The organism is Saccharothrix espanaensis DSM 44229 (assembly GCF_000328705.1).
Lineage (GTDB): Bacteria > Actinomycetota > Actinomycetes > Mycobacteriales > Pseudonocardiaceae > Actinosynnema > Actinosynnema espanaense.
Genome location: NC_019673.1, coordinates 2,448,388 through 2,909,760 on the forward strand (window position 1 = coordinate 2,448,388; position 461,373 = coordinate 2,909,760).

420 protein-coding genes, 12 pseudogenes and 1 riboswitch (1 of these 433 only partly in view) are annotated in these 461,373 nt (G+C 72.1%); of the genes and pseudogenes, 245 read left to right on the forward strand and 187 right to left on the reverse strand.

The annotated features are described in order from the left end of the window. The 3 genes from BN6_RS11265 to BN6_RS11275 all read left to right on the forward strand — a co-directional run. A protein-coding gene (locus BN6_RS11265) for an alpha/beta fold hydrolase (protein WP_015099748.1) crosses the window boundary here: on the forward strand, positions 1-394 show its 3' portion. 485 nt of this gene lie to the left of the window's left edge; only the last 394 of its 879 coding nucleotides appear in the window; its start codon lies beyond the left edge, outside the window; it ends in the stop codon at positions 392-394. A gap of 116 nt (positions 395-510) precedes the next feature. Next, complete coding sequence (locus tag BN6_RS11270; protein ID WP_015099749.1) at positions 511-1,770, forward strand: cation:proton antiporter domain-containing protein; 1,260 nt, start codon at positions 511-513, stop codon at positions 1,768-1,770. Positions 1,771-1,892: 122 nt separating this feature from the next. After that, entirely contained in the window at positions 1,893-2,447 is a 555-nt protein-coding gene (locus BN6_RS11275; protein WP_015099750.1) for a hypothetical protein, read from the forward strand. Between the two features lie 128 nt (positions 2,448-2,575). On the opposite strand, the gene BN6_RS11280 is transcribed toward BN6_RS11275, so the two are convergent. From BN6_RS11280 to BN6_RS11310, 7 genes are all read right to left on the reverse strand, one after another. Next, the gene (locus BN6_RS11280; RefSeq protein WP_015099751.1) at positions 2,576-3,619 is read right to left on the reverse strand and encodes an alpha/beta fold hydrolase; all 1,044 of its coding nucleotides are present in this window, start codon (positions 3,617-3,619) and stop codon (positions 2,576-2,578) included. Between the two features lie 253 nt (positions 3,620-3,872). Then, a complete protein-coding gene (locus BN6_RS11285; RefSeq protein WP_015099752.1) occupies positions 3,873-5,153 on the reverse strand; it encodes an ABC transporter permease in 1,281 nt (426 codons plus the stop codon). Beyond that, positions 5,150-5,824, reverse strand: coding sequence for an ABC transporter ATP-binding protein (locus BN6_RS11290; RefSeq protein ID WP_015099753.1), 675 nt, complete (start codon positions 5,822-5,824; stop codon positions 5,150-5,152). Before BN6_RS11290 ends, BN6_RS11285 begins: the two co-directional genes overlap by 4 nt. Then, positions 5,821-6,759, reverse strand: a complete 939-nt coding sequence (locus tag BN6_RS11295) for an efflux RND transporter periplasmic adaptor subunit (RefSeq protein WP_041312585.1) — start codon at positions 6,757-6,759, stop codon at positions 5,821-5,823. Before BN6_RS11295 ends, BN6_RS11290 begins: the two co-directional genes overlap by 4 nt. A gap of 34 nt (positions 6,760-6,793) precedes the next feature. Continuing rightward, positions 6,794-7,579 (reverse strand): FtsX-like permease family protein, encoded by a 786-nt coding sequence (locus BN6_RS43530; protein ID WP_015099754.1) that lies wholly within the window; start codon positions 7,577-7,579, stop codon positions 6,794-6,796. Beyond that, positions 7,576-8,994, reverse strand: a complete 1,419-nt coding sequence (locus BN6_RS43535) for an FtsX-like permease family protein (protein WP_015099755.1) — start codon at positions 8,992-8,994, stop codon at positions 7,576-7,578. The genes BN6_RS43530 and BN6_RS43535 overlap by 4 nt, the downstream gene beginning before the upstream one ends. Continuing rightward, positions 8,991-9,701, reverse strand: a complete 711-nt coding sequence (locus BN6_RS11310) for an ABC transporter ATP-binding protein (RefSeq protein WP_051075517.1) — start codon at positions 9,699-9,701, stop codon at positions 8,991-8,993. Before BN6_RS11310 ends, BN6_RS43535 begins: the two co-directional genes overlap by 4 nt. Before the next feature lie 109 nt (positions 9,702-9,810). Between BN6_RS11310 and BN6_RS11315 the strand changes: the two genes are divergently transcribed. The 6 genes from BN6_RS11315 to BN6_RS11340 all read left to right on the forward strand — a co-directional run bounded on the left by BN6_RS11315 (position 9,811) and on the right by BN6_RS11340 (position 15,674). Further along, positions 9,811-10,935, forward strand: coding sequence for a sensor histidine kinase (locus BN6_RS11315; protein ID WP_148302832.1), 1,125 nt, complete (start codon positions 9,811-9,813; stop codon positions 10,933-10,935). Continuing rightward, on the forward strand, positions 10,932-11,564 hold the full coding sequence (locus BN6_RS11320) for a response regulator (protein WP_041316517.1): 633 nt from the start codon (positions 10,932-10,934) through the stop codon (positions 11,562-11,564). Before BN6_RS11315 ends, BN6_RS11320 begins: the two co-directional genes overlap by 4 nt. A gap of 56 nt (positions 11,565-11,620) precedes the next feature. Beyond that, a complete protein-coding gene (locus BN6_RS11325) occupies positions 11,621-12,700 on the forward strand; it encodes an ABC transporter ATP-binding protein (protein WP_231905208.1) in 1,080 nt (359 codons plus the stop codon). Next, positions 12,697-13,947 (forward strand): DUF7224 domain-containing protein, encoded by a 1,251-nt coding sequence (locus BN6_RS11330; protein WP_015099760.1) that lies wholly within the window; start codon positions 12,697-12,699, stop codon positions 13,945-13,947. Before BN6_RS11325 ends, BN6_RS11330 begins: the two co-directional genes overlap by 4 nt. Before the next feature lie 290 nt (positions 13,948-14,237). Then, positions 14,238-14,765 carry a hypothetical protein gene (locus BN6_RS11335; RefSeq protein WP_015099761.1) on the forward strand — a complete coding sequence of 176 codons (528 nt, stop codon included), beginning with the start codon at positions 14,238-14,240 and terminating at the stop codon, positions 14,763-14,765. 36 nt (positions 14,766-14,801) lie between these two features. Next, on the forward strand, positions 14,802-15,674 hold the full coding sequence (locus BN6_RS11340) for a DUF3592 domain-containing protein (RefSeq protein ID WP_015099762.1): 873 nt from the start codon (positions 14,802-14,804) through the stop codon (positions 15,672-15,674). Between the two features lie 25 nt (positions 15,675-15,699). Here BN6_RS11340 and BN6_RS11345 read toward each other — a convergent pair whose 3' ends face one another. From BN6_RS11345 to BN6_RS11355, 3 genes are read right to left on the reverse strand one after another with little or no spacing between them, the layout of a single operon-like run. Beyond that, positions 15,700-16,335 carry a response regulator gene (locus tag BN6_RS11345; protein WP_015099763.1) on the reverse strand — a complete coding sequence of 212 codons (636 nt, stop codon included), beginning with the start codon at positions 16,333-16,335 and terminating at the stop codon, positions 15,700-15,702. Next, entirely contained in the window at positions 16,332-17,531 is a 1,200-nt protein-coding gene (locus BN6_RS11350) for a sensor histidine kinase (protein WP_015099764.1), read from the reverse strand. Before BN6_RS11350 ends, BN6_RS11345 begins: the two co-directional genes overlap by 4 nt. Then, the gene (locus BN6_RS11355; RefSeq protein WP_015099765.1) at positions 17,528-18,724 is read right to left on the reverse strand and encodes a DUF418 domain-containing protein; all 1,197 of its coding nucleotides are present in this window, start codon (positions 18,722-18,724) and stop codon (positions 17,528-17,530) included. The genes BN6_RS11350 and BN6_RS11355 overlap by 4 nt, the downstream gene beginning before the upstream one ends. Before the next feature lie 173 nt (positions 18,725-18,897). Between BN6_RS11355 and BN6_RS11360 the strand changes: the two genes are divergently transcribed. Further along, positions 18,898-19,260, forward strand: a complete 363-nt coding sequence (locus BN6_RS11360; RefSeq protein WP_015099766.1) for a PLD nuclease N-terminal domain-containing protein — start codon at positions 18,898-18,900, stop codon at positions 19,258-19,260. A 260-nt stretch (positions 19,261-19,520) separates the two neighbouring features. Next, positions 19,521-19,652 (forward strand): annotated as a pseudogene (locus BN6_RS50155) (hypothetical protein); the annotation flags it as partial. A gap of 48 nt (positions 19,653-19,700) precedes the next feature. On the opposite strand, the gene BN6_RS11365 reads toward BN6_RS50155, so the two are convergent. Then, a complete protein-coding gene (locus tag BN6_RS11365; protein ID WP_015099767.1) occupies positions 19,701-20,471 on the reverse strand; it encodes a TetR/AcrR family transcriptional regulator in 771 nt (256 codons plus the stop codon). 60 nt (positions 20,472-20,531) lie between these two features. On the opposite strand from BN6_RS11365, the gene BN6_RS11370 reads away from it, so the two are divergent. From BN6_RS11370 to fxsT, 6 genes are all read left to right on the forward strand, one after another. Continuing rightward, on the forward strand, positions 20,532-21,344 hold the full coding sequence (locus BN6_RS11370; RefSeq protein ID WP_015099768.1) for an ABC transporter ATP-binding protein: 813 nt from the start codon (positions 20,532-20,534) through the stop codon (positions 21,342-21,344). Positions 21,345-21,352: 8 nt separating this feature from the next. Further along, a complete protein-coding gene (locus tag BN6_RS11375) occupies positions 21,353-22,120 on the forward strand; it encodes an ABC transporter permease (protein WP_408005334.1) in 768 nt (255 codons plus the stop codon). 49 nt (positions 22,121-22,169) lie between these two features. Then, entirely contained in the window at positions 22,170-23,558 is a 1,389-nt protein-coding gene (locus BN6_RS11380) for a pyridoxal phosphate-dependent decarboxylase family protein (protein WP_015099770.1), read from the forward strand. Between the two features lie 526 nt (positions 23,559-24,084). Beyond that, the gene (locus BN6_RS11385; protein WP_015099772.1) at positions 24,085-25,608 is read left to right on the forward strand and encodes a VMAP-C domain-containing protein; all 1,524 of its coding nucleotides are present in this window, start codon (positions 24,085-24,087) and stop codon (positions 25,606-25,608) included. A 56-nt stretch (positions 25,609-25,664) separates the two neighbouring features. Continuing rightward, the gene (locus tag BN6_RS11390) at positions 25,665-26,627 is read left to right on the forward strand and encodes an AAA family ATPase (RefSeq protein ID WP_051075518.1); all 963 of its coding nucleotides are present in this window, start codon (positions 25,665-25,667) and stop codon (positions 26,625-26,627) included. Next, a complete protein-coding gene (gene fxsT / locus BN6_RS11395; protein ID WP_085983492.1) occupies positions 26,600-30,610 on the forward strand; it encodes an FxSxx-COOH system tetratricopeptide repeat protein in 4,011 nt (1,336 codons plus the stop codon). The genes BN6_RS11390 and fxsT overlap by 28 nt, the downstream gene beginning before the upstream one ends. 248 nt (positions 30,611-30,858) lie before the next feature. Here the strand turns inward: fxsT and BN6_RS11400 are convergent, their stop codons facing one another. The 4 genes from BN6_RS11400 to BN6_RS11415 all read right to left on the reverse strand — a co-directional run bounded on the left by BN6_RS11400 (position 30,859) and on the right by BN6_RS11415 (position 35,487). Then, a complete protein-coding gene (locus BN6_RS11400; protein ID WP_041312591.1) occupies positions 30,859-32,607 on the reverse strand; it encodes an HEXXH motif domain-containing protein in 1,749 nt (582 codons plus the stop codon). A 104-nt stretch (positions 32,608-32,711) separates the two neighbouring features. Further along, positions 32,712-32,876, reverse strand: coding sequence for a hypothetical protein (locus BN6_RS46590; RefSeq protein WP_158509376.1), 165 nt, complete (start codon positions 32,874-32,876; stop codon positions 32,712-32,714). A gap of 136 nt (positions 32,877-33,012) precedes the next feature. After that, entirely contained in the window at positions 33,013-33,918 is a 906-nt protein-coding gene (locus tag BN6_RS41800) for an effector-associated domain 2-containing protein (RefSeq protein WP_015099777.1), read from the reverse strand. A gap of 168 nt (positions 33,919-34,086) precedes the next feature. After that, positions 34,087-35,487 (reverse strand): lamin tail domain-containing protein, encoded by a 1,401-nt coding sequence (locus BN6_RS11415; RefSeq protein ID WP_015099778.1) that lies wholly within the window; start codon positions 35,485-35,487, stop codon positions 34,087-34,089. A 220-nt stretch (positions 35,488-35,707) separates the two neighbouring features. On the opposite strand from BN6_RS11415, the gene BN6_RS11420 reads away from it, so the two are divergent. Then, entirely contained in the window at positions 35,708-35,917 is a 210-nt protein-coding gene (locus tag BN6_RS11420) for a hypothetical protein (protein ID WP_041312592.1), read from the forward strand. A gap of 27 nt (positions 35,918-35,944) precedes the next feature. Here the strand turns inward: BN6_RS11420 and BN6_RS11425 are convergent, their stop codons facing one another. Continuing rightward, entirely contained in the window at positions 35,945-38,683 is a 2,739-nt protein-coding gene (locus tag BN6_RS11425) for an AfsR/SARP family transcriptional regulator (RefSeq protein WP_015099780.1), read from the reverse strand. Between the two features lie 139 nt (positions 38,684-38,822). On the opposite strand from BN6_RS11425, the gene BN6_RS41805 reads away from it, so the two are divergent. Together BN6_RS41805 and BN6_RS11435 are read left to right on the forward strand one after the other, a co-directional pair. Beyond that, positions 38,823-42,281: a S8 family serine peptidase gene (locus BN6_RS41805; protein ID WP_015099781.1), complete on the forward strand. Its 3,459-nt coding sequence runs from the start codon at positions 38,823-38,825 to the stop codon at positions 42,279-42,281. A gap of 99 nt (positions 42,282-42,380) precedes the next feature. Then, a complete protein-coding gene (locus tag BN6_RS11435) occupies positions 42,381-42,809 on the forward strand; it encodes a hypothetical protein (protein WP_148302834.1) in 429 nt (142 codons plus the stop codon). Between the two features lie 27 nt (positions 42,810-42,836). Here BN6_RS11435 and BN6_RS11440 read toward each other — a convergent pair whose 3' ends face one another. Beyond that, on the reverse strand, positions 42,837-43,898 hold the full coding sequence (locus tag BN6_RS11440) for a hypothetical protein (protein ID WP_015099783.1): 1,062 nt from the start codon (positions 43,896-43,898) through the stop codon (positions 42,837-42,839). A gap of 234 nt (positions 43,899-44,132) precedes the next feature. On the opposite strand from BN6_RS11440, the gene BN6_RS11445 reads away from it, so the two are divergent. Further along, positions 44,133-44,666 carry a hypothetical protein gene (locus BN6_RS11445; RefSeq protein ID WP_015099784.1) on the forward strand — a complete coding sequence of 178 codons (534 nt, stop codon included), beginning with the start codon at positions 44,133-44,135 and terminating at the stop codon, positions 44,664-44,666. A 283-nt stretch (positions 44,667-44,949) separates the two neighbouring features. Here BN6_RS11445 and BN6_RS11450 read toward each other — a convergent pair whose 3' ends face one another. Both BN6_RS11450 and BN6_RS11455 read right to left on the reverse strand, forming a co-directional pair. Beyond that, on the reverse strand, positions 44,950-46,851 hold the full coding sequence (locus BN6_RS11450) for a S8 family serine peptidase (RefSeq protein WP_015099785.1): 1,902 nt from the start codon (positions 46,849-46,851) through the stop codon (positions 44,950-44,952). Between the two features lie 177 nt (positions 46,852-47,028). Then, entirely contained in the window at positions 47,029-47,922 is an 894-nt protein-coding gene (locus BN6_RS11455; RefSeq protein WP_015099786.1) for a helix-turn-helix domain-containing protein, read from the reverse strand. 276 nt (positions 47,923-48,198) lie between these two features. On the opposite strand from BN6_RS11455, the gene BN6_RS11460 reads away from it, so the two are divergent. From BN6_RS11460 to BN6_RS11485, 6 genes are all read left to right on the forward strand, one after another. Next, complete coding sequence (locus BN6_RS11460) at positions 48,199-51,135, forward strand: M36 family metallopeptidase (RefSeq protein WP_015099787.1); 2,937 nt, start codon at positions 48,199-48,201, stop codon at positions 51,133-51,135. Positions 51,136-51,259: 124 nt separating this feature from the next. Continuing rightward, positions 51,260-52,645, forward strand: a complete 1,386-nt coding sequence (locus BN6_RS11465) for an MFS transporter (protein WP_015099788.1) — start codon at positions 51,260-51,262, stop codon at positions 52,643-52,645. A gap of 163 nt (positions 52,646-52,808) precedes the next feature. Beyond that, positions 52,809-53,441: a phosphatase PAP2 family protein gene (locus BN6_RS11470; protein WP_015099789.1), complete on the forward strand. Its 633-nt coding sequence runs from the start codon at positions 52,809-52,811 to the stop codon at positions 53,439-53,441. Between the two features lie 8 nt (positions 53,442-53,449). After that, on the forward strand, positions 53,450-55,039 hold the full coding sequence (locus tag BN6_RS11475) for a histidine kinase (protein ID WP_158509377.1): 1,590 nt from the start codon (positions 53,450-53,452) through the stop codon (positions 55,037-55,039). A 21-nt stretch (positions 55,040-55,060) separates the two neighbouring features. Next, complete coding sequence (locus BN6_RS11480) at positions 55,061-55,714, forward strand: response regulator (protein ID WP_041312596.1); 654 nt, start codon at positions 55,061-55,063, stop codon at positions 55,712-55,714. A 58-nt stretch (positions 55,715-55,772) separates the two neighbouring features. Next, positions 55,773-56,354, forward strand: coding sequence for a hypothetical protein (locus BN6_RS11485; RefSeq protein ID WP_041312598.1), 582 nt, complete (start codon positions 55,773-55,775; stop codon positions 56,352-56,354). Here the strand turns inward: BN6_RS11485 and BN6_RS11490 are convergent. Both BN6_RS11490 and BN6_RS11495 read right to left on the reverse strand, forming a co-directional pair. Further along, the gene (locus tag BN6_RS11490) at positions 56,351-57,016 is read right to left on the reverse strand and encodes a hypothetical protein (RefSeq protein ID WP_015099793.1); all 666 of its coding nucleotides are present in this window, start codon (positions 57,014-57,016) and stop codon (positions 56,351-56,353) included. The two genes, BN6_RS11485 and BN6_RS11490, sit on opposite strands and share 4 nt — an antisense overlap. 136 nt (positions 57,017-57,152) lie before the next feature. Continuing rightward, positions 57,153-57,821 carry a FadR/GntR family transcriptional regulator gene (locus BN6_RS11495; protein WP_015099794.1) on the reverse strand — a complete coding sequence of 223 codons (669 nt, stop codon included), beginning with the start codon at positions 57,819-57,821 and terminating at the stop codon, positions 57,153-57,155. 181 nt (positions 57,822-58,002) lie between these two features. On the opposite strand from BN6_RS11495, the gene leuA reads away from it, so the two are divergent. The 3 genes from leuA to BN6_RS45530 all read left to right on the forward strand — a co-directional run bounded on the left by leuA (position 58,003) and on the right by BN6_RS45530 (position 61,255). Then, positions 58,003-59,724: a 2-isopropylmalate synthase gene (leuA, locus tag BN6_RS11500; protein ID WP_041312600.1), complete on the forward strand. Its 1,722-nt coding sequence runs from the start codon at positions 58,003-58,005 to the stop codon at positions 59,722-59,724. Positions 59,725-60,027: 303 nt separating this feature from the next. Then, positions 60,028-60,957: a hypothetical protein gene (locus BN6_RS11505; RefSeq protein WP_231905211.1), complete on the forward strand. Its 930-nt coding sequence runs from the start codon at positions 60,028-60,030 to the stop codon at positions 60,955-60,957. Between the two features lie 13 nt (positions 60,958-60,970). Continuing rightward, positions 60,971-61,255, forward strand: coding sequence for a hypothetical protein (locus BN6_RS45530; protein WP_015099797.1), 285 nt, complete (start codon positions 60,971-60,973; stop codon positions 61,253-61,255). Between the two features lie 56 nt (positions 61,256-61,311). Here the strand turns inward: BN6_RS45530 and BN6_RS11510 are convergent, their stop codons facing one another. Continuing rightward, positions 61,312-62,202 carry a hypothetical protein gene (locus BN6_RS11510; RefSeq protein WP_015099798.1) on the reverse strand — a complete coding sequence of 297 codons (891 nt, stop codon included), beginning with the start codon at positions 62,200-62,202 and terminating at the stop codon, positions 61,312-61,314. Between the two features lie 291 nt (positions 62,203-62,493). On the opposite strand from BN6_RS11510, the gene BN6_RS11515 reads away from it, so the two are divergent. After that, entirely contained in the window at positions 62,494-63,057 is a 564-nt protein-coding gene (locus tag BN6_RS11515; protein WP_015099799.1) for a snapalysin family zinc-dependent metalloprotease, read from the forward strand. Positions 63,058-63,173: 116 nt separating this feature from the next. Here BN6_RS11515 and BN6_RS11520 read toward each other — a convergent pair whose 3' ends face one another. After that, positions 63,174-64,580, reverse strand: coding sequence for an aminopeptidase P family protein (locus tag BN6_RS11520; RefSeq protein ID WP_015099800.1), 1,407 nt, complete (start codon positions 64,578-64,580; stop codon positions 63,174-63,176). 132 nt (positions 64,581-64,712) lie between these two features. Between BN6_RS11520 and BN6_RS11525 the strand changes: the two genes are divergently transcribed. Beyond that, complete coding sequence (locus BN6_RS11525) at positions 64,713-65,666, forward strand: LysR family transcriptional regulator (RefSeq protein WP_015099801.1); 954 nt, start codon at positions 64,713-64,715, stop codon at positions 65,664-65,666. Between the two features lie 16 nt (positions 65,667-65,682). Here the strand turns inward: BN6_RS11525 and BN6_RS11530 are convergent, their stop codons facing one another. The 8 genes from BN6_RS11530 to BN6_RS11565 form a co-directional block, all read right to left on the reverse strand. Continuing rightward, positions 65,683-68,169 (reverse strand): collagenase, encoded by a 2,487-nt coding sequence (locus tag BN6_RS11530; protein WP_015099802.1) that lies wholly within the window; start codon positions 68,167-68,169, stop codon positions 65,683-65,685. 156 nt (positions 68,170-68,325) lie between these two features. Next, positions 68,326-68,541, reverse strand: coding sequence for a hypothetical protein (locus tag BN6_RS11535; RefSeq protein WP_015099803.1), 216 nt, complete (start codon positions 68,539-68,541; stop codon positions 68,326-68,328). A 123-nt stretch (positions 68,542-68,664) separates the two neighbouring features. Beyond that, positions 68,665-70,029 (reverse strand): DEAD/DEAH box helicase family protein, encoded by a 1,365-nt coding sequence (locus tag BN6_RS11540; protein WP_015099804.1) that lies wholly within the window; start codon positions 70,027-70,029, stop codon positions 68,665-68,667. Positions 70,030-70,031: 2 nt separating this feature from the next. After that, entirely contained in the window at positions 70,032-70,829 is a 798-nt protein-coding gene (locus tag BN6_RS11545; RefSeq protein WP_015099805.1) for an IclR family transcriptional regulator, read from the reverse strand. A gap of 242 nt (positions 70,830-71,071) precedes the next feature. Beyond that, positions 71,072-72,220: an MFS transporter gene (locus BN6_RS11550; RefSeq protein ID WP_015099806.1), complete on the reverse strand. Its 1,149-nt coding sequence runs from the start codon at positions 72,218-72,220 to the stop codon at positions 71,072-71,074. 76 nt (positions 72,221-72,296) lie between these two features. Next, positions 72,297-72,752 carry a thioredoxin family protein gene (locus BN6_RS11555; RefSeq protein WP_015099807.1) on the reverse strand — a complete coding sequence of 152 codons (456 nt, stop codon included), beginning with the start codon at positions 72,750-72,752 and terminating at the stop codon, positions 72,297-72,299. Positions 72,753-72,799: 47 nt separating this feature from the next. Then, positions 72,800-73,150, reverse strand: a complete 351-nt coding sequence (locus BN6_RS11560; RefSeq protein ID WP_015099808.1) for a rhodanese-like domain-containing protein — start codon at positions 73,148-73,150, stop codon at positions 72,800-72,802. An 80-nt stretch (positions 73,151-73,230) separates the two neighbouring features. Next, the gene (locus BN6_RS11565) at positions 73,231-74,160 is read right to left on the reverse strand and encodes a LysR family transcriptional regulator (protein WP_015099809.1); all 930 of its coding nucleotides are present in this window, start codon (positions 74,158-74,160) and stop codon (positions 73,231-73,233) included. A gap of 259 nt (positions 74,161-74,419) precedes the next feature. Here BN6_RS11565 and BN6_RS11570 point away from each other — a divergent pair, with 259 nt between their 5' ends. The 3 genes from BN6_RS11570 to BN6_RS11580 are packed head-to-tail and all read left to right on the forward strand — an operon-like array spanning position 74,420 to position 77,352. Further along, the gene (locus tag BN6_RS11570; protein ID WP_015099810.1) at positions 74,420-75,100 is read left to right on the forward strand and encodes a tRNA-dependent cyclodipeptide synthase; all 681 of its coding nucleotides are present in this window, start codon (positions 74,420-74,422) and stop codon (positions 75,098-75,100) included. A 2-nt stretch (positions 75,101-75,102) separates the two neighbouring features. Then, positions 75,103-76,404, forward strand: coding sequence for a purine-cytosine permease family protein (locus BN6_RS11575; protein ID WP_015099811.1), 1,302 nt, complete (start codon positions 75,103-75,105; stop codon positions 76,402-76,404). A gap of 15 nt (positions 76,405-76,419) precedes the next feature. Further along, the gene (locus tag BN6_RS11580) at positions 76,420-77,352 is read left to right on the forward strand and encodes a LysR family transcriptional regulator (protein WP_015099812.1); all 933 of its coding nucleotides are present in this window, start codon (positions 76,420-76,422) and stop codon (positions 77,350-77,352) included. A 120-nt stretch (positions 77,353-77,472) separates the two neighbouring features. Here BN6_RS11580 and BN6_RS11585 read toward each other — a convergent pair whose 3' ends face one another. The 5 genes from BN6_RS11585 to BN6_RS11605 form a co-directional block, all read right to left on the reverse strand. Continuing rightward, positions 77,473-78,864 carry a M1 family metallopeptidase gene (locus BN6_RS11585; RefSeq protein ID WP_015099813.1) on the reverse strand — a complete coding sequence of 464 codons (1,392 nt, stop codon included), beginning with the start codon at positions 78,862-78,864 and terminating at the stop codon, positions 77,473-77,475. A 78-nt stretch (positions 78,865-78,942) separates the two neighbouring features. Beyond that, the gene (locus tag BN6_RS11590; protein ID WP_015099814.1) at positions 78,943-80,046 is read right to left on the reverse strand and encodes an ABC transporter permease; all 1,104 of its coding nucleotides are present in this window, start codon (positions 80,044-80,046) and stop codon (positions 78,943-78,945) included. After that, complete coding sequence (locus tag BN6_RS11595) at positions 80,047-80,928, reverse strand: ABC transporter ATP-binding protein (RefSeq protein ID WP_015099815.1); 882 nt, start codon at positions 80,926-80,928, stop codon at positions 80,047-80,049. 121 nt (positions 80,929-81,049) lie between these two features. Continuing rightward, positions 81,050-81,721 carry a response regulator gene (locus BN6_RS11600; protein ID WP_041312603.1) on the reverse strand — a complete coding sequence of 224 codons (672 nt, stop codon included), beginning with the start codon at positions 81,719-81,721 and terminating at the stop codon, positions 81,050-81,052. Next, on the reverse strand, positions 81,718-83,016 hold the full coding sequence (locus BN6_RS11605) for a sensor histidine kinase (RefSeq protein ID WP_015099817.1): 1,299 nt from the start codon (positions 83,014-83,016) through the stop codon (positions 81,718-81,720). The genes BN6_RS11600 and BN6_RS11605 overlap by 4 nt, the downstream gene beginning before the upstream one ends. A 94-nt stretch (positions 83,017-83,110) precedes the next feature. Here BN6_RS11605 and BN6_RS11610 point away from each other — a divergent pair, with 94 nt between their 5' ends. Next, positions 83,111-83,617, forward strand: a complete 507-nt coding sequence (locus tag BN6_RS11610) for a helix-turn-helix domain-containing protein (RefSeq protein ID WP_015099818.1) — start codon at positions 83,111-83,113, stop codon at positions 83,615-83,617. Further along, positions 83,614-84,129 carry a peptide deformylase gene (def, locus tag BN6_RS11615; RefSeq protein WP_015099819.1) on the forward strand — a complete coding sequence of 172 codons (516 nt, stop codon included), beginning with the start codon at positions 83,614-83,616 and terminating at the stop codon, positions 84,127-84,129. Before BN6_RS11610 ends, def begins: the two co-directional genes overlap by 4 nt. Positions 84,130-84,134: 5 nt before the next feature. Here the strand turns inward: def and BN6_RS49950 are convergent. Beyond that, a pseudogene (locus BN6_RS49950) lies at positions 84,135-84,356 on the reverse strand (IS630 family transposase); the annotation flags it as partial. A 234-nt stretch (positions 84,357-84,590) separates the two neighbouring features. Here BN6_RS49950 and BN6_RS11625 point away from each other — a divergent pair. The 3 genes and pseudogenes from BN6_RS11625 to BN6_RS50165 all read left to right on the forward strand — a co-directional run bounded on the left by BN6_RS11625 (position 84,591) and on the right by BN6_RS50165 (position 87,001). Further along, a complete protein-coding gene (locus BN6_RS11625) occupies positions 84,591-85,553 on the forward strand; it encodes an acetylxylan esterase (RefSeq protein WP_015099820.1) in 963 nt (320 codons plus the stop codon). 97 nt (positions 85,554-85,650) lie between these two features. Continuing rightward, positions 85,651-86,427: pseudogene (locus BN6_RS50160) on the forward strand (acyltransferase family protein); the annotation flags it as partial. A gap of 148 nt (positions 86,428-86,575) precedes the next feature. Beyond that, complete coding sequence (locus BN6_RS50165) at positions 86,576-87,001, forward strand: SRPBCC domain-containing protein (RefSeq protein WP_041316543.1); 426 nt, start codon at positions 86,576-86,578, stop codon at positions 86,999-87,001. Between the two features lie 49 nt (positions 87,002-87,050). Here the strand turns inward: BN6_RS50165 and BN6_RS11635 are convergent, their stop codons facing one another. Further along, complete coding sequence (locus BN6_RS11635; protein WP_015099822.1) at positions 87,051-87,620, reverse strand: snapalysin family zinc-dependent metalloprotease; 570 nt, start codon at positions 87,618-87,620, stop codon at positions 87,051-87,053. Positions 87,621-87,834: 214 nt separating this feature from the next. Here BN6_RS11635 and BN6_RS11640 point away from each other — a divergent pair, with 214 nt between their 5' ends. The 3 genes from BN6_RS11640 (at position 87,835) to BN6_RS11650 (ending at position 93,867) form a co-directional block, all read left to right on the forward strand. Beyond that, positions 87,835-89,541 (forward strand): glycoside hydrolase family 13 protein, encoded by a 1,707-nt coding sequence (locus BN6_RS11640; RefSeq protein WP_015099823.1) that lies wholly within the window; start codon positions 87,835-87,837, stop codon positions 89,539-89,541. Positions 89,542-90,028: 487 nt separating this feature from the next. Then, positions 90,029-91,381 carry a 3' terminal RNA ribose 2'-O-methyltransferase Hen1 gene (locus BN6_RS11645; RefSeq protein ID WP_015099824.1) on the forward strand — a complete coding sequence of 451 codons (1,353 nt, stop codon included), beginning with the start codon at positions 90,029-90,031 and terminating at the stop codon, positions 91,379-91,381. Then, positions 91,381-93,867 carry a polynucleotide kinase-phosphatase gene (locus BN6_RS11650; protein ID WP_015099825.1) on the forward strand — a complete coding sequence of 829 codons (2,487 nt, stop codon included), beginning with the start codon at positions 91,381-91,383 and terminating at the stop codon, positions 93,865-93,867. The genes BN6_RS11645 and BN6_RS11650 overlap by 1 nt, the downstream gene beginning before the upstream one ends. Positions 93,868-93,979: 112 nt before the next feature. On the opposite strand, the gene BN6_RS11655 is transcribed toward BN6_RS11650, so the two are convergent. After that, a complete protein-coding gene (locus tag BN6_RS11655) occupies positions 93,980-94,426 on the reverse strand; it encodes a helix-turn-helix domain-containing protein (protein ID WP_051075525.1) in 447 nt (148 codons plus the stop codon). An 81-nt stretch (positions 94,427-94,507) separates the two neighbouring features. Between BN6_RS11655 and BN6_RS50170 the strand changes: the two are divergent. Further along, a pseudogene (locus tag BN6_RS50170) lies at positions 94,508-94,957 on the forward strand (NmrA family NAD(P)-binding protein); the annotation flags it as partial. A gap of 13 nt (positions 94,958-94,970) precedes the next feature. Beyond that, positions 94,971-95,189 (forward strand): hypothetical protein, encoded by a 219-nt coding sequence (locus BN6_RS47260; protein ID WP_041312607.1) that lies wholly within the window; start codon positions 94,971-94,973, stop codon positions 95,187-95,189. Here the strand turns inward: BN6_RS47260 and BN6_RS11665 are convergent. Together BN6_RS11665 and BN6_RS11670 are read right to left on the reverse strand one after the other, a co-directional pair. Continuing rightward, on the reverse strand, positions 95,134-96,654 hold the full coding sequence (locus BN6_RS11665) for an amino acid adenylation domain-containing protein (protein WP_015099827.1): 1,521 nt from the start codon (positions 96,652-96,654) through the stop codon (positions 95,134-95,136). The two genes, BN6_RS47260 and BN6_RS11665, sit on opposite strands and share 56 nt — an antisense overlap. After that, on the reverse strand, positions 96,651-97,775 hold the full coding sequence (locus BN6_RS11670) for an acyl-CoA dehydrogenase family protein (RefSeq protein WP_051075527.1): 1,125 nt from the start codon (positions 97,773-97,775) through the stop codon (positions 96,651-96,653). The genes BN6_RS11665 and BN6_RS11670 overlap by 4 nt, the downstream gene beginning before the upstream one ends. Positions 97,776-97,967: 192 nt before the next feature. On the opposite strand from BN6_RS11670, the gene BN6_RS11675 reads away from it, so the two are divergent. From BN6_RS11675 to BN6_RS11700, 6 genes are read left to right on the forward strand one after another with little or no spacing between them, the layout of a single operon-like run. Beyond that, positions 97,968-98,249, forward strand: a complete 282-nt coding sequence (locus tag BN6_RS11675) for a phosphopantetheine-binding protein (protein ID WP_015099829.1) — start codon at positions 97,968-97,970, stop codon at positions 98,247-98,249. Further along, positions 98,246-99,592 (forward strand): NAD(P)/FAD-dependent oxidoreductase, encoded by a 1,347-nt coding sequence (locus BN6_RS11680; RefSeq protein ID WP_015099830.1) that lies wholly within the window; start codon positions 98,246-98,248, stop codon positions 99,590-99,592. The genes BN6_RS11675 and BN6_RS11680 overlap by 4 nt, the downstream gene beginning before the upstream one ends. 13 nt (positions 99,593-99,605) lie before the next feature. Further along, a complete protein-coding gene (locus tag BN6_RS11685) occupies positions 99,606-100,973 on the forward strand; it encodes a TrpB-like pyridoxal phosphate-dependent enzyme (protein ID WP_015099831.1) in 1,368 nt (455 codons plus the stop codon). After that, positions 100,974-101,927, forward strand: a complete 954-nt coding sequence (locus BN6_RS11690; protein WP_015099832.1) for an amidohydrolase family protein — start codon at positions 100,974-100,976, stop codon at positions 101,925-101,927. A gap of 1 nt (position 101,928) precedes the next feature. Next, positions 101,929-102,399 (forward strand): hotdog family protein, encoded by a 471-nt coding sequence (locus BN6_RS11695; RefSeq protein ID WP_015099833.1) that lies wholly within the window; start codon positions 101,929-101,931, stop codon positions 102,397-102,399. Continuing rightward, positions 102,396-102,857, forward strand: coding sequence for an aminoacyl-tRNA deacylase (locus BN6_RS11700; protein WP_015099834.1), 462 nt, complete (start codon positions 102,396-102,398; stop codon positions 102,855-102,857). The genes BN6_RS11695 and BN6_RS11700 overlap by 4 nt, the downstream gene beginning before the upstream one ends. Before the next feature lie 10 nt (positions 102,858-102,867). Here BN6_RS11700 and BN6_RS11705 read toward each other — a convergent pair whose 3' ends face one another. The 4 genes from BN6_RS11705 to BN6_RS49545 form a co-directional block, all read right to left on the reverse strand. After that, complete coding sequence (locus tag BN6_RS11705) at positions 102,868-104,058, reverse strand: cation:proton antiporter domain-containing protein (protein ID WP_015099835.1); 1,191 nt, start codon at positions 104,056-104,058, stop codon at positions 102,868-102,870. After that, the gene (locus BN6_RS11710) at positions 104,055-104,951 is read right to left on the reverse strand and encodes a DMT family transporter (protein ID WP_015099836.1); all 897 of its coding nucleotides are present in this window, start codon (positions 104,949-104,951) and stop codon (positions 104,055-104,057) included. Before BN6_RS11710 ends, BN6_RS11705 begins: the two co-directional genes overlap by 4 nt. 3 nt (positions 104,952-104,954) lie before the next feature. Continuing rightward, a complete protein-coding gene (locus BN6_RS41815; protein WP_015099837.1) occupies positions 104,955-105,605 on the reverse strand; it encodes a response regulator transcription factor in 651 nt (216 codons plus the stop codon). An 855-nt stretch (positions 105,606-106,460) separates the two neighbouring features. Continuing rightward, positions 106,461-107,297: a LysR family transcriptional regulator gene (locus tag BN6_RS49545; RefSeq protein WP_015099838.1), complete on the reverse strand. Its 837-nt coding sequence runs from the start codon at positions 107,295-107,297 to the stop codon at positions 106,461-106,463. Between the two features lie 108 nt (positions 107,298-107,405). On the opposite strand from BN6_RS49545, the gene BN6_RS11725 reads away from it, so the two are divergent. Continuing rightward, a complete protein-coding gene (locus tag BN6_RS11725) occupies positions 107,406-107,861 on the forward strand; it encodes a cupin domain-containing protein (RefSeq protein WP_015099839.1) in 456 nt (151 codons plus the stop codon). 24 nt (positions 107,862-107,885) lie between these two features. On the opposite strand, the gene BN6_RS11730 is transcribed toward BN6_RS11725, so the two are convergent. Further along, complete coding sequence (locus BN6_RS11730) at positions 107,886-108,788, reverse strand: NAD-dependent epimerase/dehydratase family protein (protein WP_041316549.1); 903 nt, start codon at positions 108,786-108,788, stop codon at positions 107,886-107,888. Positions 108,789-108,942: 154 nt separating this feature from the next. On the opposite strand from BN6_RS11730, the gene BN6_RS11735 reads away from it, so the two are divergent. Then, positions 108,943-109,734, forward strand: coding sequence for an ATP-grasp domain-containing protein (locus BN6_RS11735; RefSeq protein ID WP_041312609.1), 792 nt, complete (start codon positions 108,943-108,945; stop codon positions 109,732-109,734). A 153-nt stretch (positions 109,735-109,887) separates the two neighbouring features. Here BN6_RS11735 and BN6_RS11740 read toward each other — a convergent pair. Continuing rightward, a pseudogene (locus BN6_RS11740) lies at positions 109,888-110,241 on the reverse strand (hypothetical protein); the annotation flags it as partial. Between the two features lie 421 nt (positions 110,242-110,662). Between BN6_RS11740 and BN6_RS11745 the strand changes: the two are divergent. The 5 genes from BN6_RS11745 (at position 110,663) to BN6_RS11765 (ending at position 115,836) form a co-directional block, all read left to right on the forward strand. Further along, positions 110,663-111,451, forward strand: coding sequence for a GIY-YIG nuclease family protein (locus BN6_RS11745; RefSeq protein WP_015099843.1), 789 nt, complete (start codon positions 110,663-110,665; stop codon positions 111,449-111,451). Positions 111,452-111,588: 137 nt separating this feature from the next. Beyond that, positions 111,589-112,002, forward strand: coding sequence for a VOC family protein (locus BN6_RS11750; protein ID WP_015099844.1), 414 nt, complete (start codon positions 111,589-111,591; stop codon positions 112,000-112,002). A gap of 953 nt (positions 112,003-112,955) precedes the next feature. Further along, positions 112,956-113,837 (forward strand): efflux RND transporter periplasmic adaptor subunit, encoded by an 882-nt coding sequence (locus BN6_RS11755; protein ID WP_197540260.1) that lies wholly within the window; start codon positions 112,956-112,958, stop codon positions 113,835-113,837. After that, positions 113,834-114,532, forward strand: a complete 699-nt coding sequence (locus tag BN6_RS11760) for an ABC transporter ATP-binding protein (protein WP_015099846.1) — start codon at positions 113,834-113,836, stop codon at positions 114,530-114,532. Before BN6_RS11755 ends, BN6_RS11760 begins: the two co-directional genes overlap by 4 nt. Then, complete coding sequence (locus BN6_RS11765; RefSeq protein WP_015099847.1) at positions 114,532-115,836, forward strand: ABC transporter permease; 1,305 nt, start codon at positions 114,532-114,534, stop codon at positions 115,834-115,836. Before BN6_RS11760 ends, BN6_RS11765 begins: the two co-directional genes overlap by 1 nt. 169 nt (positions 115,837-116,005) lie before the next feature. Here BN6_RS11765 and BN6_RS11770 read toward each other — a convergent pair whose 3' ends face one another. Continuing rightward, positions 116,006-117,676: an FAD-dependent oxidoreductase gene (locus tag BN6_RS11770; RefSeq protein ID WP_015099848.1), complete on the reverse strand. Its 1,671-nt coding sequence runs from the start codon at positions 117,674-117,676 to the stop codon at positions 116,006-116,008. Positions 117,677-117,846: 170 nt separating this feature from the next. Between BN6_RS11770 and BN6_RS11775 the strand changes: the two genes are divergently transcribed. Then, positions 117,847-118,356 carry an EF-hand domain-containing protein gene (locus BN6_RS11775; RefSeq protein WP_015099849.1) on the forward strand — a complete coding sequence of 170 codons (510 nt, stop codon included), beginning with the start codon at positions 117,847-117,849 and terminating at the stop codon, positions 118,354-118,356. Between the two features lie 90 nt (positions 118,357-118,446). Here the strand turns inward: BN6_RS11775 and BN6_RS11780 are convergent, their stop codons facing one another. The 3 genes from BN6_RS11780 to BN6_RS11790 are packed head-to-tail and all read right to left on the reverse strand — an operon-like array spanning position 118,447 to position 120,769. Further along, positions 118,447-119,061: a pentapeptide repeat-containing protein gene (locus BN6_RS11780; RefSeq protein WP_015099850.1), complete on the reverse strand. Its 615-nt coding sequence runs from the start codon at positions 119,059-119,061 to the stop codon at positions 118,447-118,449. Positions 119,062-119,097: 36 nt separating this feature from the next. Then, positions 119,098-119,847 carry an ABC transporter permease gene (locus BN6_RS11785; RefSeq protein WP_015099851.1) on the reverse strand — a complete coding sequence of 250 codons (750 nt, stop codon included), beginning with the start codon at positions 119,845-119,847 and terminating at the stop codon, positions 119,098-119,100. Next, positions 119,837-120,769 (reverse strand): daunorubicin resistance protein DrrA family ABC transporter ATP-binding protein, encoded by a 933-nt coding sequence (locus BN6_RS11790; RefSeq protein WP_015099852.1) that lies wholly within the window; start codon positions 120,767-120,769, stop codon positions 119,837-119,839. The genes BN6_RS11785 and BN6_RS11790 overlap by 11 nt, the downstream gene beginning before the upstream one ends. 65 nt (positions 120,770-120,834) lie before the next feature. Here BN6_RS11790 and BN6_RS11795 point away from each other — a divergent pair, with 65 nt between their 5' ends. Further along, on the forward strand, positions 120,835-121,509 hold the full coding sequence (locus BN6_RS11795) for a TetR/AcrR family transcriptional regulator (protein WP_041312613.1): 675 nt from the start codon (positions 120,835-120,837) through the stop codon (positions 121,507-121,509). Positions 121,510-121,511: 2 nt separating this feature from the next. Here the strand turns inward: BN6_RS11795 and BN6_RS11800 are convergent, their stop codons facing one another. The 9 genes from BN6_RS11800 to BN6_RS47745 form a co-directional block, all read right to left on the reverse strand. Beyond that, the gene (locus BN6_RS11800; RefSeq protein ID WP_015099854.1) at positions 121,512-122,267 is read right to left on the reverse strand and encodes a phosphotransferase; all 756 of its coding nucleotides are present in this window, start codon (positions 122,265-122,267) and stop codon (positions 121,512-121,514) included. Positions 122,268-122,308: 41 nt separating this feature from the next. Continuing rightward, positions 122,309-122,593, reverse strand: a complete 285-nt coding sequence (locus tag BN6_RS11805) for a glycosyltransferase 87 family protein (RefSeq protein ID WP_015099855.1) — start codon at positions 122,591-122,593, stop codon at positions 122,309-122,311. 87 nt (positions 122,594-122,680) lie between these two features. Continuing rightward, positions 122,681-123,658: a hypothetical protein gene (locus BN6_RS11810; protein ID WP_015099856.1), complete on the reverse strand. Its 978-nt coding sequence runs from the start codon at positions 123,656-123,658 to the stop codon at positions 122,681-122,683. Beyond that, positions 123,655-124,479 carry an ABC transporter ATP-binding protein gene (locus BN6_RS11815; protein WP_015099857.1) on the reverse strand — a complete coding sequence of 275 codons (825 nt, stop codon included), beginning with the start codon at positions 124,477-124,479 and terminating at the stop codon, positions 123,655-123,657. Before BN6_RS11815 ends, BN6_RS11810 begins: the two co-directional genes overlap by 4 nt. Before the next feature lie 18 nt (positions 124,480-124,497). Next, the gene (locus tag BN6_RS11820; protein WP_015099858.1) at positions 124,498-124,875 is read right to left on the reverse strand and encodes a GntR family transcriptional regulator; all 378 of its coding nucleotides are present in this window, start codon (positions 124,873-124,875) and stop codon (positions 124,498-124,500) included. A 120-nt stretch (positions 124,876-124,995) separates the two neighbouring features. Further along, positions 124,996-126,243 (reverse strand): DUF1501 domain-containing protein, encoded by a 1,248-nt coding sequence (locus tag BN6_RS11825; RefSeq protein WP_015099859.1) that lies wholly within the window; start codon positions 126,241-126,243, stop codon positions 124,996-124,998. Continuing rightward, on the reverse strand, positions 126,243-127,499 hold the full coding sequence (locus BN6_RS11830) for a DUF1800 domain-containing protein (RefSeq protein ID WP_041312615.1): 1,257 nt from the start codon (positions 127,497-127,499) through the stop codon (positions 126,243-126,245). The genes BN6_RS11825 and BN6_RS11830 overlap by 1 nt, the downstream gene beginning before the upstream one ends. A gap of 289 nt (positions 127,500-127,788) precedes the next feature. Beyond that, entirely contained in the window at positions 127,789-128,367 is a 579-nt protein-coding gene (locus BN6_RS11835) for a TetR/AcrR family transcriptional regulator (protein WP_015099861.1), read from the reverse strand. A gap of 62 nt (positions 128,368-128,429) precedes the next feature. Then, positions 128,430-128,603: a hypothetical protein gene (locus tag BN6_RS47745; protein WP_158509378.1), complete on the reverse strand. Its 174-nt coding sequence runs from the start codon at positions 128,601-128,603 to the stop codon at positions 128,430-128,432. Here BN6_RS47745 and BN6_RS11840 point away from each other — a divergent pair. The 3 genes and pseudogenes from BN6_RS11840 to BN6_RS48620 all read left to right on the forward strand — a co-directional run bounded on the left by BN6_RS11840 (position 128,584) and on the right by BN6_RS48620 (position 130,948). Further along, positions 128,584-129,606: a hypothetical protein gene (locus tag BN6_RS11840; RefSeq protein WP_084672633.1), complete on the forward strand. Its 1,023-nt coding sequence runs from the start codon at positions 128,584-128,586 to the stop codon at positions 129,604-129,606. The two genes, BN6_RS47745 and BN6_RS11840, sit on opposite strands and share 20 nt — an antisense overlap. Before the next feature lie 172 nt (positions 129,607-129,778). Further along, a pseudogene (locus BN6_RS47750) lies at positions 129,779-130,582 on the forward strand (S1 family peptidase); the annotation flags it as partial. A 132-nt stretch (positions 130,583-130,714) separates the two neighbouring features. Then, entirely contained in the window at positions 130,715-130,948 is a 234-nt protein-coding gene (locus BN6_RS48620; protein WP_269454357.1) for a proprotein convertase P-domain-containing protein, read from the forward strand. A gap of 221 nt (positions 130,949-131,169) precedes the next feature. Here BN6_RS48620 and BN6_RS11850 read toward each other — a convergent pair whose 3' ends face one another. After that, positions 131,170-131,724 carry a hypothetical protein gene (locus BN6_RS11850; protein WP_015099864.1) on the reverse strand — a complete coding sequence of 185 codons (555 nt, stop codon included), beginning with the start codon at positions 131,722-131,724 and terminating at the stop codon, positions 131,170-131,172. Between the two features lie 137 nt (positions 131,725-131,861). Here BN6_RS11850 and BN6_RS11855 point away from each other — a divergent pair, with 137 nt between their 5' ends. Continuing rightward, positions 131,862-132,536 carry a TetR/AcrR family transcriptional regulator gene (locus BN6_RS11855; protein ID WP_041316553.1) on the forward strand — a complete coding sequence of 225 codons (675 nt, stop codon included), beginning with the start codon at positions 131,862-131,864 and terminating at the stop codon, positions 132,534-132,536. Between the two features lie 69 nt (positions 132,537-132,605). Here BN6_RS11855 and BN6_RS11860 read toward each other — a convergent pair whose 3' ends face one another. Continuing rightward, a complete protein-coding gene (locus BN6_RS11860) occupies positions 132,606-133,541 on the reverse strand; it encodes an AraC-like ligand-binding domain-containing protein (RefSeq protein ID WP_015099866.1) in 936 nt (311 codons plus the stop codon). Positions 133,542-133,711: 170 nt separating this feature from the next. On the opposite strand from BN6_RS11860, the gene BN6_RS11865 reads away from it, so the two are divergent. The 8 genes from BN6_RS11865 to BN6_RS47755 all read left to right on the forward strand — a co-directional run bounded on the left by BN6_RS11865 (position 133,712) and on the right by BN6_RS47755 (position 141,483). Continuing rightward, complete coding sequence (locus BN6_RS11865) at positions 133,712-135,250, forward strand: sensor histidine kinase (RefSeq protein WP_015099867.1); 1,539 nt, start codon at positions 133,712-133,714, stop codon at positions 135,248-135,250. Next, complete coding sequence (locus BN6_RS11870) at positions 135,238-135,870, forward strand: response regulator transcription factor (RefSeq protein ID WP_015099868.1); 633 nt, start codon at positions 135,238-135,240, stop codon at positions 135,868-135,870. The genes BN6_RS11865 and BN6_RS11870 overlap by 13 nt, the downstream gene beginning before the upstream one ends. A 231-nt stretch (positions 135,871-136,101) precedes the next feature. Then, complete coding sequence (locus BN6_RS11875; protein ID WP_015099869.1) at positions 136,102-137,124, forward strand: hypothetical protein; 1,023 nt, start codon at positions 136,102-136,104, stop codon at positions 137,122-137,124. Further along, entirely contained in the window at positions 137,121-137,897 is a 777-nt protein-coding gene (locus BN6_RS11880; protein ID WP_015099870.1) for a hypothetical protein, read from the forward strand. Before BN6_RS11875 ends, BN6_RS11880 begins: the two co-directional genes overlap by 4 nt. After that, entirely contained in the window at positions 137,894-138,214 is a 321-nt protein-coding gene (locus BN6_RS11885; protein ID WP_015099871.1) for a hypothetical protein, read from the forward strand. Before BN6_RS11880 ends, BN6_RS11885 begins: the two co-directional genes overlap by 4 nt. Continuing rightward, positions 138,211-139,305, forward strand: a complete 1,095-nt coding sequence (locus BN6_RS11890) for a hypothetical protein (RefSeq protein WP_015099872.1) — start codon at positions 138,211-138,213, stop codon at positions 139,303-139,305. Before BN6_RS11885 ends, BN6_RS11890 begins: the two co-directional genes overlap by 4 nt. Before the next feature lie 331 nt (positions 139,306-139,636). Next, positions 139,637-140,395: a bestrophin-like domain gene (locus tag BN6_RS11895; protein ID WP_015099873.1), complete on the forward strand. Its 759-nt coding sequence runs from the start codon at positions 139,637-139,639 to the stop codon at positions 140,393-140,395. Then, positions 140,392-141,483, forward strand: a complete 1,092-nt coding sequence (locus BN6_RS47755) for a hypothetical protein (protein WP_015099874.1) — start codon at positions 140,392-140,394, stop codon at positions 141,481-141,483. Before BN6_RS11895 ends, BN6_RS47755 begins: the two co-directional genes overlap by 4 nt. A gap of 74 nt (positions 141,484-141,557) precedes the next feature. Here BN6_RS47755 and BN6_RS11905 read toward each other — a convergent pair whose 3' ends face one another. Then, the gene (locus tag BN6_RS11905) at positions 141,558-141,893 is read right to left on the reverse strand and encodes an ArsR/SmtB family transcription factor (RefSeq protein WP_015099875.1); all 336 of its coding nucleotides are present in this window, start codon (positions 141,891-141,893) and stop codon (positions 141,558-141,560) included. An 86-nt stretch (positions 141,894-141,979) separates the two neighbouring features. Between BN6_RS11905 and BN6_RS11910 the strand changes: the two genes are divergently transcribed. From BN6_RS11910 to BN6_RS11935, 5 genes are all read left to right on the forward strand, one after another. Next, a complete protein-coding gene (locus BN6_RS11910; protein WP_015099876.1) occupies positions 141,980-143,389 on the forward strand; it encodes an MFS transporter in 1,410 nt (469 codons plus the stop codon). Between the two features lie 132 nt (positions 143,390-143,521). Continuing rightward, positions 143,522-144,640, forward strand: coding sequence for a DUF418 domain-containing protein (locus tag BN6_RS11915; RefSeq protein ID WP_015099877.1), 1,119 nt, complete (start codon positions 143,522-143,524; stop codon positions 144,638-144,640). Between the two features lie 358 nt (positions 144,641-144,998). Beyond that, positions 144,999-145,748 (forward strand): DUF427 domain-containing protein, encoded by a 750-nt coding sequence (locus tag BN6_RS11925; protein WP_015099879.1) that lies wholly within the window; start codon positions 144,999-145,001, stop codon positions 145,746-145,748. A gap of 95 nt (positions 145,749-145,843) precedes the next feature. Continuing rightward, positions 145,844-146,122 (forward strand): hypothetical protein, encoded by a 279-nt coding sequence (locus BN6_RS11930; RefSeq protein WP_041312622.1) that lies wholly within the window; start codon positions 145,844-145,846, stop codon positions 146,120-146,122. Positions 146,123-146,235: 113 nt separating this feature from the next. Further along, positions 146,236-146,856, forward strand: a complete 621-nt coding sequence (locus tag BN6_RS11935; protein WP_051075528.1) for a uracil-DNA glycosylase — start codon at positions 146,236-146,238, stop codon at positions 146,854-146,856. A 322-nt stretch (positions 146,857-147,178) separates the two neighbouring features. On the opposite strand, the gene BN6_RS11940 is transcribed toward BN6_RS11935, so the two are convergent. The 4 genes and pseudogenes from BN6_RS11940 to BN6_RS11955 form a co-directional block, all read right to left on the reverse strand. Beyond that, complete coding sequence (locus BN6_RS11940; protein WP_015099881.1) at positions 147,179-148,153, reverse strand: helix-turn-helix transcriptional regulator; 975 nt, start codon at positions 148,151-148,153, stop codon at positions 147,179-147,181. A gap of 116 nt (positions 148,154-148,269) precedes the next feature. Beyond that, on the reverse strand, positions 148,270-149,031 hold the full coding sequence (locus tag BN6_RS11945; protein WP_015099882.1) for an NAD(P)H-binding protein: 762 nt from the start codon (positions 149,029-149,031) through the stop codon (positions 148,270-148,272). 49 nt (positions 149,032-149,080) lie between these two features. Beyond that, positions 149,081-150,048 (reverse strand): annotated as a pseudogene (gene ligD / locus BN6_RS11950) (non-homologous end-joining DNA ligase). A 67-nt stretch (positions 150,049-150,115) separates the two neighbouring features. Then, a complete protein-coding gene (locus BN6_RS11955) occupies positions 150,116-151,168 on the reverse strand; it encodes an ATP-dependent DNA ligase (protein ID WP_197540262.1) in 1,053 nt (350 codons plus the stop codon). 112 nt (positions 151,169-151,280) lie between these two features. Here BN6_RS11955 and BN6_RS11960 point away from each other — a divergent pair, with 112 nt between their 5' ends. Beyond that, positions 151,281-151,787 (forward strand): DinB family protein, encoded by a 507-nt coding sequence (locus BN6_RS11960; protein WP_041312624.1) that lies wholly within the window; start codon positions 151,281-151,283, stop codon positions 151,785-151,787. A 134-nt stretch (positions 151,788-151,921) separates the two neighbouring features. After that, a complete protein-coding gene (gene fgd, locus BN6_RS11965) occupies positions 151,922-152,926 on the forward strand; it encodes a glucose-6-phosphate dehydrogenase (coenzyme-F420) (protein ID WP_015099886.1) in 1,005 nt (334 codons plus the stop codon). Between the two features lie 250 nt (positions 152,927-153,176). On the opposite strand, the gene BN6_RS11970 is transcribed toward fgd, so the two are convergent. Together BN6_RS11970 and BN6_RS11975 are read right to left on the reverse strand one after the other, a co-directional pair. Further along, entirely contained in the window at positions 153,177-153,623 is a 447-nt protein-coding gene (locus BN6_RS11970) for a cupin domain-containing protein (protein WP_015099887.1), read from the reverse strand. Next, the gene (locus tag BN6_RS11975) at positions 153,620-155,143 is read right to left on the reverse strand and encodes a GGDEF domain-containing protein (RefSeq protein WP_015099888.1); all 1,524 of its coding nucleotides are present in this window, start codon (positions 155,141-155,143) and stop codon (positions 153,620-153,622) included. Before BN6_RS11975 ends, BN6_RS11970 begins: the two co-directional genes overlap by 4 nt. Positions 155,144-155,324: 181 nt before the next feature. Here BN6_RS11975 and ruvC point away from each other — a divergent pair, with 181 nt between their 5' ends. From ruvC to BN6_RS12020, 9 genes are all read left to right on the forward strand, one after another. Next, positions 155,325-155,930 (forward strand): crossover junction endodeoxyribonuclease RuvC, encoded by a 606-nt coding sequence (gene ruvC, locus BN6_RS11980; protein WP_015099889.1) that lies wholly within the window; start codon positions 155,325-155,327, stop codon positions 155,928-155,930. After that, positions 155,927-156,517 (forward strand): Holliday junction branch migration protein RuvA, encoded by a 591-nt coding sequence (gene ruvA / locus BN6_RS11985; protein WP_015099890.1) that lies wholly within the window; start codon positions 155,927-155,929, stop codon positions 156,515-156,517. Before ruvC ends, ruvA begins: the two co-directional genes overlap by 4 nt. Then, positions 156,514-157,578, forward strand: a complete 1,065-nt coding sequence (ruvB, locus tag BN6_RS11990; RefSeq protein WP_015099891.1) for a Holliday junction branch migration DNA helicase RuvB — start codon at positions 156,514-156,516, stop codon at positions 157,576-157,578. The genes ruvA and ruvB overlap by 4 nt, the downstream gene beginning before the upstream one ends. Positions 157,579-157,694: 116 nt before the next feature. Beyond that, positions 157,695-158,093: a preprotein translocase subunit YajC gene (gene yajC / locus BN6_RS11995; RefSeq protein WP_197540324.1), complete on the forward strand. Its 399-nt coding sequence runs from the start codon at positions 157,695-157,697 to the stop codon at positions 158,091-158,093. Between the two features lie 332 nt (positions 158,094-158,425). Beyond that, complete coding sequence (gene secD / locus BN6_RS12000) at positions 158,426-160,258, forward strand: protein translocase subunit SecD (protein WP_015099893.1); 1,833 nt, start codon at positions 158,426-158,428, stop codon at positions 160,256-160,258. Between the two features lie 3 nt (positions 160,259-160,261). After that, positions 160,262-161,440: a protein translocase subunit SecF gene (secF, locus tag BN6_RS12005; protein WP_015099894.1), complete on the forward strand. Its 1,179-nt coding sequence runs from the start codon at positions 160,262-160,264 to the stop codon at positions 161,438-161,440. Continuing rightward, on the forward strand, positions 161,437-161,955 hold the full coding sequence (locus BN6_RS12010) for an adenine phosphoribosyltransferase (RefSeq protein ID WP_041312627.1): 519 nt from the start codon (positions 161,437-161,439) through the stop codon (positions 161,953-161,955). The genes secF and BN6_RS12010 overlap by 4 nt, the downstream gene beginning before the upstream one ends. A 167-nt stretch (positions 161,956-162,122) precedes the next feature. Next, positions 162,123-164,423: a RelA/SpoT family protein gene (locus BN6_RS12015; RefSeq protein ID WP_015099896.1), complete on the forward strand. Its 2,301-nt coding sequence runs from the start codon at positions 162,123-162,125 to the stop codon at positions 164,421-164,423. A gap of 23 nt (positions 164,424-164,446) precedes the next feature. Then, on the forward strand, positions 164,447-165,220 hold the full coding sequence (locus tag BN6_RS12020) for a class I SAM-dependent methyltransferase (RefSeq protein ID WP_015099897.1): 774 nt from the start codon (positions 164,447-164,449) through the stop codon (positions 165,218-165,220). A gap of 220 nt (positions 165,221-165,440) precedes the next feature. Here the strand turns inward: BN6_RS12020 and BN6_RS12025 are convergent, their stop codons facing one another. Then, complete coding sequence (locus tag BN6_RS12025; RefSeq protein WP_041312629.1) at positions 165,441-166,304, reverse strand: peptidylprolyl isomerase; 864 nt, start codon at positions 166,302-166,304, stop codon at positions 165,441-165,443. 145 nt (positions 166,305-166,449) lie between these two features. On the opposite strand from BN6_RS12025, the gene BN6_RS12030 reads away from it, so the two are divergent. Genes BN6_RS12030 through BN6_RS12040 form a run of 3 tightly spaced genes read left to right on the forward strand, consistent with a single transcriptional unit; the run spans position 166,450 to position 169,039 of the window. Continuing rightward, positions 166,450-167,148, forward strand: a complete 699-nt coding sequence (locus BN6_RS12030; RefSeq protein WP_015099899.1) for an MBL fold metallo-hydrolase — start codon at positions 166,450-166,452, stop codon at positions 167,146-167,148. Between the two features lie 5 nt (positions 167,149-167,153). Continuing rightward, positions 167,154-168,416, forward strand: a complete 1,263-nt coding sequence (hisS, locus tag BN6_RS12035; RefSeq protein WP_041316565.1) for a histidine--tRNA ligase — start codon at positions 167,154-167,156, stop codon at positions 168,414-168,416. Next, on the forward strand, positions 168,413-169,039 hold the full coding sequence (locus BN6_RS12040; protein ID WP_015099901.1) for a hypothetical protein: 627 nt from the start codon (positions 168,413-168,415) through the stop codon (positions 169,037-169,039). Before hisS ends, BN6_RS12040 begins: the two co-directional genes overlap by 4 nt. A 248-nt stretch (positions 169,040-169,287) precedes the next feature. Here the strand turns inward: BN6_RS12040 and BN6_RS12045 are convergent, their stop codons facing one another. Further along, complete coding sequence (locus tag BN6_RS12045) at positions 169,288-170,151, reverse strand: spermidine synthase (protein ID WP_015099903.1); 864 nt, start codon at positions 170,149-170,151, stop codon at positions 169,288-169,290. 113 nt (positions 170,152-170,264) lie between these two features. On the opposite strand from BN6_RS12045, the gene BN6_RS12050 reads away from it, so the two are divergent. Beyond that, entirely contained in the window at positions 170,265-170,627 is a 363-nt protein-coding gene (locus BN6_RS12050) for a DUF1304 domain-containing protein (RefSeq protein ID WP_015099905.1), read from the forward strand. Between the two features lie 18 nt (positions 170,628-170,645). On the opposite strand, the gene BN6_RS12055 is transcribed toward BN6_RS12050, so the two are convergent. Next, positions 170,646-172,067, reverse strand: coding sequence for a YibE/F family protein (locus BN6_RS12055; RefSeq protein WP_015099906.1), 1,422 nt, complete (start codon positions 172,065-172,067; stop codon positions 170,646-170,648). 67 nt (positions 172,068-172,134) lie between these two features. Then, the gene (locus BN6_RS12060; protein WP_148302836.1) at positions 172,135-172,704 is read right to left on the reverse strand and encodes a hypothetical protein; all 570 of its coding nucleotides are present in this window, start codon (positions 172,702-172,704) and stop codon (positions 172,135-172,137) included. 324 nt (positions 172,705-173,028) lie between these two features. Here BN6_RS12060 and BN6_RS12065 point away from each other — a divergent pair, with 324 nt between their 5' ends. Continuing rightward, complete coding sequence (locus tag BN6_RS12065) at positions 173,029-173,655, forward strand: nitroreductase family protein (protein ID WP_085983594.1); 627 nt, start codon at positions 173,029-173,031, stop codon at positions 173,653-173,655. Positions 173,656-173,673: 18 nt separating this feature from the next. Here BN6_RS12065 and BN6_RS12070 read toward each other — a convergent pair whose 3' ends face one another. Together BN6_RS12070 and pnuC are read right to left on the reverse strand one after the other, a co-directional pair. Next, on the reverse strand, positions 173,674-174,753 hold the full coding sequence (locus tag BN6_RS12070) for an AAA family ATPase (protein ID WP_015099909.1): 1,080 nt from the start codon (positions 174,751-174,753) through the stop codon (positions 173,674-173,676). Continuing rightward, positions 174,750-175,388 carry a nicotinamide riboside transporter PnuC gene (gene pnuC / locus BN6_RS12075; protein WP_015099910.1) on the reverse strand — a complete coding sequence of 213 codons (639 nt, stop codon included), beginning with the start codon at positions 175,386-175,388 and terminating at the stop codon, positions 174,750-174,752. Before pnuC ends, BN6_RS12070 begins: the two co-directional genes overlap by 4 nt. Before the next feature lie 46 nt (positions 175,389-175,434). Between pnuC and BN6_RS12080 the strand changes: the two genes are divergently transcribed. The 13 genes and pseudogenes from BN6_RS12080 (at position 175,435) to BN6_RS12140 (ending at position 190,433) form a co-directional block, all read left to right on the forward strand. Continuing rightward, positions 175,435-177,342: an intein-containing Rv2578c family radical SAM protein gene (locus BN6_RS12080; RefSeq protein ID WP_148302837.1), complete on the forward strand. Its 1,908-nt coding sequence runs from the start codon at positions 175,435-175,437 to the stop codon at positions 177,340-177,342. 27 nt (positions 177,343-177,369) lie between these two features. Then, positions 177,370-178,020 (forward strand): NAD(P)H-binding protein, encoded by a 651-nt coding sequence (locus BN6_RS12085; RefSeq protein ID WP_041312632.1) that lies wholly within the window; start codon positions 177,370-177,372, stop codon positions 178,018-178,020. Between the two features lie 169 nt (positions 178,021-178,189). Beyond that, on the forward strand, positions 178,190-178,588 hold the full coding sequence (locus BN6_RS12090; protein WP_015099913.1) for a hypothetical protein: 399 nt from the start codon (positions 178,190-178,192) through the stop codon (positions 178,586-178,588). Continuing rightward, a complete protein-coding gene (locus BN6_RS12095; RefSeq protein WP_015099914.1) occupies positions 178,585-178,959 on the forward strand; it encodes a thiol-disulfide oxidoreductase DCC family protein in 375 nt (124 codons plus the stop codon). The genes BN6_RS12090 and BN6_RS12095 overlap by 4 nt, the downstream gene beginning before the upstream one ends. Next, entirely contained in the window at positions 178,937-179,638 is a 702-nt protein-coding gene (locus tag BN6_RS12100) for a TetR/AcrR family transcriptional regulator (RefSeq protein WP_015099915.1), read from the forward strand. Before BN6_RS12095 ends, BN6_RS12100 begins: the two co-directional genes overlap by 23 nt. An 872-nt stretch (positions 179,639-180,510) precedes the next feature. Further along, a complete protein-coding gene (locus BN6_RS12105) occupies positions 180,511-180,912 on the forward strand; it encodes a hypothetical protein (RefSeq protein WP_041316572.1) in 402 nt (133 codons plus the stop codon). Between the two features lie 589 nt (positions 180,913-181,501). Further along, entirely contained in the window at positions 181,502-182,104 is a 603-nt protein-coding gene (locus tag BN6_RS12110) for a TetR/AcrR family transcriptional regulator (RefSeq protein ID WP_041312634.1), read from the forward strand. Beyond that, positions 182,101-182,850 (forward strand): TIGR03084 family metal-binding protein, encoded by a 750-nt coding sequence (locus BN6_RS12115; RefSeq protein WP_015099918.1) that lies wholly within the window; start codon positions 182,101-182,103, stop codon positions 182,848-182,850. The genes BN6_RS12110 and BN6_RS12115 overlap by 4 nt, the downstream gene beginning before the upstream one ends. Before the next feature lie 56 nt (positions 182,851-182,906). After that, a pseudogene (locus BN6_RS12120) lies at positions 182,907-184,459 on the forward strand (acyclic terpene utilization AtuA family protein). Beyond that, positions 184,456-185,598 (forward strand): acyl-CoA dehydrogenase family protein, encoded by a 1,143-nt coding sequence (locus BN6_RS12125; protein ID WP_015099921.1) that lies wholly within the window; start codon positions 184,456-184,458, stop codon positions 185,596-185,598. The pseudogene BN6_RS12120 and the gene BN6_RS12125 overlap by 4 nt, the downstream one beginning before the upstream one ends. Then, complete coding sequence (locus BN6_RS12130) at positions 185,595-187,190, forward strand: acyl-CoA carboxylase subunit beta (RefSeq protein ID WP_015099922.1); 1,596 nt, start codon at positions 185,595-185,597, stop codon at positions 187,188-187,190. Before BN6_RS12125 ends, BN6_RS12130 begins: the two co-directional genes overlap by 4 nt. A gap of 7 nt (positions 187,191-187,197) precedes the next feature. After that, positions 187,198-189,195, forward strand: coding sequence for an acetyl/propionyl/methylcrotonyl-CoA carboxylase subunit alpha (locus tag BN6_RS12135; protein ID WP_015099923.1), 1,998 nt, complete (start codon positions 187,198-187,200; stop codon positions 189,193-189,195). Between the two features lie 80 nt (positions 189,196-189,275). Continuing rightward, positions 189,276-190,433 (forward strand): acyl-CoA dehydrogenase family protein, encoded by a 1,158-nt coding sequence (locus BN6_RS12140; protein ID WP_015099924.1) that lies wholly within the window; start codon positions 189,276-189,278, stop codon positions 190,431-190,433. Positions 190,434-190,477: 44 nt separating this feature from the next. On the opposite strand, the gene BN6_RS12145 is transcribed toward BN6_RS12140, so the two are convergent. Further along, the gene (locus tag BN6_RS12145) at positions 190,478-191,356 is read right to left on the reverse strand and encodes a hypothetical protein (protein WP_231905215.1); all 879 of its coding nucleotides are present in this window, start codon (positions 191,354-191,356) and stop codon (positions 190,478-190,480) included. Between the two features lie 425 nt (positions 191,357-191,781). Here BN6_RS12145 and BN6_RS12150 point away from each other — a divergent pair, with 425 nt between their 5' ends. The 3 genes from BN6_RS12150 (at position 191,782) to BN6_RS12160 (ending at position 195,406) form a co-directional block, all read left to right on the forward strand. Beyond that, positions 191,782-192,948 carry a S8 family peptidase gene (locus BN6_RS12150; protein ID WP_041312636.1) on the forward strand — a complete coding sequence of 389 codons (1,167 nt, stop codon included), beginning with the start codon at positions 191,782-191,784 and terminating at the stop codon, positions 192,946-192,948. A gap of 74 nt (positions 192,949-193,022) precedes the next feature. After that, positions 193,023-194,210, forward strand: coding sequence for a S8 family peptidase (locus tag BN6_RS12155; protein ID WP_015099927.1), 1,188 nt, complete (start codon positions 193,023-193,025; stop codon positions 194,208-194,210). A gap of 65 nt (positions 194,211-194,275) precedes the next feature. Then, a complete protein-coding gene (locus BN6_RS12160) occupies positions 194,276-195,406 on the forward strand; it encodes a S8 family peptidase (protein WP_041312638.1) in 1,131 nt (376 codons plus the stop codon). Positions 195,407-195,510: 104 nt separating this feature from the next. Here BN6_RS12160 and BN6_RS12165 read toward each other — a convergent pair whose 3' ends face one another. After that, positions 195,511-195,951, reverse strand: a complete 441-nt coding sequence (locus BN6_RS12165; RefSeq protein WP_015099929.1) for a GNAT family N-acetyltransferase — start codon at positions 195,949-195,951, stop codon at positions 195,511-195,513. A 240-nt stretch (positions 195,952-196,191) separates the two neighbouring features. On the opposite strand from BN6_RS12165, the gene BN6_RS12170 reads away from it, so the two are divergent. Next, positions 196,192-197,379 carry a S8 family peptidase gene (locus tag BN6_RS12170; RefSeq protein WP_015099930.1) on the forward strand — a complete coding sequence of 396 codons (1,188 nt, stop codon included), beginning with the start codon at positions 196,192-196,194 and terminating at the stop codon, positions 197,377-197,379. 76 nt (positions 197,380-197,455) lie between these two features. On the opposite strand, the gene BN6_RS12175 is transcribed toward BN6_RS12170, so the two are convergent. Then, positions 197,456-197,887 carry a DUF5959 family protein gene (locus BN6_RS12175; RefSeq protein WP_015099931.1) on the reverse strand — a complete coding sequence of 144 codons (432 nt, stop codon included), beginning with the start codon at positions 197,885-197,887 and terminating at the stop codon, positions 197,456-197,458. A gap of 318 nt (positions 197,888-198,205) precedes the next feature. Beyond that, positions 198,206-198,877 (reverse strand): peptidylprolyl isomerase, encoded by a 672-nt coding sequence (locus BN6_RS12180; RefSeq protein WP_051075531.1) that lies wholly within the window; start codon positions 198,875-198,877, stop codon positions 198,206-198,208. 138 nt (positions 198,878-199,015) lie between these two features. On the opposite strand from BN6_RS12180, the gene aspS reads away from it, so the two are divergent. The 4 genes from aspS (at position 199,016) to BN6_RS12200 (ending at position 204,074) form a co-directional block, all read left to right on the forward strand. Continuing rightward, the gene (aspS, locus tag BN6_RS12185; protein WP_015099933.1) at positions 199,016-200,788 is read left to right on the forward strand and encodes an aspartate--tRNA ligase; all 1,773 of its coding nucleotides are present in this window, start codon (positions 199,016-199,018) and stop codon (positions 200,786-200,788) included. Between the two features lie 129 nt (positions 200,789-200,917). Beyond that, positions 200,918-201,859 (forward strand): DUF389 domain-containing protein, encoded by a 942-nt coding sequence (locus tag BN6_RS12190; protein WP_041312641.1) that lies wholly within the window; start codon positions 200,918-200,920, stop codon positions 201,857-201,859. Positions 201,860-202,007: 148 nt separating this feature from the next. Continuing rightward, positions 202,008-203,207 (forward strand): hypothetical protein, encoded by a 1,200-nt coding sequence (locus BN6_RS12195; protein ID WP_041312643.1) that lies wholly within the window; start codon positions 202,008-202,010, stop codon positions 203,205-203,207. Positions 203,208-203,258: 51 nt separating this feature from the next. Beyond that, on the forward strand, positions 203,259-204,074 hold the full coding sequence (locus BN6_RS12200; protein ID WP_197540263.1) for an SGNH/GDSL hydrolase family protein: 816 nt from the start codon (positions 203,259-203,261) through the stop codon (positions 204,072-204,074). On the opposite strand, the gene BN6_RS12205 is transcribed toward BN6_RS12200, so the two are convergent. From BN6_RS12205 to BN6_RS12225, 5 genes are all read right to left on the reverse strand, one after another. Continuing rightward, positions 204,067-205,860, reverse strand: a complete 1,794-nt coding sequence (locus BN6_RS12205) for a glycosyltransferase family 39 protein (RefSeq protein WP_015099937.1) — start codon at positions 205,858-205,860, stop codon at positions 204,067-204,069. The genes BN6_RS12200 and BN6_RS12205 overlap by 8 nt on opposite strands. Then, positions 205,857-207,104, reverse strand: coding sequence for a bifunctional glycosyltransferase family 2/GtrA family protein (locus tag BN6_RS12210; RefSeq protein WP_015099938.1), 1,248 nt, complete (start codon positions 207,102-207,104; stop codon positions 205,857-205,859). The genes BN6_RS12205 and BN6_RS12210 overlap by 4 nt, the downstream gene beginning before the upstream one ends. Further along, positions 207,101-208,879 (reverse strand): glycosyltransferase family 39 protein, encoded by a 1,779-nt coding sequence (locus tag BN6_RS12215; protein WP_015099939.1) that lies wholly within the window; start codon positions 208,877-208,879, stop codon positions 207,101-207,103. Before BN6_RS12215 ends, BN6_RS12210 begins: the two co-directional genes overlap by 4 nt. A 65-nt stretch (positions 208,880-208,944) precedes the next feature. After that, complete coding sequence (locus tag BN6_RS12220) at positions 208,945-210,420, reverse strand: sensor histidine kinase (protein ID WP_015099940.1); 1,476 nt, start codon at positions 210,418-210,420, stop codon at positions 208,945-208,947. Continuing rightward, positions 210,398-211,150, reverse strand: a complete 753-nt coding sequence (locus BN6_RS12225) for a response regulator transcription factor (protein ID WP_015099941.1) — start codon at positions 211,148-211,150, stop codon at positions 210,398-210,400. Before BN6_RS12225 ends, BN6_RS12220 begins: the two co-directional genes overlap by 23 nt. Before the next feature lie 488 nt (positions 211,151-211,638). Here BN6_RS12225 and BN6_RS41825 point away from each other — a divergent pair, with 488 nt between their 5' ends. The 4 genes from BN6_RS41825 to mug are packed head-to-tail and all read left to right on the forward strand — an operon-like array spanning position 211,639 to position 215,156. After that, complete coding sequence (locus BN6_RS41825; RefSeq protein ID WP_051075532.1) at positions 211,639-212,217, forward strand: hypothetical protein; 579 nt, start codon at positions 211,639-211,641, stop codon at positions 212,215-212,217. A gap of 20 nt (positions 212,218-212,237) precedes the next feature. Further along, on the forward strand, positions 212,238-212,912 hold the full coding sequence (locus BN6_RS41830; RefSeq protein WP_015099943.1) for a copper resistance CopC family protein: 675 nt from the start codon (positions 212,238-212,240) through the stop codon (positions 212,910-212,912). 10 nt (positions 212,913-212,922) lie between these two features. Next, the gene (locus BN6_RS12235; protein WP_015099945.1) at positions 212,923-214,644 is read left to right on the forward strand and encodes a bifunctional metallophosphatase/5'-nucleotidase; all 1,722 of its coding nucleotides are present in this window, start codon (positions 212,923-212,925) and stop codon (positions 214,642-214,644) included. Continuing rightward, entirely contained in the window at positions 214,641-215,156 is a 516-nt protein-coding gene (mug, locus tag BN6_RS12240; RefSeq protein ID WP_015099946.1) for a G/U mismatch-specific DNA glycosylase, read from the forward strand. The genes BN6_RS12235 and mug overlap by 4 nt, the downstream gene beginning before the upstream one ends. Positions 215,157-215,227: 71 nt before the next feature. Here mug and BN6_RS46605 read toward each other — a convergent pair whose 3' ends face one another. Continuing rightward, on the reverse strand, positions 215,228-215,611 hold the full coding sequence (locus tag BN6_RS46605; protein WP_041312646.1) for a DUF742 domain-containing protein: 384 nt from the start codon (positions 215,609-215,611) through the stop codon (positions 215,228-215,230). A 317-nt stretch (positions 215,612-215,928) separates the two neighbouring features. Here BN6_RS46605 and BN6_RS12250 point away from each other — a divergent pair, with 317 nt between their 5' ends. Further along, positions 215,929-216,150 carry an RNA-binding S4 domain-containing protein gene (locus tag BN6_RS12250; protein ID WP_015099948.1) on the forward strand — a complete coding sequence of 74 codons (222 nt, stop codon included), beginning with the start codon at positions 215,929-215,931 and terminating at the stop codon, positions 216,148-216,150. 89 nt (positions 216,151-216,239) lie between these two features. Here BN6_RS12250 and BN6_RS12255 read toward each other — a convergent pair whose 3' ends face one another. Next, the gene (locus BN6_RS12255; protein WP_015099949.1) at positions 216,240-216,779 is read right to left on the reverse strand and encodes a hypothetical protein; all 540 of its coding nucleotides are present in this window, start codon (positions 216,777-216,779) and stop codon (positions 216,240-216,242) included. Between the two features lie 576 nt (positions 216,780-217,355). On the opposite strand from BN6_RS12255, the gene BN6_RS12260 reads away from it, so the two are divergent. The 9 genes from BN6_RS12260 to BN6_RS12300 all read left to right on the forward strand — a co-directional run bounded on the left by BN6_RS12260 (position 217,356) and on the right by BN6_RS12300 (position 230,338). Beyond that, the gene (locus BN6_RS12260; RefSeq protein ID WP_084672637.1) at positions 217,356-218,912 is read left to right on the forward strand and encodes a sugar transferase; all 1,557 of its coding nucleotides are present in this window, start codon (positions 217,356-217,358) and stop codon (positions 218,910-218,912) included. Positions 218,913-219,045: 133 nt separating this feature from the next. Next, positions 219,046-220,107 (forward strand): Gfo/Idh/MocA family protein, encoded by a 1,062-nt coding sequence (locus BN6_RS12265; protein ID WP_041312648.1) that lies wholly within the window; start codon positions 219,046-219,048, stop codon positions 220,105-220,107. Further along, positions 220,104-220,706, forward strand: a complete 603-nt coding sequence (gene rfbC, locus BN6_RS12270) for a dTDP-4-dehydrorhamnose 3,5-epimerase (RefSeq protein ID WP_015099952.1) — start codon at positions 220,104-220,106, stop codon at positions 220,704-220,706. Before BN6_RS12265 ends, rfbC begins: the two co-directional genes overlap by 4 nt. Beyond that, on the forward strand, positions 220,703-221,704 hold the full coding sequence (locus tag BN6_RS12275; RefSeq protein ID WP_015099953.1) for an NAD-dependent epimerase/dehydratase family protein: 1,002 nt from the start codon (positions 220,703-220,705) through the stop codon (positions 221,702-221,704). Before rfbC ends, BN6_RS12275 begins: the two co-directional genes overlap by 4 nt. Next, positions 221,701-222,816 (forward strand): DegT/DnrJ/EryC1/StrS family aminotransferase, encoded by a 1,116-nt coding sequence (locus BN6_RS12280; protein WP_015099954.1) that lies wholly within the window; start codon positions 221,701-221,703, stop codon positions 222,814-222,816. Before BN6_RS12275 ends, BN6_RS12280 begins: the two co-directional genes overlap by 4 nt. 254 nt (positions 222,817-223,070) lie before the next feature. Beyond that, positions 223,071-227,897, forward strand: a complete 4,827-nt coding sequence (locus tag BN6_RS12285; protein ID WP_015099955.1) for a DUF4082 domain-containing protein — start codon at positions 223,071-223,073, stop codon at positions 227,895-227,897. A 142-nt stretch (positions 227,898-228,039) separates the two neighbouring features. Next, entirely contained in the window at positions 228,040-228,693 is a 654-nt protein-coding gene (locus tag BN6_RS12290) for a NeuD/PglB/VioB family sugar acetyltransferase (protein ID WP_015099956.1), read from the forward strand. Beyond that, positions 228,690-229,784, forward strand: coding sequence for a DegT/DnrJ/EryC1/StrS family aminotransferase (locus BN6_RS12295; RefSeq protein ID WP_015099957.1), 1,095 nt, complete (start codon positions 228,690-228,692; stop codon positions 229,782-229,784). The genes BN6_RS12290 and BN6_RS12295 overlap by 4 nt, the downstream gene beginning before the upstream one ends. Next, positions 229,781-230,338, forward strand: a complete 558-nt coding sequence (locus BN6_RS12300; protein ID WP_015099958.1) for an acyltransferase — start codon at positions 229,781-229,783, stop codon at positions 230,336-230,338. Before BN6_RS12295 ends, BN6_RS12300 begins: the two co-directional genes overlap by 4 nt. A gap of 147 nt (positions 230,339-230,485) precedes the next feature. Here BN6_RS12300 and BN6_RS12305 read toward each other — a convergent pair whose 3' ends face one another. Together BN6_RS12305 and BN6_RS12310 are read right to left on the reverse strand one after the other, a co-directional pair. After that, the gene (locus BN6_RS12305) at positions 230,486-231,832 is read right to left on the reverse strand and encodes an O-antigen ligase family protein (RefSeq protein ID WP_051075533.1); all 1,347 of its coding nucleotides are present in this window, start codon (positions 231,830-231,832) and stop codon (positions 230,486-230,488) included. A 53-nt stretch (positions 231,833-231,885) separates the two neighbouring features. Continuing rightward, positions 231,886-233,064, reverse strand: coding sequence for a hypothetical protein (locus BN6_RS12310; protein ID WP_015099960.1), 1,179 nt, complete (start codon positions 233,062-233,064; stop codon positions 231,886-231,888). A gap of 171 nt (positions 233,065-233,235) precedes the next feature. On the opposite strand from BN6_RS12310, the gene BN6_RS12315 reads away from it, so the two are divergent. After that, positions 233,236-234,114: a hypothetical protein gene (locus tag BN6_RS12315; protein WP_231905221.1), complete on the forward strand. Its 879-nt coding sequence runs from the start codon at positions 233,236-233,238 to the stop codon at positions 234,112-234,114. Positions 234,115-234,528: 414 nt separating this feature from the next. Beyond that, positions 234,529-235,806 (forward strand): hypothetical protein, encoded by a 1,278-nt coding sequence (locus BN6_RS12320; protein WP_015099962.1) that lies wholly within the window; start codon positions 234,529-234,531, stop codon positions 235,804-235,806. 209 nt (positions 235,807-236,015) lie between these two features. Here the strand turns inward: BN6_RS12320 and BN6_RS12325 are convergent, their stop codons facing one another. The 3 genes from BN6_RS12325 to BN6_RS12335 are packed head-to-tail and all read right to left on the reverse strand — an operon-like array spanning position 236,016 to position 239,703. Further along, a complete protein-coding gene (locus tag BN6_RS12325; protein ID WP_041312649.1) occupies positions 236,016-237,233 on the reverse strand; it encodes a rhamnosyltransferase WsaF family glycosyltransferase in 1,218 nt (405 codons plus the stop codon). Continuing rightward, a complete protein-coding gene (locus BN6_RS12330) occupies positions 237,230-238,669 on the reverse strand; it encodes a lipopolysaccharide biosynthesis protein (RefSeq protein WP_231905223.1) in 1,440 nt (479 codons plus the stop codon). Before BN6_RS12330 ends, BN6_RS12325 begins: the two co-directional genes overlap by 4 nt. Then, positions 238,654-239,703 (reverse strand): glycosyltransferase, encoded by a 1,050-nt coding sequence (locus tag BN6_RS12335; RefSeq protein ID WP_015099965.1) that lies wholly within the window; start codon positions 239,701-239,703, stop codon positions 238,654-238,656. The genes BN6_RS12330 and BN6_RS12335 overlap by 16 nt, the downstream gene beginning before the upstream one ends. 119 nt (positions 239,704-239,822) lie before the next feature. Between BN6_RS12335 and BN6_RS12340 the strand changes: the two genes are divergently transcribed. From BN6_RS12340 to BN6_RS12350, 3 genes are all read left to right on the forward strand, one after another. Then, the gene (locus tag BN6_RS12340; protein WP_015099966.1) at positions 239,823-240,683 is read left to right on the forward strand and encodes a glycosyltransferase; all 861 of its coding nucleotides are present in this window, start codon (positions 239,823-239,825) and stop codon (positions 240,681-240,683) included. 42 nt (positions 240,684-240,725) lie between these two features. Continuing rightward, positions 240,726-241,952 (forward strand): hypothetical protein, encoded by a 1,227-nt coding sequence (locus BN6_RS12345; protein ID WP_231905227.1) that lies wholly within the window; start codon positions 240,726-240,728, stop codon positions 241,950-241,952. Positions 241,953-242,136: 184 nt separating this feature from the next. Continuing rightward, positions 242,137-243,465, forward strand: coding sequence for a YVTN family beta-propeller repeat protein (locus BN6_RS12350; RefSeq protein ID WP_015099968.1), 1,329 nt, complete (start codon positions 242,137-242,139; stop codon positions 243,463-243,465). Between the two features lie 254 nt (positions 243,466-243,719). On the opposite strand, the gene BN6_RS12355 is transcribed toward BN6_RS12350, so the two are convergent. From BN6_RS12355 to BN6_RS12365, 3 genes are all read right to left on the reverse strand, one after another. Next, positions 243,720-244,562 carry a transporter substrate-binding domain-containing protein gene (locus tag BN6_RS12355; protein WP_015099969.1) on the reverse strand — a complete coding sequence of 281 codons (843 nt, stop codon included), beginning with the start codon at positions 244,560-244,562 and terminating at the stop codon, positions 243,720-243,722. Positions 244,563-244,573: 11 nt separating this feature from the next. Continuing rightward, positions 244,574-245,227, reverse strand: a complete 654-nt coding sequence (locus BN6_RS12360) for a hypothetical protein (protein ID WP_015099970.1) — start codon at positions 245,225-245,227, stop codon at positions 244,574-244,576. Between the two features lie 61 nt (positions 245,228-245,288). After that, positions 245,289-246,488, reverse strand: a complete 1,200-nt coding sequence (locus tag BN6_RS12365) for an MFS transporter (protein ID WP_015099971.1) — start codon at positions 246,486-246,488, stop codon at positions 245,289-245,291. 108 nt (positions 246,489-246,596) lie between these two features. On the opposite strand from BN6_RS12365, the gene BN6_RS12370 reads away from it, so the two are divergent. Genes BN6_RS12370 through BN6_RS46615 form a run of 5 tightly spaced genes read left to right on the forward strand, consistent with a single transcriptional unit; the run spans position 246,597 to position 251,374 of the window. Then, positions 246,597-247,376 carry a WecB/TagA/CpsF family glycosyltransferase gene (locus BN6_RS12370; protein WP_015099972.1) on the forward strand — a complete coding sequence of 260 codons (780 nt, stop codon included), beginning with the start codon at positions 246,597-246,599 and terminating at the stop codon, positions 247,374-247,376. Positions 247,377-247,378: 2 nt separating this feature from the next. Further along, the gene (locus BN6_RS12375; RefSeq protein WP_015099973.1) at positions 247,379-249,415 is read left to right on the forward strand and encodes a glycosyltransferase; all 2,037 of its coding nucleotides are present in this window, start codon (positions 247,379-247,381) and stop codon (positions 249,413-249,415) included. Between the two features lie 59 nt (positions 249,416-249,474). After that, a complete protein-coding gene (locus BN6_RS12380) occupies positions 249,475-251,052 on the forward strand; it encodes a serine/threonine-protein kinase (RefSeq protein WP_041316592.1) in 1,578 nt (525 codons plus the stop codon). A 27-nt stretch (positions 251,053-251,079) separates the two neighbouring features. After that, a complete protein-coding gene (locus tag BN6_RS46610) occupies positions 251,080-251,244 on the forward strand; it encodes a hypothetical protein (protein ID WP_015099975.1) in 165 nt (54 codons plus the stop codon). Beyond that, positions 251,210-251,374 (forward strand): hypothetical protein, encoded by a 165-nt coding sequence (locus BN6_RS46615; RefSeq protein WP_015099976.1) that lies wholly within the window; start codon positions 251,210-251,212, stop codon positions 251,372-251,374. Before BN6_RS46610 ends, BN6_RS46615 begins: the two co-directional genes overlap by 35 nt. Here the strand turns inward: BN6_RS46615 and BN6_RS12385 are convergent. Further along, the gene (locus BN6_RS12385; RefSeq protein WP_015099977.1) at positions 251,361-252,146 is read right to left on the reverse strand and encodes an enoyl-CoA hydratase/isomerase family protein; all 786 of its coding nucleotides are present in this window, start codon (positions 252,144-252,146) and stop codon (positions 251,361-251,363) included. The genes BN6_RS46615 and BN6_RS12385 overlap by 14 nt on opposite strands. 76 nt (positions 252,147-252,222) lie before the next feature. Here BN6_RS12385 and BN6_RS12390 point away from each other — a divergent pair, with 76 nt between their 5' ends. Beyond that, positions 252,223-252,690 carry a GNAT family N-acetyltransferase gene (locus tag BN6_RS12390; protein ID WP_041316593.1) on the forward strand — a complete coding sequence of 156 codons (468 nt, stop codon included), beginning with the start codon at positions 252,223-252,225 and terminating at the stop codon, positions 252,688-252,690. 99 nt (positions 252,691-252,789) lie between these two features. Next, on the forward strand, positions 252,790-253,338 hold the full coding sequence (locus tag BN6_RS12395) for a LuxR C-terminal-related transcriptional regulator (protein WP_041312653.1): 549 nt from the start codon (positions 252,790-252,792) through the stop codon (positions 253,336-253,338). Positions 253,339-253,434: 96 nt separating this feature from the next. Here BN6_RS12395 and BN6_RS12400 read toward each other — a convergent pair whose 3' ends face one another. From BN6_RS12400 to BN6_RS12410, 3 genes are all read right to left on the reverse strand, one after another. Further along, positions 253,435-256,251: an ATP-binding protein gene (locus tag BN6_RS12400; RefSeq protein ID WP_015099980.1), complete on the reverse strand. Its 2,817-nt coding sequence runs from the start codon at positions 256,249-256,251 to the stop codon at positions 253,435-253,437. Positions 256,252-256,735: 484 nt separating this feature from the next. After that, complete coding sequence (locus BN6_RS12405; protein ID WP_015099981.1) at positions 256,736-258,316, reverse strand: phytoene desaturase family protein; 1,581 nt, start codon at positions 258,314-258,316, stop codon at positions 256,736-256,738. Positions 258,317-258,519: 203 nt separating this feature from the next. Beyond that, the gene (locus BN6_RS12410) at positions 258,520-260,850 is read right to left on the reverse strand and encodes a Tex family protein (protein ID WP_015099982.1); all 2,331 of its coding nucleotides are present in this window, start codon (positions 260,848-260,850) and stop codon (positions 258,520-258,522) included. A 153-nt stretch (positions 260,851-261,003) separates the two neighbouring features. Here BN6_RS12410 and BN6_RS12415 point away from each other — a divergent pair, with 153 nt between their 5' ends. Further along, a complete protein-coding gene (locus tag BN6_RS12415) occupies positions 261,004-263,187 on the forward strand; it encodes a hypothetical protein (protein WP_015099983.1) in 2,184 nt (727 codons plus the stop codon). 190 nt (positions 263,188-263,377) lie between these two features. After that, positions 263,378-264,178 carry an LLM class flavin-dependent oxidoreductase gene (locus BN6_RS12420; protein ID WP_015099984.1) on the forward strand — a complete coding sequence of 267 codons (801 nt, stop codon included), beginning with the start codon at positions 263,378-263,380 and terminating at the stop codon, positions 264,176-264,178. Between the two features lie 213 nt (positions 264,179-264,391). On the opposite strand, the gene BN6_RS12425 is transcribed toward BN6_RS12420, so the two are convergent. After that, positions 264,392-265,180: a helix-turn-helix domain-containing protein gene (locus BN6_RS12425; protein WP_015099985.1), complete on the reverse strand. Its 789-nt coding sequence runs from the start codon at positions 265,178-265,180 to the stop codon at positions 264,392-264,394. A gap of 58 nt (positions 265,181-265,238) precedes the next feature. Between BN6_RS12425 and BN6_RS12430 the strand changes: the two genes are divergently transcribed. Together BN6_RS12430 and BN6_RS12435 are read left to right on the forward strand one after the other, a co-directional pair. Continuing rightward, positions 265,239-266,054, forward strand: coding sequence for an alpha/beta fold hydrolase (locus BN6_RS12430; RefSeq protein WP_063641799.1), 816 nt, complete (start codon positions 265,239-265,241; stop codon positions 266,052-266,054). Beyond that, a complete protein-coding gene (locus BN6_RS12435) occupies positions 266,051-266,911 on the forward strand; it encodes a patatin-like phospholipase family protein (protein WP_041312659.1) in 861 nt (286 codons plus the stop codon). The genes BN6_RS12430 and BN6_RS12435 overlap by 4 nt, the downstream gene beginning before the upstream one ends. Positions 266,912-266,915: 4 nt before the next feature. Here the strand turns inward: BN6_RS12435 and BN6_RS42925 are convergent, their stop codons facing one another. Together BN6_RS42925 and BN6_RS12440 are read right to left on the reverse strand one after the other, a co-directional pair. After that, positions 266,916-267,092: a DUF397 domain-containing protein gene (locus BN6_RS42925; RefSeq protein ID WP_015099988.1), complete on the reverse strand. Its 177-nt coding sequence runs from the start codon at positions 267,090-267,092 to the stop codon at positions 266,916-266,918. Continuing rightward, positions 267,089-267,952, reverse strand: a complete 864-nt coding sequence (locus tag BN6_RS12440; RefSeq protein WP_015099989.1) for a helix-turn-helix domain-containing protein — start codon at positions 267,950-267,952, stop codon at positions 267,089-267,091. The genes BN6_RS42925 and BN6_RS12440 overlap by 4 nt, the downstream gene beginning before the upstream one ends. Positions 267,953-268,056: 104 nt before the next feature. Here BN6_RS12440 and BN6_RS12445 point away from each other — a divergent pair, with 104 nt between their 5' ends. Then, positions 268,057-268,281 carry a hypothetical protein gene (locus tag BN6_RS12445; RefSeq protein WP_015099990.1) on the forward strand — a complete coding sequence of 75 codons (225 nt, stop codon included), beginning with the start codon at positions 268,057-268,059 and terminating at the stop codon, positions 268,279-268,281. 3 nt (positions 268,282-268,284) lie between these two features. Here the strand turns inward: BN6_RS12445 and BN6_RS12450 are convergent, their stop codons facing one another. Then, a complete protein-coding gene (locus tag BN6_RS12450; protein ID WP_015099991.1) occupies positions 268,285-269,673 on the reverse strand; it encodes a WS/DGAT/MGAT family O-acyltransferase in 1,389 nt (462 codons plus the stop codon). A gap of 118 nt (positions 269,674-269,791) precedes the next feature. On the opposite strand from BN6_RS12450, the gene BN6_RS12455 reads away from it, so the two are divergent. The 4 genes from BN6_RS12455 (at position 269,792) to BN6_RS12470 (ending at position 273,295) form a co-directional block, all read left to right on the forward strand. Beyond that, positions 269,792-270,607: an esterase/lipase family protein gene (locus tag BN6_RS12455; protein ID WP_015099992.1), complete on the forward strand. Its 816-nt coding sequence runs from the start codon at positions 269,792-269,794 to the stop codon at positions 270,605-270,607. A gap of 132 nt (positions 270,608-270,739) precedes the next feature. Beyond that, positions 270,740-271,690, forward strand: coding sequence for a hypothetical protein (locus tag BN6_RS12460; RefSeq protein WP_015099993.1), 951 nt, complete (start codon positions 270,740-270,742; stop codon positions 271,688-271,690). A 188-nt stretch (positions 271,691-271,878) separates the two neighbouring features. After that, a complete protein-coding gene (locus BN6_RS12465) occupies positions 271,879-272,493 on the forward strand; it encodes a phosphatase PAP2 family protein (RefSeq protein WP_041316598.1) in 615 nt (204 codons plus the stop codon). A gap of 46 nt (positions 272,494-272,539) precedes the next feature. Further along, positions 272,540-273,295, forward strand: a complete 756-nt coding sequence (locus tag BN6_RS12470; protein WP_015099995.1) for an enoyl-CoA hydratase/isomerase family protein — start codon at positions 272,540-272,542, stop codon at positions 273,293-273,295. Between the two features lie 425 nt (positions 273,296-273,720). Here BN6_RS12470 and BN6_RS12475 read toward each other — a convergent pair whose 3' ends face one another. Beyond that, a complete protein-coding gene (locus BN6_RS12475) occupies positions 273,721-274,536 on the reverse strand; it encodes an alpha/beta fold hydrolase (protein ID WP_015099997.1) in 816 nt (271 codons plus the stop codon). A gap of 72 nt (positions 274,537-274,608) precedes the next feature. Here BN6_RS12475 and BN6_RS12480 point away from each other — a divergent pair, with 72 nt between their 5' ends. Then, entirely contained in the window at positions 274,609-275,616 is a 1,008-nt protein-coding gene (locus BN6_RS12480) for a sigma-70 family RNA polymerase sigma factor (protein WP_015099998.1), read from the forward strand. A gap of 79 nt (positions 275,617-275,695) precedes the next feature. Here BN6_RS12480 and trxA read toward each other — a convergent pair whose 3' ends face one another. Continuing rightward, positions 275,696-276,058, reverse strand: coding sequence for a thioredoxin (gene trxA / locus BN6_RS12485; RefSeq protein WP_015099999.1), 363 nt, complete (start codon positions 276,056-276,058; stop codon positions 275,696-275,698). Positions 276,059-276,189: 131 nt separating this feature from the next. Between trxA and BN6_RS12490 the strand changes: the two genes are divergently transcribed. Both BN6_RS12490 and BN6_RS12495 read left to right on the forward strand, forming a co-directional pair. After that, positions 276,190-277,863 (forward strand): aminotransferase class V-fold PLP-dependent enzyme, encoded by a 1,674-nt coding sequence (locus tag BN6_RS12490; protein ID WP_015100000.1) that lies wholly within the window; start codon positions 276,190-276,192, stop codon positions 277,861-277,863. A gap of 56 nt (positions 277,864-277,919) precedes the next feature. Further along, positions 277,920-278,348 carry a TIGR03667 family PPOX class F420-dependent oxidoreductase gene (locus tag BN6_RS12495; protein WP_015100001.1) on the forward strand — a complete coding sequence of 143 codons (429 nt, stop codon included), beginning with the start codon at positions 277,920-277,922 and terminating at the stop codon, positions 278,346-278,348. Here the strand turns inward: BN6_RS12495 and srmL are convergent. Beyond that, positions 278,342-279,370, reverse strand: a complete 1,029-nt coding sequence (gene srmL, locus BN6_RS12500) for a PheS-related mystery ligase SrmL (protein WP_015100002.1) — start codon at positions 279,368-279,370, stop codon at positions 278,342-278,344. The two genes, BN6_RS12495 and srmL, sit on opposite strands and share 7 nt — an antisense overlap. 174 nt (positions 279,371-279,544) lie before the next feature. Here srmL and BN6_RS12505 point away from each other — a divergent pair, with 174 nt between their 5' ends. The 4 genes from BN6_RS12505 to BN6_RS12520 all read left to right on the forward strand — a co-directional run bounded on the left by BN6_RS12505 (position 279,545) and on the right by BN6_RS12520 (position 282,825). Further along, positions 279,545-279,937 (forward strand): pyridoxamine 5'-phosphate oxidase family protein, encoded by a 393-nt coding sequence (locus tag BN6_RS12505; RefSeq protein ID WP_015100003.1) that lies wholly within the window; start codon positions 279,545-279,547, stop codon positions 279,935-279,937. Then, the gene (locus BN6_RS12510) at positions 279,934-281,238 is read left to right on the forward strand and encodes a bifunctional cobalt-precorrin-7 (C(5))-methyltransferase/cobalt-precorrin-6B (C(15))-methyltransferase (RefSeq protein ID WP_015100004.1); all 1,305 of its coding nucleotides are present in this window, start codon (positions 279,934-279,936) and stop codon (positions 281,236-281,238) included. Before BN6_RS12505 ends, BN6_RS12510 begins: the two co-directional genes overlap by 4 nt. Further along, entirely contained in the window at positions 281,235-281,978 is a 744-nt protein-coding gene (gene cobM, locus BN6_RS12515) for a precorrin-4 C(11)-methyltransferase (RefSeq protein ID WP_015100005.1), read from the forward strand. Before BN6_RS12510 ends, cobM begins: the two co-directional genes overlap by 4 nt. 133 nt (positions 281,979-282,111) lie before the next feature. Then, positions 282,112-282,825 (forward strand): cobalt-precorrin-6A reductase, encoded by a 714-nt coding sequence (locus tag BN6_RS12520; RefSeq protein ID WP_041312661.1) that lies wholly within the window; start codon positions 282,112-282,114, stop codon positions 282,823-282,825. On the opposite strand, the gene BN6_RS12525 is transcribed toward BN6_RS12520, so the two are convergent. The 3 genes from BN6_RS12525 to BN6_RS12535 are packed head-to-tail and all read right to left on the reverse strand — an operon-like array spanning position 282,800 to position 286,046. Beyond that, on the reverse strand, positions 282,800-284,326 hold the full coding sequence (locus BN6_RS12525; protein ID WP_015100007.1) for a precorrin-2 C(20)-methyltransferase: 1,527 nt from the start codon (positions 284,324-284,326) through the stop codon (positions 282,800-282,802). The genes BN6_RS12520 and BN6_RS12525 overlap by 26 nt on opposite strands. After that, on the reverse strand, positions 284,323-284,943 hold the full coding sequence (locus tag BN6_RS12530) for a precorrin-8X methylmutase (RefSeq protein ID WP_015100008.1): 621 nt from the start codon (positions 284,941-284,943) through the stop codon (positions 284,323-284,325). Before BN6_RS12530 ends, BN6_RS12525 begins: the two co-directional genes overlap by 4 nt. Further along, positions 284,940-286,046 carry a hypothetical protein gene (locus BN6_RS12535; RefSeq protein ID WP_015100009.1) on the reverse strand — a complete coding sequence of 369 codons (1,107 nt, stop codon included), beginning with the start codon at positions 286,044-286,046 and terminating at the stop codon, positions 284,940-284,942. The genes BN6_RS12530 and BN6_RS12535 overlap by 4 nt, the downstream gene beginning before the upstream one ends. Before the next feature lie 7 nt (positions 286,047-286,053). Further along, positions 286,054-286,187: riboswitch (cobalamin riboswitch) on the forward strand. Between the two features lie 36 nt (positions 286,188-286,223). Between BN6_RS12535 and cobN the strand changes: the two genes are divergently transcribed. From cobN to BN6_RS12565, 6 genes are all read left to right on the forward strand, one after another. Beyond that, the gene (gene cobN / locus BN6_RS12540) at positions 286,224-289,841 is read left to right on the forward strand and encodes a cobaltochelatase subunit CobN (RefSeq protein WP_015100010.1); all 3,618 of its coding nucleotides are present in this window, start codon (positions 286,224-286,226) and stop codon (positions 289,839-289,841) included. Positions 289,842-290,162: 321 nt separating this feature from the next. Then, positions 290,163-291,431, forward strand: coding sequence for an ABC transporter substrate-binding protein (locus BN6_RS12545; protein WP_015100011.1), 1,269 nt, complete (start codon positions 290,163-290,165; stop codon positions 291,429-291,431). 8 nt (positions 291,432-291,439) lie between these two features. Further along, positions 291,440-292,372: a carbohydrate ABC transporter permease gene (locus BN6_RS12550; RefSeq protein WP_051075535.1), complete on the forward strand. Its 933-nt coding sequence runs from the start codon at positions 291,440-291,442 to the stop codon at positions 292,370-292,372. Continuing rightward, the gene (locus tag BN6_RS12555; protein WP_051075536.1) at positions 292,369-293,172 is read left to right on the forward strand and encodes a carbohydrate ABC transporter permease; all 804 of its coding nucleotides are present in this window, start codon (positions 292,369-292,371) and stop codon (positions 293,170-293,172) included. The genes BN6_RS12550 and BN6_RS12555 overlap by 4 nt, the downstream gene beginning before the upstream one ends. Positions 293,173-293,273: 101 nt before the next feature. Beyond that, complete coding sequence (locus BN6_RS12560; RefSeq protein WP_015100014.1) at positions 293,274-294,647, forward strand: GH1 family beta-glucosidase; 1,374 nt, start codon at positions 293,274-293,276, stop codon at positions 294,645-294,647. Beyond that, entirely contained in the window at positions 294,644-295,675 is a 1,032-nt protein-coding gene (locus BN6_RS12565) for a LacI family DNA-binding transcriptional regulator (protein ID WP_015100015.1), read from the forward strand. The genes BN6_RS12560 and BN6_RS12565 overlap by 4 nt, the downstream gene beginning before the upstream one ends. Positions 295,676-295,723: 48 nt before the next feature. Here the strand turns inward: BN6_RS12565 and BN6_RS12570 are convergent, their stop codons facing one another. Next, positions 295,724-296,098, reverse strand: coding sequence for a LapA family protein (locus BN6_RS12570; protein ID WP_041312664.1), 375 nt, complete (start codon positions 296,096-296,098; stop codon positions 295,724-295,726). Between the two features lie 310 nt (positions 296,099-296,408). Here BN6_RS12570 and BN6_RS12575 point away from each other — a divergent pair, with 310 nt between their 5' ends. Next, positions 296,409-297,413 (forward strand): IS30 family transposase, encoded by a 1,005-nt coding sequence (locus BN6_RS12575; RefSeq protein WP_015100254.1) that lies wholly within the window; start codon positions 296,409-296,411, stop codon positions 297,411-297,413. Between the two features lie 109 nt (positions 297,414-297,522). Beyond that, complete coding sequence (locus BN6_RS12580) at positions 297,523-299,130, forward strand: recombinase family protein (protein WP_015100017.1); 1,608 nt, start codon at positions 297,523-297,525, stop codon at positions 299,128-299,130. A 337-nt stretch (positions 299,131-299,467) separates the two neighbouring features. Here the strand turns inward: BN6_RS12580 and BN6_RS12585 are convergent, their stop codons facing one another. The 5 genes from BN6_RS12585 to BN6_RS45570 all read right to left on the reverse strand — a co-directional run bounded on the left by BN6_RS12585 (position 299,468) and on the right by BN6_RS45570 (position 303,987). Continuing rightward, on the reverse strand, positions 299,468-299,683 hold the full coding sequence (locus BN6_RS12585; RefSeq protein ID WP_015100018.1) for a hypothetical protein: 216 nt from the start codon (positions 299,681-299,683) through the stop codon (positions 299,468-299,470). Positions 299,684-299,687: 4 nt separating this feature from the next. Then, complete coding sequence (locus tag BN6_RS12590; protein ID WP_148302844.1) at positions 299,688-301,283, reverse strand: hypothetical protein; 1,596 nt, start codon at positions 301,281-301,283, stop codon at positions 299,688-299,690. A gap of 500 nt (positions 301,284-301,783) precedes the next feature. Continuing rightward, positions 301,784-302,047 carry a hypothetical protein gene (locus BN6_RS12595; RefSeq protein WP_041312666.1) on the reverse strand — a complete coding sequence of 88 codons (264 nt, stop codon included), beginning with the start codon at positions 302,045-302,047 and terminating at the stop codon, positions 301,784-301,786. Between the two features lie 248 nt (positions 302,048-302,295). Next, on the reverse strand, positions 302,296-302,823 hold the full coding sequence (locus BN6_RS43565; RefSeq protein ID WP_084672639.1) for an NUDIX hydrolase: 528 nt from the start codon (positions 302,821-302,823) through the stop codon (positions 302,296-302,298). 42 nt (positions 302,824-302,865) lie between these two features. Next, positions 302,866-303,987 carry a hypothetical protein gene (locus BN6_RS45570; RefSeq protein ID WP_148302845.1) on the reverse strand — a complete coding sequence of 374 codons (1,122 nt, stop codon included), beginning with the start codon at positions 303,985-303,987 and terminating at the stop codon, positions 302,866-302,868. Positions 303,988-304,589: 602 nt separating this feature from the next. Between BN6_RS45570 and BN6_RS43570 the strand changes: the two genes are divergently transcribed. From BN6_RS43570 to BN6_RS41835, 4 genes are all read left to right on the forward strand, one after another. Next, positions 304,590-305,033, forward strand: coding sequence for an Imm1 family immunity protein (locus BN6_RS43570; RefSeq protein ID WP_015100022.1), 444 nt, complete (start codon positions 304,590-304,592; stop codon positions 305,031-305,033). A 129-nt stretch (positions 305,034-305,162) separates the two neighbouring features. Beyond that, positions 305,163-305,438 carry a hypothetical protein gene (locus BN6_RS12600; protein ID WP_085983493.1) on the forward strand — a complete coding sequence of 92 codons (276 nt, stop codon included), beginning with the start codon at positions 305,163-305,165 and terminating at the stop codon, positions 305,436-305,438. Further along, positions 305,435-305,953, forward strand: coding sequence for a bifunctional DNA primase/polymerase (locus tag BN6_RS12605; RefSeq protein ID WP_015100023.1), 519 nt, complete (start codon positions 305,435-305,437; stop codon positions 305,951-305,953). Before BN6_RS12600 ends, BN6_RS12605 begins: the two co-directional genes overlap by 4 nt. Before the next feature lie 519 nt (positions 305,954-306,472). After that, on the forward strand, positions 306,473-306,931 hold the full coding sequence (locus BN6_RS41835; protein ID WP_015100024.1) for an Imm1 family immunity protein: 459 nt from the start codon (positions 306,473-306,475) through the stop codon (positions 306,929-306,931). A 156-nt stretch (positions 306,932-307,087) separates the two neighbouring features. Here the strand turns inward: BN6_RS41835 and BN6_RS12615 are convergent, their stop codons facing one another. Both BN6_RS12615 and BN6_RS12620 read right to left on the reverse strand, forming a co-directional pair. Next, positions 307,088-309,808, reverse strand: coding sequence for an nSTAND1 domain-containing NTPase (locus BN6_RS12615; protein ID WP_015100025.1), 2,721 nt, complete (start codon positions 309,806-309,808; stop codon positions 307,088-307,090). 149 nt (positions 309,809-309,957) lie between these two features. After that, positions 309,958-311,124, reverse strand: coding sequence for an ROK family transcriptional regulator (locus BN6_RS12620; protein WP_015100026.1), 1,167 nt, complete (start codon positions 311,122-311,124; stop codon positions 309,958-309,960). A 121-nt stretch (positions 311,125-311,245) separates the two neighbouring features. Here BN6_RS12620 and xylA point away from each other — a divergent pair, with 121 nt between their 5' ends. Further along, positions 311,246-312,142: a xylose isomerase gene (xylA, locus tag BN6_RS12625; protein ID WP_408005335.1), complete on the forward strand. Its 897-nt coding sequence runs from the start codon at positions 311,246-311,248 to the stop codon at positions 312,140-312,142. Beyond that, the gene (locus tag BN6_RS12630; RefSeq protein WP_015100028.1) at positions 312,139-313,515 is read left to right on the forward strand and encodes a xylulokinase; all 1,377 of its coding nucleotides are present in this window, start codon (positions 312,139-312,141) and stop codon (positions 313,513-313,515) included. Before xylA ends, BN6_RS12630 begins: the two co-directional genes overlap by 4 nt. Before the next feature lie 81 nt (positions 313,516-313,596). On the opposite strand, the gene BN6_RS12635 is transcribed toward BN6_RS12630, so the two are convergent. Next, entirely contained in the window at positions 313,597-314,064 is a 468-nt protein-coding gene (locus tag BN6_RS12635) for an SRPBCC family protein (RefSeq protein ID WP_015100029.1), read from the reverse strand. Between the two features lie 104 nt (positions 314,065-314,168). On the opposite strand from BN6_RS12635, the gene BN6_RS50175 reads away from it, so the two are divergent. After that, a complete protein-coding gene (locus BN6_RS50175; RefSeq protein WP_408005298.1) occupies positions 314,169-314,477 on the forward strand; it encodes a DUF6328 family protein in 309 nt (102 codons plus the stop codon). Here BN6_RS50175 and BN6_RS12645 read toward each other — a convergent pair. Genes BN6_RS12645 through BN6_RS12655 form a run of 3 tightly spaced genes read right to left on the reverse strand, consistent with a single transcriptional unit; the run spans position 314,459 to position 316,493 of the window. Beyond that, positions 314,459-314,746, reverse strand: coding sequence for a Rho termination factor N-terminal domain-containing protein (locus tag BN6_RS12645; protein ID WP_015100031.1), 288 nt, complete (start codon positions 314,744-314,746; stop codon positions 314,459-314,461). The genes BN6_RS50175 and BN6_RS12645 overlap by 19 nt on opposite strands. Before the next feature lie 35 nt (positions 314,747-314,781). Then, positions 314,782-315,384, reverse strand: a complete 603-nt coding sequence (locus BN6_RS12650; protein WP_015100032.1) for a response regulator transcription factor — start codon at positions 315,382-315,384, stop codon at positions 314,782-314,784. Continuing rightward, the gene (locus BN6_RS12655) at positions 315,381-316,493 is read right to left on the reverse strand and encodes a sensor histidine kinase (protein WP_015100033.1); all 1,113 of its coding nucleotides are present in this window, start codon (positions 316,491-316,493) and stop codon (positions 315,381-315,383) included. The genes BN6_RS12650 and BN6_RS12655 overlap by 4 nt, the downstream gene beginning before the upstream one ends. A 116-nt stretch (positions 316,494-316,609) precedes the next feature. Between BN6_RS12655 and BN6_RS12660 the strand changes: the two genes are divergently transcribed. The 4 genes from BN6_RS12660 to BN6_RS48635 all read left to right on the forward strand — a co-directional run bounded on the left by BN6_RS12660 (position 316,610) and on the right by BN6_RS48635 (position 318,923). Beyond that, entirely contained in the window at positions 316,610-317,503 is an 894-nt protein-coding gene (locus BN6_RS12660; protein WP_015100034.1) for an ABC transporter ATP-binding protein, read from the forward strand. Beyond that, on the forward strand, positions 317,500-318,192 hold the full coding sequence (locus tag BN6_RS12665) for an ABC transporter permease (protein ID WP_015100035.1): 693 nt from the start codon (positions 317,500-317,502) through the stop codon (positions 318,190-318,192). Before BN6_RS12660 ends, BN6_RS12665 begins: the two co-directional genes overlap by 4 nt. Before the next feature lie 106 nt (positions 318,193-318,298). Then, positions 318,299-318,463 carry a transposase gene (locus BN6_RS48630; RefSeq protein ID WP_015100036.1) on the forward strand — a complete coding sequence of 55 codons (165 nt, stop codon included), beginning with the start codon at positions 318,299-318,301 and terminating at the stop codon, positions 318,461-318,463. Positions 318,464-318,494: 31 nt separating this feature from the next. After that, positions 318,495-318,923, forward strand: a complete 429-nt coding sequence (locus BN6_RS48635; RefSeq protein WP_231905238.1) for a transposase — start codon at positions 318,495-318,497, stop codon at positions 318,921-318,923. A 194-nt stretch (positions 318,924-319,117) separates the two neighbouring features. On the opposite strand, the gene BN6_RS49550 is transcribed toward BN6_RS48635, so the two are convergent. Then, a complete protein-coding gene (locus BN6_RS49550) occupies positions 319,118-319,603 on the reverse strand; it encodes a winged helix-turn-helix domain-containing protein (protein ID WP_269454332.1) in 486 nt (161 codons plus the stop codon). Between the two features lie 92 nt (positions 319,604-319,695). Between BN6_RS49550 and BN6_RS12680 the strand changes: the two genes are divergently transcribed. Continuing rightward, a complete protein-coding gene (locus BN6_RS12680) occupies positions 319,696-320,514 on the forward strand; it encodes an aldo/keto reductase (protein ID WP_015100039.1) in 819 nt (272 codons plus the stop codon). Between the two features lie 24 nt (positions 320,515-320,538). Here the strand turns inward: BN6_RS12680 and BN6_RS12685 are convergent, their stop codons facing one another. Then, on the reverse strand, positions 320,539-320,994 hold the full coding sequence (locus tag BN6_RS12685; RefSeq protein WP_015100040.1) for a DUF2087 domain-containing protein: 456 nt from the start codon (positions 320,992-320,994) through the stop codon (positions 320,539-320,541). Between the two features lie 117 nt (positions 320,995-321,111). Here BN6_RS12685 and BN6_RS12690 point away from each other — a divergent pair, with 117 nt between their 5' ends. Next, positions 321,112-321,870: a hypothetical protein gene (locus BN6_RS12690; RefSeq protein WP_231905240.1), complete on the forward strand. Its 759-nt coding sequence runs from the start codon at positions 321,112-321,114 to the stop codon at positions 321,868-321,870. Here BN6_RS12690 and BN6_RS12695 read toward each other — a convergent pair. From BN6_RS12695 to BN6_RS12710, 5 genes are all read right to left on the reverse strand, one after another. Then, positions 321,780-322,157 (reverse strand): hypothetical protein, encoded by a 378-nt coding sequence (locus BN6_RS12695; RefSeq protein WP_041312674.1) that lies wholly within the window; start codon positions 322,155-322,157, stop codon positions 321,780-321,782. The two genes, BN6_RS12690 and BN6_RS12695, sit on opposite strands and share 91 nt — an antisense overlap. Positions 322,158-322,513: 356 nt before the next feature. After that, positions 322,514-323,779, reverse strand: a complete 1,266-nt coding sequence (locus BN6_RS12700) for an ABC transporter substrate-binding protein (protein ID WP_015100043.1) — start codon at positions 323,777-323,779, stop codon at positions 322,514-322,516. Positions 323,780-323,860: 81 nt separating this feature from the next. Next, a complete protein-coding gene (locus BN6_RS46620; protein ID WP_015100044.1) occupies positions 323,861-324,022 on the reverse strand; it encodes a hypothetical protein in 162 nt (53 codons plus the stop codon). 564 nt (positions 324,023-324,586) lie between these two features. Continuing rightward, positions 324,587-326,923 (reverse strand): glycoside hydrolase family 65 protein, encoded by a 2,337-nt coding sequence (locus BN6_RS12705; protein WP_015100045.1) that lies wholly within the window; start codon positions 326,921-326,923, stop codon positions 324,587-324,589. Further along, positions 326,920-327,633, reverse strand: a complete 714-nt coding sequence (locus BN6_RS12710) for a beta-phosphoglucomutase family hydrolase (RefSeq protein WP_015100046.1) — start codon at positions 327,631-327,633, stop codon at positions 326,920-326,922. The genes BN6_RS12705 and BN6_RS12710 overlap by 4 nt, the downstream gene beginning before the upstream one ends. Before the next feature lie 59 nt (positions 327,634-327,692). On the opposite strand from BN6_RS12710, the gene BN6_RS12715 reads away from it, so the two are divergent. Beyond that, positions 327,693-329,003 (forward strand): NAD(P)/FAD-dependent oxidoreductase, encoded by a 1,311-nt coding sequence (locus BN6_RS12715; protein ID WP_015100047.1) that lies wholly within the window; start codon positions 327,693-327,695, stop codon positions 329,001-329,003. 133 nt (positions 329,004-329,136) lie between these two features. Here the strand turns inward: BN6_RS12715 and BN6_RS12720 are convergent, their stop codons facing one another. The 3 genes from BN6_RS12720 to BN6_RS12730 all read right to left on the reverse strand — a co-directional run bounded on the left by BN6_RS12720 (position 329,137) and on the right by BN6_RS12730 (position 330,571). After that, the gene (locus BN6_RS12720) at positions 329,137-329,457 is read right to left on the reverse strand and encodes a DUF3140 domain-containing protein (RefSeq protein WP_041312675.1); all 321 of its coding nucleotides are present in this window, start codon (positions 329,455-329,457) and stop codon (positions 329,137-329,139) included. A gap of 170 nt (positions 329,458-329,627) precedes the next feature. Continuing rightward, a complete protein-coding gene (locus tag BN6_RS12725) occupies positions 329,628-330,230 on the reverse strand; it encodes an SRPBCC family protein (protein ID WP_015100049.1) in 603 nt (200 codons plus the stop codon). Continuing rightward, the gene (locus BN6_RS12730; protein ID WP_041316605.1) at positions 330,227-330,571 is read right to left on the reverse strand and encodes an ArsR/SmtB family transcription factor; all 345 of its coding nucleotides are present in this window, start codon (positions 330,569-330,571) and stop codon (positions 330,227-330,229) included. Before BN6_RS12730 ends, BN6_RS12725 begins: the two co-directional genes overlap by 4 nt. 118 nt (positions 330,572-330,689) lie before the next feature. On the opposite strand from BN6_RS12730, the gene BN6_RS12735 reads away from it, so the two are divergent. The 3 genes from BN6_RS12735 to BN6_RS12745 all read left to right on the forward strand — a co-directional run bounded on the left by BN6_RS12735 (position 330,690) and on the right by BN6_RS12745 (position 333,336). Beyond that, positions 330,690-331,340, forward strand: a complete 651-nt coding sequence (locus tag BN6_RS12735) for a hypothetical protein (RefSeq protein ID WP_015100051.1) — start codon at positions 330,690-330,692, stop codon at positions 331,338-331,340. Positions 331,341-331,789: 449 nt separating this feature from the next. Further along, entirely contained in the window at positions 331,790-332,605 is an 816-nt protein-coding gene (locus tag BN6_RS12740; protein ID WP_015100052.1) for an OmpA family protein, read from the forward strand. Between the two features lie 8 nt (positions 332,606-332,613). Continuing rightward, entirely contained in the window at positions 332,614-333,336 is a 723-nt protein-coding gene (locus BN6_RS12745) for a sunset domain-containing protein (RefSeq protein ID WP_015100053.1), read from the forward strand. Positions 333,337-333,456: 120 nt separating this feature from the next. Here BN6_RS12745 and BN6_RS12750 read toward each other — a convergent pair whose 3' ends face one another. The 5 genes from BN6_RS12750 to BN6_RS12770 form a co-directional block, all read right to left on the reverse strand. Beyond that, the gene (locus BN6_RS12750) at positions 333,457-333,744 is read right to left on the reverse strand and encodes a WhiB family transcriptional regulator (protein ID WP_015100054.1); all 288 of its coding nucleotides are present in this window, start codon (positions 333,742-333,744) and stop codon (positions 333,457-333,459) included. 50 nt (positions 333,745-333,794) lie between these two features. Then, positions 333,795-334,904: a MerR family transcriptional regulator gene (locus BN6_RS12755; RefSeq protein WP_148302847.1), complete on the reverse strand. Its 1,110-nt coding sequence runs from the start codon at positions 334,902-334,904 to the stop codon at positions 333,795-333,797. Between the two features lie 68 nt (positions 334,905-334,972). Then, on the reverse strand, positions 334,973-336,022 hold the full coding sequence (locus tag BN6_RS12760) for a C40 family peptidase (protein ID WP_231905250.1): 1,050 nt from the start codon (positions 336,020-336,022) through the stop codon (positions 334,973-334,975). 64 nt (positions 336,023-336,086) lie between these two features. After that, positions 336,087-336,605, reverse strand: a complete 519-nt coding sequence (locus BN6_RS12765) for a DUF305 domain-containing protein (protein ID WP_015100057.1) — start codon at positions 336,603-336,605, stop codon at positions 336,087-336,089. A gap of 46 nt (positions 336,606-336,651) precedes the next feature. Beyond that, positions 336,652-336,981 carry a hypothetical protein gene (locus BN6_RS12770; RefSeq protein ID WP_015100058.1) on the reverse strand — a complete coding sequence of 110 codons (330 nt, stop codon included), beginning with the start codon at positions 336,979-336,981 and terminating at the stop codon, positions 336,652-336,654. Between the two features lie 170 nt (positions 336,982-337,151). Between BN6_RS12770 and BN6_RS47760 the strand changes: the two genes are divergently transcribed. Genes BN6_RS47760 through BN6_RS12790 form a run of 4 tightly spaced genes read left to right on the forward strand, consistent with a single transcriptional unit; the run spans position 337,152 to position 340,061 of the window. Next, positions 337,152-337,556 carry a YciI family protein gene (locus BN6_RS47760; protein WP_015100059.1) on the forward strand — a complete coding sequence of 135 codons (405 nt, stop codon included), beginning with the start codon at positions 337,152-337,154 and terminating at the stop codon, positions 337,554-337,556. Beyond that, a complete protein-coding gene (locus tag BN6_RS12780) occupies positions 337,553-338,755 on the forward strand; it encodes an RNA polymerase sigma factor (RefSeq protein WP_015100060.1) in 1,203 nt (400 codons plus the stop codon). The genes BN6_RS47760 and BN6_RS12780 overlap by 4 nt, the downstream gene beginning before the upstream one ends. A gap of 22 nt (positions 338,756-338,777) precedes the next feature. Then, the gene (locus BN6_RS12785) at positions 338,778-339,638 is read left to right on the forward strand and encodes a hypothetical protein (protein WP_015100061.1); all 861 of its coding nucleotides are present in this window, start codon (positions 338,778-338,780) and stop codon (positions 339,636-339,638) included. A gap of 21 nt (positions 339,639-339,659) precedes the next feature. Next, a complete protein-coding gene (locus tag BN6_RS12790; RefSeq protein WP_041312678.1) occupies positions 339,660-340,061 on the forward strand; it encodes a DnaJ family domain-containing protein in 402 nt (133 codons plus the stop codon). 75 nt (positions 340,062-340,136) lie between these two features. Here BN6_RS12790 and BN6_RS49955 read toward each other — a convergent pair. The 3 genes and pseudogenes from BN6_RS49955 to BN6_RS12800 form a co-directional block, all read right to left on the reverse strand. Beyond that, a pseudogene (locus BN6_RS49955) lies at positions 340,137-340,342 on the reverse strand (IS630 family transposase); the annotation flags it as partial. A 109-nt stretch (positions 340,343-340,451) separates the two neighbouring features. Beyond that, a complete protein-coding gene (locus BN6_RS12795; RefSeq protein ID WP_015100063.1) occupies positions 340,452-340,637 on the reverse strand; it encodes a DUF397 domain-containing protein in 186 nt (61 codons plus the stop codon). 23 nt (positions 340,638-340,660) lie between these two features. Next, positions 340,661-341,509 (reverse strand): helix-turn-helix domain-containing protein, encoded by an 849-nt coding sequence (locus BN6_RS12800; protein ID WP_041316609.1) that lies wholly within the window; start codon positions 341,507-341,509, stop codon positions 340,661-340,663. Between the two features lie 148 nt (positions 341,510-341,657). Here BN6_RS12800 and BN6_RS12805 point away from each other — a divergent pair, with 148 nt between their 5' ends. After that, the gene (locus BN6_RS12805) at positions 341,658-341,900 is read left to right on the forward strand and encodes a zinc finger protein (RefSeq protein WP_015100065.1); all 243 of its coding nucleotides are present in this window, start codon (positions 341,658-341,660) and stop codon (positions 341,898-341,900) included. Then, the gene (locus tag BN6_RS12810; RefSeq protein ID WP_051075540.1) at positions 341,897-342,802 is read left to right on the forward strand and encodes a Scr1 family TA system antitoxin-like transcriptional regulator; all 906 of its coding nucleotides are present in this window, start codon (positions 341,897-341,899) and stop codon (positions 342,800-342,802) included. Before BN6_RS12805 ends, BN6_RS12810 begins: the two co-directional genes overlap by 4 nt. A 428-nt stretch (positions 342,803-343,230) precedes the next feature. On the opposite strand, the gene BN6_RS12815 is transcribed toward BN6_RS12810, so the two are convergent. Then, positions 343,231-343,887, reverse strand: a complete 657-nt coding sequence (locus BN6_RS12815; RefSeq protein WP_015100068.1) for a TetR/AcrR family transcriptional regulator — start codon at positions 343,885-343,887, stop codon at positions 343,231-343,233. 140 nt (positions 343,888-344,027) lie between these two features. Between BN6_RS12815 and BN6_RS12820 the strand changes: the two genes are divergently transcribed. Continuing rightward, positions 344,028-344,648 carry a hypothetical protein gene (locus BN6_RS12820; protein WP_015100069.1) on the forward strand — a complete coding sequence of 207 codons (621 nt, stop codon included), beginning with the start codon at positions 344,028-344,030 and terminating at the stop codon, positions 344,646-344,648. A gap of 1 nt (position 344,649) precedes the next feature. Here BN6_RS12820 and BN6_RS46625 read toward each other — a convergent pair whose 3' ends face one another. Then, the gene (locus BN6_RS46625; protein ID WP_015100070.1) at positions 344,650-345,246 is read right to left on the reverse strand and encodes a TetR/AcrR family transcriptional regulator; all 597 of its coding nucleotides are present in this window, start codon (positions 345,244-345,246) and stop codon (positions 344,650-344,652) included. A gap of 60 nt (positions 345,247-345,306) precedes the next feature. On the opposite strand from BN6_RS46625, the gene BN6_RS46630 reads away from it, so the two are divergent. Then, complete coding sequence (locus BN6_RS46630; RefSeq protein WP_015100071.1) at positions 345,307-346,065, forward strand: GAF and ANTAR domain-containing protein; 759 nt, start codon at positions 345,307-345,309, stop codon at positions 346,063-346,065. A 118-nt stretch (positions 346,066-346,183) separates the two neighbouring features. On the opposite strand, the gene BN6_RS12835 is transcribed toward BN6_RS46630, so the two are convergent. From BN6_RS12835 to BN6_RS46635, 3 genes are read right to left on the reverse strand one after another with little or no spacing between them, the layout of a single operon-like run. Further along, complete coding sequence (locus BN6_RS12835; RefSeq protein ID WP_015100072.1) at positions 346,184-346,522, reverse strand: helix-turn-helix transcriptional regulator; 339 nt, start codon at positions 346,520-346,522, stop codon at positions 346,184-346,186. After that, complete coding sequence (locus BN6_RS41840; protein WP_051075541.1) at positions 346,519-346,947, reverse strand: nuclear transport factor 2 family protein; 429 nt, start codon at positions 346,945-346,947, stop codon at positions 346,519-346,521. Before BN6_RS41840 ends, BN6_RS12835 begins: the two co-directional genes overlap by 4 nt. Then, positions 346,944-347,087: a hypothetical protein gene (locus BN6_RS46635; RefSeq protein ID WP_158509380.1), complete on the reverse strand. Its 144-nt coding sequence runs from the start codon at positions 347,085-347,087 to the stop codon at positions 346,944-346,946. Before BN6_RS46635 ends, BN6_RS41840 begins: the two co-directional genes overlap by 4 nt. Before the next feature lie 220 nt (positions 347,088-347,307). Here BN6_RS46635 and BN6_RS12845 point away from each other — a divergent pair, with 220 nt between their 5' ends. Then, positions 347,308-348,255, forward strand: coding sequence for a hypothetical protein (locus tag BN6_RS12845; protein ID WP_015100074.1), 948 nt, complete (start codon positions 347,308-347,310; stop codon positions 348,253-348,255). Between the two features lie 3 nt (positions 348,256-348,258). On the opposite strand, the gene BN6_RS12850 is transcribed toward BN6_RS12845, so the two are convergent. From BN6_RS12850 to BN6_RS44845, 3 genes are read right to left on the reverse strand one after another with little or no spacing between them, the layout of a single operon-like run. Then, positions 348,259-349,002 carry a sulfite exporter TauE/SafE family protein gene (locus BN6_RS12850; protein WP_015100075.1) on the reverse strand — a complete coding sequence of 248 codons (744 nt, stop codon included), beginning with the start codon at positions 349,000-349,002 and terminating at the stop codon, positions 348,259-348,261. A gap of 5 nt (positions 349,003-349,007) precedes the next feature. Continuing rightward, the gene (locus BN6_RS12855; RefSeq protein WP_015100076.1) at positions 349,008-350,321 is read right to left on the reverse strand and encodes an MBL fold metallo-hydrolase; all 1,314 of its coding nucleotides are present in this window, start codon (positions 350,319-350,321) and stop codon (positions 349,008-349,010) included. Between the two features lie 50 nt (positions 350,322-350,371). Next, positions 350,372-351,136, reverse strand: coding sequence for a GntR family transcriptional regulator (locus tag BN6_RS44845; RefSeq protein WP_015100077.1), 765 nt, complete (start codon positions 351,134-351,136; stop codon positions 350,372-350,374). Between the two features lie 78 nt (positions 351,137-351,214). Between BN6_RS44845 and BN6_RS44850 the strand changes: the two genes are divergently transcribed. The 6 genes from BN6_RS44850 (at position 351,215) to BN6_RS12890 (ending at position 355,900) form a co-directional block, all read left to right on the forward strand. Further along, positions 351,215-352,384 (forward strand): NAD(P)/FAD-dependent oxidoreductase, encoded by a 1,170-nt coding sequence (locus tag BN6_RS44850; protein ID WP_231905258.1) that lies wholly within the window; start codon positions 351,215-351,217, stop codon positions 352,382-352,384. A gap of 43 nt (positions 352,385-352,427) precedes the next feature. Further along, on the forward strand, positions 352,428-352,757 hold the full coding sequence (locus tag BN6_RS12870; RefSeq protein ID WP_015100079.1) for a PadR family transcriptional regulator: 330 nt from the start codon (positions 352,428-352,430) through the stop codon (positions 352,755-352,757). After that, the gene (locus tag BN6_RS12875; protein WP_015100080.1) at positions 352,754-353,548 is read left to right on the forward strand and encodes a hypothetical protein; all 795 of its coding nucleotides are present in this window, start codon (positions 352,754-352,756) and stop codon (positions 353,546-353,548) included. The genes BN6_RS12870 and BN6_RS12875 overlap by 4 nt, the downstream gene beginning before the upstream one ends. Before the next feature lie 433 nt (positions 353,549-353,981). Next, positions 353,982-354,767 carry a DeoR/GlpR family DNA-binding transcription regulator gene (locus tag BN6_RS12880; RefSeq protein ID WP_015100082.1) on the forward strand — a complete coding sequence of 262 codons (786 nt, stop codon included), beginning with the start codon at positions 353,982-353,984 and terminating at the stop codon, positions 354,765-354,767. 192 nt (positions 354,768-354,959) lie between these two features. Continuing rightward, positions 354,960-355,499, forward strand: a complete 540-nt coding sequence (locus BN6_RS12885; RefSeq protein WP_231905266.1) for an RNA polymerase sigma factor — start codon at positions 354,960-354,962, stop codon at positions 355,497-355,499. Further along, entirely contained in the window at positions 355,499-355,900 is a 402-nt protein-coding gene (locus BN6_RS12890; protein WP_015100085.1) for a hypothetical protein, read from the forward strand. Before BN6_RS12885 ends, BN6_RS12890 begins: the two co-directional genes overlap by 1 nt. A gap of 17 nt (positions 355,901-355,917) precedes the next feature. Here BN6_RS12890 and BN6_RS12895 read toward each other — a convergent pair whose 3' ends face one another. From BN6_RS12895 to BN6_RS12905, 3 genes are all read right to left on the reverse strand, one after another. Beyond that, positions 355,918-356,880, reverse strand: coding sequence for a TolB-like translocation protein (locus BN6_RS12895; RefSeq protein ID WP_015100086.1), 963 nt, complete (start codon positions 356,878-356,880; stop codon positions 355,918-355,920). Then, positions 356,877-358,088 carry an MFS transporter gene (locus tag BN6_RS12900; protein ID WP_015100087.1) on the reverse strand — a complete coding sequence of 404 codons (1,212 nt, stop codon included), beginning with the start codon at positions 358,086-358,088 and terminating at the stop codon, positions 356,877-356,879. The genes BN6_RS12895 and BN6_RS12900 overlap by 4 nt, the downstream gene beginning before the upstream one ends. Positions 358,089-358,157: 69 nt before the next feature. Beyond that, positions 358,158-359,555 (reverse strand): CBM96 family carbohydrate-binding protein, encoded by a 1,398-nt coding sequence (locus BN6_RS12905; RefSeq protein WP_015100088.1) that lies wholly within the window; start codon positions 359,553-359,555, stop codon positions 358,158-358,160. Between the two features lie 184 nt (positions 359,556-359,739). Here BN6_RS12905 and BN6_RS12910 point away from each other — a divergent pair, with 184 nt between their 5' ends. After that, positions 359,740-360,894 (forward strand): saccharopine dehydrogenase family protein, encoded by a 1,155-nt coding sequence (locus BN6_RS12910; protein ID WP_015100089.1) that lies wholly within the window; start codon positions 359,740-359,742, stop codon positions 360,892-360,894. Positions 360,895-360,994: 100 nt separating this feature from the next. Here BN6_RS12910 and BN6_RS12915 read toward each other — a convergent pair whose 3' ends face one another. Next, the gene (locus BN6_RS12915; protein WP_015100090.1) at positions 360,995-361,849 is read right to left on the reverse strand and encodes a LysR family transcriptional regulator ArgP; all 855 of its coding nucleotides are present in this window, start codon (positions 361,847-361,849) and stop codon (positions 360,995-360,997) included. Positions 361,850-361,917: 68 nt separating this feature from the next. Here BN6_RS12915 and BN6_RS12920 point away from each other — a divergent pair, with 68 nt between their 5' ends. Next, a complete protein-coding gene (locus BN6_RS12920) occupies positions 361,918-362,505 on the forward strand; it encodes a LysE/ArgO family amino acid transporter (protein ID WP_015100091.1) in 588 nt (195 codons plus the stop codon). 85 nt (positions 362,506-362,590) lie between these two features. On the opposite strand, the gene BN6_RS12925 is transcribed toward BN6_RS12920, so the two are convergent. Together BN6_RS12925 and BN6_RS41845 are read right to left on the reverse strand one after the other, a co-directional pair. After that, complete coding sequence (locus BN6_RS12925) at positions 362,591-363,658, reverse strand: epoxide hydrolase family protein (RefSeq protein ID WP_015100092.1); 1,068 nt, start codon at positions 363,656-363,658, stop codon at positions 362,591-362,593. Positions 363,659-363,837: 179 nt separating this feature from the next. Next, positions 363,838-364,884 carry a LuxR C-terminal-related transcriptional regulator gene (locus tag BN6_RS41845; protein WP_148302849.1) on the reverse strand — a complete coding sequence of 349 codons (1,047 nt, stop codon included), beginning with the start codon at positions 364,882-364,884 and terminating at the stop codon, positions 363,838-363,840. 91 nt (positions 364,885-364,975) lie between these two features. On the opposite strand from BN6_RS41845, the gene BN6_RS12935 reads away from it, so the two are divergent. After that, on the forward strand, positions 364,976-365,371 hold the full coding sequence (locus BN6_RS12935) for an MmcQ/YjbR family DNA-binding protein (RefSeq protein ID WP_015100094.1): 396 nt from the start codon (positions 364,976-364,978) through the stop codon (positions 365,369-365,371). Then, positions 365,371-367,935, forward strand: a complete 2,565-nt coding sequence (locus tag BN6_RS12940) for an NACHT domain-containing protein (protein ID WP_015100095.1) — start codon at positions 365,371-365,373, stop codon at positions 367,933-367,935. The genes BN6_RS12935 and BN6_RS12940 overlap by 1 nt, the downstream gene beginning before the upstream one ends. A 37-nt stretch (positions 367,936-367,972) precedes the next feature. Here the strand turns inward: BN6_RS12940 and BN6_RS12945 are convergent, their stop codons facing one another. From BN6_RS12945 to BN6_RS46645, 4 genes are all read right to left on the reverse strand, one after another. Continuing rightward, positions 367,973-369,166 (reverse strand): hypothetical protein, encoded by a 1,194-nt coding sequence (locus tag BN6_RS12945; RefSeq protein ID WP_015100096.1) that lies wholly within the window; start codon positions 369,164-369,166, stop codon positions 367,973-367,975. Continuing rightward, entirely contained in the window at positions 369,163-370,674 is a 1,512-nt protein-coding gene (locus BN6_RS12950; protein WP_015100097.1) for an alkaline phosphatase D family protein, read from the reverse strand. Before BN6_RS12950 ends, BN6_RS12945 begins: the two co-directional genes overlap by 4 nt. Before the next feature lie 43 nt (positions 370,675-370,717). Beyond that, positions 370,718-370,888 carry a hypothetical protein gene (locus BN6_RS46640; RefSeq protein WP_158509381.1) on the reverse strand — a complete coding sequence of 57 codons (171 nt, stop codon included), beginning with the start codon at positions 370,886-370,888 and terminating at the stop codon, positions 370,718-370,720. 533 nt (positions 370,889-371,421) lie between these two features. Then, on the reverse strand, positions 371,422-371,784 hold the full coding sequence (locus BN6_RS46645) for a type 1 periplasmic-binding domain-containing protein (RefSeq protein WP_015100099.1): 363 nt from the start codon (positions 371,782-371,784) through the stop codon (positions 371,422-371,424). Positions 371,785-371,960: 176 nt separating this feature from the next. Here BN6_RS46645 and BN6_RS12965 point away from each other — a divergent pair, with 176 nt between their 5' ends. Next, entirely contained in the window at positions 371,961-372,272 is a 312-nt protein-coding gene (locus tag BN6_RS12965) for a hypothetical protein (RefSeq protein WP_015100100.1), read from the forward strand. A gap of 33 nt (positions 372,273-372,305) precedes the next feature. Beyond that, positions 372,306-372,665 (forward strand): annotated as a pseudogene (locus BN6_RS50180) (hypothetical protein); the annotation flags it as partial. Between the two features lie 20 nt (positions 372,666-372,685). On the opposite strand, the gene BN6_RS50185 reads toward BN6_RS50180, so the two are convergent. Then, positions 372,686-373,297, reverse strand: coding sequence for a hypothetical protein (locus BN6_RS50185; RefSeq protein ID WP_015100102.1), 612 nt, complete (start codon positions 373,295-373,297; stop codon positions 372,686-372,688). Positions 373,298-373,421: 124 nt separating this feature from the next. On the opposite strand from BN6_RS50185, the gene BN6_RS49555 reads away from it, so the two are divergent. Next, positions 373,422-374,492: a sensor histidine kinase gene (locus tag BN6_RS49555; protein ID WP_015100103.1), complete on the forward strand. Its 1,071-nt coding sequence runs from the start codon at positions 373,422-373,424 to the stop codon at positions 374,490-374,492. Further along, positions 374,489-375,127, forward strand: a complete 639-nt coding sequence (locus BN6_RS12980) for a response regulator (protein WP_015100104.1) — start codon at positions 374,489-374,491, stop codon at positions 375,125-375,127. Before BN6_RS49555 ends, BN6_RS12980 begins: the two co-directional genes overlap by 4 nt. Here BN6_RS12980 and BN6_RS45580 read toward each other — a convergent pair. Next, positions 375,124-375,348, reverse strand: coding sequence for a hypothetical protein (locus BN6_RS45580; protein ID WP_148302852.1), 225 nt, complete (start codon positions 375,346-375,348; stop codon positions 375,124-375,126). The two genes, BN6_RS12980 and BN6_RS45580, sit on opposite strands and share 4 nt — an antisense overlap. A gap of 115 nt (positions 375,349-375,463) precedes the next feature. On the opposite strand from BN6_RS45580, the gene BN6_RS12990 reads away from it, so the two are divergent. Both BN6_RS12990 and BN6_RS12995 read left to right on the forward strand, forming a co-directional pair. Next, positions 375,464-376,381, forward strand: a complete 918-nt coding sequence (locus BN6_RS12990; protein WP_015100105.1) for a hypothetical protein — start codon at positions 375,464-375,466, stop codon at positions 376,379-376,381. Between the two features lie 202 nt (positions 376,382-376,583). After that, positions 376,584-378,413 (forward strand): DNA/RNA non-specific endonuclease, encoded by a 1,830-nt coding sequence (locus BN6_RS12995; RefSeq protein WP_015100106.1) that lies wholly within the window; start codon positions 376,584-376,586, stop codon positions 378,411-378,413. Between the two features lie 81 nt (positions 378,414-378,494). Here BN6_RS12995 and BN6_RS13000 read toward each other — a convergent pair whose 3' ends face one another. Then, positions 378,495-379,739: an FAD-dependent monooxygenase gene (locus tag BN6_RS13000; protein WP_015100107.1), complete on the reverse strand. Its 1,245-nt coding sequence runs from the start codon at positions 379,737-379,739 to the stop codon at positions 378,495-378,497. An 89-nt stretch (positions 379,740-379,828) separates the two neighbouring features. Here BN6_RS13000 and BN6_RS13005 point away from each other — a divergent pair, with 89 nt between their 5' ends. The 3 genes from BN6_RS13005 (at position 379,829) to BN6_RS13015 (ending at position 381,750) form a co-directional block, all read left to right on the forward strand. Continuing rightward, on the forward strand, positions 379,829-380,362 hold the full coding sequence (locus BN6_RS13005; RefSeq protein ID WP_015100108.1) for a TetR/AcrR family transcriptional regulator: 534 nt from the start codon (positions 379,829-379,831) through the stop codon (positions 380,360-380,362). An 87-nt stretch (positions 380,363-380,449) separates the two neighbouring features. Next, entirely contained in the window at positions 380,450-380,941 is a 492-nt protein-coding gene (locus BN6_RS13010) for a SigE family RNA polymerase sigma factor (protein ID WP_015100109.1), read from the forward strand. Next, a complete protein-coding gene (locus tag BN6_RS13015) occupies positions 380,938-381,750 on the forward strand; it encodes a hypothetical protein (protein ID WP_015100110.1) in 813 nt (270 codons plus the stop codon). The genes BN6_RS13010 and BN6_RS13015 overlap by 4 nt, the downstream gene beginning before the upstream one ends. A 53-nt stretch (positions 381,751-381,803) precedes the next feature. Here the strand turns inward: BN6_RS13015 and BN6_RS13020 are convergent, their stop codons facing one another. Further along, a complete protein-coding gene (locus tag BN6_RS13020; RefSeq protein ID WP_015100111.1) occupies positions 381,804-382,718 on the reverse strand; it encodes an alpha/beta hydrolase family protein in 915 nt (304 codons plus the stop codon). A gap of 130 nt (positions 382,719-382,848) precedes the next feature. Here BN6_RS13020 and BN6_RS13025 point away from each other — a divergent pair, with 130 nt between their 5' ends. From BN6_RS13025 to BN6_RS13040, 4 genes are all read left to right on the forward strand, one after another. Then, positions 382,849-383,436 carry a TetR/AcrR family transcriptional regulator gene (locus BN6_RS13025; RefSeq protein ID WP_015100112.1) on the forward strand — a complete coding sequence of 196 codons (588 nt, stop codon included), beginning with the start codon at positions 382,849-382,851 and terminating at the stop codon, positions 383,434-383,436. 316 nt (positions 383,437-383,752) lie between these two features. Next, positions 383,753-383,959 (forward strand): MbtH family protein, encoded by a 207-nt coding sequence (locus BN6_RS13030; protein ID WP_015100113.1) that lies wholly within the window; start codon positions 383,753-383,755, stop codon positions 383,957-383,959. Beyond that, positions 383,956-384,771, forward strand: a complete 816-nt coding sequence (locus BN6_RS13035) for a siderophore-interacting protein (RefSeq protein ID WP_015100114.1) — start codon at positions 383,956-383,958, stop codon at positions 384,769-384,771. The genes BN6_RS13030 and BN6_RS13035 overlap by 4 nt, the downstream gene beginning before the upstream one ends. Positions 384,772-384,911: 140 nt before the next feature. Continuing rightward, entirely contained in the window at positions 384,912-385,517 is a 606-nt protein-coding gene (locus BN6_RS13040; RefSeq protein ID WP_015100115.1) for a hypothetical protein, read from the forward strand. 11 nt (positions 385,518-385,528) lie between these two features. Here BN6_RS13040 and entS read toward each other — a convergent pair whose 3' ends face one another. After that, positions 385,529-386,800, reverse strand: a complete 1,272-nt coding sequence (gene entS, locus BN6_RS13045) for an enterobactin transporter EntS (RefSeq protein ID WP_015100116.1) — start codon at positions 386,798-386,800, stop codon at positions 385,529-385,531. 118 nt (positions 386,801-386,918) lie between these two features. On the opposite strand from entS, the gene BN6_RS13050 reads away from it, so the two are divergent. The 11 genes from BN6_RS13050 (at position 386,919) to BN6_RS47765 (ending at position 417,536) form a co-directional block, all read left to right on the forward strand. Next, entirely contained in the window at positions 386,919-407,069 is a 20,151-nt protein-coding gene (locus BN6_RS13050) for a non-ribosomal peptide synthetase (protein WP_015100117.1), read from the forward strand. Further along, the gene (locus BN6_RS13060; protein WP_015100118.1) at positions 407,066-409,228 is read left to right on the forward strand and encodes a condensation domain-containing protein; all 2,163 of its coding nucleotides are present in this window, start codon (positions 407,066-407,068) and stop codon (positions 409,226-409,228) included. Before BN6_RS13050 ends, BN6_RS13060 begins: the two co-directional genes overlap by 4 nt. A gap of 96 nt (positions 409,229-409,324) precedes the next feature. Next, complete coding sequence (locus tag BN6_RS13065; protein WP_015100119.1) at positions 409,325-410,293, forward strand: ABC transporter substrate-binding protein; 969 nt, start codon at positions 409,325-409,327, stop codon at positions 410,291-410,293. A 19-nt stretch (positions 410,294-410,312) separates the two neighbouring features. Continuing rightward, positions 410,313-411,077, forward strand: a complete 765-nt coding sequence (locus BN6_RS13070; RefSeq protein WP_015100120.1) for a hypothetical protein — start codon at positions 410,313-410,315, stop codon at positions 411,075-411,077. Beyond that, positions 411,071-412,060: a FecCD family ABC transporter permease gene (locus tag BN6_RS13075; protein ID WP_015100121.1), complete on the forward strand. Its 990-nt coding sequence runs from the start codon at positions 411,071-411,073 to the stop codon at positions 412,058-412,060. Before BN6_RS13070 ends, BN6_RS13075 begins: the two co-directional genes overlap by 7 nt. Further along, positions 412,057-413,097: a FecCD family ABC transporter permease gene (locus BN6_RS13080; RefSeq protein WP_015100122.1), complete on the forward strand. Its 1,041-nt coding sequence runs from the start codon at positions 412,057-412,059 to the stop codon at positions 413,095-413,097. The genes BN6_RS13075 and BN6_RS13080 overlap by 4 nt, the downstream gene beginning before the upstream one ends. Positions 413,098-413,209: 112 nt before the next feature. Beyond that, the gene (locus BN6_RS13085; protein WP_015100123.1) at positions 413,210-413,944 is read left to right on the forward strand and encodes a 2,3-dihydro-2,3-dihydroxybenzoate dehydrogenase; all 735 of its coding nucleotides are present in this window, start codon (positions 413,210-413,212) and stop codon (positions 413,942-413,944) included. A gap of 26 nt (positions 413,945-413,970) precedes the next feature. Continuing rightward, positions 413,971-415,068, forward strand: coding sequence for an isochorismate synthase (locus tag BN6_RS13090; protein ID WP_015100124.1), 1,098 nt, complete (start codon positions 413,971-413,973; stop codon positions 415,066-415,068). Next, positions 415,065-416,672, forward strand: coding sequence for a (2,3-dihydroxybenzoyl)adenylate synthase (locus BN6_RS13095; protein WP_015100125.1), 1,608 nt, complete (start codon positions 415,065-415,067; stop codon positions 416,670-416,672). Before BN6_RS13090 ends, BN6_RS13095 begins: the two co-directional genes overlap by 4 nt. A 1-nt stretch (position 416,673) precedes the next feature. Continuing rightward, entirely contained in the window at positions 416,674-417,318 is a 645-nt protein-coding gene (locus BN6_RS13100) for an isochorismatase family protein (RefSeq protein ID WP_015100126.1), read from the forward strand. Next, positions 417,315-417,536 carry a phosphopantetheine-binding protein gene (locus tag BN6_RS47765; protein WP_015100127.1) on the forward strand — a complete coding sequence of 74 codons (222 nt, stop codon included), beginning with the start codon at positions 417,315-417,317 and terminating at the stop codon, positions 417,534-417,536. Before BN6_RS13100 ends, BN6_RS47765 begins: the two co-directional genes overlap by 4 nt. A 36-nt stretch (positions 417,537-417,572) precedes the next feature. Here BN6_RS47765 and BN6_RS13110 read toward each other — a convergent pair whose 3' ends face one another. From BN6_RS13110 to BN6_RS13130, 5 genes are read right to left on the reverse strand one after another with little or no spacing between them, the layout of a single operon-like run. Then, the gene (locus BN6_RS13110) at positions 417,573-418,526 is read right to left on the reverse strand and encodes an HNH endonuclease signature motif containing protein (RefSeq protein WP_148302854.1); all 954 of its coding nucleotides are present in this window, start codon (positions 418,524-418,526) and stop codon (positions 417,573-417,575) included. A 45-nt stretch (positions 418,527-418,571) separates the two neighbouring features. Beyond that, a complete protein-coding gene (locus BN6_RS13115) occupies positions 418,572-419,453 on the reverse strand; it encodes a carbohydrate ABC transporter permease (protein WP_015100129.1) in 882 nt (293 codons plus the stop codon). After that, positions 419,450-420,784, reverse strand: coding sequence for an ABC transporter permease (locus tag BN6_RS13120; RefSeq protein WP_015100130.1), 1,335 nt, complete (start codon positions 420,782-420,784; stop codon positions 419,450-419,452). Before BN6_RS13120 ends, BN6_RS13115 begins: the two co-directional genes overlap by 4 nt. Then, a complete protein-coding gene (locus BN6_RS13125; protein WP_015100131.1) occupies positions 420,781-422,085 on the reverse strand; it encodes an ABC transporter substrate-binding protein in 1,305 nt (434 codons plus the stop codon). Before BN6_RS13125 ends, BN6_RS13120 begins: the two co-directional genes overlap by 4 nt. Next, the gene (locus tag BN6_RS13130; protein ID WP_041316635.1) at positions 422,082-423,293 is read right to left on the reverse strand and encodes an ABC transporter ATP-binding protein; all 1,212 of its coding nucleotides are present in this window, start codon (positions 423,291-423,293) and stop codon (positions 422,082-422,084) included. Before BN6_RS13130 ends, BN6_RS13125 begins: the two co-directional genes overlap by 4 nt. 214 nt (positions 423,294-423,507) lie before the next feature. On the opposite strand from BN6_RS13130, the gene BN6_RS13135 reads away from it, so the two are divergent. Both BN6_RS13135 and BN6_RS13140 read left to right on the forward strand, forming a co-directional pair. Continuing rightward, positions 423,508-424,194, forward strand: a complete 687-nt coding sequence (locus BN6_RS13135; protein WP_015100133.1) for a response regulator transcription factor — start codon at positions 423,508-423,510, stop codon at positions 424,192-424,194. Next, a complete protein-coding gene (locus BN6_RS13140) occupies positions 424,191-425,453 on the forward strand; it encodes a sensor histidine kinase (RefSeq protein WP_015100134.1) in 1,263 nt (420 codons plus the stop codon). The genes BN6_RS13135 and BN6_RS13140 overlap by 4 nt, the downstream gene beginning before the upstream one ends. Here BN6_RS13140 and BN6_RS13145 read toward each other — a convergent pair. The 4 genes and pseudogenes from BN6_RS13145 to BN6_RS13155 form a co-directional block, all read right to left on the reverse strand. After that, complete coding sequence (locus tag BN6_RS13145; protein ID WP_015100135.1) at positions 425,371-425,802, reverse strand: hypothetical protein; 432 nt, start codon at positions 425,800-425,802, stop codon at positions 425,371-425,373. The two genes, BN6_RS13140 and BN6_RS13145, sit on opposite strands and share 83 nt — an antisense overlap. A 101-nt stretch (positions 425,803-425,903) precedes the next feature. After that, positions 425,904-426,293, reverse strand: a complete 390-nt coding sequence (locus BN6_RS13150; protein ID WP_041316638.1) for a VOC family protein — start codon at positions 426,291-426,293, stop codon at positions 425,904-425,906. Further along, positions 426,294-426,587, reverse strand: a pseudogene (locus BN6_RS43600) (ArsR/SmtB family transcription factor); the annotation flags it as partial. A gap of 67 nt (positions 426,588-426,654) precedes the next feature. Further along, a complete protein-coding gene (locus BN6_RS13155; protein WP_015100137.1) occupies positions 426,655-426,912 on the reverse strand; it encodes a hypothetical protein in 258 nt (85 codons plus the stop codon). 108 nt (positions 426,913-427,020) lie between these two features. Between BN6_RS13155 and BN6_RS13160 the strand changes: the two genes are divergently transcribed. From BN6_RS13160 to BN6_RS13170, 3 genes are all read left to right on the forward strand, one after another. After that, positions 427,021-427,869, forward strand: coding sequence for a helix-turn-helix domain-containing protein (locus BN6_RS13160; protein ID WP_015100138.1), 849 nt, complete (start codon positions 427,021-427,023; stop codon positions 427,867-427,869). Beyond that, positions 427,866-428,057 (forward strand): DUF397 domain-containing protein, encoded by a 192-nt coding sequence (locus BN6_RS13165; RefSeq protein ID WP_015100139.1) that lies wholly within the window; start codon positions 427,866-427,868, stop codon positions 428,055-428,057. The genes BN6_RS13160 and BN6_RS13165 overlap by 4 nt, the downstream gene beginning before the upstream one ends. 250 nt (positions 428,058-428,307) lie before the next feature. Continuing rightward, positions 428,308-428,499 (forward strand): DUF397 domain-containing protein, encoded by a 192-nt coding sequence (locus BN6_RS13170; RefSeq protein ID WP_015100140.1) that lies wholly within the window; start codon positions 428,308-428,310, stop codon positions 428,497-428,499. An 18-nt stretch (positions 428,500-428,517) separates the two neighbouring features. Here the strand turns inward: BN6_RS13170 and BN6_RS13175 are convergent, their stop codons facing one another. The 5 genes from BN6_RS13175 to BN6_RS13195 all read right to left on the reverse strand — a co-directional run bounded on the left by BN6_RS13175 (position 428,518) and on the right by BN6_RS13195 (position 432,443). Continuing rightward, positions 428,518-428,877: a hypothetical protein gene (locus BN6_RS13175; protein WP_015100141.1), complete on the reverse strand. Its 360-nt coding sequence runs from the start codon at positions 428,875-428,877 to the stop codon at positions 428,518-428,520. Between the two features lie 12 nt (positions 428,878-428,889). After that, positions 428,890-429,390: a TetR/AcrR family transcriptional regulator gene (locus BN6_RS13180; protein ID WP_041312699.1), complete on the reverse strand. Its 501-nt coding sequence runs from the start codon at positions 429,388-429,390 to the stop codon at positions 428,890-428,892. Positions 429,391-429,470: 80 nt separating this feature from the next. Then, on the reverse strand, positions 429,471-430,193 hold the full coding sequence (locus BN6_RS13185) for an MgtC/SapB family protein (RefSeq protein ID WP_041316641.1): 723 nt from the start codon (positions 430,191-430,193) through the stop codon (positions 429,471-429,473). A 146-nt stretch (positions 430,194-430,339) separates the two neighbouring features. Beyond that, complete coding sequence (glmS, locus tag BN6_RS13190) at positions 430,340-432,148, reverse strand: glutamine--fructose-6-phosphate transaminase (isomerizing) (RefSeq protein ID WP_015100144.1); 1,809 nt, start codon at positions 432,146-432,148, stop codon at positions 430,340-430,342. A gap of 13 nt (positions 432,149-432,161) precedes the next feature. After that, positions 432,162-432,443: a hypothetical protein gene (locus tag BN6_RS13195; protein WP_041316643.1), complete on the reverse strand. Its 282-nt coding sequence runs from the start codon at positions 432,441-432,443 to the stop codon at positions 432,162-432,164. Between the two features lie 157 nt (positions 432,444-432,600). Between BN6_RS13195 and BN6_RS13200 the strand changes: the two genes are divergently transcribed. Beyond that, the gene (locus tag BN6_RS13200) at positions 432,601-434,634 is read left to right on the forward strand and encodes an MDR family MFS transporter (RefSeq protein WP_015100146.1); all 2,034 of its coding nucleotides are present in this window, start codon (positions 432,601-432,603) and stop codon (positions 434,632-434,634) included. A 35-nt stretch (positions 434,635-434,669) separates the two neighbouring features. Here the strand turns inward: BN6_RS13200 and BN6_RS49960 are convergent. After that, a pseudogene (locus BN6_RS49960) lies at positions 434,670-435,629 on the reverse strand (effector-associated domain 2-containing protein); the annotation flags it as partial. Between the two features lie 269 nt (positions 435,630-435,898). Between BN6_RS49960 and BN6_RS13210 the strand changes: the two are divergent. Beyond that, entirely contained in the window at positions 435,899-436,351 is a 453-nt protein-coding gene (locus tag BN6_RS13210) for a GNAT family N-acetyltransferase (protein WP_015100148.1), read from the forward strand. Positions 436,352-436,383: 32 nt separating this feature from the next. Here BN6_RS13210 and BN6_RS13215 read toward each other — a convergent pair whose 3' ends face one another. The 5 genes from BN6_RS13215 to BN6_RS13235 form a co-directional block, all read right to left on the reverse strand. Next, on the reverse strand, positions 436,384-436,860 hold the full coding sequence (locus BN6_RS13215) for a DoxX family protein (RefSeq protein WP_015100149.1): 477 nt from the start codon (positions 436,858-436,860) through the stop codon (positions 436,384-436,386). A gap of 1 nt (position 436,861) precedes the next feature. Continuing rightward, positions 436,862-438,478: a peroxidase family protein gene (locus BN6_RS13220; RefSeq protein WP_231905269.1), complete on the reverse strand. Its 1,617-nt coding sequence runs from the start codon at positions 438,476-438,478 to the stop codon at positions 436,862-436,864. A gap of 181 nt (positions 438,479-438,659) precedes the next feature. After that, positions 438,660-439,358, reverse strand: coding sequence for a hypothetical protein (locus tag BN6_RS13225; RefSeq protein WP_015100151.1), 699 nt, complete (start codon positions 439,356-439,358; stop codon positions 438,660-438,662). A gap of 18 nt (positions 439,359-439,376) precedes the next feature. After that, positions 439,377-441,155, reverse strand: a complete 1,779-nt coding sequence (locus BN6_RS13230; RefSeq protein WP_015100152.1) for a S9 family peptidase — start codon at positions 441,153-441,155, stop codon at positions 439,377-439,379. Further along, positions 441,152-442,498 carry a M20/M25/M40 family metallo-hydrolase gene (locus BN6_RS13235; RefSeq protein ID WP_015100153.1) on the reverse strand — a complete coding sequence of 449 codons (1,347 nt, stop codon included), beginning with the start codon at positions 442,496-442,498 and terminating at the stop codon, positions 441,152-441,154. The genes BN6_RS13230 and BN6_RS13235 overlap by 4 nt, the downstream gene beginning before the upstream one ends. Positions 442,499-442,594: 96 nt before the next feature. Between BN6_RS13235 and BN6_RS13240 the strand changes: the two genes are divergently transcribed. The 4 genes from BN6_RS13240 to BN6_RS46650 all read left to right on the forward strand — a co-directional run bounded on the left by BN6_RS13240 (position 442,595) and on the right by BN6_RS46650 (position 445,260). Continuing rightward, positions 442,595-443,125, forward strand: a complete 531-nt coding sequence (locus tag BN6_RS13240; RefSeq protein WP_015100154.1) for an ArsR/SmtB family transcription factor — start codon at positions 442,595-442,597, stop codon at positions 443,123-443,125. A 79-nt stretch (positions 443,126-443,204) separates the two neighbouring features. Continuing rightward, complete coding sequence (locus tag BN6_RS13245) at positions 443,205-443,819, forward strand: cysteine hydrolase family protein (RefSeq protein WP_015100155.1); 615 nt, start codon at positions 443,205-443,207, stop codon at positions 443,817-443,819. Between the two features lie 129 nt (positions 443,820-443,948). Next, on the forward strand, positions 443,949-444,971 hold the full coding sequence (locus BN6_RS13250) for a GDSL-type esterase/lipase family protein (RefSeq protein ID WP_015100156.1): 1,023 nt from the start codon (positions 443,949-443,951) through the stop codon (positions 444,969-444,971). Positions 444,972-445,101: 130 nt separating this feature from the next. Further along, positions 445,102-445,260, forward strand: a complete 159-nt coding sequence (locus tag BN6_RS46650) for a hypothetical protein (protein ID WP_015100157.1) — start codon at positions 445,102-445,104, stop codon at positions 445,258-445,260. Positions 445,261-446,011: 751 nt separating this feature from the next. On the opposite strand, the gene BN6_RS13255 is transcribed toward BN6_RS46650, so the two are convergent. Both BN6_RS13255 and BN6_RS13260 read right to left on the reverse strand, forming a co-directional pair. Further along, positions 446,012-446,587: a hypothetical protein gene (locus BN6_RS13255; protein WP_015100158.1), complete on the reverse strand. Its 576-nt coding sequence runs from the start codon at positions 446,585-446,587 to the stop codon at positions 446,012-446,014. A gap of 119 nt (positions 446,588-446,706) precedes the next feature. Continuing rightward, positions 446,707-449,064: an immune inhibitor A domain-containing protein gene (locus tag BN6_RS13260; RefSeq protein ID WP_015100159.1), complete on the reverse strand. Its 2,358-nt coding sequence runs from the start codon at positions 449,062-449,064 to the stop codon at positions 446,707-446,709. Between the two features lie 396 nt (positions 449,065-449,460). Between BN6_RS13260 and BN6_RS13265 the strand changes: the two genes are divergently transcribed. The 8 genes from BN6_RS13265 to BN6_RS47390 all read left to right on the forward strand — a co-directional run bounded on the left by BN6_RS13265 (position 449,461) and on the right by BN6_RS47390 (position 455,802). Beyond that, the gene (locus BN6_RS13265) at positions 449,461-449,859 is read left to right on the forward strand and encodes a TOBE domain-containing protein (RefSeq protein ID WP_015100160.1); all 399 of its coding nucleotides are present in this window, start codon (positions 449,461-449,463) and stop codon (positions 449,857-449,859) included. 5 nt (positions 449,860-449,864) lie between these two features. Next, on the forward strand, positions 449,865-450,641 hold the full coding sequence (gene modA, locus BN6_RS13270; RefSeq protein WP_015100161.1) for a molybdate ABC transporter substrate-binding protein: 777 nt from the start codon (positions 449,865-449,867) through the stop codon (positions 450,639-450,641). Continuing rightward, complete coding sequence (modB, locus tag BN6_RS13275) at positions 450,638-451,438, forward strand: molybdate ABC transporter permease subunit (protein WP_015100162.1); 801 nt, start codon at positions 450,638-450,640, stop codon at positions 451,436-451,438. Before modA ends, modB begins: the two co-directional genes overlap by 4 nt. Then, positions 451,435-452,484, forward strand: coding sequence for an ABC transporter ATP-binding protein (locus BN6_RS13280; protein ID WP_015100163.1), 1,050 nt, complete (start codon positions 451,435-451,437; stop codon positions 452,482-452,484). Before modB ends, BN6_RS13280 begins: the two co-directional genes overlap by 4 nt. Beyond that, positions 452,481-453,047, forward strand: a complete 567-nt coding sequence (locus tag BN6_RS41850; protein ID WP_051075544.1) for a dienelactone hydrolase family protein — start codon at positions 452,481-452,483, stop codon at positions 453,045-453,047. The genes BN6_RS13280 and BN6_RS41850 overlap by 4 nt, the downstream gene beginning before the upstream one ends. A 225-nt stretch (positions 453,048-453,272) precedes the next feature. Then, a complete protein-coding gene (locus tag BN6_RS13290; protein WP_015100165.1) occupies positions 453,273-453,857 on the forward strand; it encodes a hypothetical protein in 585 nt (194 codons plus the stop codon). A gap of 619 nt (positions 453,858-454,476) precedes the next feature. Next, entirely contained in the window at positions 454,477-455,364 is an 888-nt protein-coding gene (locus tag BN6_RS13295) for an NAD-dependent protein deacetylase (RefSeq protein ID WP_041316650.1), read from the forward strand. A 261-nt stretch (positions 455,365-455,625) separates the two neighbouring features. Then, on the forward strand, positions 455,626-455,802 hold the full coding sequence (locus BN6_RS47390) for a hypothetical protein (RefSeq protein WP_015100167.1): 177 nt from the start codon (positions 455,626-455,628) through the stop codon (positions 455,800-455,802). Between the two features lie 32 nt (positions 455,803-455,834). On the opposite strand, the gene BN6_RS13300 is transcribed toward BN6_RS47390, so the two are convergent. Next, complete coding sequence (locus BN6_RS13300; protein ID WP_041312705.1) at positions 455,835-456,410, reverse strand: TetR/AcrR family transcriptional regulator; 576 nt, start codon at positions 456,408-456,410, stop codon at positions 455,835-455,837. Positions 456,411-456,512: 102 nt separating this feature from the next. Between BN6_RS13300 and BN6_RS13305 the strand changes: the two genes are divergently transcribed. Next, a complete protein-coding gene (locus BN6_RS13305; RefSeq protein ID WP_015100169.1) occupies positions 456,513-457,523 on the forward strand; it encodes a hypothetical protein in 1,011 nt (336 codons plus the stop codon). Positions 457,524-457,665: 142 nt separating this feature from the next. Here the strand turns inward: BN6_RS13305 and BN6_RS13310 are convergent, their stop codons facing one another. Continuing rightward, entirely contained in the window at positions 457,666-458,031 is a 366-nt protein-coding gene (locus tag BN6_RS13310; RefSeq protein WP_015100170.1) for a MerR family transcriptional regulator, read from the reverse strand. A gap of 64 nt (positions 458,032-458,095) precedes the next feature. Here BN6_RS13310 and BN6_RS13315 point away from each other — a divergent pair, with 64 nt between their 5' ends. After that, the gene (locus BN6_RS13315; RefSeq protein WP_015100171.1) at positions 458,096-459,265 is read left to right on the forward strand and encodes an MFS transporter; all 1,170 of its coding nucleotides are present in this window, start codon (positions 458,096-458,098) and stop codon (positions 459,263-459,265) included. Here BN6_RS13315 and BN6_RS13320 read toward each other — a convergent pair. Together BN6_RS13320 and BN6_RS13325 are read right to left on the reverse strand one after the other, a co-directional pair. Continuing rightward, positions 459,258-459,923 carry a hypothetical protein gene (locus BN6_RS13320; protein WP_148302855.1) on the reverse strand — a complete coding sequence of 222 codons (666 nt, stop codon included), beginning with the start codon at positions 459,921-459,923 and terminating at the stop codon, positions 459,258-459,260. The genes BN6_RS13315 and BN6_RS13320 overlap by 8 nt on opposite strands. Before the next feature lie 56 nt (positions 459,924-459,979). Next, complete coding sequence (locus BN6_RS13325) at positions 459,980-461,191, reverse strand: M23 family metallopeptidase (protein ID WP_015100173.1); 1,212 nt, start codon at positions 461,189-461,191, stop codon at positions 459,980-459,982. Positions 461,192-461,373: the final 182 nt, after the last annotated feature.

Sequence of the window (461,373 nt, forward strand, 5' to 3'; positions counted from 1 at the left end):
GGCGGCCATCGACCACATCACGAACGTCTACACCGTCATCGGCTCCCGCACGCACGCCGAGGCCGAGCACCCGCGCCGCCGGCAGTTCGCCGCGGACTCCTTCGACCGCGGCCTGCACCCGCGCGGGGCGCAGCGCCAGTTCGCCGCGATCCTCTCCGCCGTGGACCGCACGCCGCGCCTGCGCGAACTCGACCTGCCCACCGCCGTCGTCCACGGTGCCGAGGACGCCCTGATCGACGTCAGCGGCGGCCGGACCACGCACGAGCTCGTCTCCGGGTCCACCTACCGGGAGTTCCCCGACATGGGCCACGACCTGCCCGCCGTGCTGCTGCCGGAACTGGTCGACATCATCGACGCGAACGCCCGCACCCGCAGCGCGTTGAGTACACAATAGAGTGAACTAAGGCACATTTCTGGGCACATTTCTGGCGTGCCCCAGGGGAGGCGTCCGGCGGCGGCCCGCCCGCCGCCGACCGCCGGCCCCGCGCGGACGTGCGAAACTGGCCGGCGATGACTGTGATCCTCGGGCTGACCGCCATCGTCCTCTGGTCGCTGACCGCCCACCGGATGGCCCGGTGGCACATCGGCGCACCCATGGTGATGGTGGTGGCCGGGGTCCTGCTCGGGTTCGTCGTCGGCGACGAGTTCGCGCTGGCGCTCAACACCTCGACCGCGGAGTTCGTCGCCGAGATCATCCTGGCCGTCCTGCTGTTCGTCGACGCGACCGAGGTGCGCGGCGGACGCCTGTGGGGCAACCACCCCGGCACGGCCGCCCGCCTGCTGCTGGTCGCGCTGCCGCTGAGCCTGGCGCTGGCGGCGCTGCTGGGCTCCGCCCTGCTGCCGGACGTGCCGTGGCCGGTGCTGCTGGTGCTCGGGTGCGTCGTGGTGCCCATCGACTTCGCGCCGGCCGAGCAGGTCGTCCGGCACCGGGGGCTGTCCGCGCGGGTGCGCAACGTGCTCAACATCGAGGGCGGCTACAACGACGGCATCGTGACGCCGATCTTCCTGTTCGCCATGATCCTGGCCGGCGACCTGTACCAGGAGCGCACACCGCTGGAAGCGCTGGCCACCGTGATCCCGTTCGCGATCAAGGCGATCGTGGTGGGGTTCCTGGTCGGAGCCGTGCTCGGCTGGCTGATGGACGTGTGCGCGACCGCCGGGTGGATGACCGAGCAGTCCCGCCGGATCCTCGTGCTCGTCGTGCCGCTGCTGACCTTCTTCACCACCGTCGCGGTCGGCGGCAACGGGTTCGTCGCCTCGTTCGTCAGCGGTATCGCGTTCCGCTTCGCGCACCGGGTGTTCATCGCCCGCAAGGCCCGGCAGCGGGGCACCGCCGAGGCGCTGGCCCGGTCCCGCCACGACTTCCACCTGCTGGAGGACGTCAGCGCCCAGTTGGGCATGACGATGTGGCTGGTGGTCGGCATGTGCGCGGTGCTGATCATGTCGTGGGGCTTCTCGTGGCAGGCCCTGCTGTTCGCGCTGGCCGCCCTCACCCTGGTCCGCGCGGTCCCGGTGCTCCTGGTGCTGATCGGCACCCGATTCACCGGCCGGGAGCGGCTGCTCGTCGCCGCACTCGGCCCGCGCGGCACGACGTCGATCGTGTTCGGCCTGCTCGCGTTCAACGGCCTGCCCGACGGACCGGCGGCCGACACGATCCTGGTGGTCACGGTGATGTGCGTGCTGAGCAGCGTCGTGCTGCACGGCCTGGGCTTCCCCCTGCTGGCGCGCTGGTCCGCGCGTGGCGCGGCACCTGCTCCGGACGCGCGGTAGCCGAGCGGACGCCGTCGGTGATCGGGTGTGGCCCGACGGACACTCCACAGTGGCCGAAACGGCTCCCTCGGCCGGAGCCGGCGACATATCGTCGGGGCCGGGTACTAGGAGAGGTCACGACGATGAGCACCGACGAGCCGGGCAGCCGCCCGCGCCCCCTGAAACTCGTGCGTTCGCAGGCGTCCGAGGCGGTGGGCAGGGGAGCGGCCGAACGCATCCAGGCGTTCACCGACGGGACCCTCTACGTCGAGGCGACCTGGGGCGCGGTCATCCTGGCGTGGCTGGTCGACTTCCTGCTCGTGACGGCCATCGCCATCGGTGCCGCCGCCGCGTACTACACCGCCGCGCCCGCGTACGCCGACCCGGCCGTCGGCGCGGCCGTGATCGGCGCGGCGGGACTTGTGGTGGTGCCGCTGCTGTACGGCTGGTTCTACGGTGGCGGACGCGGCCTGGGCGCGCTGCTGGCGGGCACCCGCCTGGTCCGGATCAAGGACGGCAGCCGGGTCGGCCTGGCCAAGGCGGGGTGGGCGATGCTGCTGCGCACGCTGGGCTTCGTGATCATCGCACTCGGCGCGCTGGGCGGTGACTCGACGGACGCGAACCAGGTCCGGGTGAGCATCGACGTCCGCGCCACGCAGCGCTTGCGGGCGGCCGGGTACCACCGCCTGCCCGCCTAGGGGTCGTCTGGGGGAGTTTCCGGGCTGACGTGTCACGTGTGGTTCGAGTTGGACAGTCCAGTGAGGACGGATGCCGACGACCGGGTCGTGCGCGGTCCCGGTCCGGTCGTCGGCGTGTCGCCGTCCGGTCAGCCCAGGCCGCCGGGGCGGGCGAGGAGTTCGCGCAGGGCGGTGTCGATGAACCGGGTGTCGACGTCGTTGCTGCCGTAGCCGGCGAAGTGGCCCCACGTTCCCGGGATGACGCGCAGTTCGGCGTCGGCCAGGTGGCTCACCGCCCACGCCTCGTCCTCCGGCGGGAAGTACAGGTCCTTCTCGGCGGGCATGACGATCCCGGTCGCCCGGATCGAGCGCAGCGCCGCCTCGGTGTCGCCGCCGAAACCGGGGGTCAGGCCGACGTCGCCGGTCTGCCACGTGCGCAGCATGGCGAGCAGGTCGTTGGGGTCGCGGCCGTCGAGGAAGAAGCCCTCCCAGAACTCGACCAGGAAGTCCTCCAGCGACGAGTAGCCGAGCTTCTCGTACTCCCGGTCCCAGTAGAACGCCTGCGAGAACCCCCACCCCGCGTACACCCTCGCGGCGGCCCGCAGGCCGACGACGGGCAGGGTGTCGCCGTACCAGCCGTTGGCGAACGCCGAGTCGGCGGTCAGCGCGGCCTTCACGCCCTCCAGGAACACCTGGTTGTGCACGCTGGTCCGGGACGAGCCGCAGAACGGGGCCATCCGCTCGACCACGTCCGGGTGGCTCACCGCCCACTGGTAGGTCTGACCCGCGCCCATCGACCAGCCGGTGACCAGCGCCAGGCGGCGGATGCCGAAGTGCCGCGTGACCAGGTCGTGCTGCGCCTGGACCTGGTCGTGGAAGGTCACGTGCGGGAAGCGCGGCCCGGCGTAGCCGCCGGTGGTGTTGCTGGGCGAGGTGGACAGGCCGTTGCCGAGCATGTTCGGCACGATGACGAAGTACCGGTCCGGGTCGAGCGCCATGCCGGGGCCGATCAGCCACTCGTTGTCCCAGTGCCGGCCGGAGTACCAGGTGGGGTAGACCACGGCGTTGGACTTGTCGGCGTTCAGGGTTCCGTAGGTCGTGTAGGCCAGGCGCGCGCCGCGCAGGGTCGCGCCGTGCTGCAACGTGAAGTCACCGAGTTCGTGGTACTGGGTTTCGGTCACGGGTGGTCCCATTTCTCTCCGGCGGCGGAACGTGAGACCTGCTCGCAGTCTCCGGGTCCAATCTGCCTCACCGGGCGTCGGCCCGCCAGGCGCGCGGCCCATCGCGCGTTCCACCTCGCGCCGGTGGCGGCTCGGCCTGGCGCAGTGCGGGGCGCAGTGCGAGGCGCACGAACGGGAACTGGTCACCGCGCCGCCGATCCCGGTGCCGGGCATCACGATCGGCGGCGACCGACGGCCGTGGTGTCCGCACGGCGCCGGGCTCCGCTCACGCGCGCATGACCGCCGCGATCGGGATGCGCGCGGCGCGGATCGCCGGCACCAGGCCGCCGAGCACGCCGGCGACCAGGCCCGCCACCACCCCGGCCACGCCCGCCTGCCACGGGAACGCGACCCCGTCCAGCGCGGGGTGCCCGATCACCGCCGCGCTCGCGCGCAGGCCCACCACGCCCACCCCGATCGCCGCGCCGGCCGTGCACAGGCCGGTCAGCAGGGTCTCGGCGAGCACGATCGCGGCCAGCAGCAGGCGGGGCGTGCCGACCGCGCGGCGCAGCGCGAACTCCTCGACCCGCTCGCCGACCGTGGCCAGGCCGACGTTGAGGATCCCGGCGACGCCGATCAGCAGCACCAGCGCCGCCATGCCCAGGAAGATCCACCGCACCAGCGCGAGCTGGGTCTCCATGTCCTCGCGCGCGTCGATCCTGGTGACGCGCACCTGCTCGGCGTCCACGCCCGCGGCGACCAGGCGGGCGCTCAACGTCCGCGCCAGCTCGCCGGCGTCGGGGCTGAACAGGACCTCGATCGACGAGCCGCCCCGGGCCGGGTCGACCTCCGGGGTCCGGGGCAGCCAGGCGCGCAGCTCGTCGGTCCGCAGGTACGCGGTGGGCTCGGCCTGGCCGTCCGCGACGACGCCGAGCACCCTCGGCGTGAGGTGGGCGGACGCGCCGGGCACCGACAGCTCGGCCGGGATCCGGTACTGGCGCAGGCCCTTCGCCGCCTCCTCGTTGAGCACGATGCCCGGTGCGAGCGAGGGTGCCGCGGTGAAGTCCAGCCACTGCCCGGAGACCGTGCGAAACGGCCGGAACACCCGGACGTCACCGGTCACCGCCCGCAGGGTCACCTCGATCGCCTGGCCGTCGGCCTCGCGGTCGGCCCCGGTGCACCCCGGCTCGGGGCACCGGTTCCCGCCGCGCGGCCGGTCGAACGGCCCACCGCCGTCGTTGATCGGCCGCACGCCGGGTTCGCCGACGACCGCGCGCAGGCCCGAGGTCGCGACCCCGTCGGAGCGCCCGGTCAGGGTCCGCTCGACGATCTCCGGCGCGGACCCCCGTTCCGGCACGCGCATCAGCAGCGTGCCGTCCCGGCCCCGGGTCAGCTCGACGCCGCCGACCACGGCCCGTTCCGCGATCTCCGCGCCGGCCTGCACGGTCAGCACCGCCAGCACGCCCAGGAACAGGCTGAGCACGGACAGGAACGTGCGCAGCTTGTGGGCGCGGATCCCCTGCCCGGCGATCACCAGCGCGGAGCGGACACCGCCGGAGAGCGTCACGTGAGCCGTCCTTCGACCAGTTCCAGCACCGTGTCCATCTTGTCGGCGTGCTCGCGGTCGTGGGTGACCAGGACCAGGCCACAACCGCGCCGCGCGGCCCCGCGCAGCACCTCCACGACCAGGTTGCCGGTCTCGGTGTCCAGCGCGCCGGTCGGCTCGTCGGCCAGCAGCACCTCCGGTTCGCGCACCAGCGCGCGGGCGATCGCGACGCGCTGCTGCTCACCGCCGGACAGCCGGGGCGGCCGGTGCCCGGCGAGGTGCGCCACGCCGACGAGGTCGAGCGCCGCGAGGACCTTCGCCCTGCGCTGCCGCCGGGTCAGCCAACCCTGGCCGTTGACCAGCGCCATGGCCACGTTCTGCGCGGCGGTGAGGTGGTTGAGCAGCAGGAAGCGCTGGAAGACGAAGCCGAAGCCCGCGCTGCGCAGCGCGGCGGCCCGGCGTTCCGGCAGGTGGGTGATGTCCTTGCCGCGCAACAGGTACGTGCCGCCGTCCGGGCGGTCGAACAGGCCCAGCAGGCTGAGCAGGGTGCTCTTGCCCGAGCCCGAGCGGCCCACCACGGCCACGCTCTGCCCACCGCGGATCGTCAGGTCGATGCCCGACAGCACCGCGCGGGGTTCGCCCTGACCGGTCAACGTCCGGCTGACGCCGCGCATCCGGATCAACTCGGTCACCGGCCGGCACCCGTGGTCGGGTCGGCCAGGTCCGGGCCCGGCACGGCCAGTTCCTCGTCGCCGGCCAGCCCGGACACCACCTCGACCACCTTGCCGTCGGTGAGCCCGAGGGCCACGTCGGTGGTGCGCCGCGAGCCGTCCGGGGCGAGCACGTCCACCTTGCCCCGCTCCCGGTTGCCCGCGACCGCCTCGACCGGGACGACCAGCGCGTTCGCCGACCGCCCGGTGACCAGTTCCAGCTTCGCCGCGGCCCCGTTGATCAGCGTCACGCCGGCGGGCGCGGTGCACGTCACGCGCAGCCCGGTCGGCCCGCTCGTCGACTCCTCGCGCCCGGCCGGTTCGTCCCGCTGCCGGGTGGGTTGGTCCGGTGGTGTGGTGGCGGGCGGCGGGGGAGCGGTGCCCGCCGGCAGCGCGGCGATCGACCCGAGCACCGCGCAGGGGAACGGGCCGGGACCGTTCACGACCTGCGCCCGCACGTCGGTGAGCGCGCCCGAGACCTGGTAGGCCTGTGCCGCGTCGAGGTCCGCCACGATCCCGTAGCCGTTGTGCTTGGCCGACGCGATCGGCATCCCGGCGGTCACGGTGGTCTTGTCGTCCACCAGCCGCCCGGCGAACACCGCGCCCGCAGGCAGGTCGACGTTGTGCGCCTTGCCGCCCGCCCACACGGCGGCGGCCCGGAGCTGCTCGCCGGACTTGACCTCCTCGGCGAACCGGACCTGCCCCTCGACCGGGGCGACCAGGCCGTAGGTCGGGTTGGCGGTCACCGTCCCGGCCAGGCTCACCGTCGTGGCGAGGTCCTGGCGGGTCGGGGTGACCTTGGTCAGCTGCGTGCCGCGCGGCACTAGTTCCGGGTTCTGGGCGTCGCCGTCGGACCGGCCGCACCCGCACAGCACGACGGCAGCCGCGCACAGCGGAACGATTTTGTTGAAGAGCATGGTTTTCCCATCACTGTCTACAGAGGATTGTCGGCTATTCGCCGTGCTGCTCGACCGGGTCGACGCGGCGCAGCGCCGCCCCGCCGGCCAGTGCCGCTGCCAGCGCGACGGCCGGCCCGGCCAGGGCCGGAGCGGCGAGCCAGGGCGTCGGCGGCGGGTGGGCGTCGGACGGGACCCCCGGCGTCACGGACAGCAGCCCGAGGCCCACGGCGTACCCCGCACCGCACGCCACCAGCGTCACCGCGCACACCGGCAGCAGCACCTCGCCCCACAACGCCCGCCGCAGCAGCCCGGTCGGCGTCCCGGTCGCGACCAGCGCGGCGAACGCCCGGCCCCGGTCGAGCACCGACCCCACCGCCGACACCGCCGCGCCGAACCCGCCCAGCAGCGCCGCGACCACCAGCCCGAGCACGACCGCGCGCCGCAGGTCACCGAGCAGGGTGGTGCCGACCGCGTCGGTGCTCACCCGGTCGGTCAGCTCCACGCCGGGCAGCGTCCGGGCCAGCGCGGTCCGCAGCACGTCCCGGTCGTCCGGGGTGGTCGCGACCGCCACGGTGTCCGGTCGCGCGGCGGCCGTCGGGGCGAGTCCCGGGTCCACCACGACCAACGAGCCGTCGTACCTGCGGACGGGCGCGTCCAGCGTGACGGTCGACCGGTCCCGCCGGTCCTTGACCTTGAGCGGCCCGTCCAGCGGGCCCGGCGCGTACACGGCCGGTCCGGGCGCGCAGACCAGCCCGGCGAGCACCGTCGCGACCTCCTCGCACCGGCCGACGACCGCGCTGTGCGACCGGCCGGCCGACTCGACGAGCACGGTCGTCATCGGCACCACCGCGGCCCGACGACCTCCCGCGCCACGTCCACCCGCCACGGCCCGTCGACGCCGTGCGCCACGACGGCACCCGGCCGCCACTGGCCGTCGTCGAACCGCACCTCGGCCTCCAGCACCGGCAGCATGGTCAACGCCAGCGACCCGGTGAACACCGCGACCAGCACCCCGGCCGACGCCCGGAACGCCGCCACCGGCCGGGTCGCCAGCCGTCGGCCGACCAGCAGCGCCCACGCCCCGCGCCGGCCGCGCAGCACGACCCGCCCGACCAGCGCCGTCACCACCGGCCCGGCGACCACCAAGGCCAGGACGACGCCGGCCAGCCCGACCAGCACCGCGACGTGGTGGTGGCGCGGCCCGAGCACCTCGGCGGCGACCACGCCCGCGCCGAACACCCCGGCCGCCACCAACGCGAACAGCAGCCGCCCGGCGACGCCCCACCGACCCGTGCCCCGCCGGCCCAGGCCCCACCGACCCGGGCCCAGCGGAGCCGCGTCCCGCCTAACCGTCCGTTGCCGCACGTGCCCGAGCACCGCCGCCCCGACCAGCAGCGCGGACGCGAGCACCGCCACCGCGCCGGCCGTGAGCGGGCTCGGGGCGAAGTCCGCCGGGAACCACGTCCCGCCGCCCCACGGCACCTCCGCCGCCCACCGGCTCGCGGGCCCGGCCGCCACCGCGCCGAGCACGCTGCCCGGGACCGCGCCGACCGCCGCCTCCACCGCCGTGAGCCGCAGCGCCTGCCCCGGCGTCGCCCCGGCGACCCGCAGCGCGGCGAGCCGCCGGGCGCGCCGGGCCGCGGTCAGCCGGCCCGCCGAGGCCACCAGCACCAGGCACGGGACCACCAGCACGACCAGTCCGACCTTGCTGAGCAGGGACAGCATCCCGACGTCGGCGGCGTCCGGTCGGTGCGCGCCGACCAGGTCGCGCCGGGGCGTGCCGGCCACCGTGCCGTGCGGGTGGCCGACGATCGCGACCAGCTCGTCCGGGAAGCGCAGCGCCGCGCCGCCCACCTCCCCGACCACCGCACCGGGGAACCGCCGGCCGAGCCGCTCGGCGGGCACCTCCCGCACCAGGGCCGCCAGCGCGGGCGACAGCAGGACCTCGCCGGGGCCGGGCAGGCGCGGGATCCCGGCCGGCACCGGCACCGCGCCGCCGGCCGACGTGACGTCGAACCGCTCGATCCACCGGCCCCCGAACTCGTCCCGGGTGGTCGCGACGGTCAGCGCCCCCTGACCCTCGCCCGCCGTCGCCGACCGCCACGCGGCCCGGGACTCCCGCGCGTCGAGCGCGGCGGGCGCACCCACCAGCCACAGCACCAGCAGCACCCCGACAGCGGTCGTGGCCCCGCCCAGCAGAGCCGCGACCCGGCCGCGCGGGTCACCGCGCAGCACCGCGAACGCCACCCTCACCGCCCGACCCCCGCCACGGCCCCGGGTGCGATCCCCACCTCGTCCGCCGCCACCACCCGGCCGTCGCGGAACCCGATCACCCGGTCGGCCCGGCGGGCGACCTGGTGGTCGTGGGTGACCAGCACCACGGCCGCGTCGGTCGCCCGGGCGGCGTCGAGCAGGGCGGTCACCACGTCGTGGCCCGTCCGGCTGTCCAGCGCGGCGGTCGGCTCGTCGGCGAGGACCACGTCCGGCCGGTGCACGAGGGCGCGGGCGATCGCCACCCGCTGCGCCTGGCCGCCGGACAGCGCGTCCGGCCGGCGGGTCTCCAGCCCGGCCGGCCCGAGCACCCCGAGCCACTCCCGGGCCACCCGCAGCGCCCGCGCCCAGCCGACCCCGCCGAGCAGCAGCGGCAGCGCCGCGTTCTCCTCGGCGGTCAGCTCCGCGACCAGCATCCCGGACTGGAACACCAGCCCCAGCTCGGTGCGCCGCAGCACACCGCGCTCCGCCTCGGTGAGCCGGCCGACCGACCGGCCGGACAGCAGCACCTGACCGTCGTCGGCGGTCGTCACCCCCGCCAGCACGCGCAGCAGGCTGGTCTTGCCGGAACCGGACGGGCCGACGACGGCGAGCACCTCGCCGCGGTGGACGTCGAGGTCCACGCCGTCGAGCGCACGCACGTCGCCGTAGCGCCGCACCACCCCGCGGGCGGTCAGAATCGGACTCATGGCGACGATGGTCGCCGCCGCGGCAGGGCTCCCACCTCGGCCGGAACGCCATTTCGGGTCGGCCGGATGACCGATGCGGGTCCCACCGGGGGTCAGTACGGTGTCCATCGTGGACGGACTTCGCCGGCAGTGGCCGGTAGCGCTCGGGCTCACCGCGCTGCTGGTGGTGCAGTTCGCCTGGCTGCTCCCGTTCACCGGCTTGGAGTTCGTCACGTGGCTGGCGACCGTGCCGACGTGCGCGGCGGCGCTCGTCGCCTTCCGGTGGCCCGTGGTGGCGACCGCCGTGGCGGCCGGGTCGGTGCTGACGACGACCGTGGTCGGCGCTTCGGGCGGGGTGCGACTGGACGCGGTGCTCAGCCCGTTGTCGGTCGTGGAGACCGTCGCCTGCTGCGCGCTGGTCGTGGCCGTCGTGCGGTTCGCGACGCCCCGGGCGGCGGCGGGGTGCGTGGCCGTGCTGATGGCGGTCGCCGCCATCGCCGCCGTGGCGCGCGATGGCTACTCCTTCGTCGACACCAACATCGTCGGCTCGCTGCTGATCGGTTCGCTCGCGGTCGGCGCGGGCTGGTTCCTGCGCACGCGGGACGCGGAACGGGCGGTGCGGATGGCGTCGGCCGTCGCGGACGCCCAGCGCGAGGAGCGGATGGCGCTGGCCCGCGAGCTGCACGACGTCGTCGCGCACCACCTCACCGGGATGCTCGTGCAGGCGCAGGCCGCCTGGGAGGTGTCCGACGACGACCCGCGCGCGGCGCACCGCCTGCTGCCGGGGATCGTGACCGGCGGCACCGAGGCCATGGGAGCCATGCGCACGCTCGTCGGCACGCTGCGGCAGGGTGACGCGGAGACGGCCACGACGGACCTGGAGGCGGACGTGCTGGCGGCTGTGGACCGGGTGCGGCAGACCGGCACGCCGGTCCGGCTGCGCTACGACCTGCCCGCCGACCTGCCGCCCGAGGTCGGGCGCTCGCTGCTGCGGCTGGTGCAGGAGGCGCTCACCAACGCCCGCCGGCACGCCGTCGCGGCGACCGGCGTCGACGTGGAGCTGACCCTCGGACCGGACGTGGTCCGGCTGGTGGTCAGCGACGACGGCGAGGGCGGCGCGGCGCGCCGGGAAGGCGGGTACGGGCTGGTCGGGATGCGGGAGCGGGTCGGCCTGCTGGGCGGCCGGTTCACCGCCGGGCCGGTGGCCGGGGGCTGGCGCGTGTCCGCCGAACTGCCGTGGGCGGGCCGCCGGTGATCACCGTGCTGATCGCCGACGACCAGGAGATGGTCCGGGTCGGGTTCCGGATGATCCTGGAGAAGCAGCCGGACATCACCGTGGTGGCCGACGTGCCCGACGGCGTCGCCGCCGTGCGCACGGCGCGCGAGCTGGAGCCGGACGTGTGCCTGCTCGACATCCGGATGCCGGGCCTGGACGGGTTGGAGGTGACCAGGAGGCTCGCCCCGACGTCGAAGATCGTCGTGGTGACGACGTTCGACCTCGACGAGTACGTGCACACGGCGTTGGAGAACGGCGCGAGCGGGTTCCTCACCAAGGACGCCGGGCCCGCGCTGCTGGTGGAGTCGGTGCGCGCGGCGGCGCGGGGTGACGCCCTGATCTCGCCCGGCGTGACCGTGCGGCTGCTGGCGCACTTCGCGCGGCGCGGCTCGGGCACCGGCCCGGACGCGCTCACCGCGCGCGAGCGGGACGTGGTGCGCGAGGCCGCGCGCGGCCTCACCAACCAGGAGATCGCCGCCCGGCTGCACCTGTCGCTCTCGACGGTGAAGACGCACCTCGCGTCGGTCCAGACCAAGCTCGGCACCCGCAACCGGGTCGAGGTGGCGTCGTGGGCGTGGCGGTCCGGACTGGTCGGCCGCGACGACTGAACCCCGCCGAGGCCCCGGCTGCGCCCCCGCCGGTCATCCTGGCCGTGGTCCGGCGGGTGAGCGTCCGGTCGGGCGCGGAAGCGGAAACTTCCCCCGGCGGGACGATCCGGAGCGCGACCCGGCCGACCATGATGGGTCGTCCGGGCAAGATCGTCGGAGGCGGGCGGCGCGGCCCGGTTCGGCCCGCTCGCGGTGTCGGCGGCCGGGATCGACACCCCCTGGGGCTGCTGCCGTGGGCCGCGCTCAGCCAGTTCTCGGCCGCCTCGGGCCTGCTGCCCCTCGGCGTCATGGGCGGCAGGCCGGTCAAGTACCCGGTGGCCGACATCCCGAACTTCCCGCTGTCCCTCCCGCCGCTCCCGGTTGGGCGGGTTAGGGTCGGTTCCCAGTCGTCGTGCGGAGGACGGAACCTGTTGCGGGTCATGGGGGTGTCGCACCACTTCGGTGGCGTGGCCGCGTTGCGCGAGGTCGACGTCGAGTTCCCGACCGGCGTCACCGCCGTGCTCGGGCCCGCCGGCGCGGGGAAGAGCACGCTGCTCGGGCTGCTGTCGACGGCGATCGACGTGCAGTCCGGGTCCATCGCCCACGACGGCGTCGACAGCGCCCGCGACCGCAGGCGGTACCGCCGCGCGCTCGGGTTCCTGCCGCAGGGCTTCGGCCTGCCCGGCACCCTGACGGTGACCGAGTGCCTGACCCTCGCCGCCTGGCAGCGGCTCGTCCCGCGCCGGGCCCGGCCGGCCGCCGTCGACGCGGCGTTGCGCGCCGCCGACCTGGTCGGCAAGAGGGACGCGAAGGTCGCCGAACTCCCTCGCGGGCTGCGCGCCCGGGTCGGCCTCGCCCAGGCGATCGTGCACGACCCGGCCGTGCTGCTGCTCGACGAACCCTCGGCCGACCTGGACACCCGGCACGGCCGGCTCCTGCGCGAACTGGTGTGGCTGGCCGGGCACGGCCGGACGGTCGTCGTGGGCACGCGCTCCCCGGAGGTCGTGTCCGAGACCGCGGGCCGGGTGCTGGTGCTGGCCGGCGGAGTGGTGCGGTTCCACGGCACGACGGCCGAGTTGACGTCCGGCCGTGGCGTGCGCGGGCCGGACATCGACGCCGCGTACGACGACCTGCTCGCGACCGGTGACGCCCAGTGACGCCGCTGCTGATCGCGCTGCGCCGAGGCAGCGCGCGCGTCGGGGTCCCGATGATGGTCCTGCTCGGGCTCTACGCCGCGACGCGCGGTGACGCGTGGCCCGTGGACCCGGGGTGGACGTCCGGCCGGATGCCGCGGCACGGCGAGCTTCTTCTCCCACTGGTCGCGGCCTTCGCCGCCTGGGACGTGTCACGCGACCGGCGCGCCGGCTCGGACCTGGAGGCGCGCACCTACCCGCGCTCGCCCGTGCCGTGGCTGCTGCTGAACTGCCTCGGGGCGGTCCTGGCCGGGCTCGCGGGATGGGTCGTCGCGGTCGCGGTCGGGGAGTGGAACGCCCCGGACACGCGTGCGCCGTACTGGTCGGTGGTGCTGCTGGAACCGCTGTGGGTGGTGGCCGCCGCGCTCGTCGGTGCCGCCGCCGGCCGTCGACTGCACCGCCGCTTGGCGGCTCCGATCGTCGCCGTGGTCGGGTGGCTCGGCCTGGCGTTCGGGCCCGCCGCCGATCCGCTGGTCGCCAGGCTCGGCCCGCTGGGCCACGAGTGCTGCGACGTGGCGTCCCAACCGGTCGCGGCGACCGTGGCCGGGCAGTGGCTGTGGGTCGTCGCGCTGGCGTTCGGGGCGGTCGCCGTGTCGGCGCTGCCCGAGGTCGGGCAGAGCGTGGCGATCGCCGCCGTCACCCTGGTCGTCGGGTTCCTCGCGGTGACGGTGGTTCGCGGCACCGGCGGGCAGTCGACCGAAGCGCGGCGGGCGACGGAGGTGTGCGGCAGCCGGGACGGCGTGACGGTGTGCATGTGGCCGGAGCACGCGACGAGCGTGGCCGCCTGGCTCGGCGCGATCGGCCGCTACCGGACCCTGTTCGCCGACCTCGGACCGCCGCCGGACCTCTACCTGGCCAACGGCCTGCGCCCGCAGGACCGGGCCGAACGCGTCGGCCCGGTCCGTCCGGGCACCGACGAGGTCTACCTGGTGACGGACCTCGCCCAGCGCCTGGTGCCGTCGCCGCCGGCGTGCGCGGCTCACGGCGACGAACCGGTCCCGTACCCGGCGGCGCAGGCGGACGTGCTGCTCAGGGCGTGGCTCGCGCACCGCGTCCGACCGGACGTGCCGACCACCGTCCTGGTGCCGCCGGAGCACGCCGAGCCGCTCGCCCGGCTCGTCGGCAGCGACGTCGACCGGCAGCGCGCGTGGTACGCCGACGTGGTCCGGGCGCACGGCGACTGCACCACCCCCGCGCCCCCGGTGCCGTGACCCCGACCCGCCGGCGTCGTTGCGTCCACTCGACTTCAAGGGCGAGGAGCTGACCGCCGAGGAGTTCGAGAAGGCGTCGAAGAGCCGGGACTGACCGGCCCTCCCGCTGAGCCGCGACCAGCTGGGTTCCGGACACCGTCCAGCCAGTTGGACGATCGCCGACCGACCACGACCACCCACCCCTTGGGGTCGATCATCTCGCACGCCCGCGCTCGAAACCTGTGATCGGTAGCGGCGCGGCCCGCCGCACGATGGGTGCACGACATCAGCGGTTCGAGAGGTGGGGCACGATGTTCAAGAAGCTTCGCGACCAGATCGACAACGCCACCCGGCAGGCGACCGAGCGGGCCGGGCAGGACTTCCGGTGGCACGCGGCGCAGTTCCAGCAGGAGGCCGCCCGCCAGGGCCACGACATCCGGCCGCAGATGCCGACGCAGGGCATGGCCGCGCAGGGCTTCCAGCTGATGAACCAGGACCCCGCGATGGTCGAGTTCATGAGCCTGCCCGGCGAGGAGCAGATCCGCCAGCAGGGCCTGGCCAACCAGTACGGGCAGAACCTGCGCCGGCTGCACGAGTTCGGCGAGCCCGCCACCGCCGTCGTGCGCACCCTGGACCGGACCGGCGTCACGGTCGCCGCCCAGCCGCAGTACACCTCGGTCCTCGACGTCACCCGCGCCGACGGCACGACCTACCGCACCACCGTCACGCACCTCGTGCCGGACATGACCTTCGCCCAGTACGCTCCCGGCACCAGGCACCACGTCCGGATCGACCGCAACGACCCGAACAACGTCGGGGTGTTCGAACTCCTGCCCTGACCCGAACACGCACCGCGCCGGCCGGAGGTGGACGTCGTGAACACAGTGGACCCCGCACAGGCCCGGCGTGATCGCCTCGACGCGCGGCGCGGCAGCACGGGGATGCTCGTCGCGGTGGTGGCGGCCTCGGTCGTCACCGTGGTCGCGGCCTTCGTCGCCGGGCTGGGGTTCGGCCAGCTGGTCGAGATGTTCCGGAGCATGGCCGTCGACAGCGTCTTCGACGACCGCGGCGACGAACGGCCGCCGTTCCTGCTGATGTGGGGCATGTTCGGCTTCGTCGGCGCGCTGTTCGCGGGCGGCACGGCGGCCACCGCGGCGCGGAACTACCTGGGGCGGCCGACCAGGCCGCTGTTCCCGCTGGTGCTCGCGCTCGCCGCGCACACAGCCGGGACCTGGGTGTCGTCCCGGGACTGGCTGCCGCCGCTGGCCGTCGGCACCGCCGTCGACCCGGTCTTCCACAAGGACGAGGCGTGGGGCCCGTTCGGGTGGCTGATGTACTACGCGGACTGGTGGCTGCCGGTGGGCATGCTGCTGCTGACCGCGACCGCCCTCCTGCTCACCGTCCGGCACGCCCGGACGCAGGCCGCGCTGGTCGCCGAACGCGACCGGCTGCTCCGGCACGGCTACCGGGTCTCGGCCGACGTCGTGGAGGTCAAGGCCCGCGTCTCGTCCGACGAGGGCGGCACCCGGACGGTCGGCTCCACCGTCACGGTGGCGTTCGTGGACCGCGCGGGCGTGCGGCACTGGGCGACCAGGTACACCTCCGACGTGGGCGTGCCGACCGGGCCGAACCTCGCGCAGGTGCTCTACGACCCGGAGCACCCCACCCGGGACCAATCGATCTTCGTGTCGGTCCGCCGGCTGCCTGCCCTGAGCGACTGGCTGCCGGCCGCTGACTCAGGGCGCTGACTCAGGCTGCCGACTCCGGCCGACCTCAGCTCAGGATGCCCCGCTGGAACGCGGCGGCCACGGCGGAGGCCCGGTCCGGCACCTCCAGCTTGGCGTAGATGTGCAGCAGGTGGGTCTTCACCGTGGCCTCGCTGATGTGCAGGTCGGCCGCCGCCTCCCGGTTGGTCCGGCCGCGCGCGATCAGCGCCAGCACCTCGCGCTCCCGGGCGCTGAGCCGGGCCTCGCCCAGCGGGCGGCTCGGCCGGATCCGGCTGAGCAGCAGGGTCGCCACGGACGGCGACAGCACCGTCTCGCCGCGCGCGGCGGCCCGCACCGCCCGGAACAGCTCCTCGCGCGGCGCGTCCTTGAGCAGGTAGCCGATCGCGCCCGCCTCGACCGCCGGCAGCACGTCGGAATCGGTGTCGTGGGTGGTCAGCACCAGCACCTGGACCGACGGGACGCGCTCGCGCAGCAGCCGGATCAGCGTGCCGCCGCTGGGGTCGGGCAGCCGCAGGTCGGTCAGCACCACGTCCGGCCGGACGGCGGCCACCACGGTCAGCGCCTCGGTGCCGCTCGCCGCCTCGCCGACGATCTCGAAGTCCGGCTGGGTGCCGAGCATCCCGCGCAACCCGTCGCGCACCACCGGGTGGTCGTCGACCACCACGAGCCGCAGCGGCGTCACCGCTCCACCTCGATCACCGGCACGCTGACGCTGATCGCGGTCCCCGCGCCGGGCGCGGACTCGAAGTCGACCGACCCCGCCAGCGCCCGCACCCGCTGGCGCAGCGCGGTGAGCCCGAACCCGTCCGACGTCGACGGGTCGAAACCCGCGCCGTCGTCCCGGACGTCCAGGACGATGACATCCTCCATATAGGACAGTGTGACATCGACCCGTCGCGCCTCGGCGTGCCGGCCGACGTTCGACAGGGCCTCCTGCGCCGCCCGCAGCACGGTCACCTCGACCTCCGAGTGCACCGGCAGCGGCGTTCCGGTCACCGTGAACGTCGCCTCGACGCCGTACTGCTCGCGCCACGTCGTCACGGTCTGGCGCACGGCGTCGCCGAGCCGGGCGTCCTGCAACGGGCCGGGCCGCAGCGCCTCGATCGACCGGCGCACCTCGACCAGGCTGGTGCGCGCCAGGCGCCGCGCGGTGTCCAGCCGGTCGCGCACCGGGCCGGCCAAGGGTGCCGGTTCCTCGACCGCCTCCAGTTGCGTGACGATCCCGGTCAGGCCCTGCGCGACGGTGTCGTGGATCTCGCGGGCCATCCGCGCGCGTTCCTCCGCGATCCCGGTCTCCCGGGCCTGCTCCACCAGCATCGCGTGCAGCCGGGCGTTCTCGGCGGCCATGGCGACCAGTTCGCTGTTGGTCTCCCGGCGGCGGATCGCCTCCCGCTCCATGGCCCGGATCATCCCGCCGATCAGCGCGGCCAGCGGTGTCACCACCGCGAGGTTGAGCAGGGTCGTGCGCACGTCGGTGCCCGGCAGCACCAGCCACGGGAGGTTCGCGGCCACCACCCCGAGGTAGGCCGCCCAGCCGGGCAGCGTGACGAACGCGAGCACGTAGCACGCCGGGACGAACAGCAGGAACGCGTCGTTGCGCAGCACCAGGACGACGGTGAACGCGAGCAGCCCGACGTAGTACAGCGCCATCGCCCACGCGTTGCGCCCGCACCACTGCGGGTGCGCCACCACGAACCACCAGTGCCACACCGCGAGCCCGACCGCGATGCCCGAGGTGACCAGGCGGTGCTCCACCGGGGCCGGGTCGAACACCATCGAGACCGCGCACGTCAGCAGCAGCAGGCCGAACGGAGCGAGCGCCCAGGCGTGGTTCCACCGCCGCTCGTGCCGCAGGCCCAGCTGCTCCTCCGTCGTCACCGCTCCATCTTCCCCGGCCGGCCGGCGGGACGGGCCCGGCGGTAGGTGAGCCGGCGCAGCGCCACCTCGGCGGGCCCGCGCCGCCCGGCGCGCCGCAGCAGGTCGCAGACCAGCACCGACACCAGCCACGTGCCGAGCGCGACCAGCGCGACCTCGGCGGTGCCGAGCGTGCCGCCGAGCCCGAAGGTGTAGGGCGTCAGCAGCACCACGAACACCACCGACTGGAACAGGTAGGAGCTCAGCGAGCGCTCGCCGACCGCCGCGATCGCCAGCACCACCGGCCCGCGCCGGTCGCCGACCCGGATCGCCAGCAGCCCGATCAGCGCCGCGTACCCCAGGCCGCCCGCGACCCCGGTGACCGCGTGCAGCGCGGAGGTCCCCCACTGCGCCGCCAGTGACGTCGGCTCCCAGAACCGCCCGACCGCGAGCCCCACCGGCAGCCCGCCGGCGGCCGCGGCGGTCAGCCCGAGGACGGCCGTGCGGACCAGCAGCGGCCGGTGCGCGGCCGGGTCGGCGAGCACCCCGCGCCGGGCGGCCCACGTGCCGACCAGGATCGCGCTGCCCACCCCGAGCACGCCGACCGGCGCCACCAGCCACTCGATCGGGCGCAGGATCATCGCCTCGACCGGGTTCGCGGTCTCGAACGACCAGAAGAAGCTGCGACCGTCGGTCGACGGCGCCATGAAGACCGCGCCCTGCACCAGCGAGACGACGACCAGCCACGCCGTGGCGGCGATGAGCAGCGCGCGGTCCGAGACCCGGGTCATCGCCACCAGCAGGAAGCCCACGACCCCGTACAGGCCGAGGATGTCGCCGGGGAACAGGACCAGCGCGTGCAGGAACCCGAACAGGATCAGCCAGCGGCTCCGCCGCCGCAGCAAGCGCTTGGCGTCCTGCGGTTCGACGCCGGCGGCCTGCTGCCGCTGGAGGACCTGCACCACCCCGTACCCGAACAGGGCGGCGAACATCGGGTACGCGCGGGCGTCGACCAGGGTCACCTGCACGACGCTGACGATCCGGTCGACCATGCTGTGCTCGACGATGTGCTGCCGCACGCCGTAAGGGCGGCCGTAGAGGTAGGGCACGGCGTTGGCCAGCGCGATCATGGCGAGCATCAGGCCCCGCGCGAGGTCCGGCGCGAGCGACCGTTCCCGCGCGGCGACCGGGCCCGCGAGTGTCTGGGTGAGCGACATGGGTCGAGCGTCGCCGTCCGGGCGGGCACGGCGAATCGGCGCATCGACCGAGCGCGGGCCTCCACCCCGGATCGAAGGGCATCAACCGATCGACGGATGCGCCGGCGGTTTTCCCGGGTCGGCTGTCGTACCCCTGCGCTATCGTTCCGGCGACGACTTTGGGGGTTGTGGGGATGTTCTACTTCGGTGGTCTTTTCGGTGTGCTCACGCTGGGTCTGTGGCTGTTCTGCCTGATCGACGTGATCACCACGGCGGACGGCGACGCGCGGAACCTGCCGAAGGGCGGCTGGCTGCTGATCGTGCTGTTCTTCCCGCTGGTCGGCTCGATCGTGTGGCTGGTCGCGGGCCGCCCGGTGGGCGCCGCCCGCCGGCCCGGCGCGCTGGAGCGCTCCGCGCCGGCGTTCCCCGAGTACGACCGCCCCGGCCGCTTCGCCGCCACCGACTCCGAGTCGGACGCCGAGTTCCTGCGCCGCTGCCGGGAACGCGCCGAGGAACAGCGCCGCAAGGCCCGGGAAACCAGGGACGAAGCCCAGTAGGGCGTCGCGGAAGAAGTCGTGGGCCGGGTGAGCCGGGTCGCACGCCTCCGCTGCCAGCGTGGTGAACAGGCGCGCGGTGTGGGACGAGGCAAGGTTCTCCGCGATCGTGCGGCGCAGCGCGAGCAGTCCGCGCGTGCCGGACGCCCGTGTCGTGCCTGGCCCGCAGCACCGCGCTCAGGTGTCTACTTTGGACTTGACAGAGTCGTTGAGCGCCAAGGCGTTCACACCGGACGTTCGCGGATCGGTCGCGCCGCCGGGCCGCCGTCCTGGTGCCGGACTACCGGCTCGCCCCGGAGCGCCGGCACCCGGCGGCCGTGCGAGACTCGATCACCGCCCAGGGCCTCGGTCTGCCGCTACCCGCCGCCCCACCCCCGGCCGGCTGGAACCCCTGACCGGACGAACCCCGACCGGCGTCGCGCGTCCCGGACGTACGGTGCCGGTCAGGCCGGACCGCGTTCGTCGAGCAGCGCCGCCACACCTTGGAGCAGCCGGTCGAGCCCGAACGCGTAGGCGTGCTCCGGGTTGTGCGAGGACTGGTGCGCCTGACCGGCGGCCTGCCCGACGCGGGCCGCGATCGGGAACCGGGCCGGGTCGAAGACCTCCGCGACCAGTGGCTGGACCGTCCGCCACCACTGCTCGTCGCTGATGCCGGTGCGGCGGACCGCGCGATCGGCCTCGACCCGGCGTCGCGCGACGCCCTCGACGTGGGTCAGCACGAGGGTGATGACGGAGTCCATCTCGACGTCGGTCAGGCCGACGCCCTCGACCACGGCCAGCTCCCGCTCGTACTTCGCGATCGTGTGCGGCCCCAGCGGGGGGCGTCCGGTGAACACCTGGAGCACCCACGGGTGCCGCATGTAGAGGTTCCAGTTCACCTGCGCGACCCGGCGCAGGCCCTCCTGCCACGTCCCGTCGTGCGTGCCCAGGTGCGTGACGGCCTCCCCGTGCACGGTGTCGAGCATCGCCTCGACGAGTTCCTCCCGGGACGCGATGTAGGTGTAGAGCGACATCGTGCCCACGCCCAGCGATTCCGCGACCCGGCGCATGGACAGCGGGGCCAGGTCCTGGTCGCGGTCGGCGATCTCGATGGCGGCGGCGACCACCTGCGCGGTGGTCAGCGTGTGCTTGGGGCCCCGCCGGGGGAGTTGCCGGGTGCCCCACAGCGTGGCGATCGTGCGCGCCGGGTCGCCGCTGCCGCTGATCTCGGTCATGGGCCCAGTGTAGGAGCCTCTTTTCGTACGTCGTACGTAGTTGCTGCTACACTTCTCCGTATGCCATACGAAGAAGCTGCGCCGAGGGCTGTTCCCCCTGGCGAACCGGCCATCGAGGCGGTCGAGGTGCGCAAGTCCTACCGGGGCGTGCCCGCGCTGGACGGGTTCGACCTGACCGTCGCCCCGGGCTCGGTGTGCGGCCTGCTCGGGCCGAACGGAGCCGGCAAGACCACCGCCGTGCGGATCCTGGCCACCCTGCTGCGACCGGACTCCGGCCGGGTCCGGGTGGCCGGGTGCGACGCGCTCGCCGACCCGCGCGCGGTGCGCTACCGGATCGGCCTGGTCGGCCAGAACGCCTCGGTGGACGAGGTGCTCACCGGCCGGCAGAACCTCGTCCTGTTCGGCCGGCTCCACCACCTGCCCGGGGCCGGGGCCCGGCGGCGGGCCGACGAGCTGCTGGAGCGGTTCGAGCTGACCGGCGCGGCGGACCGACCGGTCGCCGGGTACTCCGGCGGGATGCGCCGCCGGCTCGACCTGGCCGCCGGCCTGGTGCTGTCCCCGCCGGTGCTGTTCCTCGACGAACCGACCACCGGGCTCGACCCCCGGGCCCGCCTCGACGTGTGGACCTCGGTCCGGTCGCTGGTCGGCTCCGGCACCACCGTCCTGCTCACCACCCAGTACCTGGAGGAGGCCGACCAGCTCGCCGACCGGATCGCCGTCATCGACGCCGGCCGGGTGGTCGCCGAGGGCACGCCCGACGAGCTCAAGGCGAGGGTCGGGCCCGACCGGGTCGAGACGATCACCCGCAAACCCACCCTGGACGAGGTCTTCCTGCACCTCACCGGGCAGCACGCCACCGGGAGGGCGTCCTGACCACCGCGCTGCGCGACACCACCGCGCTCACCGGCCGGATCCTGCGGCACTGGCGGCAGCGGCCGGTGTCGGTCCTGCTCGGACTGCTGTTCCCGGTCCTGATGGTGCTGATGTTCGGCTACCTGTTCGGCGGCGCGATGGCCGTGCCGGACGGGCGCTACCTGGACTTCCTGGTCCCCGGGATGCTCGCGATGGCCATGCTGTTCGGGCTGGAGGCGATGGCCGTCGCGGTCACCACCGACGCCGCCCGGGGCGTCACCGAGCGGATCCGCGCCATGCCGGTCAGCGCCGCCGCCGTGCTCGCCGGGCGGTGCGTGGCCGACCTGCTCAACGCCGTGCTCGGCATCGCCGTGGTGGTGGTGACCGGGCTCCTGGTCGGCTGGACGGCGAACCGGGGCTTCCCGGCGGCGCTGGCGGCCGTGGGGTTGCTGGTGTGGCTGCGGTTCGCGTTCACCTGGGTCGGCACCTACCTGGGGCTGCTGCTCAAGACCCCGGAGTCGGCGGTGGCCGTGCAGGTGCTGGTCTGGCCGGTCGGGTTCCTGTCCGGCGCGTTCGTCTCGCCGAGCACCATGCCGGGCTGGCTGGGCGCGCTCAGCACGGCGAACCCGTTGTCCGCCACCGCGTCGGCGATCCGGGAGCTGTTCGGCAACCCGGGCTGGAACGCCGACGGGTGGGCAGCCGGGCACGCGGTGCTGCTCGCGGTGCTCTGGCCGGCCGTGCTCACCGCGATCTTCCTGCCGCTGGCCGTTCGGCAGTACCGGGCGCTGGGGCGCTGAGGTCCGGAACCGGCCGGCGCCACCGGGTCCGACCGTCGAGACTGCGGGGATGACCACCGACGACCTGCTCCGCCGGACCGCCGCGCACGCCGCCGACTTCCTGGCCGGCCTGGACGCCCGGCCCCTCGCGCCCACCGCCGGCCTCGACGAGCTGCGGGCCGCGCTGGGCCGGGCGCTGCCCGAGGACGGCCTGGCCGACGCCGAGGTGATCGAGGACCTGGTCCGCGACACCGCACCCGGCCTGCTGGGCAGCACCGGCGGGCGGTTCTTCGGCTGGGTCGTCGGCGGCAGCCTGCCCGCCGCGCTCGCCGCCGACTGGCTCACCACCGCGTGGGACCAGAACGCGGCGCTGCACGCCTCCGGCCCGGCCGTCGCGGTGGTCGAGGAGGTGACCGGGGCCTGGCTCAAGGAGCTGCTCGGGCTGCCCGGCGAAGCGTCCTTCGGCTTCACGACCGGCGCGCAACTGGCGCACGTGACCGCGTTGGCGGCGGCCCGCCACCAGCTGCTGGCCGGCCGGGGGTGGGACGTCGAGCGGCGCGGCCTGGCCGGAGCGCCGGCCGTCCGGGTGCTGACGTCCGGGCGGCAGCACGCCTCGATCGAACGGGCCGTGCGGCTGCTCGGCCTGGGCACCGACCACCTGCGCGCCGTGGGGTCCGACGCCGACGGGCGGATCGACGTGGCCGGGCTGGCGCGCGACCTCACCGACGCGCCGACGGTCGTGTGCCTCCAGGCGGGCGAGATCAACACCGGTCTGTTCGACCCGTTCGCCGAGGCGTGCGCGCTGGCGGCGGCGCGGGGCGCGTGGGTGCACGTCGACGGCGCGTTCGGCCTGTGGGCGGCGGCGAGCGAGCGGCTGCGGCACCTGGTGGCGGGCGTCGAGCGGGCGGACTCGTGGACCGTGGACGGCCACAAGTGGCTCAACGTGCCGTTCGACTCCGGGTTCGTGTTCGTCCGCCACCCGGACGCGCACCGGGCCGCCGTGTCGACCCGCGCGAGCTACCTGGTGCACGCCGGCGACACCGCCGAGGCGACCGCCCGGGACCAGCTCGACTGGACCCCCGAGTGGTCCCGCCGGGCCCGCGCGGTGCCGGTCTACGCGGCCATCAGGGCATTGGGGCGCAACGGGATCGCCGAGCTGGTCGACGGTTGCGTGGAGCACACCCACCGGCTGGTCGACGGGATCGCCGGGCTGCCCGGCGTCGAGGTGCTCGCCCGGCCGGTGATCAACCAGGGGCTGGTGCGGTTCCTGGCCGAGGACGGCGACCACGACGCCCGCACCGACGCCGTCATCGAGCGGGTGCAACGCGGTGGTGCGGCGTGGTTCGGCGGCACCACGTGGAACGGCGCGCGCGCCATGCGGATCTCCGTCGTCAACTGGCGCACCGACGACCGTGCCGTGGACCGCGCCATCGCCGCCGTCCACGCGGCCCTGACCTGACTGTTCTGCCAGGACTGCCCGGCGTTTCCTGTCAGCGCTGGGACACGTCATTGTCGATGTAGTTGCCGTTGACGGCACCGGCCGCACCCTCGGCGACCACGCGCTTGACGGCCCCCACCGCAGCGACTCTGGTCGCCCGCTCCAATTGCCACGATCGCCAATAACCGTGCGTGCGCCGCGAAAGATGCCACACACGTACTTCGAACGATCATGTAGGCCGCTCGCAAATAGGCTGTCGCCGCAGTTCAAGGCGAGTTTTCTAGCTTCGGTGGAATCGTTCAATTACGCCGAACGCGGGATTGCACGCAGAGCCCGCGCTATCGGTGATCTGAATCGCAAGATTACTCGGCGGTATCACGGGACCCGTCCCCGGCGTGCCGGCGCGCGATCCACCGGACGGCGGGCTGCTGGTGAAACCTGGGATGACTCCGCCTACCGGCTGGTCCGTGACCCGATTAGTGCGCCTTGGCCGCCGGATAGGTGTGGAACAGTCGGCGCGGATCACGCGCCGACGGGAGGGGGTCGGATGGACACGGAGGTGGAGGCCGGTGCGACGAGACTTCGGATACAGGGCGAGTTGACCGACCTGTTGGAGAGCAGCGCCGCCCTGCGCACCGAGAGCGGCCGGCAGATGCTCACCGACATCCTCGGCGACCTGTTCGAAGGCCCCGTCCACTTGAACGGGTCGGCGACCCGGGCGCAGTTGCTCGACCTCGTGCGCCAGTGCTGCCACCACCACCCCGCCGGGCTCAAGTGGTTGGTGAGCGCCTTGCGCGTGCTCGACCCGTACACGCCTGCACTGGACCGACTGGGGGAGCTCAGCGACGAGTGGGTCGCGGCCAAGGCCCTGCCGACCCGGGACTGGGACCGGTTGCGCGAGGTGCTGCGGTCGATCCGCCTGGCCGAGGGAGAGTCGGCGGAACGACGCCTGCTGCGCGAACTGGTGCGCACGTCGACGGTGGGGAAGTGCGAGGAACTGCCTGCCGGGTGCCGGTCGACGTGGACGACGTTCCTCTACCTGGCCAACCGCAACACCAGCCCGAACCGGCTGTCCCCGGTCATGGTCTTCGTGGCCCAATTGGCCGACCGGGTCGCGGATCGGGCCGTCGCCGAGGAACTCCTGCGGTGGAACTGGCGCTGGGCCGAGAGGTTCGAGGTCACCGACCTGATGGCCGCCGACCGCCGGCGTCCGGAACTCGCCGGCCACCTGCGCACCGACGCGGTCTGCCTCGTCTTCGAGCTGGACCCGGACCCGGTCGAACCGGAGAAGGTCACCCTGTCGTACTGGCGGCACTGGGCGGGCTCGCGCTGGAACGGCCGACGCGAGGGTGACGTCGAGGTGGCGTTGCAGGACTTGGAGGCGGAGATCGACCGGGTGATCGCGGAACTGGAGGTCGACCTCGGATCGGCCCCGGAAGGGGTGCGGTCGGGCTCGATCATGGTGGAGTTCGTCGTGCCGTGGGAGATGGTCAACCTGCCCATCGAGCTCTGGCGCAAGGCCTCGCTCTCCGCGGACACCGTGCCGCTGGCGGTCGAGCACCCGGTGGTGATGCGCAGCTTGGAGCGCAAGAGGCACAGCAGATTCCTTCTGGCCTGGAAACAGCGGTGGCGGACGCTTGTCGAGCATTCCTCGCCTCTCCGGTCGTACTGGGCCCATGCGTACCAGGACAACGACTTCACGAAGATGGCGGTGGACCTCCAGGAAGACGACACCGTCGCCTCGCTCATCCTCAGCGAGCCGCCGGGCGATCGCCGGGGGCGGGCCTGGCGGGAGGCCGCCGCGGCCTTCCGGGCTGGAATCCCGGTGCTGATCTGGGATCGGGCCGACTGCGCGAACCCGCGTTTTCGGGAAGCGGTGAACACCGTGCTGGCCGATGGCGCGCTCGAAGATCTTCCCCATCGCGTCGCACAGCTCCGCAGAGCTGCGCTGAAAGCGGGTCCGGGGGAATTTCCCCATGCCGGGCACAGTTTTGCCGTACTGTGGGAGAACGCATCCCGACTTCCGGAGCCACGCGTGCGGTCGTGGGTCCCGCAGGAAGGATCCGAATGACGTTCGACGAGAGCACGACCGAGGCCGGCGACTTATCCGCCGGCCATTCACCAGGTATGTCCGATTCCTGGTGCTACGCGGGCACCGGCCGGGGGCCCGACGCGGGCCCCCGCGACTGGTCGCCGCCGCCGCACCGCCGCTTCACCGGCGGTCCCGACCTGGAGGTTGCGCCGCCCGGCGGACCGGAGGTCGCGCGCAGGCTGGGTGACGCGCGGTTCGGCTGGCCCGATCGACCTCATGTGCACGACCGGATCAACGCGGCGATCGTCGCCGGCAGCCCGCTGATCGTCACCGGCCCGCCGGGCGTGGGCAAGTCGACCCTCGCCTACGCGATCGCCGCGGAACTGGGTCTGGGGCGCGTCCTGCCGTGGACCCCCGGACCGGGCAGCACCGTGGCGGACGGCCTCTACACCTACCGTCCGACGTCCGGGTCCGAGCCGGTCGACAGCGCCGTGCGGCTGGGACCGCTGGGCACCGCGCTGCTGCCGAACCGGGTGCCGCGAGTGCTGCTGCTGGACGGGGTGGACCGGGTCGCGTTCGACTTCCCCCACGCGTTGCGAGCGGTGCTCCGCGAGGGCGGGTTCGACATCCCGGAGTTGGACCACGCTCCCCGTTCCCCGGTTGCGCTTCGCACCGCGGATCCGGGTCGGGACGCGTTCGTGACTCCCGGCGTCGCCGTGCGGTGCCACGCCCTGCCGCTCATCGTCTTGACGAGCGTCGGCGACCGCGATCTCCCCGCCGCCTTCCGGAACGACTGCGTCGAGGTCAGGTTGACCGAGCCGAGCGCGGACGAACTCCGGTCGGTGGTGAGCGCCCACTTCCCGGAGGTGCCGGTCCCGGTGATCACCGAACTCGTCGGTCGGTTCGAGAAGTCCAACGCCCGCGGTGGTTTCCAGGGCATCGGGAAATTGCTCGACGCGGTCCACGCGTTGCGGGTGCGGGGCCTGCTCGACGGCGCGACCGGGCAGTGGGGTCGAGTGCTGTCGAGCCTGTGGTCCGACGCGTCGGAGAGAGCCTGACCATGGCGGCGCTCCGGAGTGCGGACGGTCGTGCGGCTCAGGGGCTGGGCCTCCAGCGCGCATTTCAACCTCTCGGGCGATGTGTTCCGCCGCGTGCGACCGACCGCGCCCGCTTAGTGTCGGATGCATGGTGTCCTTCGATCGCCCAGGCGTGGTCTGCCGCTCGCGGTGGGTCGGATGAGCGGGGATTCGAGATCGTCCTCGTCGTCGACCACAGCCCGTCGATGTGGTTGTGGTCGTCGGCCGTACGCGAATTCGCCCGAGCATTGACCGCGGCGGGAGTGTTCCGCGATGTCACGGTGCGCAGGTGGGGAGTCGCCGCCGACGGGCGGATGGCGCTGTGGGGAGCGGAGCCCGGCTCGCCGTGCCGCGGGGTCGGCGAGTTGCTCGCCCCGTCGGCCGGACGTCTCGTCCTGGTCGTCACCGACGTGGTCGACGACGGGTGGCGGTCCGGCCGGATGGGCGCGGTGTTGCGGCAGTGGGCGGCGGTGCACCCGGTGGCCGTGGCCAGTCCGGTGCCTTGGGAGTCGGCCAACCGGTCGGGACTGGAGCTGCACCGGATCCGCTTGGCGGCCGACCGCCCGGCAGCCGCGAACGCCGACCTCTGGTGGCGTCCCCGGGTCGACGTCCCCGGCGTGCTGGACGATCTCGACGACCTGGTGCCGATCCCGTTCCTGCGCTGGACCGAAGCCGATCTGCGGCGGTGGAGCGAGCTGGTCGCCGGTGTCCCGGATCGGATCGACCTCGGCGCGATGCTGCTGTCCGGCATCCCGCCGCCGGTCGACGAGGTGCGGCCGGGCGCGGTCGACCCGGTCGAGTTGGTCGCCGACTACCGGGCGGAGGCGTCGCGAGAAGGCTTCGCGTTGGCCGTTTCCCTCGCCGCGGCACCGCTGGAGGTGGCGCTCGCGGAGCGGATCAGGCAGCGCATGTTCCCGGCGACCGGTCCCGGGCTGCTGTCCGAGTTCCTGGCGAGTCCGCTGGTCAGGCCCGTGCCGAGCGTTCCCGGTACGCCGGGAAGTCGAGCCCTGTTCGATTTCGTCGCGCCCGGGTTGCGTGCGGAACTGCTCGGTTTCGGTGGCCGATTGGAGACTGTGCTCGTGCGGGACGTGGTCGGTCGCTATCTGGCCGAAACCGGCGGCGCGGCTGCGGTCTTCGAGGCGACATTGGATGCGGAGGCGACCGTCGCCGATCATGACCTGATGATTGACGAGCACGTCTTTCGGGCTGAACTCGCTGGTCAGGGCGCTTTGGCACTCGCCCATCTGCGGAATTACCGTGTGCTGTCCAGTGGCTATCCGGGGGCGGGTTCGGGTACTTCGGCGTCGCCGTTACGCTCTGACGTCGATCACACATCCGTTGCTGCACAATCGGATGGCCCTTCTCGAACGCGCGTTCGAACGAAAACCGAGGATGTCACGGGAAATGCAGGAGGAGTCGAGGTGACCTCAGCAGTCGACCGCGAGAAGGGGGTTAGGGGGAAAGGCCTCACTGCGCCCGTCTTCGGCGGGGTTCCACCGCGGAACCCGAACTTCACCGGCCGAGCCGACCTTCTCCAGGAGTTGGAACGGCGGTTGGTCCGCGGTGCCACCGCCGCCGTGCTGCCGGAAGCGTTGCACGGCATGGGAGGCGTCGGCAAGTCCCAATTGGCGATCGAGTACGCCTATCGAAATCGGACCAAATTCGATCTCATCTGGTGGATCCCGGCCGAGCGCTCGGTCAAGATCGTCAATTCCCTGGTCGAGCTGGGCGAACGGCTCGAACTCAATGTGGGCACCGAGGCGAACGTCGCGGTCCGCCAAGTGCTCGACGTGTTGAAGAGCGGCCGGCACCCGAAAGTGCCGCAGAACTGGCTGCTGGTCTTCGACAACGCGGACAGCCCTTCGGGAGTGCAGCAGTACCTGCCGACCGGCGGTTCCGGCCGGATCCTGGTGACCTCGCGCAACTCGCAGTGGCTCAGCGTCGCACGTCCGCTCGAAGTCGACGTCTTCCGCAGGTCCGAGAGCACCCAGCTGTTGCGCAGGCGCGATCCCGACCTCACCGAGCAGGATGCCGGCCGGCTGGCCGAGGCGTTGGGCGACCTCCCGCTGGCGATCGCCCAGGCGGCGGCCTGGCGGGTGGAAACCGGCATGTCCGCGAACGAGTACCTCGAACTGCTGGAAGAGAAGCAGTTGGAACTGCTCGACGTGACGACCACGTTGGACTACCCGCGGTCGGTAGCGGCGATGTGGAACCTCTCCATCAACCAGTTGCGGCGCAAGAACCCGTCTGCGGTGCGCCTGCTCCAGGTCTGCGCTTTCCTGGCTCCCGAGTCGATTGCCCGCACCATGTTCACGAACAGTCGCAACATCGACGTGAACCCGGAACTGGCCCACGTGCTGCGTGACCGGTTGCGGTTGACCGAGGCGATTCGCGACATCAACCGGTTCGCCCTAGTGCGCATCGACCACCGCACGAATTCCATAGAAATGCACCGCCTGGTCCAGTCGGTGCTCATCAGCCAGATGACCGACGAAGAAGTAGTCGACCTGCGCCACGCCGCGCACCTCATGCTGGCGGCCAACGACCCGGACCTCCCGGGCGAGCCGACGGAATGGGGGAAGTACGCGGACCTGAGTGCGCACCTGTCGGCATCCGATGCTTTCGAGTGCGAGGACGCGGCGGTCCGCACACTGGTGTTCAACCAGGTCATGTTCCTCTACTTCTGGGGCGAGCACGACAAGGCCGCCGCGCAATCCCAGAAGATCTACGAGATCTGGCGGGACCGGCTCGGCGCGGAGCACGCGGACACGTTGAAGCTTGGTATCTGGTACGGGTTCATGCTGTGGAGCGTCGGCCGCTACGGGGAGTCCGCCTCGCTGAACCTGGAGCTCTTGGAAGCCCACCGGCTGAAATACGGCGAGGCGCACGAGGAGACCATCGAGGCGATCGGCAGCGTCGCGGGCGACTACCGGGCGAAGGGCGACTTCGCGGCGGCGCTCGAATTGTCCGTGCGGAACCACGACAACTGCGTGCGGTACTTCGGCGACGAAGACCCGGTGACCCTGAACGCCGCGCACAACCTGGGTGTGAGCTACCGACTCGCCGGCGACTTCCTGGCTGCCCGGGACCTCGACCGGGACACCTGGGGGCGCAAGGTCCAGATCTTCGGGCAGGACCACCTGCTGACCCTGCTCACCGAGATGGGTCTGACGATCGACCTCCGCGAGACCGGTGACTACCACGAGGCGCGCATCCAGCACGAGGGCGTCGTCCGGGCCTACGAGCGGCATGGCCGGCCGCTGCACCCGTCCTGGCTGCGGGCGGTGCGGCAGTTGGCGATCATGCGCCGCAAGGCGGGCGACCACGAGGGCGCCCTGCAAGCTGCGGACACCGCGCTGGAGGGTCTCACCACGCGCTACGGCTCCAACCACTCCGAGACGCTCGCGGCGGCGCTGTGCCGGTCGATCGAACTGCGCCACCTGGGGCGCTTCGGCAAGGCCTCGCAACTGGGCCAGGACACCCTGACCAGGTTCGCCAGGACCTTGGGGCCCGACCACCCGCACACCTTGGCGGCGGCGGTGAACGTCGCGATCCTGCGGCGCTCGGTGGGGGAGGCCGAAGGGGCCTGCGACCTGGACCAGGCCACCCTCGCCGGGTTCCGGGCGAGGCTCGGCGAGGACCACCCGTCGACGCTCATCACGGGGATCAACCTGGCCAGCGACCTGTTCGCGCTGGGCGAGGTGCAACGGGCGTTCGACCTCGACGACGACCTGCTGCGGCGCACCACCGCGGTGCTGGGCGAGGACCACCCGACGGTGCTGGCCTGCACGGCCAACCTGGCCCGGGACCACAAAGCGCTGGGCCGGACGGAGGAGGCCGAGCGCCTCCAGCGCCGAGCAGTCGACACGTGGCGGCACAACCTCGGCGTCGAGCACCCGGCTGTGGCGCAGTTGGAGGACATGTCCGTGCGGGCCAACTGCGACATCGATCCGTTGCCCCTGTAGGGCGTCCGGGACGTGGGGGAGCCGGCCGGAGGGTCGGCTCCGCCGGCGGGAGTGGCCTGACGGCTCCAACCCGATGGCGTCGTTGCATCTGCCGCCGGTGAGCAGCACCGCGAGCGGGATGCCGCCGCCCTTGGTCAGGACGTGGTGCTTGGAGCCCGGTCGACCGGGCTCGGCTGGATCGTCGGACACGATCCACGGCGGCGACTGCCCCCTCTTGCACGACCGAACATTCGGACCTCTGCACCAGCTCAGCGCGCCGCACCGGTAGGGCCGGCGAGCCACGCGGCGACCTCGCCGACGTCGGGGACCTCGTCGTCGGTGGCCTCCAGCGCGTCGCAGAAGGCGCGGACCAGTTCTGGGCGTTCCACGAGGAGCGCGGACGCCGGTCCCGGTGCGACCGCGTCCAGCGCGAGCGCGAAGCCCGACCACGCACCCGGACGTCGTGACCCGCCCGCGAGTTCCGTGCGGTACAGCTCCACGGCCGTCGCGGCGTCTCCCGCCACCAAGGCGAAGTCGGCGACCCCCGCGTCCGAGGCCACCTGAGCGTCGGTTCCGACCAGCGACCTCGCGGCGCTGAGTTCGCCGGGCCCCGACAGCCGGACGCGCCACAGCACCGCCTTCACGTCCAAGCGGCGCGGCGCCTTGTGCGGGGTGACCACCGACCTGCCGGTGACCAGAGGCGCTGCCCGCCCCGCTCGCCACCGGGCCAACGCACCCGCCACCGCTTGCTCGTCCGGGGTCTGGTGGCTGAACCGCCAGCCCACCTCGTGGTCCCGGGCCGCGGCCTCGGCCGCGCGCAGGATGTGCGGGGGGACCGGGGCGTCGGTGAGGACCTGCACGCGCTCGCCGAGCCGTTCGGCGAAGCGCCGCCCGATCCGGGTGAGCGCGGTCCGTCGTCGCAACGCCTTCGCGGCCGTCGTGATCTGACTGCGCACCAGGGCGAACTCGAAGTGCGCCAGTTCCTGGTCGGGCCCGCGCAGCCGGTGCCGTCGAACGGACCAGTATTCGGCGACCGCCACGAATGCGTAGACACCCTGGAACAGACTCGGGGTACTGCGCACATCGTCGCGCCAAGGCGCGTAGCAATCCAATTCGGTGTCATCCCCGGTGAGCGGTGCCAGGTGGTTGACCGCATTGAGTTTGCTGTGCTGCAACTCGTGCACGAGGGTCACTGCCAGTTGTGTCGCGTCGTGCGGTTCGGAGATGATCGCCGTGCCGAATCCCTCGCCGAGTGACGCGCTGTGCGGCCGGAAACGGTAGGTGGCCGGTACGGTCGCGACCACGGATATCACCGCCGCGATCTCCTCCGCCGGAGTCGGGTGGTCGCGGGCCAGCAGCGCCCAGGCCGCTGCCAGCAGGCCCTGCCACCGCTCGGCGGTCGAGTCGGACAACGGCGCGGGTGCCAGCGGCGTCGTCAGCCCGCGGTACGGACTCAGCTCTTCCAGTTGAATCTGCGGACCGCCCGGGGCGACCACGACGGTGCGGACGGGGCGCAGCTCGTCGGCACCGTCGGCGGTGGCGAGGGACTGGCCGTCGCAGACCAGCTCGACGTGGGACCAGCCGCTGCGCCCGTGCACCTGGACCGAGCCCACCCCGGGCAGCACGGCCAGCCCGTTCCACAGCGGGACCGCGATCCGGAACGTCGACCCGGCCGAGATCCCGGCGGCGGCTGCCAGCGCGTGCAGCTGGCCGAGGTGGAACCACAGCGGCGTGTCGTCCTCGGTGGCGTAGCGAAGTCGGCGCAGCACGTGGGCCGCCCACACGCCGACCTGGGGCAGCGCGAGCAGCCGGGCGACGGGTTCCGGGCGGGCCCGCTGAGAGGTCGCGAGCAGTCGCCACGCCTCGTGCGCCGGCGGCAACGGGGAATGGGCGTCGTGGCCGCCCGCCGCGGCGCGGCGGGTGATCTGGTCGAGCGCGAGGATGCGCCGGCTGCGCTCGACACCCGACAACGCGGCGATCGCGGTGCGGTCGGGTCGACCGGCGGCGAGGGCGTCCAACTGCCCCAGACTGATCCCATGACGCGGAAGGTCGTCGACGTGCCCACGGTGCGTGCCTGCCACTTCGCGGTCGCTCCGTTCGATAGCCGGTCGAAGGCTGCCTGTCAGGAGTTGTGGCTGCCCACGCTGTTGCTCGGGTGGTCCACCTGCCCGAGGAAACGGTCGACCGGGCCCGCCAGGGTCCGCTCGTCGAATGCGTGGAGCACATCCAGCGGGACGTTCGTGAGATCGATCAGACCGGAGTCGATCCGAATTGCGGATTCGTCCACGTGCCGGCCTCCCGGGTTGGCCAACTGGTCGCTCTTTCCTGCACGGGCGGAATTGCCATCGGCAGTATGACTCAGTGTAATGGTCCGGAAACGGAGAGGTAGAGGTGCGTATGGCGGTATTCGCGACCCGACCCCACTACTCCGCGTTGCGCCATTCGTGGACGAGCCGTTCCAGTTCGGCGAACGCCTCCGTGCCTTCGGCGTAGACCCGAAGGGCCGCCAAGAGGGTCTCCGGACCGTCCGGGTAGCGGCCGGCCGCGCGGGCGATGCTCACCACGTCCGCGCGGTCGTTGCCGTGCCGGTCGATCGTGGCGCTGAAGTACACATCCTCCAACGTGAGGTCCCGGGCCTGGCGCGTGCCGAAGCCCGCAGTGATCAGGAGGGTGTCGACCACCGGGAGCAGGCGGCTGAGCGGGAGGGGCGGCCTGGCGCCGTTGCGCCGCGCGGCGGGGGCGGTCGGGCGGCCGTCCACCAGCCTGACCCAGGCTTTGTCCCGGGTCTCCTTCACGTCCACCGCGATGCGGTGGTAGTCGGCCGGAGCCGCCGCCGGGTCCTGGCGGATGACGGACTGGTAGAACCAGTCAGACGCGATGACGACCAGGGTGCCGGTCGAGTCCCGGAGGAGTTGCCGGGCGTCCCGCGCGTCCAGGATCCGGCACGCGGTGATCAGTTCCCCGCCGGTCTTGCCGTTGGCGTCGTAGTGGATCTCGCCGGCGTGCAGCGCCATCCGCATCCGCAGTCGTGCGCCGTGGGCGTGGACCTCGTTGTGCCTGCGCAGTTCGGCGGCGACCCGGCCGGGCAGGTGGTCGGCCAGCAGTACCTTCTCGACCTGCGCCGGCAGGAGCAGGAGCAGGCTGTCGCCCGCGTCGTCCACGTCGGACCGCTCTTCGCTCCACGGCAACCCGGTGGCCGCGAACGCGTCCCGCACGACCTGGTACATGCCCGCCCTGGCGGCGAGGCGGTGCCGATCCGACCGCCTCCGGTCGCCGTAGCCCTCCACGTCCACGACCACGATGGAGCGGTGGACGGCAGTGGACTTCAACCAACACCTCCTTGGCCCCGGATCTGTTGTATGCCAGGTGGTTCCACCCAGGGGAAGGTGCTCGGCGCGATGGCACCCGAATTGAGCAACCCGATCGCCGCCGGGGCGGGTGGTCGCTCCCCGATCCCGAAGCGATCGGGGAGCGACCGGGCCGAGGCCAGGGTGTGGTTACTTCGCAGTGGTGCAGTTCAGGGTGCCGGCGCGCAGGGCGTGGCTGCTGGTGTTGCCGTCGTCGGCCCAGAGGACGGGTTTGCGGCCGGCGGCGCAGGTCGAGTGGGGGGCGATGGCGAAGCCCTCGTTGTTGTAGTTGGACATCCCGGTCGGGCGGTCGTAGGTGTGGGTGATGGCCAGCTTGCCCTGGGTGTTGATCTCCAGGGTGGCGGTGCGGCCCTGGCAGGTGTCGTCGCAGACCGCCCACAGCCGGCCGGTGCCCGGTTCGAACTCCAGTTCCATCACGGCCGGGAAGCCGCTCGGGATCGTGGCCACCCGGGTGTAGGAGGTGCCCGCCTGGTCGAGGGCGTAGGCGTAGATGGTGCCGTTGGCTTCCAGGCCGACGAAGTACAGGCCGGAGCCGTGGCCCGGGTAGGTGCTCGGGGTGTACGCGGCGTTGGTGCGTTCGTCGCGGAAGCCCCCGGCGGTCAGGACCGCGTCCGGGACCCAGGTGATGCCCTCCAGGCCGCTGTTGGCCGCCACCGCCGGCAGGTCGGCGGTCAGGTTCCACTCGGCGGCGGCGTTCAGGGTCGCGGCCGTGCCGGACGTGTTGTAGCGCAAAACCTTCGGCGCGCTGGCACTGCCGTTGTTGTCCCGCTCGGTCGCCACGAACAGGCCGTCCGGCGTGACCACGACGCCTTCCGCGTCCGGGTCGCCGCCGCCGTTGGCGAAGCGCAACGCCTTGCCGGAACCCCAGCCGTCGGTGGTGTCCGGGCGCCACGCCGTGCCGTTGGGCACCAGGCGGTACAGGGTTCCGGGACCGTTCTTCACCGCCCACAGCACGCCGGCGCTCTCGAAGGCCAGGCCGCTCAGGTTGCCGCCGAACGCGTTCGTCGCGTCGGCGTTGGCGACGGTCGATCCGCCGGGCCACGCGGTGCCGGGGTTGGTGCCGCCGGGGCACGCGTTCGCGGCACCCTTGGTGGCGGCGGTGGTCGTGGTGAACGAGCCGACGCCGTCGGCGCAGCGGCCGTAGGTCGTCGTGGCGTGCTTGGTCCAGCTGTACGAGTCGGCCAGCGTGCCGCCGCCCGGCCGGAACAGCCTCGCCGAGTCGGAGCTGCCCAGGCCGAACACCGGGTCGACGTCCAGTGCCAGGTGCCCGCCGGCGGCCACCGTCGTGCTGTTCGGGACGGTGAACACGTGGGAGTTGTCGTTGTCCTTCACCACCCAGCCGGACACGTCCACCGCCGTGGTCCCGGTGTTGACCAGCTCCACCCAGTCACCAGGGCTGCCGTCGCTGGACTCGACTTCGTTGATCCGCACGTCGGCCGCGGCGGGTGCCGCGAGCGCCGTCGTGGTCGAGAACCCGACCGCTGCCACGGCCAGCACCGCCATCGTGAGTCGCCCAAGTGGTGCGCGCAAAGTCCGCTCCTACTCGCAGGGGGCCAACAGACACCGGAGCTGACGCTCCTTGAGCAGCTTGCTGCACACCCTCGGCGTCGACCTGAACGCCCGGCCAACAGAAGCTGCACATGCACCCGCGCGTGGCGTCCGCACCAGGCCGTCGGGTAGTGCTGGGACCACCCCGATCCGGCTGTGCGAGGGATCGTCGGGGACGCCGCGCGTTCGTAGGTTCTCCCTCATGAGCAATCACAACCAGGTGCAACAGGTCCGGTCCGGCGGCGTGGTCGTCCAGGTGTTGCTGTGGCTGGCCCTCGCGGTCAGCGGTGCCTTCAACGCCGTCGGCTCGTTCCTCGGCGTGGACAACGAGTGGCGGATGGCGGCGGGCGGCGTGGCCGTCCTGTGCATCGTGCTGCTGATCGTCTTCCACCTCAAGAGGCGTTCCCGGTGACCGCCCGGTGGAGGTGAAGGCGGGGGATCAGTGGGTGGTGTCCAACTGGCGTTCGACCCGTTCGGCGTCGGCGGCGCGGTCCTGTGCGCGGAACAGTTCCAGCGCTTCCCGCCACACCGCGCGCGCCAGGTCGGGACGGCCCAGCGCCAGGTGCGGGTGGCCCAGGTCGTCGAGGGTGTTGGCGACGCTGAAGGTGTTGCCGTGGTCCCGGTACAGGGTCAGGGCGCGCTCGTAGTGGTGGACGGCCTCGGCGTGCGCGCCGGTGTGGTGGGCGATGTAGCCGAGGCTGTCCGACGCGGCGGCCTCGCCCGCCTGGTCGTCGTGCCGCCGGTAGAGGGCCAGGGCGGCCCGGCAGTGGTCGCGGGCCGTGTCGTACTCGCCCAGTTGGGCGGCGTACCAGCCGACGTCGTTGAGGGCGTCGGCTTCACCGACCGGTTCACCCAGCGCCCGGAACAGGTCCAGGGCGCGCACGGAGTGCTCCAGGGCGCTGCGGTTGTCGCCGGACAGGTCCCAGACGCCCGCCAGGACCCGGTGGTTCTCGGCCTGCTGCATGGTGTCGCCGTGCCGCTCGGCCAGCGCCAGGGCCTCGCGCAGGTGGCCGATCGCCTCGTCGTGGCGCAGCAGGTTGGAGTAGGCCAGGCCGACCAGCCGGTGGGCCAGGACGTGGTCGGCGGGGTCGGGCAGGTGCTCGGCGGCGGCCAGCCCCGTCCGCCACGTCGCGAGCTGGTCGTCGCGGTGCCCCCGGCGCTGCTGGAACGTCGTCAGCGTCCACGCCAGCAGCCACACCAGCCGGTGCCACCCGGCGGCCTCGGCGGTGCGCTGCGCGGCGAGCAGCGCCCGGTGTTCGGCGTCGAACCACGCCACGGCCGCCGGCACGTCCGGGACCGGCTGCGGGCGCACGCCCGGCGCGGGCGGCTCCCGGTGGATCGCGGGCCGGTCCGGGTGCAGCAGGACGGCGGCGGCGTGGGCGGTGTGCGCGTAGAAGTCCAGGACCCGCCGCAGGCCCGCCAGGCGGGTGCGCTCGTCGAGGTCGCGTTGGGCGATCCCGGCGGCGTAAGCGCGGATCAGGTCGTGCATGTGGTACCGGCCACCGGTGTCCTGGGTGAGCAGCGACGCCTGTTCCAGGCCGCGCAGCACGGCTTTGGTCCCGCGCGGTGACAGGCCGGTGAGCGAGGCGGTGGCGGGCAGGCCGATGTCGGGGCCCGGCGCGGTGCCCAGCAGCGCGAACGCGGCGGCCTGGTCGGCCGGCAGCGCGCGGTAGGACCAGGACAGGACGGCGGGCAGGCCGGCCGTCGGGTCGTCCTCGTCCAGCGCTCCCAGACCCAGGTCGCGCAGCTCGTCGGCGAGGGCCGCCAGCGGCTGGTCGAGCTGGGTGTGGGCGCGCGAGGCCACGATCCCCAGCGCCAGCGGGAAACCGCCGCACAGCCGGATCAGCTCGGCCACCGCCGCCGGTTCGGCCCCGACCCGACCCGAGCCCAGGCGGGCGGTCAGCAGCGCGCGGGACTCGTCGTCGGACAGCGCGTCCAGCGGCACGTGCCGCGCGCCGTGCCCGGCGATCAGGCTCGGCAATCGCCGCCTGCTGGTGACCAGGACCGTGCACGAGTCGCCGCCCGGCAGCAGCGGGGTGACCTGGGCGGCGTCGGCGGCGTTGTCCGCCACGATCAGCATCCGCTGGTCCACCACCAGGCTGCGGAACAGGGCGGCCTGGGCGTGCGGCTCGACCGGCAGCCGGGTCGGCTCCACGCCGAGCGCGGCGAGGAACCCGCGCAGCGCGGCGGCCGGCGCCATCGGCGTGCTGTCCGGGCTGAACCCGCGCAGGTCCACGAACAGCTGCCCGTCCGGGAACCGGTCGACGTGCCGGTGCGCCCAGTGCAGCGCCAGCCAGGTCTTGCCGATGCCGCCCGCGCCGGCGATCGCCGAGATCACCACGGTGCGGCCGGCGCTGCCCCGGTCCAGCGCGGCGGTGAGCGCGTCCAGCTCACGGCCCCGGCCGGTGAACGGGCGCGGTGCGGCGGGCAGTTGCCGGGGCACCGGGGCCCGGGTGGTGCCGGGCCGCTCGTCGTCGTCCACGATCCGCCGGTGCAGGTCGCGCAGCGGCGCGGACGGGTCGGTGCCCAGCTCGTCGGCCAGCCGCCGGCGCAGCCGCTCGTAGTGCTCCAGCGCGTCCGCCCGGCGGCCGGCGCGGTGCAGCGCCGTCAGGTACTGGCCGGCCACCCGCTCGTCCAACGGGTGCCGCGCCGCCCGTTCGGCCAGGTCGGCGACCAGTTCCCCGCCGCCGCCCGCGCGCAGCACCACGTCGACCAGGTCGTGCTCGGCGGTCAGCCGCTCCCGGCGCAGCCGGACCCGCTCGGCCGCCGCCCAGTCGCCGGTCAGCCCGTCCAGCGGCTCGCCGCGCCACAGCCCCAGCGCCTCGGTCAGCGACGCCGCGTCGGCCCGCCCGGCCAGCTCGCGGAAGCGGTGCAGGTCGACGTCCCGGTCGTCGCGCACCACGAGGGCGTAACCGCCCGAGCGGCGGACCAGGTCCACCTCGGCGGAACCGGCCAGCGCCTGGCGCAGCCGGGAGATGTAGCTGTGCAGGGCGGCCGGGCCGCGCCTCGGGGTCGCCGCGCCCCAGACCCGCTCGACCAGGGTGTCGAGCGGGACGACCCGGTTGGCGTCGACGGCCAGCGCCGCCAGCACGCAGCGCTGCCGGGCGGGCCCGAGGTCGACCGGCCGCCCGCCGACGTGCGCGGTCACCTCGCCCAGCAGGCCGAACCGCACCTCCATGCCGCGTTCGCCCCCTCGGCGAGACCGTGTCGGCGACCCGGACGGGTACCAGGTCCAACCTAGTCGCCGCGCCGGGGCAACGGCACGACCGCGTGACGAGTCTTCACGGTAGAAGCACATTCACCTCTGGGGAGGACACGTGCACCGAGCACGTTGGGTGGCGGCCGCCGTACTGGCCGCCGGATTACTGAGCCCGGTGGTCGCGCAAGCGGCCCCGGTGATCGCGCCGCAGGACGCGACCATCACACTGATCACCGGTGACAAGGTGGTCGTGGACGGGGAGGGGGCGCTCGTCCGGGTCGAAGGCCGGCCGGGCGCGCGGTTCGTCCGCTACGTGCGCGACGACCACCAGTACGTCGTGCCGGAGGACGCCCTCGACGCGGTGGCGCAGGACCGGCTCGACCGCCGGTTCTTCGACATCACGGCGTTGCGCGACTTCGGCTACGACGACGCCCGCACCGACCGGATCCCGTTGCTCACCAACGGACTGCGCGCGGCGAGCGCCATCCCGAAGGCGGAGGCGGCACGTCGGTGGGCCGAGCGCGCCACCGGTGCCCTCGGTGCCGACAAGCTCTGGCTCGACGGCAAGGCGCGGGTCGCGCTCGACCAGAGCGTGCCGATGGTGGGCGCGCCGGGCGCGTGGCAGGCCGGGTTCGACGGCGGCGGGGTGACCGTGGCGGTGCTGGACACCGGCTACGACCAGGAGCACCCGGAGCTGCGCGGCGTCGTCACCGCGGCCAAGGACTTCACCGGGGAGGGCATCCAGGACAACGACGGCCACGGCACGCACGTCGCGGCCACCGTCGCCGGGCGCGGCGGCCGGTACACCGGGGTCGCCAAGGGCGCGAACCTCGCCGTCGGGCGGGTCTGCGGGGCGTTCGACTGCCCGGAGAGCGCCGTGATCGCCGGGATGGAGTGGGCCGCGCGCGAGGTCGGCGCGAAGGTGGTGAACCTGAGCCTGGGCGGTGACCAGAGCGACGGCTCCGACCCGCTGTCGCAGGCGGTCGACCGGCTCACCGCCGAGACCGGCGCGCTGTTCGTCGTGGCGGCGGGCAACAGCTACACCTACCGCAAGGTGTCCGGTCCCGCCGCGGCCGACGAGGCGCTGGCCGTCGCCAACCTCACCAAGCAGGGCGCGCTCGCCGAATCGTCGTCGCGCGGCCCGAGGTACGGCGACTACGCGGTGAAGCCCGACATCGCCGCCCCCGGCACGGACATCGTCGCGGCGCGGGCCAAGGACACCCTGCCCGGACAGGCCGTGGACGAGCTGCACGCTCGCTTGACCGGCACGTCGATGGCCGCCCCGCACGTCGCCGGCGCGGCGGCGATCCTGGCGCAGCGCAACCCGACGTGGACCGCGCGGGAGCTCAAGGCCCAGCTCATGGCGTCGGCCCAGGGCGTCGCGGACTCGGCGGACCACGTCGGCACCGGGCTGCTCGACGTGCGGCGCGCCGTCGAGCAGGGGGTGCGCGCGGACGTCGGGAGCCTGTCGTTCGGGTTGCTGGAATGGCCGCACACCAACGTTTTCGAGAAGACCGTCACCTACCGCAACGACGGTGACCAGCCTGTCACGCTCGAACTGCGGCACGACCTCGGGGCCGATTTCACCGTGCCGTCCAACGTCGTGGTGCCCGCGCACGGCACCGCGCCGGTCGTCGTGCGGCTCGACCCGGCCAAGGGCAACGGCATGTTCTTCGGGCACGTCAAGGCTTCCGCGCCCGGCATCGCCCTCACCACCGCCGTCGGCGCGTACGTGCAGGAGGAGCGGCACGCGCTGACGGCCAAGGTCACCGGCCGCGACGGCAAGCCGCCGCTCAACGAGCACCTGCTCGTGGTGGACCTGAACAGCGGCCAGTCCAGCGTCCTGCTGTTGGACGCCGACGGCGTCGGCACTGTCCGGCTGCCGGTCTCCGACTACGCCGTTCTCGGCCGGGTGGAACAGTATTCGGCACTTCCCAGCTGGTACGCGCCGGTCTCGATCACCGACGTCGCGGGCAAGGTGTCGCTGGGCAGGGACGTCACGGTCGAGCTGAAGGCCGGCGACGCCAAGCCGATCGAGGTCGACCTCGCCGACGACCGGGTGCGACCGCTGCACCGCGACGTCGATCTGAGCGTGCCGATGACCCCGAGCAAGAACTCCGGCGTGGGCAGCTCGGTGGAGGGGTCGACCCCGGTGTACGGCCTGGCGTTCGGCGATCCGTTGCCGCAGTTGACCTACGCCACCACGGTCAAGGCCGCGCAGCCCCGGGTGTCGTTGCGGGAGTTCGGTTTCCCGGTGCGCTACGCCGACTCCAGCCCTTACCTCGCGCCCGGCGCGCACAAGCTGCGCACGGCCAAGCGCGACGGTGACGTCAAGGGCGCGCTCGTCGTCACGGACCTCGGTGCGGACGACATCTACACCGTCGCCCAGCAGTTGAAGGACGCCGGCGCGGCGGCCGTGCTGCTGCTCGGCCCGCTGCCGCTGCCGGGCGAGCCGCCGACCGCGCTGCCCGTGCTGTCCGCCGCCGACCACGCCGCGGCGGACCTGGTCCGCCAGATCGGCCGCCAGGTCACGATCGCCGCCGTCGACACCTCGCCGGTCAGCTACAACCTGTTCTACCCGGAGCAGGGCGCGCTGCCGGCCGGCCGGACGTACCGGGTCGAGCGCCGCGACCTGGCCGAGGTCCGGGCGGAGTACCGCTCCTCCGGCGCGGACGGCCTGGTCCGCCAGCGCCTCTACCCGATGCGGTCCGGGGTCGCCGCGCGCAACCTGGCCGCGGTGATGGACGAAGCGCTGGTCGCGCCCGCGTCCCGCACCGAGTACTACAGCGCCGGCGGCGGGATCGGGTGGTACCAGGAGGGGTTCGTCGGCCGCATGTTCGGCACGGACGCGCGTGACCCGCTGGTCGGCGTCTGGTCGGACGTCGAGCCGGCGACGTTCGCGCCCGGCAGGCGGTACCAGCGCACGTGGGGCGCGGCGGTCGGGGCACCCCGGTTCGACACGACGACGGTGGTCTCGTGGGCGACCGGCGGCGGTGTTTCGCGCGTGGGCAACAGGATCGAGGCCGCGGTGTCGCCGTTCGCGACCTCCCGCGCGGTGGAATCGTGGGTGCGCACCGGGTTCGGCACCATGGAGCTCAAGCGTGACGGCGTTTCGCTCGGTGTCGCCTGGGACCCGTGGCGGGGCCGGTGGGAGGTGCCCGCTGAGGCCGGCCGCTACGAACTCGCGCTCACCGCGTCCCGTGGCGCACCCCAACTGGAGTTGTCGACGAGCGTCCAGACGACGTGGGGCTTCACCAGCGACGGCGCGACCGCGCGACCGCCGCTGCTCCAGGTGGGCTACAACCTCCAGCTGGACGTCCGCAACAGCGCACGGGCGGGCACACCGCTGCCGGTCAAGTTCACCGTGACCCGGCAGGCCGGGGCGGGCAAGGCGACCGTGCGGGAGGTCGAAGCGTTCGCGTCGTTCGACGACGGGCAGAACTGGGTCCCGGTCCGGTCCGTCGTGCCGCGCGGCGGCAAGCCCGGTGACCACGTGTCGCTGCGGGTGGTCGCGTCCGACACGGACGGCAACACGGTCGACCAGACCGTGCTCAGGGCGTACCGGCTCCGGGCGTGACGCGCGCCGGTGGGGGCCGTGACAGGCCCCCACCGGCCACTTTCCTGGCGTCGCGCCGGCCGACTCTGACAGACTCGCGGCGTGAGAAGCATGCTCCGCGTGGGGACGGTAGTGCTGCTGCTCGGTGTGCTGTCGGCGTGCATCGTGCACGGCACCAAGGGACGGGCCGCCGCGTACACCAGGTGCATGCGCGACAACGGCATCCAGTTGACCGAGGCGATCGTCCGCTCCGACGGCACGGCCAAGATCGGCACCTTCCCGCCGGACACCGACGCGGAGCGGTTGAACGCGGCTCGCGGCGCGTGCCGCAAGCACGCGCCGAAGAGCTACACGAACCGCCAAGACCCCCGCGCCAAGGTCAACAACCGGAAGCAGGGCGTGTGCCTGCGCAAGCGCGGTGTGCCGGGCGGACTCCGCCGCGCGCTGGGTTCCGGCTACCGGTTCAACCCGGAGTGGCGGGAGGCGGTCATCCTCTGCGGCGACGCTTACACCTACCTCGAGCCAGGGCACGACGGCGTCGGCAACTGAGCCCCCGCGCCTCGGCCGGTGGCACGCTCAGCCGCACCGCCACAGCGTCGGGCTGGGGTAGGACGCCGAGCCGACCACGCTGCGCCCGCCGATGGTGCCGTTGTCGGCCGAGACCTCGACGCTCGGCTTGGCGGTCAGCCTCGCCGTCACGGTGTTGAGCTGCCACACCGCGTAGCTGCCCGCAGTGGACTCCGACCAGCCGACCGCCTGGCCCGAGCGGTTGATCGACGACAGGTCGGCGCTGGTCGCCGGACGGGACGGGGTGCCGTTCTGGTCCCACAGCACGCCTTTGCCGTCGTACCCGGACGCCGGGTAGGTCTCGCCGACCACGCGGCCGTTGGCCAACCCGTTGCCCCGCACGGTGGTCGTGTCCGGCGGGTTGACGAGCTTGCGGGCCGTGCCCGACTTCCACAGGTACAGGGCGGTGGCGCCGTAGGACTTCTCGCGCGTCGGGTAGTGCTCGACCAGGACCGTGCCGTCCTGGTCGATCGCGGTGGCCTTCGCCTGCCCGGCGGACGGCAGCCCGGTCAGCTTGACCGGCGCGGAACCGTTGGCGGGCCACAGGACCGGCGTGTAGACCGGGTGCGGCGCGGTGTCCGGCGGGACGCTCTGCGCGCTGCCGACGACGTCGCCGCTGTCGTTGATCCCCTCGGCCCGCGCGCCGGTCGCGCCGGCGGGCAGCGGCAACGCCTCCAGCCGGCCGTTGTTCGAGCGGAACGCCTTGGGCCCGGCCGCCCACCCGACCACCGTGCCGTGCCGGTTCACCCCGGTCACCACGACGTCGCTGCCCGCGCCCGCGAGCTGCCCGAGGTCGGTGACCTGGCCGTTGGACCAGCGCAGCGCGCGGGCGCTGTAGGACCAGCCGCTCTTCACGACGTAGCCGTAGCCCGCGTAGCCCCCGACGCTGTCGGCGGCCGTGACGGAGCCGCCGGGCAGCCCCGCCGGCAGGGGCAGGTAGCTCGCCGTGCACGTCGCCGCGGACCCGGACCCTGACGCGGACCCGGACGGCGCGGCGGACGTGGATGGGGTGGTGAACGCGGCGATCAGGACGGCCGCGAGAGCCGCGGCGGCGGTGCGCTGGAGGGTCATGGTGCTCCTCGGGAGGTGGTGAACTCAGACCGGATCACCGTCTGGCCGCTGCCTGACCGCCGGCTGACCGCCCGCTGATCGACCCCCGGTGACCAGCCCGTCGCGGGCCGTCGCCGGGGTTGGCGCACAGGTGAGGAACCCGCGGGTGCGCTGCCCGGCGTTGGCTAGGGTGGCCGGGTCGGCGTGAGCCTTTCGGGCCGGCAGCCGCAGACGTGCCCCGGGGGACGAGTACCGATGCTGACCGAGTTCCTGCGCGACCAGTGCTTCACCACGGCCTGGTTCGGGCTGATGGCCTTCGTGTGGTTCGGGTGGTCCCAAGAGGACCCGCCGCGCGCGTGGCGGGTCCGGCTCGGCGTCGGCTCGGGGCTCGGCGTCGCCTTCGCCGCCGGGTTCGGCGTCCTGACCGCGCTGAACTGGAGCCAGCCGACCGCGTTGCAGGGCAAGTACGTCTGGTTCGGCGTGCTGGTCGCGGCCGAGGTCGTGCTGGCCGGGCTCGGCTGCCTGCTGCTGGCGCGGCGCGGGCAGTCGCGGTGGATGGCCTGGTGGGTGGCGGTCGTCGTGGCGGTGCACTTCCTGCCGTTGGCACTGTTCCTGAGCGATTTCGGCGTGGCCGCCGTGGGCGTCGCGCAGCTGGCCGCGCTCGGGTGGGCCGTGCCCCGGCTGCGCGCGGTCACCACCACCAGCAGTCGCCTGGCCGGGCCGATCATGGGCGTGAGCCTGCTGATCAGCGCGGTGATCGGCGCGGCGCTCGCGCTGCCGAACCTCTGAACGGCTGTTCGGGAACCTTCGTCATCTGCCCGACCAGCCCTGGCTCACCGGACGGGGTGGACGTTCCGTTGGACACCGCCGCCGGCCGCGACAAACGCACCGCCCGCTCCCTGCTGCGCCGCGTCCGCGACCGCGTGGGCGGGCGACTCTCACCGGCGTAGTTCCTCAACAGCCACCGAAACGGCACGCCGTCGAAAACCCTGACTGTCGCAAACCCCAACGGCCGGTGGGAACACGAACGGCCCCGGGGAGACCGGGGCCGTTCGCGGCAGGGGCACAGGGGTCAGAGGGTCAGCGACCAGCTGTCGACCGTGCCGGTGTCCTTCGCCGCCGCGTCCTGCACCCGCAGCTTCCAGGTGCCCGCGCGGGACTCCGTCGACAGGTCCACCGCGACCGAGCCGGTCACGTTGTCGGCGCTGTCGTTCGCGTCGGCGTTCTTGATCCGGTACGCGCTGCCGTCCGGCGCGATCAGGTCGATGACCAGGTCGCCCCGGTAGGTGTGCAGGATCGACAACGCCACCGAGCCGGTGGCCGACGCGGTGCCGGTGCAGGTGCTCGCGATGGAGCTCTCCACCGTGCTGTTGTCGGCGATCGCCACGTCCGTGCCGTTGGACAGCGTCGCGCAGGTCGTGCCGCCGCCCAGGGTGGCGCCGGACTTCAGCGTCCACGTGTCGAGCCGGCCGGTGTCGTTGGTCTCGACGTCCTGCACGCGCAGCTTCCACGTGCCCGCCGCGGCCTTGCCGGCCAGGTTCACCGAGAACGTCTTCACCAGGTTGTCGGCGTCGCCGCCGGCCTTGTCGTGCAGCACGTACGCGGCACCGTCCGGCCCGATCAGCGAGACCACCAGGTCACCGATGTAGGTGTGCGGGATGGTCACGTCGACGGTCGCGCTCGCCGACGCCGTGCCGCACCGCGCGTCCAGGGTGATCGGGCTCTCCACGGTCGCGTTGTCGTTGACCGTGTAGTCCGTGTCGTTGCGCCCCTCGCAGCCGGTGGGCGGCGGCGTGGTGCCGTTCATGAACGCGGTGTACAGCAACCGGTTCGGGGAGCTGCCGATGCCGGTCAGCTTGCCCGGCGTGGAGTTGGTGACCAGCGCGTCGCGCACGGCCGCCGGGGTCGCCGACGGGTTCTGCCCCAGGTACAGCGCCGCCGCGCCCGCCACGTGCGGGGACGCCATCGACGTGCCGGTCATGGTCGCCGAGCCGGTGGTGCCGGTGTGCGACGCCGAGACGATGTTCTCGCCCGGCGCGAACAGGTCCAGGCACGTGCCGTGGTTGCTGGACGAGGACCGGGCGTCGTTCCGGTTCGAGTTGCCGACCGTGACGGCTTCGGGCACGGCCTGCGGGCTGTAGTAGCAAGCGTCGTCGGTCGAGTTCCCCGCCGCCTGCACGAACTGGACGCCACTGGCGATCAGCGCCTTCACCGCGTTGTCCACGGCGACGCCCGTGCACCGCTGCGAGCAGCCGATGCTGTAGTTGACGACGGCGGGCTTGACCCCGTTCGCCTTGACCCAGTCGATACCCGCGATGATGTCGTCGTTCGAGCCGGAGCCCCCGCAGTCGAGCACGCGGACCGCGTGCACGGTGGCCTTCTTCGCGATGCCGTAGGACGTGCCGGCGGCCGTGCCCGCGACGTGCGTGCCGTGGCCGTGGCAGTCCTGCGGGGTGGTGTCGTTGTCCACGATGTCCGCGCCCGCGCCGATCCGGCCGGAGAAGTCGACGTGGTTGGCGTTGATGCCGGTGTCCAGCACGTACACGTGCGCGCCCTGGCCCGGGTTGGCCGGGTAGCCGAACGAGCTGTTCAACGGCAGGTCGCGCTGGTCGATCCGGTCGTCGCCCCAGTTCGGCGGGTTGGTCTGGGTGTCCAGGGCGACCACCCGCTGGGCCTGTTCCACCGAGGCCACGTCCGGGTCGCCGGCGACGGCCTTCGCCTGGGCCGGGGTCATCTCGGCCGAGTAGCCGTTGATGATCTCCAGGTGGTGCCGGACCCGCCCGCCGTGCTTGCCGGTGACCGAGGCCGCCGACCGGGTGCCGCTCTTGAGCTTGACGATGTAACGATCCTTGATCGCGCCGGGCGCGTCCGCGCCCAGGATCGTCACGTCTGCGGACGCCGGGACCGCAGCGGTGGCCGTGGCGACCGCTGCGGCGGCCACCATCACCGCCGCCCGCAAGAGTGTGTTCTTCATTCTTGCCGGATTCCTCACTGTGCAGGGAAGGAGCGCGCACGACCGAACCGGCCGGCGGCCCGGCTCGACCTCTGAAAATTGTGCGCGCCGGAATACTGCCAGCCCGTTCGTGGTTTGCAAAGGGTCGCGCGGCTTATCCCTGTTAAAGCTTAAACCGGTTCCCGGCTAACAGTTGAATCACCACTCCCAGCGAATCCCGAACGCGCCCGCGCCCAGGTCGAGCCCAAGCGCGTGCACGGTGTAGGAGTCGTCCCAGGTCAGCGGGCGCACCAGGTGCCGGTCGCCGATCTCGGAGAACTGCTCGCAGCGGGCCGGCAGCGCCGCCGGGTCGAACCGCACCTCGATCAGCAGTTCCCGGGTGGGCATCCGCGTGCGCCGCTCGTGATTGGTCGCCGGAACCGTGCCGACTTGCTCGATCTCGTACTCCACGATGATCGTCTCGTGCCGTGCCAACGGGCGCGGGAATTGCAGTTCCGCGGCCGCCAGGCCGGAATCCTCGTCCCGGTTGAGGGCGACCACGGACAGGTTGCGGGTGGGCACCAGGATCGGCGGCGGCTGGGCGTCGGCCCAGAACAGCAGCACGATGCTGCTCACGCCGTCCTCCTCGGCCCGCAGGATGTGCCGGGTCCACTGCCGGCGCTCCGCGCGGTCCGGGCCGATCTCCACCCGGGAGACGATGCTCAGCCGGGTCAGCCGGGTCTCGTCGCGCGGCCCGAGGCCGTCCAGCGCGCGGTGCCGCGACCGGGCGTCCGGCCACATCTTCGACATCGGCTCGGCGGTGGGCGTGCGGTGCGCGAGCCGCCCGCGCGGCCGGGGCGCGTCCAGCAGGCCGGCCAGTTCGCCGCCGCGCAGCCCCAGGTACCGCTCGACGTTGCGCAGCGCCGCCAGCGACACCGCCCGCTCGGGCTGGCTGCGCCCGGACTGCCAGTAGCTCAGGGTGGCGAGGCTGACCGGGGTCCCCTGCCCGCGCAGGTGGTCGGCCAGCCGTTCCAGGGTCGCGCCGCGCTGCCGGATGGCCCGCCGCAGCAGTTCGGCGAACGGGCTCAGGCGGGTACCGGCCGACTCTGGCACCCACCGGACACTAGTCCGCCCGGTCCACGGATTCCAGCGTCGTCCGGCGCATCCGGCACCGCGCGCGGTGATCGTCCGGGGTGGTCCTGCGCGGTGATCGTCCGCAGTGGTCGTCGGCAGTGGTCGTCGGGGGCGGGCAAGGGTGCGGACGGCCGTGGTCGAGCCGTGCGAACGGGCCTATCCATCGCCTGCGCCCAACCGGAAGGCTCGGATCGTCACGGTTCGTCCGACTCGCTCGCCGGGACCTCCCGAGGGCTTGGAGAGAGGCGTTCACAGATGCGGAGACAGGCTCTCCGGAGGGTCACAGCGCTCGCCGCGACCGGCGTGCTGGTGATCAGTCCACTGGCGGTGGGAACGGCGTCGGGCGCACCCGCCACCCCGCCCGGCGCCGCGCCCGGCGTCATCGGTGCGTCGGCCGTCCAAGGCGACACCCACGGCGACGGCGACGTCGACAACCGTCCCGGCGCGACACCGCCGACCGACCGGCAGGTGGCGCTCGCGGGCGACCGGGGCACGACCGTCCGGTGGAACCGCTACGGCGCACCCGCCACCCTGGTCCCGCGCGCCGACGTGCAACGGCGCGACGCGGGGCAGGACCCGGTGGCGGTCGCGCGCGGCTACCTGGAAGACAACCGCGACCTGTTCGGACTGGCCGCCGGGGCGCCTGCCGCGATGCAGGTCGTGGTCAGCCGCCCGATGGGGCAGGGCTCGTACGTCATGCTCCGCCAGGATTTCGGCGGCACACCGGCGCTGCTGGACGGACTGGCCACCTTCGGCATCCGGGACGGCGTCGTGGTCTACCTCAGCTCCACGCTGAGCCCGACCCGCGCCGACCCCGAGCCCGCCACCCTCGCCCCGGACCGGGCGCTGGCCGCCGCGACCGCCGACGCCGGCCTCGCGAACGCCGCCACGTCCCGGGTCCGGCTGGGCGCGGTGCCCATGCCGGACGGCCCGGCGCGCGCGGCCTACCAGGTCGTCCTGGTCGGCGGCGACGAGTCGCACCCGGCCGGCTACACCAGCTACGTCGACGCCCGGACCGGCGCGCTGCTGGTCCGCGAGGACCTCGTGGACCACGACTCGGACAACCCGGAGTGGGACGTCTTCCCGGCCAACCCGCCGGCCGACTACTCCACCCGCGACAACCGCGTGACGTGGTGCCTGGTCAAGGTGCGCGGCTGTGAACGGGCGGTGCGCACGGCCGACCGCGGTGCCGCCTGGGACGCCGACGCGACGGGCTCGTCCAAGACCTCGGCGGGCAACTCCGGCCGTGCCACCGAGAAGTGGGACGACCTGGCCGGCGGCACGGTGGGCACCCGCACCGCCGCCGCCAGCCCGTCGCGCGAGTACACCTACCCGTGGACCAACCAGTGGCACGAGAAGCGCTGCGACCCGGCGGTGTTCGACACCCCGCAGCAGAACGACATCGACGCCGCGCTGACCAACCTGTTCGCCATGCACAACCGGATGCACGACTGGTCCTACCACCTCGGGTTCACCGAGGAGACCTGGAACATGCAGGCGGACAACGGAACCCACGGCGGGCTGGGCGGCGACGCCGAGCGCGGCAACGCGCAGGCCGGCGGTCGGGTCGGCGGCGCGCCGCCGGGCTTCCCGTCGCGCAACAACGCCAACCAGATCACCCCACCCGACGGCGTCGCGCCGACGACGAACATGTACCTGTGGCAGCCGGTGCCCGGCGCGTTCTACGGCCCGTGCGTCGACGGCGACTACGACATGTCGGTCATCGGGCACGAGTACGGCCACGCGATCAGCGGCCGGCTCATCGCCGGTCCGGACAGCGGCTGGTCCGGCGCGCAGGCGGGTGCGATGAACGAGTCGCATTCGGACCTGTTCGCGGTGGAGTACCTGTACGAGTACGGTTTCGTGCCGCGCGGTGACACCCGGTACGTCGTCGGCGGGTACGTCACCGGCGACGCGAAGTCCGGCATCCGCAACTACGACCTGAGCCGAAGCCCGCTCAACTACAGCAACGTGGCCTACGACCTGGTCGGCGCGCAGGTGCACGCGGACGGCGAGATCTGGAGCGCCACCAGCTTCGACGTGCGCAAGGCGATGATCGAGCGCTACGGCAACGGCACGCCCGCGCGGCAGCGGGCGTGCGCCGACGGCAGGCAGCCGGTGGAGGAGTGCCCCGGCAACCGGCGCTGGATCCAGCAGGTGTTCGACTCGTTGCTGCTCAACGCTTCCGGCGCGGTGAGCTACGTCGACATGCGCGACGCCACGATCGCCGCCAACGAGGTCCGCTTCGGCGGCGCGGACGTCCCGCTGCTGTGGAACGCCTTCGCCCGGCGCGGCCTGGGCCAGGGCGCGGCCAGCAACGGCCCCAACGACCAGGACCCGACGCCGAGCTTCGCCTCGCCGCACGCCCGCAACGCCACCCTGCGGCTGGCCCCGAACGACGCCAAGACCCCGGTCCGGCTGTACGTGGGCGACTACGAGGCCCGCTCGACCCCGGTGGCCGACACCGACCCGGCCACGCCGCTGCCCGACACCGTCCAACTCGCCCCCGGCTCCTACCGCTTCGTGGTCGCCGGTGTGGGTTACGGCAGCACCCGCCTGCGCCGCACGGTGGAACCCGGCGAACGCGACACGATCCGGCCGCCGAGCACGCGCAACCTGGCGTCCAAGGCGCTCGGCGCGACCGCGGCCGGCGACGGCGTGAACCTCGACAAGCTCATCGACGACACCGAGGCGTCCGGCTGGGCGGCGCTCGGCGCGCCGGTCGCGGGCCGGTCGGTCCGGGTCGACCTGGCCGGCACCGAACCGCAGCGGGTGGGACGCGTGCAGCTCAGCGCGTTGCTGCGCCCGGCGATCGACCCCGATGCCGACCCCGGCACGCAGAGCCGGTTCACCGCGGTGCGGCAGTTCGAGGTGTTGGCGTGCACCAGCGCGTCCGGCGCGAACTGCGACAGCGCGGCGTCCTACCGGAAGGTGTTCACCAGTCCCGCCAACGCCTTCCCGGCCAACGGCCCCCGGCCGACCGCCTCGGACCTGACCCTGCGGTCGTTCCACATCCCGCCCACCAAGGCCACCCACCTGATGGTCCGGGTGCTGACCAACCAGTGCACCGGCGCACCGGAGTACGCCGGCTCGCAGCACAACGACCCGCGCTCGACCAGCGACTGCGCCACCGGCAACCCGGCGGCGGCGCAGGCCGTGCGGATCGCCGAGTTCCAGGCGTTCCGGAACTGATCGACGCGCACGCCGTCCGGGTGCTCTCGACGCACGCGGACGGCGTGCGTCTCGCCGTGCTTGACGGTGTGTAGTCGATCGTTCTACGTTCGGTGGCGGCCGGCTGTCGAACTCCGGAGGCGTGATGTCCACCGAGACTCCGTCACGGCGAGGTTTCGCCAGGATCGTCGCGGCGAGCGTGGCCGGCACGACGATCGAGTTTTACGACTTCTTCCTCTACGGCACGGCCGCCGCGCTGGTGTTCGACAAGGTGTTCTTCCCGAGCAGCGACCCGTTGACGGGTGTGCTGCTGGCGCTGGTCACCTACGCCGTGGGGTTCCTGGCGCGGCCGCTGGGCGGCGTGGTGTTCGGCCACCTCGGCGACCGGTTCGGCCGCCGGCGCACGTTGTCGTTGAGCCTGATCGTGATGGGCTCGGCGACGGTCGCGATCGGGCTCATCCCGTCGTACGCCTCGATCGGCGTCGCCGCGCCGGTCCTGCTGACGGTCCTGCGCCTGGTGCAGGGGTTGGCGCTGGGCGGCGAGTGGGGCGGCGCGGTGCTCCTGGTGGCGGAGCACGGATCGGCGGCACGGCGCGGGTTCTGGAGCAGTTGGCCGCAGACCGGCGGGCCGCTGGGCAACATGATCGCGACCGGGGTGCTGGCGGTGCTCGGGCTCGGGGTCACCGACGAGCAGTTCCTCGGCTGGGGCTGGCGGATCCCGTTCCTGCTCTCGGCGGTGCTCGTGGTGATCGGGATCTGGCTGCGGCACGCGGTGGAGGAGTCCCCGCTGTTCCTGGCCGCCCGCGAGGCCGCCCAGGAGTCCGGCCGCGAGTCCGGCCGTGAGCCCGGTGGTGAGCCCGGCCGTGGAGTGGCACCGGACCGGGCGCCGATCCGGACGGTGCTGCGCGACCACCGCAAGCCGGTGCTCATCGCCGCGCTGGCGAACGTCGGGGAGAAGGCGACCTACTACACGTTCAGCATCTTCCTGATCTCGTACCTGACCCAGATCGTGCACCTGCCGAAGGGCACCGTGCTCTCCGCCGTCACGATCGCGTCGGTCTTCCAGGTGGTGGCGATCCCGACCGGCGGGCTGCTCGCCGACCGGTTCGGCCGCCGGCCCTGCTCGGTCGTGCTCGCCGTGCTCATCGCGGTGTGGGCGTTGGTGGGCCTGCCGCTGGTGGACGGCGGCGGGTTCGCCGGCGTGGTGCTGGTGATCGTCGTCGGGCTGACCCTGCACGGCCTGATCACCGGCGCGCAGTCGGCGTTCTTCGCCGAGCTGTTCCCCAGCGAGGTGCGCTACACCGGGGCGTCGCTGGGCTACCAGTCGGCGACCGTGGTCGGCGGTTCGCTCGCGCCGGTCGTCGGCGTGGCCCTGCTGCACCGCTTCCCGTCCACGGTCCCGGCCGCGTTGTTCCTGTGCGCGACGCTCGCGTGCACGGTCGTCGCGTTCCTGTGGGCCGGTGAAACCCGCCAACGCGACCTCCGGGACATCCCCGCGCCTTCCCGGGTCGAGTCCGAGGGCTCGCGTTAGCCAAGTGCGGTTGCGGACACGGTCGGGCCGATACCGTCGTCCACGACGTCGACGCGCCCGCCGGCAGCTCTGACCGGCAGGGTCGACACCCTGTCGAAAGGCAGGGCGAGCGCTTCACCTTCGGCAGCGGTGGCAGTCGATCATCGTCGCTAACTTCGTTCGCATGGAACAACTTCCGGCCGGGGCGGCGATCCCGGTGGACGACGTGCCCGACGTGAGCGCCGAGTGGTACCTCGACATCGCACGGCTCGGCGTGACCAGCCCGGAGCCCGTGCAGGTGTTCGGCGCGTTCTTCACCGACGCGGTGCTGGTCCTGTTCGCGCTCGGCTCCCTGCTGCTGTGGTGGCGGGCGCGGCGGGGCTCGGCGGCGGCGATGGCGCGCGCGGTGCTCGTGCCCGTCGTGACCGTGGTGGCGTACGTGATCAGCGAGACGGTGAAGGTGGGGTGGCAGGTGGACCGGCCGTGCCGGGCGTTGGGCGAGGTGGTGACGGTGGTGGCGTGCCCGGTGGTGGGCGACTGGTCGTTCCCCAGCAACCACGCCGCCATCGCCGGTGCGGCGGCCGTCGGGATCGCCTGGTGCAGCGGGCGACTGGGGGTGCTCGCCGGGGCGGTGGCGGTGGCGGCGGCGTTCTCGCGGGTGTTCGTCGGGGCGCACTACCCGCACGACGTGGCGGCCGGGCTCCTGTGCGGAGCCGTTGTGGCGCTGGGGTTGCCGGTGGGCGCACGGGCCGTGGCCCCGGTCGTCGCGCGGTTGCGCCAGCACACGGTGGGTGGCGTGCTGCTCGGTGGGAGATGATGCCTGGCGTGCTTGTGTGGCTGGTAGCGGCGGTGCCGGTGGTGTGGGCGGCGATCACGTCGCTGCCCGGCCGGTTGGCACCCTGGGAAGCGGTGGCGTACTTGGTGGTTCTCGCCGCGGTGGTGCCGGCGGCGCGCCGGTGGCCGGTGGGGGCGCTGCTGGCGGCCGGGGTGACGTGGCAGGTGTCGTTCTTCGCGGCGGTGTCGGTGGACAGCACCGTGGCCGTGGGGGCGTTGTCGGCGGGGCTGGCCTCGGTGGCGTTCCTGGCCGGGCGGCACGCGACGACCGGGGAACGCGGTGTCGTGGCGCTCGTCGTGCTCGGTGCGGGCGCGGTGACGGTGGCGGTCGTCGTGGGCGGTGCGGACACGGCGTTGGCGGCGTTGTCCGGGACGGCGGCGCTCGCGGCCGTGCCGTGGACGATCGGGCGCTACCGGCGGCAGTACCTGGCGATGGTCGAGGCCGGGTGGCAGCGTGCCGAACAGCTCGAACGCGACGTCGACCGGGCCCGTGCCCGGGAACGGGCCCGGCTGGCCGCCGAGATGCACGACCTGGTCGGGCACGAGCTGGCGCGGGCGGCGCTGCGGACCGGTGCGCTGGAACTGGCGCCGGACCTGGGCGTGGAGCACCGCGCGTCGGCTCGGGCGGCCCGCGAGGCGGTCACCGCCGCCGCCGAGCGGCTGGCCGACGTGGTGAGCCTGCTGCGCACCGGGGAACCGGAGCGCGTCGAGTCGCTGGACGAGGTGCTGGACCGGGCCCGACTCGCCGGCCTGGTGGTGGAGTCGACCGGCGACGGCCTGGGGGCGGTCGACCCGGTCATCGCGCACACCGTGCACCGCGTGGTCACCGAGGCGATCACCAACGCGATCAAACACGCCCCGGGCGCACCCGTCACCGTCGACCTGACCCGAACCGGCAACAACCCCACCCGATCCGGCGGTGACCCCACCCAGGCAGACGGTGACCTCGACCGGGCCGGTGGTGACCTCGGCCGGGGTGGTGGGGCGGACGGCGGTGGGGTCGAGCTCAGCGTGGTGTCCGGACCGGGGCGGCGCGGCCCGGCCGCCGGTGGTGGCCGGGGGTTGCTCGGGCTGGCCGAACGGGTCGCGCTCGTCGGCGGCACGTTCGCCGCGCGCGACCTCGGCGGTGCCGGCGAGCGCGGCGGGTTCGAGGTGCGCGCGAGCCTGCCCGCCTCGCCGGTCCTGCACGACGCCCCGGCCACCGGCACCCACCGCCGCCGCGCAGAGCTGCAAGTCCGGCGCAGTGCCCGGCGCACCGTGCTGCTGACCTGCGCCGTGGCGGGTGGGATCGTGCTCGCCGCGCTCGGCTACCTGGTGTTCGACGCGACGACCTCCGTGCTCGACCCCGCCGACTACCAGCGCCTGCGGGTCGGGCAGGCCGAGTCCGAGGTGGCGGCCGTGCTGCCGGCCCGCACGCGGGTGGACGACCCCGGCCGGGCCCCGCTGCCGCCCGCCGGCGCGACCTGCCACTACTACAGCACCCACCGCAACCCGTTCGACGCCCGCCGGCTGGACCTCTACCGGCTGTGCTTCCGGGACGGCCGGCTGGCCGACAAGGCCCTGCTCGCGCGCGACCCGTGACCGGGGGCGAAGATGCCGGGTGTGATCAGGGTGGTGCTGGCGGACGATGAAGCGGTCGTGCGCGTCGGGGTGCGGGCCGTGCTGGCGACCGCGCACGACGTGGAAGTGGTCGGCGAGGCGGGCACCGGGCGCGCGGCGGTCGACCTGGTGCTCGCGCACCGGCCGGACGTGGCCGTGCTGGACATCCGGATGCCCGAGCTGGACGGGCTCGACGCGGCGGCGGAGATCCGGCGGCTGGACACCGGCACCGCGTCGTTGATCCTGACCACGTTCGCCGACGACGGGTACATCTCCCGCGCGCTCGGCGAGGGGATCGGCGGGTTCGTGCTCAAGACCGGCGACCCGCACGAGATCGTCGCGGGGGTGCGCGCGGTCGCGTCCGGTGCCGCGTACCTCTCGCCCCTGGTCGCGAAACGGCTGGTCGACCACGTGTCCGGCCGGGGTCCCCGGCTGCGCGCCGGCGACCGCGTCGGCGACCTGACCGGACGCGAGCGCGAGGTGCTCGGCCTGGTCGGCGCGGGCCTGTCGAACGCCGAGATCGCCGAACGCCTCCACGTCGTGGAAGGAACCGTGAAGGTGTACGTAGGCAACGTCCTGCGGCACCTCGACGTGCGCAACCGGGTCCAAGCCGCGATCGTCGCCTACGAAGCCGGTCTGATCCCGCCGACGACCTGACGCGCAGCCGCTCGGCCGCCGGGCCCGAGCGGCGGCGGCGCGGGTTAGGCTCGCGCTCATGGCTCCGGTCGAGTTCGACGTGGCGGCTCAGGACAGCCGGGTGGGTTCGCGCGTCGGCGGCACGGCGCCGCGATGCCTCGCGCTGGAAGGCGATCTGCTCGACCGGTACGACTACCTGCTCACGCTCGGCGCGGACGCCGCACCCTGGTCGGGCGGGCGCGAGGTGTCGGTGTTGCTGCGGCGGGGGTTCACCATCGCCGCCGACGACGTGGAGTACCCCGGGATCGGCGCGAAGGCCGTGCTGCACCCGCCGTCGCCGCGCGGTGACGACGTGCGCGGCGTCCACCCCGGACTCGGCAGCGCGGCCCTGGTCGACGCGGGCGGGCGGACGGCGTTCGTGCGGATCGCCGACGAGCCCGCGCTGATCCAGAACGAGCCGTCGTACGCGGCGGCCGTCGAAGCCGACGGGTACCGCTTCCTGTTCCAGGTGGACGACGACGGCCTGCCGCACGGCGACCACCCGGCCGGCGAGTTCCTGTTCGGCGACTACCCGTTCGGCTACGGCGCGATCTACTTCTACGGCGCGCTGGACGAGCACGGCCACGCCACGGTCGTCGTCCCGGGCTTCCTGGACTTCTAGGCCAGGCCCCGCAGCGCGCCGTCGAACGCCGCCGCCAGCTCGTCCGCCCGCTGCGGCGCGCACCGCTCGGCCACCCGCCGGGCCAGCGCCGCGAAGTGCGGGCCGACGGCGTGCAGGACGGACGCCGCCGCGATCTCGTCGGCCGGGACGACGAGGTTGACCGTGATCCGCTTGCGCGCGGCCGAGTACCGCAGGTTGTGCACGCCGCCGTGCCCCTCGCCGGACGTGATCGAGCCGCCCAGGGTGAGGCGCACGTCGAGCACGTCCAGCCCGTCCACGGCGATCGGCGCGAGCGCGGGCACCAACGCCCGCCGCAGGAGCACGCCGTCGGCGGGGGAGTGCTCGGGGCCGCCGAACCGGCAGCTCATGGTCAGTTCCACCCTCGACACCCCGTCCACCCGGCACGTTCTCCGGGTCAGGGTAGCCAAGCCCTGGCTTGTCCCCGGACACCGCCGCATCCGCCCGAAGCCCCGGGCCGGGTCGGTGGCCACTGCCGCGACCAGCCCGTCCAGCATCGCCCCTGCCTCGCGGACCGTCCCAGGCGGACCCGGCCAGCGTGACCACGAAGTCGAAGCCGCCACGACCGCGAGCACGTGCGCCATCGCGGCCTGCCGCGCCGCCCGCCACCGGCGGCCCTCGGCCGGGTCGCCGAACACCGGCACGCCCTCGTCCCCGGCGCGGCCTCGATCTTCACCCGCCGCACGCGCGGTCCGGCCCCGGTCACGGCGGATCTCGAAGTCGCCGGATCAGGTGACGCAGCCCGACAGCCGGTGCCGGCCCGGCGTGCGAGGTTCCGCCTCACCGGTCGCGCAGGCGTCCCAGCGTCTGGTCGAGCTCGTCGCGCAGGACCCGCCGGGCGGTCTCCGGGTCGCCGGCGGCGATGGCGTCGACCAGCGCCGCGTGGGCCGCGTCGCCGGTGTCCGGGTCGGCCACCCGCAGCGCCAGGAGTTCTACCAGGTCGACCAGGGCGCGGTGCAGGACCGGCCGGAAGTCGGTGAACACGGCCGTCAGCACGGGGTTGTGCGCCGCCGCCACGACCGCCGCGTGCAGGTCGATGTCGGCCGCGACGAACTCCTCGTCACCGCCGGCCGCGCGGCGTGCGGCCAGCGCCGCCCGCAACGCCGTCAGGTCGGCGTCGGTCCGCCGTAGCGCGGCCAGGCCGGCGGCCTCCACCTCCACGGCCACCCGCACCTCGTAGACGTCGGTGACGGCCGCGCGGCGCAGGACAGCGGGCCAGTCGTCGGCGGTGGTGGCCAGGACGAAGACGCCCGCGCCCTGGCGGGCCTGGACGAGCCCGGCCCCGGCCAGCGCGCGCAGCGCCTCGCGGACCGTCGACCGGCCCACGCCCAGGGCGGTGGCCAGCGCCGTCTCGGCGGGCAGCTTGGTGCCGACCGGCCACTGGCCGGCCGCGATCCGGGCGCGCAGGTGGTTGGCGGCCTGGTCGACCAGGGGAGACGGCCGGAGCAACGTGACCCACCTCTCGTCACCCCTCAGGTTGTCTGAGGAGTTGGTTCGTGGCTAGGGTAGCGCCATGTCGGTGCGGGAGCTCCTCCTCGGTCGCCGCCGCGGGGCCTGACCGGACCGGCCGCCCCTCGGCGGGTGCCGTGCTGTGCCGGTCGTCCGCCGACCGAGAGCGACCTCCTCCGCCATGACCACGTCCGAGACCTGGAACCGGCAGCGCCCGAGCGCGATGCCGCACCACCGCTACCGGCCCGCCCACCACCGGGTCGAGGTGCCCCTCGTGGACCGCACCTGGCCGTCGCGCCGGATCGACCGGGCACCGCTCTGGGTGCCGGTCGACCTGCGGGACGGCAACCAGGCGCTGGCCGAACCGATGGACACCGCCCGCAAGCGCCGGTTCTTCGACCTGCTGATCACCGTGGGCTTCACCGAGATCGAGGTCGGCTACCCGTCGGCCAGCCGGACCGACTTCGAGTTCGTCCGGCACCTGGCCACGAGTGGCGCGGTGCCCGACGACGTGACCGTGGTCGTGTTCACCCCGGCCCGCCACGACCTGATCGACCGCACGGTCGACTCCGTCCGAGGGCTGCCGAACGTCGTCGTGCACCTCTACACGGCCACCGCGCCGACGTGGCGGGACGTCGTCCTCGGCCGGTCCCGCGCCGAGTTGCACGAGCTGATCCTCGACGCCGCCGGCCACCTCGCCCGACGGGTCGGCGACCGGCCGGGCGTGCGGTTCCAGTTCTCGCCCGAGGTCTTCAACCTCACCGAGCCCGACTACGTGCTGGAGGTGTGCGACAGCCTGACCGCGCTGTGGGACGCGGGCCCGGACCGGCCGGTGGTCCACAACCTGCCGGTGACCGTGGAGATCGCCACGCCCAACGTGTACGCCGACCAGATCGAGTACATGGACCGCCACCTGGCCCGGCGCGAGTCGGTGATCCTGTCCGTGCACCCGCACAACGACCGGGGCACGGGCGTGGCGTGCGCCGAACTCGCGCTGCTGGCGGGCGCGCAACGGGTCGAGGGCTGCCTGTTCGGCAACGGCGAGCGCACCGGGAACGTCGACCTGGTCACGTTGGCGCTCAACCTGTACACGCAAGGCGTGGACCCGATGCTCGACTTCTCCGACATCGACGCCGTGCGCGAGGTGGTGGAGCACTGCAACCGCCTGCCCGTCCACCAGCGGCACCCCTACGGCGGCGACCTGGTGCACACCGCGTTCTCCGGAACCCACCAGGACGCGATCGCGAAAGGCTTGGCGCACCACGCGAAACGGGCGGCCGAACTCGGTGTGCCGGCGGCGGGAGCGCCGTGGGACGTGCCCTACCTGCCGATCGACCCGGGCGACCTCGGCCGCACCTACGAGGAGGTGATCCGGATCAACTCCCAGTCCGGCAAGGGCGGCATCGCCCACCTGCTGCACCGGCACCACGGGCTGGACCTGCCCCAGGCGATGCGGCCGGACTTCTCGCGCATGGTGCAGGAGGTGACCGACGGCACCGGCCGGGAGTTGGCGCACGAAGAACTCCGAAAGTTGTTCCACACCAACTACATCACCCCCGCGCACGAGGGCGTGGTGACCTTGGGGTCGTGGTCCGCCGTGGAGACCGACGGCGAACACCGGTTCTCGTGCGCGTTGGCGGTCGACGGTCGTGAAGGCTCGTACGAAGGTGTCGGCAACGGCCCGCTCTCGGCGTTCACGGATGCGTTGCGCGCGGCGGGAATCGCCGTCGACATCCTCGCCTATTCGGAGCATGCAACGGATACCGGGCCGGACAGTCCCGCTGCGGCGTACGCCCGGTGCCGGGTGGACGGCGTGGAGCGGTGGGGATCCGGCTGGGACACCTCGATCCTGACCGCGTCCGTGCACGCCGTGCTGGCCGCGGTGAACCGGGCCCGCTCGTGACCGCCGTGTCCGAAGCCCGTGCCGTGGACGTCGTGCGTGGCGGCGACCGATCGGCGCTGAGGTGCCGCTGACCGCCCGATTCGGCTGAGCCGGATCAACGGGCGGTGGGCGTGCGTGTGGTCCGGCGCTGACCACCGTGCCGCCGTTCGGGGGTGTTTGGCCGCCGCCGAACGGCAGGCCCGGTGTTATGGGGATCTGGGAGTGGGGGAGCGCGACCGCGCGTCGGTACGGTCCGCCAAGACGACGGGCACGAACAGTGCGCGGCCCTGCACCCGCGCGCGTGCGCTCCGAAACGAGGTCCCTGTGAGTCGAAAACGCAGTCTGCGCCTGGTGGTCGTGCTGCTCGCCCTGACCTTGGGTCCGGGCACGGCGGCCGCCGCCACGCCCACCGCCACCGCCGAACCGTACTGCTACGACGAACCGTCGTCGCAGACGGCGAGCGTGAGCGACCTGAAAGCGTCGTTCACCTCCGCGAACTGGATGCAGACCCTCCAGGCCGTGTACAAGCGGCGCTGGCCCAGCGGGGAGGCGCTGGCCATCGCGCAGGCCAAGGACAAGTACTGGAACCAGTTCGTGAACAAGTCCAGCTTCGACGCCTTCGCCGAGTCGATGATGGTCGCGATCCACGAGGAGACCCACATGTGGGACCTCGACCCGGCGCGGACCCGGTGGAACGTGCACACCGCCGCGTGGATCAACGCCTCCCGCCAGGCGACCGTGGTGCCGCTGCACGACGGCTTCGCCCGCAAGGAGATCATCCCGCTGATCCGGGACAAGTACTCCGACTCGATGGACGGCATCTACCTGCGCGACCGGACCCAGGGCGACTACCACCTCCAGGGCGTGATGGCCGAGCTGAACGCGGGCCTGACCGGCCTGCCGGCCGCGACCGTGCTCCAGGAGTTCATCAAGGGCGTCGGGGCGAGCAACGCCCGGGACATCGCGGCGACCAACCTGCGCTACCTGCTGCTGTACCTGCGGGTGGCCAAGGACAAGCACCCGGCGTACTGGGCGAAGATCAAGAACGAGCCCAAGCTGCGCGACCTCGTGCTCACCCAGTTCCTGCGCACCGCCTACTGGCTGGAGAAGTCCGCGCCGTACGGCAGCAAGCTGGGCGGCCCGAACGCCGACCGGATCACCGCGACCAACTACGCGCCGGAGAACATCTCGATCCTGGAGGAGTTCACCGGCAGGCGGGTGCGCGTCGACACCCAGAAGCACTGCACGCTCTGACCCACTGTCCACTGTGGAGCTTGAGGCGTTCGGTGCCGGCCCCTCCGGCACCGAACGCCTCGGCGCGTCCCCGGCAGGTTCGTCGCCGGCAGGTTCGGTCCTGGTCGGGTCCGGTCACTGGCAGGTTCGTGCCGGCGGGCGTGCCGCAGGGCGCTCCCGGGGCGCTCCCGGGGCGACGACCGCCCCGGCGACGACTCCCGCGCCCGAGGGCCACACCCCGGCGCACGAGCCGCTGGTGTCGGCCGCCGTCGACCGGGTGTTCCAGGTGTACCTGAACGGCCTGGCCACTACGTCGTGACCGTTTCGCCAGACTGACCCACGGCTGGCTCGACCGCCAGGACCGCTGGCCCAGGTTCAGGTCCACTCCCAGCGCACGCCGTACATGCCGGACTTCACGTCCTGCGCGGCCACCAGCGCGCTGCGCCGGTCGACCAGGCTGATCTCCCGGTCGGCGCGGGGCTGCGACCAGGTCGGTGCCTCGAAGCGGTGGCAGCGAATGGGCAGCATGGTCTGGTCGAAGCTCACCTGGAGCACGTAGAGCGCCACCGGCGTGGTGAACGCCCGGAAGTACTCGCGGTCGAACACCGGCTGGCCCATGATCGACCGGTACTCCAGCGAGAACACCTCGCCGGACCGGTAGGAGCGTTCCAGCAGCAGTTCCGCGCCGACCACCCGGCGGGCGTGGTCGCGGCGCACCCGGCCGAGCCGGCAGCGGTCGACGGCCTCGGTGCGGACCAGGTCCAGGTCGTCCGCCGAGTCGGCGAAGTTCACCGAGAAGCAGCGGCTCACGCCGTCCCGCACGGCTTCCGCGACGGACCGGGTGCGGACTTCGCGCAACGTCCGGTCCGGATTGACCCGGACGTGTTCCTCGACGTAGAGCAGGCGTATTCCGTCGAACTTCTCCGGACTGATCTGGTCGACGAGTTCGGCCACCGCGGCGGATTGCGGCAGCACGTCGGAACGGGGGTGGCCGGCGGTGTGCCGGCCGCGCGGCCGGCGCGGTCCGAGCAGGGTGATCAGCGCACCGGACTCCAAGCCGAGCAGCACTTCCAATTCGGTGACCGCGCGCAACGAGCCGGGGCGTTCCGGCCGGTTCGTGCCGGATTGCCAACTGCTCAACGCGGCCACCGAAACCGGTGTGCCGCGCCGGGTAAGCCTGGCCTGCACGGCCTGCAACGTCAATCCGCTGGCCCGGATGGCGCAGCGCAACGCACCGCTGAACGTCGCACCGGCGTTCGTTCCCATGCCACACCTCCGACCGCGCCCGTGGCCCCGGGCCGCACCCGGAATTACAGGGATTTTCCAGGAAGTGGCCCGGCGTCGCCTGGAAATCCTATCCCACCAGCACTTCCCGGATCACCGGCCGACCGGCCGTACGGGGAGTCCACCAGGCGGTGCGCGGCGCACTTGTGAACGGGCACCCGCCCAGTACGGTGAAGCTGTCCTGCTTTCCGATCGGTGAAAGGCCCTTTCCCCGTGCCGATCGGTAATTCGCCCTGCGGGTCGACTTCTCCCCTGTCAGAACGGAGTTGACAATTGCTTCGCAGAATTCTCGCCGCAGCCGTCGGGGTCACCCTGTCGACGCTCGCGCTCGCCGCGCCGGCCGTCGCCGCCCCGGTGCAGATCCAAGCCCGCAACATCACCGTCAGCGGTGGCGGTGAGTACGCCTCGTACGTGCCGCAGGCGATCCAGATCTGGAACAGCCGGGTGCCCAACATCCGGATGTCGCAGGTTTCCAGCGGCGGCAACATCCAGATCTCGGTGACCAGCGGCGGCGGTTCGCGCGCCTCCATCGGCCACGGCTCGGGCTGGATCATCCTGGACCGCGTCCAGATCAACCAGGGCTACTCGCCGCTGCGGGTGGTCGCCCACGAGATGGGCCACTCACTCGGGTTGCGCGACAACTACAACCGCGACTGCAACATCCTGATGTCCGGCGGCAGCGCGGGCACGCAGTGCCGCAACCCCAACCCCAGCGCGGGTGAGGCGAACTGGGTCAACCAGAGCTTCGCGGGTGGCTTCCGGGCCGAGCGCTCCGGCCCGATCGAGTGGGCCGTGGACTCGTGGCCGGCACCGGCGGAGGCGCTCAGCGCCGCGTGACGCGACGTGCCCGGCACCGCAGGGACCGGGCGGGCTGAAGGGTCACGCACCCTCGCCGGTGTGCGGGTGGACGGTATCGCGGCCGTCCACCCGCACATCCCCGGCACGCCTGGGTGTCAGCCCTGTCCCGACACCCAGGCGCCGATGCCGTCCGCCGTGGTGGGGAGTCCGGCGGACAGCACCTCGGCCCCGGTGGCGGTCACCACCAGGTCGTCCTCGATCCGCACGCCGATGCCGCGCAACTCCGGCGGCAGCGTCAGGTCGCCGGGGTGGAAGTACAGGCCCGGCTCGACGGTCAACGCCATCCCCTGCTCCAGCACGCCTTCCTGGTACGCCTCCGGCCGTGACCGGGCGCAGTCGTGCACGTCCAGGCCGAGGAAGTGGCCGGTGCCGCAGACGATGTAGCGGCGGTGGTGCTGGCCGTCGCGGTCCAGCGCCTTGTCCACCGACACCGGCAGCAGGCCCCAGTCGTGCAGGCCCTCCGCCAGGACGCGCATCGCGGTGTCGTGGAACGCCCGGAAGTCGTTGCCCGGCCGCACTTGCGCCAGCGCGGCCACGTGCGCGTCGTGCACCAGGTCGTACACCCCCCGTTGCGCCTCGCTGAACTCGCCGGACACGGGGAAGGTGCGCGTCACGTCGGCGGTGTACAGCGTGGTCGCCTCCACGCCCGCGTCGAGCAGCAGCAGGTCGTCCTCGCGGACCGCGCCGTCGCACCGGGTCCAGTGCAGCACCGGGGAGTTCGCCCCGGCGGCCACGATCGAGGCGTAACCCGGACCGTTGCCGGCCGTGCGCGCCCGCCGGTCGAACGTCCCCTGCAGCCACCGCTCCCCGCCGCCGCGCACGGCCGTCCCCAGTTCCCGTGCCACATCGGCGAAACCGTCGACGGTCGCGGCGACGGCGGCCCGCAACTGGCCGACCTCCCAGTCGTCCTTGATCCGGCGCAGTTCCGCGAGCACCCGGCGCAGGTCGGCGCTCGGCCCGCCGGCCAGCGCGTCGAGCAGGGGGTCCCGGCCGCCGGACAACGTCGCCGGGTGCCGGCCGCGCAGCCCGCGCGGCAACTCCTCCAGCGGCCGGCAGGGCAGGCCCAGCGCCCGTTCCCACTCGGCCGGGCCGGGCACCGCGCCGACCCAGAACGGGCTGCGGTCGGCGTCGGCGAAGAAGTCGACCTCGTGCGCGTCGGCCGGTGTGGGCAGATAGAGCACCGTGTCGTGGCCGGCCGCCGAGGGCTGCATCACCAGCACCGCGCCCTCCGCGCGGAAACCGGTCAGCCACACGAAGTCGGTGTCCGCGCGGAAGTCGTGGAACGTGTCGTGGGACCGCACCGAGGGCCGTCCGGCGGCCAGCGCCAGGCGTCGTCCGGGGAACGCGGCGGAGAGCCGGTCCCGGTGCGCGGCGGCGGCCTCGGCGGCACCCGGCACGAGGTCGGCGCGGACGTCCGGATCGGCCCAGCCGTCCCGGACCCAGGTGCGGAACCCGTCCGCTTCGGCCGGCTTCGCCAGGTCCCGGCGGGTGCGGTTGTTCATCGGTTCCCTTGTCGCCGTGGTGATTGCGCGGAATTGCGCGGTTCATTTCCGCAAAAACGCTTCGCCTGTCCCGGTGATGGTGCCCGCGCAACGCCCTTGGCGGGTAATCCCGAACGGCTATAGGGTCGTGCTATGGACCTGGAGATCCGGCACCTGCGGGCCATGTGCGCCATCGCCGACGCGGGCAGCGTGTCCCGGGCGGCGGCCCGGCTCGGCATCTCCCAGCCGTCCCTGACGACCCTGCTCCAGCGGGTGGAACGGCTGGTCGGAGGCCAGTTGTTCGACCGCAGCCGGACCGGCGTGACTCCCACCGAACTGGGCGACCGGGTGCTGCGCCGGGCCCGTCTGCTGCTGGTCGAGCTCGATTCGTTCGGCGCCGACCTGACCGGCGGCGGCGACGGTCCGATCCGGTTCGGCACGGTGCACATGGAATGCGTGGCGACGCTCTACGAACGCCTCGACAGGGGTTTGCCGGAGGACGACATCTCGTTGCACGTCGACCCGTCCGCGACCGCGCTCGCGCAATCGCTCGCGCACGGCCACCTCGACGCGGCGGTGATCGGAATCTCCGAGGACCAGGACATCGCGCTGGACCGCGACCTCGCCCAGCGCATCCTGCTGCCGTGGGTGCCGGTGTTCGTGGCGCTGTCCGCGGGGCACCCGCTGGCCCGCGCCGCCGAGGTCGACCTGGCCGACCTGGCCGACGAGGCGTGGATCGGCCCGCCGGGCGCGGAGGACGGCTCGCTGGCCGCCCTGCGCGCGGCGTGCCGCAAGGCCGGTTTCAGCCCGCAGATCAGGTTCGAGGTGCCCAGCGGCGGCGGCCGGCAGCTCATCGCGGCGGGCAAGGCCGTGCAGCTGGTCGAGCCGACCTCGTCGGGCGGTCCCGGCCTGGTGGTCCGGCCGCTGGTGGGGGAACCGCTGCGGTTGCGGCTGGTGCTGGCCTGGCGGCGGCAGCGGGTGGACTGGGACCGGGCGAACCGGATGTACGCCGAGGTGGCCAGGGCGTACACCGAGCACGCCCTGGCCAGCCCGTCGTTCCGGCCGTGGTGGGAGGCGCACCGCGAGGTGCACCCGCCGATCGGCTGAGACCGGTACCGGGTTCCTAGTACCGGGTGGTGACGGTGACCCCCGAGCACGCGGCTTCGCCCTTGAGGCTGACGTAGGCGTACCCGGCGGCCGGATCGGCGACGGTGATCGACTCGGTGTTGCCGGCGGCCGTGGAGCGGTGCGTCGCGGTGGCCGCGGTCGCCCACGAACTGCCGCTGTAGAACAGGTCGCAGTTGCCGGTGCCGCCGGACGCGGTGATCCGCAACGACGTCGTGCCGGCCGGCAGCGGCAGGTACAGGTAGTCGTAGCCGGAGTCGGTCGCGGAACGGTTGGCGCGCCCGCAATCACGGCCCAGTTCCCGCGTGTCGGACCCGGTGCACGCGGTGGTGCCGCTGATCGTCACGGACTTGGTGGCGGTGGCCGTCGCGCCGCCGTTGTCGGTCACGGTGAGGCGGACGGTGTAGGTGCCATCGGCGGTGTAGGTGTGGCTGGGTGCGGCGGTCGTGGCCGCGGTGCCGTCACCGAAGTCCCAGCGCCGCGCGGAGATCGTGCCGTCCGGGTCGGTGGAGCGGTCGGCGAACGCCACCACGCGGCCGCTCGCGGTGGCGGTGAAGTCGGCGACCGGCGGGCTGTTGGTCGGCGTGCCGCCGCCGCACGAGCCCGCCGCGCACGCGGAAAGCCAGGCGTACCAGTCGTTGTCGTAGCGGGTGCCGATCGTGGACTTGAGGTAGGTGCGGGCGGCGGTCCAGTTCCCGGTCCGGTAGTAGCCGAGCACGCGCGCCACGTCGGCCGGGTGCGACTGGAGCAGGTACCGCACGGCGAGGTAGCCCCAGCGGTAGATCCGATTGGTGTCGTGCGAGTACGTGGTGTCGAACAACGTGCTCAGCGCGTACGTCCGGCGACCGGCCTCGGTGATCGCCGCGTCGTAGGAGACGTTGCGGTAGTGGTAGGAGATGTACTCGCCGAAGCCCTCGACCCACCAGATGGTCGGCGTGGTCATGCCGGCGTTGAAGTCGCCGTGCATGTCGAAGCGGCCGTCGAGGTAGTGCGTGTACTCGTGGTTGAGGTTCCAGATCTCGAACGCCGGCCGCAGCCACTCCGCCTCGTAGGCGATGAACCGCGCCTGGTTGCCCGCTGCCGACGGGTCGCCTTCCAGGTACATGCCGCCGTTGTTGGTGTCGATGCCCCACATCGCGCCGGCGTAGGTCTGGTAGTCGGTGCTGGAGTTGTAGGCGATCACCTCCAACGCGGTGTTGCCGTCACCGGCCACCGGCCCCGGATCGTCGACCACGCGGTGGAAGTAGGCGTCCTGGGAGAGCAGGCTCGCGCACGTGCGCGACAGCTCGTCGGCGGACATCTGCTGCGCGCGGATCCGCAACGTCGAGCTGCACGTGTGGTTGATCGGCAGGACCGCTGCCGCGAGCCGGTTGGGCAAGTCGCACGTGTCGTAGTACGCGCAGTTCGCCTTGTCGTACGAGTCGGTCATCTCCGCGACCCCGACCCACAGCGGGGCGGTCGCGCCGGTGACCGACGACCTGCCCAGCAGCGCTTTGGCCTGCGGGCGAACCTTCGCCTGCAAGGCCGTGTGCTGGAGGAACCGGCCGAGTTCGCGCCCGGCGTTGGAGGTGAGGTAGCTCCGGTCGCCGGAGAGCAGGTCGAGGTGGTTGGTCGCGAAGCCCTGGAGGGTGTCCACCACGCTCGGGTCGCGCTGCACGGCCGTCACGAACTCGGGCACCTGGTGGCCCCGGAACAACACCGTGTACACGTTGTTGACCGCGTTGAGCATCCACCACGAACCGTCGTAGGAAGCGTTGTAGCCGTTGAGGAGCCGCTTCACCACGTACAGGTAACGTGCGTTCTGCTGGGAGCTGTCGATCAGCGTGACCGCTTCGGACAACGTCTCGCCGTTGGCGTCGTTGACGTCGAACGCCCGCGGATTGGCGAAGAAACTGTCCAAACCGGACTGGACGGCCGCGCGGAGCGTCGGGCCGTACGAGCCGACCACGGACTCGTTGTACCACTGGACGTAGTAGCCGGCGCGCAGGTAAAGGGCGAGCTGCGCGGTACCCGTGGAGTTGTTGCCCGGGTAGGCGGAACCGTTGTCCCGCAGACCGTAGGCCACGCTGGTCATCTGCGCCTCGCGGAACGCGTTGTAGGCGTCCGTGCCGGTCAGGTTGAACAACGTGTTGACGCAGTCGGTGGTGGATGACCGGATCTGCGCGACCAACGCGGATCCCGTCTTGCCGGTGAAGTCGGCGGTGTTGCACGCGGCGGCTCGTGCCGAGGGGCGGGCAGGCTGCTCGGGTGCGCCGTAGTCGCGGCGCAGCTCGTCCTTCGAGGCCGACAGTGGGGCCCGCTCGTCGATCGGGAGCCGCTGCTGCCCAGTCTTGTTCTGGCCAGTCTTGTCTTGCCCGGTCTTGTTCTGTACCGCGTGGTTCTGTGTCGCGGGGTTGTCTGGTACGGCTTGCGCCGGGACGGCGGTGGTCAACGCGGTGACGGCCGCCAGCAGGGAGGCACATCGTCGGAAACGTGCGAACGCCATGGGTTTCGTCCTTCGCGGGTGGGCCGCGCACGGGATCTGCGCCGGCTGAGGGGCAGGGAACCGCTCTGGGCGCAGCGTCACACAGCCCGACAACCCGTGGTCATGCCAACCGTCGATAGCCCCGGCCTATGGCAGGCCCGGCGTCCCCTGGCGCGGTCAGCCGGCGAACAGCAGCGACGCGACGACCGGGGCCAGGTACACCAGCGGGAACGGGACGTGGCCGAACGAGCGGGCCCGCAGCACGGTGACCACGGCCCCGGTGAAGTACGCGATCAGCCTGACCACCCACGTCGCGCGGAAGAAGACCGAACCCGCCGAGAAGGTCGCCAGGAACGCGGCGACGGCGGTGACGACGACGTGGGTGGTGCTCATGGGAGGCGCTCCGTCAGGGCTGTCCCGCTCTGGCACAGCCCTGACGGAGCGCCTCCCGCGAATGTGACCGCCGACCGAAGGGCTTCCTGTTCTCCCAGCTCAGAACGCTGTCGGGGGCGGTATTCAGGCCGCCAGCGCCCGGTACGGCCGGACGATGTTCTCGATGAACCCGTCGATCTCGCTGTCGACCTTCGCGTAGGTCGGGTCGTCCAGCTCGTTGTCGATCGCGTGCACCCGGCCGGCGACGCTGCCGTGCGCCCGCAGCCTGCCGTAGTCGTCGGCCAGGTAGAGCGAGTTGGCGACGACGCTGGGCAGCCGGTGGTCGTCGGACACGGTGATGGTGATGTCCGGTTCGGTGATGTGGATGCGCGGTGGCTGGGCCCGCGCCCCGAGGCGGGCCGTGCGGACCCCGGTGGAGGCCTGCACGTGGATCAGGTGGCAGGAGGACAGGACCGACTCGCCGAACACGTTGAGCGCCTTGACCACGTCCGAGCGGGCGAACTCGACCAGCGTGATGGACGTGGTGGAGATGTTGCGCCACACCCGCTGCGCCAGCGCGTCCAGCGCCGGGCGCAGGTTCTCCTCGCTGGCCACCCGGAACGCGCCGCCCGCGTCGGCGGTGAAGCCGTCGCCGCGCTCGTCGTCGAGCAGCAGCAGGTTGTGCACGAAGTCGTGGAACGCGTAGACGTAGTCGCTCAGCTCGTCCACCTGGAACCGCAGCTCGGTCAGCTTCGCGGTCAACCTCTTGCGCACCAACGACTTCCCGGCGCCGGGCAGCCCGGTCACGAACACCACCGGCGCGGCGTCGCGGAACGCCAGGTGCCGCACCACGGCGTTCACCGCGACCGCGTCGAGCGCGTACTTCGAGCGCACGTAGCGCAGCTGCCGGGTCAGCTCGTCGCGGTCGCCCGGCCGGCGCAGCCCGCGCAGCACCTCGTTGGCCAGCACCGACTCCAGCGGCAGCGACTGGTCCCAGACCTGGTCGAAGTGGGTCTGGAAGACCTTCGCCGGGGACATCCCGTCCAGCCGGTTGGGGCGGTCGCGGGAGCCGTCGCGGTGGTTGAGCACGGTGTGGTGCACGACGCCGGTGAACACGTGGTAGGACAGCTCGTCGGTGTTCAGCGCGGTCGCCACCCGGATGTCGATGCCCCGGCTGAGCAGCTCGGCGGCCGAGGTCAGGCACTCGCGGCTCTCCCGCGTCACCAGCCGCACGCCGTGGTCGGCGTTGATCCGCTGCCACGCGGCCTGGATGTCGCGCAGCACCGGGTTGTCGCCGGCCGGGCGCAGGTTCGGCACGAACGCGTCCAGCCGGTGCACGTCGGCGTGCTGCGACGTGGCCAGCACCGCCGCCAGGTAGTGCCGGCGGGACACCCTGTGGGACAACGCGTTGGGCACCTTGCGCCGGCTCGTCGCGGCTCGCAGCAGGGCGAGGATCCCGGCCACCGCCACGCCGCTGAGGACCGGCAGCACCAAGTGGGACCAGATCATCGTCAGCCTCCTCGTGGCAGGTCGTGCACGAACCCGGGGTACGGGTCGCAGCGGTGCTCGACCATCACCTTGGCGATCTTCGCCGCCTCCGCCTTGAGGTCGGGCACGTACTTGGCCAGGTTCTCCCGCACGCTGTGCACGACCAGGCCCAGGCTCGCCGCGACCTGGTCGCGCGCGTCGAACACCGGCACCGCCACCGAGCACGAGCCGAGCGTCATCTCCTCGCTGGTCAGCGCGTAGCCCCGGTCGCGGGTCGCGGCCAGTTCGCGGCGCAGCCGGCCGGGTTCGACGATGGTGTGCCGCGTGCAGCGGACCAGCGGGCGCGCGCAGTAGGTGTCGATGAACTCCTGGCTGGCGTAGGCGAGCAGCGCCTTGCCGACGCCGGTCGAGTGCATCGGCAGCCGGTTGCCCTCGCGCGAGATTATCGGCACCGCCCGGTGCCCGGTGAGCTTGGCGACGTAGAGCGTGTCGTGGCCGTCGCGGACCGCGAAGTGGATGTTCTCCTTGCTCTTCTCGTACAGGTCCTGCATGAACGGCAGCGCGATCTCGCGCAGCCGGCGCGGCACCGGCGACAGCAGGCCGATCTCCCACAGCCGGGTGCCGATCTGGTACCGGTTGTCCGCGTTGCGCTCCAGCGCCCCCCACGCCTCCAGCTCCGCGACCAGCCGGTGCGCCGTGGCCAGCGGCATCGCGCAGCGCGCCGCCAGCTCGGTCAGCGTCAGCGTGGGGTGCCTGATGTCGAACGCCCCCAGCAGGTCCAGCGCACGTGATGTCGCCGACCGCCCGTTCCCCTGTGCCATCCGTCCTCCGCTCCCTCTGGCGGGTAGGAGGATCCTCGCGGGGCCGTGGAGCGGTAAAGGTCTCGCTTCCGTTAAACGGAAGTCCGTGCGCGAACAACACCGTATCGGGTGGTCAGGGCGGCGGGATCCGTTCGATCGGGGTAATGCTTCCGACTGTCGGAAGCGAGGGGGACCACATTTTTGCGGACGACCCGGCGTCGCCGCTCGCCCGACCTCCGGACAGGCGCTCGCCCGACCTCCGGTCAGGTGCCGGCCAGGGCGGTGTCCCTGCGCGCCAACGGGATCAGCGGCGACACCAGCAGCGGGACCAGCATCAGCGCGGCGGCCGTCCACGGCAGGGCGGGTGCGGCGTGGTCCAGCACGACCCCGCCCAGCGCCGCGCCGCCCGCCACCGCGCCGTTCCACGCGGCGATCGTGAGCGACTGCGCGTGGTCGGCGGTGCGGCCCGCCACCACCGCCGTGACCGCCTGGAACGCGGTGGGCGCGCCGCCGAAGGCCAAGCCCCACAACGCGACGGCCGCCAGCACCACCGGCGGCGAGCCGTCCGAGCACGCCAGCAGCACGATCCCCACCGCCGTCAGGGCCGGGCACCAGGCGAGCACCGCGCGCGGGAACCGGTCCAGCGCCGCGCCCACCGCGAGGATGCCGCCCACCGCCGCGCCGCCGAAGACCAGCAGTACCGCGCCGAGCAGCCCGGTCCGGCCGAACCCGGCCAGCACCGGCCCCAGGTAGGTGTAGAGCACGTTGTGCCCCAACGAGAACCCCGCCACCACCACGAACACCGGCCACATCCCCGGCACCCCCCGCCGGGTGCCGGACGCCGGCACCGCCGGGACCGGCGGCACCACGGCCGCGACCCACCCGAGCAGCGGCACGGCGATCAGGCCCATCACCACGAACGCCCACCGCCAGCCGACCAGCTCGCCGAGCAGCGTCCCGGCGGGCACGCCGACCGCGAAACCCAGCGGGGTCCCGGCCATCGCCACCGCGAGCGCGCGCCCGGCGCGGGCCGGCGGCGCGATGCTCATGGCGTACACCGCGACCAGCGACCACATCACGCCGGTGATCGCCCCCGACGCGATCCGCGCCACGAAGACCGCGCTGTACCAAGGAGAAGCCGCGATGACGAAGTTGGTCACCGCGAAGCCCAGCACCAGCGCGAGCAGCACCGGCTTGCGCGGCAGCCGGGAAACCAGCGCGGTCAACGGGATCGCGGTGAGCGCGGTGGTCAGCGCGTAGCCCGTGACCAGCTGCCCGGTGGCCGAGGGGGACACGCCGAAGTCGGCGGACATCCCGAGCAGCAGCCCGGCGGGCAGCACCTCGGTGAGGCAGCCGAGCAGCACCACCACGGCCAGCGGGAGCAGCGCTCGGAGCGGGAGTTCCTGCCGCACGACGTCGTCCTTTCCGAATGCGCGGCGGCCGGGACGCCCCGACGCAGTGGGCCACGTCGGGGCGTCCGGTGGTGGATCAGCCCTTGGCGAGCTGGGCGTCGATCCACGCCCGCAACGTGGCTTCGCCGCGGTAGCCGATGTTGCGGGAGTTCGACAGCTCGGCCGCGTTGCGCATCGGCACGAGCGTGGGCAGGTACTGGATCCGGTAGCGGGACGACAGGTCGCGGCTGACGTCGGTGTCGATCTCGCCGAGCACGAACCGGCCGCCGTACTCGGCGGCGAGCCGTTCGATCACCGGCTTCATCTGCTTGCACGGGCCGCACCAGGTCGCGCCGAAGTCGAGCACGACCAGCTTGGTCCTGGACATCTCCAGGACCTGCGCGTGGTTGGCCGACGTCACCTTGATGACGTTCTCCGCGCTGATCACGACGTCGGAGGCCGGTGCGGCCTGGGCCGGGGCGGCGACGGCCGCGGCCGCCACCACGGCGAGCGCCGTGATGCCGGCACGCAGCCAGGTTCGGAACTTGGGCATGGTGGATCTCCTCGTGTGCAGGGATCGTGCAGGGAGCGCGGCAGCGTTCAGGGAGCGGCGACCGTGGGAAGTCCGGCGGCCACCCAGTCCTCGATGCCCTCGCGGTACTTGCGGACGTTCGGGTAGCCCAGCTCGATCAGCCGGGCGCCGACGAACTCGCTGTTGCGGCAGGGCGCGTTGGCGCAGTAGACGACGATGTCGGCGGACCGGTCCGGCAGGACGACCGGCGCGTGCCGGTCGGTCGACCCGGCCGCCTGTTCGTACGGGAACCCGGGGATGTTCACCGCCCCCGGCAGGTGCTCTTTCTCGTAGTACGCCGTCGGCATCGTGTCGACCGCCACCAGCGTCCCCGTTTCGAGGCCATCGCGGAGTTCGTCACGGGTGATCAACGGCAACATGGCACATCCTTTCCGGCCGAGCCGCGGGGCGTGCCACCGAGTGTGTCGGCGGACCGGGCACCGCGCCCACTGCCGGTCGGCTATGCCGTGCGGTTATCCAGCCACCGGCGATATCCGGGGTGTTCGCCGGCGAGTGCGCGATAAGCCCGCACGGCGGCCTCGTGGACCTCGGCGAACCGCTCCGCGAACGGGTGGTCGGTGCGCCACAGCAGGATGTGCTGCACGGTCATCGGCGCGCCCGCCAGCGGCCGCACCGCCAGGCCCGGGAGCTCCGGCGTGGTCGGCTGGGTGAGGCTCACCCCGTGGCCGCCGACCACCAGCCGGTCGCGCATGGTGTCCACGTCGTGCGCGATCTTCGGCACGAACCCGTGCGCCAGGCACATCTCGCGGAACACGATCCGGCAGCCGTCGCCGCAGCTGGACACGATCCACGGCTCGTCGGCGAGGTCGGCGAGGTCCACCTCGGCGGCGCCGGCCAGCCGGTGCCACGCGGGCAGCGCGACGAACGCGGGCTCGGTCACCACCCGCTCGGCCCGCACCAGCCCCGGCACGGCCAGCGTGCGCGGCCCGCAGAGCAGCACCAGCGCCAGGTCCACGCACCCGTTCGCGACCTGCGCCACCAGCCTGGTGTTGGACAGGTCGGCCCGGGTGGTCAGCTCGCCGGGCACCAGTTCGCGCACGCACCGGAACACGTCGGAGGCCAGCGCGCTGTCGTTCCAGCCGACCCGCACGTCGCCCGCGGTCCGGGGCTGCCGGCGGAAGTCCCGGTCCAGCTCGTCGAACGCCGGGATGATCGCCTCCGCGCGGGCCAGCACCAGCTCGCCGATCCGGGTCGGCCGCACGCCCTTGGGGTCGCGGTCGAACAACCGGTCGCCGACGAGCTGCTCGATGCGGCGCAGCTGGTGGCTCAGCGCGGGCTGGGCCAACCGCAGCTCGGCGGCGGCCCGGTTGAGGCTGCCCGCGCGGGCGATGGCGCGCAGCACGCGCAGGTGTCGGACGTGGAGCTCCATTCACCCATGAGACTCGTCCGGTCTCAGCCTGTCATCGGCTTAGGCCGCACGGGTGTCGGTGGCTGGGCCTGGGAGTGCAACGGCCTAGGCCGGGCGGCCGTTCCGTCCACGGCTCGGAGCTGGTCCGTATAAGACGCCGGCATGACGGTTCGGCAGTACCTGTCGCCGATATTCCTGCTCATAGTGGAAGACGATTCCCTGAATCCTCCCTGCGTCATCCCTGCGTCATCCCTGCGAAAAAACAATCTCGGAGCCGTCGGTGTTGCTGCCAACTCCGCTGACCGAGCACTGTGCCGCGCCCCTGCGCAGCGGTCGGCACGTGTGCGTCGGAGTGAGTCCGTTCAACAGCTATTTCACGGTGGACCGCATCACCGCGCTGGCCCGGTGGGCAATGCGCGAATTCGAGCGGTTCCACTTCTTCGTGCCCGACCGGGCCGCCGTGCACACGCTCGAAGCGCTCGGCTACGACCCGGCCCGCGCCCGCCTCAAGGCCCGCCGCCAGGGCCAGTACGTGGTGAACAAGATCTGCCGGGCGCTGCGCGACCTCGACGTGCCGTGCCCGGCCGACCACGTGCTCGACGGCGAGGCGCTCGCCGCCAACCCCTGCTACCAGGCGCTGCTCGCGCAGGCGCACGGCCTGTTCGCGGCCGACGGCGAGTTCGCCGGCCAGTGCCTGGAGGCCACCCGCTGGGTGCTCGACCGCCGGCTGCCGGACGGGGCCGCGCCGACCGGAACCCAGCTGCGCCAAGCGGTCCGCTACTTCCTCGCCGAGCTGCCGATGTTCGTCGACACCCCGGCGGTGGTGGGCGCGGACAGCTCGGTGTTCGCCTACCACCAGCGGGTCGGGTTCCTGGAGCTGCTCTACGCCCGGGAACTGGCCTGGCGGCCCAGACCCGAACAGGGCTTCGTGGTCCTGCGGCCCAGCGACGAGGCGGAGTGACCATGGCCCACGACGACTACTCCCTGCGCCGCCTGCCCGACTCGGCCCGCTGCTCGTGGGTGTCGGTGGCGGTGCAGCGGTTCGGCCAGGTCTCCTCGTTCCACCAGTTCCTGCTCGGTGCCGTCCTCGGCTTCGGCATGACGTTCTGGGACGCGGTGCTGGCGATCACGCTCGGCGCGGTGATGCTGGAGGTGGTCACCGTCCTGATGGGCGTGGCCGGCATGCGCGAGGGGCTGTCCACCTCCGTGCTGGCCCGCTGGGCCGGGTTCGGCGGCCGCGGGTCCGCGCTGGTGGGCCTGCTGGTGACGCTCAGCCTCGCGGGCTGGTTCGGCGTGCAGAACGACGTGTTCGCGCACGGCCTGCACGCGCTGATGGGCGGCCCGCCGGTGTGGGCGTGGGCGGTGTTCGGCGGGATCGCGGTGACCGGGATCGTGGTCGCCGGGTTCCACACCATGGCGTGGACCGCCTACCTGACCGTGCCCGCGTTCCTGCTGCTGGCCGGGTACGCGATCACCCAGGAGCTGCGCCGCCACGACCTGGCCGACCTGGTCGCCATGCCGCCGCCCGGCCCGGCGCTGACCGTCGCGCAGGGCACCACGCTGGTCGCCGGCGCGTTCATCATGGGCGCGGTGATGACGCCGGACATGACCCGGTTCAACCGGCGGGTCGGCGACGTGGTCAAGCAGACCCTGATCAGCGTCACCCTGGGCGAGTACCTGATCGGGCTGACCGGTGTGCTGCTCGCGCACGCCGCGCGCAGCGCCGACGTGGTCGCCGCGATCACCTCGACCTCCGGCGTGCTGGGCACGCTCATCCTGGTCACCGCGATCATGAAGATCAACGACTGGAACCTGTACTCGGCCTCGCTCGGGCTGGTCAACACCGTGCACGTGCTGGCCGGGCGGCGGCTGTCGCGCTCGTCGGCCACGATCGCGCTCGGCGTGCTGGGCACCGTGCTGTCCGCGCTGGGCATCCTGGACCACTTCACCACGTTCCTGACCTGGATCGGCGTGATCACCCCGCCGGTGGCCGGGATCGTGATCGCGGAGTACTTCGTGGTGCGCACCTGGCGGGACGCGCTGGCCGCGTCCCGGGCCACCGGCGAACTCCCGGACGACCCGCCGGACTGGGTGCCCGCGTCGCTGGTGTGCTGGGTGGTCGGCGCGGCGGTGGGGATCTTCCTGCCGGTCGGCATCCCGACGATCAACTCCGTCGTGGTCTCGTTCGCGCTATACGCTCTGCTCGGAAGGACTGTTGGGGTCATGAGGCCGCCGCCCGGATCCCGCGTCGACACGCACCGCTAGACGGGATGTGACGACATGGAACTGGACGTCCACCACCTGCGCCTGGTGCAGGCCATCGGCGTGACCGGGAGCCTGTCCGAGGCCGCGGTGCTGCTGGGCATCAGCCAGCCCGCGGTCAGCGGCAAGCTCAAACGCCTGGAGAACACGCTGGGCCAGCGGTTGTTCGACCGCGGCCCGAACACCGCCGCCACGCCCACCCCGACCGGCGAGCTGCTGCTGGACCGGATCAGCGCGGTGCTGCCGCTGATGGAAGGACTGGTGCGCGACATCGAGGCCCGCACCACCCCGCCCGGCCGGCCCCGGGTCGGCGGGGTGTGCTCGCCGATCCTCGGCCACCTGCCCACCATCGTGGGCAACCGGCTGCCCGGTGGCGCGGGCGCGTCGCTGTTCGACAGCGGGTGCCGCGAGCTGGTCGTGGACCTGGTGGAGCAGCGCCGGCTGGAAGTGGGCGTGGTCAAGGACTACCCGGGGTTCGAGGTGGTCGCGCCCGCGTGCGTCGGCACGGCCGTGGTCGCGCACGACCCGACGCTGGTGCTGCTGCCCGAGGACCACCCGCTGGCGCGGCACAAGGTGATCGAGCTGGCGCAGCTCGCGGACGAGGACTGGGCGCTGCCCGCGCCGGACTCGACCCGGTTCCACGAGTACTTCCACCGCACGTGCCGGGAGTACGGGTTCACGCCGCGCGTGCGGTACACCTCGGGTTCCTACGGGATGACCGTGGCGGCGGTGCGAAACGGGGCGGTCGGGCTGTCGCAGGCGGCGTGCGAGGGGCACCAGAACGTGGCGGTGCGGCTGCTCGCGGACGACGTGCTGGCGCGCCGGTTCCTGCTGGTGTGGCACCGGGACCGGGTGCCGGCCGGGTGCTCCCGGCTGCTGGTCGCGGACGCGGCGGCGGCCTACCGGGAGGAGTGCCTGACCTCACCGGTCTACTCCCGCTACCTGGCTTGAGCACATGTCCGGCTCGCGCGCTCCCCGGCTCGTACCAGCGGATCGAGCGTCGTCCGGATCGGGGAAGGGTGTCCACCGGTCGGCCCTCCGACCGGCGGACACCTCCCACCCTGCGAGTGGTCAGCGGTGCTCGGCGGGCGGTGCGGTGGTGCCGTGCACCCACGCCTCGTAGAACGCCGTCAGGTCCAGGTCCGCGACCGCGGCGGTGTAGAGCTCCCAGTCGTGCCAGCCCTGGTTCCAGTTGTCGTTGATCTCCGGGAACTCCCGCAGCACGGCGAAGAACTTGTCGTCACCGATCTTCTTGCGCAGCGCGTGCACCATCAGCACGCCCTTGTCGGTGACGGCGAACTCCCTGCCCCGCCCCGGATCGGCGAGCTTGCGGGCCCAGAACGCGGTGTCCGCGCGGCCCAGCCCCTCCTGGTAGCGCTGCTCGACCGGCAGCCCGCCGCGCGACTCCTCCCACAGCCACACCAGGTACCAGGCGAACGACTCGACCAGCGGCTGGTCCTGCCACATCTTGATGGCCAACTTGTTCCCCCACCACTGCGCGGCCACCGCGCGCACCAGCGCCGCCTGGTCGGCGCTCGCGCCGTAGACCGGGCGGCCCTGCGCCGGGTGGGTGTAGGCGAGCCGGTCGGCGACGTACATGCCGCCGGCCGTCGAGTACGGGTAAGGCCCGAGCTTGCCGGCGAGGAACTCCACGACGGCGGGCAGCGACGCGGCGAGCGCGGTGCTCGTGCCGGGCGCGAACGCGTCGAGCACGGGCGTGCCGCCGGGCAGCGCGGACTCCCGCACGGTGAACCGGTCGACTCCGATCACCGTGGCCGACGGCGCGATCGGCGTCTCCTCGGACCACCGTCCTTTGTGGATCTTGTCGCGCACGCCGTTGGACACGACGGTCCAGCCGGGCGGGACCGCCGCGTCGAGGTGGAAGGTCGCCTTGTCGGCCGTGGTGTCGTTGACCGGGAACCAGGTCGACGCCGAGTGCGGCGCGCCGGCGGCGAACGCGCCCCCGGTGCGGGAGACCCGCCACCCGGTCACGCCGCGCGGCGTCGACTCGGCCACCGGCCGGCCGCAGTAGACGACCTCGACCTTGAACGAGGTGCCCGCCGCCAGGGCGGTGGCCGGCGTGATGACCAGCTCGTGCTCCTTGGCACGGCTGAACTTCGCGGGCACGCCGTCGACCTTCACCGATGTCACGGACAGCCCGCGCAGGTCGAGGTCGAACCGGCTCAGCCGCTGCGTGGTCGTCGCCGTCACGACCGTCCGGGCGGTCAGGAACCGCAGGTTCGGGTCGTAGGACAGCGAGACGGCGTAGTCGGCCACGTCGTACCCGCCGTTGCCGTCGGTGGGGTAGTAGGGGTCGACGCCGAGCACCGTGCCGTTCGGCGCGACGTGGACGTACCCGTCGGTGCCGATCGTGTCGTCCGCGTGCGCCGGTGGGGCACACAGGGACAGGCCGCACAGCAGCAGGGTGGCGGACGTGACCGTCCGCCGGATCCGCACAGCCATAGGGGAAACCTCTCGCGCGCAGGGTCAGGGCCGGGTCAGTCTCGATCGACCGCCCGGCCCCGGACCACTGCCAGTTGCCTATGCCTGGGCGTTATCCCGGCCGGCCCACGCCTTGGCCAGCCCCAGCTTGCCCCCGGTGTGCATCAGCGAGCCGGAGTACAGCCTGCTCGCCAGCAGCACGATCACCACCACGGTGGCGGCCAGCAGCCCCAGCGCGGCCACCGCCTCCCACGCCTGCGCCTGACCCGCGAACAGCCGCACCGGCATCGCGATCGCGGCGGAGAACGGCACGAACGACAGCACCGTCATCACGGTCGCGTTGTCGGAGAAGAACAGCACGCCGAAGTACGGCCCGAACACCAGCATCATCACCAACCCCATGCTGGAGCCCAGGTCCTCCTGCCGGCTGACCAGCGAGCCCGCCACCGCCCACATCGAGGCCAGCAGCACGAAACCCAGCAGCAGGAACGGCACGAACCAGCCCAGCGCGGGCGCGATCAGCGCCAGCAGCTGCGAGTGCCCGCCCAGGCCGAGCGCGATCGGCGTGACGGCCGCGATCACCGCCACCTGCCCGAGCGTGAGCAGCGCGTGGCCCACGATCTTGCCCGCCAGCAGGGCCCGCACCGGGATCGTGGACACCAGGATCTCCACGATCCGGGTCTGCTTCTCGGTGACCGTGCTCTGCGCGATCGCCGCGCCGCCCATCCCGAACAGCAGGAACACGAACGCGAACACCATGATCACCAGTTGCCGCAGGCCCTGGTCGACGTCGGACGGGTCCAGCAGGTCGACCGGGGGAGCGGTGCGCAGCGACCCAAGCACGTCCACCGGCGGGTCGTTCAACGCGATCACCCGCACGCCGGTCGCGGACGTCCCGCTCTCGTCGGGCACCACGGCCGCCTTGACCTCGTCGTCGCGGATCAACGCCCGCGCGGCCTCGACGTCGGCGACCTGCCGGACCTCCAACCCGCTGTCGGCCAGCACGGCCACGGCCTTGGGTCCCACCGCGGCGACCTTCGTCTGGCCACCGCCCAGCACCGTGGGCAGCACGGCCATCGCGAACAGGCCGGCCACGATCACCGCCAGGCCGATCCAGAAACCCTTGGTGCGCAGGAGGGTCCTGATCTCGCGTTCGGCGACCAGCCGGGTGGCGGCGGCGAAGCTCTGCGTCCCGGTCGACATCTAGATCGCCTCCATGAAGATCTCGTCCAGCGTCGGCACGACGGGGGTGAAACCGCGCACCGGGCCCCGGCGCAGCGCGGTGTCCAGCACGAGCTGGTCGGCGTCCGGCGTGAGCAGCTCGAACACCGCGCGCGGCCCGTCCACGTCCACGACCTGAACGCCCGGGACGTCCCGCACCCACCCCGCGTCGGAGGCCACGACCAGTTCGAAGCGCGGCGTTCCGTGCCGGGCGCGGAGCTCGTCCCGGGCGCCGCTCGCGGCGATCCGGCCGCCGGAGATGATGACGACGTCGTCGCACAGCCGTTCCACCACGGCAAGCTGGTGGCTGGAGAACAGCACCGGCACGCCGCCCGCCGCGCGCTCGCGCAGCACCCGCAGCACGGTCTCGACCGCGATCGGGTCCAGGCCGGAGAACGGCTCGTCCAGGATCAGCAGCACCGGGTCGTGCACCAGGGCGGCGGCGATCTGCGCACGCTGCTGGTTGCCCAGCGACAGCTCTTCGAGCTTGTCCTTGGCGCGGTGGCCGAGTTCCAGCTCGTCGAGCAGGCGGGCGGTGTTGCGCCGCGCGGTCTCCTTGTCCAGCCCGTGCAGCCGGCCCAGCCAGGCGATCTGCTCGGCGACCCCCATCTTCGGGTAGAGCCCGCGCTCCTCGGGCATGTACCCGAACCGCTGCCGCACCGCCCCGGTGACCGGCTCGCCGTTCCAGGTGACGCTGCCGCTCTGCGCGGCCAGCACGCCCAGCACGATCCGCATGGTGGTGGTCTTGCCGGACCCGTTCGCCCCCAGGAACCCGGTCATCCGACCGGGCCGCACCTCGAACGACACCCCGTCGAGGACCCGGTGATCGCCGAAGCTCCGGCCGATCGATGTCACTGTCAACATGCCCGAACGGTAGGCGCGCACCCCTTGCGGGCACGTCCGGCGCGGGACCGACCCCCGGCGTCCTCCGCGCGGAGGACGCCGTTCGGCCGCCGGTCCGGTCACCGGCCGACGGCGGGCCCGGTCAGCCGTGACCCGGTGCGACGACGCCGTTCTCGTAGGCGTAGACGACGGCGTGCGTGCGGTCGCGCAGGCGCAGCTTGACCAGGATGCGCGAGACGTGCGTCTTCACCGTCGTCTCGCCCAGGTACAGCGCCGACGCGATCTCGGCGTTGCTGGCCCCGCGCGCCAGGTGCACCAGCACCTCGAACTCGCGCTCGGTCAGCTCCGCCGGCCGCGCGGCGCGCGTCGGCGGGCCCGGCGTGGCGAAGCGGGCGATCACCCGGCGGGTCACCTCGGGGGCCAGCAGGGCGTCGCCGCGGGCCACCACGCGCACCGACTCGACCAGGTCCTCCGGCGACGAGTTCTTCAGCAGGAACCCGCTGGCGCCCGCCCGCAGCGCCTCGAACAGGTAGTCCTCCCGGTCGAACGTGGTCAGGATGACGACCTTGATCGGGTGCTCCGCGCCGGCCGGGCCGAGGATCCGGCGGGTCGCCTCCAGCCCGTCCACGCCGGGCATCTGCACGTCCATCAGCACCACGTCCGGCCGCAGCCGCTCGACCACCTCCACGGCGGCCAGGCCGTCCCGCGCCTCGCCGACCACCTCGATGTCGTCCTCGGTGCCGAGGATGACCCGGAAGCCCGCCCGGACCAGGTCCTGGTCGTCGGCGAGCACCACGCGCAGCGCGCCGCTCATACCGGGAACCACGCCCGCACCCGGTAGCCGCCGCCGCGCCGGGGCCCGGCCTCCAGCCGACCGCCGTGCACCGCCACCCGCTCCCGCATCCCGACCAGCCCGAACCCGCCCCGCTCGGGCGCGCCCGACCGGCCGCGGCCGTCGTCGGCCACCTCGACCTCCAGCGTCGTCTCCAGGAACCGCACCCGGACGTCCGCCCGGCGCGCGCCCGCGTGCTTCACCACGTTGGTCAACGACTCCTGCACGATCCGGTACGCCGAGAGCGCCACCGCCGCCGGCACCGGGCGCGGGTCGCCGAACACGCCGTGGTCGACGTCGAGCCCGGTGGAGCGCGCCATCGCGGCCAGCTCGGGCAGCTGCGCCAACCCCGGCGAGGACGTCTCGCCGCCCTCCTGCTCGGGCTCCTCGTCCGGCTCGGCCCGCAGCACGCCGAGCAGCCCGCGCAACTCGCCGATCGCCGTGCGGGCGGTCTCCTCGACCGTCTGCAACGCCGACCGGGCCAGGTCCGGGTCGCGGTCGAGCACCCGCCGGGCCGCGCCCGCCTGCACGCCCATCACCGACACGTGGTGCGCCACCACGTCGTGCAGGTCACGGGCGATGCGCACGCGTTCGGCGACGATCGCGCCGCGGGTGTTCTGCTCCTGCGACAGCCGCAACTGCTCGCCCCAGTGCGCGAGCTCGGCCCGCCGGCGCGCGGACAGCCACGCCATGCCGCCGAAGAAGTACGCGGACAGGAAGAACATCAGGTTGAACACGATCCCGTAGAGCACCGACGCCAGCACCGGGTCCAGCGGCCCGGCCGCGCGCTCGAACGCCGGCGAGGGCGTGATGGTGAACCGCACCAGCCCGAACCCCAGCCAGCCGAACATCACCACGATGACGCCGATCCGCACCCGCCGCGCGGCGGTCCGGTTCTCGGCCCACGCGCCGGCGCTGTAGAGGGCGATGAACAGCGCGATGGACGGGATCAGGTTGTCGCCGACGTGGCGGGCCTGCCCGGCGAGGAACACCACGCCGACCACGAGCGGCACGATCAGCGGGTACCGCCGCCGCAGCGCCAGCGGCGCGCTCACCGCGACGCCCCACGCGTACTGCTCGGCCAGCGCCGGGCCGCTGCCCGCGGGGTGCACGCCCATGCTGCTGACCAGGGCCGTCATCACCACCGACCCGGCGGCCACGGCGAGCGCGAGCCACCAGTCGTGGCGCTGCCGCGCGGGGGTGGGACGGGGTCGTCGCCACTGGCTCCAGTCGAGGTCCCCGGCCGGTCGCGGCGGGTCGTCGGGACGGGGAGTCATGCCCCAGAACGTAGCTTGCGGTCGAGGTCGGAGGCCCGCCGGGTGCGCAGCCCCGACTTTGCAGAGCAGAGTGTGCAAAGTAGACTTTGCGGTCATGGGCACCGATGAGGACGTCGCGCTGGACCGGGCGCGCGCCCGCAGCCACCCGTTGCGGCTGGCGCTGCTCGACCTGCTGGCGCGCGGACCGCTGACCGCGACCGGGGCGGCCGCCGAACTGGGCACCAACAGCGGGGCGACGTCGTTCCACCTGCGCCGGCTGGCGCTGTTCGGGCTGGTGGAGGAGGTGGCCGGGCACACCGGCCGGGAGAAGCCCTGGCGGCTGGCGTCGCAGCCCGCCGACGCGCTGGACGAGCGGGACGACCTGCGCTACGCCCGGTGGCGCGAACAGCGGCACCGCTACCCGCGGCGGTGGCGGCGGCAGTCGGCCGCCGGCTACACCCTGCACTTGACGCCGGACGAGGTGGACGCGCTGGGCGCCGCCATCCTCGACCTGGTCGCGCCCTACTTCGACCGCGACCAGGACCCGCCGGCGGGCTCCGCCCCGGTCGCGCTGACCACCCGGATGTTCCCGCTGGCCGCACCGGAGGAACTGGAGCCGTGAGCCGACTGCCGATCGTCCTGTTCGGCCGGCCGGTGCTGCACGCGCCGACCCGTCCGGTGGAGGTCTTCGACGACGACCTGCGGCGGCTGGTCGCGGACCTGGTCGAGACGATGGCCGCCGCGCCGGGCGCGGGCCTGGCGGCCAACCAGGTCGGCGTCGACCTGCGGCTGTTCGTCTACGACTGCGGGCCCGGCCGGCGGGGTTGCCTGGTCAACCCGGTGCTGGAACGCCTGCCCGGCGGTCTCCAGGACGGCGAGGAGGGCTGCCTGTCCGCGCCGGGCCTGGCCTACGCCACGCCTCGGGCGTTGAACGTGCGGTGCAGCGGGGTGGACGAGCACGGGGTGCCACAGGTGGTCGAGGCGACGGGGTACCTGGCGCGGTGCTTCCAGCACGAGGTCGACCACCTCGACGGGACGGTCTACCTGGAACGCTTGGGCGGCAAGGCCCGCAGGCAAGCGGAACGCGACGTGGCGAACGCGTCCTGGCACGGCCGGGACGTGCGGTACGTCTGAACACCGGGCCGGAAGTCCGGCTCGTGACCCTTGGGCAGCCAGGGTGAGGTCCGGGGTGCGGCGGTGGTGGGCATCTGCTCGGTGGTGTGGTTGCGGAAGCAGGCGTGGGTCTGTCGGACGCGGGCGGTACTTCACGCCCTCGATCGGCATGAGGTGGGGTGTCTGGCGAGCCCCCGCCGGGTGATGCCGCTGTGGTGGGTGCAGCCGTTGTCGCCGACGACCGCGACGGCGAGGGGCGGTGAGCGGCAGGTCGGTGTCGGCGGCCCGTCTCCGCTCGACCGCCCGCAAGACTCCGCTGTGGAGCGCCCACAACAGTCCACAGTGGACTAAAGGCGTGGTCCGCCGCCGTCGAGCATGAGAATCTCACGGTCTGGCGGGTGTGCCGCGCACTGGTCGGCGCACGACCGCGCCTCGGAGAACCAGCCGAACCCGCGGCCCGGCCCAGCGCAGGAGAAAACCCCATGCCACGGACGTTCGACATGCCCCGCGAGGAACTCGCGACCTACCAGGGCACGAACCCCCGCCCGGAGGACTTCGACGTCTACTGGGACGGCGCGCTCGCCGAGCTGGACACCCTCGACCCCGGCGTGACCACCGAACCCGCCGCGTTCCAGACCCCGTTCGCCGAGTGCTCGCACCTGTGGTTCACCGGCACCGGCGGGGCGCGGGTGCACGCCAAGCTGCTGCGCCCGCGTGCCGGGGCGGGTCCGCGCCCGGCGGTGCTGATGTTCCACGGCTACAACGCGGGCTCGCCGGACTGGTCGGAGATGCTCGGCCACGTCGCGCTCGGCCACACCGTCGCCGCACTGGACTGCCGGGGCCAGGGCGGTCGGTCGCAGGACGTCGGCGGCGTGACCGGCTGGACGTTCCAGGGGCACATCGTGCGCGGCTTGGAGGACGCGCCGGACAACCTCTACTTCCGCCACGTCTACCTGGACACCGCGCTGCCGGCCCGGATCGTGATGGGCCTCGACGGCGTGGACCCGGACCGGGTCGGCGCGACGGGCATCAGCCAAGGCGGCGGGCTCACCCTCGCCTGCGCCGCGCTGGAGCCCAGGATCAAGCCGGCCGCGCCGGTCTACCCGTTCCTCAGCGACTTCCAGCGGGTGTGGGACCTCGACCTCGCGGTGGACGCCTACGAGGAGCTCACCGAGTGGTTCCGCCGCTTCGACCCGTTGCACGAGCGGGAGAAGGACGTGTTCACCCGGCTCGGCTACGTCGACGTTCAGCACCTCGCGCCGCGCATCCGCGCCGAGGTGCTGCTGGGCACCGCGCTTGGCGACACCGAGTGCCCGCCGTCCACCCAGTTCGCCGCGTTCAACAAGATCCCGGGCCCGAAGCGGGTCATCGCCTACCCCGACCACAAGCACGAACTCCTGCCCCTGCACAGCGACACCATCTACACCTTCCTCTCCGCGCTCTGAGCGTGTCCGCCCGTCCCCTCGGTCGCCGGCACCGGTCCCGGACCGCGGCGGCGTCCCGCGACAGCCCCGACGGCGGGTTCGGCGACCCCGGGTCCCCGTGTCCCAGCAGCCCAGCAGATCCCGGTTACCGGGGCTCACCGGCGCGCGGTTCGCCGCCGCCGCGTCGGTGTTCGCCTTCCACGTCTCGCTGGAGGGCTTCCTCGCCGATCCCGGCATCGCCGCCGTGTACGCCCGCGCGGTGGCGATGGCGGGGTGGACCGGGGTCGGGTTCTTCTTCGTGCTCAGCGGTTTCGTGCTGACCTGGTCGGCGCGCGCGGACGATGGGCCCCGCGCGTTCTGGTGCCGCTGGCTGGCCAAGACCTACCCGAACCACGTCGTCACCTGGGTGGTGGCGCTGATCGCGTTGACGGCGGTCGGCGCGGTGTCGGACTTCTGGCACGCGGTCGGCAACCTGTTCCTGCTGCACGCCTGGCTCCCGGTGCACGACCTGATCGCGAGCATGAACGACGTGAGCTGGTCGCTGTCCTGCGAGCTGTTCTTCTACCTCTGCTTCCCGCTGCTGCTGCGCTGGATCAGGAAGATCCGGCCGGAACGGCTGTGGCACTGGGCGGGCGGCGTCGTGGCGGCGGTCGTGGCGGTCCCGTTCCCCACCCCGCTGCTGCCGACCACCGAAGTCCTGCCGTGGGCCCCGGTCCCGGTCGGCGAGTTCTGGTTCGTCTACCTCGCGCCGCCGGTGCGGCTGCTGGACTTCGTGCTGGGGATGCCGGCCGCGCGGATCGTGCTCAGCGGCCGGTGGATCGACCTGCCGGTGCCGTTCGCGGTGGCGTTGACCGGGATCGGCTACCTGACGGCGTTGAACCTGCCGTTCACGCACGGCCTGGTGTCGGCGACGGTCGTCCCGCTGGCGCTGCTGATCCCGGCGCCGGCCGCGGTCGCGGAGCGCCTCGTGATCCAGCGTGGTGCCCTCGCGCGCCGACCTGACCGTCTACCTGGAGCGGACGCTGCCGGCCCCGCCGGACGCGGTGGGGGCGGCGTGGACGGACCCGGCGGTGCTGTCGGCGTGGTTCGGGCCGGTGCTGTCGGGCAGGCCCCGTCCGGGCGGCACGCACGTGCTCCAGGCGCAGGCCGGCGGCACCGTCACGTGCCGCGTGCTGGTCTGGGACGAGCCGACCGCGCTGGAGATGACCTGGGCGTACCCCGGCGAGGCGGCCACCCGGGTCCGGATCGCGCTCGCGCCGCACCCCGAGGGCAGCCGGCTGCGGCTGGCGCACGCCGGGCACCGGGACGACAACGACCTGGTGAACTACTCGGCGGGCTGGCACATGTACACCGATGTGCTGGCCGCGCACCTGGCGCGGCGGCCGCCGCCCGACCACGACGCCCGGTTCGAGGAGCTGCGGCCGGGCTACGCGCGGGCTGCGGGCGTGACCACGCGGGACCACTCGTGAACGCCCGTGGGGCGGCCGACCGGCCGCCCCACGGGGCCGTGCGGGGAACTCAGTACACGTAGCACTCGGTGCTGGAGTAGCTCGCCGCCCGCAGGTCCGCCGCGGCCAGGGTGCCGCGGAACCGGCGGTCGACCTCCGCCTTCTCGGCGGCGTTCGGCAGGTCGTTCTTGCAGGTCGCCGGGGCGCTGGAACCCGACATCAGGTCCGTGCACAGGCCGGTCCGGCGGTCCGGCAGACCGAGGATGTGGCCGATCTCGTGGGTGGTGATGCGGGGCCGGTAGTGGCCCTGCTGGACCGCCTGGCGACCCATGTACACCGTGCCGTTGCCGAGCGAGGTCGGCATCGCCCGGGGCCAGCCGTTGTCGGCGTAGATCCGGATGTTGACCGGCGTGCCGGGGCCCTTCTTGGCCAGCTTGACGTTGACGACGGACTTGTTCCAGTTCTCCGCTGCCTTGTCCCAGTCGGCCACGAACTCCTGGGCCTGGGTGGTGTCGTAGTACAGGGTGCGCACGAGCGCCTGGGACTCCGCCGCCGTGGCACCGGGGGCGGTGACCGCCACCAGCGGCAGCAGCGCGCCCAACGCCAGTACGGCGGCACGCGCGATCTTTCGCACGAGCATGGTGATCTCCTTTGAGCAGGGAACAGCCGGGAGCCTTCGACAGGGGGTGGCTCCCGTTGCCCAAGTAACCAGGCGTAGCGGATTATGAACAGACCCGTACGTAGGGTTTGAGGGTCACCAGCCCGGGACCGGAGGTGCCGCTCGTCCGGTTGTCGTAACGTGTTGGGCTGTCGGCGGCAGTGAACTGTGCCAATACCATCCACAAAGGACGCGAATGACCTCCGATCCGGTGCCGTGGTGGACCTCGGCCGTCGTGTACCAGGTGTACCCGCGCAGCTTCGCGGACGCGGACGGTGACGGGATCGGCGACCTGCTCGGCGCGGCGTCCCGGCTGGACCACCTCAAGCGGCTCGGCGTCGACGTGCTGTGGCTCTCGCCGGTCTACCTCTCGCCGCAGGCGGACAACGGCTACGACATCGCCGACTACCAGGTGATCGACCCGGTGTTCGGCACGATGGACGACTTCGACCGGCTGCTGGCCGCGGCGCACGTGCGCGGCATGAAGCTCATCATGGACCTGGTGGTCAACCACACCTCCGACCAGCACCCGTGGTTCATCGAGTCGCGGTCGGCCGCGCGCAACCCGAAGCGCGACTGGTACTGGTGGCGGCCCCCGCGCGAGGGGTTCGCGCCGGGCGAGCCGGGCGCGGAGCCGACCAACTGGGAGTCGTTCTTCGGCGGCTCGACCTGGACCCTCGACGAGCCGTCCGGCGAGTACTACCTGCACCTGTTCGACCGCCGCCAGCCCGACCTGAACTGGGAGAACCCCGAGGTCCGGCACGCGGTCCACGAGATGATGCGGTGGTGGCTGGACCGGGGCGTCGACGGGTTCCGGATGGACGTGATCAACCTGATCGCCAAGGACCCGGCGCTGCCCGACGGCGCGCCCACCGGCACCGGCGGCCTGGGTGACGGCTACCCGCACTACGGCACCCGCCCGCGCGTGCACGACTACCTGCGGGAGATGCACCGCGAGGTGTTCGAGGGCCGGCCCCGGCGGCTGCTGACCGTCGGCGAGATGCCCGGCGTGACGTGGGAGCAGGCCAGGCTGTTCACCGACCCGGCGCGGCGCGAGGTGGACATGGTGTTCCAGTTCGAGCACGTGTCGCTGGACCACGGACCGGGCGGCAAGTTCGACCCGCGCCCGCTGGACCTGCGCGACCTCAAGGCGTGCCTGGGCCGCTGGCAGACCGCGCTCGGCGAGGTCGGCTGGAACAGCCTGTACTGGAACAACCACGACCAGCCCCGGGTGGTGTCCCGGTTCGGCGACGACGACCGCTGGTGGCGCGAGTCCGCGACCGCCCTGGGCACCGTGCTGCACCTGCACCGCGGCACGCCGTACGTCTACCAGGGCGAAGAGCTGGGCATGACGAACGCGCCGTTCGCCGGGCCCGAGGACCTGCGCGACGTCGAGTCGCTCAACCACTACCGGCAGGCCGTCGCGGCGGGCGCGGACCCGGAGGCGGTGCTGCGCGGGATCCGCGCGATGGGCCGGGACAACGCGCGCACCCCCGTGCAGTGGGACGCGAGCCCGCACGCCGGGTTCGGCGCGGGGCAGCCGTGGCTCCCGGTCAACCCGAACCACACGTGGCTCAACGCCGAGGCGCAGTACGACGATCCGGCGTCGGTGTTCAACCACTACCGGCGGCTGATCGCGTTGCGCCACGAGCTGCCTGTGGTGGCACAGGGCGATTTCACGATGCTGCTGGCCGACCACCCGCAGGTGTACGCCTACGAGCGGACGCTGGGCGACGTGCGACTGCTGGTGGTGGCGAACCTCGGCGGCACCGCGCAAACGGTCGAGATCGACTGGCCCGCAACCGACCCGATCCTCTCCAACGTCGACCCGGCCCGCCTCGACGGCACGGTGGACCTCACGCCGTGGGCGGCACACGTGTACACGGTGGACTCCACCGGCTAACCGACCCCCGGACCTCCCGCTTCCCCACCGCCTGGTCGAGCGCTGCCCGGCGGTGTGCCGCCTGCTTTCGCGCCGCTCGGTCGGACGACGGCCATGCGTGTGGGTCCGCGTCGCCCGGTCGCGTGTGGCTCGTCGTAGGGGTGCGCGCCGGCCGGTGGCTGCGGATCGGGCGGGAGGGGTCGCGGGTGGGTGTCGTGACCGCATCGAGTGGTGGAACCGGTCGGCCGGCGGGTGACCGCAGGCCGCATGGACGATGCCGCGTTACTGCTGGAACACGCCCCCGCACTGGAGGACGTGCACCGGTCGTGCGGACCTCCGCACGGCGGTCGGCCGACGCGGACGGGGCGACGTTCGTGCTGCTCGACGACAGTCCGCGCGCCCTGCCACCACCAGGCCGGTGACCACCACCGCGCGGATCTCCGCTGCCACGCGTGCCGTGGGAGGTTAATCACGAGCTTCCCGGCACCCGCTCGTCCACACTGGACAGGTGCTGTTGACGCTGACCACCACCCACCGCCCGGCTACCGACCTCGGCCACCTGCTGCACAAGCATCCCGACCGGGCGCAATCGTTCTCCACCTCCTCCGGTCGCGCGCACGTCTTCTACCCCCGCGCGGACGAGGAGGAGTGCACTGTCGCGCTCCTGCTGGAGGTCGACCCGGTGGGGCTGGTCCGAGGCCCCGGCAGCACCCTCACGCAGTACGTCAACGACCGGCCGTACGTGGCGGGCTCGTTGTTCACCGTCGCCCTGGGCACGGTGTTCCGCACCGCGATGAACGGCCGCAGCCAGAGCCGCGCCGACCTGGCCGCCACCCCGATCCCGCTCACCGTGCGCCTGCCGGTGCTGCCGCACCGCCTGGTCGAGGCGCTGTTCACGCCGCTGGGCTGGACGGCGCGGATCACCCCGATCCCGCTGGACGACGAGGAGGACTCGCGGTACGCCGACGTCACCCTCACCGGCACGCTCACGCTGTCCGACGCCCTCAAGCACCTGTACGTGCTGCTGCCCGTGCTCGACGGCAGCAAGCACTACTACGTTTCCGAGGACGAGGTGGACAAGCTGCTGCGGGCCGGCGAGGGCTGGCTGGGCACGCACCCCGAGCGGGAGCTGATCACCACCCGGTACCTGATGCGCCGCCGCCCGCTGGTGCAGTCCGCGCTGGCGCGGCTGGCCGACGTGGAGGGGGTGGAGCCCGAGGAGTTGGACAACGCGCTCACCGAGCCGCGCGTCTCGCTCGCCGTGCAGCGCCGGGAAACCCTGGTGGCGCAGCTGAAGGAGGCCGGCGCGCGGCGCGTGCTCGACCTCGGCTGCGGTGGCGGGGCGCTGCTGCGCGCGCTGCTCGCGGACCCGTCGTTCACAGAGGTCCACGGCGTGGACGTGTCGGCGCAGGCGTTGAAGGTCGCCGCGCGCAAGCTCGGCCTGGAGCGGATGGGCGACCGGCAGCGCGAGCGGCTGACGCTGCGCCAGTCCTCGCTCACCTACGCCGACCCGGACCTGGCCGGGTACGACGCGGCGGTGCTGATGGAGGTCGTGGAGCACCTCGACCCGTCGCGGCTGCCCGCGCTGGAGAACTCGGTGTTCGTGGTGGCCCGGCCGCGCACGGTCCTGGTCACCACGCCGAACGTCGAGTACAACGCGCTGTTCGAGACGTTGCCCGCCGGGCAGTTCCGGCACTCCGACCACCGCTTCGAGTGGACCCGCGCGCAGTTCCGCGCGTGGGGCGACGCGATCGCCGCCCGGCGCGGCTACACCGTGCGCTACCTGCCCGTAGGGCCGGTTGACGCCGAGCGCGGCGCGCCGACCCAGCTCGCGGTCTTCACCCTGGGGGACGACAACTGATGGAGCTCAAGATCCCGGACCTGTGCCTGGTGGTGCTGGTCGGCGCGTCCGGCTCGGGCAAGTCCACGTTCGCGCGCAAGCACTTCAAGCCGACCCAGGTGCTGTCCGGCGACTACTTCCGCGGTCTGGTCGCCGACGACGAGAACGACCAGTCGGCGTCCGGCGCGGCGTTCGACGTGCTGCACTACGTGGCGGGCAAACGGCTCGAAGCCGGGCGCACCACCGTGGTGGACGCGACGAACGTGCAACGCGCCGACCGCGCGCACCTGGTCGAACTGGCCCGCGAGCACAACGTGCTGCCGGTGGTGATCGTGCTGGACGTGCCCGAGGAGGTGTGCCTGGCGCGCAACGCCGCCCGGCCCGACCGCGACTTCGGCCCGCACGTCGTGCGCCGGCACCGCACCGCGCTGCGCAAGTCGGTGAAGTTCCTCGCCAAGGAGGGCTTCCGGAAGGTGCACGTGCTGCGCGGCCAGTCCGAAGTGGACAGTGCGGTGATCGTGCCGGAGCGCCTGCTCAACGACCTGCGCCACGAGACCGGCCCGTTCGACGTGATCGGCGACGTGCACGGCTGCCGGGTGGAGCTGGAGGAGCTGCTGGTCGAGCTGGGCTACGACCTGGTGCGCGACGAGAGCGGCCGGGCCGTCGACGCGGTGCCGCCGGCCGGTCGGCGCGCGGCGTTCGTCGGCGACCTGGTGGACCGGGGCCCGGACACGCCCGGCGTGCTGCGCCTGGTGATGGGCATGGTCGACGCCGGGCACGCGTTCGTCGTGTGCGGCAACCACGAGCAGAAGCTGGTGCGCGCCCTGCGTGGGCGCAACGTGCAGCTCAAGCACGGCCTCGCGGAGTCGCTGGCGCAGCTGGCGCGGGAGCCCGAGGAGTTCCGCGCGACCGTCGAGCGGTTCTGCGACGGCCTGGTCTCGCACTACGTGCTCGACGGCGGCGACCTCGTGCTGGCGCACGCCGGCCTGCCGGAGCGCTACCACGGCCGGGCGTCCGGTCGGGTGCGCGGCTTCGCGCTCTACGGCGACACCACCGGCGAGACCGACGAGTACGGCCTGCCGGTCCGCTACCCGTGGGCGGACGAGTACCGAGGCCGCGCGACCGTCCTCTACGGACACACGCCGACCCCGGAAGCGGAGTGGGTCAACAACACCATGTGCCTGGACACCGGTGTGGTGTTCGGCGGCAAGCTGACCGCGCTGCGCTACCCGGAGCGCGAGCTGGTCTCGGTGCCCGCCCACGAGGTCTGGTACGAGCCGGTCCGACCGTTGGTCGTGCCGGAGGTCGAGCGCGCGCCGGACGTGCTGGCGCTGTCGGACGTGACCGGCCGCCGCACGATCGAGACGACCCACCGGGGTCGGGTCACCGTGCGCCCCGAGCAGGCCGCGTCGGCGCTGGAGGTGATGAGCCGCTTCGCGATCGACCCGAACGACCTGCTGTACCTGCCGCCGACAATGGCCCCGACGGCGACCTCGCGGCGCCCGGACGTCCTGGAGCACCCGGAGGAGGCGTTCGCCGAGTACTGCGCCGCCGGCGTGCGCGAGGTGATCTGCGAGGAGAAGCACATGGGCTCGCGCGCGGTCGTCCTGGTGCGCCAGGACTCCGGCGCGATCCACACCCGCACGGGCCGCCCGTTCTTCGACGGCCCGATCGCCGACGAGTTCCTGGCCCGGGTGCGCGCGGCGGTGACCGAGGCGGACCTGTGGGGCCGGTTCGAGACCGACTGGCTGCTCTTCGACGCCGAGCTGCTCCCGTGGAACGCCAAGGCGACGGGTCTGATCAAGGACCAGTACGCGGCCGTCGGCGCGGCGGCGGTCGGTGCGCTCTCGGCCGCCTCGGACGTCCTGGCGGCGGCCGCGGCGCGCGGTGTGGACGTGGCGGACCTGGTGGCGCGCACCGGTTCCCGGCTCGCGAACGCCACCGGCTACCGCGCTGCCTACCAGCAGTACATCTGGCCCACGGAGGGGTTGGAGGGCGTCCGCCTGGCTCCGTTCCAGCTCTTGGCGGCGCGCGGGCGGACCTTCCACGACCGCGACCACCTGTGGCACCTGTCGACCTTGGACGAGCTGCGCGGCGAGGTGTTCACCCGCACCCGCCACCGGGTGGTCGACACGACCGACGACGCGCAGGTGGCCGACGCCGTGCGCTGGTGGGAGGACCTCACCGCGGCCGGCGGCGAGGGCATGGTGGTCAAGCCCCTGGCCAACCTGACCAAGGGCGAGCGGGGCCTGGTGCAGCCGGGCATCAAGGTGCGCGGCCGCGAGTACCTGCGGATCATCTACGGCCCGGACTACACCGAACCGGATAACCTCGCCCGCCTGCGGCAGCGCGCCCTGGGTGCCAAGCGGTCGCTGGCGCTCCGCGAGTACGCCGTGGGGTTGGAAGCCCTGGAGCGCGCCGCTCGCGGCGAACCGCTGTGGCGGGTGCACGAGTGCGTGTTCGCGGTCCTGGCCCTGGAGTCCGAACCGGTCGACCCGCGCCTGTAGCCGGCCACCCTCGCCAGGCGGCCCGGTCAGGTCCCCGCCGCAGACCGTGCGCGGTCAGGTCGCCGGCCGCAGACCGTGCACGGTCAGGTCGCCGGCCGCAGACCGTGCACGGTCAGGTCGCCGGCCGCAGACCGTGCACGGTCAGGTCGAGCAGGCGGTCCACCGGGATGGTGGTGCGCTCGCTGCCCCACGCCAGGCCGGAGGCCAGGATTTGCACCTCCTTCGCGGTCACGTCCGCCGCCACCGCGCCCGCCGCCTGGGCCCGGACCAGCAGGCCGGCGGCGGCGCGCATCGCGGCGCACGCGGTGTGCAGGTCCGAGCCCTCGTCCCGCAGCGCCGCCGGCACCGACTCGGGCAGGCCCCGGTAGGTCGTGGAGCGGGTCACGAACTCGGTCAGCCACTCGCGCAGCGCGTCGGCCGGCGGCGCGGCGGCCAGCGCCTCGGCCTGGTCGCGCAGCAGCTCGAAGCGCTGCCGCAGCAGGGCTTCGAGCAGGGCTTCCCGGGTCGGGAAGTGCCGGTAGAGGGTGCCGATCCCGGCGCGGCGGGCGATCTCCCTCAACGTCCGGGCGCTGGTCCGAGACGCGGCGCGCCCAGGGCGCGGGAGCCGGCGGCGGCCGGCGCGGAGCTGGTCGCCGGCGACATGCGGGACCGCGGCTCGCTGGACCGGGCGGTGGCCGGCGCGCACGGGGTGTTCAGCGTGCAGCCCGCGGCCACGCCGGACGTGCCGGAGGTCGCGATGGGCGTCGCGGTCGCCGACGCCGCCGCGGCGGCCGGGGTCGGGCGCCTGGTCCACACCTCGGTCGGCGGGGCCGACCGGGACGCCGGGATCTCGCACTGGAGCACCAAGTGGCGCATCGAGCAGCACCTGCGCGGGCTCGGTCTGCCCACGACGGTGCTGCGGCCGGTGATGTTCATGGAGAACCACGCCAGGCCGGGGATGGGCGTGCTCGGCGAGCGGGCGCTGGTCCGGCTGGTCCCGCCGCACGCCACCGTGCAGCTCATCGCGGTGCGTGACATCGGGGCGCTCGCCGGGTTGGCGTTCGCCGACCCGGACCGCTACGCCGGGCAGGCGCTGGAGATCGCGGGCGACGAGGTCACGAGGGGTGACCTCGTCGCCGCGCTCGTTGCGGCGCTGGGCCGGGAGATCGACACCGGCCCGCTGCCGATCGTTCGCCGGGTGGCGGGCGGACATCACGGCGCTGCGGGCGCTGCACCCCGACCTGTGGGACCTGCCGACGTGGCCGGCGAACGGGGGCGCGGCGCTGCTCAAGGAGCACCGGGGCCAGGAGGAGCGCCGGGGCCAGGAGGAGGGCCGGGAGTAGGAGCAGCGCCGGGACCGGGAGTAGCGGCGGTGCCGGTCAGGGCGCGCCGGTCCACCTTGCCGTTCGCGGTGCGCGGCAACGCTTCCACCACCCGCACCCGGTCCACGATCATGTGGCGCGGCAGCCGTTCCGCGCAGCGGCGCTTGGCGTCGAGCAGGCCGAACGCGCTGCCGGCCGCGGGCACCACGTACGCCGTCAGCAGGGCGTCCATCCCGCTCCCGACGACGGCCACCGCCACCTCGCTCACCTGCGGGTGGGACTGGAGCGCGGCCTCCACGTCACCCAGCTCGACCCGGTTGCCGCGAAGCTTCACCATGTTGTCCCGGCGGCCGAGGTAGTGGAAGTCGCCGTAGCGCAGCACCACCCGGTCCCCGGTGCGGTACGGGCCGCGGTGCGGTTCGGCGCCGTGGTAGCCGAGCATCACCGTCGGACCGTCGACCACCAACTCGCCCTCTTCCCCCGGTGCCGCAGGGCTCCCGTCGTCCCGCTCGGCCCACGCCCGGTCGCCCGAGCAGGCCCGGCCGATCGGGGCCGGGTGCGTCCAGTCGGCCGGCACGTCGGTCACCTCGTAGAACGTGCAGACGTTCGTCTCGGTCGGTCCGTACAGGTTGAGCAGCCGGATCGCGGGGAAGCGGGACCGCAGTGCGCGCAGGTGGTCGACGGGGTACGGCTCGCCGGCGAACAGCACGGCCCGCAGGTCCGGTAGGTCGGCGGCGAGCAGCCCGCCGTCGCGCGCCATCAGGATCAGCACCGACGGCACCGAGTACCACACGGTGATCCGTTGCGCGGAAAGGAGTTCGACCAGCAGGCGCGGCGCGTACGCGGTCTCCTGCGGCACCAGGTGGACCGACGCGCCCGCCAGGAACGCGACGTAGAGGTCCAGCACGGACAGGTCGAAGTGCAACGGCGCGTGGTTGGCGAACCGGTCCGCCGACTCGGCCTTCAGCTCGACCGCCGCCCACTCCACGAACGCCATCGCGTTGCGGTGCGAGATCCGGACGCCTTTCGGGACCCCGGTGGAACCCGAGGTGTAGAGGATGTACGCCAGGTCGTCGAGCGAGGACCGCACCGGCGGCAACGGTTCCACCGGACCGCCGCCGAGCGTCACGCACGCGGTCGTGAACTCGTCGCCCAACGCCCGCGCGCCCTCCGGCGTGGTGATCACGACCCTGGGCGCGCAGTCCCGGATCACCTGCGCGGCCCGGTCGACCGGGCTCAACGGGTCGACCGGCACGTACGCCGCGCCGAGTCGCAACGCCGCCTGCATCGCGACGACGGAGACCGTGGACTTGGGCAGCCACAAGGCGACCCGGTCACCGGTCAGTACGTCCATTGTGGACAGCAGGTGGCCGAGACGGTCGGCCTCGACGTCCAGCTCGGCGTAGGTCAGCGCGCCGTCGCCCGCCGTCACGGCGAGCGCCGTGCTCGACGCGTGCTCCCGGACCAGGTCGTGCAGGAGTTTCACAGCCCCAGCTCCTTGGCCATCTGCTCCAACTGCATCTCGGACGTGCCGGAGAACGTGGTGGCCGCCAAGGCGTCCAGGAGTTCGTGCGCCACCCCCGGCCCGATGCGCACCCCGGTCCCGCCGAGGACCCGCACCGCGAACGCGGCCACGTCCACCGCGACCTCGCTGACCGCGAGCTTCGCGCCGGCCACGTCCAGCGCCGCCCGCCCGCCCCGGTCCAGCCGCCAGCACGCCTGCCACAGCAGCAGCCGGGCCGCCTCCAGCCGGCCGTGCAGCCGGGCGATCGCGTGCGCCACGGCCTGGTTCTTGCCGATCGCCCGGCCGAACTGGCGGCGCTCCCGGGCGTGCGCCACGCACCGCTCCAGCAGCCGCCCCGCCTGCCCCAGGTAGGCGGCGAACAGGCAGGTCCGCTCCCACCGCATGGACGACTGGAAGATCGCCGCGCCCTGCCCCGGCACGCCGAGCACGTGGTCTGCGGGGACCCGGCACCCCTCGAACCGGACCTCGCCCACCGGGCAGGTGTGCAGCACCGCCTTCTCGAACGGCTCCACCGAGAGGCCGGGCGTGTCCCGCTCCACGACGAACCCGGTCACGCCCAGGTGGCCGAACTCCGGGTCGGTGGAGGCGTAGACCACGAACACGTCGGCCTCGGGCGCGTTGCTGACGAACGACTTCACGCCGTCGAGCACGTAGTGGTCGCCGTCCGCGCGGGCGGTCGCGCGCAGCGCCGTGACGTCGGACCCCGCGTCCTGCTCGGTGATCGCGTTCGCCCCGACCCACTCGCCCGACGCGAGCAGCGGCAGCACCCGTTCGCGCACCCGCTCGTCGCCGTGCTCGGCGATCGGCATCGCGCACGCGAACAGGTGGGCCAGCGCGGCGAACACCAGCCCCAGGTCCGGGCAGCCGAGCCCGAACGCCTCCATGGCGCGGGCGGTGTCGAGGAACCCGCGCCCGGAGCCGCCGTGCTCGGCGGGCACGCTGTAGCCCAGCAGCCCGGCCTCGCCGCACCGCCGCCACCGCTCCCCGGCCAGGCCGGCCGGCCGCTCGTCGGGCCAACCGGCGGTCGCCGCGCGGACGCGGTCGAAGTCGGCCTGCGCGGCCGGGTGCCATCCGAAGTCCACGCGACCGAACAGTAAGCAGCCCGCGCCGGGTTGTCCTCCCCTGGAATACCGGCCCCGACCTGGCCGCACGGACAGGTCCGGCCTCCGCCGAACGGCCGGCCGCACCCGCCATTCCGACGGAAGACAGCGGTTTTCCACCCCTCATAGCATCCCCACCACATCCGGTGGTGCGGCACGGATACGGAGATGTGCATGGAACACGCTGAGGTGCTCGGCACGCTGACGGAGTTCATCAGGGAGAAGGTGCTGGACTCCGCCGGGGTGGAGGTCCTCCCGGACACCCCGCTGCTGGAGTGGGGCATCCTTAACAGCCTGTCCACGACCGCCCTGGTCGTGTTCATCGGCGAGCGGCTCGGGGTCGACGTGCCCGCCGAACGCATGGTGGGCCGCAACTTCCGGGACCTGGACAGCATCACGCGGTTGGTGCTCGAACTGGAGAACGACGTCCGCGAGTCTGAGCTGGGGGCACTGTGACAGACGTTGACTTCGACATCGGCATCATCGGCGGCGGCCCCGCCGGTTCCACCATCGCCTCCTACCTGGCCAAGGCGGGCATGTCGGTCGTGCTGCTGGAGGGCGAGCTGTTCCCCCGGCCGCACGTGGGGGAGTCGCTGATCCCGGCGACCACCCCGGTGCTGGCCGACATCGGGGCACTGGCCAAGGTGGACGAAGGCGGGTTCCCGCGCAAGTACGGCGCGGCCTGGACCTCCGCCACCAGCAACGACATCTCCAACCTGGGTTTCAAGCTCTCGCACGGGTTCAAGGCCGCCGAGGTCGAGTTCCGCGAGCGCGACCAGAAGAACGTCGACCAGGACTACACCTACCACGTCGACCGCGGCCAGTTCGACCTGCTGCTGCTGCAGCACAGCGAATCCCTGGGCGCGAAGGTCTACGAGGGCGTGCGGGTCCAGCGGGTCGAGCTGGCGGAGGACGTCAAGAAGATCGTGTTCACCCTGGGGCGGCGGGAGATCGGCGTCCGGGTGCGGCTGGTGGTCGACGCCAGCGGGCGCAGCACCCTGCTCGGCCGCCAGCTCAAGCTCAAGGTGCCCGACCCGGTGTTCAACCAGTACGCCATCCACACCTGGTTCGACGGCCTGGACCGGTCGGCGCTCGCGGTGGACAAGAAGCAGGCCGACTTCATCTTCATCCACTTCCTGCCGATCACCGACACGTGGGTCTGGCAGATCCCCATCACCGACACCATCACCAGCGTCGGCGTGGTGACCCAGAAGAAGCACTTCACCGCCGCCAACCAGCAGTGGGGCGCGTTCTTCGAGGAGTCCATGGCGAGCCGGCCGGAGCTGGCCGAGGCGCTGCGCAAGGCCGAGCGGGTCCGCCCGTTCAAGCCGGAGGGCGACTACAGCTACGCCATGAGGCAGGTCTGCGGCGACGGCTGGCTGATGGTCGGCGACGCGGCCCGGTTCGTGGACCCGATCTTCTCCAGCGGCGTCAGCGTCGCCATGAACAGCGCGCGCATCGCCTCCTACGACATCCTCGAAGCCGCCGAGCGCGGGGACTTCGGCAAGCCCTCGTTCGACCGCTACGAGGCCAAGCTGCGCCGCGCGGTGAGCAACTGGTACGAGTTCATCTCGATCTACTACCGCCTCAACATCCTGTTCACCGCCTTCGTCGCGGACCCGCGCTACCGGCTGGACGTGCTGCGGATGCTCCAGGGCGACGTGTGGGACGGCGACGGCGAACCGGCGGCGCTGACCCGGATGCGGGACATCACCCGCGAGGTCGAGGAGAACCCGGACCACCTGTGGCACCCGCACCTGGGCACGCTGCGCGCGCCGAGCCAGGCACCGATGTTCTGAGGAGACGAGTGACGTGAAGAAGTACTTGCTGTCCGAGGACGACCTGCCCGCCCAGTGGTACAACATCCTGCCGGACCTGCCCAAGCCGCTGCTGCCGCCGCTGCACCCGGTGACCCACGAGCCGATCACCGCCGCCGACCTCCAGCCGCTGCTGCCCGACGAGGTGATCGCGCAGGAGTTCAGCCCGCAGCGGTGGATCGACATCCCCGAGGAGGTCCGCGACGTCCTCAAGATCTGGCGGCCCTCCCCGCTGTACCGGGCGGACCGGCTGGAGAAGGCGCTGGACACCCCGGCCAAGATCTACTTCAAGTACGAGGCGGTCTCGCCCGCCGGCTCGCACAAGCCGAACACCGCCATCCCGCAGGTGTTCTACAACGCCCGCCAGGGCGTGAAGCGGGTGACCACGGAGACCGGCGCGGGCCAGTGGGGCTCGGCGCTGTCCTTCGCGGGCAGCCTGTTCGGCGTCGAGGTCACCGTCTACATGGTCAAGGCGTCCTTCCAGCAGAAGCCGCACCGGCGCTCGCTGATGGAGACCTGGGGCGGCGAGGTGTTCGCCTCGCCCAGCACGCGCACCCAGGCGGGCCTGAAGATCCTGGCCGACGACCCGGACTCGCCGGGCAGCCTCGGCATCGCGATCAGCGAGGCCGTGGAGGACGCGCTGGCCCACGACGACACCAAGTTCGCGCTCGGCTCGGCGATGAACCACGTGGTGCTGCACCAGACCGTGATCGGCCTGGAGGCCAAGCGCCAGCTCGAGATCGCCGGCGACTACCCGGACGTCGTGGTCGGCTGCGTCGGCGGCGGGTCGAACTACTCCGGCCTGACCTTCCCGTTCCTGGCCGACACGCTGACCGGGCGGCGCACCGGGACCCGGTTCATCGCCGCCGAGCCCTCCGCGTGCCCGACGTTGACCAGGGGGCAGTACGCCTACGACTACCCGGACACCGCGGGCCTGGGGCCGTTGCTGCACATGAAGACCATGGGCCACGGCTTCATCCCGCCGCCCATCCACGCGGGCGGCCTGCGCTTCCACGGCGACGCGCCCACGTTGTGCCTGCTGCACGACGAGGGCTTCGTGGAAGCCCGCGCCTACAACCAGAACGAGGTCTTCACCGAGGCCGTGCGGTTCGCCCGCACCGAGGGCTTCGTGATGGCGCCCGAGTCGTCGCACGCGCTGCGCGGCGCGGTCGCCGAGGCGCTGGCCGCCAAGGAGGCCGGCGAGGCCCGCACGATCCTGTTCGGGTTCTCCGGTCACGGCCACTTCGACATGGGCGCGTTCGACTCGTTCCTGGCGGGCCGGTTGGAGGACTACGACCTGCCGCAGGAGCAGATCGACGCGGCGCTGGCCGACCTGCCGAACATCCCGGCCAGGACGGTCTGAGTGTCCGGAGTGGACTGGGTGGACGTGCACCACCACGCGTACCACGGGCGGCTGGCCGACGCGCTGGCCGCCCGCGGCGTGACCCACATGGCACCGGGCGTGCCGGTGCCGCGCTGGGACCCCGCCGACACGGTCGCGGTGATGGCCGAGCACGACCTGGCCGCCGTCGTGCTCTCGGTGCTGGTGCCCGACGCCGCGCTGGTGCTCCCGGACGCGGCGGCGCTGGTGCGGCAGACCAACGAGTGGACGGCGGAGGTGGTGCGCGAGCGCCCGGAGCGGTTCGGCCTGCTGGCCACCCTGCCGCTGCCGGACCTCGACGCCGCGTTGGCCGAGGTCGCGCACGCCTACGACGTGCTGGGCGCGGACGGCGTGGTGCTGCCCGCCTCCCTGGCCGACGGCGCGATCCTGGGCGACCCCGGCCTGGACCCCCTGCTGGCGGAGCTCGACCGGCGGGACGCCGTGGTGTTCCTGCACCCGAACCCCCACTACCGGTGTTCGTGCACGGGCGCGTCGGACTTCGCCGCCGCCGTGCCGCCGCCGCTGGTCGACTTCGTCATGGACACCACCCGCGCGGTGGCGAACCTGCTGTTCCGGGGCGCGCTGCGGCGGTTCCCCCGGATCCGGTTCGTGCTCGCGCACGGCGGCGGGACCATCCCGTTCCTGGTGGGCCGGCTGGAACTGGCCCGCACCTGGGTGCTGCCCGGCCAGGACGGGTCGGTGGGCGAGGAGCTGGGCCGGCTCTACTACGAGACCGCGCAGTCCTCCACGGCCGCCGCGCTGGCGTGCGTGGAGGCCGTCGCGCGGCCGGGGCACGTGCTGTTCGGCACGGACTTCCCGTTCATGGGCGCGGCGGTGGTCGGGCAGACCCGGCGCGAGGTGGCCGCGCACCGGCCGGACATCGGCGCGGCGGGGCTGGCGCTGTTCCCCCGGCTGCGCGCCGCCGCGAGGAGGTAGCGTGCGTTATTTCGAGGATTTCCGGGTCGGCGACGTGCACGAATTGGGCAGTCATCGGATTTCCGCGGTGGAGATCCGGTCATTCGCCCGGCAGTACGACCCGCAACCGGTGCACCTCGGCCGGTCGGCCGAACCGATGATCGCCAGCGGGTGGCACGTGGCGGCCGTGTTCATGCGGCTCTACGTCGATTCGGTGATCAGCGGTTCGGCCGCCGAGGTGTCGCCGGGGATCGACGAACTGCGCTGGTTGCGCCCGGTGCGGCCGGGTGACCTGCTGGTCGGCCGGTCGACCGTGCTGGGCGCGACCCCGTCGCTGTCCCGGGCGGACTGCGGGATCGTGCGCCAGCGCGGCGAGCTGGCCGACGATTCCGGGCGGCCGGTGCTGCGGTTCGTGTTCTACGGATTGATGCGAAAGCGCGAATACGACCCCGCCGCCGCCGGGGTGATCCACCCCGATACGCTCGGGGCATGAGCGGACCGACTCCGGCGCAAATCCTGGAAGCGGCGGGCGTGCCCTTTTCGTCTTTCCCGCACGCGCCCATCCGGACGTACGAGGACATCGAGCGCGAGTTGGCCCTGCCCGCCGAGCGGCTGCTCAAGACGCTGGCGTTCCGCGCCGAGGACCGGTTCGTCCTGGTGTCGATGCCGATGCTGCTGCCCGCCGGCTACGGCAAGATCGCCAAGGCCGCGGGCGTCTCGCGCTCGAAGCTGCGCCGCGCTGGGGAGGACGACCTGGCCGTGCTCGGCATGGCCCCCGGCGGCATCAGCCCGTTGACCGAGGTGGCCGACCGCACGGTGGTGTTCCACCCGTCGGTGCCGGAGATGGGCAAGGTCTACTGCGGCAGCGGCCGCGACGACGTGACCATCGAGGTCGACGCGGCCGCCCTGGTCGAGCTGGTCAAGCCGGTCATCACCGACGTGGCGAACTGACGCACGGCCTTCACACCCGCACGAGTTCCGGCTCGCGCTCCCGGTGCAGCAGCGTGACCAGCGGCCCGGTCATCATCGTGGTGAGCACGGCCATCAGCACCAGTTGCGAGTACAGGTCGCGGTCGAGCAGGCCGAGTTGCAGGCCGATGCTCAGGATGACCAGCTCGGTCAGGCCACGGGTGTTGAGCAGGGTGCCCAGCGTCGCCGACTCCCGCCAGCCCAGCCGGCAGAGCCGGGCGGCGAGCACCGCGCCGGCGAACTTGCCACCGACCGCGACCAGCAGGATCAGCCCGAAGTCGGCGAAGCCGGACCAGGTGATCCGGGACAGGTCGACGTTGAGCCCGGCGACCACGAAGTAGACCGGCAGCAGCAGCACCTTGCCGACCTGCTCGATGCGCAGCGTCACGCCCGCCCGCAGGTCCGTCCCGTGCGGCATGACCAACCCGAACAGGAACGCGCCGAAGATGAAGTGCAGCCCCATCCACTCGGTCAGCGCGCTCCAGCCCAGCAACCCGATCAGCACCACGGCGAACATGTCCCGCCGGGAGTCCGCGATCCGCGCCAGCAGCGGCCGCACCACCAGGAAGCCCACCAGGGCCAGCGGCAGCACCAGCAGCAGCCGCCACTGGTCGGACGTGCCCACGCCGAGCGTCGCGATGGCCACCGCCAGCATCGACCACGCCAGCAGGTCGCCCAGCGCGGCACTGCCCAGCGCGAGCACGCCGACCTTCGACCCGCTCAGGTTCCAGTCGCCGATCATCCGCGCCAGCACCGGGAACGCGGTCACCGCCATCGCCGTGCCCAGGTAGAGCACGAACGCCACGCGGTCGTCGTCGGGCCGCAGCGCGGTCGCCAGCAGCACGCCCAGCACGAACGGCGTCAGCATGGACCCCAGCGACAGCACGGTGATCGCGCCGAGCCGCTCGCGCAGCAGGTCCCGGTTGAACTCCAGGCCGACCAGGAACATGAAGAACACCAGCCCGACGTTGGCCAGCGAGCTGAGCATCGGCCGGATGTCGGCCGGGAACACCAGGTCCGCGACCGCCCCGCCGAACAGGGTCGGTCCGACCAGCACGCCCGCCAGGATCTCGCCGACCACGGCGGGCTGCGCGAGCCGGGTGGCCAGCCGGCCCATCACGTTGGCCAGGGCGACGATCGCGGCCAGCGCCACCAGCAGCGCGACCACCTGCTGGGAGCTCACACCGGCACCGGTTCACGCCTGCTGCGCGCGGGTCGCAGCCCGATCGCCAGGCCCACCAGCACCAGGCACGCGCCGACCAGGTCGGCGGTCCGGGGCTGGCCGGTGCCCAGCACAACCGTGGAGACCACCGCGCCGACCGGCAGGAAACCGGAGAACAGCCCGGCCTTGTCCGCGCCGAGCCGGGGCAGCGAGGAGTACCAGCACAGGAACGCGAACACCGTGACCACCACGGCCAGGTAGCCCAGGGCGAGCGCCTCGGCCGCGGTCGGCACCCGCACCAGGTCCGGCCCGTCGACGACCAGCCCGACCACGACCAGTTGCGGCACCGCCAGCGCCGCCGAGTACGCCGACACCCGGATCGCGCCGAGTCGGCCCAGCACCGGAAGCGCCAGCAGCGAGAACCCCGCCTCGCAGGCCAGCGCGCCGAACGCGAGCAGCAGCCCCAGCGCCGACCCGCCGCCGAACCCGCTGGTCACCGCGACCCCGACGACCACGACCACGGAGGCCAGCAGGACCCGGGGCGCGGGCTTGCGCCGCTCCATCACCGGGCCGAGCAGCGCCAGCACGATCGGCACCGCGGCCACCACCGTGCCCACGGTCGCCGGGTCGGCGGACCGGGTGCTCTCCACGATCAGCACGTTGAACGCCGTCAGCCCGGTCAGCGCGAGCGCCGCGAGGTAGAGGACCTCGCGCCGGGTGAGCCGGATCAGGCCCTTCCCGGACACCTGCGCCACCACGAGCAGCAGCAGCGCGCCGAACAGGTAGCGCACGGCCTGCCCGCCGTAGACGGGGTAGTCGTGCAGCGCGGGCGAGACGCCGGTCAGCGTGCCCACCAGGAACATCGCCGTCGCAGCGCCCAGCGCACCGCGTTGCACGTTGGTCAGGTTGAGCAAGGTTCACGGCCTCCGTGCGGTTTCGGACAGTTCACCCACGTTGATCAGCCCGGTCTCGTAGGCGTAGGCGACCGCGCTCGCGCGGTTGGGCAGCCGGAGTTTGCGCAGCAGGTTCTGCACGTGGAACTTGACGGTGCTCTCGGTCAGCGACAGGTGCCGCGCCATCTCGGAGTTCGTCCGGCCGCCGACCAGCAGCCGCAGCACGTCGGTCTCCCGGCGGGTGATGCGCTCCAGCGGCGGTTCGCCCCGTTCCGCGGCGCGCGGCGCGGGCCCGGCGTAGAAGGCGTAGCCCGCGGCCAGCATCCGGATGGCGCTGAGGAACTCGTCCGGGCCGGACGTCAGCGGCAGCACGCCCACCCGGGGCGTGTCCGGCAGGACCGCGTTGTCGTCCACCACGAGCACGCTCGCCGAGGGTCGTCGGTCGAGGAACCTGCGCGCGGCCAGCGGTGCCCTCGGCACGTCGGCCAGACACCCGATCACCACGACGTCGGGCAGCTCCCGGGTGTGCCGGGCGAGGCTTTCGAAGGTGTCGACCTGGTGCGTGACCTCGATCCCGGGAGCCTCGTCCAGGATTTTTCGCATCCCGATCCGGAAAAGCGTTCTCCGCTCCGCCAGGATGATCCGGATGAGATTGCCGATGAGTGCGTTCTTCACAGGACCGGCCCCCAAGCCTGGTGTGCGTGCGACGCAGCCGCCGGTGGCTCGGGCGGTCGTGGCGAAAGAATGCGCTCGACCGCCGTCACGAACGGCTTCGGCCCCCGGCCGCGCCCAGCCCCAGTGCTGCGCGGTCGTCCGGCGCACGATGTTCGATGTTTCGGTTGCCGTTCAGCGAGAACAGTTCTCCCGCGCCGTACCGGCCGGCGGTGACCCGCGGCCCGGCGTCGTCGGACGCGTCCGGCCTGCGACGGGTAATGCGGCGGGCTTACTTCCGTCGGCCATGCCTCCCCCAGTTCCCCCGTGATTGTCCACCGTGGACCGAATCCCCCATGCCCGATCAATAGTTCACGTTTCGCACGATCAACACAACCTACCCGGGGAGATTGCGCCGAACGGTCGACGTGAATGCGCCGCCGGACTGCGCCGCAATCTGTTTTCGGGCAGTCCGGCGAACCGGTCGGCGGAACCGACCGCCGCCGTCGTGGGGTACGCCCGACCTCGGTCGTCGCCGCGCCGGTCGCGGTGGTGCGGCCGGTCGCGACGGCGGGCCGCGCGGTGCCGGAGAGGCGGAGGTCCCACGTTTCGCGGTGGTGCCGACGGGTGCTCGGCTTCGACCGTACGCGTGGTTCGGACTGGTGTGGCCGATCCGCAGATCTGCGGTTACGTCGAGGTGGGATGGAATAGCCCGAAGGTGAGCCGGGATCGGCCGTCGGAGTGACGCCGGCGACGCACCGCGACAACGATCCGGGGCGACGGAGGGGAATCACCACAATGGGCCGGAAATAGGCGGGTGATTCACCGTCCCGACGCCTCGCCGGACGGCCCGGGGCGACTTCGGAATACCGCCGGGGGTCACCCGCCGAACGCGCGCAGCAGCGGGTTGTTCCGTGAACGGCGAAGTACGACCAGTGACGTGGTCACGGTCGGCCGGGACAGCCGGCGGTAGGCGATGTTCGGCGCGGCCGGCAGTTCCGAGACCCGGTAGAGGACCGTCCACGACGGCGCGGCGCGGCCCAGGTCGGCCAATGTCCGCTGCAACGTGGTGAATTCGGGACCGAGCGGCTGGTCGGCGGGCAGCGCCGCGGTGACCAGCCGGTGGAACGGCGGGTTGCGGTCCGGCGGGGCCAGCCGCAGCGGCAGCGCGGCGAAGTGCTCCGGGTCGGGCTCGGGCTCGGCGGCCAGCGGGTGGTCGGCGGGCAGCGCCGCGTACAGCGGGTCCGTCCACACCGGGATGGTCGCCAGGTCGCGGGTCGGCGTGGCGGCCCGCACCAGCGCCGCGTCCAGCCGCCCGGAGCCGACGGCGGCCAGCCGCTCGGCGGGCGGGACCTGGGTGAGCCGCACCTCGACGCCGGGCGCGGCCAGCGCGGCCAGCACGTCGTGGACGCGCGGGTCGTTGAGCGTGCCCAGGCGCAGCACACCGGTCGTCCCGGCGGCGATCTCGGCGGCCACCCGGCGGGTCCGCTCGGCGGCGGCCAGCACCGCGTGCGCCTCGGGGAGCAGGCGCTCGCCGGCGGCGGTGAGCCGGGTGGTCCGGGTGGTCCGGGTGAACAGCGGCACGCCCAGCCCGCGTTCCAGCCGGCGGACCTGCTGGCTGACCGCGCTCTGCACGATGCCCAGCCGGGCGGCGGCCTTCGCGAAACCCCGCTCCTCGGCGACCGTGACGAAGTAGCGCAACTGCCGAAGTTCCACCGGTACCCCGATTCATCACTTCCGGTGATCGCCGCCATCTGCAACTGCCGGTGGTCACCGGCTTGTTCCCGGGATTGACTCGGGTCACGTCGTCGAAGGGGGAGCGCGGTGTTCCGCAACGAGAGTGCCGAGGTGGTCCGGCTGGCCGGGGGCAGCAGGTTCGAACTGCTCGCCGACGGGCCGGACACCGGGGGTGTGGTGGGCGCGAACCGGCTGGTGCTCGACGTCGGCGCGGACGGCGCGAAACCCCACTTCCACGCCCGGTCGTCGGAGGTGTTCTACGTCCTGGGCGGCGTGCTGGAAGTCCTCGTGGGCGACCGGCGCACGACGGTGGCCGAGGGCGGTCTGCTCGTCGTGCCGCCGACCACGCCGCACGCGTTCGGCGCGGCGGCGGGGAGCCCGGCCGACGTGCTGGTGGTGATGACGCCGGGCGTGCGGCGGTTCGGCTACTTCCGGCACCTGGGCCGGATCGCCGCCGGCACCGACACGTTCGAGAACCTGGTGCCCAGGCAGGAGGAGTACGACGTGCACTTCGTGGACCTGCCGGACTGGCGCTCGATCTGAGGGCCGGTGCTCGACCGCCGGCGGTCAGCGCCGGAACGTCTCGCGGATCGCGTCGTCCAGCACGCCCGGCCGGCCGACGCCGATGAACAGCTCGCGCAGCAGCAACCGGTCCACGTGCGCGGGGTCCAGGCCGGACTCCTTGCCCGAGAACCGGTGCGCGACGCCGGTCAGCCGCAGCAGACCCTTGAGTACCGCCGGGTGCAGCCGCCGCACCCGGCGCGGGCGGCCCGCGGCGTCGGCGATGCGGGAGAACATCCCGTGCCACGTCATGTTCTCGTCGGCGACCGGGAGGTCCGCGCCGGACGCCTCCTCCAACGCCGTCACGGCCACCTCCGCCACCCGCTCGGCCGAGGTCGCGGCGCTCCCGCCGGGCGGCGCGACCAGCGGCCACCCGGACCGGGCCCACCGGTCCAGCGGGCCCGCCCAGTTCGGCAGCCGGTCCCCGGCGCGGCCGAACACGAACGGCAGTTCCAGCACGGCCACCGGGAACCCGGCGGCCTCCCGGGCGGCGCGGGCCTGCTCGACCCGGCTGCGCAGGTACGGGTGCAGCTCGGTGAGCCGCCAGTCCGGGTGCTCGCGGTGGAAGTGCGCGTAGTACGAGCCGAGCACGACGCCCCGGCTCAGCCCCTCCTCGCGGGCGGCGGTGAACAGCTCCCGCACCGGCGCCACGTTGCCCCGGTGGAACGCCGGGTAGGCGGGCCGGCGCGGGATGCTCCGGTCGTCCACGCCCGCCGCGAACACCACACCGTCGTGCCCGGCCACCAGCGGACGCAGGTCCGCGGCGTCGGCCGAGGTCACGTCCAGCACGTGGTCGAGCCCCGCGCGACGGGTGCGGGCGGCGGTGGTCGCCTCGTGCCCACGCGCGCGGAGCCGCTCCACGACGTGCTGACCGACCAAGCCACTCGCACCCACCACGAGGATCCGCATGTCGGTGATCATCCACTGTTCAGGGCCCTTGGCAATCCCCTCGGCCCACCACCCGTGGCGGCACCCCCGCACCGGTTCAGGCCCCGGCGAGCCGGCGCGGGCCGTCGTCCGGCCCCTGCGCGGGGTCGCCGGGCCTCGTGCTTGGCTGTGCCGCGTGGCGCGTTTTCAGGAGACGGGGCAGCGGCACTTCGTCGCTCAGATCGAGCAGGCGGGTGTGGAAGCCGGGGCCGAGGTGCGCTGGCACAGCGACCACTGGCTGGCCGAGCTGGTCACCGACGAGCGGCGGGCGTTGATCATCGGGCAGGTGTTCCCGCTGAACAACGCGGCGGCGGCGCAGATCGCGACGGACAAGGTGGCGACCTGCGCGCTGCTCGCCGCCGCGGGCCTGCCGGCCGTGCCGCACCACCTGCTGCGGTTCCGGAACCTGCCCGACCCGGTCGCGCTGACCCGCGAGCTGGTCGGGCTGCCCGCCGTCCTCAAACCGCACCGGGAGAGCAGCGGCGTGGACGTGCTGCGGGCCGTGGACGAGGCGCAGGCCCGCACGGCGCTGGCCCACCTGGCGAGCCGGTACCGGGCGATCGCGGTCTCGCCGTTCCTGCCGATCGAGGACGAGTTCCGGCTGGTCGTGCTCGACGGCGAGGTGCTGCTGGTCTACCGCAAGGTGACCGCGCCGGGGGAGTGGCGGCACAACCTGCACTTCGGCGCGCGGCCCGAACTCGACGTCGACCCGGCGGCGCTGCCCGCGCTGACCTCGTTGGCCCTGGCCGCCATGCGGGCGCTGGACCTGCGGTTCGCGAGCGTGGACGTGGCGGTGGTCGCCGGCCGGCCGAGCGTGCTGGAGGTCAACAGCGGCGTGATCCTGGAGCACTTCAGCCACGCCGGCGACCGCCACCGGGCGCTCGCGGCCGACGTCTACCGCGCCGCCGTGCGGGCCTGCCTGGCGTAGTCGCGTCCCGTCGACAGGGCGGCGGACACCGACCGGTCGGCGGACGCTGTCCGGCTGGCGGACACCGACCGGTCAGCAGACGCTGTCGGTCGGCTTCGGGTTGACGAGGCCGAACAGCGGGCGCAGCCGCAGGCCCAGCCACGTGCCGCAGTGGCCCGCGTAGACCGTGTCACCCTTGTGCCACACGTACTGCATGTGGTGCGGCTCGTTCTCCACCAGCGGCCCGACGGTGGCCGTGTTGACCACCTTGCCGTAGCTCGGCGACCCCTCGGTGGCGTCGATGACGGCCAGGAAGTCGGGGCCGGGCAAGGCGTTCACGATCTTGCCCAGCCCGTCCGACGCCGCCGCCGCGCCGCGGACGAGGTGGTTCTTCACCCAGTACTGCTTGCCGTCCGACGCGGTCTTCGAGTCGGTGGTCGTCTGGACGTCCGCGTACGCGGCGGTGCTCTCCCCGGTGTAGGTCACCGCACCGGCGGCGAGAACCGCCGCCAGGGCGCTGATCAGCATTTTTCGCCTTCGCGGCGAGCTGGACAACATGCAGACCCCTCGTTGACTGGAATAGGTCCGGTGCCCCGGAATGGATTCGTGAATGGGTGCGGCGAATGGTCGAAATGGTCTCGACGGCCCTGGGGTGTCAAACCGCGACCAGTGGGTGAGACGCCGACAGGCGGCGGGCAGATTCCCCCGAACGGTGCATTGCGTTGCTGCGCGATTGCGGCGGAAATCCGAACGGACAGTTAACTCCACAGTTCAGCAAGGGTGTACTTCGCTTACGCAGGGTCATCGGACGTCCGTGGTGCCGAACGTTCCCGAATGAACCCGCACGATCCGGGCCGGCCGTCCGGCGAACCCGTCGGGCACATTCGAATCTTTTCGCCCGGTCGACCAGTTGTCCGGGTGTACCGACCGACCTCGGAAAGGAAGCGGAGTGTCCGTCCACGAGTTCGCGAAGAGCCTGCGAACGCTGCACGTCGAATGCGGCAAACCCAGCTACCACCGGATCCGGGGGCTCGCCCCGGAGCACGCCCTGCCGCCCGCGACCGTCAGCGAGGTGCTCAACGGCAAGCGGCTGCCCAAGGCCGAGTTCATGCAGGCGTTCGTCCGCGCCCTGCTGCGCCACCGCGACGGCGGCGACACCCGCCGGCACGACGAGGAAGTGGCGCGGTGGCGGCGCAAGTGGCAGCACGCCGTGCTGAGCCCGCGCTCCACCCGTTCCCTGCTCGACCGCGGCCTGTCCGCGCGAGACGAGTCCGGCGGGCGGTGGGGCGACGCCGAAGGCGGGTGCTACGCGCTGTACGGCCCGGACGGCGAAGCCGTGTACATCGGACAGACCGATGCCAATCTGGGCACGGCCGTCCGAGCCCGCCTGGCCCTGCTGCTCGACCCGGTCGCCGAGGTCGAGCTGTGGCCAGCGCCGCGCGGTCGGTCACTGGACGTGCTCGAACGCGCCGTCTACCGGAAGGCCCTCGGAGAACGCGCGGACCTCCCCCCGTCCCACCGGTTCCCGCTCACCGGCGAGGACGGGGACGTGCGCATCGCCCGCCGTGCCGCCGAACTGGCCCGGCTCGCCGCGTCCGTGGTGGACGGCGACACCGGCGAGGCGACGCGACGGGCCCTGGCCGTGGAGGCGACCCGGTTGGCGCGCTTGGCCGTTGCCCGCTTCGCGCGGTCGACCGGGCGTTCGGCGGCGGAGGTGTCCGCAGACCTCACGGAGTGACGGTCTGCCTACTGTCCCGGAAGGAATGACCGAGGACGGCCTTCGGCGGAATGGCCATTGGCGGAACAACGGCGAGTGCGGTCGCGGCGCGCGCGGTGTCTTGCGAGGATGAGGGCCACTAGCCCAAGGAGGATCCGGTGGCCTCACGACTCAACCCGTACATCAGCTTCGCGGGCAACGCGCGCGAGGCGATGGAGTTCTACAAGAGCGTCTTCGGGGGCACCCTGAACCTGAGCACCTTCGGCGAGTTCGGCCCGCCCGACGCGCCCGAGGGCGACAAGATCATGCACGGCCAGCTGGACACGCCGAGCGGCTACACGCTGATGGGCGCCGACACGCCGCCCGGGATGTCGCACAACCCGGGCGACAACATCACCGTCAGCCTCAGCGGCGACGACGGTGACGAACTGCGCGGCTACTGGGAGCAGTTGGCCGACGGCGGGCAGGTCACCGTGCCGCTGGAGAAGCAGATGTGGGGCGACGAGTTCGGCGCGTGCGTAGACCGTTTCGGAATCGCGTGGATGGTCAACATCCAGGGCGAGCAGGCATAGCTTCCTCCCTTCATCCCTCCCTTCACCCCAGCCTTCACCCCCAGACGCTTCCTCCCGAACTCGCTCGGCAAACCGGGCCTGGCTACCTCACTGTCTGCTGTGGACATACCGGGTCTCTTCGTCGCGCCGGATGCCGACCGGCGAGACCTGGCGTGGACCGGGGTGCCGTCGCTGGACCTGACCCCTCGCCGGCACCGCCTGCCGGGATCGCCTGCCGGGACCGCCGGGACCGCCGGGACCGCCGGCACCGCCGGCACCGCCTGCCGGGACCGCTGGGATCGCCTGCCGGGGCCGCTCGCCGGCGCGGGCCGGCGAGTGCTCCCGTCGCGCGATTGCGCCGTCGACCTGCGGGCGCGCACGTCCCGCAGGTCGCCACTCTCCACGGTCCTGGCCGCACCCAGACCGCCCCTCCTGCCCGGTTCCGCCCGCTTGGCTGACCAGGCCCGCCCACCTGGCCCCGTGAGCCCGCACAGCCCGCACAGTGGGTCAGGTGGCACGTCGCTCGGCTGGTCGGTCGGATGGGCAGCGAGTCGGCTGGCTGGTCGGTCGGATGGGTAGGGGTCGGTTCGGTGGGGTCGGGGGTCGGGGGCCGCCGGGTGGCCGCGCCTTGTTTTCTCCGGCAACGAACGGTGGGGTGGAATCGTGCCTGGTCGGCGGGGTATTCAGCTCTTCTGATGAATCGTCGCGAGCATGACAACCGGATGGTGGTCCGGCGGCATTAAGGGGCCGGGTTCGGGTGATTTGCGTTGTCGCGTGCAACCCGGTGCGGGTGCGCGGCGTCTTGTCGGTAGGTTTGGCCGAACCGGCGTGTTGGCTTGGGTAGGGGGAAACCGGTGTCTGTAGCGGGGTTGGGGCGTGTTTTCGGCGCGGCCTTGGTGCTGTTGGTCGTCCAAGGGTGCTCTTCCGGCGGTGAGGAGGCCGCCAATCCCGGAATGGCGCCTCGGGGCACCACCATGACCACCGCGAAACCTTCGCGCCAGGACCTCAGCAACAAGGTCGCCCTCACCGGCAAGGTGACGATGAACCCGGTCTTCGGGCTGGTCGCGCCGGTCGGCGGGCAGGTCCGCTACTGGGAGGTCGCCGAGGCCAAGAGCACCCCGACCAAGCCGACCCGGGTGGCCACGGTCTGGGTGGACGGCACGCCCAACCACGTCGACGTGCCCGCCGGCTCGACGTTCGGCGGGCGGCTGGTCGACGACCGCTCCACGGTCACCGTCGGGATGCCGGTCGCCTCCGCCAAGTACGCCGGCTACGGCATCGTCGCCGACATCAGCGGCGAGCAGGCGTACCAGATCGCCGACTCCGCGACCGGCACCGTGCGCGCCCAGATCAAGAACGGCCCGGGGCCGTTCGACTGCTCGCTGCTCGGCACGATCGCCGCGCTGCCCGCCGGCACCGTGCCCGCCGCGCCGCCCCAGCAGGAGCAGCCGGCCAAGGACGACAAGCAGACGCCCGGCCGGGCCACGCCCCCGCAGCAGCCCGACCAGCCGAAGGACACCTCCGGCCCGACCGGGCTCCGGCTGGTGTGCACCGCACCCGACGACGTGAAGCTCATCAACGGCGCGACCGCGACCCTCGAAGTCGTCACGGCCAGCGCGCAGAACGCGCTCGTCGTCCCGGTCGAGGCCGTCGCCGGCGGGCAGGGCAAGGGCAAGGTCGACGTGCTCGCGGCGGACGGCTCGCGGCAGACCAAGGACGTCGTGCTCGGCCTGACCGACGGCAAGGTGGTGGAGGTCAAGGACGGGCTGACCGGCGAGGAGACGCTGGCCGTGCCCGGTCCCGACCTGCCGCGCGGTCCGGAGAACGCCGGGCAGCCCGAGGTCGGTTCCAGGTGACGCCGCTGATCCGGCTCACCGGCGTGCGCAAGACGTTGAAGGGCCAGGAAGAACCGCGCACCATCCTGGACGGCGTGCACCTCACCGTCCACAGTGGAGACTCGATCGCGATCCTGGGCCGCTCCGGCTCGGGCAAGAGCACGCTGCTCAGCGTCATCGGGCTGTTCGACCGGCCCGACTCCGGCGAGTACCTGTTGGGGGAGCGGGACATCACCCGCGTCCCGGAGCGCAAGGCCGCCGCGCTGCGCAGCGCCGAGTTCGGCTTCGTGTTCCAGCGCTTCTTCTTGCTCAAGCACCTCAGCGCCGCGCAGAACGTGGCGATGGCGCTGGTCAACGGCCAGGGCTGGCTGCCGCGCCGCAAGCGCCGGGCGCAGGTGCTGGCGGCGCTGGACCGGGTCGGCATCGCCCACTTGGCCAAGCACAAGCCGCCCCGGCTCTCCGGTGGCGAGCAGCAGCGGGTGGCGATCGCGCGGGCGCTGGTGCGCGAGCCGCGGATCCTGCTGGCCGACGAGCCGACCGGCGCGCTGGACACCGAGACCGGCAACCTCGTGGTCGAGGTGCTGCGCTCCACCACCGACCAGGGCTGCGGGCTGGTGCTGGTCACCCACGACCGGGACCACGCGGCGAAGATGGGCCGGGTGCTCACCCTGTCCGACGGCCTGCTGCACCCGACCGCCGGGCGGGTGGTCGTGTGATGCGGCTGTCGGGACGGCTGCGGTCGTCGCTGATCATCGGCGGGCAGGGCATCCGGGCCCGCAAGCTGCGCACGTTCCTGTCCATGATCAGCCTGTTCATGGGCGTCCTGGCGGTGGTGGCGGTGCAGGCGGGATCGGAGATCGCGAACCGCGCGATGCTCGCCGACGTCGAGCTGTTCCAGGGCAAGGACGGCACCCGGCAGATGTACGTCGGCGGGGAGAACAACAGCGTCGCGATCGCGCTGGACACCGTCGCCGGCCGGTCCGACGCGGTCGCCGTGACCACCGTGCAGGCGATCATCGGCGAACCGGGCGTCAAGCCGATCAACGAGGGCGGCGGCCCGATCGACCAGCCGGGGCGCGGCGGGCCGAACATGACGTGCGACGAGACCGGCTGCCACGAGCTGCCGGACCCGAACCGGGGCGCGCCGCCGGGCCAGGCGATCGAGTTGCAGCTGACCGGGCTGTCCGGCGACATCCGGGTGTTCCGGCCGTTCCGCCAGGTCTCGGGGCAGTGGCTGGACTTCGCGGGCGACCCGTCGCTCGCGCCGCGCCTGGTGCTGAACAAGAAGGCGGCCGAGGCGTTCGACCGCTTCCAGGTGCCGGCCGAGATGCGGGTGACCGGGGCGGTGGCCAACGCCACCCCGCGCTTCATCGGGGTGGTGGACGACGGCGGCTACGGGCCGGCTGCCTACGTGCGCTCCGACGAGCTGGGCAACTGGTTGGCGGCGGCCGACATGAGCGACGGGCAGCGCGGCCCCGGCCTCCAGGTCATGCTGTCCCCGCAGGCGTCCGACGTGGAGCACACGCTGCGCGCGCGGCTGGTCGCGGACGGCATGAAGCCCGAGCAGATCAACGTGAACACGATCAACACGCTGGAGCGGATGTCCGACCAGCTCACCCTGATGCGGTGGATCTTCCTGGGGATGGCGGCGCTGGTGCTGCTGATCGGCATCGCGGGCATCCTCAACGTCGGCCTGGCCACGGTGGGCGAGCGGATCGAGGAGTTCGCGCTGCGCCGCGCGGTGGGCACACCCCGGTTGCTGCTGGCGGGCATCGTGCTCGCCGAGACCCTGCTGACCGGTCTGCTCACGGCCGCGGCGGCGATCGGCGTGGGCGTGGTGGGGTTGCAGGTGGCGGGCGGCATGTTCGGCTCGCGGTACCCGTCGCTCCAGGGGGTCGCGTTCCCCTGGCAGGCCGGGGTGGCGGGCATCCTGGCGGGCCTGATCGCCGGGGTGCTGGGTGGTCTGGTGCCGGCGATCCGGGCGGCCCGGATCCCGATCGCGACCGTGATGCGCGCCTGACCGACTCCCGCGCCTGACCGACGCCTGCGCGGGAGCGCCGGCAGGGCGGGAGCGCCGGGCCGGAAGGCGAAGCGCCGCAACGAGAAGTGCGCAACGAGAAGTGCGCGATGCGAAGTGCCGGGACGGAGCCCGCGGTGTCCGACGCCGCGGGCTCCGGTCGTGGGTGGGGTCAGGCCCGGCCGAGGAGGGTGCTGCCGGACGCGAGGCGGGCGGTGTCCAGGTGGCCGGTCCGGTCGTGGTCGAGCTGGTCGAACGTGGCCGCCGCCGTGTCGGCCGGGGTGCCCAGCGCGCCGAGCAGGCGCTGGAACTCGCGCAGGGTCAGCGCTCCGTCCGCGTCGGTGTCGGACAGGCCGAGCACGGCGTCGGCCAGCGGCGCGAACGCGTCCAGCGCGGAGAGCTCGTCCAGCGCGCCGGTGAACGCCGCCCGGTCCACGCCGGTCGTGCCGAAGCGGGCCAGCACGGCCCAGAACTCGTCGCACGCGTCGGCCACCCGGCGGGCGCGCTCGGTGTCGGCCGGTTCGTCGAACGCGGCCACCAGACCCCGGCCGAACGCCGCCAGGTCGGCCGGGCCGATCAACCCGTCGCGGTCGGCGTCGAGCAGGTCGAACGAGGAGACCCCGCCCTGCTCGGGGATCCGCTGCACGGCCTTGTCCCGCAGGTACTCCAGCACGGCCTGGCTGGCGACCGCGCCCTGGCCGATCGCGGAGCCGATCCGCTTGACCGTCCCGGACCGCACGTCACCGGCCGCGAACACGCCGGGCAGCGACGTCTCGGTGAGCAGCGGGTCGCGGTCGGCCGACCACGCCCCTTCGACGCGCAGCAGGTCCGTCCCCGTCACCAGGTACCCGCGAGTGTCCAGAGTAGACCGACCGGCGAGCCACTCGGTGCACGGCGTCATCCCGATCAGCACGTACAGCGAGGTCGCCGGCACCGAGGAGATCTCGCCGGTGCCGTTGTCCCGCACCACGATCCCGCTCATCTTCCCGGTGCCGGTCACGGCCGCCACCTCGGCGTGCGCGCGCACGCCGACCAGGTCCGACTCCTCGATCCGCCGCACCAGGTAGCGCGACATCGGGCTGCCCTCCAGCGACGGCCCGCGCACCAGCAGCGTCACCCGCACGCCGTGCTCGGCGAGGTAGAGCGCCGCCTGGCCGGCGGAGTTGCCCGCGCCCAGCACGTACGCGTCCGACCCGGCGGTCTGCACGGCCACCGGCGTGGAAGCGCCGTAGTACACGCCGATGTCGCGCAGTTCCTCCGCGCCCGGCACGTCCAGCGGACGCCAGCGCATCCCGGTCGCCACCAGCACCGCGGTGCCGCGCGCGGTCGTCCCGTCGTCGCTGTCCACGGCCCAGTGGTCGCCGTCGCGGCGCAGCCCGGTCGCCCGCCGCGCGGACAGCCACTGCACGCCGAACCGCCGCGCCTGCGCCAGTGCGCGCTGCGCGAGGTCGCCGCCGGACAGGCCGGTCGGGAAGCCCAGGTAGTTCTCGATGCGGGAGGTGGACCCGGCCTGCCCGCCGGGTGCGTCGTCCTCGATGATCACCACCCGCAGGCCCTCGCACGCCGAGTAGACCGCCGCGGCCAGCCCGGCCGGTCCGCCGCCGACCACGACCAGGTCGTAGTCGCCGCCGCCGGCCGCGTCGGTCAGCCCGAGCGCGGTCGCCAGCTCGATCAGGCTCGGCTCGAACAGCACGTCCCCGCCGGGCAGTTCCAGCACGACCGACCCGGCGGGGCCGATCGCGTGCGTTTCGAACGGGACCTGGTTGCGGGCCAGGAAGTCCTTGATCGCGTAGCCGCGCGCGGAACCGACCGGTTCGACCACGCGCAACGGGGATTCCGCCACTCACGCCTCCCGAGGAGAAGCCAGGGTGCCGACGCTAGTGGCCGGCGGCGGACGCGCTCGCGGGCGCGACCAGGTTCACCCCAACAGGTCACGATCACCCCACGGGTGGTCGGCACCATGTATCTGTAGTGCGATGGGGCACCCCTGTCACGTAGGGGGAAGGACCGGTCATGAACGACTTGGCGCGGTTGCGCGAGAAGCACGCCAGACGTTTCGACATGTTCGACGCGAACGGCGACGGGGTGGTCCGGCAGCGGGACTTCGCCGGGCTGGCGGAGCGGTTGGTGCGCAGGTTCCGGGTGCCGCCGGGGTCGATCGGGGCGGAGCGGGTCCGGGCGTCCTACGAGATGGTGTGGCTGTTCCTGCTGGCGCACTGCGGTGCCGACGGGCAGGTGACCAAGGCCCGGTTCCTCGACGCGCTGGGCAGCACGGACCTGGCGTGCCGGATCGGCGCGGCGGACGCGGTGGCGGTGCGGGAGTGCGGCGCGGCGGCGGACGGCGTGGTGGACATCGAGCACGTCGCGGAGATCATCGTGGCGATGGGGGCGCACCCCGGCGACGCCCCGGTGATCCGCGAGGCGCTCAAGCCGGACGGCAAGCTGCTGCCGGTGACGACGGTGACCCGGCTGGTGTCGGGCTTCTTCGCCGACGCCGTGCCGTCCGGCCTGTACGGGCGCTGACCGACACGCCCGAGGATCTCCGGCGTCGGGGTGCCGCGCGACCACGTCGCCGCATCGGCACGGGTCGACACGTGGTGAGCCCGCGGCGGGTCAGCCGATGCGCAGGCCGAGGGCCATGGCGATGGTGATGGCCTGTTCGGGCTCGATCCGCGCGCCCGCCAACGCCACCGAGGTCGGGTCGATGCCGGACAGGTCCGAGCCGCGCAGGTCGGCCTTGGTGAAGTCCGCGCCGTGCAGCCACGCGTCGGACAGGTCGACCCCGGCGAACTCCGCGCCCTGGCAGCGCGCGCCGGTCAGGTCGACGTCGTGCATCCGCACCCCGCTGAACGACGCCCGGCGCAGGTCCAGGCCCGGCATCCCGGCGAACGACCAGTCGCCGCCGACCACCTTCAGCAGGTCGTAGGAGCCGCCGTCGAACATGCTGCCGACCAGCTTGCAGTCGGTGAACGTGGCGTCGAAGAACTCGCACCGGACGAACACGCAGTTCACGAACGCCGCCCCGGTGTGTTCCGAGGCGTTGAACTCCACGCCTCGGAACACGCACCCGGTGAACGTGCAGCCCCGGTTGGCCAAGCCCGCCATGTCGACGTCGGCGAACTCGGTCCGCTCGTACTGCTCGCCGGCGATCTCGTTGACCGTCCAGTCCCGGTCGCGCACGGTCCGGTCGGTCTGCGGTGTCGGGATGCCCCGTCTGCGTTCGGCCACACCGGGACTATTCCAGCCCTCGGGCCCGCACCACCGTCAGGGAGCGGTGCGGCGGCGGAACAGCAGGGCGGTGCCGACGCCGCCCACCACCGTGAACGCGGTGCACCACAGCACGGCCGCCACGCCCGAACCGCCGACCGGGCCGCTCATCATCAGGCCGCGCAGGGTCTCGATGACCGGTGTCACCGGCTGGTGCTCGGCCACGCCCCGCAACGCCGCCGGCATCGTGTCCGTGGGGACGAACGCGCTGCTCAGGTACGGCAGGAACATCACCACGAAGGAGAACGCGCCGGCCGCCTCCGGGGTGCGGGCGAGCAGGCCGAAGCACGCCGCGAGCCACGAGACGCCCACCATGAACAGCAGCAGCACCCCCGCCACGCCCAGCCACGCCAGGGGGCCGCCGGTCGGTCGGAACCCGATCAGCAGCGCCACCGCGAGCACCAGCGACGTCGACACCGCGTTGCGCGCCTTGCTCGCCACGACGTGCCCGACCAGCACCGCCGACCCGGCGATCGGCAGTGACCGGAACCGGTCGATCACGCCCGTGGTCATGTCCGAGTTGACGCCGACCGACGTGCCGCCCGCGCCGTAACCCGCGCACAGCAGGATGATCCCGGGCACCACGTAGTCGACGTACTGCGTGCCCACGGCGATCGCGCCGCCGAACACGTAGACGAACAGCAGCAGGATCACCACCGGCAGGATCACCGCGACCAGCAGCGCGTCGACGCTGCGCGCGCTGTGCCGCAGCCCCCGCCCGATGAACGTCACCGAATCACGCAGCACCACGCACCTCCGGGCCGGTCAGGGACAGGAACACCTCGTCCAACGTCGGGCGGTGCAGCTCCACCCGGTCCACCGGGACGTCCCGCCGGTGCAGCAGGTCGAGGACTTCCCGCACGTGCCGCGCGCTGCCGTCGCCGGGCACCCGCAGGCTCAGCTTCGCCACGTCCGGCAGGCCGTCGAGCACCGCCCCGGCGCCCGCCAGCGCGGCCCGGTCGGGCAGGAACAGCTCGACGGTCGCGGTGCCGGCCCGGCCCTTGAGCTCGGCGGCGGTGCCCTCGGCGACGACGTCGCCGCCGTGCAGCACGGCGATCCGGTCGGCCAGCCGGTCCGCCTCCTCCAGGTACTGGGTGGTGAGCAGGACGGTCACGCCGGACCGGGCCAGGTCCGCGACCGCGGCCCAGACCTCGCGCCGGCTGCGCGGGTCCAGCCCGGTGGTCGGCTCGTCGAGGAACAGCACCTCGGGGCGGACCACCAGGCTCGCCGCCAGGTCGAGCCGGCGGCGCATCCCGCCGGAGTAGGTCGACGCCCGGCGGTCGGCGGCGTCGGCGAGGTCGAAGCGCTCCAGCAGCTCGGCGGCCCGGTCCCGGGCGGCGCGCCGGTCCAGCCGGCGCAGCCGGGCCATCATCGCGAGGTTCTCCCGGCCGGTCAGCAGCTCGTCCACGGCGGCGTACTGGCCGGTCAGGCTGATCGCCGCGCGCACCCGGCGCGGTGCGGCGACGACGTCGTGCCCGGCGATGCGGGCGGTGCCGCCGTCCGGCCTGAGCAGGGTGGCCAGCACCCGCACGGTGGTGGTCTTGCCGGCGCCGTTCGGGCCGAGCAGGGCGAACACCTCGCCCCGCCGCACGCCCAGGTCGAGCCCCTTGAGCACGGGGTGCCCGCGGAACGACTTGCGGAGGCCCACCGCCTCGACTGTGTATGTCATAGACCTAAGTGTATGACATACACACGACTAGACTGCAAGCCTGCGACGAGCACGGATGCGAGGACATGGGCGACTCGGTGTGGGAACGGCGGGACAAGGAGCCCCGGCAGGGTCTCAGCGTCCGGCGGATCGTGCGGGCCGCGATCGAGCTGGCCGACGCGGACGGGCTGGCCGCCGTCTCGATGGCCCGCGTCGCCGAACGCCTCGGGTTCACCACCATGTCGCTCTACCGGCACGTGCGCAGCAAGGACGAGCTGCTCCTGCTCGTGGTCGACACCCTCGCCGAGCCGCCCGCGTGCCTGGCCGAGCCGGTCGACGGGTGGCGAGCGGGCATGGAGCGCTGGTGCCGGGAACACCTCGCCGCGCTGCGCCGGCACCCCTGGGTGCTCCAGGTCCAGGCGTCCGCGCCGCCGAGCACGCCCAACCAGCTCGCGTGGATGGACCACGGCCTGCGCGTGCTGGAGGAGACCCCGCTGTCGCCGGACGACCGGATGTCCGTGCTGCTGCTGTGCACGGGGTTCGTGATGAGCCAGGCCCGGTTCACCGTGGACGTGTCCGACCAGGCCGAGCGGGACTACGGGGCGCTGCTCCAGCGGACCGTGGACGCCGAGCGCTACCCGGCGCTGCGCCGGGTCGTGGACGCGGGCACGTTCGGCGCGGCCGGCGCCGACCAGGACCACGACTTCACGTTCGGCCTGGCCCGGCTGATGGACGGCGTGGAGCGCCTGGTCCGGGGCTGACGTCAGCCCACCACGACCCGCGCCCACAGCTCGTGGTGCGCGGTGAGGTGCGCGATGTCGCGCCGGTAGAGGTCCGCGTGGCCGGCCGCGATGTGCCGGGCGAAGTTCTCGTCGCCGGCGGCGGCGGACGCGTGCATGAAGTCGACCAGGCTCGCCAGGCGCGGGCCGAGCGCGTCCACCACGTCTTGTCGCTCGTCCCGGCTGCGGCCGTAGGAGTCGAGGAACAGCCTGGCCCGGCGCGCCTGCTCGGCCGGCGGTGGACTGTCCACAGTGGACAGCGGGGTGAAGCGGTAGAGGGCGTGGGCGAGATCCCAGCAGCGTGGGCCGGGATGGGCGGCGTCGAAGTCGAACACGCCGGTCGTGACACCCCGGTCGAACACGCAGTTGTACGGGGCGAAATCGCCGTGGCAGACGACTTCCACCGGTTCCACGGCGGGCAGTTGCCAGCGGTGGCCGGCCTTGTCCGGCAGGTGCGCCGTCGCGTCGTGCACCCGGCGCAGCAGGCCCGCCGCGCTGACCAGCGCGCTGTCCCGGCGTGCCTGCTCGGGCACCGGGTCCGTGCCCGCCTCGCCGGGCAGGAAGTCGAGCACCTCGCGCCCCTGCGCGTCCACGCCGTGCCGGCGCGGGACCCCGCGCACCCCGGCGGCGGCGAGCCGGCCGAGCAGCCACTGCGTGGCCTCGCTCCACGCGCGCACCGGACGCCGGACCGTGCTCCCGATGCGGACGACCGTCGTCGTGCCGCCGGCGAACTCCTCCACGCGCCCGACGCTAACCGATCGCGGCCTTCGGGCGAACCGGATTACTCGTCCACCAGACGAGCCCGAGCGTCGCCCGCCGCCGCCGGCCCGATCCCGACGCCCTGGAACCGGCCGGGCCGGGCGAAGTCCAGTAGCGCCAACGCCATCAGCACCACGTTGACCTGCCCGTAGGCGAGGCTCGCCTGCACCGGTTCCAGCCACAGCGCCACCGCCGCCGCGCCCGCCGCCACCGGCCGCGGCCGCTCGGTCAGCCTGGTCGCGCACCACACCGGGACGCCGAGCGCGGCCACCGTGAGCGCCGCCATCACCAGCCGCGCCACCTCCATCGGGACCAGGAACGCCTGGATGAAATCGCGCCGTCGATCCGCCCTGGCCTGACCGGGGTGGATCGAGCGCGCTTCCGCACGACCAGGTCAGCGGAAACGCTTGCGCAGCCACCACATCGCACCGATCACCAGCGCGGCGGACAGCACCGTGAACAAGGTCGCCTCGATGCCCTGGAACAGCCAGAACCGGTCACCGGGATGGACCAGGGCGGCCCGTTTCACCAGGCCGTGCCCGGCCATGCACTGGCCGACCTGGTCGGTGGACGCAGCGCGGCACGCCCGCTCGATCTCGAGCGCGGTGTCGACGTCGACGAAGTCGCCGGTCCGGTCCGCGTACCCGTGGCCGATGGTCCACCGGCCCCGGTCGGCCGGGGTCTGGCCGGCCTCGGTCAACGGCGTGGTCGACACGACCGGCGTCTGGTAGTGCGGCCGGACGAACCACCGCACCGAGTACAGCGCGCCGGCCCAGACCGCGAGGGTCAGCGCCATCGCGGGCACCACGCGGCGGACCGCCAACCCCACCACGATGCCCAGCGCCACCGCGAACAGCGTGTAGGACGCCAGCGCCAGGGGGTGGACCTCGAACCGCCGCACCTGAAGGCGTTCGTACGACCCGGCCAGCGCCCCCAGCCCGGAGGTCCACCACAGGTACGTCGCGCCGAGCAGCGCCGCGCCGAGCGTGGCCGGCACCGCGATCACGGCGACCTTCGCGGCGAACCACCGGCGCGGGCCCACCTGCTGGCTCAACACCAGCAGGTGGGTGTGCTGCTCCCACTCCCGGGCCAGCGCCGGCGCGCCCAGGAACAGCCCGGCCAGCGCGGCGAACCCGATCAGGCCGAACCGGACGCCCTCGGCCGTCTCCCGGAACGCCGAGGCCGCGTTCCAGCCCGATTCGGACAGCCGGCAGGACGCCGTCAGGGACTCGGCGCAGAGCCGTAACTCCTCGTCGGTGAGCTGCGCCGGCATGGCGAACCGGTGGTAGACCATCACGGCGATCGCGACCAGCGCGTACCCGCCGAGCGCGAGCAGGGCGAGGCGCTGCTGCCGCCAGGCGAGCCAGATCACGCCGCCACCTCCTCGTGGCGCAGGTACGCGGCGACCAGTTCGTCGAGACTCGGTGTGTCGACCTGCTCGGCGGGCAGTTTCAGCGGACCTCCCAGTCGCAGCAGGGCGCGCAGTTGCCGCTCGCCCGTCCGGGACTCGACCACCCGGTGCGGCCAGAGGTCGGTGTCCCGCGGCACGGCGACGACCTTGTGCTGCTCCAACAGCGTTTCCACGTCCTCGGACAACCGGACGCGGCCCTGGTCGAGCAGCAGCAGGTGGTCGCAGACCCCTTCGAGGTCGGCGAGCACCAGCGACGACAGGACGACCGTGGTCGCGTTCTCGGCGACCGCGACCATGATGGCGCGCAGGCTCTCCTGCCGCGCCGCCGGGTCCATTTCGGACAGTGGCTCGTCCAGCAGCAGCACCTGCGGCCGCCGGGCCAGCGCCACGACCAGCGCGAGCCGGGCCCGCTGCCCGCCGGACAGCCCGCCCACCCGGCCGGTGCGGGCCAGCCCGGCCTCCTCCACCAGCCGGTCCGCGTACGCGGCGTCCCAGCCGGGGTTGGCGACCTGCCCGAACCGCAGCACCTCGGCGACGGTGAACGAGCGGTAGAGCGGCTTGTCCTGCGCGACGAACGCCACCTCGCCGATCGCCTCGACCTCGCCCGAGGACGGCCGCAGCAGCCCGGCGGCCAGCTTGAGCAGCGTGGACTTGCCCGCGCCGTTCGCCCCGACCAGCGCCGTGACCCGACCTGCCGCGAGCTCGAACGAGCAGTCCCGCAACGCCTCTTTCCGGCGATACCGCAGGCCGAGCCCGCGCGCCCGCACGGCAACGCTCACCATGTCTCCCCCAGAAGAACGTCAGAAGCGCTGGTCCAGCACCGAGCGGAACAACGCTTCCACGTCCTCCCGGCCCATGCCGTACTCCCGCGCGTGGTCCATCCACTCCAGCAGGTCGCCCCGCAGCGGCGAGCCCTCGGCCACTCCCGGTGTGACCAGCGACCGGCGCACGAACGTGCCCAGCCCCGGCCGCGGTTCGACCAGTCCCTCGCGTTCCAGTTCGCGATACGCCTTGAGCACGGTGTTGGGGTTGATGGCGGTCTGCTCCACCACCTCGCGCGCGGTCGGCAGCCGGTCGCCGGGGCCGAGCAGCCCCAGTCGCAACGCCTGCTTGACCTGGTGGACGAGCTGGAGGTACGTGGCCACCCCGGACCGCCGATCGATCCGGAACTCGATCACCTCAACCCCTTCACTAACTGATTAGTGGAATCACTATTACCCGCGCCCCCGGCCGTTGTCAACCGAGGCCGGCGCGGTCGGTCGGGCCTCGGGCGGCGATCCGGCGCAGTCGGGCGGCGGTCAGGGGCGCAGGAGGCCGTCGACCCGGCCGGCGTGGTCGTCCAGCACGCGGCCCGGGTCGGTGCCCAGCACGTCGGCCAGCACGCTCGCGTACACGTCGCGGAAGTCGGTGGTCTGCTTGAGGTCGCCGTCGGCCAGGTCGGTCAGGCTCGGCTGCGCGCCGTAGAACCCGCCGTTCACCTTGTCGCCCAGCAGGAAGACCGGCCCGGCGGTGCCGTGGTCGGTGCCGTCGCTCGCGTTCGCGCGCACCCGCCGGCCGAACTCCGAGTACACCAGCACGACGACCCGGCGTCCCCGGTCGGTCCGCCGCATCCGCCGCACGAACGGCGTCAGCGCGCCGTCCAGCTCGCCGAGCAGCCGCTGCTGGGTGTCCCGCTCGTCGGCGTGCGTGTCGAACCCGCCCAGCGACACCGAGTAGACCCGCGTCGGCACCTCGGCCTCGACCAGGTTGGCCACCACGTCCAGCTGCGCGGCCAGCTGGGAGTTCCCGCCGGCCGACGAGCCCTTGTCGCGCCGCTCGTCCGGGTCGTCCTCGGTCGACGGGTCGTGCGCCGCCCCGCCCAGGATCCGGACCGCGTCGTGCAGGTCCGCGATCGACCGCGAAGCTCTTGCCTGCCAGACCTCCTCACCGTTCTGCGGCGTCCCGAGCGCGGCGAAGGCGGCACCCAGCCTGCCGTCCGGCAACGCCAAGCCGCCCACCGGGAACGACGCCGCCGCGGTCCGCGCGCCCGCCAGCATGGGCGGCAGCACGGGTTCCACCGACAGCGCGCGCAACGGGTCCGCGCCGCTCTCGTCGAGCCACCGCCCCAGCCACCCGGTGGGCACCGACGTGCGCGGTGACGCGGTCTGCCAGATCGCCATCGACCGGAAGTGGCTGTGGTCCGGCGTCGGGTAGCCGACCCCGCGCACGACCGCCAGGCCCTTCTCGTCCCACAACGACTTCAGGCCCTTGAGCCCGGGGTTGAGGCCCAGCCCGTCCCCGAGGTCGAGCACGTCCTCGGGCCGGTGGGCGAGGTCCGGCCGGGCGTCCTGGTAGGCGCGGTCGGCGGCCGGGATCACCGTGTTCAGGCCGTCGTTGCCGCCGTAGAGCGTGACGACGACCAGCACGGCCGCGTCCGGGTCCAGCGGGTCGTCGGCCGCGGCCGTCATCAGGTCGTCCCAGCCGACCCGCGTCGCGCCCACGGCGAGCGCGCCGGCGGCGGCCACCCCGGAGAAGGTCAGGAACCGGCGTCGGGTCAGGTTCTTCATCACCTGCTCACCACGTATTCGGGGGCGCACGCGGCCACGGTGGCCAGGTGTTCGGGTTTGTCGACGCGGCTCAGCGCGTCGCGGGTGCGATCGGACCACGCGTCCACGGACAGCAGTTCCCGCACGGAGTCCGCGCCGGTGACCGACTTCAGGTCGGCCTTCGCCGCGAGCAGTTGCGCGACCTTCACCCGGGCCACGCCCGCCGCGGTGGTCAACCACGCGCCGCCGGCCGCCCACCCGCCGACGCTGGGTGGTCGAAACGGCAGTTGGCCCATGCCGCGCAGCCCGTTGCCGAGCTGCTTGACCGCCTTGTCGTCCAACGAGTCCCACCGCACGCCCAGCGCGCGCATCAACCCCAGGGCCCACTCGACGGGCTGCTTGACCAGAGTCGTGGCCGGGTCGCGGAACGCGGGTTCGGCGGCGATGGCCCGTAGCACCGATCGAATGTCCTTGGCGTGCGCGGAAACCAGCCGGTCGACCGTGTCTGCGGCGGGCGGCGTGGCCGACACCAGCCGGAACCACAGCCGGCCCACGACGAACCGCGCGGACTCCGGCCTCGCGAGCACAGCATCCACAAAGGACTGCACGGTGAAATAGCCGATGATGCCCAGGACCGTCTTCGGCTGGTCGTCGTGGCGCTTGGCGACGAACTGCGCCTCCGCCTGGTCCCGCCGCACGGTCCACCCGGTCAGCACCCGGGCCGCCTCGCGCACGTCCTGCTCGGTGTAGTGGCCGATGCCCAGGGTGAACAGCTCCAGGTACTCCCGCGCCAGGTTCTCGTTCGGCGACCCGGCCCGGTTGTCGTTGCCGTCCAACCACAGCAGCAGCGCCGGGTCGACGACCATCGCCCTGGCCAGCGCCGGGAACCCGTCCAGGCCGAGCCGCCGGAACGCCTCGTTCTGCGCCAGCATGTGCCACGGGCTGCGCACCTTCTGCTCGCTGGTCGCGAAGTGCCCGTGCCAGAACCAGGTCAGCCGCTCGGTGGCGGTGTCGGTGGCGACCATCCGCGCCAGCCACCACGACGTGAGCGCCTTCTCCTCCACCGCCCGGCGCTGGTTGGCGTCCTTCTTGGCCTGCTTGTCACCCCGGGCCAGGACCGGTGGGTCCAGGGTGAGCGCGGGCGTGGCGACGGGCGCGGGCGTGAGCAGCCGGTCCAGCGTCGCGGCGAAGCCGCGGTCGAGGTCGCCGGGGCGCGGCCCGAAGCCGAACCGGTCGTGCAGCCGGCGCACGGCGGCGCGTTCGTCGAGTTCCGGCATGTGCGCAGCATCTGGTGCCGCGCACACCGTCGCCACCCCTTCCGGGCTTCCTTCAGCGGAAGCTCAGGGACGCCGCTGGCCCAGGACGGCCCGGCGTCCGAACTCCACGGCTCGGACGTGTCGAGTAGTGGCTGGTCAGGCAAGAGATTCATGACTGGTCGATCAATCACTCTTGATGCCGGAAACGGCCGATCCACCCAGCGGCCGTTCGGGTCAGCGGCGGTGGGGTGCAGTGAGCGGTGCGCGACCTGTCGTGCGCTGTCTGTAGCGCCCGGTCAACAGCGCCCAGTCAGTAGTGCCGGATGCCGGCGGAGAGGGTGCGGGCCCACGGTGCGTCGACCTCGCCTGCGTCGACCGCGACCACGAGGTGGCACAACATCCCTCGCGCGAAGAACTGCTGCACCTGCGGCTCGCTCGCCCCGGACACCCCGCGCACGTACTCGACGGTCCGGGCGTACCCGCGTTGCAGCACCTCGCGCACGGCGGGTTCGGAGATCGCCGCGCACTGGGCGTGCATCTGCACCAGCAGCAGCGCGTTCTCCTTGGCGATGAGCTTGGCGTACACGTCGCCCATGGCGTGCAGCACCGCCTCGGGCGTGCTGCCCTCCGCCTCGGCGACGCCGTCGCCCAGGCTCTCCCGGATTCGCGTGAAGCAGCGCTCCACCACGGCCAGGAACAGCGCCGCCTTGTCCGGGAACAGCCGGTACACGTACGCCTGGGAGATGCCCGCCGCCTTCGCGACCTCACCGGTCGTCGTGCCGTAGTAGCCCTTGGCCCCGAACGTGCCCAGCGCCGTCCGCAGCACGGTTTCGCGGCGTTGGTCGGCGGTCGACAGGCGGCGTTCGGCGGGCGGCACAAGACTAATCAACCACTCACACTTTCTCGTGTCAAGTTCCGGGAGCCATGGTCGCGTGACGCCCGTTCGGGTGCCTAGGGTGCGCGCATGTCCCGTCGCTGGGTGCCCTGGGTGGCCGTGCTGACCGTCGTTCTCGCCGCCTGTGGCACGTCGTCGTCACCGGCGGCCGCCCCGTCGTCCACCGTCCCCACCGTCACGACCTCCACGACGACGGCCACCACCACGACCATGACGACCACGACCACCACCACGACGACGGTCACCCGGGCCAAGCCCGCGCCGGCGGGCAACCCGGGCGGCACGGCGGTCGTCCCGGAGGAGGCCGGGCCGGAGGACGTCCGCGAGCCCACCACCGTCGTCGGCACCGGCACGCCGGCCGGCTGCACCTCGCAGGCCGTCGTGGCGGCCGTCGCGGCGGGCGGGGTGATCACGTTCGACTGCGGCCCCGAGCCGGTCACCATCACGATGGCCGCGACCGCGCGGGTGCGCAACGACGGCCCGCGCGAGGTGGTGATCGACGGCGGCGGCCTGGTGACGCTCAGCGGCGGCGGGCAGCGCCGGATCCTCTACCAGAACACCTGCGACGCGGCGCTGGGCATCACCACCTCGCACTGCCAGGACCAGGACCACCCCCGGCTCAGCCTGCAGAACCTCACCTTCGCCGACGGCGACGCCACCGGCGACACGGTCGAGGGCGGCGGCGGTGGCGCGGTGTTCGTGCGCGGTGGGCGGGTCAAGGTGGTCGACTCCCGCTTCCGGGGCAACCGGTGCGACCAGACGGGCCCGGACCTCGGCGGCGCGGCCATGCGGGTGCTCGGCCAGCACGGCGGCCGGCCCGTGTACGTCACCGGCAGCACGTTCAGCGGCGGCGTGTGCGCGAACGGCGGAGCGCTGAGCAGCATCGGCGTGTCGTGGGTGATCCTCAACAGCGTGTTGAGCGGCAACTCGGCGGTCGGCCGGGGCGCGAACCCGGCCCGCGCGGGCACGCCCGGCGGCGGCAGCGGGGGCGCGGTCTACGTCGACGGCAACCGGTTCACCGTGCGCATCGCGGGGTCCGTGGTCGAGGACAACCGGGCCAACGAGGGCGGCGGCGCGGTGTTCTTCGTCAGCAACGACCGCAGCGGCACGTTGGCGGTCGAATCCTCGGCGCTGCGCCGCAACCCGAGCGCCGGTTTCGAAACCCCGGGGTACAAGGGAATCTTCTTCCTGGGCGCGGCGGATCCGACCGTGAGTGGTTCAACCATTCAGTAACAGCAGGGGAATTCGGCGAACGCCGGAAAAATTCCCGTCGTTCGTCGGATTGTGAGCGAGGCTTCCGGCTGCGCATCATGAGCCGCCGGCGCGAGGCCGGCGCACCATCCCTGTGACTCGACGTCCGGCCACCCTGCACGCACCACCCGGCCGGGCGCGGGAAGGAACGACTGTGCGTTACACAGCGCGAAAGGCGCTTGCCCTGGCCGCGGGCATCGCCGCGACCCTGGCCGCGTTCGGCGGCCAGGCCCACTCCGCTCCGCAGCCGCCGGACCCCGGCGGCGTCACCCCGCAGGTCGTCGGCGGCACGCAGGCCGCCAAGGGAGAGTTCCCCTGGATGGTCCGGCTGTCGATGGGCTGCGGCGGTGCGATGTACACCGAGCAGTTGGTGCTCACCGCCGCCCACTGCGTCAACAGCACCGGCAACAACACGAGCATCACCGCCACCTACGGCGTCGCGGACCTCCAGGACACGTCGGCGGTCAAGCGGACCTCCACCTACGTCCACCGGTCGCCCACGTACCCGACGACGACCGGCGGCGACTGGGCGCTGATCAAGCTCGCCGGCCCCATCTCCGGCGCGGCGCTGCTGCCGATCGCCACCGCGAACACCTACAACACCGGCGTGTTCACCGTCGCGGGCTGGGGCGCCACCCGTGAAGGCGGCGCGCAGTCGCGGTACCTGATGAAGGCCCAGGTGGACTTCATCGACGACACCACCTGCAAGAACGCCGACCCGTACTACCGCAACCTGAAGTCGGCCGCCGAGATCTGCGCGGGCGACCTGGCCCGCGGCGGCATCGACACCTGCCAGGGCGACTCGGGCGGCCCGATGTTCCGCCGGGACGGCGCGGGCGCGTGGATCCAGGTCGGCATCGTCAGCCACGGCAACGGCTGCGCGCGGGCCAACAACCCGGGCGTCTACACCGAGGTGAGCACCTTCGCGGCGGCGATCAAGGCGGCGGCGGACAACCTCGGCGGCACGCCCAACCCGCCCGGCAAGACCTTCGAGAACGCCAACAACGTCACCATCCCGGACGCGGGCGCGGGGGTGTTCAGCGACGTGGTCGTCAGCGGTGTCACGGGCAACGCGCCGTCGACGCTGAAGGTGACCGTCGACGTCAAGCACTCCTACAGCGGTGACGTCGTGCTCGACCTGGTCGCGCCGGACGGCTCGACCTACCGCCTGAAGAACTCCAGCAACTCCAGCACGCCCAACATCAGCACGACGTACACGGTGAACGCCTCGTCCGAGGTCGCCAACGGCACGTGGCGGCTCAAGGCGCAGGACGTGTACGCGCAGGACACCGGCTACATCGACCTCTGGAAGCTCACCTTCTAAGCCCGCGAAGAGTCTTCCCGGGCACGTGACGGGGCCCGCTGCGAGGGTGGGCCCCGTCAACGCGTCCGGTCGGGCCCTCGCTCCCAGCGCCACCACCCAGACCGGCGTCCCGCTGACCTGGTCCGTCGGTCACCGGCAGGTCGACCAACGTCACCGGCCTCGCGGCGGACGCCGAGTGCTCGTTCACCATGGTCGCGACCGGCGCGGCGGCGCTCGCGGCGCTACCTGGTGCGCACCAGCTTCCAGCCGACCAGGACGCAGCCGACGAGCATCAGCACGCCGTGCGCGATGCGGCCCGCCGGCGGCATGAAGAACTGCGGCAGGAACAGCGCGAACGCCACGGCGTAAGGGATGGCGAGCGCCTTCAGCTCGACGGCGGCGAGGATCGCGCCGGCCGCGAGCAGCAGCAGGCCGACGCCGAACATCGTGATGGCGGCGGGCTGGTAGCGGACCGCGTCGACCAGCTCCAGCAGCGCGGGGTCCGGGTCCTGCGCCGCCCGCAGGCCGATGGCGTGCAGCCCGAAGACCTCCGCGCCGTAGTAGGGCAGCGTCAGCCCCGCGCCGACGGCGGCGACCAGCGCCGCCCGGCGGACCGGGAGGGCGATCGCGACCAGGACGAAGCCCGCGACGGCGAACAGGTGGGACGTGATCCACGCGGTGGTGCCCATGGCGGTGAGGCCGTGGACGGTCGTTTCGTCCGAGTACGGCCGGAGCACCGGGTAGAGCAGGAAGAACACCCCGGCGAGTCCGAACGCGCCGGCCTGGAACCTGGTCATCGGTGCCTCCGTGAGCACTAGTCGTTTTAGAGAGCGGTGCTCTCTTCGTCGGAATGCTGACGGCGTCGGGTGGTCCGTGTCAAGAGCAGTGCTCTCAGTTGTTGCCTGTGCTCTCTCGGTCGGCCATCATCGACGCCGTGGCGACGACACCCAGGCAGCGCGCGCGGGCGCAGGCGATCGAGGACATCAAGCGGATCGCCCGGGAACAGCTGGCCCAGGAGGGCAGCGCGGCGCTGTCCCTGCGGGCCATCGCCCGTGAACTGGGGATCGTGTCGTCGGCGGTGTACCGGTACGTGCCCAGCCGTGACGAGCTGCTGACCATGCTGATCATCGACGCCTACAACTCGTTGGGCGACGCGGTCGAGAAGGCGGAGGCCGCGTGCCCCCGTGACGACCTAGCCGGCCGGTGGCGCGCCCTCGCCGTGGCCGCGCGCACGTGGTCGGTGGCCCGGCCGTCGGAGTACGCGCTGATCTACGGCAGCCCCGTGCCCGGCTACCACGCACCCGTCGAACGGACCGGCGAACCCGGAACCCGGGTGTCGATGCTGCTGATGTCACTGCTGGCGGACATCCAACGCGGCCGCCCACTGGTGTCGTTGACCGGTCCGCTGGGCGGCGACTTCGCCGTACTGCGCGATTTCCTCGGGCTGTCCATCGGCGACGACCTGCTGGCCCGCGGCTTCCTGGCGTTCTCGGCGCTGTTCGGCGTGATCAGCTTCGAACTGTTCGGCCAGTACGTCGGCAGCCTGACCGACTACGAAGCCCACTTCACCCACCAACTCGACTCCCTGTCGGCTTTGCTGGGCCTGTGACCGGTTCCCACGCGCGAACGGAAGAGCCCGCAGCAGGTCGCCCCGCGAGACCCCTGCGGTGATCCGAGGTCACGTGGTGCGCGCGTGGCGGTAGTCGGTGGGGGTCATGCCGTACGTGCTGCGGAACAGGCGGCTGAAGTGGGCGGGATCGGTGAAGCCCCAGCGGGCCGCCACCACGTGGACCGGTTCGGTGCGGGCGGTCAGGTCGTGGCGGCTGCGTTCCAGGCGTCGGCGGCGGATCCAGGCGGCCACGCCCAGGTCCTGGCCCGCGAACAGGCGGTGCAGGTGGCGGGTGGAGATGTGGTGGGCGGCGGCCACCGCCGCGGGGCACAGCGCCGGGTCGGCCAGGTGCCCGTCGATGAACGCCCGCACCCTGGCCACCAGCGCGTCGGGCTGCGGCGGGCCGGTGCCCAGGCGCCTGGCGAGCAGCGCGGCCAGCAGGTCCAGCGAGATGGCCGCCATCCGGGCCGCGTGCTCCTCGTCACCGCCCGCCGCCAGTTCCCGGACCGCGCCCGCGAGCAGGCCGCCCAGCCCGTCCCGGCCGGGTAATCGGGTCGCCAGCGCCGGTTCGACCTGGTCGGGGCTCAACGGCAGCAACGACTTCGGGAACTGCACCAGCAGCGTGCCGCACGGACCGGTCAGGTCCGTCGCCCAGCCCAGGAACGGCCGCGACGAGTCGTAGAGGGTCATCTCGCCCGGTGCCAGGGCGGCTTCCCGGCCGCTCTGCCGCACCCCGAACACGCCGCCCAGGTTGAGCACCAGGTAGTACCGCTCCGGGTCGAAGCGGCGGATCAGCCGCGGCGTCCGCTCGGTGCGCAGCGGCGAGACCGTCAACCGCGCCAAGCGCACCGCGCCGAGGTCCAGGCAGTGCGCGTCGGCGCGGAAGTCGGCGGCGTGCTCGGTGCGCAGCACCAGCGGCCCCAGCGCGCGTTCGGCGATCCTGCGCCAGGACGCGAACCGCTCGGCCACCGGCAGGTCCTCGGTGTGGAACTCGGCTTCGATCAACGCGTCGTCACCCCCGGGACGCGCCTCCCCGGGCGGCGCGCCGCAAGACCATCGGTACCGAACGCCGGCCGGGGCCGTCAACCTCCGACTGTTAACGCCATGACCGTCAACAGGCCACTTCGCGGCCGCGTACCGCCATCCGCACGACCGGGCCCGGCTACCTTGGGGCCATGCTCCTGACGTCCGCGATCCTCGCGGTGAGCGCGGTCTACGTGATCGCGGGGGTGCTCAGCCGCCGGGCGCAGCCGCGCAACCGAACCGGCGTGCTGATGGTGGTCGTCGGCCTGGGCTGGACCGCGGACCTGCTGCTGGACCGCCCGGACGACTTCATCTACCACGTGGCCGCCAAGTCGTGGCCCGCCGTGCTGGGGCACCTGGTCACCGCGTTCCCGACCGGACGGCTGCGAACGGTGCCACGCCGGGCCGTCGTCATCTCGGGCTACCTGTTCGCGGTCGTGCTGACCGCGGCCTCCTACTGGCCGGGCCGGCCGTGGACACCCGTTCTCGAGAGCGCCGAGACGCCGCTGACGTTGCTCGTCGGGCTCGCCATGCTGGGGCTGCAACTGCACCGCTGGCGGTGCAGCAGCATGGCGCAGCGGCGCACGCTCACCTCGATGCTGGGCGCGTCCCTGGTGGCGGTGATCGCCTACACGGCGTGGAAGCCGATGACGGAGGCCGGGCTGACCCAGCCGATCGTCGCGCTCATGCTCGCGCTGGTCGGCATCCCGTTCGCCTACCTGGCGGGGTTGCTGCGCCGCCGGGTGGACCGGGCCGGGCTCGCCGACCTGGTGGTGCGGCTCAACGCCGACGGCCCGCGCGCGGGCGTGCGGGACGCGTTGGCCGCGACCCTGCGCGACCCCGGCCTGCGGGTGGCGTACTGGACACCGGCGCAGGAGCGGTACGTCGACGCGTCCGGCGCGCCGGTCGAGGCGGACGAGAACTCGGTGCAGACCCGCGTCGACCGGGGCTCGTCACGGGTCGCCGTCCTGCTGCACGACCCCGGCCTGGACCTGGAACTGGTGGACGCGGCGTGCGCGGCGGTGGCGCTGGCCCTGGAGAACGAGCGGCTGGCCGCCGAGCTGCGCGCGCGGCTGCGCCAGTTGGCCGAGTCGCGCCGCACCCTGCTGCGGGCGGGCGAGGTCGAACGCCGCCGGCTCGAACGCGACCTGCACGACGGTGTGCAGCAACGGTTGCTGTCGGTGGCGATGACGTTGGGGCTGGCCGAGACGCTGCCGGCCGAGCGCGGGCGGGCGCTGGTCGCCGAGGCCAAGTCGGCGGTGCTCGCCACGATCGACGACGTGCGCGCGCTGTGCCACGGCATCCACCCGCCGGTGCTGACCGAACGCGGCCTGGGCGGTGCCGTGCGGGAACTCGCCGCGCTCGCCGGGCCGGGCGTCGAACTCGTCGTGGACATCGGCACACCGCTGCCGCCACAGGTGGAGACGACCGCGTACTACGTCGTCGCGGAAGCGTTGGCGAACGTGACCAAGCACGCCGGCGCGTCGCGCACGAAGATCGCCGTCACCTCCGGTGGCGGCTCGCTGGTGGTGCGGGTGGACGATGACGGCCGGGGCGGCGCGGACGTGCGCGGCGGCTCGGGGCTGCGCGGTCTGACCGACCGCGTCGAGGCGACTGGGGGGACGATGAAGGTGGTCAGCACCGTGGAGACGGGGACCAGCGTGCGGGTGGTGCTGCCGTGCGGGTCGTGATCGCGGAGGACTCGACCCTCTTACGGGAAGGGCTGACCCGGCTGCTGGCCGAGGCCGGCTTCGATGTCGTGGCGGCCGTGGAGGACGCGGACGGGCTGGTGGGCGCGGTCCAGCGGCACCGACCCGACGTGGCCATCGTGGACATCCGGATGCCGCCGACGCACACCGACGAAGGGCTGCGCGCGGCCGTCGCGCTGCGCCGCGAGCACCCCGCGACGGGAGTTCTGGTGCTGTCGCAGTACGTCCGGGTCAGCTATGCGGCGGAACTGCTGGAAGAAGGCGCGGACGGCGTCGGCTACCTGCTCAAGGACCGCGTGTCGGACCTGGCCGAGTTCACCGCCGCCGTCCGCCGGGTCGGCTCGGGCGGGTCCGCCTTCGACCCGGCGGTGGTGGGCCAACTGGTCGGCCGGCGGCGCGACGACCGGCTCACCGAACGGGAGCGGGCGGTGCTCGCGCTGATGGCCGAGGGGCGCACGAACCAGGCCATCGCGGCGCGGCTGTTCATCGCGGAGCGGACCGTGGAGAAGCACTGCACCGGCATCTTCACCAAGCTGGACCTCTCGGCGAGCCCGCACGACCACCGCCGCGTGCTGGCCGTCCTGCGCTACCTCAACGGCTGACCCACCCAGGGCGGACAGGCTGCCGGCGCTGCGAGTGCGTGTCCGGCGCAACGTGCGCCCGGCGCGGACGTCCGGGTGCGCCGGCGTATATCCGGCGGGCGTGCTTTCGCCGGCGGCGCGATCGCGGGTGACCGGCGTTGGTGTGGGCGGGCCGGAGGTGTGGCTAGCCGCACCAACGGCGGGTGGTGGCACGGTTCCCGCGCCGCGCGTCGGCGCGGGAACCTGGGCGCCATGTTGCAACAGGGGCGGACCAGGGCTTCCCACCGCACAGACCTGATCACCGTGCTGCTCGGCACGTGGTTCTCGCTGGGCTTGTTCCTCGACGCGTGGGCGCACTCGAACGTGCCGGAGCTGGAGACGTTCTTCACGCCGTGGCACGCGGTCTTCTACTCCGGGTTCGCCGCGACCGGCGCGTGGATCCTGTGGTTGGTGTGGCGCAACGTGCAGGCCGGGCGGCGCGGGCTGGACGCGGTGCCGGTGGGGTACGGGCCGGCGGTGCTCGCGCTGCCCGTGTTCGCCGTTTTCGGGGCCGGCGACTACCTGTGGCACACGCTGATCGGGATCGAGCAGGGGATCGACATCCTGTTCAGCCCGACCCACCTCGGCCTCATCACGTCCATGATCGTCATCCTCACCACACCGCTGCGCACGCTGTGGATGGACAAGGACGTGACCGCGCCGTCGCTGCGCAGGTTCCTGCCGGCCGCGCTGGCGCTGTCCTTCACCACCGCGCTGGTCCTGCTGTTCGTCTCCTACGCCGACGCCACGATCTACGGGTCCCAGGGCGTGCTGCGGGCGTTCAGCTTCGACAAGGCCGACGGCGGGTCCTCGGGGGCCAACCGGCTGGCCTCCTCGATCACCATCACCAACCTGGTCCTGATCACCCCGCTGCTGCTGGCGGCCCGGCGGTTCCGGCTGCCGGTGGGCACGGCCACCATCCTCCAGGTCGTGGTGATGCTGCTGAGCACGGCGGTGGCGAACTACGAGAACCTGGGCACGGCCGCCGCGTTCCTGCTGTCCGGCATCGTGATCGACGTCCTGCTGTGGTGGCTGCGCCCGTCGGAGGAGCGGCTGCGCGAGTACCGCGCCTTCGCCTTCGCCGCGCCGCTGGTCACCTGGGTCTTCTTCTTCGCCGCGGCGGGGATCGGCGCGGGCGGGATGCCGAGCGTGACCGAGATGTGGACCGGCGCGCCGCTGGTCGCGGCCCTGCACGGGCTGCTGCTCGCGATCGTGCTGGTGCCGACCCGGCGATGAGGGTCTTGTTGCTGGTGCTGGGTTTCCTGCTGCTCACGGCCGGACCCGCGCACGCCCACGCGGGCGGGCTCACCCCGCAGGACGAGCTGAGCTCGGTCACCGAGGTCGACCCGCCGCTGCCCGGCGTGACCGCGCGGATGGTCAACCACGGCACCCAGTTGGAGATCCGCAACGACGGCCCGGTGCCGCTCGCGGTCGCCGACCGGGTGGTGCGGCCCGGGGAAGTGCTGCGGTACCGCGACGATCGCACCCGGGCCGCCACGTGGGAGGTGCCGCTGGGCACGTCCGCGGTGCGCGGCCGGGTGGAGTCCACGCCGGGGCCGAATCCGCTGTGGTGGCTGCTGGCCACCGCGCTGCTCGCGGTCGGCGGCTACTTCCTCAAGCACGCCACGGGTTTGCTCGCCGGGGGAGTGGTCGTGGTGGCCGCCGCGCACGTCCTGCACGCCATCGGGTCGACGCTCGCGGTGACCGGTGAGTCGTTCGTGCCGCTGATGGCCGGGGCGAGCGGGGTCGGCCTGGTGGCGTGGCCGCTCGCGGTCCTCGCCGTGGTCGCCGCGGTGCGCCGCTCGCCCGCCACCGCGTTCATCGCCGCCGTGGTCGGCGCGATGCTGGTGGTGGCGGGCATCCCGGACTTCGACAGCTTCCGGTTCTCCCAGTTGCCCTTCGCCGGTCCGGCCGACGCCGACCGGTGGCTGGTGGCCCTCACCCTCGGCGGCGGGCTCGGCCTGGCCGCCGGCGGGTTCGCGTTCATGAGGAAGGACCTGGCCCGGTGATCCGAGTTCTGCTGTGCGCGGTGCTGCTGGTGGTGACGGCGTGCTCGTCCGCCCCGGCGGCCCCGAGCGGTCCGCTGGTGCTCTCGCTGTCGGTCGACCAAGCCTCGCCGCAGCGCGTCGAGGCGGTCAAGGGGCAGGCGGTCGAGCTGACCGTGACCAGCAGCGGACCGGTCGACGTGCACGTGCACGGGTTCGACGTGTTGGCCAAGGCGGACAAGGACAAGCCGGCCGTGCTGAGGTTCGTCGCCGACCAGACCGGCACGTTCGACGTCGAAGCCCACCCGGACACGCTGTTGGTGCAGCTGGTGGTGCGGTGACGTTCCTGGCTCACGGCGTCGGCGAACGGCACGACCTGCCGCTGCCGTTGGACCTCGTGCTGCAAGGCGCGGCGGTGGCGCTGTTGGCCTCGTTCCTCGCGCTGGGCCTGCTGTGGACGACGCCGAGGTTCACGCCCCGGGCCGAGCGGGCGTCACGCGAGTGGTGGCCGGTGCAGGTGCTGATCCTGGCCGCGCTGCCGTTCGTTCCCGGGCAGGCCTGGCCGCACCTGGTGTTCGTGCTGCTCTGGGTAGGGCTCGCGGTGGTGTCGATGCTGTTCGGCCCGGTGTGGCGGGTGGTGAACCCGTTGCGCCTGGCCGCCCGCGTCACGCTCGGGCGCGCGTACCCGGAGCGGCTGGGGCACTGGCCGGCGGCGCTGGGGCTGCTCGTGTTCACGTGGGTGGAGCTGGTGGAGCCGCACGCGCTGCCGTGGTTCCTGCTCGGCTACGCGGTGGTGAACGTCGCGGGCGGCGTCGTGTTCGGGCGGACGTGGTTCGAGCGGGCCGATGGGTTCGAGGTGTACTCGACGTTGCTGGGACGGCTGTCGCCGTTGCGCGGCAACCCCTTCCGAACCTTGGTCGCGACACCGGTCCGGCCGGGGCTGGTCGCCGTGGTGGCGGTCTGCCTGGGGTCCACGGCGTTCGACAGCATCGGGGCGACGCCGACGTGGGCCCGGCTGGCCCCGGTGCCGGACTGGCTCGGGCTCGTGCTGGCGGTCGCGGTCGTGGCGGGCAGCTTCACGGCGGCGTGCCGGCGGACGAGCGGCGACCTGGCGCACTCGCTGATCCCGATCGTGGCCGGGTACGTGGTGGCGCACTACTACTCGCTGCTCGTCGTGGAGGGGCAGCGGGCCGTCGCGCTCCTGTTCGGCACCAGGGACTTCACGCCCGTCGACACGCCGGCCGCGCCGGTCGTCGTGGCGTCGGTGCAGATCGGCGCGGTGCTGACCGGGCACCTGCTGGCCGTGGTGTCCGCGCACGACCGCGCGCTGCGGTTGCTGCCCGGCCGACAACACCTGACCGGCCAGGTACCCCTGCTGGTGCTGATGGTCGGCTACACGTCGGGCGGGCTCGCGCTGCTGTTCGCCGGGTAGTGGCGGAGTTCCTGGTATACGGTCGATTGGCGCAGAACGGCTGCGCGCGCGGCCGTGCACCACCCACCCGACGTCGCTCCCGCGACGCTGTGTCGCCGATGTGCGGACACGGTCGGCCCAACCCGTTGCTCCGACAAGGGGTCCGAGTCCGCATTCGCGCGGACCAACGCCGTGGCGCATCCGCCGCCGGTGGTCCCGTTTCCCCTGACGGCTTGGCTTTTCCCGGCACACGGATGAACGGCCTTGTTGCCGGAACGGCCCGATCACTACCTTTCGTAAGCGATGAATTCGCGGATCTGTGGAATTCACTCCCGGTGGTGAGAGGACCGCAATGAACGTGTACACCACAGGTCTGCTGTGGGTCGGTGGCGCGGCCGTGTTCGCCGCCGTGATCGCCTACCTGATCCGCAAGTACGGCCCCGACGAAGGACGTTCGGCCAACAACGAGGCCGCCGGGCAGGTGTTCACGATCGTGGGCGGCCTGCACGCGGTCCTGGTGGCGTTCGTCCTGATCGCGTTGTTCGACGCGGTCGGCGCGGCCGGGCAGTCGGCGTACAAGGAGGCGGACGGGCTGGTCGCGGCCACCTGGGCCGCCGACGCGCTGTCCGCGGAGACCGGCGAGGAGGTGCGGCAGCTCTCCCGCGCCTACGCGATCACCGTGATCAACGACGAGTGGCCCGAGCTCGCCGCCGGCCGGGACTTCGAGTCCGAGGGCTGGAACCAGCTCGACCGGATCCGCCGGGTGGTGGCCGCCGCGCCCGCCGGCGACGAGTGGCTGATGGACCGCAAGAAGGAAGCCGCTTCCCAGCTGTGGCAGGTGTTCCAGGCCCGGCAGGAGCGGCTGGACGCGGCGGGCGGCGGCGTGAGCGCCGTGGTGTGGTTCGTGCTGGTGATGGGCTCGGTGCTGTCCATCGGCCTGCCGCTGCTGTTCGGCGGCCCTCTAATGCGAACGCACGTGCTCATCGTCGCGACCCTGGCGGCCACCATCACGTTGCTGCTCTACGCGACCTACCAGCTCCAGAACCCCTACGGCGGTGGTGCCGAACTCGCGCCGGACGCGTTCCGACTGGCCGTCGAGCGGTTCGGATGATCGACCTCTTGGCGGTGGCGGTCTGCTCGACCATCCAGGTCGAGGCGGTCCACCACGGGCCGTCGGCGGTCTACCTGGTCGACCTGCCCTCCGGTGCCGTGCGGGGCCTGGGCACGCTGGACGTGCGGGTGAACGCGATCGGCTACTCCGCGCCGCAGGACCGGGTGTACGGCCTGGACGACGACGGCCGGGTGGTCGCGCTGGACCGCGCGGGCCGCCGGCTCGACGTGCCCTCGCGTCCCTCGCACCTGCTCCGGCACGCGACCGCCGGCGTGGTGGTCGGCGAGCGGCTCGTGGTGCGGTCCGGGCCGAGGCTGCTCGCGGTGGACGTGAACCCGAACAGCGGGCGGTACCTGGAGGTCGTGCAGGAGACCTGGCTGTGGCCCGCGCCGGAGGCGTTCACCGTGGACGACTTCGACCTGAACCCGGCGGACGGCCTGCTCTACGGCGTGGCGACGTTCTCGCACGGCCACGCGTACCCGGTGACGATCGACCCGTCGTCGGGGAAGGTGCGCAAGGTGCCCGGCGCGGGTCGGCTGCCCGGCGGTGACGCGTACGGGGCCGTGGTGGTCGGGCGGGACGGGGCGTTATACGCGACGAACAACCGCGAAGACCGCCGCAGCACGCTCTACCGGGTCGCGCTGGACGGTTCGGGCGCGGTGGCGGAGATCCTGACCCGGCCCGCCGTGCGCACCCTCGACGCCGCCGGCTGCCTGTCCGTGCCGCCGGTCGTCGAACCGCCCGAACCGACGCCCGAACCGACGCCCGAACCCACCCCGGAACCGCCGATCCCGCCGCAGCAACCCGGCGTGCCCCAGGTCCCGGTGCCGCCGGTCCCCGGCGCACCGCCCGCACCGCCGCCGCCGCCGGACCAACCCCCGCCCGACGAGCCGACCACCACCACCACCACCGAGCCGGCCACGACACCGCCCCCGTCGAAGTCCCGCATCGCCGTGGCCGAGCCGCGTGCCGAAGAGGTCACCTCGATCAACCGCAACGTCCGCGACCAGCGCCGCTGGGGCCTGGTGGCGATCCTGCTGATCCTGGGCGCGGGCGCACTGGCCCGCCAGAACGCCCGCCACCGCTAGAACCCCACCGCGACACCGGCCCGTGCCGGCCGCAACCCCGCCGGCCGCACCCCACCGCAGGCACCGCTACGGGATCAGGGGGCGTACTGGTCGATGCTGTCGGGGTCGGTGCGGACGCCGTGCAGCACGGCGTCGAGCAGGCCCGGGAAGCGCTCGTCCAGGTCTTCGCGGCGCAGGGAGAGCAGGTGCGCGCGCCCGGACGGGCGTTGCCAGATCACGCCCGCGTCGCGCAGGACGCGCCAGTGGTGGGTGAGCGTGGACTTCGAGATCTCCTTGCTCAGCACCGTCCCGCAGGGGTGCTCGCCGCCGCCCGCGAGCACGCGGACCACGGCCAGGCGCATCGGGTTGCCCAGCGCCGTCAGCACGTTCTCCAGCTTGATCTGGTCCCGGTCGGGGTGGTGGCCGATCACCCAACCCAGTGTACGTCAGTACGAGAGTTATCGTACGATCCGACCGTACGTAAATAGTCGTACTATCGAATCGTAAGGACGTCCTCGTGGCCGACCACCGCAAGCCGGGCCTCAGCCTCGCGCTGCTCGCCCTGGCTCAGTTGATCTTCGCGCTCGACCTCAACATCGTGTTCGTCGCGCTGCCCGACATCGGCGCGGAACTCGGCTTCACCAGCCAGACCCAGCAGTGGGTGGTCAGCGCCTACGTGGTGGTGGCGGGCGGGTTCCTGCTGCTCGGCGGACGGGCCGCGGACCTGCTCGGCCGCCGCCGGGTGTTCGTGCTCGCCCTGGCGATCTACGCGGTGTCCTCGCTGGCCGGCGGCCTGGCGACCAGCCCGGCCGTGATCATCGCGGCGCGGGCCGTGCAGGGCCTGGGCGGCGCGCTGCTGCTGCCGTCCACGTTGGCGCTGCTCAACAACCTGTTCGAGGAGGGTCCCCGGCGCAACCGCGCGCTCGCCGTCTGGGGCGGCGCGGGCGCCAGCGGGCTGACCGTCGGCGCGCTGCTCGGCGGCGTGCTGACCGAGGGCTTCGGCTGGCCCGCGGTGTTCTTCGTGAACGTGCCGCTGGCGGGCGCGGTGGCGTTGGCCGCGCTGGCGGTCATCCCGGCCGACGAGCGCGGCGGGCCCCGCCGGCGGTTCGACCTGCCCGGCGCGCTGACCGTGACCGGCGGCGCGACCCTGCTGGTGTTCGTCCTGGTGCAGGGACCGGAGGTCGGCTGGACCACGCCGACGGTCGTGGTCGCGGCGGTGCTGGCGGTGGCGCTGCTGGCCGCGTTCGCGGTCATCGAGAAGCGCAGCGCCGACCCGTTGATGCCGCCACGCCTGCTGCGCAACCGGAGCCTCCTCGTCGCCGTGACGGTCACCGCGATCTTCATGGGCACGTTCGGCGCGCTGCCCTACTTCCTGACCGTGCTGCTGCAAACCGTCCACCAGTTCTCCGCGCTGGAGGCCGGGTTGGCGTTCCTGGTGCCGTCGCTGGCGATCGCGTCCGGCACCCAGATCGGTGAGCGGATGGCCACCCGGCTCGGCACCCGGGCCACCCTGGTCACCGGGTTCGCCATCGGCATCGTGGGCACGGCCGGCCTCGCGCTCGGGTTCGACGCCGGAGCCACCTTCCTCGCCGCCGTGCCGGGCCTGGTGGTCTCGGGCGTGGGGCAGGGCATCGTGTGGACCGCGATGTGGATCGCCGCGTCGTCCGGCGTCGCCGCGCACGAGCAGGGCGTCGCGTCCGGCCTCGCCTCGACCGCGCTCAACCTGGGCAACGCGGTCGGCCTCGCGGTGCTGATCGCCGTCGCCAACGCCGGCGTGCCCGACGGCGACGCTGCCCGCGCGGCGACCGCGGCCGGCGGGGCGCTGGCCGTGCTGCTGACCGCGGCGGGGATGGTCGTCGGGCTCGTCGCGGTGTTCGCGCTGCCGCGCAAGGTCGGTGCGACGCCACCTGTCCCCGCGCCGGTGTGACCCGGGCGTGCCGGCCGGCGTCGTCCGGCACACCCACCCCGCGTCCTCCGAAGTGCGGACGCCGCCCCCGACCATCGGCCGACTCGGTCACCGCCGCGCCGGCCCTAGGTTTCCCGGTCGGGGAGGCAATCGATGAGTGGACGGATCACGGCACTGGACGTGCTGCGCGGCGTGGCGATCCTGGGCACGCTGGGCACCAACATCTGGATCTTCACCGACCCGGACGGGCCAGGTGGGTTCCTCACCGGGGCGTCGGGGGCCGGTGAGGCGCTGCTGCGGATGGTCAGCAACGGGAAGTTCCTGGCACTGCTGTCGATCCTGTTCGGGATCGGGTTGGCGGTGCAGCACCGGTCGGCGGTCAAGCGGGGGCAGCGGTGGCCCGGGTGGTACCTGTGGCGGTCGGCGCTGCTGATGGTCGAGGGTGCGCTGCACTTCGTGCTGATCTTCGAGTTCGACGTGCTGATGTTCTACGCGCTGGTGTCCGTCGTGGTGGCGTTCGTCGTCGGGCGCGGGACGCGGGTCGTGTGGGGGTGGGCGATCGGGGCCGCCGTCGTGCACCTGGCGCTTGTCGGGTTGCTGACGTTGGGGATGGTCACCGGGCGGGCGTCGCTCGCCGGCGGGATGGCGATCGACACGTCGAGCTGGTGGGCGCACGTCCAGTCGCGGCTGGACCACGTCGTGGCGTTGCGTTTCGAAGCCGTGTTCGTGCTGCCGCTGAGCACGGTGCTGTTCCTGGCCGGGGCGATGCTGCTGCGCGCCGGGGCGTTGGAGGACTCCACGCGGGGTCACCGGATCCAGCGCCGGCTGATGGGGTGGGGCCTGGGGGTCGGGCTGCCGCTGAACGTGCTGACCACGCTGGCCGGCGGCGAGTGGTTCGCGGTCGACCGGTACGTGTGCGCGCCGGCGGTGGCGTTCGGGCTGCTGGGCGGGATCACCGCGCTGGTGCACCGGATGCGCGCCGAACCGGGGGTGCTGCGGCGCGGCGTGACGGCGGTGGGGCGGTCGGCGCTGTCGTGCTACATCGGGCAGAACCTGATCGCGTCGGTCCTGTGCTACCGCTGGGGACTGGACCTGACCGGCCGGTTCGGGCACCTCGGGGTGTGGTTCACCGTCGGGATGTGGGTGGTGGTCTCGGGGCTGCTGATGCTCGGGGCGACGTGGTGGATGGGCCGCTTCAGCCGCGGCCCGGTCGAAACGCTGTGGAACTGGGCCTACCGCGCACCGCAACGCCGTCCGACGCCGGTCGCCTGACCGCCTGCCGGTCACGGTGGGGCGTCACGATGGGGCGTCACGGTGGGGCGAGCAGCGCGCGGATCGCGGTGGGCGTGTGGCCGGTGTGCCGGCGAGGTCGCCCTCACCGGTGGCGCGGGCGTCGGTGACGAACACCCGGTCGGCCTCGGGCACTGGCGTGCGCGCGGCAGCCGCGATCCACCGAAGCCGGACTTCGAGCCCGGTGACGGGAACTGGCTGTTGCTCGCCGATCCGGAAGGGCACCTGTTCTGCATCAGCACCGGCTGACGTCGCCGGTCGGCACCGGTGTCCACATCGGACACGGTGACACTTCGGTGTTATCTCGTGCGGGCGGTGGGGGCGGCGTAACGTCGTTGGCATGACTGCGGAACGCGGACGGGTGCGGGTCGAGACCGGGACCAAGCGGGTGCGGGCCTACCTGGCGGGATCGCCGGTGGTGGACACCGTGCGGCCCGCGCTGGTGTGGGAGAAGCCGTACTACCCGACCTACTACTTCCCGGCGGCGGACGTGCTGGCGTCGCTCGTGCCGACCGGTGACGTGGTGCGCTCGCCCAGCCGGGGGTCGGGCGAGGTGCACGACGTGAAGATCGGTGACGTGGTGGCCGCCGGCGCGGCGCTGACGTACCCGGAGTCGCCGCTGGAGGCGTTGCGCGGGCTGGTGCGGCTGGAGTGGGACGCGATGGACGAGTGGTTCGAGGAGGACGAGCCGGTCTACGTCCACCCGCGCGACCCGTACACCCGGGTCGACGCGTTGCCCAGCAGCCGGCACGTGCGGGTCGAGATCGACGGCGTGGTGGTCGCCGAATCGCGCCGGCCGGTGGTCCTGTTCGAGACCGGGCTGCCCGCCCGGTACTACCTGCCGATGACCGACGTGCGGATGGACCTGCTGCGGCACACGGAGTTGCGGACGAGTTGCCCGTACAAGGGCACGGCGGAGTACTGGTCGGTCGTGGTGGGTGACGAGGTGCACGAGAACGTCGTGTGGGGGTACCGGACGCCGTTGCCGGAAAGCCGCGCGGTGGCGGGGCTGGTGTCGTTCTACAACGAGAAGGTCGACATCGTCGTGGACGGCGTGCGCGAAGAGCGACCGCGGACGCCCTTCAGTTGACTCGATCGGGTTAATCGGGTAACCGGTTCGGATCGGGTGGACCTACTCGACCCGGGCAAGATCGAGTCGGTGGCCGGCTGGGTCCGGGGCACGGTGTGAGCCGCTGCTTGACGTGGGCCTGCGACGACGAGGTGCCCGTGCTGCGGCTGGGCGGCGAGCCGCCGTCGTCCGCGAGCGCCGCGAGCAGTTCGATGCAGTCGGCCGAGGGCGGGCTGCTCACGGCGTTGACCGACCAGGGCTGCGACTCCCCGCTGATCCCGCCCGCGCCGTGCACCGTGCCGCCGACACCGCGCTCCGCCGCGTCGCCGGCGTGCGTGGCTGCCCGGACCGAGGTCGCCTCGGTCGCCTTGGCCGGCGTTCCCACGTCCGGTTGACCGACCCTCGCGGCCCTTCCGTCGCTGCCCGTGAAGGCGGACGCCGTAGGAACGGGGTGTTCCGCCCGGACGGCGGATGGTCGCCAGTCGTCGTTCCGGTGGAAAGTCGCCTGGTGCCCTCCAACGTGTTCCCGGCGTCGCCCAAAGGCCACCGCGACCCCCGGATCGTCGCCCGCAAGATGACGCTCCTCCAGGCTCCGCACATGAAGCCGCTGACCGAGTTCGCCCGCAGGATCGGGACCGACCGCAAGGTCGACGTGCCGCTGTTCGACCCGGCGAGCGGCGGCGTCAAGGCGAAGGTCCTCCTGCTGCTGGAGTCGCCCGGACCGGCCTCGACGGCGACCAGGGCGGGCTCCGGCCTGATCTCGCTGGACAACGACGACCAGACCGCGGTCAACGGGTTCACCGCGCTCAAGGAGTCGGGGCTGTCCCGCGAGGTGTGCCTGAACTGGAACGTCGTCCCGTGGTACCTCACCGGCCACGCGCCGACGCCCGCCGACCTGCGCGCGGCCGTGCCCTACCTGGTAGAGCTGCTCGGGCTGCTCAAGGAGCTGAAGGTGGTGGTCGTCCTGGGCACCCCCGCCGGCACCGGCTGGAGCCTGTCCGGGCGCGGCTACGGGCTGAAGGTCTTCAACGCCCCCCACCCGTCGCCGCAGTCGATCAACCGCGACCGAGCCACCCGGTGGCCGCAGTTGGTGGGCGCGTTCCGCCAAGCGGCGGAGGCGCTCAAGTAACCCCGCTCCCGCGCCCCGGGCACCACGATCGGGTCGCACGCCCGGTACCCCCGAAAGAGGCCCCATCACGTCGATCCCGCTCACTCACCGCGACCGGGCACACGCTGCTCTTTCCGTCGCAGAACAGCTGCTCGTAGGCGGCTCGGGCGGCGTGGCGGCCGGTGGGGCGTGCGATTTGGTCCGAGTGGGCGCTCCCGGTGCCGGTCATCCGTGCGCCGCGCCTTCCGCCTGCCGACACCGGTTCTGATGGTCCGAGCGGGCTTTTCACCTCCCGGCCTCCCGGGGGACAAGCCCGCGCTCGCTGCGACGCTTCGAGATCACGTCATGGCGACGGCTTGTCACGCACCGAGCGGTCGATTCGTCCGCGCAACGACCTCAGGTGTTCCACCAGTTCCGGCGGACCGTGCACCTCGAACTCGCAGCCCAGTTGCACGAGCTGGAACGCCAAGTAGTCCAGCGTGTCGGTGTGGCTGCGGACGTGCGTGCGGTGCTCGTCCACCGCCGTCAGGTCGCCGGGGGTGTCGCCGAGCCGTTCGCGCACCTGGTCTAGCGGCAGGTCGACGGTGGCCACGGCGCTGTACGTGGGTGCGCGGCCGAGCATCCGGTCCCGCATGTAGGTAGCGACGTCGGCGGTGGGCAGGTCGCGGTGTGGCGCGCGGGCCGCCGTGGGGTTCAGGTGCTGCATCCGGTCTACCCGGAAGACCCGCCAGTCGTCCCGGTCGACGTCGAAGGCCAGCAGGTACCAGCGGCGGCCGATCGGCAGCAGGTGGCGCGGCTCGACGTGCCGGCGGCTCTCCGCGTCGGAGCCCGTCCGGTAGTGGAAGCGCAGGCGCTCGCGGTTGGCGATCGCGCCGGCCAGGGTGGTCAGGTGCTCCGGGTCGACGGTGGTGGTCGGGCCGCCGAGGGAGACCGGGACGGTGGCCGCGCCGAGTGCGCCCACCCGGCGGCGCAGCCGGGCGGGCAGGACCTGTTCGAGCTTGGCCAGGGCGCGGACGGACGCCTCCTCGATGCCCGTCACGGCCTGGCGGGCGGCGGTGCGCAGGCCGACCGCGATGGCGACGGCCTCCTCGTCGTCCAGCAGCAGCGGCGGCATGGCGGTGCCGGCGGCCAGCCGGTAGCCGCCGTCCGCGCCCATGCTGGCGTGCACCGGGTAACCCAGGTCGCGCAGGCGCTCGATGTCGCGGCGGATGGTCCGGGGGCTGACCTCCAGCCGCTGGGCCAGTTCGCTGCCCGGCCACTCGCGCGGGGTTTGCAGCAAGGACAGCAGCGCCAGCAGCCGGCCCGGGGTGTCGGTCATGCCGTCGATGATGCCGCACGACTAGGACCTGGCCTGTCCTAGTTGCCGACCGGGGACGGCACCCGCCCGACAAGAGGGTGCCGCACCCGCACAGCCGGCCCGCCGGCCGGGGTGGCCTACGCCGTGGCGCCGACTTCCCGGGCCCAGCGCTCGAACGAGCCGGCGGGGCGGCCCAGGACGCGGGACACGTCGTCGGTCACCACGGCGTTGCGGCCCGACCGCGACCACAGCACGCCGTTGCGCCACGCCGGGTCGAACGCCGCCGGGTCCACGTCGACCACCTCGACCGGCCGGCCGCGCGCCGCCCCGAGGATCGCGACCTGCTCCGGCACGCTCAACGCCGCCGGCCCGGTGAGCGTGTACAACCGCCCGTGGTGCGCGGACGTGGTCAGCGCCTCCACCGCGACGGCCGCCACGTCACGCGGGTCGATCACGGCCTGCGGCACGTCGCCGGTCAGGTTGTGGACCGGCTCGCGGGTCAGGTTCGTCGCGAACGACGACGGACGCAGCACGGTCCACTCCAGGCCGCTGTCCCGCACGGCCTCCTCGCCGGCCAGGTGCCACGGGGCGATCACCTCGCCCTCCCACTCCTCTCCGGTGCCGATCGCGGACAGCCGCACGATCCGGCGCACGCCCGCTTCCCGCGCCGCCGCGACGAAGTTCACGTCGTGCTCGGCGGTCTGGGAGGCCGGGACCAGGTACGCCGCCTCGACCCCGGTCAACGCCGCCACCAGCGACCCCGGGTCGTCGTAGTCGCCGTGCACGTCGTCGGGTCGGGTGGGGTCGCGGGTCATGCCGCGGACGTCCGCGCCGCGCTCCAGCAGGAGCGAGCGGACCAGTCCGCCGGTGGTACCGGTCGCGCCGGTGATCAGGAACATGGGCAGAGCCTGCGCCCGGCCGGGCCCCGGGCGATTGGAAAAATCGGCGCTACCGCTTCGCCCGGCTCGGTGCCACCCGCGGCGGTTCGTTCGGCATCTTCGGGTACACCGGCGGCCACGGGGCGTCCATCAGCCCGGCCGCCAGGTCCCGCTGGGACATCTCCAGCAGCGCGGCGATGGACTGCGGCCGCTCCGCCATCTCCGCCCACGGGTCCGGCCGGCCGGGAACCGTCGCGATGGTCAGCGCATCGGGGTCCACTGTGGACAGTTCGGTCCAGGCGACCGGCGTCGACACCTGCGCTCCGACGCGGGCCGGGCGCACCACGCGCCGAACACCGTCTTGTGCGGGGCGTTCTGGTTGTAGTCCACGAAAACCCGCGCGCCCCGTTCCTCCTTCCACCACTGCGCGGTCAGCTGCTCGGGGTGCCGCCGCTCCAGTTCGCGGGCCAGCGCGACGGCCGCCGCCCGCACCTGGTAGCTGTCCCACAACGGTTCCAGGGCCGCGTAGACGTGCAGTCCCCGCGAGCCGGTGGTCTTGACGTACGACGTGATCCCCAGCTCCGCCAACAGGTCCCGGGTCAGCAGCGCGGCCTCGCGCACCTCGGGGAAGCCGATGCCGGGCGAGGGGTCGAGGTCGACGCGCAGCTCGTCGGCGACGTCCGGAGCGCCCGCGCGCACCGGCCACACGTGGAACCCGAGGCACCCCAGGTTCACCGCCCACAGCACGTGCCGGATGTCGGCCGCCACCAGCGCTTCGGCGGTGGTGCCGTTCGGGGTGGACACGGTGGTCGTGCGCAGCCAGTCAGGCGGTGACTTGGGCACCCGCTTCTGGAAGAACGACTTTCCGCCCGCGCCCTCGGGGTAGCGCTCCATGAGCAGCGGACGGTCGCGCATGGTGCGCATCAGCGGTTCCGCGACGGCCGCGTAGTACCGCGCCAGGTCCAGCTTCGTCTCCCCGCGCTGCGGGAAGAACACCTTGTCCGGGCTGGTGATCGGCACACCTTCGACCTCGGTCACGACTCGATCACCCCAACCTCGACCCCGACCACCCGGCTCACGACCCCGGAAACCCCGGACGCCCCGGTCATGGTCGGAACATCTCGGTCAGCTCGGCCGGCGGCACCTCTTCGAGCTGCCGGTAGGTGCACGAGTCCGGCGTCCGGTCGGGGCGGAAGCGGACCAGCCGGGCGGTGTGCCGGAACCGCGTGCCCTGGACGTGCTCGTAGCGCACCTCGGCCACCAGTTCCGGCCGCAGCGGCTCCCACGACAGCGTCTTGTCCGGGGCCCAACGGCTCTGCGCGCCGGGGGTGGCGGCGTCGAGCCGGGCCCACTCGCCCCACGGGTGGTCGTCCAGCGCGCGGGCCCGGTACGGCTCCAGCTCGGCCACCAACTCCCGTCGTCGCGTGGCGGTGAAACTGCTGGCCACGCCCACGTGGTGCAGGGTGCCCTCGTCGTCGTACAGGCCCAGCACCAGCGAGCCGACGCCCTCGCCGTCCTTGTGCGTCCGGTAGCCCGCCACCACGCAGTCGGCGGTGCGTTCGTGCTTGACCTTCCACATCACCCGGCGGTCCTGCTCGTAGGGCAGGTCGGTGCGCTTGGCGACCACGCCGTCGAACCCCGCGCCCTCGAACCGGGTGAACCAGTCCTGCGCGACGTCCGGGTCGTCGGTCGCCGGCGTCAGGTAGAGGCCGGGCGTCTCGGTCAGGGCTTCGGCCAGCAACGCGCGGCGCTCCCCGAACGGCACACCGGTCAGGTCGCGGTCGCCGAGCGCGAGCAGGTCGAACGCCACGAACGACGCGGGCGTCTCGGCGGCCAGCTTGCGCACCCGGGACGCGGCCGGGTGCAGGCGCAGTTGGAGCAGGTCGAAGCTCAGCCCGTCCGGGGTGACGATGACGACCTCGCCGTCCACCACGCACCGCGCCGGCAGCCCGTTCGCGAGCAGGTCGGCGACCTCGGGGAAGTACCGGGTGAGCGGGCGGTCGTTGCGGGAGCCGAGCTCCAGCTCGTCGCCGTCGCGGAACACCACGCACCGGAAGCCGTCCCACTTCGGTTCGTAGACCAGTCCGGGCTCGCGGGGCACCTCGCGCACGGCCTTGGCCAGCATCGGGCGCACGGGCGGCATCACGGGCAGGTCCACCGGGGGAGCGTAAGCCGAGAACGGGTTTTTCACCCGCGCGCCGAATCGAGGGCGACAGTTGTCCGCAATGGGTTTTAGAGTTGGCCCCAACGACCACGGAAGAAGGCCAGTCATGACGAACGCCACCGCGCCGCTCACCGCCGAGCAGACCGACCTGCTGACCACCCTGGCGCGGCACCGAGGTTTCCTGCTGCACACCGTGCAGGGCCTCACCGACGAGCAGGCGGCGGCCACCCCGACCGCCAGCGCGCTGTCCTTGGGCGGCCTGATCAAGCACGTCCGGACGGTCGAGGAGGGCTGGCTGCGGTTCGCCGTCGGCGGCGCGGAGCTGATGGAGAGCGAGCAGGCCGACTGGGAGAACGGCTTCCGGATGGTGGCGGGCGAGACGCTGGAGGGCCTGGTCGCCGCCTACGCCGAGACCGCCCGCAAGACCGAGGAGACGGTGGCCGGCCTCGACATGGACACCGCGCACCCGCTGCCGGTCGCGCCCTGGTACGAGCCGGGTGCCGTGTGGACGGTCCGCCGGGTGCTGCTGCACATGATCGCCGAAACCTCGCAGCACGCGGGCCACGCCGACATCCTCCGGGAGACGATCGACGGCCAGAAGACGATGGGCTGACCGCCGCCCACGACCGGGGGAGGCCCACCGGCGTATTCCGGGTTGCGCGACCGGATGACCGTGAGGTTTCCCCCACGCTGCGAACCGGCTTGGTCTCGTAGAGTGCGGACGGGATGAGCCACGAAGGAGCGGCAATGGGGCTGAAGATCGGCTACAAGGCCTCCGCGGAGCAGTTCGGGCCGCGGGACCTCGTCGAGTACGCGGTACGCGCGGAGGAAGTCGGCCTGGACAGCGTGACGGTGTCCGACCACTTCCTGCCCTGGCGGCACGAAGGCGGGCACGCGCCGTTCGCGCTGACCTGGATGGCCGCGGTGGGGGAGCGGACCAGCCGCGTGCTGATCGGCACCAGCGTGCTCACGCCCACGTTCCGCTACAACCCGGCGGTGATCGCGCAGGCGTTCGCCACCATGGCGCTGCTGCACCCCGGCCGGATCATGCTCGGCGTCGGCACCGGCGAGGCGCTCAACGAGATCGCGGTGTCCGGCCGTGAGTGGCCCGAGTTCAAGGAGCGCTTCGCCCGGCTGCGGGAAGCCATCCGGCTCATCCGCGAGCTGTGGACCAGCGACAACGTCAACTTCGACGGCGAGTACTACCAGCTGGTCAACGCCAAGGTCTACGACCGGCCCGAGCAGCCGGTGCCGATCTACGTCGCCGCCGGCGGCCCGACCGTGGCCAAGTACGCGGGCCGCGCGGGCGACGGGTTCATCTGCACGTCCGGCAAGGGCATGGAGCTCTACACCGACCAGCTGCTGCCGGCCGTCGCCGCCGGCGCCGAGGCCGCCGAGCGCGACCCGGCCGCCATCGACCGGATGATCGAGATCAAGCTCTCCTACGACCGCGACCCGGAGGCGGCGCTGGCCAACACCCGGTTCTGGGCCCCGCTGTCGCTCACCCCCGAGCAGAAGCACTCGGTGGACAGCGCGGAGGAGATGGAGCGGCTGGCCGACGAACTGCCCATCGAGCAGGTCGCCAAGCGCTGGATCGTCGCCTCGGACCCGCAGGACGCCGTCGACCAGATCAAGCCGTACCTCGACGCGGGCCTCAACCACCTGGTCTTCCACGGCCCCGGCCACGACCAGGAGCGCTTCCTGACCCAGTTCTCCGAGGACGTCGTCCCGCTGCTGCGCAAGCTCGGCTGACCCGCCCGGTGGGCGCGGGCACGACTCGCGCCCGCCGTCCGGTCCACCGCGCGACCGGGCCTAGGGCGAGCACCCGATCCGGTGCAGCCGCACCCCGCGTCGGTGAACACGGCCCTTGATCCGGCCCCGCCCGTGCGAACGTCTCCCCGCCGAGCCCACGTCGTCCGAGTACGACGCCAAGCCCGCCGCGCTTGAGTACGACGCCGAGCCCACGTCGTCCGAGTACGACGCCGAGCCCGGTGGGAAGGGGTCAGAAGCGGGCGAAGCGGCGGATCTGGTCCTCGTGCGACGGGTAGCGGGGGACGAGGTCGTCGGCCTTCGCGAACTCCACCACGTCGTCGGTGTACGGCGGCACGACGACCGTGCCCACCAGGGACCACTCGCCCTGCGGCGCGCTCGCCTGCCAGACGCCCGGCTCGACGGCCACCTGCGGGCGTTGGCCGGCGGCCAGGTCGAGGCCCAGCACCGGCTCCCGCACCTCGCCGTCCGGGTGCAGCAGCAGCATCCGCAGCGGCGCGCCCGCGTGGTAGGCGTAGATCTCCAGGTGCGCCAGCCTGTGCAGCCCGGAGAACTCCGGCGCGCGCAGCAGGTAGTAGATGGCCGACGCCTCCGCCGAGCGCCACGACTGGCCCCAGTGCCCGCCCTCGACCGGCAGTTCCGCCAGGTCGAGCAGCTCGACCGCCTCTTCCGGGGTCACGACAGCTCCGCCTCCACCGATCCGTGCACCACGACCATCCCCTTGCCCAGCCGTTTCGCCGTGTACATCGCCGCGTCCGCGCTGCCCAGCAGGTCGTCCGCGGTGAGCGCCGGGTCGGGCGCGTCGCGGTGCGAGATGCCGATGCTGGCCCGGATGTGGTGCACGCCGCCGGCCGTCCGGTGCGGTGACGACATCGCGTCCAGCACCCGCCGGCCGATCTCCTCCGGCGGCGACGGGTAGCCGTCCACCAGGATGCCGAACTCGTCGCCGCCCAGCCGGGCCACCGTGTCCTGCGCGCGCACGCAGTGCTGGAGGCGTTGGGCGACGATCCGCAGCACCGCGTCGCCCTCGGCGTGGCCGTAGTTGTCGTTCACGTCCTTGAAACCGTCCACGTCGATGAACAGCACCACCAGCGGGTCCGGGTTCTCCAGCGCCGCGTCCAGGCGCTCGCGGAACAGCACGCGGTTCGCCACCCCGGTCAACGGGTCGTGGTACGCCTGGTGCCGCAGCCGCTCGCGGCTGTCGCGCAACTGCTCCAGCAGCCGCACGTTGTCGATCAGGGTGAACAGCTGCCGGGCGATCACCAGCAGCACCACGGCCAGGCCCACGTAGATCTCGAACGGGTTGAGCCGCACGCCGGTCGCCGTGCCCACCACGATGAACAGGCCGGTGATCAGCATCGGCAGGTAGGGCACCAGGATGTGCAGCATCTCGCCCGCGCGCAGCTTCCCGGCGGCGACCCGCTCCCGGCCGGCGCTGCTCGGCGCGATGGAGGACAGGAAGTACAGCGCCGGGCACACCATGAACCCGATGTCGGCGGCCACCGGGATGTCCGTGACGCCCTTGCTGACCAGGAACGCGAACACCCAGCCGGACGCCGACTGGCCCAGCCCCGCCAGCGCCACGAACAGCATCGGCAACTGCCGCACCGACCGGTGCGACCACGACGACACCAGCAGCACGACCAGCATCACCAGGTACGCCGCCGGGTGCGCCACCACGGTCGCGAAGCCCGGACCGGACGTGGCCCACGCCCGCACCATCGACTCCAGCAGCGACACCCAGGTGAGCACGAACAGCGAGCCGACCACGATCAGCCCGTCCAGCACGATCACCACCCGGCTGCGGTGGTTGGGCAGCGAGCCCGCCCCGCCGTGCCCGAGCACCAGGACCGCGAACAGGGCCAGCACCGGCACCAGGATGAAGCCCAGCGGGGCGACCGTGGTCGAGGGCAGCGGGACGCCCAGGAACACCTGGCCCCACGTCCACGCGCCCAGCCCCACCACCAGGCTGGCCATCGAGGCGGCCATCCACAGCCGCCACCGCCGCGCCGTGCCCTGCCGGCGCAGCCCCGCCCGCCAGTAGCAGACCATCGCGGCGCCGGCCCCGGCGAGCTGGGTGAACTTGTCGACCGCGATCGCCGTCGAGCGCTCCAGCGCGCCGGACAGCACCAGGGTCACCACCACGACCAGGAACGCGCAGACGGCCGCCGCGATGAGGCTGAACCGTCTCAGGGTCATGGCACCCCGCCTATGCCGCGACTGGAGTCGATCAGTGGACCGAGCCACTGTATTGACCCGGTGACGCTGTGTCGACCTGGGGGTGTCCGTTGGTCACCGAAAGCGTGTCGGGCGGGGTCCGCGGGCGGTCAGCCGGTACGGTTCGAACTGGTGTTCGTGATGGTCTCGGCGAGGGGGCGGCGTGCGCGTGTTCGGAGTCGACCCCGGCCTGACCCGGTGCGGGTTCGGCGTGGTCGACGGCGGCCCCGGCCGCACCGTGAAACCGGTCGCCGTGGACGTCGTGCGCACCCCGGCGGACGAGGACCTCGCGGTCCGGCTGCTCCGGCTCTCCGACGCCGTGGAGGAGTGGCTGGACCGCTACCGGCCGCAGGCGGTCGCCGTGGAACGGGTGTTCAGCCAGCACAACGTGCGCACCGCGATGGGCACCGCCCAGGCGGGCGGCGTCGTGGCGCTGTCCGCCGCGCGCCGGGGCCTGCCGGTCGTGTTCCACACCCCCAGCGAGGTCAAGGCCGCCGTGACCGGCTCCGGCCGCGCCGACAAGGCCCAGGTCACCACCATGGTCACCAAGCTGCTCGGGCTCAAGGAGGCGCCGCGGCCCGCGGACGCCGCCGACGCCCTCGCGCTGGCCATCTGCCACCTGTGGCGCGCGCCCATGCGCGCCCGGCTGGAGGAGGCCCAGGCCAGGGCGGCCGAACTGGCCCGCGCGCACCGCGCGAGACTTGCCCAGGCCAGTGCCCGGCTCCCCGCCGGGCCGACGGGCGCCAAGACCGGAGGGAAGACCAAGTGATCTCCTCGCTGCGCGGGCAGGTGCTGTCCATCGGACTCGACCACGCGGTCGTGGAGGTCGGCGGCGTCGGCTTCGCCGTGCAGGCCACGCCCACCACGCTGGCCGTGCTGCGCCGCGGCGAGGAGGCCCAGCTCGCCACCGCGCTGGTGGTCCGCGAGGACTCGCTGACCCTGTTCGGGTTCGCCGACGCCGAGGCGCGCGAGCTGTTCGGCCTGCTCCAGACGGTGTCCGGGATCGGCCCCCGGCTCGCCCTGGCCACCCTGGCGGTGCTGGAGCCGGACAAGCTGCGCGCCGCGCTCGCCGAGGGCAACATCACCGTGCTCACCCAGGTGCCCGGCATCGGCCGCAAGGGCGCGGAGCGGCTGATCATCGAGCTGCGGGACAAGGTCGGCCAACTGCAGACCGCGCCCGCCGCCGCGTCCGGCACCGGCCTGGTGCGCACCCACGTCGCCGAGGCGCTGCTCGGGCTCGGGTTCCCGGCCAAGCAGGCCGAGCAGGCCGTGGACGCGGTGCTCGCCGAGGACGGCTCGCTGGGCACCTCCGAGGTGCTGCGCCGGGCGCTGGCCGCGTTGGGCCGCAAGCGATGACCTTCGAGGAGTTCGAGCCGGAGGGCGCGCTCGACCCGCTGCGCGACCCCGCCGAGCGCGACGTCGAGTCCACCCTGCGGCCCCGGGACCTGCACGAGTTCGTCGGCCAGCCGAAGGTGCGCGAGCAGCTGGAGCTGGTGCTGCAGGGCGCGATGCGGCGCGGCGCGCCCCCCGACCACGTGCTGCTGTCCGGGCCGCCGGGCCTGGGCAAGACCAGCCTCGCGATGATCATCGCCGCCGAGCTCGGCGCGTCGCTGCGGATCACCTCCGGCCCCGCCCTGGAACGCGCCGGCGACCTCGCCGCGATGCTGTCCAACCTGGTCGAGGGCGACGTGCTGTTCATCGACGAGATCCACCGGATGGCCCGGCCCGCCGAGGAGATGCTCTACCTGGCGATGGAGGACTTCCGGGTCGACGTGGTGGTCGGCAAGGGCCCCGGCGCGACCAGCATCCCGCTCGACATCGCGCCGTTCACCCTGGTCGGCGCGACCACCAGGTCCGGCGCGCTGACCGGGCCGCTGCGCGACCGGTTCGGCTTCACCGGGCACATGGAGTTCTACAACGCCGACGAGCTGGAGCTGATCATCCGGCGGTCGGCCAAGATCCTGGGCGTCGACCTGCGCGAGGACGGCGGCCGGGAGATCGCCGGGCGCTCGCGCGGCACGCCCCGGATCGCCAACCGGCTGCTGCGCCGGGTGCGCGACTTCGCCGAGGTGCGCGCCGACGGCGCGGTGACCCGGGACGTGGCGCGCGCCGCGCTGGCCGTCTACGACGTGGACGAGCTGGGCCTGGACCGGCTGGACCGGGCGGTGCTGGGCGCGCTGGTCAAGTCGTTCGGCGGGGGGCCGGTGGGCGTCTCGACGCTGGCCGTCGCGGTCGGCGAGGAGCCGACGACGGTCGAGGAGGTGTGCGAGCCGTACCTCGTCCGCGCGGGTATGTTGGCGCGTACGCCGCGTGGCCGGGTCGCGACCGCCACGGCGTGGCTGCACCTGGGGCTCCAGCCCCCGGCGAAGGCCCCTGGTGAGGCCACCCGCACGCTGTTCGACGACGCCGGCGACTGATCGGGATTGCTGACCTGGCACAATCGGCGGCGGCATCCCAGAAATCCGGACGTTCCGGGCAGACCTGTCCCGCCGCGCCGGTTGAACGGAGAATGATGGGCAACCTGTCTTCCTTGATGTTCCCGCTGCTGCTCGTGCTGCTCGCCGTGCCGCTGTTCCTCAGCGCGCGCAAGCAGAAGAGGGCGGTCGCCGAGCAGCAGGCGCTGCTCAACTCGCTGGAGCCCGGGGACCTGGTCATGACCACGTCGGGGCTGTACGGCACCGTCGTGGAGTCCGACGGGTCGCTGGACGACACCAAGATCGAGTTGGAGATCTCGGAGGGCGTCGTCACCACGTGGCTGCGCCAGGCGATCCGGGAGAAGGTCGTGGTGGACGCGGACGACGACGTGGTCGACGAGGAGGACGACGTCGTGGACGACGTCGCCGACACCTCCGCGATCACCGCCGACGAGCCGGCCAAGGCGGTCGAGCCGGCCAAGTCGGCCACGCCGGTCCAGCAGGACAGCAAGAAGTAGCAGCGCGGAAAGCGAATGGGTTGTGCCGCCGGCGCGGCACAATCCTTTCCTCGTCGCGGGCCGATTCCCCCTGCGCTGAATCGACTGGTCAAGTGTGAACGCCGAACGGCCGATGCGATTGGTCCGGTGAACGCCTTATGGCCGGTCGGGGCATTGTCCGGGAGCTTCCGCAGCCGGTGGAGATCCGGTGACAGACAACTCACACGGTGCGGGGTACGCTGCGCAATCGACCCGGCAGGGCAGTGCCGGGCGGGCAAGCGCTGCCCTGATCCGCAACCACGGTCGCGGCGGCGTTCGACATCATCTTCGGAGTTCTAGGAGACGGACGGACCGTGGCACCTCCGGCCGGGCAAATCCGCCCCGCGAAGTACTTGGGCGCGTTTGTCCTCATCGTGGTCGCGCTGTACTCCTTGGTGTTCTTCACCGGGAACGGCAAAGCGACTCCCAAGCTCGGCATCGACCTCCAGGGTGGCACGCGGGTCACGTTGACCGCACGCGCCCCGGACGGCCAGACGCCGACGGACCAGGCACTGAACCAGGCCCGGGAGCTGATCGAGACCCGGGTCAACGGTCTCGGCGTCTCCGGCGCGGAGGTCGTGCGCGACGGAACCAACCTGGTCATCACGGTGCCCGGTGCGGACAGCGAGGGCGCCAAGCGCCTGGGCCAGACCGCGAAGCTGAACTTCCGCAAGGTCGTCGGCTCGCCGCTGCCCAACGCGCAGGCCGCCCCGCCGTCGACGTCCGGCACGCCGGCCCCCTCGGGCTCGAACGCGCCGACGACGACGCCCAGCGCGCCCGCCACCGGTTCGGAGACGGCGTCCGCGCCGACCACCACCGCGCAGGGCCGCCCGGCCCCGGCGCTGGAGGGTCAGCCGACGACGACCGCGCCGCCCGCGACCACGACGCCGCCCGCCACGACGACGTCCGCGCCGGCCAAGCCCGAGGTCGACTGCCGGAAGGTGTTCGCCGGCGAGTACTCGGGCAAGACCGAGGACGCGATCAACGAGTCGCGCACCTGCCGCCAGGACCCGGCGCTGACCACGTTGGACGCCCAGACCGTGCAGCAGGCGCTGACCGCCTTCACCTGCCCGGCCAAGGACCCGCTGCTGGGCAACGACGACCCGTCGCTGCCGCTGCTCACGTGCGACCAGAAGAGCGAGTTCAAGTACGTCCTGGCGCCGGTCAACCCGCCCGCGGACGGCAGCGTCAAGGACTCCGACTTCAGCCTGTACTCGCGGCTGTCCGGTGAGGACATCGGCAACGCCACCGCGGGCACCGACCCGCAGGGCGCCGGCTTCATCGTCAACCTGACCTTCAAGGGCGAGGGCGGTGACAAGTGGGGCAAGTTCACCTCGGCGAACGTGTCCCAGCAGGTCGCCGTCGTGCTCGACAGCCAGGTGGTGTCCGCGCCGAACATCAACGAGCCGATCATCGGCGGCAACACCCAGATCTCCGGCAAGTTCACCCAGAAGGAAGCCGACGGCCTGGCGAACGTGCTGAAGTACGGCTCGCTGCCGCTGTCGTTCGAGGCGTCCGAGGCGGAGACGGTGTCCGCCACGCTCGGCCTGGCCTCGCTGGAAGCCGGTCTGATCGCGGGCGGCATCGGCCTCGCGCTGGTGTTCGTCTACTGCCTCATCTACTACCGCCTGCTCGGCCTGCTGACCATCCTGTCGCTGGTGCTCTCCGGCCTGGTGGTCTACGCGGTGCTGGTGCTGCTCGGTCGCTGGATCGGGTTCACCCTCGACCTCGCGGGCATCGCCGGTTTCATCGTGGCGATCGGTATCACCGCGGACTCGTTCGTCGTCTTCTTCGAACGACTGAAGGACGAGGTGCGCGAGGGCCGGTCGTTCCGCTCGGCCGTGCCACGCGCGTGGGTGCGGTCCCGTCGTACGATTCTCTCGGCGGACGCGGTCAGCTTCCTGGCCTCGGCGATCCTGTACGTGATCGCGGTCGGCCAGGTGAAGGGCTTCGCGTTCACCCTCGGCATGTCGACCGTCCTCGACCTGGTCGTGGTCTTCCTGGTCACGCACCCGCTGGTCTCGATGGTCTCCAAGTCGAAGTCCCTGTCCAGCCCGAAGCTGTCCGGCCTCGGCGGGGCCGTGCAGGACGGTGCCGACGACCGGGCCAACGCGGCCGCCAAGAGCACCGCCGTGAAGGAGGTCTGACCGATGTCGCAGTCCAAGCGCAGTATCTTCACCCGGCTGTACGTCGGCAACGGCGCGTTCGACATCGTCGGCAAGCGCAAGCGCTGGTACGTGCTGTTCGGCGTCGTGCTGCTGATCTGCATCGCGTCGATCATCTTCCGCGGCTTCAACCTGGGCATCGACTTCACCGGCGGCACCCGGATCCAGATGCCGGCGAACTCGGCGTCCGGCACGATCAGCCAGGAAGCGGTCAAGGAGAGCTTCGCCAAGGCGATCGGCGAGGAGCCGACCTCCGTGCAGACGGTGGGCACCGGCGAGTCCGCGACCATCCAGGTCCGCTCGGAGACGCTGGACGCGGCGAAGGTGACCTCCCTCAAGGAGGGCCTCAACGCCGACCTGAAGCCCACCGGCGGCCTGGAGACGATCAGCGACAGCGCCGTGTCGGCCTCCTGGGGCGGCGAGATCACCACGAAGGCGCTGATCGCGCTCGCGGTGTTCTTCATCGCGGTGGCGATCTTCCTGGCGCTGTACTTCGAGTGGTCGATGGCCGTGGCCGCGCTCGTCGCGGTGGTCCACGACGTGGTCATCACGGCCGGCATCTACTCCCTGGTCGGCTTCGAGGTCTCGCCCGCGACGGTGATCGGTCTGCTGACCATCCTCGGCTTCTCGCTCTACGACACGGTCGTGGTGTTCGACAAGGTCAAGGAGAACACCAGAGGACTGCTCGGCCTGACCAGGCGGACCTACCCGGAGGCCGCGAACCTCGCGGTGAACCAGACCCTGATGCGGTCCATCAACACCTCGCTGATCGCGCTGCTGCCCGTGGTGGGCCTGCTGGCGATCGGCGTGGGCCTGCTCGGCGTCGGCACCCTGAAGGACCTCGCGCTCGTGCAGCTGACCGGTATGGCGATCGGCGCGCTGTCGTCGATCTACATCGCCACCCCGGCGGCCGTGGACCTGAAGATGCGCGACCCGCGCTACAAGGCGCAGGCCGCCCGGGTGCGGCAGCGGCGGGACAACCTGGCCCGCAAGGCGTCGGGCGAGGTCGTGTCCGGCGGCGACGTCGTGGAGTCCTCGGACGACGAGTCGTTGCAGGCCGAGCTGCGCCGGGAGAAGGCGCTGACCGCGGCGGCCGGCGTGCCCAGCCGCACCGGCAAGGTCGCCGACGCCCGTCGCCGCCCGACCGGCAAGAAGCACCGTTGAAGCTGGACCGAGCCCTCGGGCTGATGCGTGAGGTCCCGGACTTCCCCCGACCGGGGGTCGTGTTCCGGGACCTCACGCCCGTCTTCTCCGACCCCGACGCGCTGCGCGCCGTGGTCGACGCGTTGCAGGACAAGATCCACCCGGACACGCAGCTGGTCGCGGCGATCGAGTCGCGGGGCTTCCTGCTCGGCGCGGCGCTGGGCTACGGCTGGCGCTACGGCGTCGTGCCGCTGCGCAAGCCGGGCAAGCTGCCGGCCGTCGCGCACCGGGTGTCCTACGACCTGGAGTACGGGACGGCCACCCTGGAACTCCCGGCCGACGCCATCACGCCTGGTCAGCAGGTCGTGGTGGTGGACGACGTGCTGGCCACCGGCGGCACCGCCGCGGCGGCGTGCTCCCTGGTGGAGCGGGCCGGCGGCGTGGTCACCGGCGTCTCGGTGGTGCTGGAGATCCCGGCCCTGGGTGGCCGCGACCGGCTCGCGGGCCGGTCGGTCGACGCCCTGATCTCGGTCTGAGGCGGCGGTGCCGGGCCCGTCCCGGCACCGCCCCCGACCGGGCGGGCGACCTGTCCGGCCGAACACCGACGTGCAGTTCGTCGTGTGAAGTTCGCCGCTCATCGGTCAGCCGACGAGACTGACCGCGTGACGGAGCTATCCTCGGTTCCTAGCCCCGAGGAGCGTGGTTGAGCCAGGACACCGAACCCGCCGCGACGACGCCGCCCGTGCCCGCACGGCCCCCGTCGGCCACCAGGCGCGTGCGCGCACGTCTCGCCCGCCGGATCACCGCCCAACGTGCCGCCCCGGTGAAGCAGGTCCTGGAGCCCCTCGCCGCGGTCCACCGGGACCTGCACCCCAAGGCCGACCTGGCCCTCCTCCAGCACGCCTACGACGTGGCCGAGGAGAAGCACCGCCCCCAGCGGCGCAAGTCGGGCGACCCCTACATCACGCACCCGCTCGCGGTGGCCACGATCCTCGCCGAGCTGGGCATGGACACCACGACCCTGGTGGCCGCCCTCCTGCACGACACCGTCGAGGACACCGACTACTCGCTGGACCAGCTGCGCGTCGACTTCGGCAACGAGGTCGCCCTGCTGGTCGACGGCGTCACCAAGCTGGACAAGGTCAAGCTGGGCGCGGCGGCCGAGGCCGAGACCATCCGCAAGATGGTCATCGCGATGGCCAAGGACCCCCGGGTGCTGGTCATCAAGCTGGCCGACCGGCTGCACAACATGCGCACCATGCGCTTCCTGCCGCCGGAGAAGCAGGCCCGCAAGGCCCGCGAGACGCTGGAGGTGCTGGCGCCGCTGGCGCACCGGCTGGGCATGGCGACGGTGAAGTGGGAGCTGGAGGACCTGGCGTTCGCCATCCTCCAGCCGAAGAAGTACGACGAGATCGTGCGCCTGGTCGCCAACCGCGCCCCCTCCCGCGACACCTACCTCAGCGGCGTGATCAACGAGCTGTCCTCCCAGCTGGAGGGCGCGCGGATCACCGCCAAGGTCGAGGGCCGGCCCAAGCACTACTACTCGATCCACCAGAAGATGATCGTCCGGGGCCGCGACTTCGACGACATCCACGACCTGGTGGGCGTGCGGATCCAGGTCGACGAGGTCCGCGACTGCTACGCCGCCATGGGCGTGGTGCACGCGCTGTGGCAGCCGATGCCCGGCCGGTTCAAGGACTACATCGCCCAGCCCCGGTTCGGCGTCTACCAGTCGTTGCACACCACCGTGATCGGCCCGGACGGCAAGCCGCTGGAGGTGCAGATCCGCACCTACGACATGCACCGCACGGCCGAGTACGGCATCGCGGCGCACTGGCGGTACAAGGAGACCCGGGGCACGCACACCGGCAAGGGCGTCGAGGTCGACGAGATGGCGTGGATGCGCCAGCTGCTCGACTGGCAGCGCGAGGCCGCCGACCCCGGCGAGTTCCTGGAGTCGCTGCGGTTCGACCTGGCCGCGCGGGAGATCTTCGTCTTCACGCCCAAGGGCGACGTGGTGACGCTGCCGACCGGGTCCACGCCGGTCGACTTCGCCTACGCCGTGCACACCGAGGTGGGGCACCGCTGCATCGGCGCGCGGGTGAACGGCCGGCTGGTCGCGCTGGAGCGCAAGCTGGAGAACGGCGAGGTCATCGAGATCTTCACCTCCAAGGCGGAGGGCGCCGGGCCGTCGCGCGACTGGCTGTCGTTCGCGGCCTCGCCGCGGGCCAAGGCGAAGATCAAGCAGTGGTTCGCGAAGGAGCGCAAGGAAGAGGCCATCGAGGTCGGCAAGGACGCCATCGCCAAGGAGGTGCGGCGGGTCGGACTCCCGTTGCAGCGCCTGGTCTCGGCGAACTCGATGGGCGCGCTGTCCAAGGAGCTGCACTACCCGGACGTCTCCGCGCTCTACGCGGCGGTGGGGGAGGGCCACACCTCCGCCCGGCACGTCGTGCAGCGGCTGGTCGCCCAGCTCGGCGGGGTCGACCACGCCGAGGAGGAGCTGGCCGAGCGCTCCACGCCGTCCACGGTGGCGCGCCGGCGGGTCACCGGCGACGCGGGCGTGATCGTCAAGGACGCGGCGGACGTCTGGGTGAAGCTGGCCCGGTGCTGCACGCCCGTCCCGGGTGACGACATCCTCGGGTTCGTCACCCGCGGCGGTGGCGTCTCGGTGCACCGCACGGACTGCACGAACGCCGACGAGCTGGTCAAGACGCCCGAGCGGCTGCTGGACGTGGAGTGGGCGCCGTCGTCGTCCTCGGTGTTCCTGGTGGCGATCCAGGTCGAGGCGCTGGACCGGCACCGGCTGCTGTCGGACGTGACGAAGGTGCTGGCCGACGAGAAGGTCAACATCCTGTCGGCGTCGGTCACCACGTCCCGCGACCGGGTCGCGGTCAGCCGGTTCTCGTTCGAGATGGGCGACCCGAAGCACCTCGGTCACGTGCTGAAGGCGGTTCGGAGTGTCGAAGGTGTGTACGACGTCTACCGGGTGACGTCGGCGTCCTGACGGACGAACCGGGGGGTGGCTGGGTGCTCGAACCGGTCGGGGAACTGCACCGGGATCGCGCGCGGGCGGGGTCGTTCGGCTCGGTGGCGGGGCAGTACGACCGCTACCGCCCGTCCTACCCCGACGCCCTGCTCGACGACCTGGCCGGGCTGCTGCCGACCGCCGTGCTCGACGTCGGGTGCGGCACCGGCAAGGCGGCCGCGGCGCTCGCCCGGCGCGGCCTGCCCGTGCTCGGCGTCGAGCCGGACGCGCGGATGGCCGAGGTGGCGCGCGGGCACGGCCTGGCGGTGGAGGTCGCCGCCTTCGAGGAGTGGGACGCCGCCGGGCGCACCTTCGACCTCGTGACCTGCGGCGAGGCGTGGCACTGGATCGACCCCGCGCGCGGCGTCGGGAAAGCGGCCGAGGTGCTGCGCACCGGCGGGACGATCGCGCGGTTCTGGACCTTGACCGTGCTGGACGAAGCCGTCACCGCCGCGTTCGAGCCGGTGTACCGCGAGCACGCGCCGGAGGTGACCGCCGTGTGGCGGCCGAACGGCCACCGGACGCACGCCACCGGCCCGGACCTGTTCGGCGGAAGCGGCCTGTTCACACCTGCGGAACTGCGCACCTACCCGTGGGGGCGCAGCCTGACCGGCGACGAGTGGACCGGGATGGCGGCGACGGTCAGCGACCACCAGCGCCTGGGCCCCGAACGCCTGACCGCGCTGCTGAAAGCCCTGCGCGCCACGATCGACGGGCTCGGCGGCACCGTCCACGCCCACCAGGAGACCTACGCGCTGGTGACCGTGCGCACCTGAGACCGGGGTGCGCGGCGGCACTCCCGCAGGAGTGCGGAGAGCGTCAGCGAAACGTTAGTCAGGGGTGCCACTATCCGCCTGCCGGGTGCCTCACACCCCGGCGGGGAAGACGAAGGGGCCCGGCACTCCTCTCCCGAGTGCCGGGCCCCTTCGCGTCCACAAGTCCGTCAGGCGGCTCTGGTGCAATTGTCGCCTCAGGCGACTCTGCCCAATTGTCGCCTCAGGCGACGGTCACCGTCTCGAACTTCACTTCCTTGTTCGGCTTGCCACCACCGGGCGACGGGTCGAACGAGCCGTCGTGACCCGCGCGGGCCACGTCGTCGATCAGCTTCAGGCCGTCCTCGTCCAGGCTGCCGAACACCGTGTAGTCCGGCGAGAGCTGCGCGTCGCCGTAGACGATGAAGAACTGGCTGCCGTTGGTGCCCTTCTGGGTCTCCTGGTCCTTGCCCGCGTTCGCCATGGCCAGGTAGCCGCGCCCGTAGGTCAGCTCCGGCCAGGTCTCGTCGTCGAAGGCGTAGCCGGGGCCGCCGCTGCCGGTGCCCGACGGGTCGCCGCACTGGAGCATCTGCAGGCCCTGGGTGCCGATCCGGTGGCAGCCGACGCCGTTGAAGTAGCCCTGCTTGGCCAGGCTGATGAACGAGTTCACCGTGCACGGGGCCAGCGAGCGGTCCAGGGTCAGCTTCAGGTCGCCGATGTTCGCCTTGACGGTGGCGGTCGCGGTGCCGGTGGAGGAGATCCCGGCCGCCTCGGGGGCCTTCGTGCCCTCCTTGGCCGAGGGCTCCTTCGACGCCCGGTACTCGCAGCCCACCGGGTCCGCGAGCGGGGTCGGCCGCTTGGGCAGCGCCTTGACCTCGGTCGGGATCTGGATCGGGGCGGCCGAGGTGGAGCTGGCGGCGGTGTCGGTGTCCCCGCCGCCGAAGTCCGCGGTGGTGAGCCAGTAGACCCCACCCGCGACCACGACGACGAGCACGACGGTCAAGCCCACCGAGAGGACTCGGCGCCGCTTCGCGCGCTCCGCCCGACGGACGAGCTGGCGCTCCAGCTTCCGCTTGGCCTGCTCGCGGCGCTGCACGTTGGTCGGCACCTGCAACCTCCCTGTTCTCGCGTCGACCGGCGACGATCGCTCAGCAGTCTAGGGGGCTCGTATATAGCTGGTGTCAGGCGGATAGGCTGGTCGGGAGGTCCACCGGCATCCGTTGCCGTTGGCGTTGCCGTCGAGAGGTGTCCGCGTGCTGGTGATCGGGTTCCCCACCGGCGCCCTCCAGGCCAACTGCTTCCTGCTCGCGACCGAGGCCGGCGGCCCGTGCGTGGTGGTCGACCCCGGCCAGGACGCGACCGAGCCGCTCGCCGAGGCGCTGCGCGAGCACCGGCTGTCCCCGGTCGCCGTCCTGCTCACCCACGGCCACTTCGACCACACCTTCTCCGTCGCGCCGGTCTGCGACGGCAACGACGTGCCCGCCTGGATCCACCCCGCCGACCGCGCGCTGCTGTCCGACCCGCTCAAGGGGATCAGCGCCGAGTCGCGCGCGTTCTTCGGCGGCGACCTGGAGATGCGCGAGCCGCGCGAGGTGCGGGAGCTGACCGACGGGGTCGAGCTCGACCTCGCGGGCCTGCGGCTGACCGTCGACCACACCCCGGGCCATACCGGCGGGTCGGTGATGTTCCGCGCCGGCACCGAGGAGGGCGGACGGCTCGTGCTGTCCGGCGACACCCTCTTCGCCGGCTCCATCGGACGCACCGACCTGCCGGGCGGCGACCACCGGTCCATGCTCGCGTCACTGCGCACCAAGGTGCTGACGCTGGGGGACGACACGGTGGTCCTGCCCGGCCACGGGCCCACGACGACCATCGGCCGCGAGCGCGTGAGCAACCCGTTCCTGCTGGAACTGGGCGACGACGCGCCCGCCGCACCGCACCGAGGACTGTGATCACCGTGACCGCGTTCGCCGCCCCCAAGGGCGTCCCGGACTACTTCCCGCCCACCTCCGCCGGTTTCGTCGCCGTCCGCGACACCCTGGTGGACTCCGCGCGCCGCGCCGGCTACGGGTACATCGAGCTGCCCGTCTTCGAGGACACCGCGCTGTTCGCGCGTGGCGTCGGCGAGTCGACCGACGTGGTGACCAAGGAGATGTACACCTTCACCGACCGGGGCGACCGGTCGATCACCCTGCGCCCCGAGGGCACCGCGGGCGTGATGCGGGCCGTGATCGAGCACGGCCTGGACCGGGGCCAGCTCCCGGTGAAGCTGGTCTACGCGGGCCAGTTCTTCCGCGCCGAGCAGCCGCAGGCCGGCCGCTACCGGCAGTTCCACCAGGTCGGCGTCGAGGCGATCGGGGTGGACGACCCGGCGCTGGACGCCGAGGTCATCGCGGTCGCCGACGAGGCGTTCCGGCGGATGGGCCTGACCGGCTACCGGCTGGAGCTGACCTCGCTGGGCGACGCGTCGGACCGGCCCGCCTACCGGGAACTCCTCCAGGCGTTCCTGGCGGGGCTGCCGCTGGACGCCGACACCCGCCGGCGCGCCGCGATCAACCCGCTGCGCGTGCTGGACGACAAGCGGCCCGAGGTGCGGGCCCTGGTGCAGGACGCGCCGCTGATGCGCGACCACCTCTCCGCCGCCTCGCGCGAGCACTACGAGGCGGTCAAGGGCTACCTGGTGGACCTGGGCGTGGAGTTCGTGGAGAACCCGCGGATGGTGCGCGGCCTGGACTACTACACCAAGACCTGCTTCGAGTTCGTCCACGACGGCCTGGGCGCGCAGTCCGCCATCGGTGGCGGCGGGCGCTACGACGGCCTGATGGAGCAGCTCGGCGGGCAGCCGCTGTCCGGGGTCGGTTTCGGCCTGGGCGTGGACCGCTCGCTGCTGGCGTGCCAGGTTGAAGGGGTGCAGCCGGGCGACCTCACCCGGTGCGACGTGTACGGCGTGCCGCTGGGCGAGGCGGCGAAGGCGCGGCTGGTGGCGCTGTCCGCGCCGCTGCGCGCGGCGGGCGTCCGGTACGACCTGGCGTACGGCGGCAAGGGCCTCAAGGGCGCGATGAAGGGCGCCGACCGGTCCGGCGCGCGGTTCGCCCTGGTGCTCGGCGAGCGGGACATCGAAGCGGGCGTCGTGCAGCTCAAGGAGCTGTCCTCCGGCGACCAGCGCGAGGTGCCGCTGGTGGACGTGTTGATCTCGGTGACGGAGGCGTTGGGCCGGTGAGCGAGGAGCGGATCCCACTCGACCTGCTGGATCCCGCCGCGGTGCGCAAGCGCGCCCGGACGGTGGCCATCGGCGCGCTGCTGGTGGCCGGCGCGTTCGGCGGGTTGCTGGGACTGCTCGCCGGGCAGACCGCGGGCCTGGTCACCGCCGCCGTGTTCGCCGTGCCGCTGCTGTTGCTGGCGTGGTCGGAGGCGCGGCGGCGGGTGTGGCTGGCGGGCCGCGTGCTGTCCGTGCGCGCCTTCGGCACCCGGTCGGTCGACCTGCACGCCGCCGACCAGGTCGACCTCCTGGTGACCGACCTGCGCGGCAGCCGGACGGTGGGGCTGTTCGTGCGCGGCGGCGGCAAGGCGATCAACCTGGCGCTGGCCATCTACGCGGGCACCGGCGGCCGGGAGCAGGGCGTGTTCGGCCTGCGCAAGCTCGCCGACGTGCTGGCCGGCCGCGGCGACGCCCTGGGCCTGGTGTTCTCCGACCTGCTCGTGGCGCAGCTGCGGGCCGAGGCGCGCGGCTTGGCCGCCGCTGACCGCCCGCTCTACCAGCTGGGTTCGCTGGCCCCGGCCGGGCGGCTCGCGCAGAAGCTCAACCCGGACGCGGTGTCCCGGTTCGTCTCGACCCTGGACTGACGGCCCCGACCTAGACGGCTCCGACCTAGACGGCCCTGACCTGGCGCTGGGAGGACTGGCGGCTCAGGTCACGGCGAACCGCCCGACGAGGGTCGTCTCGGTGAGCCCGCCGGCCGTACCCTCAGCAGCCAGGCCACGCAGCCGCCAGGCCACGGTGCCGGACCCGCTCGGCGTCCCGTCCGGCCGCACGGCGTGCCGCTCACCCGGCGGGCCACCGTCGACCGCTGCGGGGTGAGCCGGAGCCCGGCTCAGTCGTTCGGCAGGCCCCAGGTGCCCTTCGGCGGTGACGGCGACTGGGTGGCGGTCGCGTCCGTGGTCGGCGGGGTGCCGCCGATGAAGCGCACCAGCGACTCGTCGTGCTCCACGCGGCCGGGGAACGGATCGCCGGCCGTGCGCCGGGCCAGGTCGGCGATCGGCAGTTCGAGGTGCGAGCCGAGCAGCACGAAGTTGCCGAACCGCCGGCCCCGGAACACCGCCGGCTCGGCCATCACGCACGCGTGCCGGAACACCGCCCGCACGGTCGCGGCCTGCGCCTTGGCGAACCCGAGCCCGCCGCCGTCGCCGATGTTGGCCGCGTAGACCCCGCCGCCGCGCAGCGCCCGCGCGGCCAGTTCCACGAACTCGACCGACGTCAGGTGCGCCGGCGTCCGCGCGCCCGCGAACACGTCGGTCACCACCAGGTCGAACGTGTCCGGCGGGGCCTTCTCCAGCACCGCCCGCGCGTCGCCGTTGCGGATCTTCACCCGCCACCCCTTCTCCAGCGGCAGCAGGCCGCGGACCAGGTCGATCAGCGCCGCGTCGACCTCCACCACCTGCTGGGTGGACCCCGGCCGGGTGGCGGCCACGTACCGGGGCAGCGACAGGCCCCCGCCGCCCAGGTGCAGGGCGCGGACCGGCTCGTCGCCGGGCGCGATCAGGTCGGCCACGTGGCCGAGCCGGCGCAGGTACTCGAACTCCAGGTGGCGCGGGTCGTCCAGGTCGACGTGCGACTGCGGGGTGCCGTTGAGGCGCAGCGTCCACGCGCGCGGCACGTCCGGGTCGGGGACGAGTTCCGCGATACCCGAGTCGACCTCCCTGGTGATGGTCTCGTCGGCTTTCCGGGTGCGTCCCACCCGGTCGATTATCCCGGTAGCGCCCGGCCGCGCCCCCGCCGGTCGGCCGGCCCGCCCAGCCGCTCGGTCGTGCCCCGCGGCGGGCCGGGCGCGGCGTCGGTACGGTACCCGCCGTGCAGACCGTCGCGAACGTGCTCACCGCGCTGGTCGCGGCCATCCACCTGTACATCCTGGTGCTGGAGATGTTCCTGTGGAACACCCCGCGCGGGCGCGCGGCCTTCGGCACCACGCCGGAGTTCGCCGCCGAGTCCGCGACGCTGGCCGGCAACCAGGGCCTGTACAACGGCTTCCTGGCCGCCGGTCTGGTGTTCGCCCTGGTGGCGGGCGATGTCACCGGGTACGCGTTCGCCGTCTTCTTCCTGATCTGCGTGATCGTGGCGGGCCTGTACGGCGCGGCCACGGTCAGCCGGCGAATCCTGTTCGTGCAGTCGGTGCCGGCGGCCCTGGCGCTGCTCGCGGTCTTCCTGGCGAGCTGACCGGGTCCCAGCGGGCGTTCACGGCCTCGGGCCGGGCCGCCGCCACGGGCCTTTGGCCGGGTCGTAGCCGGTGCGCAGGTCGCCGGTCATCCGGGTCCGCCACGCCGGTTCGGCCGGCTCGTCCCAGCCCGGGTCGTCCCAGTCGTCGTACTCGTCGTCGGTGTCGGCGTCGTCGGTGTCGACGTCCTCCGGTTCGGGTTCCGGTTCGGGTTCGCGGGCCGGCGCGGTCACGGGAGCGGGTTCGCGGATCGCCACGAACGCCGCCAGCGCCGTCGTGATCGGAACCGCCGCGACCAGGCCGATGCTGCCCACCAGGGTCCGCACGACCTCCTGCGCGACGTTCTGCGCGGTGAGGATCTCGCCCAGGTCCCGGCCGGACAGCGAGAACGTCAGCAGCAGCGGGAGTGCGGTGCCCGCGTACGCCATGACCAGCGTGTTCACCACCGACGACAGGTGGTCGCGGCCGATCCGCGACCCGGCCGCGTACAGCTCGCGGAAGCCGAGCGCCGGGTTCGCCCGGCGCAGCTCCCACACCGAGCTGGTCTGGGTCACGGTCACGTCGTCCAGCACGCCCAGCGCGCCGATGATGGTGCCCGCGAGCAGCAGGCCGCGGGTGTCGATGCCGTGCCCCAGCGCCGCGACCAGGTTCGCGGTGTCCTGGTCGAGCCCGGTCAGCTTGGTCAACGCCGAGAACGCCAGGCCGAGCACGCCGATCAGCACGAGGCTGGCCAACGTGCCCAGCACCGCCGTGGACGTCCGCGCGGACACCCCGTGCGTCAGGTACAGCACCACGAACATGATCAGCCCGGCCCCGACGACGGCGACCGTCAACGGGTCCTCGCCGGCCAGGATCGACGGCAGCACGAACAGCACCAGCACCACGAAGCTCAGCGCCAGCGCGCCCAGCGCCGCCAACCCCTGCCAGCGGCCCAGCAGCAGCACGGCCGCGACGAACAGCACGGCCAGCAGCAGCATCGGCACGCCGCGCTGGAAGTCGGCGAGCTGGTAGGACTGGCCGGAGCCGGGATCGCCGCCGGCGTAGGACAGCACGACCGCGTCGCCCACCGCGAACGTCGGCGAGGTCGCCACGTCCGGCACCGGGATCCGCACCTCGCGCCCGGCCGCGTCGCCGTCGGACATCCTGACGGTCACCAGCACGCAGCCGGACGCGCCGGGCTGGTCGGCGTCCGGCCCGCACCCGCCGCGCGTCGCGGCCGTCACCTCGCCGCGCACCGGCACCTGGGTGAGCCCGGCCTCCGTGCCGGTGGCCTGGTCGTGGCCGAACGGGTAGAGCACCAGCGCGCCCACGACGGTGGCCAGCACCAGCGGCAGCAGCAGGACCAGCAGGAGCCTGCGAACGGGGGTGGAAGCGGGTTCGGCGTGCCGGCCGTGGCCGTGCCCGTGTGCGGTGGTCTGGTCCTTGGCGTGCACGGCGCACATCCTGCCCGATCACCGAGCCCGCCTCGCGTCGGAGCGCGCCCCCGGCGGGAGGGCGCGCTCCTCGTGCTCAGTTGTGGCAGCCCTGGTCGCGCTTGAAGACCAGCAGCTTGGTCACCGGGTCGCCGGAGAACCCGTAGCCGGTGTCACCGCTGCGGTCGACGGAACTCCAGCTCACGCCCTCGCGCAGGGTCGGGTAGGCCGCACGGACCTCGGCCGCGGTCGACCCGAAGGTGATGCCTTCGGGAGTGCGCGCGGCGCGGTCCAGGCCGATCGACGCGACCCCCGTGCCGTCCTTCTGCAGCCAGAGCGAGCCCTCGCCGGACTTGAGCCGGTAGAGCTCGCACAGCTCCTGCCCCTCCGGCCCCTCCACCAGGCCGGTGGCGACGAGCTGCTCGGCGGTCATGCCGAGTCTGATGGCCCCGAACCCGCCCGGGTCGAGCACGCCCGACGCGGCGGCGGCCGACGTGGTCGGTGCGGGAGCCTTGGTGTCCGACGCCGGCGGCACCTGCGTGGCCGGACTGGTCGAGGTGGACGGCGCGGTGGGCGGCTGTTCGGCCGCCGGAGTGCCCGCCGTGCAGCCGGCCAGCGTGACACCCAGCGCACCGACGATGACCGCGGCCTTGAACGACTTCATCATTTCCCCCTGTGGCACAACGGAATCGGGCAGCCCAAACAACGTCCACAATGGACGTTCGGTAGCCGATTCCCCCCGGTGGAAGGGCCCGTTGGCCGCTTCCGGGTAGAGAGATGTTCGGCGGGCCGGTCTGGTTGCGAGTTCTCGGGTCACAGGTGGATCTCGCCCCGGATACGTGGTGAACCGTTCGACATCCGGACACTTCGGTGCGAATTTCGGGTCGAGGTCTTCAACCCGGCGGGTCGCGGTGTCACAGTCCCAGGGGTGACGAACTGGACTCCCAACCACGGCCAGGACTTCGACCCGGTGCCCTACCGGCCCGAGCGGATGCCGGTCGAGCAGTCGCTGCGCACGGCGGCCGAGCTGCGCTCGCGGATGGACGAGCGGCGCACCGTCCGGATGTTCTCCCCCGACCCCGTGCCCACCCAGGTCGTGCTGGACGCGATCGCCGTCGCCTCGACCGCGCCCAGCGGTGCCCACCAGCAGCCGTGGACCTTCGTCCGCGTGGTGGACCCCGAGGTGCGCAAGGCCATCCGCGCCGCCGCCGAGCACGAGGAGCGCATCTCCTACGACGGCCGGCTGGGCGAGGAGTGGCTCGACGCGCTGCGCCCGCTGGGCACCGACGACGTGAAACCCCACCTCACCGACGCGCCGGAACTGGTCGTCGTGTTCCAGCAGCGGTTCTACCTGGAGCCCGACGGCAGCAGCCGCAAGCACTACTACGTCGACGAGTCGGTCGGCATCGCGGTCGGCATGCTGCTCACCGCGCTGCACCTGGCCGGTCTCGCCGCGCTCACCCACACGCCGTCGCCGATGAAGTTCCTCGGCGAGGTGCTCAACCGGCCGCGCAACGAAAAGGCGTTCGCGGTCATCCCGATCGGCTACCCGGCCGACGACTGCGTGGTGCCCAACCTGGTCCGCAAGACGCTGGACCAGGTCGTGGTCACCGTCTGACCCGCCGCGCCGGCCCGTTCAGCCCAGCGGGTCGGCGAACGCGAAGTGCCGGGCCACGGCCTCCGCCACGGCGGCGGTGGCCCGGCGCAGCCGGTCGGCGGGGGAACCGGTCACCTCCAGCCACGGCACGCCGCGCGCGGCCAGCCCCGCCCGGAACAAGTCGGTCATCCACGGGCGCAGGTGCTCGCCGTCGCGCCACCCGTCCTGCTCGAACGGCACCCCGTCGTGGTCGGTGAGCAGGTAGAGCGCGGGTCGCGCGGCGTCCGGCGCGATGTCCGCGCGCGGCGCGCCCAGGTACCGGTGACCCCACACCACCGCCGCCCACGGGTCGTTGTCGCACACCACGACCGGCGCTTCGACCGCCGCCGCGTCGATCAGCGCGTCCTGCCGCGCGGCGACGTCCTGGAAGTCACCGACCGTCCACACCAGACCGTCGAGGTCGGCGGCCGGGTCGAACGCCTTCGCGGCGGTCAGCTTGCGCTCGGTGTGGATCCGGCCGTACTCGGGTACCCAGGGTGCGCCGAGGTGCGCCGCGAGTTCTCGCGACAGCGTCGTCGTGCCGGTGCTCTCGGCCCCGACCACCACGATCCGGGCGGCCAGTCCGATCCGGGTCGCCGGGGCGAGGTGCGGCCAGAACGCCCGCGGGTCGGCGCGCACGGCGGTGCCCGACACCGGGTGCGCGACCCGCTCCCGGTCGACCAGGACGTGCCGCGCACCAAGGCGTTTCGCCATTTCGTCACCGTAGTGCTCGCTGGAGAACACCGCGTCGACCGGAGCCGACGCCGGGTCGCCGTCGAGGATCGCCCGGCGCGCCAGCACCGCCCGCGCCACGCCCATGTGCAGCTCCCAGACCGGGTCGCTGTGGAAGTCCATCGGGTGGTCGTCCACGTCGCCGAGAATCACCAGCCCCGGCGTGCCGGCGTGCTCGGCGCGCAGCCACCGCACCCGGGACGCCAGGGGGATCGACTCGACCGACGACGCCAGCACCGCCACGGTGACCCGGGCGCTGCGCGCCACCGCCGTGCGGATCAGGTGGTGGTGCCCGGCGTGCGGCGGGTAGAACTTGCCCAGCACCAACGAGTGTGTGAACTCCGTCATGCCGCCACCCGGTCCGCGCGCAGCGCCCGGGTCCAATTCCGCAGGCCCAGCACGCACAACGCGATGAACCCCAGGTAGAGCAGCGCGGTGAGCCACAGGTCCTTGTAGGCGTACAACGGAACGTAGATCACGTCCGCGGTGATCCACAGCCACCAGCACTCGACCTTCTTGCGCGTCTGACCCCAGGTGGCGAGCAGGGACAGCACGGTGGTCACCGCGTCCGCCCACGGCACCGTCGAGGTGGTGAACGTCATGAGCACCCACGCGATCAGCGCGGTCCCGGCGACACCGGCCGCCGCCAACCACGCCCACTGGACCGGTGCGGTGCGGCTGACCGGCAGCGGGGTCCGCTCGACGCCCCCGTGCAGCCACGCCCACCACCCGTACAGGGCCAGTGCGATGTAGACGATCTGGAGCCCCGAGTCCGCGTACAGCCCGCCCGCCGCGAACAGCACCAGGAAGGCGATGTTGTTGAGGATCCCGATCGGCCAGTTCCACGCGTTCTGCCTGGCCACCAGCCACACGCACAGCGCGCCCGTGACGAAACCCGCCACCTCGCCCCAGCTCGTGGCGACGCCGCCGAGGGTGAACGCGGGGGTGGTGAAGGGCCAGAGGATGACGTCGAGTGGTGACACGGGTACTCCGTTTGACGGTGATTCGAACACGTGTTCGAATGTGGTCATGCGATGGGACGGGCAGAAGGACGGGGCTGACCGGCAGCAGGCTCTGCCGGGGTTGCCGGGACTGGTCCGCAGCGTACGAACTCCGGAGTTCGCCGACGTCGTGTTCCACGAGGTGCGCGCCAAATCGGTGCTGAACAAGGTGGCCGGCGGCCGGCTGCCGTTCGGGTGGACGGTCAACCCGTACCGGGGCTGCACGCACGGCTGCACCTACTGCCTGGCCGGCGACACGCCCGTCCTGCTGGCCGACGGCCGCACCAAGCCGATCGCCGACCTGTCGGTGGGCGAGGAGGTCTTCGGCACGTTCGAGGGCCGGTACGTCCGGACCCGCGTGCGGGCGCACTGGAGCACGGTCAAACCCGCCTACCGGATCACGCTGGAGGACGGCACGCAGGTCGTGGCCAGCGGCGACCACCGGTTCCTCGCCGAGGACGGCTGGCGGCACCTCACCGCGGGCCGGTGCGACGACTTCGAGGAGCGGCCGTTCCTCGCCAAGGGCACCCGGCTGGTCGGCACCGGCCGCTTCACCGCGCCGCCGACCGTGAACGACGACTACCGCCGCGGCTACCTGTGGGGGCTGGTGCGCGGCGGCCTGCCGGGCGACCCGGACGTGCTGGCGCGGGCGCGGGAGTACGCCGCGGGCCCGGTCCCGCGCGAGAGCGACTTCATCGAGTGGCCGACCGTGCCCGGCGACGACTGGTCCAAGGGCTTCCTCGCCGGCCTGTTCGACGCGCGCGGCACGGCGAGCGGCGGCGACCTCGTCCTGTCCAGTTCGGACAGCGCGGTGTTCGACGCCGCCGTGCTCGCGCTGACCCGCTTGAAGATCGGCCACGTCGTGGAGGTGCGCGGGGTGCGGATCACCGGCGGCCTGGCCGAGCGGCTGCGGTTCCTGCACCTGGTCGGCCCGGTGGTGGCGCGCGGGAACTGCGTGGAGGGCGTGGCCGTCCCGCGCGAGACGCGGCTGGCGGTGGCGGCGGTCGAGGCGCTGGGCGTGACCAGGACGTTGTACGACATCACCACCGGCACCGGTGACTTCGTCGCCAACGGGCTGGTCAGCCACAACTGCTTCGCCCGCAACACCCACACCTACCTCGACCTCGACGCCGGGCACGACTTCGACACCCAGGTCGTGGTGAAGGTCAACGCGGTGGAAGTCCTGTCCGCGCAGCTCAAAGCCCGCACGTGGCGGCGAGAGCACGTGGCCATGGGCACGAACACCGACCCGTACCAGCGGGCCGAGGGCCGGTACGCGCTGATGCCCGGCATCATCCGGGCGCTGGCCGAGTCCGGCACGCCGTTCTCCGTGCTGACCAAGGGAACCGTGCTGTCGCGGGACATCCCGCTGCTGGCGGAGGCCGCCCGGCAGGTGCCGGTCGGCATCGGCGTGTCGATCCCGCTGCTGGACCGCGACCTGCAGTCCGGGCTGGAACCGGGCACGCCGAGCCCGCAGGCGCGGCTGGAACTGGTGCGCAAGGTGCGTGAAGCCGGGCTGCCGTGCGGGGTGTTCGTCGCGCCCGTGCTGCCCGGCCTGACCGACGGCGTGGACGAATTGGGCGCGTTGCTGGGGGAGATCGCGGCGGCGGGCGCGTCCGGCGTGACGGTGCTGCCGCTGCACCTGCGGCCGGGCGCGCGGGAGTGGTTCGCGCGGTGGCTGGTGCGGGAGCGGCCGGACCTCGCGGACGGGTACCGCAAGCTCTACGCGCGCGGCTCGTACGTCGACGCCAAGTACCGGCGGTGGCTCGCCGCCCGCATCCAGCCGTTGCTGCGCGAACACGGGCTGGACGTGAAGCGCGGGCTGGAGGAGGTCGGCGTGCCCGGCGACGACGACGGCGTGTGGCCCGAGGGCAGCCTGCCTTCGACCGCGCCGTTCCCGCGCGGCGTGGACCGGGAGCAGCTCACCCTGCTGTAGTGGCGGCGAAGGACCTAGGCTGCGCCGGTGAGGGTGATCGTGTTCGGCGCGACGGGCATGGTGGGTCAGGGCGTCCTGCGGGAGTGTTTGCGGGTGCCCGACGTGACAGAGGTCCTGGCGGTCGGCCGGCGGCGCACGGGGCAGTCGCACCCGAAGCTGCGTGAGCTGGTGCACGGCGATTTCACCGACTTCACGCCGGTCGCCGGGCAGCTCACGGGGTACGACGCGTGCTTCTTCTGCCTGGGGGTGTCGTCGGTCGGCATGTCGGCCGAGGACTACCGGCGGATCACCTACGACTACACGTTCGCCGCCGCGCGGGTGTTGGCCGAGGTGAACCCGGGCTCGACGTTCGTCTACGTCTCCGGCGCGGGCACGGACCGTGACTCCCGCCGGGCGTGGGCGAAGGTGAAGGCGCGGACGGAGGACGACGTGATCGCGCTGCCGTTGCGCGGCTACGCGTTGCGCCCCGGCTACATCCAACCGATGCACGGCGTGCGCACGAAGGTCCGCTGGTACGGGTGGGCCTACGCGGCCCTGTCACCCGCGTACCCCCTGATCCGCCGCCTGCTGCCGAAGTGGACGACGACCACGGAGCAACTGGGCCGCGCGATGCTCGCGCTAGCCAGAACCGGCGCCCCCATCCGCCGCCTCGAAGTCCCCGACATCAACGCCCTCTGACCCCCCGGCGCACGCCCTCCGCCCTCCGCCCCCGCCCTCCGCTCTCCGCCTTTCGCCCTCAGCCCTCCGCCCTGTGTCCTGAGCCACATCAACCCAGCTCTTGAACGTGTTCAAAAATTTGGCGTACGCTCGTGCCGTCCAGTTGAACGCGTTCAAAAAGGGGTTGGCGATGAACGGCTTGGTCCTCACCTACGTGCTCTACCTGGTGCTCAGCATCGCGCTGACGATCTGGGTGGGCCGCACGCTCAGCCGCAACGGCAAGATCTTCCTGGTCGACGTCTTCCACGGCAACGAGGAGCTGGCGCGGACCGTCAACCACCTCCTGGTGGTCGGGTTCTACCTGGTCAACTTCGGTTTCGTGGCCACCTACCTGCGCAGCAGCGACTACATCGCGGAGGCGCAGGACGTCTTCGAGACCTTGTCGGCGAAGGTCGGCACGGTGCTCGTGGTGCTCGGCGTGCTGCACCTGGGCAACGTCTTCGTGCTCAGCCGGATGCGCCGGCGCAGCCTGCACCGCGCCCAGGACCTGCCGCCCGTCGGCCCCGACGGTTACACCAAGATCGCATGAACGCCCTGACCGTCCTGTACGACGCGGACTGCCCGTTCTGCCGGCGTGCGACGGCGTGGCTGGCGGCCCAGGCGAAGCTCGTCCGCCTGGACTTCGTGCCGGCCGGCTCGGAGCAGGCGCGGCAGCGGTTCCCGGAGCTGGACCACGCGGAGACCATGCGCGTGATCACGCTCATCGGCGACCGGGGGGAGGTGTTTCGAGGCGACCGGGCGTGGCTGGTGTGCTTGTGGGCGCTGCGGGCGTGGCGACCGATGGCGAACCGGCTGACCGGGCAAGGTCATCAGCGGTTCCTGCGCGCGGCGACCAAGCTGGCCGACCGGCTGCGTGCGATGAGCAAGGACGAGGACTGTGACCAAGCCTGCCAAAAGTGAGCAGACCAGGGCCGCGATCGTGGAGAGCGCCATGAGGCTCTTCCTGGAGAACGGCTACGACCGCACGACGATGCGGGCGATCGCGGCGGACGCGGGGGTGTCGGTGGGCAACGCCTACTACTACTTCCCGTCCAAGGAGCACCTGATCCAGGGCTTCTACGATCGCATGGTCACCGCGCACCGGGCGGCGTGCGCGGAGATCCTGGCGTCGGACGGCGACTTCACCACCAAGCTGACCGGCGTGCTGACGGCGTGGCTGGAGGTGTCGTCCCCGTACCACGCGTTCGCGAGCCAGTTCTTCAAGAACGCGGCGGACCCGGACAGCCCCCTGAGCCCGTTCTCGACGGAGTCGGGCAACGCCCGTGACGGAGGCATAGCGATCCACCGCAAACTCGTGGACGGGGTGAAGGTGGATTCCCAACTACGTGAGGATCTGCCGGAACTGCTGTGGCTGTTCCAGATGGGCGTGGTCCTCTTCTGGGTGCACGACAAGTCGGAGAACCAACGCAACACGGACGTCCTGGTGCGCCGCAGCACGCCGATGATCGGTAAGCTGCTACAACTCTCACGAGTACCGGGCCTACGCTCGGTCACCCGCGAGGCGGCTCAACTGTTCCGCGACATCGGCCTAGGCACCCTGGGCAAATCCCGCGGACCAGCAGGCCACTCAAACGGGTGATCATCCGGCCGAGACGTACGAAAACACTGTTCCCAATACTCGGTTTGAAAAACTGAATCCCGCGAACCACCCCGCCAAACTCACAGCCCACAGCACCCCTGACCCGCTCACCGAAGCCGGCACCGACAGCGCCACAGCCCGCCACCACCGGCCAACACGGGCCAGCGAGCATCAGGCCACGGCCACGGGCCACGGGCCACGGGCCACGGGCCCCTGGGCACCGGGCAGGAGGGCAGCGGGCAGCAGGGCAGCAGGACCCCGAGAGCTGCCAGGCCCAGGCGCTAGATGGCCACGCCGGCCGCCGATGCGAAGGCACTTGCCCAGGTATGAGGCGGCGCACTGAGTCGGTGGCTGACTGCCTGTACTGACTGGCTGCCTGCGCTGCCTGCCTGCGCTGGGCGAAGGACGGGGCGACGGAGCAGGGTCTGGAACGGTGCGCGCTCGCGAAAACGCGCGAGGCCGATGCCGCCCCGTTTCCGTCGCTCGTCGCTGACCGTCGTCTGCCGGCTATGACCGGTAGCCGCCGCCGACCGTTGCGATCGCCCGATGTCGCCCGCCCTCGCCCGCCGCCGGCATGCGCTGAGATCGCCTGTCGGCGCGCCCACACCCGCCGCATTTCCCGCCCGCCGAGCACGGTACCGACCGCACCGCCGACGTGGCGGCATGTGGTCGTGCCCCGGTCTGCGCGCTGCCCGCGTCGTGCCGCTGGGGTTCGTCGGCGTGCGTGTGTGGCTCGGTGGAGTGTTCGGGCGGGCGTTCGGGCGGGTGATGGAGTGGAGCGGGGCGGGGTGGGGCGGGGGGCGGGGTGGGGCTGAGCTGCGCGAATGCGGATGAGTGGCGGACTCCGTACGGCGTACGGTACGATGTACGACATGAGTGCTGCGCCGGGTAGTGGGGCTGGGTTCGTGCCGACTGATGACGACGTTTCGGGAGTGCTGGGGTGGTTCGCGCGGTGGGATGCGCTGGCGGTGGCGAAGGACGTCGAGGCGATGGCGGGGATGGCGTTGTTCCCGGTCAACGCGGTGACCGACGGCTCGGCTGAGTCGTGGGACCGTGCGCGGTTCCTCAACGACATGGCCGCGCAGCTCGGGGACGGCGACGTGCAGATGGAATCTGTGCGCACGCCGATCTTCCTCAACGCGAACCTGGTGTTCGTGATCACCGACGCGACCATCACGGTGGGCGAGTTTTCGCAGGTCGTGCGGTACGGCGACTTGCTGGTGAAGAAGGATGGCGAGTGGTTGTTCCAGACGATGGTTCAAGGTGGTTGGTGATCGACGGGCAATCGACGGCGGTCGGCTGGTGAGTCGGGAGCGGGTGGGGGTGTGACTCGCGGTGATGCCTGATCGGGGGTGACTGCCGCCTGATCGTGATGGGTCCGCGCCCTTAGCGTCGGCGGAGGTGTTTGGGCTCCTCGACGAACAGGGGTAATGCATGTCCATCATCCGACGAGGGGTGCTCGTCGCGGCTGCGGTTCTGGTGGCGGGTGCCTTTTCGGTTGGGTCGGCGCTGGCCGGTCCGGGTGCTGCTGAAGGTGGGGGTGGTGGCGACACCGCTGCGTCCGCCGATCGCATCGCGCACGGACACGCCCACGGTCACGGGGGGATTCGGCCCGGCGACTGGGGTCACTGGGGCGCGGACCCCGAGGACTGGCGTCACTGGGGTGCCGACCCTGAGGACTGGGGTGACTGGGGCGGTGACCCGGGCGACTGGGGGTAGGCCGAGGCGCGGTGGAGGTAGGTGGGGCGGGTCTCCTGTGGGGACTCGCCCCACGGCGTGTGGTGGGGAGCGAGATGAGAGGGGAGGCTCGACAACTAACAATCAGTCTTGACTGTTTGTTAGTTGGGCGGAACACTCGGGTACATGGCCACGGAGACCAGACAGCGGCAGGCCGACCGCAGTGCGGGCACGCGGCGCAAGCTCATGGAGGCGACTGTCGAGTGCCTGGTCGAGTTCGGCTGGTCGGGCACCACGACCACGGTCGTCGCCGAGCGCGCGGGCGTGTCCCGGGGTGCTCAGTTGCACCACTTCCGCACTCGCGGTGAGCTCGTCGCCGCGGCCGTCGAGCATCTGGGCGCGGAAAGCGTTTTCCAGCTGAAGGAACGGGCTGCGGTCGTCGGGGGCGCGTCCCCGGGGGAGCGCATCACCGCAGTGGTCGAGCTGATCGCCGACTTCTACGCCAGCGACCTGTTCACCGCCGCCCTCGAACTGTGGGTGGCCGCGCGCACCGACGAATCGCTGAAAACCGTCGTCGTGCCGCTGGAAGTCCGGCTGGGCCGAGAAACCCACCGCCTCGCGGTGGAGCTGCTCGACGCCGACGAGACGAAACCGGGCGTCCGCGAGGCCGTGCAGATCACCCTCGACCTGGTGCGCGGGCTGGCCTTGGCCAACCAGCTCACCGACGACGGCAAGCGGCGCAAGCGGATCGTCCGGCACTGGGCGCGGATGTTGGAGGCTTCGCTGTGATCAACGAGATCCTGGACGACCTGCGCGCGGAGAGCGCCGTGCTGGACGACCTGGTCGCTCCGCTGGACGACTGGTCCGCGCCGACCCCGGCCGCCGGCTGGACCGTCGCGCACCAGATCAGCCACCTGCGCTGGACCGACCGGATCGCGGTGCTGGCCGCGACCGACCCCGACGCGTTCGCTGAACGCCTCAAGACCGCGTCGCCGGACCTGGTGGACGTGGGCGCGGCCGAACCGGTCACGCTCGCCGAGTGGCGGGCTTCGCGGGTCGCGCTGGAGGAGGCGCTGCTGGGGGTGCCCGCCGGCGGCAAGGTGCCGTGGTTCGGGCCGCCGATGAGCCCGGCGTCGATGGCGACCGCGCGGCTGATGGAGACCTGGGCGCACGGCCAGGACGTGGCCGACGCGCTCGGCGTGGTCCGCGAGCCGACCGCGCGGCTCAAGCACGTGGCGCACATCGCGGTGCGCGCGTTCGGCTATGCCTTCCTGGTCAACGGTATGTCCGCGCCGCAGGAACCGGTGCGGGTGCAGCTCACCGGACCCGGCGGCGAGGTGTGGGCGTGGGGGCCGGAGGACGCGGAGAACCGGATCACCGGTCCGGCGTTGGACTTCTGCCTGCTCGCCACGCGCCGCCGGCACCGCGACGACCTGGCCGTGACGGCGGTCGGTGACGTGGCGCGGGCGTGGCTGCCGATCGCGCAGGCGTTCGCCGGCCCACCCGGGTCCGGCCGGGAGAAGGAGTCGTCGTGATCCGGATCGGGAACGCGTCCGGCTTCTACGGCGACCGGTTCGCCGCCGTGCGGGAGATGCTCGAAGGCGGCGAGCTGGACGTGCTCACCGGGGACTACCTGGCCGAGCTCACCATGCTCATCCTCGGCCGGGACCGGGCGAAGGACGCGAACCTCGGCTACGCCCGGACGTTCCTGCGCCAGCTGGAGGACTGCCTCGGCCTGGCCCTGGAGAAGGGCGTGAAGATCGTCTCCAACGCGGGCGGCCTCAACCCGGCCGGGCTCGCGGTGGCGATCGACAAGCTCGGCCTGGGTGCCCAGGTCGCCTGGGTGACGGGCGATGACGTCCGGTCGCGGTTCCCGGATGCCTTGACCGCCAACGCTTACCTGGGCGCGTGGGGGATCGCGCGGTGCTTGGAGTCCGGCGCGGACGTCGTGGTCACCGGGCGGGTCACCGACGCGTCGCTGGTGGTCGGCCCGGCCGCCGCGCACTTCGGCTGGTCGCGCGACGACTGGGACGCGCTGGCCGGTGCGACGGTTGCCGGGCACGTGCTGGAGTGCGGAACCCAGGCCACCGGCGGAAACTACTCGTTCTTCAGCGAAATCGACGTGTCCCGGCCGGGTTTTCCGATCGCGGAGGTGCACGCCGACGGCTCGTCGGTGATCACCAAGCACGACGGCACGGGTGGCGCGGTCACCGTCGACACCGTCACCGCCCAACTGCTCTACGAGATCGGCGCGCCCGCCTATCCCGGTCCGGACGTGGTGAGCCACTTCGACACGATCCGGCTGGACCCGCACGAGCGGGGCGTGCGGATCTCCGAGGTCCGGGGCAGCGCGCCGCCGGACACGCTCAAGGTGTGCTTGAACTACCTGGGCGGCTTCCGCAACTCGACCACGTTCGTCCTGTGTGGACTCGACATCGAGGCGAAGGCGGACCTGGTGCGCCGCCAGCTGGAATCGGCGCTCGGGTCGGACGGCCTCACGTGGACGTTGGCCCGCACCGAACACGTCGACGCGGACACCGAAGAGGCCGCCTCGGCGCTGCTGCACGTGACCGTGAAGACGACGGATCCGCAGCGCGCCAAGGCGTTCTCGCGGGCAGGGATCGAGTTGGCGCTGGGGTCCTACCCCGGTTTCCACGTCACCGCGCCGCCCGGCGACGGAACACCGTTCGGGGTGTACAAGCCCGCGTACGTGCCACGGGATTCCGTTGCGCACCAGGCCATTCTTCCGGGCGGAGAGGTGGTCGGGGTATGAGGGTCCCGCTCGGCACGATCGTCGGCGCTCGGTCCGGGGACAAGGGCGGCGACGCGAACCTGGGCGTGTGGGTGCGCACGGACGCGCAGTACGCGTGGCTGGTCGAGGAGTTGACCGTGTCGCGGCTGAAAGAACTGCTGCCCGAGGTCGGTAGGGCCGGCGAGGTCAGTGGGGCCGGACTGGCGGGTGGGGTGGCAGAGGTCCGTGGGGTTGAGCGGTACGAGTTGCCGAATTTGAGGGCGCTGAACTTCGTGCTGCACGGGCTGTTGGGCGACGGGGTGGCGTCGTCCACCAGGTTCGACCCGCAGGCCAAGGCGCTGGGGGAGTGGCTGCGCTCGCGGTACGTGGAGATCCCGGAGGAGTTGCTGTGAGCGTGTTCGAGACGCCCGAGAGGAACCAGCTCCGGGCGACCGTGCGCAGATTCGTGGAGCGGGAAGTCGTTCCACACCTAGCGGACTGGGAACGGGCCGGTGAGCTGCCGCACGAGCTGCACCGCAGGGCGGCGGCGATCGGATTGCTGGGCATCGGGTTCCCGGAGCACGTCGGCGGCGCGGGTGACCTGCTGGACACCGTGGTGGCGACCGAGGAGCTGATCCAGGCGGGCGGGTCGTCCGGTCTGGTCGCCGGGCTGCTCACGCACGGCATCGCGTTGCCGCACATCGTGGACGCCGGCGGCGCCGATCTGGTCGACCGGTTCGTGCGGCCGACGCTGGACGGCGAGCTGATCGGGGCGTTGGCGGTCACCGAACCCGGCGGCGGGTCGGACGTGGCCGCGTTGCGCACCACCGCCCGCCGTGAAGGCGACCACTACGTCGTCAACGGTGGCAAGACGTTCATCACCTCCGGTGCCCGCGCGGACTTCGTGACCACGGCGGTGCGCACCGGTGGGCCCGGCCACCAGGGCGTGAGCCTGCTGGTGGTGGAGAAGGGCACGCCCGGCTTCGGCGTGGACCGCCGGCTGGAGAAGATGGGCTGGCACTGCTCGGACACCGCTGAGCTGTCCTTTGTGGACGCACGGGTGCCGGTGGCGAACCTGGTCGGCGAGGAGAACGGCGGGTTCGGGCTGATCATGCGGCAGTTCCAGGTCGAGCGGATCTCGTTGGCCGTGCAGGCCTACGCCACGGCGCAGCGCTGCCTGGACCTGGCGACCGGCTACGCACGGCAGCGGGAGACGTTCGGTCGGCCGCTGATGAGCCGCCAAGTGGTGCGGCACAAGCTGGTCGAGATGGCGCAGCGGATCGACCTCGCCCGCGTCTACACCCGTGAGGTCGCGGTGCGGATCGCGGCGGGCGAGGAGTGCGTGGCGCAGGTGTGCTTCGCCAAGAACTTCGCCGTGGAAACGTGCTCGTTCGTGGTCGACGCGGCCGTCCAGCTGCACGGCGGCGCGGGCTACATGCGGGACAGCGAAGTGGAACGGCACTACCGGGACGCCCGCATCCTGGGCATCGGCGGCGGGGCGACCGAGGTGATGGTGGAGCTGGCCGCCAAGCGATTGGGGTACACCGCATGACCACGTTGGGCACCGGGCTGGACAGCCGGACGGCCGAGTACCGCGCGAACCGCGAGGCGCTGCTGGGCAAGCTGGCGGAGCTGGACGCCGAGCAGGCCAAGGCGCTGGCGGGTGGCGGCCCGAAGTACACCGAGCGGCACCACAAGCGCGGCAAGCTCCTGGCGCGCGAACGGATCGAGCTGCTCGTCGACCAGGACGGCCCGTTCCTGGAGCTGTCGCCGCTGGCCGCGTGGGGCACGGAATTCCCGGTCGGCGCGAGCGTGGTGACCGGGATCGGCGTGGTCGAGGGCGTCGAGTGCCTGATCGTCGCGAACGACCCGACCGTGCGCGGCGGCGCGTCCAACCCGTGGACGTTGCGCAAGACGTTCCGCGCCAACGACATCGCGATGCAGAACCGGCTCCCGGTGATCAGCCTGGTCGAGTCCGGCGGCGCGGACCTGCCCAGCCAGAGCGAGATCTTCATCCCCGGCGGACGGGCGTTCCGCGACCTGACCCGGCTGTCCGCCGCGGGAATCCCGACCATCAGCACGGTGTTCGGCAACGCCACGGCCGGCGGCGCGTACGTGCCGGGCATGTCGGACTACACGGTGATGGTCGACGGGCGCTCCAAGGTGTTCCTCGGCGGGCCGCCGCTGGTGAAGATGGCGACCGGCGAGGAGTCCGACGACGAGTCGCTGGGCGGCGCGCGGATGCACGGGTCGACCTCGGGCCTCGCCGACTACGTGGCCACCGACGAGGTCGACGCGATCCGGCTGACCCGGCGGATCGTCGCCCGGCTGAACTGGCGCAAGCTCGGACCGGCGGCCCAGGCCGTGGAGGATCCGCTGCACGACGAGGAGGAGCTGCTCGGGCTGGTGCCGACCGACCCGCGGATCCCGTTCGACCCCAGGGAAGTCCTCGCCCGGCTCGTGGACGGCTCGCGGTTCGACGAGTTCAAGCCCGACTACGGCACGAGCCTGGTCACCGGCTGGGCCGACCTGCACGGCTACCCGATCGGGATCCTGGCCAACGCGCGCGGTGTCCTGTTCAGCGAGGAAGCGCAGAAGGCCACCCAGTTCATCCAGCTCGCCAACGCCAAGGACACCCCGCTGCTGTTCCTCCAGAACACCACCGGGTACATGGTCGGCGCGCAGTACGAACAGGGCGGGATCATCAAGCACGGCGCGATGATGATCAACGCGGTGTCCAACAGCAAGGTCCCGCACCTGACCGTGGTCATGGGCGCGTCCTACGGCGCGGGCAACTACGGCATGTGCGGTCGAGCCTACGACCCCCGTTTCCTGTTCACCTGGCCCAACGCCAAGTCCGCGGTCATGGGGCCGGTCCAGTTGGCCGGCGTGCTGTCGATCGTGGCACGGCAGGCCGCCGCCGCGAAGGGCCAGGACTACGACGAGGAGCACGACGCGGCCATGCGGCAGGTGGTCGAGGGCCAGATCGAGCAGCAGTCCCTGGCCGCGTTCCTGTCCGGCCGGCTCTACGACGACGGCGTGATCGACCCGCGCGACACCCGCACCGTGCTCGGCCTGTGCCTGTCGGCGATCCACAGTGGACAGATCAAGGGCGCCGAGGGCTACGGCGTCTTCCGGATGTGAGGAACCCATGATCGAGAAGCTGTTGATCGCCAACCGGGCGGAGATCGCCCGCCGGATCGCCCGCACCTGCCGCGAACTGGGCATCGGCACGGTCGCGGTGTTCTCCGACCCGGACGCGGACGCGCCGCACGTGCGCGAGGCCGACGCCGCGGTCCGGCTGCCGGGCGCGACCCCCGCCGAGACCTACCTGCGGATCGACGCCCTGGTCGACGCGGCCAAGGCGGCGGGCGCGGACGCGGTGCACCCCGGCTACGGGTTCCTCTCGGAGAACGCGGACTTCGCCCGTGCGGTGGTCGCCGCCGGTCTGACCTGGGTGGGGCCGGACCCGGCCGCCATCGAGGCGATGGGGTCGAAGGTCGCGGCGAAGAAGCGGATGGCGGACGCCGGTGTGCCGGTGCTGCCGGAGTTCGATCCGGAGTCGGGGCTGCGGTTGGGCGAGGGGCTGGGGTCGGCCGAGGGGGCGGGTGTTGGGAAGGGGGTGAAGTCCTTCCCGTTGCTGGTCAAGGCATCTGCGGGCGGCGGCGGCCGTGGGATGCGGGTGGTGCGTTCGGCGGATGAGCTGGCGGGCCAGGTGGCCGCGGCACGTCGGGAAGCCGAAGCCGCGTTCGGCGACGGCACTGTGTTCTGCGAACCCCTGCTGGAGAACGCCCGGCACGTGGAGGTGCAGGTGCTCGCCGACGCCCACGGAACGGTGTGGGTTCTGGGCGAACGGGAGTGCTCCGTCCAGCGCAGGCACCAGAAGATCATCGAGGAGACGCCCAGCCCGGCGGTCGGACCCGAAGCGCGCCAACGGTTGTTCGACGCGGCCACGAAGGCGGCGCTGGCCATCGGGTACGTCGGCGCGGGCACCGTGGAATTCCTCTTCATCGATGACCAGGAGTTCCACTTCTTGGAGGTCAACACCCGGTTGCAGGTCGAACACCCGGTGACCGAGGAGGTCTTCGGCGTCGACCTGGTGGCCTGGCAGCTCGCGATCGCCGAGGGCGAGCGGCTGCCGGCCACCCCGCCCGAGCCGCGCGGCCACGCTGTGGAAGCCCGCCTCTATGCGGAAGACCCGGCGCACGACTGGCGCCCCTCGACCGGTGTGCTGCACCGGTTCCACGTGCCGGATGGCGTAAGAACCGACAGCGGGGTGGAGGACGGCAGCAGGGTCGGTGTGCACTACGACCCCATGCTGGCCAAGGTCATCGCGTGGGCACCGACCCGCAAGGGCGCGATTCGCAAACTGGCCGGCGCTTTGGACCGGTCGGACGTGCACGGGTTGGTCACCAACCGGGAACTTCTGGTGCGGGTGTTGCGCCATCCGGCCTTCGGGGCGGGGGCCACCCACACCGGGTTCCTGGAGCAGCACGGACTCACCGAACCCCCGGTGGTGGACGTTCGACCGGCCGCACTGGCGGCGGCGTTGGCCTTGGCGGAAATTCGTCGGACGAACCTACCGCTGGGGTGGCGGAATCTTCCGTCGCAACCCCAGAAAACAGTGTTCGAATTCAACGGTGAAACCGTGGAAGTGACCTACCGGTACACCCGGCGCGGGGTCGTGGCCGATCCCGGGGTGCACGTGGTATCGGCGTCACGCAGCGAAGTCGTCCTGGAGCGGGACGGGGTGCGGCGGGCGTTGCGGGTGGCCGTGCACGGGGACCTGGTGGTCGCCGACGGCGTCGCGCTGCGGGTGCGGCCCCGGTTCCCCGTGCCGGTCGCCAAGATCGCCGAGGGCGCGACCGCGGCACCGATGCCGGGCACGGTCGTGCGGGTGGCCGTGGTGCCCGGTCAGGTCGTCGAAGCGGGGGCGGAGCTGCTCGTGCTGGAGGCAATGAAGATGGAGCACCGGGTGCTCGCCTCGGTCGGCGGTGTGGTCGCCGAAGTCCGCGTAAGTGCGGGGGAGCAGGTCGACGCGGGGGACGTGCTGGCCGTGGTCGAAGCCGGCGGTGGCGCGGTCGATGGGGGTGCTGCTGCCGGCTTGGCGGGTGGTGCGGGAGCGGGTGGTGCGGGCGAAGGCCCGTAGGTGGCGCTGGAGGGCCTGTAGGCGGCCTCGGAGGGCCCTGTGGGTGGGTGCGGGTGGTTGGGCGAGCACTGGAGGCGTGAGTGGACTTCGTGGAGAGTGACGAGCGGCGGGCGCTGCGCAAGGCGGTCGCGGACTTCGCGAGCGGGTACGGGCACGAGTACTTCGTGGCCAAGGCGCGGGCGGGGGAGAAGACCGACGAGCTGTGGGCGGCGGCCGGGGAGCTGGGCTACCTGGGCGTGGCCGTGCCGGCGGAGTACGGCGGCGGTGGCGGCGGCATCGGTGACCTGGCGGCGGTGTGCGAGGAGTTGGCGGCGGCGGGGTGCCCGATGCTGCTGATGGTGGTCTCGCCGGCCATCTGCGCCACGGTGATCGCCCGCTACGGCACGGCGGAGCAGAAGCGGCGGTGGTTGCCCGGGTTCGCCGACGGCACCACGAAGATGGCGTTCGCGATCACCGAGCCGGACGCCGGGTCCAACTCCCACAAGCTGGCCACGGCCATCCGCCGCGACGGCGACGACTGGGTGCTGTCGGGCGGCAAGTACTACATCTCCGGGGTGGACGAGGTGGCGGCGGTGCTGGTGGTGGCCCGGCACGTCGACTCGGCGGGTCAGCGGCTGATGCCGTCGCTGATGATCGTGCCGACCGACGCGCCCGGCTTCACCTACCAGCACATCCCGATGGAGGTCGTGTCGCCGGAGAAGCAGTTCACCTGCTTCTTCGACGATGTCCGCCTGCCACCGGACGCGCTGGTAGGGGCCGAGGACGCCGGGTTGGCCCAGCTGTTCGCGGGGCTCAACCCGGAACGGATCATGGCGGCCTCCTTCGCCACCGGGATGGCCCGCCGCGCCTTGGACCAGGCGACCGACTACGCCCGCACCCGTGCGGTGTGGGGCACGCCGATCGGTGCGCACCAGGGCATCGCGCACCCGTTGGCGCAGTGCGCGATCCAGGTCGAGCTCGCTCGGCTGATGACCCAGAAGGCCGCGGCTCTCTACGACGCTGGAGAAGACCGGGCTGCGGGTGAGGCGGCCAACATGGCCAAGTATGCGGCGGGTGAGGCGGTGGCGGCGGCGGTGGACCAGGCCATCCAGGTGCACGGCGGGAACGGGCTTTCGGCCGAGTACGGACTCGGTGCCCTGCTCGCCGCGTCCCGGTTGTCCCGGATCGCTCCGGTCAGCCGCGAGATGATCCTGAACTTCGTTGCGCAGCACACCCTCGGGCTGCCGCGGTCCTACTGAGCCACGACCACCGGGGTCGCGCCCGCCGGGTCACGGTCGCCAGGTCACGACCATCGCCAGCGCAGGCCGACCACGCCGGGACCGAAGTCCAAGGCGACGGCGTACGCGTAGCCCCAGGTGTCCACCGGGGTTTCGCGCACTTCGGCGGGTTCGCCGCCGGAGAGGTCGGAGGTGAACTGCTCGCAGCGGACCGGTCGGCAGCGCGAGTCGTACCGGACTTCCAGCACGTACTCCCGAACCGGGTGCCGGAACCGGCGCGAGTGGGTGTTGTCGTAGGTGGGGTGGTGCGGCGCGACGTGGATCAACTCGTACTCCACGGCGGTGCGCTCTCCCCTGCGCAGCGGCCGGTCGAACAGCAGTTCGGCGATCATCAGACCGTTGCGCGGGTCGGCGGAGACCCGCCCCAGTCTGCACGACCGCAGCGTGCCGATCACCGGCAGCGGGTCGCCCGGCAGCCGGGTGTCGTAGCCCAGCAGCACCCGGTCCACGCCCGCCCGTTCGGCGCGCAGCACCTGTCGCGACCGCACCCGGCGGGTGCTGCCGTCCATCGCCAGCTCCACCTGGTCCCGCAGGCTGAGTCGGGTCAGGTCCTGGTCGGTGGTGGTGTCCACGTCCGCCAGCAGTTCCGCCACGGACTCGTAGTCGCCCGCGTGGGCCCACCCCTCGGGGCCGGCCAGTCGCATGCGGGGTCGTGCCTTCCCGCGTGGTCGTGGCGGTCCCAGCAGGGTGCTCAGGCCGCCCTCGCCGACCTCCAGGATCTCTTCGAGGTGGCCGACTGCGGTCAGTGAGTCCGGCCGTTCCGGTCGGCGCCGCCCCGACTGCCAATAGCTCAGCGCGGCGATGCTCACCGCCACGCCGCGTGACCGCAGCTTGTGCTGGATGCGTTCCAGGCTCAGCCCTTTCGCCCGGATCGCCGATCGCAATGCGTCCGCGAAGGGGTCCGCTCCTGCGTCGATGCGTCGGGGATCGCGTACCCGCGATTCCGGTCCGACGACTGGCGTAGGCATCTCCGCTCCGTTCTCCCGAGGACAAGGCGAGCGACGTTATCGTGAGAAATACTCCCCGCGGTACAGCCGATCGGGTTTCCCGACGTGAATTTAACCGAATCGGCGGGCAAAATCCGGTCGGCCATGGAATGTTTGAATTCTCATTAACAGCACCGGTGTGAAGGTGGGGCCCGCGCGATCGTCCCACCGGCACTGGGACGTCTGGTCGCTTCCCGGTACCCGAACCGCCGCATAGCCTCGAGACGTGGGGTGATGTGTGGCACACCCCGCGCGGTCGCGGCCCCGCTCCCTTGCCGCTGGTGGGTGTCGGCGACCGTTCCCTGCGAAGAACGGACACGAGTATGCGCAAGCTCAACCTGACAGTCGGGGCCGCGGTCGGCGCGGTCGCGCTCGCCGTGGTGGCCCCGCCCGCGCAGGCCGCGGAGGGCTCGATCCTCTCCGCCGGCACGCCCGAGGCGATCCCGAACAGCTACCTGGTCAAGCTGAAGGATTTCTCCACGGCGAGTGCGAACTCGGTCGCCGCCCGCTTCGGCGGCCAGGTGGACCGCATTTTCTCCACGACGTTGAATGGCTTCTCGGCGACGATGTCGGAGCGCGCGGCCAAGCGCCTCGCGGCCGACCCGGCGGTCGACTACGTCGAGCAGAACCAGGTGGTCCGGGCCGACGCGACGCAGGCCAACCCGCCGTGGGGCCTGGACCGGATCGACCAGAAGAACCTGCCGCTGGACCAGAAGTACACGTACAACACGACCGGTGCGGGCGTGAACGTCTACGTCATCGACACCGGCGTGCGGATCAGCCACCGCGACTTCGGCGGCCGGGCCAAGAACGGCTTCGACGCCGTGGACAACGACAACGTGGCCCAGGACGGCAACGGCCACGGCACGCACGTGGCGGGCACCATCGCGGGCACCACCCACGGCGTGGCCAAGGGCGCGACCATCCACGCGGTCCGCGTGCTGGACAACAACGGCAGCGGCACGACGGCGGGTGTGGTCGCGGGCATCGAGTGGGTGACCAAGAACCACGTCAAGCCGGCCACGGCCAACATGAGCCTGGGCGGCGGCGCGTCGACCACGTTGGACGACGCGGTGCGCAAGTCCATCGCGGCGGGCGTCGTCTACGGCGTGGCGGCGGGCAACAGCAACGCCAACGCCTCGGGCTACTCGCCGGCGCGCGTGACGCAGGCGATCACCGTCGGCTCGACCACGAACACCGACGCCCGGTCGAGCTTCTCCAACTACGGGTCGCTGGTGGACGTGTTCGCGCCCGGCTCGAACATCCTGTCCACCTGGCACACCAGCGACACCGCGACCAACACGATCAGCGGCACCTCGATGGCGACCCCGCACGTGGTCGGCGTCGTGGCCCGCTACCTCCAGGCCAACCGGGCGGCGACGCCGGCCGCGGCCCAGACCGCGATCGTGAACGCGGCCACCACCGGCAAGGTCACCAACCCCGGCTCGGGCTCGCCGAACCGGCTGCTGTACTGGGCCCCCGCGGCCTGAACCTCCCTGTCACCCGGGAACCCCGGCGCGCAACCCGCGCCGGGGTTTTCCCCATCCCTGCAAAGGAAACATCCATGCGCACACAGATGAGATCGAGAGGGCTGTTACCGGGACTGGTCGGGGCGGTGCTGCTGCTGGGGGTGGTCGCCGGGCCCGCCTCCGGGGCTGAAGTCGTGGCGGTTCCTGGGGCTGGGGCCGAGGTTGAGGGGGTTGTGCGGAACGCCGGGTCGGCGTCGGCGGTGCCGGGTAGTTACCTGGTGAAGGTGAAGGACGTGGCGGCGCTTGGTGATGTGACGTCGCGGGTGAGTGGTGTGGATCGGGTGTTCGGTGGTTCGTACAACGGTTTTTCGGCTCGGTTGAGCGAGAAGCAGGCGCGGCGGTTGGCCGCTGATCCGGCTGTGGAGTACGTGGAGCAGGACCAGGTCGTGCGGGCGTTGACGCCGACGACCCAGAACAACGCGCCCTGGGGGCTGGACCGGATCGACCAGCGTGCACTGCCGCTGGACACGAAGTACAGCTACACGTCGACGGGCGAGCGGGTCACGGTGTACGTGATCGACACCGGGATCCGGACCACGCACCAGGAGTTCGGCGGCCGGGCGTTCCACGCGTGGGACGCGGTGGACAACGACAACGTGGCGCAGGACGACAACGGCCACGGGACGCACGTGGCGGGCATCATCGCGGGCCGGGTCTACGGCGTGGCCAAGGGCGTGTCCGTGGGGGCGGTGCGCGTGCTCAACGCCCAGGGCAGCGGGACGATCGCGGGCGTGATCGCGGGCGTGGACTGGGTGACCCGCAACGCGCGCAAGCCGGCGGTGGGGAACTTCAGCCTCGGCGGCGGGGTGTCCACCGCCCTGGACGACGCGGTACGGGCGATGATCCGCTCCGGGGTGACGGCGTCGGTGACGGCGGGCGGCAGCGGCAGCGGCACGGTCAACACGTCGCCGGCGCGGGTGACCGAGGCGCTGGTGTCGGGATCCTCCACGCAGACGGACACGAGGGCGTCCTTCTCGAACTACGGACCGGGCGTCGACCTGTACGCGCCGGGCATCGGGATCACGGCGGCGTGGCACACCAGCGACACCGCGACCAACACGCTGAGCGGCACGTCCATGTCGACGGGCTTCGTGTCCGGAGTGGCCGTGCGGTTCCTCCAGTTCAACCCGACCGCGACACCGGCCCAGGTGCACGCGGAACTTGTGAACCAGGCGACACCACTGCCGTGGGGGCGGCTCCTGTACTGGTCGCCCACGAGGTGATGTTCCATCCCGGAGACGCGGTGTGGTCTCCGGGATCCCTTACCCTGCTGCAAAAGGACAAGTCCATGCGGAAGATCGTGACAGGCTTGGGCGTCGTAGCCCTGGCGATGGGAGCCGTGTCGACACCGGCACAGGCCGAGGGCGCGGTGCGGTACGCTGGGTCGGCGTTGGCGGTGCCGGGTAGTTACCTGGTGAAGGTGAAGGACGTGGCGGCGCTTGGTGATGTGACGTCGCGGGTGAGTGGTGTGGATCGGGTGTTCGGTGGTTCGTACAAGGGTTTTTCGGCTCGGTTGAGCGAGAAGCAGGCGCGGCGGTTGGCCGCTGATCCGGCTGTGGAGTACGTGGAGCAGGACCAGGTCGTGCGGGCGTTGGCGCCGACGACCCAGAACAACGCGCCCTGGGGGCTTGATCGGATCGACCAGCGGAAGTTGCCGCTGGACACGAAGTACAGCTACACGACGAACGGGCGCGGCACGACGGCGTACGTGATCGACACCGGAATCCGGGTCACGCACCAGGAGTTCGGCGACCGGGCGTGCAACGGCTGGGACGCGGTGGACAACGACAACGTGGCCCAGGACGACAACGGTCACGGCACGCACGTGGCGGGTCTGGTCGCGGGCAAGACGTACGGGGTCGCGAAGCTGGCCAAGGTGTGTGGCGTGCGGGTGCTCGACGGCTCCGGCAGCGGCACGACGGCGGGCGTCGTCGCGGGCATCGACTGGGTGGCGCGCAATGCGGTGAAGCCGGCGGTGGCGAACCTGAGCCTCGGCGGCGGGGCGTCCACGGCGATGGACGACGCGGTGCTCGCGTTGATCAAGTCCGGCGTCACGGCGTCGGTGACGGCGGGCGGCAGCAACGCGGACGCGATCAACTACTCGCCGGCACGGGTGGGCGAGGCGATCACGTCCGGGTCGTCGACGAACACGGACACGAAGACGACGTTCTCCAACTACGGCAAGGTAGTGGACGTGTACGCGCCGGGGCAGAACATCATCTCGGCGTGGCACACCAGCGACACGGCGACCAACACGATCAGCGGCACGTCGATGTCGACGGGGTTCGTGTCGGGCGTGGCGCTGAGGTACTTGCAGCGCAACGTGAAGGCGACCCCGGCTCAGGTGCACGCCGAGATCGTGAAGGCGGCTACGCCGTTGTCGTTCGGTCCATTGCTGTACTGGTCTCCGTCGCGGTAATGCGGGTCTGCCGGGGGTGAGGGCTGGAGCTGCGGGGTGAGGGCGAGGGCTGAGGGTGAGGCTGAAAGCGAGGGCTGAAAGCGAGGGCTGAGGGGCGAGGGGAGTTAGTGCGGGAGGGCGAGGTCGTGTTTCATGACGATCTCGTCCTCTTGCATTTCGCCGGTCTCGGTGAAGCCGAAGGCCTTGTAGAGGCCGTGGGCCACGGCGTTGTCGGGGACGAGGCTGAGGGTGAGCTGGGCGCGCTGCTCGGAGCGGGCGATGTCGGCGATGGCGGCCAGGGCCTTGCGTCCCAGGCCGCGGCTCTGGGCTCTCCGGTCGATCATGAAGCGGACGATGTGCAGGTCGTCCGGGTACTGCCGGTAGAGGAGGGTGAACCCCACGAGGTCGTCGCCCGAGTACATCGCCAGCGGTTCCATGTGGGGCCGGTGGATCCACGCGTCGGCGATGGACTTCAGGTTGGTGGCCACGAAGTTGCGTTGCTCCTCGTGCACTTCCAGGGCGACGACGGCGCGGTAGTTGTCCTCGGTGACGGGTTCCAATCGCATGTCGGGCAAGGTAGCGCCTGGGTTTTACCAGGTCTCCCGAAACTCGGGAAAGCGCTGGTCACGGGACTTCTTCACGCCGCGTTACAACTGGCAATCTTTCACTCTTGGCTGGTGAGGGGTCCGGCTGTTTGAGTTGGTGACTGTCAGCGAGGGCAAGGTGGCCCAGCGTCACACCCGCACCCTGCGAGTTCGTCCCGGTGGGTGGGCGCACAGGTCATCGCTTCGAGAACGGAAGACTTGATGCGACAGTCACGACAGACCCGGTTCCTGGCCGGCTTCGGCGCGGTGGCGATCACCGCCGCGGCGTCCACCCTGTTGGCTTCCCCCGCCCAGGCCGCCGAAGGGGAGATCCGCGCCGCGGACGCGGCCGAGAAGGTGCACGGCAGCTTCATCGTGAAGCTGAAGGAGGGCTCGGCTGACTCCGCCGCGTCGTTGGCCGCCCGCTACGGCGGCAAGGTCGACCGCGTGTTCAGCAAGGCCCTCAACGGGTTCACCGTGTCGCTGCCGGAGTCGGCGGCGAAGCGCCTGGCGGCCAACCCGGCCGTCGAGTACGTCGAGCAGGACCAGGTGTTCCACGTCGAGGCCACGCAGACCAACCCGCCGTCGTGGGGGCTGGACCGGATCGACCAGAAGAACCTGCCGCTGGACTCGAAGTACAGCTACACGTCGACCGGCACCGGCGTGAACGTCTACGTCGTGGACACGGGTGTGCGGATCAGCCACTCGACGTTCGGCGGCCGGGCCCGCAACGGGTTCGACGCGGTCGACAACGACAACGTGGCGCAGGACGGCCACGGCCACGGCACGCACGTGGCGGGCACCGTCGCGGGCAGCCAGTACGGCGTCGCGAAGGGCGCGACGATCTACGGCGTGCGGGTGCTGGACAACGCCGGCAGCGGCACCACGGCGGGTGTCGTCGCGGGCATCGACTGGGTGACCAAGAACCACGTCAAGCCGGCGGTGGCGAACCTGAGCCTCGGCGGCGGCGCGTCGACCACGATCGACAGCGCGGTGCGCAAGTCGATCCAGGCCGGCGTCACGTACGCGATCGCGGCGGGCAACAGCAACACCAACGCGGGCAGCACCTCGCCGGCTCGGGTCACCGAGGCGATCACGGTCGGTGCGACGGAGAAGAACGACGCGCGGGCCAGCTACTCGAACTACGGCTCGGTGCTGGACATCTTCGCGCCGGGGTCGGGCATCACGTCGTCGTGGAACACCTCGGACTCGGCCACGAACACCATTTCGGGCACCTCGATGGCCACGCCGCACGTTGCGGGCGCGGCGGCGCGGTACCTCCAGAACAACCGCGCGGCGACGCCGGCGCAGGTCGCGTCCTACCTGGTCGCCCAGTCCACGGCGGGCAAGGTGACCAGCCCGGGGTCGGGGTCGCCGAACCGGCTGCTCTACCTGGCGCCTGGCGCCTGATTGTCTGAATCGCGGTGCCGCCTCCGGTCCTTCGGGCCGGGGGCGGCTTCGTTCGTGGGTTCGGAGGGTTGCGACGTCAGTCTGCTGACAACATCGGAACCCAGTACGCCATCACCCGGCGCACACGCTGCTGATGGGCTGCGATCCAGCCGTCCGGAAGGGCGAGCGGGACTCTCACGGTGACCATGGATCCCGACTCGTCCTCCACCACCACCTCCGGACAACCACGCTCACCGCTGAGCTGGATCCGGACGGCCGGCCCCCTGCCCTGGTCCATCCAGGCGACGTCCTCGCCGGTGTCGAGCCTGTTCAGCGCATCCGCCCAGCACTCCAGTTCCGGGGTGGACAGCACCAGAGCGACACGGCCGGACACGAAGGGCGTCCGAACCGCGATTGCGGCGTCCAGCCCGGCGTTCCACTGGGGATGGCGCCCCAGGACGGTGACGGTGACGCTGTTCCCCTCGTCATCGGCGAGGGAGATGAGCTCCCTCGTGGCGATGTCGCCCATGGCTGTCCCTTCATCGGCGAGTAGTGGGATCGCCGCCCTGCCGGGAGTGCGCCCGCCACTCCGTTCGATATGAGTTTCGAGTGGAACCAGTTTTCGAGTTGCCTGGGTTTTCAAGCGGCGCTCGCCGCTGGGCAGGCCGCCGGGGGAGGAAGGGCACGCCGTGTTCTCCCCGTATGGCCTGGTCGGGAGACAACCACCCTTGAGCAGGTAGTGCAAGCGGAAAGCGTGCTTGCACTACCTGCTCAAGCGCGGTTCGCTGCGCGCAGGCCATACGGGGAGAACACGGCTCGGGGGTGGGTGGGGGCAGGGGTGAGGGGGTTAGCGCTCTTGTACCTTTTTGAACTTCAGTTGTTTTACGGGTTTTCCGTCGGTTTTGCTGGTTACCGGGGTGACGCCGGCGGTTGCGACCTGGTCGATGATGTCCAGGCCCTTCGTGACCTTGCCGATGATCGGGTAGTCCGGGGGGAATTCGCTGTCCTTGTAGACGATGAAGAACTGGCTGCCGTTGGTGCCCGCCGTCGCCCTGTTGGCCATGCCGATCACGCCGCGTTCGTAGCCGCCGGTTCGGGCTTCGGGGTCGTCGTAGCGGTAGCCGGGGCCGCCCAGGCCGCTCGTGGTGGGGTCGCCGCACTGGACGATCCAGATGCCCTCCGTCACCAGGCGGTGGCAGGCGTTGCCGTCGTAGAGGCGCTTCTCGACCAGGTGCCGGAAGCTGTGCACGGAGCACGGCGCGGAGGCGGCGTCGAGGGTGAACTCCAGGTCGCCGAGGGCGGTGTCCAGGCGCATCACGACCTCGCCGCCGGACGGGACGTCCTTGCCCGACGGGGGTTCGACGGCCTTGTTGTTCGCCTCTTCGGACGTGTCCACGTAGGTGCACTCGACCGTGGGCACCTCCGGCAGCGGGCCCGCCACGGGGGTGCCCTGGATCGTGTAGGCGCAGCCGCTGCCCAGCAGGAGGAACACGGCGCTCACCAGCAGGCGTCTGACCACCGCGTGATCATAGGCACGCGAGGAGGGGCGGCGAGGGGCCGAAGCAAACCTGGTGGCGGGTTCCGGGGGGTCGTTGGCTAGCCTTGACGACCAAGCGACATTCAGCTAGCACCTTGAGACCTGAGGAGTGCAGTACCCGTGATGCGCACGCACGAGGCCGGGACGCTCCGCGCCGAGCACGCCGGGCAGTCCGTCACCCTGACCGGGTGGGTGGCCCGCAGGCGCGATCACGGCGGCGTGATCTTCATCGACTTCCGGGACGCCTCGGGGATCGCGCAGGTGGTGTTCCGCGAGGGCGAGATGGCCGAGCGCGCCCACCGGCTGCGTTCCGAGTTCGTGGTGAAGGTCGTCGGCGAGGTCACCCTGCGACCGGAGGGCAGCGCGAACCCCGACCTGCCCACCGGCGCGATCGAGGTCTACGCCTCCTCGCTGGAGGTGCTCAACGAGTCCGCGCCGCTGCCGTTCCAGTTGGACGACCACCTGGAGGTCGGCGAGGAGGTCCGCCTCAAGCACCGCTACCTGGACCTGCGCCGCAGCGGCCCGGCCAAGGCGATCCGGCTGCGCAGCGAGGCCAACCGCATCGCGCGGGACGTGCTCGCCGGCGAGAACTTCGTGGAGGTCGAGACCCCCACGCTGACCCGGTCCACGCCGGAGGGCGCGCGCGACTTCGTGGTGCCCGCGCGGCTGCGCCCCGGCTCCTGGTACGCGCTGCCGCAGTCGCCGCAGCTGTTCAAGCAGCTGCTGATGGTGGGCGGTCTGGAACGGTACTACCAGATCGCGCGCTGCTACCGGGACGAGGACTTCCGCGCCGACCGGCAGCCGGAGTTCACCCAGCTCGACATCGAGATGAGCTTCGTCGAGCAGGACGACGTCATCGCGCTCGCCGAGAAGATCCTGGGCCGGCTGTGGAGCGGGCTGGCGGGGTACGAGATCACCCTGCCGATCCCCCGGATGACCTTCGCCGACGCGATGGCCAAGTACGGCACGGACAAGCCCGACCTGCGGTTCGGGTTGGAGCTGACCGAGCTCACCGAGTACTTCCGGGAGACGCCGTTCCGCGTCTTCCAGGCCCCGTACGTGGGTGCGGTGGTCATGCCCGGCGGCGCGGACCAGCCCCGGCGCACGCTCGACGCGTGGCAGGAGTGGGCCAAGCAGCGCGGTGCGCGTGGTCTGGCGTACGTGCTGGTCGCCGAGGACGGCACGCTGGGTGGTCCGGTCGCGAAGAACCTCTCCGAGCAGGAGCGGGCCGGGCTGGCCGAGGCCGTCGGGGCGAAGCCCGGTGACTGCGTGTTCTTCGGCGCGGGCGAGCCGGACGGCGCTCGCGCGCTGCTCGGCGCGGCGCGGGTGGAGATCGCGCAGCGCACCGGCCTGATCGAGGACGGCACCTGGTCGTTCGTGTGGGTCGTGGACGCGCCGATGTTCGAGGCCGTGGACAAGATCGGCGACGACATCGCGCTGGGCACCGGCCAGTGGACGGCGCTGCACCACGCGTTCACCTCGCCGAACTCCGAGTGGATCGACAAGTTCGAGACCGACCCGGGCAACGCCCTGGCCTTCGCCTACGACATCGTCTGCAACGGCAACGAGATCGGCGGCGGGTCGATCCGCATCCACCGGGCCGACGTGCAGCAGAAGGTCTTCGACATCATGGGCATCGGGGCGGAGGAGGCCCAGGAGCAGTTCGGCTTCCTGCTCGACGCCTTCAAGTACGGCGCCCCGCCGCACGGCGGCATCGCGTTCGGCTGGGACCGGATCACGATGCTGCTCTCGGGTGCGGACTCGATCCGCGAGGTCATCGCGTTCCCGAAGTCGGGCGGCGGCTACGACCCGCTGACCTCCGCGCCGGCCCCGATCTCGGCCCAGCAGCGCAAGGAGGCCGGGGTCGACGCCAAGCCCCCGGCACCGAAGTAGTCGACAGGGCGCCCTCGGGGGCCTGTGGTCGTTCGGCGGCCGCTTTCGGGCATGTGCCCGAGGGCGGCCGCCGTGCGTTCCGGGCTGTTGGTGAGCGGGCGTCGTGGTGGGTCGGGCAGAGTAGTCGGCATGTTGCACCTGCGGGTCGTGTGTCCGGTCGACGCCACTGACGAGGTGTTGGCCGTGCTCAAGGCCCATCCCGGCGTCACGCACGTCGCGTTGTTCCCCGGCGCGGCCATCGAGCCCGCCGGTGACGTCGTGGCGGCCGACCTGGCCCGGGAGGCCACCGACGAGGTCCTCTCGGCGTTGTGCGGGCTGGGGATCGACCACACCGGCGGGGTCACGCTGGAGCAGATCGACACCGCGCTGTCCGACGCCGCCGACCGGGCCGAGGAGGCCGCTCCGGGCGAGGCGGCGGACGCCGTGGTGTGGGAGGAGCTGCTCTCCCGGACCGGGGAGGAGTCGCGGCTCAACGCCACGTTCCTGGCCTTCCTCACCATCGCGTGCCTGTTGGCGGCGGTGGGGGTGGTGACGAACTCGCCCGTCACGATCGTCGGGGCGATGGTCGTCGGGCCCGAGTTCGGGCCGTTGGCCGCGATCGCGGTCGGGATCGTGCTGCGGCGGTGGGACCTGGTCCGGCGGGCCGGGCTGGCGTTGGCGGTCGGGTTCCCGCTGGCGATGCTGGTCACGTTCGGCGGCGCGGTCCTCGGGTCCTACTCGGGGCTGTTCGACCGGACGATGGTCCTGTCCGCCCACCAGGTGGACTTCGTGTTCCAGGTCGGGCCGTTCTCGTTGATCGTGGCGCTGCTCGCGGGTGCGGCCGGGATGCTCTCGATGACGTCGGCGAAGTCCGCGGCCCTGGTCGGGGTGTTCATCTCGGTCACGACGGTGCCCGCCGCGGGGTACGCGGCGATCGCCGCGGTGCTCGGGGAGTGGGCCATCTGCGGGATGTCGGTCCTCCAACTGGTGGTTAACCTGGTGGGGATCGTGGTGGCCGCCGCGGTGGTGCTGGCGCTGCGCAACCGGCGTAGTCGGACCCGTGACCTGGGGCGACCGCTCTCCAACGGCTGACGTCCCACCCAGTGGGAGAGCAGTGTCACTGTGCTGACTTGGTTGCAGTATCGACAAATGGTGGTCGAACCATGCATATGACTACTACCGTCACGGTGCCCGGACGGGTTCTGTCAGGTCGGTGGCCACCGGGGTAGGGTCGGAGGGGATGAGCGTGGAGATCACCGCCGGCCCGGCGGACGTCGACGACGCCGCCGACTCCGACCTGCTCGCGGCGGTGACCGCGGCCGAATCGGTGCTCAGCGGGCGGTTCGGCGCGACGGTGCGGCTGGCCGACCCCGAACGGCTCGGTGGAGCCGGCCGGTCCGTGGTCGTGCGCGTGCGGGTGGCCTCGACGCCGTTCTCGCTGCCGCGCACGCTCGTGGTCAAGCGCTACCCGTCGGCCGTCGCCGACCGTGACCCGTTCGCGCACGAAGCCGTCTCGCACAAGCTGCTCACCGCGCTGCCCGGCGAGGACCGGCTCACCCCGGAGCTCGTCGCCCAGGACAACGGCAAGCGGCTGGTCGTGCTGGAAGACCTCGGCAAGGCACCCCGGCTGGCGGAGAAGCTGCTCGGCTCGGACGCGCGGGCCGCCGAGCGCGGCCTGCTCTCGTGGGCGCACGCGATGGGCCGGCTGCACGCCACCACGGCGGGCCGGGACGCGGACTTCGACGCGTTGATGCGCCGGCAGGGCAGCCAGTGCTGCGCGGACCCGATCGCGGTCGACGTGCACGCCGCCCTGGCCGGTCTGCCGAAGCTGCTCCTTGAATCGTTGGAAGTCGACACCCCGCCCGCCGCGGTGGAGTTCGCCGAGCAGGCGCTGCGCGGTTTCGGCTCGTCCCGCCGGCGTGCGTTCAGCCCGTCCACGTCCTGCCCGGACAACCACCTGGTCACCAGCAAGGGCGTGCGGTTCCTGGACTTCGAGGGCGGCTGCGTGCGCGACATCGTGTTCGACGCGGCGTGCCTGCGGGTGCCGTTCCCGTCGTGCTGGTGCGGCTACGGGCTGCCCGCCGGGATGTCCGAGGCGATGGTGGCGGCGTGGCGGGCCGAGGTCGGCTCGGTGTGGCCGGACCTGGACGACGACGCGGTGTTCCTGCCCCGGCTGCTGGAGTCCCAGCTGCTGTGGGTGTGGCTGGGCACGTGGCGCGGCCTGCCGGGGCTGGACTCGGCGCTGCCGTCCGGGCACCGGCCGCTGGACTCGCCGCCGCGCGGCACGGTGCTCACCGCCCGGTGGGTGCGGCTGCGCTCGGACGCGCTGGCGCTGGGCGTCAAGCCGGTCGTCGCGCACGCCGAGGCGGTGATCGCGGCGCTGGTGTCCCGGTACGGTCAGCAGGCCGCGGAACTGCCGCTGTACCCGGCATTCCGGTAGCGTTCCGCCGGCTGTTCCCGGGTGGACACGTCGTTGCGCGATGGTCGTCGCGTGGCCAAAGCGGTGCGAAGCCTGGTGGTCCTGGGGGACTCGACGACGGTCGGGGTCGGCGATCCGGTCCGCGGCGGGTGGCGGGGTGTGGGTCGGCTGCTCGCGGCGTCCTTCCCGGACGTCGGCTACCTGAACCCGTCCTTCCCCGGCGCGCGGGTGGCGTCGGTCCGGTTCGAGCAGTTGCCCGCGGCCCTGCTCGCCGAGCCCGACGCGGCGGTGCTGCTGGCGGGGATGAACGACACCCTGCGCTCCGACTTCGACGCGGTCCGGCTGCACGAGCACCTGGACGCGATCGTCGGCGAACTCGTCGCGGCGGGCGCGTCGGTGGTGACCGTGCGGTTCCACGACCACAGCCGCGTGTTCCGGCTGCCGGGCGCGTTGCGCCGGGCGCTGTCGGCGCGGATCGCCGAGCTGAACGAGGTGATCGACGCCGTCGTCCGGCGGTACGGCGTCGGGTGCGTCGACCTGGACCTGATGGACGGCGCGTACGCGCTGGAGACCTGGGCGGTGGACCGCCTGCACCCGTCGGAACTGGGGCACCGGCGGCTGGCGCAGGCGTTCGCGAACCGGTTGGCCGAACTGGACTGCGCCGTGCCGAAGCCGGTCAGCCTGGAGTGCAACGGCGGCATCCGGATCACGCCGCTGCACCACCTGGCGTGGCTGGTGTTCAAGGGCGTCCCGTGGCTGTGGAAGCGCGGCCGCGACTTCCTGCCCTTCGCGGCGACCATCGTGTACCGGTCGTGGGTGGGGAAGGCGGAGCAGGGGGCGGCGGCCGGCGGCCACCGCCCCGTCGAGGCGTACCGGCGTCCTAGCTGAGCCGGTAGACCGTCGAGCCGTCGATGGTGGTGGCCGGGTAGTTCTCGGCCACCCAGGCCCCGATCTCGTCGTTGCCGCCGCCGGGACCGCCCATGGACCGCCCGCCCGTCACGTAGTAGCCGACCTGGCCGTCCCGGACGTACTGCTGGAACTCCGCCAACGTGGGAGCGGGGTCGCCGCCGCTCCAGCCACCGATGCCGATGACGGCCTTGCCGCTGGCCAGCGACAGGCTCGCCGCCCCCTGCGCACTGGTCGTCGCAGCCGCCCAGGTGCCAGTGGTCGCCTGGAGCACCTTCACCAGTTCGGAACTCTCCTCGCCCATGGGGCCGCCCAGGTTGTCGGAGTAGTCGGCGGGGCCGGACATCGGGATGGAACCGGCGTGGGGTGTCGCGGCCGTGGCGACGCCGAACGCCGCCGAGGACAGCAGTGCCGCGGCGGCCGCGAGTGCCGCCGTCCGCCGCACGCCCATCACGATCGCCGTGGCGACCACGACCGTCAGAGCGGCGACCGTCCACCGGACCGCCGGGGCCCAGTCGGGGAATCGGTTGAGCAGCGCGAACCCCCAGAACCCGGCGGCCGCGACCATCACCGCGAGGGTGACCCGCACCGGCAAGTGCGCCCGTCCCCGCCACATCTCCCGACCCGCGATGGCGACGATCGCGGCCACGCCGGGCGCGACGGCCACCGTGTAGTACGGGTGCGTGATGCCGCTCATGAAGCTGAACACGACACCGTTCACCAGCACCCACAAACCCCACAGCAGCAACGCGGCCCGCGTGCGGTCGGTGCGCGGTGCGCGGCGGGTGAACCAGAGTCCGGCGACCAGGCCGACGATCGCGGCGGGCAGCAGCCAGGAGATCTCCGCACCCATGCTCGCCCCGAACAGCCGGTCGATGCCGGTGTTGCCGCCGAACCCGACGTTGCCGTTTCCATCGCCCATGACCACGCCCGTCGAGCCGCCGCCGAAGATCCGGCCCAGGCCGTTGTAGCCCATCGCCAACTGCCACAGCGAGTCGTTCGTGGAACCGCCGATGTAAGGCCGGGACGCGGTCGGCCACAGCTCGACCAGCGCAATGAACCAGCCGGCCGACACGACTACCGCGACACCCGCGCCGACCAGGTGCAGGAACCGCTTGCTCAACGACGTGGGCGCGGCTACCAGGTAGGCGACCGCGAACGCGGGCAGCACCAGGAACGCCTGCCCCATCTTGGTCAGGAACGCGAACCCGATCGCGACCCCGGCCAGCGCCAACCACTTCCACGACGCCTTCTCTACGGCCCGGACCGTGCAGTACGCCCCCGCCACCATCAGCAGCACCAGCAGCGCGTCCGGCAGGTTGAACCGGAACATCAGCACCGCCACCGGGGTCAGCGCGAGCGCCGCGCCGGCCAGCAGCCCGGCCACCGCGCCGGACGTGCGCTTCACCGCGGCGTACAACAACCACACCGCCAGCACGCCCTCGATCGCCTGCGGTGCCAGGACCGTCCAGGACGAGAACCCGAAGGCGCGGGCGAACAACCCGCTCACCCACAGCGCCGCCGGCGGCTTGTCCACCGTGATGGCACCGCCGGCGTCCAGCCCGCCGAACAGCCACGCCGTCCAGCTCTGCGCACCGGCCTGGGTCGCGGCGGCGTAGTAGCTGTTGCCCCAGCCGGAATCGGTGAGGTTCCACAGGTACAGCGCCGCGGTGCCGACCAGCAGCACGACCAGGGCCGGCGTGGTCCAGGAACGGCGCGGTGCCGGCGCGGTCGACACCGGCGCGGGTGCCGCGAGAGTGGCGGTCATGACGTGGACTCCAGGGGACGGATGCGGAAGACCCAGTTGCGCAGCAACAGGAATCGCAGGACGGTGGCGAGCAGGTTCGCGCCCACGACGGCGGCCAGTTCCGCCGCGCCGCCGGGGGAGGAGAACTGGTGCAGCACGGCGAGCGCGCCGCTGGTGAGGGCCAGGCCCAGGCCGAACACCAGCAGCCCTTCGAACTGGTGCCGCCCGGCCCCGCGACTGCCGCGCACGCCGAACGTGAACCGGCGGTTGGCGGCCGTGTTGGCCACCGCGGTGACGAGCAGCGCGACGAGGTTCGCCCCCTGCGCGCCCAAGCCTCCCCGCAACACGAGGAACAACAACAGGTAGGCCAGCGTGCTGGCGACCCCGACGGCGGCGAACCGGACCAACTGCCGGAACAACCCGCGGGGCACCCCCGGCGTCACCGGCTCCAGCGGCGCGCGCCCCAACTGGGCCCGCAGCTCGCCGACCGGGATCCGCCCGGACACCAGCCCCCGCGCGACCCGGGCCACGCCCTTGAGGTCGGCCACCGCCGTCGACACGATGTCGACCCGGCTGTCCGGGTCGTCCACCCAGTCCACCGGCACCTCGTGGATGCGGGCACCGGCCCGTTCGGCCAGCACCAGCAGTTCGGTGTCGAAGAACCAGCCGGTGTCCTCGACGTGGGGGAGCAGCCGCCGGGCGACATCGGCCCGGATCGCCTTGAAGCCGCACTGCGCGTCGGAGAACCGGGCCGCCAGCGCACCGCGCAGGATCAGGTTGTAGCAGCGCGAGATGAACTCCCGCTTGGGCCCGCGGACCACCCGCGCGCCCCGGGCCAGCCGACTGCCGATGGCCACGTCGGAGTGCCCGGAGATCAGCGGCGCGACCAGCGGGGCGAGCGCCGCGAGGTCCGTGGACAGGTCGACGTCCATGTAGGCCAACACCTGCGCGTCGGACGCGGACCACACGGCCGACAGCGCGCGCCCCCGCCCCTTCTCCGACAGGTGGACCGTTACCACCTCGGCAAGCTCCTCGGCGAGTTCTCGCGCGACCGCCCACGTGCCGTCCGTGCTGGCGTTGTCGGCGATCGTGATCCGGAACCGGTACGGGAACGTCTGGGTCAGGTCCGCGTGCAGCTTGCGCACGCACGGCGCGAGGTCTCTTTCCTCGTTGTACACGGGGACCACCACGTCGAGCACGAGGGTCGTCGTCGCGAGCGTCATGACGCCAGCCTCGAAGGCGGAGCTGGGCACGGAGTGTGTCATTGCTGTGCGCCCGCTGTGAGGTCGTAGACGTCGACCCCGTCAACGGTCTTCGCGGTGAACGTGTCGGCCACCCACTCGACGATCCGCTCGGCGGCATCCGACCCGCTCTCCCCCCGCATCCCAGCACCCCCGAGGAAGTAGTGGATCCGTCCACTTCGGACCAAATCCTGAAACTGGGCCAACGTAGGCGCGGGATCGGTCCCGTTGAACCCGCCGACAGCCATCACCGGCACCCCGGCACCCAACTGGTACCCGGCCGCGTTGTTGGACCCGACAGCAGCCGCCGCCCACCGGAACTTTCCACTGTTGACCTGCAACAACGAGACCAGCTCGGCCCCTGGGGCAGGCGCGCTCAACAACCCGCCCATCCCACCGCCACGCTGACCGCCAGGCGAGAACACCACCACCCCGCCCCGCATACCGCTCTCCGGTCCCGCACTGGGAATCGCCCCGGAATGCGGAACGGCCGCCGTAGCCATCGAGTAAGCCCCAGGCCCCGACAACGCAGCCACCACTGCAACCGGCACCACAACCACAGCAGGCGCGACCGCAGCCAGGAAGACACCCACCGCACCCAACAGCCCGAGCACCAAGACCACCATGGCCAACCCGGAAGACCACCCCGACAACAGCAGGTAGCACTGCAACGAGGTCACGGCCAACGCCCCGGAAAGCGCCGCCGCCGCAACAGGTTCGTGCCTACGCCGCCACAGCGCCACGGACCCGATCCCGATGATCGCGCCGATGGCCGGTGCCAGCGCCACGGTGTAGTACGCGTGGATGATCCCGCTCATGAAGCTGAAGACCCCGGCGGTGACCACCAGCCACCCACCCCACAGCCCCAACCCGACCCGCTCACGTCGACCGCCGGCCCACGTCCCGGCCACCAGCAGCACCACGGCCGTGGGCAACAACCAGGCGATCTGACTGCCCATCTCGTTCCCGAGCAGCCGACTCCACCCGGTGGACCCCCACCCGCCACCGCCGCCGACACTGCCGACCTCATCCCCGGTCAGCCGCCCGAACCCGTTGTACCCCAACGTAAGCTCAAGAACCGAATTGCTCTGTGATCCCCCGATGTACGGCCGGGACGCGGTCGGCCACAGCTCGACCACCGCGATGAACCAGCCCGCCGACACGACTACCGCGACACCCGCGCCAACCAAGTGCAGAAGCCGCTTGCCCAACGACGTGGGCGCGGCAACCAGATACGCGACCGCGAACGCGGGCAGCACCAGGAACGCCTGAAGCATCTTGGTCAGGAACGCGAACCCCACCGCGACCCCGGCCAGCGCCAACCACTTCCACGACGCCTTCTCGACCGCCCGAACGGTGCAGTACGCGCCCGCAACCAACAACAACACCAACAACGCATCAGGGTTGTTGAAGCGGAACATCAACACCGCGACCGGCGTCAACGCCAGAACCGCACCCGCGATCAACCCGGCCGCAACACCCGCTACCCGCCGCACCGTCGCGTACAGCAGCCAGACACTGCCCACGCCCATCAGGGCCTGCGGAACCAGGATGCTCCACGCGTTGACCCCGAACAGCCGGGCGGAGAGCCCCATCACCCAGACCGAGGCCGGGGTCTTGTCGACGGTGATCGCGCCGGAGGAGTCCGTGGCCCCGAAGAACCAGGCCGACCAGCTCTGGGAACCGGCCTGGGCGGCGGCGGAGTAGTAGGCGTTGGCCCAACCGGAGTCACCCAACCGCCACAGGTACAGGACAGCCGTCCCGGCCAACAACAGCAACAACGGTAGTCGCGCTCGCATGGGGCAAAGCCTGCTGCCCACGCCTGGGCGGTCGTTGTGCCCTTCCTATGAGCAGCCTGTGCGACTCAGCCGGGCAGGCGCACCACGAACCGGGTACGTCCAGGCCGGCTCTCCACGGAAACTTCCCCTTCATGCGCGGCCACAACAGCCGCCACGATCGACAACCCCAACCCAGTGCTGCCCGCAGCACGAGACCGGGAAGTGTCCCCACGCGAGAACCGCTCGAACACCTCCCCCTGAAGACCGTCAGGAATCCCAGGCCCATCATCCGACACCACCATCACCACACAACCACCCCCGCCCCCGCCCCCGCCCCCATCCTCACCCTCACCCTCACACCGAAGCGAGGTCGTAACCGTGGTCCCCGCCGGCGTATGCACCCGCGCATTCGACAACAGATTCACCAACACCTGCTGCAACTTGTGGGCGTCCCCCGACACCGTCACCGGCTCCGGCGGCAGCTCCAACCGCCAATCGTGCTCCGGCCCGGCGATCCGGGCGTCGCTCACGCTGTCCACGACGACCCGCGACAGGTCGACGCTCTCCCGCCCCAGCGGCCGCCCGGCGTCCAACCGCGCCAACAACAGCAGGTCCTCCACCAGCGACGTCATCCGCACGGCCTCGGACTCCACCCGTCGCATGGCGTGCCCGATCTCCGGCGGGACCTCCTCCGAGGTGCGCCGCGTCAACTCCGCGTACCCGCGAATCGCGGCCAACGGCGTCCGGAGCTCGTGACTCGCGTCGGCCACGAACTGCCGAACCCGCGTCTCACTGGCGTGGCGGGCCGACAACGCCTCGCCGACGTGGTCGAGCATCGAGTTCAACGCCAATCCCACCTGTCCGACCTCGGTGTCGGGATTGGCATCGCCTTCGGGAACCCGTTCGGCCAACGCCACTTCCCCCTGGTGCAACGGGAGTTCCGCCACCCGGCCGGCCGTGGCCGCCACCCTCTCCAAGGGCCGCAGCGTCTTGCGGATGATCAAAGCGCCGGCCAGCGACACCGCCACCAACCCGGCCAATGCCACCCCGCCGACGATGAACCCCATCCGGAGCACGACGGAATCCACCTCCGCCATCGGGAGCCCCGTCACCATGACGGTCCCGTCCCGCCCGCGAACCGCCATCACCCGGTGCTCGCCGAGTTCCGCGCCCAACTGGACGGTGCGCGCCGTGGCGTCCGCCGGAACCGACGCGAGCGCCCGCAACTCGCCCGCCGGCAGGTCGTCCGGCCGGTCCTTCCCGGGCTGGATCCTGGTCCCGTCCACCCCTGAGGTCCGGATGAACACCACCAACGTCCCGGGCGGGAAACCGGGCCGGTCCAACGGGTTGGGCGGAATCATGCCGGGCATCAACGGCCCGCCGCGCTCGACGCGACCGGACGCCTCCCGCAGCCGCTGGTCCAACTGGTTGATCTGGAAGTCCCGCAACGCGAACACGCTCACGATCCCGATACCGGCGCACACGATCGCGATCAGCACGACCTGTTCGACGATCAGCCGCGTACGCAGCGGCCAGCGCTTAGGGTGCAGGCTTGAGGACATAGCCCGCACCCCGCATCGTGTGGATCATCGGCGCGCGGCCGACGTCGATCTTCTTCCGCAGGTACGAGATGTAGAGCTCCACGATGTTGGCCTGCCCGCCGAAGTCGTAGCTCCACACCCGGTCCAGGATCTGCGCCTTGCTCAACACCCGCTTCGGGTTGCGCATCAGGAACCGCAACAGCTCGAACTCGGTGGCCGTCAACTCCACGGACGTCCCACCCCGCCGAACCTCGCGGGTGTCCTCGTCCAGGACCAGGTCCCCGACCACCAGCTCGGTCCCGGCGGTGGCCTCGGAAACCCCGGTGCGCCGCAACAACCCCCGCAACCGCAACACGACCTCTTCGAGGCTGAACGGCTTGGTCACGTAGTCGTCGCCCCCGGCGGTCAACCCCGCGATGCGGTCCTCGACGGCATCCTTGGCGGTCAGGAACAAGACCGGCAGCGCGGGAACCTCGGACCGCAACCGCCGAAGCACCTCCAGCCCGTCGAAGTCCGGCAGCATCACGTCCAGCACCACCACGTCGGGCCGGAACTCCCGAGCCACCCGAACCGCCGAAGTCCCGTCCAGGGCAGTGCGGACCTCCCACTTCTCCATCCGCAGAGCCATGGACATCAACTCGGCCAAAGTGGACTCGTCATCGACCACGAGAACCCGAACCGGACTCCCATCGGCCCGCCGAAGCTCAGGAGCAGACACCGCGCGCATACCCCAATCGTCACAAGGCGCCATGAGCCCACCCTGTGCCGCACCTGTGTACCACCTGTGAACAAGGACGGCAGCCCACAACCACACAAACCGCACCCTCGCCGTGTTCTCCCTGTATGGCCTGCGCGCAGCGAACCGCGCTTGAGCAGGTAGTGCAAGCACGCTTTCCGCTTGCACTACCTGCTCAAGGGTGGTTGTCTCCCGACCAGGCCATACGGGGAGAACACGGCGTGCCCTTCCTCCCCCGGCGGCCTGCCCAGCGGCGAGCGCCGCTCTTGCTCTTTCTGTGCTTTCCCCCCCACCCCCACCCGCCCGCCTCGCCCCGCCTCGCCCCGCCCACCGCGCCCCGCAGCCCCGCCCCGCCTGCCCGCCTCGCACCGCCTTGCCCGCGCATGGCGGGACAGCACAGGCGGGATGCAGCGCAGGGCCGGGCTGCGCCGCCGTCCACCCCACACAGGCACGCCCCAACAGCCACACAGCCCACGCACAGACTCCCCGGCCACGTTGGTCGCATGACTACCGAAACCGAGAACCCGACCTGGGGTGAGGAACCTCCACCGCAGGCCACTCCCGGCCCGAGCTGGTCCGGTCGGAAGATCGTGATCGCGGCGGCGATCGCCGTGGGCATCGCGGCGGCCGGCGGTGGCGTCATCTACGCCGCCAGCACCACCCAAGCGGCTCAGCAGGGGATGGGCGGCCCGCGGGGCTACGGCGGACCCGGCATGATGATCATGGGCTCGGGCCCCTTCGGTGACACCGCGCACGGCGAGTTCCAGAACGGCGAGGTCACCGAGCTGAGCGACTCGTCCATCACGGTCAAGAGCACCGACGGCTACACCCAGACCTACAAGATCGACGACAACACCACCGTCAACGGCACCAAGGGCACCTCTGGCCTGGCCAAGGGCAACACCGTCACGCTGATCTCGTCCGACGGCACCGCCACCACCATCATGAACGGCAACGCCCGCGGCCAGCGCGGCAACCGCCAACAGCCCCCCGGCAACCCCAACAGCAACCCCAACAGCGACCCCCGCGGCAACCCCAACAGCAACCCCGGCAGCGAGCCGGAGCAGCCGCCCACCCGCTGAACCCGGTACAACTGTCCGCTATGAAGCGATTGGCGCTCTCGGCACTCCTGGCCACGTTCGCCGTGCTCACGGCGACCCCCACCGCGTTCGCCCACACCGAACTGCTCAGCAGCAACCCGGTCGACGGGGCAACCCTGTCCCAGCCGCCCACGAAGCTGACGCTGACGTTCAGCGAGCCGGTGCCCGCCGAGAGCGCCACCATCACCATCACCGTCCCCGACGGCTCCCAGTGGCCGACCGGCGAGATCGCCGCGACCGGCCCCACCTTGACCGCCCAGGTCACCCCGCAGACCACTCCTCCCGGCCAGTACACGCTGAGTTGGCAGGTAGTCGCCTTGGACGGCGACTACGTCAACGGCAAGACCACCTTCACCCTGCCCTCTTCTCAACCCACCACCCCCTCGACCTCCGCCCCTCCCTCGCCCACCTCGCCCTCAACCACCCCTTCCTCCACCACCTCTACTTCCACCACCGGTGCACCGACCACCGCCGCACCCACCAGCTCCACCGAACCCATCACCGAACCCGCCACCGCAGCCACCCCGCAGCAGCCCGAGTCCGGCGCCCTCATCTGGCCGTGGATCGTCGGAGCCCTGATCCTGGTCGCGCTGGGCGTCGCGGTCGCCCTGCGCCTCAAGGACCGCAAGGAGCAACAGGGTCGCGACGACGAGACCCCCGAGCAGCCGTCCGAATAGGGTCACCCCCATGACCCCAGGGCCCGGTTCGGGCTTCACCCTCACCGTGCTGGGCACCACCGACCTGCACGCCAACGTCTTCAACTGGGACTACTACGCCGACCGCGAGTACGACGACCCGGCCCACGACGACGTCGGTCTGGCCAAGATCGCCACCCTGGTCCGCGAGTTGCGCCGGACCGCGCCGCACGCGCTGCTCATCGACGCCGGCGACACGATCCAGGGCACACCGCTGGGCCACTACTACGCGGCGGTCGAACCGGCCCTGCCACACCCCATGGCCGTGGCGATGAACGCCATCGGCTACACCGCTGCGGCCGTCGGCAACCACGAGTTCAACTACGGCATCCCCCACCTGCGCGCCTTCGAGCGGCAGCTCGACTTCCCCCTGCTGGCCGCGAACGCGCTCACCACGACCGGCGCCCCGGCCTTCCTCCCGCACACCACGGTCTCCGTCCACACGGGTTCGACTCCGCTGCGCGTGGGCATCCTCGGTCTGACGAACCCCGGCGTCGCCGTCTGGGACAAGACCCGGGTCGACGGCCACCTGACGTTCCCCGGCGTGGTCGAGCAGGCGAGGATCGACGTTCCGGCACTGGCCCGGCAATCCGACCTGGTGATCGTCGCCGCGCATTCGGGCGCCGGCCTCTCCTCCTCGCTCGGTGACCTGCTGCCGTTCCCGGAGAACTGCGCCGCCCTGCTGGCGGAGGAGGTCGCGGGCATCGACGCCGTCCTGGTGGGGCACGCCCACGTGGAGATCCCGCAGCGGCACGTCGTCAACCGCGCGACCGGCCGGAAGGTGCTGCTCACCGAACCCCTGTACTGGGGCAAGCGGTTGAGCGTCATGGAGTTCGACCTGGCGGACACGCCGGACGGTTGGCAGCTCACCGAGTCCCGCGCCCACGTCCGCCACACCAACACCGTGCCGGAGGACCCCGCCATCACCGCCCTCCTCCGCACGGCGCACGACCGCGTGGTGACCTACACGAACTCCCGGATCGGCACCTGCCGCACCGCGATGTCCGTCCACTCCGCCCGCTACCAGCGCAACAACGCCCTCGACTTCGTCAACCACGTACAAGCAACAACCCTCGCCCTTTCCCTCTCCCTCCCCGCCGCCGCACCCTTCCCCACCACCGCACCCCTCCCCACCACCCACCCCCTCCCCGTCCTCTCCATCACGTGCCCCTTCACCAGAAACGCCACCATCCCCGCCGGCGACGTGTCGATCCGCGACGTGGCCGCGCTCTACCCGTTCGAGAACACCCTGGTGGGCGTGGAACTGACCGGCTCGCAGCTCAAGGACTACCTCGAACGGTCCGCCACCTACTTCCGCCCGCAGACCACGCCCGGACCGCACCACCCCGACGACCTGACCAACGCCGACGACACCCCCGACTCCCTCTACGACGTCGCGGCCGGCCACACGGCCCCGCTCACCTACGACATCGACCTGGCCAGACCCGCGGGCGACCGCGTCACGAACCTGCACCACGCGCACGCCCCGATCCGACCGGAGGACCGATTCGCCGTGGCCGTGAACAGCTACCGCCAGTCCGGCGGCGGCAACTTCCCGCACGTCCCGACCGCTCCCGTGCTGCACAGCCGGCACCAGGAGATCCGCCGCCTGCTGATCGACTGGGTGGGTGCCGCCGGCGGCCTGGATCCCGCGGCGTTCGGGACCTCGGGCTGGCGACTGGTGGTCGACGGCACCCCGGTGGTCATCCGATGATCCCCGACGTGATCGCGCCGGACCTCGACGTCCTGTTCTGCGGCATCAACCCGGGACTGCTGTCCGAGGCGAAGGGGCAGCACTTCGCCCGCCCCGGGAACCGGTTCTGGCCCGCCCTGCACCTGTCCGGTTTCACCCCGCGCCGGCTCACCCCGGCCGAGCAGGACGAACTCCTGGACCACGGCCTGGGCATCACCAACCTGGTGGCCCGCGCCACCGCGAAGGCCGACGAGCTGACCAGCGCCGAACTGACCGCCGGCGCGGTCACCCTCACCGAACTGGCCGAAGCCCAACGCCCCAGGTTCGTCGCGGTCGTGGGCATCACCGCCTACCGCACCGCCTTCGCCAGGCGCACCGCGCAGGTGGGTCCCCAACCCGAGCCGATCGCCGGTTCGCGGCTCTGGCTGCTGCCCAACCCCAGCGGTCTCAACGCCCACTACCAACTGCCCGACCTGGCCGACGTCTTCCGCGACCTGCGGCTCGCCGTCTCCCGCCACCAGTCGGCCGGCTGACCGGAACCCGCGCCGGCTTCCTCGCCTCCATCACCCGCGCCCCGCAGCACCCGCGCCCGCAGCATCCGCGCCTACAGCTTGCGGAGCCCTTGCAGCACCCGCTCCAGCAGCAGCATGTCCGGCCCGCCCGCCTCGGCCGCGTTGTCGTGCATGGCGACGATCCCTAACGAGATCAGGTCGCCGAGCAGGACCCGCACCACGCCCAGCGGCAGCGCCAGCAACGCGGACACCTCCGCCACCGATCTCGGGTAGGCGCACAGCTCCACGATGGACCGCTGTTCGGGCCCGGTGCTGCGCATGGCGATCGCGACGCCGTTCTCCTCCAACGAGACCAGGGTCTCCAACCGCAGGTCGTAGCTGGAGGAGGTCCGCCCGCCGGTCCACGCGTAGGGCCGGACCAGGGGACCGTTCCACTCCTTCTCCGCGGCCGGGTCCTCGTCCTGCACCGGGGTCACGTCCTCGAAGTGCCCGCTGAACGGCGCAGTCTCCTCCAGGAAACGCCCATCCCCACGCGCCCCCTCCCGCGACCCCGCGCTCGACCTTGAACCAGCGTCCCCTCGCGAACCCGCGTTCGACCTCGACCCGGCAGACCCGCGCTCCTCAAACCGCACGGACCCAGCATCCCGCACTTCAGCCGCGTCCGGCAGGTCCTCCAGACCTTCGTCCAGAGTCCGCCGCGACGCCGCCGGCCCCAACCGGTTGTGACCACCCGCAATCCCCGCTACGGAGTGCACCTGCGGCCGCACGGACGGTGTTGCGGGATGATGACGAGATGCGCATCCGCGAGGTGGAGATCGCCGACGACATGATCCGGCTCGGCCAGTTCCTCAAGCTGGCCGGCCTGGCGGAGAACGGCGCGCACGCGCGCGAGCTGGTCGAGGAGGGCGACGTCACCGTCAACGGCCGGCCGGAGTCCCGCCGGGGAGCGCAGCTGCACCACGGTGACGTGATCGCGGTCGGCGAGGAAAAAGCCCGTTTGGTCGCCAACCACTAGAGCCGCGCACTTTCCGAAGATCCACCTCTTCAGCGACCTTCAGCCCCCGAAGCAACCCCGAACCTTCCGCACACCCGCACACCTGTACGTCATCGAGCAGGTCCGGAAGGCGGCGCGCCCTGCACCCGGTACGCCCACTCCTCGTGCCAGCAGTGCGGGTACACCCCGCGCTGGAAGTACGCCGCCACGCCGTCGATCGGCGCGCGCTCCCGGTCGTGGTAGAGCAGCCAGTAGGGCAGCACCGTCGCCACCACCCAGTTGAGCAGCACCAACGGCAGGTAGAACGGTCCGAGCAGGCGTGCCTGGAACACGTGCACCGCCTCGTGCCGGTCGATCCCGGGCGACACCCCGGCCTGCACCGGCCCCACGGTCGTGGCGAACCCCTTGATCACCCCGTCCCGCAGCCCGATGGTGCCGCTGTGCCGGGTGAAGGCCCGGTCCACCGCGTTCCCGCGCCCCAGCGCGTACAGCAGGAACAGCACTCCCAGCGCGGTGTTGGGCAGGCTCCACGTGAAGTCGATCACCCCGAGCCACCACCCGCGCGGCGAGCGGGGGTACAGCCGGGTGCGCCAGGCCCACCCGCCGTGGAGCGCACCGAGCAGGCCGCCGACTGCCAGCGTCACGTACACGGGCCCATTGTGCACCCGAAGTGAACTGGGTCACTCTTGATGCCCCGGCCGGGTCGGGCATTCCCGCCGCCGGTCACCAGAAGTGCCCGGACCGTTGCGCCGAATAGTCGCTGCCGGTCTGTGAATGGGTGATAGCGGGGTGCCACCCGACTAGTCGGAACCTTAGGGCCATTGGACCCTTTGTGGACTCTCCGCGCACGGTTCGACGCCGGTCGAAAGGCAGGTGTAACGGAAGGCGTCCCAGGATCGATGGATCACCCCGCTCGTGCCCGGCCGGCCCCACCGGCACTGTGGACGCCCTCCACCTGTCACTTCCTGGGCTTTTTCGGGACACTTGTTTGGTAACCGCACGTCACGCGCCGGTCCTCGTGTGTGCACGGTCGCGTGGCGCTGCGAATCTCCTTCGAGGAAGCTGTTCACTGTGTGTGTAACGCGCCGGCCTGGCCTGACGAATGACGGTTTGTGCAGGCGAGTAAAAACGCCGACCGCACATTTGCCACCACACCACACGCGGGTCCGTCGGGGATGCCCTGCGATGTTGCACGTCCGAACCGGCCCAACCGGGGGAGCACAGCGATGAGCGAGCAGGTCCACCCCACGCGACGCAGACCGGTCGCGGGGGTGAGCACGACCAACTTGACGGTGCCCAACTTGCCGGCCGCCGACTTGACGGTGCCCAACTTGGCGGCGATCAACTCGACGGCCACCAACCGCACCACCCATCCCACGGTCAGCACGTGGGAGCCCGCCTACCGGTACGGCGTGATCGCCGCCGACATCGTCTGCACCGTCCTCGTCGTGGTGCTCGCCGGTGCGGTGCTGTCCGCCAACCACCTGACGTTCGGCCCGCTGCCCCTGCTCGCGCTCGAAGCGGTCACGGTCGCGATCGTCGTCGCGTCCCTCTACCTCAACCGGGTCTGGAACACGATGGTGCTCGGCCAGGGCGCGGAGGAGTTCCGCCGCCTGGGCCGGGGGCTGTTCGGCTCGGTCGTCGCGCTGGGGCTGGGCGCGCTGGCCGCCGGCATGCCCGGCGCACGCCTGTGGGTGTTCGTGGTGGGCCCGGCGATCGCCCTCGTGGCGTTCCCGGTCCGCTACGCGCTGCGCCGGCCGCTGCACCGCGCACGCGGTGAGGGCAAGTGCCTGCTGCCGGTGCTCGCCGCGGGCAACGTGGACACCGTCAAGGACCTGATCTCGCGCACCCGCCGCGCGCCGCACCTGGGCTGGCGGGTCGACGCGGTGTGCACTGTGGACGGACGCGCGGAGATCGGCGTCGAGCTGGAGGGCATCCCGGTGGTCGGCCGGTTCGGCGACCTCGCCGAGCAGGTCCGCCGGGGCGGCTACCGGATCGTCGCGGTCACCCCGGACGCCTACTGGACGCCGCGCCGGCTCCAGCAGCTCGCGTGGAACCTGGAGGGCACCGGCACCGAGATGGTCGTCGCGCCCGCCCTGATGGACTTCGCCGGCCCGCGCCTGCACGTCACCGGTGTGCTGGGGATGCCGCTGCTGCGGGTCACCGAGCCGTCGTTCACCGGGTTCCGCCGGGTGATCAAGGCGATGGTGGACAAGGTCGGCTCGTTCCTGCTGATCGGCCTGCTCTCGCCGGTGCTGCTCGCGGTCGCCGTGGCGATCATGGTCGACACCAGGGGACCGGTGCTCTACAAGCAGCGCCGCGTCGGCAAGGGCGGCAAGCTGTTCACGATCGTCAAGTTCCGCACCATGGTCACCAACGCCGACGCGCTGCGCGCCAAGCTGGAGTCGGTCAACGAGGGCGCGGGCGTGCTGTTCAAGATGAAGCGCGACCCCCGCGTCACCGCGGTCGGCCGCGTGCTGCGCCGCTACTCGATGGACGAGCTGCCGCAGCTGCTCAACGTGCTGGCCGGGTCGATGTCGCTGGTCGGACCCCGCCCGCCGCTGCCCGAGGAGACCGCGAAGTACGCCCCCGACGTGCGCCGCCGGCTGATGGTCAAGCCCGGCCTCACCGGCCTGTGGCAGGTCTCGGGCCGCAGCGACCTGTCGTGGGAGGAATCCGTCCGGCTGGACCTGCGCTACGTCGAGGACTGGTCGCTCGCGCTGGACGCGCTGATCATCTGGAAGACCTTCCGCGCCGTCTTCGGCGGACAGGGCGCTTACTGACATGGCTGCTGCGAACCCACCGCCCGCCCCGCACCCGGACCAGCGCACCGACCAGCGCCCGAACCAGCGCACCGACCCCCGCACCGGCCCGTCGGCCGACCCCACCGTGACACCCACTGATCTGAGGAGCGAGATGGACCAGCCGATCGGCATCGCCGTCATCGGCGCCGGGTACTGGGGCCCCAACCTGGTGCGCAACGCCCAGGCCACCCCCGGCCTCAAGCTGCGGTACCTGTGCGACCTGGACACCGAGCGGGCCCGCCGCGTGCTCGGCGACTACTCGACCGTGCGGGTCTCCGGCTCGCTGGACGACGTGCTCGCCGACCCGGCCGTGGACGCGGTGGCCATCGCCACCCCGGCCGCCACCCACCTGCCGGTGGCGATGGCCGCGCTGCGCGCCGGCAAGCACGTGCTGGTGGAGAAGCCGCTCGCGGCCGGCTACGCGGAGGGTCTGGAGCTGGTGCGGGAGGCGGAGAACCGCGGTCTGACGCTGATGCTCGACCACACCTTCGTCTACACGCCGGTCGTGCAGCACCTGCGGGAGCTCGTGCGCGGTGGTGAGATCGGCACCGTGCAGTACCTCGACTCGGTGCGGGTCAACCTCGGCCTGGTCCAGCCCGACGTGGACGTCTTCTGGGACCTCGCGCCGCACGACCTGTCGATCTTCGACGCGATCCTGCCCGACGGCGTGAGCGTCACGCGGGTCTCCGCGCACGGCTCCGACCCGATCGGCGCGGGCCGCGCGTGCGTCGGCCACCTCACGCTGGTGCTCTCCGACGGCGTGCAGGCCCACGTGCACGTGAACTGGCTGTCGCCGACCAAGATCCGGACCATGATCGTGGGCGGCTCGCGCCGCACCATCGTCTGGGACGACCTGAACGTCGTGCAGCGCGTCTCGGTGCACGACCGGGGCGCGGACGTCATCGAGGGTGACGAGGCGCGCACGCAGGCGATCGTGTCCTACCGCCGTGGGGACACGGTCGCCCCCGCGCTGCCCGAGCGCGAAGCGCTGCGCGGTGTCATGGCGGAGTTCGCCGCCTCGATCACGGAGAAGCGCGCGCCGCTCACCGACGGGTGGTCGGGCCTGCGGGTGCTGGCCATCCTGGAGGCGGCGTCGGCCAGCCTGGCGGCCGGCGGGGAGTTTGTCACGGTGCGGGACGTTCGTCCGGCCAACTGGGAAGAGGCGGTTGCATGACTGGGGTAGCGGCCCCGAAGCAGGGCATGGACATGACGGTCACGCCGACCGGGATCGAAGGCGTGTTCGTCGTCCAGCCGGAGTGGTTCGAGGACGAGCGCGGGTTCTTCTTCGAGTCCTACAGCAAGCGGCGCTGGGAACAGCACGGCCTGCACCTGGACTTCGTGCAGGACAACCACTCCCGCTCGTCGGCGGGTGTGTTGCGCGGGTTCCACTTCCAGAACGGCCTGGCCCCGCAGCACCGCCTGGTCCGCTGCACGGTCGGCGCGATCTACGACGTGGTGGTGGACATCAGGGTCGGCTCGCCGACCTTCGGGCAGTGGTTCGGCATCGAGCTGTCCGCCGCCAACCGCACCCAGCTGCTGATGGGCCCGGAGTTCGCGCACGGCTTCGCGGTGCTCTCCGAGATCGCCGAGGTGCAGTACAAGACGACCGGCTTCCACAACCCGGCGGCCGAGGGCCTGCTGGCGTGGAACGACCCGGACGTGGGCGTGCGGTGGCCCGTCGAGAACCCGACGCTGTCGGCGAAGGACAGCGCCAACCCCAGCCTGGCGACCTACCTGGCGAACCCGGCGTTCCACTACGGAGAATCAGCGTGAACCTGCGTGACGCACGTGTCCTGATCACCGGCGGTGCGGGCCTGATCGGCTCGACTATCGCCGACCAGCTGCTCGACGAGGGCGTCGCCGAGATCGTCGTGCTGGACAACCTGGTGCGCGGCCGGATGGAGAACCTGGCCGGCCCGCTCGCCGCCGGCGCGGTGCGGTTCGTCGAGGGCGACCTGCGCGACGTGGACCTGGTGAAGTCCACGATGGACGGCGTGGACCTGGTGTTCCACCAGGCCGCCATCCGCATCACGCAGTGCGCGGAGGAGCCCCGTCTGGCGCACGACGTGCTGGCGACCGGCACGTTCAACGTGCTGGAGGCCGCCGTCGAGGCGAAGGTGACCAAGGTCGTCGCGGCGTCGTCCGCGTCGATCTACGGCTTGGCGGAGGTGTTCCCCACCGAGGAGAGCCACCACGCCTACGCCAACCGCACGCTCTACGGCGCGGCGAAGGTCTACAACGAGGGCCTGCTGCGCAGCTTCAACGAGATGTACGGGCTGGACTACGTGGCCCTGCGGTACTTCAACGTCTACGGCCCGCGCATGGACGTGTTCGGCGTGTACACCGAGGTCCTGGTGCGCTGGATGGAGCGCATCGCGGCCGGCACCCCGCCGCTGATCCTGGGCGACGGCAGCCAGACGATGGACTTCGTCTACATCTCCGACATCGCCCGCGCGAACGTGCTGGCGGCCAAGAGCGACGTGTCCGACGAGGTGTTCAACGTCGCCTCCGGCACCGAGACCAGCCTGGCCCAGCTCGCCGACGCGCTGCTGGAGGTCATGGGCCGTACCGACCTCAAGCCCGAGCACGGCCCGGAGCGCAAGGTCAACGCCGTGCCGCGCCGGCTCGCGAGCACCGAGTCCGCCCGCACCAAGCTCGGCTTCGAATCCACGGTGTCGCTCCACGACGGTCTGAAGAACCTCGTCGAGTGGTGGCGCGTCGAGACCGCGGCCGGCAACCCGAACCTGAACCTGCAGGGAGCCAAGGCATGATCCCGATCACCCGCCTCTACGTCGGCCAGGAAGAGGCCGACGCCGCCGCCGAGGCGGTGCTGTCCGGGTGGCTGTCGGTCGGCCCGCGCGCGGCGAAGTTCGAAGAATTGGTGGCCGAGCAGGTCGGCGCCAAGCACGCGGTGGCGGTGAACTCCGCGACCACCGGCCTGCACCTCGCGCTGGCCGCGCTGGGCATCGGTCCGGGCGACGAGGTGATCTGCCCGTCGTTCACCTTCATCGCGACGCCGAACTCCATCCGCTACACCGGTGCCACGCCGGTGTTCGCCGAGATCGACGAGCGCACCTACAACATCGACCCGGCGCACGTGGAGCAGCTGATCACGCCGCGCACCAAGGCGATCATGCCCGCGTCGCAGATCGGCCTGCCCGCCGACCTGCACGCGCTCAAGGAGATCGCGCGCAAGCACGGCCTGCACCTGGTGGAGGACGCCGCGCCCGCGTACGGCGCGACCATCGACGGTGTCCGGCTGGGCACGATCAGCGACATCACCGTGTTCTCCTTCGACGCGCGCAAGATCCTCACCACGGGTGAGGGCGGCGTGGTCACCACGGACGACTCCGAGGTGGCGGCGAAGCTGAAGGCGCTGCGCGCGCACGCGGCCTCGATCTCCACGCTCACCCGGCACACGTCGACCGCGGTGATCTCGGAGAGCTACGACGAGGTCGGCTTCAACTACAAGATGACCGACATCCAGGCCGCGGTGGGCGTGGTGCAGCTGGGCAAGCTGGACCACGTCGTGAAGACCCGCCGCTCCCTGGCGGCCCGCTACGACGAGCTGCTGGCGGGCAACGCGTCCCTGGTCCTGCCGCACGAGCCGGCCGGGTTCGGGCACGTGTACCAGTCGTACCTGGTGCGGTTGACCGACCACGCCCGGATCGACGTCATGAACGCGATGGCACAGCGCGGTGTCGCCACCCGGCGCATCACGGCGTGCCACCTGGAGCCCGTGTACCACGCGGGCGACGCGACGCCGTCGCTGTCGGTGACGGAAAGGGTGGCGGCGGACCACATCCTCCTGCCGCACTTCGTGGGCCTGACCGACGAGGAGCAGGACGAGGTCGTCGATGCGCTGAACGCCGCCACCGCCTAGCGGGAGCGGCCGGCGTCGGCAAGAACCCGGTGGCCGGGGGCAGGGCCCGGCCACCGGGTCTCGCCATGTCCTGTGGTGGCAGCCGAATGTCACGTCCAGTGACTGCGGACCCCGGGTTCGGCATTGTCATCCAAATGAGATCTCCACCGGGGTAACAGCTTGACAGGTTCAGGCGACGTTTGGAGCAATAAGGTTGCACTACGGGGAGTAGTGACTGCCGCGCTACGGAGTGCGTTCGAGGAGTTGACTGGTCTATGGCGTCGCCGGCAAGACGTCTTGTTAGGGCCCTTTGTGCAGCACTGATGGTGACCGGTTGTGTCACGCCCCTGGTCCTTCTGACGACCGCCACGGTCGCGAACGCCGCCCCGTGTGACGCGCCCGTCGTCAACAAGGTGCTCTGCGAGAACACCAAACCGGGCACCCCGGACTGGCAGGTGCCGTCTCGCGACGACTCCATCCTGGGCTACACCACGGACATCAGCTCCACTCCCGGCGGCCAGGTCGCGTTCAAGATGCTGACCAACGCCTCCTCGTACACGATCGACATCTTCCGGCTCGGTTGGTACAACGGCGTCGGCGCGCGCCAGGTCGACACGATCTCGCGCAACACACCGCAGAACCAGCCGCCGTGCCTGCGCGACACCCCGAGCGCCCTCATCGACTGCGGCAACTGGGCCGTGTCGCTGACCTGGAACGTGCCGGCCAACGCCGTCTCGGGCATCTACTACGCCCGCGTGACGCGCGGCGACAACGGTCTCCGGAACGAGATCGCGTTCGTCATCCGCGACGACTCCAGCACCTCGAAGGTCTTCTTCCAGACCTCCGACTCGACCTGGGTGGCCTACAACCGCTACGGCGGCAACTCGCTGTACTTCGGCGACGGCCCCGGCCAGGGCGGCCAGGCGTACAAGGTGAGCTACAACCGCCCGTACACCGGCGGTGACGGCGACGAGAACTTCATCTTCAACGCCGAGTACCCGATGCTGCGCTTCATGGAGCGCAACGGCTACGACGTCAGCTACACGACGGACGTGGACAGCGCCCGCCGCGGCCACCTGATCAAGAACCACAAGGTGTTCATGGCCGTCGGCCACGACGAGTACTGGTCCAACGAGCAGCGCGCGAACGTCGAGGCGGCCCGTGACGCCGGCGTGCACCTCGCGTTCCTGACCGGCAACGAGATCTTCTGGAAGACCAAGTGGGAGAAGAGCATCGACTCCTCCCAGACGGACTGGCGCACGGTCTCCTGCTACAAGGAGACCAAGGGCACCCAGAACGACGGTGACAGCAGCACCTGGACGGGCACCTGGCGCGACCCGCGGATGAGCCCGCCGCAGGACGGCGGCCGACCCGAGAACTCCCTGCTGGGCAACATCTTCACCGTCAACGGCCGACGGGACGACTCGCTCCAGGTCCCGGCCGCCTACGGCAAGATGCGGCTGTGGCGCAACACGTCGTTGCAGAGCATGGCCGCCGGCACCACGTACACGTTCCAGCCCGGCACGCTCGGTTACGAGTGGAACACCGTGGAGGACAACGGCTACCAGCCCGCGGGCGTCGGCCAGTTCTCCCGGACCACGGTCGCCATGCTGGACGGCCCGTACGTGCTCCAGAACCACGGCGACTACTACACGCCGGACACCAAGACCCACGCGCTCACCTACTACAAGCACTCGTCCGGTGCGCTGGTGTTCGGCGCGGGCACGGTGCAGTGGGCGTGGGGCTTGGACGACGAGCACGCGTTCCTCACCAACACGCCGACCTCCGACATCCGGATGCAGCAGGCCACGGTCAACTTCCTGGCCGACATGGGCGTCCAGGCCACCACCCTGATGCCCGGCCTGGTGCAGACGAGCGCCAGCTCGGACACCACTGCGCCGTCGGTGAGCTACAACAACGTCCCGGCGGTCTCGGCCGTCGGCCAGCCGTACACGTTCAACGGCACGGTCGTCGACTGGAACGGTCAGGTGACCGGCGTCGAGGTGTCCACCGACGGCGGCGTCCGCTGGCACCCGGCGGTGTGGCAGGCGGGCCAGACGGGCTGGAGCTACACCTACACCCCGCCGTCGTCCGGCCCGGCGCAGCTCCGGGTCCGTGCGGTGGACGACTCGCTGAACCTCTCCACGCCCGTGGCGGCGACGCCCGCGGTGGCGGCACGGGTGTGCCCGTGCGGCATCTTCGCGGCCAACGAGACGCCGAAGACGCCGGACATCCTCGACGCCTCCGCGCTGGAGCTCGGCGTGAAGTGGCGGGCCAACACCAACGGCTACGTCCGCGGCGTCAAGTTCTACAAGGGCCCCAACAACACCGGCACGCACACCGGCACGTTGTGGACGGTCGGCGGCCAGCAGCTGGCGACCGGCACGTTCGTCAACGAGACGGCGAGCGGCTGGCAGACGCTGCTGTTCCCGGTCCCGGTGGCGGTCAACGCCAACACGACCTACATCGTGTCGTACCTGTCGCCGACCGGGCACTTCTCGGTGGACAACGAGTACTTCAGCCGCAGTTCCAAGTACTTGGAGCCGCTGACCGGCCTGCAGACCGGTGTGGACGGCTTCAACGGCGTGTTCCGCTCCGGCGCGGGCTTCCCCGACCGGTACTCGCAGGACAGCAACTACTGGGTCGACGTGGTGTGGGCGCAGGACCCCGGTCCCGACACCCGCGCGCCGGAACTGACGAGCACCACCCCGTTGGCCAACGCCACCAGCATCGGGCTCACCCCGACGCTCAGCGCGACCTACGACGAGGCGATCAACCCGAGCTCGTTGCAGTTCACGCTGACCGGTCCGGGCGGCGTCGCCGTCGCCGGCACCACGTCGGTGACCGGTAACGGCAAGACCGCCCAGTTCACGCCGAACGCGGCGCTCACCCCCGGCACGTCGTACACGGCGGGCGTGCGGGTGCGCGACGCGGCGGGCAACCAGACCGCGCTGCACAACTTCGGGTTCAAGACCGGTGCCAACCGGCCGGCGACGTGCCCGTGCACGATCTGGGACGACTTCGCGCAGCCGGCCACGCCGAGCGCGGATGATGCCACGGCGGTCGAGGTGGGCACCAAGGTCCGCTTCAACGGCAAGGGCGAGGTGCTGGGCGTCCGGTTCTACAAGGGCGAGGGCAACACCGGCACCCACAAGGGTTCCCTGTGGTCGGCGAGCGGCCTGCTGCTGGCCACCGGCACGTTCTCCGGTGAAACGGCGTCGGGGTGGCAGACCCTGACGTTCGCCTCGCCGGTCGTGGTCCAGGCGAACACGACCTACGTGGTCTCGTACTACGCGCCCAACGGGCACTACTCCGTGACGCCGGGCTACTTCAACGGGCAGAGCGCGAGCTACGGCGCGTTGCGCGCGTTGTCCAACGGCGCGGACGGCCCGAACGGCCTGTACCGCTACGGCGCGGGCGGCGGGTTCCCGACGTCCTCGTACAACGGGGCGAACTACTGGGTCGACGTGATCTACAAGAACGGGCTCAACGGCGACTCCACGCCGCCGACCCTCACCACCCGCACGCCGGGGACCGACGCCACCAACGTCGGGCTGAACTCCTCGCTGTCGCTGGTGTTCTCCGAGGCGATGGACCCGGCGTCGACGCAGATCTGGCTGACCGACCCGGGTGGCGCGAAGCTCACCGGCACGGTGGCGCTCTCCGGCGACCAGAAGACCGTGACGTGGACGCCGGGCGGGGCGCTCAAGCCCAACACCCGGTACACCGCGAGCGTGCTGCTGGCGGACGCGAACGGCAACGCGATGGCGTCGACGGCGACCTGGTCGTTCAGCACGTCCACGTCGGCGACCTGCCCGTGCTCGCTGTTCAGCTCGGCGACCGTGCCGACGACGACGTCGGCCGACGACAGCGGCTCGTACGAGCTGGGCGTGCGGTTCAGCCCGACGCAGAGCGGCCAGATCACCGGCGTGAAGTTCTACAAGGGCGAGGGCAACACCGGCACGCACACCGGGTCGCTGTGGTCCTCGGCCGGCGTCCGCCTGGCGACCGGCACGTTCACCGGTGAGACGGCTGCCGGGTGGCAGACGCTGACGTTCCCGTCGCCGGTCACGGTCGCACCGGGGCTGGTCTACACGGCGTCGTACTTCGCGCCCAACGGCCACTACGCGATCGACCAGGGCTACTTCCAGGCGACCGGGATCAACGCGCCGCCGCTGACCGCGCCGCAGACCGGCGAGGGCAACCCGAACGGCGTGTTCCAGACCGGCGGCGGGTTCCCGACCACGTCCCACCAGGGCAACAACTACTGGGTGGACGTCGTCTACACGCCGAACGCCGACACCACGGCGCCGGTCAGCTCCGGCCACACCCCGCTGACCGACGCGGTCGACGTGCCGCTGACCACCCAGGTGACGGCGAGCTTCGACGAGCCGATCGACCTGACCAACACGCAGTTCTCGGTCAGCGACCCCGGCGGCGCGAAGCTCGACGGCACGCTGACCAGGTCCGCGGACCAGCAGACGGTGCTGTGGACGCCCGCCAAGCCGTTGGCGGCGACCACGAAGTACACCGCGAGCGTGCGGGCGGCCGACACCGGCGGCAACATCATGGCCACGGCGCTGACCTGGTCGTTCACCGCATCGGGCAGCCAGACGTGCCCGTGCTCGCTGTTCAGCGGGGCGACGGTGCCGACGGTCCAGTCGGCGGACGACGGCGGCGCGTACGAGATGGGCGTGCGGTTCACCTCGTCGGCGAACGGGTTCATCACCGGGGTGAAGTTCTACAAGGGCGCCGGCAACACCGGAACCCACACCGGCACGGTGTGGTCGGCGGACGGCGTGTCCCTGAAGACCGGAACGTTCACCGGTGAGACGGCGACCGGCTGGCAGACGCTGACCTTCGGCACGCCGCTGGCGGTGACGGCGGGCACGACCTACGTGGCCTCCTACACCGTGCCCAACGGCCACTACGCGGTGAACCACGGCTACTTCGCGGGCTACAGCGCGACGTCGCCGCCGCTCACCTCGCCGGCCACGGCAGAGGGCGCTCCGAACGGCGTGTACCAGGTCGGGACCGGCTTCCCGACGAACAGTTATCAGGGCAACCACTACTGGGTCGACGTGGTCTTCACGACCAGCTGAGACGCCGGCCGGGTCCACACTGGACCCGGCCGGTCCGCGTTGCGGGCCCGGGATCGCACTGGGTCTTGGGTTCTGGTTCTGGGTGGTTGGGTTCGGGTTCTGGTTGTTGATTTTGGGGTTTGGGTTGTCGATTGGGGATGGCATGACACCGCGGCCGCTGCTGCTGGTCGGTGGGGGAGGGCTGGCGCGCGAGGTGCTCGCGGCGGTCCGGCTCCTGCCGGCGGAGTGGACCCCCGTGGGCGCGTTGGACGACGACCCGTCCCGGCACGGCGCGGACCTCGACGGTCTGCCGGTGCTGGGCGGGTCGGAGCTGGTGCACGAACGGCCCGACGCCGCCGTGCTGGTGTGCATCGCCAGCGCCCGCCGGCCGTTGGGCCGGATGACCGTGGTGCGGCGGCTGGGCTTGCCGGAGGATCGGTGGGCCACCGTGGTGCACCCGGCGGCCTCGGTGCCGCCAGGGGCCGTCGTGGGGCCGGGAACGGTCCTGCTGGCCGGGGTGGTCGTGACGACGCCGTTGCGCTTGGGGGCGCACGTCGTCGCGATGCCCCACGTGTTGGTGACCCACGACGACGAGGTGGGCGACGGTGTGACGTTCGCCGGCCGCGCGTCGCTGGGCGGAGCGGTACGGGTCGGGGAGAGCGCCTACCTGGGCCAGGGCTCTTCGGTCCGGGAAGGCACGTCGATCGGCGCGGGCGCGGTGGTGGGCATGGGATCGGTGGTGCTCACGGACGTGCCCGCGGGTGAGGTCTGGGCGGGCGTTCCGGCCAGACGACTGCGAGAGGGGAACGGTTCGTGATCGACATCCCGCTGGTGGACCTGCGTGCGCAGCACGAACAGGTGGCCGACGAGGTCGCCGACGGCTGGGCCGAGGTGCTCAAGACGACGGCGTTCATCGGCGGCAGGCAGGTCGCCGAGTTCGAGGCGGAGTTCGCCGCCTACCAGGAGGTCCGGCACTGCGTCGGGGTCGGCAACGGCACCGACGCGATCGAACTGGCGCTGCGCGCGCTGGAGGTCGGGCCCGGCGACGAGTGCGTGCTGCCCGCCAACACGTTCATCGCCACCGCCGAGGCCGTGGCCCGGACCGGCGCGACGCCCGTCCTGGTCGACTGCGTCGCCGACACCGGGCTCATCGACACCGCGCTGGTGTCCGACGCGCTGACCGCGCGCACCAAGGCGATCGTGCCGGTGCACCTGTACGGGCAGGCCGCGGCCGTCGAAGAGCTCCGGTCGTTCGGGGTTCCGGTGGTCGAGGACGCGGCCCAGGCCCAGGGCGCGCGGCGCAACGGCGTCGCGGTCGGTGGTCTGGGCGACATCGCGGCCACCAGCTTCTACCCGGGCAAGAACCTCGGTGCCTACGGCGACGGCGGCGCGGTCCTGACGTCGTCCGACGAGCTGGCCACGGCGGTGAAGTTGTTGCGCGAGCACGGCTCGCCGCGCAAGTACGAGCACACCGTGCTGGGCTTCAACAGCCGGCTGGACACGTTGCAGGCCGTGGTGCTGTCGGCGAAGCTGCGGCGGCTGGAAGGCTGGAACACGGCCCGTCGCGAGGCCGCTGCCCGGTACTCGGCGCTGCTGGAGTCGGTGGCGGGGGTGACCCCGCCGGTGGTGCTGGAGGGCAACCTGCCGGTGTGGCACCTCTACGTGGTGCGGGTCGCGGAGCGGGACCGGGTGCTGGCCGCCCTGCACGCGGCCGGGATCGGGGCCGGCATCCACTACCCGACGCCGGTGCACCTGACCGGGGCGTTCGACTCGTTGGGCCACGCGCGCGGCGACTTCCCGGTGAGCGAGGCGGTGGCCGGCGAGATCCTGTCGCTGCCGCTGTTCCCGGAGATCACGGCCGCCCAGCAGGAGCGGGTCGTGACGGCGCTCGCCGAGGCGGTGCGATGAGCGTTTTCGTCCACCCCAAAGGTCTGTGCGAGAGCGACGAGGTCGGCGACGGGACCCGGGTGTGGGCGTTCGCGCACGTGCTGCCCGGTGCCCGGGTCGGGCGTGACTGCAACATCTGCGACAACGCGTTCGTCGAGGGCAAGGCGGTCCTCGGGGACCGGGTGACGGTGAAGAACGGCACCCTGGTGTTCGACGGCGTGGTCTGCGAGGACGAGGTGTTCCTCGGGCCGAACGTGTTGTTCACCAACGACCTGCGGCCGCGCGCGGCCATCCGGAAGACCGGCGACGACCTGCTGTCCACGGTCGTGCGGCGCGGGGCGTCGCTGGGTGCCGGCACGGTCGTGGTGTGCGGCGTGGAGATCGGCGAGCACGCGTTCGCGGCGGCGGGGTCGGTGGTGACCAAGAACGTGCCGGCGCACGCGTTCGTCGCCGGGAACCCCGCTCGGCACAAGGGGTGGGTCTGCTCCTGCGGTCAGCGGCTCGACGCGGGGCTGGTGTGCCCGGACTGCGGGAGCCGGTTCGCGGAGGGGGACAAGGGGCTGGTGGCGCAGTGAGCGTCATCCGCTGAGCCTGGCGCTGCGGTGTGGCGCTGCGGTGTGGCGCTGAGCTGTGGCGCTGAGCTGTGGCGCTGAGCTGTGGTGTGGCGTTGTGGTGCGTGGTGGAGAGGACGGGCTTCGGGCGGATGCCCGGAGCCCGTTCGGCTAGGACTGCTGGTGCTCCGGTCGGGGAGCGGAAGGGCGGGGGCGGGGCGGTTTGGCGAAGGGGCGGCGGCTCAGGATGATGGACTTGAGCGTGCGCTGGTGCTCCTCGGCCGCTGCCTCCTGTCGGGCGATCCGCAGCATCGACCCGGCCAGGCCGACCATGGTGAAGACGATTCCGGTGGCCACGCTGAAGCCCAGCAGGTCGAACGTGAACGCCGCGATGCCGCCCGCGAGGACGGCGGAGAGCACGGCCGCCGCGACACCCCGCAGGTGGTCGTCGCGGCTGATCACGCGGACCTGGAGCACCGCGAAACCGGCCGCCAGGAACAGCCCGATCAGGGCGAACATGCCCAGGTAGCCGTTCTCGATCAGGGTCAGCAGGAACTGGTTGTCCAGGATCGTGTACTTGGTCGGCAGGAACGTGCCGAAACCCCGGCCCAGCAACGGGTTCAGGTCGATCTGCTCGGCCGCCGCCGCGTAGTCCGCGGTGCGCGCCTTGACGCTCGGGTCGTCCTCGATGTTGGAGAACATGCCGCGCAGCGTCCCGAACAGGCCGGGCACCACCAGGCTCGCGCCCAGGAAGAACCCGCCGCCGACCACCATCGCGGTGATCTTCCGCTTGCGCGGCAAGGTGAAGATCATCACGATGCCGGCGACGGTCATGCCCAGGATGGCGGTCCGCGAGAGCGCGGTCATCGCGCCCAGGCCGCACAGCGCCAGGCAGATCAGCCACCGCTTGTACGGTGTGCCGTCGTCGCGCGCCTTGAACACGTAGTGGGTGGCCATCGGCACCGCCATCGCGCAGATCAGGCCGTACTCGATGGGGTGGTTGGTGGTGCCGGTGGGACGGCGGAAGATCGACCGCGTCTCCATCACCGCGTAGCCGTTCTCCTGCGCGCGCAGGCCCGGGATGCTGACGTACCCGGCGAGGTCGACGCCGAGACCGAACTGCACCAGACCGACGAACGCGATCACCGCCGAACAGCCGACGATCAGCTTCAGGACCTTGTCGAGGCGTTCCCGGGTGCGCACGGCGTCGCAGATGAACACGGCCATGCTGAGGGTGGCGAGGATCCGGATGATGCTGGAGTCGGCGACGGTCAGTTCGTCGATCGGCAGCCAGCGCCTGGTCGCCACGCCGTAGGTCGCCAGGTGCGAGGCGAGGTAGAGCCCCAGCGCGGTGCGCACCACGTTGCGGCCCTTGCCCATGCCGAGCGTGTCGACCATCTGGGCGGCCAGCCAGACGACGCCGAGCAGCAGCGCGAACACCAGGGCCGGCGGGAGCGTCATCGGGACGAACGACAGCACCAGCCGGGCCGGGATGATCAGCAGGGCGAACAGGTACACGCAGACGAGAGTCGCACCGTCTGCCCGTTGCCTGATCCGCTTGAGCCGCTCGGTCAAGATCTGTCTTCGTTGCTCGGCCAGGTCGGAGCGGGCGGCGGCACGGCGATCTTCACGGTCCGCTCGCTGGCGGTCGGCTGCGGCTTGGCCGGGGTGGTGCCGGGCTTGGCCTGCGGCGCGTTCTGCGGGCCGTGCTGGGGTGAGTTCTGCGGGCCGTGCTGTGGGGAGTTCTGGGGTGAGTTCTGTGGGGAGTTCTGGGCGGGCATGCCGCCGGGAGGCGTGGTGGGCTTGGCCTGCTGGGCCGCGGTGAGGCCGCCGGGCTTGGCCTGGGGGCCCTGCGGTTGGCCGATCTTCGCGGCGGGGATGCCGCTGGGCGGGGTGCCCGGGACCTTCACCTTTATGGTCTGCTCGCTGGCCGTGGGCTGCGGGCGGCGCGCGGGCTGAGCCTGGGGGGAGTTCTGGGGTGCGGGCGTGGGCTGAGGTAGCGGGCGGCGTGGTGCGCCGTTGGCCTGGGCCGTGGTTTGGGCCGTGGTTTGGGGATCGGGCGTGGGCTCCGGGTCCGTCTCGTCCTCGGCGGCCTTGGCCCGCTCCTTGTCCTTGCGCCGCTTGATGTTGTTCATGATGCTGTCGGCACCGAAGGTCGCGGCGGTGGTCAGCAGCATCAGCAGCACGAAGGCCGCGCCGGCGTACCGGACCTTGCCGCCGATCTGCGCCTCGGCCTCGGTCGGGTTCACGATCACCTGCGAGGTGATGAACGTCGACTCGGGTGCCTTGAGCTTGCGCTGCTGGTCCTCCAGCTCCTTGGAGGCGAACTCCATGACCGTGGTGACCATCTTCTCGGCCTCGGCGGGCGTCTCGCTGTCGCCGGTGACGAAGAGGAAGGGGCCGTTCTGGCCGCCGCCGGTCGCGGTGTAGTTCAGCACCGAGCCCTTGGTGATGCCCAGCTGCTCGCGGGTCTTCGGGTCGGTCAGGATCTGCGTCAGGATCTGCGAGGTGGTCGCCAGGCTGCCGTCGAAGGCCAGCAGCGGGTTGATCTTCACGGCCTCCTCGGGCGTGACCTTCTGCGAGAACGTGCCACCCGCCGCCGGCGTGGTCAGCACCATCACACCCGAGGACTGGTAGCGGGTGGGGATCGACAGGAACATGCCGGCAGCCACCGCGACGGCGACCACCGCTGACGGCACGGCGATGTACCACCGCCTCCGCAGCGTCCGCACGGCGCCCCAGAAATCCATCCGCTCCCCGATCCGTGTTAACCCTGAGTGCGTCAGAGCAAGGTGTTGTTACTCTGAGATCGGCCGACTCGCGCCTTGTCGTTACAGGTGGTGATGGACTTGGGCTCGCGGCGCGTCGCGCTCGCCGTCGTGGCCATCGTACTGGTCGTCGCGGCCGGTGTGGTGTATGTGGTGAGGGTCGTACAAGACCAACCCGTGGTCCCGGTGGCCGCGGTGGACGCCGACCTGATGTTCGTGGAGCTGGCGGACGGTCGGAGCAGGGTCGAACAGGTGGCGATGGACGCCCCTGACACCCGTAGCGGCACGCCGCTGGAGTGCCAGCGGGTGTACCGGGCCGCGGGGACGACGGTGTGCCTGAAACTGGCCGGCCCCGGCCCGACGTACGCGGCCGAGGTGACCCGCGACGGCAGTTCGCGCTCGGTCGCCCTGCCCGGCGTCCCGAGCCGGGCGAAGGTCTCGGCGTCCGGGCAGCTGGTGTCGTGGACGTCGTTCGTGACGGGCGACTCGTACTCGGTGCCCGGGGGCTTCTCGACCCGGACGGGCTTCTTCGACGTGCGGTCCGGGACGGCGGTGGAGTCCTTGGAAGGCTTCACGGCGGAGGTCGAGGGCAGCGTCCACACGGCACAGGACGTGAACTACTGGGGACTGACAGTGGCCTCGGACGACCGGACCTTCTACGCGACCCTGGCGTCGGGGGGCTTCACGTGGTTGGTGAAGGGCGACCTGGTCGACCGTCGCCTGACGTCGCTGAGGCGTGACGCCGAGTGCCCGTCGCTGTCGCCGGACGGGACGAAGATCGCCTACAAGAAGCGGATCGGTCGGCTGGGACCGTGGGACCTCGCGGTGCTGGACCTGAAGACGGGCGAAGAGCGGAGATTGCCGGGCACGGCGGGGATCGACGACCAAGCCACCTGGCTGGACGACTCGCGCTTGGTGTTCTCGGCCATCCCGAAGGACGCCAAGCTGGCGGCGATCCACGAAGTACCGGCTGACGGGTCGGCCGAAGCCAAGGTCCTGATCCGGGACGCCACCTCGCCGTCACCTGTGTGACGCCTGCTGCGGCGGGTTTGTCGGTGGTGCGTGGGATAATGGTGATCGGGGGCCGGCGGCCAGGCAGCCGGGGGCCGGGAGCCAGCAGCCGGGGCCGGGGGCCGGGGGCCGCGCCTGGGTGGCTTTGCGGGGGGCTGCGGAGACAAGCGGAAAGAGTCCTCGCCGAACGGGCGAGCCGCCAAGGATGACTGGTGCGGTGGGCGTCGTGTCATCCCCGCATGGCCCGGTCTGAAGACAACCACCCTTGAGCAGTGAGTGCAAGCGAAAGGCGTGCTTGCACTCACTGCTCAAGCGCGGTTCGCTGCGCGCGGGCCATACGGGGATGACACGACGCGGCAGGTGGATTGTGCGGGGGTGCCGCGAAACCTTTTGCCCTCCGGTCGCGATGTACCGGCTGACGGAGGGGGCGTGCGCATGCCGTTTGGCCGTGCGGGAGTGCTCGGCGGGGTGTTGGTTTTGTTGTGTTCGTGTGCGCCTGTTGTGCCGCCTGTGGCGCCACCTGGTGAAGTGGTGGGTGGGCCTACCGCCGACTACTATCGGAAGTGGGTCAATGGGCCCAATCCGGCCGGGGATCCGAGTATTTTTCCGATCAACGTGTGGATGCAGGACCCGTCCGAAGTGGTTGACGGGAAGCTGGTCGGGGCTGCGTATCGGGAGATCGGTGTTCCCGCGACCTTGGGCCTTTGGGACGATCCGGCCTGGTCTCGGCGGCGCGATGCGCTGTTTGCCACTGGGTGGTCTGCGTATGTGTCGCACGGGAAGGTCGATTCCGTGCTTGCGGATCCCGGGCACGCTCGCAGTTTTCTCGGATATCTGCTCGTTGACGAACCCGATATGCAGAAGTCCAGTGGCGGGCGTCTCCATCCCGAGTTCCAGCCGTCGGCTGTGCTTCGGGTCGCGCAGGAGACGCGGGCGAAGGATCCTTCACGGCCGACGGTCGTCAACTTCGGTGCGTGGATGGGTACGCCGAAAGGGCGGGAGCGGTACGGGTTTGTCGAGCAGAGTTACGAAGACGACATGCGTACCTACTGCTCGGCCGCCGATATCGCCTCCGCCGACTACTACGGGTGGTCGGATGCGGATTCCGGGGTGGTCGGGGCATTTCGGTACGGCGAAGTCGTGGACACCATGCGGCGGTGGTGTGGCGCGGACAAGCCGGTGTTCGGGTTTGTCGAGACCGGGCACCCGTATGAAGACGGCGAATTGATCTCGCCGGACCAGGTCGAGTCGGCGGTGTGGAACTGCGTGCTGCACGGGGCGAACGGCATCAACTACTTCGCGCACAGCTTCTACCCGGAGGGGCGCGGTGACTTTGCCAGTGCGGTGAGCCGGGCCGATGTGGCATCACGGCTGAAGGCCCTCAACGCGCGGTTGCAGGCGCTTGCCCCGGTGTTGAACGCGCCGGCGGTGGGTGGGGTGCAAGGGAAGGGTGTGGCGGAGGGGAAGGGTGCTGTGCCTGTTGCGGTCCTGCACAAGGTGGTTGAGGGGTGGCACTACGTGTTCGTGCAGGCGGATGGGGATGAGGCACGGCCTGGTAGTGCGCGCACGCGGGTTGAGTTGTCCTTGCCGTTGGGCGCTCGGGGTGACGTCGAGGTGTTGGACGAAGGGCGGTCGGTGGCGGTGGTCGACGGGGTCCTGGTTGATGACTTCGAGCCGTACCAGGTTCACGTGTACCGGTTCGCGACCAGTTGATTCGTGACCAGTTGATTGGCGACCAGTTGAGGGGTCGGCCCACACCGCTGGTCGGTCTGCTTGGCGTGAGGTCACGCTTCGGCGTGGGAGCAGCGGTGAGGGCGACGGGGCGTCCCGAGGGGTGGGGGCGAAGTCCTGGGGGGTGAGGGGCGAAGTCCTGGGGGGTGAAGGGTGAGGGGCGAAGTCCTGAGGGATGGGGGGCTCGGGGGTCAGACTTGTAGTTCTCGTCTGAGGACCTTGTCCAGTTCGTGGCCGGCGGCGTCCCAGGAGCGGCTGGAGACGCTGGCTGAGGCGGTGTGGGCCAGCTGGGCGAAGTCGGGGGTGGTGACCACGTCGGACAGTTCCCGGGCCAGGTCGTGGGGGGTTGCGGGGGCGTAGCGGACGTGGTCGTTGTCCAGGACCACGCGGTTGTGCGGTGCGTCGTTCACCACCGGGAGGCAGCCCGCTGCCAGCATCTCGTGGGGGACCAGGGACACGTTCGTCATCGACAGGGTCAGGCCCGCGTAGCACCTGTTGTAGATGTCGTTGAGCTGGTCCGGGGTCACCAGGCCGTGGTCGGCGTGGCGGGGGCCCAGTTGGCCGATCTTCTCGCCGTACGTGTGGATGTTGATGTCCGGGTGACGTTCCGCGAAGATCTCCAGCGCCAGCAGGCCGATCTCGATCGCACGTCTGGGGGCCAGCCTCCGCGCGTAGAACACCACGCCGTCCCGGCGGGAGTTCTCCTTGAGGTGGTAGCGGTCCGCGTCGCAGCCGAAGTCGAACCAGTCCGCGGGCATCCCCACGTCGGCGCGGAGCTTCTCGGCCAGGTACCGGCCCGCGGTGAAGCCGTGGAAGCCCATCCGGTAGGTGTTGTCGGCCAGCGTGGACAGGCCCCCCACCGGGTAGAACCACGGCTCGTAGTCCTGGACCAGGTAGAACCTCTTGCCCGCGCACGGGTCGTTGAACGCCGGGTAGGCGGTCATCCACGCGGTGGCGAACACGGCGTGGGCGTCGGCCATTCCCGTTGTCACGTCGAGCACCTGGCCGCGGAACCCCGGGTACGACGCCCTGATGACGGGCTCGTGGTCCGCGGCGCGGCTGCCGTAGACGTCGTAGAGGTACAGGCGGCAGGTGTGGCCCAGCGACTCCAGGTGCTGGATCAGGCGGAACATCGTCGTGTGGCCGCCGGAACCCGGTGCGGGCGGGGTGCTCACCCAGTTGACGGTGAGCGAACCGTCCTGGGGGATGGGCGGGACGGTGGTGGGCTTGCGGTGGCTGATGTCGGCGTTTCTGACGTCTTCCAGCCGAACCGGGAAGACGTCCTCGTCGGCACCCAGGCGCTTGGCCGCGTTGCGCAGCGCACGTGCGCCCAACTGCCGCACACCCTCTTCCCGGACGATCCGGGACATCTGGTGCGCCCTTCGCTGGAACACCTGGACTGCCTTCAACGCTGACCCCTTCGCAGCAGCCCCAGCGCCTCGTGGCGCAGGGGGAAGACGACGGCGGCATAGGCCATCAGCGACAGCGCGCCGCCGATGATCAAGCGCCACAACGAGTTCGGGACGAACCACTGGACGGTGAGCGCCACCGCGACCATCACGGCCCCGCCCAGCAGGGGCCTGGCGACGGCCTTGGCCAGCGTCTTGGCCTTGACCCCGTACGGCCGGAAGGCGATCAGGTACGCGGGCATGATGAACACCAGCACGACCACGCTCTGCGCCAACGCCACGCCGCGGATGCCGTCGAGGTGCGCGCCCAGCGCGAGCAGGGGGACCAGGGCGACCAGCCAGACGACGTGGATGACCAGGATGGCCTTCGAACGCCCGGCGCTGGCCAGGTAGTCGTAGCCCAGCTCCAGCGCCACCCGCATGGCACCCAGCAGGACCAGGGCGGCCAGGGCGGCGGCCGTCGGGGCCCAGCGCTCGCCGTAGACGGTGCGCACCAGCGGGTCCGCCAGGGACGCCAGCAGGACGCACGCCGGGACGGTGAACAGGGCCAGCAGGCCCAGGGCTCGGGCGAACGTCCGCTGGAACAGGTCCGGGTCGTCGCGGACCTTGGAGAACGCGGCCAGCGACACGCTGCGCACCGGCTGGGAGAACGCGCCCACCGGCCAGTTCGCCAGGTTCGTCGCCAGCAGGTAGTAGCCCAGCGGCAAGGTGCCGAGCATGCTGCCGACGATGATGCTGTCGACGTTCAGCACGCCGAACACCAGCAGCGACGCGCCCGCGAGCGGCAGGCCGAAGCCGAGCAGCTCACGGGCCTTCGTGCGGTCGAAGCCGGGGCGGTAGCGCTCCTTGGTGAACGCGAACATCACGACGGCGGCGGTCACGTTCGTGGCGATCCTGGACCAGGCGAGGCTCCACGCGCCGAAGCCCATCAGGGCCAGGACGACGACCACCGCGGTGCCGACGACGAAGGCCGAGGTGTCGGCGGCGAACTTGTGGTCCTGGCGGAACTCGCGCTGGAGCAGGGCCCCGGGCACCGCCGACGCGCCCGCGACCACGAGGGCCACCGACATGAGCTGGATCACGCCGGTGGCCTGCGGGGTGTCCATCGCCTCGGCGAAGAAGGGCGCGCCGATCACGCAGATGCCGCAGAGCACGCAGCCGGACAGGATCGACAGCGTGGTGACGGTCGGTGCCAGGTCCTTCACCGGCCCGTCGGTGCGCACCAGGGCGACGCTCACGCCCATCTCGCTGACGCTGAGCACGATGTTGAGCACGACGAGCGCGACGGCGAACACGCCGAACTGCTCGGGTGCGATCAGGCGCGCCAGCAGGACGCCGACGCCGACCTGGGAGACCCGCTGAAGGAGGCTGTTGATGGCGCTCCAGCGGATGGCCCTGGTGACCTTGCCCTCCAGGGTGGTCACTGTCCGCGCCACTTCCAGACCTGCTTGCCGATCAGGCCGCGGCCGCGCTTGGCCAGGTGCGCGCCGACGAACAGCTGGGTGCGGCTGCACACGGCGGGCCCCAGCGCCTTGCGCCGCTGCAACGCGCGGTACTCGGGCAGTCGCTCGGCGTGCGGGTAGACCTTGCGGGCGAACTCCGCCAGTTCCTCGGTGGGGATCTCGTCGAGCTTGTCCCGGTCGTACGCGCGGACCGCGCGCCACAGGGCGTCCTTGGCGATGGACCGGTTGGCGAGGTTCTTCAGCCGCGGCGGGAGGTCGGGGTGTTCGGAGAAGAACCGGTCGAACACCGCCTGTCGCTGCTCCAGGTCGGCGAACACGGAGGAGAACTGGGTCCGGAACATGCTCTGCTGGTGGACCCGGTAGTACGCCGCGGGCTCGCCGCGCACGTAGCCGATGTCGGAGACCGCCGCGATGCGCATCCACATCTCCAGGTCGCCGGCGTGCGGCAGGTCCGGCCGGTAGCCGCCGACCCGCTGCTGGATCGACGTGCGCACGACGGCCTCCGGCGAGGACAGCACGTTCTGGCCGGTGCGGCAGCGGTTCTCGATCCAGTCCACTCCGGACCAGACGGTGCGGCCGGCGGGCGGCGTCACGATCGAGGGCAGGTCGTCGTGGTCGGAGTAGTACACGACCCGGCCGTAGACCATGCCGACGTTCGGGTGCGCCTGGAAGACCTCGGCGGCACGGGCCAGCGCGCCCGGCGCGAGCAGGTCGTCGGCCGAGAGCAGGACCGTGTAGTCGGCCTTGGCCCACTCCAGCAGGCCCTCGTTGTAGGTGGCGATGTGGCCCTGGTTGACTTCGTGGCGGCGACCTTCGACACGCGGGTCCTCGGTCAGCTCCGCCATCACCTCGGGCGTGTCGTCGGTCGACGTGTCGTCGATGACGAGCACGCGCACGTCCACGCCCGGCTGGTCGAGCACGCTGCGCACGCATGCTCTGAGGAACCGCGCGTAGTTGTAGCAAGGTATGACGACGTCGACCGTGGGTCGTGTCGGGGCTTGAGTCACGTCCTAGACATCGGTGCCGGCGTCGGATCGTTAACCGCCGGCCGTCACGGATCGTGCGCGGCACGCGGATAACGATGGGCGCGGGATCCCGATGTACCGGGCAACGGGAAGGGGACGTGATGGACCACGTCATTCTGACGCGCTTCAACCTGCCGTCCGTGGGTGCCGAGAGCATCGTGCGGGCGCGGGAGGGGTGGTTGACCGAGCGCGTCGGGCTGTTCGAGCGGTACTGCCTGCCGTCGGTGCGCGCGCAGACGTCCGCGAACTTCGAGTGGATCATCTACTTCGACCCGGAGAGCCCCCGGTGGCTCAAGGACCGGATCGAGCAGCACGGCGACGCGTACACGCCGGTGTTCCGGGAGCAGGTGAGCCGGGAGGAGCTGGTCGAGGACCTGGGCAAGCTGTTCCCGGTGCGCGGCGACGGGCTGATCACGACCAACCTCGACAACGACGACGGGCTGGCCTCGAACTTCGTCGCGCGGCTGCAGGGCGACCCCCCGACGGGTCGCCGCACCGCGCTGTACCTGGCGAACGGGCTGGTCAAGAGCCCGGAGGGGCTGTTCGCGCACCACGACAAGGACAACGCGTTCGCGTCCGTGCGGGAGAGCTGGGACGCCCCGATCACGTGCTGGGCGGACTGGCACAACCGGCTGGACCGGCACGCCGAGGTGGTCTCGCTGGGTGGTGCGCCGGGCTGGCTCCAGGTCGTGCACGGCGGCAACGTGAGCAACCGGACGCGCGGTCGGCTGGTCGCGCCCGCGCCCTACCGCGCGCTGTTCGGCGACTCGCTGGACGACGTGCCCGAGCCCGACGGCCGGGTGCTGGCCCGGGACCGGTTCGTCGGGCACCCCTCGCGGGTCGCTCGGGACGGTGCCCGGTACCTGGCCAAGACCGCGGCGATGAAGGTGCTCGGACCGGACGGGTTCGAGAAGGCCAAGCGGGTCATCGCCGCGCGCGGCCGGACCACCCCGCCGAACTGAACGGACGACGAACCGATGGCTCGTGCTCGACTGGTGGCCGCTGTGGTGCTTCTCACGGCCGCCTGCACGGCGGAGGCCGAACCGCCGCCGCCCCTCCCGTCCGCCCCGCAGGGCGGTTCGGTGGTCGACTACTACAAGAAGTGGGCCAACGGGCCCAACCCGGCCGGGGACCCGGCGATCTTCCCGATCAACGTCTGGATGCAGGACCCGTCGTCGGTGGAGAACGGCGCGAAGATCGGCCGGACCTACCAGGAGCTCGGGATCGACTTCGGCCTCGGGCTCTGGGAGGACGAGTGGTACTACCTGCGCAAGGAGGGCCTGGAGCAGACCGACTGGCGGGTGTACCCGGACGCCAAGCGGGTGGACGAGGTCCTCAAGGACACCGCGCACGCGCGCAACTACGTGGGGTACGTGATCGCCGACGAACCGGACATGAATAAGGTCTACGGCGACGTGTTCCACCCCGACATGCAGCCGTCGGCGATCGTGGCCAAGGCGGAGGGGGTCCGCGCCAAGGACCCGTCGCGGCCGACCTACCTGAACTTCGGGGTCTGGATGGGCACGCCCGGCGGCGGCGTCGGGTACGGCCACATCGAGAAGACCTACGAAGAGGACATGCGCACGTACTGCTCGGCGGCGGACATCGCGTCGGCGGACTACTACGGGTGGACGCACCCCGACCGCGGTGACCGGGTGGGTGCGTTCAGCTACGGCGCGGTCATCGACACCATGCGCAAGTGGTGCGGGCCGGACAAGCCGCTGTACGGGTTCGTGGAGACCGGGCACCCGCACACGCACGGCGAGACGATCACGCCCGACCAGCTCGAATCCGCCGTGTGGAACACGATCCTGCACGGCGCGACCGGCATCAACTACTTCGCGCACAGCTTCTACACCGAGGGCAAGGGCGAGTACTCCAGCGTGCTGACCCGGCCGGAGATCACCGCGAAGGTCAAGGCCGTGAACGCCCGGCTGAAGTCGCTCGCGCCGGTGCTCAACGCGCCGAACCGGCCCGGGGTCACCGCCAGGGGCGACAACGCGGTGCCGGTTTCGGTGCTGCACAAAGACGCTCTGGGCGCGCGGTGGGTGATCGCGCAGACCGACGGCAACACTTCGCTTCCCCGAAGTGGGTCGGCACGGGTCGAGATCACCGTCCCGGTCGAGTCGGGCACCGCGACGGTGGTCGACGAGAACCGGACGGTGCCGATCGAGAACGGGAAGATCGTCGACGACTTCGGCGCCTACCAGGTCCACGTCTACCGGTTCTGACGGCGATCGCGGCGGCGTGGGTCGGTGGGCGGAAGCGGAGACATGGTCGCGGGGTGTCACCGGTGACGAGCGGGGGGTTCCGGTACCGATCACGGGCCGGTGTGAACGGGTTCGTGGCTAACGGGGGGCGGCATTCCCGCGATTGGGGCAATGCGGGGTACCCAGTCGACATGGAGGCCACCCGATGCCCAGAACCGACCGACGCAGGCAGTTCCGCAGACCGATCGCCCTCGGGGGCGCGGTCGCGCTGGGCGCGGCGCTGCTCCTCGTGCCCACCGGGACGGCGGTCGCCGCGCCGATCCGCGTGCTCGGCTACGTGGCGAACAACGGCGGTGGGGTCTCCGTTCTCGACACGGCGACCGACACCGTCTCCAGCACGCTGTCCGACTCGAACGGTGGCTCCCCCTACGGCGTGGGTGTCGCGTTCGACGGCGCACGCGGGTACGTGACCAACGTCCGCGACAACACGTTGACCGTCATCGACACGCCCACCAACACGGTGGACGCGGCGGTGCCGGTCGGTGACGGGCCGGCGGGTGTCGTGGTCTCGCCCAGCGGTGCCCACGTCTACGTCTCCAACTACCGGGCCGGCACGGTGTCGGTGGTGGACGCGGCGACGTTGACCGCCACCGAGACCATCCCGGTCGGGCCGAACGCCGACGGTGTCGCGCTGACCCCGGACGGCTCCCGGCTCTACGTCGCGCACGACGTGGTCGGGGCGGGCACGGTGACCGTGGTCGACACGGCCACCAACGCCGTCGTCACCGACATCGCCACCGGCAACACCCCGACCGCCGTCGCGGTGACGCCGGACGGCACGAAGCTGTTGGTGGTCAACAAGTTCTCCAACAACGTCGCGGTGGTCTCGGTGGCCACCAACGCGGTCATCGGCACCATCCCGGTCAGCTTCATCCCGCACGGCATCGCGATCTCGCCGGACGGCAACCGGGCGTACGTCACCAACAGCGAGGGCCACTCGCTGTCCGTGCTGGACATCCCGGCGCTCGCCCCGGTCACCGCCATCGCGGTGGGCAACCGGCCGATCGGCGTCGCGCTGACCCCGGACGGCACCAAGGCGTACGTCACCAACTTCACCGGCGGGACAGTGTCCATTGTGGACACGACGACGCTGTCGGTGGCGAACACGATCCCGGTCGGGACCAACCCGGTCGGTATCGCGATCCACGCCGTCCCGGCGGCACCGACCAGCCTGGTGGCCGGGTACGCGACGCTGCAACTGCGGCTGGTCGGGTTCACCGTGCGCGGCATGAGCGCCACGCTCAAGGAGTCGCACACCGGCAACCCCGTGGTGGGCAAGACGGTCGCGTTCCGGACCCTGAAGGGCCACCCGCTGTGCACCGCGGTCACCAACTCGTCGGGCAAGGCCGCCTGCAACGCAAACGTGCCGTTGCTGGTCGGCCTGGCGACGCTGCTCCAGGGCTACACGGCCGCGTTCCCCGGTGACAGCGCGCACGGGCCGTCCCGCGCGCACGGCTGGATCGGCCTGCTGTAAGGACGCCGATCGCGACCGGCTCGGCCCGCAGTCCCGTCAGGGGCACGGGTCGAGCCGGGCGGGACTTCAGGTGTGCCCGCCCACATCAGGATGCGGGCGGAGGGGTCGCGCGGCGAGGCGGGAACCGACCGTCGCGGACGGACACGGGGCGCCGGACCCGCGAACGGGAGCGTCGACGGAGGCGCTGTCGGGCGGGGGAGGCGGCGGTCCGATGCGGTCGCCGGGGAAGGCGTACTCCGGTCGCGCCGACCGCCCTAGGGGCACGGGTCGAGCCGGTTCGGGTCGGGCTTGTGGCCCTCGGGGGACAGGTCGCCGAAGTTCGACCGGAAGAACTGGTCCCAGCCGCCGTTGGTGATGAAGTCCTTGATCCCCTGTGTGATCCGCTCGCAGCTCTCGCGGTCGCCCTTGGGCAGGCCGACGCCGTAGCGCTCCTGCGCCCCGAACGTCAGGTCCACGACCTTGAGCTGCGGGTTCTGCGCGGCGAACCCGCGCAGGACGATCTCGTCGGTCGACGCGGCGTCGACCTCCTTGCGCAGCAGCCGGTCCACGCACTGGCGGGTGCCCAGCTCGCTGGTCGTGGTCACCTTGCCCCTGAGGGCTCCGGTGGTGAGCTGGTTGAACGAGGTGCTGCCGGCCTGGCTGCACACCGTCTTGCCGGCCAGGTCGTCCAGGCTCCTGATGCTGGTCTCGTCACCCTCGCGGACCAGGAAGCCCTGCTGGGAGATCAGGTACGGGCCGGCGAAGCCGATCTTGCCGCGCCGCTCGTCGGTGATGGAGAAGGTGTGCACGACCATCTGCACGCGGCCCAGCGCCAGCGCGTTGACCCGGTCGGCGATCAGCACGTCGACCTCGACCGGCGCGAACTTCGGCTCGGTGTTGTTGCCCAGCCAGCGGTACAGGTCGACGTCGAAGCCGCGCCGCTCGTGGGTGTCGGCGTTGAGCACGGCCAGGCCCGGGATGTCGGTGCCGACCCCCACGTTCACCGACCTGATCAGCGTGCTCTGGCTGCTGGACGACGGGCGCTGGCCGGTGGTCGGGCCCTGGCAGGCGGCCAGCGCGGCCACTGCGGCGAGCGCGGCCGTGATGCGGCGGGACATCCTGGTCCTCCTCAGTTGTAGAGCACGGCTTCGGTGACGCCGAGGTCCACCACGCAGGTCGGGTCCGGCACCGACAGCACCACCATCACCCGGGCCTCGCGGGTGGTGCCGTCGAGGTCGAGCCGGATCTCGCGGTCGGACAGCCGCTCCTCGAAGGAGGGGTCCTTGCGGCCGTCGCGCACCAGCGTGACGGTCAGCCGGGCCGAGCCGACGCAGTCGCCGACGGCCTCGTGGTTGACCAGCGAGGGGACGAAGTACAGGTACCGGCGCTCGGGCGGGCGGCCGGGCACCGCGAAGGACGCCTGTTCGCCGTCCTTCATCCGCTCGGCGTTGGACAGCTCGACCAGGTCGGTGATCGGCACGTCCGGTTTCACCACCAGGAACCAGAAGAACGCGCCGCCGATCGCGCCGATCGCCGCGCCTATCGCGGCCAATGCCCACCGGGGCACCGGCTTGCGCTGCTTCTCCGCTTTCTTGCGGGCGGTCGAGTGCTGGAGGCCGAACACCGTGACGACCAGCGAGGTGGTGCCGACCAGCACCGAGACCGCGTCCGCGATGCCCTGGCCCTTGTTGCCCAGCAGCAGCAGCCAGACCACGAAACAGGAGACACCCAGCAGCAGGGGCACTGCCCACAGCAGTTGGATGGCCCACCACGGACGTTTCAAGGGGCCGCTCCGCATTCGCCGGCGTCGGGAGCGCCCACGATATCGGTTCGGCGCGGGTGTTTCAGGTCATTCGCCAAGCCACCACGACCGACAGCACCAATGCGCCGATCGCGGCGTACACGGCGGTGCCGAACGCGGCGAACTGGAGCAGGAATCCGAATCCGACCGATGACACCAATCGGGTGAGCGCCTGACCCGTCTGGACCACGGAAAGGCCGGAAGCCCGCAATGATTCGGGTACCAGAGTGCTCACCCGGGCGGAAAGTACGCCATCCGTGGCCGAGTAGAACAGGCCGTGCAGCAGGAGCGCCACGCCGACGCCGACATAGCCCGTGCCCGGCGCGAGCAGCAGCACGTACACCGCGAGCAGCAGCACGTGCCCGCCGAGGAACACCTTCCAGCGGCCGATCTTGTCCGCGAGCCGGCCGACCGGACCGGCCGCGACCAGGAAGACCAGCGCGGTGCCCAGCGGCATCAGCGGCAGGGCGGCCAGGGGGACGTCGGTCGCCTTCTGCACCAGGATGAACACGAACGCGTCGGACAGCGTGGCCAGGCCCAGCACGGCCGCCGCGATCGTCACCCGCCGGTAGTCGGTGTCCTTGAGCAGCGCCAACCCGGCCTTGATGGACGGCTTGGGGCCGCTCTTGGCCTCGGCCCTGTTCTCCCGCACGAACGCGATCAGCACGATCAGGCCGACCAGCGCGAAGCAGGCGCTCACCACGAACACCGGCCCGGCCACGATGCCGATGTTGGTCAGCAGCAGGAACGTCACCAGCGGGCCGAGCAGCGCGCCGACGGTGTCCATGCTGCGGTGCACGCCGAACGCCGCGCCGAGCTTGTCCGGGGGAGTGGCCAGCGAGATCAGCGCGTCGCGGGGCGCGGTGCGCAGGCCCTTGCCCGCGCGGTCGGCGGCCATCGTCGCGCCGATGCCGAAGGCGTTCGCGCCGACGGCGGGGAAGACGAACTTGGTCGCCGCCGACAGCCCGTAACCGAAAGCGGCCACTGCCTTGTGCCGGTGCGTCCGGTCGGCGACCTGGCCGCCCACCAGTCGGAGCACCGCCGTCGCGCCGGTGTAGAGCCCGTCGAGGATGCCGAACTGCGCGTAGCCCATCTGGAGGGTGACCAGCAGGTAGACCGGCATGAACGCGGTGACCATCTCGGCCGATATGTCCGTGAGCAGGCTCACCGTGCCGAGGGCTACGACGGTGCCGGGGACCTTGCCCTTGACCCGTTCGGACGGTCGGACCGACGCGACGTACATGACTTCGATATCGGTCACCGGCGGTAGCCGTTACGGCGGATGCTCCGGCGTTGCCGGTCACAGCCCCCGACCGGTAACGGGGACCCTCCGGAACCCGATGACGCGGGTATGCCGCAGATCTCTCCGCCCGTGGTCCGGGTGGGTGCCGTCGACGTGTGGTCCGTCAGCGAAGCCGGCGTCGCCGATCACGTCCTGGGGGCCTGGCAGCGCGGCGAGGGCGGCGCGATCGTCACCGCGAACGTGGACATCGTCCGGGCCGCCACCCGCACGCCGGAACTGGCCGCGCTGGTCGCCGAGTCGGAGCTGGTGGTCGCGGACGGGATGCCCGTGGTGTGGGCGGGCCGGCTGGCCGGTGTCGCCGTGCCGGAGCGGGTGACCGGGTCGTCGCTGGTGTTCACCCTGACCGAGGCCGCCGCCCGCGCGGGCCGCTCGGTCTACCTGCTCGGCGGCAACCCCGGCATCCCGGAGAAGGCCGCCGGCGTGCTCGTCGGGCGTTTCGCCGACCTGCGGGTCGCGGGCACCGACTCGCCCGCGTTCGGCTTCGACACCGACCCGGCCGCGACCGCCGAGGCGGTGGCCCGGGTGGTGCAGGCCAAACCGGACCTGGTGCTGGTCGGCCTCGGCTTCCCCAAGCAGGAGCGGCTGATCCGGCTGCTGCGCGCCGAACTGCCCGAGGCGTGGTTCCTCGGTTGCGGCGCGGGCATCCCGATGGCGGCGGGGGAGTTCCGCCGCGCGTCCGGCGTGGTGCAGAAGCTGGGCGCCGAGTGGCTGCACCGGCTCGCCCTCGAACCCCGCCGGCTGGCCAAGCGCTACCTGCGCGACGACCTGCCGTTCGCGTTCCGCCTGCTGTCCTCCGCGCTCCGTACCCGCTTCACCCGGGAGAAGTGACCGTGCCGCTCGCCGTGGTCATCGTGACCTACCACAGCGCCGACGTCGTCCAGGAGTGCCTGGAGTCGGTGGCTGTCGCCCTGGAGTCCATTCCGGACGGGCGGGTGGTCGTCGTGGACAACGCCTCGACCGACGACACGCTCGACGTCGTGGCCCGCACCGCGCCGAACGCGCAGATCGTGGCCAGGGTCACGAACGACGGGTTCGCGGCCGGGGTGAACGCGGGGTTCGCCGCCGCGCCCGACTGCGACGTCCTCGTGCTCAACCCGGACATCCGCCTCGAACCGGGCGCGCTGGGACCGCTGCGCGAAGCGCTCGCCCAGCCCGGCGTCGGCATCGCCGCGCCCCGGCTGCTCAACGAGGACGGCAGTCAGCAGCTCTCGCTGCGGCGCACGCCGAACCCGTTGCGCGCCTTGGGCGAAGCCCTGCTCGGCGGCTTCCGGGCGGGCCGGGTCGCGCCGCTCGGCGAACTCGTCGTCAACGAGCGCAGCTACGAGAGGACCGGCACCGCGGACTGGGTGACCGGAGCCGCGTGGCTGGTCTCCCGCGCCTGCCGGGACGCCATCGGCAAGCTGGAGGAGCAGTACTTCCTGTACTCGGAGGAGACCGAGTACATGCTGCGGGCCGGCAAGCGCGGGTTCGCCATCCGCTTCGAGCCGCGCTCCCGGGCGGTCCACCTGGGCGGCGAGCAGTCCACCTCACCGGTCCTGTGGTCGATGGCCACCACCAACCGGGTCCGGCTGATCCGGGAGCGCCACGGCCGGCCGGCCGCGTTCGCGATGTGGTGGGCCGTGCTGCTCAACGAGCTGCTGCGCGCGCCGCGCGAACCCAAGCACCGCAAGGCCCTCGGCGACCTGCTGCGCTGGCGCAAGTGGCCCGCGCGACCCGGCCAGGACCAGGGCTGGATCTGCTTCTCCGCGCAGGACTGGTGGTACCACAACCGGGCGCACTCGGACTTCCAGCTGATGAGGTCGGTCGCGCAGCGCCGCAAGGTGCTCGTGGTCAACAGCATCGGGATGCGGATGCCCACGCCCGGCAACAGCACGCACGTGGCCCGGCGCATCCTGCGCAAGCTCCGCAGCGTGGCCAAGTTCGTGCGCAAGCCGCTGCCGAACTTCTACGTGATGTCGCCGCTGCCGCTGCCGTTCTACGGCTCGCCGTTCCTGCGCAAGGTCAACGCCGTCCTGGTGCGCACCCAGGTCAGGCTGGTCGCGACCGCGCTGCGGATGCGCACCCCCGTGATCATGGTCACCATCCCGACCGCGTGGGACGTCGTGCAGCCGATGCGCAAGCGGAGCCTGGTGTTCAACCGCTCCGACCGGCACTCGGACTTCCCGGAGGCCGACCGGAGGTCCATCGAGGTCCTGGAGCACGAGCTGCTCGCGCACTCCGACCACGTCGTCTACGTCAGCCACGCGCTGATGGACGAGGAACGCCCGCGCACCGGTGACCGGACCCACTTCCTCGACCACGGCGTGGACATCGACCACTTCACCGCCCGCCCCGAGTCCGAGTGGCCCGACGACATCCGCTCGGTCGACGGGCCGCGGATCGGGTTCTTCGGCGCGCTGGACGACTTCGTGGTCGACTTCGACCTGCTGGAACGGTTGGCCGCCGAGCTGCCCACGGCGTCGCTGGTGCTCATCGGCGACGCGACGCACCCCATGGAGCGGTTCGACAAGTACCCCAACGTGCACTGGCTGGGTTTCCGCCCGTACGACACGATCCCGGCCTACGGGTCGGCGTTCGACGTGGCGATCATGCCGTGGCAGGACAACAACTGGATCAAGCACTCCAACCCGATCAAGCTCAAGGAGTACCTGGCCCTGGGCCTGCCGGTGGTGAGCACGGACTTCGCCGAGCTGGCGACCTACACCGACCGGGTGCGCGCCACGACCGGCCACGCCGAGTTCGTGGACGCGGTGCGCCGCACCCTGGCCGAGGGCGGCCCGCGCCCGGCCTCGGCGCTGCGCGCGTCGGTGACCAGGTTCTCGTGGCACTCGCGGGCGGCCGAACTGGTCGCGTTGGCCGAAGGGTGACCGAGTAGAACTACCCGTCTTGCCCGACACCGGTCGCCGACGCCTCTAATGTGGGTGTCGTGCAACCACTGCCTGCGAACGCCCCACCGCGGATCGGCGACTTCACGTTGCTCGCCGCCCTGGGTCGCGGGGCGATGGGCTCGGTCTACCTGGCCAGGTCCCTCGGCGGACGCCCGGTCGCGGTGAAGGTCGCGCGGGCCGAACTCGCCGACAACCCGCAGTTCCGCGAGCGGTTCCGCCGGGAGGTCGAGATGGCCCGGTCGGTCGGCGGGTTCTGGACGGCCACCGTCGTCGGCGCGGACCCGGACGCGGACCGGCCGTGGATGGCCACCGAGTACGTGCCGGGGCCCACGCTCCACCAGGCCGTGCAGGACTTCGGGCCGCTGCCCGAGCGGGCCGTGCGCCGGCTCGCGGGCGGGCTGGCCGAGGCGCTGGTCGCGATCCACGGCGCGGGCCTGGTGCACCGCGACCTCAAGCCGTCCAACGTGCTGCTGGCCAACGACGGGCCGCGGGTGATCGACTTCGGCATCGCGCGGGCCATGGAGCACTCCGCGCTGACCGAGGCCGGGATCGTCTTCGGCACCCCCGGCTACCTCTCGCCGGAGCAGGTCGTCGGGTCGTCGATCACCCCGCAGAGCGACGTGTTCGCGCTCGGCTCGGTGCTGGTCTACGCCGCGACCGGGGCCGGGCCGTTCGGCGAGGGCGCCACGTCCGCGCTGGTCTACCGGGTCGTGCACCAGGAGCCGGACCTGTCCCGGGTGCCGCCCGGCCTGGTGCCGCTGATCGTGCCGTGCCTGGTCCGCGAGCCCGCGAACCGGCCGACCCCGGCCCGGTTGCTGGAGCTGATCGGGCCGCCGGGCAACGAGCCGTCGTGGCTGCCCGCCCAGGTCCGCACGCTGGTCGAGCAGCGGCACACCGAACTGCGGGAACTGCCCGCGAAGCCGCCCACCCGGCAGTTCGGCGAGGAGCGCAAGCCGCCGACCAGGCTGCTGGTCGAGGACCCGCCGCCGTCCCCGTCGTCGGCCTTGCCCGCCGGCGTGCCGGCCGTGGTGCCGCCTTCTGCCGGGGTGCCGTCCGGTGCGGTGCCGCCCAGCGGGCCGATCCGGCCGTACACGCCGCCGTTGAAGAAGAGCGGGGCGCAGTTCCGGACGTCCCGGGTCGCCGGGCTCGGGTGGACCTCCGCGCACGTGTTCGCGGCCGTGGTGTGCGGGTCGATCGCGGACAAGGCATCCCAGGCGCCGACCGGTGTCCGGCTGGCGGCCGGCATCGCGTTCGTGGTGTTCGCGGTGTTCGCCATCCGGCTGCTGGTCGGCGCGCTGCGCAAGCCGCTGGCGGTCGACATCGGCCCGGACGGGCTGACCCTGTCCAGCGGCGAGGAGAAGCGCCGGCTGCCCTGGTACGCGATCTCACGGGTCAAGGTCGACGGCCAGGGCGCGCGGCCGTGGGTGACGGTGTGGCTGGTCAGCGCGGCGCAGGTGCCCGAGACGCTGGGGCGCGGCAGTTTCGGCACCCACAAGGGCGGGGTGCGGGTCTACCCGATCTCGCACGAGCGGTACCGCAAGCGCCGGGAGCGTGACGTGGCCGAGGTGCGGTCCGCGCTGGCCTGGTACGCGCCCACGGCGTACGACCCCAAGTAGCCTGCCGCGCCGTTGAGGTCCGGGCGCATGGAGCAGGCCAACCGGTACGGCGGCACGCGCAAGGACCAGTTCCGGCGGCGGTCCGTGGCGCTCAAGGTCACCGTGCTGGGCATGTCCGCGTCGGCCACGATCATCCTGCGTCGGCAGGACTTGACCTATGGACCGGCCTGGCGTTCTCGCTGGTCGCGCTGACCACATCGCCGCGCACCCGGCCGACGAGCTGGAGCGGGCCCGGATCGAGGAGATGTTCGCGCGCTACCAGGAGATGTGGGCCCGGCGGACCGAGCGGTGGTTGGAGTTGCGGCGGATCAGCGACCGGTGAACACGGCCTTGCCGGGACCGTCCCGCAGGAACGACCGCACGCCGTCGCGCAGGTCCTCGGTCTCGAACAGGTCGGCGGCGATGGACGTGATGTGCTCGTTCGCCTCGGCGACGCCGCCGCGCTCGTAGTGCGCCAGCACCTGCTTGGTGGCCGCGTGCGCCAGCGTGGGGCCGGCGGCGAGGGTCGCCGCGAACCGCAGCGCGGCGTCGTCGAAGCCGTCGTCGGGCAGCACCCGGTTGACCACGTTCCACCGCTCCAGCGTCGCCGCGTCGTAGCGGTCGCCGGTCATCACGAACTCCTTGGCCCGCCCGACGCCCGCGCGGGCGGCCAGTCGCTGCGTGCCGCCCATGGTCGGGGTGAGCCCGATCACCTTCTCCACCAGGCCGAAGCTCGCCCGTTCGGCGGCCAGCACGATGTCGCAGGCGACGGCGACCTCGAACGCCCAGGTCAGGCACAGGCCGTGGGCGGCGAACACGGTCGGGAACGGCAGCGCGGCGATCCGGTCCGGCAGGTCGAGCATCTGGTCGAACAACGCCTTGGCGCGGGCCCGGGAGGGCTGCGCGGCGAACAGCCGCACGTCCACCCCGCCGCTGACCACCTTGCCCTCGGCGCGGATCAGCAACGCCCGCGCGGGCCGGTCCTCCAGGTCGCCGACGGCCTCGTCGAGCAGGTCGTGGAGTTCGGCGGTGTAGAGGTTCAACGGGGGAGCGTCGACGGTGAGCACGGCCAGACCCGCCGCGTCGCGCTCGACGCGGACCTGTTGCGCTGCCACGGGCGAGGACTGTACACGCGCCCGGAACGACGAAAACCAGGTGACCGAACGGCCCAGTCCCGGCGAGAATCCACCGGTGGCCCACTGGACCGTTCAGCCCGTCCCGGTCGGCAGCGCGCCGGCCCGTGCCCTCGTCCGCACCTACCTGGCGGACATCATCGGCCGCTACTACGGCCGGCCGGCGGTCGGGGCGGAGGTGGACCAGGCCCTCGCCGACGACCCGACCGACGACCTGGTCGCGTTCTTCGTCGGCCGCCTCGACGGCCGGCCGCTGGGCTGCGCCGGCTTCCGGATGGTGAGTTCGGAAACAGCCGAGCTGAAACGGTTGTTCGTCCATTCGGAGGCACGCGGGCAGGGTGGTGGAGCAGCGCTGCTGGCGGCGGTCGAGGAGGCCGCTGTCTCAATTGGTGCTTCGTCCGTTCGCCTGGACACCCGCTCTGACCTGGTCGAAGCCCGGAAGCTGTACGCCCGGCACGGTTACCGTGAGGTAGCACCCTTCAACGACGACCGCTATGCGGAGCACTGGTTCGAAAAGCGGCTATAGCAGCTATCAGGTTTCGGCATCACCCGTGTGACCTCTCCCACTTGACAGTGAATAACGCCCCCAGTTGAGTATGTGGCGAAAGTCGGCCGCGGATATGAAATGGGGATCAGTCCAGTGGCTTTCGCCGTTGAGTTGACATTTCGTGATGCGCGGCAGGTGCGTAGATCCATTCATCTGGCCCATCGCGAATACTGGCGCCCGCTCGCCGAGCAGGGTGTGTTGGTCGGTACCGGGCCGTGGGCGGACGGGTCCGGCGTGCTGTTGATCTGCCAGGTGCCCGACGAGGCCGCGGCGCGCGATCTGGTGCGCGGCGACCCGTACGTGCGGTCGCAGTCCATCGCCGAGGTCCGCATCCGCCAGTGGCACGTGCTGTTGGGCGTGCCGGAGGGAGAGCGGGTGCCGGGCATGGTCCGGCCGCGCGACGGCCAGAGCGCCGACTCCCGGGCCCGCGAGCCGCTGACGCCGCACGAGCACCGGATCGCGCTGATGATGTTGGAGGGCATGACCAACCGGCAGATCGCCGAGCACTTCTCGGTGTCCACCCGGGCGGTCGAACTGCACATCACCCGCATCTACCGCAAGCTCGACATCGGCCGGCGCGCCCAGTTGGCCGCCGCGATGCCGTGGGGTCAGCGCTCGTACCTGTGACCGGGCTTCGACGGGGGTCTCGACGGCAGCCGCCGCCGCCGGGACCCTTGCCCGTCCACCCGGGTGGCACGCCCGCGCTCCGGGACCACTCCGGGTTCACGTGAGCAACTCCGCCCGGGACGTCACGCCCAGCTTGCGCAGCACCCGCGCCACGTGCTGCTCGACCGTGCGCGGCGACAGGAACAGCACGTCGGCGATCTCCCGGTTGGTGCGCCCCTGCGCCAGCAACCGGGCCACGTCCTGCTCGCGCGGTGACAGCGCGTTGCCGTAGCCGCGCCGTCCCCGCCGGGACGGCGTCGCCACGCCCGCGCCGCGCACCAGGTGCCGGCACCGGGCCGCGTCCCGGCTCGCGCCCAGCGCGTCGAACCGGCCGGCCACCTCGCCGAGCGCGGCCACCGCCGCCTCGTCCCCGCTCTCCAAGCCGCACAACGCGATCCGCTCGGACAGCAGCGCCGAGTAGTAGGCCAGCCCGAGCGCGTCGGCCGCCCGCCGCGCCTCCCGCAACAGGTGCGCCGCGTGCTCGTCGTGCCCGCCGGCCAGCAGCGCCCGGCACGTCTTGAGCGCCACGTGCGCCAGCGGCGCGTCGAGTTCGGCGATGCCGGCGGTGAACTCCGCCACGAGCTTCGCCGCGTCCTGCACCCGCCCGGCGGCGGTGTAGGCGTCCACGGCGGCCGGCGCGAGCTCGCCCGCCCACGCCCACACCCCCTTGCGCCGCAGCAGGTCCAGCCCCCGGTCGGCCTCCACGCAGGCGCGCGGCAGGTTCCCGCGCTCGAACGCCAGCCGGGACAGCGCGGCGAACCCGCTCAGCGCCACCGGCGTGATCGCGGTCTCCACCGACCGCACGCCGCTGTCGGCCAGGTACCGCTCGGCGGCCTCCCAGTCACCGCGCGCCAGCGCCAGGCAGCCGAGCACCAGCGACGCCTCGCTGGCCACCGGCAGGAGTTCGCGGTACTCCTCCAGCAGCCGCGCGGACCGGGCGGCGAGCGACCCCCAGTCGCCGGAGTACCAGTCGAGGTGGATCTGGGTGGACTGGCCGGTGCTCGCGGTGAACGGCACGCCCGCCCCCACGGTCAGCCGCAGGCCGCGGGTCAGGAAGTCGCGGGACAGCTCGAAGTGGCCGACGAGCATCCCCGCGTCGGCGATGTTGCAGTGCGCCCGCGCCAGGTGCCGCCGGGTCTCCACGTCCGGCGAGGTCGCGGGCAGCCGGTCCAGCTCGGCGACCACGGAGGCGTCGCCGATCGACAGCCGCGAGCCGAGTTCGTTGGCCAGCAACGAGTACCGGACGTCCGGGTCCTCGACGGCGGCGATGTAGGCGTCCACCACGCCCATCCACCGCAGGTGCTCGGCCAGCGGCGTGCTGCCGATGAACGGCTGCCCCAGCACGGCCCGCGCGTGCATCGCCAGGTTCGGCTTGTCGGACAGCTCCTCCACCGCCTGCTCCAGCTGCACCCGCGCGGCGACCGTGCTGCCGAACTGCCGGATCAGCAGGAAACCCAGGTTCATCCGGACCTCGCCGCGCGCGCCCCGGGACAGCCGCCGGTCGTTGAGCAGCCACTCCAGCGTGGTGCGCGGGTCGTGCTGGTCGACGCCGCCGCGCGCGACCTGGCCCAGCTTCACCGCCAGCCGGTCCACGTCGGCCGCGGTCAGCGTGGCCTCGTCCAGCAGCCGCTGGTAGAGCCGGGTGGCGGTGGACGCGTCGCCGACCTCCAGCGCGCGGTCGGCGGCGGCCTCGCCGTGCCGCAGCCAGTCGGCCAGCCGGCCGGCCCGCAGGCTGTGCTCGGCCAGCTGCATGAACGGCCGGGGCACCGCGCCCTCCAGCGCCGCCAACGCCCTCAGGTGCAGCCGCTGCCGGTCCGGCCCGGTCATCGTGTCGTAGACGGCCTGCTGCGCCAGCGAGTGCCGGTAGCCGTACCGGGCGTCCTCGGCCTCGTGCAGCACGCCGCTGTGCAGGGCGTGGGTCAGCGCGGCCCGCGCCCGGTCCGGCTCCACCGCGCCGACCTCGGCGAGCAGCGCCTCGCTCGCCGGCACACCCAGCACGGCGGCGGCGTGCGCGATCCGCCGCCCGGTCGTGGGCAGCCGGTCCAGCCGCTCGGCCATCGCGTCGCGCAGCAGCGCGGGCACCTCGACCTCGTCCAGCAGCCGCCAGTCCGGGTCGCGCAGCGCGCGCAGCATCTCCTCCACGACGAACGGGATGCCGGCGGTGCGCTCGTGCAGCCGGGCGGCGAACTCGGCCGGCACGCCCTCGACGCCCAGGATCGCGGCGGTCAGGTCGTGCACCTGCGCGACGTCGAGCGGGTTCAGCTCCACGACGACCCCGGCCACGCCCGCGGGCGGCCGGTAGGCGCTGCCCAGCGGCATCCCGCCGGGCGCGTCCTCGCGCCGGTAGGTGACCAGGACGGTGAGGTTCGCGGGCGGGTCGGCCATCAGGAACCGCAGCAGGTGCCGGCAGCCGTCGTCGGCCCAGTGCAGGTCCTCCACGACCAGCAGCACCGGGCCGAGCGCGGCGACCACCTCGCGCACCGCGCGGAACAGGTGGTGGCGCTCCTGGCGGGGGTCCTCCGGGCGCGGCGGCGGCTCCGGCAGCCGGTCGGCGATCTCGGGCAGCAGCGGTCGCAGCACGCCGGTGACCGGGCTCAGCGGCACCCGGCCGAGCAGCCCGCCGACCGTGCGCAGCGCGTCGAGCACCGCGCCGTAGGGGAACGGTTCGCGCAGCGGCTGGCAGAACCCCGTCAGCACGCGCAGCGGCGCGACCTCCGGCCGGTGCAGCAACTCGCGGACCAACCGGCTCTTCCCGACCCCCGCCTCCCCTTCGACCAGGGCTACGGACGGCTGCGCGGCGACGGCTCCGAGCAGCGCCTCCAGCTCGTCGACCCGACCGACCAGGACGGGGGAACTGGTGCGCGGTGGCGTCATGCGGAGACTCCCGGTGATCGGCCGATCCCGGTGTTGGCACCCGGATCGTTCACGGACAGCACCTCCCGCGTTCACAGCCCGCGGCAGGGGGCGGACTGCTCCGTTCGGCGCAACGGGTGCCGGAAGGCACTGCGGAATGCATTCCGGGGCACCGCTCTGCGCGCGTTGCGGATCCTCCGGCCGTGGTGCGCGGAACGTGGGTCAGCTCACAATTCTAGGCGATCACGGCCCGATCGCCGAATGCTCCTACTCGTCGGTAACTCATATTCAGGGGTCTTTCGTGCGCAAGCTCGCCGCCGGTCCGGCCGCCGTGGGGCGCGTCGCGGGTTGTCCGTCCGAGGAGGAGAAACCCCAGCTCAAGCCAGGTCCCAGGGTCACCGGCCGGGCCATCTCGGGTGCCGGGTCGAATTGCGGCGGCGGGACCACGGCTACGACGTCGACCGGGTGTCGGCCGGCTATTCGGGGCGGGCGCTCGGCGGGGGTTTCAGGGGTAGAGCAGGCGGTGCAGGCCGCGCATCGCCAGCCGGTAGCCGTCGCCCGCGAAACCGTTGCGCGCCAACGCCGCTCGTGCCGCGTTCGCGCCTGCCGCGCCGTGCACGCCACCGCCCGGGTGCGCCGACGCGCCGGCCAGGAACAGCCGGTCGACCGGGGTGTCCGGCCGGCCCGTGCCCGGCACCGGGCGGAACACCAGTTGCTGGTGCAGCGCCGCCGAACCCGCGTTGGTCGAGCCGCCGACCAGGCTCGCGTTGCGCGCCGCCAACTCCGCCGGGCCCTGCACCGAGCGGGCCAGCACCAGGTCGCGGAAGCCCGGCGCGTGGTGCTCGATGAGCGCCTCGACCCGGTCCGCCCGACGGCGTGCCCGGTCCGGCGTCCACTTCTCGCCGCGCGGCACGTGGGTGTACGCCCAGGCCGCTTCGGTGCCCGCCGGCGACCGAGTCGGGTCGGCCGTGGTCATCTGGCCCAGGATCAGGAACGGGGTGCGCGGCAGCCGCCCGGTGGTCAGCTCCGTGCTCGACGCGGACAGGCCGTTGAGGTCGCCGCCCAGGTGGACGGTGCCCGCGCCGCGCGCCTCGGTCGCCGTCCACGGGATCGGCCCGGACAGCGCCCAGTCCACCTTGACCGTCGCGTGGTCCCAGGCGAAGCCCGCCAGGTCGGCCACCAGCCGGGCGGGCAGGTGGTCCGGACCGACGAGGCCGAGGTAGAGGGCCGGCGCGGGCACGTCCGCCAGCACCGCCCGCCGGGCCCGCACCAGGCCGCCCGCGGCGTCGCGCACGCCGAGCGCCCGCCCGCCGGCGACCACGACCCGGTCGACCGCGCGGCTGCACTGGACCTTGCCGCCCAGCCGGCGCACCAGCGCCGCGGTCAGCCGGCCGGCGCCGCCCTCGGGCACCGGGAAGCCGACGTCCTGGCCGAGCATCGACAGCAGCCAGCCGAACATCGTGCCGCCCGCGTCGTCCGGGCCCAGGTCGGTGTGCATCGCGTTGCCCGCCACCAACAGCGGCGCGCCCTCGCCGGTGAACCGCTCGCCGGCGTAGGACCGGACCGGCTGCACCGCCATCCGCGCGAACCGCAGCGCCTCGGCCGCGCCGAGCGCGCGCAGCAGCCCGGCACCGGCGCGCACCGGCGGGAACGGCCGGGTGAGCGCCTCCATCAGGTGCTCGCGAACCCGTTGCCAGGCAACGAACTCCGCCCGCCACGCGGCCCCGTCGCCGGCGCCGAAGGACTCGACCGACGCGGCGGTCCGGTCGAGGTCGCGGGAGAGCAGCACGGCCCGGTCGTCGGGCAGCACGTGGGCGAGCACGTCCGGCGCGTGCCGCCAGCGCAGCCCGTGCCGTTCCAGCTCCAGCCCGGCCAACACCGGGGAGCCGACGCCCAGCGGGTAGAACGCGCTGAACACGTCGTTGTGAAAGCCGGGCGCGGTCAGCTCGGCGGTGCGCACCGCGCCGCCGGGCTCGTCGGCGGCTTCCAGCACCGCGACCTCCCAGCCCGCGTCGGCCAGCAGGTTCGCCGCGACCAGCCCGTTCGGGCCGGACCCGATCACCACCGCGTCCACGTCGTCGCCCACGGGACCCCCTCGGCTTCGGACACCAGACGTCCGGGCCACGGTACGCCGGAACGCCGCCCGTGCCGACCCCGAATTCCGTCGGCCGTCCACAGTGGAGGGTCTTGGCGCTGATCAGGGTCGGTGTGAAGGGTGAAAAGCCCGCTGCCGCGCCCTTGCGGACGCGGCAGCGGGTGTCGCCACGAGCAGCGGCCTGCGAAGTGCTGCTACTTCGAGCCGCCACCGAGGCCGGCGCGGCGCAGGGCTTCGGCCATCGCGCCGTTGGCGGGCGGGCGTTCCTGGCGCTGCTGGCGTTGTGGCTGCTGCTGGCGAGGACGGCCGCCACCGCCGCCACCGCCGCCGCGCTGCTGCCGGTTTTCCTGCGGTGCCTTGCGGCCCGGCTCGTCCTGCAACCGCAGCGTCAGGCCGATCCGCTTGCGCGGGATGTCGACCTCCAGCACCTTCACCCGCACCACGTCACCGGACTTCACGACGTCGCGCGGGTCCTTGACGTAGTTGTCCGACAGCGCCGAGATGTGCACCAGGCCGTCCTGGTGCACGCCGATGTCGACGAACGCGCCGAACGCGGCCACGTTGGTCACCACGCCCTCCAGCACCATGCCCGGCTGGAGGTCGCCCAGCTTCTCCACGCCGTCGGCGAAGGTCGCCGTCTTGAACGCCGGCCGCGGGTCGCGCCCCGGCTTCTCCAGCTCGCGCAGGATGTCGGTGATGGTCGGCAGACCGAACTTCTCGTCCACGAAGTCGGCCGGTCGCAACGACTTGAGCACCGCGGTGTTGCCGATCAGCTCGGCCTTGGCGTGCTGCTGGATGCGCCGCACCACCGGGTACGCCTCGGGGTGCACCGACGAGCCGTCCAGCGGGTCGTCGCCGTTGGGGATGCGCAGGAAGCCCGCGCACTGCTCGAAAGCCTTGGGCCCCAGGCGCGGCACGTCCTTGAGCGCGGTCCGCGACCGGAACGGGCCGTTGGAGTCGCGGTGCTGCACGATGTTCTCCGCGAGGCCCGCGGTGATGCCCGAGACGCGGGTCAGCAGCGGCGCGGACGCGGTGTTCAGGTCGACGCCGACGGCGTTCACGCAGTCCTCGACCACGGCGTCCAGCGAGCGGGAGAGCTTCGACTCGGACAGGTCGTGCTGGTACTGGCCGACGCCGATCGACTTCGGGTCGATCTTGACCAGCTCGGCCAGCGGGTCCTGCAACCGGCGGGCGATGCTGACCGCGCCGCGCAGCGAGACGTCCATGCCGGGCAGTTCGGCGGAGGCGAACGCCGACGCGGAGTAGACCGACGCGCCCGCCTCGGACACCACGACCTTGGTCAGCTTGAGGTCGGCGTGCCGCTTGAGCACGTCGGCGGCGAGCTTGTCGGTCTCCCGGGACGCGGTGCCGTTGCCGATCGCGATCAGTTCCACGTCGTGCTTCTTCGCCAACGCGGCGATCTTGGCGATCGACTCGTCCCAGCGGTTCGCGGGCACGTGCGGGAAGATCGTGTCGGTGGCGACGACCTTGCCGGTCGCGTCCACCACGGCCACCTTGACGCCGGTGCGGAAGCCGGGGTCCAGCCCCATCGTGGCGCGGGTGCCGGCGGGTGCGGCGAGCAGCAGGTCGCGCAGGTTCGAGGCGAACACCCGGACCGCCTCGTCCTCGGCGAACTGGCGCAGCCGGGAGCGCAGGTCGATGCCCAGGTGGACCAGGATCCGGGTGCGCCAGGCCCAGCGCACGGTGTCGGACAGCCAGCGGTCGGCCGGGCGGCCCCGGTCGTCCACGCCGAAGCGGGACGCGATGCGCGCCTCGTAGCCGGTGGGCTCCTCGGCGTCGCCGGCGTCGAACTGGAGGTCGAGGACCTCCTCCTTCTCACCGCGCAGCAGCGCGAGGATGCGGTGCGACGGGAGCTTGGTGAACGGCTCGGAGAAGTCGAAGTAGTCGGCGAACTTGGCGCCCTCCTCCTCCTTGCCCTCGCGGACCTTGGCGGCGACCTGGCCCATGCCCCACATGCGTTCGCGCAGCTCGCCGATCAGGTCGCCGTCCTCGCCGAAGCGCTCGACCAGGATCGCCCGCGCGCCCTGAAGCGCGGCGGCGGCGTCCGCGACCTCCTCGGTCAGGTACGCCTGCGCGGCCTCCTGCGGGTCGGTCGTGGGATCGTTCAACAACCCGTCGGCGAGGGGTTCGAGCCCCTGCTCGCGCGCGATCTGCGCCTTGGTGCGCCGCTTGGGCTTGTAGGGCAGGTAGAGGTCTTCGAGGCGGGCCTTGGAGTCGGCGGCCAGGATCGAGGCTTCCAGCGCGTCGTCGAGCTTGCCCTGCGACCGGATCGAGTCGAGCACCGCGGCCCGGCGCTCCTCCAGCTCGCGCAGGTAGCCAAGCCGCTCTTCCAGCGTCCGGAGCTGGGTGTCGTCCAGCGCGCCGGTCGCCTCCTTGCGGTAGCGGGCGATGAACGGCACGGTCGAGCCCCCGTCGAGCAGGTCGACGGCCGCACCGACCTGTCCGGCGCGCACGCCCAGCTCGTCGGCGATCCTCTGGTGGATGGCTGTGGTCACACCAGGCATTGTGCCCGCACGCTCCCCGTGCGGGGGTGGAGGGGCGGCTATGGGCGGGTCGGGCGACGTTCCGGCCGTTCGGGTGAACGAGGTGATCCACCGGTAACGGAAGGTTGCGCCGAACGACCTAGTTGACACCCCTGTTTGCCAGGAGGTGTGAACATGTCGGATCTCGACACCACCACCGCCGAACGCGCACTGAGGACGGCGGTCGAGGCGTACGGACTCGTGTGGCACGACGCGCGCGGCGCAGCGATCCCGGGCGCCGCCCTGCGGGACGTCCTCCTCCGCGCGACGGAGAAACCGCGCAAACTCGTCGTGCACGGCGCGAAGGTCACCGGCGAGTTCTGTCTCGAAGCGGGAGCGGTCGCGTTCCCCGTGAAGTTCGAGGACTGCGAGTTCGACGAGGCGCCCAACCTCGAACAGACCCGCTTCCCCGGCCTGTACCTGGTCCGGTGCCGGCTGCCCGGCCTGCACGGGACGCAGCTCGGCGCGGAGACGAACCTGGTGCTGCGCGACTGTGAGGTCGCCGGCACGGTCGAGTTGACCGGGGCGGCGATCAAGGGGCAACTCTGGCTGACCGGGAGCCGGCTGCGCGCCCTCGGTGGCGCGGCCCTCAAGGCGGACGGCATTGTCGTCGGTCAGGATCTGCTGTTCGACCGGGGGTTCCGGGCCGAGGGCAGGGTGCGGATGGTGGGTGCCCGGCTCGGCGGGCAGCTCATCTGTACCGAGGCGGCCTTCCGCGATCCCGGCGGAGTGGCGCTGGAGCTGGACGGCGCGATCGTCACCGAGGACACCTTCTGGAGCAGCGGGTTCCTCGCCGAGGGCGTGGTGTCGGTGTGCTGCGCGAAGCTGGAGGGCAAGCTCGACTGCTCGGGCGGGACCTTCCGCAACCCCGGCCGGGTGGCGTTGAGCGCGGAAGGGCTGCGGGTGCAGGGGGACGTGCTGTTCGCCGGCGGCGCGGTCGAGGGCGGGGCGAACCTCACCGGCTGTGCCGTGGGTGGTCGGCTGGACCTGACCGGCGGTCGGTTCTCCGACCCCGGGCGCACCGCCTTGGACCTGGCCAGGGCCCACGTGGCGCAGAACCTGGTGTGCCGCAGCGGTTTCGTTGCCCAAGGTCTGGTGCTGCTGGCCGGCGCGGAGATCGGGGGCGGCCTGTGGTGCGAGGGCGGGCACTTCGACAACGGCACCGACACCGCGCTGGACGCGACCGGCGTGATCGTGCACCGGGACGTGCGCCTCGGGCGGATCCCGGAGAGCGACAGCGGGTTCCACGCACAAGGTGGCGTGGTGCTCAGCGGCGCGACCGTGGCCGGCGACTTCGACTGCACCGGCGGGGACTTCGCCAACCCCGATCGCGTGTCCCTCGTGGCGAAGGGAATGTCGGTCAAGCGGGACGTGACGATGCGGACCGGGTTCGTCGCCGGCGGATCGGTGGACCTGACCGGGACCAAGGTGGACGGCAGCCTCGACTGCGGCGGCGGCGTGTTCGGCAACTCCGGCCGGGCGTTCTGCGGCGACCACGTGGAGGTCGGGCAGTCGGCGGTCTTCGACCGGGCGCGTGCCGCCGGTCAGATCCGGCTGTGCGGGGCGCGGATCGCGAACCGGCTCACCTTCGCCAGGACGACCATCTCCGGCGACGAGAAGGCGTTGCTGCTCAACGGCGCGGTCGTCGGCGGCCAACTCCGGTTGGTGTTCCCGACCAAACCCGCGGGCGGCATCCACCTGTGCCAGGTGCGGGCCGCCTACCTCGACGACCGCGAGTCCCGCTGGCCGGACCGGGTGAAGCTGTACGAGTTCGTGTACGGGGCCCTGCCCAACGACGGCGTGGACGTGAAGAGCCGCCTCCAGTGGTTGGGCCGCCACCACAAGTACGCGCCGCAGGTGTACACCCAGCTCGCCAGGACCTACGAGCTGTCCGGGATGCACGACAGCGCGAAACGCGTGCTGATGGCCGCCGAGGACGCGCGCCGGGCCTCCCGGCAGGGGGTGAGCCGCCGCCTGGTGATCGCCTTCGACTGGCTGCTGAAGTACACCGTGGGGTACGGCTACCGGCCGTTGTGGGTGCTGTACTGGTTCTTCGGCCTGCTCGTGCTGGGGTGGCGGCTGTTCTCGCACATCGGTGAGAGCGGGTTCCACCACGCCAAAACGGGTGAGAGCGCGACGCACCAGCCGTTCCTCTACACCCTCGACCTGCTGCTGCCGGTGGTCAGCCTGAGGCAGCGGGACCTGTGGGTGGTCGAGGGTGCGGCGCTGTGGTGGTCGACGGCGTTCACGGTGCTGGGGTGGGTGTTGGCGATCTGCCTGGTGACGGGTCTCGGCAAGGCGTTCAAGCGCGAGCTGTAGACCCGTTGTCAGGCCGGGCGGCGCGCTCTGTCCACAGTGGATCGTCCGGATGGGTGCGCCATCTCGTGCCCGCCTGCCGGCGGAGGTCGTGGCGGCGCGTGCGCGGTTCGCGGCCCTGGGACGTGGATCGGGTGCCGGCATTCACGCCGAACCCCCGGCCAAGGGGCTCGGGATGTGAAAGGGTCGTGACATGCGTTGCGGAATCGTGCTGCCGTTCTTCGACGCCCCGGACGTGGCGTCGTGCGCCGAACTCGCCGAGCGGGCGGGGTGGGACGGGGTGTTCCTGGCCGAGTCGGTGTGGGGGGTCGACGCCTGGATCGCGTTGACCGCCGCGGCGATGCGCACGTCGTCGCTGGTCGTGGGCACGATGCTGACCCCGCTGCCCCGGGTCAGGCCGTGGGACTTGGCCTCCAGGGTGGGCACGCTGGACCGGTTGTCCGGCGGGCGGGTCCGGCTCGCGGTCGGGTTGGGCGCGCTGCACCCCGGCTGGACGGCGTTCGAGCGCGACGAGGGGCGGGCGGAGCGCGCGCTGCTGCTGGACGAGGGGCTCGCGGTCTACGACGGGTTGATGCGCGGGCAGCCGTTCTCCTTCCACGGCAAGCGCTACCGGGTCGAGCCGACGGACTTCTTCCCGCCGCCGCCTCCCGTGCAACGCCCGCGCGTGCCGGTCTGGGTGGTCGGCGCCCACCCCCGCCCGGTGTCGCTGCGGCGCGCCGCGCGCTGGGACGGCCTGCTGCCCAACATCGTCGGCGAAGGCGAGGCGCGCGGCCCGGCGAACCCGGACGAACTCGCGCGCATCGTGGCGGACGTGCGGGCCCTGCGGGAGGCCGAGGGTCTGCCGTGGGACGGGTACGACGTGATCGCCGAGGGCGTGAGCCCGGTCGACCTCGACGCCTGGGCGCAGGCCGGGGCGACGTGGTGGATCGAATCGGACTGGGAGACCACGCCGGACGCGGTCCGCGACCGAGTCGCCGCCGGCCCACCGCGCTGAGCGCCCGCCGTGCCGGACGGCCGGGCTGAGCAGCCGCAGCGCCGGGCTGAGCGGGCCGTGACGTCGGGTGAGTGCGGTGATGCCGGGAAGGACGGTGCTGTGGCCAGGTCGCCGGCTGCTCGGGTGTGGGCTGTCGGCGGATCTGGCGCGCGGGGTCGGCGACCTGGCGCGGCTGTCCGGCGGTCGGCTGCGGCCGGCCTCCGGGTTCGGTGCCTACGACACTGTGGTGCGGAGGGCCGTGCGGTCGGACGGTCGGGTGCCGGTCAGGGCTAGGTAGTCGCGGTTGAGGTGGGGCTGGTCGGCGTACCCGCACTCGGCGGCGACGGTCGCGGGTGGGGCGTCGCGCAGCAGGGTGACCGCGCGGTGCAGGCGCAGGACGCGGGCGGCGGTTTTCGGGGGTAGGCCGATCTCGGCGTGGAACCGGGCGGTCAGGTGCTGCCTGGTCCAGCCGAGCTCGGCGGCGAGGTCGGCGATGCGCAGCGTGCCGTGGGTCTGGGCCAACCGTCGCCACGCGTGGCGCACGCTCGGGTCGGGGCGGTGGCCTTCGACGATCCGGGTGGTCAGGTGGTGGTCGAGGGCGGCGAAGCGGGCTTGCGGGGTCGGCAGCCCGGCCAGGTGCTCGGCCAGCAGGTGGGCGTCCGGCACCAGGTCTGCCAGGCCCACCGACGTGTTGGTCAGTCCGCGCAGCGGGCCGAACAGGGCGTGCGCGGCCAACGGCGAGAGGCCGATGGTGATGCCGACCGCACGGCCCTCCTGGCTCGCGAACAGCGGACGGTCGCGCAGGCCGTTCACCGGTGACCACGGCAGGTCGGGGCGGTGCGGGGTCACCAGGTCGAGCATCACGGTCACGGCGGCCAGCGGGGCGACCGTCCAGTGGTGGGGTTCGCCGGCGTTGTCGTGCGCGCTGTAGGACAGCACGCCGGGAGCCGCCGAGGAGCCGAACACCAGGGGCTCGACGCGCGCGACCTGGTCGTGGGGCACGACGATCGACCAGCCGACCATGCCGCCACCTTACTTTCGTCCAATACGGCCAAGCGCCGGATTTCCTACTGTTCGCGCCATGGACACGGGGGTATTCGCAGGCCAGGAAGCCGAGAATCGCTATCGGGCGGTCTACCGGGAGGTGTGGGCGACGTGCCCGGAACCCGACGAGGTGCTGGACGTGCCGACATCGTTCGGCCCGACAAGGGTCTACCGGTTCGGGTCGGTGGGGGAGTCGCTCGTGCTGCTGCCGGGCATGGCGGCCACCGCCGCCGGGTGGGGCGCGGAACTCGCCCGGTACGCCGACGGCCACACCGTCTACGCCGTCGACACGCTGGGGGAGCCCGGGTTGAGCGTGCAGACCGCGCCGATCCGGACCGCCGTCGACCGAGGGCTGTGGGTGCACGAGGTGGTCGCCGGGCTGGGGTTGGCGCGGGCGCACCTGGTCGGGGCGTCGACCGGCGGGTGGCACGCGACCGCAGCGGCGGTGCACGCGCCGCAGCGGGTCGCGTCGGTGAGCCTGCTCGACCCCACGGCGGTGACGGTCGGGTTCGGGTTCGGCGTGCTCTGGCGCGCGCCGCTGACCCGCGTGCTCGGCTGGGAGTGGTTCCTGCGGTGGGCCGGGCCGGGCGAGGACTTCCGGCTGGTCCTGGCCGGGATCGCGGAGTACCGGGCCCGGCCCGCGCCGCAGGTGCCGTTCGGCGACGCGCTGCGGCCGGTGCGGGTGCCCGTGCTCGCGATCTTCGGCCGGCACAGCACCGTGCACAACGGCGAACGCGCGGCGCGGCGGATGCGTGAGTTCGTGCCGCACGCCGAGGTCGAGGTCTGGGAGTGCGGGCACCGGATCGACGCCGCCGAGCGCGTCGCGCGATTCGTGCGACGATTCGGGGCGTGATCGAACTCCCCGGGCCGGTCGGGTTCGTGCTGGGCGGCGGTGGCAGCCTGGGCGCGGGCCAGGTCGGCATGCTGCGGGCGTTGGCGGAGCACGACGTCGCGCCGGACCTGGTCGTGGGCACGTCGGTGGGCTCGGTGAACGGCGCGCTGCTCGCGCTCGACCCGGCGCACGCGTTCACCCGGCTCGGCCGGATCTGGGAGCACATGACCCGGCCGAGGGTGTTCCCCGGCGGGCTGTGGGCGCAGGCCAGGACGTTGCGGCAGCACCGCACGCACCTGTTCCCGAACACCGGGCTGGCGCAGGTGCTGGCGTTCGGGCTGGACGGCGCGGCCGACTTCGCCGACCTGGCGCTGCCGTTCGGCGCGGTCGCGGTCGACTCGGTGGCCGGCACGGCGGTGACGCTGACGTCGGGCGACCTGGTGTCGGCGGTGCTGGCCAGCGCCGCCATCCCCGGCATCTACCCGCCCGTGCACCGCGAGGGACGGGTGCTCTACGACGGCGGGGTGCTGGCGAACGTGCCGATCCGGCAGGCGCTGGCGATGGGCGCGCAGTCGTTGGTGGTGCTGGACTGCGCGTTCCCCGGGCACCTGCCGTCGGTGCCGGAGAACATCGCCGAGACGCTGCTGTTCTGGGCCACGCTGGGGATGCGCAACCAGGCCGTGCTGGAGGTGGAGCTGGCGTCGACCTCGGTGCCGGTGCTGTACCTGCCGGGCCCGCCCGTGCAGCCGGTGACGCCGTTGGACTTCGGGCACACCGCCGAGCTGATCGCCTCGTCCTACGAGGCGTCCACGCGGTTCCTCGACACCGTCGCGGTGGCCGGGCCGGGCCTCTACGGCCACCCCTCGGGCCTGCGCTAGCCGCTCACCCGGTGGTCGGCCGGTCCAGGAACTTGGCCCACGTGGTGCGGGAGAAGGAAAGCCGTGGACCGGACGGGTGCTTCGAGTCGCGCACGTGGGTGGCGTCGGCGGTCAGCCGCACTTCGACGCACGCGGGGTTGTCGGCGCTGTAGCTCGACTTGAACCAGCCGGAACGCGTCACTCGAACTCCTTCGCCACCTGCTCGATCAGGTTCAGTGAACCGGCTCGGTCGAGCGCGGAACCCATGGCCTGCCCGTATGCCAGAGTGTACTCGCGTACACGCAACGGTTGGTCGATCAGATCGGTGGACGAGACGCTCTCCTGCCACCCGAGGTCGGGGAGCCGACTGCTGGCGAAGCCGAAGAGGTAGAAGCCGGAGCCGCCGAGCGCGTTGTAGTAGTCGGCTTCGAAGGGGATGACCCGGACTTCGAGGTTGTCCGGGTGCCGCTCGATCCGGGACGCCAGGTGGCGCAGCTGCTCGGCCATCACGGCGCGACCGCCGATGTGTTGGCGCAGCGTGGATTCGGTGAGCAGGGCGGTCACTTCCAGCGGGTCGTCGCCGGCCAGCCGTTGCTGTCGCCTGAGCCGCACCTCGACCCGGCGGTGCGCCTCGGCGAGCTTGATGGTCGGGCCGCCGCCGGTCATCACCGCCAGCGCGTAAGCCTCGGTCTGGAGCAGCCCGGAGATGAGCCCGGTGCTGTAGGTGCGAACGGACTCGGCGCCGTGCTCGAAGCCGAAGAACCGCAGCATCTCCGCGTTGTACATGGCCGAGTACGGCGCCCACCAGCCCGGCTGCTTCGCGGCTTCGCGCAGGGCGTGCAGCTCGGCGGTCTCGGCGTCGGTGAAGTCGAGCACCGCCGCGAGCTCGGTCAGCTTGGTGTCGTTGATCTTGAGCTTGCCCATCTCGACGCCGGAGACGTAGGACTGCGTGTTGCCCACCGCCCGACCGGCGGCCGCGGCGGTGAGACCCGCCGATTCGCGGCGTTCCCGCAGGCGGAGGCCCAGTTCCAGAGCGGCGATGGTCGGTGAGACAGGTGCCATGTTGCAGCCTTTCACTCGATAGTGGGATACGACTTGCTTGTATTAACGCTGATTGAGCATGGTAGCGGTGAATCATTGATCTCCGTGGGAGGCAAGCCGTGAGCATGGCGCGAGTTCACCTCTGGGCCGAGGTGCCCGACGACGTCCGGATCAACTACGAGATCGAGCCCGGTGGTGGTGGCGTCCTGTTCAAGATCGGCAAGGACGTCGAGCTCACCGCCACCCGACAGGGCATGGCGGTGATCGCCGAGCACGCCGCCGAGGCCGTCAAGCTGGCCGAGGAGATCCACACCGAGATGCGGGTCCGCAAGGGGCGGCCCGTCGACTAGGGGTCAGCCCGCGGTGGCGGCGGTGAGCTCGTCGAAGCCAGCGCGGATGCCGTCGGCCAGGACGTGGGCGTCGGGGACGCCGTCGAAGTCCGCGGTCACGCCGAAGGTGATCCGGTCGAGGTAGGAGAAGATCCCGATGCTGATCCGGACCTTGGCGGCGATCGGCACGTACGGGTAGATCTCGGTCAGCTTGCGGCCCAGTACGTACAGCGGGATTCGCGGGCCGGGGACGTTCGTCGTCACCGTCTGGAGCAGTTGCTGCGGGAAGCGCATGGCGGTCCGCGAGCCGAGCGCGAGCAGGGCCGGGGCGGCGAAGTCGCCCAGGCTGGTCAGCACGTCCGCGCCGGCCGCCTGGCGGCTGCCCTTCAGGTCGTCCATCTGCTCCCGCACGCTCGCCAGGCGCACCAGCGGGTCCGGCTCGGCCACCGGGAGGTTCACCAGGATCGCGCTGACCCGGTTGGTCAGCAGGCCCTTCTCGGCGGGCGAGCGCACCGAGACCGGGACCATCGTGCGCACCACCAGGCCGTCGACCAGTTCGTCGCGCTTGGTGAGCAGATCGCGGAAAGCCCTGGTCACGGCCGCCAGGATGATGTCGTTGACGGTTCCGCCGGTGACCTTGCGGATCTGCTTGACCTCCGGCAGGCCCGCCCTGGCCCACAGCCACCGCCGGTGCGGGCCGATCCGGCCGTTCAACGACTTCGGCGTGCCGACCGCGAGCCGGCGGGCGGTGTCGGGCAGGCTGCCCAGCACCGCCCGCCCCACGTCCACGACCTCCGAGGCGCTGCGCAGCCGGCGGGCCGGCACGGGGACGGCCGCCAGGTGCTTGACCGGGGTGAGCACCGCGTCCCGGACGCCGTCGACCACCAGGTCCAGCGTCGACGGGCTCGGGTCCGGGGTCCACGAGGTCGGCGCGGGCAGCTCCGCGTCGGCCCGCCGGTCGAGCAGCACCCGCATCAGGTCGGTGCCCGCGATGCCGTCGACCATGCAGTGGTGGACCTTGGAGATGATCGCCCACCGGCCGTCCTCCAGGCCCTCGACCAGCCACACCTCCCAGAGCGGTTTGGCCAGGTCCAGACGTTGCGCGAACAGCCGGCCGGCCAGGTTGCGGAGCTGGTCGTCGGCACCCGGCACCGGGACCGCGGTGTGCCGGACGTGGTAGAGGATCTGGAAGTGCTCGTCGTCCACCCACACCGGGCGGCCCAGGTGCAGCGGCAGGGACCGCACGCGCTGCCGGTAGCGGGGGACGGTGCCGAGCTTCGCCGCGAACAGGCGCACGACGTCGCCGTAGGTCGGCGCGGGGCCCTCGAACACCAGGACCGAGCCGACGTGCATCGGGACGTTCTCGTCCTCGATGAAGAAGAACCCGGCGTCCATCGCGTTCATGCGGTCCATGCGGCGACCGTAGGACGGTGCCCGCCGGGCGTCGAGTTGTATCCGGGACTGGTGCAGCCAGCACTTGAGAAACATCATGGTTGTCAGGGGCGCTCACGACGAGCGGAGGGGAGGGGCCATGTCGGCACTGCCGGACATCCCGCCACCGGATCCGATCCCGCTGGACCGGCCCGAGCTGCGGGTGGTCCCCGAATCGGCTCCCGGACTGCTCTGGTACCTGACCGAGCCGACCCGCGCCGTGGTGGACCTGGGGCAGTTCGCGGCCACCCGGTCGCTGCTGCGCGCGGCACCCAGCGGCGACGGGCACACCGTGCTGGTCCTGCCGGGTCTCGGGGCCGCTGACGGGTCCACCGGGATGCTGCGCAAGTTCCTGGTCGGCCTCGGCTACGACGTGCACGGGTGGGGCCTGGGGCGCAACATCGGGCCGTCGGTCGGGGTCGTGCACGGGATGCGCGCGCTGCTGCGCGGGCTCGCCGAGGACCGGCCGGTCAGCCTGGTCGGCTGGAGCCTGGGCGGCATCTTCGCCCGCGAACTCGCCCGCGAGCACCCCGACCTGGTCCGCCAGGTCGTCACGCTGGGCAGCCCGTACGCGATGACCGACCTGCGGCAGACCCGGGTCAACCCGGTGTACCGCCTGCTGGCCCGGTTCTACGTGGCGGGCGCGGACCTGCCGCCGCCCGAGCACACCCGGCCGCCGATCCCGGTCCCGGCCACCTCGGTGTACTCGAAGTCCGACGGCATCGTGGCGTGGCGGACCTGCGTCTCGGAGCCGGGACCGCGCCGGGAGAACGTGGCGGTCGCGTCCAGCCACCTCGGGTACGGCTACAACTCGACGGTCTGGTGGGTCGTCGCGGACCGCCTCGCGCAGGCCGAGGGCGAGTGGTCGCCGTTCACCCCGCCGCCCGGCATGGCCCGGATGTTCCCGGCCGGCTGACGGCGGACTCCCGAAGTCACTCGCAGTACTCATCCGGTGCACACCTTGTGTTCGCCGTGCCGCCACCCCAGGGTTTCGCGTGGCCCGTTGGCTTGGCCACCGGGCCACACCCCTGACGGAAGGTGGAGCACGATGCTGTCTCCTGCACGGCTTTCCCCGGTGCGGAAGGTGGCCGCGACGCTGGTCGCGGCCGTCGCGCTGTCGGTCTTCGGCACCACGCCGGCATCGGCGGCGACCGACTCCGAACTGGCGCTGCACTGGGCACCGGTCCACTACCAGGACACCGACTCCTCCGACCACGACGCCGACTACCTGTCCACTGTGGACTTCGACGGCGACTGGAACGCGCAGAACAACTGGGAGGGCCAGGACGACGTGCTGTCCCGGCTGACCGGCGCGGCCTACTACTCGGTGGTGGAGACCTCCACCCACTGGTTCATCGTCTACAGCTTCTACCACCCGCGCGACTGGGAGGACTTCCCCGACCCGTTCGGCCAGTTCACCCACGAGAACGACATGGAGGGCCTGCTGGCGACGGTCCGCAAGGACGGCAGCGCGTTCGGCAAGCTCGAAGCCGTGGTCACCGTGGCGCACAGCGACTTCTACTCCTACGTGCCCGCCGGCAGCACGTACACCGGCGGCCGGGAGAACGTCGACGGCACGTTGCTGGTGCAGGACCAGCGCCCCACCACCCGTCAGGAAGCCAAGGGCCACGGGCTCTACGCGTGGAACGGCGCGGAGTTCCCCGGCGGTGACGGCGTGGTCTACGTGCCGAGCACCACCGGCGAGGTCCCCTCGTCCGGCAACGACCGTTCGGTGGCCTACCGGCTGGTCGACACGTTCGCGCCGGGCGGGCTCTGGGCGCGCCGGGCGGACGCGGCGACGTTCGCGAGCTGGGGCACGTTCCGGGGTGACAACGGTAAGAAGAACGCCGCTAACAGTGCTTGGGGCTGGGACGACGGCAACGACGGCAGCGACCTCCAGCGCGGCCTGCTCGCCACCGACCCGGCCTACCTGGTGTCGGTGTACTTCGCCAACCGGGGCGACTTCAGCCTGACCTACACCCGCAACGCCTACCGCTGACTGGTCGTGAAGATTCGGCCTGTCCTCCTTTCGCCGAACAGTTCGACTGCCAGAGCTGAGCCGTTCCGGCGCGGTGCCGGCCTCGCGCACTTCGGGGTCGGGCGCGGGCCGTAGTCGCCATCACTCCAATCGGTGGTCACGGGCGGAACACCACCTCGTCCGTGACCATCTCGATCTACGCTCCGGCCATGGCCACACAGACGCCGCCGATGCTCGCCCGCGTGGTGACCGAAGTCCTCGCGCCATGGGTGCTCGTGCTGAGCCTGCCGGTGCTGGTCGCCTGGCACGCGACGCGCAGCGTGGTGCCCACAGTGGTGTGGGGCCTGGTGGTCGGGGTGACCGGGTCGGTGATCCCGATGCTGGTCGTGGTCCGGGGCGCGCGGCGCGGGTTGTGGCAGGGCCACCACGTGACCAACCGCGAAGGCCGCCTGGTGCCGCTGTTCACCTGCGCGTTGTCGCTCGGTGCCGGGATCGCGGCGCTGGTGCTGGGCGACGCGCCGCACCGGATGGTGGCGTTGGCGCTGTCGATGTTCCTCTGCCTGGTGGTGAGCATCGCGATCACGTTCGTCGCTCCGGTGCCCGGCGGGCGGGGCTGGAAGATCTCCGTGCACACGGCCGTCGCGGCGGGCGCGCTGGCCGTGCTGCTGGTGACGTTCGGCCTGTGGACGCTGGTGTTCCTGCCCGCCGTGGCGCTGGTCGGGTGGTCGCGGGTGGCGTTGGGGGACCACACCGTGGCCCAGGTCGTGGGCGGCGTCGTGCTGGGGCTGGTGGTGGGCGGTCTGACGTTCTGGTGGCTGGCGTGAGGGCGCTCACGGCCCGTGCGCCCGGGGGCCGCCCTACCCTCCAGGGATGACGCTGAGACTGGACCTGTCCGGCCCGGTGGCCACGTTGACCATCGACCGGCCCGCCAAGCGCAACGCCCTGAGCTACGACATGTGGTCGTCGTTGCCGGGGTTGCTGGCCCGGGTCCAGGACGCGGCCGACGTGCGGGTGCTGGTGATCCGGGGCGGCGAGCACTTCTCGGCGGGCGCGGACATCAGCGAGTTCTCGACGTTGCGCAGCGGCGCGGACGGCGCGGCCCGCTACCACGAGGCGGTGCACGGCGGGGAGCGCGCGATCGCCACGCTCGGCAAGCCGACCATCGCCGCGATCACCGGGTTCTGCATCGGCGGCGGGTGCGAGATCGCGCTGGCGTGCGACCTGCGGATCGCCTCGGACGGCGCCCGGTTCGGCATCACGCCCGCGAAGCTCGGGATCGTCTACGACCTGCGGTCCACCAAGCGGCTGGTCGACGTCGTCGGGCCCGCGTGGGCCAAGCAGATCCTGTTCTCCGGCGAGATCCTCGACTCGGCGACGGCCCTGCGGATCGGACTGGTCAACGAGGTGCACGCGGACGTGGACGCCCGGGTCAAGGAACTGTCCGAGGTGATCGCGTCACGGGCGGGGGTGAGCGTGCGCGGGGCGAAGACGATCGTGGAACGGATCACCGACGGGCAGCACGAAGACGACGACGCGGTACGTGCGCTGTACGACGAGGCCGTGCACAGCGCCGAGTACGCGGAAGGCGTCGCGGCGTTCATGCAAAAGCGTTCGCCGAGGTTCTGAGCGCGCGGCCGGCGTTCCGGGCGTGATCAGGGTGAAGGCCGTGGCCGGCCCGTCGCTGACGCCCGACGAGGCCGGCACGGGGCTGGCCACGGTGCTGGCTACGGGGCTGCCGTACGTGGCGGACGAGAGCCGAGTTCCGACCGGCGGAGGAGGCGTGACGTGGCCGGCTCGACGACAGCCGGTGTCACCCGCTCGGCGGTTGTCACCGCCGTCCTGCCTGAATTGATCGGGATGATGCTCCGAAGTGGAGACGAGCCGCGGTAGATCCGGGTATTTTCGGGTAGTCCACGGAGCGAGGAGCCGCCGGCCTACCCGTAGTTGAGAGCAGGCCGCACCGGGTTTCACCGGCACGGCACCGCCGTGACGCCGGAAGCAGAGGACGGGTGGACCCACCTGCCGCCGGCGGCTCCCCTCGCACCCCGTGGTCAGCCCTTGAGCACCTCGCGCAGCCGGGGCTCGAACGCCACCGCGTCCTCGGCGAAACCGATGTGGCCGCCGGGGAACAGCGTCGGCTCGGTGCCCAGTGCCGCGGTCAGCGCGCGGGACGTGCGCTCGCACAGCTGACCGGTCGACTCCTCGCCCAGACCGATCAGCAGCCGGGTCGGGGTCGCGCGCAGGACGTCGAGGTCGGGCACCCAGCGGGTGGTCGGGCGCAGCATCCGGTTGTGCTGGTACTCGTCGTCGGCCACGTCCTGCGCGGGCCGCTCGCCGCCCAGCATGTGCTCGACCACCTCGTCGGGCAGGAAGATGTTCGCCACCTCCAGGAACTTGCGGAACGCGGCCACCGGGTCGCCCGTCTGGTGGATGGCGATGATCTCGTCGGTCTTCGCGCGCAGCTCCGCGCGGTCGTCGAGCAGCTCGTTGAGCGGCGGCTCGTGGGCGATCGCGGTGTGCACGACCTCCGGGTGCGCCTGCACCAGCGCCAGCACGCTGACCGCGCCGCCGCTGGAGCCCAGCACCGCGGCCGGGCCGGCGTCGACGTGCCGGATCAGCCGGTACAGGTCGTCGGCGCGCAGCTCCGGGGTCGAGTCGAGCCCGCGGTCGTCCACCGGGCTGCGGTTGATGCCGCGCGGGTCGGTGGTGAGCACGGTGTGGTCGGTGGCCAGCAGGTCGGCCAGCGGCTCGAACGCCCGCGCGTCCATCGGCGCGCCGACCAGCACCACCAGCGGGCCGCTGCCGCGCAGTTCGTAGTGCAGGGACGCGTGGTCGACCCGGAGCGAGTCGGCGATGGCGGTGGTCATGGGGGTCCTCCAACTGTGGTTTTCGCCCGTTCGGAGGTAGGTGACTCCCGGCGCGGGGCAGAATCGTCGCTCGTGAGCGAAGTTTTTTCCACTGGAGCGGAACTGGACCAGGCGCGCGCGGGCGACGACGCCGCGTTCACCCGTCTGGTGGAGCCGCTGCGCCGTGAGCTGCACGCGCACTGCTACCGGATGCTGGGCTCGGCGCACGACGCCGACGACGCCCTGCAGGACGCCCTGCTGCGCGCGTGGCGCGGGCTGGCCCGGTTCGAGGGGCGCAGCTCGCTCAGGTCGTGGCTGTACACCGTGGCCACCCGGACGTGCCTGGACGTTGTCGAGTACCGCGGCCGGCGGGCGCTGCCGATCGACCTCGGACCGTCGAGCGAGCGGGCCGTGGTCGGCGACGTGGCGCTGACCGACGTGGCGTGGCTCGGGCCCTACCCGGACGCCGGGCTGAGCGGGCCGGGCGCGCGGTACGAGCAGCGGGAGGCCGTGGAACTCGCGTTCGTCGCCGCCCTCCAGCACCTGCCCGGCAACCAGCGGGCCGCGCTGGTGCTGTTCGAGGTGCTGGGGTTCTCGGTCGCCGAGATCGCCGGGATCATGAACACGTCCACCACGTCGGTGAACTCGGCGTTGGCGCGGGCGCGGCGGATCGTCGCGGAGAAGGTGCCGGCGGCCTCCCAGCAGCAGACCTTGCGGATGATCGACGACGCCCGGCTGCGGGAGGTCGTGTCGGGGTTCGCCGAGGCGCTGGAACGCGGCGACGCGGACACCATGGTCGCGCTGCTCACCGAGGACGTGACCTGGTCCATGCCGCCGCTGTCCGCCTGGTACGCGGGGCGGTCGGCGGTGATGGACTTCGTGGCGGCCGTGCCGTTCCGGTGCGGGTCGTGGCGGCACCTGACGACCAGCGCGAACGCCCAGCCGGCCGTGGCCTGCTACCTGTGGGACGACGCGGCCGGCGTGCACGCGGCGTGGTCGGTGAACGTGCTGACCCTGCACGACGGGCTGATCGCCGGGGTGACGTCGTTCCAGGGCGGGGAGCACTTCCGGCGGTTCGGGCTGCCGGTGGCCCTGCCCTGAGGTTCGTTCGCGCGGGGAAGGGCGGGGGCTGGACGTGCGAGAGGGGACGGATCGCTCCGCCCCCTCCGTGAGCCGCTGGTCAGGCCTGCTGGTCGGCCACCTGCTTGCGCACTTCCTCCATGTCGACCTTGCGCGCCTGGTCGATCAAGTCCTCCAGCGCCGACTCCGGCAGCGCGCCGGGCTGGGCGTAGAGCACGACGCCGTCGCGCACGATCATCAGGGTCGGGATCGAGCGGATCTCGAAGGCCGCCGCGAGTTGCTGCTGGTCCTCGGTGTCGACCTTGCCGAACACGATGTCCGGGTGCTTCTCGGCCGTCTTCTCGTAGGTCGGTGCGAACTGGCGGCAGGGACCGCACCAGGCCGCCCAGAAGTCGACCAGAACCATGTCGGATCCGCCGACCACCTCGTCGAAGTTCTCCGTGGTCAGCTCCACCGTGGCCATAGGTTCTCCTCGCTCTAGCGTGGGCGTTGCCGCCCCGGTTACCCGGTCCAACGAACCTGACACCTGGCGAATTCCATTCAACCAGGCGTTGAAGGGGTCAACCAGCAGTTGTAGCTTCGGGTGTCGTGTGGGTGCCGGAGAGTTACCTGGTCGAGTGTCGCGAACCGGTCGGCTATCTGGATTTCGCGCGCTACGGGCCGCCCGTGCACGCGGTGGTGGCGGAGACGACGCGGCTGTTGGAGCGGTCCTCGCAGGCCGGGCCGTCCACCGTGGACGACCTGATGCGCCAGGACCTGCGGGCGCGGTCGGCGGTGGCCCGGCTGGTCGGAGCGGGCGCGGCGCAGGTCCCGGCGCAGGTCCCGGCGGACCGGGTGGCGCTGGTGCCCAACACCAGCACCGGGTTGTTCCAGGCGGCATCCGGGCTGGTCGGTGAGGTGCTGGTGGCGCGGGCCGAGTTCCCGGCGAACACCTACCCGTGGGTCCGCAGCGGGCGGGCGCGGGTGCGGTGGTTGCCCGCCGGGCCGGTGACGCCGGAGGTGGTGCGGGCGGCGCTCACGCCGGAGGTGACGGCGGTGTCGGTGAGCGCGGTGGACTTCCGGACCGGCTACCGGGCCGACCTCGCGGCGTTGCGGGACGTGCTGGGCGACCGGCTGCTCGTCGTGGACGGCATCCAGGGCTTCGGCGTGGTGGACGAGCCGTGGTCGGTGGCCGACGTGGTGGTGGTCGGCGGTCAGAAGTGGCTGCGGGCCGGGTGGTCGACCGGGTTCGTCGCGCTGTCCGACCGCGCGCTGGAACGGCTGGAACCGACGCTCTCCGGCTGGACCGGCGCGGTGAACGTCGGATTGTTCAACAACTCGCTGCGGCCACGAGCCGCCGGCGCGGCGGCCTGGTCGGTGACCCACCTGAGCCCGGTCGCGGCCGGGGCCCTGGCGACGGCGCTGGAACTGGTCGAACTGGCGGGAGTCCAGGCGCTCGGCACGAGGATCGTCGAACTCGCCGACGAACTGGCCGACGTGGTGCGCGCGGCGGGCGGGACGGTGGTGTCGGAGCAGGCCCGGCGCGCCGGGATCGTGGCGTTCACGCTGCCGCACGTGCCGGCGTCGGCGGTCGGCGCGGCACTCGCCAGGGCGGGCGTGACCGCGACCACCCGCCCCGAACACGTCCGCCTCGCACCCCACGCCTCGACCACGCCCGACACCGTCGCCCTGCTCGCCGACACCCTCCGCCACCTCCACCCGACACCGTCCGCCGCCGCACGATCGACTGCCGCACGATCGACTGCCGCACGATCGACTGCCGCACGGTCCGCCGCCACGCCGACTGACCCGAGCCGCTCGCCCGGAGTCGGTCCGGTCGCGGCCGGCCGGACCGGCGTTGGCCCGGTTGGGGATGGCCCGGTCGGGGGTGGCCCGGTTGGGGGTGGTGGGGTTGAGGGTGGCGGCGAGGTGGCCGAGCGGGTCGAGGCCGAACCCTGGCGCGGCACCGAAGCCGGGGTGGGTGCCCGCGCGTTCCCGCCGGACGTGGGCACCTACCGCCGGATGCTGGTCGAACGGGCCGTCGCCGACACCGGGGTCCCGGTCTCCCTGATGCGGAAGTCGCACAAGGCCCAGGTGGTCCGGTACCTGGACGACGCCGGGCTGTTCCAGGTCCGCGACTCGGTCGACCACCTGGCCGGGGTCCTCGGCGTCACCAGGTTCACGATCTACAACTACCTCAACGAGATCCGTCCCCGTCCGGTACCGGAAGAGCCGGTGCCCGAAGGCCCGCCAAGCGGGGCGGAGGAGGCGAGCGGTGAACAGGAATAGTGGCGTGCGCCACGGCGTTGGGACGAGTTGATCACCCGACGACTGGAGATGACAGCATGACGTTCGCTCTGCCCGACCCCTCGACGGAGTTCGGCGCCCGAGTCGCCCGCAGGCTGCGCGAGGACATGATCGCCTGGGTCACGTCGGTCGACCGGGCGGGCACGCCGCAGCCCGCACCGGTGTGGTTCCTCTGGGAGGACGACGCGATCCTCTTCTACAGCAAGCCCGACGCGAAGCGGCTGGACCGGCTCAAGGCCAACCCGCGCACGTCGGTCAACCTCAACGACGAGGGCCTCGGCAGGGACGTCCTGGTGCTGACCGGCTCGCTCACCCGCGAGGACGGCATCGCGCCGGCGCACCTGCACGAGGCGTTCACCGCCAAGTACGGCAAGCTGTCCACCGACTCGTTCGGCACGCACGAGACGTTCTCCGAGCTGTACAGCGTGCCCCTGGTCTTCCACCCGGAGCGTCTGCGCGGTCACTGAGCACCTTCGTGGACCGCGGCGTACACGGCGTCGCGGGCCGCGTTGGCCTCCGCGTCGGTGAGCGTCCGGGTCGGGTGCCGCAACACCAGGCGCAGCAACACGTTCTTCTGCCCGGACCGCGCGCCGAGCCGGGCGACGGCGGCCGGCGGCAGGGCGTCGACCGGGGTCTCGTCCAGCACCACCACCTCCTCCACGAGGTCGCCCACGGTGGCGCGCACGGTGTCGCCGATGGTCTCCGCGTCCTGCTCCGGCCGCACCGCGACCGACACGTCCCGCGAGATCGGCGGGTGCTTCGACACCGCCCGGTACGGCGTGAGGTCCCGCAGCTGCGCCACCACCCGCGGATCGTCGGACGACAGCAGCCGGATGTCCGGGATCCCCTTGCGCAGCATCAACAACCGGTCCAGGCCGACGCCCAGCGCGAGGCCGTGCACGTCGTCGGGCAGCCACGCGCGGCGCAGCACGTGCCGCGCGGCCAGGCCGCACTCGGCGACCTCCAGCCACTCGCCGTCGACCAGCACGTCGACCTGCCTGCCCTGCTCGGTGTACGGGTGCTCGGCCGGTGTCGTGCGGTACCGCGCACCCGGCACGGCGGCGGTGACCACGGCATCGATCAGCTCGTCCAGATCGGCCCGGTGGCGGGAGATCCGCCACAGGTCGAGCTGGTGCGGCGTGCCCGAGTGCACCCGGTCGACCGCGTCCCGCCGGTACACCATGCCGACGCACGCCAGCAGCACGTCGTCCCACTCCTGGGTGCCCAGTTCGCGCAGCGCGGGCGGGATCATCGCGGACGTGTGGCTGCGCAGCATCCGCCCTTCGGTGGTGTAGCGGGTGTAACGGGCGTCACGGGTGATGGCGTCCGGCGGGTAGCCGAGGTTGGTGTAGTTGTCCTCGACGCTGACGTCCGGGTGGTGCCGGATCACGCGCGGCTCGGCCGAAGCCGGTGCGGCGGCGAGGATCTCGGCCAGGACGAGCTGCACGGCGTGCGGCCCCTGCGCGGGGTCGGTGAGGTCGCGAGGCATCGCGGGTGGTCCCTTCGGGAGGCGGGTCGGCTCGTCGGGTGTCCCCCTGGAGCCGGTCCGCCACCGGGACCGCGCCTAGCGCACGCCCCGAATGGCCGGGTCTCCCGGCCAGGGGCGGCTAAATCGGCGCGTCACGTTTTCCACCCTAGCGCGGTCGTGCCGCATGATGCACCCATGTTGTCGACCAAGGGCGAGGACTTCCGGACGTTCTGGACGGAGTACCACCTCTGCACGCTGACCACCTCCCGACCGAACGGCACGCCGCACGTGGTGCCGGTCGGCGTCACGTTCGACATCCCGACGGCGACCGCCCGGATCATCTGCTCCCGAGGCTCCCGCAAGGTGCGCAACGTGCTCGCGGCGGGCGAGCGGGGCGCGCTGGTCGCGGTGTGCCAAGTGGACGGTGCGCGCTGGTCGACGCTGGAGGGCCGCGCGGTCGTGCGGCAGTCGGCCGAGGAGGTCGCGGACGCCGTGCGCCGGTACGCGCAGCGCTACCGGGAGCCCCGCCCCAACCCCGAACGGGTCGTGATCGAGATCGCGGTGACCCGCGTGCTGGGCACGGTGTGATCACCGTCGTCGGCATCGGCGCGGACGGCTGGGAGGGCCTGCCGCCCGCGTCGCGCCACGCGATCGCCTCCGCCGAGGTCCTGATGGGCAGCACCCGCCAACTCGACCTGATCCCGGCCGGCTCGCCCGGCGAGTCGCGGGAGGGTGAGGCGCGGATCGGTGAGTCGCGGGAGGGCGAGGCGCGGGAGGGTGAGGCGCGGTTCGGTGAGTCGTGGGAGCGCGAGTCGCGGGAGGGTGCGCTGGGTGTCGGCGGTGTACGGGAGGGTGGGGCGGAGCGGGTGGTGTGGCCGTCGCCGTTGGTGCCCGCGTTGCCGGGGCTGATGCAGGCGCACCGGGGGCGGCGGGTGTGCGTGCTGGCCAGTGGCGATCCGATGTTCCACGGCATCGGCACCACGCTGGTGCGGTTGCTCGGCGCGGACGCGGTGCGCGTCCTGCCGCAGCCGTCGTCGGCGTCGTTGGCGTGCGCGCGGCTGGGCTGGGCGCTGGACGCGGTGGACGTCGTCAGCCTGGTCGGCAAGCCCGCCGCGCTGCTGGTGCCGCACCTGCACCCCGGCCGGCGGGTCCTGGTGCTGGGCGGCGACCCGACCGAGGTGGCCGCGCTGGTCGGCGACGCCCGGATCACCGTGCTGGAGCAGCTGGGCGGGCCGGCCGAGCGGATCCACCACGACGTGACCGCCGCCGACCCGCTCAACGTGCTCGCCGTCGAGTGCGCCGAGGGCGGGTTCTCGCTGGTCCCAGGTCTGCCGGACGACGCCTACGAGCACGACGGGCAGCTCACCAAGCGCGAGGTGCGCGCGGTGACCCTGGCGCTGCTCGCGCCCCGTCCCGGCCAGGTGCTGTGGGACGTCGGCGCGGGCTCGGGCAGCATCGCCGTCGAGTGGTCCCGGGCGCACCCGGCGTGCCGGGCGATCGCCGTCGAACGGGATCCGGTGCGCGCCGAGCGGATCGCCCGCAACGCCGCCGCGCTGGGCGTGCCGGGCGTGCGGGTCGTGCTGGGGGAGAGCCCGGCGGCGCTGGACCTGCCGCAGGACTTCGAGCGGCCGGACGCGGTGTTCATCGGTGGCGGGCTGACCGCGCCGGGCGTCGTGGAGCGGTGCTTGGCGGCGTTGCGGCCCGGCGGGCGGCTGGTCGCCAACGCCGTCACGCTGGAGTCCGAGGTCGTGCTCGCGCGGTGGCACGCGGCCGCGGGCGGGTCGCTGACCAGGCTGTCGGTCAGCCGGGACACGCCCGTGGGCGGCTTCACCGGGTGGCGACCGCAGATGCCCGTGACCATCTGGGCCGTGACGAAGGAGAGCGCGTGACCGTCCACTTCATCGGCGCCGGGCCCGGTGCGGCCGACCTGCTCACGGTGCGCGCGGTGCGGCTGCTGGAATTGTCCCCGGTGTGCCTGTACGCGGGGGCGCTGGTGCCCACCGAGGTGCTCGGGCACTGCCCGCCGGACGCCCGGCTGGTCGACACCGCGAACCTCGACCTGGACCGGATCACCGCCGAACTGGCGACGGCGCACGAGGCCGGCCTGGACGTGGCGCGCCTGCACTCGGGCGACCCGTCGGTGTACAGCGCGATGGCCGAGCAGATGCGGCGGCTGGACGCGCTGGGCATCCCGTACGACGTGACGCCCGGGGTGCCGGCGTTCGCGGCGGCGGCGGCGTCGCTCAAGCGCGAGCTGACCGTGCCCGGCGTCGGCCAGACGGTGATCCTGACCCGCACCTCCGCGCGCGCCACCCCGATGCCGCCGGGTGAGGACCTGGCGGTGCTCGGGAAGTCGCGGGCCACGGTCGTGCTGCACCTGGCGGTGCAGCGGATCGCGGAGGTGGTCGCCGAGCTGCTGCCGAACTACGGGCCGCGGTGCCCGGCGGCGGTCGTGGCGTACGCGAGCCGGGCCGACGAACTCGTGCTGCGCGGCACGCTCGCCACCATCGCAGGCCAAGTGGCCGACGCCGGGATCAAGCGCACGGCGGTGATCATCGTCGGCGAGGTGCTGGCCGCGGAAGGCTTCCTCGACAGCCACCTGTACTCGACGGCCCGATGCCGCCCGTGACGCTGCCGACCTGCCGGACTACGGCGCCGGGCGCGCCCAGGCGTGGCCTGCCGGCGTGGGGAGTCCGGGGGCGTGGCTCGGCGTGGAGCAGCCTGCCGTTGGGCGGGGTGGGCGTGGGGCGGGCGGTGGTGAGGTGAAGACGGTGTTGGTGCTCGGCGGGACGGGCGAGGCGCGGGAGCTGGCGCGGCGCGCGGTGTCGGGGTTCCGGGTGGTGTCGTCGTTGGCCGGGCGGGTCGCCTCGCCCCGGCTGCCGGCGGGGGAGGTGCGGGTCGGCGGGTTCGGCGGGGTGGCCGGGCTGGTCGCCTACCTGCGGGCCGAGCGGGTGGACGCCGTGGTCGACGCCACGCACCCGTTCGCCGACCGGATCACGGCCAACGCGCTCGCCGCGACCCGCGCGGCCGGCGTGCCGTTCCTGGTGCTGCGCCGACCGGGCTGGACCGAGCGCCCCGGCGACCGCTGGACGTGGGTCGGCTCGATCGCCGAGGCGGCGGCGGTGGTCGGCGCGCGGCGGGCGTTCGTGACCACCGGGCGCGACGGGCTGGACGCGTTCACCGCCGGCGTGGCGCGGACCGTCGACCCGCCCGCCGGCGGCACCGCGCTGGAGGTCGTGCTGGACCGAGGACCGTACACAGTGGACGGTGAGCTGGCCCTGATGCGCCGCTACGGCGTGGAAGTGCTGGTCACCAAGGACAGCGGCGGCGACATGACGTCGGCCAAGCTGGACGCCGCACGCACCCTCGGGCTGCCCGTGGTGCTGGTCCGCCGCCCGCCCGCGCCCGCCGCGCCCACCGTGTCGGGGGTGGACGCGGCGCTGGCGTGGCTCACGACGGGTAGCGCCGGGGCGTGAACACCGCGCCCCGCCCGGTGCGCAGGGTCTGCGAGGACCCGACGATCAGCAGGCACCGCATGTCGATCGTCTCCGGGTCGAGGTCGGCCAGCCGCACCACGCGGACGGTCTCCTCGGGGCCGCCGACGTCCCGGCCGACCACCACGGGCGTGTCCGGCGAGCGGTGCCGCAGCAGCAGGTCGCGGGCCGACTCGACCTGCCACCGCCGGCTGCGCGACGCCGGGTTGTAGATCGCCAGCACGAGATCGGCCTTCGCGGCGGCCTCCAGCCGTTCGGCGATGACCTCCCACGGCTTGAGCCGGTCGGACAGCGAGAGCACGCAGTAGTCGTGGCCCAGCGGCGCACCGGCCCGGCTGGCCACGGCGTGCGCGGCGGTGAGTCCGGGCAGCACCCGCACCGGGACGTCCGCGAACTGCTCCTCGGCCGCCACCTCCAGCACCGCGCTGGCCATCGCGAACACGCCGGGGTCGCCGGAGGACACCACCGCGACCTTCCGGCCGCGCCGGGCCAGGTCGAGCGCGAACGCGGCCCGCTCGGACTCGACCTTGTTGTCCGACGCGTGCTTGCGCTGCCCCGGCTCGTCGGCCACCCGGTCCAGGTAGGTGACGTACCCGACCAGGTCCTCGGCCTCGGCCAACGCCTGCCGGGCCTCGGGCGTGAGCCACTCCGGCCCCGCCGGACCCAACCCGACCACGACGACCTGACCCGTCGCTCGGGCGGGGTCGGATGCGGTGTGGGTGTGGGGGGTGGCGTCGGGAGCGGCGTGGCTGCCGGTGTCGGGGGTGGTGGGGGGAGTGGCTTTGCTGGGGAGCAGGGCCAGGGAGAAGTAGGGAACGTCGTCGGCGTCGACCTCGGCGAGCGGCGCGGTGCGCTGCCGGCCGGTCGTGGCGCGTTCGACGTACCAGGCCTCGGCCAGCCGCCCGGACCGCTCCAGCGCCTCCCGCACGCGCGGGAACGTCCGGCCCAGCTTCATGATCGCCACCGGGTCGCCCGCCGCGAGGTGCCCGGCCAGCGCGTCCACCGGCAGCGTGCCGGGCAGGACGGTCAGCACCTCGTCGCGTTCGACGAGCGGGCGGCCGATCACCGCCGAACCGGCGCTGACCGACGTGACACCGGGGACCACCTCGGCCGGGTACTTGTCGGCCAGTCGCTTGTGCAGGTGCATGTACGAGCCGTAGAAGAACGGGTCGCCGGCGGCCAGCACCACGACGGTCCGCCCGGCGTCGAGGTGCGCGGCCAGCCGCGCGGCGCACTCGGCGTAGAACGCGTCGATCTCGCCCTGGTAGTCGTCGGAGTCCTCGGTCGTCACCGGGTAGACCAGCTGCTCCTCGACCTGGTCGCCGCGCAGGTACGGCTCGGCGATCCGGCGCGCGACGCTGCGGCCGTGCCGGGCGCTGTGGAACACCACGACGTCGGCCGCGCCGATCAGCCGGGCCGCCTTCACGGTCACCAGTTCCGGGTCGCCGGGGCCGACCCCGACGCCGTACAGCCTGCCGGTCATTCGTCCTCGCTCGCGATCGCGTTGACGGCCGCCGCGGTCATGGCGCTGCCGCCGCGCCGACCGCGCACGACCAGGTGCTCCAGCCCGCTCTCGGCGAGCGCCTGCTTGGACTCGGCGGCCCCGATGAACCCGACCGGGATGCCCAGCACGGCGGCCGGCCGGGGCGCGCCCGCGGCGACCAGGTCGAGCAGGTGGAACAGGGCGGTCGGGGCGTTGCCGATGGCGACCACCGCGCCGCCGAGCCGTTCGCCCCACAGCTCCAGCGCGGCGGCGCTGCGGGTGTTGCCCAGCTCCTCGGCCAGCGCGGGCACCCTCGGGTCGCCGAGCAGGCACAGCACCTCGTTGTCGGCGGGCAGCCTGCGCCGGGTCACGCCGGACGCGACCATCTGCGCGTCGCACAGCACCGGCGCGCCGGCCAGCAACGCCTCCCGGGCGGCGGAGACGACCCCGGGGGAGTAGCCGATGTCGTCGACCAGGTCGACCATGCCGCACGCGTGGATCATCCGCACCGCGACCCGCGCGACGTCCGTCGGCAGGCCCGACAGGTCGGTCTCGGCGCGGATGGTGGCGAACGACCGCCGGTAGATCTCCGCGCCGTCCTTGATGTAGCTGGTCACCTGATCTCCTCGTACCCGTCGCCGGTCGCGACGAACTCCACCACGTCGCCCGCGGGCCGGCCGCACCGCCGGGCGCAGCCCGACCAGTGCACCTGGCCCCGGTGCGGGGTGCCGATCCAGCGGGCCGCGTCGGCGCGCACGTCGGTCAGCGACTTCGCGCAGCCCGGCCGGCCGGTGCACGCGGTCACCCCGCGCCACGGCGACGCGGGGTCGGTGAACAGCCCCGACGTGTCAGTGCCGGCGGGCACCACGACGCTGCGCCACGGCGTGATCCGGACCGGCGTGCCGGCCAGCAGCCGTGCGTCCAACCGGCCCAGCGGCACGCCCGCCACGAGGCGGTCCGCCGGGGGTGGGGAGGCTGAGGCCGGACCGGTGGAAGCTGGGCCGGTGGAAGCTGGGCCGGGTGCGACTGGGCCGGGTGAGGTTGGGCCGGGTGCGACCGGGATCACAGTCGCGGTAAGGGTTCTGGGGCTCGAAGTGGCCAGGGCGGGGGTGGTGGTGCTCAGGGAGGCGGTGATCTTCCGCACACCGTCGTCCACTTCGGACAAACGCCACGCGGTGTCGCGGATCGCCTGGAACTCCTCGGCGGCGGCGACCACGGCGGCGACCGGGTCGGTCACGCGCAGTCCCGAATCCTGGCCGGCCAGGAACAGCGCGTCACCCACCAGGCCGATGTCGCCGCCCAGGCCGCTGACCGCCTCACCGATCGTGACCAGGAAGCGTCCGGGCAGGTAGGCCAGTGCGGGGACCCGGCACAGCGCGGCGTCCACGGCGTCCACCAGGTCCTGGTTGTCCTCCAGCGGCGCGGCGATGATGTTGCGCATCCGCTCGTGGGTCGGCGAGGGCAGCAGGCCGGCCTCGCGCAGACGTGCGCCCAGCTCGTGCTCCGCACCCGGTGTCAGGCCCCTGATCTGCACGTTCGCCCGTGACGTGAGTTCGATCGTGCCGTCGCCCAGGTCCAGCGCGGCCTGCCGGACGACGTCGAACCGGTCGGCGGTCAGCGTGCCGCCGGGCACCCTGACCCGCGCCAGCCCGCCGTCCGCGGCCCGGTGCACGTCGACCGCGCCGGGGCAGGCGTCGGGGCGTTCACGGTCCTGGGGCATGGGCTGGATGCTAACCGCCCGTTAGGGTGACTTCCGAACGGCGAAGCAACAGGAGGAAGCCGGTGTGAATCCGGCGCGGTCCCGCCACTGTGACCGGGCGCGAGCCCGGGAGTCAGGAACTCCGCCCGCCGTCCCCTACGACCTGGGGCGAGGACCCCCGAGGGATGGAGCCCGCACGTGATCCTGCTGCTGTCGACCTCTGACACGGACCTGCTGTCCGCCCGTTCGAGCGGTGCGGACTACCGACTGGGCAACCCCGCCCGGCTGACCGCCGACGACCTGCCCGCCCTGCTGGAGGGCGTCGACCTGGTGGTGGTGCGCATCCTGGGCGGGCGGCGGATGTGGGAAGAGGGCCTGGACCGGCTGCTCGCCGGCCCCCGCCCGGTGGTGGTGCTGGGCGGTGAGCAGAACCCGGACGCGCCGCTGATGGAGCTGTCCACCGTGCCCGGCGGCGTCTGCGCCGAGGCGCACGCCTACCTGGCCCACGGCGGCCCGGTGAACCTCGCCGAGCTGCACAAGTTCCTGTCCGACACGGTCCTGCTGACCGGGTTCGGCTTCAACCCGCCCGAGGCGGCGCCGAACTGGGGCGTGCTGGAGCGGCCCGAGCCGGCGGGGTCGGTCGAGTCGGTTGGGCCTGTCGAGTCGGCTGAGTCGGTTGAGACGGGCCGTGCGAGGCCGGTGGTGGCGGTGTTGTACTACCGGGCGCACCACGTGGCCGGGAACACGGCGTTCGTGCACGCGCTGTGCGACGCGATCGAGGAAAAGGGCGGCCGGGCGCTGCCGGTGTACTGCGCGTCCTTGCGCACGGCGGAGCCGGCGTTGCTGGCGGAGCTGCGCAAGGCCGACGCGCTGGTCGTCACGGTGCTGGCGGCGGGCGGGACGAAGCCCGCGACCGCGTCGGCCGGTGGCGACGACGACGCGTGGGACGTGGGCGCGCTGGCCGAGCTGGACATCCCGATCCTGCAAGGGCTCTGCCTGACCAGCAGCCGTGCGGCGTGGGACGGGAACGACGACGGTCTGTCCCCTTTGGACACCGCGACCCAGGTGGCGATCCCCGAGTTCGACGGCCGGATCATCACCGTCCCGTTCTCCTTCAAGGAGATCGACGAGGACGGCCTGACCGTGTACGTGGCAGACCCGGAGCGGGCGCTGCGCGTGGCCGGGATCGCGGTGCGGCACGGGAGGCTGCGGCACATCCCGCCGGCCGACCGCAAGGTCGTGATCATGCTGTCGGCCTACCCGACCAAGCACTCGCGGATCGGCAACGCGGTCGGCCTGGACACCCCGGCCAGCGCGGTCCGGCTGCTGGCGGCGTTGCGGGACAACGGTTACGACATCGGCGACGAGCTGCCGGGCGTGGCCGAGCTGGACGGTGACGCGCTGATCCACGCGCTCATCGCGGCCGGCGGCCAGGACGTCGACTGGCTGACCGAGGAGCAGCTCCAGGGCAACCCGGTGCGGCTGCCCGCCGCGCGCTACCGCGAGTGGTACGCGACGCTGCCCGAGGACACCCGCGAGGACATGGAACGGCACTGGGGCCAAGCGCCCGGCGAGCTGTTCGTGGACCGGTCGAAGGACCGCGAGGGCGAGATCGTGCTGGCCGGCCTGCGATCGGGCAACGTGGTGGTGATGGTGCAGCCGCCGCGCGGGTTCGGCGAGAACCCGATCGCCATCTACCACGACCCGGACCTGCCGCCCAGCCACCACTACCTGGCCGCCTACCGGTGGCTGGAGGCCGAGTTCGGCGCGGACGCCGTGGTGCACGTCGGCAAGCACGGCAACCTGGAGTGGCTGCCCGGCAAGACGGTCGGCATGTCCGCCGGCTGCGGCCCGGACGCGGCGCTGGGCGACCTGCCGCTGATCTACCCGTTCCTGGTCAACGACCCGGGCGAGGGCACGCAGGCCAAGCGCCGCGCGCACGCCACCCTGGTCGACCACCTGGTGCCGCCGATGGCCCGCGCGGACAGCTACGGCGACATCGCGCGCCTGGAGCAGCTGCTCGACGAGCACGGCAACATCGCCGCGATGGACCCGGCCAAGCTGCCCGCGATCCGCGCGCAGATCTGGACCCTGATCCAGGCCGCGAAGCTGGACCACGACCTGGGCCTGGACGACCGGCCGCACGACGCCGAGTTCGACGAGCTGATCCTGCACGTGGACGGCTGGCTGTGCGAGATCAAGGACGTCCAGATCCGCGACGGCCTGCACGTCCTGGGCCAGGCCCCGACCGGTGACACCCGGGTCAACCTGGTGCTGTCGATCCTGCAGGCCAAGCAGATGTGGGCCGGCCAGGTGGCCGCGCTGCCCGGGTTGCGGGAAGCGTTGGGGCTCAAGGACACCACGCGCGCGTCGACGGACGCCGTGGAGGCGCGGGCGCGGGAACTCGTGCAGGCGATGGAAGACGCGGACTGGGACCCGGCGGTCGCGCGGACGCTGGACGAGTCCGAGGACGTGGTGCGGATCCTGGAGTTCGGTGCGCTGGAGGTCGTGCCGCGGCTGGCCCGCACGACCGACGAGATGACGCACGTGCTGCACGCGTTGAACGGCGGGTACGTGCCGGCCGGGCCGAGCGGATCCCCGTTGCGGGGCCTGGTGAACGTGCTGCCGACCGGCCGCAACTTCTACTCGGTGGACCCGAAGGCCGTGCCGTCGAAGCTGGCCTGGGAGACCGGGCAGGCGATGGCCGACTCGCTGCTGGAGCGCTACCGCGCGGACAACGGCGAGTGGCCCGCGTCGGTCGGGTTGTCGGTGTGGGGCACGTCGGCGATGCGCACCTCGGGTGACGACATCGCGGAAGTGCTGGCGCTGATGGGTGTCCGGCCGGTGTGGGACGACCAGTCGCGCCGGGTGACCGGACTGGAAGTCGTGCCGCTGGAGGAGTTGGACCGGCCGCGCATCGACGTCACGGTGCGGATCTCCGGCTTCTTCCGGGACGCCTTCCCGCACGTGGTGGCGTTGTTGGACGACGCGGTGCAGCTCGTGGCCGGGTTGGACGAGGCGGCGTCGGACAACTTCGTGCGGGCGCACGCGGAAGCGGAACTGGCCGAGCACGGGGACCGGCGGCGGGCGACGCTGCGGATCTTCGGATCGAAGCCGGGGGCGTACGGGGCCGGGCTGCTGCCGTTGATCGACAGCCGGAACTGGCGCGATGACGCGGACCTGGCCGAGGTCTACGCGGTGTGGGGCGGGTACGCGTACGGGCGCGAGCTGGACGGCGTCGAGGCGCGGATCGACATGGAGAGCGCGTACCGGCGGATCGCCGTGGCGGCGAAGAACATCGACACCCGCGAGCACGACATCGCGGACTCGGACGACTACTTCCAGTACCACGGCGGGATGATCGCGACGGTGCGGGCGTTGACGGGCAAGGCCCCGGCGGCGTACGTCGGCGACAGCACGCGGCCCGACGCGGTGCGGACGCGGACGTTGCACGAGGAGACGAACCGGATCTTCCGCGCCCGCGTGGTGAACCCGCGCTGGCTCGCGGCGATGCGCAAGCACGGGTACAAGGGCGCGTTCGAGCTGGCGGCGACGGTCGACTACCTGTTCGGCTACGACGCGACGACGGGTGTGGTCGCGGACTGGATGTACGAGCAGTTGGCGGCGAGCTACGTGCTGGACCCGGAGAACCAGAAGTTCCTCACCGAGTCGAACCCCTGGGCGTTGCACGGGATCTCAGAGCGGCTGCTGGAGGCGGCGGACCGCGGTCTGTGGGAGCACCCGGAGGCGGAGACCCTGGAAGCGTTGCGGGCGGTGTACCTCCAGACGGAAGGTGATCTGGAGGACGGGCGTTAGCGCTGCGAGCGTTGGCGCTGTGGGTGTGAGCGTTGCGGGTGTGGGCCTTGTAGGTGGTTCGGGGCGTTGGTGGTGAGCGGTGTGGTGGTAGAGGCGCGGTAGACGCGGTAGATGACGAGGTAGAGCGAGAGCTAGGCTGTTCGCGGCACGGCCCCGGTGGATCTTTTCGCCGGGGCTGTGGTTGTTTGCGGGTGTTTTCGAGCTTTCGTCTTCTTGTGTGGTTGGTGTGGCGGACTTCTTGACAGGAGAGCGTGGCGCGCACCACACTTCGGCGGGCCTGGGAGCGCTCCCAGAATGCCGCCGATCATGTGAGGAGTCCTCGTGCGTCAACGTCGAGCAGTCCTGGCCGCGACCCTGGCCGGAGCCGCAGCGCTCGCGGCGTGCGGTACGGGCGGTGGCGGCTCGGGCGGTCGGACGGAGCTGACCGTCGCGACGTTCAACGAGTTCGGCTACGAGGGGCTGTTCGAGGAGTACGAGGCCGCGCACCCGAACATCGAGATCACCCACCGCAAGACCGGTCAGGCCGCGCCGCACCACCAGAACCTGATCACCAAGCTCGCCACCGGATCGGGGGCGGCGGACGTGGAGGCGGTCGAGGAGGGCTTCCTCAGCCAGGTCATGGCGAAGTCGGGGAAGTTCCACGACCTTCGGGAGATCGGGCCGGGCGACGTCGCCACCGACCGGTGGCTGAAGTGGAAGGTCGACGCCGTCACGACGAAGGAGGGCAAGCTGATCGGCTACGGCACCGACATCGGGCCGCTGGCGATGTGCTACCGGACGGATCTCCTGGGTGCGGCGGGTCTGCCCACCGATCCCGAGGGCGTGCGGCAGATGTTCGCCACCTGGGACTCGTACTTCGCGGCGGGAGACCGTTACGTGGCGGCGGTCGGCAAGCCGTGGTTCGACGCGGCGGCGCAGATCTTCAACCCCATGCACAACCAGGCGGAGACGGGCTTCTTCGACCGGGACGACAAGCTCGCCATCGAGTCGAACGACGACCGGAAGATCTGGGACCAGGTCACCGGCGCGGTGGCGCGCGGGCAGTCCGCGAGGCTCGTGGCGTGGAGCAAGGAGTGGCAGGACGGGTTCAGGCAGTCGGCCTTCGCCACCAAGACGTGCCCGTCGTGGATGCTGGGCGTGATCGAGGGCAACGCCGGGCCCGAGCACGCGGGCAAGTGGGCGGTGACGGCGGCGTTCCCGGGCGGCGGCGGCAACTGGGGCGGCTCGTACCTGACCGTGCCTCGGCAGTCCGAGCACGCCGAGGAAGCGGCGGCGCTGGCGGCCTGGTTGACCGCGCCGGAGCAGCAGATCAAGGCGTTCGTGGCCAAGGGGACGTTCCCGAGCCAGTCGGCGGCCCTGGCCTCACCCCGGTTGCTGGAGAAGACCAGTGAGTACTTCGGCGGGCAGAAGGTCGGCGCGCTGTTCGCGGAGCAGGCGTCGAAGGTCGCCGCGGCGCAGTACAAGGGGCCGCAGGACGGGGAGATCCAGGACAACGTGATCGCGCCGGCGCTCCAGGCGGTGGAGCAGGGCAAGTCCGCTGAAGAAGGGTGGGCGCAGGCGGTCGAAGGTGCCAAGAAGGCTGCGAAGTGACGTCTGGAGTGGTGCGGGGGCGTGGTGGTGGGGAGAGGCGTGCGGGGAGGCGTGGGGAGAGGGAGTTCGCGCCGTACTTGTTTGTGGCGCCGTATTTTCTGCTTTTTGGGTTGGTCGGGCTGTTTCCGTTGGTGTACACGGCCTATGTCTCGCTGTTCGACTGGGAGTTGGGCGCGGACTCGACGCCGTTCGTGGGGCTGGGCAACTACGCGGCCCTGGTGGGAGACGAGAGGTTCTGGAACGCGCTGCTCAACACGGTGAGCATCTTCGTGTTGTCGAGCGGTCCGCAGGTGGTGGTGGCGGTGGGGGTCGCTGCTTTGTTGAACACCGCGTTGCGCGGGCGCACGGCGTGGCGGATGGGGGTGCTGCTGCCGTACGTGGCCTCGCTGGTGGCGTTGACGATCATCTTCGCGGACCTGTTCGGGCCGAAGTACGGGATGGTCAACGACGTTCTGGAGTTGTTCGGGCTGTCGCGGATCGACTGGCAGGCATCGAGGTGGTGGAGCCACGTCGCGATCGCGGCGATGGTGGACTGGCGGTGGACCGGGTACAACGCGCTGATCCTGCTGGCCGCGATGCAGGCGATCCCAGGTGACGTCTACGAGGCCGCGGTGGTCGACGGGGCGGGGAGGTGGCGGCAGTTCGTGTCGATCACGTTGCCGATGCTGCGGCCCACGCTGATCTTCGTGGTCGTCACGTCGACGATCGGCGGGTTGCAGGTCTTCACCGAGCCGAAGCTGTTCGCGCCGGCGGGGAGCAGCAACGGCGGCGCGACGGGGCAGTACCAGACGGTGGTGCTGTACCTGTACCAGACGGCGTTCGAGAGTTTCGACCTCGGGTACGCGGCGGCGTTGGCCTGGGTGTTGTTCTTGGTGGTGGTCGTGGTCGCCGGGGTGAACTTCTTGGTGACGCGGCGGCTGGCCGGGACGGGGGAGTCGTGAGTCGGCGTCCCGGGTTTGTGGTGTACGGGTTGTTGGGCGCGTTCGTCCTGGGGTCCGCGTTCCCGTTCTACTGGTCGTTCGTGGTCGCCGGCAACGAAGACGGGGACACACCGCTGGTGCCGGGCGGGAGGTTCCTCGCCAACGCGAGCCGGGTGCTCGACACCATCCCGTTCTGGAAAGCTCTGGGCAACAGCATGATCGTGTCCGGCACGGTGACCGTGTCGGTGGTCCTGCTGTCCACGCTGGCGGGGTTCGCGTTCGCCAAGCTGCGGTTCCGGGGGCGCGGGCCGTTGATGGTGTTCGTGGTGGCGAGCCTGGCGGTGCCGACCCAGCTCGGGATCATCCCGCTGTACCTGGCGATGGCGGAATTCGGGTGGGCGGGGACGCTGGGCGCGGTGATCGTGCCGAACCTGGTGACCGCGTTCGGGGTGTTCTGGATGCGGCAGTACATCGTGGACGCGGTGCCGGACGAACTGGTCGACGCCGCGCGGATGGACGGGTGCAACCTGCTGAGGGTCTTCTGGCACGTGTGCGTGCCGGCGGTGCGGCCCGCGGCGGCGATGCTCGGGGTGTTCACGTTCATGATGTCGTGGAACGACTTCCTCTGGCCGCTGGTCGTGCTGGACGCGGACGAACCGACCGTCCAGGTGGCGTTGGAGAAGCTCCAGAGCGGTTACTACGTCGACAACTCGCTGGTGCTGGCCGGGACCACGTTGGCCACCGTGCCGGTGCTGGTCGTGTTTCTCGTACTTGGGCGGCAGATCGTCGCCGGGATCATGCAGGGTGCTGTGAAGGGGTAGCTGTGGATTCGCTTGCGGTGGGGTCGTCGGGTGCTGGTGTCGCGGGTGCGGGTGCGGGTGCGGGTGCTGGTGCTGGTGCTGGTGTGGGCGAGGGTGGGGGTGTGGAGTTTCCGAAGGGTTTTCTGTGGGGGGCGGCGACAGCCGCGTTCCAGGTGGAAGGCGCGACAGCGGTGGACGGGCGGACGAAGTCCATCTGGGACGAGTTCTGCGAGGTGCCGGGAGCGGTGGTGGGCGGGCACACCGGGGAGCCGGCGGCGGACCACTACCGGCGGGTGGACGAAGACGTCCGGCTGATGGCGGGCCTGGGGTTGCAGGCATACCGGTTCTCGGTGGCGTGGCCCCGGGTGCGGCCGGACGGGGGTCGGGTGAACCAGGCCGGGCTGGACTTCTACTCGCGGCTGGTGGACCGGCTGTTGGAGGCCGGCATCCAGCCGTGGCCGACGCTGTACCACTGGGACCTGCCGCAAGCACTGGAAGAGCGGGGCGGCTGGGCCGGGCGGGCGACGTCGTACCGGTTCGCGGACTTCGCGGAGTCCGTGGCGGGAGCGTTGGGTGACCGGGTGGAGAACTGGACCACGGTCAACGAACCCTGGTGCTCGGCGTTCCTGGGGTACGCGGCCGGGGTGCACGCACCGGGGCGGCGGGAGCCGGAGGCGGCGGTCGCGGCGGTGCACCACCTGTTGCTGGGGCACGGCTTGGCGACGGAGGTGATCCGCGGAACGTCGGCGGGGGCGAAGGTCGGGATCACGCTGAACCTGTACCCGATCATCGCGGCGGACCCGGAGAGCCCGGCGGACGTGGACGCGGTGCGCCGGCTCGACGGGTTGCAGAACCGGATCTTCCTGGAGCCGTTGCTCCTCGGGCGGTACCCGGAGGACGTGGTGGCGGACCTGGAACCGCACGGGTTCGCGGGCCACCTCCAGGACGGTGACCTGGAGATCGTCTCGGCGCCGCTCGGCCAGCTCGGCGTGAACTACTACGCGGAGCACTTCGTGAGCGGGGCGGCGGGACCGGCCGTCCCGGGGTCGCCATGGGTCGGCGCGGAGCACGTGACGTTCCCCAGCCGGGGGCTGCCGCGCACGGACATGGGTTGGGAGGTCGAGCCGGCCGGCTTGACGAAAGTCCTGGTGCGGGTGAATCGTGACTACCCCTCGATTCCGCTGTACGTCACGGAAAACGGCGCTGCCTACCGGGACGTGGTGGCGGCGGACGGCGAGGTGTACGACCCGGAGCGGTTGCGGTACTTGGAATCGCACCTGCGGGCGGCGCACGCGGCCATCGAAGCGGGCGTCGACCTGCGCGGGTACTTCGCCTGGTCGCTGATGGACAACTTCGAGTGGGCCGAGGGATACGCGAAGAGGTTCGGGATCGTGCATGTCGACTACGACACCCAAGTGCGGACTCCTAAGATGAGTGCCATGTGGTACTCCCAGGTTGCCCGGGGCAACGCGCTAGCCGCGGTGGCCGCCTCGTGACGGACGCCGTTGACCAGCCCAGGCCACGCCGCGCGACAACGCGCCTCGAAGAGGTGGCCCGCGCCGCCGGGGTGTCCAAGTCGACAGTGTCCCGGGTGATCAACGGTGAGCCTTACGTCAGCACAAAGGCGCGTGAGGCGGTCAGCCAGGCGATCTCGCGCCTCGGCTACTCGCCGAACCAAGCGGCCCGGACGTTGGCGGGCAACCGGGCCAACTGCATCGCGCTGGTGGTGTCCGAGCAGGGCAGCCGGGTGCTCGCCGACCCGTTCTTCGCCGGTGTGCTGCGCGGGGTCCACGCGGAACTGGCCGGGCGGCGGGTGCAGCTCGTGCTGATGATGAGCAAAGAGGGCGACGAGCAGGACCTGGTCAACTACCTGTGCGGCGGGCACGTCGACGGCGTCCTGGTGATCAGCCTGCACGGCCAGGACCCGCTGCCGAGGGTGCTCGCCGACGCGGGCCTGCCGACGGTCGTCGGCGGGCGGCCGTTGGGCGCGGCGGGAGTGCCCTATGTGGACTCCGACAACTTCAACGGCGCGTTGGAGGCGGCCCGACACCTGATCGGGCTGGGGCGGAAGAAGATCGGCACCATCGCGGGCCCCCGGGACATGGCGGTCGGGATGGACCGGCTCGCCGGCTGGAAGCGGGGGATGAGCCAGGCTCGGGTTCCGGCCGACCTGGTGGCGTACGGGGACTTCACGCCGGAGAGCGGCGCGACGGCGATGGAAGAGCTGCTGGAGCTGGACCCGTCGCTGGACGCGGTGTTCGTCGCGGCCGACATCATGGCGCTGGGCGCGTTGCAGGTGCTGCACGCGCGCGGCAAGCGGGTGCCGGAGGACGTGGCCGTGGTGGGCTTCGACGACCTGATGATCGCGTCGACGGCGGTGCCCCCGTTGACCACCGTGCGGCAGGACGTGGAACGGCTGGGGCGGACGATGACCTGGCGACTGATGTCGGAACTGGCGGGAGAGGAGAACCTGCCGCCGTTCCTGCTGCTGCCCACGTCGATGGTCACCCGGGTCAGCGCTTGACGGCGCTGTGGTGGGTGCGTGGGTGTGCGCGGTTGAGGTGGGGCGGGGTCAGCCGCGTTTGGTCTGCCGGCGTAGCTGGAGGATGCGGGCCGCGCCCACCAGGGCAACCGTGACGGCGCCGCCGATCGCGGAGAAGAGCAAGGCCACGCCCAGCGGAAGGGTGCTGGCCAGGCCGATGAAGTGGATCGTCGCGTCGTCCAGGTTCTGCAGGATGAAGACCAGCAGGAAGATCAGGACGACGATCGACGCCAGGACGGCCACCCAGGTGCCGCTGATCCTGGTGGGACGCGGTTTGCCCTTGCGGGGTGTGGTGGCCGGCTTGTGGTCGATCGGCGTGTGGTCGATCGACGTGGGCGGTGGACCGTCCGGGATCGGGGCGGCGGGAGTCGCTCGGATGCGGTCCTCGTCACGGGGAGTGGTCACGCCGTGATTATCGGTCCCGGAGGGCTGAAGTGCCACTCGGCAGATGGGGGGATGTTGGGTGTGGGGTGGTTGGGCGGGGTGGGGAGTGGTGGGCGGTTGCGAGGCGGGGCGGGCAGGTGCGGGTGGGGTGGGGGTGGGGGTGGGAAAGCAGAGAAAGAGCAAGAGCGGCGCTCGCCGCTGGGCAGGCCGCCGGGGGAGGAAGGCCCGCCGTGTTCTCCCCGTATGGCCTGGTCTGAGACAACCACGGCGGTGTCATACGGTCATGGCGACAGCAGATTTGATCTCGCCCGTCGAGTAGTGGGGTTGTCGTATGGCCGGTGGCCCGTTGTTGTCGTTCGAGGAGCGGGAGCTGATCTCCCGGGAGTTGAGTCGGAACGCACGTTGTTCGACCCGTGTCCTCGGGATGCTTCTGGGGCGGCATCATTCGACGGTGGCGCGGGAGATCGCGGCCAACGGTGGTCGTCGTGGTTATCGGGCGGTGCGGGCGCAGTGCAGGGCGGCGGACCATCGTCGGCGGCCCAGGCTGCGTAAACTGGAGTCGTCGGTCCGGTTGCACGACGCGGTGAACGACGGGCTGCGGGAGAAGTGGTCGCCTCGCCAGATCGGCCGGCGGCTGCGCCTGGACCACCCGGACGATCCGGAGATGCGCGTGTCGCACGAGACGATCTACCAGAGCCTCTACCTCCAGGCCCGGGGCGAGCTGCGCACCCAGTTGAAGCTCGCCCTGCGTCAGGGCCGTCTGCACCGGGTCGACCGCAGCCGTCCCGCGACCGCCCGCCAGTACATCAAGGACATGGTCCACATCAGCGACCGGCCGAAAGAGGCCGACGACCGGGCCGTGCCGGGCTTCTGGGAAGGCGACCTGATCATCGGACGCGGCAACGCCTCCCAGATCGCCACCCTGGTCGAACGCACCACCCGCTTCGTCATGCTGGTCCGCATCCCGTACGACCGCAACGCCCAACGGGTGGCCACGCTCCTGGCCCGGAAGATGGAGACCCTTCCGGACTTCCTGCGCAAGAGTGTCACCTGGGACCAGGGCCGGGAAATGGCCCGACACGCCTACTTCACCATCCGCACCGGCATCCCGGTCTACTTCTGCGACCCGCACAGCCCCTGGCAACGCGGCAGCAACGAGAACACCAACGGGCTGCTCCGCCAGTATTTCCCCAAAGGCACCGACCTGTCCACCCACACCCAGGCCGACCTCGACAAGGTCGCCGCGCAATTGAACGGACGACCCCGCCACACCCTCGACTGGCGCAAGCCCGTCGAGGTCTACAACGACCTGGTCAACGCCCACACGTCGCGATGACCACTTGACCCCACCCACCCTTGAGCAGGTAGTGCAAGCGGAAAGCGTGCTTGCACTACCTGCTCAAGCGCGGTTCGCTGCGCGCAGGCCATAGGGTTACCTTCATTTGGTGACCTACCGTGGTGACATGCCTACCTCAACGCGTGTTTCTACTGGTCAGCGGCCCGAAGGAGGGTCGCTGAACCCGTTGGTCGCCGGCGCAGCGCCCGTGATCGACTCCTACGCGCGCCTGTCGTGGAACCCCGACACGGGCGACCTTGAGAAGATCGAAACCCAGCAGTCGGACAACCGGAAGACGATCAAGAGCGCCGGCGCGGTCGTGGGACTGGAACTGTGGGACGGAAAGTCGGCTTGGAAACGCAACGCCGTCCGCAAGGACTTCGAGACCGCTATCGAGCGTGCGGAATCGGGCATCACTCAGGGTATCGCGGTCTGGCACGTGGACAGGCTATTTCGTCAGCCTCGCGACCTAGAGCGGCTTATTGATCTCGCGCGTCGCGGGTTCCGAGTGATCAGCACGTACGGTTCTTTCGACCTGACTGACCCGGAAGACCTCTTCCAACTGCGCGGACTGGTAGCCGCCGCCGCCAAGTCCAGCGATGACTCGTCGCGGCGCATCAGGAAGCGTTTTATCGGCTTCCGTGCAGAAGGGCGAACGACCGGAGGTAAGCCCGGTTTCGGTTTCCCCCGGAAAGACCGTGAGTGGAAGCCAAGTCGTCGTCAGCGCGAGAGTGACCGCCCGATGCTGCCCGATGCGCACATTCAGCGCGAACGTGCCGCGATCCGCAAAGCGGTGATCGGCATCGCGGACGGAACGACCACCACATCCGAGGTCGCACGTACGTGGAACGATGCGGGCTTGCGGACCGTGGAAGGTAAGACCTGGGTTCAGGTCGGGGTGCGCAACACGCTGATGCGTTCGACCATCGCAGGAATCATCGAATACGAAGGTGAAGAGGTCGGGACGCTTGAGGGCAAGCCGATCGCACCGCCTGAAAAGTGGCGGAAGATGCGCGCCATCATCCTCGGTCGCCGGCGTGGCGCACCATTTACGAATCGTTACGTCGGTAGTGGTCACGTGTACTGCGCCCGGTGCGGCAACAAGTTGTCCGGCAAGCCGAACTATAACGGAACCTACCCGGACGGGCAGACCCGTCGTGACTACTACTGCGCAAAATCCCATCGGGGATGTGGCCGGATGAGTATCGACATGCGGGCGCTGGACGCGGAATTGCGTCTGTTCGTGATCGCACGGCTGTCCGACCCGCGAGTGGTCAACGCTCTCACTCACAGCCGGTCTCAGGCAGACCCCCGTCTGACCGAGGTCCGTACGGAACTCGCCAATGCGACCGCGCTACAGGATCGCATCTCCGAACGCTTGGGTCGGCGCGAGATCACCGAATCGGCGTTCGATGCCGCCAACCGGCCGCTGAACGCCGATATCCAGCGCCTGAAGAAAGAACTGAACGAGCTTGAGGAAAGCTCGGCATCGGCGAATCCTGGCGAGGTGTTGACTGCCGAACAAGTCGCCGAACAGTGGGACCGGTCCACACTCCTGTCGGAGTCGGAGGTGGAGAAGGGGGTCCAGATTCGGCGCAAGTTGCTGAAGAGCGCTCTGGGGACGGATGTGCAGATCAGGATCCATCCCCAGCCTGACAAGCGGTTCACGCCGGACCGTGTTCGGGTGCACAAGGCGACCGACCCGTTCGACGCATAGCCGACTTCGACCCCTCGCACGGCTGCGACCCCATGCCCCGAACCGGGACATGGGGTCGCAGACGTTTGCCGACCGATCAGCCGACGTGCCGCACGCGATTGCATTTCACCGTGCCTACTCCGTCTCTCGCGCCAGTGCCGCCAATTCGTTGAGCGCCAGTGCCGCCGACTCGATTTCGTCGGGTGCCATGGGCGGCAGAGTCGCGACTATCCGTCGCCACTTGACGAGCCCGCAACGCTCATCTTCGCTGAAATAGTGTTCCGGGCGTTCACCTCCTGATCTCTGTTCGGGAATGGTCACGGTCACCGCCGGCCCGCTCCGACCAGACGGGGACCGGTCATACGAACACCCCGGACACCGCGTCGACCAGGTACACGACAAGCGATACGACTTTGTCCGCGATCAGGCCGGACACACCGGTCGGAGTCAGGCTGATTCCCAACAGGAAGCCCAACACCAGACCCCCGAGTTTCGTCTTCCTGTGCTTGATTGCGTACAGGATCACGATCACCAGAAGCAGGGGGACAGCGATCGTCACCGACTGGGTCACCATGCGATCACCTCCCCCCTTCGCCGTTAAGGGCGCTGAGAGCGTCTGTCAGCGCCTGACGGGTGTAGCCGTTGCGGTTACGCCCGTCCCGCCGGATCTGGACCGGAGAGACGTTCAGAGGCCGCAACGCGTCCGCCAGGTCTTCCGGACCCCACTCCCCGTACCGGCCCGGATTGCGGCCGGCCAGACGCGTCAGGAGATCGGCCGTCCACACCCGGTGATCGGTCCCCATGACCGCCAGGACGTCCGCCACAGCCGCCCGGTCGAGTACCGGCCGGACGTCCGCCGACGCGTTCGCGGTGCCCGCCTGGTGCACGCGGACCCGGTCCCACGTCGCGGTATCGACCACCGGGCGGTGCAGTGCCCGCTGCACCGCCCGGTCGTGCGCCACGTCGTCCGACAGAGCCGCGAACTTCGCCAGCACCGGATCACGGTGGTGCGCGGCGTAGACGTAGCCGCTACCGGCATCCTCGGGACTGTCCGAGGTAGCCGGGTTCAACCGGTCCGGCCGCCACCCCTCGCCCGTCATCGCCGGCCCCAACACCAAGCGCACATCGCTGTGCCGGCACGGCAGGAGGATCTTCAACGCCGTGGTGTCCGCGATCGCATCACCCAGCGTGTCACTTGTGGCTTCCTGGGAAGCCAACAGCAGCGACACCCGGCCCTTGCGTCCGATGCGGAGCAGCTCGACCGCCGAAGCCTTGGCGCGCAAGGACAATCGCGGATATTCGTCGACTACCACCACAACCGCGGGGTGGTCCGGGGAGACCATCCAATCAGGACCGGACATGCCCAACTCGCGTGCGATCCGGGGACGGATCTCCGCCATCGCGACCGCGTCCGCCAACGCGGACTCAATGCCCGGTCCGGTCCGCTCAACCCGGTCGACCGCCGGCCCCAGCACGTCAAGACCGACCCCGGCGGGATCGAGATCCCACAGCACCGCGTCACAGCACGCGGTCACCGCGTCACCCACCACCCGCAGTACCGACGACTTGCCCGAACCGCTGGTACCGATCACCACCCCGTGAACTCCCGCCAGGATCAACGACAGGTCCACACCGGTGATCAACCGGCCCACCGTCAGCCGGTCCAGAATGGAGACCGAGCCCGGCTTCCGTTGCAGCGCAACGGGAACCGACTCGAACGGATCCCGCTCCGCAAGACGCATCACCACACGCGCCCGCCGTGCCCGGTCCGGCGCGGCCATCGCGCCACCGGCAGGAAGATCCAGCACGGTCTCCAGACCCGGTAGCCGGTCAACGACCAGTGCCGGCGTGCCCTTGCGCAGGATCACCGACACTTCCCAACCCCACGGTTGCCGGAACGCCTCACCGACCATCCGAAGGTCCACACCTTCGGACCTCAGCGCCCGCGCAACCGCGTCCGACGCCTCCGCACGGGTGTGGGCATCCGCCAACGGAAACGGGTCGTCCGGTCGCCCTTCGACCTCACGGGCTCCCGGAGAGTCCGCTTCCGGCTCGATCGGCGGACGGACCATGCGGCCGACGACGGCCGCCACAGCCACGACCACGACCACCGCCACCGGCCGGCCGCACCGCTCGGCGACCGCGACCCAACCGACGACCGCCGCCACCCACACGGCACACACCCCGACCGACCGCAACACAACCGCACGAGTCCACTCCCCGCGCACCCTCCGGGCCGTGCCGTGCCGATGGTCATCCCGCAACTGCAACACCAACGGCGCATACACCTGCCACGCCGAACACCACCGGACCGACCGGGAGACCAACCACCACGCACCGATCACGGCACGGGAACCGACCCACCAGCCCCACCGAGGGACACGCCGGAGCATCCACACCAGCCCCCGGCCTGCCAGGCCCGGCGCTCGATGCCGCATCCATCCCAATGCGTCTCGCCCGAGCTGGCACGCCGGCACCCACATACGCCAGGCGACCACCCAACGGCACAGCCCTACCGCCAACGCCTTGGTACGGGCCGCGATCCGGGCGGCCAACGGAAACTCGCGCCATGCGCGGACCAAAGGCCGCGCCACCCACAACCACACGCGACGTACGGCGTTCATGCAACGTGTAGGCAGCCGCAGCGCAGTGTTGACTAGCTCTCTCAGAGCGGTCAAAGAACACCACCACCGCGAGACGCACTCTCATCCCAAGACGCGCCTAGGATTGGATCGTTCGGCGTGTTGCCGATCCTGACGCGCCTGATTTGTTCGTCAACGGCGATGTACTCCGTCACGCTCGACATAACCGCCAGGGCCTCTCGTGCGATCTGGCGGTAAATCCAACTGCCAACGTCTTGCTGTGCCGCTTCCGGAAGTTCCTCCGCCAAGTAGGCAAGGTGAAAGATCCGAGCTTGCAACTGGTAGACGGTGTCCATGTTGATCGTTTGATCCCTTGCTCGATGGTGGCGACTCGTGGGCTCACGAGCCGCTGCCATCAAGTAGGGAGGTGCGCGACGGAAGTATCTATATCAAATCCGGAATACGCGCATGTCGCGCTGGGAATGTCGCTGGTCGGAGGCCCCGGCGGCATACCCGATATCCTGAGACAGAATGTCTACCAGCCAGATATTCTTCCGTAGGATGTGTGCGGGCGCAGGCCCACGTATGCCGGACGGTGGGTGACTTACAGCTTCGCGTTGTGCAAGATCAGAAGTGCGGCCACTGTGTTCGCGGACCGGATCTCACCGTTGCGGATGAGTTCGGGTACAAGTTTGAGCGATACCCATTCGCGCCGGTTGGACTCGAAGTCGTCTTCCGGGTGGCCTACGTACTCGGCACCATCTGCTTGATAGACATAATGCAGGCAATCGGACAGTCCATTTGAGGGCTCGACCGTCACCAGATGCCGAAGTGGGCCCACTTTCCATCCGGACTCCTCGAGCATTTCACGTGCTGCGGCCTGCTCCGGTGTCTCCCCAGCCTCGATCACGCCCGCAGGTAGTTCCCATCCCCATGTTCCCGTGATGAACCGGTGTCGCCATAGTAGTAGAACCTCGTTGGCATCGTTAACAGCTGCTGTCAGCGCCACAGAACGTTGCCGGATGACGAAATGATCGAGGTGACGCCCATCGGGAAGTACGACATCGGCGAGATTGACCTGGAACCAGGGGTTTTCATAGACGGGCCGTTCGCCCAGGTTCTCCCACTCCATTGGGCCAGGTACCTTTCGAGCAGTGGTCATGGTGGCGTCACTTTACCATGGCGAAATTGTCAAGAACCGATCAATCTGCTCGGTGGCGTTAGAGGTATCGACGGAAGACAGGTTGTTGAGACTGGACCGAATCGCCCTGAACCTGGTATTGAGTCGGCGCGACTCCATGCCCTGTGCGCTGTCGACCATCTCGGAAATCAGGGCGGAGGCTCGCTCAGCTTCACCTAGTCGCAATTCCAAGGTAGCCAATGAGGCGAGTCTATTTACGCGGCCGCGGGCGTGTGTCGGGATGCTGAATATTTGCTCTGAATATCTTTGCGCTGGCACGAGGTCGCCCAACTCCGTCAATGCGTCGACAAAGTGTGCTTCTGTCAGCCCCTTTTGGATATATCCGATTTCTGCGGGCCCGACCCCTGAGTCGATTCCGGCCGCAGATGCCTCCGCTAGAGACATGGAGCGATAGGTCGCTTCGGTGTCCCTAAGCTGTGCATATGCCTTGGCCTGCATCCCGTAGAGATCAGCTTGGAGTGCACCGGATAGGCTCTCATCCACCTTGAGCGCCAATTCGGAAAGACCAATTGCACGCCGGGAATCTCCGAGTGCGATAGCCTGGTTTACGATCAGCGCTAGAACGTAGGCCCGGAACCCTGAGTCGCCAGCCTTTCCCGCCAGCCTGAGGGCGTCTTGGAAATGGCGTTGTGCAGCGCCGTGGTTCTCGCTGTCGTAGGCGCACACACCGGCGAGTGCTACTAGGCCGCCTGTAGCGCGGTACAACTGTTGCGGATTCCCTTGGGACTGCGCTTGTGCCAGAAGCGGTGAAACTCGTTCAGACAGGAACCGCGTCAGTCTGTCCTGAGTCACTGGGCCGCCGAGATTGCGATACATCACTTCAAAGTGGTTACGAGCATCGTTCAAGGAAGCGACATCGAGCATGGAGGCTTCGCCTGAAACGAAGAATGAAGCCATGCCAGCAGGGTCGGCGACTAGAATTCCATCGTTTCCATCGATGTCGCCCAGGTCGCCCTTATTGTCAACGATCGAAGCGGGAAGAATCAGGCGACTCTCGCCAGGAAACAGAAACCAGAGCCGGTGCCGGGGGAAGTGCAAGGTTTCCGCGTACGCCCTCAGGGTGTCTAGGTTCTTTTCCGGCTTGCCGTTCTCCACCCTGCTGACTTGCGCCTGATTGAGGCCCAACCAGCGCCCGACAGTTTCTTGCTTGAGAGCCCTCCCGTATAGTTTCGTCCAGCGTGGGTGAGTTCTGTACGCCTTGATGGCGTGGCCGATGTGGTGAGCGTCGAAGGCCGCACTGAAGTCGTCAGTCTCGAAGAAATCCTGCCTCAAGTGGGCCGGTGGGGTGCGAAGTGCGTCACGCTGTTCACGGTGGCACTGACCGCACAGACTGGCAGTGTTGTCCTTTGCCAGTGGCGCGTTGCACCCGCGACACCTCCCACGATCCGGAGTCCAACTCCCGGAATGGCCCGTGGTCGTCATATTCCCCCTGACCGAGCTGCGTTCGGCGGTACCCGCGATCTCACCCCCTCTGGCCAGCGTACATCCGACATGTGACTACCACCACTGGGTGACTGCACCCGCCAGTGTCAAGCCTCTGACCTGCATCTATGCGCGGTGGGGGATGCGACATTCCGACTTTGATATAGACGTCGCGCTTGCCTCATGTCTGACTTGTGCGCAGACAGAGACCGCACGCACTGCGACTCCTCGATCCAACTAAGGAATGATTATCTAGAAATGACCTTGGGTATGAAATGATCGTCACAGCATTGCTAGCCAATGGGACGGCATGCGTTGCGTCCGGAAAATCGGAGTGCGTGCTACTGATCGACAGGATCCTTGGCGCAAACGAAACCCAGTGGGAATCGACACTGTCGATCGGTGACGTGGAGTACAGGAAGGACCGGGACGGGGGTCCGTTTCCGAATCATCAGCTCCGAATAAGTGTTGATTCGGCAGCAGGCTTCGCTGCCATTAATTATCTGGACAATGACGACCTGAAGATGCCGGTAGCGAACTCATACAATCCGAAGCGGCCACCGCCAGACCTGTCGCTCATTTTCAATGGAACTACGGGCGCGCTGTTCCCCCGGTCGGCCGCAATCTTGATATCCGACGCACGGCGAGCCCTAATTGAATGGATTGAGACGCGCCAGCGGCCCAAGTGTATCGAATGGATGCCCTATGACGGTTATTAGACGTAACGAAAACCGATTGACCTCCACGGTCGAAGCAATCTCGAAGCGGAAAAGCTCATGGCAGTGAAAATGACTGAGAACACCCATGAAGAGGTAAGCGAGCAGGGTGACTCTCCTTCTATCCCAGAGGTGGAGTTCGAGGAGTCGATCAGCGGGATGGTTGCAGATACCGCTCCTCGTTTGTTCGCTGTCGTGCAGGTTTACGGAGAACGTGAGGACGCGCGGGTGGGCGCGTGGGGGTTGGAGTTTCCGGAGTGTGCGGAGGTGATTTCCATCGAAGGTACATTTCGCATGGGTGTTCGTTCGGCGAACGATGCGTTGCGCTGGTTCGCGGCACCCGGTGTCACGACTCGTGTGGTGTGGGCTTCGGATTTGGGTGGCACGAGGATTGAGGTGGAACGGTGACCAACGGCTTGGAGTGTGCACTGGCGTGCGTTGAGCGCGGTTGGCCGGTAGTCCCAGGCGCGTTGTGGCACAACGACAATTACATGGATCCGGTATTCGGACGCGAGTGGGAGTCGTTGGAGTTGTGTCCGGCGGACATGGCGGTCACCGACGAGGACTTGGTTCGGCTTTGGTGGCCGGTGTTGCCTAGTCGCCTAATGCGTTCCACCTTGGTCGTGACCGTAGCAGATCTCGTTGCGGTTGCTTTGGAGTTGGACCGGGCGGAACACCTCGTCACGCTTAAGGCGTTCACGGCGGACCCGACTCCGGTGGTGGTGGTTCCAGCCTTCGAGCGGCCAGCGGTCTTCCTGCTGTCCTCATCGCGCGGGCTAAGCCGTGAGGAGATCTTTCCCATCGGCGCTACAGTCCCACTGCCACCCTCGGTGGTCGAAGGCCGTGAGGTGAGTTGGTTGTCGCCGATGGCCGACTGCGAGGAATTGATGACCGGCGAACAACTTTCCCTCCTCATGATGTGAACCCAAAGCTCTCGCGGGTGGGATAACAGATGCAGACCATCGGACTCCGCACCGAAACGTTCCGCAGGGCCGCGAATCTTGCAGGACTCCGTTCGGAATATGCCTTGGCTAAAGCAATGAACGTCAACCGGTCGACTGTGGCACGCGTCCTTGCAGGGGACCTACGCCCAGGGGGGACTTTCATCGCGGGAGCGTTAACCGCGCTCAAGCCGATGGCCTTCGAAGACCTTTTTGAGGTCGTACCGTCGGCAACGTAAAAGTCGACTTCGGGTACACGGCCCTAGTCAGACCAAAGACATCATTTGCCGTAGACGTCGCACCGCGTGAGTAGGTCGCCTCGTGGTGAGATCCGAAGGAAGCGCGCCCAAGCCATCTGGGCGACGTGGCCGGTCTACGCTGCTACACCGCAGGTCAGCGGCTATGCCCGGTGGGCCGGTCAAGGTCTACCTCCCTCTACGGCGCAGAGCCACGGCAGAGGCTAGGCTCGTAGAGTCCACGATTGCATAAGGGGTTTGTTCGATGGCGATTCAGTTCATCTATAACGAGCGGTCCGCCACCACGACAGAATCGGCGGAGCACCCGAGGGCAGTCCAGAATGTCGGCGAACTCAGCGAGTTCATTGGGTCCGTTATCATTGACGCCACTCGTGCCGGTGAGAATATCATGATGGAAGTCGTCACGAGCGAATCAGCGTACGACCATCAGATTCTAGAAGTCGGAATCAGCAGTGATGGGAAACGCGGCTTTGTTCACGTCGCAAGCGATGATGGTCCGGCCAGGCTCACACGTGGAGACGCAAGTAGCGACTCCACGCTGGCGATCTACAGGTTCGAAGGCCGGGCGCGAGAGGTTCCAGCCAGCCATGAAGTGCCGTTGACCATCGTGGCCGAGGTACTGGAGATCTACCTTACGACCGATGGGAACATCCCCGCAGACTGCCCACACCTGCACAGCGCGCCCTGTGCTGACGCAGGCTGAGGGCTCCCCGGCCCCGTGCGGTGACGCCCTTCGTAGATCGACAATGGGCGTCACCGCAGGTCACGGGTCTACAACTAAATGCGGGCAACCCTACGGGGAGAACACGGCTCGGGGGGTGTGTGTGGCGCGGGTGGTGAGGGTGGTTTTGTTTGTTGGTCAGGCGCAGGGTGGGTGGTAGTCGATTCCTTCGAAGTTTCTGTGCCATTCTTCTTCGGTGATTTCTTTGTCGACTGATTCGCACATTTTTGCGATGGCGATGTCGACGTCGAATTCCCAGGCGCGGGTGGTGCCGTCCGCGTTCGAGGTGACCACCCAGTTCGGGGTGTCGCCGTAGCTGATGGCGTAGATGCCGTCGGTGGGGCCGCTGACCCGCGCGCGCTGGGTCGGGTGGCGGTTGTCGGTCAGGTCCCACATCCTGACGGTGTCGTCCTTGCTGGTGCTGGCCAGGGACGTGCCGTCCCGGCGGAAGCCCAGGGCCAGGACCTTGTCCGAGTGGCCGATCATCCTGGCCAGGCGGGTGGGGGTCCACGGGTCGGTCAGGTCCCAGAGGCGGATCGTGCCGTTCGCTCCGGCTACCGCGATGGTCTTCGCGTTCGGTGCGATGGCCACCGTCGAGACGTCTTCGCCGTCTTTCAGCTCGCCGATCTGCCGGGGTTCCCGGGGGTTCGCCAGGCTCCAGAGGCGCACGGTGCTCTGGTTGTCGATGGTCGCCAGGATCTGGCCGTTCGGGCTGAACGCGATGTCGGTGATCCAGCGCGGGTGGCCGGTCAGCACGCCCAGGACCTTGGGTTCGCCGGGGTTCGAGGCGTCCCAGATCTTCGCCTCGGACGCGCCTTCCACGGTCACCAGCACCCGGCCGCCGGTGGGGGCGAAGGCGATTCTGGTGACGGGGCCGGAGAACGTGTAGACGGGCTTGGGGTCGCGGGCGTCGGTGACGTCCCAGATCCGGGCGTCGGGGGTTTCGGCGGTGGTGGCGTAGGCGCGTTCGGCGGCGGTGACGGCGAACGACGTGACGGTGTTGCGCGGGGTCAGGAGGCCGCCCAGGCGTTTGTAGACGCGGTCGTCGGCGCTGTACGGGACGCGGGCGGTCGGGATCTGGGTGCCGTCGGGGCTCAGGGCCGAGCCGTTGGACAGCACCGAGCGGCTCACCATGTCCTCGGCCGCCGACGCGTGGGCGCTCAGCACCAGGTCGCGCAGGTCGTCGGTGCCGCTGAGGCGGTAGGCGGCGATGATCATCTGGTTGGCCAGCACGCGGTCGCCCGCCGTCCGGCGGTTCTGGGCCTCGTTGGCCACGTAGCGGGCCACCGAGAGGTTTCGTTCGGTGGCCGCCTGCTTCTGCGCTCCGATCGCCAGGACCACGGCACCGGAGGCCAGTACGAGCAGCACCAGGAGCAGGGCCACCAGTTGCCGCAGCCGGCGGGTGCGGCGGTGGGCGAGGTGGCGTTCCCGGTCTCGGGAGGCTTCGCTCTCGGTCAGGAACTCGCGTTCCAGGGCGCTGGTGCGCGCACCGTCCCGGTGGGTCCACTCGACGGCCGTGTCCAGCCTGGTTCCCCGGTAGAGGGCGTCGGGGTCCCGGCCCAGCGAGTCCCAGGTGGTTGCCGCCTCGGTGAGTTGCCGCATCGTGCGCAGGCCGTCACGGTCGGTTGCCAGCCAGTTGCGCAGGCGTGGCCACGAGCGGATCAGGGCCTCGTGGGCGATCTCGACGGTGTCGCGGTCGAGGGTGAGGAGGCGGGCGTGGGCCAGGCGGTCGAGGACCACGTCCACGTCGACGTCCTGGTCCAGTTCCGACCTGGGGAGGCGGCGCTTGGTGTCTTCGATGCCGTCGCCCAGTGCCGTGAGGCGGAGGAACACCTGGCGGGCGAGGGTTCGTTGTTGCTTTTCCAGTGAGGTGAACGTGCGTTCGGCTGTTTGGGCGATGGCGTGCTGGATTCCGCCTGCCGCTTCGTAGCCGGCGAGGGTCATGGTGGTGCCGCGCCTGCGTCGCCAGGTTTCCAGGAGCGCGTGCGACATCAGGGGTAGGACGCCCGGTTGGCCCGTCGCGTCCGCGATCAGCCTGCTGACCAGGGCTGTCTCCACCGTGCAGGACGCTTTGACGGCGGGCTGCATGATCACCTGGCGCAGTTCCTCCGGGCCCATGGGGCCCAGCAGGAGCTGGCCGTCGGTCAGGGCTTCGACCAGGTTCGGGTGTTGGGCGCAGTGGCTGTAGAAGTCGGCGCGCACGCCCAGGACCACGCGGCAGTCGGCGGAGAGCAGGGCGTCGATGAACTCCGCCTGCCTGGTGTGGTCCTGGCAGAGGGTGAAGACCTCTTCGAACTGGTCGACGATGATCAGGTCCTGGGTCAGGTCCAGCTTGTCGGCCCGGACCTCCACCTCGCCGGGGGTGGTCAGCACGGTCGGGCCCGGCAGGCGGGGCACCAGGCCCGCTTTGAGCAGGGACGACTTGCCCGCCCCGGAAGCACCGAAGACGGCCACGAAGCGGCCCGCGGTGATCCTGGCCTCCAGGTCCTCCAGGATCCGGTCCCGGCCGAAGAACCACTCGGCGTCCTCCGTGCCGTAGGCCGCCAGGCCCGCGTACGGCGGGTGGGCCTCGTTCGGGCCCGGGGGCGTCGGCAGGACCTCGGCCGCCACCTGGTGCCAGCGGTCCTCCCACTCGGCCACGTCGCCCTCGCAGGCGCGCACGTAGGCGAGCGTCACCGCCAGGCTGGGCAGCTTCCGGCCGCCCGCGGCGTCGGACAGGGTGGTCGCCGAGTAGTGGGCGCGGGCGCCCAGCTGCCGGTAGCTGTAGCCGCCTGCCTTGTCGCGCAACGACCTGAGGTCGGCCGCGAACTTCAGCAGCGGACCGTCCCCGACGTCCAACGGGCGCTCTCCACGCGGCACCGGTTCCACCCCCTGACCAAAGGTTCCCCGATTCTCCGCAGCGTTCGGGGTGTCGTCCAGACTTTCAGACCCGACCCCGAATCCGCTCCGCTTCGGGTGCGCGCATCCGGGTGAACGGGACGGGGGCCATCTGCCAAGGGTGCCCGCCCTCAGGCCAGTACGGCGGTGACGTAGGGATCCGGGTCGGCGAGGATGGCGCGGATGGCGGTGCCGGCCGCGCCCCGGGTGGCCGCGTCGGAGGCCAGGGTGGACGCCAGCACGTGGACGGGCGACCAGGCGGCGCTGACCACCCGACGGCCCAGTTCGGCCAGCAGCGGCTCGCGCAGCCACGGTTCCAGCCGCGCGTAGGCGCCGCCCAGGACGACGGTGGGCAGGTCGAGGAGGTTCACCGCGCCGGACAGGGCCACGCCCAACCACTTCGCCGCGTCGTGCACAGCTGCGGTGGCGGTGCGGTCGTTCGCCTTGAGCGCCGTCAGCAGGGTCGGGAGGTCTTCGACGCCTGCCGCGCGCACGATTTCGTCCTGGCCTGCCAGGCGTTCCAGGCAGCCGCGGGAGCCGCACGGGCATCGCGGGCCCCTCGGGTCTACGGAGAGGTGGCCGATCTCGCCGCTGAAACCGGACACGCCTTCGAACAGCTCGCCGTTGAGCACGATGCCCGCGCCGATGCCGATCTCGCCCGAGACGTGCACGAAGTCCGGTGCGCCGCAACCGTGCCGCAGTTCGTCCAGCGCGGCGAGGTTCGCCTCGTTGCCGACCAGCACCGGCACGTCCAGCCCGAGCCGCCGGGTGAGCTCGCCGCGCACGTCCACCTCGCGCCAGCCCAGGTTCGGGGCCAGCCGCAGGATGCCGGTGGCGGACTCGACCAGGCCGGGCACGGCGACACCCACGCCGCCGATGGCCACGTCCTCCTTGAGCGCCAACCGGATCGCGGCGGCGACCCTGGTCAGCACGCGGCTCGGCCGCGACGCGCGGTTGTCGCCGGGGCGCAGCCAGCTCGTGCGGACCCGGCCGGTCAGGTCGACCAGGCAGGTGGCGAGGTGGTCGACGCCGATCTCGACGCCCAGACCGTGCGGTCCGGCGGGGGACAGGTGCAGTGCGGTGCCCCGGCGGCCCGGACCCGGTCTGCTCTGCGCCTCGCCCTCGACCACCAGTCGCGCGCCGATCATCCGGTCCACCAGGCTGGACACGGTGGCCTTGGTCAAGCCGGTGCGGGCGGCGACGGTGGCCCGGGACGAGCCGGGGGCGGCGGCGATCGCGTCCAGCACGAGAGCGCAGTTGTGCCGGCGGACGGTGTGCTGGCTCGCGGGTCGGGACACCGCTGGATCCTAGCGGCACCCCGCGATAAGTTCAGTCATCAAACTTATCGGAGGTGGCCCGGTGGACAGGTCCAGCTTCGGCCTGTGGACGGTCGGCCGGCACACCGGGCTGGTGGTGCCGATGGTGACCACCAACCTGTTCACCCACCCGGTGTTCAAGGACGGCGGGTTCACCTCGAACGACCGGTCGGTGCGGCGGTTCGCGCTGCGCAAGGTGCTGCGCAACCTGGAGCTCGCGGCGGAGCTGGGTGCCTCGACCGTGGTGCTGTGGGGTGGCCGGGAGGGGTCGGAGGTGGACGCGGGCAAGGACGTCCGGGCGGCGCTGGACCGGTACCGGGAGGCGCTGGACATCGTCGTGCGGTACTCCGAGGACCAGGGTTGCGGGCTGCGGTTCGCGGTGGAGCCCAAGCCGAACGAGCCGCGCGGCGACATCCTGCTGCCGACCATCGGGCACGCGCTGGCGTTCATCTCGACGCTGGAGCACCACGAGCTGGTCGGCGTGAACCCCGAGGTCGGGCACGAGCAGATGGCGGGCCTCAACGTCGTGCACGGCGTCGCGCAGGCGCTGTGGCAGGGAAAGCTGTTCCACCTCGACCTCAACGGGCAGAAGGGGCCGCGCTACGACCAGGACCTCGTGTTCGGGCATGGCGACCTGTTGTCCGCCTTCTTCCTGGTCGACCTGGTGGAGCACGGCGGGTACGACGGACCCCGGCACTTCGACTACAAGCCGTTGCGCACCGAGGACCTTGATGGCGTGTGGGTGAGCGCGGCGGCCAACATGCGCACGTATCGGCTGTTGCGGGAGCGGGCGGTGGTGTTCCGGGCCGATCCCGAGGTGCAGGAGGCGTTGCGGCACAGCGGGGTGTATGAGCTGGGCGAGTCGACCTTGGCTCCCGGTGAGTCTGTTGCGGAGTTTGTGGTCCAGGATGAGGATGCTTCCGGTGCGGCGGAGCGGGGTTACGGGTTCGTCCGGTTGTCGCAGTTGGCGTTGGAGCACTTGGTGGGGGCTCGCGGATGACGCTTGTGGCGGGAATCGACTCGTCCACGCAGTCGTGCAAGGTCGTTGTGCGCGACGCGGAGAGCGGTGTCCTGGTGCGGGAAGGGCGTGCGCCGCATCCGCCGGGTACCGAGGTCGATCCCGGGGCGTGGTGGGACGCGTTGGGGGTTGCGTCCCGGGCGGCCGGCGGGCTTGATGACGTGGCGGCTGTTTCGGTTGCGGCGCAACAACACGGGTTGGTCTGTCTGGATGGTTCCGGTGTGGTGGTGCGGCCCGCGTTGCTGTGGAACGACACCCGGTCGGCGGGGGCGGCGCGGGACCTGGTCGCGGAACTCGGCGCGGCGGCGTGGGTGGCGGCGGTCGGCAACGTGCCGGTGGCCTCGCTGACGGTCGCCAAGCTCCGGTGGCTGGCCGAGCACGAACCCGGCAACGCCGACCGGACGGCGGCGGTGTGCCTGCCGCACGACTGGTTGACCTGGCGGCTGTCCGGCGGGCGTGGGGTGGAGTCGCTGACCACGGACCGCAGCGATGCCAGTGGCACGGGCTACTGGTCGGCGGCGGGTGGGGAGTACCGGCTGGAGCTGCTGGAACGGGCGTTCGGGCGGGTGCCGACGGTGGTGCCGTCGGTGCTGGGGCCGGGGGCGCTGTCCGGAAGGTTCGGGGCGGGCTGTGGGGACAACGCCGCCGCCGCGCTTGGCGTGCAGGCCCGGCCCGGTGACGTCGTGGTGTCCGTCGGAACGTCCGGCACGGCGTTCGCCCGCGCGTCCCGGCCGGTCGCCGATCCCACCGGGACGGTGAACGGGTTCGCCGACGCCGAGGGCGGCCACCTGCCGCTGGTCTGCACGCTCAACGCGTCCCGCGTGCTCGACGCGGCGGCCGCGCTGCTGGGCGTCGACCTGGCGGAACTGTCCCGGCTGGCGTCGAGCGCCCCGGCGGGTGCGGACGGGCTGGTGCTGGTCCCGTACTTGGAAGGCGAGCGGACGCCGGACAAGCCGGATTCGACCGGCGCGGTGCACGGGTTGCGGCTGGACAACGCGACACCTGGCAATTTCGCGCGTGCCGCCGTGGAGGGGTTGTTGTGCGGGCTGGCCGACGCGATCGACGCTCTGGCGGCCGTGGGCACGCCGGTCGAACGGGTGCTGCTGATCGGTGGCGGCGCGCGGTCGGCGGCCGTGCGCGAGATCGCGCCCGCCGTGTTCGGCCGCCCGGTGGTCCTGCCCGCGACCGGTGAGTACGTCGCGGACGGTGCGGCCCGGCAGGCGGCGTGGGCGCTGGCCGGCGCGGACGCTCCGCCGCACTGGGCGGAACTGCGGTCGACGGTGGTCGAGGCCGATCCGACGCCGTGGGTTCGCGAGCGCTATGCCACGGCGAGGGATCTGACCGTGAACCGGTGAGGCACGAGTGGATCGGGGCGGACGCCACCGCGCCCGCCGTGACCAAGGGGTGTCACGGCGGGCGCGGTGGGTCAGGCGGTGTTACCTGGTCTGCGGAGGACGGTTCACGTCGTCGCGCCATGCGCCGGTCTCGACGCCGCGGCCCTCGATGAACTCCTTGAACCGCTTCATGTCACCGGAGATCCGGTGGTCCACGACGCCCAGCGCCGCGCCCGCCTTCTCGGTCAGCGTGTCCGGGTCGAACTCCATCTGGAGGTGGACCCGCGTGCTGCGGTCGTCGAGTCGGTGGAAGGTCACCACACCGGCCTGCTTCGGACCGTCGACCGACCGCCACGCGACCCGCTCGTCCGGGTGCTGCTCGGTGATCTCGGCGTCGAACTCCCGCTGCGCGCCGGCGACCTTGGTCACCCAGTGCGTGCGGGTGGGCGTCAGCTGGGTGATGCTCTCCACGCCTTCCATGAAGCGCGGGAAGGACTCGAACTGGGTCCACTGGTTGTACGCCGTGGTGACCGGCACGTCGACGTCTACGGACTTTTCGATCGTCGTCACTGTCAAACAACCTCTTCCTCAAATCGAGTACGAACCTTGGTTACCCCGCTGCCGCGATCCCACACCTGATTTGTCGGATCGGCGGTCGGGCACCCTCGATCGTGGTGAGCGAAGCCGAGGCTCCCGAGGAACGCCGTTTGGCGCGCAACCTCAACGAATTGCCCCAAGAGCTGCGAGTCGCCCAGAGGGTGCGCAGATCTGTTCGGATTCTGCTGCCGATCGCGTTTAGCGGGCGGTACGCGTGGGCGGACGCCTACGTCCGGGGCACCCACCTGGTCACGGTCCTGGTGCGGCGGGGCCGACGCGAGCACGTCATCGAGTTGGCCAACCGGTTCGCCGTACGGGTTGGGGTGCCTGCTGCTCGCCGAAGTTGTGACAGGTGGCGCGAGCGCGGTCAGAAGCCCGCCGAGTAGCGGCTCGCCGCGCGCGTGCGGCTCTGGTGGGCGCGGGCGACGGCGTCAACCAGTTCTTCCTTGGTCATCGAAGACCGGCCGGGCACGTCGAACCGCTTCGCGAGGTCGTACAGGTGGGCCTTGGTCGTCGGGCCGCGCCGCGAGGTGGACGGTCCCTTGTGGCCCTTCGGCTCCGAGTGGGCGCCCTCGCCGTGCTCCTTGGACCGCGTGCGCTGCGCCTTCTTGGACGGTCGCGCGTCCGTGCCGGGCATCGTTCTGTTTTCGCGCATGCGAGGGGGTTACCCCGGCGAGCGGGGAGCCATGCTCAGATCCAGCCCTCGTCCCACGCCATGCGGGCGGCCTCGTAGCGGGTGCTCACGCCGAGCTTGGTCATCGCCGAGGACAGGTAGTTGCGCACCGTCCCGGCCGCCAGGTGGGCCTGCTGGGCGATGGCGGTGACCGTGCCGCCGCGCAACGCGTGCCGCAGCACGTCCAGCTCCCGCGCGGTCAGCGGGCAGGCGTCCTCGGTCAGCGCGGCGGCGGCGATCTCGGAGTCGACGTACCGGCGGCCGGCGTGCACGTCGCGCAGGATCGACGCGAGCTTCGCCGCCGGGGTCGTCTTCGGCACGAACCCCCGCACGCCCGCGCTCAACGCCCGCCGCAGCACGCCCGGCCGCGCGTGCCTGGTCACGATGACCACCGCGACGCCCGCCAGCCCGCGCACCGCCTCGGCCGCCAGCACCCCGTCCCGGCCGGGCATCTCCAGGTCGAACACGGCGATGTCCGGCCGGTGCGCCCGCACCTCCGCCACGGCCGCGTCGCCGTCGCTGGCCTGGGCGACCACGGTCAGGTCGTCCTCCAGCTCCAGCAACGCCGCCAGCGCGCCCCGGATCAGGTCCTCGTCGTCGGCCAGCACCACCCGGATCACGACCGCACCGACCCGACCAGCGCGAACCCGTCGCCGCCCGCGTCCACCTCGACCCGGCCGCCCACCGTCGCGAACCGCTCGCGCAGCCCGGCCAGCCCGGAACCGTCGCCGGCGGGCTCGTCGGTGCGGGCGCCGTCGTTGTGCAGCCGCACGCTGACCTGGCCGTCCGCCACGCTGATGTGCACCGCGCACCGCCGCGCCCGGCTGTGCCGCAGCACGTTCGTGGTGCCCTCGCGGACCAGCGCGCCGAACAGCGGCTGCAACGGCGGCGGCACGTCCGAGGCGTCGCCGGTCACCGCCGTCTCGATCCCGGCGGCCCGCAGCACGCCGACCGCGTTGGTGATCTCGGTCCCGAGGCTGGCCCGCCGGTAGCCCAGCACCACCTCCCGGGTCTCCCGCAGCGCCGTCCGGGCCAGCTCCGCGACCTCGTCGGCGTGCCGCCGGGCCGCCTCGTCGTCCCGGCCGATCAGCCGCGAGGTCAGCTCGCCCTTGAGCGCGATCGCCTGGAGGTGGTGGCCCTGGATGTCGTGCAGGTCGGCGGCGAACCGCAGCCGCTCCTCGGCCACCGCCAGCGCCTCGGCCGCCCGCTGCCCCCGGTCGAGCTTGAGCACCGCGTCCCAGAACCACAGCTGCGCCAGGTCGGCGGTGACGAACGCGCCGACCAGCACCACCGGCATCACCAGCGAGCCGACCACGTCCGGCGAGCGCAGCACCCCGCCCGCCAAGGTGGCCGCGGCCGTGCCCACGACCACGATCAGCAGCCGCGACCCGCCGGGCCGGTTGGCCACCACGTGCGCGATCACCGCGGCCGGCAGCAGGTACCACGCCATCGGGACGGGGGTGTTGTAGCCGGCGTACGTGAGCGCCGCCACGGCCACCGCGAACGTCGCCAGGTGCTCGACGGTCCGCCTGTCGTCACGCCCGAGGCCGCCCATGGCCCGCCACATGTACCGGGCGTGCTGCACGGTCACCAGGACGACCGCCGACGCCAGCAGCGGCGTCCCCAGGGGGCCGTAACGGCCGGTGGACATGTCCAAGGTGGTCACCACGGCCACCATCGCCCCCGCGCCCGCCACCGACCACCAGGTCCAGCGGCGCAGGGAGCCCATCGTCGTCACGCCACGAATCTACGAGCCGGATCGCCCCGCTGTCTGCTGACATCTGTCACATGAACCGGTGAGCGGCGGCACTGCCGGCGCGCGCGGGCCGGGGCGAGGCTGGGGCCATGCGGAATCCGGTGATCGACGTGACGGCGCTGCACTGCCGGTACGGGGAGTTCGAGGCGGTGCGCGGGGTCGACCTCCAGGTCACGCAGGGCGAGCTGTTCGCCCTGCTCGGCACGAACGGGGCGGGCAAGACCACCCTGGTGGAGACCTTGGAGGGGCTGCGCGCGCCGAGCGCGGGACGGGTGCGGGTGCTCGGCGTGGACCCCGGCCGGGACCGGGCGGCGATCCGGGCCAGGACCGGCATCATGTTGCAGCAGAGCGGGTTCCCGGCCGACCTCACGGTCGCCGAGATGGTCCGGCTGTGGGGGCGCGGCCGGCGCGGCGACGCGCTGGAGCGGCTCGACCTGGGCCACCGCCGGGACGTGCGCATCAAGCAGCTCTCCGGCGGCGAACGGCGGCGGCTGGACCTGGTGCTGGCCGTTCAGGGCGAGCCCGAACTGCTGTTCCTGGACGAGCCGACCACCGGGCTGGACCCGGAGTCCCGGCAGCGCACCTGGGACGTGGTGCGCGAGCTGCTCGCGCGGGGCACGACCGTGGTGCTGACCACGCACTACCTGGAGGAGGCGGAGTCGCTCGCGCACCGGCTGGCGATCCTGCACCAGGGGCGGGTGGCGGTGACCGGGGCGCTGGTGGACGTGCTGGCCGCGCAGCCCTCGCGGATCTCGTTCGACCTGCCGCACCCGTTCGACGTCGGCGCGCTGCCGATGCTGTCCGGGGACGTGGTGCACGTGCCGTCCGGGCGGGTCGACGTGCGCACCAGGCAGTTGCAGGACGACCTCGACGTCCTGCTGGCGTGGGCGCGCCGGGAAGGGCTGGCGCTGGGCCGGCTGCGGGCGCACCACGCGTCCCTGGAGGACGTCTTCCACGCGACGAGGCAGGTGACGGCGGCATGATCACCGCACTGGGCGTGGCCGAGCTGAAGATGTTGCTGCGCAACCGGACGGCCGCCGCACTGGCGTTCGCGATGCCGCTGGCGATGGGGGTGTGGTTCGCCACGAGCCTGGGTGCCGAGGCGTGGCCGGTGGCGATCACCCTGCAACTGCTGGGCAGCATGGGGTTCACCGCGTACGTGACGATCACGACCTCGCTCACCTCGCGCCGCCAGGACCTCTACCTCAAGCGGCTGCGCACCGGCGCGGCGTCGGACGCGGTGGTGCTGACGGGGGTCGTGCTGCCGCCCGTGCTGCTGGCGCTGGTGCAGGTGGTGCTCCTGCTGGGGGTGAGCCTGGCGGCCGGCGCGCCGCTGCCGCAGCGGCCGGAACTGGTGCTGCTCGCGGTGGTCGGCGGGGTGGCGATGAGCGCGGCGGCCGGCGTCGCGACCAGCGGCATCACCTCGACCGCCGAGCTCGCCCAGATCACCACCGGGCCGTTCTTCCTGGCCCTGTTCGCCGGCGGGGTGTGGGCGGCGAACACGTCCGACCCGCGCGCCCTGGCCGTGCCCGGCGGCGGGGTGGCGGACCTGGTCCGGGTCGCCTGGGGCGGCGACGGGCGGCCGGAACTGGCGGCGCTGTCGCTGCTCGGGTGGACCGCGCTGGGGTGCGTGGCCTCCCTGCGGCTGTTCCGCTGGGACGCGCGCGACTAGGTCGTATTTCGAAGGTGCGGTGATCGGCGGCGGGTCGGTGGCCGGAACGCGGCGAGGTCTCCGGTAAGTGGGTTGGCGACCGAGCAGACCTGGCACCGGAGACCTCGTGGCCGGCGTAGCGGCAGCGGGGCGGGCCGACCTGACCGACGCGCAGTGGGCGGTGCTGCGGCCGTTGCTGCCCGTCGGCGCCAAGCCGGGCCGTCCGCCGAAGTGGGGCAAGCGGCGGTTGATCGACGGTATCCGGTGGCGGGTGCGCGTCGGTGCCCCGTGACGTTCCGCCCGACTACGGACCCTGGCAGACCGTGTACGAGTTGTTCCGGCGCCGGCAGCGGGCCGGGGTCTGGCGGCGGATGCTGACCGCGTTGCAGGCCCGTGCGGACGCCGCCGGGTCGATCGTGTGGGACGTGAGCGTCGATTCCACGGTCATGCGGGCGCACCAGCATGCCGCCGGTGCGCGTAAGAAGGGGATCTCCAGGTCGAACCGCCCGACACCGACACGGGCGGGACCGAGCCCGACGACCACGGGCCGGGGCGGGCGCGGCTGGACCAGCAAGCTGCACCTGGCCTGCGAGCAACGGCGGCGGCCGTTGTCGTTGCTGGTCACCGCCGGACAGCGGGGCGACAGCCGGCAATTCACGACGGTGATCGAGCGGATCTCGGTGCCGCCCCTCGGCCCCAGCCGGGCCAGGACGAGACCGGACCGGGTTCTGGCGGACAAGGCATACAGCTAACTCGCCCTCCGCTACCAGGCCACCATCGACATCGCCGCCATCAACACCTGGCTACGCCACATCTGGAACACGCGCTAGCGGTGACCTGCGAGTCTCGTCGAGGCCGGAGGCGGTTCGGTGGCCCGACCTCCTCGTCCACACGGGAGGGAGTCGGTCGTCGTGGCCCGTGCCGGCGTCGGCGCGGGCACGGGGCGTCAGCCGGCCAGGGCGTCGTGCTCCACGGACACCGCGAACGGGTTGTCCATCCGGTAGCCGACCCCGCGCACGGTGGTGATCAGCGACGCCGCGTCGCCGAGCTTGCGGCGGATCCGGCGCACGTGCACGTCCACCGTCCGGGTGTCCACGAAGCTGTTCGAGCCCCACACGCTGTTCATCAGCGCGGTGCGCCGGTGCACTTGGCGGGGGTGGGTGCACAGGTGGTGCAGCAGGTCGAACTCCAGCCTGGTCAGCTCCACGTTCACCCCCCGGTGCAGCACCCGGCGGGAGTCCGCCAGGATGCGCAGCTCGGGTTCGGAGCGCGGGACCGGCAGGTCCACCACCACGTCCACCTCGGGCAGGTCCAGCGCGGACCGCAACGCCTCGGCGAGCTGCGCGGCGGTGTCCACCACCTGGGCGGTCGGCGCGCTGAGGCGGATGACGACCGTCACGTCGACGGTCGTCACATCGGGGACTGCCTTCACCACGGCCACGATGGGAATCGGACCAGCCACGTGCGCGGGGCGTCAACGCCGTCCAAGAGGTGGGAGGCGTTGACAAGGGCGATGATGGGCTCATGACGACCATCACGCTCAACAACGGCGTCACCATGCCGCAGCTCGGTTTCGGCGTGTTCCAGGTGTCCACACAGGACACCGAGGACGCGGTGGCGGAGGCGATCCGGGTCGGTTACCGCAGCATCGACACCGCCGCCGCCTACGGCAACGAGGAGCCCGTGGGCCGGGCCGTCGCCGCCTCCGGCCTGCCGCGCGACGACCTGTTCGTCACCACCAAGCTGTGGAACACCGACCAGGGCTACGACGAGGCGCTGCGCGCGTTCGACACCAGCCTGGGCAAGCTCGGGCTGGACCGGCTCGACCTCTACCTGATCCACTGGCCGGCCGCCGAGCGCGGGCGGTACGTCGACTCGTGGCGCGCGCTGGGCAAGCTGCTCGCGGACGGCCGGGTGCGCGCGATCGGCGTGTCCAACTTCCAGGTGCCCCATCTCGAACGGGTGATCGAAACGACCGGCGCGGTGCCCGCGGTCAACCAGGTCGAGCTGCACCCCCGGTTCCAGCAGGAGGAGCTGCGCCGATTCCACGCCGGACACGGCATCGCCACCGAGGCGTGGAGCCCGCTCGCGCAAGGTGGTGACCTGTTGCGTGACGAGGTGGTCACGGCGATCGCGGACAAGCACGGCCGCACCCCGGCGCAGGTGGTGCTGCGCTGGCACCTCCAGCTGGGCAACGTGGTGATCCCCAAGTCCGTCACGCCGAGCCGGATCGCGGAGAACTTCGCGGTCACCGACTTCGAGCTGGACCGGGACGACCTCGACCGGATCGCGACCCTGGAGACCGGGCAGCGGGTGGGGCCGGACCCGGACAAGTTCAACTAGAACCGGGAAAAGTCCACCCCACCGCTACCCCGCCGGCGCCTCGACCGGCCCGCCGGAACGCCAGTGCACGCCGTCGGCCCGGTCGAGCAGCCCTTCGTCCACGAGGTACCGGCGCACCGTCACGTGGTCGACCTCGCCGCCGGCGCACCACCCGCCGAGCACCTCGGCCACCTCGCGCTCGGGGTAGCGGCGCCCGGGTTCGAACGCGGTGCACACCTGTTCGAGCACCGCGCGCCGGCGGCCGTGCCGGCCGGGCAGCCTGACCAGGCGACCGTCCCTCAGGAACGGATCCTCCGCGACCCGCTCGACCCGCGCGGCCCGTTCGAACACGTCGTGGCGCACCAGCATCTCACCGGGCCGCCCGGCCACCAGCCCGGCGCCGCGCAGCTTGCGCAGCGCCACCTCCACCCGCCGGGCGTCCACACCGGCCTTCTCGGCGATTTCCGCGGTGCTGCGGGCTCCCGGCACCAGCGCCGACACAACGCGTAGTCGCCGGCGGGTCCGCGAGCAATCCGATCAGCGCGTCAGGGGTCACGGGAAGAGTCAACCGAACCCGGGCCTCCGGTGCACGCCCGTCAGGGGCGGACCTTAATACCCGTGCGCACTGATCACCTCTTCCCCCTGGCGTCGGTGGAGCCCGTTTTCGGCATGCCCACCGAGCACGCCCGCAAGTTCCAGCAGGTGGCCGCGGAGCAGGACCTCGTCATCGACGTGCGGGGCACCAACCCGCACGCGGTGTCGTGGCTGCGCGACGGCGCGTTGCCCAAGCCCGAGCCGGTGAAGGCCAAGACGATCGACGACCTGGACGTCCGGCTGGGAGCGCGGCCCCGGCACCGCGGCCTGGTCGGCTTCTTCCTGCCCGCGTTACCCGGGCACGGTGTCACCGAGCGGCTGTGGAGCCGGTTCACCCAGCGGCGCGACGAGTTCGACGCGCTCGGCGCGAAGATGGCGCTGCTGGAACGCCGCGGTGAATACCTCGTGCGCGACGGCGTGGTGCACGGCTTCGACCGGCGCGGCCGGCTGCGACCGCTGACCGGCGACCACGACGTGTTCGACATCCGGGCCTCGGGCGGGCGTCCACTCACCACCAAGCGCTACGACCGCGCGGTGGCCACGATGATGGGCATGGACATGGGCGTCACCCACGGGGCCCACATGTACTGGCAACCGACCACGCCCGCGGACCGGTCGATGTTCGAGTCCATCGCGGGCAGCACCAGCCCCAAGCTCCGGTTCCACCCCGACGGCACGATGACCGCCGGCGACTACCGCCGGGTGAACGCGGGCACGAACGTGATGACCAGGCCGGCGAGCGTGGCCCGTCCGTACGCGACGGTCTCCAGCGTGGGCAGTTGAAGCCACTGCGTCGACGACGCCATGTCGGTGACCAGGAGCTTGCCGTAGACCAGGAGGAGAGCGATGCCGTAGAGGCGGGCGTACTCGTGCTTCCACGCCAGCAGCAGGCCGATCAGCCCGGTGCACACGTGCAGGGTCTGGTCGGCGGCGCCGAGCGGTAACACGGGGACCACCGCCACCACGATCTGCAGCGAGCCCACGACGAGCGCGAGCAGTTGCGCCCGGCTCAGCCGCGCCCTGGCGGCACCCGGCGCCGTGCCGGCCTTCGCCGGTCCCTGTTTTCGCATGGCTTCGGATACCCGTCGCGGCACCCGGACCACGCCGGCCCGGGAGCTTTCCCCCGGGCCGGTCCGGTTGTCCGCCCCATCGGGTGGTGCTTTGCGGCGCCCATCGGGGTACCGGCTTCCGGGCGACCGTCCGGCCTACGCCGACCGGGTGGCCGCCGCACCCCACGGCCGGATGCCCCCCGCCGTGGTTCCCGTGCCCGGCACCGCCGGCCGGCTTGACAACGGTGGTGCGGTCGTCGTGCCGCCGCCGGGCCTCGGCATCGAGCGGGCGTCCTGCGGCTGTCTTGGACGGCACGGCGTGCGCCCGGCGTCGGCGGGTGCGCACGACGGCGCGGCCAGGCGTGAACCGGTGCGGTTCAGCGCAGCAGCGGCTCCAGCGCCGCCCGCCCGTCCTGCGCGGCCTGCGCGGCCGGGCGCTCCCGCCCGAGCACCTGCCGCACCATGGTCGAGATCGCCGCCGACACCTCCGGGTAGCGCGGCCCGTACACCACCCGGGCGCCGGCCAGTTGCCCGATGAACGCGGGCACGTTCGGGTCCCACCGCCACGCCAGGTCGTCCACGGTGTCCGACCGGTTGGGCAGCGCGTTGAGCGCCGCGCCGAACTCGGTCGCGTTGTCCCGCTCCTCGGCCAGCCACCGCAGCACGTCCCACGCCCGGTCGGCGTGCCGCCCGGCCCGCCCGAGCACCCACGCCTCGCCGCCCAGCAGCGACCCACCGCCCGCCGCCCCGGTCGGCAGCGGCGCGGCACCCCAGTCCAGCCCGGCGGAGTTCAGCGCGGGCGCGCTCCACGGGCCGTTGACCATCATCGCGCACCGCCCCGCCGCGAACTCGCGCTCCACGTCGGAGTCGTTCCACCGCAGCACGTCCGGCGGCGCGCTGCGGTCGACGTTGACCAAACCATCCACAAAGGACAGTGCGCGGACGCCCGGGTCCGCGCCGACGTCCGTCACGTCCCCGCCCGCCTGCCACAGCAGCGGCAGGAAGTTCGCGGTCGCCGCGCCCCCGTTCGCCGCGAAGCACAGCCCCCACTGCCCGGACACGGTCAGCGCCTGGGCGGTGGCCCGCAGCTCCTCCCAGGTCCGGGGCGGGTCGGCCACGCCACCGGCCGCGAACAGGTCGCGGTTGTAGAGCAGCGCCGTGGTGCTGGTCCGCAACGGCACCCCGTAGAACTTGTCCTGGTACCGCACGCTCGCCCGGACCGGCTCCAGGAACCGGTCCTTCACGTCCCACGACGAGTACCGGGGCGTCAGGTCGGCCAGCACGTCCTGCCCGGCCAGCCGCGGCAGCGCGGCCACGTCCACGGCGGCGATGTCCGGGAACGTGCCCGCCGCGACGGCCTGCGCCAGCTTCGCGTCGAAGTCGGCCCGGGGGATCGCGGTCCGCCGGATCTCCACCTCCGGGTGCGCGTCCTGGTAGCGCTTGACCAGTTGGCCGACCGCCTGGTCGGCCATGGGGGAGTGGTCCAGGTAGTCCCACCAGGTCAGCGTCACCCGGTCGGCGGGCACCGGGTCGCCACCACCGCACGCCACGACGGCGAGCAGCAGGACCACCGCGAGCAGCGGGGGCGTCCGTGCGTACTTCGGTGGGTCCTTCGGTGGGTCCTTCTGGGCCCGCTGGATCATGCCGCACCTTTCGACACAGGCGGCGGCCTCGTCAATCGGAGGTCACGCCGTCCTACCCCGGCGCGGGACGGGGTGTCAAGATCAGGCCTTGGTCCGTTCGCGCGGCGGGGCCTCGGCCGAGGGGTGCGCCGGGGGTGCGCCGTCGGGCCGCTCGGCCTCGGGACCGGGGCGCTCGTGGCCGGTCGGCTCGCCGTCGACGAGGTACGTGGCCGCCAACTCGTCGTAGATCGGGGTTGAACTCACGATTCGGGATACTGTCCGCCGGAGCGCTCCGGCGCTGCCCGGCTCACCTGTGTGGGTTACCCATCGGCTGCGTCAAGCCGCAGTTTTGCGGAAACGATCCCCGCTGTGCGGTAGGCGGCGCGGTATCGCACCCCACTCCGTACGGACGGTCCGGCTCGTCCCGTGACGCCCTGCGGACCGTGGTGCCGACCCCGCTCGGGACGCTGTCGGTGCACCACCGGCGGCCAGGGCCCGGTGGCCTGCCGGACAACCCCGCTCGTGCCCGGCGCCCCGCCCTCCCGGTGGTTCTCCGGTGAGCGCGCCGGCGAGGAAGGCCCAGTTCGTCGTCCGGCAATCCAGGTCGGCGGCCGGACCGCGTAACAGGGCCACCTGCCCGCACGATGATGGCGTAGGCGGCCACCGCCCCCCCAGGCCGCCTGCGAAGACCCGGCCGGGGCTCCCCTCCCCCCGAGGAGCTCCGGCCGGGCCGCGCACTGCTCCGGACCGTTGTGGACGCCCGGCCACGACGACGCGGAAATCGTCAGGTGGTAAGAAGTTTCGCGCGCAGAGAGATCGCGTACGTGGTCACCCCGGCACCCGTCGGGCGGGCTCGCGGTGCGCCGGCTGGTGCACCTCGGGCGGCGTCGGCGGTTCGGGGATCGGCAGGGTCACCGGCGCGCCGGGCTCGACCACCACGGGTTCGCCGTGGTGCGCGGTGCGCAGCGGACCACCGGCGACGATCCGGTAGGTGGCCTCGCCCCGGGTGATCGCGACGGAGAACCTGATGCCCTGGAAGGACATCCGGAACGCGAGCCGGTCCAGGCCCGGTGGCAGCCGCGGCGCGAACGTGAGCCCGCTGTGGTCGCGCATCCCGCCGAACCCGGCCACCACGCCGATCCACGCGCCAGCCAGCGACGCCATGTGCAATCCGTTGTGGACGTTGTCGTGCAGGTCGTGCAGATCGGTGAAAGCCGCCTCCGCCAGGTAGTCGTAGGCCAGTTGGAGCGCCCCGACCTCGGCCGCAAGCACGGACTGCGTGCCGGCGGACAGTGACGAGTCACGCACGGTCCGTGCCTCGTAGTAGGCGAAGTTCGCGGCCTTCTCGGCGGCGGTGAACGCGTCGCCCCGCACGTGCATGGCCAGCACCAGGTCCGCCTGCTTGATCACCTGCTTGCGGTACAGGTCGAAGTACGGCTTGCTCAGCAGCAGCGGGTACTGCCCGGGATCGGTGCCCGCGAAGTCCCACTCGGCATGCGCGGTGAACCCCTCGGCCTGCTGGTGCACGCCCAGCAGCGCGTCGAACGGCACCCGCATCCGCATCGCGGCCTCCAGCCACGCCGTGCGCTCGTCGGGGTGCACCTCCAGCGCGGACGCGGTGGCGGGGTTGCGCTCGCACGCCTCGGCCGCCTCCCGCAGGTTCTTCTGCGCGATCAGGTTCGTGTAGACGTTGTTGTCCACGATCGCCGAGTACTCGTCGGGCCCGGTGACCCCGTCGATGCGGAACCCGCCGTGCTTGTCGTGGTGTCCCAACGACATCCACAGCCGCGCGGTCTCCACGAGCAGTTCCGTGCCGCACTCCCGGTCGAACTCCTCGTCACCGGTCGCCGCGTGGTACTGCGCGACCGCGTGCGCGATGCCGCCGGAGACGTGGAACGCGGCGGTGCCGGCGGGCCAGTAGGCCGAGCACTCGGCGCCGTTGATGGACCGCCAGGGGAACGCCGCACCGTGCTGGCCCAGCACCTGCGCGCGGTCCCGGGCCTTGTCCACGGTGGAGTGCCGCCAGCGCAAGGCGTCCCGCGCGGCGTCCGGCACGGTGTAGGTGAGCACCGGCAGCACGAACATCTCGCTGTCCCAGAACGCGTGCCCGTCGTAGCCGGGCCCGGTGAGCCCCTTGCCCGGGATGGCCCGGGTCTCCCCGCGCGCCCCGGCCTGGAGGATGTGGAACAGCGCGAACCGCATCGCCTGCTGGAGCTCCTCGTCGCCGTCCACCTCGATGTCGGCGACCTCCCAGAAGTCGTCCAGGAACGCCTTCTGCTCGGCCAGCAGGCCCTGCCAGCCGGTCTGCCGCGCGCCCGCCAGCGCCGCCTCCACCTGCGCCCGCAGCGCCGGCACCGACCGCTGCGTCGACCACCCGTAGCCCAGGTACTTGGTCAGCCGCAGGGCGTTCCCGGCCGGCACGTCCGCCGCCGCGGTGAACCGGACCAGGTCGTCCTCGGCGTGGATGTGGCTGCGCAGGCCGTTCCCGGCTTCGAGCTCGTGGTCCATGCCGGCGGCCAGCCGCAGGCCCGAGTGCCGGGTGCGGTGCGCCAGCACCGCCCGCTTGCCCTCCGCCCAGCGGAACTCCGCGACCAGCGGGGCGTCCAGCGCCGCCGCCACCCTGGGATCACCGGACCGCTCCTCTATCGGCTCGTTGGCCAGCAGGTCGGACTGCAGCACGAGCTGGAGGTCGTCCTCCGGTTCCACGACGTAGTGGATCGCGGCGACCGCGCGCTGGGTGAACGACACCAGCCGCTCGCTGGTGACGGTGACCTTGCGGCCGGTGGGCGACTCCCACACCGTGCGGCGGCGCAGCGTGCCGGTGCGGAAGTCCAGCTCCCGCTCGTGCTCCAACGCCCGCCCGTACCGCATGTCCAGCGGCTCGTCCTCCACCAGCAGGCGGATCACCTTGCCGTCGGTGACGTTCACGACCGTCTGCCCGGCTTCGGGGTAGCCGTAGCCCGCCTCGCCGTACGGGAGCGCGTGCTCCTCGTAGAACCCGTTGAGGTACGTGCCCGGCAGACCGCGCGGCTCGCCCTCGTCCAAGGTGCCGCGCATCCCGATGTGCCCGTTGGACAGCGCGAAGGTCGACTCCGTGCGGCGCAGGTCCGGCACGGACAGCCCGCGCCACCGCAACGACCACGGCCCGATGTCGTACCCCGTCACAGCAGCTCCGCCAGGTCCTCGACCACCACGTCCGCCCCGTTCTCCCGCAACGCCTCCGCCTGCCCTGCCCGGTCCACGCCCACGACGTGCCCGAACTCGCCCGCACGACCCGCCTGGACGCCTGCCAGCGCGTCCTCGAACACAGCCGCCTGCGACGGTCGCACGCCGAGCATCCGCGCGCCCGCCAGGAACGAGTCCGGCGCGGGCTTGCCGTTCAGCCCGTCTCGGCTGATCACCACGCCGTCCACCAGCGCCTGCACGAACCGGGACAGCCCGGCGGCGTCGAGCACGCGGGTCGCGTTCGCCGACGAGGTGACCACGCCGATGGCGACCTTCCCGGCGGCGGCCTCCAGGTAGCGCACCGAACCGGGGTACGGGCTGACGCCCTCGTCCCGGATGATCGCGTCGATCAGCACGTTCTTGCGGTTGCCGACACCGTGCACGGTGTCCTTGTCCGGCGGGTCGTCCGGCGCGCCCTCGGGCAGCGTGATGCCCCGCGACGCCAGGAACGACCGCACGCCGTCGTACCGCGGCCGGCCGTCCACGTACCGGATGTAGTCCTCCTCGGTGAACGGCGGCCCGCCGCGCGGGCCGAGGAAGTCGTCGAACGTGCGCCGCCACGCGCGGCGGTGCAGGACGGCGGTGCTGGTCAGCACCCCGTCGAGGTCGAAGAGGCAGGCGGTGATCCCGTCCGGCAAACCGAGGTTCATGATCGGTGTCTACCCGTTCGCGTAGTGGGGTACCCGGAGGTCCGGGAGGTGGTCGCACCATGGGCAAGCCGAAGGTGCTGGTCGTCGGCACGGGGTTCGCGGGTTTTCACTGCTTGAAGGCGCTGGAGAAGGCACTTCCGCCGGACGCCGCGGACCTGGTCGCGGTCAACCCCACCGACTACATGCTCTACGTGCCGCTGCTGCCCGAGGTGGCCGGCGGCACGCTCGACCCGCGCCGGGTCGCCGTACCGCTGAGGCCCGAACTGCCCCGGACCCGGCTCGTGCAGGCACATGCCACCAGCGTGGACCCCGATGCCCGCACCTGCACGGCAATCGACGTGGAAGGCCGCTCACAGGTGATCACCTGGGACCGGATCGTGCTGACCGCCGGCAGCGTCACCCGGCTGATGTCCGTGCCGGGGGTCGCGGAGCACGCGCTCGGGTTCAAGTCCGTGGCCGAGGCCGTGTACCTGCGCGACCACGTGCTGCGGCAGATCGAGCTGGCCGAGCAGGACGGCGATCCCGCGCGCACCACGTTCGTCGTGGTCGGCGCCGGGTACACCGGCACCGAACTCGTCGCGCAGGGGCAGCAACTGGCCTTGGCGGCGGCGCGCGGCCGGAAGGTGCCGCCCATCCGGTGGGTGCTGCTCGACCTCGCGCCCCGGGTGCTGCCCGGCCTGGACGAGCGGCTCTCCGGGCCCGCGCTCAAGGTGCTCCGGCAGCGCGGGGTGGACGTGCGGCTGGAGACCAGCGTGGCCGAGGTCACGCCCACCTGCGCCAAGCTCACCGACGGCACCGAGATCCCGACCAGGACCGCGGTGTGGTGCGTCGGCGTGCGGCCCGACCCGCTGGTCGAGTCGGTCGACCTGCCCACGGTGAAGGGACGGCTCGCGGTCGGCGCGGACCTGCTCGTGCCGGGCCGGTCGGACGTGTTCGCGGCCGGTGACATGGCGGCCGTGCCGGACGTGTTCAACGGCGGCAAGCCCACGCCGATGACCGCGCAGCACGCGCAGCGGCAGGGCAAGCTGGCCGCGCACAACGTGGCCGCGTCCCTCGGGCACGGCACGCCGCGCGAGTACCGGCACCGCGACCTGGGGTTCGTGGTGGACCTGGCGGGCGCGCAGGCGGTGGCCAACCCGCTGCACCTGCCGCTCACCGGGTGGCCCGCGAAGCTCGTGGCCCGCGGCTACCACCTGCTGGCGATGCCGGGCAACCGGGTGCGGGTGGCGGCGGACTGGCTGACCGGCCTGCTGACCCGACGCCAGGTCGTGCGGTTCGACCTGGTGCCGGCGGCGGGGGTGCGGCTCGCGGACGCGGACCGGGTGGACGCGGGCTCCGCGCGCGAGACCGCGCGGTCCGCGCACGACTGAACCCCGCGCACGACTGAACCCCGCGCACGACTGAACCCCGCGCACGACTGAACCCCGCGCACGACTGAACCCCGCGCACGACTGAACCGACGTCCTCACCCCGGACGTCGGCGGCTGGTTCCGGCGCGGTGCGTCAGGCGGGCTTCAACGGGTCGTGCCCGATCGACATCAGGCGGTGCCGCCAGTGGGCCTCGCCGGCGGTGGGCTCCAGGTCGTCGCGGCGCTGCGCCTGCACCCGATCCACCACCCGCCGCATCACCCGGACGTCCTCGGTGGTCAGGTCGGTCCGGCGCTTGCGCAGCACCCGGAGCACGTCCTGGCCGGTCGGGGTGCCGGCCTGGTCGGGCAGCTCCTCGGCGTCCTCGTCCGCGGAACGGGTGCGCAGCCAGTCCTCCAGCTCGTGGGAGGTCATGTTCACTACTCGGTGGAACTCGTCCCACAGGGTGTTGCTCATGAGGGTCAGGGTTGCCACCGGCGGCCCGGTCGAAACCATGTTATTTCACACCGGCGCCAAACCGCCCGGGAGGCGCCGCTTTCCGCCGCCTCCCGGTCCCGCCCGGGATCCCGGCTGCTTCCCGCCTTGGTCCCGTCGCGGTCTCGCGACGGGCCGGGGCGCGGTGGGCGTCAGACGAGGTCGGGGGCGAACTGGGCCTTCGACACCCCGACGGCCTCGGCCAGCTCCTCCTCCGTCGCCGTCCCGGACTCCCTGATCACGGCCTCCCAGACGGCGATGGACTCCAGGTTGAACCGCTGGACCTCGGGCGAGTTGGCCGCTTCCACCGGGTCGCCCTGCACCTCGCCGGACAGGTGCAGGCCGAGGGCGAGGAAACCGCCGTCCCAGCCCGGACCCACCCACAGCGCCCCGCCGCCGTTGGGCGCGAACTCCAGCGGCACCGTGTGCTCCAGCTCCACCTGCGTCCGCTCGTCGTGCTCGGTCAGCCTCAGCTCCACGATGCTGTCCGGGCCGCCGAACGTGACCCGCAGCAGCGCCGGGCGGTCGCACGCGAGGATGTCGCCGCCCGCGTTGCCCTCCAGCTGGAACGAGCCGCCGACCTCCAGCCGCCCGCTGATCGGCAGGAACCAGCGCTTGAGCCGCTCCGGGTCGGTCAGGGCGTCCCACACGTCGTCGGCCCGCGCGTCGTAGGTGCGGCTGAGCAGCACGCCCATGGTCTCGCCCCGCCGCACGGCGCGGTGGACGGCCTTGAGCTGGTCGGCGATGTCGGTCACTGGTCTTCCTCCTTGAGCCGTCGCTCGCGCTTGCCGCGGGCGAGTTCGGTGGCCAGCGCGTCGAGGTGGTGGCTCCAGAACCGCCGGAACCGCTCCAGCCACTCGTCCACCTCGCGCAGCCCCTGCTGGTCGACCGCGTAGAGCCGGCGGGTGCCCTCGGGGCGGACGCGGGCGAAGCCGTTCTCCCGGAGCACGCGCAGGTGCTGGGAGACCGCGGGCTGGGAGATGCCGAACTCGCCGCGGATCGCCGCGGTGAGGTCGCCGGAGGTCTGCTCGCCGTCGGCCAGCAGCTCCAGCAGGCGGCGGCGGACTGGGTCGCCGAGAACGTCGAACGCGTGCACGACCTGCATTTTTAAGCCTCGCCTTATATAAGTCAAGCCTTGAGGCTTCGAAATTGTCGTACCGCCCTGGCACTATGTCGAACAGGTGTTCGGTACGCGTTCGGGAAGGGAGCTTGGGATGCGCGTACAGCTTGATCCACGGCAGTGGCCGGGCCGTGTCATCCCCGAGACCGACGTCGAGATCGACACGGCCGTGGAGGCGTTCTGCCTGCGCGCGAACTGGGGTGATGCGGACCGCGCCGGGGTGCGCGCGGTCGTCGCCCCGTGGTTCGCCGAGCAGTGGAGCGTCGACGCCCTGCTGCTGGCCGTGGACAACAAGCCGGACGGCAGCAGGCAGGGCCGTCCCAGGAACCGCGACCAGGTTGCGCACGACTTCCTCCGCGCGCGGCTCTGGTCGTGGTGGCAGGGGGGCGCGCAACGGGCGCGCCCCCCGGTCGCGGGCATGACGTTAGGTCAGTGGTGGCGCGTCAACCGCCGCAACGCCCGCCTGCACCAACCCCGGCCGCGCCGGCCGCTGGGGGAGGCGGGCCGGCTGGCCCAGGAGCAGTCGCGCGAGCGGGTGCGGGCCCGACTGGCCGATCCGGTGGAGCGGTCGAGGGCGCGGGCGCGCCGGTGGCAGGAAGCCTTGGACGGCCTGCTGGTGCCGGGGCAGCGCGCACCGACCTTCGAGGACTCGCGCAGGCTGCTGGCGGAGGTGGTCCAGGTGCCCGCCCACCCGGTGTGCCGCCGGTGCGGCTGTCGGACGGGGGTGTTGTCCCAGGCGGCGTGACGAGGAGCCGGGCCGTTGGGCCGGGTTGAGCCGGGCCGCTGGGCCTGGGTGTTCGAGACGAACCGGCAGTCGGGCCGGAGCGGGCTTCGCCGTGCGCCGGACTTGACCGGGCGTGCTCCACCTCGCTGCGAGGGCGCGACCCTCGCTCGCAGATCGCGATCCATAGCGGACGCGGGTAGTCGTGCTGCCCGAACAACCGGGGATTCCGCCTGTCCTGGCATGGAGTCCACACCCTACCCCCGCCGCTTTCGGCCGTGTGCGCCGGGGCACACCTCCGCCGTCGCCCAGGTCCGGCGGCCGATCGGGGCCGTGGACGGTGTGCGACGTGGGGTGCCGGGTCGGTGTCACCTGGTCAGGTGAAATGCCGTGCGCCTTCCTGCGGGTACGGCCGGCGCTGGTGGCATCGGGCACGGCACTTCCGGTACTAACGCCCGGTGGTGAGATCCCGAGTGTGGCGAGTGTGGCTCGTCGGTGCCCTCCTCGTACCCGCTCTCCTTGCGGCCTCAGGGGTTTTCGCGCGTGCCCGACTGGCGGGCGACACCGCCGCCGTCCCGCCGCCCCCGCCGGGCCGGCTCACGCTCGCCGTCCGGTCGGCCGAGGTGGTGCTGGTCGGTGACGTCGCGGACGAGACCGAGCGGCGGTCCCTGGTGGACGCCGTCAGGTCCAAGACCACCTCGCACCGGGTGACGGACCTGCTCACCCCGAACGGTGATCGACTCCCCGTCTCCGTGAACACCGCCGCCGACCTGGTCACCGCCGCGGTGGACGCGGGCGCCGCGGACTTCACCGCGGTCCTCGCCGGCACCGCCCGCACCGCGCGGGCCACGGCCGCCGACGAGACCCGCGCGACGGCGTTGCGCCGGGCGCTGGACCGCGCGGACGTGCGGGACCACGTGGTCGGCGCGGCGGCGTCGGACCTCGACCTGGTGGCGTTGCAGCGGTCGGTGACCGCGATGGTGCAGAACAACGGCGGCTTCCGGTTCGAGCCGGTGTCCACCACCTGGCAGGGGCACGGCCCGGTGCTGATCGACCGGGTGGGCCGGCTGCTGCTGGTCGCGCCCAAGGCGACCATCACGCTCACCGGCCACGCCACCCCCGAACACCCCGACCCGCGCGGACTCGCGCACCAGCGGGCGGGTCTCGTCCGCGATCTGTTCGTGGCCCAAGGCGTGCGGCCGGACCGGATCCGGACGACCGCCACCATCGACGCCGGACCGGAAAGCTCGAACCAGGCCGCGCGCCAGGTAGACGTCCTGATTAGCTAGGAGTGGCAGTGTTCTGGTTGTTCGCCCAGATGTTCTTCCTGTGCGGGTTCGCGTTCCTCGCCGGAGCGCTGCTCACGTGGCTGCCGCTGCGCGCCACGATCCGCGCCCTGCGCGCCGAGCGCCCCCGCCAGGTCGTCCGCCCGGCACTGCCCGCGACGGCGGTGATCATCCCGGAACAGTCCAACGGCCCGGAACAACCCGACGGTCGACCCCACCCCGAACCCCACACCGCCGAACTGGGCACCGGTGACCTGGACCCCGCCGAGCCGGCCACCGCTGAGCTGGGCGTCGCCGAGCCGGCCACCGCCGAGCCGGCCACCGCCGAGCCGGTCACCGCTGAGCCGGCCACCGCTGGGCTGGGCGTCGCCGACACCGAGCCGCACACCAACGGCCAGCCGTATGCGAACGCCGGTGCTCACGTCAACGGCCGGCCGCACCTGAGCGTCGGTGCCCACACCAACGGCCGGCCGCCCGCGAACGGCGAATCGGACACGGTCGACGCGACCACGGCCGACGCGCTGGAAGATCCTGCCGAGTCCGAGTCCGAGCCCGAGCCCGAGCCCGGGTTCGAGGTCAAGGGCAGCTCCAAGTCGATGATCTTCCACACCCCGGACTCGCCGTACTTCAAGCGGATGAAGGGCGACGTCGCGTTCCGGTCGATCGAGGAAGCCGAGCGGGCGGGGTACACCCAGTGGCGTCCCAAGAGCGCGGCGGCGGCCTCCACGCGCTGACCCGGACCGGCGCGCCCGATCGCTCGGCGGTCCAGCACCATCCCCGACCCGGGTCGCGCCGCCGTTCGCGATACGCATCGCCGGCATGTGCGGGATGCGTATCGCGCGGAGTGCCCGGGTTCAGTCGCGCTTGTGGTTGCGGGAGATGAGCCTGCGGAGTTCGCTCTCGCCCAGTCCGCCCCAGATGCCGTAGGTCTCCTCGACGGTCAGCGCGTGGGTCCGGCACTCCTCCTGCACCGGGCACCTGGCGCAGACCGCCTTGGCGCGCGCCTCCCGGTGTTCGCGCGCCATGCCGCGTTCGTTCGGCCGGTGGAAGAACAGCGTGCTGTCCATGTCCCGGCACAGGCCCTTCAGCTGCCAGTCCCAGGACTCGGTGACCGGCACGGGGAGGCGGGAGAGTTCAGGCATGGTGATCACGTCCTGTGGTCGGGAGCGACCCGTCACAGCCTAAATTCGATTCAGAATCGGTTCAACTCTAGAACCGTGCCCACCGCCTCTGAAAGCGATTCCAGCCGTCGGCACCCCTCGGGCCCGGACGTCCACCCGGCGCCTCCCAACAGCACCACTTCGCCGCGTTCCAGCAGCTCAGCCAGGGGAGCCAGGCGGGCGTACCGCTCGGCGTGCGCCCACAGCACGATCGCCCGGGGTGCCAACAGATTCACCGCATCGAGTAACGCGGCGGCCGGCACCCGGGCACCGAGGTTCCGCGAGGCGCAACCGCGTTCGGCGAGGGCGGCGGCCAGCGCGTCCAACGGCAGGCTGTGCTGCTCGTCCGGCGCGCACGCCAACAACGCGGGCATCCGCCCGTCCGCCACCACCGGTTCCGCCCGCAACGCCCCGGAGATCGCCGCCGACGCCAGGTGCTCGATCTCGACACCGCTGCCCGACGCCGAGACCCGTTCCCCCAACGCGATCAGGTACGGCGCGAACACGCCCTCCCACGCGCCGACCACCCCGTCCCGCCGGATCAACGACGCCGCGAGCGCGCCCATCAGCGGCATGTCCAGCCGGGAAGCGGCGTGCGCGAACCCCCGCGCCTCATCCGACTCGACACCCAACGCGTGCGGCCCACCACCGAACCGCGCCCGCCGTGCCCCACCGGCCCGCGTCCGACCGGCCGGACGCCCCCGCGACCCGGCCGAAACCCGCGTCCCCGTCCCGGCCCCGCTCCCGGGACCGACACCGCGGCCCGAGCCCGAGTTGCCCGAGCGGGAGCCGCCCGAGCCGTTGCCGGAACCCGGGCTGTTGCCGGAGCCGGAGTCCGGGGACGAAGAGTCGCCGGAGGTCGGCTCGTCGGGCGGGCGCGGGTCGGGGTCCGAGCCGGTCGGCGGGTGCTCGGCGAGGGCGGCGGCCGCGGCGGAGGCCGGGGTCAGGCCTCGGCCGGTGAGGGCCACCATCAGGCGGAGGCGGGCGATGTCCTGTTCGCCGTAGCGGCGGTGCCGGCCCTCTTCACGGGAGCCCGGCCCCAGCCCGTAGCGGCGGTCCCACGTGCGCAGGGTGACGGGGGAGATGCCGAGCATGCGCGCGACCGCACCGGCACTCCAGTGCACCGTCCCACCGCCGTCCACCGGGAAATACGCAGGCGGGAATGGTAGCGAGGAACCCCGGACCGGGCCGGTCGGCGAGCCGGCGGGGGTCAGCCGACGACCCGCCGGATGGTGCTGATCGGGCCGATCGACTCGATGTCCTGGATCTTCACCGGCACGCCCTCGGTGGACGCGTGCACCGCGCGGATCCCGTCGATCGCCATCGACACGTGGGTCTGCCCCGAGTAGTAGATGACCAGGTCGCCGGGCTGCACGTCGTTGAGCGAGACCTCGCGCCCGATGGTCGCCTGGCCGTAGGTGGTGCGCGGGATCGCGATGCCCGCCGCGCGGTAGGCGGCCTGCATGAGGCTGGAGCAGTCCCACGTGTTCGGGCCGTTGGAGCCGAACACGTAGTCCTTGCCGCGCTGCGCCAGCGCGAACTTCATCGCCTGGCCGATCTGCCCCGGCGGCAGCGGCACCTCGCCCAGGTACCCGTCGGCCCCGAGCGCGTCCCGCTCGGACTTGGGCAGCGCCCGGTACGCGTTGCGCGCCTCGGTGATCTGCTGGTCCAGGGCGGACTTGCGCTGGTCGATGTCGCTGATCGCCTTGTCGGCGTTCGCGGCGGCGTCGGTGGCCCGGCGGGCGGCGTCGTCGGCCTTGCCGACCGCGTCGCTGAGGCCCTGCATGGCCTCGGCGTTCTCGCCGGCCAGCACGCCGAGGGCCGACATCCGGTTGAGGAAGTCCTGCTGCGAGTCGCTGACCAGGATCGCCGAGAGCTGGTTGAACCGCGCGCCCTCGAACGACGCCTCGGTGATCAGGTCGACGTGGCCGCGCAGGTCGGTCTGCGCCCGCTGCGCGGTGTCCAGGTCGCGGTTGGCCTGGTCGAGGTCGGTCCGCGCCTTGGTCAGGTCGTCCTCGGCGCGCAGGTGCTCCTCGTTGAGCTTCTCCGCCTCCATGGCGAGGTCGTTGTACTTCTTCAACGCGTCGGAGGCGTTGGGTGGCACCGGGTCGGCCGCGGCCTGCGGCAGGGACAGCCCGCCCACCAGGGCGAACACGGCGGAAGCCGCCAGGGCCGCGCGGACGGTGCGCTGAACGGGGTACGACGCCACGATCGCGCGGTCCTCCCTCGAAACCGAGTAGCCCGAACGGGTTACCCCCATCCAGGTCTCGGACAGGTTACGGAACGGGGACCCGTTCGTCTATCAGGGGTCCCCGTCCCGCTGCTCAGCCGGCGACCTCGAGCAGGCCCTGCATCTCGCCGATCTCGGCTTCCTGGCCGGCCACGATCCGTTGCGCCAGGTCCTTCGCGGGCTGGTGACGGCCCTCGGCCAGCTCGGTGCGGGCCATCTCCACCGCGTCCTGGTGGTGCACGATCATCAGCTCCAGGAACTTCCGGTCGAACCGTTCACCCTCCAGTGAGTCCAGCCCGGAGCCGGTGCCGTGCGCTCCGTGATCGGCGGAGGGGTTCGCGCCCCACTCCCGGAGCCACGCGGTCAACGTCCGGATCTCCGGCTCCTGGGCCTGCTCGACGCGCTTGGCGAGGGCGAGCAGCTCGGGGTTCGCGGTGCGGCCTTCGGCGAGCTTCGCCATGTCCAGCGCGCCTTGGTGGTGGGGGATCATCTCGCGGGCGAACGTGACGTCCGCGTCGTTGTGCGTCGGTGCGGCGGGCGGCTGGGAGCCGCACCCGGCCGGCACGAGGAAGGTCAGGGCGGCCAGCGCCCCGACCAGGGATTTCCTGATCATCTCGGGTCCTTCGGGGAAGTGGGCGGTTACGCGGGGCGCGTGCCGCTCACAACCTCAGGACGCACAGGGAATCGAGCAACGAACCGGACGGCGGCGGGGCGCGCGGGGTGGTCTCCCGGCGTGGCGCGGGCCGCGGCCACTCGGTCATGGTGACCCGCCGGACCAGGAACATCCCGAGCGCGATCAGCACCGCGAGCACCACGAGGCACAAATGCAGGATGTCGTGATCGCCGTGCGGCTGCGGCAGTTCGTGGCCCTCGGACATCACCACGGCGGTGGGCGCGGCGGGCTCCTGCGCGATGTGGTGCATGCCGACCAGTGCGAACGCCACCGCGCACACCAGCACCCACCAGAGGGAGCGGCGTCGGTCGATCACGGCGGTCACGATACCCGGTGGGGGTTTAGGGCAGCCGTGCGAGGGCCTGGCGAGTGTCGGCCGTTCGGGGTGACTCAAGTCACAAGAAGGGGTGTCGAGAACGGTCGGGCGGCTCCGTCCGACGGGTGAAAGCGCCAAGATGGGCGCGACCGCAGACCGAGGAGTCCGACATGGCCAAGTTCCTGCTGCTCATGAACTACGGCGGCACCACGAACTGCGACACCCCGATCGACCAGTGGGCCCCCGAGGACATCAAGAACCACCTCGACTTCCAGCAGGCGCTGGGCAAGGAGCTTGCCGACAACGGCGAACTGGTCGACGCGCAGGGCCTGGCCGGCCCCGACCTGGCCAAGAACGTCGTGTTCACCGGCACCGGCGCGCCGGTCGTGACCGACGGCCCGTTCCCCGAGTCGAAGGAGCTGCTGGCCGGCTACTGGATGGTCGACACCACCTTGGAGCGCGCGCTGGAGATCGCCGCCACGGCCTCCGCCGCCCCCGGGCCCGGCGGGGTGCCGGTGGGCCAGCGGATCGAGGTCCGCGAGCTGATGAGCGCGCCGGCCGCGCCGGACCTGTGACCGCACCCCTCGAAGACCTGCTGCGCGAACTCGCGCCGCAGGTCCTCGGGGTGCTGGCGCGCCGGTCCGGCGACTTCGCCGCGGCCGAGGACGCGGTGCAGGAGGCGTTGCTCGCGGCCTTCGTGCACTGGCCCGGGGACGGCGTCCCGGACAACCCGCGCGGCTGGCTGATCCAGGTCGCCACCCGCAAGCTGACCGACCTGGTGCGCGGCGAGGCGGCCCGCCGCCGGCGCGAGGACGCGACCTCTGCCGAACCGCCGCCCGGCGAGGTGTCCGAGCGGGACGACACGCTGATCGTGCTGTTCCTGTGCTGCCACCCCGCGCTCACGCCCGCGTCGGCCATCGCGCTGACGCTGCGCGCCGTCGGCGGCCTGACCACCGCCGAGATCGCGAACGCCTTCCTGGTGCCGGAGAGCACGATGGCGCAGCGGATCAGCCGCGCCAAGCAGGCCGTGAAGAAGGCCGGCTCGGCCTTCGCCATGCCCGGCCCGCACGAGTGGGCGCAGCGGCTGCGGTCCGTGCTGCACGTGCTGTACCTGATCTTCAACGAGGGCTACACCAGCAGCACCGGCGGCGCACTGCACCGCACCGAGCTCTCCGGCGAGGCGATCCGGCTGGCCCGCGCCGTGCACGCGCTGCTGCCCGAGGACGGCGAGGTCGCCGGCCTGCTCGCGCTCATGCTGCTCACCGACGCCCGCCGCCCCGCCCGCACCGGCCCCGACGGCGAGCTGGTCCCGCTGGAGCGGCAGGACCGGTCGTTGTGGGACAAGGCGCTGATCACCGAGGGCGTCGACCTGATCATGGTCGCGACGGCGCGCGGCGCGATCGGCGAGTACCAGCTCCAGGCGTCGATCGCGGCCCTGCACGACGACGCGCTGCGCGCCGAGGACACCGACTGGCCGCAGATCCTGGCCATGTACCGGCTGCTGGAACGCATGTCGGACAACCCGGTCGTCTCGCTCAACCGGGCCGTCGCCGCGGCCATGGTGCACGGCCCGGAGACCGGCCTGGCGCTGGTCGCCGAGCTGGAGCCGAGGCTGCCCGGCCACCACCGGCTGGCCGCCGTGCGCGCCCACCTCTACGAGAAGGCGGGCGACCCGGTCCGGGCGGTCGAGCACTACCGGGCCGCCGCGGCGCGCACCACGAGCACCCCGGAGCGCCGGTACCTGCTCGACCAGGCGGCCCGGCTCGCGCACTGACCACTCGCTACAGTGACGATTCGTGACCAACGGTGACCGAATCGGTCCGGCGCTGCTGCGGGTCCGGGTCGGCGGCGAGGTGGTCGGCGCGGGTTTCCTGGTGACCCCGTCACTGGCCGTGACCTGCGCGCACGTCGCCGCGTCGGATGCCACCGCGCCGCACCCGCCGGCCGACGCGGTCGTGGTCGAGTTCCCGCTGCTCGGCGCGGACGTCGTGCCCGCGCGGATCGTGGCGTGGCAGCCGCTGTGCCGGGACGGCGCCGCGTTCCCGGCCGGCGGGATGCCGGAGCGGGTGGGGGACGTGGAAGGCGGCCGGATCTACCCGCGTCCGGGGCGGCCGGGTGAGGTGGTCATGGAGACAGCCGCGGGGCTGGTGCTGTGGGACTTGGCGGCTCGGCGGGACGTCGGCGTGCTGGAGATTCCGATCCACCTGCGGCGCGGGATGTTCGCGTTCGACGAGACCGGGCGGCGGGTGGCGTTCGTGGAGGAGGGCGAGCAGGGCGTCCAGGTGTGGGACGTCGAGCGGCGGGTGCAGCTCGTGTGGTTCCCGGTGCGGGTGGCGGAGGTGCTGGGGTTCGTCGGCGACGTGCTGGTGGTCGAGGTCATCAGTGGCGTGCAGTTCTGGCGCGGCGCGCGGCTGGAGGCCGAGATCTCGCTGCCCGACCGGATGATCGGCAGCCTGCGGGTGCGCGGGGACGCCCTCCGGTACCTGTCGCGCGTCGACAGTGGTGACCAGGTGGCCGTCACGCCGTGGCGGATGGCGATCGACCCGTGGCGGGTGTTCGAGGAGCTGTGCCGGATGGCGGACCGGGAGTTCACCGAGGAGGAGCGGACGCGGATGCTGCCGCCCGAGGTGCCGGCTTCGTGGCCGTGCGCCCGGTAGCCTGGGGGAGGGGTGGTTGCCGTGACGGAGCGGAAACCCGCTGGTCTGAGCTTCGAGTCGTGGATCGACCGGCAGATCAGGGAAGCGCAGGACCGGGGCGAGTTCGACAACCTGCCGGGGGCCGGCAAGCCGTTGGGCGGGCTGTCCGGGGCGCACGACGAACTGTGGTGGGTCAAGGAGAAGCTCCGGCGTGAGGAGGGCACGGCGCTGCCACCGACCCTGCTGCTGCGCAAGGAGGCGGCGGCGGCGCGCGAGGCCGCCGGGCGGGCCTCGTCGGAGGCGGAGGTGCGGCGGATCCTCGGCGAGGTCAACGAGCGCATCTCCGACGCCATCCGCAAGCCGCTGTCCGGCCCACCGCTGAACCTGATGCCGTTCGACGTGGAACACGTGGTCGAGCAGTGGCGCGAACAGCGGCAGCATTGAGTGGCGCTGCACTGAGCACCTGCCCAGAAGTCCTGTGCGCAATCGTCGGGTGTCGATGGCGAGGTCCGAGGTGCGGCGGTGGCGAGGTCCAGGTTTGAGGCTGCCCAGTCGCGGCCGCCTGACGCGGTCTGGGTCGGGGAGGCCCGGCAGGTCGTCGCGGGCGGGGCGGGCGGTCGAGCGGCCCACCGCGACCGGGTCGTGGTGCAGCGGCTCGGTGATCTCGGGGCGCTCGGCCCGGACGCGGACAGCAGCGCCATCACGATGCGGGCGGCCACGCGCCACCCGGGTGCTTTGGAGCTGCACCGACTTGAGCGACCCGAACAGTGGGGCGTGCGCCGATCGAGCCCCCGGCCGGCTGCCGGGCTCGATCGGCGCACGGGGGCCGGTCGGCTAGACCTCTTTGAGAGTGCGGAGGAAGTCGGTGAAACCCGTGGTGCCGAAGTGCAGCACGGGGCCGTCGGGGTTCTTCGAGTCGCGGACCAGCAGGGTGGCGGGAGCGTGCGCGAGTTCGACGCAGTCGCCGCCGTTTCCGCCGCTGTGACTGGACTTGCGCCACTGGGTGGGGATCTCGGTCATGGGTCCGTGCCTCCTTTCCGGGGTCACAGTTCGCCTGCCGCCGTAGCCAGCAGGCCGGTGCTCTTGGCGGGGGACAACGCCGCCGCGACCAGGTTGCGGAACACCAGCTCGTACTGGGCGACGTGGGACGGGTCTTCGACCGAACTCGCGGTCGTCAGGTTCTCCAGGTAGACGATCGGCCGCTGGTTGTCGGCGAACCGCAACATGACGAACGGGTAGTTGGACGCGGCGTGCGCGCCGGCGGTGAACGGCACCACCTGGAGCGTGACGTTGCCGAGGCCTGCGAGCTTGCGCAGGTGTTGCAGCTGCGCCCGCATCACCTCCGGGCCGCCGATCACGGTGCGGACGGCCGCCTCGTGCAGCACCAGGTGCAGCCGCTGCCCGCCCTCCAGCAGGTGCGCCTGGCGGGCCTGCCGCGCCTCCACCAGCCGGTCGACCTCCTCCTCGTGGTGGAACGGGTTCGCGTCGATCAGCGCCCGGGTGTACTCCGGGGTCTGGAGCTGGCCCGGGATCAGTTCGGCGTGGTAGCGGAGAACCTCCGCGGCGATCTGCTCCAGGTTGAAGAACCTCCGGAAGAAGTCGGGCAGGACCGTGCCGTACGGGGTGCGCGGGCGCCGTTTGCGCGCTTGCCTCGCCAGCTCCTCGATCGGCTTGCGGGACTGCCTGGTCGCGCCGTAGAAGTCGAGCAGCACCCTCAGCTCCGCGCTGCGGATCGCCACGTCGCCGACCTCGATCCGGCGGATCTTCGCGGGCGAGCACTCCAGCACCTCGGCCGCCTTGTCCTGCGTCTTGCCCACGCTCTCGCGCATGGACGTGAGCGCCATACCCAACTGTCGCTTGTAGACCGTCGGGCTCGCGCCGCTGCCGGCCATGACCACCTCAGCTTTCCTCGTCCTTCCGCGGTGCTGATCAGTCTGCCGCAGAAGCCCGGAATCGGGGTTCACACGATGGTGTACTGCCCAATCTGCACCTGCAACCTTTAATTTTTACCTGCCCGTTCAGGCAGGGGAGGAACCCAGGATGACCCGCGCTTTCCGGTGGATGCCGCACGACGGCCGCCGCCACGCCGTCCGCCGCGACCTCGCGCCGGGCGAGGAGGCCGCGACGCTGTGCGGCCTGCCGCTGACCGTGCCGGACGCCCAGCCCTACGTGCACTGGTGCTGGCCGACGTGCTCGGGCTGCGACGCGGCGTGGCGGGCGCACGAGGGGATATCCGCCTTCCCGCGACCACGTCCGGCGCCCACCCCGGTGAGCGCGCAGTGAGCGCGGAGCACGGCGCGCCGACCTTCGCGGAGTTCGTCGTCAAGGCCTACGCCGACGGCGAGACGATCCGCGCGCTGTCCGACGCCACCGGCCGGTCCTACGGCACGGTCCGCAGCGCGCTGGTCGCCGGGGGCGTGCGGCTGCGCAAGCGCGGCCACCGCCCGGCCACCACGATGATGGCGGTGGCCGACGCGCGGGCCCGCCGCGAGGAGCTGTCCGCCGAACTGCTGCGCGCCCGGCTGTCTTCGGGGCTGACGGGCGCGGCGGCGGGTCGGCGGGCGGGCATCAGCCAGTCCAAGGTGTCCAAGGTGGAGACCGGGCGGCTGCTGCCCAAGGTCGTGGACGTCCAGCGGTTGGCCGACGTCTACGGCGTCCCGCCCGAGGTGCGGCGCAGGCTGCTCGCGTTGGCGGACAAGGTGTCGCGCGACGCCGGGCACCGCCGGGCGGTGCTGCACCGGGGCGTCGCGCGCCGCCAGGTCGTGGTCGCCCGCACGGAGGCCGCCGCGTCGACCGTGCGGGTGTTCGCGATCTGCGGTGTGCCGCCGCGACTCCTGCGCGAGGTCGGCCCGCGACGCCGGCTGGTCGCGGTGCTGGCCGAGGGCGCGCTGCGGGCCGCGCCCGAGCACTGGGACCTGTTGCGGGCGTTGAGCCTGCGCCCCGAGGTCGAGCTCGGCGTGATCCCCTGGTACACCCCGGTCACGTTGCCGGACGCGGGGTTCGTGGTGCTGGACGAGGTCATGGTGGTGTTCGACCTGGTGTCCGGCAACGTGGTCATCACCGACCCGGACGACGTGCGCGGCCACCTGAAGGCCTTCCGGAAGCTGCACGCCGGCGCGGTGTTCGGCGACGCGTTCCGCCGCCTGCTGGACGAGGTGCGCGCGGACTACCGCCGGCTGACCTGACGGCGGGCAGGTCAGCCGATGGGCCGGTTTCGTCGGGGCGGCGTGGTTCCAGCCGGCCCTGGTGTCGGGCTTGGCCATCGGGGAGCCTGGCGGTGTGCTGCTCACCGTGGGCGGCGCGGCGGTGCTCCTGCTGGTGCTCGGCACGGTCGGGTCCCGGCGGACACGTCCGATCGGGTGATCGCGGCGATCAGCCCGGTGGTCCGGAGGTGTTCCTCCCGCTGTTGTTCACCTGCTCCTGCCTCGACCTGCGGTCCGGCCTGTTGTCACGTCGGGCCGGCTCGCCCTGGCGGCGGCTTGCGTGGTGGTGGCCGGCGCGGGCAAGTTCGGTGGGTGTTGGCACGCGGGACGGCTGGCGGAGGAGGGCGGTGCCGACGCGTCGCGCGTCGGTGTGCCGATGAACGCGCGCGGTCTGGTGCCGTTGATCGCGCTCAACGCCGGGCCAGTCGCGGTGGCGGTAGCGGTCGGCCGATCGGGGCGCACGGGCGCACGCGGTCCCGGTGGTCCGGGTCGGCCAGGTGTTCCAGGCGGTGCCGCCACATGGTGGTCAGCCGGTCCGCCGGGTCGCCCCGGCGGGTGATCACGGTCAGCGCCTGCGACCCGATGACGGCGGCGGCGATCCCGTGGGCTTCCTCGCGGATGTCCAGGCCCGGCCGGGCCTCGCCCGCCGCGACGGCCTGTCCGAGCAGGTCGCGCACCATCACCACCAGGCTGACGAAGTGCACGCCGGCGAGGAGCTCGAACAGCTCGCTGGTGAACAGCAGCCGGACCCCGACCCGCGCGGTGCGGTCGGTCCGGGTCAGCGCGCTCATCCGGTGGGTCAGGTCGATCAACGTCTGGAGCGGGCCGGTGCCGGAGCCCTCGACTTCGGCGCGCACCTCGTGCCAGAGCGTGAAGTGCTCCTCCACGACGGCGACGGCGAGCGCCTGCTTGGAGGGGAAGTGCCGGTACAGCGCGCCTTTCGTGACCGAGATGGCGCGGCAGACGGACTCCAGGGAGGTGCCCTCGTACCCGGCGCGGTCGAACAGCTCGATGCTCGCGGCGACCAGTCCGGCTCTGGTGCGGGCACCCTGCGCCAGGTCGTTCAAGGAGTCCTCATCTCGACGGACACAGCCTGTACGTCACATAGGGTACATGTCCGGACACTATCAGGTTAACACTCCCAGGGGTTCTGAGGCGTGCTGTGCACAAAGAAACACTGGAAGTAGAGCTTTCCGGGACTGGAGGAGTGGCGGTCCTGTCCGTGTTCGGGTCGCTGAGCGCGGCCACGTACACCCGGATGCGCGACCTGCTGCTCAAGACCGTGCTGGCCCAGCCGACCGCGGTGGTCGTCGACCTGGAGGGCCTGGCGTTCGAGTGGCAGACCGCCGTGGCGGTGTTCCGCGCGGTGTGGAACCAGGTCGCGGACTGGCCGGGCGTGCCGATCCTGCTGGCCGCCACCGACCGGGCCGACTGGCCGCTGCCCGGCTTCCCCTCGGTCACCGACGCGCTGGCCGCCGTGGGCGAACCGCCGCGGCGCTGGATGGTCCGGATGCCGCTGCCGGTGCGCGGCAGCGGCGAGTTCGCCCGGCTGGCGGCGGAGGAGACGTGCCGGATCTGGGGCCTGGCGGACCTGGCCGAGGACGCCGCCGACGTGGCGGACGCCCTGGTGGGCCTGGCGGCGCGGGGCGTGCGGCCGACCGTGGTCTTCGAGTGGTGGCAAGGGATGCTCGTGATCGGGGCGGGTGAAGACGTCGTGGTGCCGTGCGACCCGCAGGCGTTGCGCTGCGCGGCGATCGGCGCGAGCCGGTGCGGCTGGTCCACGACGTGGTCGGACGGCACGCTGGTGTGGGCGGTCCTGGACCGCTGAATCAGCAACGGCGGCGCGGCGGCTCGATCCGCAGCGTCGCGCACACCTCGGGCCGGGCCAGGGTCGGCAGCCAGGTCCGCCACAGCCGCGCGACCTGGCGCGCCACCCCGTTCGGGTCGTCCACGGCCATCGACATCAGGTGCACGCCCACCAAGGCCGACACCACGGCGTCCGCGCACGCCTCGACGTCCACGTCCTCGCGCAACTCGCCCCGGACCGCCGCGGTGCGCAGCAGGTCCCGCACGGTCGAGGTCCACTGCGCGATCTGGCGGTCCGCCACGTCGTCGCAGATCGGCGCCTGGAACAGCAACCGCTGCGCCACCGCCCGGTCCTGGTTGACCGCGTAGCCGAGGTCCACCATCACCTGCAACGGGCTGCGGTGGGTGCGCTGGAGGCGTTCCCGGGTCCGCGTCCACTCCTGCGCCTGCCGGTCGAGCACCGCCACCGCGAGCGCCTTCTTCGAGCTGAAGTGCCCGTACAGCGCGCCTTTGGTCACGCCGGCGAGGTCGCACACGTCGTCGATGGTGGCCCGCACGTAGCCGTCGCGGTCGAACGCGGCCGCCGCCGCGCTGAGCAACCCGTCCCTGGTGGTGGACACTCGGCCGATTTTCGCCGCTCGCCCGGCAGGCCACAACCGCTGTCTGCGAGCATGAGGGGGATGGATCGCCGCCGGCCCGACGACGAACGGCGCGCCTGGCTGTGGAGCCGGGTGCGCGGCCACGCGGCGGAGGAGGACCTCCCGGTGGGGATCCGGCAGGTCTGCCTGACCGCCGCCGAGGTGCTCGACGCCAGCGGCATCGTGGTCTACCAGGTCGCCGACTCGGGCCGGGGCGAACCGGTGTGCGTGACCGGCCCGCTCGCCGACCGGGTGAGCGAAGCCGAGATCACGTTCGGGGAGGGCCCCGCCGTCGACTGCCTGCGCGAGGAGTACCCGGTGACGGCGACCGACCTGGCCGCGGCCGACAACGTCGCGCGGTGGCCGGTGTTCGCGCCGTTCGCCCGGTCCGCGGGCGTGGCCGGGGTCCTCGCGTTCCCGATCATGATGGGCGCGATCGTGGTCGGCTGCCTGGAGGCCCTGCGGCCCGCCACCGCGCCGCGCACCGACGACGAGGTGGTCGACGGCCTGCTGCTGGCCGACGCGGCGATGCTCCTGCTGCTGCGCGCCGAACCGCCGCCGTTGGGCGCGGACCCGTTCGCGGACGCCGTCGAAGCGCGCTGGGCGATTGTGCACCAGGCCACCGGCGTGGTGTCGGTGCAGCTGGCGAGCGACCTGGCGACGGCGTTCGTCCGGTTGCGGGCGCACGCCTACCGCACCGGGCGGCGGCTGGCCGACGTGGCGGCCGACGTGCTGGCGCGCGACCTGCGGTTCCATCCCGATGTCGAACCCGACGCGACACCCGAACCGGGGCAGGGGTGAGGGCGGCGGCCGGCGGACGGTCCACCAAGGGGTGATATGCGCCCATTGGTCCGATAATGTGGTGGTCGGACCGGTGACCGGCAATGCGCCGGCGGGCGGAAAGGGGCAATTGTGCCGGTCAATCCCGGCGGCGGGCCGCCCGTTCGATTGCCGCGGCCCGTTCCAATTCGTGCTGCGGGGTGTCCAGCACCTGGCCCAACCAGCTCCGCCAGTACGGGCCGGGGATGCGTTTGCCGCGTTCCCAGCGGGAGACCTCTTCCCTGGTGACGCTGGTGTTGCCAGAGGCGGCGTGCAGCCGCTCGGCCAGGTCGTCCTGAGTCAGCCCACGGCCGCGTCTCAGCTCGGCGAGGATTTCGCTGATCGGTCCCGACAGTCGCACGGCGGTGCCCTTCCTGTTCTCTCCGGCGGTTCGCCGGCCATTCTTCCAGCGCGGGGGAGCGAAACGGTAAAGCATCACGGTGATACCGGGGGAACATCCTGTGCGAGTGCACGTGCAATTGCCAGGGTGTCCGCATACATGCGGAATTCGGTGACCAGTCCGCCGTGCACGCCGACCGCGATGGCGAAGTCGTAGGACAGCGCAGCGCCGGTGGCCTGGACCCGGGAGTGCAGCCGGCCGGTCAGCACCGCGTCCGGCCCGTCCACCACCAGCCCCCGGGTGGTGATGCCGGTCAGGTCCAGCACGGCCCGGAACGCCAGGAAGAACGACTCGACCTCGCGCGGGTTGCGGATCTCGACCGGCCACGGCGCGCCCGGCACCGGTGCCGCCCACCAGCGCACCCCGTCGGCGAACAGCCTGCTCAGCCCGGCGGTGTCCTTCGCGGCCCAGCGGGCGACGAGCCGCTCCACCACCATCGTGACCTCAGCGCGGTCGCGCGTCATTCGCCGTCCACGGCCGACGGCGCACCGGCGGACCACCAGGCCCGGCCCTCCGGCGGGCGGTGGGGTCCGGTCTTCGCGGGCACCTCGGTGCCATGCGCACCTCCTGGCGGCTTCGCGGTGGCGAACGCCTGTCGGTACATGGGTACTCCTCCGCGCGCCGGCCGTGCGCAGCCACGCCGCAGCGGCCCGCAAGTGATCACTCCTCAACCCTGGTACGGACCACTGGCCCGGACACAGGGGCCAATGTCGTTCTCGAGGGGGACTCCGGGCGAGTGGTACCCCGGGTGCCCGGGTACCCCCGCCGCACGACCGGAGTCCGATGGTGGTCCAAGCCCGCGATTCCTACGGTGAGGTGCGGCGATGGCGGAGCTGAGGGGTGTGCCCGCGCGGATCGGCGCGGCCGACGTGACGAGGCTGGAAAGCGAGACCGGCCGCCTGCGCGGGGTGGACTACCGGCGGGGCGGGGGCGCCTGCCGGGACGCGGTCGTCGGCAGCGCCGCGCGGAGCGACCAGTTGCTGCGGGCCAGTGCGAGCGCCGAGGTCCGGGCCCGGCTCCTGGTGGCCCTGGCGGACCGGCACAACCTGGCCGGCTGGACGTGCTTCGACACCGGTCTGGAGCAGGCCGCGCAGGAGCACTGGGAACGTGCCCTGGAACTGGCGTCCCAGGCGGGCGACCAGAACCTGATCGCCAACATCCACTACCGCGCGGGCCGGCTGCGCCTGCACAACGGCCGGCGGCGGGAGGCGTTGGAGATCTTCGCCCTCGGGGTGCCGGCGGCGCAGCGGTCCGGCTCGCACCACGCGACCGCGCTGCTGCGCGCGAACGAGGCGTGGGCGCACGCGGGCCTGGGCGACCAGGGCCTGGCCAAGCTCCGGCTGGGGCAGGCCCACGAGGAGTTCGCCCGGTCCTCGGACGGCGTGGTCCCCGGTTGGGCGCGGTTCTTCGACGCGACCGACCTGTCCGCGCTCACCGGCATGGTGTTCACCGAGCTGGCCCGCACCGTGGACGCCTGCCACACCGCCACCGCGATCCCGGCGCTCACCGCGGCGATCCTCGGCTACCCGGACACCATGGCCCGCAGCCGCGCGCTGAGCCTGGTCGCGCTGACCGCGAACCACCTGCTGGGCAACGACTTCGACCACGCCGACCTGGTCGGGCAGCGGGCGCTGGCGGCGGCCGGCGCGGTGCGCTCGACCCGGGTGGCCGACCGGCTGCGGCCGCTGCGCCGGCTGGCCGAGCGGTACCGCGGCGACCCGCACGCCCGACACCTGGCCGCCCGCGTCGCCGCGTTCACCGCGCACCGCTGAGCACTATCCACTGTGGACGAACAGGGCGTCGACGGCCATCGCCCCGGCCACGGCGAGCAGCCCGGCCGCGAACACCCGGCGCAACGCCGTCGTGCCCACCTTGGCGGCCAGCCGCCGGCCGTCCCACGCGCCCAGCAGCGCGGTCGCCGCGAACGGGCCGACCAGCGACCAGTCCACCGTCCCGACCGCGCCCAACCGACTGGCGAACGCCGCCGCCGCGTTCACCGCGATCACCAGCAGGCTGGTGCCGACCGCCGCCGACATCGGCACCGCCAGCACGCCGACCAGGGCCGGCACGGTCAGGAACCCGCCGCCCACCCCGAGGAACCCGGTCAGCGCGCCCAACCCGGCACCGACGCCGGCCGCGCGCCCCGGCCGGACCGGGCCGGGCTCCGGCGGACCCCGGCGCAGCATCAGCACCGCCGCCACCGCCGCCACCGCGGCGAACGCCCCGGTCAGCACGGCGTCCGGGACCCGGCGGCTGAGCAGGCCCGCGGCCACCGCCGGCAGCGCGCCCGCCGCCGCGAACAACGCGCCCAGCCGCCACCGCACCGCGCCCGCCCGCGCGTGCGCGAACAGCGCGGTGGCCGACGTGGCGGCGACGACCACCAGGCTCGCCGTGGTGGCCTGCGCGGGGCTGAACCCCAGCAGGTAGATCAGCGCGGGCACGGTCAGCACGCTGCCGCCCCCGCCCAGCGCGCCCAGCGCCAGCCCGACCACGGCCCCGGCCGCGAGGGCGAGCACCACCGGCATCACGACAGGCCGTGGTCCGCCGCGCGGTCCCACTCGTCGTCCACGTGCACGACCTCGCGCCCGGCGCGGTGCAGCAGGCTCGCCGCGATGCCCGCCCGGTACCCGGACGCGCAGTGCACCCACACCTCGCCGGGCGGCACCTCCCCGATCCGCCGCACCAGGTCGTGCAGCGGGATGTTCGCCGCGCCCGTGAGGTGCCCGGCGCGGTGCTCGTCGGCCCGGCGGACGTCCAGCAGCACCGGCCGGTCGGGCCGCGCGGCGAGGTCCGCCCAGCCCGCCCGGCGGTAGCCGGTGGTGGGCAGGCCGTCCGTGCGGCCGACGCCGGGCCGCTCGACGCCGATCCGGGACAGGTCGCGGATCGCCGCGCGCACGTCGTCGGCCTCGCCGACCAGGGTGATCGGTTCGCCCCACGGCAGGGTCCAGCCCAGGTAGGTGGTGAAGCTGTCGCCGTACTCGACGCTGACCGTGCCCTGGACGTGCCCGGCGGCGAACGCGACCCGCGACCGCAGGTCGACCACCCAGCCGCCGGCGTCGAGCAGGTCTTGGACGGCTTCGGGGCGCAGGGGTCGCGGCACGGTCAGGTCGGGCGCGCCCGGACCGCGCCGGTTCAGCGGAGCCATGTGCGCGTAGTACGACGGGTAGGCGGTGAGGTTCGCGATCAGCGTGTCCACGAAGTGCTGCTCGTCGTGGTCGGTGAGGGCGTGGTTGGCGGTGCGCTGCTCGCCGACCGTGGACCCGTGCGCGCCGGTCGCCGGGCCGGACGAGCAGAAGCTGCCGAAGCCGTGCGTCGGGTGCAGCGAGGCGTCGGCGTCGACCCGGTCGGCCAGGTCACGCGCGGACCGGTACTGGGCGCGGGTCAGCGATGCGGTGCGGTCCGGCGCGACCAGGTCCGTGCGGCCGACCGAACCGAACAGCAGGCTCCCGCCGGAGAACACCGCCTGCCGACCCTCGTGGGTGACGACGTAGGCCAGGTGGTGCTCGGTGTGGCCGGGCGTGGCGACCGCCGTGACGGTCATCGAGCCGACCGCGAGGCTCTCGCCGGGGCTGATCGGCCGGCGCTGGTAGGCGACGTCCTCGGCGGCGGCGACCAGGTACTCGGCGGCGTGCCGGCGGGCCAGTTCGAGGCCGCCGGTCAGGTAGTCGTTGTGCACGTGGGTCTCGGCGACGTGGGTGATCCGCACGCCGAGCCGCGCGGCGAGTTCCTCCACCCGGTCGATGTCGCGCTGCGGGTCGACCACGAGCGCCACCGCGCCGTCGTGCACCAGGTAGCTCCGGTCGCCGAGCGCGGGGGTGTCGATCGTCTCGACGTTCATGTCCGCACCTCCAGATGTCCGTACATTATGACGGACGGGAGGTGTCCGTGTCAGCGGGCCGTCACGGCCCTGGTGGGTCGGCGGTCGCCGGCGGTGAACTCGGCGGTCACCGCGAACCGGTCGCCGCGCACCACCGTGTGCCGCCACTCCACCGGACGCCCGTCCGCACTGCCCTGCCGGTGCACCGACAGGCACGCGACCTCCGGCCCGCACTCCAGCAGCGCCCGCTCGGCCGCGGTCGGCACCACGGCCCGGATCTCCTCCCGGCTGGTGTCCAGTCTGATCCCGGTCCGCCCGGCCAGCACCGAGTAGAGGCTGGTGTGGGTGAAGTCCGCGGTCAGGACGGGGGCGGCCAGGTCGGCGGGCAGCCACGCGCGGTCGATCGCGAGCGGCGTGCCGGCGGCCAGTCGGAGCCGTTCCAGGTAGACCAGCGGGGTGGATCCTTCGAGGTCGAGCCGGTCGGCGACCACCCCGTCCGCCCGCACGTCCAGCACCCGGACCACGCTGCGCTGCTCCAGCCCGGCCGCCTCGACCGACGCGAACAGGCTGTACAGGGTGTCCAGCGGCTGCTCCACGTCGGCGGCCGGGCTGACCCGGGGCTGCCGGCCCCGCTCGGCGACCACCAGGCCGTCCGCGCGCAGCCGTTGCAGCGCCTGGCGGACGGTGTAGCGGCTCACGCCGTACTCGTCCACCAGGGTCAGCTCACCGGGGAAGCCGGTGTCGAACTCGCCCGCGCGCAGCCGGGCGACGAGGTCGTCCTGGAGTTGCCGCCACAGCGGCAGTGCGCCGGACCGGTCCAGTGCTCGCGGAGTCACCCCGGCAGTTTCGCACCTCCTTGTCCGCGATCGGTCGCGGCGCTAGCGTGGATGTACGGACATTTCGGGAGGTTCTGGGTGAACGGCATCGTGATCATCGGCGGCGGCACGGCCGGGATCTCCGTGGCCGCCCGATTACGCCGGGCCGGGCGGCGGGACGTGACCCTCGTGGAGCCCGCCGAGGTGCACCACTACCAACCCCTCTGGACGCTGGTCGGCGGCGGGCGCGCCCCGGTGTCGGCCTCGGCGCGCCCCATGCGGTCCGTGGTCCCGCGTGGGGTGCGCTGGGTCCGGTCGGCGGCGGTCGGTGTGGACCCGTTCGCCCGGCGGGTGCTGCTGCGCGACGGCGGGATCGGCTACGACCAGCTCGTGGTGTGCCCGGGGATCCAGCTGGACTGGCACCGGCTCGACGGGCTGGCGCAGGCGGTCGGCCACGACGGGGTGTCCAGCAACTACGCCGGGGCGTACGCGGTCGAGATGTGGCGGTTCATCCGCGAGGTGAAAGCCGGCTCGGCGGTGTTCGCCATGCCGTCCGGGCCGATCAAGTGCGGGGGAGCGCCGCAGAAGATCGCCTACCTGGCCGCCGACCACTGGCGGGAGCGCGGGGTGCTCGGGCGGATCGACGTCCACCTGGTACTGCCCGGGACGGCGATGTTCGCGGTCCCGGAGTACGCGGCGGTGCTGGAGGGCGTGGCCCGGCGGTACGGGATCCACGTGCACCTGGAGAGCGAGGTGGTCCGGGTGCGCCCGTCGGCGCGGGAAGTGGTGGTGCGCGGGCCGGACGGGGAACGTTCGCTGCCCTACGACGTGGCGCACCTCGTGCCGCCGCAGAGCGCGCCGGACTGGGTGAAGGCGTCGCCGCTGGCGGGGCCGTCGGGCTACCTGGACGTGGACCCGAACACGTTGCGGCACCTGCGGTTCCCGGACGTGTTCGGGCTGGGCGACTGCGCGGGCACGCCGAACTCCAAGACCGGGGCGGCGGTGCGCAAGCAGGCCCCGGTGCTGGTGGCGAACCTGCTGGCGGTGCTGGCCGGGCGGGAGTTGCCGGGCTCCTACGACGGGTACTCGTCGTGCCCGATCACGACGGGCCGGCGGACGTTGCTGCTGGCGGAGTTCGACTACACGGGGCGACCGCGGCCGACCGTGCCGTTGCTCGGCGCGGTGCGCGAGCGAACCGACCACAACCTGGTCAAACGGCGGATCCTGCCGTTCCTGTACTGGAACCTGATGCTGCGCGGACTGGCCTGAACTTCACCTGATCGGCCTTATCCGACCTAGGTAAGATAAGAGGGTGAACGCGAAGCGGATCACCGCGCCGCTGCTGGACGTGCTGGAGGTGCTGGCCGACGCCTTCCAGCGGGACGAGGAGCCGCACGGCTGGACGATCATGAAAGCGATCAAGCGCTCGGGCCCGACCGTCTACGGCGTCCTCGAACGCCTGGAGGAGTGGGGCTGGGTCGTCGGCACCTGGGAGGACCTCCCGCCCGACGAGAACCGCCCCCGTCGCCGGTTCTACCGGCTGACCCCCAACGGTCGGGTGGAGGCGGCGGCCCTGCTGGCACAACGCCGTCCGGCCGCCGTCGTCGCCGCCCGCCGGTCGTTACCCGGAGGTGCGGTGTGAGCACCTGGCTGAGCGTCCTGCTGGGCGTGGTGACCGGCTTGGCGGTCAACGAGTTCTGCGACGTGTCGCCGTGGCTGGCGCGCCGGGTCGTGCGGTGGGCGGCGGAGGTCCGCTACCCGGGCCGGGCCGAGGAGTTCGAGGCGATGATCGCCGACCGCCCCGGCAAGCTGTTCAAGCTGTGCACCGCCCTCGGCTTCGCCTGCGCGGCCCTGACCTACCGGGTGACCCGCCGCCGCCCGGCACTGCGTCGAGCCGCGACGGGTTGGCTGGTGTGCGAGGTCGTGAGTGGGGTCGTGGCGGGCGGTTTGTTCGGTGGATGGGTCCTGACGCTCGGCGGTGGGGGAACCGCGTGGGCGTGGGGTGTCGGCGTGGCGGTGCTGTCGATCCTGATGCTCCACCTCCGACGCCGGCGGTGGGTCGGGGTCGGCCTGGGCCTCGTGCCGGTCGCGGTGGCCCTGCTGGTCACCGCCGGCTCGACCCGGGGTGGCGTGGTCGTGCCGTTCCTGGTGATGCTGGCACCGGTGTACTTCGTGGTCCAGGCGATGTTGGCGGTGCTCGACGCGGCGGTCCTGCCGGTCAGGCTGGCGGTGCCCGCACTGCTGGGAGGCACGCTGATCGTCGCGCTGGAGAACTGGACCGACGCCGTCCACCTGATGTCGTTCGACTCGCAGATGATGATCTTCGGCACGGGGGTGGGGGTGATCGGCGGGCTGTGCGTCAGCATCGGGCGCTTCCTGTACGACGATCTCCGCCGTCGATGGCCGCCGCCGGACGTCGTGCCGGCGCTCTGATCGGCCATGTGCTGTGCGCACCTCTTGCGGGCGCTTTGAGCAAACATGCATGGTCAGGTCGCTTCAGTGCAACCGTGAACAGCTGGCGGCTCGCACGCCATGGCCACCCGCGACGCGCGGTTGGACTTCGGGCTGATCGATGCGATCGAGTCCACTGTGGACATACTGTTGGTGCCGCACGGCTCGTCCGGCGTCTCCGGTGACGGCTTGGGGCAGGTGCCACCCACCGGGTGCACTCGGTGCGCGGGAATTCGACCCGAGCAGAGGACGCGGCGGTGGCGGCGTTGGCGAACGGGCTGGTCGAGCAGTCGTCGTGGCCCTGTGCGCCGGCTGTATGAGGGCCCGGTCGTCGAGGTGTTTTGAGGACATGCGCGTCCGGAACGCTTCTGCGCATCTGTAATGTGCATTATCGTCCGGGCGCAGGAGGTAGCCGGTGAATCGGTACGAGCGGTTGAACGCGCTGCTGGAGCTGTTGGCCGAGCGCGGCAAGATCGAGGTTGACGACATCGCCGAGGAACTGGACGTCTCGGGGGCGACCATCCGGCGCGACCTCGACCACCTCGCCGAGCAGCAGTTGCTGACCCGGACCCGGGGCGGCGCGGTGGCGCACTCGGTCGCGTACGACCTGCCGTTGCGCTACAAGACGGTGCGCCGGGCCGGTGAGAAGCAGCGCATCGGGCGCGCGGCGGCCGGGCAGGTGGCGCGCGGCGCGGTGGTCGGCATGAACGGCGGCACCACCACGACCGAGGTCGCCCGCGCCTTGATCACCAGCGCGGACGTCGGCGGCGCGGAGGGCGACGGGGTGATCACCGTGGTCACCAACGCGCTGAACATCGCCAATGAGCTCGCGGTGCGCCCGCAGGTGAAGCTGGTGGTCACCGGCGGTGTCGCGCGGCCGCAGTCCTACGAGCTGATGAGCCCGCTGGCGGGGCGGATCCTGAGTGGACTGAGCCTCGACGTGACCTTCCTCGGGGTGGACGCCATCGACCCCGACGTGGGCGCTTCGGCGCATCACGAGGGGGAAGCCGACATCAACCGGATGCTCGCCGAACGCGCGCGCAAGGTGGTCGTGGTGACGGACTCCTCGAAGATCGGCACGCGGGCGTTCGCGTCGATCTGCGCGATCAGCCAGGTGCACGTGCTGGTGACCGACACGGATGCGCGCGAGGAGGACGTCCGCCGGTTCCGCGAACGGGGTGTCGAAGTCGTTCAGGTGTGATGGTGACTAGTGCTCGCCGGAAGCTCACCGTGAACAAGACTTCTCATGTCGCCCCGGCCACGTCGGCGTTCCTCACCTCGGACGAGGGGTGGAGCCGGTGCCTGCCGGCCGGTGGCCCGAAGGTCACCGCATCACCACGGTCGGGTGGCGCATCTGGTTGTCATGGGTGTTTGTACGGAACAATGTACGCCCGTGAGCGAGGACAACGAGTCGCTGCTCTCGGCGGCCGCACGGGGTGACCAGGCGGCGTGGAATGAACTCGTCTCGCGCTACGAGGCGTTGCTGTGGTCCATCGCGCGGGGCTTCCGGCTGAGCTCCGCCGACTGCGCGGACGTCGTGCAGAACACCTGGTTGAAGCTGGTGGAGAAGCTCGACCGGGTGGACGACCCGGACCGGCTGGCCGGGTGGCTGGGCACCACCGCCCGGCGCGAGTGCCTCCAGCTGCTGCGCCGGGCCGAACGGCGCAGGGTGGCGGACCTGCCGCCGCCCGACGTGCCCGACGACGGACCGCCGGTGGACGAGGGGCTGCTGGTCGCCGAACGCGACGCCGCGCTGCGGCGGGCCGTCGAGCAGCTCTCGGACAAGTGCCGGGAGCTGATCCGGGTGCTGATGGTCTCGCCGCCGCTGACCTACCTGGAGGTGTCCGCCGTGCTGGACATGCCGGTCGGCAGCATCGGCCCGTCGCGGGGCCGGTGCCTGGACCACCTGCGCGCGCTCACCGAGGAGCTGTGATGGACGACGACGAACTGGTCGAGCGGCTGCGCGCGCTGGCCGAACCCGTCCCCGAGCACGTGCGGCTCGCGGCTCGGGCGGCGCTGGGCACCCGGCGGCTGGACGAGGAGCTGGCCGAACTCGTCCAGGACGCGCCGGCGCTGGTGCGCGCCGGCGACGAGGTCCGGGTGCTCACCTTCGAGCACGGCGGCGTGGCGCTGGACGTGCAGGTCGACACCGACCTGCGGGTGCTGGTGACCGGCGCGTCCGGCGACCTGGTCGTGGAGAGCCCGGACGGCCGCGTCACCGTGCCGATCGGGCCGGACGGCTGGGTGTCCGCGCCCCTCCCGCACCGGACCCTCCGGCTGCGGGTGACCGGCGACGACGGCCGGACCGTGGTCACCCGCTGGTTCTCCGCCTGACCGCCGGGCCTCCGGGGTCACAGGGGTGCGGGCGAGTTCGCTTCCTGGACCAGGACGCTCGGCGTGCCGGTGGCGTCGGCGGGCACGGTCCAGACGTCGTTCACGCCGTCGCTGCGCTGCATGCCGTACGCGATGGTGTTCTCGTCCAGCCATGCGGGCTGGTCGTCCACGCTCCGCGTCTCCGCCAGCGGCGTGACGGCCAGCGTCGCCAGGTCCATGGTCGACAGCCGCCACCCCTGCTGCGGGTCGCCGTTGACCGCCGCCTTGTACGCGATCCGCTTGCCGTCCGGCGACAGCGACGGGCACTCGACGTTCTCGGCCAGCGCTGTCACGGTCCGCGCCGCGAAGTCGCCCGCCATCAGGTAGCGGTGCCCGCCGGTCGACATGGTGGCGTAGAAGCGGTTGTCGTCGGCGGTGAAGGTGACACCCCAGTAGTTGCGGTCGGCCGCCTGTACCGCCCTTCCGTCCACAAAGGACGCGAAGTCCTCCAGTGACGTCACCAGTGCGCCGGACTTCGTGTCGAGGATGCCGGTGCTGGTGGAGAAACCGTTGGCCGCGTAGGAGTGGCCGTCCACGAACAGCGTCCACGCCACCATCCGGCCGCTGGCCGAGACCCGCGCCCGGTTCGGGAAGCCGATCAGCGGCACCGTCTTGAGCTCGCGCCGTGACGAGTCCAGCACGGCCAGTTCGCCGGCCTTCAACGCGCTCACCGGCCGCAGGCACGCGGTCGTCCCGCCGGCGGTGTACGCGCGGTCGCACCGCTCCTCGGTCACCTCGCGCGGCCCGGACGGGTCGGTGCTTGACACGGCCGACAGCCTGCCGTTGCTGAGCACTTGGAGGCGCGGGCCGGAGACGGTGCCGGACTCGATGTCGGGTTCGGGGGTGGCGGACAGCGCGGTGTAGCCGACCGCGACGCCGCCCAGCAGGAGGGCCGCGGCGGCGGTCACGGCGATGCGGGCGCGGGTCGACAGCGTGCTCACGGGCGGCGTCCCAACAGTGCGGCGGTGGCGGCGAGTGCGAGGGCCACCCCGAAGGCGGCCAGTCGGGTGGCGGTCTCCGGCCCCCAGAACTGCCAGGCGAGCCCGAACAGCACCGACGACCCGAGGTACGCCAGCGCCTGTCCACTTTGGATCAACGCGATCCCGGTGGTGCGCAACCGCTCCGGCAACTGCGGTCCGGCCAGGGCCATCAGCACGCCGTCGGTGGCGGCGTAGAAGACCCCGTACAGCACCAGCACCGCGACCACCAGCGGCCACCCGCCGAGCGGCCCGAAGATCAGCAGGTACACCGCGATCAGCGCGCCGTACCCGCCCAGCACCACGGGCAGCCGGCCCACCCGGTCGGCCAGTGCGCCCAGCGGCGCGGCCAGCAGCAGGTAGACCAGGCTGGTGCCGACCGCGAGCAGCGGGAACCAGCCGATCGCCAGCCCCTCCCGCTTCTGCAGCAGCAGGTACACGAACCCGTCGCCGATGGTCGCCAGCCCCAGCACGGACGCCGCCAGCACCAGCCGGCGGACGCCCTTGTCCCGCAACAGCCCCGTCACCGCCGACGGCCGGATCGGAGCCGCCGGCACGGCCGAGCGGTGGTCGCGCACGAACATCACCAGGATCACCACCCCCAGTGCGGCGATGCAGAAGCTGGTGACGAACACCGCGTCGAACGACTCGGCCGCCGCCGCGAGCACCGCCAACGCCACCAGCGGCCCGATGAACGCGCCGACCCCGTCCATCGCCCGGTGCACGCCGAACGCCCGCCCGAGGTCGCCGGCCGGCGTGGACAGCGTGATCAGCGCGTCCCGGGGCGCGGTGCGCAGCCCCTTGCCCGCCCGGTCGGCGGTGATCACCGCGCCCAGCAGCGCGGTGGACGTGCCGGCCGCGAGCAGGCCGAGCTTGGCGACCGCGGACAGGCCGTACCCCAGGCCCGCCACGGCTTTGCGCTTGGTGGTCCGGTCGGCCAGGTAGCCGCCGACCAGCCGCAGCAGCGTGGTGGCCCCGGTGTAGACGCCGTCGATCACGCCGTACGCGGCCGGGCTGAGCTGGAGGCCGATGACGAGGTAGAGCGGCAGGACGGCGGTGACCATCTCGGAGGAGACGTCGGTGACCAGGCTGACCGCGCCGAGCGCGACGACGTTGGCGCTGACGCCCTTCCAGCCGCCGGACTTGGGGCGGTCGATGGTGGACAGGTACACGGCAGGACCTTCCTTTCCAGGCGCGCGGGGTGCCGCACCCGGTCGGGGGACCGGGTGCGGCGGCCGGGATCAGTGACAGGCGGTGGTGCCGCTGTCGGTGAAGGACTTGCCCGCTTCGGGCACGAACTGCCAGTCGAAGCTGGTGCTGTGCAACGTCAGCTTCAGCACGCCGTAGGTGTCGCTGTTGCGGACCTCGCTGTTGGGCTTGATGGTGCCGAAGCTGTAGTGGCTGGCGCCGCCCATGCCCGCGACGAACGTGCGGATGCCCCGGGTGTTGTCGAGCGCGCCGCTCGGGTTCTGCGGCGCGAAGCGCTCGTACTGGTGGTTGTGGCCGAACAGCACCACGTCGGCGTTGTAGTCGTACAGGGCCTGGAACAGCGGGCGCGTCGACGTCGACGGGGCGTGGTTCGCGCCCGAGGTGAACAGCGGGTGGTGCCAGTACGCCGCCGTGCACGGCTTGCTGCTGGCCGCCAGGTCGTTGCGCAGCCACGTTTCCTGGGCCGAGCCCGCCGACATCGAGACGTTGGAGTTCAACGAGACGATGTGCCAGTTGCCCAGGTCGAACGAGTAGTAGCCCTGACCGGACGGGCCGGCCTGCGCGCCGAAGTAGCCGTAGTAGCCGGTCGCGCCGCTGGTGTTGTAGTCGTGGTTGCCCGGCGACGGCCGGGTGCGGGCCTTGTGCCTGCCCCACGTCGGGTTGTAGTAGTTGGTGAACTCGCTCGTGGTGCCGTTGTCGTAGACGTTGTCGCCGGTCGTCCAGACGGTGCCGGGGATGTTGTCCAGCAGCGCGGCGGTCGCGCTGTCGCCCGAACCGGAGTTCGAGATGTCGCCCGCGCCGACGAACACCGGGTCGCCGGACTGCGGCGGCGTGGTGGTGGTCGTCGCCGTCGTGCCGGTGGTGACCACTAGCTGCGGAGCGGTCGCGCCGGTCTCCCGCGAGTCGTAGTCGGCCCCGTCGCCGCTGGACGAGGTGACGCCGAAGCTGAACGTGCCGTTGCCCGTGACGTAGGAGGTCACGTCGACCTCGTACCAGGCGTTGCGGGACACCGAGCCGAGTGAGCCGAGCGTGCCGCCGTCGATCGCCGGCTGGTTGTTCCAGGTGACACCGGTCTCCGACCACGTGGTGTCGGTCATCGACCTGAACGTGCCGCCGTTGGGGCTCTGCGAACCCGAGACGTCGTCGGTGTGCACCCGCACCTTGGCGCTGGTGACCGTGCCGGACACGCCCGACACGCCGAACTTGAGGAACAGGCGTTTGACCGGCGAGTTGTCCACGCCGAGCTGACCGGACGCACCGTAGTTCGTGCCGGTCGCGGAGTTGTCGACGTAGGTGTCCGCGGACGGGGTGAAGGTGGTGGTGGCGGCCGACGCGGCGGGTGCGTTGTCGGACGAGGCAACGATGGTGAGGGTGGTCGCGATGAAGACGCCGACGGCGACCACCGCGATGGGGGCCCTGCGACCTGGCATGCCGTAACCCTTCGCTTCCTGATGTACGGGACAAGGGCCTCGCAGACGGTAGGGACGTGTGGGCACGGTGGAGTGATCGCCCGGCGGCAGGGTGGTGAACGGCGGACAAACGCCGTTACCCGCTGCGTTACTCCGCATACTTGCGGTCGTTGAACTACGTGACGGAGTCTCGGGAAGGCGGCGGATGTACGACGTTGTGCTGTTCGGGGCCACCGGGTTCACCGGCGGGCTGACCGCGGCCTACCTGGCCGCGCACGCGCCGGAGGGCACCAGGTGGGCGTTGGCCGGGCGCAACCGGGCGAAGCTCGCCGCGGTGCGCGAGCGGTTGGCCGCGATCTCCCCCGCGGCGGGCGCGTTGGACCTGCTGGTCGCCGACGTCGCCGACGACCGGTCGCTGCGGGCGGTCGCCGAGTCGGCGCGGGTCGTCGCTACGACGGTCGGGCCCTACGTCGAGCACGGCGACGGCCTGGTGGCGGCGTGCGCGCGGGCCGGGACGGACTACGTCGACCTGTGCGGCGAGCCCGAGTTCGTGGACCGGACCTACCTGCGCCACCACTCGACGGCCGTGGCGAGCGGCGCGCGACTGGTGCACTCCTGCGGGTTCGACTCGATCCCGTACGACCTCGGCGCGTACTTCACCGTGCGGCGGCTGCCCGAGGGCGTGCCGATCTCGCTGGAGGGGTTCGTCAGCGCGTCCGCGACCTTCTCCGGCGGCACGTTCCACTCGGCGGTGACGGCGTTCTCCCGGCTCCGGTCGTCGGCCGACGCGGCCCGCGAGCGCCGGCGCGCGGAAGGCCGGCCGGCGGGCCGGGTCGTGCGCGGCCGGGTCGGACCGCCCCGGTACGACCGCCGGGTCGGGGCGTGGGTGCTGCCCGCGCCGACGATCGACCCCCAGGTGGTGCTGCGGTCGGCGGCGGCGCTGGACCGGTACGGCCCGGACTTCCGCTACCGCCACCACATCGCGGTGCGCCGGCTGCCGGTGGCCGCCGGCCTGGTCGGCGGGGTGGGCGCGCTGGTCGCCCTGGCGCAGCTCCCGCCGGCCCGGAAGTGGTTGCTGGAGCGCCGGAAGCCGGGGGAGGGCCCGTCGGCGGCGGAACGCGCCCGGTCGTGGTTCCGGGTGCGGTTCTTCGGCGAGGGCGGTGGGCAGCGGGTGGTGACCGAGGTGTCCGGCGGTGACCCGGGCTACGACGAGACGGCGAAGATGCTCGGGGAATCCGCGCTGTGCCTGGCTTTCGACCACCTGCCCGAGACGCGGGGACAGGTGACGACGGCGGTGGCGATGGGCGACGCGCTGACCTCCCGCCTGGTGGCGGCGGGCATCCGGTTCGAGGTGCGCTGACGAAGGCTGGGGCGTGTCCGCCGGGGTCATGACCGGCCTTGGCCCGGGGCGGCTCGGGGCTGAACGGGGTCGTGAAGAACAGCCTTCCTGCGGACACGCCCTAGTGCAGTTCCCGTTGTGCCGCGCGGAAGACGACGTCGGCGACGCGTTGCAGCGGCGGTGAGTCGAGCTTCCACTGCTGCCAGTACAGCGGCACGTCGACCGGGTGGTCCGGGTGCAGGTGGACCAGGCGGCGGTGACGCTTCACCTGGTGTTCGCTGAGCAGGGCCCAGCCCGCGCCGGCGGCCACGGCGTCCTCGAACACCGGGCCGTCGGGCAGGAGGTGGCGGTGCGCGGACGCGGGGTGGCCGGTCACCGAGCGGCAGAACGCGTCCTGCAGGTCGTCCTTCTCGTCGAACACCACCACCGGCAGGTCCGACAACGGCTTGCCCTGCCACCGTTTCGCGAACGCGCGAGCCGCCACGGCGTGGTACCTCATGCTGCCCAACGGCCGGACGCGGCACCCCTGCACGGGGTGCGGCGACGACGTCACGGCGGCCACCACCAGGCCCTGGCGCAGCGACTCCGCGGTGTGGTCCTGGTCGTCGCGCAGCAGGCCCAGCACGATGTCGTCGTCGTGCGCGAGTTCCTTGACCACGGCCCGGAACCACGTCGACAGCGAGTCGGCGTTGACCGCCACCTGCACGGGCGTCGGGCGTTCGACAAGACCGAGGCCGGCGAACGCGTCCTGTTCCAGCAGCGCGAGTTGGCGGCCGTAGCGGGCGATGACCGTGCCGGATTCGGTCAGGCGCGCGGGTTTCGCGCGGACCAGCAGCACCCGTCCGGTGCGTTGTTCGAGGGCTTTGATGCGTTGGCTGACCGCTGAGGGCGTGACGTGCAGCGCCTTGGCCGCGGCGTCGAACGTGCCCTCGTCCACGACCGCCAGCAGGGTGCGCACCGACTCCGGATCAAGCATCACGAGCGCTGATGATACGTAAGGAACTGTAGCTGGGCTTATCGCCGCTCGGTTCCTAGCGTGGTGGCATGACGTACGCGGTGCTCGCCGGACTCGGGACCGGGCTGTCCCTGATCGTGGTCATCGGTGCCCAGAACGCCCTCGTGCTGCGACAAGGTGTTCTGCGCCAACAAGTCGTGGCGATCGTGGCGATCTGCGCGGTGTCCGACGCGCTGCTCATCGCGTTGGGCGTCGGCGGGGTCGGCACGGTGCTCACCGCGTGGCCGCCGGCGTTGACCGCCGTGCGCTGGTTCGGCGCGGCGTTCCTGATCGGCTACGGGGTGCTCGCGGTGCGGCGGATGCTGCGGCCGACGGCGCTGCGGGTCGGCGGCGCGGCGTCGGCGGCGATCGTCACGTGCCTGGCGTTGACGTGGCTGAACCCGCACGTCTACCTGGACACGGTGGTGCTGCTGGGCACCGCGTCGACCTCGTTCGGCGGCGACCGCTGGTGGTTCGGTCTGGGCGCGATGGCCGGCAGCGTGCTGTGGTTCACCGCGCTCGGGTTCGGAGCGCGGCGGTTGTCGGGTGTGTTCACCCGCCCGTCGGCGTGGCGGGTGCTCGACGGCGTGGTGGCGGTCGTCGTGACGGCCACCGGGGTGTCGCTCGCCCTCGGCTGACGGCCCGGCGCGGCCGTGCACGAGGAGTTCGCCGGCTACGCGTCCCGCCCCGACGAGCCGCGGTGACGGCGCGTCCTCGACCCCCTCAGCCGAGATCGGCGAAGAACGCGCGCACGTCGGCCACGAGCAGGTCCGGGGTTTCCATCGCGGGGAAGTGGCCGCCGCGGTCGAACTCCGTCCACCGCCGCACGTCGTAGGTCTGCTCCACGACGCCCCGCGCCGACAGGATGATGTCCCGGGCGAACACCGCCACCCCGAGCGGCACGGGGCACGGGGGGCCGCCGGGGGTGGATTCGCGGGCGAGCCGGAGCGCGGACCCGGCGGTGCGGGTCAGCCAGTACAGCGCCACGGTCGCGATCAGCCGGTCGTCGTCGAGCCCGGACTCCGGGTCCTTCCACGCGTCGAACCGGTCGCCCACCCAGCCGAGCAGGCCCGCCGGCGAGTCGGTGATCCCGTAGGCCACGGTCTGCGGTCGGGTCGAGTGCATCACCTGGTAGCCGGGGCGCTGCGCGAGGAACCGCCGGATCGCCCCGACGCGGTCGACGTCTTGCGGCGAGAGTCCCTCGGTGCTCGCGGGCGGGGGCGTGGGCAGGTAGTTCACGTGCACGCCGACCACCTTCTCCGGGGCGATCGCGCCCAGCGCCAGGGAGATCCCGGAACCGAAATCGCCGCCCTGCGCGCCGTACCGGTCATACCCCAGCCGCTGCATCAGCACGGCCCACGCGCGGGCGACCCGGTCGACGCTCCAGCCCCGGTCGTGGGTCGGGCCGGCCGGGCCGAAGCCCGGGATGGACGGGATGACCAGGTGGAAGTCCCGGGACAGCGGCTCGATGACGTCGAGGAAGTCGAGCACGGAACTGGGCCAGCCGTGGGTCAGCACCAGCGGCAGGGCGTCCGCGCGGGGCGAGCGGACGTGCAGGAAGTGCACCCGCTGGCCGTCGATCGCGGTGGTGAACTGCGGCCACTGGTTGAGCGCGGCCTCCTGCGCCCGCCAGTCGAACGCCTGCCAGCGCGCGGCCAGCTCACGGGTCCGGGCCAGCGGCTGGCCGTAGCCCTCGCCGGGTTCCTCCTCCGGCCAGCGGGTGCGGGCCAGGCGGTCGCGCAGGTCGTCCAGGTCGGCCTGGGGGATGTCCAGCGTGAACGGCTCGATCATGACGACTCCGTTGGTCTCACCAATGTTGGTGAGACCAACAGTAGCCGTTGTCGTTGGCCCTGCCAACGAATAATTCCGGACCGCGGGGGACGCCGGTCGTGCGCCCCGCGGCACGACCGGCGGTTTCCGCGACCGGGGACGAGCCGACCCCTCGACAGCTCGTCCGCCGCGCGGAAGCGCTACGCCGGGTCCGCCGGCACGTCCGGCAGCGGCCCGACGACCCGGGTGGCGCCGAGCGCCAACCCGAGCTGGAACCGGTTCTCCACGCCCACCCGGTCCATCAGCGCCCGCATCGTGTACGCGATGGTGCGCTGGCTGATGCCCAGCTGCTGCGCCGCGGACGAGTCCGTGTGGCCCTCGGCGAGCAGGCCCAGCACGGCCTGCTCGCGGGATGTCAGCTCGATCGGCGACACGCCGCCCCTCCGCGGGTCCTCGGCCGTGGACCACAGCCGTTCGAACAGGCCGACGAGCGCGTCCACCACGGCCGGGTCGTCGAGTTCCAGCGTGCCCGCGTCGAGGTCGAGCGGGTCGGCCGGGAGCAGCGCCACCCGGCGGTCGAAGACCATCAGCTTGAGCGGCACGTCCGGCAGCTCCCGGTAGTCCCACCCCGCCTCGCGCACGGTTCCCCGGGCCCGGTCGCCGTCCTCCGGCGGCACGCCGCACGTGCGCACCTCGATGCCGCGCGCCAGCAACTGCCGGTCCAGCGGCAGCGCGGCCCGCACGGCGTCCGGCGTGAACGAGCGCTCCGGGTTCAGCGACAGGTGCTCGCGCCGCTCCACGGCGTTCAGCTCGGCGATCCGCCGCCGGGTCGTGGCGCGGTCGGCCAGGTGGATCGCCCGCAGACCGGCCACCCTCGGCAACGCCGCCCCGACCACCGCGCGGTGTCGTCGCGCGTACTCGCCCAGGTCGACCACCGTCGGCCGACGCCGGCGCAGCTCGCGGAGCACGGCGGCGGGCGCGACGGGCTCCCACGCCCCCGCTCTCCGGCGCGGCGCGACCGCCGCCCGCACCGCCAGCAGTTCCTCCAGCGCGGCCCGCGCCCGGCGCACCGGCAGCCCCAGGTCCGCCGCGAGCGCGGGCAGCGACCGGGCCCCGAACGTGGCCAGCGCGCGGTAGACCAGGTCGGCGTCCGGGGACAGGCCCCACCGCCACAGGAGCGGGATCGCCGCACCCCTCGCCAACCCCGCCGGACCCGCCGCCATGCCGTGACCCCCCGTGCTCGACACCCGACACTCAACCGGCCGGCCCGTTCGCGGGGCAAGCGCGAAGACCGCGTTGCACAAACACGCAACCGCCCGCAGCGGGTTATCGTTCGGCATGGCCACCTGGGACGACGTGCGCCGACTCGCGACGGCGCTGCCCGAAGTCACCGAGCGCCCGTCCTACGACGGGCTGCCCGCCTGGCGGGTGAAGGACAAGCTGTTCGCCTGGGACCGGCCGCTGCGGCGCGGCGACCTCGCGGCCCTCGGCGCGGCCGCCCCGGACGGCCCGGTGCTCGGCGCGAGCGTCCCCGACCTCGGGGTGAAGGACGCCCTGGTGGTCGACGACCCGGACGTCTACTTCACCATCCCGCACCTCGACGGGTACGCCGCCGTGCTGGTCCGGCTGGACCGGGTCGACGTGCCCGAGCTGGCCGAGCTGATCACCGAGGCGTGGCTGTGCAAGGCCCCGAAACGGCTGGCCAAGCAGTTCCAGGCGACCCTCGACGACTGATGCGCCGATTACCCCTCGTCGTCGCGGGCACCTGGCTGACGGTGCTCGTCGGGCTGCTCACCAACCTGGTCACCGGCGATTCGCCACCGTGGTGGCTGTGGGTGGTCTGGGTGGCCGTCGCGCTCGCGCTGACCGCCGTCGAACTGCGCCGCCAGCGCGGGACGTGGTCGTTGCTGGGCGGCGCGCCCGAGGCGACACCGCGCGACCGGGCACGGGCGTTGAGCCGGTCGGGCGAGCACGTGGCGGCGGCGCTGCGGGAGGAGTTCGCCTCCGTCCAGCCGCTGACGCTGTCCCTGCGTTCGGGTGATGAGGTTTCGGACTCGTTGGTGGCCGCGTACGACGTGGACGAGTCGCTGCTGGTGCTCGGCGCGGCCGGGGCCGGCAAGAGCACCGAGTTGCTGCGGCTGGCGCGCGTCCTGGTCCGGCGCGCCGAACGCGCCCACCGCGTGCCCCAGCCCGTGCCGGCGGTGCTGTCGCTGGCCGGCTGGGGCCGTCGCCGCCGGGTTTCGCTGCGCCGCAAGGGACCGGACGAGCCGCCGGCGCTGCTGGACTGGCTGCTGGCCCAGGCCCGGACGCGGTACGGCCTGCTGCCGGACGTGGCACGGGCGTGGTTGCGACAGCGACAGTTGGTGCTGTTGCTGGACGGGCTGGACGAGGTGCGCGCCGACCTGCGCAGGGCGTGCGTGAAGGCGATCGACGAACTGGCCGCCGACCCCGCCGCGCCACCACTGGTCGTCACCTGCCGCACGGGTGAGGGCGCGCTACCGGCGCTCGCGCGGACGGTGACCGTCGAACCGTTGACATCCGACCAGGTAGAACGGGCCATCGGTCCGGGCTTTCACGACCTGGTCGACACCCCGCTCTGGCTGCGCGTGGCACGCACCGCGCACCCAACCGGGTCGGGCCGCGGTCTGCTGGACGCCTACGTCGCCGAACTGCTCGGCCGACGTGGCGGGAGCGCGGCCGAGCAGGACCGGCTGCTGCGCGGGATCGGTCTGCTGGTCCGGGTCGCGGAACGGACCGACGACCCGCGCACGGCCCCGACCAGACCCGGCGCGAAGGCCACTTCACTGCCGAACGAGGTGGCGCTCGCCGTGCGGCGGTGGGTGACCCCCACCCTCGTCGCCGGAATCCTGGCAGCCGGGGCCGCGCTGCCGCTTGCGCTGTCCCGCGGGCTGTCGACCGGGCTGCTGTCGACCCTGCTCGTCGCCGGGTTCGCGTGGGTGCTCGGGTGGCATCGGGCCGGCGCGTGGCCCACGCGCCACGCGGTCGACCCCGTGCGGAGCACGACCCGCCGGATCACCGGAGCGCTGGGCGGACTGGCGCTGGGCGTGGTGATCGGGTTGGCGGTCGCGGTGTTGGCGGCCGCCGCCGCGGTGGTGCCGGAGTTGGTCCTGCCCGCCCTGGCGTTCTACACCGGGACCGTGTTCATCGTGTCGGCCGCGCTCAGTCACCGCGTATCCTTGCCGAAGCTGATCATCACGACATACGTGGTCGTGGTCGTGATCGCGGCCGCAGTGGGCTTCCTGCTCTCGCTCGCGCCTGAGGGGTTCGACGTGGCGTTCGTCGCCGGTGGGCTGTGCGCGATCTGCTGTCGCGCCGTGGTGGACGCCTCTGCGGGCGGTGTCCGGCCGGGAGCCGGGCGGGTTCACCGGATCGGACGATGGGCACCGATGGTGGCCTCGGCGGCGGGAGCGGTGGCGGTCGGCCTCGCGACCGTGGTCGGTGCGCCGGCGTCGGGCCCGGTTGTGGCGCCCTTGGTCGGTCTGCTGATCGGCCTCCTCGCCGGCTACCCGCTCGCGAGCTTGACCAGCGTGCTGTTGCGCGGGTGGTGGTGGAGTTCGGTGACGGCGTGGGCGGGGATGTTGCCGTGGCGCACCCGGCGCTTCCTCCGCACAGCCGCCGCGTGCGGTCTGGTCACCGCTGACGGCCGAGCGTTCCGGTTTCCGCACCTGGTGCTGCGCGACCACTTGAGGGCGGTGGACCTGGTGGACGGCCGGGTGCGGGGCGGGCCGAGCGCTGAGTCGCGCGATCAGGTGCTGGAACGGGTGGTGCGGCGGCTCGGCGCGCGCCCGGCCGACTGCCCGAGACTGCTGGATCTTTCCCGGCGCTTCCGGGTGTCCGCGAGTCCGTCGCAGGAGCTGGACAGCAGCGGGACCAGGCTGGTGGTGTGCGGGCCGGCCGCCGAGACGTCGTCGGTGCTGCTGGAAGTGGCCCACGTGCTGGCAGCCAAGGCTGTTGCGGACGACGCGGAACCGGTGCCGGTGCTCCTGGATCTCGCCACCTGGCCGGGGCCACCCATCCCCGGGGTGGTCCGGCCGTTCACGGCATGGCTGCTGGGGCGGCTGCGGGAGGACTACGGGATCGACCCGGCCACCGGGTTCGACTGGCTGGTCGACCACCGGCTGGTTCCAGTGGTCGACGGCGTGCCGCCGGACCGCCTGTGGTACTTCGCGATGGTCGAGGAGTTCCGGCACGCCCACGGGTACCTGCCGATGGTCGTGGCGGGTGGGGCGTACGACGGCGAGAGGCCGGAGCAGATGATTTCGGTCGTGCCGGTGTGACGCGGCGCGCCCCTCGCGAGGACGCGCCGCGCCCGGCTCACCACGTGCTGTTCTGCCACCCGGTCCCGAGGTAGACCTGGTCGAAACCGTTGCCGTCGTTGTCGTCGGTGTAGACGACGGTGATCAGGCCCCACGCGTCCACGCCCAGCGCGGCCTCGTCCTGCCGCCCCGTCGCCGTCTGCACGGTGTTCTGGCGCGGCAACCGGCCCTCGACCGAGCCGTCCGGGTTGAGGCCCTGCGTGACGACGTCCGAGGCGACCACGGACGTGACCACCGCGGCGCGCTGGTCGTCGATGCCCACCTGCGGATCGGACCCGGCCACCAATGTGTCCACAGTGGACCCGGCGGTTCCGTTGGCGCTGAAGGACCGGACCGCGGTCTGGAGCGCCCCGGTGTGGTCGGTCTCCCACCCGACCACGAAATCGCCGTTGAAGTTCGCCGCCACCGACGCGTGCCGCTGCTGCCCGCCGCCGGCGGCGTTCACCGCGGCCTGCGCCAGCTTCACGCCACCGGCCGGGGTGAGGGCCTTGCGGGCGACGTTGAAGAACCCGTTGCCGTCACCGTCCTCGTCCCACACGACGATCGCGTTGCCCGCCGCGCCCATGGCCACGTCCGGCCGCTGGTGCGTGCCGCCGTTCGCGTGCACCTGGGCCTCGTAGGTCTTCGCCGTCACCGACGAGAAGCCCGCCACCCGCACGGTCGCGTTGGTGGTGGACTGCTTGTCCTCCCACACAACCGCGAAACCCGCGCTGTCCGGGTCGGCGGCCACCGCCGCGACGCTCTGCTGACCGTCGGACGACGTGTTCGCCGTGGTGGAACCGGCGATCGTGCCGTCAGTGCGCACTACCCGCACGGCGATGTTGTAGAAACCGTTGCCGTCCGGGTCTTCCGACCACACGACGACCGCGCTGCCGTCGTCGTGCAGCGACACGTCGGGCTGCACGTGCGTCCAGTTCCCGGTGCCACCGGCCGACAGCTTCTTCTCGTACCGGGAGAGGCCGTCCTCGAACAGCCGGATCCAGACGTCGCTGTGCAGCGCGTCACCGGGGTTCGCGGTGTCGCGGTCGTCCTCCCACACCACCGCCGTGAAGCCGTTGCGCACGGCGGACACCGCGGCGTTGTCCTGGTCTCCGGTGGCGGTCGAGTTCGCGGTGGTCCACGCGACCGCAGCGGACGCGGTGCCCGTCGTGACGAGCATCAGCGCGACGGCCAGTGCGATGATCTTCTTCATGGCGCCTGCAATCCGGGGTTGCCTGCCTGGACGACATAGCTCTGCACCGTCTTGACCGGGTAGTCCCGCACGGTCACCTTGTCCACGCAACGGAAGTCCACCGCGACCTGGCTCGGCGTGGTGACGGTCCTGACGTATCCGCGCAGGTTCTTGTAGAACTTGACGTGCGGGTTGAGCGCGGACAGGCCGTTGTCGGCCGCGTTGCCGTCACCGCCGGACGTGATGGACGTGGTCACCAGTTCGGTGCCGACGACCCGGTCCTGGGTGGTGTAGTTGAACATCAGGTTGCTCGCCCACGACCGGTGCACGTCGCCGGTCAGCACGACGGTGTTCTTCAGGCCCGCCGCGTCCCAGCCGCGCTGGAGCCGGTCGCGGTTGGCGGTGTAGCCGTCCCAGGCGTCCATCGACCGCGCGCCGTCCGCCGAAGCGAGCTTCTGCGCGAAGAACACCTGCTGCCCGAGGAAGTCCCACGTGCCGAGCTTCTCCCGCATCCCGTTGAGCAGCCACGTCTCCTGGGCGTTGCCGATCAGCGTGCGGGTCGGGACGTCCGCCTCCGGGCACACCTTCGTGCCGTCGCCGCACGCCTGGTCGTCGCGGTACTGCCGGGTGTCGAGCAGGTGGAACGTGGCCAGCGAACCCCACCGGATCCGGCGGTGCAGTTGCATGTTCTCCGCCGTCGGGACCTGCGCGGGTCGCAACGGCATGTGCTCGTAGTACGCCTTGTACGCTGCCGCGCGCCGGGCCTTGAAGTCGCCGGTGGGGGAGCTGTCGTTGCGCACGAGGTTGGCGTAGTTGTTCTCGACCTCGTGGTCGTCCCACACGACCAGCCACGGCGCGGCGGCGTGCGCGGCCTGCAGATCCACATCGGTCTTGTACTGCGCGTGCCGCACGCGGTAGTTGGCGAGGCTGGAGATCTCCGCCGTCGGCGCGTGCTTGCGGACGTTGGTGGTGGACGCCGCGCCCTCGTAGATGTAGTCGCCCAGGTGCAGGATCAGGTGCGGGTTCTCCTCCGCCATCCGCCGGTACGCGGTGAAGTAGCCCGCCTCGTAGTGCGAGCACGAGGTGAACAGCATGGTCAGCGCCGGAGACGTGCCGGGTGCGGGCGCGGTGACCGCTCGACCGGCACCGGAGAGGAAGCCGAGCGCGCGGAAACGGTAGTAGTACTCGCGTCCTGGCTGGAGGCCAGCGACCTCGACGTGCACACTGTGCGCCCACGCCTGCACGGCGGTGGCCGTGCCGGATTGCGCGATCTGGGTGAACCGCTGGTCGGTCGCCACCTGCCACTCGACGGTGACGTTCGCGCTCGACATGCCGCCCAGGCCGTCCGCTGCGAGCGGGGTGGGTGCGAGCCGGGTCCAGATCACGAACCCGTCCGGCGAGGGCTCACCGGAGGCAACGCCGAGCGTGAAGGGGTAGGCGACCGCGTTGGCCGTGGTGGGTGCGAGGACCGAGACGCCGGCGGTGGCGATGCCGCCGGCGATCAGGGTTCGCCGAGTCAATGGGGACATGGACGGTGTGCCTCCTTCTCAGGACAACGCGCGACCGTTGTCCTCACGCGGTGACGTGGGCCTGCCAGTCGGTGGTGACCTGGTCGGCGTAGCTCGGAGCGATCGCCCGGGACGAAGTCAGGTCGGCGGAGGTGCTCCGGTGGGTCGGTCCGTCGTCGGTGGCCCCGTTGCTGAGCAGGGGCAAGGCGTGGTCACGGGCGTAGACGACCGTCACGGGGTCACGGGTCACCCCGGTGGCGCCGGCCGGTGGCGCTGGGACCAGGAGGACGGCGACTGCGATGACGGCTGATCGACGCATTCCTAGATGCGTACACGCTCAAGGTGAGCGCACGCCATCCTCCACATGTACACCGGGTTGTCTTGGTTGGCGGGTGCGTTGAGCCGAAGTACCCCTGCGAAACGGGCAAAAGGACCAGCGGCGGACCGCCCGGCATGTGGCCGAGTGGTTCGGCGTCGACGCGTCTGGTACTGCTGCCATCGGCGTCCGCCGGGCCGCGTACTCGCCGTCCACCGGGCGGTGCGTGCGCGGGTGTCGACCACCAGCGACTCCAGTCCGGCCGATGCCAAGTCGAACGGGAGTGCGCGACAAGCAGCAGCGCGTGGCCCTCGCGGGCGAGCAGCGACGCCGACTGGTCCATGATCCCGCGCGGCATCCCGACGTCCACTTCGGACAGCTCGCTGATGGCCAGCGCGGTCGCGCTCTCCACCGCGCCTTCCGCCTGCTCCTACGTCACGCTCAGCACGCCGTCATAGCGTCGCGCGGCGGTCACGCGCGCCGCGTGCGGCAACGCGATCGGCAGCACGAACCCGTCGTTGTAGTGGATGCGTGGACGTGCTGCGTCGCGAGTGCGCACCGATCGCGGCGATCCGCCGCCGGCCCAGGCCGACCAGGTGCCCGACGGCGGCACGGGCGGCGGTGTTGTCGATGCCGACGTGGTCGAAGGGCAGGCCCACGTGGTGCTCGCCGAGCAGCACCGCCGGCAGTGCGGCGAGGTCCCTTTCCCGCAACGGCTCCGGGCGCACGATCGCACCGTCGACCAGGTGCGTGGCCAGCGCGGCGAGCGCGTCCCGCTCGACCTCGCGGGTGCCGGAGGTCCGCTCGATCAGCACGTCTCAGTCGTGCCGCCGCACCGCGCGCAGCACCAGCCCGGCCCGGCGGGTGACCGCGAGCCGAAGTCGCGCCGGCCGGAGGTACATCGTTGTTCCAACGATGCAAAACACGTCACGCCCGCGCGGATCGACCGAAACGCCCTGGTCCGGGGCCGGTCCGCTGCTAACGTGCGGTCATGAAAGCCGCCGCCGTCCTGGGCACGGTCCTGCTGGTGCTGCTGACGCCGCCGGCGTTCCTCTACGGCCTGTTCGCGTTCACGCCGACCATCGGCTGCGAGGACTCGAACACCGGCGTGTGCGCCTACGGGCAGCTGCCGATGATGCTGAACCTGCTCGGCCTGCCGGTCCTGGTGCTGGTGGCGCTGCTGGGCACGTGGGTCGGCCGGACCGGCCGCTCCACCCGGCCGCCGCGCTTCCTGGTGCCCTACGTCGGGATCCTCGCCGTGCTGGGGCTCGAATATCTCGGTTACGCGATCGCCTCGTCGTGACCAGCCTCCCGGTGTCATGGAGACCAGCGACTGATGTCCACGGCGACCTTGCTCCGGGAGCTCGACCACGACGTGTGGGAGCCGTTCCGCAGCGCTTACCGAGGTCTTGACACGGCGGCGTTCCTGGCGGTGCACAGCCCGGACCTGATCCGCGCCGGCGGCCCGGCCCGCAACGTCCTGGGCCACGCCGACTACGCCCGGCAGATGGCCGAGTGGTTCGCCCGGGTGGCCGCGAACGGCGACTCGCTCGACATCCGGTTCCGGTTCGCCGAACGGCTCGCGTCCGCCGACGCGGCGAGCGAACGCGGGCTGTTCCGGATCGACGCGATCCGCGCCGGCGAGCCGAAGGTGTTCTACGGCCGGTTCCACGTGCTCTGCCGCAAGCTCGGCGGCCGGTGGCGGATCGTCGTGGACTACGAGGCGGACGAGGAGACGACCGAGGAGGCGTTCGCGGCCGGCGCGGCACCCGACGACGTGGCGGCGTTCGCCGGGTGGCGCCCGGCCACCGAGACCGCCAGCCAGATCAGCGCGCCGCCCGCCAGCACGTGCACGCCGCTGGTCAGCGGGGTGTCGGGCAGGCGGGCGGCGATCGCCAACGCGGGCAGCGCGACGGCGTAGGTCCACACCGGCACGCGCGGGTGCACCTTCGCCCGCAGCATCGCGACGGCGAACAGCACGGTGCCGACGGCGAACACCAGCGCGCTGGCCAGCAGCACCAGCCTGGTCGGGGCGGCGGGCTCGACGCCGAGCGGGAACAGCACGACGTTGAGCGAGTACGCCGCCGCGCCGAACAGGCCGAGCCCGATCACGTTGACCGCGTAGGCGATCGAGCCGAACCGGCCGGTGCGGTCGACCTGGCCCAGGTGCAGCGCGGTGATCAGCGGCAGCGCCAGCGCCGGCGAGAGGCCGACGGCGAGGCTGGTGGGCAGGGTCTCGCCGACGAACGCCTCGGCGGCCCCGGTGACCACGATCAGGACTCCGGACAGGACGCCGAACACGGCGCCGAAACGCAGCAGGAAGGTCATGGTGGCGACGCTAGGAGCGGGGCCCGGCCGGCCGGGAGTGCCGACCGGCCGGCGTCGGGGGTGCCGTCGGGCACGTGCCGTCCGGCACCCCCGCCCGCGCCGTGCCGCCGAGTAGCCTGCGCTGGTGCGCCCGGTTCCGTGGTTGTCCCCGTTGCTGTACGGGGTCGTGCTGGTCGCCGGCTGCTACGCGGGGCTGACCGGGCTCGGCGCGGTGCGGCCGGAGTTCGTGGCCGGCCTGGTGGTGCTGGCCCTGGTGGACGTGCTGGAGCGCCGCCGCTACCCGGCGCGCACCCCGTTCACGGCCGCCGCGGCGCTGCTCGCCGCACGGGCGGCGCTGGTGGTCGTGGTGGTCGCCGCGGACGGGTCCGGGATGTCGCGGGTGCTGCTGTTGCTGGTGCCGTTCGGCGCGTACTTCGTGTTCGGCCGGCTGGTCGCGGTCGGGCTCGGGCTGGGCTGCCTGGTGCTGCTCGTGGTGGCCTTCGAGGTGACCTCGCCGGGGTGGTCGCGGCAGGTCGAGCAGGTGTCCGACCTGCTGATGTTCACCGTCGGGCTGGTGCTCACGGTGGCCATGGCGGCGGTCGCGGTCGAGGAGCAGCGCGGCCGGGCGCGGCTGGCCGAGCTCTCGGCGGCGGCCGAGCGCAACCGGGTGGCGCGCGACATCCACGACGGGTTGGGGCACCACCTGACGGCGGTGAGCGTGCTGCTGGAGAAGGCGTCCGCGTTCCGCGACCGGGACCCGGCCGTGGCCGACCGGGCACTGGCGGACGCGCGCGAGTCGGCCCGCCGGGCGCTGGCGGACGTCCGCAGTTCGGTGCGCACGCTGCGCGAACCGTTCCGGCTGGCGCCGGCGCTGGGGGAGCTGACCCGGGGGCTGAAGGTGGCGCTCGACTGCCGCGGCGACGAGACCGGCCACGAGCCCGCCGTCCTGTTCGCCGTCTACCGGGCGGCCCAGGAGGGGATCACCAACGCGCTGCGGCACGCGCGGGCGTCCAGCGTCGCTGTGACTGTCCATTGCGGACTGGCGGATGTGCGGCTGGAGGTGGTCGACGACGGTCGCGGGTTCGAGGTGGGGCAAGAGGGCTTCGGGCTGTCCGGGATGCGCGAGCGGGTCGCGCAGCTCGGCGGCGTGGTCGACGTGCGCGGCGGTGCCGGCGGCGGAACCCGGCTGGTCGTCACGATCCCGAGGCCGGCATGAACGACGTGCGCGTGCTGGTGGTGGACGACCAGCAGCTGATCCGGGAGAGCATCGCCTCGCTGCTGGGCATCCAGCCGGGGATCAGGGTCGTCGGCACGGCCGGCGACGGGCGCGCGGCGGTGGACCGCGCGGTCGAGCTGCTGCCCGACGTGGTGCTGATGGACGTGCGGATGCCGGTGATGAACGGGATCGACGCGCTGGCCGTGCTGCGCGGGCGGGCACCGACGTGCCGGGTCGTCATGCTGACCACGTTCGACGACGAGGAGTACGTCGTGCACGCGCTGCGCGGCGGGGCGAGCGGCTACCTGCTCAAGGACCGCCCGGCCCGGGAACTGGCCGCCGCCGTCCTGCTGGCGCACGACGGCATCGCCCAGTTCGACCCGGCGGCGGCGGCCCGGCTCGCGGCGGCGTTGAGCCGCAGCACACCGACGCCGACCATCGACCACGCGCTCACCGAACGCGAGGTGGAGGTGCTCAGGCTCGTCGCGGGCGGCAGCACCAACCGCGAGATCGCCCGACGCCTGTACGTCAGCGAGGGCACGGTGAAGAACCACATCTCCCGCATCCTCACCCGTTTGGCCCTGCGAGACCGAACGCAGGCGGCCCTCTACGCCCGAGACCACGGCCTCCTCTAGCTGTAGTGGCTGATCGGGTTGTTGGCGGCGTGTCGGTTGAAGACGGGGTGAACCGCGCCGAGCCCGCCCCGACCGCGGTCGACCCGATCACGGGCGCACCGCCACACCGGCATCCGCCCCGAACGCCCCGTCCCGGCGACCTGCCGCACGCCGACGCCGAGAAACCCGGCCGCCCCTGGACCCACGGCGAAGCCGAACGCCTCGCCCGCACCCTGCAACACGAGTCCGCCAACACCCAGGCCCGGACCGGCAACGACCACCGCCACTTCGACGCCGACCGCGCCCACTTGGGTCGAATGGCCTTCACGTCCGTCCGCGCTGTCCTAGCGTGATGCCATGCGAGCGGTGTTGTTGACGGTTCTGCTGGTGCTGGCCGCCTGCACGACGACATCGGAGTCCACTCCGGTGTCCGCGCCGGACCGCGATCCGACCGGGCGCGACCCCCTCGCGGTGGCGGCGGCGTTGCTGCCGCTGGACGCCTGTGCGCTCGGCGGGCTGGACCCCGCCACCGGCGTGCGGTCCGGACCGCACCTCTGCCGGGCCGGGATCGGCGGTCCGCGGGATGCCCTCTTGGTCGAGGTGGGGTCGCACGTCGACCGGGTGTTCAGCAGCGGCCGTGAGACGTTCGTGCTCGACGGCGTCCAAGCGGCGCGTCACAAGTCCTACAACGGCTGTGACGTCTACGTGCTGGTCGGGGCGGACCTCGGCATCACGCACTCCAAGGCCGACAAGGGTGAGCGAGCCTGCGAGGAACCCACCACGGCGGCCCGCGCGACGATCGCCGCGCTGCGGGACCCGGCGGCGGTGTCCCGCGCCGAGCCCCGTCCGGACACGTGCGACCTGCTCAAACGAGTCGCGGGTGATCGGCTCGCCGGCCTGTCGACCCGGTACTCCCGCAACCTGGGCCAGTGCCAGTCCTCGCGCGAGCTCACCAAGGAGCGCGACGGCGGCGACGGCTGGGAAGCGGTGTACCTGCTGGGCATCAGGTACGGGGTGCACGGCAGCATCGAGCCGGACGAGCCCGTCGTGCTCGCCGGCCGCCAGGCCATGCGGTACGACGGCGGGGACCGCTGCGAGTACACGTGGCGGACGGGTCCGTCGGGCCGGCCGCAGCCCGAGTACGCCGACCAGTTGATGATGGTGCGCGCGCCCGGCTGCGACGACGCCGCCGAACTGGCCACCGCCGCCATGGCCGTCGAGACGTCCGCGCCCGCCAAGGTCGACCCGCAGCGCCCGGTGACCATCCCGGCCTGACCCCCCGTCGAAGGGCCCGCTGCCGGCCACCCGGCGTTCGCCGGTTGTTGATGTTTCCGTTGCCCCGCTTCGACATCCTTGATCATGTCCGCGTTTGGCGGGCTGCTCAGGGCTGAACGGGTGAACCGGTCGGGTGGCGGCTAACGACGGCCCGGGGGTTGTCGACAGCAAGGCACCGACGTGCGCATACAGGGGGCGCTCCATGGCCAAGAAGAAGAACGAAGCGCTGCTGGCATCGCTCCGGCGATTCGTGCGCACCAAGGGCGCGGACTTCCTGCGCGACGACAACGTGTCCTCGATCGGCATCGGCTACAAGGTCGAGAACGGCAAGCCCACCAACGAGATCGCCGTCCAGTTCACCGTCAAGCAGAAGGCGGAGCCCGAGGCGCTGGGTGCGCTGGGCACCGAGCTGCTGCCGAAGTCGATCGTGGTGGACGGCGTCGTAGTGCCGACCGACGTGCTCGAACGGGACTACCGGACGAACTTCCAGGTCGTCGCCGAGCGCACCACCGGCGACCGCAAGGCCCGCCTCGACCCGATCGCGCCGGGCGTCAGCGTCGGGCACGTGAAGGTGTCCGCGGGCACCATCGGCTGCATCGTCTACGACCAGGTCGACGGGACGCCGTACGTGCTGTCCAACTGGCACGTCCTGCACGGCCCGGACGGCGCGATCGGCGAGGTGGTCGTCCAACCCGGACCGCACGACGACAACCGGGTCGAGCGCAACCGGCTGGGCACGCTGGTCCGCTCCCACCTCGGCGCGGCCGGCGACTGCGCCATCGCCACCGTCGAGGGGCGGGAGTTCGCCGCCGAGATCGTCGAACTCGGCGTGTCGGTGGACCGGATCGGCGAGCCGGAACTGGGCGACAAGGTCGTCAAGAGCGGCCGGACCACCGGCGTCACGCACGGTGTCGTGCGCCGCGTCGACACGATCGTCAAGCTGGACTACGGCGGCGCGGCGGGCGTCAAGGAGATCGGCTGCTTCGAGATCGGCCCCGACCCGGCCAAGCCCACCGCCGGCGGCGAGATCAGCATGGGCGGCGACTCGGGCGCGGCGTGGGTCTTCAAGTCCGCCAACGGCAAGCCCGGCAAGACGTTGGCGGGCCTGCACTTCGGCGGCGAGGCCGGCGGCAGCACCGACGAGCACGCGCTGGCCTGCCTGCCGCAGTCGGTGTTCGAGAAGCTCGGCGTGACGCTCAAGCCGCCCAGGCCCGAGGCGAAGCCGAAGAGGTCCGGGTTCGCGGTGGACTTCCTGGGCGTGCCGGTGGGCCTGCCGGTGCTGGGCGCGGCGGCCAAGGCGGACGCGGTCGTCGTCGGCGGCACGGAGGTCGTGGACTACACGCACTTCTCGCTGGCGCAGAGCAAGTCCCGGCGGTTCGCGTTCTGGGTGGCGTGGAACATCGACGGCAAGACCCTCAAGGCGATCAACCGCAGCGGGATCCCGTTCGTCCTCGACCCGCGCCTGCCGGCCCAGTTCCAGGTCGGCGACGACCTGTACAGGGGCAACCGGCTCGACCGGGGGCACGTGGCCCGGCGCGCCGACCTGTTGTGGGGCAGCCGGTCCGAGGCAGAACAGGCCAATGTGGACTCCTTCTGCTTCACCAACATCACCCCGCAGATGGACGACTTCAACCAGAGCGCGCGGCAGGGCCTGTGGGGCCGGCTGGAGGAGGCGCTGCTCGCCGACGTCGAGGTGGACGACCTCAGGGTCAGCGTCTACGGCGGCCCGGTGTTCCAGGCCGACGACCGGGTGTTCCGCGGCGTGCGGCTGCCCCGGGAGTACTGGAAGGTCGTCGCGTTCGTGGAGCAGGGCGTGCTCAAGGCCCGCGCGTTCGTGCTGACCCAGAACCTGAACCAGCTGGAAGCGCTGGAACTGGACGAGTTCCGGGTGTTCCAGGTCAAGCTGACCGATGTCGAGGCGCGCTGCGGCTTCACCTTCCCGCAACCGCTGCACGCGGCCGACACCCTGGCCGCCCCCGAATCGCTGGACGACCACCGACCGCTCGACGACCTGTCCGCCATCGAGTGGTGAGACCAGACCCGCGCGTCCCACGAGAACGGGGCGCGCGGGTCATTCCTCCCGCGACCCGCCCGGTCGCGGTACCGCTCCCGATCACTGCGGCGGGGTGGTCCCGGGCCGCCGGTGTCCTCCCGCGCTGTCGGAGCGCGACGAGTCGATCGGTGGCGCGTAGTCCTTCAGGCGGACCGAATCGTGCAGCCGCAGGCCGTTCGCGCCGAGCTTCGCGAGCAGCCGCCCGACCGGCACCGGCAGGTGGGAGACGAGGCGGCCGCCGTTGCGCAGCAGCCACACGTCGCGGCGCGTCCTCGGCACGATCCGCTTCGCCGCCCCGACCGCGAACGCCCGGCTGCGGCGCACGTACTCGCCGATCTCCCGCTCGTACGCGGCGAACGCCCGCACGTGGTCGCCGCCCGCCTCGGCCAGCTCGCCGGCGAGCACGTACGCGCCGACCACGGCCAGGCTGGTGCTCCCGCCGACCGCCGGGCCGGGGCAGTAGCCCGCGTCGCCGACCAGCGCCACCCGCCCCCGCGACCAGGTGTCCAGGCGGATCTGGGTGATCGAGTCGAAGTAGAACGCGCCGTCCCGGTCCAGCCAGTCCGCGACCCCCGCCACGCCGGCGAACGCCGCGCGCAGCAAGTCCCTCTGCCGCACCACGTCCCGGCGGTGGTAGTCCAGCTCCCGCGCGCTGCGGAACAGGAACACCGCCCGCGCGTCGGTCAGGTGGCGCGCGGTGTAGAGCGAGGCGATCAGGCCGGGTTCGACGTGGGTGATCGTGTGGTCGGCCAGGCCCAGGTCGTTCGGCAGCGACTGCACCGCCAGGTAAGCCCCGATGTACTCCTCGGGCACGTCCCCGAACACCAGCCGCCGGACGTTCGAGTGCAGCCCGTCCGCGCCGATCACCACGTCGAACCGGCGCGGCGCGCCGTGCTCGAAGGTCACCTCGCCGTCCTCGGAGATCGACGTGATCGAGTCGCCGAAGACGTACTCCACGTCGTCCTTGCCCGCGTCGTGGAACACCTCGCCCAGGTCGTCGCGCATGATCTCGACGTGCCGGTCGGACAGCGCGCCGAACAGCCGGCGCAGGTCGACCTCGACCGGGCGGGTGCCGGCGGTGTGCACGGTCATCCGGTCGGTGCCGGTCCTGAGCGCCCGCACGGCGGGCAGCACGCCCATCCGCTCGGCGATGTCCACGGCCGGGCGGAACAGGTCGACCGAGTGGCCGCCGGTCTTGCGCAGGGCCGGCGCGCGTTCCACCACCGTGACCTCGAAGCCGTACCGGGCCAGCCAGTAGGCCAGCACGGGTCCGGCGATGCTCGCGCCGGAGATCAGTACCTCCATGGTCACCACCTCCTTACTTAACGGATGGTAAGTGACCGGCCCCCCGGTCCGCAACGGCTTACCGACCGTTAAGTCGTTATGCTGCGGAGATGGCCAGACCGAGGTCCGACACCAAGGCCCGTGCGCAGGCGGTAGCCCGCGAACTGTTCCGCGAACAAGGGCTCCAGCGCACCAGCCTGCAGGACATAGCGGACCGGCTGGGCGTGTCGAAACCCGCGCTGTACTACCACTTCGCGTCCCGCGAGGACCTGGTGCGCAGCGTCGTGGAGCCGCTGTTCCACGCCGGCCGCACGTTCGTCGCGCAGGCCGAGCAGGGCGCGATGACCCCGCGCGAACTCCTGGCGGGCTACTTCGAGTTCCAGTACCGGCACCGCGACGTGGTCGAGCTGATGGTGCAGGAGCTCACCTCGTTGCGGGAACTCGGTCTGCTCGACCAGGTGTGGGAGTGGCGGCGGCGGCTCGGCGCCCTGCTGGTCGGCCCCGAACCGACCCTGGTCGACGAGGTGCGGGCGACAGTGGCGCTGGGCGGGCTCGCCGACCTGGTGATGACCTTCCCCGAGGCGTCCTACGACGAGCTGTGCGCGGCCGGGGTCGACGCGGCCTGCGCCGCCCTGGGCATCTAGGTCGCGGAGAGACCGGATGCAACGAATCGGGTCACTTCCGCATTGGGGGTGCGGAATCGAGGTCGAGTCGACGATCGGGAGTGGCCGATGGAGTTTGCCGAGTACGTGGCAAGGCAGCGTCCCGCGCTGATGCGGTTCGCCACCGTCCTGACCTGCCGGACGTGGCTGGCCGAGGACCTGGTGAGCGACGTGCTGGGCCGGGCGTTCGAGCACTGGGCGCGGATCTCGGTGATGGCCGAGCCGCACGCCTACGTGCGGCGGATGGTGGTCAACGAGTACCTGTCCTGGCGCAGGAGGCTGACCCGCACGTCCCCGCGCGCCGAGGTCGAGCCGGTGGTGGTCTCCGACGGCGCGGACGAGCGGGCCGAGCGGGACGCGATGATCCACCGCCTCGCCGGCCTGCCCAGGAAGCAGCGCGCGGCCGTGGTCCTGCGCTACTACGCGGGCCTGTCCGACCGGGAGATCGCCACCGAGCTGGGGTGCCGGGAACCGACCGTGCGCAGCCAGATCCATCGGGCACTCAACTCACTGCGCATCGACCTCACCGCCGGCGTCCACGACTTCCAGGAGACCTCATGAGTGAGCTGCGCACCCTCCACGACGCCTTCGCCGAGCTGGAGCGGCGGGCCGACGCCACGGCCATGGGCACGGCACCGGTCGCGCGGCCGCGCCGGGCGGTGCGGCTGGTGCCCGTCGCGGCCACCGCCGTCGCGGTGGCGGTGCTGGTCGCGGGTGCGGTGTGGCTGGTGCCGGGCGACTCCGGCACCCACACCGCCGGCCCGCCGAGCGCCGCACCGATCACGACCGTGGCGCGCGGCCCGGTCCCCGCCTCGCCGGACGACCTGATCGCCCGGTTCAGGGTGGTGCTCGGCGACACCGCGACGTTCGAGGCGACCACCCAGGTCACCCTGCCGGCGGGTTCCGCGTCCTCGCAGAACCCCTCGCCACCGGGGTCGGGACTGGTCGTCCCGCTGACTGTGGACCCCGGCGCCCCCACCAGCGCGCTCCTCGGCGGGACCCTGAACTCCGCCGGCGTCACCGGGAGCTTCAGCCTGACGATCCTGCCCGGCGATTCCGAGCCCGGCGCGTGGTGCAGCTTCCGCCGAACGGGTCCCGGCCTGCTGCCGGCCCGACCAGAGGACTGCGTTGTCAGCACGCTGCCCGACGGCTCCCGGCTGGCGACCGAGACCGCGCGGCCGGCTCCCGGTGCGGTGTCGCACATGGCGTCCCTCAAGCGGCCCGACGGGACGACGGTCCTCCTGCACGTCGGCAACCAGGAAGATCCCCACGGCGCTGCGATCAACTCGCCGGGCGGTCGGATCTACTCGCCGCAACCGCCGCTGACCCTCGACCAGCTGAAGGCGATCGTCACCTCCGGCAAGTGGTGACGAGGTACGTGACGGCCTGCCTCATCAGGTTTCGGGTGCGCGATCCGGTCAGATCACCGTGATTCGATACGGCCCAACGGGTTCGTGCTCGCGGCCAGCTCGGCGCTCGCGGTGGCCCAGTCGGTGTTCGCGGGGTGGAGCGCACTGCGGAGGAAGGCCCACGTGAGGTGTCGGACGAGGGCGACCCGGTCGGGGTTCTCGTCCGTCGTCTCCGCGACGGCGTACCCGGCGACACCGCCCAGCGAGTGCTCCGCTCCGAACAGGGTGAGCAGGCTCTTGGCGCCGGGACCGCGGGTGTGGGCGTCGGTGAACCACCCCGGGCCCCGGACGGTCAGCGCGGACTGGTCCGCGTCCCCGGCGACCACCAGGGCCGGGGTGGTCATCGCGGTGAAGTCCGGGCTCATGAAGGGGAAGTGCTCGGCGGCGAACGGCGTCAGGTCGTCGCCGCCGGTCCCCGGCACGGCGAGCAGCACCCCGGCCTTGACCCGGGGATCGGACAGGTCCTCACCGGGGCGGCCGTCGGCGTCGAGGACCCGCGCACCCAGCAACGTGCTCGCCGTCTGGGCGCCCCAGGAGTGCCCGGCCACGGCGATCCGGTCCCGGTCGAGGCGGCCGGCGAGTCCCGGGACAGCGGCTTCGAGGACGTCCAGCCGGTCCAGGGCGGTGGTCAGGTCCGTGACCCGGAACCGCCAGATCTCCGGGTGGCGGGGGTCGTCGGGCGGCACGTCCAGGGTTCGCGAGTCGAGGTGCGTCGGCTGGACGACCGCGAAACCGCGTGCGGCCCAGTGGTCGACCAGCGGCGCGTAGCCGTGCAGCGATTGGCCGAAGCCGTGGGAGAGCACGATGACGGGCAGGTTGTGTCCGGTGGCCGGGGCCGACACCCGGACGTGCAGGTCCTGGCCTCGCTCCGGGGTCGGCAGCACCACCGGATGTGTGGAGATGACGGGTGTGGGTGCATTGTGGCGCATGGGGGTGTCCTCGCGATGGGGGTGTTTGGCCGCCGGACGCCCGATCGGGCATCATGGCCAACCGGATCGTTGTTCCGTTAACGACGATACGGAACCATGTTCCGGTTAGCAAGGTGGGCAGGAGGCGGCGATGGCCGACAGCGGTCAAGCGGGGTCGACGGCACCCCGGAAGCGGGCCGACGCCCGGCGCAACGAGAAGGCCCTGCTGGAGGCGGCCGCCGCGGCGTTCGTCGCGTCCGGCGTCGACGCGCCGGTGCGGGACGTGGCGGCCAGGGCGGGCGTGGGCGTGGCCACGATCTACCGCCACTTCCCGACGCGGGCCGATCTCGTCGTCGCCGTCTACCGGCACCAGGTCGAGGCGTGCGCCGAGGCGGGTCCGGCCTTGTCGGCGGACAGCGCCTCACCGCACGCGGCGCTGGTGCGGTGGGTCGACCTGTTCGTGGACTTCCTGATCACCAAGCACGGCCTCGCCGAGGCGCTCCAGTCCGACAGCGCCACCTTCGCGACCCTGCACGAGTACTTCCTCGACCGGCTCGTGCCGGTCTGCGCCGACCTGCTCGACGCCGCCGCGAAGGCGGGCGAGGTCCGGCCCGACGTCCAAGCCCTCGAACTGCTACGCGGGGTCGGCAACCTCTGCGTCGGCGCGGGCAAGGACCCGCGCTACGACGCCCGCCGCGTGGTCGGGTTCCTCCTGGCAGGGCTGCGCCCCGACCGGTAGCGGACAGTGCCAGGCCACGCCCCGGCCGGTGCCGGTCGAGCGGGGCCGACCTTCCCATAGCCGTCGAACATCACCGAGCGGCGGTCGACACCGCGTTCCTTCACCAGGTGCCGCCGACCTGGCCATCCAGCTCGGCTTGACCGTACCGTCCACACTGGACAGTCCGGGCGAGTCGGGACGGGCTGCCCGCCGTAACGCTGAGTCCGGTCGGGGCTGCCGTTCGGCACGCGGGCGGCGGTGCGTGGTATCTCACTCATGGTGGACGGGCTCATCGCACGGTAAGGTGAGCCTAACCAAACAGATGGGGAGTCGTGTCGTGACCAATCCCTTCGACGACGAGGCCGGCACGTTCCTGGTGCTGGTCAACGACGAGGGCCAGCACTCGCTGTGGCCGCAGTTCGCCGAGGTGCCCCCGGGCTGGACCGCCGCGCACGGTCCGGACAGCCGGCAGTCCTGCGTCGAGTACGTCGAGCGCGAGTGGACCGACCTGCGCCCGCGCAGCCTGGTGGAGGCGCAGCAGTGACCGTCGCCGCCCCCGAGGTCGTCCAGTACGACCTGGTGCCGCGGGTGCTGCGGGTCAAGGCGGTCCGCTGGCTCACGCCGCGCATGGTGCGGGTGACCTTGGCCGGCCCCGACCTCGCGGGCTTCCGGGAGGCCGCGCCCGCCGACCACGTGAAGCTGTTCTTCCCGAAGGACCGCGACGGCCTGCCGGACATGCCGAAGCTCGGTCCCGAAGGTCTCCAGCGGGACCCGGCCGCGCCGCGTCCCACGTTCCGGGACTACACCGTCCGGGCGTACCGCGCGGACGCCGGTGAGCTGGACGTCGACTTCGTGGTGCACGGCGACGGCCCCGGCTCGTCCTGGGCGGCCGGCGCGCGCGAGGGTGACGCGGTGGGCGTGCTCGGGCCGCGCGGCTCGGTGCTCGTGCCCAAGGGCCTGGCCTGGTACGTGGTGGCCGGCGACGAGACCGCGCTGCCCGCCGTGGCCCGGTGGCTGGAGCAGGCCGAGGAGGGCGACCGGGTCTTCGCCTTCGTGGAGGTCGCCGACGAGGCCGAGCAGCAGGAACTGGCGTCGAAGGCCGACGTGCGGCTGACCTGGCTGCACCGCGACGGCGCACCGGCGGGCTCCACGACGTTGCTGCACGACGCGATCGCCGCCCTGGTGCTGCCCGAGGGCGACGGGTTCGTCTGGGTGGCGGGCGAGGCGGGTTCGCTCAAGCCCATCCGCCGCCACCTGCGCGACGAGCGCGGCCTGCACCGCGACGCGTACGACGTGGACGGCTACTGGAAGCTCGGCCTGGTCAACTTCGACCACCACGAGCAGGACGAGGACTGAGCCACCGCGGCCACCCGCTCGGGTCGGGTGGCCGCGGTCCTTTCGCCGGGTGTCAAGCCTGGTGGCGGCGGAACGTTGCCACTTGTCGGCCGGTCGAACAACGGTCGGGCTCGCGGTGTGGATCACTACCATCCGTGATCATGCGAACCGTCGTGTTCTTATCGCTGGTGGCGCTGTCGGTGGCCGCGTGCTCGTCCTCCACCCCGTCGGTCGGCCCGCCGTCCTCGACCGCGCCCACCACCGGCCCCGGCGTGTACCGCGCGCCGTCGCCGATCACGTCGACCTGCGTCGACCACTTGGGCTACGAGGCCGTGGAGGACCGGTTCGGCAAGCCGGTGGACGAGCCCAGGACCACCTCCAACGACACGAACCTGGTGTCGTGCAACCAGTTGCTCTCCGGTGCCGAGTACCCCGAGGGGTTCGCGGTCACCGACCTCGTGTTCGAGGCCGACGTCGAGAAGGCGCGGGCCAGGTACGCCAAGGCCAAGGAGACCGTCGACCCGGAGATCGGCGACGTCCACCCCCTGCCCGGGTACGGCGACCAGGCGCACTGGCTGCGCCACGGCGACGGCGTGGGCGCTCGTACCGGCCAGTTCCAGGTCCGCGTCCAGCGCAGCAACGTGCTGATCACCGTCCGGGTCTCCGTCGGACCGACGGGGGGCTTCACCGAAGCCCGGACGGCCGCGCTCCGCGACGCGACCGCGCAGTTCGCCGACGCGACCCTCAAGGGCCTTCCGACGCGGTGACCCGGGCCGCGTCACGGCCGGGCGGTGTCCTCGGCCAGTTCGTCGGCGGACGGGTCGTGCAGGCTGGCGTTGCGCAGGGACGGCATGGCCGCGCCGACCGCGCCCGCCGACACCACGCACAGCGCCCCGCCGACCGCCACCGCCGTGACCGGGCCGATCAGCCGCGCCAGGACGCCGGCCTCGAAGTTGCCCAGCGCGGGCGCGATGTTCGTCTGCGCCAGCCACAGGCTGCTGACCCGGCCCTGGAGGTGGTCCGGGGTGTTGTGCTGCAACAGCGACCGCCGCAGGATCTCCGACACGGTGTCCGCCGCGCCGAGCATCGCCAGCGCCGTCAGCGCGAGCCACAGCGCGCCGGCGCTGAGGCCGAACAGCCCCACCGCGATGCCGCAGGCGACGGTCGCGGCGACCAGGTAGCGCCCGGTGTGCCGGACCCGCCCGGTCCACCCGCTGGCGGCGGCGGCGATCATCGCTCCGACGGCCGGCGCGGCGTAGAGCAGGCCGACCACCTCGGGGCCGCCGGCGAACACCCGCTCGGCGATCTCCGGGAACAGCGCGAACGGCATGGTGAACAACGCCACGCACACGTCGATCAGCAGCAGCCCGGCGATGATCCGGCTGCGCGCCACGAACCTCAGCCCCTCGCCGATGGACCGCAGCGGGCTCTCGTCGACCGGTCCGGTGGGCGGCAGCGGCCGGATCAGCGCGACCAGGGACGTGGTGACCAGGGTGGCCACGCCGGTCAGCGCGTAGTTCGCGGCCAGGCCGAACGCGGCGGTCAGGCCGCCGCCCAGCGACGGCCCGATGATCGCGCCCAGTTCGGCGGTGATGGCCATCAGCGCGCCCGCCGACGCGAGCTGGTCGCGGCCGACGATCGCGGGCGTGGCCGCCATCAGCGCCGTCGCGCTCAGGCCGTTGAGCACGCTGTTCAGCGCCGCGCACAGGTAGATCACCCACAGCTGGGCCGGGTCGAGCAGGGCGTTGAGCGAGAGCAGGGCGAACACCAGCACCGCGCTGCCGCGGGCCAGCAGGATCAGCCGGCGGCGGTCCATCCGGTCCGCGAGCACGCCGCCGGCCAGGGTGCCGGCCAGCATCGGCACCATGATCACGACACTGACGAGTGACACCTGGAGGGACGACCCGGTGAGGTCGTAGATCTGCACCGGGATCGCCACGGTGGTCAGCCCGAACCCGAAGAGGGACACCAGCCGCGCGATGAACAGGTAGCGGAACTCCTTGCTCTGTCGCAGCGGTGTGGTGTCGACAACCAGGTCGCCGAGCCGCATGGGGTCTCCTCGGAGCAATGTCACAGAGCTGTTCGGGGGGAGGCGTTGCACCTGTGTATTAGGTTAGCCTCACCTTAAAGCATGACCCCGTTCGTGTGGACCACTGGAGCATTCCGCCATGCCCGACAGCGCACCGCCCCCGTCCGCCGTGTCCATCGGGCGGCCGCTCGCCAACACCGGGGCCTACGTCCTGGACGGCGGCCTGCACCCCGTCGCCGAAGGGCTGGTCGGCGAGCTCTACCTGACCGGTGACGGGCTGGCGCGCGGCTACCTCGGCAACCCCGGCCTGACCGCCGCCCGGTTCGTCGCCGACCCGTACGGGCCTGCGGGTTCCCGCATGTACCGGACCGGCGACCTGGTGCGCGAACGGCCCGACGGCGAGTTCGAGTACGTGGGCCGGGCGGACGAGCAGGTCAAGATCCGCGGCTTCCGGGTCGAGCCGCGCGAGGTCACCGCCGCGCTGACCGCGCTGCCCGGCGTCGACGGCGCGGCCGTGCTGCCGCTGCCGGACGTCGGCGGCACGCTGCGGCTGGTCGGGTACGTGGTGCCGGCGTCGCTGGACCCGGCCGGGGTGCGCGCCGCGCTGTCCCGTGCGCTGCCCGACTACCTGGTGCCCTCGGCGATCGTGCCGGTGGACCGCATCCCGTTGACCTCCAACGGAAAGGTCGACCGGCGGTCTCTCCCGACGCCGACCGCCGAGACCGCCGGCCGCGCGCCCACGTCACCGCTGGAAGCCCGGCTGTGCGAGCTGTTCGCCGGCGTGCTCGGGCTGCCGGAGTTCGGTGCCGACGACGACTTCTTCGCCCTCGGCGGGCACTCGCTGCTGGCCACCCGGCTGATCGGCGCGATCCGCGCGGAACTCGGCCAGGACCTGTCGCTGCGCGCCCTGTTCGCGCAGCCGTCGCCCGCCGCCGTGGCGGCCGCGCTGACCGAGCTCGGCCGCCCGGCGCTGACCCGGCGCACCCTGCCGGACCGCCTGCCGCTCTCGTTCGCCCAGCAGCGCCTGTGGTTCCTGCACCGGCTCGACCCGGCCGACATCACCTACAACCTGCCGCTGGTGGTGCGGCTGACCGGCCCGCTGGACGTGCGCGCGCTGCGCGCCGCGCTGGCCGACGTCTCCGCCCGCCACGAGTCGTTGCGCACCGTGTTCCCCGAAGGCCCGGACGGCGCACCGCACGCGCAGGTCCTCGACGCCGGCCCGGAACTCGCCGTGATGACCGCCGGCGACCCGGAAACCCTGGTGCGCCAGGAGATCCGCCGCACCTTCGACCTGACCGCCGAGCCACCGGTCCGCTGCACCGTCATCCGCGGCACCGGCGAGCGGCACGTCCTGATCCTGCTGCTGCACCACATCGCGGCCGACGAGTGGTCGATGGGCCCGCTGGTGGGCGACCTCGCCGCGGCCTACCGCGCCCGTCTCGACGGCGACGAGCCGACCTGGACCGAGCTGCCCGTCCGCTACGCCGACTACGCGCTGTGGCAGCGGGACCTGCTGGCCGCCGGCTCCCAGCTCGACCACTGGCGCACGGCCCTCGCGGGCGCGCCGGACGTGCTGGAGCTGCCGACCGACCGGCCACGTCCCGCCGTCGCGGGCCCGGCCGGCGACACCGTCCCCTTCACCATCAATCCCCGCACCGCGCACGCCGTGCGCACGTTGGCCGCGCGGACCGGCGCGAGCGTGTTCATGGTGCTGCACGCCTGCCTCACGGCTCTGCTGCGCCGCCTGGGCGCCGGCACCGACATCACCATCGGCACACCGGTCGCCGGTCGCGGCGACCGCGCGCTGGACCAGCTCGTCGGCTTCTTCGTCAACACCCTGGCGCTGCGGGTGGACACCGCCGACGTCACCACGTTCGAGGAGCTGCTGGCGGCCGTGCGCCGGGTCGACCTGGCCGCGTTCGACCACTCCGACGTGCCGTTCGAGCAGGTGGTGGAGGAGCTGAACCCACCGCGCTCGCCGGCCCACTCGCCGTTGTTCCAGGTGATGCTGGTGCACCGGGCCGGGCTCGCCGAGCGGCTCGACCTGCCGGGCCTGAAGTCCACTGTGGACGTGACCGGGGTCGGCACGGCCAAGTTTGACCTCACCTTCGGCGTGGTGGACACCGGGTCGGCGATGACCGGCAGCGTCGAGTACCGCTCCGACCTGTTCGACTCGACCACGGCCCGCGCCCTCGGCGAGCGGTTCGCACGGCTGCTCGACGCCGTCGCCGCCGACCCGGGCACGCCGATCGAGGACGTGGACCTGCTCTCCGCCCGGGAGCGCGCCGAGGTGCTCGACCGGTGGAACGCCACCGGGCAGCCCGTCCCGCCGGCCACCCTGCCGCACCTGCTGCGCCGTCAGGTGGCGTGGACCCCGGACGCCGTCGCGCTGATCGGCGACGAGCAGCTCACCTACGCCGAGTTCGACCGGCGGGTGGAGGAGCTGGCACAGGTGCTGGCTTCGCTCGGCGCACAACGGGACCGGATCGTCGCCGTGGCCCTGCCCCGGTCACTCGACCTGGTCGTGGCGCTGCACGCGGTGCAGCGGGCCGGCGCGGCGTACCTGCCGCTGGACGTCGACCACCCGGCCGACCGGATCGCCGGGGTGCTGGCCGACGCCGAACCGGTGCTGGTGCTCGCCGACCGCGACTTCCCCGGGTTCCCCGTGGTGCGGTTGGACTCCCCGCTGCCGGAGGTCGACCCCCGCCCGCTGCCGGCGGTGTCGCCGGACGACGCCGCCTACGTGATCTTCACCTCCGGGTCCACCGGCAGGCCCAAGGGCGTCGTGGTGTCGCACCGGGGCATCGTGAACCGCCTGCTGTGGATGCAGGACCGCTACCGGCTCGCGCCCGACGAGCGGGTGTTGCAGAAGACGCCGGCGACGTTCGACGTGTCGGTGTGGGAGTTCTTCTGGCCGCTGCTGGTCGGCGCGACGCTCGTCGTGGCCAAGCCGGACGGCCACCGCGATCCCGCCTACCTGGCCTCGGTGATCCGCGAGCACCGGGTGTCGACCGTCCACTTCGTACCGTCGATGCTGCGGGCGTTCCTCGATGCTGCGGACCACGCTGGCCACACCGCCGCCGCGTGCTCCAGCCTGGCCCGGGTGATCTGCAGCGGCGAGGCGCTGCCGGGCGACCTGGCCCGGCGCTGCCGCGAGCTGCTGCACGTCGAGCTGCACAACCTCTACGGCCCCACGGAGGCGTCCGTCGACGTCACCTCGTGGCAGGTGTCCAACGCCGACGGCGCGTCGGTGCCGATCGGCCGCCCGGTGTGGAACACGGGCGTGCGGGTGCTGGACCCGTTGTTGCGGCCGGTGCCGCCGAACGTGGCCGGCGAGCTGTACCTGACGGGCGTGCAGTTGGCCCGCGGCTACCTCAACCGACCCGGCCTGACCGCCGAGCGGTTCGTCGCCGACCCGTACGGCCCGGCCGGTTCCCGCATGTACCGCACGGGCGACCTGGCGCGCTGGACGGCGGACGGCGTGGTCGAGTTCCTGGGACGCGTCGACCACCAGGTGAAGCTGCGCGGGTTCCGGATCGAGCTGGGCGAGGTGGAGGCGGCACTGGCCGCCGCACCGGGCGTGCGCGCCGCCGCCGTGCTGCTGCGAGCGGGCGCGGGCGGCGAGCCGGCGCTGGTCGGCTACCTCGCCGGCACGCCGGACCTGGTGGAGGTGCGGCGCTCGGCGTCGGCCGTGCTGCCGGACTACATGCTGCCGTCGGCGTTCGTGGTGCTGGACGAACTCCCGTTGTCCGCCAACGGCAAGCTCGATCGCAAGGCGCTGCCCGCGCCGGTCATCGAGAGCGTTGGGTCCCGCGCGCCCGCCACGGCCCGGGAACTGGCGCTGTGCCGGGCCTTCGAGGACGTGCTGGGCGTCCCGGTCGGCGCGGACGACGATTTCTTCGCGCTGGGCGGGCACTCCCTGCTCGCCACCCGCCTGGTCGGCCGGGTGCGCGCCCAACTCGGCGTCGACCTGCCGCTGCGGTCGCTGTTCGCCGCGCCGTCGCCGGCCGCGCTCGCCCTGCTGCTGGACGACAACGGACCGGCCCGCCCGCCGCTGGTGGTCGCCGAACGCCCGGAGGAACTGCCGCTGTCCGCGCCGCAACGCCGGTTGTGGTTCCTGGGCCGCATGGACGGCCCCAACGCCGGCTACAACCTGCCGCTGCTGCTGCGCCTGACCGGCCCGCTCGACGTGCCGGCGCTGGAGGCCGCGCTGGCCGACGTGGTCGACCGCCACGAAACGCTGCGCACGGTGTTCCCCGAGGTGGACGGCCGCCCGCGCCAGGTCGTGCGGGACGACCGCCCGGTGCTGCACCGGGTCGCCGAACTCGACCCCGGGTACGTGTTCGACCTGGCCGCCGAGCCGCCGCTGCGCGCGTCGCTGGCCGTCGACGGCCCGGACGAGCACCGGCTGCTGCTCCTGCTGCACCACGTGGCCGGCGACGAAGCGTCGCTGGAACCGTTGGCCGGCGACCTTTCCACGGCGTACGCGGCACGTTTGCGCGGTGACGCGCCGACGTGGCAGCCGTTGCCGGTGCAGTACGCCGACTACACGTTGTGGCACAACGAACTCCTGACGCAGCTCGAAGAGACGCAGGTCGGGCACTGGACGTCCGCGCTGGCCGGCCTGCCGACCAGGCTGACGCTGCCCACCGACCGCCCGCACCCCGCCGTGGCCGGGTTTTCCGGTGCCCTGCACGGGTTCCAGGTCGACGGCGAGCTGCACGACGCCGTGCGCGACCTGGCCCGCTCTACCGGGACCAGTGTGTTCATGGTGGTGCAGGCCGCCGTCGCGGCGCTGCTGTCGCGCCTGGGCGCGGGCGAGGACATCCCGTTGGGCGCGCCGGTCGAGGGCCGGCCGGACCCCGCGCTGGACCGGCTGGTCGGGTTCTTCGTCAACACCCTGGTGCTGCGGGTGGACCTGGCGGGCGACCCGTCGTTCCGCACCCTGCTGGACCGGGTCCGGCAGACCGACCTGGCCGCGTTCGACCACGCCGACCTGCCGTTCGACCGGGTGGTGGAGGCGGTCAACCCGGAGCGCTCGGCCGCGCACCACCCGCTGTTCCAGGTGATGGTGAGCCACCAGATCGGCGAGCGCCGCCCGCCGGAGCTGGCCGGGCTGACGGCGGAGATCGTCCAAGCCGCCCAGGAGACCTCGAAGTTCGACCTCACGTTCAGCGTGCACGAGGTGCCGGGCGTCTCCGGCATGGCCGGCTTCGTCGAGTACCGCACGGACCTGTTCGACCAGTCCACTGTGGACTCGATGGCCGCGCGGCTGGTGTCGTTGCTGCGCCAAGCGTGCGCCGAGCCCGACCGGGTCGTGGGCGACCTGGACGTGCTGCTGCCCGGCGAACAGGTCGCCGTGCCGGAATCCCTGGCCGCGCCGCTCCTGCCGGACGTGCTCGCGGAGCTGCCCGGTTCGCAGATCGCCGTCACCGACGACCACACGTCGCTGACCTACGGCGAGTTGCGTGACCGCGTGTACGGGTTGGCGCATTGGCTGCGTGACCAGGGCGCGGGTCCGGAACGGGTCGTGGCGATCACGGTGCCGCGTGGCGTCGACTCGGTCGTAGCGCTGCTCGGCGTGCTCACGGCCGGCGCGGTGGCGCTCAACCTCGACCGCGACTACCCGCAGGCCCGGCTGGACGCCATGATCGCCGACGCCGACCCGGTCGTGGTGCTGGACGAGGTGCCGTACGTCGTGGGCACCGCACCGCAGTGGGACATCGCGCCCGAGTCGGCCGCCTACCTGCTCTACACCTCGGGGTCGACCGGCAAGCCCAAGGGCGTCGTCGTTACGCACGCCGGCATCGCGACCCTGCTCGCGGCGCACCGCCGGGACCTCGTCCCGACCGGTGGCGGGCTTCCCGGTGTGCGCCTCACCGTCGCGCACACCGCGTCGTTCTCGTTCGACGCGTCCTGGGACCCGGTGTTGTGGATGCTCGCCGGCCACCTGCTCGACGTCGTGCCCGGCGAGGTCTACCGCGACCCGGCCGCGATGCTCGCGCGGGTCGCCGCCAAGAGGACCGACTACCTCGACTTCACCCCGTCGTACCTGCGTGAACTGGTCAACGAAGGGCTGTTCGCCAACGCCCACGTGCCGCAGGTGATCGCGGTCGGCGGCGAGGCCGTGCCGGACTCGCTGTGGGAGGAACTGGTCCGGTCGGGCGTGCGGGTGCTGAACCTGTACGGCCCCACGGAGTGCACGGTCGACACGTACTGGTGGGACGAGCACGGCGGCCGGCCGGTGGCGGGCAGCGCGGCGCTGGTCCTCGACGCCCGGCTGCGGCCGGTGCCGGTCGGCGTGGTGGGGGAGCTGTACCTGGCGGGCGCGTCGCTCGCCCGGGGCTACCTCGGCCGACCCGGCGCGACCGCCGAGCGGTTCGTCGCGAACCCGTTCGGGCCGCCCGGGTCCCGGCTCTACCGGACCGGAGACCTGGCCCGCTGGACGCCGCACTGCCTGGCCGTGCTGGGCCGGGCGGACGACCAGGTCAAGGTGCGCGGGTTCCGGATCGAGCCGGGCGAGATCGAGTCGGTCCTGGCCGCGCACCCCGCCGTCGACCAGGCCGCTGTGGTGCTGCGCGACGGCAGGCTGATCGGCTACGTCACACCGTCCGAAGTAGACGGTGGTGCGCTGCGTGCGCACGTCGGCGGCGTGCTGCCGGACTACATGGTCCCGGCCGCCGTGGTGGCGCTGGAGACCTTCCCGCGCACCGCCAACGACAAGCTGGACGTGGCGGCGCTGCCCGCGCCGACGTTCACCAGGGGTTCGTCCGAGCCCGCCGACGACACCGAACGCCTGCTGTGCGCGCTGGTCGCGGAGGTGCTGCGGCTGGACGCGGTGAGCCCGACCGACGGGTTCTTCGACCTCGGCGGCGACAGCATCGTCTCCATCCAGCTCGTCAGCCGGTCGCGGGCCGCCGGGCTCGGCCTCACCGCGCGGGACGTGTTCACCCACAAGACCGTGCGCGGGCTGGCCGCCGTCGCCACGCCGCTGGCCGAACCGGACGCCCACGACACCGCCGCCGACGCGCTGGGCGAGGTCCCGGCCACCCCGATGACGGCGTGGCTCGGCGAACTCGACGCCCCGGTGTCCGGCTACCACCAGGCGCTGCTGGTCCGGGTGCCCGGTGAGGAGACCCGGCTGCGCCAAGCGGTCCAGTCGCTGCTGGTCCGTCACGACCTGCTGCGCGCCCGCTTGGTGCGCGGCGAGCGCTGGTCGCTGCACGTCCCGGAGGCCGCGCCGGAGGTGTTCCGGCGTGCGGTCGGTGACGTCGCCGCCGAATCGGCCGCCGCGCGTGACCGGCTCGACCCCGACGCGGGCGTGATGGTGCAGGCCGTCTGGTTCGAGGACCTCGGGCGGCTGTTGCTGACCGTGCACCACCTCGTGGTCGACGCCGTGTCGTGGCGGATCCTGTTGTCCGACTTGGCCGACGCCTACCAGGGAGTCGAGCTGCCGCGCACGGGGGTCGCGTTCCGCACCTGGGCGCGGGAGCAGGCCGACTACACGGCCGACCTCCCGGCGTGGCAGGCGGTGTTGGACGGTGCGGAGCTGCCGTTGGGGCGTCCGCTCGACCCGGCCGTGGACACCGAGGCGACCGTGTGCCGCCTGACGGTCACCGCGCCCGAGCCGAAGAACGCCGACGACGCCCTGCTGACCGCGCTGGCGCTGGCGTTCCGCCGGGTCCGGGGCGTGGCGAGCCTGGTCGTGGACCGGGAAGCGCACGGCCGTGAGGGCGACCTGGACGTCTCCAGGACGGTCGGGTGGTTCACCGCCGTCCACCCGCTGCGCCTCACCCCGGGCGACGGCACCGCGACCGAAGCGCTCAAGGCAGTCCGGGAACAGGTCCGCGCGCTGCCGCCGGTCGCCGGGTTCGGCGTGCTGCGGCACCTGGGCGGTGTCGGGTTCCCCCAGCCGAAGGTCGGGTTCAACTACCTGGGCCGGCTGCCCGCGCCGCAGGACGCCGACTTCGCGGTGGCCGCGGAGAACTCCCTGCTGGTCAACGGGATCGACCCGCGGATGCCCGCCGTGCACGCCATCGAGATCGACGCCGCCTCGCACGACGGCGAGGTGACCGCCACCTGGGCCTGGCCCGCCGGTGTCCTGGAAGAGGCCGAGGTCCGCGCGCTGGCCGACGCGTGGGTGCGGGCGCTGGCCGAGATCCCGGCCGAGGTGCGCACGCCGTCGGACTTCCCGCTCGTCACGCTCTCCCAGTCCGAAGTGGACGGCCTGCCCGCCGGGGTGGTCGAGGTGTGGCCGTTGACCGCGTTGCAGCAGGGCATGGTGTTCCAGGCCGAATTCGACCAGGACGGCCCGGACGTCTACCTGACCCAGCTCGCGCTCGACCTGCGCGGCCCGCTGGACGCCGACGCGCTGCACCGCGCCGCGCAGGGCCTGATCGACCGGCACGCGACCCTGCGCACGGCGTTCCCGGACACCCGGCACGCCTTGGTGCACGGTCAGGTCGACGTGCGCTGGCGGTTCCTCGACGTGCAAGACCAGGACACCGAGGCGGCCGTGCGCCGCATCACCGAGCAGGACGCCGCCCTCCGGTTCGACCTGGGCACGCCGCCGCTCATCCGCTTCACGTTGGTGCGCACCGGAACCGACGAACACCGGCTGCTGATCAGCAACCACCACGTGCTGTTGGACGGCTGGTCGACACCGCTCCTGCTCGACGACCTCTTCGCGCTCTACCAGGGGATCGAGCCGCGTCCGGTCACCGGACCGCACGAGTACCTGCGCTGGCTGAACTCCCGGGACGCCGCCGACACCGCGGAGGTCTGGCGCAAGGCGTTGTCCGGCGCACGGCCGACGCTCGTCGGCGGCCCGTCGGCGAACCGCGCCCCGGCACTGCCGGAAACGTTGCGCACCAGGCTGGACGCCACGCTCGGCACCGCGCTGGCCGACCGGGCGAAGGCGTCCGGCGTCACGCTGAACACCCTCGTGCAGACCGCGTGGTCGTTGGTGCTCGGCGGGCTGACCGGCTCGTCGGACGTGGTGTTCGGCACGACCGTGTCCGGTCGCCCGCCGCAGGTGCCCGGCATCGAGAACGTGGTGGGCCTGTTCATCAACACCGTCCCGGTGCGGGTGCGGCTGAACCCGGCCGAGTCGCTGGCCGCGCTGCTGACCCGCGTGCAGGAGGAGCAGACGGCGTTGCTGGACCACCAGCACGTGAGCCTGTCCGACCTCCAGCGCGACCACGGGGAGCTGTTCGACACGCTCGCCGTCTTCGAGAACTACCCGTTCGACGCGGCCAAGGCCGCCGAACCCGTGCCGGGCCTGAAGGTCTCGGCGGTCGCCGGCCGGGACGCGACGCCGTTCCCGCTCGGCCTGACCGTCACGCCCGGCGAGACCCTGCGCGTCGACATCGAGCACCGGCCCGACGTGCTCGACGCCGAACCCGTGCTGGACGCGCTGTCGGCCGTGCTGGCGGCGATCGCCGGACAACCCGACCTCCTGGTGGGCCGGCTCCCGATCGTGCGGCCCGCGCCGACGCCGCTGGGCGTCCCGACCAACGGGCCGACCATCCCGGAAGCGTTGGCGCGTCAGGTGACCCTGACCCCGGACGCCGTGGCGCTGACCGACGAGGCCGGCTCACGGACGTTCGCCGAACTGGCCCGGGACGTCGACCGCGTCGCGTCCTGGCTCGCCGAGCAGGGCGTGGAACGGGAGCACGTGGTCGGCCTCGCGTTGGCACGCGGCGCGGACGCCGTCGTCGCGCTGCTGGCCGTGCTGCGGGCCGGCGCGACCGCGCTGCCGTTGGACCCGGAGTACCCGGCCGAACGGCTCGCGCTCATGACCGACGACGCCGATCCCGTGCTCGTGCTGCGCGATCTGCCGGACACGGTGGGCACGCGCGACCTGCCGTGGCCGTCGCCGGGCGACGCGGCCTACGTGATCTACACGTCCGGCTCGACCGGACGGCCCAAGGGCGTCGTCGTGCCGCACCGCGCGCTGGCGAACCTCCTTGCCGGGCACCGACGGGACCTCTTCGGCGACGAACGCCGGCGTGTCTCGCACACCGCGTCCCTCTCGTTCGACGCCGCGTGGGACCCGATCCTGTGGATGGTCGCCGGGCACGAACTGCACGTCGTCGGAGAGGACGTCTACCGCGACCCCGACGCGTTCATCGACCTGGTGCGCCGCGAGCGGATCGACGTCGTCGACTTCACCCCGACCTTCCTCGCTCAGCTCGTGGACCGGGGCCTGCTGACGGGCGCGCACCGGCCCGCCGTGGTCTGCGTCGGTGGCGAGGCCGTGCCGGAACAGTTGTGGGACAGGCTGTCCGGAGTCCGGGCGGTGGACCTCTACGGGCCGACCGAGTACACCGTGGACGCCTACCTGCGCCACCGCGACGGTGAAAGCCCGGTCGCCGGCACCACGACCCGCGTGCTGGACGCGGCGCTCCGGCCGGTCGCGCCGGGTGTCGCCGGGGAGTTGTACCTGGCCGGACCCGGCCTGGCGCGGGGCTACCTCGGCAACCCCGGCCTGACCGCTCAGCGTTTCGTGGCCGACCCGCACGGCGCGCCGGGCACGCTGATGTACCGCACGGGCGACCTGGCGATGTTGTCCGCCAACGGCGAGCTGCGTTTCCTGGGCCGGGCCGACGACCAGGTGAAGGTCCGGGGCTACCGGATCGAACTGGGCGAGGTCGAAGCGGCGCTGGCCGCTCTCGACGGTGTCACGGCCGCCGCCGCCGTAGTCCGGGAGCGCCGCCTGGTCGGCTACGTCGTCGGCACGCCGGCGGACGGTCTGCGGGACCTGCTGGCCGCGAGCCTGCCCGCGCACCTGGTGCCCGCGGCGATCGTCGCGCTGGAAGAACTCCCGTCGACCCCCAACGGCAAGCTCGACCGCGCCGCCCTGCCGTCACCGACCGCCACCGACCGGACCGTCGTCGGACCTCGCACCGAGGCCGAACGCGTGGTGTGCCAAGCCTTTGCGGACCTGCTCGGTGTCGCGGTCGGCGTGGACGACGGGTTCTTCGAACTCGGCGGCGACAGCATCGTCTCCATCCAACTGGTCAGCCGGATCCGCGCGGCCGGTTACGCCGTCACCGCGCGCCAGGTGTTCACCGAGCGCACGCCCGCCCGCATCGCCGCGGTGCTCGTCCCGTTCGTGGCGGACACCGCTGAACCGGCCGAGGCCGCGCACGGCGAGCTGCCCGCGCCGCCGATCACCCGCTGGCTGGCCGACCTGGTCGGCGACGAACCGGGCCGGATGTCGGCCTACAGCCAGGAAGTCCTGGTCCGGCTGCCCGCCGCGCTCACCGACGAGGAGCTGGCGGCCGGTCTGCGGGCACTGGTCGCGCGGCACCCCGTGCTGGGCGCACGGCTCGTGCTCGGCGACCCGTGGCGGCTCGACGTGCCCGCGTCGTCGGAGGTCAGGCTGCGCATCGGCAACGCCGACGTGGCGACGGAACTGCGCGCCGCGCAGGACGAGCTGGACCCCGTCGGCGGCGTGATGTTCCGCGCCGTGCGGTTGGGCGAACGGCTCCTGCTGGTGGCGCACCACCTCGTCGTGGACGCGGTGTCGTGGCGGATCATCCTCGGTGACCTGGAAGCCGCGTGCGCGGGCCGTGCGCTGGACCCGGTCCCGGTGTCGTACCGGACGTGGGCCCGGTCGCTGGCCGACCGCGACCCGCACGCCGACTACTGGAACGCGTTGGCGCGCACCGAACCCGTGCTGGGCTCGCGTGGCCTGACCGAGGAGGACACGGCGGCCACGACCCGGCGGCTCGCGGTCACCGTCCCGGCGGAGTCGTTGCTGACGACCGTTCCGGCTGCGGTCCGGGGGACTGTGCAGGACGTGCTGCTCACCGCGCTGGCCAGGGTGGTGCCCGGCTGGCGGCGCGACCACGGCTACGGCGAGTCCGACGAGGTCCTGGTGGACATCGAGGGCCACGGCCGCGACGGCGAGCTGGACCTGTCCCGCGCGGTCGGCTGGTTCACCTGCCTGCACCCGGTGCTGCTGGACGGCCGCGATGACGTCGTCACGGCGTTGAAGCGGGTCAAGGAACAGCTCCGCGCCGCACCCGACCACGGGCTGGGCTTCGGCCTGCTCGGCACGGTCGACGGCGGCCAGATCTGCTTCAACTACCTCGGGCGCGCCATCGGGACGCCCGGCGGGTCGCCCGAAACCCGGCCGTGGGCGCCGGAACCGGACCTGCTGCGCGGCGGCGCGGACCGGCTGCCGGCCGCGTACCCGCTGGAAGTCAACGTGGACGCGGCCGGCGACGCGCTGTCCGCCGTGTGGTCGTGGCAGGACGGTGTGCTGACCGAGGTCGAGGTCGAGGACCTGGCCCGCCGCTGGACCGCCGCGCTCGCCGAGCTCGCCGAGGTCCGGGAGGCCGGCCGCACGCCCTCCGACTTCCCGCTCGCGGCGCTGACCCAGTCCGAAGTGGACGGTCTGCCGCCCGGCGTGGCCGATGTCTGGCCGCTGACCCCGTTGCAGCAGGGTATGGCGTTCCACGCGTTGCTGGACGACGAGGGCCCGGACCTGTACCTCACCCAGCTCACGGTCGACCTGCACGGGGACCTGGATGTCCCGGCGCTGCGCGCGGCCGTGGACGCGCTGGTGGCACGACACGACAACCTGCGGGTCGGCGTGCGCGGCGGGTTCGCGTACGTGCCGGAGACCGTCGAGGTGCCGTGGATCGAGCTGCACGGCGTCGACCCGGACAAGTTCCTCCAAGAGGACCAGCGCGTCCGATTCGACCTCGACTCGCCGCCGTTGCTGCGCTGCGCGCTGCTGCACCTGGGCGACGACCGGTTCCGGTTCGTGTTGAGCAGCCACCACCTGTTGCTGGACGGCTGGTCGACGCCGCTGCTCATCCAAGAGCTGTTCGCGCACTACGGCGGTGAGCGGCCGGCCGCCGTGCCGCCGTTCCGCCGCTACCTGGAGTGGCTGGGGGAGCGGTCGGGCAGCTCGCTGGACGTGTGGCGGGACGCTTTGGCGGGTGTAGAGCCGACGCTCGTCAGCCCCGACGCGTCGCGGGACGCGGTGGACCCGGAGGAGATCGCGGTCGAGCTGACCGAGGACCTGACCCGGCGGCTGACCCTGCTGGCGCAGGAGCTGGGCGTCACCGTCAACACGGTCGTGCAGGTCGCCTGGTCGATCTTGTTGGGCCACCTGACCGGTCGTGACGACGTGGTGTTCGGCGCGACGGTGTCCGGCCGACCGGCCGAGATCCCGGACGTCGACGCGATGATCGGCCTGTTCATCAACACCGTCCCGGTGCGGGTGCGACAGGACCGCGACGAGACCTTCCGGGACCTGGTGACGCGGGTCCAGCGCGAGCAGGCGGTGCTGGGCGAGCACCACCACGTGGCGCTGGCGGATCTCCAGCGGGGCGTCGGACAGCTGTTCGACACGCTGGTCGTGTTCGAGAACTACCCGTTCGACCCGGAGACGGCGGCACACCGGGTCGGTGGCGTCACGATCGCCGGCGTCGGCGGCCGGGACACCACGCACTACCCGTTGGCCCTGTCCGTGCTGCCGGGCGTGCGGTTGCGGCTGCTGCTGGAGTACCGGCCGGACCTGCGGGACGCGGCCGAGGTCGGCCGCATCGGTGACCGGCTGGCGGCGCTGCTGGCGAACGTCATCACCGATCCGGACGCGCGGCCGTCGCGCACGAAGGCCCTGCTGCCCGGTGAGGTCGACCGCCTGACGGCCCCCGCGCAGCCGGTCGAACTCGTCACCGACGTCCTGCGCGCGCAGGCGGACGCCACCCCGGACGCGGTGGCCGTGGTGGCGGACCGGACGTTGACCTTCGCCGAACTCGACGCGGAGTCCGACCGGCTCGCGGCGTGGCTGGTGGCCAACGGCGCGGTGCCGGAGCGGTTCGTGGCGCTGGCGCTGCCCCGCACGGCCGACGCCGTCGTGGCCATCTTCGGCGTGCTCAAGTCCGGCGCGGCGGTGCTCCCGATCGACCCGGACTACCCGGCCGAGCGGATCGCCCACGTGCTGGCCGACGCGAAGCCCGTGCTGCGCTTGGACGAACTGCCCGAACTGCCCGAACCCGGCACGGCGGTCGCGATCCGCGCCGACAGCGCGGCCTACGCGATCTACACGTCGGGCTCGACCGGCACCCCGAAGGGCGTGGTGGTCCCGCACTCGGCTCTGGCCAACCTGTTCGCCTCGCACCAGGCGACGCTGTTCGGCGACCGCAGGCTCAAGGTCACGCACACCGCGTCGTTCTCGTTCGACGCGGCCTGGGACCCAATCCTGTGGATGCTGGCGGGCAACGAGCTGCACCTGCTCGACGCCGACACCTACCGCGACCCGGACCTGGTCCTGGACCTGGTGCGGGAGCGCGGCCTCGACCACCTCGACTTCACGCCGACCTACCTGGCGCAACTGGCCGAGCGGGGACTGTTCGACAGCCCTCCCGCCGTGCTCTGCGTCGGCGGCGAAGCGGTACCTGAATCGTTGTGGCACAAGCTGACCGCCGCCGAGACCGAGGTCTACGACTGCTACGGCCCGACGGAGTACACCGTCGACGCGTACGTCCGGCACACCGACCGGACCGTCACGCCGGTCGCCGGCACGTCGCTCTACGTCCTGGACGCGGCGCTGCGCCCGGTCCCGCCGGGTGTCGTGGGCGAGCTGTACCTGGCGGGACCGGGCCTGGCCCGGGGCTACCTCGGGCAACCCGCCCTCACCGCCGCGCGGTTCGTCGCCGATCCGTTGGGAAGTCGGGGTTCGCGTGCCTACCGCACCGGCGACCTGGCCCGCTGGACCGATGTCGGCGTGGAGCTGCTGGGCCGGGCCGACGACCAGGTCAAGGTGCGCGGCTACCGGATCGAACCGGGCGAGGTCGCGGCTGTCCTGACGGCGCACGCCAAGGTGCGCAACGCTGTCGTGGTGGTGCGCGAGAACCGGCTCGTCGGGTACGCCGAGGGCGACGCCACCGCCGCCGACCTGCGCGAGCACGCCACCCGCGTGCTGCCCGAGCACATGGTGCCGTTCGTCGTCGTGCTGGACGAACTCCCGTTGCTGCCCAATGGGAAGGTGGACCGGGCGGCGCTGCCCGCGCCCGAACTCCGGTCCGGTGCGTACCGCGCGCCGACCACGGCGGCCGAGGAAGTGCTGTGCGGCCTGTTCGCCGATCTGCTCGGCGGCCAGCGGATCGGCGTCGACGAGGGGTTCTTCGACCTCGGCGGCGACAGCATCGTCTCGATCCAGCTGGTCAGCCGGGCCCGCGCGGCCGGTGTCGTGATCACCCCGCGCCAGGTGTTCGACCTGCGCACGCCCGCCGCGCTGGCGGCCGTCGCCACCACGGCGACCACCGCCGAACGCCCGGAGGAAGCCTGGGGCGAGGTGCCGCCGACGCCGATCGTGCGCTGGCTGCTCGACCTCCCCGCCGGCGCGAAGGGCTTCAGCCAGGCCGTGCTGCTGCGCACGCCGGAGCTGACCGAAACCCGGCTGCGCGCCGCGCTGGACACCCTGGTCGGCACGCACGACATGCTGCGCGCCCGACTGGTCGGGCAGGCGCTCACCGTCGAGCCGACCGGCAGCGCCGACCTGCGCTGGCTGGACGGCGAGGTCGACTGGGCGGCCGAAGCCGCGCGGGCGCAACGGGAACTCGACCCGGAACGCACGATGGTCCGGGCAGTCGGGGCCCGCGGCAGGCTGCTCCTGGTGATCCACCACCTGGTCGTGGACGAGGTGTCCTGGCGGATTCTGATCCCGGACCTGGCCGCGGCCTGCCGGGGCGAGTCCCTGCCCGCCACCGGCACCTCCTTCCGCCGCTGGGCCCGCACCCTGACCGCGCTCGACCTGAGCGCGGAGATCCCGCACTGGCATCGGGTCCTGGCCGCCGACGAGCCGCTGCTCGGCGCGCGCCCGCTCGACCCGGCGCGGGACACCACGGCCACCATGGCGCACTTGCGGATCACGGCCGGCGCACCACCGGCGGAGGTCGCCAAGGCGTGCCACGCCCGGATCGACGACGTGCTGCTCACCGCGCTGGCCCTGGCCGTGCGCGAGGACGGCGGTCCGGTCCTGGTCGACCTGGAGGGTCACGGCCGCGCGGACATCGCGCCGGACGTCGACACCTCCCGGACGGTCGGCTGGTTCACCTCCATCCACCCGGTGCGGCTCGAACCCGGCTCCCGCACACCGTTGAAGACGGTCAAGGAGCAACTGCGCGCCACGCCGTCGACCATCGGTTTCGGCCTGCTGCGCGACCGGCTCCCGGAGCGGCCCGGCCCGCAGATCGCCTTCAACTACCTCGGGCGCGCCACGGCGGCACCGGACGGCGAGTGGACCCCGGCACCGGAGAACACCGGCCTCGCGGGCGGTGCGGACGCCGACATGCCCGCCACGCACGCGGTGGAGGTCAACGTCGAGGACGTGGCCGGTGAACTGGTCGCGACCTGGTCGTGGCCGTCGGGCGTGCTGACCGGGACCGAGGTCCGGGCGCTGGCCGAGCGGTGGGCGCACCACGTGGCGGAACTGGCGCGCAGCACCGAGTCCGGCCACACCCCGTCCGACTTCCCGCTGGTCGCGCTGACCCAGCGGGACGTGGACGCGCTCGCGCACGACGTCGAGGACATCTGGCCCGCCACGCCGTTGCAGGAGGGCCTGTACTTCCACGCGCTGCTGGACGACGACGGTCCCGATGTGTACACGGTTCAGCTCGCGCTGGACCTGACCGGCCCGCTCGACGCGGAGCGCCTGCGGCAGGCCGCCGCCGGACTGCTGCGCGACAACCCGAACCTGCGCGCCGGGTTCCACACCGCGCCGAGCGGCCGGGTGGTCGCCGTGGTGCCCAGGCAGGTCGACGGCTGGTGGCGGGTCACCGACTCGCCGGATGCCGCCGAGGAGGACAAGGCCCGGTTCGACCTCACCGCCCCGCCGCTGCTGCGCATCACGGTGCAGCGCACGGAAGGCGGCCACCGGCTGCTGATCACCAACCACCACCTGCTGCTGGACGGCTGGTCGACCCCGTTGTTCGTGCAGGAGCTGTTCCGCCGGTACGCGGGTGAACCGCCCGTGCGCCGGACGCCGTACCGCGAGTACCTGCGCTGGCTCACCGCGCAGGACCACGGGGCCGCGCTCGACGCCTGGCGCAAGGCACTGTCCGATGTGGATGGTCCGACGCTGGTCGCCCCGCCCGGCGACCGGGAGCCGATGCGGCCCGACCAGGTGCAGGTGGAGCTGTCGGCGGAGCTGACCGGCCGGCTGGAGTCCTGGGCGCGCGGCACGGGTGTCACGTCCAACACCGTCGTGCAGGTGGTGTGGGCGCTGGTGCTCGGCGGGCTCACCGGCCGCACGGATGTCGTGTTCGGCACGACCGTCTCCGGCCGCCCGCCGCAGGTGCCCGGCGTCGAGGACATGGTGGGGCTGTTCATCAACACCGTCCCGGTCCGGGTGCGGCTCGACCCACACGAGACGGTGGCCGCGCTCGCCGCCCGGGTCCAGCGCGAGCAGGCCGACCTGCTAGACCACCAGCACATCGGCCTGGCCGAGATCGGCGAGCTGTTCGACACGCTGGCGGTGTACGAGAACTACCCGTACGACCCGGAGGCGGCCGCCGAGTCGTTCGACGGCGTGCGGGTGACCGGGGCGGTGGACCAGGACGCGACGCACTACCCGCTGAGCCTGTCCGTGCTGCCCGGTGCGAACCTGGTGCTGCAACTGGGCTACCGGCCGGACGTGTTCGGCTCGGCGGAGATGCGCGCCCTCGGTGCCCGGTTGCGCTCGGTGGTCGAGCAGGTCGTGGTCCGCCCGGACGCGCGGGTAGGCACGCTGGAGCTGATCACCGCCGCCGAACGCCGCCAGGTCGTGGAGGCGTTCAACGACACGGAGATCGACGACCCGATCCGCACGGTGCCGGAGATGTTCACCGAGCACGCGCGCCGGAACCCGGACGCGATCGCGGTGGTGTGCGAGGACGTCCGCCTCACCTACCGTGAGCTGGACGAGCGCTCGGCGAAGCTGGCCAACGTCTTGGCGGCCCGCGGTGCACGCCCGGAGGCCACGGTGGCCCTGGCGCTGCCGCGTACCGCGGAGATGGTGGTCGCGGTGCTGGGCGTGTTGCGCTCCGGCGCGGCCTACCTGCCGGTGGACCCGTCCTACCCGCCGGCACGGATCGCGCACCTGCTCCAGGACTCCGCACCGATCGCTGTATTGTCCACTGTGGACACGAATCCCACCGGTGATGGTCTCCTGCTGGACGACCCGGCCTTCCGGGAGCTCTGGGACGCCGCGCCGGCCGTGGAACCCGAGCACGGGCTGCGACCGGAGCACCCGGCGTACGTGATCTACACGTCCGGCTCGACCGGCCTGCCCAAGGGGGTCGTGGTGACCCACGAGGGCGTTCCGGCACTGGTCGCCACGGCGACCCGGTCGCTGGGCGTCACGGCGGAGTCCCGCGTCCTGCTGTTCGCGTCGATCAGCTTCGACCTGGCGTTCTTCGAACTCGCCATGGCGGTGCTGGCCGGCGGCACGGCGGTCGTGGTGCCCACGCACCGCCGGGTCGCGTCGCACGAGCTGACCGAGTACATCGCGGAGCACCGCGTCACGCACATGGCGCTCCCGCCGGCCGTGCTGGGCGCGCTGCCGGAGGAGTGCACGCTCCCGCAGGGCGCGACGCTGTTGTGCGGCACCGAAGCCGTGACGCCCGAACTGGTGCACAGGTGGGGCGGCGTGGTCCGGTTCAACGACGCGTACGGCCCGACCGAGGCGACCGTGAACTCCACGCTGTGGGCGCACTACGAGAGCTGGGACGCCCGCAAGGTGCCGATCGGCGTGCCCGACCCGGGCACCCGCGCGTACGTGCTGGACGCGGCGCTGCGACCGGTCCCGGTCGGCGTGCCGGGCGAGCTGTACCTGGGTGGTGCGGGCTTGGCGCGCGGCTACCACGGCAAGCCGGGACTGACCGCGCTGCGGTTCGTCGCCGACCCGTTCGGCCCGGCCGGTTCCCGGCTGTACCGCACGGGCGACCTGGTGAGCTGGCGCGAGACCGGTGATCTGGACTTCCACGGCCGCACCGACGACCAGGTGCAGCTGCGCGGGTTCCGGGTCGAGCCGGGCGAGGTGGAGAACGTGCTGGCCGCGCTGGAGGGCGTGCGCCAGGCGGCCGTGGTGCTGCGCGAGGACCGGCCGGGCATCAAGCAGCTCGTGGGCTACGCGACGACCGACCGCGAACCCGAGGACCTGCGCGCCGAGCTGGCGAGCGTGCTGCCCGAGCACCTGGTGCCGGCGGCGGTCGTGGTGCTCGACAGCTTCCCGTTGACACCCAACGCGAAGCTCGACCGCAAGGCGCTGCCCGCGCCGGAGTTCGCGGGGCACTCCGGCGCACGGCCCCGGACCCCGGTCGAGCGGCTGCTGTGCGGCGCGTACGCCGAGGTCCTGGGCCTGCCGGAGATCGGTCTGCACGACGACTTCTTCGCGCTGGGCGGGCACTCGCTGCTGGTGGTGCGGTTGCAGGCGGTGCTCGGCACGGCCCTGGGCCGCACGGTCGGCATCCCCGACCTGATCGCGAACCCGACGCCGGCGGCGCTGGCGGCGAACCTGGGCGACGGCTCGTCCGGCACCCGGCCGCTGCTGCCGCTGCGGGCGCGGGGCGGTGGCGCGCCGCTGTTCTGCCTGCCGCCGGCGGCCGGTCTGGGCTGGTCGTTCGCGGGACTGGCCCGGTTCCTGCCGGACCGCCCGCTGTACGCGTTGCAGGCCAGGACGTTGAGCACGCCCGGGATGCGCCCGCCGACGGTGGAGGAGATGGCGGAGGACTACCTGGCGCTGATCCGCGAGGTGCAGCCGCACGGGCCGTACCACCTGCTGGGCTTCTCGCTCGGCGGCCTGGTGGCGCACCGGATGGCGAGCCTGCTGCGCGACCGGGGCGACCGGGTCGCGTTGCTGGCCATGCTCGACGCCTACCCGCCCGGCGGCCCCGAGCGCACCGAGGTGAACGACGCGCACCGGTTCCTGCTGGCCATGGCCGGTCTCGAACTGTCCGATGTGGACGACCGGGACCGAGTGGTGGACGAGGTGCTGGCGCGCGGTGCGCTGGGCCTGGACCGGGACGCCCTGCTGGCCGTGGTGGACAACCTGCTCGCGTCCGCCGAGCAGGTCGCGGGCGCGAAGCCGGACGTGTTCGACGGCGACCTGCTGCTGTTCACCGCGGCCCGCGAGGAGCCGGAGGCCGCCTTCACCCCGCAGCGCTGGCAGCGGCACGTGACCGGCCGGGTGCGGGTGGTCGAGGTGGACGCGCTGCACGACGAGATGACCGACCCCGACGCCCTCGCGGTGATCGGCCCCGTCCTGGACCAGGAGTTCCCGTCATGACCGCCACCCTGCCGCTGTCCGCGGCGCAGACCTCGATCTGGTTCGGCCAGCAGCTGGACCCGGCCAACCCGGTCTACAACACGGCCGACTACGTGCTGGTGGAGGGGCCGGTCGAGCCCGAGCGAATGGAACGCGCGGTGCGCGCGGCGGTCGCCGAGGCGGAGTCGCTGCACGCCCGGTTCGCGCTGGAGGGCGACGAGCCCCGGCAGCGCCACGAGCCGCGCGACTGGCCGTTCCCGGTGCTGGACCTCTCGGCCGAGCCGGACCCGCCGGCGGCGGCCGAGGCGTGGATGCGCGCGGACGTCCGGACCCCGGTCGACCTGGCCGAGGGGCCGCTGTTCGCGCAGGCGTTGCTGAAGCTGGCCGACGACCGCTGGATCTGGCACCAGCGCGTGCACCACATCGCGGTGGACGGCTACGCGTTCTCGCTGCTGGCCCGGCGGGTCGCCGACCTGTACACCGACGGCGGCGGCACCGCGTTCGGGCCGTTCGCGAAGGTGCTGGCGACCGAGGCGTCCTATGTGGACTCCGGGAAGCCGGCCGTGGACGGCGGGTTCTGGCGCGACTACCTGGCGGACCTCCCCGAGCCGCCCGGCCTGGTGGACCGGCTGGCGGGCATCGGCGACCACACCGTGCGGGCGACCGCGCAGGTGCCCGCCGAGGCGTTGCGCGCGTTGGCGACGCAGGAGAACGTCGGCTGGCCGGATGTCGTCACGGCGGCCGTGGCGGGCTACCTGCACCGGGCGACCGGCGCGGACGAGGTGGTGCTGGGCCTGCCGGTGATGGGCCGACTCGGCACGCCGCTGCTGCGGGTGCCCTCGATCGTGATGAACATCGTGCCGCTGCGCATCCCGGTCAGCTCGGGCGACACCCTGCCCGCGTTGGCCCGGGAGGTCGCCGCGCAGGTCAAGCGGACCAGGCCGCACCAGCGCTACCGGCACGAGCAGATCCGCCGCGACCTCTCGCTGGTCGGCGGCAACCGCAAGCTGTTCGGGCCCGTCGTCAACGTGATGCCGTTCGACAACGACCTGAGGTTCGACGGGCACCGGGGCCGGATGCGCAACCTGGCCGCCGGGCCGGTGGAGGACCTGGCGGTCGGCGTGCGGGACTTCTCCGACGGTTCCGGGCTCAGCGTGGAACTCGACGGCAACCCGGCGCTGTACGACGAGAGGACCTTGGTCCGACACCGTGACCGCCTGTTGCGCCTTCTGGACGAAGGAGTGCGCGTTTCTGATCGGCCGATCGGCCGAATCCCGCTGGCGGACCGGGTGGTCCCGCGCCGGGAGCCGCTGCCGCCCGCCCCGGACGTGGTGGACCTGATCCGGCGGCGGGCCGCCGAACGGCCCGACGCGATCGCCGTCGAGCAGGGTGACGCCCGGTTGACCTACGCCGAGCTGGTCGCCGAGGCCGACCGGCTGGCCGGGCGGCTCAGGGAGCGCGGCGCGGGCCCGGACGTGCTGGTGTCGTTGCAGTCGCGGCGGCGGCCGGAGACGATCGCCGCGCTGCTCGGCGTGCTGTTCGCGGGAGCGGCCTACGTGCCGCTGGACCCGGACGCGCCCGAGGAGCGGACCAGGGCTGTGCTGGAGGCGGCGAACCCGCCCATCCGCATCACCGACGTCATCAGTGGACGGACGCAACCCGTTGCGGGACAGGCGAGGCCGGGCAACCTCGCGTACGTGGTGCACACCTCGGGCTCGACCGGGCGGCCCAACGGCGTGCTGGTGACGCGGGAGGCGTTGGCGGGGTTCGTCCGGGCGGCGGGCGAGCGGTACGGCATCACGGCGGAGGACCGCGTTCTCCAGTTCGCCGCGCTGCACTTCGACGCGAGCGTGGAAGAAGTGTTCGTCACGCTGTGCGCGGGCGCGGCGCTGGTGTTGAGGAGTGACGAGATGACCGCGTCGATCGGCGGGTTCCTGCGGGCCTGTGATGAATCGCGCGTCACATTCCTCGATCTCCCGACGGCGTTCTGGCACGAGGTCGCGCACGCCGTGGACGGTGGGGAGGAGCTGCCGCGATCGGTGCGGGCGGTGGTCATCGGCGGCGAGGCCGCGCTGGCCACGAGGGTTGCGCAGTGGCGCGCGACCGGTGTTTCCTTGATCAACACCTACGGTCCGACCGAGGCGACGGTGGTGGCCACGGCCGCCGACCTCTGCGCGTGATGCCGAACCGTTACCCGGTTCATAAGGTTAGGCTGCCCTTAGGCTGGGGTAAGGTGCCTCTGCTCCTCCGACCCCCGCTTCCCCTTTGGGAGAACGATGTTCCGCAGTAGAAAGCTGTTCGCCGCCGTGGCGCTCGCCGCCCTGTCCCTCACCGCGTGCGGTGGCGGCGGCAGCACCGACACCGGTTCGTCGTCCCCGGCCGCCGCCGAACAGGGCCCGCGCACCATCACCGACGCGACCGGCGCTCAGCTCACCGTGCCGGCCAAGCCGAAGAACGTGGTCGCGCTCGCCGAGACCGACCTCGACGCGGCCATCGCGCTCGGCGTCACGCCGATCGGCGCGAGCAAGTCCCGCCAGGGCGACAGCGTCGCGGGCTACCTCGCGAGCAAGGTGCCGGGCATCAAGCTGGTCGGCGAGATCGTGGAGCCGGACCTGGACGCGATCGCGGCGCTGGACCCGAAGCCGGACATCATCCTCTACGGCCACTTCATCGAGCCGGACCCGGCGCAGATCGCCGACCTGAACGCCATCGCGCCGACCGTCGTCACCAGCCTGGTGAAGGACGACTGGAAGGCCAGCCTCAAGGGCGTCGCGAACGCGCTGAACCTCTCGGCCAAGGCCGACGAGGTGCTCAAGGACCACGACAAGAAGGTGGCCGACACCAAGGGCGCGCTGGGCGCCAACGCCACCGCCGAGGTGAGCCTGGTCCGCTGGAACCCGCAGGGCCCGACCTACCTGCAGAAGCAGCACTTCGCCAGCACGGTGGTGGGCGAGCTCGGCCTCAAGCGCCCGCAGGCGCAGCAGACCGACGGCACCGGCCCGTCCGACCCGGTCAGCCTGGAGAAGCTCGACGTGCTCGACGCCGACTGGCTGTTCCTGGGCACGCTCAACGCCGACGGCGCGGGCGCGCTCAAGCAGGCCGAGGCCAACCCGACCTGGACCCAGCTCAAGGCCGTGCAGGCCAAGCACGTGGTGACCGTGGACGGCGTGCCGTGGACCTCGCGCGGCGGCCCCGTCGCGGCCGGCGTCGTGCTCGACGACATCCGCAAGGCGCTGGGCAAGTAAGGCACCCGGGGAGGGGCGCGTGTGGCGGTACACGGACGGGCGCGGGGTCACCGTGACCCTGCCCCGCCGGCCGGAGCGGGTGGCGGTGGTCGACCTGCTGGCCACCTCGACCCTCTGGGCGGCCGGGGTGCGCCCGGTGGCCGCCGCGATGGGTGAGGACCCGGCCGACGAATGCCTGTCGGCCGTGGGCTTCGACCCGCTCGGCGTGGCCCGACTGGACACTGTGGACGATCCGTCGCCGGACCCGTCGCTGCTGCGCCAGGTCGACCTCGTGGTCGACCGCACGCACGGCGAGGGGTTGCAGCGGGTGGCGGACTCGCCGGTGCCCGCCGTCGGGCTCACGCTCAAGGCCCCCGGCCAGTCGCTGGACGCGCTGTTCGGCGAAGTCGCGGCGCTGGCCGCGGCGCTGGGCTGCGCGCCGGTCCCGGAGGTCGCCCGCGCCCGCTACCGGGCCGCCAAGTGGCGCGTCCGGGAGGCGGCGCTGTGGCGGCCCGACCGCGCGGTGGCCTTCGCGTTCGTCCGCCACGGGTCGTTGGCCGTGGTCGACCCGGACCGCTACCCCTGGCTGGTCACCCTGCGGGAACTGGGGGTCCGGCTCGCGCCGCCCGGCCGGTGGCCGGCCGACCGGGTGCCGGCCGGGGTTGACCTGCTTTTCGTTTTCGACGAAGGGATCGACGTGCCGGGCGCGCACCTGTGGAACGATCGCTGGCACGCGTTCGACCACGCCGTGTACGCCGACCTGCTCACCGGGTTCGCCGACGTGCTCGACGGTGAGCCGTGCTGAGCAGATCGGCCGGACTCCTGCTGTGCCTGGTCGCCCTCGCGGGGTTCGCGGTGCTCAGCATCGCGGTCGGCGCGCGGTCGGTGCCGCTCTCGACGGTGTTCGACGCCCTGTGGTCGTCGGAGGCCTCCTATGACACGCTGGTCGTTGCGCAGCAACGGGTTCCGCGCACCGTCCTGGGCATCCTGGTGGGTGCCGCGCTGGGCCTGGCGGGCGCGCTGATGCAGTCGCTGACCCGCAACCCGTTGGCGGACCCCGGTTTGCTGGGCGTCAACAGCGGCGCGGCGGCGGCCGTCGTGACCGCGATCAGCTTCTTCGGCCTGACCAGCCCGCTGGAGTACGTGTGGTTCGCGTTCTTCGGCGCCGCCGCCGCGGCCCTGGTGGTCTACGGGCTGGGCAGCTCCGGCCGGGCCGGCGGGCCGGTGCGGCTGGCGTTGGCGGGCACGGCGATCAGCGCGGTGCTCGTGGCCTACACGTTCGCCGTGCAGTTGGCCGACGACAAGGCGTTGGACCAGTTCCGGTTCTGGATCGTCGGCGGGCTCGCCGGGCGCGACCTCGACGTGCTGGTGCGGGTCGGGCCGATGCTCGCGCTGGGCGTGGTGATCGGGTTGGCGCTCGCGCGCCCGCTGAACGTGATCGCGCTGGGCGACGAGACCGGGCGCGCGCTGGGCGCGAACCTGGGCAAGGTGCGGCTGTCCGCCGCCGCCGCGATCACGTTGCTGTGCGGTGCCGCGACGGCCGCCGCCGGCCCGTTCTCGTTCATCGGTCTGACCGTTCCGCACATCGCGCGGTCCCTGGTCGGGGCCGACCAGCGCTGGGTGCTGCCGTTCTCGGCGGTGCTCGCGCCGTGCCTGCTGCTGGGCGCCGACGTGGTCGGGCGCGTGGTGCTGCCGCCGAGCGAGCTGGAAGCGGGCCTGGTGACGGCATTCCTCGGCGCGCCGGTCTTCATCGCGTTGGTGCGCGGGAGAAAGGTCCCCCAGCTGTGACGGCGCTGCGCCCGGTCCGGTTGCTGGACGGGCGGATCTCGTTCCGGCTGCACGCCCGCACGCTCTGGGTGTGCGGCCTGCTCCTGGTGGTGATCGCCGCGGGACTCGTGACGGCGATGATGGTCGGTGACTACCACGTGCCGTTGGACGACGCGTTGCGCGCGGTGTTCGGCGAGAGCACGCGGATGGCCGAGTTGTTCGTGGAACGCCGCCGGCTGCCGCGCGCGCTGACCGGTGTCATGGTCGGCATCGCGATGGGTGTGGCGGGCGCGGTGTTCCAGAGCCTGACCCGCAACCCGTTGGGCAGCCCGGACATCGTGGGTTTCGGGCACGGCGCGGCGACCGGCGCGGTGGTGGTGCTGCTGCTGTTCGGCGGCGGCACGACCCAGACGGCGATCGGCGCGTTCGCGGGCGGGCTGGTGTCGGCGGCGGCGGTGTACCTGTTGGCGCTCAAGGGAGGCGCGCACGGGTACCGGCTGGTGCTGGTCGGCATCGGGGTCAGCGCGATCCTCATCGCGTTCAACAACTACCTGGTGACGCGGGCCGACCTCAACGACGCGCGCGCCGCGACGGTGTGGATCGTCGGCAGCCTGTACGAGCGGCGTTGGCCGGAAGCCACCCTGATGGCGGTCGGTCTGCTGGTGCTGCTGCCGATCGTGCTGGCGCTGAGCCGCACGCTGTCGGCGCTGGACATCGGCGACGAGGGGGCGACCTCGCTCGGGGTCCGCGTCGAGCGGTCCCGGCTGGCGCTGATCGTCTCGGCGGTCGGCCTGACCGCCGTGGCGACGGCGTGCGCCGGGCCGGTGGCGTTCGTGTCGCTGGTCGCACCGCAGGTGGCCCGCAGGCTGACCCGGTCGGCCGGGCCCGGCCTGCTGCCCGCCGGACTGCTCGGCGGCGCGTTGCTGCTGGTCAGTGACATTGTCGCGCAACGGATCACGTCACCGGGCGAGCTCCCGGTGGGGGTGGTGACCGGCGCTGTCGGCGGGGCGTACCTGGGCTGGCTGCTGCTGCGCGAGTGGCGCGCCGGCCGCGGCTGAATCGATCGACCGACGGAGTGTGGTGTACCTCAAACGTTGGTTAGCCTAGCCTAATCGTCACGCTACAGTGATGATCCGACCGCACTTACCACTCACCGGGGAGACACCGCACATGGTCGACAGGGGGATCGCGGGCAGGGTCGCCCTCGTGACCGGTGCCGGGCAGGGCATCGGCGCGGCGGTGGCGGCGGCGTTGGCGGCGGAGGGGGCGCTGGTCGCGGACGTCGACCTGAAAGGCGCCACGCACCAGGTCGACGTGTCCGATGTGGACGGTGTGGACGAGGTTGTGGACCAGGTGGAGCGCACACTCGGCCCGATCTCCGTCCTGGTGAACGTGGCGGGCGTGCTGCGCCCCGGCCGGGTCCTGGAGACCACCGACGAGGACTGGCGGCGGACGTTCGCGGTCAACACCGACGGCGTCTTCCACGTGTCCCGGGCGGTCGCCCGGCGGATGGTCCCCCGGCGGGAGGGCGCGATCGTCACGGTCGGCTCGAACGCCTCGGGCGTGCCGCGCACCGACATGGCCGCCTACGCCGCGTCCAAGGCCGCCACCACCATGTTCACCCGGTGCCTGGGCCTGGAACTGGCCGAGCACGGCATCCGCTGCAACGTCGTCTCACCCGGCTCGACCGACACCGCCATGCAGCGCTCGCTGTGGACCGACGACGACTCCCCGTCCCGGGTGATCGCGGGCGACCCCGCGACCTACCGGGTCGGCATCCCGCTGGGCCGCATCGCCGACCCGGCCGACATCGCCGACGCCGTGCTGTTCCTGGTCTCCGGCCAGGCCCGGCACATCACCATGCAGAACCTCTACGTGGACGGCGGCGCGACCCTCCGCGCCTGAACCATGAACAGCGAACGGAGCAGCCGGTGCTAGCCGCCGAAACATCCAGTGCCCTGCCGGGTCTCGACACCTACCGGGAGGGCGGGTTCTTCTTCGCCTCGCCGACCGGGGTCCTGGTCGCCGAACAGGCGGGTGCCGCGCACGTGGCGCCGCTGGAACCGGGCGAGGTGGTGGTGGGCGCGGTGCCGTTCCGCCCGGACGTGGCGTCCCGCCTGACCGTGCCGGGCGCGGTCCGCCGGGGCGCGCCGCTGCACACCGTGTCCTTCCCCGACCGCCCCACCCCCGGCGGCCGGTGGCTCGACCAGCGCACCGACGCCGACGCCTACACCTCCGGCGTCCAGCGGGCGCTGGACCTGATGGCCGACGGCGCGCTGAGCAAGGTCGTGCTGGCCCGCGCGCTCGACCTGACCTCCGCCGAGCGCATCGACGTGCGCCAGGTGCTGGCCGCGCTGGCCGCCCGCGACCCGCGCGGCTACACCTTCGCCACCGACCTGGGCGGCAGCACGTTGATCGGCACCAGCCCGGAGCTGCTGATCCGGCGCACCGGCCCCGCCGTGGTGTCCAACCCGCTGGCCGGCTCCCGCCCGCGCAGCGCCGACCCGGAGCAGGACGGGCGCAACGCCACCGAGCTGCTGGCCTCTCCCAAGGACCTCCGCGAGCACGCGTTCGTCGTCGGTGCGGTGGCCGACGCGCTGGCCCCGTTCTGCCGCGAGCTGATCGTGCCGGCCACGCCCGAACTGCTGCCCACCCGGACGATGTGGCACCTGTCGACCAAGGTGACCGGCGTGCTGCGGGACGAGTCGACCTCCGCGCTGGACCTGGCCTCCGCGCTGCACCCGACCCCCGCCGTGTGCGGGGTGCCGGCCGACACCGCGCGCAACCTGATCGGCGAGCTGGAGCCGTTCGACCGGGGGTTCTACACCGGGCTGGTCGGGTGGACCGACGAGCGCGGCGACGGCGAGTGGATCGTGGCGCTGCGCTGCGGCGAGGTCGCCGACCGCACGCTGCGGCTGTACGCGGGCGCGGGCGTGGTGCCCGGTTCCACGCCCGAGGCCGAGCTGGCGGAGACCAGCGCGAAGTTCCGGACCTTCCTGGGTGCGTTGGGACTGAAGGAGTCGGCGTGAACGACTGGACACCGTGGCCCGAGGAGTTCGCCCGCCGCTACCGCGAGGCCGGCTACTGGACCGGTGAGACCTTCGGCGACTTCCTCGCCGCGCGGGCCGAGGCGTTCGCCGACCGGATCGCCGTGGTCGACGGCGACCGGCGGTGGACCTACCGTGAGCTGGACGAGCGCGCCTCGGCCATGGCGCACGGGTTCCTGGCGCGCGGGATCGAGCCGGGCGACCGGGTCGTGGTGCAGCTGCCGAACGTCGCCGAGTACACCTCCGTGGTGTTCGGGCTGTTCCGCGCCGGCGCGCTGCCGGTGTTCGCGCTGCCGCCGCACCGGTCTGCCGAGATCTCGGCGTTCTGCGAGATCACCGGCGCGGTGGCGTACGTGATCGCCGATTCCTCCGGCGGCTTCGACTTCCGGGCGCTGGCGTCGGAGGTGAAGGAGGCGACGGCGCTGGAGCACGTGTTCGTGCTCGGCGACCCGGGCGAGCACACCGCGCTGGCCGACGTGCCGGCGGCGGGCGGCGACCTGCCCGAGGTGCGCTCCGGCGACGTGGCGTTCCTCCAGCTGTCCGGCGGCAGCACCGGTATCCCGAAGCTCATCCCGCGCACCCACGACGACTACCTCTACAGCGTGCGGGAGAGCGCGGTGATCTGCGAACTGGGGGAGGACACCGTCTACCTGGTCGCGCTGCCGGTCGCGCACAACTTCCCGATGTCCTCGCCCGGCATCCTCGGCGTCCTGCACGCCGGCGGCCGGATCGTGCTGGCGCCCGCGCCGAGCCCGGACGTGGTCTTCCCGCTGATCGCCCGGGAAGGCGTGACGTCGACGGGCGTCGTGCCGCCGATCGCGTTGCAGTGGATGAACTCCCCGGCCCGCGCCGAGCACGACCTGTCCAGCCTGCGGGTGATCCAGGTCGGCGGCGCGAAGTTCGTGCCGGAGGCCGCGCGCCGGGTCCGCGCCGAGCTGGGCTGCGCGTTGCAGCAGGTGTTCGGCATGGCCGAGGGCCTGGTGAACTACACGCGGTTCGACGACCCGGACGAGGTCGTGGTGACCAGCCAGGGCCGGCCGATCTCGCCGGACGACGAGATCCGGATCGTCGACGGCGACGGCGCGGAGGTCCCGCCCGGCGAGGTCGGCGAGCTGCTGACCCGCGGCCCGTACACGATCCGCGGCTACTACCGGGCCGACGCGCACAACCTGGTCGCCTTCACCCCGGACGGCTTCTACCGCACCGGCGACCTGGTGCGCCGCCTGCCGACCGGCCACCTGGTGGTCGAGGGCCGGGCCAAGGACCAGATCAACCGGGGCGGCGAGAAGATCGCCGCCGAGGAGATCGAGAACCACCTGCTCGCCCACCCCGCCGTGCACGACGCCGCGGTGGTCGGCATCCCGGACGACTACCTGGGCGAGCGGACGTGCGCGTTCGTCATCGCGACCGGCGAACCGCCGACCGGCCCGGCGCTGCGCGCGTTTCTGCGCGGCCGGGGCCTGGCCGCCTACAAGATCCCGGACCGCATCCAGCTCGTGGACGCGTTCCCGCACACCGGGGTCGGCAAGACCAGCCGTCGCGACCTGCGGCGGGCGCTGGCCGACACGTTCAGAAAGGCGCAGTGAGATGGGTCTGCCGACCATCGAGCCGTACCCGATGCCCACCGAGGCGGACCTGCCCGTCAACCGGGTGAAGTGGACCTGCGAGCCGTCCCGCGCGGTGCTGCTGGTCCACGACATGCAGAACTACTTCCTGCGCGCCTTCAGCCCGGACGCGTCGCCCGTGGTGGAGCTGGTGCGCAACATCCGCGCGCTGCGCGACACGTGCCACGCGCTGGGCGTGCCGGTGGTGTACTCCGCGCAGCCCGGCGGCCAGAGCACCGAACAGCGCGGCCTGCAACTGGACATGTGGGGCACCGGCATCGGCCCGGACCCGGTCGACGCGGAGATCCACGCCGCGCTGGAACCCGGCGAGTCCGACGTGCGCCTGACGAAGTGGCGCTACAACGCCTTCCACCGCACGGACCTGCGCTCCCTGCTCGACACCACCGGCCGCGACCAGCTGGTGGTGACCGGGATCTACGCCCACATCGGCTGCCTGATGACCGCGGCGGACGCGTTCATGCAGGACATCCAGGCGTTCTTCGTGGCGGACGCGGTAGCGGACTTCACGCCCGACGACCACCACATGGCGGTGCGCTACGCCGCCGGCCGCTGCGCCGTCACCACCACGACGACGCGGCTGATCACCGAACTGAACGGAGCGTCATGACCAAGGACGACGTGCGCGACCAGATCGCCGCGGTGCTGGACATCCCGGCCACCGAGATCGCCGACGACGACAACCTCCTCGACCACGGCCTGGACTCGGTGCGCGTCATGTCCCTGGTCGAGTCGTGGCGGGCGGGCGGCGCGTCGGTCGCGTTCGTGGACTTGGCGGAAACGCCTACCGTGGAGGCGTGGACGGAGCTGTTGAGCCGTTCATCCTGACCAGCGGTTCTCGTGGATGCACTGGGCCGTGCGCGGCTACCCGCGGTGCATGGTCCAGTGTTTCTTGATCCAGCCGAGTTGGCGCGTGGTGAGGTCGACGTGGAGCTTCTCGCCGTGCAGCCGGCCGTATTCCGGGTAGTCGGCGATGGTCGCGGCGACGTCGATGGTCAGTTCCCGCGGGTCGACGGCGAGGTGGCCGAGGTCGAAGAGGCGGTGGATGTCACGACGGAACAGCAGGCCGCCTTGGTCGTGGTGCTTGCCGTCGGTGGCGAAGCTGTTCAGGTGGGCGGCTTCGAGCGCGGCGCGCGGGGTGGGTCCGGTGAACGCGCACCTGTCGCCGTACTGGTTCAGCAGTCGGCTGCGGAAGGCTCCCTGCCCACGCCGGACGCGCACGACCGCCGTGGTGTGACCACCGCTCAACTCGGTGGCCAGCGCCGCCTCGACCGGGGAGAGCGACGGTAGGCCGGGGGCCGTGCGCAGCGCCCGCTCGAACCTCCGGTAGTCGAGTTCGCGGATGCTCTGCTGCGACTTCGGGAGCTTGCACAACTCGCGCAGCTGGTCGCTGGTCAGCTCCCCGGCGAGATCCACCCAGGCGATCTCGTGGTGAGTCCGGTAGGTGGTGACGTCGAGCTGTTCGACATCCGGCTCCTCGAACGTCCGGGTGCACTCGTAACACCGATAGCGCGGGGTCTTGACCTTACGCAGGTTGATGCTCGTCATACCGCAGTACGGGCAACGGTTCTGGACCTTCCTGCCCTCGCCCGTGACGATCTTCTCGATCACCGAGGCCCCCAGCAGCCCCTTCTTGTCCCACAGCACGATCACGTCGCCGACCTGCGGCAACTTCGCGTTGTCGACCTCGCTGTCCCAGCTGTAGTGGGCGGCCGGGGCGTCGTCGTAGCCGTCGTTGCTGTAGCGCTTCTGCCCTGTTCCGGCCGCGAGCATCAACCACGCGCCCCGCCGTCCGTTCGTCCGCACATCCACCCCCACGACGACACCGTCTCGCGGTGATCATCGTCGCGACCCCGCGTGCGGTTACTTCGTCGAGCCCGCCAGCACGCCCTGCACGAAGTACCGCTGGAACGCCAGGAACACCGCCAACGGCACGATCATCGACAGGAACGCGCCCGTGGACAGCAGGTCGATGTTCGCGCCGAACTGGCGCAGCTGGGCGCGCAGCGCCACCGTGATCGGGGCCGAGTCCTGGTCTGCGAACACCAGCGCCACCAGGAGGTCGTTCCACACCCACAAGAACTGGAAGATCGTCAACGACGCCATCGCCGGCTTCGCGATCGGCAGGACGACCCGGCGGAAGATCACCCACTCCTTCGCGCCGTCCATCCGGGCCGCTTCCACCAGGTCCCGGGGGATTCCGACGAAGAAGTTGCGCAGCAGGAAGATCGCGAACGGCAGGCCGAACGCCACGTGGAACAGCACCACGCCGGTGATCGTCCCGAACAGCCCCAGCGCGCCGAACAGCCTCGCCACCGGGATCAGGGCCACCTGGATCGGCATCACCAGCAGCCCCACCACCAGCGTGGTCAGCCACACCCGGCCCGGGAACTCGATCCACGCCAGGGCGTACGCCGCCAGCGCCGAGATCACCACCACCAGCGCCGTGGCCGGCACCGCGATGTACACCGTGTTCAGGAACGACCGCAGCACGGTCGAGTTCCCGACCAGGTCGGCGTAGTTGGTCAACGTCAGCTCCGCCGGGCGGGTGAAGATGGTCCACCAGCCCGACGCCGTGTTGTCCGCCTCGCCGCGCACCGACGCGATCAGCAACCCGAACACCGGCACCAGCCAGAACAGGGCCACCAGCGCCAGCCCGACCTGCACCACGCCGCCGCCGGCGCGGGCCACCAGGCGCGACAGCACACCCCGGCGGGGTGCGCCGGCCACCGTCACCTCGGTCACGAGTGCTCCCGTCGGAATCGCCTGATGTTGAACAGCATCGCCGGTGCGACCAGCAGGAACAGCACCACCGCCAGCGCGCTGCCGACGCCCTGGTCGCCGCCCGCGCCGAAGGACACCTGCCACATCTGCAGCGCCAGCACGTTCGCCTCCTCCTGCACCGATCCGGGCGCGATGACGAACACCAACTCGAAGATCTTCAGCACGTTGATCACCAACGTCACGAACACCACCAGCAGCACCGGCGACAGCAGCGGCACGGTCACCCGCCGGAACACCTGCCACTCGGTGGCCCCGTCGACCCGCGCCGCCTCCAGCGCGTCACGCGGGATCGCCGCCAGCCCGGCCGCGATGAACGTGATCGCGAACCCAGTCATGATCCAGATCCACGACGAGATGATCACCGGTGTGATCAGCGTCGACCCCAGCCACGTCAACCCCCGGAACGGCAACGCGAAGTTCGACGCCGCCAACCGCACCGAGTACTGGCCCGGCGCCAGGTCCGGGAACGTGAACCGCCCGTCGTTCCCGGTCGTCGCACGGCCCACGACCTGCCCGTCCCGCAACGCTTCCACGGCCACCCCGGGCAGTCCGCGCTCGCTGTTGTCCACCGCTCCCGCTTTGCCGCCAACGGAAACGTCCAACCACACCACGCCGCGCAACTCCCGCGCGTCCGTCGCTGGCTCGGTGGCACGAGACGCGCCCGCCGGCAGTTGGCCGGGTGCGAAACCCGCCAGCGGCACGGCCACCGACGACCCCGGCGCATAGGTCCCGGTACTGGTGAACCCCTCCTCAGCCGCCGTGAACGGAACCCCGTCACGGGGTCGCGCGCCCGGATACGGCGACGGGGCCGAGAACAGGTCGTGCACCCCGACCGTGATGGCGTTGACCACGCCCCGTGCGGGGTCTTCGTCGTACACCAACCGGAAGATGATGCCGGAGGCGAACAGCGAGATGGCCATCGGCATGAACAGCACCAGCCGGAACGCCGTGGCCCACCGGATCCGCTCGGTCAGCACGGCGAAGACCAACCCGAGCCCGGTCACCACCGCCGGCGCGACGACGACCCAGATCACGTTGTTCTTGAACGCCGTCAGCGTGCGCGGGTCGGTGAACAGGTCGACGTAGTTCCCGGCACCCACGAACCCCGAGCCGGACCGGTCGAAGAAGCTCCGGATCAGCGAGTACACCAACGGGTACAGCACCAGCGCGCCCATCACCACCACGGCGGGCAGCAGGAACGGCAGGGCCTGGCGCGGCGAGCGGCCCGGTGTCGGGTCCACCCCGCCGGCCCGGCGACGCGGACCGGCGGGTCGGGATCGGGTGGTGGTCACTTCTGGTACGCCTTGGCGGCTTCGGACTCCAACCGCTGCACGGCCGCGTCGACGTCCTTCGGGTTGGCCAGGAAGTCCTGCAACGCCTTCCACTCGCCCGCGCCCTTGGTCCCGCCGAACGCCGCCGGCGCGAGGTCGGACATGTCGAACCGGACGTTGTCGCCCGCGTCGACCAGCTGCTTGGCCAGCTCCCGCGTCACGTCGTCGGCGTAGTCGTCGACCGGGATGCTCCTGTTGGGCGAGAGGAACCCGCCCAGCTTCGCCCACACCCGGCCGCTCTCGGGCGAGGCCAGGAACTTCATCAGCTCGGTGGTCGCCTGGTCGTCCTTGAGCTGCACGGCCATGTCGCCGCCCGCGACCACGGCGTCCTCGCTGCCGCCGATGGCCGGGAACTTGAAGAACTTGGCGTCCTCGCCCACCTTCGCCTTGGTGCTGGTGCGGATCACCGACGCCACGAAGTCCGCCTCGAACACCATCGCGGCCTTGGGCGCGTCGCCGAACACGTTGATCACCGACTGCGGGAACTCGGTCTGCAACGCGCCCGTGGCACCGCCCTCGACCAGCCGGGAGTCGCCGAACAGCTCGCCCAGCGTCGCCAACGCCTCGCGCACCGACGGGTCGGTCCACGGGATCTCGTGCCTGGCCAGCTTGTCGTAGTTCTCCGGCCCGGCCGTGCGCAGGTAGACGTTCTCGAACCAGTCGGTCAACGTCCAGCCGTCCGCGCCGCCGACCGACACCGCCGCCTGCCCGGTGTCGACCACCGCGCGGCCGACCTTGAGGAAGTCCTCCCAGGTGGCAGGCGGCTCCGCGCCGACCGCGCCGAACGCCTTCTCGCTGTACCAGACGGTGGACTTGTTGGCGGACTTGAAGTGCACGCCGTAGAGCTGCCCGTCGAACGTGCCGAGCTTCTTCCACACGCCCGCGTTGTGCTCGGTGACGGCCTTCTCGACCTCCGACGACACGACCTTGACGGACCCGGCCTTGGCCAGCTGCTCCACCAGGCCGGGCTGCGCGACGAGCGCGACGTTCGGCGGCGTGCCGCCCTGCACCCGGGTCTGCAACACCGTCGGCAGTTCGTCGCCGGCCGGCGTGTACCGGACCTCCGCGCCGGTCTTGTCCTTGAACGCGGCGAGCACCTGCTCGAACCGCAACTGCTCGTCGCCGGTCCACGGACCGATGACCTCGACGGTCTGCCCGCTCAACGCCTTGCCGTCCGGTCCGGGGGTGGTGGTGCCCGCGGCGCACGCGGTCACCACGCCGAGTGCCGCGACCAGTGCGGCGGTCACCTTCAAGCGGCTCATTCCAGCTCTCCTGACGTGTCGGTCCACACGGACAACCCGGTCGCCGGGTCGAAGAAGTGCAAGCGGGACGTGTCCACCCACGCGGCCACCGGCTGGCCCTCGTAGATGTGCGTCCGGGGGGAGAAGCGCCCGACCAGCACGACGCCGCTGCCCCGGGGCAGGTCGGCGGTGCCGTCGTCCTCGGCCAGCGCCCTGGTGTCGTCGGTGACCACGGGCTCGGCGTCGACCGGGAAGTGCACCAGCACGTCCGAGCCCATCGCCTCCACGAGGTCGGCGACCGAGTGCAGGATCGAGCCCTCCTGCGCGTCGGCCAGCGCCGCGTCCTCCATGTCCTCCGGGCGGATGCCGAGCACCACGTCCCGGCCCGCGTACCCCTCCAACGCGGGCCGGGCGCGCAGCACGGACTCGGGCAGCAGCAACGCGTCCGAGCCCACGGTGACCCAGTGGTGTCCGTCGTCGTCGCGGTCGAGCCGGGCGGTCACCAGGTTCATGCCCGGCGAGCCGATGAACCCGGCCACGAACAGGTTGACCGGCCGGTCGTAGAGCTCCTGGGGCGGCCCGACCTGTTGCAGCACTCCGCGTTTCATCACGGCCACGCGGTCGCCGAGGGTCATCGCCTCGGTCTGGTCGTGGGTCACGTAGACGGTGGTGACGCCCAGGTCGCGCTGGATGCGGGCGATCTGCGCGCGCATCTGCACCCGCAGCTTGGCATCGAGGTTCGACAGTGGCTCGTCCATCAGGAACGCTTGCGGCGCGCGCACGATCGCCCGCCCCATCGCCACCCGCTGGCGTTGGCCGCCGGAGAGGTTGCGCGGTTTCCGTTGCAGGTGTTCGTGCAATTCCAGCACTTCGGCGACCTCGCGCACCCGCCGGTCGATCTCCTTCTTCGGCAGTTTCCGCAAGGTGAGCCCGAAGGCGATGTTGTCGTAAACGTTCAGGTGCGGGTAGAGCGCGTAGGACTGGAACACCATCGCCACGTCACGGTCCCGGGATGGCACCTCGTTGACGACGAGTTCGCCGATCCGGATGGAGCCCTCGCTGACGCTCTCCAGGCCTGCGATCATCCGCAACGCGGTGGTCTTGCCGCACCCGGACGGCCCCACCAGAACCAGGAACTCCCCGTCCCGGATTTCCAGGTCCAGGTCGGCGACGGCCCGCGTGCCGTCGACGTACACTTTGCCGAGACCGCTCAGCACGACTTCCGCCACGCCCACTCCCCACCCCGCCGGCACCGCTTCACCGGTTGTCCGCAGAATTGCGATTCCCGCCGCGGTGTGATCCGCGGCACCCCGGTTTCAGGTGGGGCAGACAGTAGTGCGCACTTCCCTAAGAGACCGTTAAGGCGCAGGCACGGTTTCGATAAGCCGCAACAACCCGCCGACTCGCCCCCAACGCGGCGCGATCAGGCCCTACCCTCCTGGCATGTCCAAGGTGCTGCTGGTCGAGGACGACCCGGTGGTCCAGGCGGCGCTGGTGCACGCGCTGACCGACCTCGGGCACGAGGTGCGCGCGGTCGGCACGGCGGTGGCCGCGCTGCGCGAGGCGGGCACCGAGGAACCCGACCTGGTCATCCTCGACCTGGGACTGCCCGACCTCGACGGGGTGGCCGCGCTGCGGATGCTGCGCGGCATCAGCGACGTCCCCGTCATCATCGCCACGGCCCGGGGCGGCGAGAGTTCCGTGGTGGGGTCGCTGAACGCGGGCGCGGACGACTACATCGTCAAGCCGTTCTCGGCGGAGCACCTGGCGGCCCGCATCAACGCCCTGCTGCGCCGCACGTCCGGCGCCGCCCGTCCGGACCGCGACCTGCTGGTGGTCGGCGACCTGCGGGTCGACCTGGCGCAGCGCCAGGTCCTGCGCGACGGCCGCCCGGTCGCGCTCAGCCGCCGCGAGTTCGACCTGCTGGCCTACCTGGCGCAGCGGCCGAACCGGGTGATCGCGCGCCGCGAGCTGTTCCAGGCGGTGTGGGGGCAGCCGTACCTGGGCGACGACAAGACCATCGACGTCCACGTGTCGTGGCTGCGCAGCAAGCTCGGGGAGACCGCCGCGAAACCCCGTTACCTGCACACGGTCCGCGGCGTCGGCTTCAAGCTGGTAGCCCCGGGATGAGAGGGCTGCTCACCCGCGCGTTCGTCCGGTCGGCGGCGACGGCGGTCGTGATCCTGTTCGTGGGGGCGGGTTTCCTGCTGGTGCTGGCGGCGGGGGAGCGGGCCGCGTCGGACGACCGCCGCGACGTCGTCGCGGTCGCCGCCGTGCTCGCCGTGACCACCGACCCGGACGCCGTGCGCGGCGCGGTGTCCCGGACCGCCGCCGGTTCCCAGGGCCGGTTGGCCGTCCACCTGCCGGACGGCACGACGGTCGGCGTCGGGACCGCGTCCGCCGACCTGGCAACGGTGTCCACTGTGGATGGTGAGTGGGCTTCGGTGGAGATCTCGGAGCCCGCACCGGTCGTCACGGCTGGGCTGCTCGCCGAGCTGGCAGCGTTGCTGCTGCTGGGTCTGCCGGCCACGGCGGTCGCGGTCCCGGTCGGTCGGCGCTCGACCACGCCGGTGGTCGAGGCGCTGCGCGAACTGGCCGACACCGCGACCCGGATCGCCCAGGGCGACGAGCACGTCCGGGTGCACGGACCGCCCGAGCTGGCCGCGCTGGCGACCGCGATCAACGCCGCCACCGACCGCGCCGAACGCCTGCTGGCCAAGGAGCGGGAGATGATCGCGGACGTCTCGCACCGCCTGCGCACGCCGTTGACCGCGCTGCGGCTGGACGCCGACGCCATCGGCGGCGGCCCGGTCGCCGACCGGATCCGCAGCGCCGTCACCGTGCTGGGGCACGACGTCGACCGGATCATCGAGTCGCTGCACCCGGTCGCGTCGGCCGCCGGCGGCAGTTGCGACGTGGTGGAGGTGGTGCGCGCCCGGATGGGCTTCTGGTCCGCGCACGCCGAGGACCAGGGCCGCCCGTGCGAGGTCGACCTGCCCTACGAGCCGACGCCCGTGCCGTTGACCGGCGACGAGGTGGGCGCGGTGGTCGACGCGTTGCTGGAGAACGTCTTCCACCACACGCCCGCGCGCTCGGCGGTGAGCGTCGCGGTGGTCCGGCACGCCGGCTGGATCACCCTCGCCGTGGAGGACGGCGGCCCCGGCATCGCCGACCCGGAACGCGCCCTGCACCGGGGTTCGTCCGGCGGCGGGTCGACCGGGCTCGGGCTGGACATCGCCCGTGCCGCCGCGGAGGCGACCGGCGGCACCATCCACGTGGAGCGCGGCCGGCTCGGCGGCGCGCGGATCAGGCTCCGCTTCGGCGAGTCGGACAGTCACCACGAGCCCGCCAGTCCGCGGGCGTGGCGGTTGTGGCGGGGCCACGCCTGACGCGTTCCTCGAACAGGACCGTCAGCGCGCGCCCCACCGCGACGTTCCAGCCGCCCAGCGCCACGCCCAGCACCAGGTGCGTCTCGGCGTCGGCGAGCAGCGCCCGCACCGCGCCCCGGTCGAACTCGCCGATCAGCAGCACCGGCGCGGTCAGCCCGGACAGCTCGGCCAGTTCCCGGCACCCCCGCCACGAGACCAGCGCGAGCGTCGTCGCCGGCAGCGCGGCCAGCCCGCGCGCGGACCGGCGAAACCGGACGTCGCCCGGCAACGACTCGTCGAAATCGCACACCACCAGCAGTCGCCGGGCCGCGGCGGGCTCGGCGAAGCGGTTCCGCAGCGTTGCGGACATCGCGACCACCCCTGTCCCACAAGGTAAAGCGCGCGGGGCGGCGGTTCGCGGATCGGCGGCGAGGTTTAACCGAACCTTAGGGCGGGGCCGGGGCGGTGCGGCTACTTGATGGTGGCGATCTGGATCAGGTTGCCGCACGTGTCGTCGAGCACGGCGGTGATCGCCGGCCCGTAGTCGGTCGCCTCCTGGGTGAACTCGACGCCCAGCGCCTTGAGCCGCTCGACCTCGGCGTGCACGTCGTCCACGGCGAACTGGGTGAACGGGATGCCGTCCTCCACCAGCGCCTTCTTGAACACGCCCGCCGCCGGGTGGGCGTCCGGTTCCAGCAGCAGTTCGACGCCGTCGGGCGCGGCGGGGGAGACCACGGTGAGCCAGCGGTACTCGCCGGCGGCCACGTCGGTCTTCTTGGTGAAGCCCAGCTTCTCGGTGTAGAAGGCCAGCGCCTTGGCCTGGTCGTCCACGTACACGCTGGTGACGTTGATGCGGATCACGGGTTCGGTCCCTCTTCCGTTGACGGGCCAGCGCTCGGCGATCGCGCGCAGCGGGCCCGGGTCGATGTGGTGGAACTTGTACCGGCCCTGCCGCCGGGTGCGGACCAGGCCGGCTTGTTCGAGCACCGCGAGGTGCTGGGAGACGGCTTGGCGCGAGGAGGTCAGGCCGTGCTTCATCGTGAGCCGGCCGCAGATCTCGAACAGCGTCTGCCCGTCCCTGTCGGTCAGCTCGTCCAGGATGGTGCGTCGCGTCGCGTCGCCGATCGCCTTGAACAGCCCGGGGTCCGCGTCCACGACGACAGTTATAGGCAAGTCATCACTTGCCTGTCAACCTCGCCCGGTCACCTCCGGGTGTCGGGTCTCAGACGACCTTGACGGTGCCGTGGCCGTCCGACACCACCTCGACGTCCGAGTCGTACTCGTCCTCCGGCCAATCATCGGCCACGTGCCCGCGCTCGGCCACGTAAAGGCCCCTGGCGTAGCGGCCGGCGCGCAACCGGTCGGCCGCCCAGGACTCCAGGGGCTCGTCGGTCACCTCGTCGTGACGTTCGAGCAGGAGGTAGCTCGACTTGCGGCCGGTGCTCTCGATGACGCTCAGCTGCTGGAACCGGTGGGCCATGGGCGTGTCACTCCCTGTTAGACTCTGGCACTCCAAGTATTCGCCCATGATAAGTTGTAAGTGCGAGTTGGATGCCACTTTCGATCGGGTGATCTTTCGAGGAGCGCCATGACCAGCCCCCACCGCAGTGCGGCCCGGATCCAGATCGGCACCACGCTGCGCCGGCTCCGGGAAGACGCCAAGCTGCCGCGCGACCTGGCCTGCGAGGCGCTCGGCTGCACCATCACCAAGATCGGCAACATCGAGAACGCGCGCTCCGGCGTCAAGCACGCCGAGCTGGAGAAGCTGCTCACCCTCTACGGCGCGGACGAGCCCACCCGCGACGACCTGCTGGCGCTCAACTCCGAGGCGCACCGCCGCCGGCCCAAGAGCAAGATCGGCGGCCAGATCGCGCCGTGGCTGCGCCGCATCCTCGACGTCGAGGCCATCGCGGTCGAGGCGATCTTCTCCTCACCCGACCTGATCCCGGCCGTGCTCCAGACCCCGGACTACGCCCGCGCGCTGATGGCCAACGTCGGGCTGGCGGGCGAGGTGCTGGAGAAGAACCTCGAACTCCGGCTCGGCCGCCGGGTCCTGCTGACCGAGCGCGAGGTCCCGCTGCGGCTGTGGGCGGTGATCGCCGAACCCGTCCTGTGGGCCGGCATCGGCGGCCCGCAGGTGATGCGCGAGCAGATCGCGCACCTGCTGGCGATGACCGAACTCGACAACGTCAACCTCCAGGTGATGCCCCGGGGAGCGGGGGTCCACCCGTTGATCGGCACTACACTCACGTTGTTCCGGCTGCCGGGGGACCTGCCGTCGCTGATCAGCGTCGACACGCCCTTCGGCGATCACTTCGCCGACAGTCCCGACCAGGTGGAGCGGACCAGCCGTTGGTTCGACTTCACCAGGGCGAAAGCGCTGGGATTGGAGGAGAGCCGCGAGCTCCTGGCCCGCGTCATGGAGGACATCAGATGACCTTGAAGTTGGGTGAGTGGACCAAGTTCAGCGGCGGTGGCTCCAACTGCGTCGAGGTGTTGCGCACCGTGGACGAAGTGCTGGTGCGCAACTCGAACCGGCCCGACGAGGTTCCCCAGCGGTTCACGTTCGGCGAGTGGGAGTTCTTCACGCAGGGCGCGAAGCTGGGCGTGTTCGACCTCGCCTAGATGGTGTTCTGTCGGCCTCGTCCGAGCCGGAGCGCGCAGGCGGCGCTGTTGTGTTCGGCTTGGTGAAGCAGCGCTCGACCGCGTTACGCTGCTGGTAGGTCTGGTCATCGCGCTCCGGACAGGTGAACGCGATGCGGCGGGTCCGCAGGGCCCGCCGGGTCGCCCTGCGCCAGAACGTCCTGTCGGTGGTCACCGCCTTGGGTTGGACACGGAGGTCCCGGTCTGTTCCGGGCGACGCGGAGGACATCAGATGACCTTGAAGTTGGGTGAGTGGACCAAGTTCAGCGGTGGCGGGGACAACTGCGTCGAGGTGTTGCGCACCGAGGACGAAGTGCTGGTGCGCAACTCGAACCGGCCCGACGAGGCGCCCCAGCGGTTCACGTTCGGCGAGTGGGAGTTCTTCACGCAGGGCGCGAAGCTCGGCGTGTTCGACCTCGCCTAGCCGGCGTGGTCGGGTGGTTCACCGCTTCGAGCGCAGGGCGTCCTCGACCAGCGCGACGGTCGCGCGCGGGTCGTCGACCTGGAGGACCAGGCGGGCGTAGCGCTCGTCGGCGAGTTCGATCACGACCGCCTTCGACGCGTCCTTGACGTCCCAGAAGACCTTGTCGCCGTCGAGGTGGAAGGTGCCCGCCGTGATCACGCCGGGAAGGTGGGTGCCCGGCGCCTTGATCCCCTTGCGCTCGGTGGCGATGCCGGGGTCCGCGGTCGCGCCGCGGACGTTGGCCAGCGGGATGGTGAGGCTGCTCTTCAGGGCCCAGAGCTTGTCGAGGCCCTCCATCACGACCACGAGGTCGTCGCCGTCGATGTCGACCAGTGCCATGTCTGTTCCTTGTCAGTCGAGGGGATCGAGACGTTGGGTCAGCGCGGTGCCGACGCCGTCGGGGTTGCCGCGCACGAGGACGCCCAGCGCGGCGGCGGTGAGGGCGGCGGCCAGGGCGGTGGGGATGCCGAGCGCGTCGGCGATCGCCTGGTCGACGGCGGCCAGCGCCGCGGCCACCTCGGCGGCCACCTCCTCGTCGGCCGGTGCCCGTTCGACCGCCGCGAGCAGCAGCAGGCCGAGATCGGCCGACGTGACGAGCCGCAGCGCGGTCGCGGCATCCGTCGCCGCGGCCAGCGCCTCGGTCAACGGACGGACGTCGTCGGCGAGGTGGCGGCGCAGCGCGACCAGGTAGAGGCCGCGCTTGCTGCCGAACGTCTTGTACAGGCTGTTGCGGTGCAGGCCGAGGTGGGTGACCAGGTCGTCGATGGACACCCCGTCGTACGCGCGGCCGCCGAACAACCCCACGGCGGCGCGCACCACCTCGTCCTCGTCGAACGTTCTCCGCCGGCCCATGCCACGACGATAGCCTTTTGAGGAACGATCAGTCAAGAACGACCGTTCCTTAAAGCTCGGAGGTGGTGGAGCCGGTGCCGTCAATCGGCGCCCTTCTCCTCGGTGGCAGGTGCTTCGGCCTGCCACCGGACGCTGGTCACGGCCGGTTCCAAGCTCAGCCGGGACACCGCCGACTCCATCTGCCGGTCGTCGCGCTGGTCGCCCGCCAGTTCGGCGCGCACCTCCACGTACCCCTCGGAGCTGTTGTTCGACGCGATCGACAGCAGCCGGAAGTCCGTGCGGGTCAACGACTGCACCAGCAACGCGCGGACGTGCGCCTCGGCGTCGTCCTTCGTCGTCGCCATGAACGTGTAGTTCGTCGGCGACTCCTCGCCGCTCTCCGGCCGCCGGTCCACCGCGCGCCCCAGCTGCCGCAACGCGATGTTGACCACGATCACCGCGACCGTCCCGACCGCCGCCACCAGGTGCAGCCCGGCCCCGGCCAACGAGCCGACCGCCGCCGAGCACCACAGCGTCGCCGCCGTGTTCAACCCCCGCACGCTCAACCCGTCGCGCAGGATCACGCCCGCGCCCAGGAAGCCGATGCCGGACACGACCTGAGCGGCCACCCGGGTCGGGTCCGCCGAGCCCGGCGCGTCACCGAAGCCGTGCGCCGAGAGCAGCACGAACAGCGTCGCACCGACCGCGACCAGCGCGTTGGTCCGCGAGCCCGCCATCCGCGCCCGGTACTGGCGCTCGAACCCGATCAGCGCGCCCAGACCAAGCCCCGAGCCGACCCGCAACAGCATGTCCACGGTGGTCACCGCGTTCACCTCCCGGTGTGTCCGCAGTGGATTGTTCAGCGCGACCGGTCCCGCCGCCGGGCGGCGATGGGACCGGTCGCGGAACTCGCACACAGGCCGAGGCCGACGCGGCAAACCCACCGGATCGGGTGAACGCGGCGGCCGGGCTACTCGACGGTGACGCTCTTCGCGAGGTTGCGCGGCCGGTCGATGTCACGGCCCAGCGCCTTCGCCAGGTGGTAGGCGAACAACTGCAACGGCACCGACAGGGTGATCGGCGTCAACGCGTCGTGCGCCTTGGGGATGCGGATCACGTCCGTCGCCAGGCCCGCCGGCAGGTCCGCGTCGGTCACCGCGATCACCGGGCCGCCACGCGCCTTGATCTCCTCGACGGTGGCCGTGTTCTTGGCCAGCAACTCGTCGTCCGGGATCACGAACACGGTCGGCATCCCGGGGTTGATCAGCGCCAACGGCCCGTGCTTGAGCTCGGAGGCCTGGTAGGCCTCGGCGTGCAGGTAGGAGATCTCCTTCAGCTTCTGCGCGCCCTCCCGCGCCACCGGCCAGCCGCGCACCCGGCCCAGGAAGAACATGTGCTCGGCCTTGGCGTACCTGGCCGCGATCTCGGCGATGCCGTCCTCCTGGCCGAGGATCGCGGTGAGCTGCGCGGGCAGCTCCGACAGGCCCGCGACCAGCCGCCGGCCCTCGGTGATCGACAGGTCCCGGACCCGGCCCAGGTCCAGCGCGAGCAGCGCCAGCGCGACCGTCATCGCGGTGAACGACTTGGTCGCCGCCACCGACACCTCGGGGCCGGCGTGCAGGAAGATCCCGCTGCCGCACTCGCGGGCGATCGTGCTGCCCACGGCGTTGACCACGCCGATGACGTGCCCGCCCTTGCGCTTGAGCTCCTGCACGGCGGCCAGCGTGTCCAGCGTCTCGCCGGACTGGCTGATCGCCACGTACAGGGTGTCCGGGTCGACCACCGGGTTGCGGTAGCGGAACTCGGAGGCGGGCTCGGCGTCGGCCGGGATCCGCGCCAGCTCCTCGACCAGGCCCGCGCCGACCTGGCCCGCGTAGTACGCCGAGCCGCAGCCGAGCAGCTTCACCCGGCGGATCCGCTGGTACTCCTGCGCGGTCAGGCCCACGCCGTCCAGCCGGGCGCTCATGAACCGGCGGTCCAGCCGTCCGCGCAGGCAGCGGTCCACCGCGTCGGGCTGCTCGCGCATCTCCTTGCGCATGAAGTCCGGGTGGTCGCCCAGCTCGTACTCCGCCGACGGCACGTCGATCGACGTCGGCGACTTCGTCGTGGACCGGGCGTCCATGGTGCTGGTGCGGTAGCCGTCGGCGGTGACCGTGGCCAGCTCGTCGTCGTCCAGGTAGATGACCTGCTGGGTGAACCGCACCAGCGCCGTCACGTCCGAGGCGACCAGCATCTCGTGCTCGCCGACACCCAGCACGACCGGGCTGCCACGACGTGCCGCGACCAGTTCGCCGGGGCGGTCGGCGTCCATCACGATCACGCCGTAGGTGCCCTCGACCTGGCCGAGCGCCTCGCGGACCGCGTCCTCCAGCGTCGCCGCGGTGCTGCGCGCCACCAGGTGCGCGAGCACCTCGCTGTCGGTGTCGGACGCCAGCGCGACCCCGTCCTCGGTCAGTTGGCGGCGCAGGCGCTCCGAGTTCTCGAACACTCCGTTGTGGACGATCGCGATCCGGCCCGCGACGTGCGGGTGGGCGTTGCGGTCGGTGGGCTCGCCGTGCGTGGCCCACCTGGTGTGGGCGATCCCGACCGTGCCCGCCACGTCGTCCGGGACGACCCGGCGCAGGTCGGCGACCCGCCCGGCGGTCTTCACCAGGTGCAGCCCGGCACCCGCGACGGCGATGCCCGCCGAGTCGTACCCCCGGTACTCCAGCCGGTGCAGGCCCTCCAGCAACAGCTGGGTCGCGTCCCGCGCGCCGACGTACCCGACGATCCCGCACATGCGTTCGTTCCCCTCAGCCGTAGACGATCCGGCGCAACTGGCGTTCCGACAGCGGGGGAGCGGCCACCGGGCGCACGTCCAGCTCGTCCCTGAGACGAGGCCAGATGCGCGCGTTGGGCACCCCCTGGGCCTGCAACTCGCCGTGCCGCCGCAGCACGTACTCCTCGGCGGTCTCGACGAAGTAGCCCATCACGTCGGACACCACCCGCGCTGCCACGGCGGGTGGGATGCCGGTCGTCCGGACGATGTGGCGGACCAGGTCCTCGGGTGCCTCGTCCGCCACGGGCTCCAGCATGGCCACAGCCAACCACCACACCAAACCCCGTGCCCGATTCCGGGCACGCCGGCCTCGGCCCGGCCCGTCTGCCCCCGGCCCGGCCCGGCCCGGCGACGGGTCGGCGTCCCGAGCGGAGTGCGGCCGGCGGCTTTATCGTCCACCCGGGAGGTTCGGCGTGGCGAACGCAGTCGGCAAGGTCGCGGAACGGGGCCGGGAACCGGTCGAGGTCGGGCGCGGTGCGCGCAACGCCATCGTCGCGGTGATCATGCTCGGGATGCTGCTGGCAGCCCTCGACCAGACCATCGTGGCCACCGCGCTGCCCACGATCGTCAGCGACCTCGGCGGGGCCGGGCACCTGTCGTGGGTGGTCACGTCGTACCTGCTGGCCGAGACCATCATGACCGCGCTGATCGGCAAGTTCGGCGACCTGTTCGGGCGCAAGCCCGCGTTCCTGGTCAGCGTCGCGCTGTTCATGGTCGGGTCGTTCCTGTGCGGGTGGGCCGACTCGATGACGTGGCTGATCGTCGCCCGCGCCATCCAGGGCCTGGGCGCCGGCGGCCTGATGGTCACGTCGATGGCGGTGATCGCCGACGTCGTGCCGCTGTCCGAGCGCGGGAAGTACCAGGGCCTGATCGGCGCGCTGTTCGGCGTGTCGACGGTCGTCGGACCGCTGCTGGGCGGGCTGTTCGTCGACCACCTGAGCTGGCGGTGGGCCTTCTACGTCAACCTGCCGCTGGGCGTGCTGGTCCTGGTGGTCGGGTTCCTCCGACTACCCGGGGTCAGAACGACCGCGAAACCCCGGATCGACTACCTGGGAATCCTGCTGATCGCGCTGGCCGCGACGGGGTTGACGCTGGTCACGAGCTGGGGCGGGGTCGAGTACGAGTGGGCGTCGCCGACCATCCTGTGGATGGCGGCCGGGTCGCTGGTCGCGCTCGCGCTGTTCGTCCGGGTGGAGCTGCGGGCGGCCGAGCCGATGCTGCCGATGCGGCTGTTCCGCAACCCGGTGTTCACGGTGTGCTGCGTGCTCAGCTTCGTGGTCGGGTTCGCCATGCTCGGCGGGGTGACGTTCCTGCCGACGTACCTCCAGTACGTGCACGGGGCGTCCGCGACCCAGTCGGGCCTGGAGATGCTGCCGCTGGTGGTGGGGCTGCTGGTGGCGTCGATCGTGACCGGCAACGTGATCAGCAAGACCGGTCGCTACCGCGTCTTCCCGATCCTGGGCAGCCTGCTGATGGTGGCCGGGTTGCTGCTGCTGTCGTTGCTGGACGTGGACACGGCGTTCTGGGAGGCGTCGGCGTACATGCTCGTGCTCGGCCTGGGCGTCGGCATGTGCATGCCGGTGCCGGTGGTGGTCGTGCAGAGCACCAGCAGCTACGAGGACCTGGGCGTGGCGACGTCCGGGGTGTCGTTCATCAGGACGTTGGGCAGCTCGTTCGGCGTGGCGATCTTCGGCTCCATCTACGCGAGCAACCTGCCCGAGAAGCTCGCCGCCGCCCTGCCTCCCGGCGTGGACCCGCGCGCGGCGTCGAACGTCCAAGCCCTGCACGCCCTGCCCGACCAGCTGAAAGCCCCGATCGTCGCCGCGTACGCCGAGACCCTCCAAGGCGTGTTCCTGTGGGCGGCCCCGGTCGCGGCGGTGGCGTTCGTCGTGGCGCTGTTCCTGCGCGAAGTCCCGCTGCGCGACACGGCCCGTGCGGCGGCGACGGGCAACAACGGGGTGGGCGAGAGCTTCGCGGTGCCCCAGTCGACGGTCTCCAGCCAGGAGCTGGAGAAGCTGGTGGCCCTGATCGTGAGCAAGGAGCGCCGCGACCCGACCCCCGAGGTACTGGCCGGATCCGGCCTCCCGCTGACCCACGCCCAGGCGTGGCTCCTGGTCAAGGTCTTCCGCCAGTCGGCCCACCGAGGTGCCGCGACCCTCGACCGCCTGGCCGCCGAGACCAAGGTCCCGCCAGGCATCTTCGAACCCGTGGCGCGCCAGCTGATGACCAAGGGCCTGCTCACCGAATCCGACGACGACTACCGCTTCACCCCCGAAGGCTCGGCCACCTTCGCCCGCCTGGTCTCGTCGTGGCGCGACTGGCTGCACGTGAAACTGGTCGACTGGCAGTGCGACGACCCGGAGTTCACCGAAGCCGTCGACCGGGTGGCCGCCGACCTGGTGATCACCAGCCAATCCCTCACCACCCGCCACCCCACCCCGGTCTGACAAGGAGTCCGCGGTACCGCCGGCAGTTGGTCGAGCCTGTCCATCGCGACCGAACCCGCCGCGTAGAAGCGGACCGCTTCGACCAGTGCTTCCAGGCCGCCGGGGTAGAGCCGGCACGTGCGCACGATGCTCACGGTGTCGGCGCGGTCGGTCGGCAGCCGGGGGATGACCGAGGCGAACGGGAGTTCGCGCAGGACCGTGTCGCGGGCTTCGCGGGAGTCGAAGCCCGGGGTCGAGAGCAGGGTCTCCACGATCGGGCGCAGGGCGTTCAGGTCGAGTTCGCGGGGTTCGGCGCGGGGTGCGGGGGTCGTCGGGTGGCCGTCCACCAGGCGGATCCACGCGTGGGTGCGGGTTTCCTTGACCTCCACGGCGATCCGGCGGAACTCGGCGGGGTGCGCGGCGGCGTCCTGGCGGACCACGGAACCGTAGATCGCGTCGGACACGACCAGGACCGTGGTGGCCGTCGAGTCGCGCAGCGCCGGCTTGGCTTCCCCGGCCTCCAGGAGCCGGCAGGCGAAGAGCAGGTCCGGGCCGGTCATGCCGCGCTCGTCGTGGTGGATCTCGCCCGCGTGCACGACCATCCGCAGCCGCACGCGGGCCTCGGGCGCGTGCACGGAGTTGTGCCGGCGGAGTTCGGCCGCCACCCGGCCGGGCAGCACGTCCACCAGGTCGAGCTTCCGCACGTCGGCGGGCAGCACCAGGATCAGGCTGTCGCCCGCGTCGTCCACCGCCCGGTCGTCCCAGGGCAGCCCGGCGTTCGCGAACGCCGACCGCATCACCCGGTACATGCCCTCGCGCACCGCCACCCGGTGGCCGGTCGTCCGGGCGAGGTCGCCGTACCCCTCGACGTCCACGACCACGATCGACCGGTGGATCGAGGTCGTGTCCATCGGCGCCTCCCGCTGCGTCGGTGGTTCTGTTCTAGCCCAGAAACGCGCGGTGCCGGCAGGGCGCGGGCCGATGACACTCGAACTGAGCAACGTCGGGCGTGCCATTCTCGGCGGGGGTCGGGGAGTGCGGTTGCGGATCCAACGCGACCTCGCCACGTGCCGGTGCGTTCCCCGTTGTTGCGCGCGGAGGGCAACCCGCAATTGCACGCGGATTAGTTCCGGCGCCTGGTCCCACTGCGGTGACAATCCGCTATCAGGAGTCGTGACCGCCCATGTCCTTGATCGCTGTCGAGGACCGGCCACCCGCTATCACCCGAATAGCGTGATCGGGTGAAGATCTTGCCGGTCGTTGTCGCAGGACGTGAGGAGACGTCGTGATCATTCGTCGGGCCGTGGTCGGGGACGTGGCGGCGATCGTCGGGTTGTTGGCCGACGACGAGCTTGGGGCCCAGCGGGAGACGCCGGGGGACCTCGGGCGGTACCTGGAGGCGTTCGCGGTGATCGATGCGTCGCCGCACGAGACGCTCGTGGTCGCCGAGTCGGACGGCGTGGTGGTCGGCACGTTGCAGCTCACGGTGCTGCCCGGACTTTCCCAGCGCGGCATGGTGCGGGCGCAGGTGGAAGGGGTTCGGGTGGCCAGTGGGCAGCGGGGTGGTGGGTTGGGTGAAGCGTTGTTGTCGTGGGCGGTCGCGGAGGCTCGGGATCGTGGGTGTGCCGTGGTGCAGTTGATGTCCGACGCACGTCGGGAGGACGCCCACCGGTTCTACGCCCGGCTCGGGTTCGTCGGGTCGCACCAGGGGTTCAAGCTGTGGCTCGACGGCAGGTGAGCGGCCCCGCCGAGGGGCGGGGCCGCTGTCGATCACCTCGCCGTCGTGCGGCCGTGGGCCAGCAGCATGAGCACCGCGCCGACGAGCACCAGGTTCTTCAGCACGAACTCGCCGTTCGCGGTCAGCAGCAGCGGGTTGCCGTCGGTCCACGTCAGGGCCGGCGCCTGGAGGAACACCAGGAAGGTGCCCACCAGGTGCAGCCCCACCGCGACCAGCGTCGCCCGCCACGGCCTGCCGATCAGCAGTGCCACGCCCAGCGCCACCTCGACCCCGCCGAGCACCGGCAGCAGCAGGCCGCGCGACACCCAGGGCAGGGTGGCGTGGACCAGGTCCGCCACCGGCGACTCGCCGACCACCTTCAACGCCCCGAACCAGACGAACACCAGGCCGATCGCGATCCGCAACGCGGTCGGCGCGACCTTGCGGACCCGGTGTTCGAACCGGTCCCACCACGTGCGCGGCGGGTCCGGGGTGACCTCCTCGACCTCGTAGTCCCGGGTCGTGGACATGTCAGTCGCCCAGCGGGTTGAGCAGGTCGGCCTTGCCCTCGAAGGCGAACAGCAGCAGGTCGGTCATCCGGAACGTCGTCTGGTCCGGACCGAACGACGGCCGCCAGTACGGCTCCCGCACGATCGACCACCGCGAGGCCTCCATCGACCGGTGGAACACCTCGGCCACGATGCGGCCGCCCACCGGGCCCAGCAGGCCGCCGCCGAACTCGGCTTCCCGCAGGACGTAGAACCACAGCGGCGTCGCCTCGACCAGCGCGGCCCGCTGCTGCTCGGTGAGCGAGTCCAGCAGCACGCCCCCGTTGCCGGTCACGATCTGCTCCGCGGTCAGCGGCTCCACCTCGAACAGCGCGGCCATCTGCTGACCGCTGGCCAGCTTGACCATGTTGGCCCGGGTGAGGTTGCGGAACGCGAGGTTGCGGTGGATCGGCGGGACGTCCCGCCCGCGCCCCTCGAACGTGCCCGCCGGCAGCGCGGTCAGCGGGTTGACCAGGAGCGTGTCGATCAGCTTGGTCACGTTGCCGCCGCCCGTGCCGGGGACCAGGTCCGGCCGGCCGGCCTCGGTGAAGTCGTACAGCCGGCGGAAGTCCGCGATCCAGTTGGTCGGCAGCGTGTCCGGGCCCTGCACGGTCGGGTCGTCCAGGTCCGAGCCGGGCACGAAGTTGCCGCTGGTGCCGCTGAAGGTGAACAGCAGCAGCAGGGTGGCGATGCCCAGCGGGCCCTCGCTGTTGAACACCCGGTTCCACTGGTAGTTGCTGCGGATCATGCTGTGGCCCAACCGGTACGCCGCCACCGAGAACTCCAGCGGCATGGTGGCCGGCTGCGCGGCGCCCGGGTACCCGCGACCGGTGGCCTCGAAGAACCGCCGGCCGTTGGTGAACACGTCGTCCACGATCGCCGGGTCGACGATCCGCGGCAGGTGGTCGTGCCGCAGCATCCACTGGTAGTGCCGGACGACCTGCGCCCGCGCGGCGCGGTGCAGCCGCTGGCCGGACAGCCCGGTCAGCGCCAGTTCGTCGACCACCCGGTTGTGGAACCGGATGAACGCGAGGTGGGTCTGGGCCACGACGAGGTTCTCGTCGTTGCGCAGGTCCGGGATCAACGCCCGCCGGCGGTCCGCGCCGGTCGTCCCCGACCCCGCGCGCGGCAGGTCGAAGCCCTCCAGCGGAACGTCCGTCCCGGCGTCCGGGACGGGCGTCGCGGAGGTCGTGCCGATCTTGAGCTTGACCTGGTCCGCGGCGTAGAAGACCCGGTCGATCGGGTCGAGCGGGCCGCGGCCGTACACCGAGTCGAGGTCGAGCGCGGGCGAACGGCCCTGGACCAGGTCGTCCAGGTTCACGTCACCACCCAGCTGCGACTCGGTGCGGTCCATGGTCAGGTCGTGGTCGACGAACTGGCCGAGGTAGGTGAAGCCGGCCGGCATGGCCGGTGCCGTCGAGTCCGGCTGCGGCACGTCGGCCGTCATGGCCTCGGCGAGCGCGATCCGGACGTCCTCCGGCGTCTGCACGCCTTCCGGTCCCAGTCGCGAGAACCGGAACCGCCGGAGCTCTTCCACCGTCAGCGGCCGCCGGGCCGTCGGCTCCCCGCGGCCGTCGAACTCCAGCACCCCCTCACCCACGACGAAGAAGCTGTTACTCCCGTGGTGTTTCAATTTTTCTCCCCCGTGGTCGGTCCGGATCCCCACCCGGACAGGGCGAGCGCACCCCCCTGGCGCGCCCTCCCACGTACAACAAGGGTCGACCGCCATTCGGTGGATACATCTGATCCGCCACCTGGAAGACGTTCATGCCTGTGAACAGCTAGCCGAGCGTGCTCACGTACCCGAGAGCACCGACCAGGGGCAATAGTGCGATCGTGCCCAGAACCGCCCGGCGACTGGGCTTTGCACCCTCGCGCAAAGACCGCACTCCTGCGGGGAGCAGCGCCACGCACAGCCCGACCGTGCCCACGATCGAGACCACCTCCGCGCCCTTGAGCACCCCCAGCGGCAGCAGGGTCATCGCCGCCAGCGCCACCGCGCGGAGCACGCCCAGCTCACCGGACCGCCACGCCGCGAACGCCAGGACCGGCCACCCGAGCATGATCGACAGCGACAGGTAGCCGTACAGGTGCGGGTCCTGGTACGACTCGCCGACCAGCCGTGCGGCGAACTCCGGCCCGTGCCGCCGCACGAGCCCCTGTGCGGCGTGGTCCACACCGCCGTGGAACGTGCGCTCGACCAGCCCGACCACGACCAGCACCCCGCTCCACGTGGCGAGCGCGGGCCGGGTCCGCCCGATCCGCGCGACCAGCGCCAGCACCCCGAACGCGGTGACCAGGTGCCCGGCGAGGAACGTCGTGTAGGCGGCGCTCATCAGCGCCGGGTGATCGGCCATCGCGTCGAGCTGGTGGGGGTAGAAGAACGGGAACGGCGACCGCAGCAGGGTGCCGGTCAGCAGCAGCAACGGGCCGAGGATCGCCGCGGTGCCGCCTACCCGGCGGCCGGGGAACGAGTACATGCCGGAAAGATCGCAGCGTCACAGGTTCGTCTTGAACCACTCCACGATCAGCGCCGTGGTGTCCGCGAGACCCTCGCGGTCGACCTCGTGGCCGATCCCGGGGTGCAGCTCCAGCCGGGTGGTCTTGCCCGCCTCCTTGAGCCGCCGGTACATCTGCTCGGACTCCTCGGGGTTGACCCGGGTGTCGTTCTGCCCGTGCAGGATCAGCACCGGCGCCCGCACGCGGTGCGCGTGGTTCACCGGGCTGCGCTCGACGAGCCGCGCCAGTTCCGCCGGGTCGTCCGGGTCGCCGATCCACTCCTTGGTCCGCCTGCGCCACGTCGGCGGCACGTCCCGGATGTCGGTGAGCAGGTCCGACGTGCCGCACTCGCTGACCGCCGCACGCCACAGCTCCGGCAGCCGGGTCACGCACGAAAGCGCCGCGAACCCGCCGTAAGACGCGCCGTGCACGCCCAGGCGCGACCCGTCCGCCCACTCGAGTTCGCCCACCAGCGCGGCGGTGGCGGCCAGGTCCTCCAGATCGCCGCCGCCCCAGTCGCGGTAGATCATCCGCTGGTAGCCCAGGCCGTAGCCGGACGAGCCGCGGTAGTCGGGCGAGATCACCCCGATCCCCTCGGCCAGCAACGCCTGCACCATCGGGAAGTACGCCGGGTACGCCTGCGATTCCGGGCCGCCGTGCACTGTCATCACCACCGGCGCGGGCGCGTCGGCGCTCGCCCCCGGCGGCCGGTAGAGCAGGCACGGCACGCGCAGGCCGTCCGCGCTGGTGGCGTGCACGACGGTCGGCGCGACCAGGTCGTCCGGCAGTCCCGCGCCGAAATCGCTGATCCGCTCGGCGGTCCCGGCGTCGAGGTCGGCCAGGAACAGCTCGGTGGCCGCGTCGCCCCGGGCGAGCTGCACCAGCAGCCGGTTGTCGTGGGTGAACCGCAGCGCGAAGCCGTCCATGCCGTGTTCGCAGACGGCCAACCCGGCGGGCAGCCCGGTCACCTCGACAGGCGTGCCGCCGACCGCCGACCAGAACAGCCGCGTGTAGCCGTGCTCGTTGCGGCCCCACGCGAGCCGCGAGCCGTCAGGGGACAGCGCGCCACCCTCGACGTCGGCGTCCGGGGTGTCCAGCCAGGTCAGCACGCCGGCCAGGGACAGCGTCGCCAGGCCGGTGAAGTCACGGCCCTGGGTGGTGGCCAGGTGGACGCCGGACGAGTCGGGCAGCCACGCGACCGGCAGGTACTTCGCCGGGCCGTCGTGGTCGGTCAGCCTGCGCGAGGTGTCCGACGCCAGGTCGACCACGTACAGCTCGTGGTCGGTGTTCTGGTGCAGCTTCTGCACCAGCAGCAGGCGCGAATCGGGGGAGAAGCCCATCGGCACGTACCGGTCGTCGCCGTGCAGCACGATCCGGGACACGCCGTCCTCCCGCACCAGGACGTCGAACACCTCCGGGTCACGCGCGTTGTTCGCGTAGGCGAGGAGACGGCTGTCCGCGCTGTAAGGATCACCAGTGCTGCCGTACGGCACACCGACCTCGCAGCGCACGCCGTCTTCCGCGACCAGCCACTCGACGTCCCCGGTCGCCGGGTCGAGTTCGCCCAGCCGGTGGTCCTCGCCGCCGTCGGGGTCGGTCAGCACCAGCAACCGCGCGCCGTCCGGCCGCCACGCGCAGCGCCGCACCGAACCCGGCACGGGCAGGTGCACGCCGTCCAGCCACGGTTGGGGCCGGCCGGACCGGTCGGACAGCCACACGACCCGGCCGTCCGGCGCGACCTCCGCGCCGGACACCCACTCGAAGTCGGTCAGGCTCACCGACCCTCCTCCGCGATCGCCCGCTGGACGGTCGCCGCCGCGACGATCCCGCGCCGGAACCAGTCCAGCACCAGGTTCTCGTTGGGCGCGTGGTTGTGCTCGTCGACGTTGGCGAGCGGCACGCCGTAGCACGGCACGTCCAGCTCGTCGGTGAACGCGGCGATCGGCAGGCTGCCGCCCAGTGCGGGCAGCAGCAGCGGCGGCTCGCCCAGCCCGGCCTCCGCGCCGCGCAGCACGGCCCGCGTCCACCGGGTCTCGGGCAGCGTCCGGGACGGGTTCATCGCGCCGCCGGGCACGAACTCGACGTCCGGCGCGTGCCGCGCGAGGTGGGCCCGGATCGCCGCGAACACGTTCTCCGAGCGCTGCCCGCCGACCAGCCGCATGTCGCACTTGGCGACCGCCACGTTCGGCACGACCGTCCGGTGCTCGCCGGCGTCCTCGCAGGTCAGCGAATTGATCGAGAACGTCGGGCCGGTCAGCCTCTCGTAGAAGCCCAGGCCGGTGGGCGGTTCCATGCCGGTCACGCCGATGCCGGCGAGCACCTCCGGCACGTCCACCGGCAGTTCCTCCAGCGCCGCCCGCTCGCCGGGGCTCAGCGGCACGACGTCGTCGGCGAACCCGTCGATCAGGACGTTGCCCCGCGCGTCCCGCATCCCGGCCAGCACCTGCACCAGCCGCCACGCGGGGTTGGGTGCGACGCCGCCCCAGTTGCCCGAGTGCAGCACGTCGTCCGCGCCGCGCACGCGCAGTTCGAACGTGACGATGCCGCGCACCCCGAGCACGACCGACGCCCGCCCGGACTCGTGCACCGGCCCGTCGCTCCACACCACGAGGTCCGGCTTGGCCAACTGCCGCACGGCCTTGGCCAGGTTCGGGCTGCCGGTCTCCTCCTCGCCGTCGAGCAGCACGGTGACCCGGCACGGCAGCCCGCCGGTGATCTCCCGCAACGCCCGCAGGCCGAGCAGCTGGGCCAGGTGCTGACCCTTGTTGTCGCCGGTGCCCCGGCCGTAGACGCGGCCGTCGCGGAAGTCCGGTTCGAACGGCGGCGACAGCCACTCGTGCAGCGGACCGGCGGGCTGCACGTCGTAGTGGCCGTAGATCAGCACGTGCGGCGCGTCCGGCGGTCCCGGCGCGGTGCCGACCAGCGCGGGCCACCCGCCGGTCGCCACGACCTCGGGCGTCAACCCGCTGCGCCGCAGCAGCTCCACGCCGTGCGCGGCGGCCTCCGCCATGCCCTCGCCGGTCCGGCTCACGCTCGGCTGGGCGATCCACGCCGCGAGTTCCGCGAGCAGCTCCGGCTCCCGGTCCCGCACCCAGTCGCGAACCTGTTCGGCCAACCCCATAGTCGCTCCCCGCTAGTGATTTCACTTTGTGCAATCGATCTCAGTGAACCAAATCACCGGCGTGCCCGGCAAGGACCGGTCGGTTAGCCTCGTGCCGTGCCCGAAGATCCCCCCGCGCGCACCGCCTCGGTGGACGAGCTCAAGGCGCTCGCGCACCCGCTGCGCTGGCGCATCCTGCGGCTGTGCCTCGACCGCGCGTGGACCAACCAGGAACTGGCCGAACGCCTGGAGGTCGCGCCCGCCACCGTGCTGCGGCACGTCCGGGCGCTGGTGAGCACCGACTTCCTGGCCGCCGAACCCGTCCGCACCAGCGCGAAGGGCGCGCTCGAACGCCCCTACCGCGCGACCGGGCGCACGTGGCAGCTCGGCCTGATCGACGTCGAGGGCGTCGGCCTGGCGCAGCAGGTCGACCTGGCGGTGCTCGCCGCGCACCGCGCCGAGATCGTGGAGGCCGGCCCCGACTCCGGCCGGGGCATGTCGCGCGGCGTGCTGCGGCTCGGGCCCGACGCGCAGACCGAGCTCAAGACCCGGCTGGCCGAGCTGATCGACGAGTTCCTGGCCCGCGAGGAGCCCGACGGCGAGGCGTTGAGCTACCTCTGGTCGCTGGCCGCCCGCCCGGTCCGGTAACCCGGACGCCGCATTGCGCGCTCCGGTCGGCCGCCGTTGAATCGGCGCTGTTGCCCGCCGAGCCCGTGGAGTGCCGCAGATGACCGACCTGACGCTGGACCCCGCCACCACCGCCGTGGTGCTGATCGAGTACCAGAACGACTTCACCACCGAGGGCGGCGTGCTGCACGGCGCGGTCGGCGGCGTGATGGCGGAGAACGGGATGCTGCCCAAGACGGTGGCGCTGGTCGACGCCGCGCGCGCGGCCGGCGTGACGGTGATGCACGCGCCCATCACGTTCGCCGAGGGCTACCACGAGATCACCAGGCACCCCTACGGGATCCTCAAGGGCGTGGTCGACGGCAAGGCGTTCGTGAAGGGCTCCTGGGGCGCGGCGATCGTCGACGACCTCGCGCCGCGCGAGGGCGACATCGTGATCGAGGGCAAGCGCGGGCTGGACACGTTCGCCAGCACCAACCTCGACTTCATCCTGCGCAGCAAGGGCATCGGCACGATCGTGCTGGGCGGGTTCCTCACCAACTGCTGCGTCGAGTCGACCATGCGCACCGGCTACGAGAACGGCTACCGGGTCATCACGCTGACCGACTGCGTCGCGGCCACCTCGCGGGAGGAGCACGACAACGCCATCCGGTTCGACTACCCGATGTTCTCGGTGACCGCCACCGCCGCCGAGGTCACCGCCGCGCTGGGCTGACCGGTCGGGCCGGGGAGCCGCCGGTTCCCCGGCCTGCGGATAGCCGAATCGGCGCATTGTCGCTGCGTGACAGGCCGTTTACGGTGAGTCGGCGTCCAGTCGGGCGCCACGAGCGGTGGAGGCCTGGCCATGGGGTGGAGTCGGATCGTGGGCGCGGCGGCGCTCGTCGCAGCGGCACTGGTGGTGCTGCCGACGTCGGCCGGCGCGGTCGACAACCGCCAGACGGCCGTGGTGTCGCTGGGCGACAGCGCGATGTCCGGCGAGGGCGCGGGTTCCTACGAGCCGGGCACCGAGGGCCAGAACGGCAACTGGTGCCACCGCTCCACCCAGTCGATGATCCACCAGACCACCCTCGCCGAGCGCACGTTCAACCTCGCGTGCTCGGGCGCGGACTCGGCGAACGTGTCGCTGGCCGACACCACCCACTACACCGAGGGCTCCCAGGCGCGCCGGCTCATCGACCTCGCCCGCCAGTACCGGGTGACCACCGTGCTGGTGCAGGTCGGTGCCAACGACGACCCCCGGTTCGCCGACACCATGGTCGACTGCGTGGCGGCGTGGGCGAACCCGTTCGGGCCCAGCTGCCGGTCGAAGCTCGCCACCGAGTGGCCGGCGCGGCTGGCCGCCATGGCGCCCAAGGTCGAGACGGCGCTGCGGGACGTGCGCTCGGCGATGACGCAGGCCGGTTACGCCGCCTCGTCCTACTCGCTGGTGCTGACCTCCTACGCCTCGCCGGTGACCGAGAAGATGGACAAGGTCCTGCACGGCCCGCAGGGCTGCCCGCTGCGGCTGCCCGACGCCGCCTACGGGCGCACGGTGGCCGTGCCGCAGCTCTCCGACGCGCTGCGCGGTGCCGCGTCCCGGTCGGGCGCGAAGTTCCTCGACTTCTCCCGCGCCACCGAGAACCGCGAGGCGTGCAGCAAGGGCGGCAACTCCGCCGGCGAGTGGCAGCGGCGGCTCACCGTCGACCCGTACGCCCTGGTCACCGGCGGTCTCGACGCGATCGGCATCCACCTGGCCCAGCAGTCGTTCCACCCGAACGCCGCCGCGCACGCCCAGCTGGGCCGGTGCGTGACGGAGTTCGTGACCGGCGGGGCGGGCACCGCCCGTTGCCTGGAGGGCTCGGACGGCAACCTGCACGCGGTGGCGTAGGCCCCGGTCGGTGGGGGCGGACCGGCCCCCACCACGTCCGACGTCCCGTTCGGACGGTGGGCCGAAGTGTCAACCCTAAGACATGCTCAAATCCTTCGACGGCTGTGACCTGCGTCCCTAGCCTTGGTGCATGAGGCTGCTGCTCTGGACCGTCCTGGTCTGCGCGTGCGCGGTCCACGGAGGGGAATCGCTGGTCCTGCTGTCGGGTGGGCTGCTGGTCGGCTGTGCCGCCGACCGGGCGTTCACCCGCCGTCGCCGACTCCGGGTGCAGACCCGGCCGACGGCCTGATCCCACACCGCCGGGCGGGTTTCGGACATCGGGAGGCGTCCGGACCCACCCGGCGCCCCGCCGTCGGCCGGTGCCCGCCGTCGGCCGAACCGCCTGGTGCCCCGCCCTTGCGATGGTTGTGGTCTGGTGCCCGCCGAAACGGCGACAATGCGCGAAAAGCGGGGTCGGGGAGTCCCGTGGACGGACTCCCCGACCCCTCGCGAGCGCCAGGCGGGACTGGGGGACCTCGCCTGACGCGGAGCCTCGGGCCATTGCGCGGAATGGTCTTCGCCAGGGGTCGCGGCCGGTCGGTGGCCATTCGCCGGTGACCCCGGTGCCGATCCGGGAAATTGCCGCCCCCATCCCCCGGAACACGTCGTGCTCTTCCCTCAGGACCACGGCCCGGACGAGACCGTATTGCGCCGCGGTTGTGCGCCGGAAGGGCCAAACGGGTGAAAACGGGGAAACCGGGACTACTCGGCGCGACCCCTTACCGCATTCGTCCGGTCGATGTGCAGGACTTCGTGAATATGCTCACTGCGCATTCCTGCAAGTCTGCCCCTTATTCCACGCGGACGGTGCTCGGGGGCCGCCTCGGTGATCTGCCATTCCGCTCCGGGTACGCTTTCCGCGAATGGCCGGGCCGGACTGCCCGGGAGTGGCCCGTCGGTGATGATTGCCGGATTGTTGCCGGCTCAAGTCCGGGCGCGACGAAATCGCCCGTCGCCGCGTCGGCGTTCCGGGCGTGGCTCCGGCCGGGGTCAGGACCGGGTCAGGACTGGGTCAGGACCGGGACGAGTTGCTCCAGCGCGCGCAGGTGGGCCGCGCGGATCTCGGCGTACTCGGTGTCCGTCGCGCCGGCCGCCGTCGTGGCGATGGTGATGTCCAGCGGCTCGGCGAGTTCCGGCAGGTTGACGATCGTCTTGCCGCGCGCGTTGGCGACCCGCGAGTAGTTGCCCGCGACGGCGCGCTGCTCGTGCGGCGGGTAGGAGCCCTTGAGGTTGTCGAACGCGCTCACGCCGTCCGCGCCCTTGTCCGCGAACACCGCGATCTCCACCGACTCGACGTGCGACTTGTCGCGGGAGCCCGGCGGGAAGGTCCACTTGCCGAACGCGCGCAGCTTGCGGCTGTCGGTCGACTCCGCCGTGCACTTGGCGTCGTCCACCGCGAGGCCCTCCGCGCGCATCCACGACGTCAGGTCGCCCTTGCTCTCGCACAGGCTGATGCGCAGCGGCTCGCTCGTCCGCGTGGTCGAGTCGACAGAGGACGCCGGGGACACCTGCGCAGCGCACGCCCCGAGCGAGACGGCCAGGACGGCGGCGGCTACCGCACCACGTGATCTCACCATGTCCGTCTACATCGCCGGCCGGACGCCGGACGTGACACTGAATGGATCACGTCCGGCTCCGAACGGACTACCGGTCGGTCAGCGGGCGGCCGTGCCCGCTAGGCGATCACCGACGGGGGTCACTTCGTCTTGAACAACTTCACCTTCATCGAGGTGCCCGACTGCTGGAGCACCCTGAGGCCGACACCCACCCCCGGCGTCTTCACGCCGGCGGTCGGGGTCTGCGGGAACCAGAACTGCTTGGTGTCGTCGAACACCGGCTTGGCCGGCTGGCCGCGCACGTAGGACGCCTTGCCGTTGATGTGCAAGGTGAACGAGTCCGACTTCTGCAACCCGAACGGCGCGTCGTAGCCCGACACCGTCGGCGCCCACACCCCGCCCTCCAGGTTGTAGATCGGCGCGGGGTTCGCGTCGACCGGCAGGATCAGGCCCTCACCGGGGTGCTCACTGGTGTTGTTGTCCAGGTAGCTGGTGTCCCACAGCGACACGAGCAGGCCGTCCTGGTAGGGGAAGTGCTCCACCCACTTCGGCTTGTTCGGGAAGCTGTACCGGTAGGGGCCGGTCTTGTTGTACTTGCCGTAGGACTCGTAGGTCCGGTTCGAGGCGATGTAGAACTGGTCGTACGCCTTGGTCTCGCTGCCCGCCGTGGCCCGGAAGCCCTTGAGCGTCCAGTCCGCACCGGTCTCGGCACCGTCCTCGAACACCGTCGCGCCGTCGGCGGTCAGCTTGAGCGCGTCGGCGAAGAAGCCCTGCAGCGCCAGGCCGCCGTCGGTCCGGTAGGCGAAGCGGATCTTGGTGCTCTTGCCCGCGTAGGCGTTCAGCGGCACCTTGATGTCCACCCAGCGGTCCGCCGTCGTCCCGCTGAGCGCGGGGGCGTCGCCGGAGTCGCGCAGGAACGGCTTGCCGTCGGACGTGCCGTCGAGCTGGGTCCAGCTCCCGTCGGCGTTCTGCGCCTCGACGTAGAGGTAGTCGAAGTCCTCTTCGATCTCGTAGCGCGCCTTGAGGGTCAGCTCCGCGGTCGTCTTGCCGGTCAGGTCGACCGCCCGGGTCATCGAGTGGTCGATGTCGTTGCCCTTGTCGCTCCACCACATCTTCGAACCCGCGAACGGGTTGCCGTAGTTGAACGTCTTGGACACGTCGGGCAGCACGACCACCAGGCCCTGGGCCTTGGCGGTGTTGTACTCGTGCGGTCCCAGGTCGAAGGTGCGCTCCTGGCCCGCCACCGCGACCTCGTAGTCCAGCCAGCCGAGCTGGAGCTTGTCCCACGCGGACAGCTCGTTGGCGCGGGTGCCCGGCGCCTCGCCCGGCTCGCCGACCCGGGTCTGGCCCATCAGCGACCACCAGTTGACGCTGTTCGTGCCGCCGTTGCTGATGTCGTAGTGGTCCGGCAGACCGAGGTCGTGGCCGTACTCGTGGGCGAACACGCTGACGCCGCCGTTCTCCGGCTGCATCGTGTAGTCGCCGACCCACAGACCCGTGTCGCCGATCGGCGCGCCACCCAGCTTGTTGGTGCCCGGCCCGGTGTTGTAGTTCTTGAACGCGTAGCCGCGGTGGCTCCAGATGGCGTCCTCGCCCTGCCAGGGGTCGCGATCGGCCTGGTCGCCGCCCGCGTGCACGATCTGGAAGTGGTCGATGTAGCCGTCGGGCTCGTTGAACTCGCCGTCGCCGTCGTAGTCGTACCGGTCCCACTCGTCGAACGACGCCAGCTCGGTGCGGATCTGCTCCGGGGTGCGGCCCGCGGCCCGCTGGTCGGCGACCCACTGCGTCACCGCGTCACGGACCAGCTCGTAGCTGTTGTTGCACACGTTCGAGCCGCACGGGAAGCCGTCGGAACGGCCGTAGCGCGCCTCGTTGTAGCGGACCTTGACCCAGTTGGTCACCGAGCCGGTGACGCTGTAGCGGCCCGAGGACTGCTTGTCGTAGTAGTTCGCCACCGAGTTCGCGTCCGGCGCGGTGGAGAAGTACAGGTCCTGGAAGTACTGCCGGCTGAAGTCCGGCTGCCAGATCGTGGTGTTGTCCACACCGCGGTTCGGCTGCGGGATCTCGTTGTGCTTGGGCCCGTCGAAGCGCACCGGCCCGGCGGTGTTGGGCGAGGTGTCCTGGTCGGGGTACTGCGGGTGGCGCTCGTTGCCGAACTCGGCGAGCACGACGAAGATCTTGTCGACCTTCTCGCGCTCCAGCTCGACGTACTGGTCCACCTTGGCGGCCTTCTGGCCGTTCTTCTTGTCCTTGCTGCCGACCTTGACGACGGTGCTGGCGCCGCGCTTCTCCGTGGTCGCCTCGCCGGTCAGGACCTTGGCCAGCGCTTCCTGGCGCAGGGCGCGCCGCTTGTCCTCCAACGGGTGCGGCAGTTCGTCGGGTCGGGACTGGACGGTGTCGGTGGTGGTGTCGGGTGCCGCGGCGGCGGCCGCGGGCATGATCGTGATGCCCGCAGTGGCCAGCGCGATCGCTGCTGCGCCGGCTAGGAGTCTGCGCACGAGTCCCCCTCGCTGATAGGTGAAAGACGTTCGTGCGGGACCGTATGCGCCGGCACGGTCCCAGCGGCACAGCCGGAAGTCGGGAGCGGAATGGCCCAAGGCCTTGCACCCGCCGGGCTCCCTCGCCCGGCGGTCCCCGCCCGATCTGACCCGATCCGCCCGGTTCGTCCCCTGGTGCGCCGCCTCGGCAGCGCCTCGGCGGCGCGCACTTTGTGCGGCTCGCGCCGGCGTGCCGAGTAGTCCGCACGCCTCCACGGGCGCGACCGGGGGTCCGCCGGCGTTGGACCGTGCCGCGCTGTCGGCCTCCGCGACGCGCGAGGGGTGCGGACAGCGGTGGGGGACCAGCGGGGTGAGTGGACTTGCCAGATCCGCGTTTGCGGCGTCTAGGATGCTTGAGTGCCGAATCTGCGGATCAGCGAGGCTGCCTCCCTGCTGGGGGTCAGCGACGACACCGTGCGGCGGTGGGTCGACCAGGGACGGCTGCCCGCCGTGCAGCTGGACAGCGGGCGCAAGGGGATCGACGGGCGGGAGCTGGCCGAGCTCGCGCAACGGCTGGCCGACACCGCCGAGCCCGGCGCGACGATCGCCGCGTCGGCCCGCAACCGGATGCGGGGCATCGTCACCCGCGTGGTCAAGGACGTGGTGATGGCCCAGGTCGAGCTGCAGGCCGGCCCGTTCCGGGTGGTGTCGCTGATGAGCCGGGAGGCCGCCGACGAACTCGGCCTGGAGGTCGGCAGCGTCGCGGTCGCCTCCATCAAGTCCACGCACGTCGTCGTCGAGATCCCGGAGGGCTGACCCCCGTGTTGCGCACCGCGCTCGCGCTCGCCGCCGCCGCGTCCCTGGTCGGGTGCGGCACGTCGGACCAGCCGTCCACCGCGCCCTCGACCCCGTCCGGGGCGGTCACCGGGGACGTCACGGTGTTCGCCGCCGCGTCGCTCACCGAGACGTTCACCAAGCTGGGCGAGGGGTTCGAGGCCGCCCACCCCGGCACGAAGGTCAAGTTCAACTTCGCCGGCAGCTCCGCGCTCGCCCGGCAGCTCAACGAGGGCGCGCCGGCCGACGTGTTCGCCGCCGCCGCGCCGGCCAACCTGAAGCAGGTGAGCGACGCGGGCGGCATCACCGCCGCGCCGACCGTGTTCGCCCGCAACAAGCTCCAGATCGCCGTCCCCCGGGGCAACCCAGGGCGGATCACCGGCCTGGCCGACTTCGGCAGGGAAGACGCCAAGATCGCGCTGTGCGCGGAACAGGTGCCGTGCGGCGCGGCGGCCGGGAAGGCGTTCGAGGCGGCCGGCGTCACGCCGCGACCCGACACGCTGGAACAGGACGTCAAGGCCGTGCTCACCAAGATCGAGCTCGGCGAGGTGGACGGCGCGCTGGTCTACCGGACCGACGTGGAGTCCGCCGGCGGCCAGGTAGAGGGGATCGCCTTCCCGGAGTCCGACAAGGCCGTCAACGACTACCCGATCGCGCCGCTGGCCAAGGCCCCGAACGCGACCGGCGCGCTCGCGTTCGTCGGCTACGTGCTGTCGGAGAAGGGCCGCGCCGCGCTCGCCGAGGCCGGGTTCGACCAGCCGTGACGTCCCGCCGGGCGCGCGGGCGGCTGCCCGCCGTCCTCGTGCTCCCCGCCCTGCTGGGACTGGGGTTCCTGCTGGTCCCGCTGGTCGGCCTGCTGGTTCGCGCGCCCTGGTCGACGCTGCCGGACCGGCTGCTCAGCGCCGAGGTGGGGGAGGCGCTGCGGCTGTCGCTGGTGTGCGCGTCGCTCGCCACGGTGGTGTGCCTGGTGCTCGGCATCCCGCTGGCCTGGCTGCTGGCCCGCGCCGACGTGCCCGGCCGCGGGTTGCTGCGGGCCCTGGTCACCGTGCCGCTGGTGCTGCCGCCGGTGGTCGGCGGCGTGGCGTTGCTGTTGGTGCTGGGCCGGCGCGGCGTGATCGGGCAGTATCTCGACGCGTGGTTCGGGATCTCGCTGCCGTTCACCACCGCCGGGGTCGTGGTGGCGGAGGCGTTCGTCGCGATGCCGTTCCTGGTGATCTCGGTCGAGGGCGCGCTGCGGGCCGCCGACCCCCGGTTCGAGGAGGCGGCGGCGACGCTGGGCGCGTCGCGCTGGCTGACCTTCCGCCGGGTGACCCTGCCGTCGATCACGCCGGGCGTGGTGGCCGGCGCCGTGCTGTGCTGGGCGCGGGCGCTCGGCGAGTTCGGGGCCACCATCACCTTCGCCGGCAACTTCCCCGGCGAGACGACCACCATGCCGCTGGCCGTCTACCTGGCGCTGGAGACCGAACCGGAGGCCGCGATCGTGCTCAGCCTGGTCCTGCTGGTGGTGTCGGTGGGCGTGCTGGCGGGCCTGCGCGACCGGTGGATCCGGGGCGCGACGTGACCGTGGCGGCCGACCTGCGGGTCACCCGCGACCGGTTCCGGCTGGAGTTGCCGCTGACCGTCGCGCCCGGCGAGGTGGTGGCGCTGCTCGGGCCCAACGGCGCGGGCAAGACCACGGCGCTGCGGGCGCTGGCCGGGCTGCTGCCGCTCACCGACGGGCACGTGCGGCTCGACGACGAGCCGTGGGACGTGCCGCCGGACGTGTTCGTGCCCGCCGAACGCCGCCCGATCGGCGTCGTGTTCCAGGACTACCTGCTGTTCGGCCACCTGACGGTGGTGGAGAACGTGGCGTTCGGGCTGCGCGCCCGGGGCACGCCCCGCGCCGAGGCACGCGCCCGCGCGCACGAGTGGCTGGACCGGGTCGGCTTGGCCGACCGCGCGCAGGCCAAGCCCCGCGCGCTGTCCGGCGGCCAGGCGCAGCGCGTCGCGCTCGCCCGCGCCCTGGCCACCGACCCGGGCCTGCTGCTGCTGGACGAGCCGCTGGCCGCCCTCGACGCGAGCACCCGGCTGGCCGTGCGCGCCGAACTCGGCCGCCACCTGGCCGACTTCCCCGGCCACACCCTGCTGGTCACGCACGACCCGCTGGACGCGATGGTGCTGGCCGACCGGCTGGTCATCGTGGAGGACGGCCGGCCGGTGCAGGACGGGCCGCCCGCCGAGGTGGCCCGCCGGCCGCGCACCGACTACGTGGCCACCCTGGTCGGCCTCAACCTGTATAGGGGGCGGGCCGCCGGCACGGCCGTGGCGCTGGCCGACGGCAGCACCCTCACCGTCGCCGAGCCCGCGTCCGGCGCGGTGCACGTGGCGTTCCCGCCGAGCGCGGTCAGCCTGCACCCCGAGCCGCCGGCGGGCAGCCCGCGCAACACCTGGCGGGTCACCGTCGCGGGCGTCGAGCAGCACGCGCACACCACCCGCGTCCGGCTGGACGGCGCGCCGCCGGTGCTGGCCGACATCACCACCGCGACGCTGGCCGACCTGCGGGTGCGGCCCGGTGACGTGCTGTGGGCGGCGCTCAAGGCCACCGAGATCCGGACGTACCCCGCATGAGCACGGCGCTGGTCGTGGCGCACGACGTCTACGGTCCCGACGCGCACCTCCGGGCGATGGCCGAGGCCGTGCGCGGTCCGGGGTGGACGGTCTCGACGCCGAACTTCCTGCCCGGCGGCGTGGTCCACCCGCACGACCGGGAGGCCGAGGCGTACCGGAGGTTCACCGACGAGGTGGGCGTGGACGCCATGGCCCGGTCGCTGGCCGCGCACGCGGCGGACCTGCGCACGGGCCACGAACGCGTGCTGTGCCTGGGGTTCGGCGTCGGGGCGGCGGCCACGTGGCTGGCCTCCGACGCGTTCGACTCGATCGTGTGCGTGTACGGCTCGCGGATCCGGGACCACATCGGACACGTGCCGCGCGTCCCGTGCCTGGCGATCCTCGCCGGGCACGAGCCCGGGTCCGACCCGTGCGAGGTGGCCGGGCAGATCACCGGGCCGACCGTGGCGGTCGAGGTGGTCGACGCCGGGCACGGGTTCTGCGACCAGGACGGCCTGCGGCACGACCCGGTGCGCCGGGCCGGGGTGGTCCGGTCGGCGCGCCGGTTCCTGCACTCCGGCTGAGCCACCGGGCGCACGGCGGGAGATCGTCGCCGAGCCTCCCCCGGGTATCACCCGCTGGAGGGACCCACTCGCCTGTTCGAGTGGTGAATTCGCCGGTACCGGGTGTTTGTGCGGGGTCCGGGACAACGCGCCCCGGATTCCGCCGGCGAATCAGTCCATGATCATTGTGCTAGCGTCGGGAAGTACGGACAAAACGGCCGCCGACTATTCGGAAAGGCATGAGGTGTGAAACGTCTTCTTCCCCTGCTCGGCGCTGCCACGGCTCTCGTGGCCGCCGCCGGCGTCGCCTCCGCGCACACCCCTGATGGCCACGGCCACGGGCACGGGCACGGCGGCAACGCGGTGACGATCGGGCGGTTCGCGCCGCCCGACAAGGCCACCAACGCCTTCACCTACGACTCCGCGCTCATCGCGCCGGGCTCCAAGGTGATGGTCGTGGCCACGCCGAAGCGGCGTTCTACCAAGGTGCAGCTCAGCGTGTGGGGCCTGATCCCCAACCGCACGTACGGCTCGCACGCCCACCAGAAGCCCTGCGGCCTGCTCCCGGCCGACTCGGGCGCGCACCACCAGCACGTGGTCGACCCCAAGCAGCCCTCGGTCGACCCCGAGTTCGCCAACCCGGAGAACGAGATCTGGCTCGACTTCACCACCGACTCGCGCGGTCGGGCCGTGGTGACCTCGGTCGTGCCGTGGCAGTTCGACGACCGGCGGGCGGGCTCGGTCGTGATCCACGCCGAGAAGACCGCCACCGAACCCGGCAAGGCGGGTACGGCAGGCCCCCGGCTGGGCTGCGCGACCGTCAAGTTCTGACCTCGCGGACGGGCGGGGCCGCAGGCTCCGCCCGTCACACCGGAAAACCATTCCGGCTATTCCCGGTGAATGCTCCCCAGGTCGCCCGTCGACCTCGCGGCGAATGGCCGGCCAGGTCGATCGCGGCCCTGCGCGCCGTATTCGGCAGGCCGTTCCCGTGAATCTCCCGGTGTGTTTCGGTACGCCGCGCCAGTACGCCGTGAACTGTGAACGTGCTGGACTGCCCTGGTGCCGGCCCGGTGAACGGAACCCGTGACGGCACTGCCGCCGCCGGCTGGAAACCGACACCGGAATTAGACACGGCAGATCGCTCAATTCCGGCACGAACCCCATCAGGCGGCCCCTCTGACGGATGTCATGCTGGGTTCGTGACCCCGGCGCAGGCCGGGATCGCGGAGTTGGAGGACCGGCGCTGCACCGAGCTGTCCGGCGGCCGAGGGCAGCGGGTGCGGTTCGGGGCTGCGCGTGGTGGGCCCGGCGCCGGCAGCCGAGTCGCCGGCGGTCGGCCGCAGCCCGTTGACCGGGTAGGAGCGCAACGTGCCGGCCTGCGCTCGGGCCGAGGCGGTGCGCGTCGCGGAGAACTGCGGCCGGCTCTGGAAACCGCAGGTAGAATGGGGTGGTGCGCACACGTCCGACGCTGAGCTGGACCGCCACGGGTGCTCCGTTGCCGCGCACCACCAGCCTGGACGAGGTGGTGCGGGCCGTCGCCGCCCGGGACGTGGTGGTGCTGAGCGGCGCGGGCCTGTCGACCGAGTCGGGCATCCCCGACTACCGGGGCGCGGCGGGCAGCCTGCGCCGGCACACCCCGATGACCTACGACGAGTTCACCGGCAGCGAGGCAGGCCGCCGGCGGTACTGGGCGCGCAGCCACCTCGGCTGGCGCACGATCGCCCGCGCCGACCCGAACACCGGTCACCACGCCGTGGCCGCGTTGCGCCTGGCCGGGTTCGTGTCCGGCGTGATCACCCAGAACGTGGACGGCCTCCACCACGCGGCGGGCACGTCGGACGCCGTGGAGCTGCACGGCAACCTCGACCGGGTGGTGTGCCTGGACTGCCGCCGGCTGACCCCGCGCGAGGAGCTGGACGGCAGGCTGCGCGCGGCTAACCCGGACTTCACCGCCGAGGTCGCGCGGATCAACCCGGACGGCGACGCGGACCTGGCCGACGAGGACGTGCGCGGCTTCCGGGTGGTCGGCTGCGCCGACTGCGCGGGCGTGCTCAAGCCGGACGTCGTGTTCTTCGGCGAGAACGTGCCCCGGCCACGCGTGGAGGAGTGCGGCCGGCTGGTCGACGAGGCCCGGTCGGTGCTGGTCCTGGGCTCGTCGCTGACCGTCATGTCGGGGCTGAGGTTCGTCCGCCGGGCGGCCGGCGCGGGCACGCCGGTGCTGATCGTCAACCAGGGCGAGACCCGCGGCGACCGGCACGCGAGCGCGCGGGTCGACCTGCCGCTGGGCCGGGCGCTGACCGAGTTGTGCAACATCTTGCGGGTAGATCTTCAGCTCTGACGGTTCTGTCGGCTCCTGGGCGGTTCCGCTCGCGGGATCCTCGGACGCTGTGCCACCGAACTGTCCACAATGGATCCGGATCCGGTGCCACGACAAGCGGATCGCGGGGTGTGAAGCGCGAACGGAACAGGACGCCACCGCGAGTCGAGTTCACCCTGATGTCGCAGCCTGTTGTTGTGCGGTGAAGGGTATTCAAGCCGCACAACCCCCGAACGGCCCCGTGGCGGCGGGGTCGTTCCCCTCTCCGGCGAGGAGGTCGTCATGGCGCACGTCCGAGACCTGATCGACGTCCGCAGCGGTGACGAGTTCGACCAGCCCGTCCCGTTCGGCTTGGTGTACCCGTTGCGCACGGCGGACGGGGCCGAGCCACCCAGCCAGCGCGGGCGCACGTGGGAGCACCTCACCGCGTCCGGCCGCGAACTGCGCCCGGCGAGCTAGCCGACGCCCGATCCGTTTTGGGCGAGACCTGATCAGCGTGCGCGCACCAGCGGCAGGTAGACCTCGTCGACGATCTCGACCAGCACGGCGTCCGGCACGTTCGGCCGGCCGCTGGTGAGGAACTCGTTGCGCAGCAAGGCGACCGGGACGGTCGCGACCCTCGGGTGCAGGGCTTCCGGGCGGGCTTCGCCGCGGGCGACCGCGCGGCCGAGCACGGTCAGCCAGAGCGCGCTGCCCGCGTCGCTCACCGCGTCCTGGATCTGCGCCAGCAGCTCGGGCACGCCGATGCCGGCCATGAGTCCGCGCAGGACCGCGCCTTCGGGCGAGTCCCAGTGCCGGTTCGCGCCGCGCAGGAGTTCGAGGACGTCCGCGCGCAGCTCGCCGGTGTCGGGCAGGTCGACGGCCTTGGTCATCAGGTGCCGGTAGGCGGCGACGCCGAGCACGGCCCGGTTCGGCCAGCGGCGGTAGAGGGTGTTCTTGTTGGTGCCGGCCCGTTTCGCGACCCGGTCCATGGTCAGGCCCTCGTACCCGGACTCGGTCAGCTCGTCGGCGGCGGCGGCCAGGATCGCCCGCTCCAGCTCCGCCCCGCGTCGCCGGCGTTCCGTCACCCGCTCACCTCCTGGTACCCGGCGTACCTTAACAGCTTGCTTCTGTACTGTGCTAACTTCACTGTTAAGGTACTCGAAGTACCGTAAATGTGAGGGGTTGGCATGCGGGCAAAAGGCATCGGCTACGACACCGGCTTCATCAACCAGTCCGGGGTCAGCACGCACGAGGAGTGGGACCCGGCGGAGGTGGCGCGCGACCTGCGGCGCATCCGGGACGACCTGCGCTGTACGGCGGTGCGGCTGACCGGCGGCGACCCGGACCGGCTGGAGACCGCCGCCCGGATCGCCGCCGAACTCGGTCTGGAGGTGTGGTTCTCGCCGTTCACCAACGAGTTGACCACCGACGAACTGCTGGCGGTCCTCGCGGACTGCGCGGACCGCGCCGAGCGCGTGCGGCGCGCCGGGGCGAGCGTGGTCCTGGTGACCGGGGCCGAGTTGAGCCTGTTCACCAAGGGATTCCTGCCCGGCGAGGACGGTCTGCAACGCACCGACGCGTTGCTGCACGGTCCGCGCGACCAGGTCGCCGCGCTCCTGGCGGACGTGCCCCGGCGGATCAACGAGTTCCTGGCGCGTGCGGTGCGGGTGGTGCGCGAGCGGTTCGGCGGGCCGGTGACCTACGCGTCCATCCCGTTCGAGGGCGTGGACTGGACGCCGTTCGACATCGTCTCCGTCGACGCCTACCGGGCCGCCGAGATCGCCGACCGCTACGAAGACCTGATCCGCGGCATCGTGGCGCAGGGGAAACCGGTCGCCATCACCGAGTTCGGCGCGGCCACCTACCGCGGCGCGGCCGACCTGGGCGCCCGCGGCACCCTCGTCGTCGAGTACACCGACGGCCGCCCGTCCGGGTTCACCCGCGAGCTGGTCCGCGACGAACAGGGCCAGGCCGGGTACCTGCGGGACCTGGTGGGGGTGTTCGAGCGGACCGGCGTCGACGCGGCGTTCGGCTGCACCTACGCGTCCTTCCACCTGCCGCACGGCGGCGACCCCGACCTCGACCTGGCGAGCTTCGGCGTCGTCCGGGTGGACCAGGACGGGACGCGCGTGCCGAAGGAGTCGTTCTCCGCGCTCGCCGACGCCTACCGCCAGGGCGTGATCTCCCTGCGGCCGTGAAGGAACGCGCCGCTTCGTGGGCAGTGACGACCCACGGGCCGTTGCTCATCGACTTGAAGTCCGCGATTCCCACGCCGCCCGGCACGGTCTGCGCCGACGCGGCGCGCTCGGCCGCGATGTACACGGCCCGGAGTTCCTGTCGCTAGGGCACGTACGCGCGGACCGCGTCGAGGTACTCGGAGATGGCGTCCCGGTTGCGGGTCAGGCAGCGGACGCGTTCGGTCATCCGGTCGCGTTCCCGCTCCAGCGTGGCGAGCATCTCCGGGGTGGCGTCCGGGAAGTGGATCGCCCGGGGCTTGTCCAGGCAGGGCAGGATCTGTTTGATGATGCGGGTGGGCAGCCCGGAGTCGAGCAGTCCCCGGATCTGCAGGACCCGGTCCACCAGGTTCTCGTCGTAGTCGCGGTAGCCGTTGGCCGCGCGGATCGACACGATCAGCCCGCGTTCCTCGTAGTAGCGCAGCAACCGGCGGGACGTCTCGGTCCGCTCGGACAGCTCCCCGATGCGCATGTGCTCCACCTCACGGTCACCGGATTGGACCTTCACACATATGTGAGGGTCTGAGCATACGTGCATGTCGAACCGAGCTTCCGCTCCTCCCCGGCTCCCGCTGCGGGCCCTGCTGCCGCTGACCACGGCCGCGTTCGTCACCGTCCTGACCGAGGCGCTGCCGGCCGGCGTGCTGCCCGCGATGAGCGGCGGCCTGGGCGTCGGCGAGTCCGCCACCGGACAACTCGTCACGATCTACGCCGTCGGCACCGCCGTGTCGGCGATCCCGCTGGTCACCGCGACCGCCGCGTGGCCGCGCAAACGCCTGCTGCTGACGTCGATGCTCGGCTTCGCGGTGGCCAACACGATCACCGCCGTGTCGGCGGACTACCTGGTCACGCTGGCCGCCCGGTTCGTCGCCGGGATCGCGGCGGGCGTCGTGTGGGCGCTGCTGGCCGGGTACGCCCGCCGCCTGGTGCCCGCGCACCAGGCGGGCCGGGCGGTCGCGATCGTGATGGCCGGGCTGCCGGTGGCGCTGTCGCTGGGCATCCCGGCGGGCACGTTCCTCGGCCACCTGGTCGGCTGGCGGGCCACCTTCTGGGTGGTGACCGCGCTGGCCGCGGTCCTGGTCGCGGCGATCGTGGCGTTCGTCCCGGACCAGCCCGGCGCGCCCGCCGGCCGGCTGGTGCCCAGGGCCGCGCTGCGCCGCCCCGGCGTCCCGGCGGTCCTGTTCACCACCCTGGTGTTCGTGCTGGCGCAGACCGTGTTCTACACCTACGTGGCCACTTACCTGGGCCAGGTCGGTCTCGGTGACTCCGTCGACGTGGTCCTGCTGGTCTACGGCATCGCGTCCATCGTCGGCATCTGGTACGTCGGCGCGCACATCGACCGCAAGCTCCGCGCCCTCACCGTCGCGGGCACCGTCCTGGTCGCCGTCGCGGCGGCGGCGCTGGCCGTCCTGAACGACAGCCACGTCCTGGTCTACGCCGCCGTCACGTTGTGGGGCCTGGGCTGGGGCGGCATCCCGACGCTGCTCCAGACGGCCGTCGCGGACGCCGCCGGCGACGAGGCCGACAGCGCGCAGGCCATGCTGGTGACCCTGTGGAACGTCGCGATGGCGGCGGGAGGTGCCATCGGCGGGCTGCTGCTCGACGCCGCCGGGCCGATGACGTTCCCGTGGACCATGCTGGTGCTGCTGGTTCCGGTGCTCGCCGTCGTGCTGACCAGCCGGGGGTTCCCCAAGCCGGTCAGGTGATCGGCTTGCCCGCACCGGCCAGCAGCGGGTTGCTCCGCACCAGCGAGACCGCGTACCAGAGCAACGCCAGGAAGGCCGCCGCGCCGCCGTAGAGGAGCACCAGCAGCGCAGTGGCGATCCCGCTGTCGGTCACGCCCAGCACGACCGACAGCACGGTGGTGCCCAACCCGGTGCCGCACAACAACCCGGTGGACAGGTGGTAGGCGGGCCGCGAGTGCAGGTTCTCCCGCCACCGGTTGCGGCCCCGGACCCAGCTCTCCCAGTGCAGCACGTCGCCCGCCGGCAGGTCGGACTCGCCCGCGGTCGCTTCGGGGGACCGCAGCACGGCGTTGACCTTCTTCTCCAGCTCCCACAGGAACCGGCGGGTCCGGAGCAGCCGCTTCACCTCGCCGTACCAGACGAACCACACGAACATCAGCAGCACCGGGGCCAGCGCCAGGATCCCGGTGCGCAACGGCACGTTCGACCAGGTCGCGAGCACACCCGTGTAGATGACCGCGATCGCGGCCAACCCGTAGTTCATCACCGCCTGCTGGGAGGCGACCGCCGCGACCAGTTCGGCGCGGATCGCGGTGTACTCGTTCAGCAGGAAGGCGAGCCGTGCCTGGCCCGGGTCGCCGAGCGGCTCCGGGGTCCGGCCTGACTTCCAGAACGTCACCGCACGGACGGTACCGATCCCGCCCCGGCGGCGGGGCGGGATCGGCACCTTCGGCATCAGCAGGCCGAAGCCACCGGTTCGTCCGAGCCGGTGTCCACGAACCCGTCGCTGATCCACTTGCCGTCGTCGAGCCGGTTCCACAGATCCGTGCGGCCCCAGACCCCTTCGACGGCCTCGCCGCGGCTGGTGCACGCGATGGACACCACCGCGCCGTCCGCGACCGTGCCCACGGCCGAATAGCTCAAGCCGGGGCCGGAACGCAGGTTCACCGTGCTGTTCGAACCCGCGTCGACCGTGCCGGTGGGCAGCGTCGTGCCGCCACCGCCGTAGTTGGTGACCCGACCGCCGACGGACACGCGCGTGCTGCCGCGCTGCGCGTAGCCGCCGTACGCCTGCGAGCCCTCGTAGAACGTCCAACCGCCGATCGTCATGCCGTTGACGCTGATGTGGGTGTTGCCGCGCAACAACGAGAAGTGCACGTGCGCGCCGCTGCTGGAACCACCGCACGGCAGTTCGTTGCCGATGTTGCCGAGGTACGTGCCGGTGCGCACGGCGCTGCCGTCGGCGAGCGTCGTCAGGTTGTACATGTGGTAGTAGGTGCTGCTGTAGCCGTTGTCGTGCACGACCTTCACCAGCGCGCTGCGGCCCACGATGCAGCTCTTGTACACGCGGCCGTTGCCGGCCGACAGGACCCGGCCGTCACCGCCGTTGAAGTCGATCGAGCTGAACGGCCGGCTGTTGCCGCTGTTGCCGTGCGGACCGCCGCCCATCCACCACGCCACGTTCACCGGCCACGGCAGGCCGAGACCGGTGGGCGCGAGCGCTTGCGCGCGGTTGCTCTGGTTGGCGGCGAAGGTCTGCTTCTCACCGTCGCTGAGCACCGCGGACGGGGCTTGCGCGGCGAGCGCGGCGAACCCGGCGGTGCCGTCGAGCTCGACCCGCCACGTGGACCGTTCCTTGCGGGCCAGGAACAACGCCATGTGCGGCGCGCCGTGCTCCTGGCCGTAGGTCATCGGGATGGTGGTGCTGCCGAATACCCACGAACCGGACGTGCGGGTCGGCTCGAACAGCGGTTCGCGCAACGTCTGCGTGCCCCACTGCTGCTTCACCGCGTCGCCGTGCTGCTGGAGCATGGTGGCGCGGACGGTCGCGGCGAGGTCGGTCTCGGGTGCGGCGGCCGTTGCGGACGGCGCGACCAGCACCGCGACACCGGCCACGAGTGCGGAGAACAACGCGGCGAACCGCCGCGCGGACAACGGACGGGACATGTGCCCTCCAGGGGGAAATCGGCACAGGGCAGGGATTCCGGCGGCTCTTGCAGGGGGCCGCCGCGCCGATGACATACCGGCGGTCCGACGTGGTCAAGGTCGCCTCGACCAGGTGACCCACAACTGTGGAACCGGCCGCCAATACTGTGAACGGATACCCACCTTCGTCGGTCATATCGGGC

Coding starts and splice junctions, on each gene's coding strand:
- BN6_RS11335 (WP_015099761.1), top strand. CDS start 14,238: ATGTTCAAGAAGCTTCGCGACCAGATCGACAACGCCACCCGGCAGGCG.
- BN6_RS12110 (WP_041312634.1), top strand. CDS start 181,502: ATGGCCACGGAGACCAGACAGCGGCAGGCCGACCGCAGTGCGGGCACG.
- rfbC (WP_015099952.1), top strand. CDS start 220,104: ATGACTGGGGTAGCGGCCCCGAAGCAGGGCATGGACATGACGGTCACG.
- BN6_RS12370 (WP_015099972.1), top strand. CDS start 246,597: ATGCCGCAGATCTCTCCGCCCGTGGTCCGGGTGGGTGCCGTCGACGTG.
- BN6_RS11840 (WP_084672633.1), top strand. CDS start 128,584: ATGACGACCACGACCACCACCACGACGACGGTCACCCGGGCCAAGCCC.
- BN6_RS12890 (WP_015100085.1), top strand. CDS start 355,499: ATGGACGACGACGAACTGGTCGAGCGGCTGCGCGCGCTGGCCGAACCC.
- xylA (WP_408005335.1), top strand. CDS start 311,246: ATGGTGACCACCAACCTGTTCACCCACCCGGTGTTCAAGGACGGCGGG.
- BN6_RS12665 (WP_015100035.1), top strand. CDS start 317,500: ATGATCACCGCACTGGGCGTGGCCGAGCTGAAGATGTTGCTGCGCAAC.
- BN6_RS12190 (WP_041312641.1), top strand. CDS start 200,918: ATGTTGCACCTGCGGGTCGTGTGTCCGGTCGACGCCACTGACGAGGTG.
- BN6_RS12915 (WP_015100090.1), bottom strand. CDS start 361,849: ATGCTTGATCCGGAGTCGGTGCGCACCCTGCTGGCGGTCGTGGACGAG.
- BN6_RS11420 (WP_041312592.1), top strand. CDS start 35,708: ATGAGCAATCACAACCAGGTGCAACAGGTCCGGTCCGGCGGCGTGGTC.
- BN6_RS12400 (WP_015099980.1), bottom strand. CDS start 256,251: ATGACGCCACCGCGCACCAGTTCCCCCGTCCTGGTCGGTCGGGTCGAC.
- BN6_RS12445 (WP_015099990.1), top strand. CDS start 268,057: ATGGCGCGAGTTCACCTCTGGGCCGAGGTGCCCGACGACGTCCGGATC.
- BN6_RS47755 (WP_015099874.1), top strand. CDS start 140,392: ATGATCGACCTCTTGGCGGTGGCGGTCTGCTCGACCATCCAGGTCGAG.
- BN6_RS12660 (WP_015100034.1), top strand. CDS start 316,610: ATGCGGAATCCGGTGATCGACGTGACGGCGCTGCACTGCCGGTACGGG.
- BN6_RS11915 (WP_015099877.1), top strand. CDS start 143,522: ATGAGTGGACGGATCACGGCACTGGACGTGCTGCGCGGCGTGGCGATC.
- BN6_RS43570 (WP_015100022.1), top strand. CDS start 304,590: ATGATCGTCACAGCATTGCTAGCCAATGGGACGGCATGCGTTGCGTCC.
- BN6_RS12260 (WP_084672637.1), top strand. CDS start 217,356: ATGAGCGAGCAGGTCCACCCCACGCGACGCAGACCGGTCGCGGGGGTG.
- BN6_RS13235 (WP_015100153.1), bottom strand. CDS start 442,498: ATGGGGTTGGCCGAACAGGTTCGCGACTGGGTGCGGGACCGGGAGCCG.
- BN6_RS12750 (WP_015100054.1), bottom strand. CDS start 333,744: ATGCCTGAACTCTCCCGCCTCCCCGTGCCGGTCACCGAGTCCTGGGAC.
- BN6_RS46615 (WP_015099976.1), top strand. CDS start 251,210: ATGGACCGGCCTGGCGTTCTCGCTGGTCGCGCTGACCACATCGCCGCG.
- BN6_RS12450 (WP_015099991.1), bottom strand. CDS start 269,673: ATGGACCGCATGAACGCGATGGACGCCGGGTTCTTCTTCATCGAGGAC.
- BN6_RS11390 (WP_051075518.1), top strand. CDS start 25,665: ATGTCCGATTCCTGGTGCTACGCGGGCACCGGCCGGGGGCCCGACGCG.
- BN6_RS12210 (WP_015099938.1), bottom strand. CDS start 207,104: ATGACACACTCCGTGCCCAGCTCCGCCTTCGAGGCTGGCGTCATGACG.
- BN6_RS13005 (WP_015100108.1), top strand. CDS start 379,829: ATGGCCAGACCGAGGTCCGACACCAAGGCCCGTGCGCAGGCGGTAGCC.
- BN6_RS13025 (WP_015100112.1), top strand. CDS start 382,849: ATGGCCGACAGCGGTCAAGCGGGGTCGACGGCACCCCGGAAGCGGGCC.
- trxA (WP_015099999.1), bottom strand. CDS start 276,058: ATGGCCACGGTGGAGCTGACCACGGAGAACTTCGACGAGGTGGTCGGC.
- BN6_RS11875 (WP_015099869.1), top strand. CDS start 136,102: ATGTTGCAACAGGGGCGGACCAGGGCTTCCCACCGCACAGACCTGATC.
- BN6_RS11275 (WP_015099750.1), top strand. CDS start 1,893: ATGAGCACCGACGAGCCGGGCAGCCGCCCGCGCCCCCTGAAACTCGTG.
- BN6_RS12170 (WP_015099930.1), top strand. CDS start 196,192: ATGCGACAGTCACGACAGACCCGGTTCCTGGCCGGCTTCGGCGCGGTG.
- BN6_RS11355 (WP_015099765.1), bottom strand. CDS start 18,724: ATGTCGCTCACCCAGACACTCGCGGGCCCGGTCGCCGCGCGGGAACGG.
- BN6_RS13310 (WP_015100170.1), bottom strand. CDS start 458,031: ATGCGCATCGGGGAGCTGTCCGAGCGGACCGAGACGTCCCGCCGGTTG.
- fgd (WP_015099886.1), top strand. CDS start 151,922: ATGGGGCTGAAGATCGGCTACAAGGCCTCCGCGGAGCAGTTCGGGCCG.
- BN6_RS11465 (WP_015099788.1), top strand. CDS start 51,260: ATGTCCACCGAGACTCCGTCACGGCGAGGTTTCGCCAGGATCGTCGCG.
- BN6_RS11360 (WP_015099766.1), top strand. CDS start 18,898: ATGTTCTACTTCGGTGGTCTTTTCGGTGTGCTCACGCTGGGTCTGTGG.
- BN6_RS13325 (WP_015100173.1), bottom strand. CDS start 461,191: ATGTCCCGTCCGTTGTCCGCGCGGCGGTTCGCCGCGTTGTTCTCCGCA.
- BN6_RS12420 (WP_015099984.1), top strand. CDS start 263,378: ATGCGTTGCGGAATCGTGCTGCCGTTCTTCGACGCCCCGGACGTGGCG.
- BN6_RS12925 (WP_015100092.1), bottom strand. CDS start 363,658: ATGATCGAGCCGTTCACGCTGGACATCCCCCAGGCCGACCTGGACGAC.
- BN6_RS12350 (WP_015099968.1), top strand. CDS start 242,137: ATGCCCAGAACCGACCGACGCAGGCAGTTCCGCAGACCGATCGCCCTC.
- BN6_RS11940 (WP_015099881.1), bottom strand. CDS start 148,153: ATGACCGACACCCCGGGCCGGCTGCTGGCGCTGCTGTCCTTGCTGCAA.
- BN6_RS12595 (WP_041312666.1), bottom strand. CDS start 302,047: ATGGACACCGTCTACCAGTTGCAAGCTCGGATCTTTCACCTTGCCTAC.
- BN6_RS12700 (WP_015100043.1), bottom strand. CDS start 323,779: ATGATCCAGCGGGCCCAGAAGGACCCACCGAAGGACCCACCGAAGTAC.
- BN6_RS11545 (WP_015099805.1), bottom strand. CDS start 70,829: ATGGCACAGGGGAACGGGCGGTCGGCGACATCACGTGCGCTGGACCTG.
- BN6_RS12710 (WP_015100046.1), bottom strand. CDS start 327,633: ATGAACCTCGGTTTGCCGGACGGGATCACCGCCTGCCTCTTCGACCTC.
- BN6_RS11805 (WP_015099855.1), bottom strand. CDS start 122,593: ATGGAGGTGGCGCGGCTGGTGATGGCGGCGCTCACGGTGGCCGCGCTC.
- BN6_RS11280 (WP_015099751.1), bottom strand. CDS start 3,619: ATGGGACCACCCGTGACCGAAACCCAGTACCACGAACTCGGTGACTTC.
- BN6_RS11520 (WP_015099800.1), bottom strand. CDS start 64,580: ATGAACAACCGCACCCGCCGGGACCTGGCGAAGCCGGCCGAAGCGGAC.
- BN6_RS11295 (WP_041312585.1), bottom strand. CDS start 6,759: ATGCTCTTCAACAAAATCGTTCCGCTGTGCGCGGCTGCCGTCGTGCTG.
- BN6_RS12645 (WP_015100031.1), bottom strand. CDS start 314,746: ATGCGCGAAAACAGAACGATGCCCGGCACGGACGCGCGACCGTCCAAG.
- BN6_RS12845 (WP_015100074.1), top strand. CDS start 347,308: ATGGCGGAGCTGAGGGGTGTGCCCGCGCGGATCGGCGCGGCCGACGTG.
- BN6_RS11945 (WP_015099882.1), bottom strand. CDS start 149,031: ATGTTCCTGATCACCGGCGCGACCGGTACCACCGGCGGACTGGTCCGC.
- BN6_RS12440 (WP_015099989.1), bottom strand. CDS start 267,952: ATGGCACCTGTCTCACCGACCATCGCCGCTCTGGAACTGGGCCTCCGC.
- BN6_RS11775 (WP_015099849.1), top strand. CDS start 117,847: ATGAACGACTTGGCGCGGTTGCGCGAGAAGCACGCCAGACGTTTCGAC.
- BN6_RS46610 (WP_015099975.1), top strand. CDS start 251,080: ATGGAGCAGGCCAACCGGTACGGCGGCACGCGCAAGGACCAGTTCCGG.
- BN6_RS13245 (WP_015100155.1), top strand. CDS start 443,205: ATGACCGACCTGACGCTGGACCCCGCCACCACCGCCGTGGTGCTGATC.
- yajC (WP_197540324.1), top strand. CDS start 157,695: ATGTTCCCGCTGCTGCTCGTGCTGCTCGCCGTGCCGCTGTTCCTCAGC.
- BN6_RS11380 (WP_015099770.1), top strand. CDS start 22,170: ATGACCACCGACGACCTGCTCCGCCGGACCGCCGCGCACGCCGCCGAC.
- BN6_RS12760 (WP_231905250.1), bottom strand. CDS start 336,022: ATGGGGGTAACCCGTTCGGGCTACTCGGTTTCGAGGGAGGACCGCGCG.
- BN6_RS11440 (WP_015099783.1), bottom strand. CDS start 43,898: ATGACCCTCCAGCGCACCGCCGCCGCGGCTCTCGCGGCCGTCCTGATC.
- BN6_RS12430 (WP_063641799.1), top strand. CDS start 265,239: ATGGACACGGGGGTATTCGCAGGCCAGGAAGCCGAGAATCGCTATCGG.
- BN6_RS12945 (WP_015100096.1), bottom strand. CDS start 369,166: ATGAAGAAGATCATCGCACTGGCCGTCGCGCTGATGCTCGTCACGACG.
- BN6_RS11755 (WP_197540260.1), top strand. CDS start 112,956: ATGACCACCGCGAAACCTTCGCGCCAGGACCTCAGCAACAAGGTCGCC.
- BN6_RS12855 (WP_015100076.1), bottom strand. CDS start 350,321: ATGAACGTCGAGACGATCGACACCCCCGCGCTCGGCGACCGGAGCTAC.
- BN6_RS11895 (WP_015099873.1), top strand. CDS start 139,637: ATGAACGTGTACACCACAGGTCTGCTGTGGGTCGGTGGCGCGGCCGTG.
- BN6_RS12805 (WP_015100065.1), top strand. CDS start 341,658: ATGACCCGCGCTTTCCGGTGGATGCCGCACGACGGCCGCCGCCACGCC.
- BN6_RS13040 (WP_015100115.1), top strand. CDS start 384,912: ATGCGAACCGTCGTGTTCTTATCGCTGGTGGCGCTGTCGGTGGCCGCG.
- BN6_RS13085 (WP_015100123.1), top strand. CDS start 413,210: ATGGTCGACAGGGGGATCGCGGGCAGGGTCGCCCTCGTGACCGGTGCC.
- BN6_RS12425 (WP_015099985.1), bottom strand. CDS start 265,180: ATGGTCGGCTGGTCGATCGTCGTGCCCCACGACCAGGTCGCGCGCGTC.
- BN6_RS12630 (WP_015100028.1), top strand. CDS start 312,139: ATGACGCTTGTGGCGGGAATCGACTCGTCCACGCAGTCGTGCAAGGTC.
- ruvB (WP_015099891.1), top strand. CDS start 156,514: ATGACCTTCGAGGAGTTCGAGCCGGAGGGCGCGCTCGACCCGCTGCGC.
- BN6_RS11925 (WP_015099879.1), top strand. CDS start 144,999: ATGACTGCGGAACGCGGACGGGTGCGGGTCGAGACCGGGACCAAGCGG.
- BN6_RS12910 (WP_015100089.1), top strand. CDS start 359,740: ATGTACGACGTTGTGCTGTTCGGGGCCACCGGGTTCACCGGCGGGCTG.
- BN6_RS12055 (WP_015099906.1), bottom strand. CDS start 172,067: ATGTGCGCCGTGCACGCCAAGGACCAGACCACCGCACACGGGCACGGC.
- BN6_RS11865 (WP_015099867.1), top strand. CDS start 133,712: ATGCTCCTGACGTCCGCGATCCTCGCGGTGAGCGCGGTCTACGTGATC.
- BN6_RS11675 (WP_015099829.1), top strand. CDS start 97,968: ATGGAACACGCTGAGGTGCTCGGCACGCTGACGGAGTTCATCAGGGAG.
- BN6_RS11560 (WP_015099808.1), bottom strand. CDS start 73,150: ATGTTGCCGTTGATCACCCGTGACGAACTCCGCGATGGCCTCGAAACG.
- BN6_RS12300 (WP_015099958.1), top strand. CDS start 229,781: ATGAGCGTTTTCGTCCACCCCAAAGGTCTGTGCGAGAGCGACGAGGTC.
- BN6_RS12130 (WP_015099922.1), top strand. CDS start 185,595: ATGACCACGTTGGGCACCGGGCTGGACAGCCGGACGGCCGAGTACCGC.
- BN6_RS12280 (WP_015099954.1), top strand. CDS start 221,701: ATGATCCCGATCACCCGCCTCTACGTCGGCCAGGAAGAGGCCGACGCC.
- BN6_RS12655 (WP_015100033.1), bottom strand. CDS start 316,493: ATGGGCTCCCTGCGCCGCTGGACCTGGTGGTCGGTGGCGGGCGCGGGG.
- BN6_RS12535 (WP_015100009.1), bottom strand. CDS start 286,046: ATGCCCCAGGACCGTGAACGCCCCGACGCCTGCCCCGGCGCGGTCGAC.
- glmS (WP_015100144.1), bottom strand. CDS start 432,148: ATGTGCGGGATCGTCGGGTACGTCGGCGCGCGGGACGCGACCCAGCTG.
- BN6_RS47760 (WP_015100059.1), top strand. CDS start 337,152: ATGGCCAAGTTCCTGCTGCTCATGAACTACGGCGGCACCACGAACTGC.
- BN6_RS11540 (WP_015099804.1), bottom strand. CDS start 70,029: ATGATCTGGTCCCACTTGGTGCTGCCGGTCCTCAGCGGCGTGGCGGTG.
- BN6_RS12235 (WP_015099945.1), top strand. CDS start 212,923: ATGACCCCAGGGCCCGGTTCGGGCTTCACCCTCACCGTGCTGGGCACC.
- BN6_RS12160 (WP_041312638.1), top strand. CDS start 194,276: ATGCGGAAGATCGTGACAGGCTTGGGCGTCGTAGCCCTGGCGATGGGA.
- BN6_RS13050 (WP_015100117.1), top strand. CDS start 386,919: ATGCCCGACAGCGCACCGCCCCCGTCCGCCGTGTCCATCGGGCGGCCG.
- BN6_RS12525 (WP_015100007.1), bottom strand. CDS start 284,326: ATGACCGGCAGGCTGTACGGCGTCGGGGTCGGCCCCGGCGACCCGGAA.
- BN6_RS11975 (WP_015099888.1), bottom strand. CDS start 155,143: ATGACCCTGAGACGGTTCAGCCTCATCGCGGCGGCCGTCTGCGCGTTC.
- BN6_RS11585 (WP_015099813.1), bottom strand. CDS start 78,864: ATGGCTGTGCGGATCCGGCGGACGGTCACGTCCGCCACCCTGCTGCTG.
- BN6_RS12175 (WP_015099931.1), bottom strand. CDS start 197,887: ATGGGCGACATCGCCACGAGGGAGCTCATCTCCCTCGCCGATGACGAG.
- BN6_RS12505 (WP_015100003.1), top strand. CDS start 279,545: ATGTTGTCGACCAAGGGCGAGGACTTCCGGACGTTCTGGACGGAGTAC.
- BN6_RS12150 (WP_041312636.1), top strand. CDS start 191,782: ATGCGCAAGCTCAACCTGACAGTCGGGGCCGCGGTCGGCGCGGTCGCG.
- BN6_RS11580 (WP_015099812.1), top strand. CDS start 76,420: ATGGAACTGGACGTCCACCACCTGCGCCTGGTGCAGGCCATCGGCGTG.
- BN6_RS41825 (WP_051075532.1), top strand. CDS start 211,639: ATGACTACCGAAACCGAGAACCCGACCTGGGGTGAGGAACCTCCACCG.
- entS (WP_015100116.1), bottom strand. CDS start 386,800: ATGCGGCTCGGCGACCTGGTTGTCGACACCACACCGCTGCGACAGAGC.
- BN6_RS12105 (WP_041316572.1), top strand. CDS start 180,511: ATGAGTGCTGCGCCGGGTAGTGGGGCTGGGTTCGTGCCGACTGATGAC.
- BN6_RS43530 (WP_015099754.1), bottom strand. CDS start 7,579: ATGACGACCGTGCTCGTCGAGTCGGCCGGCCGGTCGCACAGCGCGGTC.
- BN6_RS13125 (WP_015100131.1), bottom strand. CDS start 422,085: ATGAGCCGCTTGAAGGTGACCGCCGCACTGGTCGCGGCACTCGGCGTG.
- BN6_RS11530 (WP_015099802.1), bottom strand. CDS start 68,169: ATGGCGTTCGCACGTTTCCGACGATGTGCCTCCCTGCTGGCGGCCGTC.
- BN6_RS12395 (WP_041312653.1), top strand. CDS start 252,790: ATGGGGATCAGTCCAGTGGCTTTCGCCGTTGAGTTGACATTTCGTGAT.
- BN6_RS12715 (WP_015100047.1), top strand. CDS start 327,693: ATGGGCAAGCCGAAGGTGCTGGTCGTCGGCACGGGGTTCGCGGGTTTT.
- BN6_RS11485 (WP_041312598.1), top strand. CDS start 55,773: ATGGCTCCGGTCGAGTTCGACGTGGCGGCTCAGGACAGCCGGGTGGGT.
- BN6_RS13020 (WP_015100111.1), bottom strand. CDS start 382,718: ATGCGCCACAATGCACCCACACCCGTCATCTCCACACATCCGGTGGTG.
- BN6_RS12470 (WP_015099995.1), top strand. CDS start 272,540: ATGACGCTGAGACTGGACCTGTCCGGCCCGGTGGCCACGTTGACCATC.
- BN6_RS11565 (WP_015099809.1), bottom strand. CDS start 74,160: ATGGAGCTCCACGTCCGACACCTGCGCGTGCTGCGCGCCATCGCCCGC.
- BN6_RS12080 (WP_148302837.1), top strand. CDS start 175,435: ATGCGATGGGACGGGCAGAAGGACGGGGCTGACCGGCAGCAGGCTCTG.
- BN6_RS12320 (WP_015099962.1), top strand. CDS start 234,529: ATGCCGTTTGGCCGTGCGGGAGTGCTCGGCGGGGTGTTGGTTTTGTTG.
- BN6_RS13315 (WP_015100171.1), top strand. CDS start 458,096: ATGTCGAACCGAGCTTCCGCTCCTCCCCGGCTCCCGCTGCGGGCCCTG.
- BN6_RS11510 (WP_015099798.1), bottom strand. CDS start 62,202: ATGGGAACGAACGCCGGTGCGACGTTCAGCGGTGCGTTGCGCTGCGCC.
- BN6_RS12135 (WP_015099923.1), top strand. CDS start 187,198: ATGATCGAGAAGCTGTTGATCGCCAACCGGGCGGAGATCGCCCGCCGG.
- BN6_RS11790 (WP_015099852.1), bottom strand. CDS start 120,769: ATGACATACACAGTCGAGGCGGTGGGCCTCCGCAAGTCGTTCCGCGGG.
- BN6_RS11600 (WP_041312603.1), bottom strand. CDS start 81,721: ATGAGCGGCGCGCTGCGCGTGGTGCTCGCCGACGACCAGGACCTGGTC.
- BN6_RS11960 (WP_041312624.1), top strand. CDS start 151,281: ATGACGAACGCCACCGCGCCGCTCACCGCCGAGCAGACCGACCTGCTG.
- BN6_RS11575 (WP_015099811.1), top strand. CDS start 75,103: ATGGCCCACGACGACTACTCCCTGCGCCGCCTGCCCGACTCGGCCCGC.
- BN6_RS11365 (WP_015099767.1), bottom strand. CDS start 20,471: ATGACCGAGATCAGCGGCAGCGGCGACCCGGCGCGCACGATCGCCACG.
- BN6_RS12090 (WP_015099913.1), top strand. CDS start 178,190: ATGAACGGCTTGGTCCTCACCTACGTGCTCTACCTGGTGCTCAGCATC.
- BN6_RS11535 (WP_015099803.1), bottom strand. CDS start 68,541: ATGAGCACCACCCACGTCGTCGTCACCGCCGTCGCCGCGTTCCTGGCG.
- BN6_RS13255 (WP_015100158.1), bottom strand. CDS start 446,587: ATGGTGAGATCACGTGGTGCGGTAGCCGCCGCCGTCCTGGCCGTCTCG.
- BN6_RS13250 (WP_015100156.1), top strand. CDS start 443,949: ATGGGGTGGAGTCGGATCGTGGGCGCGGCGGCGCTCGTCGCAGCGGCA.
- BN6_RS47765 (WP_015100127.1), top strand. CDS start 417,315: ATGACCAAGGACGACGTGCGCGACCAGATCGCCGCGGTGCTGGACATC.
- mug (WP_015099946.1), top strand. CDS start 214,641: ATGATCCCCGACGTGATCGCGCCGGACCTCGACGTCCTGTTCTGCGGC.
- BN6_RS13010 (WP_015100109.1), top strand. CDS start 380,450: ATGGAGTTTGCCGAGTACGTGGCAAGGCAGCGTCCCGCGCTGATGCGG.
- BN6_RS13165 (WP_015100139.1), top strand. CDS start 427,866: ATGACCTTGAAGTTGGGTGAGTGGACCAAGTTCAGCGGCGGTGGCTCC.
- BN6_RS12070 (WP_015099909.1), bottom strand. CDS start 174,753: ATGACGGAGTTCACACACTCGTTGGTGCTGGGCAAGTTCTACCCGCCG.
- BN6_RS11595 (WP_015099815.1), bottom strand. CDS start 80,928: ATGTTGACAGTGACATCGATCGGCCGGAGCTTCGGCGATCACCGGGTC.
- BN6_RS11640 (WP_015099823.1), top strand. CDS start 87,835: ATGACCTCCGATCCGGTGCCGTGGTGGACCTCGGCCGTCGTGTACCAG.
- BN6_RS13145 (WP_015100135.1), bottom strand. CDS start 425,802: ATGTCCGCAACGCTGCGGAACCGCTTCGCCGAGCCCGCCGCGGCCCGG.
- BN6_RS11700 (WP_015099834.1), top strand. CDS start 102,396: ATGAGCGGACCGACTCCGGCGCAAATCCTGGAAGCGGCGGGCGTGCCC.
- BN6_RS12965 (WP_015100100.1), top strand. CDS start 371,961: ATGAAAGCCGCCGCCGTCCTGGGCACGGTCCTGCTGGTGCTGCTGACG.
- BN6_RS11815 (WP_015099857.1), bottom strand. CDS start 124,479: ATGGTGAGCGTTGCCGTGCGGGCGCGCGGGCTCGGCCTGCGGTATCGC.
- BN6_RS12220 (WP_015099940.1), bottom strand. CDS start 210,420: ATGTCCTCAAGCCTGCACCCTAAGCGCTGGCCGCTGCGTACGCGGCTG.
- BN6_RS12990 (WP_015100105.1), top strand. CDS start 375,464: ATGCGAGCGGTGTTGTTGACGGTTCTGCTGGTGCTGGCCGCCTGCACG.
- BN6_RS12795 (WP_015100063.1), bottom strand. CDS start 340,637: ATGACCGAGATCCCCACCCAGTGGCGCAAGTCCAGTCACAGCGGCGGA.
- BN6_RS13180 (WP_041312699.1), bottom strand. CDS start 429,390: ATGGGCCGGCGGAGAACGTTCGACGAGGACGAGGTGGTGCGCGCCGCC.
- BN6_RS12355 (WP_015099969.1), bottom strand. CDS start 244,562: ATGTCCCGCCGCATCACGGCCGCGCTCGCCGCAGTGGCCGCGCTGGCC.
- BN6_RS12585 (WP_015100018.1), bottom strand. CDS start 299,683: ATGGTGACCCAGTCGGTGACGATCGCTGTCCCCCTGCTTCTGGTGATC.
- BN6_RS13140 (WP_015100134.1), top strand. CDS start 424,191: ATGAGAGGGCTGCTCACCCGCGCGTTCGTCCGGTCGGCGGCGACGGCG.
- BN6_RS11625 (WP_015099820.1), top strand. CDS start 84,591: ATGCCACGGACGTTCGACATGCCCCGCGAGGAACTCGCGACCTACCAG.
- BN6_RS12310 (WP_015099960.1), bottom strand. CDS start 233,064: ATGGATTTCTGGGGCGCCGTGCGGACGCTGCGGAGGCGGTGGTACATC.
- BN6_RS13175 (WP_015100141.1), bottom strand. CDS start 428,877: ATGGCACTGGTCGACATCGACGGCGACGACCTCGTGGTCGTGATGGAG.
- BN6_RS13215 (WP_015100149.1), bottom strand. CDS start 436,860: ATGTCCACGACCCGGGACTACGAGGTCGAGGAGGTCACCCCGGACCCG.
- BN6_RS11795 (WP_041312613.1), top strand. CDS start 120,835: ATGGGCGACTCGGTGTGGGAACGGCGGGACAAGGAGCCCCGGCAGGGT.
- BN6_RS12215 (WP_015099939.1), bottom strand. CDS start 208,879: ATGCGAGCGCGACTACCGTTGTTGCTGTTGTTGGCCGGGACGGCTGTC.
- BN6_RS11470 (WP_015099789.1), top strand. CDS start 52,809: ATGGAACAACTTCCGGCCGGGGCGGCGATCCCGGTGGACGACGTGCCC.
- BN6_RS11445 (WP_015099784.1), top strand. CDS start 44,133: ATGCTGACCGAGTTCCTGCGCGACCAGTGCTTCACCACGGCCTGGTTC.
- BN6_RS12695 (WP_041312674.1), bottom strand. CDS start 322,157: ATGCGAAAACAGGGACCGGCGAAGGCCGGCACGGCGCCGGGTGCCGCC.
- BN6_RS46635 (WP_158509380.1), bottom strand. CDS start 347,087: ATGTACCGACAGGCGTTCGCCACCGCGAAGCCGCCAGGAGGTGCGCAT.
- BN6_RS13100 (WP_015100126.1), top strand. CDS start 416,674: ATGGGTCTGCCGACCATCGAGCCGTACCCGATGCCCACCGAGGCGGAC.
- BN6_RS11730 (WP_041316549.1), bottom strand. CDS start 108,788: ATGCGGATCCTCGTGGTGGGTGCGAGTGGCTTGGTCGGTCAGCACGTC.
- BN6_RS41835 (WP_015100024.1), top strand. CDS start 306,473: ATGGCGATTCAGTTCATCTATAACGAGCGGTCCGCCACCACGACAGAA.
- BN6_RS11590 (WP_015099814.1), bottom strand. CDS start 80,046: ATGTCGACCGGGACGCAGAGCTTCGCCGCCGCCACCCGGCTGGTCGCC.
- BN6_RS12455 (WP_015099992.1), top strand. CDS start 269,792: ATGTCGGCACTGCCGGACATCCCGCCACCGGATCCGATCCCGCTGGAC.
- BN6_RS12290 (WP_015099956.1), top strand. CDS start 228,040: ATGACACCGCGGCCGCTGCTGCTGGTCGGTGGGGGAGGGCTGGCGCGC.
- BN6_RS13225 (WP_015100151.1), bottom strand. CDS start 439,358: ATGTACTCGTTCCCCGGCCGCCGGGTAGGCGGCACCGCGGCGATCCTC.
- BN6_RS11555 (WP_015099807.1), bottom strand. CDS start 72,752: ATGCCCAAGTTCCGAACCTGGCTGCGTGCCGGCATCACGGCGCTCGCC.
- BN6_RS47390 (WP_015100167.1), top strand. CDS start 455,626: ATGGCGCACGTCCGAGACCTGATCGACGTCCGCAGCGGTGACGAGTTC.
- BN6_RS13065 (WP_015100119.1), top strand. CDS start 409,325: ATGTTCCGCAGTAGAAAGCTGTTCGCCGCCGTGGCGCTCGCCGCCCTG.
- BN6_RS11370 (WP_015099768.1), top strand. CDS start 20,532: ATGCCATACGAAGAAGCTGCGCCGAGGGCTGTTCCCCCTGGCGAACCG.
- BN6_RS13170 (WP_015100140.1), top strand. CDS start 428,308: ATGACCTTGAAGTTGGGTGAGTGGACCAAGTTCAGCGGTGGCGGGGAC.
- BN6_RS12340 (WP_015099966.1), top strand. CDS start 239,823: ATGGACCACGTCATTCTGACGCGCTTCAACCTGCCGTCCGTGGGTGCC.
- BN6_RS11525 (WP_015099801.1), top strand. CDS start 64,713: ATGGACCTGGAGATCCGGCACCTGCGGGCCATGTGCGCCATCGCCGAC.
- BN6_RS12205 (WP_015099937.1), bottom strand. CDS start 205,860: ATGACCGCCACTCTCGCGGCACCCGCGCCGGTGTCGACCGCGCCGGCA.
- BN6_RS46650 (WP_015100157.1), top strand. CDS start 445,102: ATGAGGCTGCTGCTCTGGACCGTCCTGGTCTGCGCGTGCGCGGTCCAC.
- BN6_RS11880 (WP_015099870.1), top strand. CDS start 137,121: ATGAGGGTCTTGTTGCTGGTGCTGGGTTTCCTGCTGCTCACGGCCGGA.
- BN6_RS43565 (WP_084672639.1), bottom strand. CDS start 302,823: ATGGAGTGGGAGAACCTGGGCGAACGGCCCGTCTATGAAAACCCCTGG.
- BN6_RS13015 (WP_015100110.1), top strand. CDS start 380,938: ATGAGTGAGCTGCGCACCCTCCACGACGCCTTCGCCGAGCTGGAGCGG.
- secF (WP_015099894.1), top strand. CDS start 160,262: ATGTCGCAGTCCAAGCGCAGTATCTTCACCCGGCTGTACGTCGGCAAC.
- BN6_RS11270 (WP_015099749.1), top strand. CDS start 511: ATGACTGTGATCCTCGGGCTGACCGCCATCGTCCTCTGGTCGCTGACC.
- BN6_RS12165 (WP_015099929.1), bottom strand. CDS start 195,951: ATGCGATTGGAACCCGTCACCGAGGACAACTACCGCGCCGTCGTCGCC.
- BN6_RS12575 (WP_015100254.1), top strand. CDS start 296,409: ATGGCCGGTGGCCCGTTGTTGTCGTTCGAGGAGCGGGAGCTGATCTCC.
- BN6_RS12065 (WP_085983594.1), top strand. CDS start 173,029: ATGCCGGTCGAGCAGTCGCTGCGCACGGCGGCCGAGCTGCGCTCGCGG.
- BN6_RS12980 (WP_015100104.1), top strand. CDS start 374,489: ATGAACGACGTGCGCGTGCTGGTGGTGGACGACCAGCAGCTGATCCGG.
- BN6_RS13000 (WP_015100107.1), bottom strand. CDS start 379,739: ATGGAGGTACTGATCTCCGGCGCGAGCATCGCCGGACCCGTGCTGGCC.
- BN6_RS11850 (WP_015099864.1), bottom strand. CDS start 131,724: ATGACCAGGTTCCAGGCCGGCGCGTTCGGACTCGCCGGGGTGTTCTTC.
- BN6_RS12225 (WP_015099941.1), bottom strand. CDS start 211,150: ATGGCGCCTTGTGACGATTGGGGTATGCGCGCGGTGTCTGCTCCTGAG.
- BN6_RS12060 (WP_148302836.1), bottom strand. CDS start 172,704: ATGATGAAGTCGTTCAAGGCCGCGGTCATCGTCGGTGCGCTGGGTGTC.
- BN6_RS46630 (WP_015100071.1), top strand. CDS start 345,307: ATGGATCGCCGCCGGCCCGACGACGAACGGCGCGCCTGGCTGTGGAGC.
- BN6_RS12995 (WP_015100106.1), top strand. CDS start 376,584: ATGGCCAAGAAGAAGAACGAAGCGCTGCTGGCATCGCTCCGGCGATTC.
- BN6_RS11635 (WP_015099822.1), bottom strand. CDS start 87,620: ATGCTCGTGCGAAAGATCGCGCGTGCCGCCGTACTGGCGTTGGGCGCG.
- BN6_RS12265 (WP_041312648.1), top strand. CDS start 219,046: ATGGACCAGCCGATCGGCATCGCCGTCATCGGCGCCGGGTACTGGGGC.
- BN6_RS12905 (WP_015100088.1), bottom strand. CDS start 359,555: ATGCCAGGTCGCAGGGCCCCCATCGCGGTGGTCGCCGTCGGCGTCTTC.
- BN6_RS11450 (WP_015099785.1), bottom strand. CDS start 46,851: ATGAAGAACACACTCTTGCGGGCGGCGGTGATGGTGGCCGCCGCAGCG.
- BN6_RS11610 (WP_015099818.1), top strand. CDS start 83,111: ATGGGCACCGATGAGGACGTCGCGCTGGACCGGGCGCGCGCCCGCAGC.
- BN6_RS12365 (WP_015099971.1), bottom strand. CDS start 246,488: ATGTACGTCGCGTCGGTCCGACCGTCCGAACGGGTCAAGGGCAAGGTC.
- BN6_RS12720 (WP_041312675.1), bottom strand. CDS start 329,457: ATGAGCAACACCCTGTGGGACGAGTTCCACCGAGTAGTGAACATGACC.
- BN6_RS11605 (WP_015099817.1), bottom strand. CDS start 83,016: ATGACTCCCCGTCCCGACGACCCGCCGCGACCGGCCGGGGACCTCGAC.
- BN6_RS50185 (WP_015100102.1), bottom strand. CDS start 373,297: ATGACCTTCCTGCTGCGTTTCGGCGCCGTGTTCGGCGTCCTGTCCGGA.
- BN6_RS11825 (WP_015099859.1), bottom strand. CDS start 126,243: ATGAAGAACCTGACCCGACGCCGGTTCCTGACCTTCTCCGGGGTGGCC.
- BN6_RS12410 (WP_015099982.1), bottom strand. CDS start 260,850: ATGCCTGGTGTGACCACAGCCATCCACCAGAGGATCGCCGACGAGCTG.
- BN6_RS12460 (WP_015099993.1), top strand. CDS start 270,740: ATGCTGTCTCCTGCACGGCTTTCCCCGGTGCGGAAGGTGGCCGCGACG.
- BN6_RS41830 (WP_015099943.1), top strand. CDS start 212,238: ATGAAGCGATTGGCGCTCTCGGCACTCCTGGCCACGTTCGCCGTGCTC.
- leuA (WP_041312600.1), top strand. CDS start 58,003: ATGACCACGTCCGAGACCTGGAACCGGCAGCGCCCGAGCGCGATGCCG.
- BN6_RS13060 (WP_015100118.1), top strand. CDS start 407,066: ATGACCGCCACCCTGCCGCTGTCCGCGGCGCAGACCTCGATCTGGTTC.
- BN6_RS13305 (WP_015100169.1), top strand. CDS start 456,513: ATGCGGGCAAAAGGCATCGGCTACGACACCGGCTTCATCAACCAGTCC.
- BN6_RS12475 (WP_015099997.1), bottom strand. CDS start 274,536: ATGACCACCGCCATCGCCGACTCGCTCCGGGTCGACCACGCGTCCCTG.
- BN6_RS41850 (WP_051075544.1), top strand. CDS start 452,481: ATGAGCACGGCGCTGGTCGTGGCGCACGACGTCTACGGTCCCGACGCG.
- BN6_RS13195 (WP_041316643.1), bottom strand. CDS start 432,443: ATGCTGGAGCCCGTGGCGGACGAGGCACCCGAGGACCTGGTCCGCCAC.
- BN6_RS12680 (WP_015100039.1), top strand. CDS start 319,696: ATGACGACCATCACGCTCAACAACGGCGTCACCATGCCGCAGCTCGGT.
- BN6_RS11385 (WP_015099772.1), top strand. CDS start 24,085: ATGGACACGGAGGTGGAGGCCGGTGCGACGAGACTTCGGATACAGGGC.
- BN6_RS12195 (WP_041312643.1), top strand. CDS start 202,008: ATGAGCGTGGAGATCACCGCCGGCCCGGCGGACGTCGACGACGCCGCC.
- srmL (WP_015100002.1), bottom strand. CDS start 279,370: ATGCCTCGCGACCTCACCGACCCCGCGCAGGGGCCGCACGCCGTGCAG.
- BN6_RS12155 (WP_015099927.1), top strand. CDS start 193,023: ATGCGCACACAGATGAGATCGAGAGGGCTGTTACCGGGACTGGTCGGG.
- BN6_RS11830 (WP_041312615.1), bottom strand. CDS start 127,499: ATGCCGGAACTCGACGAACGCGCCGCCGTGCGCCGGCTGCACGACCGG.
- BN6_RS12920 (WP_015100091.1), top strand. CDS start 361,918: ATGACGTACGCGGTGCTCGCCGGACTCGGGACCGGGCTGTCCCTGATC.
- BN6_RS12250 (WP_015099948.1), top strand. CDS start 215,929: ATGCGCATCCGCGAGGTGGAGATCGCCGACGACATGATCCGGCTCGGC.
- BN6_RS12950 (WP_015100097.1), bottom strand. CDS start 370,674: ATGTCCCCATTGACTCGGCGAACCCTGATCGCCGGCGGCATCGCCACC.
- BN6_RS12285 (WP_015099955.1), top strand. CDS start 223,071: ATGGCGTCGCCGGCAAGACGTCTTGTTAGGGCCCTTTGTGCAGCACTG.
- BN6_RS11310 (WP_051075517.1), bottom strand. CDS start 9,701: ATGAGTCCGATTCTGACCGCCCGCGGGGTGGTGCGGCGCTACGGCGAC.
- BN6_RS11425 (WP_015099780.1), bottom strand. CDS start 38,683: ATGGAGGTGCGGTTCGGCCTGCTGGGCGAGGTGACCGCGCACGTCGGC.
- BN6_RS12940 (WP_015100095.1), top strand. CDS start 365,371: ATGCGCCGATTACCCCTCGTCGTCGCGGGCACCTGGCTGACGGTGCTC.
- BN6_RS12800 (WP_041316609.1), bottom strand. CDS start 341,509: ATGGCCGGCAGCGGCGCGAGCCCGACGGTCTACAAGCGACAGTTGGGT.
- BN6_RS13155 (WP_015100137.1), bottom strand. CDS start 426,912: ATGGCCCACCGGTTCCAGCAGCTGAGCGTCATCGAGAGCACCGGCCGC.
- BN6_RS12095 (WP_015099914.1), top strand. CDS start 178,585: ATGAACGCCCTGACCGTCCTGTACGACGCGGACTGCCCGTTCTGCCGG.
- BN6_RS12415 (WP_015099983.1), top strand. CDS start 261,004: ATGTCGGATCTCGACACCACCACCGCCGAACGCGCACTGAGGACGGCG.
- BN6_RS12765 (WP_015100057.1), bottom strand. CDS start 336,605: ATGATCAGGAAATCCCTGGTCGGGGCGCTGGCCGCCCTGACCTTCCTC.
- BN6_RS12495 (WP_015100001.1), top strand. CDS start 277,920: ATGACGTTCGCTCTGCCCGACCCCTCGACGGAGTTCGGCGCCCGAGTC.
- BN6_RS12465 (WP_041316598.1), top strand. CDS start 271,879: ATGGCCACACAGACGCCGCCGATGCTCGCCCGCGTGGTGACCGAAGTC.
- BN6_RS13160 (WP_015100138.1), top strand. CDS start 427,021: ATGACCAGCCCCCACCGCAGTGCGGCCCGGATCCAGATCGGCACCACG.
- BN6_RS11460 (WP_015099787.1), top strand. CDS start 48,199: ATGCGGAGACAGGCTCTCCGGAGGGTCACAGCGCTCGCCGCGACCGGC.
- BN6_RS11650 (WP_015099825.1), top strand. CDS start 91,381: ATGGAGCTCAAGATCCCGGACCTGTGCCTGGTGGTGCTGGTCGGCGCG.
- BN6_RS13135 (WP_015100133.1), top strand. CDS start 423,508: ATGTCCAAGGTGCTGCTGGTCGAGGACGACCCGGTGGTCCAGGCGGCG.
- BN6_RS41840 (WP_051075541.1), bottom strand. CDS start 346,947: ATGACGCGCGACCGCGCTGAGGTCACGATGGTGGTGGAGCGGCTCGTC.
- BN6_RS11765 (WP_015099847.1), top strand. CDS start 114,532: ATGCGGCTGTCGGGACGGCTGCGGTCGTCGCTGATCATCGGCGGGCAG.
- BN6_RS12735 (WP_015100051.1), top strand. CDS start 330,690: ATGCGCGTACAGCTTGATCCACGGCAGTGGCCGGGCCGTGTCATCCCC.
- BN6_RS12935 (WP_015100094.1), top strand. CDS start 364,976: ATGGCCACCTGGGACGACGTGCGCCGACTCGCGACGGCGCTGCCCGAA.